The sequence below is a fragment of the Mycolicibacterium chengduense genome, from assembly GCF_033741155.1.
In the GTDB taxonomy this organism is placed as follows: Bacteria; Actinomycetota; Actinomycetes; order Mycobacteriales; family Mycobacteriaceae; genus Mycobacterium.
On the sequence record NZ_JAWQNH010000004.1, the window covers coordinates 226,829 to 688,201 of the forward strand.

424 protein-coding genes, 4 tRNA genes, 2 pseudogenes and 1 riboswitch (2 of these 431 only partly in view) are annotated in these 461,373 nt (G+C 66.5%); of the genes and pseudogenes, 164 read left to right on the forward strand and 266 right to left on the reverse strand.

All coding sequences use genetic code 11. The features are described 5' to 3' along the window. A protein-coding gene (locus SBI67_RS16190) for a PucR family transcriptional regulator (RefSeq protein ID WP_318981537.1) crosses the window boundary here: on the reverse strand, positions 1-1,264 show its 5' portion. The gene continues 245 nt to the left of window position 1, outside the view; only the first 1,264 of its 1,509 coding nucleotides appear in the window; its start codon is at positions 1,262-1,264; its stop codon lies beyond the left edge, outside the window. 22 nt (positions 1,265-1,286) lie between these two features. Between SBI67_RS16190 and SBI67_RS16195 the strand changes: the two genes are divergently transcribed. The 3 genes from SBI67_RS16195 to SBI67_RS16205 are packed head-to-tail and all read left to right on the forward strand — an operon-like array spanning position 1,287 to position 4,277. After that, positions 1,287-2,171 (forward strand): carbohydrate ABC transporter permease, encoded by an 885-nt coding sequence (locus tag SBI67_RS16195; RefSeq protein ID WP_413232500.1) that lies wholly within the window; start codon positions 1,287-1,289, stop codon positions 2,169-2,171. Further along, positions 2,158-2,970: a carbohydrate ABC transporter permease gene (locus tag SBI67_RS16200; protein WP_318981538.1), complete on the forward strand. Its 813-nt coding sequence runs from the start codon at positions 2,158-2,160 to the stop codon at positions 2,968-2,970. Before SBI67_RS16195 ends, SBI67_RS16200 begins: the two co-directional genes overlap by 14 nt. Continuing rightward, on the forward strand, positions 2,967-4,277 hold the full coding sequence (locus SBI67_RS16205; protein ID WP_318981539.1) for an ABC transporter substrate-binding protein: 1,311 nt from the start codon (positions 2,967-2,969) through the stop codon (positions 4,275-4,277). The genes SBI67_RS16200 and SBI67_RS16205 overlap by 4 nt, the downstream gene beginning before the upstream one ends. Here the strand turns inward: SBI67_RS16205 and SBI67_RS16210 are convergent. Then, entirely contained in the window at positions 4,274-5,095 is an 822-nt protein-coding gene (locus SBI67_RS16210; protein WP_318981540.1) for a CbiQ family ECF transporter T component, read from the reverse strand. The genes SBI67_RS16205 and SBI67_RS16210 overlap by 4 nt on opposite strands. Further along, on the reverse strand, positions 5,092-7,116 hold the full coding sequence (locus SBI67_RS16215; RefSeq protein ID WP_318981541.1) for a DUF2232 domain-containing protein: 2,025 nt from the start codon (positions 7,114-7,116) through the stop codon (positions 5,092-5,094). Before SBI67_RS16215 ends, SBI67_RS16210 begins: the two co-directional genes overlap by 4 nt. Before the next feature lie 104 nt (positions 7,117-7,220). Between SBI67_RS16215 and SBI67_RS16220 the strand changes: the two genes are divergently transcribed. After that, on the forward strand, positions 7,221-7,670 hold the full coding sequence (locus tag SBI67_RS16220; RefSeq protein WP_318981542.1) for a MarR family winged helix-turn-helix transcriptional regulator: 450 nt from the start codon (positions 7,221-7,223) through the stop codon (positions 7,668-7,670). 14 nt (positions 7,671-7,684) lie between these two features. Continuing rightward, positions 7,685-8,890 carry an MFS transporter gene (locus SBI67_RS16225; protein WP_318981543.1) on the forward strand — a complete coding sequence of 402 codons (1,206 nt, stop codon included), beginning with the start codon at positions 7,685-7,687 and terminating at the stop codon, positions 8,888-8,890. Here SBI67_RS16225 and SBI67_RS16230 read toward each other — a convergent pair whose 3' ends face one another. The 3 genes from SBI67_RS16230 to SBI67_RS16240 are packed head-to-tail and all read right to left on the reverse strand — an operon-like array spanning position 8,891 to position 12,257. Next, positions 8,891-9,925: an isopenicillin N synthase family dioxygenase gene (locus tag SBI67_RS16230; protein WP_318981544.1), complete on the reverse strand. Its 1,035-nt coding sequence runs from the start codon at positions 9,923-9,925 to the stop codon at positions 8,891-8,893. A gap of 34 nt (positions 9,926-9,959) precedes the next feature. Beyond that, positions 9,960-10,922 (reverse strand): isopenicillin N synthase family dioxygenase, encoded by a 963-nt coding sequence (locus tag SBI67_RS16235; RefSeq protein ID WP_318981545.1) that lies wholly within the window; start codon positions 10,920-10,922, stop codon positions 9,960-9,962. A gap of 12 nt (positions 10,923-10,934) precedes the next feature. Then, positions 10,935-12,257, reverse strand: coding sequence for a purine-cytosine permease family protein (locus SBI67_RS16240; RefSeq protein WP_318981546.1), 1,323 nt, complete (start codon positions 12,255-12,257; stop codon positions 10,935-10,937). A 203-nt stretch (positions 12,258-12,460) separates the two neighbouring features. Between SBI67_RS16240 and SBI67_RS16245 the strand changes: the two genes are divergently transcribed. After that, on the forward strand, positions 12,461-13,069 hold the full coding sequence (locus SBI67_RS16245) for a type II toxin-antitoxin system RelB family anti-toxin (protein ID WP_318981547.1): 609 nt from the start codon (positions 12,461-12,463) through the stop codon (positions 13,067-13,069). Positions 13,070-13,072: 3 nt separating this feature from the next. On the opposite strand, the gene SBI67_RS16250 is transcribed toward SBI67_RS16245, so the two are convergent. Then, positions 13,073-14,164, reverse strand: a complete 1,092-nt coding sequence (locus SBI67_RS16250) for an esterase-like activity of phytase family protein (RefSeq protein WP_318981548.1) — start codon at positions 14,162-14,164, stop codon at positions 13,073-13,075. Next, the gene (locus SBI67_RS16255; protein WP_318981549.1) at positions 14,161-14,871 is read right to left on the reverse strand and encodes a VIT1/CCC1 transporter family protein; all 711 of its coding nucleotides are present in this window, start codon (positions 14,869-14,871) and stop codon (positions 14,161-14,163) included. The genes SBI67_RS16250 and SBI67_RS16255 overlap by 4 nt, the downstream gene beginning before the upstream one ends. 100 nt (positions 14,872-14,971) lie before the next feature. Between SBI67_RS16255 and SBI67_RS16260 the strand changes: the two genes are divergently transcribed. Beyond that, complete coding sequence (locus SBI67_RS16260) at positions 14,972-16,942, forward strand: acyl-CoA dehydrogenase family protein (protein WP_318981550.1); 1,971 nt, start codon at positions 14,972-14,974, stop codon at positions 16,940-16,942. On the opposite strand, the gene SBI67_RS16265 is transcribed toward SBI67_RS16260, so the two are convergent. Next, entirely contained in the window at positions 16,943-19,993 is a 3,051-nt protein-coding gene (locus tag SBI67_RS16265; RefSeq protein ID WP_318981551.1) for an MMPL family transporter, read from the reverse strand. 104 nt (positions 19,994-20,097) lie between these two features. Here SBI67_RS16265 and SBI67_RS16270 point away from each other — a divergent pair, with 104 nt between their 5' ends. Next, positions 20,098-20,670 (forward strand): TetR/AcrR family transcriptional regulator, encoded by a 573-nt coding sequence (locus SBI67_RS16270; protein ID WP_318981552.1) that lies wholly within the window; start codon positions 20,098-20,100, stop codon positions 20,668-20,670. Between the two features lie 68 nt (positions 20,671-20,738). Here the strand turns inward: SBI67_RS16270 and SBI67_RS16275 are convergent, their stop codons facing one another. Beyond that, positions 20,739-21,218: an LppP/LprE family lipoprotein gene (locus SBI67_RS16275; RefSeq protein WP_318981553.1), complete on the reverse strand. Its 480-nt coding sequence runs from the start codon at positions 21,216-21,218 to the stop codon at positions 20,739-20,741. Between the two features lie 79 nt (positions 21,219-21,297). On the opposite strand from SBI67_RS16275, the gene SBI67_RS16280 reads away from it, so the two are divergent. The 5 genes from SBI67_RS16280 (at position 21,298) to SBI67_RS16300 (ending at position 23,613) form a co-directional block, all read left to right on the forward strand. Further along, a complete protein-coding gene (locus SBI67_RS16280; protein WP_318981554.1) occupies positions 21,298-21,969 on the forward strand; it encodes a cutinase family protein in 672 nt (223 codons plus the stop codon). 86 nt (positions 21,970-22,055) lie between these two features. Continuing rightward, entirely contained in the window at positions 22,056-22,469 is a 414-nt protein-coding gene (locus tag SBI67_RS16285) for a hypothetical protein (RefSeq protein ID WP_318981555.1), read from the forward strand. Continuing rightward, a complete protein-coding gene (locus tag SBI67_RS16290; RefSeq protein ID WP_318981556.1) occupies positions 22,466-22,786 on the forward strand; it encodes a CDGP domain-containing protein in 321 nt (106 codons plus the stop codon). The genes SBI67_RS16285 and SBI67_RS16290 overlap by 4 nt, the downstream gene beginning before the upstream one ends. Positions 22,787-22,937: 151 nt before the next feature. Further along, a complete protein-coding gene (locus SBI67_RS16295) occupies positions 22,938-23,216 on the forward strand; it encodes a transposase (protein ID WP_318981557.1) in 279 nt (92 codons plus the stop codon). Position 23,217: 1 nt separating this feature from the next. Next, on the forward strand, positions 23,218-23,613 hold the full coding sequence (locus tag SBI67_RS16300; protein WP_318981558.1) for a hypothetical protein: 396 nt from the start codon (positions 23,218-23,220) through the stop codon (positions 23,611-23,613). A gap of 117 nt (positions 23,614-23,730) precedes the next feature. Here the strand turns inward: SBI67_RS16300 and SBI67_RS16305 are convergent. Continuing rightward, a tRNA-Asn gene (locus SBI67_RS16305) sits at positions 23,731-23,806 on the reverse strand. Between the two features lie 146 nt (positions 23,807-23,952). Here SBI67_RS16305 and SBI67_RS16310 point away from each other — a divergent pair. Then, positions 23,953-24,204 carry a hypothetical protein gene (locus SBI67_RS16310; protein WP_036396134.1) on the forward strand — a complete coding sequence of 84 codons (252 nt, stop codon included), beginning with the start codon at positions 23,953-23,955 and terminating at the stop codon, positions 24,202-24,204. Here SBI67_RS16310 and SBI67_RS16315 read toward each other — a convergent pair. The 3 genes from SBI67_RS16315 to SBI67_RS16325 are packed head-to-tail and all read right to left on the reverse strand — an operon-like array spanning position 24,201 to position 27,747. Beyond that, positions 24,201-24,491: a DUF7155 family protein gene (locus tag SBI67_RS16315; protein ID WP_266046176.1), complete on the reverse strand. Its 291-nt coding sequence runs from the start codon at positions 24,489-24,491 to the stop codon at positions 24,201-24,203. The two genes, SBI67_RS16310 and SBI67_RS16315, sit on opposite strands and share 4 nt — an antisense overlap. Positions 24,492-24,547: 56 nt before the next feature. Continuing rightward, a complete protein-coding gene (gene dnaG, locus SBI67_RS16320; protein ID WP_318981559.1) occupies positions 24,548-26,458 on the reverse strand; it encodes a DNA primase in 1,911 nt (636 codons plus the stop codon). Positions 26,459-26,478: 20 nt separating this feature from the next. Continuing rightward, positions 26,479-27,747 carry a deoxyguanosinetriphosphate triphosphohydrolase gene (locus SBI67_RS16325; protein ID WP_318981560.1) on the reverse strand — a complete coding sequence of 423 codons (1,269 nt, stop codon included), beginning with the start codon at positions 27,745-27,747 and terminating at the stop codon, positions 26,479-26,481. Positions 27,748-27,779: 32 nt separating this feature from the next. Between SBI67_RS16325 and SBI67_RS16330 the strand changes: the two genes are divergently transcribed. Then, a complete protein-coding gene (locus SBI67_RS16330) occupies positions 27,780-29,786 on the forward strand; it encodes a TPM domain-containing protein (RefSeq protein ID WP_318981561.1) in 2,007 nt (668 codons plus the stop codon). Here the strand turns inward: SBI67_RS16330 and SBI67_RS16335 are convergent. Next, positions 29,783-30,232 carry a winged helix-turn-helix transcriptional regulator gene (locus tag SBI67_RS16335; protein ID WP_318981562.1) on the reverse strand — a complete coding sequence of 150 codons (450 nt, stop codon included), beginning with the start codon at positions 30,230-30,232 and terminating at the stop codon, positions 29,783-29,785. The two genes, SBI67_RS16330 and SBI67_RS16335, sit on opposite strands and share 4 nt — an antisense overlap. Positions 30,233-30,310: 78 nt before the next feature. Between SBI67_RS16335 and SBI67_RS16340 the strand changes: the two genes are divergently transcribed. Genes SBI67_RS16340 through SBI67_RS16355 form a run of 4 tightly spaced genes read left to right on the forward strand, consistent with a single transcriptional unit; the run spans position 30,311 to position 32,515 of the window. Further along, positions 30,311-30,988, forward strand: a complete 678-nt coding sequence (locus SBI67_RS16340; protein WP_318981563.1) for an SDR family oxidoreductase — start codon at positions 30,311-30,313, stop codon at positions 30,986-30,988. Positions 30,989-30,999: 11 nt separating this feature from the next. Beyond that, positions 31,000-32,025 carry an alcohol dehydrogenase catalytic domain-containing protein gene (locus tag SBI67_RS16345; RefSeq protein ID WP_318981564.1) on the forward strand — a complete coding sequence of 342 codons (1,026 nt, stop codon included), beginning with the start codon at positions 31,000-31,002 and terminating at the stop codon, positions 32,023-32,025. Then, positions 32,022-32,222 carry a hypothetical protein gene (locus SBI67_RS16350; protein ID WP_318981565.1) on the forward strand — a complete coding sequence of 67 codons (201 nt, stop codon included), beginning with the start codon at positions 32,022-32,024 and terminating at the stop codon, positions 32,220-32,222. The genes SBI67_RS16345 and SBI67_RS16350 overlap by 4 nt, the downstream gene beginning before the upstream one ends. A gap of 20 nt (positions 32,223-32,242) precedes the next feature. Beyond that, the gene (locus SBI67_RS16355) at positions 32,243-32,515 is read left to right on the forward strand and encodes a DUF302 domain-containing protein (protein ID WP_318981566.1); all 273 of its coding nucleotides are present in this window, start codon (positions 32,243-32,245) and stop codon (positions 32,513-32,515) included. Here SBI67_RS16355 and SBI67_RS16360 read toward each other — a convergent pair. Then, positions 32,472-33,017, reverse strand: a complete 546-nt coding sequence (locus SBI67_RS16360) for an EspA/EspE family type VII secretion system effector (protein WP_318981567.1) — start codon at positions 33,015-33,017, stop codon at positions 32,472-32,474. The genes SBI67_RS16355 and SBI67_RS16360 overlap by 44 nt on opposite strands. A 152-nt stretch (positions 33,018-33,169) precedes the next feature. After that, the gene (locus SBI67_RS16365; protein ID WP_318981568.1) at positions 33,170-34,567 is read right to left on the reverse strand and encodes a glycine--tRNA ligase; all 1,398 of its coding nucleotides are present in this window, start codon (positions 34,565-34,567) and stop codon (positions 33,170-33,172) included. 97 nt (positions 34,568-34,664) lie between these two features. On the opposite strand from SBI67_RS16365, the gene SBI67_RS16370 reads away from it, so the two are divergent. Together SBI67_RS16370 and SBI67_RS16375 are read left to right on the forward strand one after the other, a co-directional pair. Continuing rightward, positions 34,665-35,018 carry an ArsR/SmtB family transcription factor gene (locus tag SBI67_RS16370; protein ID WP_318981569.1) on the forward strand — a complete coding sequence of 118 codons (354 nt, stop codon included), beginning with the start codon at positions 34,665-34,667 and terminating at the stop codon, positions 35,016-35,018. Further along, a complete protein-coding gene (locus SBI67_RS16375) occupies positions 35,015-35,407 on the forward strand; it encodes a Fur family transcriptional regulator (RefSeq protein WP_318981570.1) in 393 nt (130 codons plus the stop codon). Before SBI67_RS16370 ends, SBI67_RS16375 begins: the two co-directional genes overlap by 4 nt. On the opposite strand, the gene SBI67_RS16380 is transcribed toward SBI67_RS16375, so the two are convergent. From SBI67_RS16380 to recO, 4 genes are read right to left on the reverse strand one after another with little or no spacing between them, the layout of a single operon-like run. Then, a complete protein-coding gene (locus tag SBI67_RS16380) occupies positions 35,400-35,801 on the reverse strand; it encodes an NUDIX hydrolase (RefSeq protein WP_318981571.1) in 402 nt (133 codons plus the stop codon). The two genes, SBI67_RS16375 and SBI67_RS16380, sit on opposite strands and share 8 nt — an antisense overlap. Then, positions 35,798-36,217: a hypothetical protein gene (locus SBI67_RS16385; RefSeq protein ID WP_318981572.1), complete on the reverse strand. Its 420-nt coding sequence runs from the start codon at positions 36,215-36,217 to the stop codon at positions 35,798-35,800. The genes SBI67_RS16380 and SBI67_RS16385 overlap by 4 nt, the downstream gene beginning before the upstream one ends. Positions 36,218-36,219: 2 nt before the next feature. After that, positions 36,220-37,113: a decaprenyl diphosphate synthase gene (locus SBI67_RS16390; RefSeq protein WP_318981573.1), complete on the reverse strand. Its 894-nt coding sequence runs from the start codon at positions 37,111-37,113 to the stop codon at positions 36,220-36,222. Further along, positions 37,049-37,936: a DNA repair protein RecO gene (recO, locus tag SBI67_RS16395; RefSeq protein WP_318981574.1), complete on the reverse strand. Its 888-nt coding sequence runs from the start codon at positions 37,934-37,936 to the stop codon at positions 37,049-37,051. The genes SBI67_RS16390 and recO overlap by 65 nt, the downstream gene beginning before the upstream one ends. A gap of 66 nt (positions 37,937-38,002) precedes the next feature. Here recO and SBI67_RS16400 point away from each other — a divergent pair, with 66 nt between their 5' ends. Together SBI67_RS16400 and SBI67_RS16405 are read left to right on the forward strand one after the other, a co-directional pair. After that, positions 38,003-39,460 (forward strand): amidase, encoded by a 1,458-nt coding sequence (locus SBI67_RS16400; protein ID WP_318981575.1) that lies wholly within the window; start codon positions 38,003-38,005, stop codon positions 39,458-39,460. Between the two features lie 12 nt (positions 39,461-39,472). Then, positions 39,473-39,952, forward strand: a complete 480-nt coding sequence (locus SBI67_RS16405) for a CAP domain-containing protein (protein WP_266046159.1) — start codon at positions 39,473-39,475, stop codon at positions 39,950-39,952. 18 nt (positions 39,953-39,970) lie between these two features. Here SBI67_RS16405 and era read toward each other — a convergent pair whose 3' ends face one another. From era to hrcA, 10 genes are all read right to left on the reverse strand, one after another. Beyond that, positions 39,971-40,873, reverse strand: a complete 903-nt coding sequence (gene era / locus SBI67_RS16410) for a GTPase Era (RefSeq protein ID WP_318981576.1) — start codon at positions 40,871-40,873, stop codon at positions 39,971-39,973. Further along, on the reverse strand, positions 40,870-41,184 hold the full coding sequence (locus SBI67_RS16415; RefSeq protein WP_266046157.1) for a cytidine deaminase-like protein: 315 nt from the start codon (positions 41,182-41,184) through the stop codon (positions 40,870-40,872). The genes era and SBI67_RS16415 overlap by 4 nt, the downstream gene beginning before the upstream one ends. Further along, positions 41,181-42,470, reverse strand: coding sequence for a hemolysin family protein (locus SBI67_RS16420; RefSeq protein ID WP_266046156.1), 1,290 nt, complete (start codon positions 42,468-42,470; stop codon positions 41,181-41,183). The genes SBI67_RS16415 and SBI67_RS16420 overlap by 4 nt, the downstream gene beginning before the upstream one ends. Then, positions 42,467-43,003, reverse strand: a complete 537-nt coding sequence (gene ybeY, locus SBI67_RS16425) for an rRNA maturation RNase YbeY (RefSeq protein ID WP_024453362.1) — start codon at positions 43,001-43,003, stop codon at positions 42,467-42,469. Before ybeY ends, SBI67_RS16420 begins: the two co-directional genes overlap by 4 nt. 61 nt (positions 43,004-43,064) lie before the next feature. Further along, on the reverse strand, positions 43,065-44,102 hold the full coding sequence (locus SBI67_RS16430) for a PhoH family protein (RefSeq protein WP_318981577.1): 1,038 nt from the start codon (positions 44,100-44,102) through the stop codon (positions 43,065-43,067). A gap of 141 nt (positions 44,103-44,243) precedes the next feature. Then, positions 44,244-44,411 (reverse strand): hypothetical protein, encoded by a 168-nt coding sequence (locus tag SBI67_RS16435; protein WP_266046154.1) that lies wholly within the window; start codon positions 44,409-44,411, stop codon positions 44,244-44,246. A 187-nt stretch (positions 44,412-44,598) separates the two neighbouring features. Beyond that, positions 44,599-45,975 (reverse strand): C4-dicarboxylate transporter DctA, encoded by a 1,377-nt coding sequence (gene dctA / locus SBI67_RS16440; protein WP_318981578.1) that lies wholly within the window; start codon positions 45,973-45,975, stop codon positions 44,599-44,601. Positions 45,976-46,051: 76 nt separating this feature from the next. Next, positions 46,052-46,786 (reverse strand): 16S rRNA (uracil(1498)-N(3))-methyltransferase, encoded by a 735-nt coding sequence (locus SBI67_RS16445; protein WP_318981579.1) that lies wholly within the window; start codon positions 46,784-46,786, stop codon positions 46,052-46,054. A 20-nt stretch (positions 46,787-46,806) separates the two neighbouring features. Further along, the gene (gene dnaJ, locus SBI67_RS16450) at positions 46,807-47,958 is read right to left on the reverse strand and encodes a molecular chaperone DnaJ (protein WP_318981580.1); all 1,152 of its coding nucleotides are present in this window, start codon (positions 47,956-47,958) and stop codon (positions 46,807-46,809) included. Positions 47,959-47,996: 38 nt separating this feature from the next. Next, positions 47,997-49,028 carry a heat-inducible transcriptional repressor HrcA gene (hrcA, locus tag SBI67_RS16455; RefSeq protein ID WP_266046150.1) on the reverse strand — a complete coding sequence of 344 codons (1,032 nt, stop codon included), beginning with the start codon at positions 49,026-49,028 and terminating at the stop codon, positions 47,997-47,999. A gap of 122 nt (positions 49,029-49,150) precedes the next feature. Between hrcA and SBI67_RS16460 the strand changes: the two genes are divergently transcribed. Next, on the forward strand, positions 49,151-49,465 hold the full coding sequence (locus SBI67_RS16460; RefSeq protein WP_024453369.1) for a type II toxin-antitoxin system VapB family antitoxin: 315 nt from the start codon (positions 49,151-49,153) through the stop codon (positions 49,463-49,465). A gap of 3 nt (positions 49,466-49,468) precedes the next feature. Here the strand turns inward: SBI67_RS16460 and SBI67_RS16465 are convergent, their stop codons facing one another. The 3 genes from SBI67_RS16465 to SBI67_RS16475 all read right to left on the reverse strand — a co-directional run bounded on the left by SBI67_RS16465 (position 49,469) and on the right by SBI67_RS16475 (position 52,005). Next, positions 49,469-51,085 carry a phospholipase D-like domain-containing protein gene (locus SBI67_RS16465; RefSeq protein ID WP_318981581.1) on the reverse strand — a complete coding sequence of 539 codons (1,617 nt, stop codon included), beginning with the start codon at positions 51,083-51,085 and terminating at the stop codon, positions 49,469-49,471. A 111-nt stretch (positions 51,086-51,196) separates the two neighbouring features. Then, positions 51,197-51,325, reverse strand: a complete 129-nt coding sequence (locus SBI67_RS16470; RefSeq protein ID WP_318981582.1) for a hypothetical protein — start codon at positions 51,323-51,325, stop codon at positions 51,197-51,199. 98 nt (positions 51,326-51,423) lie between these two features. Then, the gene (locus tag SBI67_RS16475) at positions 51,424-52,005 is read right to left on the reverse strand and encodes a fasciclin domain-containing protein (RefSeq protein WP_318981583.1); all 582 of its coding nucleotides are present in this window, start codon (positions 52,003-52,005) and stop codon (positions 51,424-51,426) included. Positions 52,006-52,175: 170 nt separating this feature from the next. Between SBI67_RS16475 and SBI67_RS16480 the strand changes: the two genes are divergently transcribed. Further along, positions 52,176-53,447, forward strand: coding sequence for an FAD-dependent oxidoreductase (locus SBI67_RS16480; protein ID WP_318981584.1), 1,272 nt, complete (start codon positions 52,176-52,178; stop codon positions 53,445-53,447). On the opposite strand, the gene SBI67_RS16485 is transcribed toward SBI67_RS16480, so the two are convergent. The 3 genes from SBI67_RS16485 to SBI67_RS16495 all read right to left on the reverse strand — a co-directional run bounded on the left by SBI67_RS16485 (position 53,448) and on the right by SBI67_RS16495 (position 58,097). Further along, a complete protein-coding gene (locus SBI67_RS16485) occupies positions 53,448-54,860 on the reverse strand; it encodes an APC family permease (protein WP_318981585.1) in 1,413 nt (470 codons plus the stop codon). It lies immediately after the preceding gene. 281 nt (positions 54,861-55,141) lie between these two features. Continuing rightward, complete coding sequence (locus SBI67_RS16490) at positions 55,142-56,599, reverse strand: aminobutyraldehyde dehydrogenase (protein ID WP_318981586.1); 1,458 nt, start codon at positions 56,597-56,599, stop codon at positions 55,142-55,144. A 10-nt stretch (positions 56,600-56,609) separates the two neighbouring features. Then, positions 56,610-58,097 carry an NAD(P)/FAD-dependent oxidoreductase gene (locus SBI67_RS16495; protein ID WP_318981587.1) on the reverse strand — a complete coding sequence of 496 codons (1,488 nt, stop codon included), beginning with the start codon at positions 58,095-58,097 and terminating at the stop codon, positions 56,610-56,612. A gap of 272 nt (positions 58,098-58,369) precedes the next feature. On the opposite strand from SBI67_RS16495, the gene SBI67_RS16500 reads away from it, so the two are divergent. Then, positions 58,370-59,617, forward strand: a complete 1,248-nt coding sequence (locus SBI67_RS16500) for a glucosamine kinase (RefSeq protein WP_318981588.1) — start codon at positions 58,370-58,372, stop codon at positions 59,615-59,617. Then, positions 59,614-60,588 (forward strand): SIS domain-containing protein, encoded by a 975-nt coding sequence (locus SBI67_RS16505; RefSeq protein WP_318981589.1) that lies wholly within the window; start codon positions 59,614-59,616, stop codon positions 60,586-60,588. Before SBI67_RS16500 ends, SBI67_RS16505 begins: the two co-directional genes overlap by 4 nt. A gap of 3 nt (positions 60,589-60,591) precedes the next feature. Here SBI67_RS16505 and SBI67_RS16510 read toward each other — a convergent pair whose 3' ends face one another. The 8 genes from SBI67_RS16510 to SBI67_RS16545 are packed head-to-tail and all read right to left on the reverse strand — an operon-like array spanning position 60,592 to position 80,370. Continuing rightward, positions 60,592-60,801 (reverse strand): MbtH family protein, encoded by a 210-nt coding sequence (locus SBI67_RS16510; protein WP_318981590.1) that lies wholly within the window; start codon positions 60,799-60,801, stop codon positions 60,592-60,594. After that, on the reverse strand, positions 60,779-62,098 hold the full coding sequence (gene mbtG, locus SBI67_RS16515) for an NADPH-dependent L-lysine N(6)-monooxygenase MbtG (RefSeq protein ID WP_318981591.1): 1,320 nt from the start codon (positions 62,096-62,098) through the stop codon (positions 60,779-60,781). The genes SBI67_RS16510 and mbtG overlap by 23 nt, the downstream gene beginning before the upstream one ends. Continuing rightward, positions 62,095-66,525 carry a non-ribosomal peptide synthetase gene (locus tag SBI67_RS16520; RefSeq protein ID WP_318981592.1) on the reverse strand — a complete coding sequence of 1,477 codons (4,431 nt, stop codon included), beginning with the start codon at positions 66,523-66,525 and terminating at the stop codon, positions 62,095-62,097. The genes mbtG and SBI67_RS16520 overlap by 4 nt, the downstream gene beginning before the upstream one ends. Next, a complete protein-coding gene (locus SBI67_RS16525; protein WP_413232501.1) occupies positions 66,525-71,906 on the reverse strand; it encodes a non-ribosomal peptide synthetase in 5,382 nt (1,793 codons plus the stop codon). The genes SBI67_RS16520 and SBI67_RS16525 overlap by 1 nt, the downstream gene beginning before the upstream one ends. Further along, complete coding sequence (mbtD, locus tag SBI67_RS16530; RefSeq protein ID WP_318981593.1) at positions 71,903-74,785, reverse strand: mycobactin polyketide synthase MbtD; 2,883 nt, start codon at positions 74,783-74,785, stop codon at positions 71,903-71,905. Before mbtD ends, SBI67_RS16525 begins: the two co-directional genes overlap by 4 nt. Beyond that, positions 74,782-76,107, reverse strand: a complete 1,326-nt coding sequence (locus SBI67_RS16535; protein WP_318981594.1) for a beta-ketoacyl [acyl carrier protein] synthase domain-containing protein — start codon at positions 76,105-76,107, stop codon at positions 74,782-74,784. Before SBI67_RS16535 ends, mbtD begins: the two co-directional genes overlap by 4 nt. Continuing rightward, the gene (locus tag SBI67_RS16540) at positions 76,097-76,864 is read right to left on the reverse strand and encodes a thioesterase II family protein (protein WP_318981595.1); all 768 of its coding nucleotides are present in this window, start codon (positions 76,862-76,864) and stop codon (positions 76,097-76,099) included. Before SBI67_RS16540 ends, SBI67_RS16535 begins: the two co-directional genes overlap by 11 nt. Further along, a complete protein-coding gene (locus tag SBI67_RS16545) occupies positions 76,861-80,370 on the reverse strand; it encodes a non-ribosomal peptide synthetase (protein WP_318981596.1) in 3,510 nt (1,169 codons plus the stop codon). Before SBI67_RS16545 ends, SBI67_RS16540 begins: the two co-directional genes overlap by 4 nt. Before the next feature lie 105 nt (positions 80,371-80,475). On the opposite strand from SBI67_RS16545, the gene SBI67_RS16550 reads away from it, so the two are divergent. Then, positions 80,476-82,134 (forward strand): (2,3-dihydroxybenzoyl)adenylate synthase, encoded by a 1,659-nt coding sequence (locus SBI67_RS16550; protein ID WP_318981597.1) that lies wholly within the window; start codon positions 80,476-80,478, stop codon positions 82,132-82,134. A gap of 31 nt (positions 82,135-82,165) precedes the next feature. On the opposite strand, the gene SBI67_RS16555 is transcribed toward SBI67_RS16550, so the two are convergent. The 4 genes from SBI67_RS16555 to hemW form a co-directional block, all read right to left on the reverse strand. Then, positions 82,166-83,506 (reverse strand): salicylate synthase, encoded by a 1,341-nt coding sequence (locus SBI67_RS16555; protein WP_318981598.1) that lies wholly within the window; start codon positions 83,504-83,506, stop codon positions 82,166-82,168. A gap of 85 nt (positions 83,507-83,591) precedes the next feature. Then, on the reverse strand, positions 83,592-85,391 hold the full coding sequence (locus SBI67_RS16560; protein ID WP_318981599.1) for an ABC transporter ATP-binding protein: 1,800 nt from the start codon (positions 85,389-85,391) through the stop codon (positions 83,592-83,594). Then, positions 85,388-87,211: an ABC transporter ATP-binding protein gene (locus tag SBI67_RS16565; RefSeq protein ID WP_318981600.1), complete on the reverse strand. Its 1,824-nt coding sequence runs from the start codon at positions 87,209-87,211 to the stop codon at positions 85,388-85,390. Before SBI67_RS16565 ends, SBI67_RS16560 begins: the two co-directional genes overlap by 4 nt. 115 nt (positions 87,212-87,326) lie before the next feature. Further along, on the reverse strand, positions 87,327-88,460 hold the full coding sequence (gene hemW / locus SBI67_RS16570) for a radical SAM family heme chaperone HemW (RefSeq protein ID WP_318981601.1): 1,134 nt from the start codon (positions 88,458-88,460) through the stop codon (positions 87,327-87,329). 83 nt (positions 88,461-88,543) lie between these two features. Here hemW and SBI67_RS29140 point away from each other — a divergent pair, with 83 nt between their 5' ends. The 6 genes from SBI67_RS29140 to SBI67_RS16595 all read left to right on the forward strand — a co-directional run bounded on the left by SBI67_RS29140 (position 88,544) and on the right by SBI67_RS16595 (position 93,545). Continuing rightward, positions 88,544-88,648 (forward strand): Ms4527A family Cys-rich leader peptide, encoded by a 105-nt coding sequence (locus SBI67_RS29140; RefSeq protein WP_413232502.1) that lies wholly within the window; start codon positions 88,544-88,546, stop codon positions 88,646-88,648. 122 nt (positions 88,649-88,770) lie between these two features. Next, on the forward strand, positions 88,771-90,465 hold the full coding sequence (locus SBI67_RS16575; protein WP_318981602.1) for a nitrite/sulfite reductase: 1,695 nt from the start codon (positions 88,771-88,773) through the stop codon (positions 90,463-90,465). A 36-nt stretch (positions 90,466-90,501) separates the two neighbouring features. Beyond that, positions 90,502-91,212 (forward strand): phosphoadenylyl-sulfate reductase, encoded by a 711-nt coding sequence (locus SBI67_RS16580; protein WP_318981603.1) that lies wholly within the window; start codon positions 90,502-90,504, stop codon positions 91,210-91,212. A 13-nt stretch (positions 91,213-91,225) separates the two neighbouring features. Then, complete coding sequence (locus SBI67_RS16585) at positions 91,226-91,936, forward strand: sirohydrochlorin chelatase (RefSeq protein ID WP_318981604.1); 711 nt, start codon at positions 91,226-91,228, stop codon at positions 91,934-91,936. Between the two features lie 52 nt (positions 91,937-91,988). After that, positions 91,989-92,630: a TetR/AcrR family transcriptional regulator gene (locus SBI67_RS16590; RefSeq protein ID WP_318981605.1), complete on the forward strand. Its 642-nt coding sequence runs from the start codon at positions 91,989-91,991 to the stop codon at positions 92,628-92,630. Positions 92,631-92,636: 6 nt separating this feature from the next. Further along, positions 92,637-93,545, forward strand: a complete 909-nt coding sequence (locus SBI67_RS16595) for a sterol desaturase family protein (RefSeq protein ID WP_318981606.1) — start codon at positions 92,637-92,639, stop codon at positions 93,543-93,545. Here SBI67_RS16595 and SBI67_RS16600 read toward each other — a convergent pair whose 3' ends face one another. The 5 genes from SBI67_RS16600 to SBI67_RS16620 all read right to left on the reverse strand — a co-directional run bounded on the left by SBI67_RS16600 (position 93,546) and on the right by SBI67_RS16620 (position 97,857). Next, positions 93,546-94,583 (reverse strand): sulfate/molybdate ABC transporter ATP-binding protein, encoded by a 1,038-nt coding sequence (locus tag SBI67_RS16600; protein WP_318981607.1) that lies wholly within the window; start codon positions 94,581-94,583, stop codon positions 93,546-93,548. Positions 94,584-94,602: 19 nt separating this feature from the next. Beyond that, on the reverse strand, positions 94,603-95,415 hold the full coding sequence (gene cysW / locus SBI67_RS16605; protein ID WP_318981608.1) for a sulfate ABC transporter permease subunit CysW: 813 nt from the start codon (positions 95,413-95,415) through the stop codon (positions 94,603-94,605). After that, positions 95,412-96,275: a sulfate ABC transporter permease subunit CysT gene (gene cysT / locus SBI67_RS16610; protein WP_318981609.1), complete on the reverse strand. Its 864-nt coding sequence runs from the start codon at positions 96,273-96,275 to the stop codon at positions 95,412-95,414. Before cysT ends, cysW begins: the two co-directional genes overlap by 4 nt. Further along, positions 96,272-97,303 carry a sulfate ABC transporter substrate-binding protein gene (locus SBI67_RS16615; RefSeq protein WP_318981610.1) on the reverse strand — a complete coding sequence of 344 codons (1,032 nt, stop codon included), beginning with the start codon at positions 97,301-97,303 and terminating at the stop codon, positions 96,272-96,274. The genes cysT and SBI67_RS16615 overlap by 4 nt, the downstream gene beginning before the upstream one ends. Before the next feature lie 359 nt (positions 97,304-97,662). Beyond that, positions 97,663-97,857, reverse strand: coding sequence for a hypothetical protein (locus tag SBI67_RS16620; protein ID WP_318981611.1), 195 nt, complete (start codon positions 97,855-97,857; stop codon positions 97,663-97,665). A gap of 29 nt (positions 97,858-97,886) precedes the next feature. On the opposite strand from SBI67_RS16620, the gene SBI67_RS16625 reads away from it, so the two are divergent. Then, positions 97,887-99,140 (forward strand): FAD-dependent oxidoreductase, encoded by a 1,254-nt coding sequence (locus tag SBI67_RS16625; protein ID WP_318981612.1) that lies wholly within the window; start codon positions 97,887-97,889, stop codon positions 99,138-99,140. A 67-nt stretch (positions 99,141-99,207) separates the two neighbouring features. Further along, positions 99,208-101,190: a glycoside hydrolase family 15 protein gene (locus tag SBI67_RS16630; RefSeq protein ID WP_413232523.1), complete on the forward strand. Its 1,983-nt coding sequence runs from the start codon at positions 99,208-99,210 to the stop codon at positions 101,188-101,190. 82 nt (positions 101,191-101,272) lie between these two features. Here the strand turns inward: SBI67_RS16630 and SBI67_RS16635 are convergent, their stop codons facing one another. Beyond that, positions 101,273-101,806 carry a class I SAM-dependent methyltransferase gene (locus SBI67_RS16635; RefSeq protein WP_318981614.1) on the reverse strand — a complete coding sequence of 178 codons (534 nt, stop codon included), beginning with the start codon at positions 101,804-101,806 and terminating at the stop codon, positions 101,273-101,275. Between the two features lie 95 nt (positions 101,807-101,901). Here SBI67_RS16635 and SBI67_RS16640 point away from each other — a divergent pair, with 95 nt between their 5' ends. Beyond that, on the forward strand, positions 101,902-102,816 hold the full coding sequence (locus SBI67_RS16640; protein ID WP_318981615.1) for a zinc-binding dehydrogenase: 915 nt from the start codon (positions 101,902-101,904) through the stop codon (positions 102,814-102,816). Positions 102,817-102,869: 53 nt separating this feature from the next. On the opposite strand, the gene SBI67_RS16645 is transcribed toward SBI67_RS16640, so the two are convergent. Next, positions 102,870-103,559, reverse strand: a complete 690-nt coding sequence (locus SBI67_RS16645; RefSeq protein WP_318981616.1) for a sensor domain-containing protein — start codon at positions 103,557-103,559, stop codon at positions 102,870-102,872. Between the two features lie 61 nt (positions 103,560-103,620). After that, a complete protein-coding gene (gene lepA / locus SBI67_RS16650) occupies positions 103,621-105,594 on the reverse strand; it encodes a translation elongation factor 4 (protein ID WP_413232503.1) in 1,974 nt (657 codons plus the stop codon). On the opposite strand from lepA, the gene SBI67_RS16655 reads away from it, so the two are divergent. After that, positions 105,553-106,134: a type II toxin-antitoxin system PemK/MazF family toxin gene (locus tag SBI67_RS16655; protein ID WP_318981618.1), complete on the forward strand. Its 582-nt coding sequence runs from the start codon at positions 105,553-105,555 to the stop codon at positions 106,132-106,134. The genes lepA and SBI67_RS16655 overlap by 42 nt on opposite strands. Positions 106,135-106,205: 71 nt before the next feature. Here the strand turns inward: SBI67_RS16655 and SBI67_RS16660 are convergent, their stop codons facing one another. From SBI67_RS16660 to SBI67_RS16710, 11 genes are all read right to left on the reverse strand, one after another. Further along, entirely contained in the window at positions 106,206-106,967 is a 762-nt protein-coding gene (locus SBI67_RS16660; RefSeq protein ID WP_318981619.1) for an ABC transporter ATP-binding protein, read from the reverse strand. Continuing rightward, positions 106,964-107,989, reverse strand: a complete 1,026-nt coding sequence (locus SBI67_RS16665; RefSeq protein ID WP_318981620.1) for a FecCD family ABC transporter permease — start codon at positions 107,987-107,989, stop codon at positions 106,964-106,966. Before SBI67_RS16665 ends, SBI67_RS16660 begins: the two co-directional genes overlap by 4 nt. Beyond that, positions 107,986-108,999: an ABC transporter substrate-binding protein gene (locus SBI67_RS16670; RefSeq protein WP_318981621.1), complete on the reverse strand. Its 1,014-nt coding sequence runs from the start codon at positions 108,997-108,999 to the stop codon at positions 107,986-107,988. The genes SBI67_RS16665 and SBI67_RS16670 overlap by 4 nt, the downstream gene beginning before the upstream one ends. Then, complete coding sequence (locus SBI67_RS16675; RefSeq protein ID WP_413232524.1) at positions 108,996-110,021, reverse strand: ABC transporter substrate-binding protein; 1,026 nt, start codon at positions 110,019-110,021, stop codon at positions 108,996-108,998. Before SBI67_RS16675 ends, SBI67_RS16670 begins: the two co-directional genes overlap by 4 nt. 49 nt (positions 110,022-110,070) lie before the next feature. Then, positions 110,071-110,210, reverse strand: a riboswitch (cobalamin riboswitch). Positions 110,211-110,248: 38 nt separating this feature from the next. Next, the gene (locus SBI67_RS16680; protein WP_318981623.1) at positions 110,249-110,911 is read right to left on the reverse strand and encodes a GNAT family N-acetyltransferase; all 663 of its coding nucleotides are present in this window, start codon (positions 110,909-110,911) and stop codon (positions 110,249-110,251) included. A gap of 14 nt (positions 110,912-110,925) precedes the next feature. Next, a complete protein-coding gene (locus SBI67_RS16685) occupies positions 110,926-111,354 on the reverse strand; it encodes a CBS domain-containing protein (RefSeq protein ID WP_318981963.1) in 429 nt (142 codons plus the stop codon). A gap of 75 nt (positions 111,355-111,429) precedes the next feature. Beyond that, positions 111,430-112,179 carry a TetR/AcrR family transcriptional regulator gene (locus SBI67_RS16690; protein ID WP_318981624.1) on the reverse strand — a complete coding sequence of 250 codons (750 nt, stop codon included), beginning with the start codon at positions 112,177-112,179 and terminating at the stop codon, positions 111,430-111,432. Positions 112,180-112,202: 23 nt separating this feature from the next. Then, a complete protein-coding gene (locus SBI67_RS16695) occupies positions 112,203-112,949 on the reverse strand; it encodes a creatininase family protein (protein WP_318981964.1) in 747 nt (248 codons plus the stop codon). Positions 112,950-112,951: 2 nt separating this feature from the next. Next, entirely contained in the window at positions 112,952-114,325 is a 1,374-nt protein-coding gene (gene glnT, locus SBI67_RS16700; protein WP_318981625.1) for a type III glutamate--ammonia ligase, read from the reverse strand. Between the two features lie 11 nt (positions 114,326-114,336). Beyond that, complete coding sequence (locus SBI67_RS16705) at positions 114,337-115,500, reverse strand: aromatic ring-hydroxylating oxygenase subunit alpha (protein WP_318981626.1); 1,164 nt, start codon at positions 115,498-115,500, stop codon at positions 114,337-114,339. A gap of 17 nt (positions 115,501-115,517) precedes the next feature. After that, entirely contained in the window at positions 115,518-116,918 is a 1,401-nt protein-coding gene (locus SBI67_RS16710) for a purine-cytosine permease family protein (RefSeq protein WP_318981627.1), read from the reverse strand. A gap of 257 nt (positions 116,919-117,175) precedes the next feature. Here SBI67_RS16710 and SBI67_RS16715 point away from each other — a divergent pair, with 257 nt between their 5' ends. Beyond that, positions 117,176-118,045 (forward strand): ribonuclease Z, encoded by an 870-nt coding sequence (locus SBI67_RS16715; protein ID WP_318981628.1) that lies wholly within the window; start codon positions 117,176-117,178, stop codon positions 118,043-118,045. Here the strand turns inward: SBI67_RS16715 and SBI67_RS16720 are convergent. Genes SBI67_RS16720 through SBI67_RS16730 form a run of 3 tightly spaced genes read right to left on the reverse strand, consistent with a single transcriptional unit; the run spans position 118,029 to position 121,510 of the window. Beyond that, the gene (locus SBI67_RS16720; RefSeq protein ID WP_318981629.1) at positions 118,029-118,868 is read right to left on the reverse strand and encodes a transglutaminase family protein; all 840 of its coding nucleotides are present in this window, start codon (positions 118,866-118,868) and stop codon (positions 118,029-118,031) included. The genes SBI67_RS16715 and SBI67_RS16720 overlap by 17 nt on opposite strands. After that, positions 118,869-119,846: an alpha-E domain-containing protein gene (locus SBI67_RS16725; RefSeq protein ID WP_318981630.1), complete on the reverse strand. Its 978-nt coding sequence runs from the start codon at positions 119,844-119,846 to the stop codon at positions 118,869-118,871. Beyond that, positions 119,846-121,510 (reverse strand): circularly permuted type 2 ATP-grasp protein, encoded by a 1,665-nt coding sequence (locus tag SBI67_RS16730; protein ID WP_413232504.1) that lies wholly within the window; start codon positions 121,508-121,510, stop codon positions 119,846-119,848. Before SBI67_RS16730 ends, SBI67_RS16725 begins: the two co-directional genes overlap by 1 nt. A 165-nt stretch (positions 121,511-121,675) precedes the next feature. Here SBI67_RS16730 and rpsT point away from each other — a divergent pair, with 165 nt between their 5' ends. Further along, positions 121,676-121,936 (forward strand): 30S ribosomal protein S20, encoded by a 261-nt coding sequence (rpsT, locus tag SBI67_RS16735; protein WP_318981631.1) that lies wholly within the window; start codon positions 121,676-121,678, stop codon positions 121,934-121,936. 71 nt (positions 121,937-122,007) lie between these two features. On the opposite strand, the gene holA is transcribed toward rpsT, so the two are convergent. From holA to SBI67_RS16765, 6 genes are all read right to left on the reverse strand, one after another. After that, positions 122,008-122,964, reverse strand: coding sequence for a DNA polymerase III subunit delta (holA, locus tag SBI67_RS16740; RefSeq protein WP_318981632.1), 957 nt, complete (start codon positions 122,962-122,964; stop codon positions 122,008-122,010). Positions 122,965-122,976: 12 nt separating this feature from the next. Next, the gene (locus SBI67_RS16745) at positions 122,977-124,506 is read right to left on the reverse strand and encodes a ComEC/Rec2 family competence protein (protein ID WP_318981633.1); all 1,530 of its coding nucleotides are present in this window, start codon (positions 124,504-124,506) and stop codon (positions 122,977-122,979) included. Beyond that, positions 124,503-125,318 (reverse strand): ComEA family DNA-binding protein, encoded by an 816-nt coding sequence (locus SBI67_RS16750; protein ID WP_318981634.1) that lies wholly within the window; start codon positions 125,316-125,318, stop codon positions 124,503-124,505. Before SBI67_RS16750 ends, SBI67_RS16745 begins: the two co-directional genes overlap by 4 nt. Before the next feature lie 94 nt (positions 125,319-125,412). Beyond that, the gene (locus tag SBI67_RS16755) at positions 125,413-125,814 is read right to left on the reverse strand and encodes a DUF6841 family protein (RefSeq protein WP_318981635.1); all 402 of its coding nucleotides are present in this window, start codon (positions 125,812-125,814) and stop codon (positions 125,413-125,415) included. Between the two features lie 9 nt (positions 125,815-125,823). Continuing rightward, positions 125,824-126,243 carry a RidA family protein gene (locus SBI67_RS16760; RefSeq protein WP_266046092.1) on the reverse strand — a complete coding sequence of 140 codons (420 nt, stop codon included), beginning with the start codon at positions 126,241-126,243 and terminating at the stop codon, positions 125,824-125,826. Continuing rightward, a complete protein-coding gene (locus SBI67_RS16765) occupies positions 126,240-127,271 on the reverse strand; it encodes an acetamidase/formamidase family protein (protein WP_318981636.1) in 1,032 nt (343 codons plus the stop codon). The genes SBI67_RS16760 and SBI67_RS16765 overlap by 4 nt, the downstream gene beginning before the upstream one ends. A gap of 89 nt (positions 127,272-127,360) precedes the next feature. Here SBI67_RS16765 and SBI67_RS16770 point away from each other — a divergent pair, with 89 nt between their 5' ends. Continuing rightward, complete coding sequence (locus SBI67_RS16770) at positions 127,361-127,630, forward strand: DUF6480 family protein (protein ID WP_318981637.1); 270 nt, start codon at positions 127,361-127,363, stop codon at positions 127,628-127,630. A gap of 5 nt (positions 127,631-127,635) precedes the next feature. On the opposite strand, the gene SBI67_RS16775 is transcribed toward SBI67_RS16770, so the two are convergent. Continuing rightward, a complete protein-coding gene (locus tag SBI67_RS16775; protein WP_318981638.1) occupies positions 127,636-128,856 on the reverse strand; it encodes a hypothetical protein in 1,221 nt (406 codons plus the stop codon). Positions 128,857-128,898: 42 nt separating this feature from the next. On the opposite strand from SBI67_RS16775, the gene SBI67_RS16780 reads away from it, so the two are divergent. Then, entirely contained in the window at positions 128,899-130,371 is a 1,473-nt protein-coding gene (locus SBI67_RS16780; RefSeq protein WP_413232505.1) for a serine hydrolase domain-containing protein, read from the forward strand. Here SBI67_RS16780 and SBI67_RS16785 read toward each other — a convergent pair. The 6 genes from SBI67_RS16785 to SBI67_RS16810 all read right to left on the reverse strand — a co-directional run bounded on the left by SBI67_RS16785 (position 130,368) and on the right by SBI67_RS16810 (position 136,396). After that, positions 130,368-131,786: an aspartate ammonia-lyase gene (locus SBI67_RS16785; protein WP_318981639.1), complete on the reverse strand. Its 1,419-nt coding sequence runs from the start codon at positions 131,784-131,786 to the stop codon at positions 130,368-130,370. The genes SBI67_RS16780 and SBI67_RS16785 overlap by 4 nt on opposite strands. Then, positions 131,783-132,958, reverse strand: a complete 1,176-nt coding sequence (locus SBI67_RS16790) for a M20 family metallopeptidase (protein WP_318981640.1) — start codon at positions 132,956-132,958, stop codon at positions 131,783-131,785. The genes SBI67_RS16785 and SBI67_RS16790 overlap by 4 nt, the downstream gene beginning before the upstream one ends. Then, positions 132,955-133,623, reverse strand: a complete 669-nt coding sequence (locus SBI67_RS16795) for a DUF1028 domain-containing protein (protein ID WP_318981641.1) — start codon at positions 133,621-133,623, stop codon at positions 132,955-132,957. Before SBI67_RS16795 ends, SBI67_RS16790 begins: the two co-directional genes overlap by 4 nt. Beyond that, positions 133,620-134,063: a RidA family protein gene (locus SBI67_RS16800; RefSeq protein WP_318981642.1), complete on the reverse strand. Its 444-nt coding sequence runs from the start codon at positions 134,061-134,063 to the stop codon at positions 133,620-133,622. The genes SBI67_RS16795 and SBI67_RS16800 overlap by 4 nt, the downstream gene beginning before the upstream one ends. Before the next feature lie 33 nt (positions 134,064-134,096). Then, on the reverse strand, positions 134,097-135,359 hold the full coding sequence (locus SBI67_RS16805) for a flavin-containing monooxygenase (protein WP_318981967.1): 1,263 nt from the start codon (positions 135,357-135,359) through the stop codon (positions 134,097-134,099). 125 nt (positions 135,360-135,484) lie between these two features. Then, positions 135,485-136,396 carry a LysR family transcriptional regulator gene (locus tag SBI67_RS16810; protein WP_318981643.1) on the reverse strand — a complete coding sequence of 304 codons (912 nt, stop codon included), beginning with the start codon at positions 136,394-136,396 and terminating at the stop codon, positions 135,485-135,487. 135 nt (positions 136,397-136,531) lie between these two features. Between SBI67_RS16810 and SBI67_RS16815 the strand changes: the two genes are divergently transcribed. Next, positions 136,532-138,019, forward strand: a complete 1,488-nt coding sequence (locus tag SBI67_RS16815; RefSeq protein WP_413232525.1) for an aldehyde dehydrogenase — start codon at positions 136,532-136,534, stop codon at positions 138,017-138,019. A 24-nt stretch (positions 138,020-138,043) separates the two neighbouring features. Here SBI67_RS16815 and SBI67_RS16820 read toward each other — a convergent pair whose 3' ends face one another. From SBI67_RS16820 to SBI67_RS16895, 16 genes are all read right to left on the reverse strand, one after another. After that, positions 138,044-139,621 carry a GMC family oxidoreductase gene (locus tag SBI67_RS16820; RefSeq protein ID WP_318981645.1) on the reverse strand — a complete coding sequence of 526 codons (1,578 nt, stop codon included), beginning with the start codon at positions 139,619-139,621 and terminating at the stop codon, positions 138,044-138,046. Beyond that, a complete protein-coding gene (locus SBI67_RS16825) occupies positions 139,618-141,036 on the reverse strand; it encodes a purine-cytosine permease family protein (protein WP_318981646.1) in 1,419 nt (472 codons plus the stop codon). The genes SBI67_RS16820 and SBI67_RS16825 overlap by 4 nt, the downstream gene beginning before the upstream one ends. A gap of 136 nt (positions 141,037-141,172) precedes the next feature. After that, complete coding sequence (locus SBI67_RS16830) at positions 141,173-142,717, reverse strand: APC family permease (protein ID WP_413232506.1); 1,545 nt, start codon at positions 142,715-142,717, stop codon at positions 141,173-141,175. A 223-nt stretch (positions 142,718-142,940) separates the two neighbouring features. Further along, positions 142,941-144,359 carry an aspartate aminotransferase family protein gene (locus tag SBI67_RS16835; protein ID WP_318981647.1) on the reverse strand — a complete coding sequence of 473 codons (1,419 nt, stop codon included), beginning with the start codon at positions 144,357-144,359 and terminating at the stop codon, positions 142,941-142,943. Next, positions 144,356-145,519 (reverse strand): histone deacetylase-like amidohydrolase, encoded by a 1,164-nt coding sequence (locus SBI67_RS16840; RefSeq protein WP_318981648.1) that lies wholly within the window; start codon positions 145,517-145,519, stop codon positions 144,356-144,358. Before SBI67_RS16840 ends, SBI67_RS16835 begins: the two co-directional genes overlap by 4 nt. Positions 145,520-145,661: 142 nt before the next feature. Continuing rightward, entirely contained in the window at positions 145,662-146,261 is a 600-nt protein-coding gene (locus SBI67_RS16845) for a TetR/AcrR family transcriptional regulator (protein WP_318981649.1), read from the reverse strand. Between the two features lie 85 nt (positions 146,262-146,346). Then, positions 146,347-147,162, reverse strand: a complete 816-nt coding sequence (locus tag SBI67_RS16850) for a carbon-nitrogen hydrolase family protein (protein WP_318981650.1) — start codon at positions 147,160-147,162, stop codon at positions 146,347-146,349. Between the two features lie 79 nt (positions 147,163-147,241). Then, positions 147,242-147,565, reverse strand: a complete 324-nt coding sequence (locus tag SBI67_RS16855; RefSeq protein ID WP_318981651.1) for a putative quinol monooxygenase — start codon at positions 147,563-147,565, stop codon at positions 147,242-147,244. Between the two features lie 56 nt (positions 147,566-147,621). Beyond that, complete coding sequence (gene groL / locus SBI67_RS16860) at positions 147,622-149,268, reverse strand: chaperonin GroEL (protein ID WP_318981652.1); 1,647 nt, start codon at positions 149,266-149,268, stop codon at positions 147,622-147,624. 35 nt (positions 149,269-149,303) lie between these two features. Beyond that, complete coding sequence (locus tag SBI67_RS16865) at positions 149,304-150,329, reverse strand: NAD(P)-dependent alcohol dehydrogenase (protein WP_318981653.1); 1,026 nt, start codon at positions 150,327-150,329, stop codon at positions 149,304-149,306. Next, positions 150,326-151,054 carry an iron-sulfur cluster assembly protein gene (locus SBI67_RS16870; protein WP_318981969.1) on the reverse strand — a complete coding sequence of 243 codons (729 nt, stop codon included), beginning with the start codon at positions 151,052-151,054 and terminating at the stop codon, positions 150,326-150,328. The genes SBI67_RS16865 and SBI67_RS16870 overlap by 4 nt, the downstream gene beginning before the upstream one ends. Positions 151,055-151,059: 5 nt before the next feature. Further along, complete coding sequence (locus SBI67_RS16875) at positions 151,060-152,082, reverse strand: amidohydrolase family protein (RefSeq protein WP_318981654.1); 1,023 nt, start codon at positions 152,080-152,082, stop codon at positions 151,060-151,062. Positions 152,083-152,103: 21 nt separating this feature from the next. Beyond that, a complete protein-coding gene (mimD, locus tag SBI67_RS16880) occupies positions 152,104-152,445 on the reverse strand; it encodes a propane 2-monooxygenase effector subunit MimD (RefSeq protein WP_024452647.1) in 342 nt (113 codons plus the stop codon). After that, the gene (locus tag SBI67_RS16885; RefSeq protein ID WP_318981655.1) at positions 152,442-153,566 is read right to left on the reverse strand and encodes an aromatic/alkene monooxygenase hydroxylase subunit beta; all 1,125 of its coding nucleotides are present in this window, start codon (positions 153,564-153,566) and stop codon (positions 152,442-152,444) included. Before SBI67_RS16885 ends, mimD begins: the two co-directional genes overlap by 4 nt. Before the next feature lie 29 nt (positions 153,567-153,595). Further along, positions 153,596-154,639: a 2Fe-2S iron-sulfur cluster-binding protein gene (locus tag SBI67_RS16890; RefSeq protein WP_318981656.1), complete on the reverse strand. Its 1,044-nt coding sequence runs from the start codon at positions 154,637-154,639 to the stop codon at positions 153,596-153,598. 91 nt (positions 154,640-154,730) lie between these two features. After that, positions 154,731-156,359, reverse strand: coding sequence for an aromatic/alkene/methane monooxygenase hydroxylase/oxygenase subunit alpha (locus SBI67_RS16895; protein WP_318981657.1), 1,629 nt, complete (start codon positions 156,357-156,359; stop codon positions 154,731-154,733). A 203-nt stretch (positions 156,360-156,562) separates the two neighbouring features. On the opposite strand from SBI67_RS16895, the gene SBI67_RS16900 reads away from it, so the two are divergent. Next, positions 156,563-158,320, forward strand: a complete 1,758-nt coding sequence (locus SBI67_RS16900) for a sigma-54-dependent Fis family transcriptional regulator (protein ID WP_318981658.1) — start codon at positions 156,563-156,565, stop codon at positions 158,318-158,320. Between the two features lie 43 nt (positions 158,321-158,363). Here the strand turns inward: SBI67_RS16900 and SBI67_RS16905 are convergent, their stop codons facing one another. Together SBI67_RS16905 and SBI67_RS16910 are read right to left on the reverse strand one after the other, a co-directional pair. Next, a complete protein-coding gene (locus SBI67_RS16905) occupies positions 158,364-159,968 on the reverse strand; it encodes a SulP family inorganic anion transporter (protein ID WP_318981970.1) in 1,605 nt (534 codons plus the stop codon). A gap of 29 nt (positions 159,969-159,997) precedes the next feature. Further along, on the reverse strand, positions 159,998-160,375 hold the full coding sequence (locus tag SBI67_RS16910; RefSeq protein ID WP_318981659.1) for an ArsR/SmtB family transcription factor: 378 nt from the start codon (positions 160,373-160,375) through the stop codon (positions 159,998-160,000). A 70-nt stretch (positions 160,376-160,445) separates the two neighbouring features. On the opposite strand from SBI67_RS16910, the gene SBI67_RS16915 reads away from it, so the two are divergent. Further along, positions 160,446-160,865: a DUF5313 domain-containing protein gene (locus tag SBI67_RS16915; RefSeq protein ID WP_318981660.1), complete on the forward strand. Its 420-nt coding sequence runs from the start codon at positions 160,446-160,448 to the stop codon at positions 160,863-160,865. A 42-nt stretch (positions 160,866-160,907) separates the two neighbouring features. Here the strand turns inward: SBI67_RS16915 and SBI67_RS16920 are convergent, their stop codons facing one another. From SBI67_RS16920 to SBI67_RS16930, 3 genes are all read right to left on the reverse strand, one after another. Continuing rightward, on the reverse strand, positions 160,908-162,233 hold the full coding sequence (locus SBI67_RS16920; RefSeq protein WP_318981661.1) for a flavin monoamine oxidase family protein: 1,326 nt from the start codon (positions 162,231-162,233) through the stop codon (positions 160,908-160,910). 23 nt (positions 162,234-162,256) lie between these two features. Beyond that, positions 162,257-165,145, reverse strand: coding sequence for an aminotransferase (locus SBI67_RS16925; protein ID WP_318981662.1), 2,889 nt, complete (start codon positions 165,143-165,145; stop codon positions 162,257-162,259). 102 nt (positions 165,146-165,247) lie between these two features. Next, entirely contained in the window at positions 165,248-165,721 is a 474-nt protein-coding gene (locus SBI67_RS16930) for an Lrp/AsnC family transcriptional regulator (protein WP_266046068.1), read from the reverse strand. Between the two features lie 179 nt (positions 165,722-165,900). On the opposite strand from SBI67_RS16930, the gene SBI67_RS16935 reads away from it, so the two are divergent. Continuing rightward, the gene (locus SBI67_RS16935; RefSeq protein WP_318981663.1) at positions 165,901-166,464 is read left to right on the forward strand and encodes a GNAT family N-acetyltransferase; all 564 of its coding nucleotides are present in this window, start codon (positions 165,901-165,903) and stop codon (positions 166,462-166,464) included. A 36-nt stretch (positions 166,465-166,500) separates the two neighbouring features. Further along, entirely contained in the window at positions 166,501-167,265 is a 765-nt protein-coding gene (locus tag SBI67_RS16940; protein ID WP_318981664.1) for a MerR family transcriptional regulator, read from the forward strand. A gap of 20 nt (positions 167,266-167,285) precedes the next feature. On the opposite strand, the gene SBI67_RS16945 is transcribed toward SBI67_RS16940, so the two are convergent. From SBI67_RS16945 to nthB, 6 genes are all read right to left on the reverse strand, one after another. Next, on the reverse strand, positions 167,286-168,368 hold the full coding sequence (locus SBI67_RS16945; protein WP_318981665.1) for a substrate-binding domain-containing protein: 1,083 nt from the start codon (positions 168,366-168,368) through the stop codon (positions 167,286-167,288). Positions 168,369-168,481: 113 nt separating this feature from the next. After that, the gene (locus SBI67_RS16950; RefSeq protein ID WP_318981666.1) at positions 168,482-168,925 is read right to left on the reverse strand and encodes a MarR family winged helix-turn-helix transcriptional regulator; all 444 of its coding nucleotides are present in this window, start codon (positions 168,923-168,925) and stop codon (positions 168,482-168,484) included. 81 nt (positions 168,926-169,006) lie between these two features. Next, complete coding sequence (locus tag SBI67_RS16955; protein ID WP_318981667.1) at positions 169,007-169,528, reverse strand: DUF1097 domain-containing protein; 522 nt, start codon at positions 169,526-169,528, stop codon at positions 169,007-169,009. Between the two features lie 9 nt (positions 169,529-169,537). Next, the gene (locus SBI67_RS16960) at positions 169,538-169,927 is read right to left on the reverse strand and encodes a nitrile hydratase accessory protein (RefSeq protein WP_318981668.1); all 390 of its coding nucleotides are present in this window, start codon (positions 169,925-169,927) and stop codon (positions 169,538-169,540) included. Continuing rightward, positions 169,928-170,524: a nitrile hydratase subunit alpha gene (nthA, locus tag SBI67_RS16965; RefSeq protein WP_318981669.1), complete on the reverse strand. Its 597-nt coding sequence runs from the start codon at positions 170,522-170,524 to the stop codon at positions 169,928-169,930. Between the two features lie 32 nt (positions 170,525-170,556). Continuing rightward, the gene (nthB, locus tag SBI67_RS16970; protein ID WP_318981670.1) at positions 170,557-171,255 is read right to left on the reverse strand and encodes a nitrile hydratase subunit beta; all 699 of its coding nucleotides are present in this window, start codon (positions 171,253-171,255) and stop codon (positions 170,557-170,559) included. A gap of 256 nt (positions 171,256-171,511) precedes the next feature. Between nthB and SBI67_RS16975 the strand changes: the two genes are divergently transcribed. The 5 genes from SBI67_RS16975 to SBI67_RS16995 all read left to right on the forward strand — a co-directional run bounded on the left by SBI67_RS16975 (position 171,512) and on the right by SBI67_RS16995 (position 176,039). Then, positions 171,512-171,739, forward strand: coding sequence for a CbtB domain-containing protein (locus tag SBI67_RS16975; protein WP_318981671.1), 228 nt, complete (start codon positions 171,512-171,514; stop codon positions 171,737-171,739). Between the two features lie 12 nt (positions 171,740-171,751). Continuing rightward, positions 171,752-172,567: a CbtA family protein gene (locus SBI67_RS16980; RefSeq protein WP_318981672.1), complete on the forward strand. Its 816-nt coding sequence runs from the start codon at positions 171,752-171,754 to the stop codon at positions 172,565-172,567. After that, complete coding sequence (locus SBI67_RS16985) at positions 172,554-173,552, forward strand: acetamidase/formamidase family protein (RefSeq protein ID WP_318981673.1); 999 nt, start codon at positions 172,554-172,556, stop codon at positions 173,550-173,552. The genes SBI67_RS16980 and SBI67_RS16985 overlap by 14 nt, the downstream gene beginning before the upstream one ends. A gap of 327 nt (positions 173,553-173,879) precedes the next feature. After that, positions 173,880-174,812 carry an enoyl-CoA hydratase/isomerase family protein gene (locus SBI67_RS16990; RefSeq protein ID WP_413232526.1) on the forward strand — a complete coding sequence of 311 codons (933 nt, stop codon included), beginning with the start codon at positions 173,880-173,882 and terminating at the stop codon, positions 174,810-174,812. Between the two features lie 69 nt (positions 174,813-174,881). Then, entirely contained in the window at positions 174,882-176,039 is a 1,158-nt protein-coding gene (locus tag SBI67_RS16995) for a CoA transferase (RefSeq protein ID WP_318981674.1), read from the forward strand. A 170-nt stretch (positions 176,040-176,209) separates the two neighbouring features. Here SBI67_RS16995 and SBI67_RS17000 read toward each other — a convergent pair whose 3' ends face one another. The 5 genes from SBI67_RS17000 to SBI67_RS17015 form a co-directional block, all read right to left on the reverse strand. Beyond that, positions 176,210-176,992 (reverse strand): hypothetical protein, encoded by a 783-nt coding sequence (locus SBI67_RS17000; RefSeq protein WP_318981675.1) that lies wholly within the window; start codon positions 176,990-176,992, stop codon positions 176,210-176,212. A gap of 207 nt (positions 176,993-177,199) precedes the next feature. Then, entirely contained in the window at positions 177,200-177,970 is a 771-nt protein-coding gene (locus tag SBI67_RS29145) for a TetR/AcrR family transcriptional regulator (RefSeq protein ID WP_413232507.1), read from the reverse strand. A 55-nt stretch (positions 177,971-178,025) separates the two neighbouring features. Further along, the gene (locus SBI67_RS17005; RefSeq protein WP_318981676.1) at positions 178,026-178,328 is read right to left on the reverse strand and encodes a hypothetical protein; all 303 of its coding nucleotides are present in this window, start codon (positions 178,326-178,328) and stop codon (positions 178,026-178,028) included. Further along, positions 178,325-179,824 (reverse strand): class I adenylate-forming enzyme family protein, encoded by a 1,500-nt coding sequence (locus tag SBI67_RS17010; protein WP_318981677.1) that lies wholly within the window; start codon positions 179,822-179,824, stop codon positions 178,325-178,327. Before SBI67_RS17010 ends, SBI67_RS17005 begins: the two co-directional genes overlap by 4 nt. A gap of 176 nt (positions 179,825-180,000) precedes the next feature. After that, positions 180,001-181,671, reverse strand: coding sequence for a thiolase C-terminal domain-containing protein (locus SBI67_RS17015; protein WP_318981678.1), 1,671 nt, complete (start codon positions 181,669-181,671; stop codon positions 180,001-180,003). Positions 181,672-181,836: 165 nt separating this feature from the next. Here SBI67_RS17015 and SBI67_RS17020 point away from each other — a divergent pair, with 165 nt between their 5' ends. Further along, positions 181,837-182,232 (forward strand): hypothetical protein, encoded by a 396-nt coding sequence (locus tag SBI67_RS17020; protein WP_318981679.1) that lies wholly within the window; start codon positions 181,837-181,839, stop codon positions 182,230-182,232. 17 nt (positions 182,233-182,249) lie between these two features. On the opposite strand, the gene SBI67_RS17025 is transcribed toward SBI67_RS17020, so the two are convergent. Beyond that, positions 182,250-182,681, reverse strand: coding sequence for an Rv2576c family protein (locus SBI67_RS17025; RefSeq protein ID WP_318981680.1), 432 nt, complete (start codon positions 182,679-182,681; stop codon positions 182,250-182,252). A gap of 221 nt (positions 182,682-182,902) precedes the next feature. Between SBI67_RS17025 and SBI67_RS17030 the strand changes: the two genes are divergently transcribed. From SBI67_RS17030 to SBI67_RS17045, 4 genes are all read left to right on the forward strand, one after another. Continuing rightward, entirely contained in the window at positions 182,903-183,751 is an 849-nt protein-coding gene (locus SBI67_RS17030; RefSeq protein ID WP_318981681.1) for an Rv1363c family protein, read from the forward strand. After that, entirely contained in the window at positions 183,748-184,365 is a 618-nt protein-coding gene (locus tag SBI67_RS17035) for a hypothetical protein (RefSeq protein ID WP_318981682.1), read from the forward strand. The genes SBI67_RS17030 and SBI67_RS17035 overlap by 4 nt, the downstream gene beginning before the upstream one ends. A gap of 91 nt (positions 184,366-184,456) precedes the next feature. Then, on the forward strand, positions 184,457-185,629 hold the full coding sequence (locus SBI67_RS17040) for a thiolase family protein (RefSeq protein ID WP_318981683.1): 1,173 nt from the start codon (positions 184,457-184,459) through the stop codon (positions 185,627-185,629). A 56-nt stretch (positions 185,630-185,685) separates the two neighbouring features. After that, positions 185,686-186,528, forward strand: a complete 843-nt coding sequence (locus SBI67_RS17045; RefSeq protein ID WP_318981684.1) for an SDR family oxidoreductase — start codon at positions 185,686-185,688, stop codon at positions 186,526-186,528. Positions 186,529-186,594: 66 nt separating this feature from the next. Here the strand turns inward: SBI67_RS17045 and SBI67_RS17050 are convergent, their stop codons facing one another. Next, positions 186,595-187,374 (reverse strand): FadR/GntR family transcriptional regulator, encoded by a 780-nt coding sequence (locus SBI67_RS17050; RefSeq protein ID WP_318981685.1) that lies wholly within the window; start codon positions 187,372-187,374, stop codon positions 186,595-186,597. A gap of 204 nt (positions 187,375-187,578) precedes the next feature. Here SBI67_RS17050 and SBI67_RS17055 point away from each other — a divergent pair, with 204 nt between their 5' ends. From SBI67_RS17055 to SBI67_RS17065, 3 genes are all read left to right on the forward strand, one after another. Beyond that, complete coding sequence (locus tag SBI67_RS17055) at positions 187,579-188,337, forward strand: SDR family NAD(P)-dependent oxidoreductase (RefSeq protein WP_318981686.1); 759 nt, start codon at positions 187,579-187,581, stop codon at positions 188,335-188,337. A gap of 36 nt (positions 188,338-188,373) precedes the next feature. Further along, the gene (locus tag SBI67_RS17060) at positions 188,374-188,568 is read left to right on the forward strand and encodes a ferredoxin (RefSeq protein ID WP_318981687.1); all 195 of its coding nucleotides are present in this window, start codon (positions 188,374-188,376) and stop codon (positions 188,566-188,568) included. A 75-nt stretch (positions 188,569-188,643) separates the two neighbouring features. Further along, complete coding sequence (locus SBI67_RS17065) at positions 188,644-189,159, forward strand: DoxX family protein (protein ID WP_318981688.1); 516 nt, start codon at positions 188,644-188,646, stop codon at positions 189,157-189,159. 47 nt (positions 189,160-189,206) lie between these two features. Here the strand turns inward: SBI67_RS17065 and SBI67_RS17070 are convergent, their stop codons facing one another. The 4 genes from SBI67_RS17070 to SBI67_RS17085 are packed head-to-tail and all read right to left on the reverse strand — an operon-like array spanning position 189,207 to position 193,915. Further along, the gene (locus SBI67_RS17070; RefSeq protein ID WP_318981972.1) at positions 189,207-190,028 is read right to left on the reverse strand and encodes a mycofactocin-coupled SDR family oxidoreductase; all 822 of its coding nucleotides are present in this window, start codon (positions 190,026-190,028) and stop codon (positions 189,207-189,209) included. 37 nt (positions 190,029-190,065) lie between these two features. Beyond that, positions 190,066-190,857 (reverse strand): CbbQ/NirQ/NorQ/GpvN family protein, encoded by a 792-nt coding sequence (locus SBI67_RS17075; RefSeq protein ID WP_318981689.1) that lies wholly within the window; start codon positions 190,855-190,857, stop codon positions 190,066-190,068. After that, entirely contained in the window at positions 190,854-192,392 is a 1,539-nt protein-coding gene (locus tag SBI67_RS17080; RefSeq protein WP_318981690.1) for a nitric oxide reductase activation protein NorD, read from the reverse strand. Before SBI67_RS17080 ends, SBI67_RS17075 begins: the two co-directional genes overlap by 4 nt. Continuing rightward, positions 192,386-193,915, reverse strand: coding sequence for an AMP-binding protein (locus tag SBI67_RS17085; protein WP_318981691.1), 1,530 nt, complete (start codon positions 193,913-193,915; stop codon positions 192,386-192,388). The genes SBI67_RS17080 and SBI67_RS17085 overlap by 7 nt, the downstream gene beginning before the upstream one ends. Positions 193,916-194,022: 107 nt before the next feature. On the opposite strand from SBI67_RS17085, the pseudogene SBI67_RS17090 reads away from it, so the two are divergent. After that, positions 194,023-194,595, forward strand: a pseudogene (locus tag SBI67_RS17090) (TetR/AcrR family transcriptional regulator); the annotation flags it as partial. Between the two features lie 10 nt (positions 194,596-194,605). Here the strand turns inward: SBI67_RS17090 and SBI67_RS17095 are convergent. Beyond that, complete coding sequence (locus SBI67_RS17095) at positions 194,606-195,298, reverse strand: nitroreductase family protein (protein WP_413232508.1); 693 nt, start codon at positions 195,296-195,298, stop codon at positions 194,606-194,608. Further along, positions 195,268-196,347, reverse strand: coding sequence for an NAD(P)H-dependent amine dehydrogenase family protein (locus tag SBI67_RS17100; protein WP_318981974.1), 1,080 nt, complete (start codon positions 196,345-196,347; stop codon positions 195,268-195,270). The genes SBI67_RS17095 and SBI67_RS17100 overlap by 31 nt, the downstream gene beginning before the upstream one ends. Before the next feature lie 96 nt (positions 196,348-196,443). Between SBI67_RS17100 and SBI67_RS17105 the strand changes: the two genes are divergently transcribed. From SBI67_RS17105 to SBI67_RS17115, 3 genes are all read left to right on the forward strand, one after another. Next, positions 196,444-197,349 carry an enoyl-CoA hydratase gene (locus SBI67_RS17105; protein ID WP_318981692.1) on the forward strand — a complete coding sequence of 302 codons (906 nt, stop codon included), beginning with the start codon at positions 196,444-196,446 and terminating at the stop codon, positions 197,347-197,349. A gap of 8 nt (positions 197,350-197,357) precedes the next feature. Further along, positions 197,358-197,744: a PaaI family thioesterase gene (locus SBI67_RS17110; RefSeq protein WP_318981975.1), complete on the forward strand. Its 387-nt coding sequence runs from the start codon at positions 197,358-197,360 to the stop codon at positions 197,742-197,744. A 107-nt stretch (positions 197,745-197,851) separates the two neighbouring features. Beyond that, positions 197,852-199,039 carry an amidohydrolase family protein gene (locus SBI67_RS17115; RefSeq protein WP_318981693.1) on the forward strand — a complete coding sequence of 396 codons (1,188 nt, stop codon included), beginning with the start codon at positions 197,852-197,854 and terminating at the stop codon, positions 199,037-199,039. A gap of 33 nt (positions 199,040-199,072) precedes the next feature. On the opposite strand, the gene SBI67_RS17120 is transcribed toward SBI67_RS17115, so the two are convergent. After that, a complete protein-coding gene (locus SBI67_RS17120) occupies positions 199,073-200,092 on the reverse strand; it encodes an acyl-CoA dehydrogenase family protein (RefSeq protein ID WP_318981976.1) in 1,020 nt (339 codons plus the stop codon). A gap of 101 nt (positions 200,093-200,193) precedes the next feature. Between SBI67_RS17120 and SBI67_RS17125 the strand changes: the two genes are divergently transcribed. Further along, a complete protein-coding gene (locus SBI67_RS17125; RefSeq protein ID WP_318981694.1) occupies positions 200,194-201,354 on the forward strand; it encodes an acyl-CoA dehydrogenase family protein in 1,161 nt (386 codons plus the stop codon). On the opposite strand, the gene SBI67_RS17130 is transcribed toward SBI67_RS17125, so the two are convergent. From SBI67_RS17130 to SBI67_RS17150, 5 genes are all read right to left on the reverse strand, one after another. Further along, positions 201,343-202,128 (reverse strand): TetR/AcrR family transcriptional regulator, encoded by a 786-nt coding sequence (locus SBI67_RS17130; protein ID WP_318981695.1) that lies wholly within the window; start codon positions 202,126-202,128, stop codon positions 201,343-201,345. The two genes, SBI67_RS17125 and SBI67_RS17130, sit on opposite strands and share 12 nt — an antisense overlap. A gap of 114 nt (positions 202,129-202,242) precedes the next feature. Continuing rightward, positions 202,243-203,100 carry an enoyl-CoA hydratase/isomerase family protein gene (locus SBI67_RS17135; RefSeq protein ID WP_318981696.1) on the reverse strand — a complete coding sequence of 286 codons (858 nt, stop codon included), beginning with the start codon at positions 203,098-203,100 and terminating at the stop codon, positions 202,243-202,245. Next, positions 203,100-204,176 carry a hydroxyacid dehydrogenase gene (locus tag SBI67_RS17140; RefSeq protein WP_318981697.1) on the reverse strand — a complete coding sequence of 359 codons (1,077 nt, stop codon included), beginning with the start codon at positions 204,174-204,176 and terminating at the stop codon, positions 203,100-203,102. Before SBI67_RS17140 ends, SBI67_RS17135 begins: the two co-directional genes overlap by 1 nt. Then, positions 204,173-205,288, reverse strand: a complete 1,116-nt coding sequence (locus SBI67_RS17145) for a TauD/TfdA family dioxygenase (RefSeq protein ID WP_318981698.1) — start codon at positions 205,286-205,288, stop codon at positions 204,173-204,175. The genes SBI67_RS17140 and SBI67_RS17145 overlap by 4 nt, the downstream gene beginning before the upstream one ends. Before the next feature lie 35 nt (positions 205,289-205,323). Continuing rightward, positions 205,324-206,115, reverse strand: a complete 792-nt coding sequence (locus tag SBI67_RS17150) for an HpcH/HpaI aldolase family protein (protein WP_318981699.1) — start codon at positions 206,113-206,115, stop codon at positions 205,324-205,326. 78 nt (positions 206,116-206,193) lie between these two features. Between SBI67_RS17150 and SBI67_RS17155 the strand changes: the two genes are divergently transcribed. Beyond that, on the forward strand, positions 206,194-207,339 hold the full coding sequence (locus tag SBI67_RS17155) for an acetyl-CoA acetyltransferase (protein ID WP_318981700.1): 1,146 nt from the start codon (positions 206,194-206,196) through the stop codon (positions 207,337-207,339). Next, entirely contained in the window at positions 207,339-207,743 is a 405-nt protein-coding gene (locus SBI67_RS17160; RefSeq protein ID WP_318981701.1) for a Zn-ribbon domain-containing OB-fold protein, read from the forward strand. The genes SBI67_RS17155 and SBI67_RS17160 overlap by 1 nt, the downstream gene beginning before the upstream one ends. Here the strand turns inward: SBI67_RS17160 and SBI67_RS17165 are convergent. After that, the gene (locus SBI67_RS17165) at positions 207,740-209,320 is read right to left on the reverse strand and encodes a class I adenylate-forming enzyme family protein (protein ID WP_318981702.1); all 1,581 of its coding nucleotides are present in this window, start codon (positions 209,318-209,320) and stop codon (positions 207,740-207,742) included. The genes SBI67_RS17160 and SBI67_RS17165 overlap by 4 nt on opposite strands. Positions 209,321-209,376: 56 nt before the next feature. Here SBI67_RS17165 and SBI67_RS17170 point away from each other — a divergent pair, with 56 nt between their 5' ends. Beyond that, positions 209,377-210,252: an SDR family NAD(P)-dependent oxidoreductase gene (locus SBI67_RS17170; RefSeq protein ID WP_318981703.1), complete on the forward strand. Its 876-nt coding sequence runs from the start codon at positions 209,377-209,379 to the stop codon at positions 210,250-210,252. Between the two features lie 9 nt (positions 210,253-210,261). On the opposite strand, the gene SBI67_RS17175 is transcribed toward SBI67_RS17170, so the two are convergent. Continuing rightward, positions 210,262-211,077 carry an enoyl-CoA hydratase/isomerase family protein gene (locus SBI67_RS17175; RefSeq protein ID WP_318981704.1) on the reverse strand — a complete coding sequence of 272 codons (816 nt, stop codon included), beginning with the start codon at positions 211,075-211,077 and terminating at the stop codon, positions 210,262-210,264. A gap of 148 nt (positions 211,078-211,225) precedes the next feature. Between SBI67_RS17175 and SBI67_RS17180 the strand changes: the two genes are divergently transcribed. The 10 genes from SBI67_RS17180 to SBI67_RS17225 all read left to right on the forward strand — a co-directional run bounded on the left by SBI67_RS17180 (position 211,226) and on the right by SBI67_RS17225 (position 221,156). After that, positions 211,226-212,479 (forward strand): hotdog family protein, encoded by a 1,254-nt coding sequence (locus tag SBI67_RS17180; RefSeq protein WP_318981705.1) that lies wholly within the window; start codon positions 211,226-211,228, stop codon positions 212,477-212,479. Next, positions 212,476-213,291, forward strand: coding sequence for an enoyl-CoA hydratase/isomerase family protein (locus tag SBI67_RS17185; protein WP_318981706.1), 816 nt, complete (start codon positions 212,476-212,478; stop codon positions 213,289-213,291). The genes SBI67_RS17180 and SBI67_RS17185 overlap by 4 nt, the downstream gene beginning before the upstream one ends. Further along, positions 213,288-214,547, forward strand: a complete 1,260-nt coding sequence (locus SBI67_RS17190; RefSeq protein WP_318981707.1) for an acyl-CoA dehydrogenase family protein — start codon at positions 213,288-213,290, stop codon at positions 214,545-214,547. Before SBI67_RS17185 ends, SBI67_RS17190 begins: the two co-directional genes overlap by 4 nt. After that, positions 214,544-215,362, forward strand: a complete 819-nt coding sequence (locus SBI67_RS17195; RefSeq protein WP_318981708.1) for an enoyl-CoA hydratase/isomerase family protein — start codon at positions 214,544-214,546, stop codon at positions 215,360-215,362. Before SBI67_RS17190 ends, SBI67_RS17195 begins: the two co-directional genes overlap by 4 nt. Then, on the forward strand, positions 215,359-216,177 hold the full coding sequence (locus tag SBI67_RS17200) for an enoyl-CoA hydratase/isomerase family protein (RefSeq protein ID WP_318981709.1): 819 nt from the start codon (positions 215,359-215,361) through the stop codon (positions 216,175-216,177). Before SBI67_RS17195 ends, SBI67_RS17200 begins: the two co-directional genes overlap by 4 nt. Continuing rightward, on the forward strand, positions 216,174-217,628 hold the full coding sequence (locus tag SBI67_RS17205) for a class I adenylate-forming enzyme family protein (protein WP_318981710.1): 1,455 nt from the start codon (positions 216,174-216,176) through the stop codon (positions 217,626-217,628). The genes SBI67_RS17200 and SBI67_RS17205 overlap by 4 nt, the downstream gene beginning before the upstream one ends. Positions 217,629-217,667: 39 nt before the next feature. Next, positions 217,668-218,267 carry an SDR family oxidoreductase gene (locus SBI67_RS17210; RefSeq protein WP_318981711.1) on the forward strand — a complete coding sequence of 200 codons (600 nt, stop codon included), beginning with the start codon at positions 217,668-217,670 and terminating at the stop codon, positions 218,265-218,267. Between the two features lie 11 nt (positions 218,268-218,278). Then, entirely contained in the window at positions 218,279-219,019 is a 741-nt protein-coding gene (locus tag SBI67_RS17215) for an SDR family NAD(P)-dependent oxidoreductase (RefSeq protein WP_318981712.1), read from the forward strand. Between the two features lie 2 nt (positions 219,020-219,021). Then, the gene (locus tag SBI67_RS17220; protein ID WP_318981713.1) at positions 219,022-219,903 is read left to right on the forward strand and encodes a TIGR03619 family F420-dependent LLM class oxidoreductase; all 882 of its coding nucleotides are present in this window, start codon (positions 219,022-219,024) and stop codon (positions 219,901-219,903) included. A 74-nt stretch (positions 219,904-219,977) separates the two neighbouring features. Beyond that, positions 219,978-221,156 carry an amidohydrolase family protein gene (locus tag SBI67_RS17225; protein ID WP_318981714.1) on the forward strand — a complete coding sequence of 393 codons (1,179 nt, stop codon included), beginning with the start codon at positions 219,978-219,980 and terminating at the stop codon, positions 221,154-221,156. A 9-nt stretch (positions 221,157-221,165) separates the two neighbouring features. On the opposite strand, the gene SBI67_RS17230 is transcribed toward SBI67_RS17225, so the two are convergent. The 6 genes from SBI67_RS17230 to SBI67_RS17255 are packed head-to-tail and all read right to left on the reverse strand — an operon-like array spanning position 221,166 to position 227,831. Beyond that, entirely contained in the window at positions 221,166-222,017 is an 852-nt protein-coding gene (locus SBI67_RS17230) for a hypothetical protein (protein WP_318981977.1), read from the reverse strand. Between the two features lie 17 nt (positions 222,018-222,034). After that, positions 222,035-222,913 (reverse strand): mycofactocin-coupled SDR family oxidoreductase, encoded by an 879-nt coding sequence (locus tag SBI67_RS17235; protein ID WP_318981715.1) that lies wholly within the window; start codon positions 222,911-222,913, stop codon positions 222,035-222,037. Beyond that, positions 222,914-224,476, reverse strand: coding sequence for a class I adenylate-forming enzyme family protein (locus tag SBI67_RS17240; RefSeq protein WP_318981716.1), 1,563 nt, complete (start codon positions 224,474-224,476; stop codon positions 222,914-222,916). Then, entirely contained in the window at positions 224,473-225,675 is a 1,203-nt protein-coding gene (locus SBI67_RS17245; RefSeq protein ID WP_413232509.1) for an acyl-CoA dehydrogenase family protein, read from the reverse strand. Before SBI67_RS17245 ends, SBI67_RS17240 begins: the two co-directional genes overlap by 4 nt. Next, entirely contained in the window at positions 225,669-226,628 is a 960-nt protein-coding gene (locus tag SBI67_RS17250) for an acyl-CoA dehydrogenase family protein (protein ID WP_318981717.1), read from the reverse strand. The genes SBI67_RS17245 and SBI67_RS17250 overlap by 7 nt, the downstream gene beginning before the upstream one ends. Before the next feature lie 6 nt (positions 226,629-226,634). Beyond that, entirely contained in the window at positions 226,635-227,831 is a 1,197-nt protein-coding gene (locus SBI67_RS17255; RefSeq protein WP_318981718.1) for an amidohydrolase family protein, read from the reverse strand. Between the two features lie 223 nt (positions 227,832-228,054). Between SBI67_RS17255 and SBI67_RS17260 the strand changes: the two genes are divergently transcribed. Together SBI67_RS17260 and SBI67_RS17265 are read left to right on the forward strand one after the other, a co-directional pair. Beyond that, positions 228,055-229,158, forward strand: a complete 1,104-nt coding sequence (locus SBI67_RS17260) for an acyl-CoA dehydrogenase family protein (protein ID WP_318981719.1) — start codon at positions 228,055-228,057, stop codon at positions 229,156-229,158. A 10-nt stretch (positions 229,159-229,168) separates the two neighbouring features. Next, a complete protein-coding gene (locus SBI67_RS17265) occupies positions 229,169-230,068 on the forward strand; it encodes a TIGR03619 family F420-dependent LLM class oxidoreductase (RefSeq protein ID WP_318981720.1) in 900 nt (299 codons plus the stop codon). 5 nt (positions 230,069-230,073) lie between these two features. Here the strand turns inward: SBI67_RS17265 and SBI67_RS17270 are convergent, their stop codons facing one another. After that, positions 230,074-230,514: a nuclear transport factor 2 family protein gene (locus SBI67_RS17270; RefSeq protein ID WP_318981721.1), complete on the reverse strand. Its 441-nt coding sequence runs from the start codon at positions 230,512-230,514 to the stop codon at positions 230,074-230,076. Positions 230,515-230,564: 50 nt separating this feature from the next. On the opposite strand from SBI67_RS17270, the gene SBI67_RS17275 reads away from it, so the two are divergent. From SBI67_RS17275 to SBI67_RS17285, 3 genes are all read left to right on the forward strand, one after another. Continuing rightward, positions 230,565-231,218: a cysteine hydrolase family protein gene (locus tag SBI67_RS17275; RefSeq protein ID WP_318981722.1), complete on the forward strand. Its 654-nt coding sequence runs from the start codon at positions 230,565-230,567 to the stop codon at positions 231,216-231,218. 73 nt (positions 231,219-231,291) lie between these two features. Then, complete coding sequence (locus SBI67_RS17280) at positions 231,292-232,485, forward strand: amidohydrolase family protein (RefSeq protein WP_318981723.1); 1,194 nt, start codon at positions 231,292-231,294, stop codon at positions 232,483-232,485. Beyond that, the gene (locus SBI67_RS17285; RefSeq protein WP_318981724.1) at positions 232,482-232,958 is read left to right on the forward strand and encodes a MaoC family dehydratase; all 477 of its coding nucleotides are present in this window, start codon (positions 232,482-232,484) and stop codon (positions 232,956-232,958) included. The genes SBI67_RS17280 and SBI67_RS17285 overlap by 4 nt, the downstream gene beginning before the upstream one ends. Position 232,959: 1 nt before the next feature. Here the strand turns inward: SBI67_RS17285 and SBI67_RS17290 are convergent, their stop codons facing one another. From SBI67_RS17290 to SBI67_RS17340, 11 genes are all read right to left on the reverse strand, one after another. Next, positions 232,960-233,454 carry an Rv2253/PknI dimerization domain-containing protein gene (locus SBI67_RS17290; RefSeq protein ID WP_318981725.1) on the reverse strand — a complete coding sequence of 165 codons (495 nt, stop codon included), beginning with the start codon at positions 233,452-233,454 and terminating at the stop codon, positions 232,960-232,962. Beyond that, positions 233,451-235,049, reverse strand: a complete 1,599-nt coding sequence (locus tag SBI67_RS17295; protein ID WP_318981726.1) for an MCE family protein — start codon at positions 235,047-235,049, stop codon at positions 233,451-233,453. Before SBI67_RS17295 ends, SBI67_RS17290 begins: the two co-directional genes overlap by 4 nt. After that, complete coding sequence (locus tag SBI67_RS17300) at positions 235,050-236,264, reverse strand: MCE family protein (RefSeq protein ID WP_318981727.1); 1,215 nt, start codon at positions 236,262-236,264, stop codon at positions 235,050-235,052. Continuing rightward, on the reverse strand, positions 236,261-237,685 hold the full coding sequence (locus SBI67_RS17305) for an MCE family protein (RefSeq protein WP_413232510.1): 1,425 nt from the start codon (positions 237,683-237,685) through the stop codon (positions 236,261-236,263). Before SBI67_RS17305 ends, SBI67_RS17300 begins: the two co-directional genes overlap by 4 nt. Then, positions 237,685-238,767, reverse strand: coding sequence for an MCE family protein (locus SBI67_RS17310; protein WP_318981729.1), 1,083 nt, complete (start codon positions 238,765-238,767; stop codon positions 237,685-237,687). Before SBI67_RS17310 ends, SBI67_RS17305 begins: the two co-directional genes overlap by 1 nt. Continuing rightward, the gene (locus SBI67_RS17315) at positions 238,764-239,792 is read right to left on the reverse strand and encodes an MCE family protein (RefSeq protein WP_318981730.1); all 1,029 of its coding nucleotides are present in this window, start codon (positions 239,790-239,792) and stop codon (positions 238,764-238,766) included. Before SBI67_RS17315 ends, SBI67_RS17310 begins: the two co-directional genes overlap by 4 nt. Next, positions 239,789-240,976: an MCE family protein gene (locus SBI67_RS17320; protein WP_413232511.1), complete on the reverse strand. Its 1,188-nt coding sequence runs from the start codon at positions 240,974-240,976 to the stop codon at positions 239,789-239,791. Before SBI67_RS17320 ends, SBI67_RS17315 begins: the two co-directional genes overlap by 4 nt. 10 nt (positions 240,977-240,986) lie before the next feature. Then, positions 240,987-241,844, reverse strand: a complete 858-nt coding sequence (locus SBI67_RS17325; RefSeq protein ID WP_318981732.1) for an MlaE family ABC transporter permease — start codon at positions 241,842-241,844, stop codon at positions 240,987-240,989. 6 nt (positions 241,845-241,850) lie between these two features. Continuing rightward, positions 241,851-242,678, reverse strand: coding sequence for an MlaE family ABC transporter permease (locus SBI67_RS17330; RefSeq protein ID WP_318981733.1), 828 nt, complete (start codon positions 242,676-242,678; stop codon positions 241,851-241,853). A gap of 136 nt (positions 242,679-242,814) precedes the next feature. Next, complete coding sequence (locus SBI67_RS17335) at positions 242,815-245,205, reverse strand: CaiB/BaiF CoA transferase family protein (RefSeq protein ID WP_318981734.1); 2,391 nt, start codon at positions 245,203-245,205, stop codon at positions 242,815-242,817. Continuing rightward, positions 245,202-246,662 (reverse strand): aldehyde dehydrogenase family protein, encoded by a 1,461-nt coding sequence (locus tag SBI67_RS17340; RefSeq protein WP_318981735.1) that lies wholly within the window; start codon positions 246,660-246,662, stop codon positions 245,202-245,204. The genes SBI67_RS17335 and SBI67_RS17340 overlap by 4 nt, the downstream gene beginning before the upstream one ends. 256 nt (positions 246,663-246,918) lie before the next feature. On the opposite strand from SBI67_RS17340, the gene SBI67_RS17345 reads away from it, so the two are divergent. The 8 genes from SBI67_RS17345 to SBI67_RS17380 all read left to right on the forward strand — a co-directional run bounded on the left by SBI67_RS17345 (position 246,919) and on the right by SBI67_RS17380 (position 253,719). Next, positions 246,919-248,091, forward strand: a complete 1,173-nt coding sequence (locus SBI67_RS17345; RefSeq protein WP_318981979.1) for a cytochrome P450 — start codon at positions 246,919-246,921, stop codon at positions 248,089-248,091. A gap of 1 nt (position 248,092) precedes the next feature. Continuing rightward, positions 248,093-249,298, forward strand: coding sequence for an acyl-CoA dehydrogenase family protein (locus SBI67_RS17350; RefSeq protein WP_318981736.1), 1,206 nt, complete (start codon positions 248,093-248,095; stop codon positions 249,296-249,298). After that, on the forward strand, positions 249,295-249,843 hold the full coding sequence (locus tag SBI67_RS17355) for an FAS1-like dehydratase domain-containing protein (protein WP_318981737.1): 549 nt from the start codon (positions 249,295-249,297) through the stop codon (positions 249,841-249,843). Before SBI67_RS17350 ends, SBI67_RS17355 begins: the two co-directional genes overlap by 4 nt. Continuing rightward, on the forward strand, positions 249,843-250,256 hold the full coding sequence (locus SBI67_RS17360) for a Zn-ribbon domain-containing OB-fold protein (protein ID WP_318981738.1): 414 nt from the start codon (positions 249,843-249,845) through the stop codon (positions 250,254-250,256). The genes SBI67_RS17355 and SBI67_RS17360 overlap by 1 nt, the downstream gene beginning before the upstream one ends. A 12-nt stretch (positions 250,257-250,268) precedes the next feature. Continuing rightward, entirely contained in the window at positions 250,269-251,381 is a 1,113-nt protein-coding gene (locus SBI67_RS17365) for an acyl-CoA dehydrogenase family protein (protein WP_318981739.1), read from the forward strand. Then, positions 251,378-251,827, forward strand: a complete 450-nt coding sequence (locus SBI67_RS17370) for a MaoC family dehydratase (RefSeq protein WP_318981740.1) — start codon at positions 251,378-251,380, stop codon at positions 251,825-251,827. The genes SBI67_RS17365 and SBI67_RS17370 overlap by 4 nt, the downstream gene beginning before the upstream one ends. 31 nt (positions 251,828-251,858) lie before the next feature. Continuing rightward, a complete protein-coding gene (locus tag SBI67_RS17375; protein WP_318981741.1) occupies positions 251,859-253,028 on the forward strand; it encodes a lipid-transfer protein in 1,170 nt (389 codons plus the stop codon). An 88-nt stretch (positions 253,029-253,116) separates the two neighbouring features. Next, positions 253,117-253,719, forward strand: a complete 603-nt coding sequence (locus SBI67_RS17380) for a TetR/AcrR family transcriptional regulator (RefSeq protein ID WP_318981742.1) — start codon at positions 253,117-253,119, stop codon at positions 253,717-253,719. Between the two features lie 8 nt (positions 253,720-253,727). On the opposite strand, the gene SBI67_RS17385 is transcribed toward SBI67_RS17380, so the two are convergent. The 3 genes from SBI67_RS17385 to SBI67_RS17395 all read right to left on the reverse strand — a co-directional run bounded on the left by SBI67_RS17385 (position 253,728) and on the right by SBI67_RS17395 (position 256,871). Then, complete coding sequence (locus SBI67_RS17385) at positions 253,728-254,954, reverse strand: cytochrome P450 (protein WP_318981980.1); 1,227 nt, start codon at positions 254,952-254,954, stop codon at positions 253,728-253,730. Then, positions 254,951-256,174 carry a CaiB/BaiF CoA transferase family protein gene (locus SBI67_RS17390; RefSeq protein WP_318981981.1) on the reverse strand — a complete coding sequence of 408 codons (1,224 nt, stop codon included), beginning with the start codon at positions 256,172-256,174 and terminating at the stop codon, positions 254,951-254,953. Before SBI67_RS17390 ends, SBI67_RS17385 begins: the two co-directional genes overlap by 4 nt. A 142-nt stretch (positions 256,175-256,316) precedes the next feature. Beyond that, entirely contained in the window at positions 256,317-256,871 is a 555-nt protein-coding gene (locus SBI67_RS17395) for a nuclear transport factor 2 family protein (RefSeq protein WP_318981743.1), read from the reverse strand. Between the two features lie 116 nt (positions 256,872-256,987). Between SBI67_RS17395 and SBI67_RS17400 the strand changes: the two genes are divergently transcribed. After that, complete coding sequence (locus SBI67_RS17400) at positions 256,988-258,592, forward strand: class I adenylate-forming enzyme family protein (protein WP_318981744.1); 1,605 nt, start codon at positions 256,988-256,990, stop codon at positions 258,590-258,592. 251 nt (positions 258,593-258,843) lie between these two features. Here SBI67_RS17400 and SBI67_RS17405 read toward each other — a convergent pair whose 3' ends face one another. From SBI67_RS17405 to SBI67_RS17430, 6 genes are all read right to left on the reverse strand, one after another. Next, the gene (locus SBI67_RS17405; protein WP_318981745.1) at positions 258,844-260,142 is read right to left on the reverse strand and encodes an amidohydrolase family protein; all 1,299 of its coding nucleotides are present in this window, start codon (positions 260,140-260,142) and stop codon (positions 258,844-258,846) included. A 388-nt stretch (positions 260,143-260,530) separates the two neighbouring features. Then, positions 260,531-260,941 carry a hypothetical protein gene (locus tag SBI67_RS17410; RefSeq protein ID WP_318981746.1) on the reverse strand — a complete coding sequence of 137 codons (411 nt, stop codon included), beginning with the start codon at positions 260,939-260,941 and terminating at the stop codon, positions 260,531-260,533. A 37-nt stretch (positions 260,942-260,978) separates the two neighbouring features. Further along, entirely contained in the window at positions 260,979-261,656 is a 678-nt protein-coding gene (locus SBI67_RS17415) for a hypothetical protein (protein ID WP_318981982.1), read from the reverse strand. A 204-nt stretch (positions 261,657-261,860) separates the two neighbouring features. Then, the gene (locus SBI67_RS17420) at positions 261,861-262,019 is read right to left on the reverse strand and encodes a hypothetical protein (protein WP_318981986.1); all 159 of its coding nucleotides are present in this window, start codon (positions 262,017-262,019) and stop codon (positions 261,861-261,863) included. 25 nt (positions 262,020-262,044) lie between these two features. Continuing rightward, positions 262,045-262,749 carry an alpha/beta hydrolase gene (locus tag SBI67_RS17425; protein WP_318981747.1) on the reverse strand — a complete coding sequence of 235 codons (705 nt, stop codon included), beginning with the start codon at positions 262,747-262,749 and terminating at the stop codon, positions 262,045-262,047. Beyond that, the gene (locus SBI67_RS17430; RefSeq protein WP_318981748.1) at positions 262,746-263,969 is read right to left on the reverse strand and encodes a dihydrodipicolinate reductase; all 1,224 of its coding nucleotides are present in this window, start codon (positions 263,967-263,969) and stop codon (positions 262,746-262,748) included. Before SBI67_RS17430 ends, SBI67_RS17425 begins: the two co-directional genes overlap by 4 nt. Between SBI67_RS17430 and SBI67_RS17435 the strand changes: the two genes are divergently transcribed. Genes SBI67_RS17435 through SBI67_RS17450 form a run of 4 tightly spaced genes read left to right on the forward strand, consistent with a single transcriptional unit; the run spans position 263,953 to position 266,370 of the window. Then, positions 263,953-264,594: a fatty-acid--CoA ligase gene (locus SBI67_RS17435; RefSeq protein ID WP_318981749.1), complete on the forward strand. Its 642-nt coding sequence runs from the start codon at positions 263,953-263,955 to the stop codon at positions 264,592-264,594. The genes SBI67_RS17430 and SBI67_RS17435 overlap by 17 nt on opposite strands. Next, positions 264,594-264,788 (forward strand): (2Fe-2S)-binding protein, encoded by a 195-nt coding sequence (locus SBI67_RS17440; RefSeq protein WP_318981750.1) that lies wholly within the window; start codon positions 264,594-264,596, stop codon positions 264,786-264,788. Before SBI67_RS17435 ends, SBI67_RS17440 begins: the two co-directional genes overlap by 1 nt. After that, complete coding sequence (locus tag SBI67_RS17445) at positions 264,785-265,543, forward strand: SDR family oxidoreductase (RefSeq protein ID WP_318981751.1); 759 nt, start codon at positions 264,785-264,787, stop codon at positions 265,541-265,543. The genes SBI67_RS17440 and SBI67_RS17445 overlap by 4 nt, the downstream gene beginning before the upstream one ends. A gap of 23 nt (positions 265,544-265,566) precedes the next feature. Then, positions 265,567-266,370 carry an SDR family NAD(P)-dependent oxidoreductase gene (locus SBI67_RS17450; protein WP_318981752.1) on the forward strand — a complete coding sequence of 268 codons (804 nt, stop codon included), beginning with the start codon at positions 265,567-265,569 and terminating at the stop codon, positions 266,368-266,370. Positions 266,371-266,397: 27 nt separating this feature from the next. Here SBI67_RS17450 and SBI67_RS17455 read toward each other — a convergent pair whose 3' ends face one another. The 3 genes from SBI67_RS17455 to SBI67_RS17465 form a co-directional block, all read right to left on the reverse strand. After that, positions 266,398-267,240, reverse strand: coding sequence for an SDR family oxidoreductase (locus tag SBI67_RS17455; protein WP_318981753.1), 843 nt, complete (start codon positions 267,238-267,240; stop codon positions 266,398-266,400). A gap of 92 nt (positions 267,241-267,332) precedes the next feature. Beyond that, the gene (locus tag SBI67_RS17460; RefSeq protein ID WP_318981754.1) at positions 267,333-267,758 is read right to left on the reverse strand and encodes a nuclear transport factor 2 family protein; all 426 of its coding nucleotides are present in this window, start codon (positions 267,756-267,758) and stop codon (positions 267,333-267,335) included. Further along, the gene (locus tag SBI67_RS17465; protein WP_318981755.1) at positions 267,755-268,975 is read right to left on the reverse strand and encodes a cytochrome P450; all 1,221 of its coding nucleotides are present in this window, start codon (positions 268,973-268,975) and stop codon (positions 267,755-267,757) included. The genes SBI67_RS17460 and SBI67_RS17465 overlap by 4 nt, the downstream gene beginning before the upstream one ends. Before the next feature lie 184 nt (positions 268,976-269,159). On the opposite strand from SBI67_RS17465, the gene SBI67_RS17470 reads away from it, so the two are divergent. Further along, positions 269,160-269,711, forward strand: a complete 552-nt coding sequence (locus tag SBI67_RS17470) for a TetR/AcrR family transcriptional regulator (protein ID WP_318981756.1) — start codon at positions 269,160-269,162, stop codon at positions 269,709-269,711. On the opposite strand, the gene SBI67_RS17475 is transcribed toward SBI67_RS17470, so the two are convergent. Together SBI67_RS17475 and SBI67_RS17480 are read right to left on the reverse strand one after the other, a co-directional pair. Continuing rightward, complete coding sequence (locus tag SBI67_RS17475; RefSeq protein WP_318981757.1) at positions 269,712-270,788, reverse strand: NAD(P)H-dependent amine dehydrogenase family protein; 1,077 nt, start codon at positions 270,786-270,788, stop codon at positions 269,712-269,714. Next, complete coding sequence (locus SBI67_RS17480; RefSeq protein WP_318981758.1) at positions 270,785-272,035, reverse strand: cytochrome P450; 1,251 nt, start codon at positions 272,033-272,035, stop codon at positions 270,785-270,787. Before SBI67_RS17480 ends, SBI67_RS17475 begins: the two co-directional genes overlap by 4 nt. 125 nt (positions 272,036-272,160) lie before the next feature. Between SBI67_RS17480 and SBI67_RS17485 the strand changes: the two genes are divergently transcribed. Next, a complete protein-coding gene (locus SBI67_RS17485) occupies positions 272,161-273,246 on the forward strand; it encodes an NAD(P)H-dependent amine dehydrogenase family protein (protein WP_318981759.1) in 1,086 nt (361 codons plus the stop codon). Here the strand turns inward: SBI67_RS17485 and SBI67_RS17490 are convergent. Beyond that, on the reverse strand, positions 273,226-274,362 hold the full coding sequence (locus tag SBI67_RS17490; RefSeq protein ID WP_318981760.1) for an ABC transporter substrate-binding protein: 1,137 nt from the start codon (positions 274,360-274,362) through the stop codon (positions 273,226-273,228). The genes SBI67_RS17485 and SBI67_RS17490 overlap by 21 nt on opposite strands. A gap of 39 nt (positions 274,363-274,401) precedes the next feature. Between SBI67_RS17490 and SBI67_RS17495 the strand changes: the two genes are divergently transcribed. The 6 genes from SBI67_RS17495 to SBI67_RS17520 all read left to right on the forward strand — a co-directional run bounded on the left by SBI67_RS17495 (position 274,402) and on the right by SBI67_RS17520 (position 281,040). Beyond that, a complete protein-coding gene (locus SBI67_RS17495; protein WP_318981761.1) occupies positions 274,402-275,028 on the forward strand; it encodes a TetR/AcrR family transcriptional regulator in 627 nt (208 codons plus the stop codon). A gap of 164 nt (positions 275,029-275,192) precedes the next feature. Next, positions 275,193-275,981 carry an SDR family oxidoreductase gene (locus tag SBI67_RS17500; protein ID WP_318981762.1) on the forward strand — a complete coding sequence of 263 codons (789 nt, stop codon included), beginning with the start codon at positions 275,193-275,195 and terminating at the stop codon, positions 275,979-275,981. Next, the gene (locus SBI67_RS17505; RefSeq protein WP_318981763.1) at positions 275,975-277,459 is read left to right on the forward strand and encodes an aldehyde dehydrogenase family protein; all 1,485 of its coding nucleotides are present in this window, start codon (positions 275,975-275,977) and stop codon (positions 277,457-277,459) included. The genes SBI67_RS17500 and SBI67_RS17505 overlap by 7 nt, the downstream gene beginning before the upstream one ends. 11 nt (positions 277,460-277,470) lie before the next feature. Further along, on the forward strand, positions 277,471-278,634 hold the full coding sequence (locus SBI67_RS17510) for an NDMA-dependent alcohol dehydrogenase (protein ID WP_318981764.1): 1,164 nt from the start codon (positions 277,471-277,473) through the stop codon (positions 278,632-278,634). Positions 278,635-278,682: 48 nt separating this feature from the next. Continuing rightward, positions 278,683-279,933 (forward strand): lipase family protein, encoded by a 1,251-nt coding sequence (locus tag SBI67_RS17515; protein ID WP_413232512.1) that lies wholly within the window; start codon positions 278,683-278,685, stop codon positions 279,931-279,933. A gap of 66 nt (positions 279,934-279,999) precedes the next feature. Then, positions 280,000-281,040, forward strand: a complete 1,041-nt coding sequence (locus SBI67_RS17520) for an NAD(P)H-dependent amine dehydrogenase family protein (protein WP_318981766.1) — start codon at positions 280,000-280,002, stop codon at positions 281,038-281,040. On the opposite strand, the gene SBI67_RS17525 is transcribed toward SBI67_RS17520, so the two are convergent. From SBI67_RS17525 to SBI67_RS17560, 8 genes are all read right to left on the reverse strand, one after another. Beyond that, positions 281,041-281,877, reverse strand: a complete 837-nt coding sequence (locus SBI67_RS17525) for a DegV family protein (RefSeq protein WP_318981767.1) — start codon at positions 281,875-281,877, stop codon at positions 281,041-281,043. Further along, the gene (gene octT / locus SBI67_RS17530) at positions 281,874-282,650 is read right to left on the reverse strand and encodes a diglucosylglycerate octanoyltransferase (RefSeq protein WP_318981768.1); all 777 of its coding nucleotides are present in this window, start codon (positions 282,648-282,650) and stop codon (positions 281,874-281,876) included. The genes SBI67_RS17525 and octT overlap by 4 nt, the downstream gene beginning before the upstream one ends. Continuing rightward, complete coding sequence (gpgP, locus tag SBI67_RS17535; RefSeq protein WP_318981769.1) at positions 282,640-283,296, reverse strand: glucosyl-3-phosphoglycerate phosphatase; 657 nt, start codon at positions 283,294-283,296, stop codon at positions 282,640-282,642. The genes octT and gpgP overlap by 11 nt, the downstream gene beginning before the upstream one ends. Then, complete coding sequence (gene rsfS, locus SBI67_RS17540) at positions 283,293-283,679, reverse strand: ribosome silencing factor (RefSeq protein WP_318981770.1); 387 nt, start codon at positions 283,677-283,679, stop codon at positions 283,293-283,295. Before rsfS ends, gpgP begins: the two co-directional genes overlap by 4 nt. Beyond that, the gene (nadD, locus tag SBI67_RS17545; protein ID WP_266046054.1) at positions 283,676-284,296 is read right to left on the reverse strand and encodes a nicotinate-nucleotide adenylyltransferase; all 621 of its coding nucleotides are present in this window, start codon (positions 284,294-284,296) and stop codon (positions 283,676-283,678) included. The genes rsfS and nadD overlap by 4 nt, the downstream gene beginning before the upstream one ends. Positions 284,297-284,404: 108 nt before the next feature. Further along, positions 284,405-285,859, reverse strand: coding sequence for a vWA domain-containing protein (locus SBI67_RS17550; protein WP_318981771.1), 1,455 nt, complete (start codon positions 285,857-285,859; stop codon positions 284,405-284,407). Between the two features lie 13 nt (positions 285,860-285,872). Continuing rightward, positions 285,873-286,760, reverse strand: a complete 888-nt coding sequence (locus tag SBI67_RS17555; protein WP_318981772.1) for an AAA family ATPase — start codon at positions 286,758-286,760, stop codon at positions 285,873-285,875. Positions 286,761-286,781: 21 nt separating this feature from the next. After that, positions 286,782-288,062 (reverse strand): glutamate-5-semialdehyde dehydrogenase, encoded by a 1,281-nt coding sequence (locus tag SBI67_RS17560; RefSeq protein WP_318981773.1) that lies wholly within the window; start codon positions 288,060-288,062, stop codon positions 286,782-286,784. Positions 288,063-288,327: 265 nt separating this feature from the next. Here SBI67_RS17560 and SBI67_RS17565 point away from each other — a divergent pair, with 265 nt between their 5' ends. Further along, on the forward strand, positions 288,328-289,509 hold the full coding sequence (locus SBI67_RS17565) for a DUF2306 domain-containing protein (RefSeq protein WP_318981774.1): 1,182 nt from the start codon (positions 288,328-288,330) through the stop codon (positions 289,507-289,509). On the opposite strand, the gene SBI67_RS17570 is transcribed toward SBI67_RS17565, so the two are convergent. Next, complete coding sequence (locus SBI67_RS17570; RefSeq protein ID WP_318981775.1) at positions 289,506-291,545, reverse strand: NAD(+) synthase; 2,040 nt, start codon at positions 291,543-291,545, stop codon at positions 289,506-289,508. The genes SBI67_RS17565 and SBI67_RS17570 overlap by 4 nt on opposite strands. A 27-nt stretch (positions 291,546-291,572) precedes the next feature. Here SBI67_RS17570 and SBI67_RS17575 point away from each other — a divergent pair, with 27 nt between their 5' ends. Continuing rightward, positions 291,573-292,409 carry an SIR2 family NAD-dependent protein deacylase gene (locus SBI67_RS17575; protein ID WP_318981776.1) on the forward strand — a complete coding sequence of 279 codons (837 nt, stop codon included), beginning with the start codon at positions 291,573-291,575 and terminating at the stop codon, positions 292,407-292,409. On the opposite strand, the gene SBI67_RS17580 is transcribed toward SBI67_RS17575, so the two are convergent. Beyond that, positions 292,406-293,677 (reverse strand): cytochrome P450, encoded by a 1,272-nt coding sequence (locus SBI67_RS17580; protein WP_318981777.1) that lies wholly within the window; start codon positions 293,675-293,677, stop codon positions 292,406-292,408. The genes SBI67_RS17575 and SBI67_RS17580 overlap by 4 nt on opposite strands. Before the next feature lie 66 nt (positions 293,678-293,743). Here SBI67_RS17580 and SBI67_RS17585 point away from each other — a divergent pair, with 66 nt between their 5' ends. Continuing rightward, positions 293,744-294,376 (forward strand): TetR/AcrR family transcriptional regulator, encoded by a 633-nt coding sequence (locus SBI67_RS17585; RefSeq protein WP_318981778.1) that lies wholly within the window; start codon positions 293,744-293,746, stop codon positions 294,374-294,376. 1 nt (position 294,377) lies between these two features. On the opposite strand, the gene SBI67_RS17590 is transcribed toward SBI67_RS17585, so the two are convergent. From SBI67_RS17590 to SBI67_RS17690, 21 genes are all read right to left on the reverse strand, one after another. Further along, a complete protein-coding gene (locus SBI67_RS17590; RefSeq protein WP_318981779.1) occupies positions 294,378-295,679 on the reverse strand; it encodes a protoporphyrinogen/coproporphyrinogen oxidase in 1,302 nt (433 codons plus the stop codon). A 62-nt stretch (positions 295,680-295,741) separates the two neighbouring features. Further along, positions 295,742-296,365 (reverse strand): PIG-L deacetylase family protein, encoded by a 624-nt coding sequence (locus SBI67_RS17595; RefSeq protein ID WP_318981780.1) that lies wholly within the window; start codon positions 296,363-296,365, stop codon positions 295,742-295,744. A 180-nt stretch (positions 296,366-296,545) separates the two neighbouring features. Further along, positions 296,546-297,706: a glutamate 5-kinase gene (gene proB / locus SBI67_RS17600; protein WP_318981781.1), complete on the reverse strand. Its 1,161-nt coding sequence runs from the start codon at positions 297,704-297,706 to the stop codon at positions 296,546-296,548. Next, positions 297,703-299,142, reverse strand: a complete 1,440-nt coding sequence (gene obgE / locus SBI67_RS17605; protein ID WP_318981782.1) for a GTPase ObgE — start codon at positions 299,140-299,142, stop codon at positions 297,703-297,705. The genes proB and obgE overlap by 4 nt, the downstream gene beginning before the upstream one ends. Before the next feature lie 90 nt (positions 299,143-299,232). After that, on the reverse strand, positions 299,233-299,499 hold the full coding sequence (gene rpmA, locus SBI67_RS17610) for a 50S ribosomal protein L27 (RefSeq protein WP_024452952.1): 267 nt from the start codon (positions 299,497-299,499) through the stop codon (positions 299,233-299,235). 15 nt (positions 299,500-299,514) lie between these two features. Then, a complete protein-coding gene (gene rplU / locus SBI67_RS17615; RefSeq protein WP_024452951.1) occupies positions 299,515-299,838 on the reverse strand; it encodes a 50S ribosomal protein L21 in 324 nt (107 codons plus the stop codon). 144 nt (positions 299,839-299,982) lie between these two features. Then, on the reverse strand, positions 299,983-303,090 hold the full coding sequence (rne, locus tag SBI67_RS17620) for a ribonuclease E (protein ID WP_318981783.1): 3,108 nt from the start codon (positions 303,088-303,090) through the stop codon (positions 299,983-299,985). 295 nt (positions 303,091-303,385) lie between these two features. Further along, positions 303,386-303,805: a nucleoside-diphosphate kinase gene (ndk, locus tag SBI67_RS17625; protein ID WP_024452949.1), complete on the reverse strand. Its 420-nt coding sequence runs from the start codon at positions 303,803-303,805 to the stop codon at positions 303,386-303,388. Between the two features lie 37 nt (positions 303,806-303,842). After that, positions 303,843-304,232 carry a DUF4233 domain-containing protein gene (locus tag SBI67_RS17630; protein ID WP_318981784.1) on the reverse strand — a complete coding sequence of 130 codons (390 nt, stop codon included), beginning with the start codon at positions 304,230-304,232 and terminating at the stop codon, positions 303,843-303,845. Then, on the reverse strand, positions 304,229-305,635 hold the full coding sequence (gene folC, locus SBI67_RS17635; RefSeq protein ID WP_318981785.1) for a bifunctional tetrahydrofolate synthase/dihydrofolate synthase: 1,407 nt from the start codon (positions 305,633-305,635) through the stop codon (positions 304,229-304,231). Before folC ends, SBI67_RS17630 begins: the two co-directional genes overlap by 4 nt. Then, a complete protein-coding gene (locus SBI67_RS17640) occupies positions 305,632-308,268 on the reverse strand; it encodes a valine--tRNA ligase (RefSeq protein WP_318981786.1) in 2,637 nt (878 codons plus the stop codon). Before SBI67_RS17640 ends, folC begins: the two co-directional genes overlap by 4 nt. Before the next feature lie 117 nt (positions 308,269-308,385). Continuing rightward, positions 308,386-309,639 carry a saccharopine dehydrogenase family protein gene (locus SBI67_RS17645; protein WP_318981787.1) on the reverse strand — a complete coding sequence of 418 codons (1,254 nt, stop codon included), beginning with the start codon at positions 309,637-309,639 and terminating at the stop codon, positions 308,386-308,388. A 10-nt stretch (positions 309,640-309,649) separates the two neighbouring features. Then, positions 309,650-311,626, reverse strand: a complete 1,977-nt coding sequence (locus SBI67_RS17650; protein WP_318981788.1) for a prolyl oligopeptidase family serine peptidase — start codon at positions 311,624-311,626, stop codon at positions 309,650-309,652. Positions 311,627-311,644: 18 nt separating this feature from the next. Then, entirely contained in the window at positions 311,645-312,259 is a 615-nt protein-coding gene (locus tag SBI67_RS17655) for a hypothetical protein (RefSeq protein ID WP_318981789.1), read from the reverse strand. A gap of 99 nt (positions 312,260-312,358) precedes the next feature. Next, a complete protein-coding gene (locus SBI67_RS17660) occupies positions 312,359-312,853 on the reverse strand; it encodes a transglycosylase family protein (RefSeq protein WP_318981790.1) in 495 nt (164 codons plus the stop codon). A 226-nt stretch (positions 312,854-313,079) separates the two neighbouring features. Beyond that, complete coding sequence (locus SBI67_RS17665; RefSeq protein WP_318981791.1) at positions 313,080-313,406, reverse strand: transglycosylase family protein; 327 nt, start codon at positions 313,404-313,406, stop codon at positions 313,080-313,082. A gap of 1,026 nt (positions 313,407-314,432) precedes the next feature. Next, complete coding sequence (gene mobA / locus SBI67_RS17670) at positions 314,433-315,002, reverse strand: molybdenum cofactor guanylyltransferase (RefSeq protein ID WP_318981792.1); 570 nt, start codon at positions 315,000-315,002, stop codon at positions 314,433-314,435. Positions 315,003-315,021: 19 nt separating this feature from the next. Further along, positions 315,022-316,101 carry a 2-oxoacid:ferredoxin oxidoreductase subunit beta gene (locus tag SBI67_RS17675; RefSeq protein WP_318981793.1) on the reverse strand — a complete coding sequence of 360 codons (1,080 nt, stop codon included), beginning with the start codon at positions 316,099-316,101 and terminating at the stop codon, positions 315,022-315,024. Then, the gene (locus SBI67_RS17680; protein WP_318981794.1) at positions 316,098-318,032 is read right to left on the reverse strand and encodes a 2-oxoacid:acceptor oxidoreductase subunit alpha; all 1,935 of its coding nucleotides are present in this window, start codon (positions 318,030-318,032) and stop codon (positions 316,098-316,100) included. The genes SBI67_RS17675 and SBI67_RS17680 overlap by 4 nt, the downstream gene beginning before the upstream one ends. 322 nt (positions 318,033-318,354) lie before the next feature. Continuing rightward, the gene (locus SBI67_RS17685; protein ID WP_318981795.1) at positions 318,355-319,203 is read right to left on the reverse strand and encodes a PfkB family carbohydrate kinase; all 849 of its coding nucleotides are present in this window, start codon (positions 319,201-319,203) and stop codon (positions 318,355-318,357) included. A 109-nt stretch (positions 319,204-319,312) separates the two neighbouring features. Then, a complete protein-coding gene (locus SBI67_RS17690) occupies positions 319,313-320,317 on the reverse strand; it encodes a LacI family DNA-binding transcriptional regulator (RefSeq protein WP_318981796.1) in 1,005 nt (334 codons plus the stop codon). A gap of 73 nt (positions 320,318-320,390) precedes the next feature. On the opposite strand from SBI67_RS17690, the gene SBI67_RS17695 reads away from it, so the two are divergent. The 4 genes from SBI67_RS17695 to SBI67_RS17710 are packed head-to-tail and all read left to right on the forward strand — an operon-like array spanning position 320,391 to position 324,413. Then, positions 320,391-321,548: a phytanoyl-CoA dioxygenase family protein gene (locus tag SBI67_RS17695; RefSeq protein WP_318981797.1), complete on the forward strand. Its 1,158-nt coding sequence runs from the start codon at positions 320,391-320,393 to the stop codon at positions 321,546-321,548. After that, the gene (locus SBI67_RS17700; RefSeq protein WP_318981798.1) at positions 321,545-322,564 is read left to right on the forward strand and encodes a Gfo/Idh/MocA family protein; all 1,020 of its coding nucleotides are present in this window, start codon (positions 321,545-321,547) and stop codon (positions 322,562-322,564) included. The genes SBI67_RS17695 and SBI67_RS17700 overlap by 4 nt, the downstream gene beginning before the upstream one ends. Continuing rightward, entirely contained in the window at positions 322,561-323,433 is an 873-nt protein-coding gene (locus SBI67_RS17705) for a sugar phosphate isomerase/epimerase family protein (protein WP_318981799.1), read from the forward strand. Before SBI67_RS17700 ends, SBI67_RS17705 begins: the two co-directional genes overlap by 4 nt. Continuing rightward, positions 323,430-324,413, forward strand: a complete 984-nt coding sequence (locus tag SBI67_RS17710; RefSeq protein WP_318981800.1) for a Gfo/Idh/MocA family protein — start codon at positions 323,430-323,432, stop codon at positions 324,411-324,413. The genes SBI67_RS17705 and SBI67_RS17710 overlap by 4 nt, the downstream gene beginning before the upstream one ends. A gap of 3 nt (positions 324,414-324,416) precedes the next feature. On the opposite strand, the gene SBI67_RS17715 is transcribed toward SBI67_RS17710, so the two are convergent. Further along, positions 324,417-325,499, reverse strand: a complete 1,083-nt coding sequence (locus SBI67_RS17715; protein WP_318981801.1) for an aldo/keto reductase — start codon at positions 325,497-325,499, stop codon at positions 324,417-324,419. 114 nt (positions 325,500-325,613) lie between these two features. Here SBI67_RS17715 and SBI67_RS17720 point away from each other — a divergent pair, with 114 nt between their 5' ends. Beyond that, positions 325,614-326,558: an AraC family transcriptional regulator gene (locus tag SBI67_RS17720; RefSeq protein WP_318981802.1), complete on the forward strand. Its 945-nt coding sequence runs from the start codon at positions 325,614-325,616 to the stop codon at positions 326,556-326,558. A 54-nt stretch (positions 326,559-326,612) separates the two neighbouring features. Here SBI67_RS17720 and SBI67_RS17725 read toward each other — a convergent pair whose 3' ends face one another. From SBI67_RS17725 to SBI67_RS17740, 4 genes are all read right to left on the reverse strand, one after another. Then, a complete protein-coding gene (locus SBI67_RS17725) occupies positions 326,613-327,431 on the reverse strand; it encodes an ATP-binding cassette domain-containing protein (protein ID WP_318981803.1) in 819 nt (272 codons plus the stop codon). A gap of 9 nt (positions 327,432-327,440) precedes the next feature. Continuing rightward, positions 327,441-328,499 (reverse strand): ABC transporter permease, encoded by a 1,059-nt coding sequence (locus SBI67_RS17730; RefSeq protein WP_318981804.1) that lies wholly within the window; start codon positions 328,497-328,499, stop codon positions 327,441-327,443. A gap of 2 nt (positions 328,500-328,501) precedes the next feature. Then, positions 328,502-329,488, reverse strand: coding sequence for a sugar ABC transporter substrate-binding protein (locus SBI67_RS17735; protein ID WP_318981805.1), 987 nt, complete (start codon positions 329,486-329,488; stop codon positions 328,502-328,504). Positions 329,489-329,710: 222 nt separating this feature from the next. Beyond that, complete coding sequence (locus SBI67_RS17740; RefSeq protein WP_318981806.1) at positions 329,711-330,448, reverse strand: GntR family transcriptional regulator; 738 nt, start codon at positions 330,446-330,448, stop codon at positions 329,711-329,713. A gap of 194 nt (positions 330,449-330,642) precedes the next feature. Between SBI67_RS17740 and iolC the strand changes: the two genes are divergently transcribed. Genes iolC through iolD form a run of 4 tightly spaced genes read left to right on the forward strand, consistent with a single transcriptional unit; the run spans position 330,643 to position 335,373 of the window. After that, complete coding sequence (iolC, locus tag SBI67_RS17745) at positions 330,643-331,650, forward strand: 5-dehydro-2-deoxygluconokinase (protein ID WP_318981807.1); 1,008 nt, start codon at positions 330,643-330,645, stop codon at positions 331,648-331,650. Then, on the forward strand, positions 331,643-332,551 hold the full coding sequence (locus SBI67_RS17750; protein WP_318981808.1) for a Cgl0159 family (beta/alpha)8-fold protein: 909 nt from the start codon (positions 331,643-331,645) through the stop codon (positions 332,549-332,551). The genes iolC and SBI67_RS17750 overlap by 8 nt, the downstream gene beginning before the upstream one ends. Next, on the forward strand, positions 332,548-333,420 hold the full coding sequence (gene iolB, locus SBI67_RS17755) for a 5-deoxy-glucuronate isomerase (protein WP_318981809.1): 873 nt from the start codon (positions 332,548-332,550) through the stop codon (positions 333,418-333,420). The genes SBI67_RS17750 and iolB overlap by 4 nt, the downstream gene beginning before the upstream one ends. Positions 333,421-333,423: 3 nt before the next feature. Further along, the gene (iolD, locus tag SBI67_RS17760) at positions 333,424-335,373 is read left to right on the forward strand and encodes a 3D-(3,5/4)-trihydroxycyclohexane-1,2-dione acylhydrolase (decyclizing) (protein ID WP_318981810.1); all 1,950 of its coding nucleotides are present in this window, start codon (positions 333,424-333,426) and stop codon (positions 335,371-335,373) included. Positions 335,374-335,376: 3 nt separating this feature from the next. On the opposite strand, the gene SBI67_RS17765 is transcribed toward iolD, so the two are convergent. The 5 genes from SBI67_RS17765 to SBI67_RS29225 form a co-directional block, all read right to left on the reverse strand. Next, positions 335,377-336,150, reverse strand: coding sequence for a sulfite exporter TauE/SafE family protein (locus SBI67_RS17765; protein WP_318981811.1), 774 nt, complete (start codon positions 336,148-336,150; stop codon positions 335,377-335,379). A 6-nt stretch (positions 336,151-336,156) separates the two neighbouring features. Next, entirely contained in the window at positions 336,157-336,531 is a 375-nt protein-coding gene (trxA, locus tag SBI67_RS17770; RefSeq protein WP_318981812.1) for a thioredoxin, read from the reverse strand. Between the two features lie 26 nt (positions 336,532-336,557). Beyond that, positions 336,558-337,760 (reverse strand): NAD(P)/FAD-dependent oxidoreductase, encoded by a 1,203-nt coding sequence (locus SBI67_RS17775; RefSeq protein WP_318981813.1) that lies wholly within the window; start codon positions 337,758-337,760, stop codon positions 336,558-336,560. Between the two features lie 15 nt (positions 337,761-337,775). Further along, positions 337,776-339,155, reverse strand: coding sequence for an MBL fold metallo-hydrolase (locus tag SBI67_RS17780; protein WP_318981814.1), 1,380 nt, complete (start codon positions 339,153-339,155; stop codon positions 337,776-337,778). A 186-nt stretch (positions 339,156-339,341) separates the two neighbouring features. Continuing rightward, entirely contained in the window at positions 339,342-339,527 is a 186-nt protein-coding gene (locus SBI67_RS29225) for a DUF8730 family Cys-rich protein (protein ID WP_318981815.1), read from the reverse strand. Positions 339,528-339,791: 264 nt separating this feature from the next. On the opposite strand from SBI67_RS29225, the gene SBI67_RS17790 reads away from it, so the two are divergent. The 4 genes from SBI67_RS17790 to SBI67_RS17805 all read left to right on the forward strand — a co-directional run bounded on the left by SBI67_RS17790 (position 339,792) and on the right by SBI67_RS17805 (position 343,854). After that, positions 339,792-340,238 (forward strand): MmpS family transport accessory protein, encoded by a 447-nt coding sequence (locus tag SBI67_RS17790; RefSeq protein WP_318981816.1) that lies wholly within the window; start codon positions 339,792-339,794, stop codon positions 340,236-340,238. Next, the gene (locus SBI67_RS17795) at positions 340,235-343,147 is read left to right on the forward strand and encodes an MMPL/RND family transporter (protein ID WP_318981817.1); all 2,913 of its coding nucleotides are present in this window, start codon (positions 340,235-340,237) and stop codon (positions 343,145-343,147) included. The genes SBI67_RS17790 and SBI67_RS17795 overlap by 4 nt, the downstream gene beginning before the upstream one ends. Beyond that, positions 343,144-343,506, forward strand: a complete 363-nt coding sequence (locus SBI67_RS17800) for a rhodanese-like domain-containing protein (RefSeq protein ID WP_318981818.1) — start codon at positions 343,144-343,146, stop codon at positions 343,504-343,506. The genes SBI67_RS17795 and SBI67_RS17800 overlap by 4 nt, the downstream gene beginning before the upstream one ends. Positions 343,507-343,584: 78 nt before the next feature. Next, positions 343,585-343,854 (forward strand): metal-sensitive transcriptional regulator, encoded by a 270-nt coding sequence (locus SBI67_RS17805; RefSeq protein ID WP_318981819.1) that lies wholly within the window; start codon positions 343,585-343,587, stop codon positions 343,852-343,854. Between the two features lie 6 nt (positions 343,855-343,860). Here the strand turns inward: SBI67_RS17805 and SBI67_RS17810 are convergent, their stop codons facing one another. Then, entirely contained in the window at positions 343,861-344,850 is a 990-nt protein-coding gene (locus SBI67_RS17810; RefSeq protein WP_318981820.1) for a Gfo/Idh/MocA family oxidoreductase, read from the reverse strand. Between the two features lie 346 nt (positions 344,851-345,196). Between SBI67_RS17810 and SBI67_RS17815 the strand changes: the two genes are divergently transcribed. Both SBI67_RS17815 and SBI67_RS17820 read left to right on the forward strand, forming a co-directional pair. Then, the gene (locus SBI67_RS17815) at positions 345,197-345,394 is read left to right on the forward strand and encodes a hypothetical protein (protein WP_318981821.1); all 198 of its coding nucleotides are present in this window, start codon (positions 345,197-345,199) and stop codon (positions 345,392-345,394) included. Positions 345,395-345,481: 87 nt separating this feature from the next. Then, positions 345,482-345,877 (forward strand): hypothetical protein, encoded by a 396-nt coding sequence (locus SBI67_RS17820; RefSeq protein WP_318981822.1) that lies wholly within the window; start codon positions 345,482-345,484, stop codon positions 345,875-345,877. 573 nt (positions 345,878-346,450) lie between these two features. Here the strand turns inward: SBI67_RS17820 and SBI67_RS17825 are convergent. The 12 genes from SBI67_RS17825 to SBI67_RS17880 all read right to left on the reverse strand — a co-directional run bounded on the left by SBI67_RS17825 (position 346,451) and on the right by SBI67_RS17880 (position 354,390). Then, on the reverse strand, positions 346,451-346,759 hold the full coding sequence (locus tag SBI67_RS17825) for a hypothetical protein (RefSeq protein ID WP_318981823.1): 309 nt from the start codon (positions 346,757-346,759) through the stop codon (positions 346,451-346,453). Further along, positions 346,759-347,592 carry a phage major capsid protein gene (locus tag SBI67_RS17830; protein ID WP_318981824.1) on the reverse strand — a complete coding sequence of 278 codons (834 nt, stop codon included), beginning with the start codon at positions 347,590-347,592 and terminating at the stop codon, positions 346,759-346,761. The genes SBI67_RS17825 and SBI67_RS17830 overlap by 1 nt, the downstream gene beginning before the upstream one ends. A gap of 131 nt (positions 347,593-347,723) precedes the next feature. Then, positions 347,724-348,134, reverse strand: coding sequence for a hypothetical protein (locus SBI67_RS17835; RefSeq protein ID WP_318981825.1), 411 nt, complete (start codon positions 348,132-348,134; stop codon positions 347,724-347,726). Then, on the reverse strand, positions 348,131-348,700 hold the full coding sequence (locus SBI67_RS17840; RefSeq protein ID WP_318981826.1) for a hypothetical protein: 570 nt from the start codon (positions 348,698-348,700) through the stop codon (positions 348,131-348,133). Before SBI67_RS17840 ends, SBI67_RS17835 begins: the two co-directional genes overlap by 4 nt. Continuing rightward, complete coding sequence (locus tag SBI67_RS17845; RefSeq protein ID WP_318981827.1) at positions 348,697-350,004, reverse strand: phage portal protein; 1,308 nt, start codon at positions 350,002-350,004, stop codon at positions 348,697-348,699. Before SBI67_RS17845 ends, SBI67_RS17840 begins: the two co-directional genes overlap by 4 nt. Further along, complete coding sequence (locus SBI67_RS17850; RefSeq protein ID WP_318981828.1) at positions 350,001-351,449, reverse strand: terminase large subunit domain-containing protein; 1,449 nt, start codon at positions 351,447-351,449, stop codon at positions 350,001-350,003. Before SBI67_RS17850 ends, SBI67_RS17845 begins: the two co-directional genes overlap by 4 nt. Before the next feature lie 572 nt (positions 351,450-352,021). Beyond that, a complete protein-coding gene (locus SBI67_RS17855) occupies positions 352,022-352,453 on the reverse strand; it encodes a hypothetical protein (protein ID WP_318981829.1) in 432 nt (143 codons plus the stop codon). After that, positions 352,450-352,716: a hypothetical protein gene (locus tag SBI67_RS17860; RefSeq protein WP_318981830.1), complete on the reverse strand. Its 267-nt coding sequence runs from the start codon at positions 352,714-352,716 to the stop codon at positions 352,450-352,452. The genes SBI67_RS17855 and SBI67_RS17860 overlap by 4 nt, the downstream gene beginning before the upstream one ends. Continuing rightward, complete coding sequence (locus SBI67_RS17865) at positions 352,716-352,859, reverse strand: hypothetical protein (protein ID WP_318981831.1); 144 nt, start codon at positions 352,857-352,859, stop codon at positions 352,716-352,718. Before SBI67_RS17865 ends, SBI67_RS17860 begins: the two co-directional genes overlap by 1 nt. Beyond that, positions 352,856-353,164: a hypothetical protein gene (locus SBI67_RS17870; RefSeq protein WP_318981832.1), complete on the reverse strand. Its 309-nt coding sequence runs from the start codon at positions 353,162-353,164 to the stop codon at positions 352,856-352,858. The genes SBI67_RS17865 and SBI67_RS17870 overlap by 4 nt, the downstream gene beginning before the upstream one ends. Positions 353,165-353,905: 741 nt before the next feature. Further along, positions 353,906-354,205: a hypothetical protein gene (locus tag SBI67_RS17875; RefSeq protein ID WP_318981833.1), complete on the reverse strand. Its 300-nt coding sequence runs from the start codon at positions 354,203-354,205 to the stop codon at positions 353,906-353,908. After that, positions 354,202-354,390: a helix-turn-helix transcriptional regulator gene (locus SBI67_RS17880; protein WP_318981834.1), complete on the reverse strand. Its 189-nt coding sequence runs from the start codon at positions 354,388-354,390 to the stop codon at positions 354,202-354,204. Before SBI67_RS17880 ends, SBI67_RS17875 begins: the two co-directional genes overlap by 4 nt. A gap of 235 nt (positions 354,391-354,625) precedes the next feature. On the opposite strand from SBI67_RS17880, the gene SBI67_RS17885 reads away from it, so the two are divergent. Beyond that, a complete protein-coding gene (locus SBI67_RS17885) occupies positions 354,626-355,780 on the forward strand; it encodes a tyrosine-type recombinase/integrase (protein WP_318981835.1) in 1,155 nt (384 codons plus the stop codon). 20 nt (positions 355,781-355,800) lie between these two features. On the opposite strand, the gene SBI67_RS17890 is transcribed toward SBI67_RS17885, so the two are convergent. Then, the gene (locus tag SBI67_RS17890; RefSeq protein WP_318981836.1) at positions 355,801-357,978 is read right to left on the reverse strand and encodes a glutamine synthetase III family protein; all 2,178 of its coding nucleotides are present in this window, start codon (positions 357,976-357,978) and stop codon (positions 355,801-355,803) included. Positions 357,979-358,138: 160 nt separating this feature from the next. On the opposite strand from SBI67_RS17890, the gene SBI67_RS17895 reads away from it, so the two are divergent. After that, positions 358,139-359,575 (forward strand): HNH endonuclease signature motif containing protein, encoded by a 1,437-nt coding sequence (locus tag SBI67_RS17895; protein ID WP_318981837.1) that lies wholly within the window; start codon positions 358,139-358,141, stop codon positions 359,573-359,575. 31 nt (positions 359,576-359,606) lie between these two features. Here the strand turns inward: SBI67_RS17895 and SBI67_RS17900 are convergent, their stop codons facing one another. Further along, the gene (locus tag SBI67_RS17900; RefSeq protein WP_318981838.1) at positions 359,607-360,536 is read right to left on the reverse strand and encodes a LysR family transcriptional regulator; all 930 of its coding nucleotides are present in this window, start codon (positions 360,534-360,536) and stop codon (positions 359,607-359,609) included. Between the two features lie 101 nt (positions 360,537-360,637). On the opposite strand from SBI67_RS17900, the gene SBI67_RS17905 reads away from it, so the two are divergent. The 3 genes from SBI67_RS17905 (at position 360,638) to SBI67_RS17915 (ending at position 365,179) form a co-directional block, all read left to right on the forward strand. Then, positions 360,638-362,935 carry an FdhF/YdeP family oxidoreductase gene (locus SBI67_RS17905; protein ID WP_318981839.1) on the forward strand — a complete coding sequence of 766 codons (2,298 nt, stop codon included), beginning with the start codon at positions 360,638-360,640 and terminating at the stop codon, positions 362,933-362,935. After that, complete coding sequence (gene fdhD, locus SBI67_RS17910; RefSeq protein ID WP_318981840.1) at positions 362,923-363,744, forward strand: formate dehydrogenase accessory sulfurtransferase FdhD; 822 nt, start codon at positions 362,923-362,925, stop codon at positions 363,742-363,744. Before SBI67_RS17905 ends, fdhD begins: the two co-directional genes overlap by 13 nt. Positions 363,745-363,820: 76 nt before the next feature. Then, a complete protein-coding gene (locus SBI67_RS17915) occupies positions 363,821-365,179 on the forward strand; it encodes a nucleotide disphospho-sugar-binding domain-containing protein (RefSeq protein WP_318981841.1) in 1,359 nt (452 codons plus the stop codon). A gap of 58 nt (positions 365,180-365,237) precedes the next feature. Here SBI67_RS17915 and clpX read toward each other — a convergent pair whose 3' ends face one another. Further along, a complete protein-coding gene (clpX, locus tag SBI67_RS17920) occupies positions 365,238-366,518 on the reverse strand; it encodes an ATP-dependent Clp protease ATP-binding subunit ClpX (RefSeq protein WP_062657907.1) in 1,281 nt (426 codons plus the stop codon). A gap of 437 nt (positions 366,519-366,955) precedes the next feature. Here clpX and SBI67_RS17925 point away from each other — a divergent pair, with 437 nt between their 5' ends. Continuing rightward, on the forward strand, positions 366,956-367,327 hold the full coding sequence (locus tag SBI67_RS17925) for a DsrE family protein (RefSeq protein ID WP_318981842.1): 372 nt from the start codon (positions 366,956-366,958) through the stop codon (positions 367,325-367,327). A gap of 89 nt (positions 367,328-367,416) precedes the next feature. Here SBI67_RS17925 and SBI67_RS17930 read toward each other — a convergent pair whose 3' ends face one another. The 3 genes from SBI67_RS17930 to tig all read right to left on the reverse strand — a co-directional run bounded on the left by SBI67_RS17930 (position 367,417) and on the right by tig (position 370,254). Beyond that, the gene (locus SBI67_RS17930) at positions 367,417-368,043 is read right to left on the reverse strand and encodes an ATP-dependent Clp protease proteolytic subunit (RefSeq protein ID WP_024452296.1); all 627 of its coding nucleotides are present in this window, start codon (positions 368,041-368,043) and stop codon (positions 367,417-367,419) included. Then, a complete protein-coding gene (locus SBI67_RS17935; RefSeq protein WP_024452297.1) occupies positions 368,040-368,639 on the reverse strand; it encodes an ATP-dependent Clp protease proteolytic subunit in 600 nt (199 codons plus the stop codon). Before SBI67_RS17935 ends, SBI67_RS17930 begins: the two co-directional genes overlap by 4 nt. Positions 368,640-368,748: 109 nt before the next feature. Beyond that, entirely contained in the window at positions 368,749-370,254 is a 1,506-nt protein-coding gene (tig, locus tag SBI67_RS17940) for a trigger factor (protein ID WP_318981843.1), read from the reverse strand. Positions 370,255-370,520: 266 nt separating this feature from the next. Between tig and SBI67_RS17945 the strand changes: the two genes are divergently transcribed. After that, positions 370,521-371,432, forward strand: a complete 912-nt coding sequence (locus tag SBI67_RS17945) for a metal-dependent hydrolase (RefSeq protein WP_318981844.1) — start codon at positions 370,521-370,523, stop codon at positions 371,430-371,432. Further along, positions 371,429-372,568 (forward strand): PDR/VanB family oxidoreductase, encoded by a 1,140-nt coding sequence (locus tag SBI67_RS17950; RefSeq protein ID WP_318981845.1) that lies wholly within the window; start codon positions 371,429-371,431, stop codon positions 372,566-372,568. Before SBI67_RS17945 ends, SBI67_RS17950 begins: the two co-directional genes overlap by 4 nt. 11 nt (positions 372,569-372,579) lie before the next feature. Here the strand turns inward: SBI67_RS17950 and SBI67_RS17955 are convergent. Beyond that, a tRNA-Pro gene (locus SBI67_RS17955) sits at positions 372,580-372,653 on the reverse strand. 98 nt (positions 372,654-372,751) lie between these two features. On the opposite strand from SBI67_RS17955, the gene SBI67_RS17960 reads away from it, so the two are divergent. Both SBI67_RS17960 and SBI67_RS17965 read left to right on the forward strand, forming a co-directional pair. Beyond that, positions 372,752-372,825, forward strand: a tRNA-Gly gene (locus SBI67_RS17960). 301 nt (positions 372,826-373,126) lie between these two features. Continuing rightward, on the forward strand, positions 373,127-374,353 hold the full coding sequence (locus SBI67_RS17965; protein ID WP_413232513.1) for an alkane 1-monooxygenase: 1,227 nt from the start codon (positions 373,127-373,129) through the stop codon (positions 374,351-374,353). Here SBI67_RS17965 and SBI67_RS17970 read toward each other — a convergent pair. Then, positions 374,344-376,116 carry a cellulase family glycosylhydrolase gene (locus SBI67_RS17970; RefSeq protein ID WP_318981847.1) on the reverse strand — a complete coding sequence of 591 codons (1,773 nt, stop codon included), beginning with the start codon at positions 376,114-376,116 and terminating at the stop codon, positions 374,344-374,346. The genes SBI67_RS17965 and SBI67_RS17970 overlap by 10 nt on opposite strands. Before the next feature lie 557 nt (positions 376,117-376,673). Here SBI67_RS17970 and SBI67_RS17975 point away from each other — a divergent pair. Together SBI67_RS17975 and SBI67_RS17980 are read left to right on the forward strand one after the other, a co-directional pair. After that, entirely contained in the window at positions 376,674-377,504 is an 831-nt protein-coding gene (locus SBI67_RS17975) for a DUF1542 domain-containing protein (protein ID WP_318981848.1), read from the forward strand. A 19-nt stretch (positions 377,505-377,523) separates the two neighbouring features. Then, entirely contained in the window at positions 377,524-378,336 is an 813-nt protein-coding gene (locus tag SBI67_RS17980) for a DUF1542 domain-containing protein (RefSeq protein ID WP_318981849.1), read from the forward strand. On the opposite strand, the gene SBI67_RS17985 is transcribed toward SBI67_RS17980, so the two are convergent. Next, positions 378,333-380,015 (reverse strand): cation:proton antiporter, encoded by a 1,683-nt coding sequence (locus SBI67_RS17985; RefSeq protein ID WP_318981850.1) that lies wholly within the window; start codon positions 380,013-380,015, stop codon positions 378,333-378,335. The two genes, SBI67_RS17980 and SBI67_RS17985, sit on opposite strands and share 4 nt — an antisense overlap. A gap of 149 nt (positions 380,016-380,164) precedes the next feature. Between SBI67_RS17985 and SBI67_RS17990 the strand changes: the two genes are divergently transcribed. After that, on the forward strand, positions 380,165-381,664 hold the full coding sequence (locus SBI67_RS17990) for an ATP-dependent nuclease (RefSeq protein WP_318981851.1): 1,500 nt from the start codon (positions 380,165-380,167) through the stop codon (positions 381,662-381,664). On the opposite strand, the gene SBI67_RS17995 is transcribed toward SBI67_RS17990, so the two are convergent. The 4 genes from SBI67_RS17995 to SBI67_RS18010 form a co-directional block, all read right to left on the reverse strand. After that, a protein-coding gene (locus SBI67_RS17995) for an IS3 family transposase (protein WP_413232514.1) occupies positions 381,592-382,736 on the reverse strand; the annotation gives its coding sequence in 2 pieces (ribosomal slippage) (positions 381,592-382,472 and positions 382,472-382,736; 1,146 coding nt in all). The genes SBI67_RS17990 and SBI67_RS17995 overlap by 73 nt on opposite strands. A gap of 502 nt (positions 382,737-383,238) precedes the next feature. Beyond that, positions 383,239-384,030: an Fpg/Nei family DNA glycosylase gene (locus SBI67_RS18000; RefSeq protein ID WP_318981853.1), complete on the reverse strand. Its 792-nt coding sequence runs from the start codon at positions 384,028-384,030 to the stop codon at positions 383,239-383,241. Positions 384,031-384,045: 15 nt separating this feature from the next. Further along, on the reverse strand, positions 384,046-384,525 hold the full coding sequence (locus tag SBI67_RS18005) for a ribose-5-phosphate isomerase (RefSeq protein ID WP_266049241.1): 480 nt from the start codon (positions 384,523-384,525) through the stop codon (positions 384,046-384,048). 18 nt (positions 384,526-384,543) lie between these two features. Further along, positions 384,544-385,089: a TetR/AcrR family transcriptional regulator gene (locus SBI67_RS18010; protein ID WP_318981854.1), complete on the reverse strand. Its 546-nt coding sequence runs from the start codon at positions 385,087-385,089 to the stop codon at positions 384,544-384,546. Between the two features lie 82 nt (positions 385,090-385,171). On the opposite strand from SBI67_RS18010, the gene SBI67_RS18015 reads away from it, so the two are divergent. Then, positions 385,172-386,101: an aldo/keto reductase gene (locus SBI67_RS18015; RefSeq protein ID WP_318981855.1), complete on the forward strand. Its 930-nt coding sequence runs from the start codon at positions 385,172-385,174 to the stop codon at positions 386,099-386,101. On the opposite strand, the gene SBI67_RS18020 is transcribed toward SBI67_RS18015, so the two are convergent. The 4 genes from SBI67_RS18020 to SBI67_RS18035 all read right to left on the reverse strand — a co-directional run bounded on the left by SBI67_RS18020 (position 386,054) and on the right by SBI67_RS18035 (position 389,572). Beyond that, entirely contained in the window at positions 386,054-387,013 is a 960-nt protein-coding gene (locus SBI67_RS18020; RefSeq protein ID WP_318981856.1) for an isopenicillin N synthase family dioxygenase, read from the reverse strand. The two genes, SBI67_RS18015 and SBI67_RS18020, sit on opposite strands and share 48 nt — an antisense overlap. Beyond that, complete coding sequence (locus SBI67_RS18025; RefSeq protein ID WP_318981857.1) at positions 387,010-387,450, reverse strand: nucleoside deaminase; 441 nt, start codon at positions 387,448-387,450, stop codon at positions 387,010-387,012. Before SBI67_RS18025 ends, SBI67_RS18020 begins: the two co-directional genes overlap by 4 nt. Beyond that, positions 387,447-388,841, reverse strand: a complete 1,395-nt coding sequence (locus SBI67_RS18030; RefSeq protein WP_318981858.1) for a purine-cytosine permease family protein — start codon at positions 388,839-388,841, stop codon at positions 387,447-387,449. The genes SBI67_RS18025 and SBI67_RS18030 overlap by 4 nt, the downstream gene beginning before the upstream one ends. 122 nt (positions 388,842-388,963) lie before the next feature. Continuing rightward, positions 388,964-389,572 carry a mycothiol-dependent nitroreductase Rv2466c family protein gene (locus SBI67_RS18035; protein ID WP_318981983.1) on the reverse strand — a complete coding sequence of 203 codons (609 nt, stop codon included), beginning with the start codon at positions 389,570-389,572 and terminating at the stop codon, positions 388,964-388,966. Positions 389,573-389,754: 182 nt separating this feature from the next. On the opposite strand from SBI67_RS18035, the gene SBI67_RS18040 reads away from it, so the two are divergent. After that, on the forward strand, positions 389,755-390,081 hold the full coding sequence (locus tag SBI67_RS18040) for a hypothetical protein (RefSeq protein WP_318981859.1): 327 nt from the start codon (positions 389,755-389,757) through the stop codon (positions 390,079-390,081). A 12-nt stretch (positions 390,082-390,093) separates the two neighbouring features. On the opposite strand, the gene SBI67_RS18045 is transcribed toward SBI67_RS18040, so the two are convergent. The 4 genes from SBI67_RS18045 to SBI67_RS18060 all read right to left on the reverse strand — a co-directional run bounded on the left by SBI67_RS18045 (position 390,094) and on the right by SBI67_RS18060 (position 395,171). After that, positions 390,094-391,491 (reverse strand): S8 family peptidase, encoded by a 1,398-nt coding sequence (locus tag SBI67_RS18045; protein ID WP_318981860.1) that lies wholly within the window; start codon positions 391,489-391,491, stop codon positions 390,094-390,096. A gap of 42 nt (positions 391,492-391,533) precedes the next feature. Beyond that, positions 391,534-392,760, reverse strand: coding sequence for a phospholipase D-like domain-containing protein (locus SBI67_RS18050; RefSeq protein ID WP_318981861.1), 1,227 nt, complete (start codon positions 392,758-392,760; stop codon positions 391,534-391,536). Between the two features lie 201 nt (positions 392,761-392,961). Further along, on the reverse strand, positions 392,962-393,738 hold the full coding sequence (locus SBI67_RS18055; RefSeq protein ID WP_318981862.1) for a copper chaperone: 777 nt from the start codon (positions 393,736-393,738) through the stop codon (positions 392,962-392,964). A 14-nt stretch (positions 393,739-393,752) separates the two neighbouring features. Then, entirely contained in the window at positions 393,753-395,171 is a 1,419-nt protein-coding gene (locus SBI67_RS18060) for a tyrosinase family protein (RefSeq protein ID WP_318981863.1), read from the reverse strand. A 191-nt stretch (positions 395,172-395,362) separates the two neighbouring features. On the opposite strand from SBI67_RS18060, the gene pepN reads away from it, so the two are divergent. Then, the gene (gene pepN, locus SBI67_RS18065) at positions 395,363-397,921 is read left to right on the forward strand and encodes an aminopeptidase N (protein ID WP_318981864.1); all 2,559 of its coding nucleotides are present in this window, start codon (positions 395,363-395,365) and stop codon (positions 397,919-397,921) included. A gap of 92 nt (positions 397,922-398,013) precedes the next feature. Further along, positions 398,014-398,355 (forward strand): HNH endonuclease, encoded by a 342-nt coding sequence (locus SBI67_RS18070; protein ID WP_318981865.1) that lies wholly within the window; start codon positions 398,014-398,016, stop codon positions 398,353-398,355. Between the two features lie 77 nt (positions 398,356-398,432). Here SBI67_RS18070 and SBI67_RS18075 read toward each other — a convergent pair whose 3' ends face one another. The 3 genes from SBI67_RS18075 to SBI67_RS18085 are packed head-to-tail and all read right to left on the reverse strand — an operon-like array spanning position 398,433 to position 399,793. Beyond that, entirely contained in the window at positions 398,433-398,906 is a 474-nt protein-coding gene (locus SBI67_RS18075) for a DUF5130 domain-containing protein (RefSeq protein WP_318981866.1), read from the reverse strand. Beyond that, positions 398,893-399,123, reverse strand: coding sequence for an aa3-type cytochrome oxidase subunit CtaJ (gene ctaJ, locus SBI67_RS18080; RefSeq protein WP_266049251.1), 231 nt, complete (start codon positions 399,121-399,123; stop codon positions 398,893-398,895). Before ctaJ ends, SBI67_RS18075 begins: the two co-directional genes overlap by 14 nt. 25 nt (positions 399,124-399,148) lie before the next feature. After that, the gene (locus SBI67_RS18085; RefSeq protein WP_318981867.1) at positions 399,149-399,793 is read right to left on the reverse strand and encodes an HNH endonuclease; all 645 of its coding nucleotides are present in this window, start codon (positions 399,791-399,793) and stop codon (positions 399,149-399,151) included. 142 nt (positions 399,794-399,935) lie between these two features. On the opposite strand from SBI67_RS18085, the gene SBI67_RS18090 reads away from it, so the two are divergent. Further along, positions 399,936-400,340: a globin gene (locus tag SBI67_RS18090; RefSeq protein ID WP_318981868.1), complete on the forward strand. Its 405-nt coding sequence runs from the start codon at positions 399,936-399,938 to the stop codon at positions 400,338-400,340. Then, entirely contained in the window at positions 400,340-401,869 is a 1,530-nt protein-coding gene (locus tag SBI67_RS18095; RefSeq protein WP_318981869.1) for a glycoside hydrolase family 13 protein, read from the forward strand. Before SBI67_RS18090 ends, SBI67_RS18095 begins: the two co-directional genes overlap by 1 nt. 52 nt (positions 401,870-401,921) lie before the next feature. Here the strand turns inward: SBI67_RS18095 and SBI67_RS18100 are convergent, their stop codons facing one another. The 5 genes from SBI67_RS18100 to SBI67_RS18120 form a co-directional block, all read right to left on the reverse strand. Continuing rightward, entirely contained in the window at positions 401,922-402,581 is a 660-nt protein-coding gene (locus SBI67_RS18100; RefSeq protein ID WP_318981870.1) for a DUF8010 domain-containing protein, read from the reverse strand. Further along, the gene (locus SBI67_RS18105) at positions 402,578-403,000 is read right to left on the reverse strand and encodes an acyl-CoA thioesterase (RefSeq protein WP_318981871.1); all 423 of its coding nucleotides are present in this window, start codon (positions 402,998-403,000) and stop codon (positions 402,578-402,580) included. Before SBI67_RS18105 ends, SBI67_RS18100 begins: the two co-directional genes overlap by 4 nt. Then, a complete protein-coding gene (locus SBI67_RS18110; protein WP_318981872.1) occupies positions 402,993-407,915 on the reverse strand; it encodes an NAD-glutamate dehydrogenase in 4,923 nt (1,640 codons plus the stop codon). Before SBI67_RS18110 ends, SBI67_RS18105 begins: the two co-directional genes overlap by 8 nt. Before the next feature lie 100 nt (positions 407,916-408,015). After that, on the reverse strand, positions 408,016-409,689 hold the full coding sequence (gene ettA / locus SBI67_RS18115) for an energy-dependent translational throttle protein EttA (RefSeq protein ID WP_318981873.1): 1,674 nt from the start codon (positions 409,687-409,689) through the stop codon (positions 408,016-408,018). A 78-nt stretch (positions 409,690-409,767) separates the two neighbouring features. After that, positions 409,768-410,235: a single-stranded DNA-binding protein gene (locus SBI67_RS18120; protein WP_318981874.1), complete on the reverse strand. Its 468-nt coding sequence runs from the start codon at positions 410,233-410,235 to the stop codon at positions 409,768-409,770. Between the two features lie 171 nt (positions 410,236-410,406). On the opposite strand from SBI67_RS18120, the gene atzF reads away from it, so the two are divergent. Further along, on the forward strand, positions 410,407-412,026 hold the full coding sequence (gene atzF / locus SBI67_RS18125; RefSeq protein WP_318981875.1) for an allophanate hydrolase: 1,620 nt from the start codon (positions 410,407-410,409) through the stop codon (positions 412,024-412,026). A gap of 89 nt (positions 412,027-412,115) precedes the next feature. Here atzF and SBI67_RS18130 read toward each other — a convergent pair whose 3' ends face one another. After that, positions 412,116-413,891 carry an acyl-CoA dehydrogenase gene (locus SBI67_RS18130; protein WP_318981876.1) on the reverse strand — a complete coding sequence of 592 codons (1,776 nt, stop codon included), beginning with the start codon at positions 413,889-413,891 and terminating at the stop codon, positions 412,116-412,118. Between the two features lie 113 nt (positions 413,892-414,004). Here SBI67_RS18130 and SBI67_RS18135 point away from each other — a divergent pair, with 113 nt between their 5' ends. The 6 genes from SBI67_RS18135 (at position 414,005) to SBI67_RS18160 (ending at position 421,021) form a co-directional block, all read left to right on the forward strand. Then, complete coding sequence (locus SBI67_RS18135; RefSeq protein ID WP_318981877.1) at positions 414,005-414,589, forward strand: TetR/AcrR family transcriptional regulator; 585 nt, start codon at positions 414,005-414,007, stop codon at positions 414,587-414,589. A gap of 126 nt (positions 414,590-414,715) precedes the next feature. Next, the gene (locus tag SBI67_RS18140; protein WP_318981878.1) at positions 414,716-415,198 is read left to right on the forward strand and encodes a MarR family winged helix-turn-helix transcriptional regulator; all 483 of its coding nucleotides are present in this window, start codon (positions 414,716-414,718) and stop codon (positions 415,196-415,198) included. A 46-nt stretch (positions 415,199-415,244) separates the two neighbouring features. After that, positions 415,245-415,697, forward strand: coding sequence for an MmpS family transport accessory protein (locus SBI67_RS18145; RefSeq protein WP_318981879.1), 453 nt, complete (start codon positions 415,245-415,247; stop codon positions 415,695-415,697). Further along, positions 415,694-418,582: an MMPL/RND family transporter gene (locus tag SBI67_RS18150; protein ID WP_318981880.1), complete on the forward strand. Its 2,889-nt coding sequence runs from the start codon at positions 415,694-415,696 to the stop codon at positions 418,580-418,582. The genes SBI67_RS18145 and SBI67_RS18150 overlap by 4 nt, the downstream gene beginning before the upstream one ends. 109 nt (positions 418,583-418,691) lie before the next feature. Further along, positions 418,692-420,533, forward strand: coding sequence for a Stk1 family PASTA domain-containing Ser/Thr kinase (pknB, locus tag SBI67_RS18155; RefSeq protein ID WP_318981881.1), 1,842 nt, complete (start codon positions 418,692-418,694; stop codon positions 420,531-420,533). Between the two features lie 242 nt (positions 420,534-420,775). Then, positions 420,776-421,021, forward strand: coding sequence for a hypothetical protein (locus SBI67_RS18160; protein ID WP_318981882.1), 246 nt, complete (start codon positions 420,776-420,778; stop codon positions 421,019-421,021). Here the strand turns inward: SBI67_RS18160 and SBI67_RS18165 are convergent. The 4 genes from SBI67_RS18165 to SBI67_RS18180 are packed head-to-tail and all read right to left on the reverse strand — an operon-like array spanning position 421,018 to position 428,379. Further along, positions 421,018-423,036 (reverse strand): bifunctional copper resistance protein CopD/cytochrome c oxidase assembly protein, encoded by a 2,019-nt coding sequence (locus tag SBI67_RS18165; protein WP_318981883.1) that lies wholly within the window; start codon positions 423,034-423,036, stop codon positions 421,018-421,020. The two genes, SBI67_RS18160 and SBI67_RS18165, sit on opposite strands and share 4 nt — an antisense overlap. Before the next feature lie 23 nt (positions 423,037-423,059). Beyond that, positions 423,060-425,402, reverse strand: coding sequence for a glycerol-3-phosphate 1-O-acyltransferase (locus tag SBI67_RS18170; RefSeq protein WP_318981884.1), 2,343 nt, complete (start codon positions 425,400-425,402; stop codon positions 423,060-423,062). Next, positions 425,399-426,913, reverse strand: coding sequence for an HAD-IB family hydrolase (locus SBI67_RS18175; protein ID WP_318981885.1), 1,515 nt, complete (start codon positions 426,911-426,913; stop codon positions 425,399-425,401). Before SBI67_RS18175 ends, SBI67_RS18170 begins: the two co-directional genes overlap by 4 nt. Beyond that, positions 426,910-428,379, reverse strand: coding sequence for a wax ester/triacylglycerol synthase family O-acyltransferase (locus tag SBI67_RS18180; protein WP_318981886.1), 1,470 nt, complete (start codon positions 428,377-428,379; stop codon positions 426,910-426,912). Before SBI67_RS18180 ends, SBI67_RS18175 begins: the two co-directional genes overlap by 4 nt. Before the next feature lie 142 nt (positions 428,380-428,521). Between SBI67_RS18180 and SBI67_RS18185 the strand changes: the two genes are divergently transcribed. After that, positions 428,522-428,595: transfer RNA gene (locus tag SBI67_RS18185), tRNA-Arg, on the forward strand. 47 nt (positions 428,596-428,642) lie between these two features. On the opposite strand, the gene SBI67_RS18190 is transcribed toward SBI67_RS18185, so the two are convergent. Continuing rightward, a complete protein-coding gene (locus SBI67_RS18190) occupies positions 428,643-429,485 on the reverse strand; it encodes a tyrosine-type recombinase/integrase (protein ID WP_318981887.1) in 843 nt (280 codons plus the stop codon). A gap of 449 nt (positions 429,486-429,934) precedes the next feature. Here SBI67_RS18190 and SBI67_RS18195 point away from each other — a divergent pair, with 449 nt between their 5' ends. Then, entirely contained in the window at positions 429,935-433,750 is a 3,816-nt protein-coding gene (locus SBI67_RS18195) for an NACHT domain-containing protein (protein WP_318981888.1), read from the forward strand. A gap of 53 nt (positions 433,751-433,803) precedes the next feature. Here the strand turns inward: SBI67_RS18195 and SBI67_RS18200 are convergent, their stop codons facing one another. Further along, positions 433,804-435,156: a hypothetical protein gene (locus SBI67_RS18200; RefSeq protein ID WP_318981889.1), complete on the reverse strand. Its 1,353-nt coding sequence runs from the start codon at positions 435,154-435,156 to the stop codon at positions 433,804-433,806. 173 nt (positions 435,157-435,329) lie between these two features. After that, a pseudogene (locus SBI67_RS18205) lies at positions 435,330-436,266 on the reverse strand (IS481 family transposase). 135 nt (positions 436,267-436,401) lie between these two features. On the opposite strand from SBI67_RS18205, the gene SBI67_RS18210 reads away from it, so the two are divergent. The 3 genes from SBI67_RS18210 to SBI67_RS18220 all read left to right on the forward strand — a co-directional run bounded on the left by SBI67_RS18210 (position 436,402) and on the right by SBI67_RS18220 (position 440,072). After that, complete coding sequence (locus SBI67_RS18210; RefSeq protein WP_318981890.1) at positions 436,402-436,875, forward strand: DUF4160 domain-containing protein; 474 nt, start codon at positions 436,402-436,404, stop codon at positions 436,873-436,875. A 204-nt stretch (positions 436,876-437,079) separates the two neighbouring features. Beyond that, positions 437,080-437,940 (forward strand): Abi family protein, encoded by an 861-nt coding sequence (locus SBI67_RS18215; protein ID WP_318981891.1) that lies wholly within the window; start codon positions 437,080-437,082, stop codon positions 437,938-437,940. Between the two features lie 224 nt (positions 437,941-438,164). Continuing rightward, positions 438,165-440,072, forward strand: coding sequence for a hypothetical protein (locus tag SBI67_RS18220; RefSeq protein WP_318981892.1), 1,908 nt, complete (start codon positions 438,165-438,167; stop codon positions 440,070-440,072). A 670-nt stretch (positions 440,073-440,742) separates the two neighbouring features. On the opposite strand, the gene SBI67_RS18225 is transcribed toward SBI67_RS18220, so the two are convergent. Then, complete coding sequence (locus SBI67_RS18225; RefSeq protein ID WP_413232515.1) at positions 440,743-441,915, reverse strand: Fic family protein; 1,173 nt, start codon at positions 441,913-441,915, stop codon at positions 440,743-440,745. Positions 441,916-442,115: 200 nt separating this feature from the next. On the opposite strand from SBI67_RS18225, the gene SBI67_RS18230 reads away from it, so the two are divergent. Continuing rightward, positions 442,116-443,540, forward strand: a complete 1,425-nt coding sequence (locus SBI67_RS18230) for an SDR family NAD(P)-dependent oxidoreductase (RefSeq protein WP_318981894.1) — start codon at positions 442,116-442,118, stop codon at positions 443,538-443,540. 16 nt (positions 443,541-443,556) lie between these two features. Here the strand turns inward: SBI67_RS18230 and SBI67_RS18235 are convergent, their stop codons facing one another. Further along, positions 443,557-443,958: an STAS domain-containing protein gene (locus tag SBI67_RS18235; RefSeq protein ID WP_318981895.1), complete on the reverse strand. Its 402-nt coding sequence runs from the start codon at positions 443,956-443,958 to the stop codon at positions 443,557-443,559. A 144-nt stretch (positions 443,959-444,102) separates the two neighbouring features. Between SBI67_RS18235 and SBI67_RS18240 the strand changes: the two genes are divergently transcribed. Together SBI67_RS18240 and SBI67_RS18245 are read left to right on the forward strand one after the other, a co-directional pair. Further along, positions 444,103-446,388: a SpoIIE family protein phosphatase gene (locus SBI67_RS18240; protein ID WP_318981896.1), complete on the forward strand. Its 2,286-nt coding sequence runs from the start codon at positions 444,103-444,105 to the stop codon at positions 446,386-446,388. Between the two features lie 33 nt (positions 446,389-446,421). Continuing rightward, positions 446,422-446,715 carry a putative quinol monooxygenase gene (locus tag SBI67_RS18245; protein WP_318981897.1) on the forward strand — a complete coding sequence of 98 codons (294 nt, stop codon included), beginning with the start codon at positions 446,422-446,424 and terminating at the stop codon, positions 446,713-446,715. A 4-nt stretch (positions 446,716-446,719) separates the two neighbouring features. On the opposite strand, the gene SBI67_RS18250 is transcribed toward SBI67_RS18245, so the two are convergent. Next, complete coding sequence (locus tag SBI67_RS18250; protein ID WP_318981898.1) at positions 446,720-447,709, reverse strand: AraC family transcriptional regulator; 990 nt, start codon at positions 447,707-447,709, stop codon at positions 446,720-446,722. A 97-nt stretch (positions 447,710-447,806) separates the two neighbouring features. On the opposite strand from SBI67_RS18250, the gene SBI67_RS18255 reads away from it, so the two are divergent. Together SBI67_RS18255 and SBI67_RS18260 are read left to right on the forward strand one after the other, a co-directional pair. Beyond that, positions 447,807-449,231 (forward strand): DUF1254 domain-containing protein, encoded by a 1,425-nt coding sequence (locus SBI67_RS18255; RefSeq protein ID WP_413232527.1) that lies wholly within the window; start codon positions 447,807-447,809, stop codon positions 449,229-449,231. 186 nt (positions 449,232-449,417) lie between these two features. Beyond that, positions 449,418-450,629: a hypothetical protein gene (locus tag SBI67_RS18260; protein WP_318981900.1), complete on the forward strand. Its 1,212-nt coding sequence runs from the start codon at positions 449,418-449,420 to the stop codon at positions 450,627-450,629. A gap of 6 nt (positions 450,630-450,635) precedes the next feature. Here the strand turns inward: SBI67_RS18260 and SBI67_RS18265 are convergent, their stop codons facing one another. Continuing rightward, a complete protein-coding gene (locus SBI67_RS18265; RefSeq protein WP_266049279.1) occupies positions 450,636-451,526 on the reverse strand; it encodes a hypothetical protein in 891 nt (296 codons plus the stop codon). 184 nt (positions 451,527-451,710) lie between these two features. Here SBI67_RS18265 and SBI67_RS18270 point away from each other — a divergent pair, with 184 nt between their 5' ends. From SBI67_RS18270 to SBI67_RS18290, 5 genes are read left to right on the forward strand one after another with little or no spacing between them, the layout of a single operon-like run. Next, complete coding sequence (locus SBI67_RS18270; RefSeq protein WP_318981901.1) at positions 451,711-453,234, forward strand: ABC transporter substrate-binding protein; 1,524 nt, start codon at positions 451,711-451,713, stop codon at positions 453,232-453,234. After that, positions 453,231-454,181 carry an ABC transporter permease gene (locus tag SBI67_RS18275; protein WP_318981902.1) on the forward strand — a complete coding sequence of 317 codons (951 nt, stop codon included), beginning with the start codon at positions 453,231-453,233 and terminating at the stop codon, positions 454,179-454,181. The genes SBI67_RS18270 and SBI67_RS18275 overlap by 4 nt, the downstream gene beginning before the upstream one ends. Then, positions 454,178-455,044 (forward strand): ABC transporter permease, encoded by an 867-nt coding sequence (locus tag SBI67_RS18280; RefSeq protein ID WP_318981903.1) that lies wholly within the window; start codon positions 454,178-454,180, stop codon positions 455,042-455,044. The genes SBI67_RS18275 and SBI67_RS18280 overlap by 4 nt, the downstream gene beginning before the upstream one ends. Then, positions 455,041-456,642 (forward strand): ABC transporter ATP-binding protein, encoded by a 1,602-nt coding sequence (locus SBI67_RS18285; RefSeq protein WP_318981904.1) that lies wholly within the window; start codon positions 455,041-455,043, stop codon positions 456,640-456,642. The genes SBI67_RS18280 and SBI67_RS18285 overlap by 4 nt, the downstream gene beginning before the upstream one ends. After that, positions 456,635-457,234: a class I SAM-dependent methyltransferase gene (locus SBI67_RS18290; RefSeq protein ID WP_318981905.1), complete on the forward strand. Its 600-nt coding sequence runs from the start codon at positions 456,635-456,637 to the stop codon at positions 457,232-457,234. The genes SBI67_RS18285 and SBI67_RS18290 overlap by 8 nt, the downstream gene beginning before the upstream one ends. A gap of 7 nt (positions 457,235-457,241) precedes the next feature. Here SBI67_RS18290 and SBI67_RS18295 read toward each other — a convergent pair whose 3' ends face one another. The 5 genes from SBI67_RS18295 to SBI67_RS18315 all read right to left on the reverse strand — a co-directional run bounded on the left by SBI67_RS18295 (position 457,242) and on the right by SBI67_RS18315 (position 460,132). Next, a complete protein-coding gene (locus tag SBI67_RS18295; protein WP_266049285.1) occupies positions 457,242-457,745 on the reverse strand; it encodes a hypothetical protein in 504 nt (167 codons plus the stop codon). Between the two features lie 23 nt (positions 457,746-457,768). Beyond that, a complete protein-coding gene (locus SBI67_RS18300) occupies positions 457,769-458,083 on the reverse strand; it encodes a hypothetical protein (RefSeq protein WP_318981906.1) in 315 nt (104 codons plus the stop codon). A gap of 255 nt (positions 458,084-458,338) precedes the next feature. Then, positions 458,339-458,794: a hypothetical protein gene (locus tag SBI67_RS18305; RefSeq protein WP_318981907.1), complete on the reverse strand. Its 456-nt coding sequence runs from the start codon at positions 458,792-458,794 to the stop codon at positions 458,339-458,341. A 369-nt stretch (positions 458,795-459,163) separates the two neighbouring features. Continuing rightward, positions 459,164-459,517 carry a hypothetical protein gene (locus tag SBI67_RS18310; RefSeq protein WP_318981908.1) on the reverse strand — a complete coding sequence of 118 codons (354 nt, stop codon included), beginning with the start codon at positions 459,515-459,517 and terminating at the stop codon, positions 459,164-459,166. A 177-nt stretch (positions 459,518-459,694) separates the two neighbouring features. After that, positions 459,695-460,132: a hypothetical protein gene (locus tag SBI67_RS18315; protein WP_318981909.1), complete on the reverse strand. Its 438-nt coding sequence runs from the start codon at positions 460,130-460,132 to the stop codon at positions 459,695-459,697. Positions 460,133-460,564: 432 nt separating this feature from the next. On the opposite strand from SBI67_RS18315, the gene SBI67_RS18320 reads away from it, so the two are divergent. Then, on the forward strand, positions 460,565-461,317 hold the full coding sequence (locus tag SBI67_RS18320; protein ID WP_318981910.1) for an enoyl-CoA hydratase: 753 nt from the start codon (positions 460,565-460,567) through the stop codon (positions 461,315-461,317). On the opposite strand, the gene SBI67_RS18325 is transcribed toward SBI67_RS18320, so the two are convergent. Beyond that, positions 461,318-461,373: the end of a dihydrolipoamide acetyltransferase family protein gene (locus SBI67_RS18325; RefSeq protein ID WP_318981911.1), read on the reverse strand. 1,165 nt of this gene lie beyond the right edge of the window; the window shows 56 of its 1,221 coding nt (coding positions 1,166-1,221); its start codon lies off the right edge, out of view; it ends in the stop codon at positions 461,318-461,320. It abuts the gene before it with no gap.

Sequence of the window (461,373 nt, forward strand, 5' to 3'; positions counted from 1 at the left end):
GCGGGCCACGTCCGGCGGCGGCTGCCGTCCGTAACCGCCGCAGCACCAGCGCGTCCCATGATTCGTCGTAGGCGGGCGGTTCTGCACCGGCAGTATCGGCCTCGTGCAGGGCCAGGCACTCGTCGGCCTCCGACCTGGCCGCCGCCAGGTCGGAGGCTTCCGCAGGCCCGCTGATCCCGGCCCATACCGTGCTGCCCGGCGGTAACGACGCCCCCAGCGCGGCCAACCAGTGCCGCGCCACCTCCACCGTCTCGCCCGGCAACACGGTGTAGACGGTGTTGTCGGCCAGTGCGCTGCGGCCCGGCCGCGACCAGCCGAAGCCGGCGGTCGCCTGCTCGAAGGCGACCAGCAAGGCGGTGTGCCGGTCCGGCTCGAGCCGGGCGCGCAGCGCGATGACCCGCAACGGTCCGGGCGGCAGGCCGACCCGGCTGGCCACCGTCGTCGCCTCGGTGCTGCCGTCGAGCAGCCGCAGCACCGAGTCGGACTCGACCTGGCGTTCCAGGTCGGCGCTGGCACGCGAGCGCAGCAGGTGCAGTGCGACCACCCGGGCGCCGTCGACCAGTGCGGCCCGCGCCGGCCCGGCCAGCTCCGCCGGGCAGCTCACCCACACCGACCCCAGCAATTCGCGCCCGACCCGCGCCGCCGCCACCATCCGCCCCGTCATGCCATGGTCGGGATCGGGCCCGATGAACAGCGGCTCGTCGGTCTCGGCCAAGTGGGCGAACACACCCCGGCGGGTGAGGGCGGCCTGCAACTCGGCGGGTTGTTGCCTGCGCAGGATGGTCTGTACCCGGGCCTCGTCGGCGTCCTGCTGCATCCGCGAATACGCCAGGCACTGCGCGTGCCGGTCCTCGATCACCACGGCCCCGCCGATCGCCGCGGCCAGGCTGTCCGCCAGAGCAAACAGATCCGTTGGGCCGCGCCCGGATTCGGTCTCACGGCCTTCCAGCACCAGCCCGTACACCACGGCGGCCAGCTCGCTCCACGGCAGCGCGGGGTCCACCAGCAGCACCGCGATTCCGTCGGGCAGTTCGGCGCCGGCATCGGGTTGGTCGGACCGCACCAGGACCACCGCCGCCCTGGCCCCGGCGGCCCAGTCCAGCGCCTCGGTCACCGAGGTGGCGCCCAGGGCCAGCAGCACGTCACCGGTCACCGCTTCGGGCACCACGACGCTGCGCAGCTCGGTCGACCGCGGCACCCCGCACAGCCGGGCCGCGACGCCGTACCCGCCCACCACGTTCACCAGGCGATCCAAGCTGATCACCACCGCAGCTTAGGCTGACGCCATGAGCACAACCGGAGTGCGGCGGCCGCGGCGCTCCACCGTCTTGGGTTACGCCCTGGTGGCGCCCAGCCTGTTCGGCGTGCTGACCTTCCTGCTGTTACCGATGCTGGTGGTGGCCTGGCTGAGCCTGTACCACTGGGATCTGTTGGGCCCCATTCGCTTTGTCGGGCTGGATAATTGGCAGTCAGTGCTGACCGATCCGTCGTTCGGCACGTCGCTGGTGGTGACGGTGGCGTTCATCGCGATGGTGGTACCCATCCAGACGCTGCTGGGGCTGGCCGCCGGCGCCATGCTCGCCCGCGGGCTGCCCGGCACCGGATTCCTGCGCACCCTCTACGTGCTGCCCTGGATTTGTGCGCCACTGGCCATCGCGGTGCTGTGGCGGTGGATCCTGTCCCCCACCGACGGCGCGCTCAGCACCGTCACCGGCCGCCATATCGAATGGCTCACCGACCCGGGCCTGGCGTTGCCCGTGGTCTCGGCGGTGACGGTGTGGATCAATGTCGGTTACGTCTCGCTGTTCTTCCTGGCCGGCATCCTGGCCATCCCGCGGGATGTGCACGCCGCCGCCCGCACCGACGGCGCCACCGACTGGCAGCGATTCCGGTACATCACGCTGCCGATGCTGCGGCCCACCCTCTATTTCGTCTCGGTCACGGGGGTGGTGAGCGCCGCGCAGGTGTTCGACACCGTCTACGCACTGACCGGAGGAGGTCCGCAGGGCCGCACCGATCTTGTCGCACACCGCATCTACGCCGAGGCATTCGGCGCGGCCAGTGTGGGACGGGCTGCGGTGATGGCGGCCATCCTGTTCGTGCTGCTGGTCGGCGTGACGCTGGCACAGCACCTCTACTTTCGCCGGCGGGTGAGCTATGACCTCACGTAACGCGCTGGTCTACGCCGGGCTGGCGCTGGGAGCGCTGATCACCCTGGTGCCGTTTCTGCTCGGGCTGATGACGTCGTTCACCTCGGCTCGGCAGTTCAACACCGGTTCACCGCTGTCGTTCCCGGCACCACCGACCCTGGCCAACTACGCCGCGCTCGGGGATGCCGGCTTCGGCCGCGCCCTGGTGGTCACCGCGCTGGTGACCGCGACGGTGCTGCTGGGCCAACTGACCTTCTCGGTGCTGGCCGCCTACGCGTTCGCGCGGTTGAGCTTCCCGGGCCGAGACGCGCTGTTCTGGGTGTACCTGGCCACCCTCATGGTGCCGGCCACCGTGACGGTGGTGCCGCTGTACCTGATGATGGCCGAGGCGGGACTGCGAAACACCTTCTGGGCCTTGGCGCTTCCGTTCCTGTTCGGTTCCCCGTACGCGATCTTCCTGTTGCGGGAGCACTTCCGAACCATCCCCGCCGACCTGATCAACGCGGCCCGCCTGGACGGCGCCACCACCCTGGACGTGCTGGTGCATGTCGTCATCCCGGCCAGCCGGCCGATCCTCGCGACGCTGGCCATGATCACGGTGGTGTCGCAGTGGAACAACTTCATGTGGCCGCTGGTGATCACCAGCGGACCACGATGGCAGGTGCTGACGGTCGCCACCGCAGGACTGCAGTCCCGCTACGACGCGCAGTGGACGGTGGTGATGGCGGCGACGACGGTGGCGATGGCGCCCCTGCTGGTGCTGTTCATCGCGCTGGGCCGGCATCTGGTGCGCTCGATCGTAGTGACGGGGCTCAAATGAGGCTGCGGTTTTCCACCTGGGTGGCCGTCGGCGTCGCGGTGACCGGAGTACTGCTGCTGGTCGCGGGACTCTTGCTGGGCCGGACCGCCGATTCCGGGAAGACGGTGATCACCATGCGGCTGTGGGACGAGCAGGCGGCCGCGGCCTACCGGCAGTCGTTCGCCGAATTCTCCCGCCGCCACCCCGATATCGAGGTGCGGGTGAACGTGGTCGCCTACGCGAACTACTTCACCACCCTGCGCACCGATGTCGCCGGCGGCGGGGCCGACGACATCTTCTGGTTGTCCAACGCCTATTTCGCCGGCTACGCGGACAACGGGAAGCTGGTGCCGATCACCCCCTCGCCCGACTGGGACTCCTCCACCGTCGCGCAATTCACCCGCAACGGAACGCTCTGGGGGGTACCACAACTCACCGATGCCGGAATCGCGGTCTTCTACAACGCCGACCTGTTGCACGCCGCCGGGATCGATCCCGCCGAACTCGACAACCTGCGCTGGTCTCCCGGCGCTGACGATACGTTGCGGCCGTTGTTGGCCCGACTCACCGTCGACCAGTCCGGTAATCGGGCCGACAGTCCAGCGTTCGACCCGCAGCGAATCCGGCAATGGGGGTACAACGCCGCCAACGAGATGCAGAACATCTACCTCAACTTCATCGGGTCAGCCGGCGGCAGTTTCGCCGACGGGGACCGGTTCACCTTCGCCGATGACGGCGCCACCCTGGCATTCGCCTACCTGGTGCGGCTGATCAACACCGACCATGTCGCGCCGTCGGCCGCCGACACCAACGGCAACGGCGACTTCTCCCGCAACCAATTCCTGGCCGGGCGGATGGCGCTCTTCCAGTCCGGCACCTACAACCTGGCGGCCGTCGCCACCCAGGCGCCGTTCCGGTGGGGCGTGGCCATGCTGCCCAGCGGGCCGGCCGGGCGGGTCAGCGTGACCAACGGGATTGCGGCGGCCGCGAACTCGGCCAGCCGCCATCCCGGCGCGGTGCGCGAGGTGCTGGCGTGGATGGGCAGCCGCGACGGCAACGCCTTCCTCGGCGCCGACGGTGCGGCCATCCCGGCCGTACAGAGTGCACAGGCGGTGTACTTCGATCATTGGCGGCGCCGCGGTGTCGACGTGGAGCCGTTCTTCTCGGTGCTGCGGGGACCCCGGATCGAGGCCCCCGGCGGCGCCGGATTCGCGGCGGGTTATCAAGCGCTGCAGCCGTACTTCGACGAGATGTTCTTGGGCCGGCTCGCCGTGCCGGACGCGCTGAGACGGGCCGAGCAGGCGGCGAACACCGCCGCCGCGCGTTAACTGGTGGCCAGGAAGGTGAAGGCCTCCACGTAGCCGGCCAGCCCGCAGACCACCGCGATGGCCGCCAGGGCGACATAGTCGCCAGCCTGCGGCCCCGACGGATAAGCCGAGATCTGGCCCGCGCCACCGCGCGCGGTGATGGCATCGCCCATCTCGTCGGCGCGACGCAGCGACACCGTGACTGCGGCGGCGAGTAGGTCGACCAACTCGGCGGCCCACTGCTTGCGGCGGGCCCGTCGCGAGTCGGGCCGTTCCCGCGGCCGCAGCCGGCGGGCGGCGTACAGCACGCTGAACTCGTCGATCAACATCGGAAAAGCCCGCAGCGCCAAGGCTAGGGTGACCGCCCAGTCGTCCACCGGCAGCCGGAGCAGCCGCAGCGGCCGGCCCAGCGTCGAGACTGCCGGGGCGATCTCGGCGACGTTGGTGGTCCACGACACCAGCGCGCCGAGCCCCAGCAACACCAGTGCCACCGCCGTGATGCGCAGGAAGTTCAGCAGGCCGCCCAGACCGACTTCGGTTCCGGCGACGGTGAGATACGGTTCGCCCGCCGCGAAGGCCGCGGTGATCCCGCCGAGGGCGACGATCAGCCACAACCAGGCGGGAATGGACGGTACGGCGCCGCGCGGGATGTGCGCCAGCACCGCGGTCACCAGGACCACCAGCGCGACGAACGCGATGGGCACCCAGCCGGGATAGAAGGTCAGCAGCACACCGAGCGCGGCCACCGCGACGAGTTTCGTTCCGGCCCACAGCCGGTGGATGACCGAATCGCCGGGCACCGGCCGCAGCAACACCACCGGCCGGCGGGGCCCGCTCATGCCGCACCTCCCGACGCTCGCGACGCGGCGGGAACCAGTTGTCCGTCACGCAGGTGCAGCGTGCGCGGGCACAGCTCTTCCAGCCCGTCGAAATCATGGGAGATGACCACGACGGTCAGACCGTCGCGACGCAACTGCTCGAGCAGGCGCAGCAGTCCACGGGCGCTGGCGGCGTCGAGGCCGGCCAGCGGCTCGTCGAGGATGATCGCGCGCGGCGACCGGGCCAGCAGCCCGGCCAACACCACCCGGCGCATCTGCCCACCCGAGAGCTGGTCGATGCGCCGCGATGCCAGTCCCGCTTCCAGGCCCACCGCAGCCAGAGCCGCTTCCACCCTGGCCCGGTCACGTACGGAAAACCCTGCCGCCGAGGCAATCTCGCGATCGACACGGCTGCGCATGAGCTGCAGCCTGGCGGCCTGGAAGGACAGCGCCACGGCCCCGACCTGATCGGACACCGGGCGACCGTCGAGCAAGGCACTGCCGGTGGTCGGTACCGTCAGCCCGGCCATGATCCAGGCCAGCGTCGACTTGCCCGACCCGTTGAGGCCGTGGATCAGCACGCCGTCGCCCTCGTTGACCACCAGATCGATATCCCGCAGAGCGCCATTCTCCCAGGGGGTTCCGGCGGCATACCGGTGGCCAACCCCGCGCAGTTCCAGCACCGGGGTGTCGCCGTGGGGGGCCGCGGCACCGCTGGGCACCGTCGCCGCCTGCACCATCTCCGAACCGCCTGCCAGGTTGACGGCACGGTCGGCGGCCTCGGCCTCTTCGTTGTAGTGAGTGATGTGCACCAGCGACATCTGCCGGTGGCGGGTCAGCCCGGACAGCACCGCCATCAGGCCGTCGCGCCCATGCTGATCCACCATGCTGGTGATCTCGTCGGCGATCATCAGCGCCGGCTCCCTGGCCAGCGCCGCGGCCACGGCCAGGCGTTGCAGTTCGCCGCCGGACAGGCCGCCGGTGTCCCGTTCGGCCAGACCGTCGAGGCCGACCTCGGCGAGCAGCCGCGGCACGTCGATCTCGGTGCCGGCAGGCAATCCCCACACCACGTCGTCGGCGACTCGGGTCCCCAACACCTGGCTCTCCGGGTGCTGCATGATCACCGCGGTACCGCCCGGTGCGCCGAGCCCGACCGCACCGGGGCGTTCCACGGTGCCGGCGGTCGGCTCGCGGCCCGCCAGCACCAGCATCAGGGTGGTCTTTCCCGAGCCGTTGGCGCCGGTGATCGCCACGTGTTCGCCCAGCTGCACGGTCAGCGATACCGGGCCCAGCGCGTCGCGCTCGGTCCCTGGATAGCGGAACACCACGTCGTGCAGCTGCAATGGCACCGGTGCGACGGGTCCGGTGTCGGCGGCCACGTCCAGTTTGTGCACATCGGGAACGCCGGCCAGCCGGGTCAGCACCCGGGACAGCGCCCACCAGCCGATCAGGCTGACGATCACGATGATGACGACGCCGTAGCCGCCGATGAGCAGCGGCCAGTATCGCAGCGCGGTGGCGAACAGCTCGGTCAGCCGGGACGCGGTGTCCTGCATGCCGGGGATACGGCCCAGAATCCGGGCCGTGCCCTCGACGTTGGCCGTCATCGCGTCGAACACCAATTGGCGCAGCCGCGACGCCACGGCCAGCGCGCCGACCACGAGCACGGCGAAGACGGCACCGGCGACCACCGACACCAGCGTCGCCGTGGTCAGCCCACGGCCGCGCCGCTTCACCGCGCCGACCAGTCCGCCGATGTAGGCGCAGTTCAGCACCGTCATCAGGCCGCCCATCCCGGCGATGAGGAAGGCGATGGTGGCGCCGGCGATCGCGGCGGCGATGAGCACCTTGAAGCGGTATCGGTAGGCGAGCAAGCCCATCGGCACGGTGCCCAGCACGGACAGCCCCGCAGCGAACGGGACGGCCACCGCGATGATCGCGATCGCCGCACACAGGGCCGCCATCACCGCGGCCTGCGCCAGCTCGTTCGGTTTCAACGATCCGGCCCGCCGATGGTTGCGGGTCGGGCCGGTAGCGGACATTTCACGATTCTGCCAGGCGCCGCGGGCGCTTCCTGTCACCGCACTGTGACGGTCCCCACGACCGGCGCCACCATCACATAGAAAAACTATGTAATAGTGGAGGGGTGACTCGCCAGGAAACAAGCACCGCGTTGGGCGCTGACCTGCTGTCGGTGGTGGCGCGGCTGAACCGGCTGGCCAACCAGCGCGTCCGGATACCGCTGCCGTTCGCCCAGGCCCGACTTCTGTCGACGATCGATGACCAGGGCGCCGCCCGGATCTCCGATCTGGCCGCCATCGACCACTGTTCGCAGCCGACGATGACCACGCAGGTGCGCCGGTTGGAGGACGCCGGGTTGGTGTCGCGGATCGGCGACCCCGGCGATGCCCGGGCCGTGCTGATCAGCATCACCGACGAGGGCAGGGCCACCCTGGCCCAGGTGCGCGCCGATCGCGGCGCGGCCGTCGAACCGTATCTGGCCCGCCTCGACGACAGCCAGCGGCAAACGTTGGCAGACGCCGTCGTCGTGGTGCGCGACCTGCTGGCGCTCGCACGTCAGTCCCCCGACGAATAGGAGTTCTGCTCGCCATGTGGCGTCAACCGAAAGCAGTGTGGGCCGTTGCCTTCGCGTCCGTCGTGGCGTTCATGGGTATCGGCCTGGTCGATCCCATCCTCAAGCCGATCGCCGACAACCTGAACGCCTCACCGTCGCAGGTGTCGTTGTTGTTCACCAGCTATATGGCGGTGATGGGCGTGGCCATGCTGATCACCGGCGTGGTGTCGAGCCGGATCGGGCCCAAACGCACCCTGCTGGTGGGGTTGGCGATCATCATCGCCGGCGCCGGCCTGGCCGGGATGAGCGACACCGTGATGGGCATCGTCGGCTGGCGAGCGCTGTGGGGTCTGGGTAATGCGCTGTTCATCGCGACCGCTCTGGCCACCATCGTCAGCTCCGCGAAAGGCTCGGTGGCACAAGCGATCATCCTCTACGAAGCGGCACTGGGCCTGGGCATCGCGGTGGGCCCGCTGGTCGGCGGCGTGCTCGGCAGCATCTCCTGGCGTGGCCCGTTCTTCGGGGTATCGGCACTGATGGCGTTCGCCCTGGTGGTCACCATCTTCCTGTTGCCCGCCACCCCTCGACCCGAACGCGCCACCTCACTGGCCGACCCGTTCCGCGCGCTGCGCCACCGGGGCCTGCTCGGTGTGGCCGTCACCGCACTGCTGTACAACTTCGGCTTCTTCACCCTGCTGGCCTTCACCCCGTTCCCGCTCGACATGGGCGCCCGCGAGATCGGGCTGATCTTCTTCGGCTGGGGTCTGGCGCTGGCGTTCACATCGGTGGTGGTAGCCCCGCGGCTGCAGCACCGGTTCGGCACGGTGCGGGTGCTGATCCTCAATCTGTTGGCGTTCAGCGTGGTGCTGGTCGCGATGGCGGTGTGGACCGATGACAAGGCGGTGCTGGCCGCGGGCGTGGTGGTGGCCGGTCTGTTCATCGGCATCAACAACACGCTGATCACCGAGACGGTGATGAAGGCCGCTCCCATCGAGCGCGGGGTGGCGTCGGCGGCGTACAGCTTCCTGCGGTTCGGCGGTGCCGCGGTGGCGCCCTGGCTGGCCGGGGTGCTCGGCGAACAGGTCAGCGTGCACCTGCCGTTCTGGGTGGGCGCGGCGGCCGTCGTGGCCGCGGCGGTGGTCATGTTCACCACGCGCGGACACCTCACCGGGGTCGACGCCGAGGAGAGTGAACTCGACGAGCTGACGGATGTGGCCGCCGCGATCACCGTCGGCGACTGATCAGCGCACCAGCCGGGCCGCCTCCCGTTGCGCGCCGGGATTCAGCACCCGACTGCGTGAACCGGCGAGCTTCGCGCGCAGATGCTCACCGACCGTCACCGGCTCGTAGCGGGGCGGCCGCCCGGGACCCACGCAGGTGGACAACGGCGCGATCACGGCGTCGATGTTGCCGTCGTGGAAGTACGCGGCAGACCGTCGCGGCACCAGCACTCCGCCGATCCGCGGAGCGGCGACGCGGTGCATCGTCGATATCCACTCGTCATTGGTCCATCTGGCCAATGCGTCACCGAGATTGACCAACAACGCGCCGGGTGCCGGCTGGACCGGATGCCACCGGCCGTCCTCGTCCAGCACTTCCAGGCCGGGTACCGCATCGGCCCACAGCACCGTGACGATGCCGTAGTCGGTATGCGCTCCCATGCCCACCTGATCGGGTTCGAGCACCACCTCCGGAGCGGGCAACCGATAGTTGATCATCCGCAGCACGTCCAACGAATGGTCGGTGACGGAGGCCAGACCGTCGTCCCCCAGCCCCAGCGCACGTCCGAAGATCCGTACCATGGTGCGAGCGACAGAACCCGCCGCGGTGAACCAATCACCGACGGCGACAGCGAAGCCCGGTACCTCGGTAGGCCAGACGTTGGGGGCGTAATCGGTCGCGGGCAGCGTGAGTGCGGGATACTGCGCGGCTTCGGTGCCGACGTTGAAGGCCTCGAACAGGTCCGCCGCGCTCACCAGCCCCAGACTTGCGGCCAGTGCTTCGGACTTCGGCGGTGTATATCCGCGGTTGACCGATGGCGGACACCGGTAGCCGGCTTTGACGGCGGCATCGAGAGCGAAGAAGGCATCGGTGGCAGCCGTGAAGGCGTGCAGGGTGGAGGCCGGTATGCCGTGACCGACGATCTGCATGAAGCCGACGGTGCGTGCGGCGCGGTCGACCTGGGCGGCTATCGCAGCACGCTCAGGTTCGGCAGCTTCGGGATCGTTGAAGGCACCGATATCGATGGTGGGGATGTCGAATTCGACGATGCTCATGGGTGAGTCACTTCCTGGGAATGGTTCTGGGATATCAGCTGACGGTGGCTGCCGCGGCCCGTTCGTCGAGGTATGCGCCCGCGACGACGTCGGGATGGGTGACCGAACCGACCGGGGCGGGCAACGTCCTGATGACGGCGTCGGCGTCCGCTTCGAGGAACATGATCAGTGAGATCAACTCCTCGCCCGGCGCGTCGGCGCGCGGTGGCAGCACCCGGTGGCGGGTGGAACGCCACCGCTCCCCCGTCCACCGCGCCATCAGATCACCGATGTTCACCGTGAAGGCGCCGGGCACATAGGGAGCGGGCAGCCAGGTGCCGTCGGTGTTCTGTACTTCCAGGCCGCCGTACCCCGCCTGCCGGTCCAGGATGGTCAGCACACCCCAATCGGTGTGCGGGGCAATGCGATATTGCCCCGGGGCGGGCGCACCGGTCTCGACCAACGGCGGATACCGGTTGATGTTGAACGTGTGTGGCGACTTGAGGGTCTGGGCGACGAACCAATCCGGGTGCAAGCCCACGGCCGAGGCCAGCAACCGCAAGGTGTCGCCATAGACCTCGCGGACCGCGGCCGCGTAGCGGCCACAAAGGGTGCGCAGCTCAGGAACTTCGGCGGGCCAGACATTTTCGGCGAACCACACCTGGTCGATATGCGGGTCGCCGGTGCGGAAATCGCGGCCCATCGTGTAGCTCTCCTTGAGGTCCGGCCGGGTGCCGTCGACATCCTCGCCATAGAACCCGTTGGCCTCCCGGCCCGGCCCGACCCAGCCACGACCGCCCACCGCGGTGGCGTAGCCGGCCTTGACGTCCGGGGAGAGGGCGAAGAAGCGCCGTGCTGCCGACCGGATGTCCTCGCGCAGAACGGCACTCACACCGTGGCCCGCGAGCATCAGGAAGCCCGAGTCCTGCAGCGCCTCGTCCACGTGCCGGGCGAGTGTCGCGCGTTCCGATGCCGATCCGGTGCGCCACATCTGCAGATCGATCAAGGGAATGGTCATGGGATGTTCCTTTCAACGGGTGGCGTCGCGCCGGGCCAGCAGGACGTACGTCAGGGCCGCCACGCCGAAGCCGGCCGGCGCACTCAGGTCCGCACCACCGGCGGCGCTCGCCAGCGGCCCGACGAACACGGTGGTGTTGATCCACAGCAGGGCGGTGATCATGCCCGCGGTCTGCGCCGCGATTCCCGCCGGAGCGAAGGCCCGTCCGCCGCCCTCGAGGACGACGGGGTCATAGCGCCCCTTGCGCAGCAGGTGGTCGACGACGAACACACCGGCCCACGGCGCCAACCAGACGATCATGAAGAGCAGGAAATTGCTCACGAACGCCATGAACGATCCGGACAACACGACCAACAAACCCACGACGGCACAGATGATTCCGTCGAGCGCCACCGCCTGCCACCGGCTGACCCGGATCCCGATGGCCTGCAGCGTGACTCCGGAAGAGTAGAGGTCGACCGCGTTGAGCGCGATCATCTGGACGACGAGCAGGACCAGGTACGGGATCACGAACCAGACGGGGTAGGCGGTGGGCAAGCCGCCGACCGGATCGGTGGCCGAGGGAACCACACTGGCGACCGCGACCCCGAGCAACATCAACAGGGATTGCGGTACCCCACCACCGACCAGCACCCACCCGACCATCCCGCGCCGGGACACCGCGGCGGGCAGGTACCGCGAGTAGTCCGCGGCGTTGGGTGCCCAGCCCAGACCGGAGCCGCTGGCCGCGAGCGCGACCCCGCCGAGGAACACCGCCCAGTCCGCAGGCGGTGTGACCTGCAGGTGAAGCCTGCCGGCGGTGAGCCAGGCCAGCATGAGGAACAGCGCACCGAACGGGAGGATCAACGTGCGCAGCACCCGGGTGATCGCGGCATGTCCGACGATCGGCAGCACACTCTGAATCACCGCCAGCACCAACACGATGGCGACGGTCGCCGCATTCGACACAGTGCTGCCCCCCAGGCCGAACAACGCGGTCACCGCGAGCGTCATCAGCACGAGGTCGAGCACCTCGTATCCGAGTTGCATGACCCAGTTGAAGAAGGCCAGCGGGCGGTTGCCGAGCCTGCCGAAGGGAACCCGATTGACGGTGAAGGTGGTGGTTCCGGCCGCCGGCCCGGCCAGGCTGCACAGTCCGGCGACGATCCACGTCAGGTTGCCGATCACGATCGCGGCGACGCATTGCCAGATATTGAGACCGAAGGTGACCAGCAGCGCGCCGTAGACCACCACCTGGACGTTGAGTACGACACCGCTCCACATCAGGCCGACCTGGCGCGGGGTGCCCCGGCGTTCGCTGGCCGGGATCCGGTCAATGCCGTGCTGCTCGATCACACGACTGCCTTTACCAATCACGCCTACCCCGGCCTGGGATACAGTCCGTTCCAGGTCGATCGCCATCGACACACTCCTGAGGTCTGGGAGTGCGCTCGATCTTCGACTCAGCGCACACCATATTGATTGTTATGAGCGATCAATATGGCCGTTTTGAATGTCATAGACGTTCGCTTGAGGTTACGAGCATGTGAGGAATCGAGATGACACAGCCGGACGAAGGCGCACTGAATGCCATGATCGGCGCCACCGTGAAAAGCCTGCGCGAGAAGTCAGGCCTATCAATGCGCGAACTGGCGCGCCGCTCCGGCGTCAGCCAGCCCTTCCTGAGCCAGATCGAGCGCGGCCTCAGCGCACCGTCGATGATCACCACCTATCGCCTCGCGGACGCCCTCGACGTCCTGCCAGGAGCGCTACTGCCCGCGCCGCCGGCGTCTCGCGTCTCGGTGATCCGGGCTGGTGCGGGCCGATCCATCCCGGTGGCCAACCGGGCCGATGCCGCCGTGGGCAGGGCGTTGGTGATGCAGCCGGGCAACCCGCTGGAGATCATCGACTACCGCATCGAACCCGGCCAATACATCTCCGAATGGTTCGAGCTTCCCGGCGAGCTGGCCGTCTATCTCATCAGCGGCGTGCTGGACGTCGAGATCTCCGGGCATCCGACCGTTCGCCTGGAACCAGGGGATCTGGTGAGCCACCCTGCCGACCTGCCACACCGCTGGCTGCTGGTCGACGACACACCCGCCCACGCCCTGCTCGCCATCGCGCACCCCGGTGAAGGTGCGGCACTTCGCGCGCCATCGCACAGCTGAGCCTCACAACGCGAAGGCCAACAACTGGGTCACCTGATCGGGCGAGAAATTGTCGTCGGTCACCATTACCACCGACTGACGGCCATCGGGCAGCTTGGGGCCCAAGGTGATTCCCTCGACGTTGTCGACCGAGTGCACCGTCGCCGAGAGGTCGTCGAGCAGGGTCTTGCGCATCGGAACCGCGCCCGCCGAGGACGGCCGGCCCAGGATGTCGTCGGCGCCCGCGACGCTGGCCCGGAAGATCCGCACCGATGTCCGGGTGCCGTGACCGCGCTCGATCACCAGGAAGTCCTCGGCGTCCAGCGCGACCAGATCCGACAGCCCGTTGCCGCCGCCGTCACCGGAGGTGACCGGATCCAGCGGGTAGGCGTACTGCCCCGTCGGCTGCCGCGTCACCGGATCGAGCCGGGTGATCCTGGTCAGCGCGCCGTGGTCGGCCGTGGGCACCGGTCCGTCGTTGAAACCCGGTTCCTCCATCCCGGCCCACAGCGCGGTCCCGTCGGGGGCCAGTGTCAGGCCCTCCAGGGCCTGGTTCTTGCGTGGGCCGGCATCGGCGGTCGACATGTGCAGTTCCGGTGGCAGGGTGAACTGGCCGTGGAAGGTGCCGTCCAGGCCGGCGATGCGCACCCACGGATCGAGCAGCACCGGTGCGGTGTCCGGCTTGACGATCCGCTCGCCCTCGCTGGACCAGTACAGCTGCTGGCGGCGGCTGTCGAAAGCGATGCCTTCGGGGTCAGGGGGCACGGTGGTGGCCGACCGGTGCGGGAACGGCTGGCCGTCGGTGTTGCGCAGCGAGGTCGATCCCAGCAGGTCCACCCGCGCCAGATTGCCCCCGGACAGCGCGATGCTCATGGTGTAGAACCGGGCCGGGTTCTTCTCCGACCGGTCATCGCTGATCACGTAGTACCGGTCCCGGCCGGCGTCGTAGGTGATACCGGAAAGGCCACCGACCGTGGTGTCGGCGAACAACAAACCGTGCGCCAGTTCGATCTTGCCCAAGAACTCCAGTTGCGAGGCCGGCGCCGGCGCGCCGGCACAACCGGCCAGCACCAGCACCGCCGTCAGGAGCAGGGCGAAAGGCTTACGATCGGTCACCCGATGACGGTACCGATTGCCGACCCGACGACATAGGTCGCACCGATCGCGATGGCCCCAAACAGCAACTGGCGCAAGGACCCGAACCAGACTCGCTGTTTGGTGACGAATGCGGCCAGCCCGCCGGCGACCAACAGGCCGATGCCGCCGCAGATCAGGCCGGCCGGCAATGACTCGAAACCCAGCAGGTATGGGATCAGCGGGATGATCGCGCCGACGGCGAACATCAGGAAGGACGAGACGGCCGCCACCCGCGGGGACGGCTTCTCCGACGGGTCGACACCCAATTCCTGGATCAGGTGGAAGTTGATGGCCTTGGTCTCGTCGCCGTGCAGTTCTTCGGTGGCGCGCTCGGCGGTGTCCCTGGACAGTCCCATGTTCTCGAACATGCCCACCAGCTCGGCTCGCTCCGCCCGCGGATTCAGCGCGAAGGACCGCCGCTCGACGTTGACCTCTGCGTCGATCTGCTCGTTGGCGGTGGTCACCGACGTGTACTCGCCCAGCGCCATCGAGAACGCCCCGGCCAGCAGCCCGGCCACCCCCGACAGCACCACGGCATGCGTGCTGGCGCCCGCGGCCACCCCGGCGATCAGCGCGGTGTTGGAGACCAAGCCGTCCATCGCACCGAACGTTGCCGCGCGCAACCAGCCGCCGCTCACGTCGGGGTGGGTGTGATCGCTGTCGTGGGGCAGCTCGACCTCGGCCATGGCAGATATTGAACGCGCCCGATGTGACATCTCGAAACTCAGGTGAACCTGCGTTGCCAGAGTCACGTTTGCAGGACGCGTCGACGGGCTAAGTTCGGGTATGACCACCACCGCGGAACATCTGCGCAATACCCTCGACGGACGCTGGCGCGACGTGAAGAACACGGTGCGCACCGACCTGTCCAACGAGATCTTCCGGCCGCACTACACCCCGAACACCGTCATCGCCCGGACCAAGGTGGGCGAACAGCTGAAGATCATGGCCGCGGCGGGTGCCGCCGAGGACGGCTTCCGCAAGGAACATGGTGGCACCGGGGACGTCGGCGCGGCGGTCACCCGTATCGAGATGCTCGCCATGAGCGATTTGTCGCTGATGGTGAAGGCCGGTGTGCAGTGGGGCCTGTTCGGTGGGGCGATCGAGAACCTGGGCACCGAGCGACATCACAAGGCATATGTCCGCAAGATCATCGACCTGGACCTGTTGGGTTGTTTCGCGATGACCGAGACCGGCCACGGCAGCGATGTGCAGTCCCTGGAGACCACCGCCACCTACGACCCGGCCACCCAGGAGTTCGTCATCGACTCCCCCACCCCGAGCGCCCGCAAGGACTATATCGGCGGTGCGGCCCAAACCGCGCGAGTGGCAGCGGTTTTCGCCCAGCTGATCACCAAGGGTGAGGGCCACGGTGTGCACTGTTTCGTGGTGCCGATCCGTGACGAGGAGGGTAACGACCTGCCCGGCGTCACGACGTCGGACTGCCATTACAAGGGCGGCCTGCCCGGCGTCGACAACGGCCGCATCCAGTTCGACCAGGTCCGTATCCCGCGGGAGAACCTGCTCAACAAATACGCCGACGTCGCCGAGGACGGCACCTACTCCTCGCCCATCGAGAACCCCGGCCGGCGGTTCTTCACCATGCTGGGCACCCTGATCCGGGGCCGGGTCACCGTCGGCGGCAGCGCCGCCGCCGCGGCGCGGGTGGCACTGGATATCGCGACGCGATATGCCTTGCAGCGCAGGCAGTTCAGCGCACCCGACGACGACGGCGAGGTGCTCATCATGGATTACCTGGTGCACCAGCGCCGGTTGTTCCCGCTGATCGCCAAATCCTATGCACTGCAATTCGCGCAGAACGAACTGGTGGCCAAGCTGCACGAGCTGCAATCGTCGGATTTCCCCGACGCCGAGGAGCAGCGTGAGCTGGAAGCGCGGGCGGCCGGGCTCAAGGCGGCCAACACCTGGCATGCCAGCCGGGCCATCTCCGAGGCTCGTGAGGCCTGCGGCGGCGCCGGTTATCTGGCCGAGAACCGGTTGATCGCACTGCGCGGAGATATCGACGTGTTCACCACCTTCGAGGGTGACAACCATGTGCTGACCCAGTTGGTGGCCAAGGAACTGCTGACCGCCTATGCCGACGACATCAAGGGCATGAGCCCGGTGGAGTGGGTGCGGTTCGCGGCGAACTTCGCCGGCGAGCGGGTGATGAAACGCACTGCCGCCGAGACGATCATGCAGACCATTCTGGACACCCGCCAGGACAACGAAGAGGAAGGCAGCCTGTTCAACCGCGGCACCCAGGTGCAGATGTTCGAGGACCGTGAGCAGTACCTGCTGTCCACGGTGGCGCGCCGGCTGCAGAGCAAGGCCAAGGAGATGAGCCCCTTCGACGCCTTCAACGCCGTCCAGGACCACGTGCTGCACGCCGCGACCGCGCATATCGACCGGATCGTGCTGGAGGCCTTCGTCGCCGGCATCGACACCTGCGAGGACCCGACCGCGCGCGAGATCCTGGAATTGGTCTGTGACCTGTACGCTCTGAGCATCATCGACGAGGACAAGGCGTGGTTCGTGGAGCACCGATTCCTGTCCACCGAGCGCTCCAAGGCCGTCACCCGGGCCGTCAACGACCGGTGCCGCAAGCTGCGCCCGCACGCCGAGCTGCTGGTGGACGGGTTCGGCATTCCCGAGAAGTTGCGCTATGCCGAGATGCTGCACCCCGAGCACATCCCGGATGCCGACGAGCATCGGGAAAAGGACGCCATCAGCTCTGGCACCGTCGAGCCGAAGTAGCTAGCCCCGCCGGGGCCGGCTGGGCCACCAGATCCGGTCACCGATCAGCGCCATGGCGGCCGGCACCAGGATGGTGCGCACCAGGGTGATGTCGATGAGCAGACCGACGCCCACGGTGAACCCGATCTGCAGCAGGTTGATCACCCGGCCGCTCATCAACGCGAACATGGTGAGCGCGAAGACGACTCCGGCCGTGGTGATGACGCTGCCGGTGCTGCCGAAACCGCGGATGATGCCGCGCACCATGCCGTCGGCGGACTCCTCCCGGATCCGGGCGGCGAACAGCATGCTGTAGTCGGCGCCGACCGCGATCAGCGCCATGAACGACACCGGGAGCACCGACCAGTCGAGGTCGACACCGATCAGGTGCTGCCACACCAGCACGCTGATGCCCGAGGCGGCACCGAAGGACAGCACGACGACGGCGACCATGAAGACCGGTGCCGCGATGCTGCGCAGCAACACCATGAGCACCAACAGCACGCCGAGGATCGCGACCGCACCGTAGACGGCGAAGTCCCGCCACACCTGGTCGCGCATATCTGCCGATAGCGAGGCCAGGCCGGTAGTGCCGAAATGCGCCTGCTGCAGCGACGTTCCGTGGGCGGCCTCGGTGGCGGCCGGAGCGAGCTCGCGGGTGGCGTTCAGCGCCGCGTCGCTGTACGGGTTGATCCGCCACACCACCAGCATCCGCGCGGTCTTGCCGTCGGGGGCGAACAGCAGCTTCTGGCCGTCCTGGAAGGCCTTGTCGGAGAAGCCTTGTGCCGGGAGGTAGAACCCCGCACCGGCACCGGCCGAGGTGTGCGCACTCAACGTGGCCAGGTAGTCCGAGGCCTGGGTGAGTCCGTCGGTGAGCTGGCCGGTGAGCCCGAGCACCTTGTCGACCCCGCCCTTGACCTGGGTGAGGCCGGCCGCCAACCGGCTGATGCCCGCATCGAGGCGGTCCGCGCCGCGGACCAGTTCGGTGAGCTGCGCGTCGGCCTGCGCGGCTGACCCTTCGGGCAGCATGGCGGCCAGCGTCTGCAATCGGGCGACGGCGTTGCGGATACCGGGTTGGGCCGCCCGGATCTTGTCGATGGTCACCTGCGGCACCGCCGTGAGCAACTGCACCTGCCGCAGCGTGCGGGTGACCGCACCCTCGGACAGTGCATCCAGATCGGCCAGGTCGGCGCGGGCCCGCATGCACACCGGGTTGCCGACACAGTCCGGACCCGGGACCGCGGCGAGCGCGGGACCGAGTGCGGAACTGACCAGCCGGCCGCCGTCGGCGATCTGGGCGTTGTCGGTCATGGCTTGCAGGGCCACATCGAGCAGACCGACCGAGGCGTTGAGATCGGCCAGCGCGCTGGGCACGTCGAGCCTGCCGTCGGTGACGGTGCGCAGTGCGCTGCCGGCATCCTGATAGCCGCCGAGCACCTGGCGCGCCAGCGCGGTGACGGTCTTGATACCCGAGACCAATTGCGGCAGTTGGGTATCGGCGGTGGCGGCGCCGTCACGCAGGGCGGCGGTACCCGACGCCAGCCGCTGCAGGTCAGGGGTGGCCGTACCGATGCGGTCCCGTGCCGCACCGAGCCGGTCGGCGACGACGCCGGCCTGGTAGCCGACGGTGGTCTGCTCCAGCTGACTGCCCGACGGCCGCGTCAGCGCGCGCACATACGCCACGTCGGGTCGCCCCGCGATGCGCGCCGCGACGCGATCCAGCGCGGCCAGGTCGTTGGTGTTGCGCATATCGTGGTCGGCCGACACGATCAGGTATTCCGGTGCCACCTCGTTGAATCCCCAATGCGCGTAGGCCTTCTCGTATCCGGCCGCGCTCTCGGTGTGGCCCAGTTGCATGGCGTTCTCGTCGAAGTTCACCCGGAAGGTGAGTGACACCGAGGCCGCGGCCAGCAACAGCACCAAGGAGGTGGCGGCCAGCGCACCCGAGCGCCGGATCATCCTGGTGCCGATGCGGCGCCAGCGCCGCTCGTCGATCGGGCGCGGCTCGGCATAGCCACGACGGCCCACGATCGACAGCAACGCATACGGCAGCGTCATCGAGATGGCCAGGGCCAGCACGATGGCGATGGCGATCGGCGGCCCGGCGGCGCGGAACATGCCCAGCTGGGCGAACGCCATTGCGGTGGCGGCCGCCGCGATGGTGAGCATGGAGGCGATCAGGATGCCGGAGACCTTCTGCCCCGCTCGTCCCAGCGCATCGGGCACGGGCAGTCCTGCGCGTCTGCCCTCGTGATAACCCGCCAGGATGAAGATCGCGTAATCGGTGATGGCGCCGAGCAGCATCGCCGTCATCAACGCGATGGTCATGTTGGAAACGGTCATCACGCCGTGCGCGCCGAGCAGCGACACCACCGGCCGAGCCACACCGAGCCCGACGCCGATGGTGAGCAGCGGAATGAGGGCGGTGACCACCGAGCGGTAGACCACCAGCAGTACGGCGGTGATCAGCAGCACCGACACGCCGGTGATGATGAGCAGCGAGAAGTCCATGGCACTGAACAGATCTGCCAGGGTGGGCGACGGCCCGGTGTAGTACAGCTGCAGGCCCTCGGGTTTGGCCAGCCCGTCGATGGTGTTGCGGATGTTGACGGTGTTCTGGTGCGCCTTGGTGGAGCCGACGTCGCCGGTGGCCGCGACCACGAGGTTGATCGCCTTGCCGTCGGGGCTGAGCGCGATGCTGCGCAGCGACTCGTTGCTGTAGGTGTCCAGGACGTAGGCGACGTCGTCGGCGTCGGCCCGCAACTGGGTGACCAGCTGGTGGTAGGTCTGTACGTCGGCGGCGCCGATGCCGTTCTCGTTGACCAGCAGCACGCTGCCGATGGCGGACGACGCCGGTACCCCGAACTGCTGGGACATGTGCCGAAGTGTTTGCGCCGCTTCGATATTGCCCGGGATGAACGGGGCGGAATGCTCGGCGACTGTGCGCTCCAGCTGCGGGATGGCCAGGTTGAGCGCACCGACGAGCACCACCCAGAAGCCGATGACCCACCATGCGTGCCGGTCGCAGAACCGGCTGAACCGGCCGAACACCCTGCTGTCCCCGTGCGCCATACGTCCCCCTCGCGCCCCCAAGTAGACCAAATGGTCTACGCGTGGCGTCAGACGTTAGTAGACTGATCGGTGCACCGCAATCACCCCCAGGCAGGAAATCTCATATGCAGGCCCGTGACCGGCTGATCGCCAGCGCCGTCGACCTGATCCGGCGCAACGGCGTCGCTGGTACCGGGCTCGCGCTGCTGCTCGAGGCGAGCGGGACCGCACGACGCTCGCTCTACCTGAATTTCCCCGGCGGCAAGGCCGAACTGATCGCCGATGCCACCGCGGTGGCCGGCAAGGTCACCAGCGCGGCCATCGATCGACTGGCCGCCGACGCCGACCCCGTGACCGTGATCCGACGCTTCGTCGCCGGCTGGGCCGAGGCGCTGCGGGCCTCCGAGTTCACCGCAGGCTGCCCGATCATGGCCGCCGCGCTCGGGCGCTCGGAAGCGGCCGCGGCCGCCGACACCGCCGGCGCGGTGTTCACCGACTGGGAGCGCCGCCTCACCGGTCATCTGGAAGCCGCCCAGCTGTCCTCCGACGACGCGGCGGAACTGGCCACCATGACCGTGGCCGCCGTCGAGGGCGCCATCGTGATGTGCCAAGCCACCAAATCCGACGAACCGCTACGCCGGGTCGAGGCCGGGCTGGTGGAGTTGTTCCGGATGAAGACGCGCACCGCCCGCACCTGACCGCGACATTGCGGTTGTTGCGGCAAAAGTCGAGTGCAGCTCGCGATAACCGCAATCTCGCGACAGCGTCAGGCGTTCGGTATCGGATCCAGTGCCTTGAGCTTGCCGTCGTCGCCGATCTGGAAACGCACCTGGGCGATTCCGGTCGGGCAGCACGGCTTGTCGGCGCCTTGGCGCCATTGGTATTGCACCGTCGCGATCTTGTCGCCCAGCGGAACGACGGTGGTGTAGGGCCTCGGGCGCGGCGTCGGCGGCCCCAGCGGGGAGTTGCGGTCGAAGAACAACACCTGGACCGGGGCGTCCAACGCGGTGTCACCGGTGCCGACCACCACCCAGTGCAGCCGGCAGTCACCGGTATGGCCACTGGCGGTCTCATGCCAACCGCTGCCCAGCCCCTGCACCGCCGTGGCCACCGTGTCCGCGCTCGGGGTGTCCTCGGCCTTACATCCGTTCGAGGTGGGCGGCCCGGCGTTGGGCGGGCTCCAGCCACACGACGCGGCAACCAGGGTGACCGAGGCGAGAAGCGGAAGGGCCCGCGAGAACCGCATGGGTGTGAGCTTACGGACGGTACCGGCCGAAAACTGCGGGGCGGCACGCGCAGCGAACGCTGCCGGTAGCATCGCCCGCATGGGTTCTCGCCATTTGCGCCGGTTGGCCGGTCGGTTCGTCGTCGCCGGCGCGCTCACCGCGTCGACGCTGGCAACCGTCGCCACGCCGACCGCCGCCGCACAGCCGTGCCCCGACGCCGAGGTCGTGTTCGCCCGCGGGAGCGACGAGCCCCCCGGAGTCGGAGTCACCGGCCAGGCGTTCATCGATGCCCTGCGCACGCAGGCCGCGGGCAAGTCCATCGGCGTATACGCCGTGAACTATCCGGCCACCGGCGACTTCGACAACAAGGCCGTGTTCCCCGGCACCATGTTCGACGGTGTTCACGACGCCAGCGCCCACATCCAGGCGACGGCCGCCAACTGCCCCAACACCAAGATGATCGTCGGCGGGTTCTCCCAGGGCGCGGCGGTGGCCGCCTACGCCACCGGCGACCTGCCGGCCGGGGTGTCCGACCACGTCGCCGGGCTGGTGCTGTTCGGTAAACCGAGTGCGCCGCTGCTGGCCCACTACGGTGCGCCGGCGGCGAATATCGGGTCGCAGTACGCGGGCAAGTCACTGGATCTCTGCGCGCCCGGCGACGCCATCTGCGACGGATCGCAAGCCTCGGCACTCTCGCCGCTGGCTCACGTGCTCTACCCGTTCAACGGGCTCGCGACGGCCGCCGCAGCAGCGGCCGCGGGCCGGCTGTAGCGGCGGGGGCATGGATTGTCCGCCGTACGGTTGACGTCCCTGTGAACTGCCTGCGCCCAACCTGACAAGGCCGCTACATTGCGCTGATGAGGGTGTGGATCGCTTTGCTAGGCGCGCTTGTATCGATTGGACTGGTGGGTTGTGCTGCAGAGTCGCCCCCGCCCGCACCGGTGACCGTGACCGAATCGAACACCGTGACGGTGGCTGCCCCGCCGCAAGCCCAAGCTCCGTCTATCGCGGCACCAGTCGTTGCTTCGCCAGCGGAAGCTCCTGTGTCAGCGGGCATCACCATCCCCGATATCGCAGCCGGTACCAACGCCGCGATAGCGCAGAGCAAGCTTGAATCGCTTGGCTTGACCAACGTCGAGTTGGCCTCGGCAAACCCCGATTACAGCAATGTGTTCTTGCCGAAGAACTGGACACTAGTGTCGATCGAGCCGGCGCCGGGAAGTGTGGTTCAAGCGGGCGATGTCGTCATTGTCAAGGTGACCAAACCGTGAGACGTGCCGTTCTCGGCCTGTCGGCAGCGGCTTTCGCTTCGCTCTCCGTCGGAGCCAGCGTTCCGCTTGCGTCCACGGCGTCGGCCGGGTGCATGGTCAATATGCTCGGCGCCCAATACTGCGATGCACCCCCGCGACCAGACGGCACCTGGCAACGTTGCTGGGCCACCGGCCAACAGTTCTACCCCACATTCGGGGCCGGCGGCTATCAGAACGGATTCGGGTCGGTTCCAGCGATGGGCAACTGCTATGACGTCAACCCTGCCGAGCCATGGCCCGTCGTGCCGATCGGGCAACCGCAGTACTACATCCAGTGACACCGTTCGCCCGCCGGCATGAACACGCGTCATCCGACACCGTCCAAACCAGAGGCTAGCGAAGCTTACCTTCGCAGGCCGGTCGTCTCGTAGGTGCATGACTAACTAAACCGTGGTTGCATACCGTATTACATCTGTAATACGGTATCACATGGCGTTGATCTGGGGCACCGACCGAGGCGAACACCTCGCTCGCCACGGCGTCACCATCGCGCAGGCCGAAGAGGCGATGGCCGATCCGGAGCGCGTCGTCTTCACCCCCGACTACAAGAGCAAGTCCGGCCGCAGCATCCGCACCATCGGCTTCTCCCGCAGCTTCGGCGACCTACTGGCCGTATTCACCGTCCAGTTCGAGGGCGCCGTGTACGGCCTGACCGCTTTCCGCGCGGATAAGCATGACCGGGGCCACTACATCAAAGGAGGCGAGTGATATGCCGAAGGACATAAACGAGATGCCTGATGAATTACGGGAACTCATCGGCCGGGAGACCGCAGAGACCGATGCCGTACAGGGCCAGCAATGGGAAGGTTCCCTGCCTAACCACGTGACAGTTTCCCGGCCGGGTCGCACCCGCAGCAAAGTGCTACAAGTGCGACTCAACCCGGAGGAGTTCGACGCCCTGGAGCAGATCGCGGCGCAACGGGAGCTACCGGTGTCGACGGTTGCGCGAGAGCAGCTGCTCGGGTTGATCGCGCGTGATGCGCAATCCCGAGAAACGGGGGCACAGGAACTGATCGGGCAGTTGACGCTGGTGACAGATCGATTGCGTGCGATGCTCCGTGTGGACGAGATGCCGGATCGGCCATCCGTTGACGCGGAGCCCTAGGCACGGACAATGACCCGTGCCGAGTTCCGAAGGTCACAGACAATCAGGACAGCAAGGCTTTCCAAGCCGGGCGACGAAAACAGTTCAGAGGCAGTATTGCCTCTGACCTGATTGTGCTGGCTCCCCCGGATGGACTCGAACCATCAACCGTCCGATTAACAGTCGGAAGCTCTGCCAATTGAGCTACAGGGGATTGAACCGAAAACAGACTCTAGCGCATGGGTGCCGCGCGCCCCGAATCGGCACGTCAGAGCGACTTTCGGATGGCGGGATCACGCGCTCACAGCGTCGTGAGGCAGGATGGACAGCGTTCTGCACTGATCCGGGGAGGGAGTACACGTGTTCCGGTTCGTCTTCGTGCTGGGGGTCGGGTATGTGCTCGGCGCCAAGGCCGGCCGCCGGCGGTACGAACAGATCGCCGGCACGTATCGCGCCGTCACCGAGAATCCGGCCACCAAGGCCGTACTGGATGCCGGGCGCCGCAAACTGGCCGACCGGGTGTCCCCCGATCCGGCCATGGTCCGATTGACGGCGATCGACGCCGAGACGACGGTGCTCGAACCGCTGGACGAGACCGCCGAGAAGCGTTAACCGATCGGGACGTTCCAGGTCTGACCGGGCAGCAGCGGGCCCGAGTTGACGCCGTTGCTGCCCACCGAGATGCCCGGGCTGCCGAAGCCGACACCACCGCCGCCGCTGCCGGAGTTCGAGTAGGACAGGCACTTGCCGTCCTCTTTGTTACCGAACCACGCCAGGCACGGCGGCTGAGCCTGCACCGAACTCTGGGAGCCGGCGGCCGACAGGGCCACCACCGGTGCCGCCGCGGCCGCGACTGCGAACGCGCCCACCAGAACCAGACGCCGAGCTGAAATGTTCACCGGGATGCCTCTCTGATGGCTTCGTCGAACACCTCACCATAACGTGCGAGGACAGATCACGCAGTCATGTCGTCACCGCTGGCCTGCTCCAGCAGGCTGCGGCGATAGGTCTCCATGGCCACCAGATCACCGAACAACGCGTGGTATTCGTCGCTGTTGTCCACCGGCGACATCCGTTGCAGCTTGGACTTCACCTCGGCGATCTGCCGGCCCACCGACACCTCCTGCAGCCGGGCCAGCACCCCGGTGACATACCGGACCAACTTCTCGTCGTCCTCGATCCGGATGGCCTCGACACCGAGTTCGTTGACCAGGTTCGCCCCTTCGGGTGTCTCCTGCAGGTCGCGTACCGCCTCGATCCACTGGGCACCGGACAGCCCGGCCGCCGTCCCGCCGGCGGTGGCAATGGCCGACCGCACGGCCGCATAGCCGGGATGGGTGAAGCTCTCCACGGTCAGCGAATCGAACACCGGACCGGCCAGCCCGGGGTACTGCAGCGCCGCCTTGAGGGCCTCGCGTTGCGGGCGCAGCGTCGGATCACGCGGATCGGGCCGGGTGACGGTGGGCCGCGGCGGGCGGGCGGGCGCCTCGGACCGGGTGTCGCGCCGGGCGCCGCCCTTGGGTCCCTTGCGCCCGGCCTCCTCCCGCACCCGAGCCAACACCTGGGCCACGTTGTCCCAGCCCACCCAGCCGGCCAACTGGCGGGCGTACTCGTCGCGCAGCGTCGGATCCTTGATCCCGGCGACCATCGGCACGCAGCGGCGCAGCGCGGCCACCCGGCCCTCGGCGCTGTCCAGGTTGTGGTCGGCCAGCGCGGTGCGGATGGCGAATTCGAACAGCGGCGCGCGGCGGGCCACCAGATCGCGCAGCGCCCCGTCGCCGGCGCGCAGCCGCAGATCGCACGGGTCCATGCCGTCGGCGGCCACCGCGACGAATGACTGCCCGGCCAGGTTCTGTTCCCCCTCGAACGCCTTCACCGCGGCGGCCCGTCCGGCCGCGTCACCGTCGAAGACGTAGATGAGCTCACCGCGAAAGAAGTTGTCGTCCATCATGAGTCGGCGCAGCATGGCCAGGTGATCATCACCGAAGGCGGTGCCGCACGCGGCGACGGCGGTGGTCACCCCGGCCAGGTGCATGGCCATCACGTCGGTGTAGCCCTCCACGACGACGGCCTGATGGCCCTTGGCGATATCGCGTTTGGCCAGATCCAACCCGAACAGCACCTGGGACTTCTTGTACAGCACGGTCTCCGAGGTGTTGACGTACTTCGCCTCGATGCGGTCGTCGTCGAACAATCGGCGCGCCCCGAAGCCGATGGTCTCTCCCGACGACGCCCGGATGGGCCACAGCAACCGCCGGTGGAACCGGTCAATCGGGCCCCGCTGACCTTGCCGGGACAGCCCGGCGGCCTCTAGCTCCTTGAACTCGAACCCCTTGCGCAGCAGGTGCTTTGTCAGGGTGTCCCAGCCTGCGGGCGCGAACCCACAGCCGAACCGCTTGGCTGCCTCGGCGTCGAAGTTCCGGTCGATCAGGTACTGCCGGGCGGGGGCGGCGTCCTCGGATTGCAACGCCTCGGCGTAGAACTCCTGGGCGGCGGCGTTGGCCGCGATCAGCCGGCTGCGGCTACCCCTGTCGCGCTGCACGTTGGCGGTGGTGCCGCCGGTGTAGGTGACGGTGTAGCCGACCTTGTCGGCCAGCAGCTCGACCGCCTCGACGAAGCTGACGTGTTCGATCTTCTGCAGGAAGGCGTAGACATCGCCGCCCTCCCCGCACCCGAAGCAATGGAAGTGGCCGTGGTTGGGCCGCACGTGGAACGACGGTGACTTCTCGTCGTGGAAGGGGCACAGGCCCTTGAGCGAGTCCACCCCGGCCCGGCGCAGCTGGACGTAATCACCGACGACTTCCTCGATGCGGACGCGTTCACGAATGGCCGCGATATCGCGATCCGCAATACGCCCCGACGCCATCGGATCAGTCTAGAGGCCGGTCACAAGGGCTTGCGCGAACGCGCCTCATAGACCCGTTCCAACCGGCTCTCGGTATAGGACGCGATCTGGTCGACCACCACCCGCAGCCGCGACCCGTCGTCGTCGGCGGCCTCGAACTCGGCGGCGAACTGCGGGTCCAGGCTGCCCGGCGCTTGCGCCCACAACACCAGGGCGACCTCCTCGACCAGCGTGCGCTGGTCGGCCTGGATCTGCAGGTGTCGGTGGTCGGACATGATGAACTGCAGGGCCAGCATCTTGAGCACCGCCACCTCGGCCCGCACCAAGGCGGGCACGGCCAGCTCGGTGTCGTAGCGGTGCAGCGGTCCGCCGCCGGCCACGGCCCGGGTCGCGGTGATCGCGGCGTTGGCGAACCGGCCCACCAGTTCACTGGTCATGTTCTTGAGCCCGACCGACGCCGCCAAGGTGCCGTCGAACTTGCCGACCGCGGCCACCACGGGCACCTCCGACAGCCGCAGCGCCGCGGCCAGCAGATCGTCGTGGCTGATCGCCGGGAACGCCTCGGCGCCAAGGTGGGCCAGTGCGTCGGCGGCATCGGTGTCGGCGAGCACCCGCAGATCGATACGCCCGGAGATCACTCCGTCCTCGACGTCGTGCACCGAGTAGGCGACATCGTCGGCCCAGTCCATCACCTGCGCTTCCAGGCAGGTCCGCTCGGCGGGCGCGCCGGCCCGCATCCACGCGGCCGCCTCGGCGTCGTCGTCGTAGAAACCGAACTTCTTGCGCACCCCCTCCCGGAACCACGGATACTTCATCACCGCGTCCAGCGCCGCGCGGGTGAGGTTCAGCCCCGCGGAACGACCGTCGGGGCCAAGTATTTTCGGCTCCAACCGGGTCAGGATCCGGAAATTCTGGGCATTGCCCTCGAACCCGCCGAACGGCTTGGCGATCTCGTTGAGGGCGCGTTCGCCGTTGTGCCCGTAGGGCGGGTGGCCGATGTCGTGGGCCAGCCCGGCCAGGTCCACCAGGTCCGGGTCGCACCCCAACCCGACGGCCATCCCCCGGCCGATCTGGGCCACCTCCAGCGAGTGGGTCAACCGCGTGCGCGGGGTGTCACCCTGCCGCGGGCCGACCACCTGGGTCTTGTCGGCCAGCCGCCGCAGCGCCGCGCAGTGCAGCACCCGGGCCCGGTCCCTGGCGAAATCGGTGCGGTGCTCGGTCCCGGTTCCGGGCAGCGCGGCACCTTTGGGCGCCTCGATCACCAGGCGCTGCCTGTCGAGGTCGGTATAGAGATCGGTCACGGTGCCCACTGGCGGACAGTCTGCCAGCTAGATTTGCGATCATGCGCCTCGCCCGCCTGCTCAGCATGTTCCTCGCGATGCTGTCCGTCGGTCTGCTGCTGGCACCCGCGGGGCAAGCCAAGCCGCCGTTCCGGTTACCCAGCCAGATCGTCGACAGCGCCAACGCGCTCAGCGGTCAGGACCTGAATCGCGTCACCCAAGCCGTCGACAAGCTCTACGCCGACCGGCATGTCCGGCTGTGGGTGGTGTACGTGGACACGTTCTCCGGGCAGGACGCCGAACCGTGGGCTCGGGCCACGCTGGAAGCCAGCGACCTGGGCAGCTATGACGCGCTACTGGCCGTGGCCACCACCGATCGGGCCTACGCCTTCCTGGCCGGCGGGGTGGCCGCCAGCAACGCCGAAGCGAACACCTTGCGGCGCAACGATATCGAGCCGGCCCTACGCGACGGGAACTGGGCGCAGGCCGCCGTCGCCGCCGCCGAGGGGCTCACCGCCAACGCGTCCTCGACGAGCCCTGCCGCATCGGACACCGAGATGAACTGGGTCGGCCTGGTGGCCATCCTCACGGTGATCGTGCTGGGCGTGGTGGTCCTGGTGCTGTGGCAGCGGTGGCGCAAGCGCAAGCGCCGGGCGGCGGATTTCGCGGCCGCCCAGCGCGCCGACCCGACCGATCCCACCGCGCTGGCCGCGATGCCGCTCGACACCCTCGACGACCTGTCCCGCTCGATCGTCGTCGACGTCGACAACGCGGTGCGCACCAGCGACAACGAACTGGCGCTGGCCGTCGAAGAGTTCGGCGAAAAGGACACCGCCCCGTTCGTTGCCGCGGTGGCCGCCGCCAAAACGACGCTGGGCCAGGCGTTCAACGTGCGCCAGATCCTCGACGACACCGTGCCCGAGACACCCGCGCAGCGCCGCGACCTGCTGACCCGGGTGGTCGTGGCCGCCGCCAAGGCCGACCGTGAACTCGATGCCCAGCGTGCCGCGTTCGCCGCGCTGCGCGACCTGGTGATCAACGCGCCAGGCAGGCTGGACACCCTGACCCAACAGATGGTCGACCTCAGCGCGCGGATCGGACCGTCGGAGCAGACCCTGGCCGGACTGCACCAGCAATTCGCCGATGCCGCCTTGACCTCCGTCGCCGACAATGTCGAAACCGCCAAGCAGCGGCTGGCTTTCGCCGACCAGAACATCACCAGCGCCCGCAATCTGGTGGCCCGCCCGGCCGGCAGCCAAGCGGGCCTGGTCGATTCGATGCGTGCGGCCGAATCCGCCCTGGGCCAGGCCCGCACCCTGCTGGACGCCGTCGACAGCGCCGCCACCGACATCAACCGCGCCATCGCCGCGCTGCCCGCCGCGATCGCCGATATCCAGAACGGTATCGCCGCCGCGGATGCTCAACTGGCACAGGGGAATCTCACCCAGGCGGCCGCCCTGACCGCCGCACGCGAGGCCGCAGCACAGGCGGTGTCGGCCGCGCAGGGCGCCGGCAGCACCGACCCGCTGAGCGCCTTCACGAGTCTGAGCGCCGCCGACGCCGACCTGGACCGGCTGCTGGCCGCCGCCACCGAGGAGCGCGAGACCACCGAACGGTTACGCCGCGCGTACGGCCAGGCGTTGTTCAGCGCCCAATCCCGGGTGCGTGGCGTTTCCGATTTCATCGACACCCGCCGGGGCAGTGTCGGACCGGAGGCGCGCACCAAGCTGGCCGAGGCGGTGCGTCAGTTACAAGCCGCCCAGGACCGGCAGGCCGGCGATCTCGGTGAGGCGATCCAGTACGCCACCGGGGCGGCGACACTGGCCGCCCAGGCGCAGTCCTTGGCCAACGAGGACGTGGCCGCCGCGCAGCGCCACTATGGCGGTTACGGCGGCGGTGGCGGATCGAATACCGGCGCCGTGCTGGGCGGCATCATCATCGGCAATATCTTGTCCGGCGCGCTGCGGGGCGGGTTGGGCGGCAGCGTCGGCGGCGGCTGGAGCCCCACCTCGTTCGGCGGCTCGGGCAGTTCCGGGGGTTCGTTCGGCGGGGGCGGCGGGCGCTTCTAGACGGCCGGTGCCACCAGGGCTACCCGGGGCGTCGGCACCGCGCTGCCGTCGCGCCGACGGAAGCCCATCCCCACTGCCTCTCCGGTGTCGGCCTCCACGAACCGGTAGGCGCTGCTGTCCGGTCGCGCCAGGTGGGTGTGGCCCCACTGGCCGATGGCCGCCAACACCGGCACCAGGTCGTGGCCGGCCTCGGTGAGCACATACCGACTGCGGGTGCGGTCACCGGGTTCCTGGTAGTCGACCACCTCCAGGATTCCCGCGGCGACCAACTCCGACAGCCGTGTGCTGAGCACATCCGAGGCTACCCCCAGACGCTGCTTGAACTCGGAGAACCTGGTCCGACCCAGCAGCGCTTCCCGGATGATCAGCACCGCCCACCGTTGACCGAGGACGGCCATCGTGCGGGCGATCGGGCAGGGATCGTCGACCCATGAAGCGGTGCGCATGGTCACATTCTATCTAAGTTGGAAATTCCAATCCAGCACTGCTACGTTGACCGCAGCACAAGCGGACAGGAGATGACCATGACAGGAACTCAGGTGGCCGGCGCGACGGTCCTGGTGACCGGCGGACAGCAAGGCCTCGGCAAGGCGATCGTCGCCGCGTTGCTCGACGCCGGCGCGGCCAAGGTGTACTCGACCAGCCGGCGGCCGGGTACCCCGGTCGATCCGCGGGTGGTGGTGATCCAGGCCGATGTCACCGACGATGCATCGGTGGCCGAACTGGCCACGACCGCCGGCGACGCCACCATCGTGGTGAACAACGCGGGCACCCTCGGCGGCCAGTCGCTGCTGCAGGACGACCTCGACGACGTCCGATCCGTGCTGGAGACCAATCTCTACGGGCCACTGCGGGTCGCCAGGGCGTTCGCGCCGCTGCTGGCCGGGCGCGGCGGCACCATCGTCAACGTCGCATCGGTGCTGTCCTGGTTGCCGGGATTCGGGTCGTATGGTGTCTCGAAGGCCGCGCTGTGGTCGGCCACCAATTCGCTACGCCTGGAACTGGAACAGCAAGGCGCCCACGTCATCGGCGCCTACCTCGGCTACACCGACACCGATATGGCAGCCGGTTTCGACGTGCCCAAGAACGACCCGGCCGATGTCGCCCGCCAGATCGTGGACGGGATCATCGCCGGCACACCGGAAGTCCTGGCCGACGACCTCACCCGCCAGGTACACGCACCCCTGCACCCGGTCGCCTAGGAGCATCCGAAATGACTACTTACAAGGCTTTTCAGGTCACCGGCCAGCGCGAGTTCGCCCTCGTCGAACGCGACGTCGTGCCACCGCCACCCGGCCAGGTGCGGGTCCGGGTACACAGCTGCGGCGTCTGCCACAGCGACGTGCTGGCCGTCGAAGGCCAGCGACCCGATCCGCAGCTGCCGGTGGTGCCCGGCCACGAAATCGTCGGTGTCATCGACGCGGTCGGTGACGGTGTGCACGCCTGGGCGCCCGGCGACCGGGTCGGGATCGGCTTCCTCGGTGGGCAGTGCAACGAATGCGAATACTGCCGCCGCGGCGACTTCGTCAACTGCCTCGACCAGCCCACCCCCGGTACCAGTACCGACGGCGGTTATGCCGAGGTCGTCTACGCCCGGGCGACCGGGCTGGTGCGGGTACCCGACGGACTGGCGCCCAATCTCGCCGCTCCCCTGCTGTGCGCGGGTATCACGACGTACAACGCGCTGCGCAACACGCCGGCCACCCCGGGTGCCTTGGTCGGCATCCAAGGACTCGGCGGGCTCGGGCACCTCGGCGTGCAGTACGCCAAGGCGCTGGGCTTTCGCGTCGCAGCGATTGCCCGTGGTCCCGAAAAGTCGGATCTGGCCAAACAATTGGGTGCCGATGTCTACATCGACAGCGCCGCCGAGGATCCGGGTGCGGCGTTGACCGCGCTGGGCGGCGCGGCGGCCGTGGTGGCCACCGCAGCCAGCGGCGCATCGATGGGCCCGCTAGTGGCCGGCCTGCGTCCGCGCGGCCAATTGGTGGTGGTCGGCGCCGCGTTCGATCCGATCGCCCTGAACACCACCGATCTCATCTTCGGCGCCCGCAGTGTCGTCGGCAGCCTCACCGGTTCCTCGATCGAGAACGAGGAAAACTTGGCGTTCAGCCTCGCCAACGACATCGCACCGATGATCGAGGTGATGGCGTTCGAGGATGCTCCGCAGGCCTACGAACGGATGATGTCCGGCAAGGCACGATTCCGGGTGGTCCTGGAGATCGCGGGTGAGCAGCCATGACCGCGGTCGAACATCTCAACCGTCGCCTGCTGGTGGCGTTGCCCGACGACTTCGAGAGCGCGCGGCTCCGGTACGAGACGTTGGTTCCCGCGGTCGACCTGCCCGCGTTCGGTAAGACAAGCAATTGGGATGATGTATTGGCCGAAGCCAAAGCCCAAGCACCGCATGGCTTCTGCGGTATCACCGGAGTGACGTAGCTCCGGTGATGCTCGGGTCGGTGTCCCAGTGGCCCGCCACCGAGTACCTGATGGGCAACCACACCATCGCCGAACGGATGTACCGCCACGACCCGGGTGTCATGCTGCATGCACCGCTGCGCACCCTGCTCTACGACAGCGGCACCGGGCCGGTGTTCGCCGTCGACCAACCCAGCCTGCAGTTCGGCAGCTACGGGAATCCGGCGATCACGGCGGTCGGTGTGGAGCTGGACGGGCTGCTGGCCGCGCTCATCGACCTGCTCGGCGGGGAGGTTCCTGCCGAACTGCGGTAGCCGGGGCGTCGCCAGCAAGCGCCTCGTACCCCGTGCCGATATCACGTATCCGGTTGGCGATACCGGCCATATCGCTGTTCGACCGCTGCACGATCTCGGCGATGTCAGCGACGCCTTTGGACACCACGGTCATCAAGGCTCGCTCGCCCGCCGCGTTCGGCGGCACGGTGGCCGCGGCACTGAGCACCCACTGCTTGACCGCATCCAGGTCACGCCGGCCCGCCGCCACCACGTCGGCCGACCGGTCGACCTCGGCACCGAGGCGGCGGTCCAGTTCGGCGAGCCGGCCGATGGTCCCGGCCAGCCGTTGGTTGCGATCGGTGTAGGCCTCGGCGGCCGAACCGGTCCACTGCTCCCCCGCCACCGTGCCGAGCATCGTGTCGTGGAACTGCTCGAGCCGAGCGCCCATGTCGAACCGAGACCCGTCGACCGGTGTCCCGGCGCCGAGTGTCGCTCGGGCGTTGTCCCACGTGGCCAGAAATGCCGTCAAAACGCTGATCACCGCCCCCTTCGGTCCCGTGACTCGAATCCTATGCGAGCCCGCGGCACCTCAGGAGCGGCAACTTCACGACGCCCAGCCGCGCGCGAGCAGACGCAAAGGGCCGCAATTCTGCGTCGAATTGCGGCCCTTTACGTCTGCTCGCGGGAGCAAGGTCAGGCGCCCTTGAGCCGGACCGCCAGGTAGTTCGACACCTCGGAGATCGCCACCCGCTCCTGGGTCATGGCGTCACGCTCGCGGATGGTGACCGACTGGTCCTCCAGTGAGTCGAAGTCCAGCGTGATGCAGAACGGCGTGCCGATTTCGTCCTGGCGCCGGTAGCGCCGGCCGATCGCGCCGGCGTCGTCGAATTCGATATTCCACGACTTGCGCAGTTCGGCGGCCAGGTCCTTGGCCTTCGGCGACAGATCGGCGTTGCGCGACAACGGAAGTACCGCCGCCTTGACCGGGGCCAGCCGCGGGTCCAGCCGCAGCACCGTGCGCTTGTCCACCCCACCTTTGGCGTTGGGGGCCTCGTCCTCGTGGTAGGCATCCACCAAAAACGCCATCAGCGAACGGGTCAGGCCGGCTGCGGGCTCGATCACGTACGGCACGTAGCGGGTCTCGGTGCCCTGATCGTAGAACGACAAGTCGACACCGGAATGCTCTGCGTGCGTGGACAAGTCGTAGTTCGTGCGGTTGGCGATGCCCTCCAGCTCACCCCAGGGGTTGCCGGCGAAACCGAACTTGTACTCGATATCGGTGGTGCCCGCGCTGTAATGCGACAGCTTCTCCAGCGGGTGCTCGTAGAGCCGCAGATTCTCGGGGTTGATGCCGAGGTCGATGTACCACTGCAGCCGCGTCTCGATCCAGTACTTGTGCCACTCGGGCGCCGTGGACGGCTCCACGAAGAACTCCATCTCCATCTGCTCGAACTCACGAGTGCGGAAGATGAAGTTGCCCGGGGTGATCTCGTTGCGGAAACTCTTGCCGATCTGGCCGATACCGAAGGGCGGCTTCTTGCGCGCGGTGGTCACCACGTTGGCGAAGTTGACGAAGATGCCCTGCGCGGTCTCCGGCCGCAGATAGTGCAGACCTTCCTCGGACTCGATCGGGCCGAGGTAGGTCTTGAGCATCATGTTGAAGTCGCGCGGTTCGGTCCACTGGCCCTTGGTGCCGCAGTCCGGGCAGACGATCTCGCTCATCGGCACCGAGTCGGGGTCCACGACGGTGTCGCGCGTGCTCTTCTTGGCCGCGTAGGCCTCCTGCATGTGGTCCTGCCGGTGCCGCTTATGGCAGTTCAGGCATTCCACCAGCGGGTCGTTGAAGACGGCCACGTGACCCGAGGCCACCCACACCTGGCGGGGCAGGATGATCGCGCTGTCCAGGCCGACGACATCATCGCGACCGGTGACCACCGACCGCCACCACTGCCGCTTGATGTTCTCCTTGAGCTCGACACCGAGTGGCCCGTAGTCCCATGCCGACTTGGTGCCGCCGTAGATCTCACCCGATTGGTAGACAAGGCCACGGCGTTTCGCCAGGTTCGCAACGGTGTCGATGATGGATGCCACGGGTTGACAGCGTAGCGATCGGCCGGGCCGAACCCGAAAACGGGACGGCGACGATCACCCTTGACATGCACAGACGTGCATGTAATCTGACTCCATAATGAAAATCGTTTCCAGTACTGCCGGCGAGCACGACCACGTCAGCGCGCCCTCGACCGACCTGCCCGACCGCGAGATCCTGGACACCGCAGGTGACCTGCTGCGCGCGCTGGCCGCGCCGGTACGCATCGCACTGGTGCTGCAACTGCGCGAATCCGCGCGCTGCGTGCACGAACTCGTCGAAGCACTGCAGGTGCCCCAGCCCCTGGTCAGCCAGCATCTGCGCATCCTCAAGGCCGCCGGCGTGGTCGCCGGCGAGCGCAGCGGCCGGGAAGTGATGTACCGCCTGGTCGACGAACACCTGGCCGAGATCGTGCTGGCCGCGGTCACCCACGCCGGAGAGGACGTCGCATGAGTGCACCTGTGCGGGCCACCCGGCAGCGGGCCGCCATCTCCGCACTGCTGGAGAACATCGCCGACTTCCGTTCGGCTCAGGAATTGCACGACGAACTCCGCCAGCGCGGCGAGAACATCGGACTGACCACGGTGTACCGGACGCTGCAGTCGATGGCCACCTCCGGGCTCGTCGACACGCTGCGCACCGACACCGGCGAATCGGTCTACCGGCGCTGCTCCGAACATCACCATCATCACCTGGTGTGCCGGGCCTGCGGGTCGACCGTCGAGGTGGAAGGCGGCGCGGCCGAGGCCTGGGCCGAAAACGTGGCCGCCGAACACGGTTTCAGCGATGTCAGCCACACCATCGAGATCTTCGGGGTGTGCGGCTCCTGCGCCGTCAACTGACGCGGGCGTACTCCAGCACGGGATCCAGTGTCAGCGGCGCCAGTTCGATATCGCCCGGCGCGTGCGGGTCCACCCACGTCATCTCGGCGATCTCGGCGGCGGGCCGCGGCGGACCGTCGAGACGCACCAGGAACAGGTCCGCGGCCACCCGATGCCCCGGTTCGTTGGCGGCCGCGGCATCGTGGTGGCCCAGCGGCGTCACCGACTCCTCGACGACGCCGACACCGAGCTCTTCCCGGATCTCCCGGTGCAGGGCCTGCACCGGCGTCTCGCCGGGCTCCAGCTTCCCGCCGGGTTGCATGAACGCCGTCGTACCGCGCTTGCGCACCACCAGCACGTGGTTGCGATCGTCGAGCACGACGGCCGCGACGATCCGAATCACCGGACCCGTCACGCCAACAGCGCCCGTCGCACATCGGCACCGGTCGACAACACCATCAGCAGCAGCGTTCCCAGCGCCTCGTCGGTCAGCCCGGCCGCGGGAAAGTTATAGCGCAGCAACACATCTGCTGTCTTGGAAGCCTGCTTGCGTGAGTTGCCGCCTGCGCCGACGCTCTTCTCCGTCAACGACACGGTTCCCAGCAGCGTGTTGTGCGCATGCTCGCCGACCTTGGCTCGCAGTTTGGCGTCCAGGGGCAGATCCCAGGCCAGCATCTGCGTCAGGGCCACCATGTCCAGGCCCTCGGCGATGGTCACCACCCGCAGCGACGAGAAGGTGCCGTCATGCTGCACGGTGAGCGACCCGTCCTCCTCGTGGGTGGTGGGCAGGATCGCCTCGGCGACGGTGGCCAACCGTTGCTGCAATGACATGGTCAGGCCCTGCCGAAGCGCCGGTTGCGGTTGACGTACTCCTCGCACGCCGCCCACAGGTCACGCCGGTCGTAGTCGGGCCACAGCTTGTCCTGGAAGACGTACTCGGCGTAGGCGGCCTGCCACAGCATGAAGTTGCTGGCGCGCTGCTCCCCCGATGTCCGGATGAACAGGTCGACATCGGGGATGTCCGGGCGGTGCAGATGCTTGGCGAAGGCGGCCTCGGAGATGCGCGACGGGTTCAACTTGCCCTCGGCGGCCTCCTCGGCCAGCGCGCGCGCCGCCTCGACGATCTCGGTGCGCCCGCCGTAGTTCACGCAGTAGTTGACGGTGATGACGTCGTTGCCGACCGTCATCTCCTCGGCGATGTCGAACTCCTTGATGACGCTGCGCCACATCCGCGGCCGGGAACCGACCCAGCGCATGTTGACGCCCATGGCATCCAGGTTCTCCCGGCGGCGGCGCACCACCTCCCGGTTGAAACCCATCAGGAATCGCACCTCCTCGGTGCTGCGTTTCCAGTTCTCGGTGGAGAAGGCGTACACCGACAGGTGCTTGATGCCGAGCTCGATGGCCCCACACGTGATGTCGATGAGCACCGCCTCGCCCATCTTGTGGCCCTCGGTCCGACCAAGGCCGCGCTGGGTGGCCCACCGGCCGTTGCCGTCCATCACCACCGCGACGTGATTGGGTACCTGGTCGGCGGGGATCTGCGGGGCGGCCGCCTTGGACGGATGCTGCGGCGGGCGAGAGAACCGGCCGTTGGTGCGGGCCGGGAGCTCAGGGAACACCACCGGCCAGGTCGACGTGTCCGGGAAGACCGGATAGTCGTCAGGCGCCGGGGGCAGCTGTGGGTACGTCGACTTGCCCCGCTTGCCGTCCCTGTTCAATGCCATGCGCCATATCCTGCCCGAACACCCTCGCTCGGCGTTCGAGGCCCACGGTATCGACCCGGAAACGGGCTATCTGCTCGTCGCGCACCCGCTCGTCACCCCTCTCGACCAGTGGCAACGTCCGCAACTGACGTTCCAGGTGCCACTGCAGATGGGCCGCGACCAGCCCGCTGGCCTGGCTGCGGTGCGACGAGGTGGACGCCTCGGCGAACTCCCAGTCCCCGTCGTGCAGGGCGATCATCAGGTCGAGCACGGCCTGCGCCGGCGTCGCCGAACCCGACGGCCGGCAGTGCACGCAGACGCTGCCGCCGGCGGCGATGTGGAAGGCCCGGTGTGGTCCCGGGGCGGCGCACCGGGCGCATTCGGACAACGCCGGGGCCCAGCCCGCGATCCCCATGGCCCGCAGCAGGTAGGAGTCCAGCACCAGCTCCCGCGGCCGGCGGCCGGCCGCGACGGCCCGCAGCGCCGCCACCGTCAGGCTGTGCAGCTCGGGCACCGGGGCGTGTTCCTCACCGGCCAGCCGTTCGGCAGTCTCCAGCATGGCGCACGCGCACGTGTACCGGCCGTAGTCGTTGACGATGTCGGTGGCGAACGCGTCGATGGACTGCACCTGGGTGACGATGTCCAGATTCCGGCCGGGATGCAGTTGAACGTCGATGTGCGCGAACGGTTCCAACCGGGCCCCGAACTTGCTGCGGGTGCGCCGCACCCCCTTGGCGACGGCGCGGACCACGCCGTGCTCGCGGGTGAGTAGCGTCACGATGCGGTCGGCCTCGCCGAGCTTGTGCTGGCGCAGCACCACCGCTCGATCCCGGTACAACCGCATCGGGCCAGTCTCTCATCGCGTGCCGACACCGGCCGCACCGCAACGCCGGATATCCTGACATTCAGCATGGCTCTCACTCTTGGACTTCCCGGCAGTTCTTTCCCCACCCCAAAGCTCCCCACCGTTGGCCAGCAGCTCTACCGCCTCGCCAGCGGCGCCACCACATCGCAACAGCTGGTCCGCCAATCCCTGGACGCAATCGAGGCCAGCCAGCCCACGCTGAACGCGTTCCGGGTGGTCCTGACCGACAGCGCGATCGCCGAAGCCGCCGAAGCCGACCGTAAACGTGCTGCGGGTCAACATCTTCCACTTCTCGGCATACCCATTGCCGTCAAGGACGACGTCGACGTCGCCGGTGTCCCGACCCGCTTCGGCACCCGCGGTGAGGTATCCCCCGCCAGCGCCGACGCCGAGGTGGTGCGCCGGCTGCGCGCGGCAGGCGCGGTGATCGTCGGCAAGACCAACACCTGCGAGCTCGGCCAGTGGCCGTTCACCAGCGGACCCGGCTTCGGGCATACCCGCAACCCCTGGTCCCCCGAGCACAGCCCGGGCGGTTCCTCCGGTGGCAGCGCCGCCGCCGTCGCCGCCGGTCTGGTGCCGGCCGCCATCGGCTCCGACGGCGCGGGCAGCGTGCGGATCCCGGCGGCGTGGACGCACCTGGTCGGCATCAAACCGCAACGCGGCCGCATCTCCACCTGGCCGCTGCCCGAGGCGTTCAACGGCATCACCGTCAACGGGGTGCTGGCGCGCACCGTCACCGACGCCGCCATCGTGCTCGACGCCGCCTCCGGCAACGCCGACGGCGACCTGCACAAACCCGACCCCATCCGGGCGTCGGACTGGGTCGGCCGGGCCCCGGGTGCGCTGCGCGTCGCGGTGTCCACCAAGTTCCCGTTCACCGTGTTCCGGGCTCATCTGCACCCGGAGATCGAAGCCGCGCTGCAGGAGACGGCCGGGTACCTGGAACAGCTCGGGCACACCATCACAGCGGCCGACCCGGACTACGGGCTGAAGATGTCGTGGAACTTCCTGTCCCGGTCGACGTCCGGGCTGCTGGAGTGGTCGCACCGGCTGGGGCACCGAATCCAGTGGGATAAGCGCACGGTGAGCAATATGCGCACGGGTCGGTTGCTGTCCGAACACGTGCTGCGCAAGGCCAGGGCTGCCGAGGCCGAGGCGCAACGGCGGGTGGGCTGGATCTTCAACATCGCCGACGTGGTGCTGGCCCCCACCACCGCGCTGCCGCCGCCACGCCTGCACGACTACGACAACCGAGGCAGCCTGGCCACCGACCGGGCCATGATCCGCGCCTGCCCGCTGACCTGGCCGTGGAATCTGCTGGGCTGGCCGTCGATCAACGTGCCCGCCGGATTCACGTCCGACGGTTTACCGATCGGGGTGCAGCTCATGGGTCCGCAGGGCAGTGAGCCCTTGTTGATTTCGCTGGCGGCCGCGCTGGAAGCCATCAGCGGCTGGATGACCAAGCAACCCGAACCGTGGTGGCTGGCGACCGAGCTGCAGTAATCTCTGCAGACCATGATCGCGATCCGCCGTGCCGTGCCCGTGCTCACCGTCGTTGCCGGCGCGGTCGTCGCGGCGCCGGCCGCCCATGCCGACAACATCCGGCTCAACAACAGCGTGATCGCCAACGTCTACACCATCCAGCATCAGGCCGGCTGCACCAACGACGTGACCAAGAACCCGCAGCTGCAACTGGCGGCCGAATGGCACGCCAATGACGTGCTGAACAACCGGGCGCTGGACGGGGACCTGGGGTCGGACGGTTCCACCCCGCAATCGCGGGCCAACGCCGCCGGTTACAAGGGCACGGTGTCGCAGACCGTCGCGATCAACCCGGCGCTGGCCATCAACGGTATCGAGATCATGAACCAGTGGTACTACCGCCCGGACTACATGGCGATCATGAGCAACTGCGCCAACACCCAGATGGGCGTGTGGTCGCTCAACAGCCTGGACCGCAGCGTCGTCGTCGCGGTCTACGGCATCCCGGGCTGAAGCCAGCCCGCGCTACCCCTAGAAGCCAAGCCGCCCAAGCTGTTTCGGGTCCCGCTGCCAGTTCTTCGCGATCTTGACACGCAGATCCAGGTACACCTTGGTGCCCAGCAGCTTCTCGATCTGGGTACGCGCCGCGGTCCCCACCTCACGCAGCCGGGCGCCACCCTTGCCGATCACGATGCCCTTCTGGCTGTCACGTTCGACGTAGAGCACGGCGTGCACGTCGATCAGGTCGTCGCGGTCCTCGCGCTGCTCCACGTCCTCGATCACCACGGCCAGCGAGTGCGGCAGTTCGTCGCGCACCCCTTCCAGCGCCGCCTCCCGGATCAGCTCGGCCATCAGGACTTCTTCGGGTTCGTCGGTGAGTTCACCGTCGGGGTAGTACGCCGGGCCGGGCGGCAGGTTGGCCACCAGCACGTCGGTGAGCACTTCGAGCTGCTCACCGGCGGTGGCCGACACCGGCACGATCTCGACGTCGGGCCCGACCAATTCGCTAACCGCCAGCAGTTGCTCGGCCACCCGGTCCTTGGCGACCTTGTCGATCTTGGTGACGATGGCGATCAGCGTCGTCTTGGGAGCGACGGCGCGGATCTGCTGGTAGATCCAGCGGTCGCCGGGGCCGATCTTCTCGTCGGCCGGGATGCACAGGCCGATGACGTCGACCTCGGAGTAGGTGTCCTTGACCAGATCGTTGAGCCGCTGTCCGAGCAGCGTGCGCGGGCGGTGCAAACCCGGCGTATCGACCAGGATGATCTGGAAGTTCTCACGGTGCACGATGCCGCGGATGGTGTGCCGGGTGGTCTGCGGCCGGTTGGAGGTGATGGCAACCTTCTGCCCCACCAGCGCGTTGGTCAACGTCGACTTACCGGTGTTGGGCCGGCCGACGAAACAGACGAAGCCGGAGCGGAATTCGGCTGTCATGCGGGATTGCCCGCCCGGTCGGTGACGATGACGGCCGCCGCCGGCGACAGCTCCCGCACCGCCGCGACACCCGCGTCCTCGGCCGAACCACCCAGCAGCACTGCAGCTTCCAGTCCGACGGCCCCGCTCGACACCGCCGCGGCCACGGCGGCCTGCAGCGCGGTCAGGGTGAGCGCCGACAGGGCGACCGGGGCACCGGCGTAGGTACGACCGTCCTGATCGCGCACCGCGGCACCTTGGGTGGCCTCGGCCCGGCCCATCGCACCGCGGGCCAGCACCACCAGCTTGGCGTCCTCCTCGGACAGACTCATTGCGCTTCCTCTTCTTCCGTCTTGTCCGGACTGATCAGCACCGTGCCGATCCGCACCCGACCGCGGTGATCCGGTCCGCCCTCGGCGCGCAACCGTAAACCATCCCAGGTCACCTCGGCACCGGGAAGCGGCACCCGGCCCAATTCGTGGGCGAGCAGCCCACCGACGGTGTCGACCTCCAGGTCCTCGCCGATCTCCAGCTCCTCGTACAGCTCACCGAGATCTTCGATCGGCAACCGCGCCGACACCCGGAACTGTCCGTCGCCCACTTCTTCCCAGGGCGCCACCTCACCGGCGTCGTATTCGTCGTTGATCTCGCCGACGATCTCCTCCAACACGTCCTCGATGGTGACCAGCCCGGCGATCGCGCCGTACTCGTCGACCAACAGCGCCATATGGTTACGGTCGCGCTGCATCTCACGCAGCAGGGCGTCCAACGGCTTGGAGTCGGGCACGAACACCGCGGGCCGCATCAACTCACCCACTCGGGTGTCGAACCGCCCACCCGACGAATACGAGTGCTGCACCAGATCTTTCAGATAGACCACGCCCACCACGTCGTCGACGTTCTCGCCGATCACCGGCAGCCGGGAGTGCCCGCTGCGCACCGCAAGCGAGGTGGCCTGGGTGGCGGTCTTGTCGCCTTCGATCCACACCATCTCGGTGCGGGGCACCATCACCTCACGGGCCGGGGTGTCACCGAGTTCGAACACCGACTGGATCATCTTGCGCTCGTCGTCGGCCACCACGCCGCGCTGCTGGGCAAGATCGACGACCTCACGCAGCTCGATCTCGGAAGCGAACGGGCCATTGCGGAAGCCACGGCCGGGGGTGAGCGCGTTGCCGATCAGCACCAGCAGCCGGCTGATCGGTGTCAGCAGCACCGAAATGGCCTGCAGCGGAAGGGCAGCGGCCAACGCGATGCTGTAGGCGTTCTGTCGCCCGACGGTGCGCGGCCCCACGCCGATGGCCACGAAGCTGACCACCACCATGATTGCGGCCGCAGCCACCAGCCCCCACCCGACACCGAGGTAGCCGTCCAGATACGAGACGAGCAGGACCGTCGCGCTCACCTCGCAGGCGATGCGCAACAGCACCACGAGGTTGATGTAGCGGGGCCGATCGGCCATGACCTGAGCCAGCCGGGTCGCACCAGGGCGCTCCTCGCGCACCATCTCGTCGACCCTGGCGATGGAGGCCGTGCCGATGGCGGCATCCACCGCGGCGAACAACCCACCCAGGCCGACCAGGAAGATCGCGCCCAGCAGCGCGGCCACCCCTGTCACGGTGCGTCGAAGTATCGCGACTTGTCGAGCAGCCGTCGATCCTTCTCGGTCTGCCGATCCTGGCGATAGGTCTGCACCTGATCGGCCACCCACTCTTCGAGTAGGCGCCGCTGCAGGGCGAACATCTCTTTCTCTTCGTCAGGTTCGGCATGGTCGTAGCCGAGCAGGTGCAACACTCCGTGCACCGTCAGCAACGCCAGCTCCTGACCGAGCGAATGCCCGGCTTGTTCGGCCTGTTTGGCGGCGAACTCCGGGCACAACACGATATCGCCCAACATCGACGGACCGGGTTCGGCGGCATCGGGCCGCCCGCCCGGCTCCAATTCGTCCATCGGGAAACTCATCACGTCGGTGGGCCCGGGCAGGTCCATCCAGCGCATGTGCAGGTCGGCCATCGCCGCCGTGTCCAGCAACACCATCGACAGCTCGGCGGCCGGGTTGACGTCCATCTGGCCGATCACGAACTTGGCGACGCTGATGAGTTCTTCCTCGGATACGTCGTACCCGGATTCGTTGGAGACCTCGATGCTCATGCGGTTCCCTCGCAGGCTCGGGTCCCGCATGCCACCTGTTGGTTCGCTCCGCAAGCTTTGCTCATCGACGCGGCCGCCCATTCGACGAACGGCGCTGGCCACGATTCAGCAGGGCCGAATCGTCTTGGCGCGCATAGGCATCCACGATCTCCGAGACCAACCGGTGCCGCACCACGTCGGCGCTGGTGAGCTCGGCGAAGTGGATATCGTCGATACCGTCCAGGACGTTCATCGCAGCGCGCAGCCCGGAAGCCTGGCCACCGGGCAGGTCGACCTGCGTGATATCGCCGGTGACAACGATTTTCGAATTGAAACCGAGTCGGGTCAGGAACATCTTCATCTGTTCGGCGGTGGTGTTCTGCGCCTCGTCGAGGATGATGAACGCGTCGTTGAGGGTGCGGCCGCGCATGAATGCCAGCGGCGCGACCTCGATCACGCCCGACGCCAGGAAGTTGGTGATGACGTCCGGGTCGATCATGTCGTGCAGCGCGTCGTACAGCGGCCGCAGGTAGGGATCGATCTTCTCGGTCAGGGTGCCGGGCAGGAAGCCAAGGCGCTCACCGGCTTCCACCGCGGGACGGGTCAGGATGATCCGGTTGACCTGCTTGGACAGCAGGGCCGCGACAGCCTTGGCCATCGCCAGATACGTCTTGCCGGTGCCCGCAGGGCCGATCCCGAACACGATGGTGTGGTCGTCGATCGCGTCGACATAGCGCTTCTGATTCACCGTCTTGGGCCGGATGGTCTTCCCGCGCCTGGTCAAGATGTCCAAGGTGAGCACCTCGGCGGGGGACGCATCGGCGTCCCCGGTCATCATGGACACGCTGCGCCGGATGGCGTCGGGATTCAGCGGCTGACCGGCCGCCAGCACGGCCACCAGCTCACCGATGACACGTTCGGCCAGCGCCACCTCGGCCGGATCACCGGACAGGGTGACGGCATTGCCGCGGACGTGGATATCGGCTGCGAGCAGGGTCTCGAGGGTGCGCAGGTTCTCGTCGGCCGAACCGAGCAGGCCCACGACAGCGTCGGGCGGAACTGTGATGCTGCTGCGCACCTGGCGGGAGGGCGAGTCAGCGGTCGTCTCGCGGGGCGTCACGTGGTGTTTCGTGCCTGCTTTCTGTGCTCTGGAATAGGTCTGGACTACGTGTTGCCAGTTTAGCGCTGGTCACCGACCTGACCCAACGGTTAAGGGCCACCCCGATTACGGGGTGGCCCTCAACGACAGTTGTCTGGCGTGTCAGTGGCTCTGGTGCACCGAGGTGTCGACCTGCGGCACGCTCACGCTCTGACCGTTGTCGTGCACCCACTGGTTGTGTGCAACATCGGCTTGAGCCGGGCCGGCCAGACCCAGAACGGCGGCCGCCATGCCGGCCGCGATGACACTGACGAATCCGAACTTCTTCATCTTGCTTCCCGCTTCTTTCCTCTTCGTGTACCGGCGTTTCCCGCGCCGGTCTGCCATGAAGAACGGGAAAGATGGGATGTTTCATTCCGGTTAAATGCCCCATTTGACCAGGAGTGACGTGATTCACGGGCACCCCGCGATGAGGGCCGCTTCACAGCGGCCGATATGCCGGCGGGCCGATGCCGCCTCAGTCGCGCGGCCCCACGGTCACCGCATCCTGCTCGGGCGCGTCAGGAAGCGGTTCGACATCCTCGCCGGCAAGCACCTTGCGCATCCGGTCCTTGTCCAGCTGACCCTCCCAGTTGGCGACGACGAAGGTTGCCACGCAATTGCCGAGCAGGTTCACCGACACCCGCATCGAGTCCATGATCCGGTCGGCACCCAGCAACAGCGCGACCGCGGCCACCGGGATCGCCCCGTGCCCGATGGCCGCCACCGTCGCCGACAACGCCAGGAAGGACGAGCCGGGCACCCCGGCCATGCCTTTCGAGGTGAGCATGAGGACCAGCACCGCGGTGATCTGTTCGCCCAGGCTCAGATCCACGCCGAGTGCCTGGGCCAGGAACAACACGCAGATCGACAGGTACAGGGTGGCGCCGTCGAGGTTGAACGAGTAGCCGGTGGGCACCACCAGACCCGTGGTGGTGCGGGAGCATCCGGCGTTGGCGAGTTTGGCCATGATGCGCGGCAGCACCACCTCGGTGGACGCCGTGCCGAGCGCCAGGAACAGTTCGTCCTTGATGTACACCACGAACTTCCACAGGTTCACCCCGGCGAACACCTTCGCGATCACCGCGAGGATGAGGATGAACAGCACCGCTGCCAGGTAACAGGCGGCGATCAGCTTGCCGTAGCTGGCCAGTGACCCGATGCCGTACTGACCGATGATGTAGGCCATCGCGCCGAACGCCCCCAACGGAGCCAGGCGCATCACCCAGCCGATGACGGTGAAGAAGATGTGACTGAGGTGGTCGACGAACTCCAGGATCACCGGCGGCCCGGACTCACCGAACTTGGCCAGGGCCAACCCGAACAACACCGCGAAGAACAGCACCTGCAACAAGGCGTTCTCCGCGAACGCCGACACCACCGAGGTCGGGATGATGTTGAGCAGGAACTCGACGGTATGCGGAAGCTCGCCGTTACTGGTCTTCTTGGCCACCGCCTCGGCCCCGGTGGCCAACGTCTGCGCATTGATGGAGAACCCTGCGCCCGGTTTCATCAGATTGCCGACCACGAGTCCGAAGAGCAGCGCGAAGGTGGTGACCGCCTCGAAGTAGATGAGCGCCTTCACCCCGATGCGGCCCACGGATTTCAGGTCGCCCACATGCGCGATACCGAGAACCACCGTGCAGAAGATGATGGGCGCGATGAGCATCTTGATGAGCTTGATGAACCCGTCGGCCAGCGGTTTGAGGGCGCCACCCACCTCCGGCCACAACCAGCCGACCAGGATGCCCGCGACGATGGCGACCACCAACTGCACGAACAGCGACGTATACCAAGGCGGCTTGTTGGCCAGCCGGACCATCTCGCTGTGCGGGGGCTCCATCGTGGTACTCATGGCGCGACGCTATGAAGTCCCCGTCACCGCGCTGTGTAGCGAATGTTTCCCACACGAAACGGCTCGAATATATGCCCTACAAATTCCAGCGCCCGGTCAGCACTCCGAGCGCACCGAGTGCCACCGCCGCAGCGGTGGACGTGCGCAGCACCGTCGGCCCCAGCCGCACCGCGACTGCGCCGGCGCCGGTCAGGGTGGCGATCTCCTCGTCGGTGATCCCGCCTTCCGGCCCCACCATCAGCGTCACCGAATCCGCCTGAGCCACATCGAGGTCGGCGAGCGCAACGGCGGCCGACTCGTGCAACACCACGGTCAGCCCGTCGACGTGACCGGCCAGTTCGGCCGTGCTGCGCACCCCGTCGACGGTCGGGATATAGGCGCGCCGCGACTGCCGGGCCGCCGAGCGGGCCACCGCGCCCCACCGGCGCAAACCCTTGTCCACCTTGGCCGCGGATTCCCAGCGTGCCACGCACCGCTGGGCCTGCCACGCCACGAACGCATCCGCGCCCGCCTCGGTGGCCAATTCGATCGCCAGCTCGGAGCGCTCGGCTTTCGGCAGCGCCTGCACGACGGTGACCGGTGGCGTCGGCGCCGCCATGGTGGCGACGGACAGCACCTTTGCGGCCAGTCGGCCCTTGGTGGCCTCCTCGACGACACAGTGTGCGACCGTGCCGGCACCGTCGCCGAGGTCGAGTTCCTCACCCGGGCGGAAGCGGCGCACCGTGGCCGCGTGGTGGCCCTCCTCACCGTCGACGACGGCGAGCTCGCCGGGCCCGGGCAGGGCGTCGACGTAGAACAGCGCCCTGCTCATGTTCCGCTTCTCTTCTCGCTCTAACGCCCGGAGAAGGTTTCCCGCAGGCGGCTGAACAGGCCGCCATTGGTCGACGACGCACCGTGTGCGGACCGGACCTCGGCCACGTCGCGGGACCGGTGCGCCTTCAGTTTGCCCAGCAAATCGGTGTCGGTAGCGTCCAGCCGGGTCGGGATGAGCACCTCGATATGGGCGTGCAGGTTGCCGCGAACCCCGGATCGCAAGTGCGGCATACCGTGCCCGCGCAGCGTCGTCACCGAACCGGGCTGGGTGCCCGCCGGGATGGTGATCTCGGTGCTGCCGTCCAGGATGTCCTGCACGGTGACCGAGGTGCCCAGCGCCGCGTCGAACATCGGCACCGACACCGTGCAATGCAGATCGTCACCGTCGCGGACGAAGATGTCGTGCGGTTGCTCGTGCACCTCGACGTACAGATCGCCGGCCGGCCCGCCGCCCGGGCCCACCTCACCCTGGGCCGCCAGCCGCACCCGCATGCCGTCGCCCACACCGGCCGGGATCTTCACGCTGACCTCACGCCGCGCCTGGACCCGGCCGTCGCCACCGCAGCGGTGGCACGGATCGGGGATGACCTCACCGACGCCACCGCACACCGGGCACGGCCGCGAGGTCATCACCTGGCCGAGCAGCGAGCGCTGCACGGTCTGAACCTCTCCGTGGCCGTGGCAGGTGTCGCAGGTGACCGGGCTGGACGTGCCGTTGGTGCCCTTACCGTGGCACAGATCGCAGAGCACGGCGGTGTCGACGGTGACCTGCTTGGTGACACCGGTGGCGCATTCGGACAGATCCAGGCGCATCCGCAGCAGCGAATCGGACCCCGGCCGCACCCGACCGATCGGGCCACGCGACCCGCCGCCCCCGCCGAAGAAAGCCTCGAAGACGTCACCGAGACCGCCGAAACCACCGAACCCGCCGGCGCCAGCACCGGCGGCACCGTTCTCCATCGGGTCGCCGCCCAAGTCGACGATGCGGCGCTTCTCCGGATCGGAGAGCACCTCGTAGGCCAGGCTGATCTCCTTGAACCGCGCCTGCGCCTCTTCGTCGGGATTGACGTCGGGATGCAGTTCGCGCGCCAACCTGCGGTAGGCGCGCTTCAGCTCCGAATCGCTGGCGCCCTTGCTCACGCCGAGCAGACCGTAATAATCGCGTGCCACGTACAACCCTCTTTCATGCCGCCCGCAGCGGCCGTCCCCTACCGGGTGCCCAGAACCTCGCCAATATAGAGAGCAACTGCGGCGACATTGGCAATGGTTCCCGGATAGTCCATCCGAGTGGGACCGACCACACCCATGCCGCCGTACACCTTGCCCGAGCTGCCGTACGCGGTGCTCACCACCGACGTCCCCGCCATCTGCTCGGCCTCGGTCTCGTGCCCGATACGCACGGTGACCTTACCGGCCTCCTGCTGGGCGGCCAGCAGCCGCAGCACCACCACCTGCTCCTCCAGCGCCTCGAGCACCGATCGCAGCGACCCGCCGAAATCAGCGGTGTTACGGGTCAGGTTGGCCGTGCCGCCGAGCAAAAGCCGCTCTTCGGTGTGCTCGACCAGCGTCTCGACCAGCACGGTGGCCGCCCGGCCGATGGCGTCACCGAGACCGCCGTGACCGTCGAAGGCGCTGGCCAGGTCGGCCACCGCGACCGACGCGGTGGCCAGCGGCTTGCCGTCGAGTGCGGCGCCGAGCCGCTCACGCAGCTGGGACAGCTCATGGTCGGAGATGGCGTCGCCCAGTTCGACCACGCGCTGATCCACCCGCCCGGTGTCGGTGATGACCACCAACAGCAGCTTGGCCGGGGTGAGCGCCACCACCTCCAGATGGCGCACCGTCGAGGTGGACAGCATCGGGTACTGGACGATGGCGACCTGCCGGGTGAGCTGCGCCAGCAGCTTCACCGCGCGCCGCAGCACATCGTCGAGGTCCACGCCCGATTCCAGGAATTGCAGGATGGCGCGCCGCTCGCTGCCCGACAGCGGTTTGACATCGTCGAGGCGATCGACGAACTCGCGGTAGCCCTTCTCGGTGGGGACCCGGCCGGAACTGGTGTGCGGCTGGGCGATGTACCCCTCGGCCTCCAGCACCGCCATGTCGTTGCGAACGGTCGCGCTGGACACCCCGAGGTTGTGACGTTCGACGAGTGCCTTGGACCCGATGGGTTCCTTGGTGGTCACGAAATCGGCGACGATGGCACGCAGCACCTCGAAGCGACGGTCGTCGGCACTACCCACTCTTCACCTGCCTTCACCCTTGCGGTCGTCAGCCCATTTTACGGGCACCAGCAGCAGGTATTCACGTTGGCAAGGACACCGCGCGCCTCGTGGGATTAACCTCGTCGCATGGGAGCCCGCCGGTGATCTTCAAAGGAGTCCGCGACGGCAAACCATATCCCGAACACGGCCTGTCGTATCGGCAGTGGTCCCAGATCCCGCCCCGGCAGATCCGGTTGGACGAACTGGTCACCACCACCACGGTGCTCGCCCTGGACCGGCTGCTGTCGGAGGACTCGACGTTCTATGGCGACCTGTTCCCGCACGCCGTGCGCTGGCAGGGCGTGATCTACCTGGAAGACGGTCTGCACCGCGCGGTGCGGGCGGCTCTGCGCAATCGCACGGTGCTGCATGCCCGCGTCTTCGACATGGACGAAGGCGCCGTTCCGCAGACCTGACCCTCAGTCCAGGTTGCTGGACCCCATCCCGGCCAGATCACCGACGACGGCGCGAACCTGTTCGGTGACCGCGCGCAGCGTCGACCACAGTTGCGGAGCGGCACGAGTCAGCGGCCAGGTCGCCGCGGCCAGGGTCGTCGTGCACACCGTGGCCGCCAGCGACACCGGCACATGCGCCGGATCCATCAGGTCGCTCTCGGCGAACGGCCCGGCTTCGGCCGACACCATGGAGTCGGTGAACCTGCGCAGCGAGCGGCCGGTGCCGCGCAGCGCATCGACCGCGGCCACCACCGACTGCCGGGCCTGGGCCTCGGCACGCAGCGCGGCCACGGTGACACCGAGATGTTCGGCCAGCAGATCATCACGCATGTGCTCGATGTGCCTGCGGATGTCGTCCTGCTCGGCACCGGCAGCCTCCAGGCCGAGATCACATTCGCTGTCGAACCCCATGGACCGGTTGTTGAGGTTGGACGAGCCGATGCGCAGAAAATGATCGTCGACGATCATCACCTTGGAGTGCACGTACACCGGCACCGCGCCCCGCACCACCGGCCAGTAGATCCCGAGTCGGCCGTGTTCGTCGGCCGTCCACAGCAGCCGCACCAGGCGCTCGCGCGCACTGTCCATCGACTCCTGCTCCAGTCGGCTCTCCGAACTGCGGGGCAGCACGATGATGACCTCGGGGCCATCCGGTTCGCGCAACCGGGCCGCCAGCGCTTCCGCCAAGCCGCGGGCGGCCAGGTACTGGTTCTCCAAGTAGATGACGCGGCGGGCCGACGCGATGGCGGCCAGGTTCAGCGCCTCGATCTCCCGGACCTCGTCCCGCCCCGGCAGCGTCGGCGAGGTCCGTGCCACGCCCACCTCCACGTCGCGCAACGCGGGACGGCACCGGCGCGGCCACGCCGAGGTGCGGGCGGCCAGGGCCGGCAGCGCCTGGCCGGTGGCCGTCTGCCAGCGGTCGCGGGCCAGCTCGGCAAGAACCCGTGCGGCCGGTCCGTCGACCACCGTCGCCACCTCGTGACGGGGTCCGTACGGTTGGCCTGCCGCGCAGCGGCCGGGGGCGTCGGGTTCGTGACTGCGGGTGTCCCACCGCCCCAGGGTCAGGTCGATTCCGCCGCAGAACGCCACCACGTCGTCGACGACGACGACCTTCTGGTGGTGCACCGCCCCGAGCGGATGGGCACCGTCGACGGCGAAATGCAGCCGCGAAGATGTCAGGCGATTGAGCCACGAGGTGGGGATGGGCCCGATCCAGTACGGGTCGAAGGTGCGTAGCAGACGCAGATTCGATTTGAGCAGATACACCTGCAGGTCCGGCCGGTGCCACAACAGGGCGTGCAGGAACGTCATCAGGTGATTGGGCCCCGGCAAAACGGGATCGTTTGCCTCGAAAGGCATTCGGGAATCGAGATCCCAGCCGACGACGATGATGCGGTGTCGCGCGCGCAACATCGCAGATTTCACATGCCGGAGGTAGTCGGCCCCGTCGATGATCGGTGCGTACCGTTTGGCTTGCGCCACTTGCCAGCACGTTTCGCCAGGGCGCAGCAGCCGGTCGCTGCCGATCGGCTCGACGGCGCCGTCCGGCGCCGGGGTTTCCGGCAGAACGGACCCACGCATATGTGATCTCCTCTTCGCGCACCGACACGCTTGCCGCGCGCAGGCATATTGCCGAGGTCTACCCAGTGTGACCGACAACCAAACGCGAAAACCGGCACTGTGACGCAGAACTCATCGCCGTTCGGGTTCTGCCCGCTCGGCGGGGCGGCGCAGATCCACCGCGAGCAACCGCTTGCCGACAGCGGTGGCGACCAGGAGTGTGCGGGTGATGACCCGCACGGTCGTACGGAGCGGATCCATGTTGTTCCCTTCTACGCGGCGAGCAGCGCGGGTGGCCGCGGTGGCGTCTGGTCCCGTGCCCAAAACGCCACCGCGGCAGCCTTTTCCGCGTAGGACGATCAGGCCGGCGGCATGAGCACGCTATCGATCAGATACACCGTGGCGTTGGCGGTGTGCACGCCGCCACAGACAACCGAGGCGCCGTCGACCTTGAGGTCGTTCGGAGATCCGGTGACAGTCAGCGGGGCGCCCTGCACCGTGGTGTGGGTACCGACGATGTCATGCGGGCCGACCTGGCCTGGCACCACGTGGTAGGTCAAGACGCTGCTCAGGAGCGGGGCGTCGACCTTGAGCTTGTCGATGGTTCCCGGGTCCACCTTGGCGAAGGCCGCGTCGACCGGCGCGAACACCGTGAACTGTCCGCCGTCGAGGGTGTCCACGAGATTGACGTCCGGGTTCAGCTTGCCGGACACCGCGGCCGTCAGCGTGGTCAGCAGCGGATTGTTCGAGGCGGCCACGGTGACCGGTTCGGTTGCCATGCCCGCCACCGAACCCGGGCCGGTAGGAACCTGTTTGGCGTAGTCCGCGCATCCGGGTCCGACCGGGCTCATGACGGGCTGGGCGGCCGCGACACCCGCGGTCGCACCCGATATCGCCACAACGACGGCGGCGCTCGCCGCCGCCCGCGCCAGCATGTTCATACCTTTGCGTCCTCCTTCAATACGACGGCGGCCACGCCGTCACATCAACACCGACAGCAGTCATTCGGAGCCGGCCTCGGACCGGATGGCCCGGATACCTTGATGCTGTGCCAACTTTCGGTGGGATGCGAAATGGACTCCGTCGCCGCCGCCTGGCGTAGCTTTGGCGCATGAGCGCAGCGCCGGAACCAGAATGCGACGTGCTGGTGGTGGGTGCCGGCCTCGCCGGTCTGCGGTGTGCCGCGGTGCTCGCCGCCCACGGTCGCAGCGTTGAGGTGTGGGAGGCCGGCGAACGCGTCGGTGGTCGAGTCCGCACCGACCTCATCGACGGCTATCGCTGCGACCGCGGATTCCAGGTACTCAACCCGGCCTACCCGGAATTGCGGAAGGCCGTCGATCTCACGGCGCTGGGGCTGCAGGCATTCGAACCCGGGATCGCGATACGGCGTGACACCGCCGCGATTCGGTGGGCCCATCCGTTGCGTGCTCCGACCCGCATCCCCGAGATGCTGCGCCACGGCGGACTGTCGACCCGCGAGGTGATCGCGTTGGCGCGGTGGGCTGCACCGGCTATCCGACCGAGGGCACTGACCGCCGGTCGGGGCGACATCGCTCTCGTCGATGCGCTGGAACGCGCCGGTGTCGACGGTCTGCCGCGCCGCGTCGTACAACGATTCCTGGCCGGCGTCGTCCTCGAAGAGGAGGGAAGCACATCCAACGCCTTCGTCCTGCTGCTGGCCCGGATGTTCGCGCTCGGCACACCGGGTCTGCCCGAGGGCGGGATGCAGGCCCTTCCCAATCTCCTCGCCGCAGCGCTGAAAGATCGTATCATCCTGCAGCGCAGAGTAACTCAGATCACCCGGCGAGGTTCTGGTTGGGTTGTCAGCAGCGACGGACACCGCGTGTGCGCCCGGCACGTCGTGGTGGCCACCGACCCCATGTCGGCCGCGGCGTTGACCGGCCTACCCGCCCCGACGATGCGCGGTGTGGTCACCGACTGGTGGGCGACCGACGATCCGCCGCCGGGCCCGGCCATGCTCTGGGTCGACGGCCGCGCCACCCCACCTGGGCCCGTCCTCAATTGCGCTGTCATCTCCTCCGCCGCACCCAGTTACGCACCCACGGGGCACCATCTGATCGCGGCGTCGGCGTTGCTGTCGGCTGCCGGCGAACCGCCGGCCGAAGCGACGATGCGGGCCCACGCCGGGGACATCCTGGCGGCGGCCTCGGTGTCGCGTTGGCAACCGGTGGCCCGGCATGTCGTCGCCGACGCCCTGCCTGCGCAGCCCGCGCCGCTGCGCGTACGCCAGCCGATCCGCACGGCGGAGGGTCTATGGGTGTGCGGAGATCATCGTGATACCGCATCGATCCAGGGTGCCCTGGTCAGCGGGCGCCGCGTCGGCGCGGCCATCGCAGAACTCACCGTGAAAGACCTTGGCTGATCACGGTTTCGCGGCCCGATCACGACGCTGGACGAACCACCACAGCAGTACACCGCCGGCCAGGATGGAGACTGCAATGCCCAGTTCGAGCATGCCGCCGTAGCCGGTGATCGAGAACCCGGTGGCGCCGACCACCAACATCACGGCCAGGAGCACCGCCAGCCCGATCGACAGTGGCACGAAGACTCCCGGCAAGCGGATGGGCCGGACCGCGTCCGGGCGGTCCTTGCGCAGCACCGCGAACCCGGCGACCGCCAGCACGTGGGCCAGGATGTAGCCCAGATTGCCGGTGACGATGATCGCCAACGGCTGCTGCAGCACCACGAGTAGGACGACGTTGAGCACCAGCATGACGTTGAGGGCGCGCACCGGAACACCACGGCGGTTCAGCGTGCCCACCGCGCGAACGGTGACACCTTCCTTGCCCATGTTGAACAGCACCCGCGACGCATCGGCGACCGAGGTAAGCATGACCAGTACCAGGGAGGCGATGAGACACAGCACCATCACACCGGCACCGGCGCCGGTCAGTTCCGAGAAGCTGGCGACGAAGAAGGTGGCCGGGTCGGCCTCGATCGCGGACTCGCCGGCGAATCCGCCGAGCGTGAGCGGCACGAGGAAGAACACCCCAAGGCAGAACAATGCGGAGGCGCGGATCGCCCGCGACGTGTCCTTGACCGGGTCGCGATATTCAGAGGCGAAGGTGGCGCACACCTCGACGCCCAAGGTCGTCCACGCCATCACGTACAGCCAGACGATCGCGGTGTGCAGCCCCGCCAGACCGTGCAACTTCCAGGTCAGGTCCATGGGCGCCCAATCGGCGTTGAACAGCGGGAAGAGGATGAAGACGGCGAGCGGGATCATCAGGATGGCCGCCGTCACGTACACGAACGCCATGGTGACGCGGACCCCGATGATGTTGATGCCGTACAGGATGAAGATGACCGCGAGCCCCACCAGGATCGGGAAGTTCAGGTGCAGCGGACCGGCGTCGAAGGACCACTGTTGGTCGGGAAACCACTGTGACTGCACGAGCAGACCGGTGAACGCACCGTAGGTGGCCAGGTTGGATCCCCAGGGCAGCCAGTAGCCGACGCCGGCCAGCGGCGCCAGCCAGGGCACCCGGTTCTTCCACGCTTCGGCGGCGTAGCCGGCGATCCCACCGGACGCCTCGGGGAACATGGCCGCCAACTCGATGTAGATCCAGTTCACCCCGAGCGCGATGATCATCGAGATGGCCCACAAGACGGCAGCGCCCCAACCCCCGAGGCCCGCGATCGATGCACCAAGGGTCGCCACCAGCGCGGCGGGCATCGTCATCGCCATGGCGAACCCGTCGAACCAACGCATCTTGCGCGGTAGCTTTGCCTCCCCCGACAACGGTTCGGCGAGCGAATTGTCTTTTGTGGTCACGGAATCAGACCTCCAGTGCTGGACGAGCGATGACGGTCGGGGGGTGTACCCCGGCGGCGCGACGGCGAGAGCGACGGGTTGCGAGCAGAACCCCGGCGTACATAGGCAGTCGCCGCGGCGGTGACGCAGACTACGGACGGTACCGTCACTATCGCGAAATATCCAGCGTTTCACAAGGTTTCGCATAGGTGAGGACTACCGGCACGAAGTCCGGGCATGCCGACGTCACGCCCGTCCAGTAGGGCGGCGCGCCAGAGATGTTGCCTGTCAGCGGGATCGGATCATGCCGGCCTGAAGGAGTCGTGCGCCGAACGTGGTGCGTGTTTGACCATGACATGCCGCGCCACGGTGTATTCGGCCACCGCCGCGTGGCTCATATCCTTCCCGAAACCACTCGCCTTGACTCCCCCGTGCGGAGCCTCGGAGGCGATCGGCAGATGATCGTTGATCCAGGTGACGCCGGCGTCCATCGCGTGCGCGACACGCAGCCCGCGAGCCCCGTCGGTGGTCCACACCGACGACGCCAGTCCGTACCGGGAATCGTTGGCCAACGCGATCGCGTGCTGCTCGTCCCGGAACGGCAGGGCCACCAGCACGGGCCCGAATACCTCTTCCTGCACGACCTCGGCGGTCTGCGGGGCACCGGTGATCAACGTCGGCGGGTAGTAGGCCCCCGGCCCGTTGGGCAGGGCACCACCGGCACGTACCGTCGCTCCTCCGGCCACCGCCCGTTCGACGAAACCGTGCACGCGTGCGCGGTGCTCCACGCTGATCAGCGGGCCGATATCGGTCTGCGGGTCGTGTGGATCACCCACCCGAATATCGTTGAACCGCTGCGCTATTCGATCTACCAGTGCATCGAAGACGGCTTCCTGGGCATACACCCGGGTGGCCGCCGTACAGTCCTGCCCCGAGTTGTACGTCGCGCCCATGGCGATCCCGGCGGCGGTGCCGTCCAGGTCGGCGTCGTCGAAGACCAGGCACGGCGCCTTGCCACCGAGTTCCAGATGCACCCGGGCACCGCGCGCGGCGGCTGTCGCCATCACGTGCCGGCCCGCGCGGGTCGACCCGGTGATGGAGACCAGTTGGATCCGTTGGTCGGCGACCAGCGCCTCGCCCACCTCACCATCACCGGTGACCACCTCCAGCACGCCGGCCGGAATACCGGCCTGCACCGCGAGTTCGGCGATGAGCAGGGTGCTGCCGGGGGTTGCCGGTGCCGGCTTGACGACGATGGTGTTGCCTGCGGCGATGGCCGGACCGATCTTCCACAACGCCATGATCATCGGGAAGTTCCACGGCGCGATACCCACCACCGGGCCGACGGGCCTGCGCACGATCATCGAGGTGTAACCCTCGCTCAACACGCCGGCGCCGCTGCCCTCCAAAGACCTTGCAGCACCGGCAAAGAAGCGCAGGTTGTCGGTCCCGAACGGCAGTTCGCCAGCCCGGAACACCGCGTCGGGCTTGCCCGACTCGGCAACCTCCAGCGCGGTCAACTGGTCGGCGTGCGCATCGATCAGATCCGCCCAGCGCAGGATCAGCCGGGCCCGGTCTCCCGCGGTGCGCCGCGACCATTCACCGAACGCCTCGGCCGCCGCCGAGATGGCGTCCGTCGCGTCCTCGACAGATGCCTCGGAGATGGTGCCGGACGGCCGACCCGTGGCGGGGTCGACCAATGTTCGGTCTCCCCCGCGCCCCTCGACGCGCCGTCCTCGGTGGAATCGTCCTGCGCTCATGCGCACTCCTCTAACTGTTGAAGCCGACACCGAAACGGTCGAGCACGCGCAGAAGCGGTCCCCTACGGCCTGTTTCATCTTCCCGGGCCAGAGCCGCGCGAGTGATCCCGACGGCCGGCCAGCGCAGCGGTTCGGGCGGGAACGGCACAGCCGTCCCGGTGATCGCCTTGAGCCGCGTGCGTTCGGTGTCGCGCTTGGCAAGCAGGTCGAGCGCCACCCGTGCCCCGAACCGGGTGGAGGCCACACCGAGACCGGTGAAGCCGACCGCATACGCGACCCGGCCGCCGTACCCCGTTCCGAAGATCGGGGTGAAGCGAGTGGTGGTGTCGATGACGCCGCCCCAGCGGTGCGTGAAACGCACATCGGCCAGCTGCGGGAAGGTCTCCCGGAAATGGCGCGCCAGCAAGCGATGTGACGCATCACGTTGTTCCAGCTCCGGCGCCACCCGGTTGCCGAAGTGATACACGGCGTCATAGCCGCCCCAGAGGATCCGGTCGTCCCGGGTGCGCCGGAAGTAGTGGAACTGGTTGCCGGCGTCGGTGAGCCCCTGGTTCTGCTCCCACCCGAGCGAGGCGAGTTGGTCGGTGGTCAGCGGCTCCGTCGCGAGTACATAGTCGTATACCGGAAGCACCCAGGCCCGCAACCGCCGCAGCAATGGCGGGTAGGCGTTCGAGGCAAGCAGGACATGTCCTTCGGTGCGGACCTCGCCGCGCTCGGTCTGCACCACCAGCTTGGCACCGCGGCGGCTGATGCCGGTGGCCGCAGTCTGTTCGAAGATCCGGGCGCCGAGTGTCTCGGCCGCCCGGCGAAGTCCCTGCACGAGCGCCATCGGATCGACGAGACCACCAGAGTGGGAACGCAATCCGGCGAGGAAGACCGGGGATGCGATGTCGGCGCGCACCTCGTCGCGGTCCAAGAACTCGACCTTCTCGCCACGGCGGGCGTGCGCGTCGGCCGCCTCTCGCAGCGCGGCCACCTGGTGCTCGGTGCGCGCCAGCGTGGTCTTGCCCACCATGCGCAGATCGGCATCGATCCCATGCGCAGCGACGAAATCGGCGATCTGCGAGACATTCTGGCGCCCCAGCCGTTGCAGCTCGCCCATTTCATCCGGCCAGAGGGCCGTGCCGTGAGCGATGCCATGGGTAAGTGACTCCGAGACGAATCCCCCATTGCGACCCGATGCACCGGATCCGACCCACTGCTGCTCGAGCACCACGACATCCAGCGCCGGATCGGCAGTGAGCGCCTCGATCGCCGCCCACAGGCCGGTATAGCCGGCGCCGACGATCACCAGGTCGGCACCGACGGCACCGATCAGCGCGTCCGACCGGGGACCTGTTGGCAGGGTGTCCCACCACACCGGCCGCGGCTCTGCATCGGCCAGTTCCGGCTTCATGCAGGTGCCCCGCTCGCCGTGGCGGCCTTGCCCGGTAGGGCGGCGGATCGGGTGATGGTCGGGGTATTCATCGTGGACTTCCGCATCGAAGATCTCGGTCACCGCGCGGGTCGTACGGCGACAGGAAGAGATAGTTGCATCGATATTCAGGTTTATCAATAGTCAATAAGTGCACTTCATAGCGGCCGATTGCTGTAAAACTGATTTAACATTCAGGAAAAGGAAGCGAAGCCTCGCGGTCTCTGCCAGAGTGGACGTCAACACCCGGGAGGCGGCCGTGCGCTCGCCGCACCGCGCTTCGGCGAAAGGACCGACAAATTGGCCCCGTTGACGGTCATGTCCTGGCCCGCGTCCGACCACGGCCACACCGATCAGTGCGTCACACCACCGAGCGCGCTGCCGCCCGCCCGGTGAGCACCCACCTCACCCCCACCGATCTGCTCGACCTCGGGGACGGGCACGCGCTGGCCGTGGTCATCCACGACGCCGGCGCGTCGGCGGTGCCCGTGCTGGCGGACAACGGCAGCTGGCGGCGCGCCATCGCCGGTGACGGGGTCGCCGAGTCCCTCATCCGGCTGCTCACGTCCGCCCCCGGGCGGACCGAGCACGGCCGCTTCCGCGTGACCTCCTGGGCAGGCCGGCGCGGGGCGTCGGGCGAACGCGCGATCACCGTCGACCAGACCAACGAATCGGTGATCGTGGGTGAGGTGGCCGTCGTCAAATGGGCCACTCATCTGGAGCCGGGCCCGCATCCGGCCCCGCGGCGGCTGTCCAGCCTGACCGCGGCCGGCTTCGCCGCGATGCCGACGCCGTGGGGTTTGGTCACCTGGCAACCTGACGGCGGCGCCGAGACGTTGGTGGCCACCGTCACCGGGTTCCTGCCGGGCGCGGTCGACGGCTGGACCTGGGCGGTCGACCTGTTCGCCGATGCCACCCGTGCCGGTGATCCGTCGGCTGTCGTCACGGCGTGCGCCGCGGTGGGAACGGCCGTTGCCGAACTGCACGCCGCGCAGGCCGTCACCGTGACCACCGCCACCGCACCGGATGCCCGACGCTGGCGCGATAGCGCCATGGACACCCTCAGGGCGGCAAAAACATTGGCAGGCAACGGCACAGCACAGCTGTTGGCCGACCGCGACAGCGACGTGATCCGGCTGCTCGATACGCTCGGCGAGCTGGAGGGGGTACCCGTCCTCGACGCGCACGGCGATCTGCATGTCGGGCAGGTGCTGCGCAGCGCGGACCGGTTCGTGATCACCGATTTCGACGGCAACCCGGTGCTGCCGCCATGGCAGCGGGTGCTGCCGGTGCCGGCGGCCCTCGACGCGGCGGGCATGCTGCAATCCCTGTCCCACGTCGCGATCGTCGTGGCCCGCCACCACGACGTCGACCCCGACGCCCTACGCCACGTCGACGCGGCGGCGCAGGCGGCATTCCTCGACGCGTACACCAGCGCACTCGCCGCAACCGGTCAGGCCCAGCTGTTCACGGCCGACGCGGTGCCCGCTTTCCGCCTGCAACAGGTGCTGCGCGAAATCATCTATGCCGGAAGGCATCTACCGCGGTGGATGTACGTCCCCGACGCCGCGCTGCCCGCCCTGCTGGAAGGTGTGAAACCGTGAAACCCCTGGAGTTCGCCCGCGATCTGGCCCGCAAACCGGACGTCCTCGCCGGTCTGGCGGACGCGCTGAGCATCGCCAATCCATGGGCCGAGGTCCTTCCGCGCACTGCCGACCGGGTGGTGTTTCTCGGGATGGGTTCCTCGGCCTACGCCGCCGGTATCGCCGCCGCCCGGCTGCGTGCCCGCGGGGTGTGCGCGGTGTCCGACCTGGCCACGACCGGACTGTTGCCGGCGTGGGGTCCGGGAACCGTCGTGGTGGCGACGTCTGCCTCCGGCGGGTCGGTGGAAACCCTTGACGCGCTTGGCCGCATCGATCCGGACGCAACGCTGGTTGCGGTGACCAATACCCCCGGTTCGCCGATCACCGATCTCTGCGGCCACAGCGTCGACCTGCTGGCCGAACCGGAGACCGGTGGGGTGGCCTGCCGCAGTTTCCAGCACACGCTGGCCGTGTTCCTGGCGCTGGAGTGCCACCTGACGGGCATGCCGACGGCCACTGTGGTGGATACCGTCCGGGCAGCGGCCGACGCGAGCGACTGGCTGTTGTCGACGGAGGACGATTGGCGTCCCGAGGTCTCGGCCCTGTTGCTCGGGCCCGACGAAACCCATCTGTGCGCCCCCGCGCACCGGCTTTCGTCGGCGCAGCAGGGCGCGCTGATGTTCCGGGAGGGACCACGGCGGGCGGCCACCGGCAGCGAGACCGGTGAGTGGAGCCATGTCGACGTCTACCGCACCAAGAACACCGATTTGCGATTGTTGGTCTTCGCGGGATCGCCATGGGAGGACCAGATGGCGGAGTGGGCCGGCCCGCGCAACACCAAAATCGTCGGGGTGGGCGGCGCGGTGCCCTGTGCCGCCGCGACCCTGCGCTATCCCGGTGACGAGTACGACGATGTCCGGCTGCTCACCGAGACGCTGATCCCCGAACTCGTCGCCGCGCGGGCCTGGCAGCAGGCCGAGGTAACCGCCTGACGCTCAGGACATCGCGTCGCGCAAGCTTTTGGGCCTCAGGTCGGTCCAGCTCTCCTCGACGTAGGCCACGCAGTCGGACCGGGTGCTCGCACCGAACACCACCCGCCAGCCGGCCGGCACGTCGACGAACGCCGGCCACAGGCTGTACTGCTCCTCATCGTTGACCAGAACGTAGAAGGTGCCGTTCTCGTCATCGAACGGATTGGTGCTCATGACTGCTCCTCGTCGCGGGAATGGATGTGGCGGGGTTGGGGGTGCCGAACGCCGGTGAGCCGAGCACCCGGTCGGACAATCGGCCCAGGCAACTGAGATTCGGGAAGCCGGGCCCCTGGGTCAGGCCGGCCAGCCCGGGCAGGAACAGCTTCGGCTCGACATCTTCGACGGCCAGGTCGTGACCGATCGCCTCCTGGATCCGGTCACCGGTCAACGGCCCACCCAGCCCGAGTTCGAGCACGTCGAGGGCCTCCTGGCGCAGCAGCGGCTGGAACCACATCGCGTTGGCGCCGGACCCGTCGATCACCAGGTCGAAACCGTGCACCGTCTCGAACCGTTCGCTGCCCCGTTCGGTCTCCAGGGTGAGCCGGATACGTTCGTCGCGGGCCACCGCGTGGGCCACCCGCCCGCGCAGGTGCCGGATCCGGTCGTCGGCGAGCAACGCCTCCTGCACGCGCACCGAGAACACCCCGCGGTCGGTGCGGTTCATCGCATCCCGCTTCTCGGCCAGGGTCAGCCCGTCCCAGTGGGTCGGGTCCGAATACAGCGTGTTCTCGAAGAAGCCCTCACCTCGGGTGAACAACGTCACCTGCGGCGAAATCACGGTGATGGTCGAAACCCGGTGCCGGAACAGTTCATCGAGCATGGTGCCGGCGGTCTCACCCCCGCCGATGACGGCCACCCGATCGGCGGCGATCAACTCCTGCCCGGCGGCCCAGTGCCAGAACTGCGCGATGGACAGCACCCGCGGGTTACCGGGCAGCAATGAGCGTTCCGCCTGCCCGGGCCCGGTGATCATCAACGCATCGGCCCGCACGGTCTTCTCCCGGGTGGTCAGCTCCCACCCTGATCCGGCATCGCCGTGCTGCAAGCCGATCCCGGTCACTTCCCCCAGCGTCACCGACATTCCGACGCGGTCGGCCACCCACTGCAGGTACTGGCTCCACCGCCGGTGGGTGGGCGCGGGCCTGCCGCGATCCACCCATTCGGCGAACTGCCCGGTGCCCACCAGGTAGGACTGCCAGCTGTGCCGCATCATCCGCTCGTCCAGCTCGGCGTTGCGTCGCGGCACCAGGGCCGACTGGTACGGGAAGCCGACATCCTTCTCCGGGCCGGTACCCAGCCGGTGTGCTCCGTCGGTCCAGCCGCCGGCGGCCTGCCAGTTGGCTCCGATCGCGGTGCGTTCCACCGCGATCACCTCCGGGGCCTGCACGCCCATGGCACGCAGTTCGGCCGCTTTGGCCGCGACGGCAACGGCTTTGGCTCCGGCGCCGATGATGGCCAGCGTCTGTGTCATGGTGCGATCACCTCTCGTAGGGCGTCCTGCCACATCGCCTGCAAGGTGGCGATGTCGGCGGCGGACAGGATGTCGGGCAGGGTGCGCCACTGGCTGCCCAGTACCGGCACCCCGTTGCGTTCGATGAGTGCCACGTTGAGCGTGAGTTCGTGGCGGACGGCCAGGCCGGGTTCCGGGGTCGGGGACAACTTGGCCAGCAGCGCGCGGTCGGGCACCAGGGCTTCCGAGCCGCCCGCGTGGTGGATGCGGCCCAGATAGTTCAGCAGCACCTGCGGATCACGATGCGCACAAAGCCGTTCGGCGGTGTCGGTACGCAGGTACCGCAGCAGCGCATAGTCGATACCGTCGCCGGGGATCGGCGCCACGGTGTCGTCGACGACCCGCATTGGGTAGATCGCGCTCAACAAGCCGACGGTGTCACCGGTGTCGATCCGGCGGGCGTCGCGGGCCAACCCGGCCGCCACGACAGCGTCGGCGCGGCCATGGGTTTCCAATGCCAGCAACGGCGCGGGCGTCGCCTGCCCGCGGGACCGCCGCCAGGCGGTGATCATGCGGGCGGTGGCCGCCGCCAGGAGATCAGGCAGCACACCGGCCGTGGCCAGGGCCGTCACCTCCGGATCGGTGAAGGACATGCTGACCACCACATCGCCGACCCGGTCGGTGGCCGGGCAGACCCGACGGCTGCCCAGTTGCGGATCGTCACCGATGAGCTGCGCCTCCCAGAAGTCACAGGTGTCCAGCTTCAGGGCACGCTCGGCCAGGATGTCGGACCACCGCCGCAACGACGTGTGCTCCCGCACCTTCGGTGGCGGGTGCCCGGAAGCCACTGCATGCCAAGCAGTTTCCAGCTCACCGAGGACGATCCGCCACGACGCCGGATCCATGGCCAGCACATGTGCGGTCAGCAGCAGCACATCGGCCCCACTGTCGTGGTGCAGCAGCACCGCACGCACCATCTCCCCCGCCACCGGCTCCAGGCAGGCGAGTGCGAATTCGGTGTACTGGGCCACGGCCGCCACCAGGTCACCGGCGACCGATGCCTCGGTGAGCACCTCGCCGACCGGATGCGGGACGAGGGTCATGGTGGCGGGGTCCAGCCTGCTGCGCAGCGCCTCGTGACCGTCGATCACGGCGCGCAGCACCGTCTCCAACCGGTCCCGGGTCACGCCGCGGGGCAGCCGGATCGCTTCGGTCTGCGCCAGCCGGCGTGAGTCACCTTGTGCCAGTAGCCAATAGCCGGCGGGCAGCAACGGGATGGGACCGGTGTCTTCCGGGTCGGCATGTTCATCGGCTGCATCGGCATCGAGGGCCTCCGCGAGTTCACGGATGCTGGCACATTCGAGCATCAGCCGGGCCCGCATCGCGATACCGCGGCGGCGCACCGCCTGCACCACCGACAGCGCCACGATGCTGTCCAGGCCGAGGTCGAGGAAATCCGCGGTGACGTCCACCCGCGTGACGTCGAGCAGATCGCCGAGAACCTCGGCGAGTACGGTCTCGGTAGCGGTGGCCGGACCGGTCACCTCGTCGCCGTCGCGCCGAACGTCCAGCGCGGCCAGCGCGGCGTGATCGACCTTGCCGTGCGCGGTCAACGGGATCTCGTCGACCGCGATGATGTGGTGCGGGACGAGATATCTGGGCAAGGTGTTGGCCAGATGCCCGCGCAGCGCTGCGGTCCGGTTCGCGCCGAGACTGTTCCCCGTCGCTTCGCTCGCCTGGAGTTCTTTCCCCGTCGCTTCGCTCGCCCGGAGTTCTTTCCCCGTCGCTTCGCTCGCCTGGAAAAAAACCACATAGGCGATCAGGCGTGGACCGTTGCGGTGCCGACGCACCGCAACATGCGCATGCGATACGTCGGGGTGGCGGTGCAGGGCCGCGACCACCTCACCGGGTTCGACCCGGAAGCCGCGGATCTTCACCTGATCGTCGCTGCGGCCGATGAACTCCCACGCGCCGTCCGGCCCGCGGCGCACCACGTCACCGGTGCGGTACATCCGGGCGCCGGGGGTGAACGGGTCGGCGACGAACCGGCCGGCGGTCTCCCCCGTCCGGCCCAGGTAGCCACGGGTCAGCTGACCCCCGGTCAGGTACAGCTCGCCGGCCACGCCGTCGGGCACCGGCCGCAGCCAGCCGTCCAGCACCCGCGCGGTGGTGGGGCCGGTGGGCTGACCGATACAGGGCCGGCGGTGCTCGGCAATCCTGGCGACGACGGCCTCCACGGTGGTTTCGGTGGGGCCGTAACAGTTGTGCGCGCGCAGCCCGGTCCGGGCGCATTCGGCTTGGATGGCGTGCCAGGCGGCGGTGTCGATCGCCTCACCGCCCAGCGCCAGCAGCGCCAGCGGGACGGTGCTCAGCAGCCCCGCGGCCCGCAGCTGCCCGAACATCGACGGGGTGGTGTCGATCATGTCCAGGCGGAACCGGGCGATCTCGGCGACCAGCGCCTCGGCGTCGCGTTGCACGGCGTCGCCGATGATGTGGACACGGTGCCCGTCCAGCAGGGCCACCAGCGGTTGCCAGGCAGCGTCGAAGGTGAACGACCAGGCGTGCGCGATGCGTAACCGCCGTCCGGCCGGCCGCAGCACGTTGCGCGCGTGGTCGGCCGCGTAGGCCAGCAGCGCCTGGTGAGTTCCGATGACGCCCTTGGGTTTTCCGGTGGTACCGGACGTGAACACGATGTAGGCGCCCTGGCCGGGCCGCACCGGCGCTGGGGTGAACTCGGGTATCGGTGCATCGGCGACGGCGGCCAGGACGGTGTCGTCGACGATGACCGCGGCACCGGTCTGCCCGAGGATGTCGTCGATGCGGGCGGCCGGCATGCCGGGATCCAAGGGCACGACCATCCCGCCGGCCTTGAGCACGGCCAGCATGGCGACGACGTAATCGGGTCCGCGGCGCAGCAAGATCGGTACCGGGGTCTCGGTGGACACCCCACGGCGGACCAGTTCGGCGGCCAGCCGGTCGGCGGCCTCGTCGAGTTGCCGGTAGGTGAGTTCCCCGCCATCCCAGCTCAGGGCGACCGCTCCCAACCGGTCGGCGGCGGCCTCGGTGAAGGCGGTGTGGAATCCGCCCGGGTCGGTGTGGGTGTTCTTGGCGGGCGGCGCCGTCGCCTCGTCGTCGACGGTGACGGCAACCTCGCGCAGCGGGCGATCCCAATGCGCCAGCAGGCCGCGCACCACTGCCAGCACCCGCCGCCCGAGGATCTGCGGGTCTACCAGCCCCAGTGCGCCGTCCAGGGTTTCGACCAGGACGGTGAGCCGGCCGTGGGTGGGGTGTGCGGCGATGGTGACGGGGAAATGGGACAGGCTTTGCAGCGCGGACGGCCGAAGCACGGCACCGCCGAGATCGACATCGCCGCTGCCGACGAGGCCGCCCGGCGGGAAGTTCTCGTATACAAGCAGGGTGTCGTACAACTCGCCGATCCCGCCGACCGACCGCAACTCGGTGTGACTGAGATAGCCGTGGTCGCGCAGTTCGGCGGCCTCGCGTTGCAGCGCAAGGCATTGCGCGCCGACACGGCCCGCCGGGTCGAGGCGGACCCGCAGCGGCACGGTGTTGATGAACAGGCCGACCATGGATTCGACCCCGGCCAGGTCGTCGGGCCGGCCCGACACCGTCACCCCGAACACCACGTCCGAGCGGTCGGTGCAGACGGACAGGATTGCGGCCCAGGCCATCTGGAACAGCGTGCTGACGGTGACACCGCGGGCGCGGGCGGTATCGAGCAGCTCGGAGGTGGCGGTGTCGTCGAGGGTCACCTCGGTGCGCCGCGGCAGGCCGGGGCCGACCTGCAGACCGGAGAGCGCGGGCGCCAGCATGGTCGGACCGTCCAGGCCCGCCAGGTGGGCGCGCCAGCGCTGCCGGCTGACTTCCGGGTCCCGGGCGGCCAGCCACCCGATGTAGTCGCGATACGGCCGGGGTTGCGGCGGCAGCGCCAGCAGATCCCCGCCGCCCCGGTACAGCCCGAGTAGTTCGCCGACGAATACCGGCAGCGACCATCCGTCGATGACGATGTGATGCGCGACGACCACGAGGCGCCACCGCGAATGCGGCATCTCGGCCAGCAGGAACCGGATCGCCGGGCCGCGGGTCAGATCGAACGGGCGCCGCCGAGCCTCGTCCTCCGCTGCGGCGGCCTCGGCCTCGGTGTCGACGACGATGTGCTGCCAGGGCAATTCGAAGGTGGCGGGCACCACCGCGACCGGACGGCTGAGGTTGCCCTGGAAGAAGCCGACCCGGACATTGGGGTGGCGTTCCAGCATCGCTTCGGCGCAGGACCGCAGCAGCGCGGCGTCCAGGCTGCCCTCGACGTCGGCGGCCATCGCGATGAAGTACGGATCGGCGCCGCCGTCGCTGAGGCCGGCCAGCGAGTACAGCCCCTGCTGCAGCGGGCTGAGGGCCATCACGTCGAGGATGGCCGGGGCATCGGTCATTATGTCTGCCACCCCGCCGTCAGCTCGGCCAGCTCGTCGGCGGACAACCCGGAGGCGGCCATCGGGGCGTGCCGGGTGTCGGCGGCCGGTACCTGCCCAGCCTTGGCGTCCAGTGCGGCCGCCAGTTCGGTCAGCACCGGATGCTCGAAGACCATCCGTGCCGTGAGCGGCACCCCGTTGTCACGCGCGCGGGCGGCCAGCTGGACGGCCAGGATGCTGTCCCCGCCCAGGGTGAAGAAGTCGTCGTGTCTGCCGAACTCGTCGACCCCGAGCAACGTGGTGAGCATCGCGGCCAGCGTGCGTTCGGTATCGGTGGCGGCCGGTTCGAACGGGCCCGACGAGGCCGGCACCGGACGCGGCAGCGGCACCCCGTCGAGGCTGTCCAGCACCGTGATACGCAGCGCCGCAAACTCTTCGGGCAGTGCGGCGCGCACGGCGTCGGCGAAGGCGGCGACATCGGCGTACGGGTCGGCGGGCACCACATAACCGGCCAGTACCGAGCCGGCGCGGGTTTCCCAGTACCGGGTGAGCGCGGCGGCCACCCCGGCGACCGCTTCGAGCGCGGCCTGCGCCCGGTGGTCACCGTGCTCGACATGGTCCAGTGCCCCGGTGTCGGTCCAGCGGGCCCGGTCACCGGTACGGTACAGGCGCGTGCCAGGCAGGAACGGGTTGGCCGGATACCGGAATTGTGCCGCGGCAGGGGCGTTCGGGCAAGCCTCGTCGATGGCGCCACCGGCGTAGTACACGTCGCCGATCACCCCCGCCCCGACCGGGGACAGCCACTCGTCGAGTACGTACACCCGGTTCGCGCCCGCGGTCTGCGGCAACCCCGGCTCGGGAGTCGCGGCGGCGCTCCACTGGGCCACCTGCTCGGCGCGGCCGATCGCGATATCGCGCAGGGTGCGGTCGGGGTGGTTGGCGAAGGCGTCCACCACCCGCAGCAGCCAATCGACCAGGCGTTGTGCGGTGGAGCGCTGGTAGAGCTCGGTCCGGAAGATGACGGTGCCCTGGTAACCCGCCGCGGCGGTGGCGAAGAAGTTCAGCGACAGGTCGGCGTGCGCCACATCGAAGGTGGGTTCCAGTGCGGTGAAGCGGGTTTCGCCGTCCTCCGTCACGTCGACGACACGTTCCGTCGGTAGCTCCTCACGCACGTGCACGACCACACCGAACAGCGGGTTGCGCGACAGCGACCGCACCGGGCTGACCGCGTCGACGACCCGGTCGAACGGCAGGTCCTGGTGGGCATAGGCCGCCAGCGCCATCTCGCGGGCCCGCCGGAGTACCTCACGCACGGTCGGGTTGCCGGACAGATCGTTGCGCAGCACGACGATGTTGATGAAAAACCCGATGAGCTGATCGAGCTCGGGTTCGGTCCGGCCGGCCACCGGCGTGCCCAGCGGGATGTCGGTGCCCTCGCCTGCCTTGTGCAAGGCGACGGCCACCGCGGCCTGCAGCAGCATGAACTCGGTGATACCGAGTTCCCGGGTCAGCTCGGCCAGCCGGGCCCTGGTCTCGGCGTCGATGGTGAAGCTCAGCGCGGCACCATCGCCGGTCGGCACCGCGGGGCGTGGGAAGTCGGGCCGCAGCCCGTTCTCCTCGGGCAGCCCAGACAGTTGCTCGGTCCAGTAGTCACGTTGTGCGGCAAGCGCATCGCCGGCCAGCAGTTCGGCCTGCCAGGCCGCGTAGTCGGCGTACTGTACGGGCAGCGGCGCGAACTCGGGTGCGACGCCGGCCCGCCGGGCGCGGTAGGCGGTGAGCACGTCGGTGAACAGCACCCCGGCCGACCAGTGGTCGGCGGCGATGTGGTGCACCACCAGAGACAGCACGTGACATTCGGGGGTGCTCAGCACGGCCGCGCGGATGGGCCGGTCGTGCTCCAGGTCGAAGCAGTAGCGGCGTTCGGCGTCGAGTTCACGCTGCAGCCAGGCGTCGTCGTTGCCGCGGGCGCGGCGCACCGGCACCGGCTCGCTCGGGTTGACGATCTGGTTCGGCGCACCGTCGATTTCGCGGTAGGTAGTGCGCAGGATCTCATGCCGGTCCACGACGTCGGTGACCGCGGCGATGAACGCCTCGACGTCGCTGGGTCCGGTGAGCCGGGCGGCGAACGGGATGTTGTTCACCGGGTTGGGGCCGTCGATGCGGAATTGGAACCATTGGCGCAGCTGCGCGGCGGACATCTGCAGCGGCCCCGTGCGGTTTACGCGAGTCATGGCGGGCCGCCCACTGCCCGTGCCGGTGTCCCGCACTTCATCGATGTGTGCGGCCAGCGCCGCCACGGTGGCCAGTTCGAAGACCTGCTGCACGCCGATGTCGACGCGGCACCGGGCCCGCACGGCGGCAACGAGTTTGGTGGCGAGTAGCGAATGGCCGCCGAGGTCGAAGAACGAGTCGTCGGCGCCGACGGTGTAGCGGCCCAGCAGTTCGGCGAACAGCCCGGCGATGACCCGTTCGGTGTCGGTGCCGGGTTCGCGGTATGCCGTGCCCGCGGAGATCTCGGGGGCCGGCAGCGCGGTCCGGTCGATCTTGCCGTGCGCGGTGATCGGGATCTCGTCGATCTCCACATAGGCGGCCGGGATCATGTACTCCGGCAACGCCGCGGCCACCCGGGCCCGGATCCGGTCCACCTGGACGGCGTCACCGTCGGCGGCCGGGGTCAGGTACGCGACGAGGCTACGGCCCAGGGTCGGCAGATCGCTGACCACGACGACGGCTTGTCCGACCGATGGGTCCACCGAGATGGCGGCGGCGACTTCGCCCAGTTCGATGCGAAAGCCCCGGATCTTGACCTGTTCGTCGGCGCGGCCCACGAACTCGATATCGCCATCGGTGTTACGCCGGGCCAGGTCACCGGAGCGGTACATCCGCCCACCGGGATTGAACGGGTCGGCGACGAAGCGTTCGGCGGTCAGGCCGTGCCTGCGATGGTAGCCGTGCGCGACATGGGTTCCGCCGATGTAGATCTCGCCGATTACGCCGACCGGCACCGGCTGCAGCGCGTCGTCGAGCAGGTGGATGGTGGTGTTGATCTTGGGTGTGCCGATCGGCACGATCCGGGCGCCCTGCTTGCCCTCGACCTTGAACCGGGTGCAGTTGAGCACCGTCTCGGTGGGGCCGTAGAAGTTGTGCAGCAGGGCGTCGAAGGTGGCGTGGAATTTGTCGGCCACCTCACCGGGCAGCGCTTCGCCGCCGATCGGGACGCGTTGCAGGCTGCGCCATTCGCTGACGCCGGGCAGCGACAGGAACAACCCGAGAAGTGATGGCACGAAATGCATGGAGGTGATGCCCTCGTCGCGCAGCAGCGCGGTCAGGTAGCCGATATCGGCGAGACCGCCGGGCTTGGGGATGACCAGCCGCGCACCCGCGGCCAGCATGCCAAACACCTCGCCGATCGACACGTCGAAACCCTGGGAGGCCACCTGCAGCAGCCGGTCGTCCTGGGACACCTGGTACTCGTCGCCGAACCAGACGAAGTACTCGGCGATCGGCCGGTGCGGCACCGGAACGCCCTTGGGCAGACCCGTGGACCCGGACGTGTAGATCAGGTAGGCGGTGTTCTCGGGCAGCAACGGACGGACCCGGTCGGCATCGGTGGGGTCGGCGGTGCCGCAGTTCGACAGGCCCGTGACGGGTTCCCGGATCACCACTTTCGGATCCGAGTCGGACAAGATGTAGTTCAGCCGGTCCTCGGGGTAGCTCGGGTCGACGGGCAGGTACACCGCACCCGCCTTGACGATGCCCAGCGCAGTGATCACCAGTTCCGGCGATTTCTCCAACAGCACGGCCACCCGGTCCTCGGTGCCGACTCCCTGGGCGATCAGCCAGTGCGCCACCCGATTGGCTTCCTCGTTGAGTTCGCGGTAGCTGTAGTGCCTGCCCTCGTACACCACGGCGACGGCCTCCGGGGTGCGGGCCGCCTGTTCCTGCACCAGTGCGGTCAACGTGGTCGGGGGTGTGTCGAAGTGGTCGCCGTGGGACACGGCCTGTAGCCAGTCCTTGTCCTCGGCGGTGAACAGCTCGAGGCGCTGCACCGGGGTGTCGGGCTGAGTCAGCGCGTTGTCCAGCAGTACGGCGAAGTGGGCCAACATGTTCGACGCCAACTCCGCGTCGATGATCTCGGTGAGGTGTTCCGCCTCGACGGTCGCGCCGTCGGCGTTCCATTCGACCATGAAGCCCAGCGGCAATTGGGTGACGTGGCTGCGCAGCTCGGCACGGGTGCACCCGATGCCCGCGGGGCGGAAGCCGCCGCCGTCGGGTTCGCGGAACCCGAAGCTGACGCGGGTCATCCGTTCGGCGCCGTGTCGCCGGTCCGGGTTCAGTTCGGCCACCACCCGGTCCAGGTTGACGCGCTGGTGGGCGAACGCCGCGACGGCGGTGTCGCGTGCTGCGGTGACCAGGTTCCGGAAACTCTGGGTCCCGTTGGGCCGCAACCGTATCGCCACGGTATTGCCGAAGTAGCCGATCGCATCGTCGGTGCCGCGGTTGACCACCGGGCTGGCGACCAGGAAGTCGTCGGCGTGGGTGTAGCGGTGGATCAGCGCCCCGAAGGCGGCCATCAGCACCATGTACGGCGTGGCGCCGGTGTCACGGGCCAATGCGGCGACCTTGTCCACGGTTCCCGCCGCAAGCGCCAACGTGGTGCGCTGCGAACGGAATCCGGTCGGCACCGCCGAGCCGGACGGTCCTGGCAGTTCCAGAGGCTCGGGCGGATCGGCCAGCACGGCACGCCAATGCGCGAGATCCTCCTCGGTGCTGTCGGCCGCCGGCGCCGGCGGGCGCGGGACGGGTCCGAGATCCGCGCCTTCGTAGGCCCGGGTGAGGTCGGTGAAGAACACCCGCCACGAACCGTCGTCCCAGGCGATGTGGTGGGCCACCAGCAGCATCACGTGTTCGTCGGCACCGGTGCGCACCAGCGTGATCCGCAGCGGCGAGTCGGTACGCAGGTCGAACGGGGTGCCGAACTCGCGCTGCGCCAACACCTCAAGGCGCAGTGCGCGCGCCCGTTCGGACTTGTCCGAGACGTCGTGGTAGGCCCACCCCGGCCGCAGATCGTCGTGCACCGTGGACACCGGCGCGCCGGTCTCGTCGGCGGCGTAGGTGGTGCGCAGGATTGGGTGCCTGCGGCCGACGGCGTCGACCGCGGCGTGCAAGGTGGCAGGATCAACCGGACCGGTGAGCCGGTAGGAGACGCACACGTTGAGCAGCACGCCGGTCGGATCGGCGCTCTGCACGAACCACATCCGGCGCTGGCCGTCGGACAACGTCGCGGGATCCGGTTCGGTGGCCTGCGCGGCGGACAGCCCACGCTCGGCGAGTTTGCGCCGCATCAGCTCGAGCCGGGCGTCACGCCCGGTGGTGGCGGGGGCAGCTGCGATATCAGTCACGCGACAGTGCTTTCCTTATCGGAGTTGTGGAGATGATCGATCAGCTCGGTGCCGGTGATACCGCCGAGGATCGTGGCCAGTGGGACCTTGTGCCCGGTGGCCTGCAGGAGTTTCTTGCGCAGGTCGAGGGCCAACAACGAGTCGACGCCCAGATCGAGTAACGACTCCGACAGGTCCAGCGTGGTGGTGTCGGCCACCTTCAGCACCGCCCCGAGTGCGGTCCGCAGGGCACCGGCAGGATCGCTGCCACCGGTGGCGGCGGGGGCCGCTGCGGGTACGGCCGGACCTGCATCGGTGTCACCGAGGAAGGTGTGTAGCCGGACCGGGTCGGCGGAGAACACCAGCGGGTCGGCAGTCCAGTCGCGCAGGCAGACATGTGCGGCCCGGTCCGGGACCATGGCCACCAGACCCGAGCGTTGCACCTTGGCGATCTCGTCCTCGTCGATGATGCCGGTACCCGGCCACAAGCCCCAGCGCACCGCCGTGCAGCGGCGGCCCGCGGCCCGGAGCTGCGCGGCCTGCACGTCGAGGAGCCGGTTGGCCGCGGCGTAGGCGATATGACCCCGACCACCCCATAGCCCGGATATCGACGAGCACAACAGGATTCGGGCGTCGGGACGCAGCGGCCAGGCGGCCGCGAACCGATCGAACCCGGTGACCTTCGCCGTCACGGTCTGTGCGAACGCCGTCGCGGTGAGCCGCCGATGCTCGGTGATGCTGGCCGCACCTGCAGCGTGGATGACCAACGACGCAGCGGCAGAACCGGTTTCGACGATGGCCGCGGCCAGCGCCTCCGGATCGGTGATATCGCAGCGAGCCACGACGACATCGGTGCTCAGCTCGGCGAGCACGCCGGTGTCGACTCCCCCGCGGCTGAGCAACACGATCCGCCGCGCGCCATGGTCGGCCAGGTAACGGGCCAGGTGCAGCCCGACGACACCGTTGCCGCCGGTGATCACCACCTCGTCCAGCACCCCGGAGTCCGGGGTCCACGCGGGGGTGCTGATCTGTTCGTCACGGGTGGACCGCCGGTAGGCGATGCCGTCCCGGATGGCGAACTCCCCGACCGGGCCCAGCAGGATGTCCACCGCGGCCTCGTCCAGCGTTCTGCCCGGCAGGTCCAGGTGCCCGAAGCGGTGATCCGGGAATTCCAGACCCAGGCTGCGGTGCATGGCCCCCAGCGCGGCCTGTGCGGGCAACGGCGCCGGATCGCCTGGACGAACCTGCTCCCCGGCGACCGTGACCAGCCACACGTCACGGTCGGTGCCGCTCAGCGTGTCCGCGTAGGCGAGCAGCCCGGATTCGATCCGACCGGCCAGTTCGGTGGCGGCCTGGGCGGCGTCGGTACCGTCCAGGGCGGGCGCCACCACGATGAGCACGTCGGCATCGGCGGGGTCCGCGGTGGCCAGCCGGTGGGCCAGCGCGGTGCCGAGATCGTCGTCGATGCCGATGACGGCGGCCCGCCGGCCGCCGGCCCTGACCGGGACAACCGGTTGCCACTGTTCGACGGCGACACTGATACCCGCGACCGGTGGCAGCGGCTGCCGTGTGGCCCAGAGGTGTTCAGCCCGCATCGGGGCGAACGGGAAATTCGGCAGCGGCGCGGTCGACCCGGTGAGGTGGCCGGCCCAGCGGTACCCCGGGTCGTTGACGGCGACCGCGGCGATACCGGCCGACAGTCGATCGGTGATCGGTTCGTCGCGTCGGCCGGAGCTGACCGCGAGCACGTCGGGGATCTCAAGATCGTCGACCACGTCGCCGAGCGCGTACAGCAGTGCCGGGTGTGCGGACAGTTCGACGAAGGTTCGCGCACCGCCGTCGAGAGCCGCGGCGACGGCACGGTCGAACCGCACGGTGCTGCGCAGGTTGGTGTACCAGTAGTCGGCGAAATCGGTACCGGCCGCCACGACGGCACCGGTGGCCGAACCGATGAACCGGACCGGGGTGTCGGCGAACGCCCCGGCGGGCAGCAGCGCAGCGAGGTCGGACCGCAGCGGGTCCAGTTTGGTGGTGTGCGCCGGGAACCACATCTCGATCTCGCGGGCGAAGCCGCCGCGGTCGGTGGCATGGCGCACCAGCGCCGCGATGGCCGCGGTGTCGCCGGATACCGCGACCGAGGATTTCGAGTTGACCACCGACACCTCGGCCCAGCCGTCGACATCGGCGGTGGCCTGCTCCGCCGCCTCCGGTGACAGTCCGAGGACGGCGACGCGGTAGGGCCCGGTCAGTCCGTCGAGCAGGGTGGCTCGCGCGACGACGACACCGACCGCCTGGGCCAGGGTGATGGCCCCGGCGGTGTAGGCGGCGCCGATCTCCCCGAGACTGTGACCCACCGTCATATCGGGCAGCACACCGCAGGATCGCCACACCCTGGCCAGGGCCACTCCGTGCACGAACTGGGCGCCCTGGATCTGCACCTGGGTGAAATCGTTGGTCGCCGCGCCGGGCTCGGCCAGCAGGTAGTCCAGCGGTGAGGCGTGTCCGGCGGACGCGAACGCCGCGGCGCAGCGGTCGGCCTCGGTCCGGTATCCGGGCAGCCGGTCATAGGCCTCGACGCCCATCGACGGCCACTGGCTGCCCTGGCCGGGGAACACGAAGGCGACGTTGTGCATCGGTTGTGCGGACCGCGCGACCAGCGGGTGGTCGCCGCGCGCCGCCACGGCGCGCAGGGCGTCGGTCAGCTCAGCGATGTCGGTGGCTCGGATCAGTGTGCGGTGCTTGCGGATTCGGCGGGTGCGCAACGTGGCTGCCGCCACGGCGGGGACCTCGGCGGGCCGCCGCTCCAGGTAGGCCAGGATCGCGGCGGCATCCTGGGCGATGAGGCCCTCGGCGTGCGCGCTCAGCAGTACCGGCACGCGTCCGTCGGGCAGCGCGGTCACCGGCCGTTCCCCGCAGCCGGTATCGCCACCACGATATGGGTGTTGGTGCCGCTCATCCCGAACGCCGAGACCGCTCCGATCCGCACGCCGTCGGTGGCCGGCCACGGTGTCAGCTTGGTGGCCAGTCGCAGGCCTTGTTCTTCCCAGTCGATTTCGCGGCTGGCCTCGTCGGTGTGCAGGCTGGCCGGTACCGAGCCGTGTTGTGCCGAGACGATCACCTTGGCCAGCCCGAGCGCGCCGGCTGCGGCTTGGGTGTGCCCGATATTGGACTTGATCGAGCCCAGCAGTGCCCCGGCGCCCGGCGCGGTGGCACCGTAGGTCTTGGCCAATGCCCGCAGTTCGGTGCGGTCCCCGAGCCGGGTGGCGGTGCCGTGGCCTTCGATCATGCCGACGGCTTCGGGCGCCAGGCCGGCCGCGGCGATGGCCCTACCGAACAGCCGCTCCTGTGCGGTGCCGCTGGGCGCGGTGAGGCCGACGGTGCGGCCGTCGGAGTTGACGGCGGTGGCGCGCACCTCGGCCAGCACCGTCCGGTGTTCGCGAACCGCGGCGGACTTGCGCTGCAGCAAGAACATTCCCGCTCCCTCGGCCCACACCGTGCCACTGGCATGGGCACTGTAGGGACGGCAGTGCCCGTCATCGGAGAGAGCGTGCTGCTTGGCGAACTCGACGAAATAGCCCGGGGTGCCCATCACACAGACACCGCCGGCCAGGGCCATCGCGCAGTCGCCGGCGCGCACGGCTGCAACGGCGGTGTGCAACGCGGCCAGCGCCGAAGAGCAGGATGTGTCGACGGTCAGCGCCGGGCCCGCCAGGTCCAGGGTGTAGGCGATCCGCCCGGAGATCACCCCGAGCGATGTTCCGGTGATGAGATGACCGCTGTGCGAGGAGAATTCCGACAACGGCGGCCCATATTCCAGCGCCGAGGCGCCGACGTAGCAGCCCACGTCGTGGCCCGCGAGGTCATCCGGGTTGATGCCGGCGTTCTCGATGGCGCGCCAGGCCAGCCGCAGCGCGACCCGCTGCTGCGGGTCCATCGCGACGGCTTCGCGGGGCGAGATGCCGAAGAAGGCCGGATCGAATTCGCCCGCGCTGTCCAGGAATCCACCGAGATCGTGGATCTGTTTGAAGCCGTCACGCAGGGAACCGTCGAGCAGTTCGGCGATCGCCCAGCCACGGTCGGTGGGGAAATGCCCCAACGCTTCCCGCCGCTCGGCGAGCAGGTCCCAGAACGCGTCGGCGGTGTCGACACCGCCGGGCGCCTCGACGGCCATCCCGACGATCACCACCGGATCGTCATCGTGCCGCGGCGCATCAGAGCTCATTGATCAGCTCCGCCACGTCCGCGGTGTGGTCGTTGATGTAGAAGTGCCCGCCCTCGAACATCGAGCAGGTGAAGGCGCCGGTGGTGTGGGATTCCCAGCGGCGCAGCATGGTTTCGTCGATCCGGTGATCGCGGTCGCCGCCCAGGGTGTGGATGTCGGCGTCGATGCGCACGTCGTCGGTGCAGCTGTACCGGTTGAACGCGGCGTAGTCGGCGCGGACCGCCATGAGCAGCAGTTCCACGAAGTCCTCGTCGTCCAGCAGCTGAGGGTCGGTGCCGCCGAGATCGACCATCTCGGCGATGATCTCGTCCTGCGCCATCGGCAGCGCCGGCGATGCGGCCACCGCGGCGGGCGCTTCGCTGGCCGACACCCACAGGGCCGCCACCTCGACGCCGCGCTGCTGGGCCAGTCTCGCGAACTCGAAGGCCACCACCGCGCCCATGCAATGCCCGAACAGCCGCAGCGGCGCCAGCCGGTCCCAGCTGCCGGCGGCGAACAGGTCGGCGGCCAGCTCGGCGACGGTGGCCGGCGCCGGGTGAGTCAGCCGGTCCCCGCGGTGTGGGTACTGCAGGACATAGGCGTCGGCACCGGCGGCGGCCAGTGCGGTGCCCAGCGACCGGTAGGCCAGGGCGGCGCCGCCGGCATGCGGGAACACCAGCACGGGCTGCCCGGCTGAACCGATCCCCCGGTCGCTTCGCTCCTGCCCCCGGGAGTACCGCTTGACCCAAGGCGCGAACGTGAGATCTGCGGCGGTCACGAGGCGGTGGCGGCGTCGAGGGCGTGCACCACGTCCGCGTCGTCCATCAGGGCGACCTCCAGATAGAGTTCGGCGACCCGGTCGAGCCGGTCGCTGCCGGCTTCCCTGGCCGTCAGCCGCGCGGCCAGCGCTTCGACGGTGCGGGTGGCGAAGATGTCGGGCACCATCACGGTCGGGGTGTCCAGCCACTCCCGGATCCGCGCCACCGCGGTGGTGGCCAGCACGGAATCTCCACCGAGGGCGAAGAAATCGTCGTCGACGCCGATATCCGACGTGCCGAGCAGTTCACCGATGATGGCCGCCAGCGCCCGCTGCACCGGGGTGACCGGCACTCTGCGGTCATCCGGTCCGTCGGCGACCAGCTCGGCCAGGATGCGAGCGGCGGCCCGCCGGTCGGTCTTTCCGGCAAGGGTGAACGGGATACGCTCGACCACCGCGAGGTGCCGCGGAATCATGTGCGGCGGAACGAGGTCGGTCATCGATTCGGTGATCTGCTGGACGTCGAGCCCGGGATCGTCGACGCTCACCAGCGCGGCCAGCGCGTCGGTGCGGCGGGTACCGGCCACGGGCACGATGCCGGCGACCGCGGCGCGCACGCCGGGGATGCGCTGCAACGCCGCCTCGACATCACCCAGTTCGATGCGGTACCCGCTGATCTTCACCCGGTGATCGGCGCGGCCGACGAATTCCAGGGTGCCGTCCGGCCAGTACCGGGCCAGGTCACCGGTGCGGTACCAGCGCCTGCCGTCGTGCTCGACGAAACGTGTGGCGGTCAGCTCCGGCATGCCGCGGTACCCGGACGCGATGCCGCGCCCACCGATCCACAGCTCACCGGGCACCCAGTCCGGGCAGTCGGCGCCGAACGAATTGACCACGCGCGCCGCGTTGTTCGGGAACGGCACGCCATAGGGCACCGCGGTCCAGGCCGCCGGCAGGTCGGTGCCTGCTTCGTGGATGGTGGCGTGGATCGCGGTTTCGGTGGCACCACCGAGCCCGGCGACCCGGACCCCGGGCGCCAGGGTGTGCAACCGGCGCACCATGGCGGTGCGCACCCAGTCGCCACCGGTGAGTACCACTCGGAGTGTGGAAAGCAGGTCAGCCGTGGCGGTTTCGACCAACATCTCCAGGCTGCCTGGCAGGAAGTTGAGCACGGTGACGTGGTGTTCGTGGATCAGCCGGGCCCAGGTGTCCGGATTGCGGCGGTCCGCCTCGTCCACGGCAACGATCGCGCCGCCGGTGGCCAACGTGGCGAAGACGTCGAGCACCGACAGGTCGCATTCCAGCGTCATCAGCGCCAGACACCGATCGTCCGGCCCGATCTCGAAGTGTCCGTAGAGGAATTCTGCGGTGTTCATCGCCGCGGCATGGGTGACCTCCACCCCCTTGGGCTCACCGGTCGACCCGGAGGTGAACAGCACATAGGCCAAGTCCTGCGGATCGGCGAGCACCGGGGCGAACCCGGGGTCGTTGGCCATCGCGCGGCGCCCGACCCGCAACGCCTCCGGGATCGTCAAGGCGGGCAGCCAGGTGGGTTCCTGGTCACCGCACACCAGGGCCATCCGCACGCCGCCGGTGGCGAGGATGCGCTCGGCCCGTTCGGCCGGCTGATCGACGCCGACGGGTAGATAGATCGCACCGGCGGACAGGATGCCGAGCAGCGCGGTGACCTGGTCGGCGCCCTTGGGGCCGAGCACCGCCACGGTGTCCCCGGGTTTGATACCGGCGGTGTGCAAGGCGGCGGCGACGGCCAGTACGTGCTCGCGCAGTTCGGCGTAGCTCAGTGTGTCGGTCGAGCCGATGACTGCGGTGGCGTCCGGGGTGGCGGCCGCCGAGGCGAAGAAGCCGGCGTGCAGCGGTTGCCCGCCCGGCTCGGCGGTGATGCCGTTGAGCCGATCCCGGACCGCGCGCTGCTCGGCGCCGATCAGCGGGGCGCGGGTGGCCTCCCAGGCGGAGTCGTCGGCGGCCAGCCGCAGCAGCTCGCCGATATGCCGGTCGAACATGGCGTCGATCAGCCCGGCGGGGAACGCGTCCTCACGGACATCCCAGTTCACCAGGATGCCGCCGTCGAATTCGGTGACCTGAGCGTCGAGCAACACCTGCGGCCCTTGCGAGTTGATCCAGACCGGTGTGCCGAAGGTGTCGGTGACCTCGCCGGCGAACAGTTCGCCGAGGCCGAGTGCGCTGGTGTAGACCACCGGGGCCAGCACCTGGGTGCCGCGGTGGCGGCTGAGGTCGCGCAGCACCGACAGGCCCGGGTAGGCGGCGTGCGCGGCCGCGCTGCGGAACGCCGCCTGCACGGCGCGGGACCGGGCGGCGGCAGTATCGGCGGCGCCGAGGTCGATATCGAGCAGCAACGACGAGGTGAAATCACCGACGAGCGCGTCGACATCGGGGTGGTGCTGCTCGCGGCCGAACATCGGCACGTTGAGCAGAAAGCGCGGTTCGGCCGACCAACCGGCCAGCGCATCGGAGAACGAGGCGGCCAGGGCCATCGCCGGCGTGACGCCCCGCCGGCGGGCGGCACCGAACAGGGCGTCGCGGGTCTGCGGGTCCAGCCAATGGTGGCGCCGGGTGGTGTGCCGTGGGTCGGCCTGCTCGGCACGGGGCAGCACCGGCAACCGCGGCGGGTCCGGTAATTCGGGGATGCGTTCGGCCCACCACTGCCGATCGGCGTCGGCGGCCCTGGGCCGGCGTGCCGCGGCGAGCCGGTACTGCCGGTAGGTGTAGCCGAGCGGGGTCAGATCGGCGCCGTTGTAGAGCCGGGTGAGATCCGACATCAGCGTGCGATAGCTCATCGCGTCGGCGGCCTGCATGTCCAGGTCGACGTGCAGCCGGGAGCGGCCGTCGGGCAGCAGGGTCAGTGCCAACTCGAGCACACCGTGCTCGAGCTGCTGGTGCGATTTGACCCGGCGAAGCTGGGCCAGCCGCGCTTCGACGTCGTCGGAATGGCGCAGATCGACCAGCTGTACCGGGAAGGGTTGCGGCACTGGGCCGATGCGCTGTGTTCCGTCGGGAAGGAATTCCACCCGTAACATCGGATGTCGTTCGGCGAGCTGTGTCGCCGCCGCGCTGAGCCGATCGTAATCGATGGCATCACCGTCGAATTCGACGTACAGGTGCCCCGCGACCCCGCCGAGCTGCTGGTCGCTTTCCCGCCCGATCCACATGGCGTGCTGCATCGGAGCGAGCGGAAACGGGGCGTCGAAACTCGAATCAGCTTCGATGTCAAAGGCTTCGGCGTCGTGTTCGGGATCGGACTCTGCATCGTCGCGGCCGATCATCTCTGACCACGCACGGACCGACGGTTGCGCCGCAAGTGACGCGAAGTCGATGTCCAGGCCCTTTTTCCGCCATTTCCCGGCCAACGACATCATCCGGATGGAATCCAGTCCCTGGCTGACCAGATCGACCTCGGGGTCGATGTCCACGGCCGCAACGCCGAGCAGATCGGCGATCTCGTGCCGGATGGTTTCTGCTAGCTCCGAGGCATTCACAGCAACACTCATCACGCCTCCCAACGCCGTCCAATCGCTTAGCAAAGGCTGCCCTAATTTTGAGAAGGCTACCCTATATTCGGATGACCGAAAACTCCTACCCCGAAGGGCAACCACGTGACCCTGAGCACGCCGCAACCGGCGGAATCCGCAGCGCAGACCGCCCTGGCGGCCGGCTTCCGGCCGTTCCCGGCCGACCGTGCGGCGCACTACCGGACCGCAGGCCTCTGGACTGGCCGGACCATCGATGAGCTCCTGCGCGCCGCGGCAGCAACGTGGTCGGACCATCTCGCCGTGGCCGATGCCGCCGCCGCGCACAGCTTCGCCGAGCTGGACGCGCTGGCTGACCGCGCGGCGGCAGGCTTCGCGGCGCTGGGCATCGCGCCGGGTGACCGCGTGCTGCTCCAGCTGCCGAACTCGGCACGCTTCGCCGTCGCGCTGTTCGGGTTGCTGCGCGCGGGCGCCGTGCCGGTGATGTGCTTACCCGGGCACCGGCTGGCCGAACTGACCCATTTCGCGGCGGTCAGCGACGCCGTAGCGCTGGTCATCGCCGACAGCGCAGCAGGATTCGACTACCGGAAGATGGCCGAGGAACTCGTCGCGGCCCATCCGCGGGTGCGTCACGTCATCGTCGACGGCGACCCGGGCCCCTTTCTCCCGTGGTCGGCGTTGGACAGCGACGCCGAGCCACCGGTCGTCGCGCCGGCGACCGACACCCCGGCGCTGCTGCTGGTGTCCGGCGGTACCACGGGCGCACCGAAACTCATCCCCCGCACCCACGACGATTACGTGTACAACGCCACCGCCAGTGCCCGCTTGTGCGCGCTGACGTCCGACGACGTATGCCTGGTTGCGCTCCCCGCCGCACACAATTTCCCGCTGGCCTGCCCCGGCCTGCTCGGCGCGCTCAGCGTCGGCGCCACCACGGTGTTCACCACCGACCCGTCACCGGAAGCTGCCTTCGCGGTGATCGACCGGCACCGGGTGACCGTCACCGCGCTGGTGCCCGCGCTGGCCAAGCTGTGGACGGCAGCCTGCGATTGGGAGCCGCTGGCCCCCAAAGGGTTACGCCTGGTTCAGGTGGGTGGCGCGAAGCTCGGTGCCGACGATGCGGCCGCCCTACGCGCCGCGCTGACGCCGGGGTTGCAGCAGGTGTTCGGGATGGCTGAAGGCCTGTTGAACTACACCCGGCTCGATGACGGGCCGCAGCGCCTGGACCATACCCAGGGCCGCCCCCTGTCAGAGCTGGACGAACTGCGCATCGTCGACGAGGACGGCAACGAGGTGGCTCCCGGCGTCGAGGGCGAGCTGTTGGTGCGCGGGCCCTACACCATCAACGGCTATTTCAACGCCCCGCAGGACAATGCCCGGTCCTTCACCCCGGACGGCTTCTATCGCAGTGGGGACCGGGTCCGACGGCTCGCCGACGGCTATCTGGAGGTGACGGGTCGGGTCAAAGACGTCATCACCCGCGGTGGCGAGACGGTGTCGGCGCTGGACCTGGAGGAACACCTGATCACGCACCCGAGCATCTGGTCGGCCGCGGCCGTACCGCTACCCGACGAGTTCCTCGGTGAAAAGATCTGCGCGGTGGTTGTTTTCAGTGGAAACCCGGTCACCCTCGCCGACCTGAATGCCTACCTGGACGACCGCGGGGTGGCCGCACATTCACGGCCGGACACCCTGGTCGCGATGCCCTCCTTGCCGACCACCGCGGTCGGCAAGATCGACAAGAAGGCGATCAAGAAAACCATTGCCGCGCAGCTGAACCGCTGAAGCGGATTAGCCGCACGGCGGCTGAAGCAGGTCAGCTGCGGGGCACCAGATGCGGTGCCAGCGTGGTGAGTTTCTCGCAGGTCTCCTCGAACTCGCGGTCCGGGTTGGACGCCGCGATGATGCCGGCACCGGCCCGCAGCCAGGTGGCGCCGTCCTGCTCGTAGACCGCGCGCAGGGTCAGGGCAGCATCCATCTCACCGCCCGCCGTGAACATCACCACCGCACCGGAGTACAGCCCGCGCGGGGTCTGGTCCAGCCGCAGGATCGCGTCGACGCTCTCGGCCTTGGGGATTCCCGAGGCCGTGACGGCCGGGAACAACGCCGCCAGCGCGTCCATCCGGTCCAGCGACGAGCTCAACCGGCCGCCGACGGTCGATCCCAGATGCTGCACGCTACCCCGCTCGCGGATGGTCATGAAGTCGTAGACCATGGCGGTGCCGGGCTCGGCGACCTCGGAGATCTCCTGCATGGAGGTACGCACCGAGATGGCGTGCTCGACGATCTCCTTGGAGTCGGATTCCAGTTCGTCGCGGGCGGCGCGGTCCTGGTCGGCACCACGCCCGAACGCCCGGGTGCCGGCCAACGGTTCGGTCAGCACGGTGCCGTCCTCGCGCACCGCGGCGACGAGTTCGGGACTGTAACCGAGCGCCCGAATCCCCCCGAAGCGCAACAGGAATGACCGCACCGGTGTGTTGTTGCGGCGCCCCACCCGATACGTCGACGGGAAGTCCAGGGCGAACGGGACGTCGAAGCGCCGCGACAAGATCACCTTCTGGTATTGCCCGCAGCGGATCTCGTCGATCGCGGTGGCCACCCTGGTTCGGTACGCCGCGGTGTCGGCGCTGACGTCGAGTGGCCGTGGGGCCGGTGTCGGCGCCACGCCCGTGGCGATCAACCGGTCGATGGCCACCGGGTAGGTCGCGTCGCCGCCGATGACCGTGGCCTGGTCCTCGGTGACGAGCACCTGGCTTTCGGGCAGGAAAAGCCGGGCCAGCGGCGTGCCGGGCGGCAGCTGCTCCTGCAGACCGAATCGGTAGGCGCCGAATTCGAAAGCCACCCAACCGAAGACCCGCTGCCCCTCCAGCAGCAGCCGGTCGACCGCCGCCCCGAGGACCACCTCGGGACGCCCGGTCCAGGGTTGTCGGGTCACCTCGCCGTCGGTGATCAGTCGCAGTTCATCGGAGTCCAGTTCGATGGCCACCCGGACATCGCTTGCCAGAATCCACTGGCCGCGGTGTTCGTAGACGAGGTATTCGTGGCCGTCGTTCTCGGCCATCCTGGCCAGTTCGGCCACCACATCGGCGGGGGTGATGCCCGTCGGTAGCGCCAGCGGAAGTACCACAACGTTTTCCGCTCTGGTCTCCACGGTCACCTTTGCCTCACCTTGAGAGTCGACGTCAGCACGAGGTAAATTTAGCCTAACCTAGCTTATTGTTGGCGTCGTACGTCCATGTGAGTTAGCCGACCTTCTCCGTCATCGACCAACCCGATGCCTTGAGCCGCTGGGCCCAGAAGTCGGCGTACTGGCCGCCACGGGCCATCAACTCGGTGTGCGTTCCACAATCGGCGACGGTCCCCTGCCCGGAGAGCACCACGATCTGGTCGGCGGCGGTGACGGTGGACAGCTTGTGCGCGATGACGATGACGGTGCTGCGCTGCGCCAAGGTGCGGATCGCTTCGGCGACATGGTGTTCATTTTCCGGGTCGAGCGCGCTGGTGGCCTCGTCGAAGAGCACGATGGAAGCATCTTTGAGCAAGGCCCGGGCAATCGAAACCCGCTGCCGCTCACCGCCGGACAGCGCCGATCCGCCCTCGCCGACCCTGGTCTGCCAGCCGCCGGGCAGTCGGTCCAGCACCGCCGTCAGCCCGGCGGTCTGCGCCGCGGCGACGATCTCGGCATCCGTCGCGTCCGGCCGGCCGATCCGCACGTTCTCCCATAGCGTGTCGTCGAACAGATAGACATCCTGGAACACCAGCGACAGCTGCGCCATGAGGTCGGCGGTCCGCTGATCCCGAACATCGACGCCGCCGACGCGCACCACTCCGGCGTCGGTGTCGTAGAACCGGGCGATCAGCCGGGTCAACGTCGTCTTGCCGGAGCCCGACGGACCGACCAGGGCCGTCATGGTGCCCGGTTCGGCCACGAAACTGATGTCGGTGGCCACCTCCCGGCCCGGATAGCTGAACGCGACGTGTTCGAACTCCACCCGGCCCGGCATCGAAACCCGCTGCGGTGCATCGGGTTCGGTAAGGGCAGGGGCGTCGAGGATCGCGGTGATGCGGTCCAACTCGGTGCGCGCCATCCGCATGGCCGAGCCGTATTCGGCCAATGCGGCCAGGGGTGCGGCGAACCGGGCCGCCAGGCCCAGGATCGCCACCGCGGTGATCGGGTTCAGGGATCGACCGAAATCCCCCGTCGCTTCGCTCGCCCCGGCACCCCAATTCCCCGTCGCTTCGCTCGCCCCGCCGAGAGCCAGCCAGGCACCGACGGCGATCAGCACCGAGAACACCGCCTGCACCGCAACCCCGTTGATGATCAGCCCAGCCACCGAGCGCCACAGGGCCCGCCGGCCCGCCCGGTACTGGGCATCGAGCGCGCCGCTCAGGGGCGCGAAATCCGCCCCGGTCCGGCCGAACGCCCGCAACACCGGCTGGCACCGCGCGAACTCCACGACGCGGGTGTTCACCTCGACCTCGGCGGCGTGGTTGAGCACTTCGGCGTCGGTGATCAGCCGCGACGCCAGCCGGCCGCAGCCCACCAACACCAGACCACCGACGAGGGCGACGACCGCGATGCGCCAGTCGAAGAAGGCCAGGCCGACCACCACGGTGGCGGCGCTGACGATATTGAGCACGATCGGGGTGATCAGGTGCGCTCCACTGGTGCCCACGAAAGTGGTTCCCTTGACCGCGATCTGAGAGACCGACCCGACCGTGTCGCGGGTGAACCAGCCAAGCGGCAGAGTCACCATGTGGTCACCGAGCCGGTGGTGCAACAGACGCATGGTGGCCAACGCCATTCGCATGGCCCGCGACGACTGGATGTACTGGGCGATCGCCGCGGCGATCACCATCACGGCGAGTAGCCCCAGCCAGCGCGCCGCGTCACCGTAGCGGCCGTCGAACAGGGCCTGCGAGATGGGCACCAGCAGCACCATCGCGATGCCGTGCAACAGGCCGTAGGCACTGACCCAGGCCAGGTAGCCGAACATCAGCCCGCGCTGCGGACCGAGGATGCGCAGAAAGCCCCGGATCATCGCGCGGCCTCCTTCAGATCGCTGCCCGCGCTGTAGACCTGCCACATCTGCGCGTATCGACCGTCACGAGAAAGCAATTCGTCGTGGCGCCCCTGCTCGACGACACGGCCGTCAGCGAGCACCACGATGTTGTCCACACCGACGATCGAGCCCAGCCGGTGGGCGATCACCAGCACCGTGCGGCCGGCGATCAGCCGCGAGAGCGCGGCCTGGATCTGCGCTTCGGAGTCCGGGTCCGCCGACGCGGTGGCCTCATCCAGGACCAGTACGGGGGTGTCGGCCAGCAGAGCGCGGGCGATGCTGACCCGCTGGGCCTCCCCGCCGGAGAAGTGCGCGTCCTCCCCCACCACGGAGTCGTATCCTCTTGGCAAGTCCAGGATCCGGTCGTGGATATGCGCCGCTTCGGCGGCCTGGTACACGTCCTCAGCGGACGCATCCGGGCGGCCCAGCCGGATGTTGTCCGCCACGCTGATGCCGAGCAGTTGCACGTCCTGCAGCACGAAACCGACATGCCGGTACAGCACCGCCGGGTCGACGTCGCGCACGTCGACACCGCCGACGCGGACCACACCCGTGGTCGCGTCGTGGAAACGCGGCACCAGCGTTGCCAGGGTCGACTTGCCGCTGCCGGACGGGCCGACCAGTGCGGTGATGGTGCCGGGGGCCAGGCGCAGGTCGACATCGTGCAGCACCGTGTCGGCGCCGGCGTAACTGAAGCCGACGCCGTCGAATTCCACGGAGTTGTCATGCGGCTCGAGTGGTTCGGCTGACACTTTCAGCTTCGGCTGATCCAGCAGCCGGACCAGCCGGCCTGCAGCGGCCTGCGCCTGCTTACGGACACCGGCCGAATATCCGACGGCGAGCACGGCGGCGGGAATGGTCATCGCCACGAGCGTGGAACCCAGCACGTCGATCGGCGCCACCCAGCCGCTGCGCACGAACCAGTAGCCGCCGGCCAGGTTGACCAGTAGCACCGTCGGCGCCTCGATGAAGATGGACGAAGCCGCCTTGACCCGCACCATCGGGCCCATCCAGGCGGCGAAACCGTCGTTGAACTCTTCGGCGGCCTCGGCGAACCGCTTGTGCGCGCGGCCGGTCTCGCCGAACGTCTTGACCACCGCCACCCCGGCGATGAATTCGACGATGGTGGCGCTGATCCGGCCGATGCCGTCGTTCATCCGTTCCATCTGCACCCGGACGTCGCGGCCCAGCCACATGTACACCCCGAGATAGACGGGGGCAGTGCCGATGGCCAGCAGGCCCAGCCGCCAGTCCAGCGCGAAACAGTAAGCCAGCCCGAAGGCCGGGGTGGCCAGTGCGCCGGTGTTCTCCACCGCGGAGTGGGCGACCAGAAAGTGCAGTTCGCCCACGTCCTGTTGGACAGCCTTGCGGACCTCGCCCGAGGAGGTACTGCCGAACCAGCCGAGCGGTAGCCGACCCAGCGTGTCGACGATGCGCCGGCGCAGTGCGCGCTGCAGGTCACCGTCGGCGAGGTGGGTCAGCGTCATGGCGGCGCCGTTGGCCCAGGTCCGGACCAGCAGGGCGGCGATCACGGCGGCGACGATGGTCCAGATCCGGGACGGGTCGGCCGCCCCGTCGGTCAGCAGGGTGCGTCCGATCTCGACGATCCCGACGAACGGTGCGATGGTGGCGGCGGAGGCGACCAGGGTCAGCAGCTGCGCGATCCGCGACCGGCCGGCCACCGGGGCGAGCAGCGCCTTCAGCGCCAACGCGTCGGCACGGGTGGCCTGGCGTGCGGCCAGCTGGTTGTATCTCGCGGTCGCCCTGGGCGGCGTCGGCGCCGCCTGAACTGTGATCATCCACGCTCCATAGGTAAGGGTTACCTAATACCCTAGCGGCCCTCCCCGTTCATTTGGCGCCCACTGCGCGGCCTACTCGCACTTTCCCGCCGTGGACGCCATCTCAACGCACGGGTCAGTCCAGCAGGGTGCGCACCACGGCGTCGGCCAGCAGCCGGCCGGGATCGGTGAGCACCAACCGGTCGCCGGCCCGGGCCACCAGCCCGTCGCCGATGGCCACCTCGGCCCGGTGCCGTTCGTCGGTCGACAGCACCGCCATCGGCAGACCGCTGCGCAAGCGCAACCGCAACATCACGTCCTCGGTGTGCCGAGCGGCCCCGTCGAGGTCCTCCGAGTCGGCGATCGGCAGCCTGCCCTCGGCGAGCGCTTGCGCATAAGCATTGGGGTGCTTGATATTCCACCACCGCGTCGACCCGAAGAATCCGTGTGCGCCCGGGCCGGCGCCCCACCACTGGCCACCGTCCCAGTAGCCCAGATTGTGCCGGCACTCCCCACCCGGGCGACTCCAGTTCGACACCTCGTACCACTGCAGCCCCGCGGCCGACAGGTGCGCGTCGAGCAGTTCGTAACGATCGGCGAGCACGTCGTTGTCCGGCGCGGGCACCTCACCGCGGCGCACCCGCCGGGCCAGGGCCGTGCCGTCCTCGACCACCAGCGCGTACGCCGAGACGTGGTCCACGCCGGCCGACACCGCCACCTCCACCGACCGGCGCAGGTCATCGTCGGTCTCCCCCGGTGTGCCGTAGATCAGGTCCAGGTTGACGTGATCGAACCCCTCGGCGCGGGCCTCCAGCGCGGCCGCGGGTGCCCGTCCGGCCGAGTGCACGCGGTCCAGCACCGCCAGCACGTGCGGCGCCGCCGACTGCATGCCCAGCGAAATCCGCGTGTAGCCGGCGGCACGCAGCCGGGCGAATAGGGCCGGCGAGCTGGATTCCGGGTTGGCCTCGGTGGTCACCTCGGCATCGGGTGCCAAGGTGAAATGGTCACGGACCGCGTCGAGCACCGCGGCCAGCCCGTCGCCGCCCAGCATGGTGGGGGTGCCGCCGCCCACGAAAACCGTGTCGACCAGGCGCGGACCGACCTGCGCCGCGGCCAGCGCAAGCTCGAGCCGGACCGCGGCCAGCCAGCCCGCCGGGTTGGCTCCGCCCAACTCGGCCGGGGTGTAGGTGTTGAAATCGCAGTATCCGCAGCGGGTCGCGCAGAACGGCACGTGGATGTAGATCCCGAAGGGGCCTGGCTGCGCACTCACGGCTCCAGTCTCCCAGAACCGATTCTGCTCACCGTGATCGCAAATCTGGCCCAGTTAGGGCTGATGGCGCCGGTCGTGGCACAATGGCCGACGTGACCTCCGCCCGTAACAGCACCACCGGTATTGCACTGGTGGCACGGCGGCATGTCGACTTCAAGCGCGTCTGTAGCTGTTGCTGTCTTCCTTGACTGCGTTGACCTAGGACCCAGCCCACCCCGAAATCTCAGCTGGCCGACGGATCTGCGCCGCCGGACAGCCACCGGTGGCCTGCGTGATTCCTCCGCCTGCTCCTCCACTAAGGAGCCAGTCCATGACGACCGCACCGGGTTCATCTGCCGACCCGACCACCAAGCCGGCGAAGCGTCCCCGCGGCGAAGGCCAGTGGGCCCTCGGCTACCGCGAGCCGCTGAACGCCAACGAGCAGGCCAAGAAGGACGACCATCCGCTCAACGTGCGGGAACGCATCGAGAACATCTACGCTCCCGGCGGTTTCGAGAGCATCGACAAGGGCGACCTTCGTGGCCGGTTCCGCTGGTGGGGGCTGTATACCCAACGTAAGCCCGGGTACGACGGCACCTGGACCGGTGACGAGAACACCGACATGCTCGAAGACGAGTACTTCATGCTGCGGGTGCGCAGCGACGGCGGCGCGCTGACCGCGGCGTCCCTGCGGACCCTCGGCGGTATCTCCACCGAATTCGCCAGGGACACCGCCGACATCTCCGACCGGGAGAACATCCAGTACCACTGGATCGCGGTCGAGAACATGCCCGAGATCTGGCGCCGCCTCGACGCCGTCGGCTTGCAGACCACCCAGGCGTGCGGTGACTGCCCCCGCGTCGTGCTCGGTTCGCCGCTGGCCGGCGAATCCCTCGACGAGGTGATCGACGGCACCCCTGCCATCGACGAGATCGTCAAGCGCTACGTCGGCAAGAAGGAATACGCCAACCTGCCGCGCAAGTTCAAGACCGCCATCTCCGGTCTGCAGGATGTCGTGCACGAGGTCAACGACGTCGCCTTCATCGGGGTGAACCACCCCGAGCACGGGCCGGGATTCGACCTGTGGGTGGGCGGCGGCCTGTCGACCAACCCGATGCTGGCCCAGCGGGTCGGCGCCTGGGTGCCGCTGGACGAGGTGCCTGACGTGTGGGAGGGCGTGGTCAGCATCTTCCGCGACTATGGCTACCGCCGGCTGCGGTCCAAGGCCCGGTTGAAGTTCCTGATCAAGGACTGGGGCGTGCAGAAGTTCCGCGAGGTGCTGGAGACCGAATACCTCAAGCGCCCGCTGATCGACGGTCCCGCGCCGGCTCCGGTCCCCCGCCCCATCGATCACGTCGGCGTGCAGCGCCTCAAGAACGGCCTCAATGCCGTCGGTGTCGCCCCGATCGCGGGCCGGGTGTCGGGCACCATCCTGACCAAGGTCGCCGATCTGGCCGAGTCGGTCGGTTCGGACCGTATCCGCTTCACGCCGTACCAGAAGCTGATCATCCTCGACGTGCCTGATGACAAGGTGGACTACCTGCGAACTGAGCTCGACGCCCTCGGGCTGCCGTCGACCCCGTCGCACTGGCGGCGCAACCTGATGGCCTGCACCGGCATCGAGTTCTGCAAGCTGAGCTTCGCCGAGACCCGGGTCCGGGCGCAGAGCCTGGTGCCCGATCTGGAGCAACGCCTTGAGGACATCAACGCCGAGCTCGACGTGCCGATCACGGTCAACATCAACGGCTGCCCGAACTCGTGCGCCCGCATTCAGGTCGCCGATATCGGGTTCAAGGGCCAGATGGTGGACGACGGCAACGGCCCGGAAGAGGGTTTCCAGGTGCATCTGGGCGGCAGCCTGGGCCTGGACAGCGGTTTCGGGCGCAAGCTGCGTCAGCACAAGGTGCTGTCCACCGAGCTCGGCGACTACATCGAACGTGTCACGCGCAACTTCGTGAAACAACGCGAGCCCGGCGAGCGTTTCGCTCAGTGGGCGGTGCGCGCCGACGAGGCTGATCTTCGATGAGCGCTCACGCGAAGAGCAAAGGCACAGGTAGGTGACATGAGCAACGAAGCGTTGATGACGGAGGAAAACCTGCGAGGCATCGCCGAGCGGGGTGCCCGGGAACTCGAGGGCGCCGGGGCGATGGACCTGCTGCGGTGGACCGATCAGAACTTCCGCGGCCACTACATCGTGGCGTCCAACATGCAGGACGCGGTGCTCGTCTCGTTGGCCGCGCAGGTCCGCCCCGGCGTCGACGTGATGTTCCTCGACACCGGTTACCACTTCGTCGAGACCATCGGCACCCGCGACGCCGTGGAAGCGGTGTACGACGTGAAGGTGCACAACGTCACTCCCGAGCGCAGCGTGGCCGAACAGGATGCGCTGCTGGGCAAGGATCTGTTCGGCCGCGACGCAGCGCAATGCTGCCGGCTGCGCAAGGTCGAACCGCTGAGTAAGGCCCTCAAGGGTTATTCGGCGTGGGTCACCGGCATCCGCCGGGTCGAGGCGCCGACGCGCGCCAACGCACCGCTGATCAGCTTCGACGAGGCCTTCGGTCTGGTGAAGATCAACCCGCTCGCGGCGTGGACCGACGACGAGATGCAGAAATACATCGACGAACACGGCATCTTGGTCAATCCCCTTGTCTACGAAGGCTATCCGTCCATCGGCTGCGCACCGTGCACCAGCAAGCCGGTCGACGGTGCGGATCCGCGCAGTGGGCGCTGGGCCGGGCAGGCCAAGACGGAATGCGGGCTGCACGCCTCGTGAACGGGCAGCGGGCGTGAGCAGCGCACCGGCCCTCGTCCTGACCGCCCACGGCAGCGCCGATCCGCGCGCCGCCGCCAACACGGGTGCCGTGGCCGACACCATCCGCCGGATGCGTCCGGGGCTGGAGGTGATCCCGGCGTTCTGCGAACAGAACTCGCCGAATCTGGTCGACGTGTTGCGTTCGGTCGGCGACCGCGCGGTGGTGACCCCACTACTGCTGGCCGATGCCTATCACGCCCGCGTCGACATCCCGGCGATGATCGCCGAATCCGCGACCAAAGCCCGCCAGACCGAGGTGCTCGGCGAGGACGATCAACTGGTGGCCGTGCTGCGCCGCCGCATCGCCGAGGCCGGAGTGTCCCGACTCGACCGCGTCGGCGTCATGGTGACCGCCGTGGGATCATCACGCGCAGAAGCCAATTCGCGCACCGCGATGGTGGCCGAAGCGCTCGTGGCGCACACCAATTGGACGGCGGGCACGGCGTTCGCCGCCGGACCGCACCCGAATCTGGCGCAGGTCGCCGACGAAATCCGCGATCGCGGCGCCGACCGACTGATCATCGCTCCCTGGTTTCTGGCGCACGGCCGCATCACCGACCGGATGGCAGCCTTCGCCGCTACGCACGGCATCGCGATGGCGCAGCCGCTCGGGCCGCACCGCCTGGTCGCCGAGACGGTACTGGACCGGTTCGACGCGGTGTGCCGCCTGCGGGCCGCCGCCTGAGGCGTCAAGTTCGGATAGTGGCGATTATTCAAATAGTGGCTACTATCCAAGTATGGATGGTGACGAGAAACCGCGCCGGTTGACCCGCGCGGAGAGCCGGGAACGCACCCGCCGGCAGCTGTTGGATGCCGCCGCGCACGTCTTCGCCCGCCGTGGGTACGCCGCGGCGTCGGTCGAGGAGATCGCCGAGTCGGCGGGTTTCTCGGTGGGCGCGGTGTACTCGAACTTCGCCAACAAGGACGAGTTGTTCGCCGCGCTGATGACCGACCGGGCCGCCAACCACATGGACGAGGTGGCCGACATCTTCGATTCCGCCGACGCGCTGTCACAGGATCCGTTGCAGGCTCTCGGCCGGATGCTGATCGCCATTGCCGACAAAGACCTGCACGTCGCCGTACTGAAGACCGAGTTCTGGCTGCATGCCGTACGCAATCCCGAGTTGATGCGCATCGAGGCCGACGCGTCCGCGCGCACCCTGGCCGCGGTCCGCGAGATCCTGACCGGCGTGCTGGAGCGCAACGACGTGGACCAGAACGCGGTGTCCGTCGAAGATTTCGCCACCACCACCCTGGCGCTGTTCAGCGGTCTGATCCGGCAGCGCCGGATCGACCCGGACCGGGTGTCGGATGCCGTGTTCGGCCAGGCCATGCGCTGGCTGATCGCCGGCATGCCCAAGAACTCCGGACGAAAGTAGCTTCCCGTGGAATGGATCGGCAGTATCGGGCTCTACGCGATCCCGGCCTTCCTGCTGTTGCTCGGCATCGAGTTCGTCGGCGACCGCCTGGAGCGTAGGCATGCCACCGCGAAAACCTCTGCGCGCCAACGGGTCGGCTTCGGTCTGCGCGACACCCTGGCCAGCCTGTCGGTGTACGGCTTGGGCCGGATCGCCAAAGTGGGCGAGCACTTCATCTCGGTACCGATCGTGCTGCTGGTGGCAACGCTGGCTCCGGTCGCCCTGTCGGCATCGGACTGGTGGGTCTGGGTGCTGGCGATCGTCGGGGCCGACCTGGCGTACTACACCGAACATCGCATGCACCACCGGATCCGGATGTTCTGGGCGGCGCACAGCGTGCACCACTCCAGCCAGCACTTCAACATGTCGACCGCGGTCCGGCTGCCATGGCTGATCCCCGGACGCTTCCTGTCGTCGGTGGTGTACATCCCGCTGGCGCTCACGGGTGTACCGGTGTGGTTGATCTTCCTCAGCCAGGCGATCGTGCTGCTGTACCAGTACCCGTTGCACACCGAGCTCATCGGAAAGTTGCCCCGCGCAGTCGAATACGTCTTCAACACCCCGTCGCATCATCGCGTACACCACGGTGCCAACAATCCGTATCTCGACAAGAACTACGGTGGCATCCTCATCGTCTGGGACCGCTGGTTCAACAGCTACGCCGACGAAACCGAAACGGTGCGTTACGGATTGACCAAGAACATCGAGACCCACAATCCGATCAAGGTGAACTTCCACGAGTTCGCCGCCATGGTGCGCGATGTCTGGCGGGCCGGCACGTGGCGGGGCCGCATCGGCTATCTCGTCGGGCCGCCGGGCTGGACCGAGAAACAGCCCGTCGACGACGTGCAGCCGGCGCAGCCCGTGGTGGCCTGACTACACGCTCGCGGTCAGCGCCGCTTCCGCCTGCGAAGCACCCGCCAGGTTCGGCACCCGGGTGGCCCGCACGTACACGGTGTCGCCGTGCTTCAAGCCCAACGCCTCGGCGTCACCGCGGGTGATCTGCGCGGTGAACGGCACGTTGTCGGTCGCACTGGTCAGCTCGACCCGAACCTCGAAGCCCAGCACCACGATCCGGTCGATGACGGCGCGGATGACCCCGGTGGCGGCGACGTTCGGATCGGCACTGGCGATGGCCATCTCCGGATTGCGGCCCACCCGGATGTCATGCGGGCGAACCAGCGTGCCGTTGACCGAGGACACCGCCCCCAGGAAGGACATCACGAACGAGTTGGCCGGTTCGTCGTACACCTCGGTGGGCGTGCCGATCTGCTCGATGCGGCCCTTGTTGAGTACCGCGATCCGGTCGGCGACATCGAGCGCCTCGGCCTGATCATGGGTCACCAGCACGGTGGTCACGTGAACCTCGTCGTGCAGCCGGCGCAGCCATGCCCGCAGATCCTCGCGGACCTTGGCGTCCAGGGCACCGAACGGCTCGTCGAGCAACAGCACCTGCGGATCCACCGCGAGAGCCCGGGCCAGCGCCATGCGTTGGCGCTGCCCGCCGGAGAGCTGGTTCGGGTACCGGGTCTGGAAACCGGCCAGCCCCACCACCTCCAGCAAGTTGTCGACCTTTTCCTTGATCTCGGCCTTCGGCCGCTTGCGGATCTTGAGGCCGAACGCCACGTTGTCGCGCACCGTCAGGTGCTTGAACGCGGCGTAGTGCTGGAACACGAAACCGATACCTCGCCGCTGCGGCGGCACCCCGGTGACGTCACGGCCCTTGATGGTGATCTCGCCGGTGTCCGGGGTGTCCAGGCCGGCGATGGCTCGCAACAGGGTGGACTTGCCCGAACCACTGGGGCCCAGCAGCGCGGTCAGCGACCCGTCGGGCACCACGAAGTCGATATTGTCCAGGGCCACGAAATCGCCGTAACGCTTGTTGGCGCCCTTGACGGTGATGGCATTGGTCATGGCTCAGTCTCCTTGGCCCCTATTTTGCCGCCCGGACACGCCGGGCGTCGAGAATCACCTGAACGACGAGCACGATCACCGCGACCGTCATCAACAATGTGGAGACCGCGTAGGCTCCGTACTCCTGTCCGCGGCTGTACCGATCGGACACCAGCAGGGTGAGCGTCTGCGAAGTGCCGGGCAGATTCGACGACACCATGATCACTGCGCCGAACTCGCCGAGCGTGCGGGCGACGGTCAGCACGATGCCGTAGGTCAGCCCCCACCGGATCGACGGCAGCGTGATCCGCCAGAACGTCTGCCACCACTGCGAGCCCAGGGTGGAGGCCGCCTCTTCCTGGTCGGTGCCCAGTTCGTGCAGGACTGGTTCGACCTCGCGGATGACGAACGGGACGGTGACGAAGATGCTGGCCAGCACGATGCCGGGCAGGCCAAAGATGATCTTGAAGCCCAGGTTGTTCTCCACGAACCCGAGCAGACCGGCGCTGCCCCACAACAGGATCAGCGCCACACCGACCACCACCGGAGACACCGCGAACGGCAGGTCGATGACGGCCTGCAGCGCGCTTTTCCCGCGGAACCGGTTGCGCGCCAGCACCAGTGCGGTGGGGACCCCGAACAGCACGTTGAGCGGCACCACAATGGCCACCACCAGCAGCGACAGCTGCAGCGCCGAGATGGCCGCCGGGGTGGTGATCGAGGCGATGAAGGTGCCGATGCCGGGCTCGAAGGTGCGCCACAGGATCAGGCCGACCGGCACGATCACCAGGATGGTGACATAGGCCAGCGCGAGGAAGCGCACCAGCAGGCGCACCGGGGGTGAGAGTGTCATCGCGACAGTTCCTCACGCTTGGCCGCGCGGGAACCGACCGCGCGCAGGATGAACAACACGACGAACGAAACCAGCAGCAGCACAATGGAGATGGCTGCGGCACCGGTCCGGTCGTCGTTCTCGATCAGGGTGCGAATCCACTGCGAGGACACCTCGGTCTCACCGGGCACGGCGCCACCGATCAGGACGACGGAGCCGAATTCGCCGATCGCCCGGGAGAACGCCAGACCGGCACCGGACAGCAGGGCGGGCAGCAGCGCCGGCAGGATGATCCTGGTCAGGATGGTGAAGCTGTTGGCGCCCAGCGAGGCCGCCGCCTCTTCGACGTCGCGGTCCAGTTCGAGCAGGACGGGCTGCACCGAGCGCACCACGAACGGCAACGTGACGAACAGCAGCGCCACGCCCACCCCCCATTTGGTGTGCTGCAGATGCAGATCCACCGGGCTGTTGGGGCCGTAGAGCGCCAGCATGACCAGGCTGGCGACGATGGTGGGCAGCGCGAAGGGCAGATCGATCACGGCATCCACCAGCCGCTTGCCGGGGAACTCGTCGCGGGTCAGCGTCCACGCCACCAGCAATCCGAACACCAGGTTCACCAGCGTGACGCCGATCGAGATGGTGACCGTGACCTTGAACGACTCCAGCGCCGCGTTGGAGCTGACGGCCTGCCAGAAGGCGGTCCAGCCGCCACCGGCGGACTGCCACAGGATCGCCGCCAGCGGCAGCAGCACGATCACCGAGAGCCAGATCGATGCGGCCCCCACCCGCAGCGATGTGGTGCCGAACCGATGGCGACGCCCCGCCCCGAGAGCCGCAGCTCCCGGGTCGGGCGGCACCGCGGTCTCCGGGGAAACCGTCATCCGGTGGCCTGCTTGTAGATCTTGGTGATGCTGCCGTTGTCCTTGTCGAACAGCGCCGGATCGACGTCCGTCCAGCCGCCCAGGTCGGCGATCGTCCACAGCTTCTCCGGAGTCGGGAAGTCCTTGGCGAAGTCGGCGGCCACGGCCGGATCGACGGGACGGAAGCCGGCCTCGGCCCACAGCTTCTGGCCCTGCGCGGTGTAGAGGAAATTCTTCAGCGCCGTGGCCTGCTGCAGGTGCGCGGTGCTGCTCACGACGGCGACCGGGTTCTCGATCTTGAACGTCTGCGGCGGGTTGATGTGCTCGACATCCTTGCCCTGCCGCTCGACGTTGATCGCCTCGTTCTCGTAGCTGATCAGCACGTCGCCGGTGCCCTGCAGGAACACGTCGGTGGCTTCCCGGCCGGAGCCCGGGCGGGTCTTGACGTGCTCGGTGACCAGCTTGTTGATGAAGTCCAGGCCGGCGGCCGAATCCTTACCGCCGTTGCTCTTGGCGGCGTACGGGGCCAGCAGGTTCCACTTGGCCGAACCCGAGCTCAGCGGGCTGGGCGTGACGACCTCGATGCCCGGCTTGAGCAGATCGTCCCAGTCCTTGATGCCCTTGGGATTACCCTTGCGCACCACCAGCGAGACCACCGAGCCGAACGGGACGCCCTTGGTGGCGTCGGCGTTCCAGTCCTTGGCCACCTTGTCGGCCTTCACCAGGCGGGTGACGTCGGGCTCGACGGAGAAGTTGACGATATCGGCGGGCTTCCCGTCGACCACGCCACGAGACTGGTCACCGGAGGCACCGTAGGACGTCGTCACCGCGACGCCTTTGCCCTCGGGGGTGGCAGCAAACGCCGGGATGATCTTGCCCCAGCCCGGCTCCGGGACCGCGTAGGCCACCAACGTCAGCGTGGTCTCGGCCTTGGCGCCGCCGGTGTCGCCGACCACGTCGCTGGAACCGCCACCGCACGCGGCGAGCAGGGTCGCCGACAGGGCCAGGGCTGCAGCCGCGCTCCAGCGCGACGTGCGTGTCTTGGACATCTGAGGCCTTTCTTCATCTGTGACGGGACGAGCGGAGCTGTGGCCCGTCACGACGGAGAAAATGGCCGGAGAATCCATGGCTGAGGTACAGCCGGCACCGACACCACACCGCGGGACGGGTTGGGGTCAGCGACAACAGTGCACATCGACAACAGCGCAAAGATCGACGACAGCATGAGCCAGGACATGGCTCTGCGTGCTGCCGGGCGCTGCGTGCATGGCGCGAAGCCTAACAGAATCGACCCGGTCCGCTGTGCGAGTGGGTCCCCGGCCGCGTCAGCGGGTGAAATACCAGGTCACGATGACCAGCGCGACGAGAATGAGCAGGATCAGCGTGACCCGAGACCGCGGCATCTGGTTCACCGCGGATCCCCGTCCTCATGGCGGGCCCGCATGAGCAGTTTGATGCCGTTGCCCAGGGCACCGTCGAGCAGCACCGCCAAGCCGTAGGCCAGCGCCAGCACGACCGGCATCACCACGGCGGTCTGGGCGACGAACCCCAGACCCGACAGCCACAGCTCGACACCGTCCCACCAGCTCAGGATCCCGCCCATGCGGACCACAGTAATGCCACCATGGGTCCATGCCGACATCGCCGGATCGCACCGGATGCCTGATCGCCGGCGGCGGCCCCGCCGGCATGATGCTGGGCCTGCTGCTCGCCCGTGCCGGGGTGGACGTCACCGTGATGGAGAAGCACGCCGATTTCCTGCGTGACTTCCGCGGTGACACCGTGCATGCCAGCACACTGCGCAACCTCGACGAGCTGGGCCTGGGCCCGGCGTTCGCGGCCGTCCCGCACCGGTTGATCGACACCATCAGCATGTCGGTGCAGGGCACGCCGGTGAATGTCGACCTGCGGCATCTGCCGGGCCGGCACAAGCACATCGCGCTGGTGCCACAGTGGGACTTCCTGGAGCTGCTGGCGACGGCGGCCGAGTCCGAGCCGTCGTTCACGTTGTTGCGCAGCACCGAGGTGCTCGGGCCGCTGCGCTCCGGGGGCACGGTGACCGGGGTGCGGTACCGCGACGCACGCGGTGAGCACGAGCTGCACGCCGACCTGACGGTCGCCTGTGACGGCCGCGGATCGACCTTGCGCGAGGGAATGGGACTGGTGCCCAAGGCTTTCGGGGCACCGATGGACGTCTGGTGGTTCCGGTTGCCGCGCTCCGAGGGTGACCCGCACGGCCTGGCGGGTGTGCTGGGGACGGGTCACGCGATGATCGTCATCGATCGCGGCGACTATTACCAGTGCGCCTACATCATCCCCAAGGGCAGCGACGCCCGGTTGCGCGCCGAAGGTATCGACGCGCTGCATCGGGCCGTCGTGGACCTGGTGCCCTGGTTGGCTGACCGGATCGGCACCCTCACCGACTTCGACGACGTGAAACTGCTCGACGTCCAGCTCAACCGGTTACGTCGCTGGTATGCCGACGGTCTGCTGCTGATCGGCGATGCCGCGCATGCGATGTCGCCGGTGGGCGGCGTCGGGATCAATCTGGCGGTGGCCGATGCGGTGGCGGCCGGGCGGATGCTGGCCGATCCGTTGCGGGCCGGCCGGGTGACGACGCGGGAGCTGGCCCGGGTACAGGCCAGGCGTTGGGTGCCCACGGCGCTGATCCAGGGGGTGCAACGGGGTATCCACGCCGGTGTGATCGCGCGCGCCGTCGGCGGCGGTGCCGACAATCGAGCCCTCGGCGGCGGTGCCGACAATCCAGAGACTGCGCCGGCCGGCGTCCGCATGGTGGCCCGAATGCCGTTGCTGCGCAGCATCGCCGGCTACGGGGTGGCCATCGGTCCGCTGCCCGAACACGTCCCGGCGTTCGCCAGGCGCTGAACCGGCAAAGCGCCGGGTTTCGGTCCCCGGTGGACGGCAGGGTGTCCGGCGGTCGATGATGTCCGGCATGGTCCTGGAACACACCGACCCCGACACGCCGCTGTCCGTCACGGCCCCCGTCCCGTACGCGACGACGGGACCGTCGCTGCGGAACCCGTTTCCGCCGATCGCCGACTACGCGTTCCTGTCCGACTGCGAGAACACCTGCCTGATCTCCGCGGCCGGCTCGGTGGAGTGGCTGTGCGTGCCGCGGCCCGACTCCCCCAGCGTCTTCGGCGCCATCCTGGACCGGGGCGCGGGCCACTTTCGGCTGGCCCCGTACGGCGTCACGGTGCCCTCGGCGCGGCGCTATCTGCCCGGCTCCCTGATCATGGAGACCACCTGGCAGACCCACACCGGGTGGATGATCGTGCGTGATGCCCTGGTGATGGGTCCCTGGCATGACATCGAGACCCGGTCGCGCACGCACCGGCGGACCCCGATGGACTGGGATGCCGAGCACATCCTGCTGCGCACGGTGCGCTGCGTGTCCGGTGTGGTCGAGCTGGTGATGAACTGCGAGCCGTCCTTCGACTACGGCCGTCAGCCCGCCACCTGGGAGTACTCCGCGGCCGCCTATGGCGAGGCCATCGCCCGCGCACATAAGGATCCGGAAGCCCATCCCACGCTGCGGCTCACCACCAATCTGCGGATCGGGTTGGAAGGTCATGAGGCCCGCGCCCGGACCCGGCTCACCGAAGGTGACAACGTGTTCGTCGCGCTGTCGTGGTCCAAGCACCCGGCGCCGCAGACGTTCGAGGAAGCCTCGGACAAGATGTGGAAGACCAGCGAGTCGTGGCGGCAGTGGATCAACATCGGCGATTTCCCCGACCACCCGTGGCGGTCATACCTGCAGCGGTCGGCGCTGACGTTGAAGGGCTTGACCTATTCACCGACCGGCGCGCTGCTGGCCGCACCCACCACGTCGCTGCCGGAAACCCCGCAAGGCGAACGCAACTGGGATTACCGCTACTCCTGGATCCGGGACTCCACGTTCGCGCTGTGGGGGTTGTACACCCTGGGCCTGGACCGCGAAGCCGACGACTTCTTCAGCTTCATCGCCGATGTGTCCGGCGCGAACAACGGCGAACGCCATCCACTGCAGGTGATGTACGGCGTCGGCGGGGAACGCAGCCTGGTCGAGGACGAACTGCACCACCTGTCGGGCTATGACAACGCCCGGCCCGTGCGGATCGGCAACGGCGCCTACAACCAGATGCAACACGACATCTGGGGCACCATGCTCGATTCGGTCTACCTGCACGCCAAATCCCGTGAGCAGATCCCGGAGATGTTGTGGCCGGTGCTGAAGAATCAGGTCGAAGAGGCGATCAAGCACTGGCGCGAACCCGACCGCGGGATCTGGGAAGTCCGGGGTGAGCCGCAGCATTTCACTTCCAGCAAGATCATGTGCTGGGTAGCTCTGGACCGCGGTTCCAAACTGGCCGAGCTGCAGGGCGAGAAGTCCTACGCCCAGCAGTGGCGGGTGGTCGCCGAGGAGATCAAGGCCGACATCCTGGCCCACGGCGTGGACTCGCGCGGCGTGCTGACCCAGCGCTACGGCGACGACGCGCTGGACGCCTCCCTGCTGCTGGCCGTGCTGACCCGATTCCTGCCCTCGGATGATCCGCGAATCCGCGCCACCGTGCTGGCCATCGCCGACGAGCTGACCGACGAGGGTCTGGTGCTGCGCTACCGCGTCGAGGAGACCGACGACGGGTTGTCCGGCGAGGAGGGCACCTTCACCATCTGCTCGTTCTGGCTGGTGTCGGCGCTGGTGGAGATCGGTGAGGTGAGCCGGGCCAAGCATCTGTGCGAGCGGTTGCTGTCCTTCGCCAGCCCGCTGCATCTATACGCCGAGGAGATCGAACCGCGCACCGGGCGGCATCTCGGTAACTTCCCGCAGGCCTTCACCCACCTGGCGTTGATCAACGCCGTCGTGCACGTCATCCGCGCCGAGGAGGAGGCCGACAGCACGGGGGTCTTCCAGCCCGCCAATGCCCCTATGTAGCCCCCAGATAGGAGCGATTTCGGCGCGCTGGTCCGCGCCTGCTGCCGCGGGTGAGCGTGCCGAAATCAGCAACACCGGCCGCTCAGATCATCGGGCGCCGCGCGAGCAGCCAGGCCTGTCCGCCGCCCTCCCCCGCAGCGATCGGTTCCAGGTCCGCGAACTCCCGGCCCAATTCCCCGGCAGCGGCGCGGAACGTACCAGGTGACCCGCCCACCTCGCTGAGCACGCAGACCGCCACTAGCCCTCCGGGTTTCAGCCGGTCGACGAAAACCGGGTACAGCCGGGGATCGCGAAATCGGTGGCACAGCAGCACGTCCACGGGCGGGCCGGGCGGCAAGCCGTCGTCCAGATCGGCGACAGCGAAGCGGGCCGTCGTCCCGGCAGCCAGGGCGCGCGCCTGCTCGATCGCGACGACCGAGGCATCGACGCCCAGCACGTCGAGTCCGCGACGCGCCAACCAGACCGCCGCCGCGCCCTGCCCGCACGCGACGTCCAGCGCCGTCCCTGCGGTCGGGAAGGCCGCTTCGTACACGGTGAAGACGGCCGGTAGAGCGGGGGCGCCCACCTCGCGGTCGCGGTAGGCCGCGTCCCAACGCTCACGGTCATCCAGGCTCACCGCGACAACCCTACGAGCCTTTCGTCGCTCTGCGGAGGGAGTGTGCTGCTGAGAAAGCGGGAATACCGTCGAAGGCCGCAGTGTTGGGCGACAGCATGCGAGCCATCGTCTACGACCCGCACGCACCGGCCAACCTGCGGTTCGGGGAGGTCGGTGAGCCCGCCCCGGCTGCCGGTCAGGCCGTCGTCGACGTGCACGCCATCGCGCTGAACTTCGGCGAGGTGCATTTCATCGACCAGATGCGCCGGCCCGGCGAGGTACCCGGTTGGGATACCGCCGGGGTGGTGTCCCAGGCCGCGGCCGACGGGTCGGGACCGCCGGTCGGCACCCGGGTGGTCGCCTTCGGTGGTGAGGGCGGCTGGGCGCAACGGCGCGCGGTGGACACCGCAAACCTGGCCGAGCTACCCGAGTTCGTGGAGTTCGAGGAGGCGGCCGCGCTTCCGGTCGCCGGCGTCACCGCCTTGCAGGCCTTGCGGGCGCTCGGGCCGGTGGTCGGGCAACGGGTGCTCATCACCGGGGCCTCGGGCGGGGTCGGCCGGTTCGCGGTCCAATTGGCTGCCAGGGCGGGTGCCCATGTGGTGGCCGCCGTCGGGAGCCCGGCGCGGGGTGACGGTCTGACCGAACTGGGCGCCGAGGAGGTGGTCGTCGGTCTGGACAATGTGACGGAGCCGGTGTTCGGGGTGCTCGACAATGTCGGTGGTGCACTGCTGGCGCAAGCCTTCACCCTGGTATCTGACGGCGGCTCGGTGCAGTCCATCGGGATGGCCTCCAACGAGCCCACCACCATCGACTTCGAGGCGCATCGCCGGCTGGGAAACCGGAAACGCTTGGAGCCGTTCACGGTCCGGGCACCCTTCCAAGCCGATCTGCGCTACCTGCTGACCCTGCTCGCCGACGGCGAACTGGACCCGCAGATCGGCCTGCGCGATTCGTGGGACAACGTCGGCGCCGCGACGCAGGCCCTGCTGAGCCGGCAGGTTGCCGGCAAGGCCGTGCTGCGCGTGGTCTAGTTGTCCTAACCGCCGCGGAAAATGTTGTCCGGCAAAGCCTTTGCGGCCTCGGGCTACTTCTTCTTGCTGGCGTTGTCGATCATCTTCGCCACGATGCCCGCCGCTTCGTCGTTGATGCCGTACGAGCAGGCCCACGCCTCGACGGTCACATTGGAGACATACGACATGGCGTGCTGACATTCCCAGCCGCCGGCGTCCTCTTGCATGGTGCGTTGCGTGATGATCTGGTCTTTGACCTCCAGGTCGTCGAGTTGCCAGGTGTAGCTGGACTGTCCGTCGTCCACCGACACCGCCGATCCACCGCACCGCTTCCAGGTCGCCTCGGATTTCGCCCAGAACCGCTGGGCCTTGTCCGCGCTGGGGTACAGCACCACGGTCTGTTCGGCCCAGTGCTGGTTGTCCTCTTCGGGCTCACGCGCCACCTGGTCGCGCACCGAGGTCCATCCGCTGCCGTCGTACACCGGTTGTTCGGCGCCGTAGATGGCACCCAGACAGTCCGGATCGGAGATGTCGCGGGAATGATCGGTCATCTGATCCAGCTCGCTGGTGATCTCCATATCGCTGGCACCCATCACCGCATTGATATCGCGCACCGACAACAACACCCTGTCGAGCTGGGAGTCTTTCAGCGGCGGCACGTCGGCCGGAGCCGCGCTGCGGTCACGGACCGCCACTCCGGTCACCGTGCTGACGCACCCGGTCATCAGGAGCGCCGCGGCAGCCATGCCCGACAGAGCGAGCAAGCTTCGGCACGGTTTCGCGGCGCTGTTCACCGCGTCATTGTGACCGATGGTGCGGCCGCAGTCACTTCTTTGGCTTGTCCGAGGCGGCGTCGGTGGACAGCGCGGCGACGAAGGCTTCCTGCGGCACATCCACCCGACCGATGGTCTTCATCCGCTTCTTGCCCTCCTTCTGCTTCTCCAGCAGCTTGCGCTTACGGGTGATGTCACCGCCGTAGCACTTGGACAGCACGTCCTTGCGGATGGCGCGGATATTCTCGCGGGCAATAATCCTGGACCCGATGGCCGCCTGCACGGGCACTTCGAACTGCTGGCGCGGGATGAGCTCTTTGAGCTTGGTGGTCATCTTATTGCCGTACGCCGACGCGCCGTCCTTGTGGACGATGGCGCTGAAGGCGTCGACAGCCTCGCCCTGCAGCAGGATGTCGACCTTGACCAGGTCGGCCTCCTGCTCGCCGGCCTCCTCGTAGTCCAGGCTGGCATAGCCGCGGGTGCGCGACTTCAGCGAATCGAAGAAGTCGAAGATGATCTCACCGAGCGGCATGGTGTAGCGCAGCTCGACGCGCTCCGGGGACAGGTAATCCATACCCTGCAGCTCACCCCGGCGTGATTGGCACAGCTCCATGATGGTGCCGATGAACTCGCTGGGCGCGATGACCGTCGTCTTGACCACCGGCTCGTAGACGGTGCGGACTTTGCCCTCGGGCCAGTCCGAGGGGTTGGTGACGATCAGCTCGGAGTTGTCTTCCTTGATGACGCGGTAGACGACGTTGGGCGAGGTGGAGATCAGGTCGAGGTTGAACTCACGTTCCAGCCGCTCCCGGGTGATCTCCATGTGCAGCAGCCCGAGGAAGCCGCACCGGAAGCCGAAGCCCAGCGCCACCGAGGTCTCCGGCTCGTAGGTCAGCGCGGCGTCGTTGAGCTGCAGCTTGTCCAGGGCCTCGCGAAGGTTGGGATAGTCCGACCCGTCCACCGGATACAGGCCCGAGTAGACCATCGGCTTGGGTTCGCGGTAGCCGGTCAGCGCTTCCTTGGCGCCGTTGCGCGCCGTGGTGACGGTGTCCCCGACCTTCGATTGGCGCACGTCCTTCACCCCGGTGATCAGGTAGCCCACCTCCCCGACGCCCAGACCGGCGCTGGCCTTGGGCTCCGGTGAGACGATGCCGACCTCGAGCAGTTCGTGGGTGGCCCCGGTGGACATCATCGCGATCTTCTCGCGGGGGGTGATCTTGCCGTCGACGACGCGGACGTAGGTGACCACACCGCGGTAGATGTCGTACACCGAGTCGAAGATCATCGCCCGAGTGGGCGCGTCCGGATCACCGGTCGGCGCCGGCACCTGCGCGACCACGGCGTCGAGCAGCTCGGCCACTCCGGCGCCGGTCTTGCCCGACACCCGCAGCACGTCCGACGGCTCACACCCGATGATGTGGGCGATCTCACCAGCGTAGCGGTCCGGGTCGGCGGCCGGCAGGTCGATCTTGTTGAGCACCGGGATGATGGTCAGATCGCGGTCCAGTGCCAGGTACAGGTTGGCCAGCGTCTGGGCCTCGATGCCCTGGGCGGCGTCGACCAGCAGCACCGCACCCTCGCAGGCCTCCAGCGCGCGGGACACCTCGTAGGTGAAGTCGACGTGGCCAGGCGTGTCGATCAGATGCAGCACGTACTGCTCGTCGCCGACTTTCCAGGGCAGCCGCACGTTCTGCGCCTTGATGGTGATGCCGCGCTCACGCTCGATATCCATCCGGTCCAGGTACTGGGCCCGCATGGAGCGGTCGTCGACGACGCCGGTGAGCTGCAACATCCGGTCGGCCAGCGTCGATTTGCCGTGGTCGATATGGGCGATGATGCAGAAGTTCCGTATTTGCGCCGGCGCGGTGAACGTCTGGTCGGCGAAACTGCTAATTGGGTTTCTCCTGGTCGAGGCACGATATGTCACTCCAGCGTATCGAGCGTGGGCCGTGCGGACACAATCGGAGGACCTATCCTCGTTTCCATGGCGTCGCAGTGGAAAACCCTCCAGCGCCTCGCGGGACATCTCGTCTTCACCGAAGCGCCGAAACTCATCCGCCAATTGCCCTCCCCGGAGCGGGTGCTGCAACAGGGCATCAAGATAGGATTGGACGTGCTGGCCGGGGTGCCGGCCCAGCAGACCCCCGCGATCACCGCGGGCCGGCCGGTCACCGACGCGAGTGTCCCCACCGCGCAGCGCGCGCGGCGCATCATCTACGCCCCCGACCTCGACGGTCAGGCCGATCCCGGCGAGATCGTGTGGACCTGGGTGGTCTATGAGGACGACCCCACCCGCGGCAAGGACCGGCCCGTTCTGGTGGTCGGTCGCGACCGCAATGTGCTGCTCGGGCTGATGCTGTCCAGCCAGGACTACCACGCCGACGACAAGGACTGGGTCGCCATCGGCACCGGTACCTGGGATTACGACGGCCGGCCCAGCTGGGTGCGCCTGGACCGGGTGCTCGACGTGCCCGAGGACGGGATCCGCCGCGAGGGGGCCATCCTGGACCGCGATCGCTTCGAACTGGTCGCCGCCCGCCTGCGGGCCGACTTCTCCTGGTCCTGATTCCGCCCGTTTGATCACATGGGCGCAGTTGTGCGAGTGCGATCCGGCTAAACGTCGATCTCGGCGCACGCTCACCGACTGGGGGCGGTGTACCGAACACACGGGCGGCCGTCGACGACGGTGATGTGACAGTCGACCCGGTAGACCTCGGCGACCAGCTCCTCGGTAAGCACCTCGGCAGGCGGCCCGGCGGCCACCACCCGGCCGGCCGACAGCACGATCAGGTGATCGCAGAACATCGCGGCGAGGTTGAGGTCGTGCAGGGCGACCACCGTCGTGAGGTCGAGAGCCCGGACCAAGGCGAGGATGTCGAGTTGATGGGCGATGTCCAGGTGGTTGGTCGGCTCGTCGAGAAGCAATTCGCCGGGTTGCTGCGCGAGTGCTCTGGCGATCTGCACCCGCTGACGCTCACCACCGGACAGGGTGTGCCAATGCCGTTGCGCCATGTCCGCCAGCCGGGTGGCCGCCAGTGCCTCGCGCACCGCGTGGTCGGTGTCCCGGTCGCCTCCGATCACCCCGGCATGCGGGATGCGGCCTAGTCGCACCACCTCGTAGACCGTGATGTGCAGATCGGTATCGGCATGCTGGCCGACCATCGCCACCCGGCGCGCCACCGCCCGGCGCGATAGCCGGTGCAGCACCTCGCCGTCGAGGGTGACCGCGCCGGAGTCGGGGCGGTCCACCCCCGCCAGCAGCCTCAGCAGCGACGACTTCCCCGACCCGTTGGGCCCCAGCAGGCCCACCGTGCTCCTCGGTTCCGGATCGACCGTGACACCGTCGAGCACCACGTTCCCCGAGCGGGTCCAGCTGACGTCCAGCGCCCGCAAGCTCATCGGTGTACCCCCCTGCGGCGCAGCAGGATCACCGCGAAGGCCGGCACCCCCAGCAGCGCGGTGACCACTCCGGTGGGCAGTTCTTGCGGCGCGAAGACGGTGCGAGCCAGCGTGTCCACCCACACCATGAAGATCGCGCCGAACAGGGTGACCGTCGGCAGCAACCGCAGATGGCCCGGCCCGACGAAGAAGCGCGCCGCGTGTGGCAGCACCAAGCCGACGAAACCGATCGCGCCGGCCGCACTGACCAACGCGGCGGTGACCAACGCCGTCACCACCAGCAGCACAATCTGCGCGCGACGCACGGCGACGCCCAGGGTCGCGGCGGCATCCTCGCCGAACGCGAAGGCGTCCAGTGTGCGCCCGAACCCCAGGCAGCACACCAGCCCGGCCGCCACCACCAGCCCGCAAGTCAGCACGTCGGCCCAGTCCACCCCGGCCAGCGACCCGAGCAGCCAGAACAACACGCCACGGGTCTGCTCGGCGTCGGCCGAGGACAGCACGATGAACGAGGTGAGCGCCGAGAACAACTGGGTGGCCGCGACGCCGGCCAGGACCACCCGGTCGGTGCTCCCTCCGGCGGCGTAGGCCAGGGCCAGCACAACCGCGAAGGCCACCAGGGCCCCGGCGAACGCCCCCGCCGACAAGGACACCGCGCCCGCACCGGCGCCGAGCACCACGATGAGCACCGCGCCGGTCGAGGCTCCCGAGGAAACCCCCAGTACGAACGGGTCGGCCAGCGGGTTGCGTAGCAGCGACTGCATGATCGCCCCACACAACGCCAGGCCGGCCCCGCAGATCGCGGCGAGCGCCACCCGCGGCAGGCGCAACTGCCAGACGATGCCGTCCTGCAGCCGGGTCGCGCCGGACGGTCCGGCGCCCAGATGGTCGGCGACGATGCGATACACATCGAGCATCGACAGCGCGGCCGGACCGATCGTGACAGCGACAGCAGCCGAAAGGAGCAGTAGCACAAGGCCGGCAGCCCACAGGGCGACCAACGCCGGTGTACGCAGACTCACTTGCCCGTCACGAATCCCAGGTCACGCAACCGGTTCGCCACCTTCTCGGTACCGTCGACGGTGCGAATGGACGGGTTCAGATCGGCGCCGTTGACGACGATGTAGCGCTTCTCCCGGACCACGGTCAGCCGCGCGGTCACCGGATTCGATTCCAGGAACTGGATTTTGGTGGCCAGCGAGTCACCCTCAATGGTGCGCCGACTCAGGTCGGCCAGCACCAGCACATCGGGATCGCGGGCAGCGACCGCCTCCCAACTGACCTGCGGCCACTCGTCGGTGGTGTCGGCGAAGACATTTCGGGCACCCACCGTTGCGGCGATGATGCCGGGCGCTCCGCAGCAACCGGCCATATAGGGCGTCCGGATATCGGAGAACCAGAAAGCGATGTCGACATCGGCGATCGCGCGGGCGGCCTCCATCCGCCCGTGCAACTCGGCACTCAGGCGCGTACCGCGGTCGGGAACATCGAAGATCTCTGCCAGGTCCCGGATTTCGTCGTAGATGAGGTCCATGGTCAGCGGCGCAGCACGGACCCCGTCCGCGCCGCCGGCCACCTTGCCGACACAGTCACTGGGCGCCAGATAGGCGGGCACACCCAGCTTGTCGAACTCGTCACGGTCGGCGACACCACCCGGACCGAGAGTGCCGGCGAACGATGCGGTGACGAAATCCGGTTCGGTGTCCAGCACCGTCTCCAGCGCCGGCTTGTTCACCGCCAATTGCGGAACCCGGGCATTGTCGGCGGCCAAGTCCGCCCGCACCGGGTCGGTCCACGTCGCGGTGCCCACCATGCGGTCGGCCAGTCCCAGCGACAGCAGGATCTCGGTCGAGCTCTGGTTGAGCGATACCGCCCGCGTCGGCGGTGTGTCGATCACGACGTCGCGCCCACAGTTCGGCACACTCAGCGGGTAACCCGCGGCACCGGCAGATCGCTGGGCCGGCGCCGCCGATTGACCGCACCCGGCCAACAACAGAGCCGAGCAGAGGGCTACCGCGGCGCGGGCGATCATCGCGCCGGCCCGATCGCGGCCAACCCGGCAGCCAGTTTCTCGACGGCGTCAACCTGCCGAATGCCCGGATCGAGTTCGGATCCGGTGAGCACGACATAGTGCTTGGCGCGCACCGCCTTCAGGTTTCTGGTGACCGGATCCGATTCCAGGAAACGGATTTTGGTGTCCAGTGCGTCCCCGTCCACCCGGCGGCGGTTCAGATCGGCCAGCACCAGCACGTCCGGGTCGCGGTCGGCGAGGGCTTCCCAGCTGATCTCCGGCCAGTCCTCGCGGGCGTCGGCGAACACGTTGGTGACGCCGAGTTCACGGGCGTACAGCCCGGGAGCCGAACAGCAGCCCGCCAGGTAGGGCATGCGCAGCCCGGAGAACCAGAAAGCCACCGTGGGAACGGGTCCGGTCACCGGGGGTGCCGCGGCCAGCCGCTTCTTCAGCCGGCCCACCAACTCTGCGCCACGCTCCTGTACATCGAAAATTGCTGACAGTTCGGTGATTTCACGAAACAAGGTGTCCATGCGCAACGGTTGCCTGCGGGTGACCGTCTCACCGTCGATGGTGGCACCATCACACACCGACGGCGACTGATACGTCGGGACGCCCAACTGGGTGAAGCGCGCCCGATCGGCAACCACCGCGGGGGTGAAGGTGTGCGCGCTGGCCGAGGTGACCAGATCCGGTTCGGTGGCCAGCACCGTCTCCAGGGACGGGTCGTTGTCCGCGAGCCGGGGCACCCGGGCATTGTCGGCGGCCAGTTCGGGCAACACCGGGTCGAACCATGTCGAGGTGCCCACCATCCGATCGGCCAGCCCGAGGGCCAACAAGATCTCGGTGGACGCCTGATACAGCGACACGGCGCGGCGGGGCGGCTTGTCGAAAGTGACGCGGACACCGCAGTTCTCCAGCGTCAGTGGGTAGCTGGTGTGACCAGTGGTGCCGGCCGGTGCCGGCGGGGATTCCGCCGATGTCGCGGTGCTGCAGGCGCTGACGACAAGGGAGGCAAGAGAAAGGGACAGGAGCACGGCGATAACGCGCACGGTGGCTTCCTTACGATGCGGGGCCCGGTCGCGAGGCCGTCAACGGTCGGTACCGGCCGCAGGCATTCGGACTCGAGGCGTACCACCTCACACCGCTGCGCGTCAGCTCCGGATTCTCACCGGATTCCCCTGTTGGTCGGCAAGCGCACTCTACCCGAAACGCGCGCCACCGTGGCTCGCGCCACATCTGCCCTACCGTGGCTGCCGCCACTTCTGCACTACCGTGGCTCGCGCCACATGGGCCACATCGAGGGCCCGCCGTCGGGCAACCTGATCTCCCCGGTCACCTCGAAGCCGAACCGTTGGTAATAGCCGATATTGACCGGATTACTCGACTCCAGGTACGCCGGGGCATGCTCGGCATCGCAACGGTCCAACCGCGAACGCATCAGCGCCTGACCCTGACCGCTACCCCGGACCGAAGGATCACTGCCGATCACCGCCAGATACCAGTGCGGCTCCTCGGGATGATGACGTTTCATCAACTCGTCCACCTGCTGGCCGCGGCGCAGAGTGCGGCCGAACGTCAACATCAGGCTGGGCATGGCCCGCAGTTCCTCGGCGGTGGTGTGCTGCCAGCCGCCGGGCGGGTCCCATAACGCGGCAGCACCGATCGCCGACGCCGCCGACGGAGACCCGATTGTCGGCACCGCCGACGCCGCCCCCATTGTCGGCACCGCCGACGCCACCTCCACCCCACCGCGCGACAGGTGGTGATACCGGGTCAGGGCGGCGAACAGGCGGTGCAATCGGCGCCGCCGCGCAACCGGATCGGGCAGCATCCAGGCCATCACCGGATCGTCATGGAACGCGCGGCCGAGCACCTGTGACAGTTCCCCGATATCGGCGCGGACGGCGGGACGAACATCGATGTGACTCACACCGTGCAGCCTATTCAGCCCTGCGTGATGTAGGCCTGCAGTTGTTCCTGCTGGGATTCCAATTCCTGCATCCGCGTCTTGACCACGTCACCGATACTGACGATGCCGGCCAGCCGCCCGCCGTCGAGCACCGGGATGTGCCGCACCCGGTTATGGGTCATCGCCGCGCTCAGGCTGTCCACCGAATCGCTGGGTGAGCAGTACACCAGATGCGTGGTCATGATGTCGGCAACCGGTCGTCGGAGCAGGTCGGCGCCCAACTCGTGGAGTTTGTGCACCACATCGCGCTCGGACACGATGCCGACCGGACCGTCGGGGCCGACCACCACCATGGCACCGATATTGCGGCCGACCAGGCCGGCCAGCAGATCTGAAACGACGGTGTCCGGGGCGATGGTCGCCACCGCAGCGCCCTTACTCTTCAGCACGTCGGAGATGCGCACCGGACCTCCCATGGTGATGTGGATCACACCAGGGTAGGACGGTTCGGCCCCCGATGAAAGCCCCGGCCGCGTCCCTCAGTCGGTCGCGTCCAGGCCCACCCGCAGGGCGATGGCGGCATCGTCGAACTGTGCTGCCTGCGCCGTGATACGCCCGATTTCGCTGGGCCGTTTCAGCAGCCCACGCACCGCGATGGTCGCCACCTGCTCCCCGACCCGGATCGCCTCCTCGGCACGGTCGCCCCGGTCCGGGTGCAACCGGGTGCGCTTCTGCGCGCCTTCGTCGAAGTTGAGCAGCAAGCCCGCGGTCTCCTCCCGGTCGCAGTCGACGAACTTGCCCTCACCGACGGCTGCACCGATCAGGTCGACCACCCATTGCCGCAGCCGCTCGTAATCGGTCCAGAACTGGTGGAACTCGTCGCGCTGTTCGTAGGCGATCCGCTGGATTTCGTTGAAGTCGATGGGTGACATCGCCAGTTGCATCGTGTCGAAGCGCAGCAATCGGTACAACTTGACCGCGGGCGACCCCGATCCCGCACCCACCTCGGCAATGAAGTTCAGCGGTGCCCGGTTGACCAGCAGCGTCTCCTGCAGCAGTTGCTCCTTGTTGCGGAACCAGTAGTACAGCGAGGACTGTTGCAACCCGGCGGCACGGGCGATATCGCTCATCGTGGTCTGGGCATAACCGCGCTCGGAGAACAGTTTTGTCGCGGCATTCACGATGCCAGTACGCGGCGACGCCGGCGGGCCGCCGCCGACCTCGGATACCGACCCCACGCGTGGGCGGCCGATGGCACGGACCTGCGCCTTGCGCTCGGGAGGGGGCACGAGACGCATTCTAGGGCCGATCGCTACGGCAGCGGCGGTTGCTCGGTCCGGGCCCGTGCGACGACATCCCGGGCCGCGGTGACGATATCGCGCCACAGCGCCAGGCCGAGTTCCTTGGAAGCCCGCGACGGATGGCCGGTCACCCCGTTGGTCGACACCTGGGCCACCGAGTAACGGAAGACCAGCCCGGCCGTGCGGTCGGGATCGTCGGCCTCGGCGAATCGGTCGGTGTCGACCAGTTCGGGCCGCAGCGCCAGCATGATCGACGTCTCGGCGGCGTTGGCATGCCAGTCGACAGCGTCGGCGGTGGCCGCGGCCGCGATCTCGGGTGTCAGCTCCCACCACTGCATGACGCCGATCCGGCCGTCCGGATGAGCACGCCGGAAGCGGTCGCAGGCCAACCACAGCGGTGCGGCATTCCCGACGTGTCCGTTGACGAACAGGATGCGGCGCAGCCCGGAGTCCAGACAGGCACGCGCCACCTGGTAAGCCCGGTCGGCGGTGTCTGCGCCGGAGAAGGCGACCGTGCCGGCCAAGTCGGTGCCGTGAAATTGGCTGGCGCCGTACGAAATTGCCGGTAACACGACGGCCGACGGTCCGTCACCGCCGGCGGCCGCCTCGGCGACCGCGGTGGCGATGACGGTGTCGGTGCCGACCGGTAGGTGCGGCCCGTGCTGCTCGGTGGCGCCGACGGGCACGAGCGCCACCAAGGCCGGGTCGGCGGCGACGGCCGCCGCCAGTTGCGTCGACGTCAGTTCATCCCACCGCATGGTCACCAGAACCGCAGGTAGCGATCGGTCTCCCAGGACGACACATGCGCGTTGAAAGAGTCCCATTCCGCGCGTTTCTCGGCCACGAACGAATCGAACATGGCGTCACCGAACACCGTGCGCACCAACGGATCCGATTCCAGCGCCTCGATGGCCTCGCCCAGGGACCGGGGCAGCCACCCGATGCCGCGGGCCGCCAGCTCCAGTTCTGAGACGTTGTAGAGGTTGTCCCGGTTGGGCTCACCGGGATCCAGGCCCTCCCGGATACCTTCCAGGCCGGCCGCCAACATCAGCGCGGCACCAAGGTAGGGGTTGTTGGCGCTGTCGGCCGCCCGGCATTCAACCCGTCCGCCGCCTTTGGGGATGCGCATCATGTTCGTGCGGTTGTTGTCGCCGTAGCACGCGAAGACGGGGGCCCAGGTGAGCCCGGACATGCTGCCCTGCTTGACCAGTCGCTTGTAGCTGTTGACGGTCGGGGCGATCACCGCGCAGATCGCCGACGCGTGCCGCAGGATCCCTGCGGTGAATCGGTAGCCCAGTTCCGAGAGCCCGCAGCCACGCGGATCGTCGGCCGATTCGAACAGGTTGGTGCCGTCGATACCGGCCAGTGACATGTTGTAGTGCGCGCCACTTCCGGTGCGATCGGCGAACGGTTTGGGCATCCACGACGCGAACAGACCGTGCTTCCGGGCGATCTCACCGACCATCATCCGGAAGAACACCAGCCGATCGGACATCGTCACCGCGTCGGTATAGGTGAAATCCGTCTCGAATTGGCCATTACCGTCCTCGTGGTCGAATGAGTACACGTCCCAGCCGAGTTCGTTCATGGCCGTGACGATCTCGTCGACGACAGGATAGTTGTGCAGCAGGCCGCGCAGGTCGTAGCAGGGTTTGTCCAGGTTGTCGTCCAGACTGGCCGGGGCCGGGGTGCCGGCCCGGTCATCGGTGAGCAGGAAGAACTCCGTCTCGATGCCGAGATTGAAGGTGTAGCCCAGCGTCGCGGCGTCGGCGGTGACCCGTTTGAGGATCTGCCTGCTGCAGGCTTCGAACGGGGTGTCACCGATCCAGAGATCACCGGGGAACCAGGCCACCTCCTTGTTGAACGGGGTGATGATGGCCGCGCTTAAGTCGGGGTGCGGAGCCACCTCGTCGTCGTTGACATCCTGGGGCACGCCGTCCAGCGCCGCGCCGGTGAACATCTCCGAACCCCGGGCGGCCTGCCCCAGGTGGTTCAGCGGAACCATCTTGGCCTTGGGCTTGCCGTGCATGTCGACGAAGCTGATGGCCGCGTACTTGACGCCGGCGGAACCGAGGCGTTCGGCGACCTCCTTGGCGGTGGTGTGTTGGACGTGCCCGTTGAGTGTGCTGGTCATTTCTGGTCCTTTCAGCCTGCGGAGGCCAGATCGGCGGTTTGGGAGACGATTCCGAGTTCGCGTCCGAGATAGCGGTAGAACTCCCACAGCGGTTGTTCCAGGTGCGACAGTCGTCCGGTGGAGGTCACCCCGGCGCGGACCGACTTCTGCACGGCCGCACACACATCGAGGTCCTCCCGGTGGATGTCGCAGATGGATTTCACCAGTTGGCTGCGCCGGGCGTCGAGGTCGGGCGCAGCCAGTGCGGCCGGTGACATCGCGATGTCAAGGTGGATCTCGACCTTCCCCGCACCGACGGGCAGTGTCTTGAGCCAGTACATGAAGCCGGGACCGAGTGAGATCTGCAGCAGCGGGTAGGCAATGAAGATCAGGATCTGGTGGCTCTGTTCCGGGGCCAGGGTCGGCGCCCCCGGCGCCATGAATGGTTCGCTGGCGGGGTAACCCTCGGCCTGCTTGGACACCATGGTGCTGAAATAGCTTCCGCCACAGAAGTTGGCGCTGAGCTTGGCGGGGAACTCGTCCTCCAGGGTTCCGCGGTGCGGCCCCATGTGGTGGTAACACTCCATGAAGTTGTCCACCATGATCTTCCAGTCCCAGTCGCACACCCCCCAATCGGTGTGTTCGACGATCTGGTAGTTCTCGAAGTCGTACGGGTCGACCATCGGCGCCAGGCCGGCGAGCTGCTCGGCGACCGGTGCGGCTTGCCCGTCGAAGTTGACGAACACGAATCCCTTCCACACCTCGTGCCGGAACTGCTTGAGCCCATGATCTTTCCGGTCGAAGCCGGCGGATTGTTTCATCTCCGGCGCACCCGCCAGATGTCCGTCCAGTCCGAAGGACCACAGGTGGTACGGGCACTGCAGCACGCCGGCCTCCCCCGCACCACTACACACCTCCATCCAGCGATGTGTGCAGTTGCGCGACATCACCCGGATGTCGTTCTTGCGGTCCCGCGTCACCACCAGGGGCGTGCCGAGGATGTCGATGCTGTAGTAACTGCCCGGTGCCGGCAGCTGCTCGATGCGGCACAACGGGATCCAGCCCCGCTTGAAGATGCGATCCACCTCGGCGGCATAGAGTTCGTCGCTGCCGTAGGCCTCCGGTGGCAGTGTGATGGCGTTTTCCGGCGATTCCACCGCGCAGGTGGCGGCGAGCCGGGAGTAGTCGAATGACATGGCGATTCCTTTGCGGGTCAGGCGGTGACGGTGGTGGCCGCGGTGATCGGGGCAACGGGGATGTCGGCGTCGCGGGCGGCTGCCGAGCGGTTCAGTAGGTAGTGCAGACCACCGGCGACGATGAGCCCGACGACCCAGGCGATATCGACGCCGCCGAGCGCGTTGGCCGCCGGCCCGACGAACAGCGCGCAGCTCATGAAGGGCACCTGCGCTAGGACGGCGACCGCATAGGTGGCGATGGCCTTCCAGTTGACCAGGCCGTACCGGCCCCGCATCGCGACGATCTCGGCGACGTCGTAGCGGCCGCGGTGGATGAGGTAGAAGTCCACCAGGTTGATGGCCGTCCACGGCACCAGCATGTAGAGCAGCAGCATGATGAGGTTCTGCAGATTGGTCAGGAAGTCACCGGACAAGAAGATGCCGATGGCGGTGCCCAGGAGCGCGAATCCGCCCGTGACCGCGGCGCGCACCAGGCGCGAGACGTGGGGCGGGCCGCCGGCCTGGGTGACGGTGGACAACCCTGCCATGTACGGTCCGTACAGGTTGTCACAGTTCGCCCCGATCATGCCCAGGACCAAGATGATCGCGATGACGGGGGCGCCGACCGGGGACAGGCTCGACAGGTAGACGATGGAGTCGGCGCTGAGGCTGTCCAGCGCGTAGACACCGACGATGGCACCCAACGCCATGAACGTGATCGCGCCCGTGCAGCTGCCGATCAAGGTGTACCAGAAGGTCTTCGCGCCGCCCTGGCTGGTCGGCAGGTAGCGCGAGTAGTCCGAGACGTAGGGCGCGAAGGTGATCTGCCAGCTCGCGGCGATCGACAGGATGAGGAAGAAGTTCGCGAAGCCGGGATGGCTCTCGGCCGGCGGTGCCGAGCCGAAGTGACCGATCGCGGCGACGAAGAGCAGCACCAGCACCAAGACCGAGACGACGGCCATGGCGCGGTCGAAGGCGTGGATGACGCGATAGCCCGCGAAGGCGATCAACCAGGTGAGTGCGTTGCAGATGACGATTCCCGTGGCGGTCGGTATGCCGAAGATGCTGGCGATGGCCTGGCCGCCGATGACGCCGGCACCGGAGAAGTAGCCGATGTACATGATGATGGCCAGCAGGTTGGGCAGGGCCGCACCGAAGAATCCGAATTGCGCTCGGCTCTGAATCATCTGGGGCAGGCCGAGCTGCGGACCCTGCGCCGAGTGATAGGCCATGAAGACCGACCCGATGAGGTTGCCGACGACGATCGCGATCAGTGTCGGTACCAGGCCGGCACCGACGGAGATGCCGATGGCACCGGTGGTGGCGGCCATCACCGTCGCGTTCAGGGAGAACCACAGTGGGAGCAGGTGCCACGCTCGCCCGTGCCGTTCTTCCTCCGGGATAGCGCCAATCGTCCGTTGTTCGATGAATGTTGCCATGTGAATTCCTGTGACTCGGAAGGCAGTTGGGTCGCCACAGTCGTCGTGACCACCTCACGGTAAGCGGGTTCTGTTGCCGCCCTGTTTCGCAGTAGTAAATGACTCATAGAAACGTTGCACCAGGATGTCGTCACAAATCACCACTTCACAGCCCAACTACAGCACCTTTTACCAATAGGGTATTGAAACGGTGGTGGTGCTGGCGCATCTCGCGATTCAGCCCACGTACCCGGCGGTTATGGAGTTAGGTAGAGGCCATGATCGAGGTAACCCTGCTCGGGACCGGCAGCCCGATTCCCGACCCCGACCGCGCCGGCCCGTCGACGTTGGTGCGGGCCGGTACCCAGACCTTTCTGGTGGACTGCGGACGCGGTGTCCTGCAACGACTGACCGCCGCGGGATCGAGTGCCGCAGCGCTGAGTGCCCTGCTGATCACCCACCTGCACAGCGATCACATCGCCGACCTCGGCGATGTGATCATCTCCCGCTGGATCGGCACCTTCAGCCCGGACCCGGCGCCACTGCAGATCATCGGGCCACCGGGCACCGCCGAGGTGGTGGATGCCACGCTGAAGGCGTTCGCGCACGACATCGGCTACCGGATCGCCCACCACGCCGATATCACCGGACCGCCCGCGGTGCAGGTACACGAGCACACCGAGGGACAGGTCTGGGAGCACGACGGGGTACGAATCGTCGTGGGCCCCACCGATCACCGGCCGGTGGCACCGACCATCGGGTTCCGGATCGAGCACGACGGTGCGTCGGTGGTGCTAGCCGGTGACACGGTGCCGTGCGCCGGCCTGGACGCCCTGGCGGCCGGGGCCGGCGCGCTGGTACACACCGTCATCCGCACCGACCTGGTGCAACAGCTACCGGTGCAGCGCTTCCGCGACATCTGCGATTACCACTCGTCGGTCGAGCAGGCGGCCGATACCGCCGCCCGCGCAGGGGTGGGCATCCTGATCCTCACCCACTACGTCCCCGCCCTGGTCCACGGCCAGGAAGAGGAGTGGAGATCAAGGGCTGCAGCCCATTTCGACCGTCAGATCGAACTGGGCGACGACCTGCACCGGGTCGAGGTGCATCCCGGTGTGTGCGCCTCGGGCATCACGCCAGCCGGGTGATCTCCACCACCACGTCGAGGTCGGTCGAGCCTTCACCGGAGTAGATGCCTTTCAGCGGCGTCACATCGGCGTAGTCGCGGCCCACCCCTACCGTGACGTACTGCTCGTTGATGGTGTTGTCGTTGGTGGGATCGTAGTTCCACCACCCGCCGGTCCAGGCCTGTATCCAGGCGTGGCTCTGCCCGTCGATGGTGTCCCCCACGACGGCCTTGCGCTTGGGGTGCAGATAGCCGGACACATAACGCGCCGGAATACCCATACTGCGCAGCAAGATCAGCGTCAGGTGCGCGAAGTCCTGGCACACACCCTTGCCTTCTCGCAGCGCATCCAGGCCCGAGGAGTGCACACCGGTGGTGCCCGGCACGTAATCCAATTCGCTGTGCGCCCAATTCGCCGCGGCGATCACCGCGTCCTGCGGGTCGTACTCCTTGGCGATGCGCTGGCCGACCCGCTGCACCCGCTTGCTGGCCGGTGTGTACCCGGTCGGGCCGAGCACCTCGTCGAACCGGTCGATCACGGCCTCGGTGCCCAACTCGTCCCAGGTGACCTTCTCGGCGGGCAGCTCATCGGGCTCGGTCTCGACCACCGAGGAGGAGATCACCTCCAACTCGGTGTGCGGCGCGTGCAGGTCGAAGGAGGTGACGGCCGTGCCCCAGTAGTCGACATACCGGTACGACCGGGTGGCCGGGGTGGTCTCGACCCGGTTGAGGATGACGTTCTGCCGGGAATCCGACCGTGGCGTCAGCCGCGCCTCGTTGAACGACGCGGTGACCGGCGACTTGTAGGCATAACCCGTCGCGTGCACCACCCGCATCCGCCACATTTAGACTTCCCCCTCTTCGATCACCACGGCGCCGTTGCGCCCCGCGTCGGTCCACGCCACCCACGGCGCGGAGTGGAAGAACTGCAACGCCAGCGCCTCACCCACCTCACCGCAGGTCTTCTGCAGACCGGCCAGATGCTCCTCCAGCGACTCCAGCAGCACACCGGGTCGCAGGAATTCCAGTTCACTGCGAGCGCGGCCCAGCAGGCGCTGGGCTTCGACCGTCGAACCGACCCGGTTGTGCGGGCGGTTGAGCAGCTCGTCGAGGCTGTGCTCGGCCAGCCGCAACGAATAGAACACCGACCGCGGGAACAACCGATCCAGCAGCATGAACTCGACCACCCGGCCGGCGTCCAGCACACCGCGGTAGGTGCGCAGGTAGGTGTCGTGGGCACCGGCCGAACGCAGCACCGTCACCCAGGCCGGCGACGACGCGCTGTCCCCGACCCGGGACAGCAGCAGCCGCACGGTCATGTCGACGCGTTCAATGGCCCGGCCGAGCAACAGGAACCGGTAACCGTCATCGCGCGACAGCGTCGAATCCGCCAGGCCGGCGAACATCGCCGCGCGGGCCTCGACATAGGCCAGGAACTCGTGTGGGCCAAGCCGTTTGGCGGCGCGCTCCCGTTCGGCCAGCGCGTTGTAGGTCGTGTTGAGGCACTCCCACATCTCGGTCGAGGTGACCTCACGGGCACCGCGGGCGTTCTCCCGGGCCGCCGAGATCGAATCCACGATCGAACACCCGCCCTGGGTGTCCCGGCTGAAAGCCACCAGATCGGTCAACGACCACACGTCCAGCGCATGCTTGGGTGGCTCGATTCCCAACACCCGCAACAGGGTTCGCGATTCCTGGTCGGGGTCGACGCTGGAGTCCTCCAGCAGCTGGTGCACCGTGACGTCGAGGATGCGGGCGGTGTCGTCGGCACGCTCGACGTAGCGGCCGATCCAGTACAGCGACTCGGCGTTGCGGGCCAGCATCAGCGCATCACCGCCTGGTTTTGTTGCTGCTGCTGTTGCGAATTCGGCTCGGATGCTCGCTCCGGTTTGGCGGCCTTGCTCGATCGTGCGGCTTTCGGGGGCGGCACCTTCACCAGCTCGGCGGCGGCCAGTTCGCGATCGGCGGCCGAGGTGCGCGACGCCAGCACCCACGTGTCCTTGGAGCCACCGCCCTGACTGGAGTTCACCACCAGTGATCCCTCCGGCAACGCCACCCGGGTCAGGCCGCCCGGCAGCACCCACACGTCATCACCGTCGTTGACGGCGAAAGGGCGCAGGTCGACGTGGCGGGGCACCAGTTTGTCGCCGATGCGCGTCGGCACGGTCGACAGCTGCACCACCGGCTGGGCGATCCAGCCGCGCGGGTCGGCGCGGATCTTCTTGGAGATCGTGGCGAGTTCCTTGGGCGAGGCATCCGGGCCGAACACGATGCCGTACCCGCCGGACCCCTCGACCGGTTTGATCACCAATTCGTCGACCCGGTCGAGCACCTCCTCACGCTCGTCGTCCAGCCAGCACCGGAACGTGTCGACATTGGCCACCAGCGGCTTCTCGCCTAGGTAGTACTCGATGATGGTCGGCACGTAGGTGTAGACCAGCTTGTCGTCGCCGACCCCGTTGCCGACGGCGCTGGAGATCACGACGTTGCCGGCCCGGGCGGCGTTGAGGATGCCGGCCACGCCCAGTACCGAGTCCGGCTTGAACTGCATGGGGTCCAGGAAGTCGTCGTCGATGCGGCGGTAGATCACGTCGACCTGTCGCTCGCCCTCGGTGGTGCGCATGTAGACGGTGTTGTCGCGGCAGAACAGATCGCGGCCCTCGACGAGTTCGACCCCCATCTGCCGGGCGAGCAGCGAATGCTCGAAGTACGCCGAGTTGTACACACCGGGAGTGAGCACCACCACCGTCGGGTCGGCCTCGTTGGACGCGGCGGCCTTCCGCAGGGCACGCAGCAGATGCGACGAGTAGTCGCCCACGGCGCGCACTCGGTGCGTGGCGAACAGGTTGGGGAACACCCGGGCCATCGTGCGGCGGTTCTCCATGACGTAGGAGACCCCCGACGGGGAGCGCAGGTTGTCCTCGAGCACCCGGAACGTGCCCTGCCCGTCGCGCACCAGGTCGATACCGGCCACGTGGATACGCACCCCGTTCGGCGGGTTGATGCCCACGGCCTCGCGGTGGAAGTGCTCACAGGAGGTGATGAGCCGGCGCGGGATCACCCCGTCACGCAGGATCTCCTGGTCGCCGTAGATGTCGTCGAGGTACATCTCCAGGGCCTTGACCCGCTGAGTGATGCCCTTCTCCAGCCGCGACCACTCGGCAGCCGAGATCACCCGGGGCACCAGGTCCAGCGGGAAGGGCCTTTCCTGACCGGACAGCGAGAAGGTGATGCCCTGGTCGATGAACGCCCTGCCGAGCGCCTCGGTACGGGCCTCCAGTTCCGAGGCGTCCGAGGGTGCCAGTTCGGCGAAGATTCCCTTATACGGGCCGCGCACGTTGCCCTGTGCGTCGAACATCTCGTCGAACGCCTCGGCATAGCCACCCCGGCCGTTGTAGCCGTCGAAGATCCCGACCTGGCGTTTCGACGCAGCGGTTGAATTGCGCGACGTCCGCGTCGATTCGTTGGGCACTGTTCGTAGGCTCACGGTTGTCAATGCTGCACCACATGTGCAGTTTCGGCAGGCCAGACGCTCTCACTTTGGGAGATCCGGCCATCCGCTGGTAACCTGAACAACCGCTGCCCAGCCACAACACTGCGCCGGGCAAACAGACTTCGTACACCAACCGACGTTGAAGAAGGATTTACACGCGTGGCCAACATCAAGTCGCAGGAAAAGCGCATCAAGACCAACGAGCGCCGTCGTCTGCGCAACCAGTCCGTCAAGTCGTCGCTGCGCACGGCTGTCCGCGGGCTGCGCGAGGCCATCGAGTCCGGCGACAAGGACAAGGCCGGCGAGCTGCTCGTCGCCACCAACCGCAAGCTGGACAAGGCCGCCAGCAAGGGCGTGATCCACAAGAACCAGGCCGCGAACAAGAAGTCCGCCCTGGCGCTGGCCGTCAACAAGATCTGACGGTTCTTCTCGAACTCGACTGACACGCGCGTGTGGCCCACCGGCCCGCGCGCGTTTCGTCGTCTCCGGCCTCAGCGGTCGGACGCAAGTTCGGCCACCCGGCGCACCGCGCGTTCCAGTGCGTAGTCCGCGTCCGCTGCGGCGCCCTTGACGTCAGCGTTGAGCGCCGCCACCACCCGCATGGCCTGCGCCACCCGATCCCGCGACCAGCGCCGCGACTGCTTCTGCGCTTTCTGCACCCGCCACGGCGGCATCCCCAGTTCGCCGGCGAGCCGATACGGGTCACCGGACAACGGGCCGACCCGCGCGATGGTGTGCACCGCCTCGGCCAGTGCGTCGGCAAGCACGACGTGCGGTTCGCCGCTGAGCATGGCCCAGCGCAACGCCTCGGCCGCGCCGGAGACGTCGCCGAGCACCGCCTTGTCGGCGATGTCGAACCCCTTCACCTCGGCCTTGCCGCTGTGGTACCTGCGCACCGCGGCCACGTTGATCTGACCGTCGGTGTCGGCCACCAGCTGTGAGCAGGCGGCCGACAGTTCGCGTAGGTCCGATCCGATGGCGTCGATGATCGCGGCCACCGTGTCGTCGTCGACCTTGGCTTTCAGTGCCCGGAATTCGTGCCGGACGAAATCGACACGCTCTGCGGCCTTGGTGATCTTGGCGCACGGATGCACCTGGGCACCAAGCTTTTTGAGTTGGTCGGCCATGGCCTTGGCACGCCCGCCGCCGGAGTGCACGACCACCAGCATGGTTCCGGGCGGCAGGTCGCCGGCCGCCGTCACGATGAGCGTCACCGCGTCCTTGCCGGCTTCGGCGGCCGCTTCCAGCACCACCACCCGCTCCTCGGCGAACAACGACGGGCTGAGCAACTCGGCGAGCTCACTGGTGCTCACCTCACCGGCGCGCAGCCTATCCACCGGCACGTCGGTGCTGCCGGCGCGTTTGCGGGCGCCGCGCAACACCTCCGCGACAGCGCGCTCCACGAGCAGTTCCTCGTCACCGAGCACCAGGTGCAGTCCGTCGCTCACCCCACGATCGTTTCACGCCGACCCGACAACCCCGGAAACGGTCCACGCCAACAGTCCGACCCCACCGGCGGCCGCCACCAGCCGCACCCAGCGCAGGCGCCAGCCCACCACCAGGCCGAGTCCCCCGGCGGCAACCACCACCACACCGAGCGGTCCCGAAGGCACCGTCACGGTGGACCCCGGCACCGCGGCGACACGGTGGGCCACCTGCAACAGCCACCACAGTTCCGGGCCGGTGAAACGGATGAGCAACCCGGCACCGGCGGGCCACCAGGGCGCCAGCACCGCCGCGGCCGTCCCGATCACGGTGATCGGTGGAATGACGGCGGCGACCATCAGATTGGCCAGCACCGACAGCACGCTGAACCGGCCGGTGATACCGGCGACCAAGGGAGCGGTCACCAAGTGGGCGGCCAGCGCCACACTGACCGCGGCGGCCAGCGGGCGGGGCCAGCCGCGATCGGTCAGGCGCTGCATCCAGACCGGAGCGATCAGCACCAGTGCGGCGGTGGCCACCACCGAGAGCGCGAAACCGACGTCGACGGCGAGTTGCGGCGCACCGACCATGAGCGCGATGACGCTGGACGCCAGCACCGGGATGGCCTGCCTGCGCCGATGCGATACCAGGGCCAACAGCCCGATCCCGCCCATCACCGCGGCGCGCAGCACACTGGCCGAGGGCTCCACCACGATGACGAAGGCGACCAGCACCACCATCGCCAGCCCCGCGGCCAACCTCGGGCCGATCAACGCGGCGCTGAGTAACGCGGTCCCGCACACGATCGTGACGTTGGCGCCCGACACCGCGGTGAGATGTGTCAGCCCCGCCGTGCGGAAATCGGACGCGGTCGGAGCAGGCACCATCGAGGTGTCCCCCAGCACCAGTGCCGGCAGCATCGCCGCCTGGTCGACCGGTAGCACCAGCCGCGCCGTCGCCGCGAATGCCGACCGGATGTGGCCGGCCAGCCGCGGCACGGGGGGTGTGCGGCCGACGGTCGGCTCCCCCACTGCGGTGAGCACCGCGACGGTCAGATCCGCGCGAGTGGGCCTACCCACCCGGGCGCGGAAGGTGGTCGGGCGGCCCGCGTCCACCTCGCCGCCGCGCCAAGCCGGGGCGAACACCGTCACCGCGCCGTCCGCCGGGGCGCCGGCCAGTTCGTGTAACCCGGCCCGGAACAGCAACCGTCCGCCGGCCAGGACCCGCGGCGTCTCCGCGGGTATCACGGTGACGGCCACCGTCGTCCCGGTGCGTGCGGTGATCGGGTGGTGCCGAACCTCGTTGGACCGCAAAGCGATCGATACGGTGAAGGCCGCCGCGACCAACGTCACGGCCGCCACTGCCGTCATCCCGAAGATCGGCCGGTCCGGTTCGCGGGCGGCCATCCGGCCGGTGAACCGGTGCAGCAGGACGGCCAGCAGGACCGCCACGGCGGCGGCCGACACTCCTCCCACGGGCCAGACAATCCCGGCGGCCGTCACCGCCCAGCTGGTCAGGGCGGCCGGTACCAACCGCAGGTCCAGCGGTGACCGTTCGCTGCTCACACATGGACCAGATTGCGCAGTTTCTCCAGACGTGCCGGCCCGATGCCGTCGACCTCACCCAGTTGGTCGACGCTGCCGAACCGCCCGTGGGCCTCTCGCCAGGCGATGATGGCTGCCGCTGTCACCGGCCCCACACCCGGCAGCGCATCGAGGTCCTCGGTGGTGGCGGTGTTGAGGTCCACGGCCGCCCCGGCCTTCGCACCGCCCGGCGCGGTATCCGGCCGGGCCGGCGCCGCAACGGTATTCGAGGTGACGGAACTGCCCATCGGCGACGGCGCGCCCGGCGCGGCGGTGATGCCGACGATGATCTGTTCTCCGTCGGCGATCCGGCGGGCCATGTTCAATCCGACCAGGTCGGCTCCGTCCAGCGCGCCACCGGCAGCCTCGAGGGCATCGGCGATCCGGGCACCGGAGGTCAGGGTGACCAGTCCCGGTTTGTGCACCAGGCCGACCACGCTGACCACCACCGGCCCATCGGCTGCCGGCTGAGTCGGCGTCGCGGACGAAACCATCTGCACCGACGGCAGATTCGCGGAGGCGACCGGTGGGGTGCGGTCGCGCATCAGGGTGAACACGGTGACCAGGACGGCCAGCACCCCCACCGCGACCAGGGCGATGACACCCGCGCGGCCCGGATCGGCACGCAGCGCGGCGATCCAGTCCCCGGAGCCGGGCGGATGCTCGGGCAGCCACCGCGACAGCGAGGTGTCCGCCTCTTCCTGCGGTGCGGGCGTAGGCGCCTCTGTCGAGCCGGCGTCGGGCGCCGCCCCGATGCGCCGGGTCAGCCGTTGCGCCGGAGATTCGGTGTCCATGCCCCGACGGTAGGCAACGCCGCCAACAGATTTCGGCGCTCTAGCACTTGCGGGCCCTCACCTGTGGATGAATCCGGCACTGTGGATAACGGCCTCAGTCGCCGTGCGAGGCGAGCACCGCGATCTGCACACCGTCGGAGCCGTCTGCTACCAGATACGTCACCGCAACGCGGCCCAGTTCGGCGCCGTCGATATCGTGCCGCACGAACGCCCCGCGATACAGCGCCGAGGATGCGTTGAGCACGATCACTTCACCGTTGAGCAACGAGCTGTGCTGGTAGCGCTGCGCGCGCAGACCGTCGACCTGCCCCTGGATCACGCCGGCCACCTGGTCTGCCGTGGTCAGGGTCACCACTCCGTCATCGGTGGTGATCAGCAGGGGCACCGCGTACCGGTGCAGCAGCTCCGACAGCTCCCGCTCGCCACGCACCGCCGTCGCGAAGACCTCCAGGTAGTCGTCGAACCAGCGGCGCACCGCGACGGAATCCAGTGCCACCCCCCGATCCTAGGGCGAACCCCAACCGCCGCTTCGCCAACACACCCAGTCGATCTCGACCCGTGCGCCCACCGCCAAACCCGTCACACCGACGCAGGTCCGCGAGGGCAGCCGGTCGGGAAACCACGCGGCATACGCGGTGTTGAACGCCGCGTACTCGGACCAGTCGGTGAGATAGGCGCGCACCGAGACCACGTCGGCCAGGCCGCCACCGCACAGTTCGGTGACCCGCAGCAGATTCGTCAGCACCTGGTCGGTCTGGGCCGCGATGTCCTGGCTCACCACCGATCCGCTGGTATCGGTGGGCATCTGCCCGGTCACGTAGAGCGTCTCGGCGGCCGCGGTGGCATGCACGAACGGGGCCACCGACGGCGGCACGCCGTCGGCCGGGGTGAAGGTGAAGGACCTGATACCGCTCGACGAGCTCACGCCGCGGTCCCCCACTCGCCGGGAAAGCAGCGCTTGTCTATCCGCGCGTGCACACCCTGACGCTGATCGACGACCTGCGTCACCGTGAAGTCCACCGCCACCGACATGAACGAGTAGGCGTCGGCGCGGGACAGCCCGTAGAGCCGCTGCAAGAGGTCGAGGGTGCGGACCGCCGCCGCCCGCATCGCGTCGTCGAGGTCATCGCCGAAACCGTGCACCAGCCACTCGGTCGCCGTCTCCAGCACCGGAACCGTGAACGGCAGATCGCGGCGCACCGTGAGGCGCAGCAGCCCGTTCAACGATGCCTCCAACGCCGTACCGCTGATCTCTCCGTCGCCCTGAGAAACATGTGGGTCACCGATCGACAGTAGGGCACCGGCGGTGTGGACGGGGTAATACATCCGGCCGCCCGCGCCGATCCGCCAGTTGTCGATGTTTCCGCCGTGATCGCCGGGCGGCACCGAGGACACCCGGCCGGCAGCGGCCGGCGCCACCCCCATGGTGCCGAAATGTGGGCGCAGCGGGACGGTGACACCGGACAGCGCGGGTTGGCGCGCGACGCTCGCCGGTTCGACGACGGTTCCTGGTTGGTCGGCCAGTGCCGTGGTGGTCCAGTCGTAACCGAACAACGCCCGTCCGCGCAGCGCGGCGACATCCAGTTCGTAGATCGTGACCCGCTCGGCGGCGGTGAGGTCGTACAGATAGCCCCAGTGCGCGGCCAGATTCGAGCCGTACGGCAGCCGCGGCGTGGCTTCCAGGATGTCGACCTGCAGCACGTCACCCGGGCGGGCTCCGGTGACCGCGATCGGGCCGGTCAGCAGGTGCGGACCGGGCCCACGGTCGGCGACCTGGTCGAAAACGGCACGGATCCCGTTGTCCATCAACAGATCCGGGGCGTCACCGGCGTGATGGGTGAGCGCCTCCACGGCCACCAGGTCACCCGAGTCAACCGTGAGCACCGGATCGAGCGCGGGGTCGAAATACCCCCAGTGCACCGTCGTCGGGGTGGCCGGCAGGACGTGATACATCCGGCGATCATGCCAGCGAGCCCCGGGCACTGCAGCGCGAGTTCTCCGGCCCGCCGTTTGGCCGCCCGGCACATGGGTAACCGGGCGTCATGGCCACCGACAGACACCCCAAGGCGGGCCTGCCGCCCGACCCCGAACCGTCGTCGACACCAGGCCTGTTGCCCGGCGGCGGGACGGAGCCCGGCGACACGCCGCCCGATGCCGGTCAGGAAACCCAATCGAACAATCCGCACCCGGCTCCCCGGTCACGGATATCGGTCGCCGCGATCACGTCGATGATTCCGCTGGCGGTGTTCGTGCTGCTCGCCGTCGCGGCGGCCGTTCTGCTGATTCTGCAAATCTGTGGGGTTTTCGGCTGACCCGGTCAGTTCGTCCGGACGGGAACAGGTCGCGGCGCTCCGACGGCCGTCGCCGCCGTCTCGTCGGGTCGCTCCACCCATGCGCTGAACACCGGCACCCCACGCCAAGCGGGTGGCCCCTCGTCGCGCGCGGCGCAGGCCAGCACTGCGTACGGACGGTTGAACCGCATCTCGATTCGCTTCACCAGCACCTCGTGCAACGTCGGCATCCCGGCGGCCACCAGGCCGATGGCCGTCACCGCGGCGGCCTTGAATCCCGAGATCGTGTAGGAGGCGACGGCGGTCTGCGCCGCACCGAACGTCGCGGGCAGGTCGCCTTCGGCGAGAAAACCGGTCAGCGCGCTGACGATCGGCGCCACACCCGGGGCGTCCTTGAGGTCGTGGGTGCTGCTCGCCGACCACGCGGGCACATGACTTCGCCATTCGGTCTGCACCGACGGACCGCCGTTGCGCGGTTCGCGGTGTTCGGTCACCGTCCAGGCGTGACCGGCGACGAGGTCTTCGTCGGGTATCCGGCGTGCCGCCCGGTCGTCGCCGCGTAGCAGCGCCGCCACCTGATGAGCGGCGGCGTGCACGTCCGCCGGCGCCACGCCGGGGGCCGCGATGACGCTGAGGACGTCCAGCGCCGACCTGGTGTGCGGGGCGGTGACGGCGACCAGGCCCGCCGCATCGGTGTCCACGACCGCCTGCGTACCGTGCCGGATCGTCAAGCCGCGGCTGATGAGCGCGCCGAATTCGCCGCCCAGCTCTTCGGTGGTGTCCAGCGGCGTTCGCCATGAGATATCGGTGGCGAGCGCGGACGCCAGCAGCATTCTGGTCAAACGGTCTATGCGAAGCGGGAATTCGTCGATCAGGCCGCGCGAATGCGTCTGCGCCCACGCGTTGGCCTCAGCCTGGCTGGGTATCGGGCCGCGCGCAACGACGTCGGGCAGGGTGCGCGCCCACGCGTCGAACGCCTGACCCAGGTTGCGGTCCCAGACCGCCACCAGCGCCGTCACCGCGGGATGTGGTTCGCCGAGCAGTTCGGCGGCGCGTGCCGCGGCATCCTCGACCGACGTGCCCAAAACGGCCTCCACTTCGCTGCGGGTGGCGCCCGAGGTGGCCGGTCCCGCCAGCGCCAGCAGCAACCACAGACCCAGCGGTGACGTGACCGCGTGCCCGCGCAGGATCGCCGCGTTGAAGGGTCCGGCGTAGGACGTCACCAAGTCGGCGGTCTCGACGGGCATGCCTGAACTGTAGGCGTGGTGTGTTCAGCTACGGTCGTTCCGGTGACCGGTCGCGCCGCCCGCCTTTGCGCCACTGTCGTGCTCGCGCTCACGCTGGCCGCCTGCGGCCATCCCGGGCAACGGCCGGATCCACCGGTCCCGACCGTCGCGGCACCGACCGTGGTACCCGCCGGCCCGTTCGCGTCCGTCATCCGCGTGGTCAACGACGCCGTCACCGCACACCGGATGCCGGGTGCGGTACTGCAGATCGGGCACGCCGGCACGGTCGTCTTCCGGCAGGCCTTCGGGTGGCGCAGGCTGCCCGACGAACCCGGACTGGACGGCACCCCGGCACCCGGCGAGCCGATGACCGCCGACACCATCTTCGATCTGGCGTCGCTGACCAAACCGCTGGCGACCACCGTTGCGCTGCTGCAGCTATACGAGAAGGGCTTGGTACGCATCGACGATCCGGTGCAGGTGTACCTGCCGGAGTTCAATTCCGACAACGATCCGCGCCGTGCGCGGGTGACGCTGCGCATGCTGCTCACCCACACCTCGGGCACCGGCGGTGATCTGAGCCGGCAAGGTCCGTGGGGGTTGACAGCGCCGGACAACGCCGAGGGTATCCGCCGGGCCCTGACCGCACCGCTGGAGTTCGGCCCCGGGGAGGGATTCCACTATTCCGATATCAACTTCCTGATCATCGGCGCGCTCGTGGAGAAGCTGACCGGTGAACCGCTGGACGCCTATGTCCAGGACCACGTGTTCGCGCCGTTGGGGTTGACCGACACCCGCTACCTGCCGGCGGCCAAGGCCTGCGGACCGCACCAGATGCGCGGAACGGCCATCCTTTTCGACCCGATAGCTGCTACCCCAAGCCTCTGTCCACCCGGTGCGTGGCGCACCGATCTGCTCGGCCGCATCGCCCCGACCGCACACGATGACGACACCCCGGGCCTCAACCCCGACTTCGATCACCTGCTGCGCGGCACCGTGCACGACCCGACGGCACGCCGCATGGGCGGGGTGGCGGGCAGCGCCGGCGTGTTCTCGACCGCCGCCGACATCGGCACCTACGCCCAAGCCCTGCTCGACCGGCTGGCCGGCCGGCCGAGCACCTTCCCACTGAGCCGGGCCACGCTGGAACTGATGACCTCACCGCAACAGCCCGGCCATTCCCCGGGCCAAGTCGAGGCGGCCCGCACCGCCGAACGGCAAGCTCTCGAAAAGTCGCCCGAGCGAACCGATCCCCTCCTCGCCCCGAACTACCCCGCCATCGCCGGACAAGATCTGCGCGGGTTCGGGTGGGACATCGACACCGAACTGTCCAAGCCGCGCGGCATCGTCTTCCCCATCGGCAGTTTCGGGCATACCGGTTTCACCGGGGTGTCGCTGTGGATCGACCCGGGGTCGGACACCTATGTCGCCGTGCTCGCCAATGTCATCCACCAACGCGGTGGCCCGCCGATCGTGCGGCTCAGCGGCGATGTCGCGACGTTGGCGGGCCGCGCCCTGCACCTGTACGGGAGCTAGCCCGAACCCGCCACCTGCCAGGGCCGGGTCAGGTTGGCAGGCTCCAGGATGGTCTCCAGTTGCGATGCCGTGAGCAGCCCGCGGTCCAGCACCAGCGACGCGATGTCGGAGTCGGAGTTCAAGGCGTCGGCCGCCAGCCGGGTCGCCGCCTCGTACCCGATATACGGGTTGAGCGCGGTGACCAGTCCGATGGAATGGTCGACCGTGGCGCGCATCCGGGCGGCATTGGCCGTGATGCCCACGACGCACCGGCTCCTGAGGGTGTCGCACGCGGCGGTCAGATGGGCCAGCGATTCGAACAGGCTGTGCGCGATGATCGGTTCGAAGGCGTTGAGCTGCAACTGGCCCCCCTCGGCGGCCATGCTGACCGCGATGTCGTTGCCGATCACCTCGAACGCGACCTGATTGACCACTTCCGGTATCACCGGGTTGACCTTGCCCGGCATGATGCTCGAGCCGGCCTGTACCGGCGGCAGGTTGATCTCGCCGAGCCCGGCCCTCGGGCCCGACGACAGTAGGCGTAAGTCGTTGCAGATCTTGGACAGTTTGACGGCGGTGCGCTTCAGCACACCCGACAGCTGGACGAAGGAACCGACATCCTGCGTGGCCTCGACCAGATTCGACGCCGTCACCAGCGGCAGTTCGGTGATGGCACACAGTTCTGCACATACCGCCTCGGCGTAGCCAGGATGCGCGTTGAGACCGGTGCCGATCGCGGTGCCGCCGAGATTGATCTCAGAGATCAGCCGGACGGCTTCGCCCAGTCGATCACCGTCCTCACCGACCATGACGGCGTAGCTGCCGAATTCCTGGCCCAGCGTCATCGGCACCGCGTCCTGCAGCTGAGTGCGCCCCATCTTGAGGTGCCCGCCGAACTCCACGGCCTTGTCGGCGAACGCCGATACCAGCTCGGCCATCGCCAGTTGCAGTCGGTGTACGGCGAATTGGAGCGCGACCTTGAGTGCGGTCGGGTATACGTCGTTGGTGCTCTGCCCCAGATTGACGTGCTCCAGGGGGTGCAGGTGCCGGTAGTCACCGCGTCGCCGGCCCAGCAGTTCCAGCGCTCGGTTGGCGATCACCTCGTTGGCGTTCATATTGGTCGACGTGCCTGCCCCGCCCTGGATGACGTCGACGACGAACTGATCGTGCAGCTTGCCGGATTTGATCTCGGTACATGCGGCGACGATGGCGTCGGCCCGCTCGGCGCCGAGCAGCCCGAGCCGTTGATTGGCCTGGGCGGCAGCCAGTTTCACGCATGCCAGCGCGACGATGAGCTCCGGATACCGCGAGATCGGCGTACCGGTGATGGGAAAGTTCTCCAGCGCGCGGGCGGTGTGCACGCCGTAGTAGGCGGCGTCGGGGACGTCATAATCCCCGAGCAGGTCATGCTCGACGCGCGTATCGCCGGTCGTCACGATTGACCCCCGTCGGCCTCGGCGAGCAACCGTTGCCGGATCCCCGCATCCGACGCCGCGTCGAGCAGGGTGAGCGCCAGCGCGTGGACACCGTCGATGATGGCACGGTCCGCGGCCGGGGTGATCGCGGCGGCCGCGAACTCCGGCTGATGGTTGACCGCAGGCAGCGAGTCGATGCCGATGTACGGGTGGATGGCCGAGATACGTTGGGACACATTGCCCATATCGGTCGACGCCCGGTTCATCAGCGAGTCCGAGCCCGAGCTGAACCGCCTGCCGAGTTGTTCGGCACGGCGCGTATAGCGGTCCAGCAGCGCCTCATCGGTGCGAAATTCCGCGTACGGCTTGCTTTCCGGGGTCACGGTCAGCTCACAACAGGTGGCCAGAGCACCGGCCTCGAAGCAACGGATGACGCGCCGCTCCAGGTCGGCCAGTTCGGCCAGTGATCCAGCGCGGACATACCAGCGACCCTCGGTGCGTTGCGGAATGGCGTTGGGCGCCTCTCCCCCGTTCGTCATCACACCGTGCACCCGCACGTCGTTCGGCAACTGTTGGCGCAGCAACCCGATGGCGACCTGGGCAAGGGTGAACGCGTCGGCGGCGTTGATGCCCCGGTCCGGGTAGGCCGCGGCGTGTGCGGCTTTGCCGTCGTAGCGAATATGGCTGTGCGACACGGCGTACGGTTCGGCGCGCGCGACATCCACCGGGCCCGGATGCACCATCGCCGCGGCGTGGATTCCGGCGAAACCGCCGCGATCGAGCATCTCGATCTTCCCGCCACCGCCTTCCTCGGCCGGGGTGCCCAGCACCGACAAGGTGATCCCGAGATCGTCGACGTACGGCGCCAGCGCCAGCGCGGCACCGGTCGAGATGGCGGCGATGATGTTGTGCCCGCAGGCATGCCCCAGGCCGGGCAACGCGTCGTACTCGGCGCACAGGGCCAGGTGCAGCGGCCCGCTGCCGCGGCGGGCCAGGAAGGCGGTGTCCAAGCCGGTGAAGCGGGGCTGCACATCGAAGCCGGCGTCAGCCAGTTCGCCGGCAACCCGAGCGCAGGAACGCACCTCCTCCCAGGCGATTTCGGGATGGGCGTGCAGGTCATGGGACAGCGCGAGCATCCGGTCGTGTGTCCGCTCACCCGCGGAGCGGACGGCGTCTTCCAAGGCGGTGCTCATAAGTCGCCCGGCACCCCATAGGACGGCGCGGCCGTGGGGTCCAGGCCGCGGGTGCGGTAGTCGGCTTTTTGCGGCTCCCAGACGGCCCACAACCGGTGCAGTTCGGCGATCGGGTCATCGTGCCAGTCGACGCGCAGATCCGTTACCGGCCATGGCACGTCGTCGACCACCTGAAGGCCCGCCGAGTGCACCGGGCCGGCCTCGCCACCGGCGGCCAGCGCGGCGGCCAGCCCGTCGAGCAGGCGTTGTTCGGTGGTGGGGGCGGTCGAGGTCTGGTACCGCTCGATGAGCGCGGTGACGACGGCCGGATCGGCCAGCATGTTGCCTGCGGCGGCGGCGTTGTCGGTGCTGACCTCGTGCCGGATGCCCAGTGCCTTGGCGCCGGTGTGGATTGCGGTGCGGCCGACGCCGTCGACGACGACGAGTTGGCGGTAGTCGGCGTGCGGCTCGGCCGCGATGGTCGCGTCCAGCGCCGCACGCGCATCCGCCCCACCCGCCAGGGCGTCCAGCGCCGCGGTGCCCAGCCTCGGGTTGGTCACGTTCTGGCTTGCCACCGCACCCACGCCCGCGCGCAGGTGCACGCAGCGCGACGCGACGGCGGGACTGGAGGAGCACACCACCATGCCGAATGCCGACCCGTCGCGGACCACCAGCGAGAAAGTCACGACCGGCCCTGGCTGAGCACGGCGGTGGCGTCGATCTCCACCAGCCATTCGGGCCGGGCCAGCGCGTCGACGACCAGTCCGGTCGACACCGGATAGACGCCCTTGAGCCAGCGGCCCATCACGCGGTACACCGTTTCCCGGTACCTGATGTCGACCAGATAAACGGTCACTTTCACGATGTCGGCGAGGCTGCTGCCGGCTTCGTCGAGCAGCATGGCGATGTTGGCCATCGCCTTCTCGGTCTGCGCCTCGACATCGCCGATGCCCACCGACGCGCGGGTGTCCAGATCTTGTCCGATCTGCCCGCGCAGATAGACCACTCCGCCTGCGACCACGGCTTGGCAGAGGTCGTTGTCCAGGTTCTGCTCCGGGTAGGTGTCCTTGGTGTTGAACGGCCGGATCCTGCGGTGGGTCGCCCCGGCCGGGGTGGCGTCGGTCATCGTCGGGAGTCCTTTCTCGATCACGTTGGGCCGTCAGCGATCGGCGAGCGCCGTCGCCGGGTAGGCCAGATAGCCGCGCTGGATCATGATCTGGTCGGCCAGGTATTTGGCGTCGTGCCAGACACCCCAGATGAAGCTCGATCCGCGCCGCGACTGCCATGGCAGTCCCAGAAAGTAGATGCCGGGTTCGGTGGACACGCCGCGTTGGTGGCGTGGTCGGCCGTGCTCGTCGAAGGCGTCGACGTGCAGCCAGCCGTAGTCGAAGGCGAAGCCGACGGCCCAGACGATGGACGTGATTCCGGCGGCTGCGAGGTCCAGGGAGCCGATCGGGTCGGTCATGCATTCCGGGTCCGGCCCGAAAACCCGGGCCTCGGGTTCCTCGGGCAGGTCCAGCCCGTTGCGGGCGATGTAGGCGTCGGCCTCGTCGAGCATCGAAAGATAGTTGGCGTCGCCACGTTCGATGTTCTCGCGCAGGTCCGCGGCGAAGGTCATCACACCGTCCCGGTACGGACCCGCCATACCCAGCAGGGTGATACCGGTGCCGGCGAGATCGCGGAAGTCGACGGTGTGCCCGCCGTGCGCGCCGCTGACGGCGATGGTCACGTGCTCGGCGCCGCGCGGCGGGGCGGCCATATCCCATTTGCCCAGAACGCCCAGCCACCAACAGAAGTCGCGACCGCGGTACCGGCGGGGCGGGCGATCGTGCGGGCCGACCGCGAGATAGACCTGGCGGCCGGACTGCCGGAGCTCGTCGGCGATCTGGACCCCGGACGACCCGGCCCCGATCACCAGGACCGCACCGTCGGGCAACTGCTGGGGGTTGTGGTAGCCGCTGGAGTGAATCTGGTGCACCCCGGCGGTTTCGGGCACGACGGGTGGGATGACCGGTTTCTGGAAGGCGCCGGTGGCGGCCACCACGAATTGGGCGTGGATGCTGCCGTCGGAGGTTTCGACGTGAAACCCGTTACGCCCCTCCGCCTTACGAACCGATTTCACCTGCACACCGGTACGGATGGGTGCGTCGATCTTGCCGGCGTAGGCGACCAAGTAGTCGGCGACCTGTTCCTTGCCGGCAAACGCGTCCGGCGGGACGTCGAATTCCAGGCCGGGGAACCGGTCATGCCAGGCGGGGCCGTTGGCCACCAACGAATCCCAACGCCACGACCGCCAGCGTTCGGCGATGCGGTCGCGCTCGACGACCAGATGTGGCACGCCATGAGCCCCGAGGTGTTCGCTCATCGCGATCCCCGCCTGACCCGCCCCGACGACGAGAACCTCGACCTCTTGGCTCGACAACTTGACCTCCACGGAATCGACTACCTTGCACGCGTCTTCCATGGTTCAGCGCGACGACTACATCTGTACAGCGCATAGATCCGATGTATGGCATCGGAGAAAACGATCCTCGCACGTCGGAGGCGTCAGGCTCCCGGGGGATTGGCGAACAACGTGCGGCACAACTCGGCGACGACGCCGGCGCGCCGGGTGGGCCGGGCGGCGACGGCGTCCAGCAGGATCACGGTGAGGCTGGGCGGGTCACCGCTGATCGGCACCGCGGCGACGGGATGGCCGTCGAGGGCCGTCGGCACCGCCGCGCGCAGGTTGAGCACGCAGTAGGCCAGACCGCGGCCGACCAGCGCCCGGCACGTCTCGACCGTGGTGGACCGGAACCGGATGTTGGGCGTGACACCGGCGGCGGTGAACACGCTCTGGAAATAGTCGCGGCTGTGCGGCAGGTCCAACAGCACCATGGGTTCGTCGGCGAGTTCGGCCAGATCGATACTGTCTCTTGTCGCCAGGCGATGCTCCCCGGACAGCAGCACGTAGGGCGGCAGCGTGAACAGCGGCCAGCGCTTCAACCGCGGATCGTCCACCAGGTCATATCCGATGCCGAGTTCGAAGGTCCCGTTGGCGACCCCCTCGGCGAGATCGGCGAGATCGACTTCGGTGGTGTGCAGATGCAGCCGGGGCAGCTTCTCGGCCACCGCGGCGAGCAGTTCGGGCAGCAGATACGGGGCGACGACTTGGAAGCACCCGATGGACAGGGTGCCACTGAGCGAAGTACCCAGCCCCTGCGCCACGGCGCGCAGGTCGGCCGCCGACGCCAGGAGTTGGCGGCTGGCGACGAGCAGTTCCTTGCCCGCCGGCGTCAGGCTGATGCCACGCGCGTGGTGGCGCACGAGAAGTTGTACCGACAACGCGTTTTCGAGGTCGGCCAGGGCGGCCGACATGGCCGACTGGGACAGGTGTACCGATGCCGCGGCGCGGGTGACGCTACCGGCCTCGGCCACGGCGACGAAGTACTCGAGCTGGCGCAAGGTGTAGTCGGACATCGCAAACCTCTCGCATTTGGAAAATCGATACTAGGGTTCGGAAACCCCGGCTGTACAGATGCACAGCGGCGTTGCAGGGTGGACTCGACACCTGTGTCCACCGTTCGGTCTGCTCAAGGAGAACACGTGACGACCATTGCCGATGCTCACCCCGCGACGCTGGCGGACTGGACTCGCCATGCCGCCGACCTGCGCCCGCGCGACGGCATCTTCATCGACGGCGAGTTCGGGCCCGCGCAGTCCGGCGCCACCTTCGACTCGATCAATCCGGCGACGGGGGACGTCATCGCCGCGGTGGCGTCGGCGCAGGAAGTCGATGTCGACCGCGCCGTGTCCAGCGCCCGCCGGGCCTTCGACGACGGCGACTGGTCGCGCAGCTCGATCAGCGAGCGCAAACGGGTGCTGCTGCGACTGGCGCAGCTGATCGAAGAGCACAGTGTCGAACTGGCGCTGCTGGACTCGATGGACATGGGCAAACTGGTCGCCGAGGCCTACACCGTCGACGTTCCCTCGGCCGCAGGGCTTTTCGCTTATTACGGCGAGGCGATCGACAAGATCAACGGCGAGATCGCACCCACCGAGCCCGGCAACCTGGCGCTGGTCACCCGTGAGCCGCTCGGTGTGGTGGGCGCGGTGACGCCGTGGAACTTCCCCCTCGACCTGGCGGTGTGGAAAGTGGCCCCGGCCCTGGCAGCCGGGAACTCTGTGGTGCTCAAACCGTCCGAACGCGCCCCGCTGTCATCACTGCGACTGGCCGAGCTGGCCGCCCAGGCCGGCCTGCCCCGCGGGGTGTTCAACGTCGTGCCCGGCTTCGGCCGGTCCGCGGGTTCCGCGCTGGGCCGGCATCCCGACGTCGACGTGCTGGCCTTCACCGGGTCCACCGCCACCGGCAAGCAATTCCTGCGCTACGCCGCCGATTCGAACCTCAAACAGGTGTGGCTGGAGTGCGGCGGCAAGAGCCCGAACCTCGTGTTCGAGGACGCCGATCTCGAGCAGGCGGTCGACAAGGCGCTCTTCGGCGCGTTCTACAACCAGGGCGCGGTGTGCTCGTCGAATTCGCGTCTGCTGGTGCAGAACTCGATTGCCGACCGGTTCGTCTCGGACCTGGTCGCGCGCGCCGCCGAGATGCGGCCGGGCAATCCCCTTGACCCGGCGGCGGCACAGGGCGCCATCGTGGACGAGGCCCACACCCAACATGTACTCGGGTTCGTCGAACGGGCACGCGCCGATGGGCAGGTGCGGGTCGGCGGGCAGCGGGTCGACGGCGGCTGTTTCATCACCCCGACCGTCGTCACCGGCCTCGGCCCGGCCGCCGAACTGGTCACCGATGAGGTGTTCGGCCCGGTGCTCGCCGTGCAGACGTTCGACGATCAGGACGACGCCATCCGGATGGCGAACGACACCGAGTACGGGCTGGCCGCCTCGGTGTGGACCACCGACCTGCGTCGAGCCCACACCGTCTCGGCGGCGCTGCGGGCCGGCACGGTGTCGGTCAACACCGTCGACGCGCTGAGCGCCCAGACACCGTTCGGCGGGTTCAAACAATCCGGGTTCGGCCGCGATCTGTCACTGCACGCCCTGGACAAGTACACGGGCCTCAAGACCACCTGGATCGCGTTGTGATCGAGGCCGGTTGGTGTCCCGCGGTCAGCGCGACACCAACCGGCCGGCGACAGCCGGACGGCCGGGCGGGCCGGCGTCCTCGGCGATGAGGTCACTGGCCCGCTCCGCGACGGTCATGATGGTCCCCACCGGGTTCACCGACGGGATGGTCGGGAACACCGAGGCGTCCACGACGCGCAGCCGCTCGACACCGCGCACCCGCAGCCGCGAATCCAGCACGGCCATCGGGTCGTTCGCCGCACCCATGCGGCAGGTGCCCGACACGTGGTACACGGTCTGATGGGTGGCCCGCAACGGTGCCGACAGCTCGTCGTCGGTGGTCAACGCGGCCCCGGGAAACACCTCGCGCCCGATCCAGTCCGCCATCGGTGCCTGCGCCGCGATGCGACGCGCCAGCCGGACGCCGGCGATCAGGTTCGCCTCGTCGACGCCGTCGGGATCGGTGAAATAGCGGTAGTCGATGTTGGGCGCCACCGACGGATCGGCGGTGGTGATCCACACCCGGCCCCGACTCTTGGGCTTGGCGACGTTCGGGGCGATCGACACGATGCGATCCGGGAGTTCGGTGCCATAGGTCACGGCGTGCTCGGCGACGGCCTCTACCGGGAAGTGCATCAGGATGTCCGGCCGGGCCGGCCCCTCGTCGTGCAGGCGCACGGCCGCACCCGCGTCCCAGCCGGTGGCACACGTGTCCGGGACCTCGCGGCGGGCCTCCCACACGATCAGTCCCTCGGCGTGGTCCATCAGGTTCTCCCCCACGCCCGGACTGTCGACGAGCACCTCGATGCCCGCGTCGGCGAGCATCGGCGCGGGGCCGATCCCCGACAGCTGCAACAACTTCGGGGTGTCGATCGCGCCGCAGCACAGCACCGTTTCCCGCGTCGCGCGCAGCTCCGAGGTGGACCCACCGCCGTCGCGCACCAGCACGCCGACCACCGCCCCGTCCTCGATGAGCACCCTGACGGCCGTCAGCCCGTGCAGCACGCGCAGATTCGGCCGGCTGCGGATGGCCTCGTGCAGGTAGTGCACCGAGGTCGACGAACGAAGATGGGTCTCGGGCGTGTAGCCGATCTCGAAAAACCCTGCGCCCCGGCCGGTTCTGGCGAAATCAGGGTCGCTGTTCCAGGCGGTCCGGGCCGGCAGGTCGAGTGCGCGCCGCGCCGAGGTGACGACGTCGGCGACGTAGGGGTTCTGGTCCTTGGCCGCGACCGGCGTGATCGGGGCGGCGATCCTGTCGTAGTACGGATCGAGCGTCGCGGAGTCCCACCCGTCGGCCCCCAAGGCCACCCATTCGTCGAGATCGGCGGCGAGCGGGCGCCAGGTGATCATCGTATTCGCGGTCGAGCAGCCGCCCAGGATATGCATGCGGGCCTGCCGGATGTTCGGGTTGCCGCGCTCCTGGGCGATGCTGCGGTAGTCGAAATCGTACTCACCCTCCAGCATTTCGGCCCACCGGCGGATGTCGAGTGCACGCGGCTCGTCGACATCGCTCGGACCCGGCTCCACGACGGTCACCGTGACGCCCGGATCCTCCGACAGCCGGGCGGCGACGATACAACCGGCCGTGCCGCCGCCGACGACCAGGTAGTCCGGATGGTTCACGCGGCGCTCTCCACCCCGTGCACGGCGTCGGCGGCGTCCGCGGCCTCGGCACGCATCCGCGGCGACATCAACGCGTAGTACAGGGGGCAGATGACGACCAGACCGACGATCCACGAGATGTCGACATGCCCGATCGCCTCGGCGATGAAACCGGTGAACAGCGTCGTGGACAGGAACGGGATCTGCACCAGGATGCCGGCGAAGTAACACCCGATGGCCACCCAGTTGAACCGGCCGTAGCGGCCACCGTCGCGTTCGAACAGGGCGTCGATGTCGTAGTGGCCGTGCCGCAGCAGGTAGTAGTCGACCAGGTTGACCGCCGTCCACGGGATGAGCACGCACAGCAGCAGCGCCAGGAAGTTGGCGTAGTTGGCCAGGAAGTCGTCGGCGCTGACCAAAGCCGGAATAAGGGCGATGATGCACAGCACTACCGACACCACCGCGCGGCTGCCGGCCCGCGGGCTCCACGTCGGGAAGATGTTCTGCCCCACCGTGATGGTGGACAACGTGCCACAGTACAGGTTCATCGCGTTGGTCGCCGTGATACCGATCGCGAAGATGGCGAACACCCCGGTGCTGACTCCGTGTGTGAGGGTGGACAGCCCCTCCATCGTGTCATCGTCCGGTAGTGCGGCACCCACCAGTACACCCAGCAGCATGGGCAGCACCGAGCCCAGGACGCAGCCGGAGTAGGTGCCCCAGAACGCGGCGCGCTGACCGGTATCGCGGGGCATATAGCGGGTGTAGTCCGAAACGTAAGGGGCATAGGCGATCTGCCAAAGTGCGGCCACCGACAGGGTGGCCATGAAGCCGGCCCACGAGAAACCGTCGGTGTGCCAGGTGCCATCCGGAACACCGTTGACTCCGATGATCCACACGAACGCGACGACGAGCGCGCCGCCGGCGACGACCGACAGGATCGCGGTCACCCGATGGATCAGCCGGTAGCCCACCATGGTGGCGACCACGCTGATTGCGCAGATGACGACGATGGCCCAGCTGGTCGGCAACCCGGTCACCTTCGCCAGCGCTTGTCCGCCGAGCACCGCGTTGGAGGCGAAGAAGCCCAGATACATGAACACCACCAGGACGACGACCAGCAGGCTGCCGTAGGAGCCGAACTGTGCGCGGGTCTGCAGCATCTGCGGCACGCCCATCTGCGGCCCCTGGGCGGCGTGCAGCGCCATCACCACGGCGCCGACGACGTTGCCCAGCACCACCGAGAGCGCGCCGGCCCACAACGGCAAGCCGAAGACAGTGGTGGCCAGGGCGCCGGTGATGATGGTCAGCAACATGATGTTGGAGCCGAACCACACAGTGAACAGGTCGCGAGCGCGGCCGTGCCGCTCGTCGATCGGGATGTGTTCGATCGTCCTTCGCTCGACCGATTCGGGTGTGGGCGTGGCTGCAGTCATGCGATACCGACTTTCGACAAACGGCGTTTCCGCGGTGGTGTCCTCGATCACCTGAGTATTGGCGAGCGGCTAGGACAGGTAAATCACAAAGAATCGCGCAACTGCATCGATTTTGGCGATACAGCTGGCCAGTGCGCTACCGGGGCCGCTCGGCGGGCCGGCCCTCCCCGGTCGAACGTGCACTGCGTGCGGTCTCCATGCGCAGCGGCCTGGCGGTCACATAACCGACGAGCCCGAGTGCAGCCAGCGCGGCCAAGGTGCCGAGGGTGAACGCTTCGAAGACAACCGCGCTCACCCCCCAGGTCGCCTCGAAGTCGTAATCCAGGCCGAAGAGGCGATCCAGGGTCCCGGGGAACACGGCAACCCAACTGCCGAGCACCACCCATGCCAAGCACAGTGCACCGAGGGCCCGGAAGCCGTTGTCGGACACCGGCACCTTGAATGGCCGGGTGACCTCCGGAAACGCCGTGCGCAGCCGGACCGCCGCGGGGATCGAGATCAGGTAGCTGAGCAGAAACGTCGAGACCGCGATCGACAGCACCACGGCGAACACCGCGGCCGCGGAACCGCTGACCGCCATCGCGGACACCATGAAGACGGTGCCCACCACGCCGGAGAGCAGGTTCACCCGAACGGGGGTGCCCAGCTTCGGGTGGAAGCGGCCGAAGAAGCCACGGAAGAACGCCCCGTCGGCGGCCGCCATGGCCTGCATCCGGTCGCTGATGATCATCCACGCCGATCCCTGGGTCATCAGGACGAGGGTGAAAACAATTCCGGTGAGGGTCAACATGACCGGGGCCGCCGAACCGTAGACGCTGTAGACGGTGGCGACGGCTTCCATCAAACCGCCGATGCCGGTGATCTTGTCGGCGGGCACGACCAGCAGGATGGCGGCGATGGGCAGCAGATAGGCGGCCGCGGCGATGGCAGAGGATCGTGCGATGGCGATCGGCACATCCCGTGCCGGTTTCTTCATCTCCTCGGCGGCGCTGTTGCCGGATTCGAAGCCGAGGTAGGAGAACAGCAGCAGGGGCGTCACACCGAGCAGGCCGGCCAGCGTCGGGGAGAAGTCACCGGCCGTCAGGCCGGCAAACCCGTTGCGAGCGGCGTAGATACCAGCGGTGACGAGAAAACCGGCGAGGAACAGGATCTTCAGGATGGCGCCGGCATTGGGGATCCACTTGCCGTGACGCAGGCTGACCACCGCCGCCAGCACGGTGATCCAGATGAATACCGTCTTGAAGAGGTAATCGGTCAGCGAACCATGGTCGAAGGGCATGACGTATTGACTCCACACCTCGGCGGCGATGAAGGTACACGAGCCGCCCACCCACACCGGTTGGGTGATCCACGTGAGCAGCGACGCGATCGCGGCCATCGGGCGTCCGAAGGCACGGCGCACCCAGACGTACACCCCGCCTTCGTCGGTGAAGGTGCTGCCGATCTCCGCGAAGATCAGGCCGTACGGCACCAGGAAGAAGACCGCGAGCACAAGCGCCCAGGTGAACGTCTGACCGCCGAAACTGGAAACCTGCCCGAGCACCTCGATGGACACCACCGCCGCGACGATGAGGAAGATGATGTCCAGGCGGCCCAGCGACTTCTGCAGATGTTTGGTCTCGCTGGCGGCCCGCGCGGTCTGCTGGTCCGCGGACACTTCGAATGGCTTATCTGAGACCATGTATCGCACCTTCGATAGGCATGTGATGGGCGGGCGGTGCCGCCACTGTGCGGTATGACACTGCGGCCACCGCAGCAATCTGTAAAGAACTCTTTTCCTGCACAGAAGATCGATTATTCAGATACTCGTTGCGGCACAGACAATTTCATTGCATCAGCGGGATCGGTTCGCGCGCACGACAGTTTGCCCGCATCCCGTGGGGTGCGGGCGAACTGTCAACGCCTCACAACACGCGGTCCGCAAGCTCCTCGAGCAGTCCGCGCATCCGGGTCACCAGATCATCGATATCCGACCGGGTGAACACCAACGGCGGCGAGAACTGCACCAGCGGGGTGCCTTCGTGGTCGACCGCTGCGCGGCACAGAATTCCGGCGTCGAGCAGGGCCGGCTGCAGCATGGTGTAGACGAAGTCGTTGGCACTCGTCGCCGCCGTCCACGCACACCGGTCCTTATCGGTGACCAGCTCCAGCGAGTAGTGATAGCCGATGCCACGGACGTCACCGACAAGTCGCGTCTCCAGCAGGCCGTCCAGCGCAGCGCGGAAGTACGCCTCGTTACGCCTGACGTTGCCCAGCACGTCCTCGCGCTCCATCACCGCGATATTCGCCAGTCCTGCCGCGCAGGCGGCGGGATGTCCGCCGAAGGTCAAGCCGTGCAAGTACATTCCGTCCGGCCCGTCGTTGACGGCGTCGAGGATCTCACTCTTGGTGATCATGCCGCCGAGCGGTGCGTGGGCCGAGGACACCCCTTTGGCGAAGGTGATGATGTCCGGTTGGACGTCGAACCGGCTCGATCCGAACCACTCCCCCAATCGGCCGAAACCACAGATCACCTCGTCGGCCACGAGCACGATCCCGTACCGGTCACAGAGCTCGCGCACGCCGGCGTGGAATCCGGCGGGCGGAACCAGCGACCCACCGGCGTTCTGTAGCGGCTCGAGGAAGATCCCGGCAACGGTGTCGGGACCCTCCTGGATGATCAGCGTCTCGATCTCGCGCAACAGCGATGCGGTGAACTGCTGTTCGGTCTCACCGGCGGGCCGCTTGTAACGTTTGCTGTTGGTGATGTGCCGCGACCCGTACATCAACGGCTCGAACTGCTTGCGCAGGTTGGTCATCCCGTTGAGCGACAGGGCGCCCATCGACGTGCCGTGGTAGGCGGCCCGGCGCGACAGGAATTTGATCCTGGTGTATTCACCGCGTGCCTGGTGGTACTGCCTGATCAGCTTGATGGCCGCCTCGTTGGATTCACCACCACCGGAGGTGAAGTACACGCGATCCAAACCGGGCGGCGCGAGTTCGGCGATCTTGGCGGCCAGCTTCACCGCCGGCGGGTGGGCCACCCCCCAGTTGGTGTAGTACGGCAGATCGGCCATCTGGTTGCGGACCGCATCGCCGATCTCGGCCCCGAAGCTGTATCCGACGTTCACACAGAACAATCCGGCCAGAGCATCGACGTATTCGCGGCCGTGCGCGTCCCACAGGTGGCTGCCATCGCCCCGCACCATCACCGGTGGCGGGGCGTCCGTGTATGCGGTACCGGGGGTGAAGCTCATGACGAGGTGACGCTGGGCCAGCCGGCCCAGGTCGTTCGTGTCCAGGTCGGGAGCCGCAGCGTGCTGGGCCTCGATGATGTCGGTCATGGGTGGATGCCGTCCTCTCGGTTGATGGCGATACGTGGCGAGCGCAGTTCGTGGGCGATGTCGTCGACGATGGCGTGCTGGTAAGCCAGCACCCGCGTTGTGGGCTGCTGGGCGATGAACGTCTGCTCGAACGGATCGACGACGTCGGTGCGGATACCCGACAGTGTCTCGATGACGGCAAGCCCGCAGAAGGGAACGGCCGACTCGGCATAGCCGCCCTCGTGCACCACAACCAGTCGCCCGTCGCACAAGCGGTCGGCGACCTCGTGCACCAATCGTGTCATCTCCCGAAAAGATCCGGCGTGCAACAACTGCCGGGCCAGAGGGTCGACGGCGTTGGCATCCAAACCGCTTGCCACCACGATGAGCTCGGGACGGAAGCGCTCCAGGGCCGGGATGACGATGGCGCGCATGGCGTGCAGGTAGGTGTCATGCCCGGAGCCCGGCGGCAACGGCACATTGATGTTGAAGCCGCGGCCCGGACCGTCGCCGCGCTCGGTCACGGCGCCGGAGTCGACGGGAAAGCAGTTCTCTTGGTGCAGCGAGATGGTCAGCACGTCGTCCCGCTCGTAGTAGATATGTTGGGTGCCGTTGCCGTGGTGCACATCCCAGTCGATCACGGCGACCTTGCCCAGTCCGCGGCTTGCCTTCGCGGCCTCGATCGCGATCGGGATGTTGGCCAAGAGGCAGAATCCCATGCCGGTATCGGGCAGGCAATGATGTCCCGGCGGTCGCGACAGTGCGAAGGCGTTGGGATGCTTGCCGTCGAGCACGTCCAGGACGGCTTGTTTGGCCAATCCCGCAGACAGCGAAGCGATGTCGAAACCCCCGTGGGAGAACAGCGCTTCGGGGCCGATCTCGCCGCCGCGGTCGGCACTGAGCGCCTGGAACCGCCTGATGTACTCGTCGGTGTGCACCCGCTGCAGATCGTCGACGGTGGCGGGGTCGGCGCTACTGACCGCCAGCCTGGCGGTCAAGCCTGAGACGTCGAGCAGCGACTTCAGGCGGCGCTTGGACTCCGGGGATTCGGGATGTCCGGCGCCCGCCAGCGGCTGTAGCCAGCCACCGACCGGGAGGAACAGGACCGCCTCGCCGGTGCTGTGCCACAGGCATAGCTCGTCGTGGTAGAAGCCCGTCCGTCCGTCGTCACATTTCCGCACGCTGGTCGCCTCTCACGGATTCTCTGCGCTTAACCGCAAAGAATGCCCGCACGCGGCGACGCAGTCAAGCCGGGGCCGGAATGCGGAGCGAGCGATCAGCCGCCCAGCCGAGTATCGGCGCGACGGGGCGAACGCGCGGAACTTAGAGTTCGGCGCCGGTGACAGAGCGTGCGTAGGACCGCAACAGCGCGGCGGCGGTCGGGACGTCCAACGACGAATTCCCCCCGTTGAGGTGCATGCCGTAAGCGTCCTCGAGAGCGACGAAGTTCTGGGCGATGGCCAGTACCGGCTCGGTGAGCGTGAACTGACCCGACGCTCGGCCGGCTTCGAGCACCGCGACGTAGAGCGACACCTCGCGGTCGAACAGCAGGGTCAGCAGTGTCCCATGGGAGGGGTCGCGACCCGCATTGACAGCCAATTCGTAGAGCGCCCGGTTGAGCATGTCATCAGCACCGGCCGGCAGACCCGATTCGATGAGATTGACCAACCGGTCGCGTGGGTCGTCGAGTTTGTTGATGGCCTCCAGCCGCCGCCAGTAGTACCGGTCCACCGCGCTGCGATAGACGTCGTCGATGAGGTCGTCGATCTCCGGGTAGTAGTAGGCCACCAGCCGGGGCGAGATCTCAGCCGCGTCGGCGATGTCCTTGGCCCGCATTCCGCCGACTCCGCGCAGCGCGATGACCTCGATGGCGGCCGACACGAGCTGGTGGCGTCGCGCGTCCTGGTTACGCACCCGCGCCATGACGACCCACCTCTCCGCTCGGCACCTCTCCCCGGTACCGTACCGGCCCCCGGCGGGCCGCACGAAATATTGCGCTGAAGCGCAGCTATTGCTTCAGCGGTGGTGCCGGCTGCGCCCAGAGCGCGCCGGCGGCCGATTCGGCGGTGCGGATACCGGCGGCCAGATCGACGGTGGCGACCAGGAGTTCGGGGGCTGCGCCGTGGGCGACTCGGCTCGCCTGCGCCGCAACGCTGCCGTCCGGGGCGATGATCCGGCTCTTGCCCAACAGGGCGCCGCCGCATTGATTCGCCATCACCCACCATTGCCCATTGGCCAGTGCATTGGCGGGATACAAGATATCCCACCAACTTTCGGTTTCCACCTCGTAGGCGCACGGCGCCACCACGACGCACGCGCCGCGGTCGTGCAGCAGCCGGGCATAGTCGGGATGGTCACCATCGAAACAGATGCTGATACCGACCGTGCCGATGCCGTCGACGTCCACGATCGTGGCCCGGTCCCCCGCCGTGAACACCCGATCCTCGCCGAGCGGTGTGTACAGGTACACCTTGCGGTGGGTCGCCGCCAGCCGGCCGTCCGGCGCGTACACCACCGCAGTGTTGTACAGGTCCGTGCCGTCACCCTCGGGCACCGTGCCGGCGAACAGCCACACCCGGTGCTCGCGGGCCGCCGCGGCGAGCGCCTGCCCGCGGGCGCCATCGAGCGGTTCTGCCGCTGCCGATGCATCGGCAGCGACTGTCGCCGGGTCATAACCGCACGGCCACAGCTCGGGAAGGACCACCAAGTCGCATCCGCGGGCCGCCAGGGTGGCGATGAAATCCAGCGCATCCCGCAGGTTGCGGTCGGGGTCCCCGCAGCGTGGCTGCCATTGCGCGATCCCGACGGTGACTGTGCCCGGCATGCGGACAGTATTCGCGCCTGGCGGCTGCCGACAAAACCCGTTCCGTCGATGCAGCGGTTCGGGTTCACCGATGAACGGCTCACTCGATCCGTAGTTCGCCCATCTCCGACCAGTCGTCGCCGTCCACCTCGACGTTGATGATCCGCGGTGTGCGGGCCAGCAGTGGACGCATGGCCGCGAGTCCGTCGCGGAAATGTTGTGATCGCACATGGTCGATGCCGGCCTGCTGATCCCGAAAGGCCTCCACCAGGATGTATTCCGCGTCGTCCACGACGCTGCGCGACCATTCGAACCACAGGTTGCCCGGTTCGGCTCGGGTGGCCGCGGTGAAATCGGCAGTGGTCGAGAGCCATTCGTCTCGCCGCTGCGGCATCACCTCGAACTTGACCACGATGAAAATCACCGGTGTGTTCCTTCCAGTAGTCCTGTGAGCGCGTAGTCCTTTGAGCGCACAGGCTCTCAGTAGATGTTCGACGGACGGACCATGCCCTCGGCCAGGTCACCGAAACCGGGTGCGATGATGGCTCCCGGATTTCCGATCACCTGCTCGACCACCGCCGTCTCGGTGGTGATCAGCAGGGCGGCGATGGACGCGGCGCTCTCCAACGCGGCACGGGTCACCTTCAGCGGGTCGATCACTCCCGCCTCGAACATGTCGCCGTATTCGCCTGTCAGCGCGTCGAATCCGTGGCCGAGCGGAAGATCCTGCACGATCTGGACGACGTCATCGCCCTCGAAACCGGCGTTGTGTGCAATCCAGCGCAGCGGCTCGGCCAGGGCCCGGCTGACCACCTGGGTGCCGACCGCTTCGTCACCGGGCAGCTGCAGCCCCGCCAGCGCACGGTGGGCCTGGGCCAGCGCCGTCCCCCCGCCGGACACGATGCCGGCCTGCATCGCCGCCCTGGTGGCCGCCAGGGCATCCTCGACACGCAACATCCGTTCCTTGAGTTCCACGCTGGTGGCACCGCCGACCCGGATCACGGCCACCCGCCCCGTCAACCGGGCTATCCGAAGCTCCAGGTTGTCGCGATCGGCGTCGATCCTGGCGCGATCGCGTTGGGCTCCCAACTGACTGACCCGGGCGTCGACCAACCGCTGGGCGCCATGTGCCCCGACGATCGTGGTCTGGTCCTCGGTGACGGTGACGCGTTCACACGATCCGAGGTGTTCACCGAGCACTTCGGACAATTCGATACCGGTGTCCTTGGCGATGACGTGACCGCCCAGCGCCACGGCCAGGTCCTCGAGTTCGGCCACCCGGCGATGCCCGAAGCCCGGCGCCCGGACCACCGCCGATTGCATGGTGCGGTGCATGTTGCCGCCTACGAGCAGCTGCAGGGCCGGTCCGTCGACGTCCTCGGCGAGCACGAGCAGCGGGCGGTCTGCACGCTTGGCCGCTTCGACGGCCGGCATGATGTCCTGCACCGCGGTGATCTTGCGGTTGGTCAGCAGTATCAGCGGATGCTCCAGGACAGCTTCCATCCGCTCGGGATCGGTGACCATGTACGCCGAGACGTAACCGTGGTCGAATTCGATACCGTCCACCACGTCGACCGTCAGCCCGAGCTCATCGCCCTCCTCGGTGGTGATCACCCCGCTCTCACCGACGTGCTCGACCGCGCGGAAGATCGCCTCGCCGATCGTCTCGTCGTCGCTGGCGGCCAAGGTGGCGATGCGCAGCAGGTCACCGCCGCCCACCGGGACGGACTGTTCGGTGAGCGCCTGCAGTACCACCGGAACGGTGCGTTCGATGCCCTTGCGCAGCCGCATCGGGTTGGCTCCGGCCTCGACCGCCCGCAATCCTTCCCGGACCATCGCCTGGGCGAGCACCGTGGCGGTGGTGGTGCCGTCGCCGACCACACCGTTGGTCTTCATCGCGACCTCCTTGACCAGCTGGGCGCCCATGTTCGCGAACGGGTCGGCCAGTTGGATCTCCCGCGCGATGGTGACACCGTCGTTGGTGATGGTGGGCGGACCGGTCAGCTTCTCCAGCACCGCATTTCGCCCTTTCGGCCCGAGCGTGACCTTGACCGCGTCGGCCAGTGCGTTGACGCCGTACTCCAGCCGGGCACGCGCATCGGTGTTGTACCGCAGTTCCTTGGCCATGGCCTGTTCCTTTCTGTCGGTCTTTCGGATCCGGGTTACGGCACGAGGATCGCGCGGCCGCGTACCCGGCCGGCATCGAGATCGTCGAGCGCGGTTTGGAAGTCGTCGAGCGCGTACTTGCTGGTGTGCAACGTGACCTTGCCCTGGGCTGCCAGCGTCATCAGCTCCTGCAGATCGTTGTAGGAACCCACCAGGTTGCCGATGAAATTGATCTCGGTCGAGATGATGTCGATGGTCGGGACATCGATGTTCTCGCCGTAGCCGACGACGAAGTAGTTCCCGGCGCGGCGCAACATGGCCACGCCTTCCTTGGTCGCGCCACCCTCACCGACGAAGTCCAGGACCGCCTCTGCGCCGTGTCCGCCGGTGAGATCACGGATCTGCTCGACGTGGGTACCGTCGGCGACGATGCCCCGGTCGGCGCCGATCTCGACGGCCAGCGCCACCGCCGCCGGATTGCGATCGACCACCACGACGGTGGCACCCGAGATCGCCTTCAGCACTTGGATGCCGATGTGCCCGAGACCACCCGCGCCGATCACCACGCACACGTCACCCGGGCGGGTGGCCCGCGCCACCTTCGCGACGGCGTGGTAGGCGGTCAGGCCGGCATCGGCGAGGGCAGCCACATCGGCAGGTTCCAGCGAATCATCGATCTTCACCACGCTGCGGGCGGTGGTGCGCAGGTACTCGGCGTACCCACCATTGGTGTCGATGCCGGGGAACCTGTTGTTCTCGCAGTGGACGTCGTTGCCGAAGCGGCACGCCCGGCACAGCCCGCAGGTGATCAGGGGATGCAGGATCACCTTGTCCCCCGGCGCCACGTTGGTCACCGCGTCACCCACGTCGTGCACCCACCCCGCATTCTCGTGACCGATCGTGTAAGGCAACGTGACCCCCGATTTCTCGGCCCATTGGCCTTCCAGGATGTGCAGATCGGTGCGGCAGACACCGGCACCGCCGATGCGGACCACCACATCCAGTGGCCCTCCGACGGTCGGGGCCGGCACGTCGGTCATCTGCAGTTTGGTGTGGTACCCGACCACCTGGACTGCCTTCATCGCGGACTCCTGGTTCTAGTGTTGGTGAATTGTGTTGCCGACGTCGCCTTCTCGCCGTAGCGGGTGGCCAGCAGGCCCCGGCAGAAATGCGCGTTCCCCTCGATCGAGATCCGCACCGACCGCGCGAACCGCAGCCGCATCGGCGCCTGCTCGGGGCGCAAGGGTCGGCCGTCCTCGTCCACCAGCACCCGGCTGTTGGCGCAGGTGCTCAAACCGACGGTGAACCGCCGGCGCAGCAGCGCCGATTTCTCGTCACCGTCCGGCAGGTCCCGCAGCATCAGCCGGTGCATGTCCTCGGCCGTGCAGCGGCCTGCGCGGATGGCGCCGACCACACAGCGCTCCATGGCCGCCGTGTGCGCCTTGCGCTGGAAGGTCTTTCGCAACTCGTCGAGGCTCTCGACCGCCTCGGACCCGAACGTGCCCAGGTAGCCCGCATCGGCGGCCAGTCCGGCATTGATCTTGTCGCTGTCGTGATGATCGTCGAGCAGTACCCGCACCTCCCCGATATCTTCGACCAGCCGCAGGGCATCCACGGTGTCCGACGCCATCAGATAGGCGAAGTTCGGCGAACAGAATGCCGTGGGCAGCCGCAGGTGCACGGTGACACCGGTGTCGTCGATCGCCACCGATCTGACGAAGCCGAGCTCGGTGATCGGTTGGTCCAGTTCCGGATCGAGCACCGTGTCCAGAGCCGCCCACACCAGGGCATCCACCGCGGCCAGCATCGCGGTCACAGCGGGACCGCCTCGGCGATGGCGATGGCGCTGTCCTGTCCGTGGAACTGGGTGGGAACGTCCAGGCCGTAGAGGGCGGCGGCGTTCAAGCCGAGGATCTTCTGCTTCTGCGCCACGGTGATCGACGGATACTCCAAACGCATGTCCTCCGGGATGTCGAAGTCGACGAACGTCTCCACCAGCCACTTCGGGGTCCACAGGGCGTAATCGCTGCCGAACAGGATCCGGTCCTCGCCCAGCCAGTAGAGCAGCTCGCCGATGATCTGGGCGAAGTAGCGCGGGCGGGTGTGGATGAACGGGAGCGCGACGGCCAGCCCGCCGTAGACGTTCGACTCCTGGGTGGCGATCCAGCAGAAGTCCTCCAGCCGGGGCAGTCCGACGTGCTCGACGACGAAGTTGAGCTCGAGATAGTCGGTGGCCACCTTGTCGACGTCCGCGACGTCGAAGGAATCCCGGTCCAAGGGCCGGATCGTCGGGCCCTTGTGTACGTGGATGTTTCGGATACCGAGGGCGATGCACTCTTCGAGGTAGCGCCGCGACCAGGGATCGTCGAGCTTGTAGCCGCGGGAATCGCCGTGCCATTCCGCCGTGTAGAGCTTGACGCCCTTCAGACCCATGCGCTCGGCATCGCGACGCAGCTGCTCCAGGCCTGCCTCACCGTGCCGGGGGTCGTAGGCGTGGTTGTAGGTCAGCTTGTCGGGGTGGCGGCGCGCCAGGCCGAACGCCTCCTCCGTCTGGCCGAAACCGTTGACATAGAAGTCGCTGAGCAGGGTGGCCTGGAAGATGGCGTGGTCGACGTAGCCGTCGACGAACAGATCACGCATCAACCGTTCACCGCCGTAATAGGTGTAGGTGTCGTAGTCCCACAGCGCGTCCGCCGGTGACAGGTTGCGGTGGTAGTCGTAGAAGCAGTCGATGAACTGCTTTCCGTGCACGTTCTTGTGGTTCGACGCGCGGCCGTCCCAGATGTGGACGTGCCCGTCGACGATGAAATAGGAGTTGCCGTCCTTGGTGTACATCGAGACTCCTTGCTGGTGGGGTTATTTCGCGGTGAGGTCGAAGCCGATGTACTCGGCCGCGTCTTCTGGGCTGGCGAACAGCAGCGTCTTGTCGTCAAGGTGCACCATGCGCCCGTAATGGGTGGAGCTGATCTCTTCGAAGATCGAACCGTCGAACTCCTCACCGAGGGCGTCGGTGAGTTCGGCGTAGTCGAAGTCCAACAACCGTTCACCGTCGACCCGGATCATCGAGGGATACTCGGTGAGCTCCACCCCGTCCTTGGCGCCCATCACGTCGGCGACGACTCGGCCGATCGGCGTGTTCATCAGTGTCACACCGCATTTGTTGGAGAACTCGGTGGCCGATCCGAACTGCATGCTCACTTGACCAACTCCTCAGGGGTATCGAGCTCGATTGCCTCGAGCAGGGATGCGAACTTCTCCTCGGCGGCGCCGAGGCTGGCCGCGAACGTGATCGTCTTCTCGGCCGGCTGCGACCACAACGGCTGCAGCGCACGGGCGGCCGCCAGGCAGCGCGGCACCCAGGTGGACAGCCAGGACGAGAACAGCAGCTTGTTGGAATCGCCGTACTCCTCGTCGCGGACGAGCAGCCGGAAGAGGTTTCGCGTGTAGGCCAGGTCGCGGTCGTAGTCGTGTTCGCCGGTACCGACGATGGTGGGGGTGATGTAGTCACCGTTGCGGGCGGCGATCTGCATCACCAGCTCACTGCGGAACAGCGAGCCGACCAGCTGCTCGAACACGATGTTGGTGGCGAACAGCAGCTCGCACCAGTCCGCGACGGCGGTCAGCCGCTCGACCACCTCACGGGTGGGCTGCCATTCGGGGGCGGACTGCCAGACCTGTCGGTGCGCCTGGCCGTCGAAACCCGGTGCCTCTTCGGACAAGTCGAGATTGAACAGCGCCAGATCCTGCGCGAAGCGCATCTTGTGGGCGGCGTTGACCGCCACCGCGGTGTTGATCATGTTGGTCGGCGCGGACCGTTGGATGGAGGTGAAGACGTGCAGCGCCAACCCGTTCTCGGCGTGCATCCAGGCACCGACGTTGCGCTCCAGGAAGGTCAGCCAGGCACCGTTCCACCCGTCGTACACCTTGGCCCGCTTGGCGTTCTTGAGGCACAGTTCCACCTGCTTGACCACCGCGGTGTTGTTCCGGTAGATGGTCTGGTCCCATTCCTCGTTCGGGTCGAGGAAGGCATGCCAGTTGGCGGATTTGGCAGCCGTCCAGTCCTGCGGGTAGCCGCCGGGGCCGTTGCCGAATCCGTAGATCCACCCCTGGGACAGATGCCGTTCGGGGTCGGGCTGCACGTCGACGGTGACGTCCTCGTACATCGTGGAGCGCAGTTTGGCGGGCTGATAGTAGGTGAACTTCCGGCTGCGCGAACTCGGGAACTCCAGTGCCCCCGCCTCGGAGTCGGTGAACTCGATCTTGGGGAAGCTGCGCTGCTTCGTCGTGGTGGGCGAGGGCCCCGTAGTGGCTGTGGACATGGTTCTCTCTTTCTGTGGGCGGCAACCGGTCAGTCGAAGATCGGGCTGGTGAACTTGTCGTAGAACACCTGGTCTTTGGGCACGGCGTGGGTGTCGAGCAACTCAAGGGCGGCATCGACCATCGGAGGCGGCCCGCACAGATAGATCTCCGAACGGGCGATATCGCCTTCATGCCGGGCGACGACGTCGGTGACGTTGCCGTGTTCGACGGTCACCGTGTCGGGGAGCTCACCGGCCATCGACTCGGACAGGCAGGCGGTGAAGGTGAAATCCACCAAACCCGCCCCCACCTTGGCGATTTCGTCGAGGTAGAAGAGGTCGGCCGCGGTCCGGGCGCCGTAGTAGAACCGCACGGCGCGCGGGCTCGCGGTCTCGCTCATGTGCCGCAGCAGCGCCAGTACCGGCGCCATACCGGCGCCACCGGCGACGCAGATCACCGGCAGAATGTGACCGTCCTTCAGCGTGGAGGTGCCGTACGGCCCGGTGATGGTCAGTTCGTCACCGACGCCGATCCCGTCGTCGAGCAATCCGGAGAACTTTCCGCCGGGGTACTTCTTGATCAGGAACTCCACCTGCCCCGGCGTGGCCGCGGTGCTCGCCATGGAGAAGGACCGGTGCTCATCGGTGCCCGGGATATGGATGTCGGCGTATTGGCCGGCCTTGAACTCGAAGGTGGTCGGCTCGACCGCCAGCAGTCGCAGCGAGACGATGTCGCGGGTCACCGGCTCTACCGCGGCGACCCGAGTGCGGACATCCTGGATCGACACGCCGCCCAGGAGCTCGTCCTCGTCGAAGTTGAGCAGTTCGATCGTGCAGTCGCTGAAGGCGTGCGACCGGCACAGCAGCACGTAGCCCTCTTCGACCTCGGCATCGTTGCAGGCGAACGTCGAATAGTTGTCCATCTGGACATCACCGTCGAGCAGGTAGGACTTGCAGGCCGAGCAGCGGCCCTCGCGGCAGCCGTGCATCAGGTGAATGCCCTGCCGAAACGCGGCGTCCAGGATGTTCTCGTCCTCCGCGACATCCATCTCGATGTCGACGGGTTCGAAACTGATGCGATGGGTGTCAGCCACCGTGCCTCCTCACAGGCGTTGGCGTTCTCGGGTGGGATCCGGTGGGTGGCGCAGGACCAGGCGGCACGCCACCCACCGGAGAACGGGACGATCAGGCGGTGACGGCACCGGCGCGGTAGGCGGCGATATGCGCCTGCCGCTCCTCATCGTTCATCTCGTTGAGCAGCACGTTCGGGCTGTTGAAGGTGTTGCCGCGGACGTCGTCGAGCGTCCACATCTTGCTCGGGTCCAGATCCAGGTGCGGTTGACCGATCAAGGTCTTGCCGTCGTCGCGGACATAGCCGAGATCGGCGACGATATCGGCGAGGTCCTTGCCGTGGTGCAGGGTCTCCCATTCCCGGAATCCGGTGAGCCGGCCCATGTTCGGTGTGGGTCGCCCTTCGTACTCGCCCCGGAACGCCACCGCGTCGGTCCAGTGGCAGGTTTCCGAGCAGTAGGTCCGCCATTGGCCGTCCACCTTGTCGACGACCATGTCCTCCCGGATCAGTGCGGGCACCATGCACGTCCAGCAGCGGTGCGGGTACTGGTAGCCGACCTCCTCGAAGGCGATCGGCTTGTTCCGGCCCGGGTAGGCCAGCCTGTTGTACGCCTCCCACCAGCGGCCGAACTTCGAGTACCAGCCCGGGTACTTCTCCTCGAACCACTCGAAGTCGGTGTCCGTCATGGTGTCGATGCGCCAGTAGTTGACCGGCCAGCCGGTGGCGAAGAACCGGGCCACCTCGTGCACGTAGTGCTTGTCGACGATGCGCTTCCACGCTTCCTCGACCAGATCGTGCGGGATGGACAGGCCGTACTTCTCCAGCGGCAGTAGGTAACTGCGGTAGTAGTCGTCGTAGATCCAGCGCCGCCACATCTCGGCGTAGCTCTCCCGGTCTTTGCGGCGGTCCTTGGTGCCGTATTCGATGAAGGTGCCGATCGCTGCGTCCACCACGCAGTGGTTGTTCCACCACGCATAGCGCAGATCGCGTTCCAGCAGCGGGCGGTTGCGCTCGTCGGCCAGCGCCATCAGCAGGATCGAGTACCCGTTGGAGATGTGCCGCGACTCGTCGGACTGCACGGAGTGGAAAACGGTGGGCAGCAGGTAGTCGCCGTTGGCCGCGGCTTCGTCCGGCATGGCGACGAACAGGGTGTTGGTGAATGCGGTTTCGGCAACCACCGTGAGGTAGATGTTGGCTGCGGTGATGGCGTCCCCGGTGATGAAGCCCTCGCCGAACTGGCGCCCGATGGTGCCGGCGTAGTTGTTGGCGAACGCCTTCTCGGTGATGTCGAAGCCGGCGGGGTCGATGTAGTTGTTCATGTACAGCTTCTTGAGGTTCATCTGGATGGTGGAGTGCCGAACCTCGTCGATCATCTGGACGGCCAGGCCGTTGTGGATCTCCGGATTGGGCACCGCGTCGATGGCCATCGGCATCGCGCGTGCCGCGGAGATCTCCGGGAACGGGATGATCGAAAGGAACAGCTTCTGCCACTCCAGCCAGCGCTGCTGGACTTGCCGGAACATGTTGCCGCGGATGGCACCGTCCATGGCGCCGTACACGCGGTTGTCCTTCTCCTCTTCCATCGGGAAGTAGGACCGCATGATCTGCTTGAGGGGGTCCTTCTTGGGAGCTTTCTCGAAGGTGTAGTCCGTGCCGAATCGGGTGGCCGGTGTGGCGAACGTCGGTTCCCACGAGAGCTCGGTGATCTTTGCATGGGCCTTGGTCAGGCTTTGCCTACTCAAAGTGCGCCTCCTGTGTGCGGGCCACCGCTGGGCTGCGGTGGTGATGCACACAGATGCAACCCCGGGACATCGCCGATAGCCGTCTCACTATGAGATGTGGGTCACACTCGCACAGCGCGACGGCGCGTCTCATTTTGAGACGCACGTCACAGCACCGGGGTCTATTCTCCTAGGGCATCCACTTCGACGTCGAGGTAGCGCAGATGGCCGACAGCATCCGCACCGCCGGTGATTTGCGCCGGGCCCGGGAGGAGTTCCTGGCCGGCGGCGGCGCCCACACGGGCGTGGTCACACCCGATGTATTGAGTTCGTGGCGCCGATCGCAAGCACTGGACGTACATCCCGACCGGGTGGAACTGCCCTTCGTACGGGAGCCAGATCCCGAGACTCCGTTGCTGGCAGCTGCCACACCGGTGCTGCGACGAGTCGCGAGCGACCTGGCCGCGCAGGCGGTGAGCGTCATCCTGACCTCTGCCGACGGTGTGGTGCTCGACAGGGTGGTATCCGACCCGGCGATCCTGCGCGCGCTCGACGAGGTCCGGCTGGTGCGCGGCTACAGCTACGCCGAGGAGTTCGCGGGCACCAATGGCATCGGCACCACGCTGGAAACCGGCACGCCCACCTTCATCCGCGGTAGTGAGCACTACGTCGGAACGCTGGACCGGCTGGCTTGCGCCGGGTCGCCGATCCGGGACCCGGTGACCGGCAGGGTGCTCGGCGTCGTCGACCTGACCTGCTGGGCCCGTCAGTCCGATCCGCTATTGTTCGTGCTGGCCAAGAGCGCCGGCAGCCAGATCGAGGACCGGCTGACCGCGTTACGCAACGAGAGCGAAACCGCGCTCTTGGACTCGTATCTCAAGCACACCCGCCGATATCCGGGCGGTGTGCTCGCCATCGGCGGCGATGTCGTGCTGATGAATCCCTATCTGCGCCGGACCCTCGACGCCGGTGATCAGAGCACGCTGCTCGACCACGCCGCCGAGATGGCCCACAGTGCCGATCCGTCAACCGCCATCATGACGCTCCCTACCGGTGTCAGCGTGAAAATGACTGTCGCAGAATCTATTACGGCGCGTAACGCACAGCGCAGCGCGGTTCTTCACGTCCATCTGAACAACCACTTCGCCATTGCCGGGCGCGGCTCGGCGGAGGCGATTCCGCGGCTCGCGGGCCGAAGCAGTTCATGGCTGCGCAGCTGCCAGCAGGTCGACCGGTGTTGCCGCGACCGGGATTGGGTGGTGATCGAAGGCGAGCGCGGGTCCGGACGGGCGCGGCTGGGTCAGGCGGTCGCCCAGCATGTGAATCCGTCCCGCACGGTGCGGGTGCTCCGCGCCGAGGACTTCTCCACCACAGATGCCGTCATCGCCGAGGTGGAAGCCGAGACCGACGGCGACGATTTCGCGGTGATCATCGCCAATGTCGATGCGCTACCTGATGAGTCGCTGGATCCGCTGGCCGCGGTACTGCAGACCCGCGCGGGCCGGGGTTGGGTGGCCGCCACCATGGGGACCGAGCAGCGCTCCCCCATGGTCGACGCGCTGCTGCTGCCCTTCTTCACCCACACGGTCACCGTTCCCGCCCTGCGGCACCGGATCGAGGATCTCGAACAACTCGTTCCCGCATTACTGCGTGAACTGACCCGCGGGGCCGACGTCCAGCTGGCGCCCGAGGCGATGCGCCAACTGGCCAAGCTGCCGTGGCCGGGCAACGTCGCCCAGCTGCGTAAGGTTCTTGCCGAGACGGTGGCCGTGCAGCGGTCCGGCACCATCGGCATCGACAAGCTGCCCGCGGAGTGCCGCTCGTTGGCCCGGCGCCGGCTCACCCGGATGGAGGCCCTGGAACGCGACGCGATCGTGCGCAGCCTGCAGGAGAACTGCGGTAGCAAGGCGATCGCCGCCGAGGCGCTCGGGATGTCGCGCGCCACCATCTATCGAAAGATCAAGGAGTTCGGCATCGCCTGACCGGGTGACGCGGATCGTCGAGCGCTGACCCGGCCCCGCGCCGTCAGGCCGTCACGTGTCTGCGGGCGTGGGCGATCGCCTCGTCGAGGGTGTCCACCAGATGGTTGTCGTGGCGCAGACCCTCGAAGACACCGACATTTCGCAGCAGCGACTCATGTTCGGGCTGAACGCCTTTGATGATGACGGTGATGCCGCTGGCTTCCAGCTCGCCGGTGATCTGGGCCAGGGTGTGTGCCCCGGTGGCGTCGAGCAGCCCGAGCTGGGACAGCCGGATGATCACCACGTCGACCTCGGGATGACGCGCGTCGCTGATCGCTGCCGAAATGCGCTCGGCCGCGCCGAAGAACATGGCACCGTCCAGACGGAGCAGCGCGATCCGCTCATCCCCCGGCTCGGCCGGCCCGGGGAGTTCTTCCCGCGCGACGCTGCTGCGGCGGGCCAGGCCCCGCAGGGCGAACAGCGCGGTCACCGCGATACCGATCTCGACGGCATCGATGAGGTCGAAGCAGACCGTGACGACAGCGGTCAGCGCGAACGTGACCGCGCTCGACCGGCTGGCCCGCACGATCCGGGCGATGCTGCGGTACGGGACCATTCGCACCGCGGTCACCATCAGCACCGCGGCCAGGGCCGCGAGCGGGATTTCCCCCACCGGGCCGCTGGCGAGGTACACCACGGCCAGCAGCAGCACCGAATGCGTGATGGCCGCGAGCCGGGTTCGCGCACCCGAGCGCACGTTCACCGCGGTGCGCGCGATCGCGCCGGTTGCCGGCATCCCACCGAACACTCCGGAGGCGACCGAGGCCAAGCCCTGACCCACCAGTTCCCGATCGGGGTCATAGGGTCCGGTCGCGGACATCGCCGCGGCGACCCGAGCCGAGAGCAGTGACTCGATGGCCGCCAGGGCGGCGATCGCCAGTGCCGCACCGGCGAGTGTCTTCAGCGCGGCGAGGTCTGTGTGCGGCCACTGCGGAGTCGGCAACTGGTCGGGTAACGCGCCGATGCGCGTGACCGTCAGGCTCACGCCCGCCGCCAGCACGGTCGCCGCGACGACCGCCAGCAGTGAGGCCGGGAGCGCCGAATGCAGCCGAGGTAGCACGACCATGAGTGCGGCCGTCACCAGCACCACCACCAGTGCGGCACCGGCGGTGCCGATGTCGGCCGCCGCAACCACCTGCGCCGCGGCCGCCAGTGGTGGCCGGCCCTGCGGGACCGGCTGGCCGAGGGCGGCCGGAACCTGCTGCAGGAAGATGATCACCGCGATGCCGAGGGTGAACCCTTCCATCACCGGCCACGGGATGAAGGTCACGGCGCGCCCGAGCCCGGTCAGACCGGCGACGACGACGATCACGCCGGCCAGCACGGTGACCAGCGCGACGCTGCCCACCCCGTAATGCGCGACGATGGGCGCCAACACCACCGCCATTGCCCCGGTCGGACCCGATACCTGCACGTGCGAGCCGCCGAACACCGCCGCCACCACGCCGGCGACCACGGCCGTCACCAGGCCGGCCGCCGCGCCGACACCCGAGCTGATTCCGAATGCCAACGCCAGCGGCAGTGCCACCACCCCGACCGTCAGCCCGGCGACGAGGTCACGTGTCCAGGTGGTCCGCAACCCGGTGTAGTCGGCGGTACGCGGCAGCATCCGAACGGCGCGGCGTACCTGCTGGCTGATCACGTCGACGATCCGATGGGCGGTAAGGATCCCACCACGTCCAGCCGATCACGCTGTGCGGCAAGGGTGTCCACCAGGAAGGTGCGAGCGATCACCAACAGTTCGGCGATCTTCGGATGCGCGAGCCGGTAGTAGACGGCATTGCCGACGCGCTGCCCGCTGACCACGTGGTGGCGCTTGAGCACGGCCAGGTGCTGCGAGAGCAGAGTCGGCTCGAGATCACTTTCGGCCAGGATGGTGCTGACCGGCGTCGGCGCGCTGTTCGTGGACAGGATCTCCAGTACGCGGATACGCGCCGGATGCGCCAGGGCCTTGAACAGATTGGCCTTGATCTCGTACAGCGGTCGCTCCGGCCCGCCCAGGAAGCTGTCCGCCACGTCGCTCGGCCTTCCGGATAGTGGATTGAGGTAATTCGCAATCCATCATACCGCTAGCTATGCTTGGTCCATGCCGACCCAACGCGTGCCCTCAGCCAGACCGGGCGCGCTGCAGTACATCGCGTATTGCTACGGAAAGCGGTTGCCGGATTCCATGCGGGCCTGGGTCGCCCAGGACCTGGCGGGCCCGGGCGCGACGGTGCGCATGATGGCCAGGGTTGCCGTGCCGGCCGTCCTGGTCCTGGCACCCATCTGGTTCATCCCGATGTCGCTCTATCTGCACGTGAGCATGACGCTGCCCATCTTCATCCCGTTCGTGTTCTTCTCGCACGCGCTCAACAAGGTGTGGCGGCGCCATATGCTGGCCAAGCACGGCTTGAGCACCGATCTCGTCGACAAGCTCTCCCGCGAGCGCAACGCACACGTCCACCGGGCCTACGCCGAGCGCTACGGTCCGAGATCCGGCGGGCCCAGCAGCCACGACATCTGACGGGTGCCGGCGGCACCCGGAAACGATTCGACGGCTCGCGCGCTACCGCTGCTGCAGCAGTGTGACCGGGACGGGCTTGCCGAGGACCTGTTCGGCCGCGCGGTGCCCGGACAACAACGCCCCGTTCACCGTCGCCGGATCGGTACTCCACGTCGCCTCGCCCGCCAGATGCAGCACGCCACCCACCGGGGTGGCCATCGCATCGTGATCGTGATGCGACGCGCCCACCGCCACATACGAATACGAACCGCGAGACAACGGATCGCTGCCCCACCCGGTCACCCATGATCGGACCGGCTCTGCAACGCGCTCACCGTAGATCCGACGCAGGGAGCTCAGCACCGAAGCGACGGCCTGTTCATCGCTCATCGCCTCCACCTCGCGGCCGCGGGGTCCACCGGCGAACGTCAACAACATCGGCTGCCCACTGACCGCTGACACGTCGTACCAGGAATGCCAGGTATCGCCGGCGGCACCCTGTTGCCGGATCGCGTACACACCGTCGGGCCAGAATCGTTGCGGGAACTGAAGGAACACCTTGACGAAGACGCCCATGCCCAACCGCTCGATCGGGCCGGCGACCACATCGGGCAGGGCAGGCACGAATTCGATCGAGCCTGCCTTGAGCACCCCGAGCGGGACGGTGATAACCGCGTTGGGTGCCTCGAAGGTGGCCGAATCGGTCTCGACTCGCACGCCGGTCTCCGACCAGCTGACCGTCCGCACCAGCTGTTCGAGCCGAATATCGAGTCCGCGAGCGATATTCACGGCCAGCTGGTCATAACCTCCCGGGAAGATCACCTCGTCTCCGACAATCGCGTCCTCGTCCAAGCCGTGCGCCGCGACATCGCTGATGTGCGCGCCACACTGCTCTTCGGTGCGGTGACGGTAGAACTCCCACACCCGTTGGCCCCGCTCGGTGTCCCAGGCCTGCGCCGCCAGCGCCCGTGCCGCCACGTCGGCATAACTCTGCCCCGGCGTCGATCCCGCAACGATCCGCTCCAGTTCGGCGTCCGCGGCATGGACGTCGTCGGCCCACCGCCGTGCGCTGGCCGGATCCAACGGCCGGAAATCTGGGCCGTAGTTGGCGATCGGCCGGCTGTCGGGTTGGAATGCGCCCACGGTGAACTCCACGGTCTGCATCCCGAACGCCTCGGCCAGGTCTGTCAACGGGTTGCCTTCGACACCGTGAATCCACGACGCACCCAGATCAACACAGAATCCCGCGGATCGGTCGGTCCACAATCGACCGCCCACCCGGTCCCGCGCCTCGAGCACCACCACCCGCTGACCGGCCTGGCTCAGCAGTTTCGCCGCGGTGAGACCGGCCACGCCGGCGCCCACCACGATAGTGTCGAAGGAGTTCATCGCATTCCTCTTCGGTTCTGTTGTCATCGATCGCGAAGTTCGGTCAGCACCCGGTCCAGTGCGTCGACGAAGACATCCGCCTCATCGAGGGTGAGCGTGAGCGGTGGTTTGATCTTGAGCACGTTCTGGCGCTCGGACGTGGCCTGCAAGATGATGCCGTAGGCCAGAATGCGCTCACACAGCCACTCGGTCTCATCCGTTGCGGGGGTGCGCGATTCGCGGTCGGTGACCAGTTCCACACCGAGGTAGAGGCCCGCCCCGTGCACCGTCCCGATGAGCGGGTGCGTGTCGGCCAGCTGGCAGAGTCGTCGCCGCAGGTGGTCGCCGACCCGATCCGCGTTGGCCTGCAATCCTTCATCGCGGATCACGTCGAGCACGGTCGAGCCCGCCACCGCGCTCGCGGGCGCTCCGGCTGCGGAGGAGAAGAACATGCCCTCCTCGCGCAGTGCGTCGGCAATCTCACGGCGGGTGATGACGGCACCGACCGGATACGCGTTTCCCGCGGCTTTGGCGACGGCGATGATATCGGGGATGACGCCCTGGAATTCCGAGCCCCAGAACGCCTTTCCGAGCCGCCCGTAGCCGACCTGCACCTCGTCGGCAATCGCGAGGCCGCCGTGTTGCCGGACGGCCGCATAAACTCCGGCCAGGTAGCCCGCCGGCGGGATCACCCCACCGGCGTTACCGAACACGGGCTCACAGATGAACGCCGCCGGGGCGCGGTCCTGAGCGACGAGCTCCGCCGCGACCTCGGAAACCTGAGCCGCGTAACGCGATCCCGCGTCCGGTCCGCGAAAGGGTCCTCGATACGTGTTGGGCGCGTCGACCAGGTGCACCCAATCGGGTCGCGACGACAGGGCACTGGGATTGTCGAATGCGGATGTGCTCACCGAGTCGGACGCCATGGTCCAGCCGTGGTAACCCTCGCGCACCGCGATGACATCTCGTCGCCCGGTGGCGACCTGGGCGAGCCGCAGGGCGAGGTCGACCGCTTCGGAGCCGCTGTTCACCGGAATCACGGTGTCCAGTGCCGGATCCGGCGAGCGGGCGGCCAGGCGCTCCGCGAAATCGGCGTAGGCCTGGTACAGGAACCGCGAGTTGGTGTTGAGCAGGTGAAGTTGCCTGCCGACCGCGTCGGCGAGCCGGGGGTGACAGTGTCCGATGGCCGTGACATTGTTGACCATGTCGAGGTAGGCCCGGCCTTGGGTGTCGATGAGCCTGGTGCCCCACCCACGTTCGATCTGAGGCGGCTCGGTGTAGTAGCGCTCGGCGGCGCCGCCCATGGCGCGGTCGCGGCGCTCCCGTGCCGCGCTCAGCTCGAGGAGCGGGTCGGACACGGATGCGATGCCCAGGACTGGTGAAGGGTCTGCCGCACCGTCGGTCTCGTATTCGTCGTCGGGGCCGGCGAACAACGGCTCTGCGGATGCGTCTCGCACTCGGCGGGTGACGACGATCCGGCCGAGCCCTTCTGGATCCGGACGTACCCGGCCGATCGGTTCGCCGGCGCGGGCCTCGCCGTTGGCGGCAAGACTCGTGACACCCTCGATCCGCAGCACCACCCCGTTGTCGCTGAGCTCCACACCGGATTCATCCTGGAGCAGCTCTCCCGAAAAGGGCGCGCTGACAACGGTTCCCGGGCGAGTCCACACTTCGACGCAGCGGGCCCGCGTCGGTGCGGGTTGCCCCACGTCGAGCGACACACGACTGAGCCGGGCCTCCCCGAACCGCATTGCGGCGACGGGCGCGCCGGCCAGCGACTCACGGACCAGCTCGCGCTCCACGCCGGACGCGAGCCAGCGCCCCCGGTCGAGCGCTTCGCTGCGGATACCGAGGTCCAGCACGACGGCACGATGCAGTCCTGCAACGACCTCGGCGTAGTCCAATCCCGGGATATGGGCCCGGCCGGCCGCCAGCCGCAGTTGCGGAATGGCCTGCGCCGCATCGCAGTCCACCGCCCGCTCGAACACCTGCCATTCGTGCTCGAGACGCTCGCGGGCGTATTCGTTGTCCGGGTCGATGCGCAGCTGCGACCATCCGCTGACGGCCAGTACCGCCCCGCGCAGGATCATCATCGGCCAGATGGCGGCGAGTTCGTCGTCGCTCAGCGTGACGCTGCCGACGAATCCCCGAACCGCTCGGCCGACCATGGCCAGACTGTCCGTGCGCCCGAGAACATCGGCCGCCAGTACGGCCAGTTCGGCCACGCGCCACGACGTGATGACGTCACCGAGATCCACCACCCAGAGCGTGCCCTGGCCGTCTCGAAGCACATTGTCACTGGTGAGGTCTCCGTGGATGATCTGTCGCGGCAGTGCCGCAGCCAGCGCGTCCAGTTGCGCGGCCGCGTGCCGGGCTGCACGTAGACAGACCTCGCGGCGGTCGGGCGGGAGATCGCCGGACAACGCCTCGACGACATCGAGGCTGCGGCTGAGTTCCCATTGCAGCTCTCGGTGCGAAGCGGGGTGCTCGAGGCTCGCGAGCGCGGCGACGGTGCGCCCGGCCAGTGCGCCCAGTTGCTCCGCGAGCACCCCGGTCATCGGCCCGCAGTCGGCAATCGCATCCCCGGCGACCAGCTCGAACGCGCAGGCGCGCGCCACACTTCCCTCGGGCGTGCGGACCTCGACCGATCGCAGCCCGTGCCCGGTGGACAGCACCGCAGGCGTTGCGATTCCCGCGGCCCGCAACCGGTCGGACACCGCGGCCTGCAGCTCCAGCACGTCGGCCGGCACCGAAGGGTGATTGACCTTGAACAGCAGTCCGTTACCGGCGTCCGGATCGACGCGGTAATTCCGGTCCTGTTGACTGCCCAGCTCGACGACGGCGCCGCGGATGCCGAAGTGCTCGGCCACTAGTTCGGCGGCTTGCTCGGCTTCCACGCCGGGGCGCACGAGGCGCCACCGATCACTGGTCACGCTATTCCCACCTGACTCATCAATTCGAACCATGCCGATCTTGTCAGTCACTATACGTCACTGATCGCGGTCTTTCTATGACTTATCAACACCAGACGGGAATCAGCGCACCCCCCACTCGAAGCGATGTGTCCGGATCCCGTAGTAGGTGAACGTCTCGGCACGAGCCACCCCAGGAGTGGCCCGCACCTTCTGGTTGATCACTTCGAAGAGTCCGGCCTGGTCGGTGGCGATGACCTCGACCAGCAGGTCGTAACGGCCGGCCGCGAGCACCACATAGATCACGTCGTCGATCTCGTTGAGCGCCGCCGCGATGGCCTCGATGTCTCCGTCGGCGACGATGCCGACCATGGCCATGCTGCGATACCCCAGGCGGAGCGGATCGGTGATGCCGACAACCTTCAGGATTCCGCGGTCTTGCAGTCGCATGAATCGCTTGCGTGCGCCACCGGCGGTCAGGCCGACGAGTTCCCCCAGTTCCGCGTAACCGATCCGGCCGTCCTTCTGAAGCGCCGTGATCAGTACTCGGTCGATCTCATCGAGCTCGTCATGAGCCTCAGAAGGAGGCGATGTCATGTTCTTCTCCCCGAATGAGCGCGGTGGCGCGCTGGGTCCAGCCGAATGCGCATCGTAACCGACACCCAGCGGCGCGAAGGGCTGCCTGCGCGATGCGTGTGAAGGCATGTGGCGTCCATGACATCCCAGCGGTGCCGGCGGCTACGGTGACATCATCCGCTACGCCAGGAGCCCCGACGATGCGTTACGCCGCGATGCAGCTGTCGATACGCACGCCACGATTGCGTCTACACCAGCGCGAGGCAAGCGACGCCGAGTGGAATCACGAACTTCTCGGTGAGCGTGACGGCGGGACAACCGAGTCCTTGGAGAGCGTCCGCCGCCGGATGGCCGAGCAACGAGAGATGGCCCGCGAAAACGGAATCGGACTCGCGACGATCCGCAGGCGCTCCGACGAAGAACCACTGGGCTACTGCGGACTCATCGTCGGCCGCTGCACCCTGGACGAACCCGAGATCGCCTACGAGCTGTTCCAACGGTTCCACGGGCACGGGTACGCGACGGAAGCGGCTCGCGCGGTGCTGGCCGCAGCATTCGCCACAGGTCGGACCCGAATCTGGTCGACCGTCGGCGCCTGGAACGAGGCGTCGCTGCGCGTCCTGGACAAGATCGGGTTCGACCGCCATCACGAGACCCTCGATGAACGCGGCCGGCCGTTGATCTATTTGGTGTGCGAGGCCCCACCCTCACCACCACCCGGAATAATCGATTCCAGGTCAAGACTTGACCCTCACGTCACGTGAGGCACCAATGTGGCCGACATGGCGCAGGAGACACCGGTGGACGAGCTGACCGTGGGCGAGGTCGCACGGCGATTCGGCATCACGGTCCGCACGCTTCACCACTACGACGAGATCGGGTTGCTGACCCCGAGCCGGCGTGCCGCCGCAGGCTATCGGGTGTACGCACCGGCCGACCTGACGCGCTTGTCGCAGATCATCGTCTATCGCCGACTGGAGCTATCGCTCGAGGAGATCGCGGATCTGCTGAACGAGGGCGACACCGTCAGCCACCTGATTCGCCAGCGCGAACGCGTCATGACCCGACTCGACGAGATGAAGGAGCTCGTCGAGGCAATCGACCAGGCATTGGAGAAGGCGATGACCAATACCCCCATGTCCGACGACGACATGCGCGAGCTGTTCGGCGACGGTTTCGACGACTATCAGGCCGAAGCCGAGCAGAAGTGGGGTCAAACCGAAGAATGGAAGGAGTCGCAGCGACGCAAGCAGCGGTACGGCAAGCAGGACTGGGTTCGGATCAAGGCCCAGGGCGAGGCCGCCGAAAAGGCGCTGGCCGACGCGTTCCGCTCGGGGCTGCCGGCCGACTCGGTGGAGGCGATGGATGCCGCAGAACGGCATCGCCTGCAGGTCAATCGCTGGTTCTACGAGTGCCCGCCGGCGTTCCATCGCACGCTGGGCGACATGTACGTCAGTGACCCGCACTATGTCGCCAGGTACGACGAAGCGTTCGGACTCCCGGGCTTTGCCGCCTACTGCCGCGCCGCAATCCATGCGAACGCGGACCGCGCTGAGCGGACCTGATGGCGGGTCGGGTTCGACCGTCAGGCAGCGAAGATCCGGTCGCGGATCTCGAACTCCAGACCTACTGCCTCGGCGACGTACACGTCTTGCGCCAACTGATTTCCCCGTAAGCTCACGTCGCCCCGGGGACTGGTATAGGTCATCCCTGCAGTGGCCGCCATCATGTCCGGTATCCGCAGTGAACCCGCCCGCGTCGCGAGGGCGATCAGCAAGGTGATCGCCTCGAAGCAGGACTCACCGATGCTGTTCAGAGCTGGGGCCGCGGCTCCGAAATGCGCGTAGTAGCGGCTACTGAACTCGGCACCTGCGGTGGTGTTGAGGGCCTCGAAATAACCAGCAGCGGCGAACAATCCACCATTGCTTTCACTACCGCTGGCCATCAACATGTTCTCTTCGACATGAGGGCTCAGCCGCGGCACCGAGGCGGCGAGGCCGGCAGAGGCGAACTGCCGGTTGAATGCCACGCCGTCGCCACCCACCAGCAGCAGCAGTACTCCTGCCGCGCCACTGGCGTCCACCTGCCGGATGGCGTCGGTGAAGTCCCCGGTCCCCAGCGGTAGATAGATCTCGTCGATCAACGGACGGCCCTTGGCGCGTGCGTGCAGCCGCGCGGCCAAACCGGTCTGGCGCGGCCAGATGTAGTCGTTGCCGATCAGAAGCCACTTGTCGATGCCGTATTCGGCCTTCATCCAATCCATGGCGGGCAGCAGTTGCCGAGACGGCGTCTCGCCGGTCAGAAACAACCCGGGTGTCCGCTCTCCCCCCTCGTAGAGCGGACCGTAGACGTAGGGCACCCGATTTGCGGTGACGCGAGCCACGGCCTGGCGCACCGGCGAGATATGCCAGCCGGTGACCGCATCGATCGCACCCAGGCTCAGTAGCGCCGAGACCTCGGCGGCCACCTCGGCGGGTGGCCTGCTGCCGTCGACCGGGATCAGCCGGATCGGCCTGCCGAGCAACCCCGAGCCGTTGTTGACCTCGGCGATGGCCAGTTCGGCACACGCCATGCACGACGGACCATAGATGCCCGCCGAACCATTGAACGGGATGACCAACGCGACATCGATGGTGTCGCGGCACACTGGCGGCGCGAACTCGTTCATCACCACACCTCCAACGAATGTTCACCATTCGGGATACATGCTCGACTGCGGGTGTTACACCGATGTTTCACAACTGTTCTGGCAAGGAAAAGTTGCCTTGTACAAACATCTGCCTAACGCACGGCCGGCACGGACAGCTGCGCCAACCGGGACAACCCCCGGACCAGCGCCACCGCAGCCTCTTCGCCGAACTCCTCGACCAAGGTGGACTTGACCCACCCTTCATGCCGAATCAGCTTACGTACCTTCGTCTTACCCCGCGCCGAGAGATAGACCAGCACCCGTCGTCGGTCCATCGCATCGACGCGACGCAGGACGAATCCGCCGTCGACGAGTTTGTCCACGATTCTGGTGAGGGTGGGCGGCGCGATCGCCATCCCGGCCGACAGCTCGCTCATGGTCAACCCATCGCCAGAACGTAGCGCCCCGAGCACGCGCCACCCGTCCAGATTCGCGACGTCCGCGTCGAAGAGGGCGTTCGACAGGGTGCCATTCCACCACCGCTCGACTCCGAACATTACTTCGGAAAGGCTCTCCAAGCTTGTCGTGGAAGGCACTTCGTCTCCTGCCTGAAGCTGTCTGTCATCGGATATTCGTTGGGGTGCAGCATATCCCCGCTAGCGGTACATCAGTACCGATCATGCAGGAGCAGCGGTCTCGCCGCCGTCGGGCAATCGCATCAGCCGCGCCACCACGGAAGCGCCCCATTCGGAGGCGATCCCGAACGTCGCCCCCACCAAAGCGGTTGTCGCTGCGACCAGTGCCGGGTTCGACAGTCCTGCGGACGTGATGCCATTACCCGTGGCCGCGATCGTGCCGACCGTCATGGCAAATCCGAAAACCACCGCCGGGGCTGCCGAGATCCACCGGAGCCGTGATGCCTGCACCATGGCCAGGCTCCCGATTCCCACCGCGATCGCGAGCACCACCGCACTGCCGGTGAACTGAACCGAGAGCAGCGTCAGCGTCGCGATCAAGATTCCGGCCCAGTTGCATGCCACCGATTTCACGAACCCTGCCCAACCCGACCCTACGAAGAAGAACGAGGCCCACGCCAGGAACAGCACCCACACCGGCAGCGGCCATACCGTCGCCGTCAACCATGTCGACACCGCACCGAAGAAACCGACACTGATCGACAATGCAGTCACCTTGGACACGCCACTCTCCTAATGGTGATGATCATGGTCGTGATCGTGATCGTGATCGTGATCGTGATCAGCGTGGGACAGCTGCTCCAACTCGATCAGCGTCTGCTGCTCGAGTGCATCGGCGTCGAAGAAGCGCTTCTGTCCCGCCAGTCGGCAGAACGCTTCGCCGAACTGTCGGTAGTAGACCGCCGGATCACAGACGTCGACGAGCCCGGACTCGTCGATGACGGCGATCAGATGGGTCTTGAATTCGTCCCATTCGAACGCGCCTGCCTTGCACGAGTGCACCACCAGACCGAACAATCGGCCTTGCCAGGGTGCATCGAAGATCAGTTCGCCGTTGGACCGGGGCAGAGCCAGCGCCGCACCCTCGGTGTCGAACTCGGTGAAATCGAGCGTCGTGGACATCTAGGCTCCCGGCCCGGTGCCGACCAGCGCGGTGCCTACCATCGAGTCCCTGCTGATCAACGGAATCAACTCGTCCACCGAAAGGCCCTCGGTGCCCGCCGGGCGTTGAGGCACCACCAGGTAACGGATTTCGGCGCTGCTGTCCCAGACGTCGATGCTGACCTCATCGGGCAGGGTCACCCCGAACTCGGCGAGCACGCTGCGCGGTTCCTTGACCACGCGAGCCCGGTACTGGGGGTACTTGAACCACGCGGGCGGGATGCCCAGCAGTGTCCACGGGTAGCACGAACACAACGTGCACACGACGATGTTGTGCTTTTCCGCGGTGTTCTCCACTGCGATCATGTGCTCGGTCTGCAGACCGGTGAAGCCCATGTCGGCGATGGCCGCGGTCGCATCTCGCAGCAACCACTCCTTATAGTCCGGATCCGTCCAGGCCCGAGCCACCACCTTGGCGCCGTTGACCGGACCCATGTCGTTCTCGAATGACGCCACGACCGCGTCGACGGCCTCGGATTCGGCCAGCCCTTTCTCCACCATCAGTGACTCCAGCGCATTGACGCGCGCTTCGACGTCGGATAGCGACAACCAGTCCATTCTCGTCAATCTCCTTGTAATTCTTGGTTCGGTCAGTCGGTAACGGGCTCGAGGTAGTTCTCGAACAGGTCGGCGTACAACTCGAACTGTTCGGGTGTGTGCTCGCCCCACAGCTCGGTGGACGTGAAGCGCACCATGTACAGCTGGTGTGGTTCGTCCACCTGCCGGTGCGCACTGGCCGCCGGATCGTGATAAGCCCCGTACTGTTTGGCGATCACGCCGACGGCTCGATTGAGATATCCCGGCAGCCGGTTGTGCGTGGTCTCGTGGAGATTGCGCACCCGCACGGAGGCACCGACCTCGTAGGCCGGAGGGGTGTCGGCCGGTAGATCGTGCGGAGTGCCCTTCCACAGCACGTCGATCATCTGCTCGGCGAACGGCGACAGCGTATCCGGCTTGGCCGGGTGCGGCGTCATGGTGGGAGCTCCCAACTCGGCCATCCGCGCGTCGATCTCGTCGTGGGTGATATAGCCCTTGTCGTTGAGCAGTTTCTCGACAGAGAACAGCCAGTGCGCGTAATAGGTCGAGTCGGTGTAGTCACTCCACCGCATCAGCTCGATACCGTGGCGCTGCTCGTCGAGATTGAATGCGCCCTTGGCGATTGCCATCGCCGTGACGGCGTGCATCCGGCCTTCGAAAGGGTAACGCCAATCCGGGATACCCGGCTCGAGGAACTCAGCGGCGATGGGCCCGAGCCCATCGCGTCCCCCCACGTCATGTGGGCCATGCATACCTAGGATCTCCGATCTTTAGTTGGTCGGTTCAATACTTCCGATATACAAGTAATCGCACCTGGCCGGGTCTCGCAATCGCTGGGGAAGTACGTAACACAGCTTTTACGCAGCCCCGTCTTCGCTGTTACGACTTGGTTTCCAAACACGTCAAACCGGTACTCCCGGGTTGACGCGCCCACCGCTGGGCCAACAGAATCCAGTTGGCAACCAATAGTTGTCTATTGGAAGTAATCACTTCAGGAAGGATCCAACAATGACCGCATCACCCACCTCCGCCGGCACTCGATCGGTCGCGGTCGAGGCACCCGACAGCACCGTCGTGGGGACCGCCCTGTGGCTGACGACCACAGCCACCCTCGCGCTGATCGCCTACTACTTCCTCGGGTACGACCAGGGGGCTGTGTCCGTCTTCGGGGCCGACACCCATGTCCACGAGCTCTTCCACGACGCGCGACACATGCTCGGTTTCCCCTGCCACTGAGAGCGATTCGACATGGAAAAGAAGTACACAGCGCTCGGCATAGGGTCGGGCCTGGTGGCCGGCGTGGTGTCGTTCGGCTATGCGCGAACGGTGATCACGCCGCTCATCGACACCGCGATCGGGTATGAGGCGGACCGATCCCATGCCGAGGCGGCACTCAGCGGAGCGCATCCGCACGAACACGAGGTCTTCAGCCGAGCATTCCAGCAGAACGTCGGCGCCGGCGCCGGCACGGTCTTGTTCTGCATCGTCATGGGTGCGCTGTTCGCGGTGGCACTCACCGTGGCGGTGCGACTGCTGCAACGCAGGGCCACGGTCAGCCAGCGTAGCGTCGCCACATGGTTGGCGGTGGCGGCGTTCGTATCGATCACGCTCGTGCCGGCGCTCGCCTACCCGCCCAATCCGCCCGGCGTCGGCCTGGAGGAGACGATCGGCGATCGGACCACCGCCTACCTGGTGATCGTGCTGGCCTCCGTCGCGCTGGCCGCGGTCGCGACGGTGATCGGAATCCGGCTCACGGCCAAGTTCGGAGCGGCGCTCTCGGCCACGCTGAGCTTCGTCGGATACGCACTGGCGATGTGCGCCATCGCGGCGGCACTCCCCTCGTTTCACGAGGTGCCGCTTCCCCTCAGCGCACCCACGGGTGAGCTCGTGTTCGGCGGCTTCCCCGCAGAACTGTTGAGCGACTTCAGGATCGGATCGCTCGTCGGCCAGGCGATCATGTGGGCAGTGATCGGAGCCGGATTCGCGTTGCTATTGCCCGGACGCCGACGGGACTTCGAGGCCCCTACCACCAACGGGACGAAGGTATTGCATGGACATCGTTGAATTCACGCCCACCCCCGATCAGTACGTCTGGACCTTCGGTGGGGCCGAACCGGCGCTCGAAGTGGCGCCAGGTACGGCGCTACAGCTCTGGACGGAGGACGCGTTCGCCGGTCGGGTGACGTCGCGCACGGACAAACCGAGTCAAGTGCTCAACCCTAAGGAGCTCAACCCGCAGACCGGTCCCTTCTACGTCACCGGCGCCGAACCCGGGGACACCCTCGCCATCCACATCGTCTCTCTGGAGCCGGCCAGGGACTGGGCCGCCTCCACCACGATCCCCCTGTTCGGTGCGCTCACCGGCACCGACCGAACCGCAGGATTACAGAGTCCGCTCACCGAACTGACGTGGATCTACGAGGTCGACCGGGCCGCCGCGCTGGCGACCTTCGTCGCCCACGAATCGGATTTCACGATGACACTGCCGCTGGCTCCTATGCTGGGCACCGTCGGTGTCGCCCCGGCGCTGCGCGAGGTACGCACGACGCTGGTACCCGACTACTTCGGCGGGAACATGGACACCCCGGAGTTGCGCGCCGGCACGACGGTGTACCTCGGTGTCAACGTCGAGGGCGCCCTGTTCTCGGTCGGCGACGGCCATTACCGGCAAGGGGAAGGCGAAACCTGCGGCACGGCACTGGAAGGCGCGATGAACGTCCGCCTGATCGTCGACCTGATCAAGGGCGGTGCGCCCGCGTGGCCACGGTTCGAACACGACGACGCCTTACTCACCGTGGGGTCGGCCCGACCACTGGAGGATGCCTGGCGCTGCTCGCAGGTCGAGATGGTGCGCTGGCTGCAGGAGCTCTATCACCTCGGCCAGCTCGATGCCTACCAACTGTGCAGCCAACTCTGCCGGTCACCGTTGGCCAATGTCGTCGACGTGAACTACAGCGCGGTCACCAAGATCGACAAAGGGTTGTTACCGGCTGCCACCGCCTATCAGGGCACACACGCCCGGCTGCGCCAGCTCGCGCAGACACTGTAACTGCGGTCCTGCACGTCGGCGCCGATGGTGCGGGTACGGCGATCAACCGACTCGCACCGTCGTTGTCGCTTCTCAACCTCGATGTCACAGTGCGCCCAGCTGAGCTGCGACCGACGCAGGCCGTCTCACTGGGCGTCACGGGTAGTTTGTCTCAATGCGGTATCACATTCTCGCTCTCGGTGCTGTCGGGGTGCACGACCACACTCGACCAATGAGATATCAACCGGAAAAGGTGCCTGGCCACCATGAACCCGTACTCGAAGGAGCGGGCAAGCTTCGTGGTCAGAGCCTGATCGATAACCGCGGCGCGGGTCGCACGTAGTGCGGATCGTCGACCTATCGGACCCGCCGCCGGCGCACGATCCCCAGCCCGGCGATATCGTCGTGGCCACCGGCGACCCCGCTGGCCACGACACCGAATACTGGTTGCAGGCAGCCACTTTCACACTGACCGATGTTCCATCGCCGGACCGGCGCACTGTCGTCGTCGGATCGGTGCCCGACGCACTGCAGACACTTGCACAGCGCACCGCACGCTGGCCGCTGGCCGCTGCAGTGTGTGACGATGTGCTGCGCGCCGTCGATACCACGGCCCCGGCTTTCTGCGGTGTGGTCACCGAATCGCTGGCCTACTCGACGCTGCAGGCGGGCCCGGAATTCGCCCGATGGCTTCGCGAGCGCGGGCCAACCCAGGTGCCAGTAACAGCCGAACCGGTTATTGCCGAACGTCGCGGTGACGTGCTGAGCATCCGGTTCAATCGGCCGGCACGGCATAACGCGTTCAGCACCGACGCACGCGCAGCGCTCTTGGAGGCCTTGACCGTCGCACTACTGGACGACGGTATCGGCGAGGTCGTGCTCAGCGGGCAGGGACCGTCGTTTTGCAGCGGAGGAGACCTAGCCGAATTCGGGTCCTTCCCCGATCCGGCCGCCGCGCATCTGGCCCGCACGCGCCACAGTCCAGCGCTGGCAGTGGCTGCACTGACCGACCGCCTGGGCCCCCGCTGTCGCGCCGAGGTGCACGGACAGGTCCTCGGCAGCGGACTGGAGATGGCGGCATTCTGCGGTCGATTGGTATGCCACCCGGATGCCACGCTCGGATTGCCCGAACTGGCCTTGGGATTGATCCCCGGAGCCGGCGGGACCGTCAGCATCACCCGACGCATCGGCCGCTGGCGCACCGCCTATCTGGTGCTGTCCGGCGAGTTCATCTCCCCCGCGACCGCCCTGGACTGGGGCCTGGTTGACGAACTCCATTGACCTCGACGCGGTGTGCCCTGCAGGCTCCGACCACCAGCTATTGAAGCGGCGGTTCACCACGTTCGTGTTGTGAGAGACAATGGCGCGATGGGCGCACTGGGCATCGGCGAGCAGCTGTTGGCCCGTGCCGCCGCGGTCGCCGCACCGCTGCACGCCGACGCCACCGAACTGCTCACCGGCCGCGCAGCCCTGACCGGCTGGGCCCCGCGCGGCCGGATCAGCGCAGGGGGCGCCACCCGGCTACTGCAGGCCCGCGACGGGTGGTTCGCGCTGACGCTGTCACGACCCGACGATATCGACGCCGTGCCTGCACTGGTGGGCGCCGACGGAATCGGCGCCGACCCGTGGCCGGCCGTGACGGCCTGGGCGGCAACGCAGCCCGCTGCGGCGGTAGTGGAACGCGCGCGACTACTAAGTTTGCCGGCAGCGACACCTGCCGAAACCGCCGCCGCGCCGCCACGGATCACCGCATGCGGCACTCGGAGTCGACCTCGGGAGCCGCGTGGACTGCTGGTCGCCGATCTCACGTCGTTATGGGCCGGTCCGCTGTGCGGGCGCCTGCTCGCCGATGCCGGAGCGGTGGTCGTGAAAGTGGAAAGCCCGCAGCGCCCGGACGGCACGCGAGCCGGAAACGTCGCCTTCTTCAACTGGATCAATCATGACAAGCTCTGCTATGGGGTTGATTTCGATACCGAACGCACCGCCCTCGCGGCCCTTCTCAGTGCCGCCGATGTCGTCCTGGAAGGCTCTCGCGCCGGCGGGCTCACCCGCCGCAGGCTGGGTCCCGAGCAACTCCCGGGGCCTGCGGGCCGCGTGTGGTTGCGGATCAGCGGGTACGGCGGCGACTCACCCGACCGAGTGGCATTCGGTGACGACGCCGCCGTCGCCGGCGGCCTGATCGGATTCGACGCGACGGGACCGGTCTTCCGCGGTGACGCCCTCGCCGACCCGTTGACCGGTCTGGAGGCCGCCGCGGCGGTGTTGGCCGCCCTGCGTCGCGGCGGCGGTGAACTGATCGAGATCGGCCTGGCTCAGGTGGCCGCCACCTACGTCAAACCGGCGTCAGGCAGCGATCCCGCTCCGGTGCCCCCGGCACCTGTCACGGCGGCGCACGCGCTGGGTGCCGACAACGCTGCGGTAGAACGGATCATCGCCGAAAAATACTATGCAAAAACCGATAATGCACGCAAAGCGGTTGGGCGGACGCAGAGATGCCGCGACGCATAACCACCGGTAGATCTGGTGCCTATGCGAACTGTCGTCCCGCCTGCGATTCACTCACCGAACCGAGTGCTCAATGCGTGGCGACCACAGCGATCGAAGGCCTCCGACGGGTAACTTCGCACAGTATCTGCTCACAATTGCATGGCCCCTGCCTGGCCGAATTCTAGGGCGGGTCAACGTTTGCGTTCGCGCACCTTGTATGTGGAGGGCCACGACTGCCGGGTCTCGTCTCCGACCAGCGGAATTCCTTTGCCGCCGATGCGGACGTCGTATGCTTCTTTGCCCACGCCAACCTCCCGGTTGGCGTGTTCAGTGGCCAGGTAGATGAGCTGGTCGATCTCCGCTTCCGAGAATGCCACGAACGTCGTCTTGCGGATGATCTCGTCTGCGGGTGGCGCCATACGCTGTGGGAGTAACCGACTCAGCAGGGCCGCGATAGCAAGCAGTGAGACGGGCACCACCCAGTAGCAGACGACCGAGAGAGCAGCCCCGGTGTCGAGGATCGTCGCATCCCTCCGAGCTAGCGGTGGAATGAGCGAGGACATTGTCATCCCGCCGAAGGCGGCTACCCAGATCCACGTGAGCGTGGCGGTGATTCGGACGAAGGAGTCAGTCGAGATCGCCTCTTTGGACTGACCCTCTGCGGCGAACTCACGAATGAACGGCTTTCCGATGAGCGCACTGGTCAACGACACCGCGAAGATACCCAGGATGCTCAATGGCTGAAGCCATCGCTCCATGAATGCCTGACCGGTGGAGAAGGTGAGGACCGCCAGGACCGTGAAGGTTGCCAGCGCCCCGAGTTCCAGTGTGCGAACAGTCGCTTCCCTGAGCCGGGCGACGAGCAGAGAAGCCGCGGCGGCAGTCAGCGCGACGAGCGCCGCCGCGGCGAAAGGCACATTACCAACCAAAATCCAGTAGGCGATCCACGGTAGGAAGCCAAACAGTATCCCCACGTGGAAAAGCTTATCCCCGTTGGCCCTGTCGGGGTCTGAATTTCGATACCTGCGACTGATTCTCCCGTTACCGGACCGTGGATCTCATCGTTAGAGGATTGGCTGAGATCCACCCACTACGCTCAGCTCAACTCCATACGCCCAGCGGGCCACGGCTCAAACATTAAGCCGGCATCAAACCCGGTCCGAGGCACGGTGTGAAATTAGTCAGTGACGAATAGCCCCGCACTGCAATGATCTTGGAGAGGCACCGGGACGGCAGTGGATCGTGACAGCCGTGTCTACCAACTGATCCGCAAGACGTTCGGGATCGACCTCAGCCCGTGTTAAGTAGGCGAGGAGCACCGGGCCGAGAATTTCTAACGCCATCCGATCTTTGTCAGCTGAGGAGGCCTGCGCTCCACGCAAGACCACGTCGACCACCGGCTCAATGGCAGCGAGGCGGATGTTGTGCAACGTGCTCTGAAGTCGATGGAACTCGACACCTGGCTCGGGGCGGGGATGGGATGTGGCAGACCACGAGTTCTGTTTCCTAGGAAGCTTGTTCGCCAGCCAAACTGTCGCGGCTATTCCATAACCACCGTCGCAGAGAAATCTGGCGTACGCCAGAATCGCCCCTTTGAGTGGTTCCACGTGCTCAGGAGACGACGGTCGCTCGGTCTCCGAGATGAGAGCACAGAATGCGGCAGCCGTAAGTTCATTGATGGTTGCAAAGTGTCGGTACATCGTTGCCTTTGCGCAACCCGATAGCCGCGTTACAGCTTCTGCCGTGACGGCCACTGCTCCGCCAGTCCGGAGCAACGTGGACGCCGCATCGACGAGTCGCGCACGCGACGCCAACGGTCGGGGATCGCACTTACGAACCGAGTCGCCCATCAATATGCCTTCAACCGTCCGTAGATTGGCAAGCAAGGTGCTCGCCCAGAGATTTCGCTCGACCGTCACAACATTCGCCGGGCTGGACTGCTGACCACGCATGGAGAGTTCGCAACCCGAGCGTCACCAGCCGGCCGCCTGTTGCCCGGCTATTCAACTAATCGCTGGCCGGTAGCGGCTTTGCCTCCTTGAGGCTCAACGGTGTCACACCGACGGTGAGCGTACCGGCCCCGGCTTTGGTGACCAGAACCTCGGCTCCGCTATCGTCGACGTAGCGCTTGCCCATCAACGTGCCGTGGGCGAGCGAACCGTCAAGTGTCAGTGCCGAGTCCATCGGGTCGCCGAGCGGCACCATCGGCGCGCCGCCGGCGCGCAGGTCGTCCAGGCTGTCCGCGCTGCGAACGACAATGACCTGGGTATCACAGACCTGACTCTGCAAGCGTGTGCCGTTCTTGATCATGCGGGCTCCTTTGCCGTGGCGTTCAGTTCGTCGACCAGTTCACGACGCAGCACCTTGCCGGTCGCATTCGTCGGGAGTTCGTGACGGAACACCACGCGGTCCGGTGTCCGCGAACCGCGCAGCTGGGTACGGACGTGTTCGCGTAGCTTCTCGACGTCCGGCTCGATGCCGGGATGAGGAACGACCACTGCGACGATGATCTGGCCCCATTGCGGGTCGTCGGCACCGACAACGGCACACTCACGTACGTGCGGGTGTTCGACCAGCACATCCTCGATCTCGGCGGGGGCGATGTTCTCTCCCCCGCGGATGATGGTGTCGTCCGAGCGGCCGCCGATGAAGAGGTAACCCTCGTCGTCAAGGGAGGCGACATCTCTGGTGGGAAACCAGCCCGCCGCGTCGAGCACCGAACCGACGTCGGTGTACTTGCCCGACACCTGCTCGCCGCGCACATACAGCTCGCCCGTTTCACCGGGCCCGAGCACTGCGCCGTCCTCGGCACGGACCTGCAACTCGATGCCGGGGACCGGACGGCCTACCGATCCCAGCCTCTGGGCGGCAGCCTCGTCGGAAGCCACCAGCGCAGCACGGTGATCGTCAGGTGTCAGTACGGCAATTGTCGAGCTCGTCTCCGTGAGTCCGTAGGCATTGACGAATCCCACGTCGGGAAGCAGCGACAACGCCCGCCGCACCAACGGCAGCGGCACCTTTGATCCGCCGTACGCCAAGGTGCGCAAAGACGGCAACCGGACGTCGGTGGCTTCGAGCGCCGTCACGATGCGGTCGAGCATGGTAGGTACGACCGTGGCCGAGCTGACCCCCTCGGCGGTAACCAGCCGTATCCACTCGTCGGCGTCGAAGTGCGTCAGGTACACCATCTTTCGGCCTGCATAGAGATTCGACAGCGCTGCGCTGACACCGGCGATATGGTACGGCGGTACGCAGATCAGCGCCGCATCATCGGGTTCGGCGGCACCGAACTCGACGGTGCCCATGACGTAGCTGGTCAGATTGGCGTGGGTCAGTTCCACTGCTTTGGGCCGTGAGGTCGTACCCGAGGTGAACAGCACAACGCCCACGGCGTCCGGGTCGGCGAACTCTGACGCGGGCTCGCTATCGCGCGCACTCTGGAGGAAGTCGGCCGAACCGATCGTGCGGTAGCGGTCACCGACGGCCTCGCGGTACTCGGGATCGACCACGACGATCGGCTCGGGTAGCCGATCGATGAGTGCGCGTAGACCCTCAGCAGAGAGCCGATAGTTCAGCGGCGTCACAGGCACTGCCGCCCGCGCCGCGGCGAACAACAGCAGCGGCAGCATCGCACCGCCGGTACCCACATAGGCGACATGGCGAGCGCCGGACGCCGCGATGATCCCGGCACCGCCGTCGGCCAATGAGCTGAGCTCGGCGGTGGTCCACCGCGCCCCGTCGGCGACGACAGCGGTCCGATCCGGGCCCGCATCCGACGCCATCTCGAGGAGCAAAGAGATGCTCACGCCGACAAACCTCCATGCCGGATGCGGTCAAGGTACCTGCGGTCGACGTGACGATGCCGGTCTCCCAATACAGCCATCGTGCTGCCCTGCCTCATCAACGGCCGCTCCAGTCTGGTGAAATCCGTGAATTAGCGCAATCGTATAACGGATTGAAAGCCGTGTCTGCCATCCCGCCGTCAGCCCGCCGTGCGTAACAGCAACACGCCGCTGGGGGTGAGACCACCGCTGCTGACCACCGCTACGCGCGCGTCTGCGACTTGGCGCTCACCGCCCTCGCCACGCAGTTGGCTTACGGCTTCGTGCACCAGGCCCATGCCGTGGGTGCGACCGTGCGACAGCTGGCCACCATGGGTATTGAGCGGGATGACGCCGTCGCGCGCGATGGCGGCGCCTCCGTCGAGAAAGTCCTTGGCTTCGCCGATTCCGCAGAAACCGAGCGCCTCGAGCCACGACAGGCAGTTGAAGGTGAACCCGTCGTAGAGTTCGGCGACGTCGACATCGCCTGCCCGAAGAGACGTCCGTGTCCATAGGTGTGCGGCCTGACCGAGCACCTGGGGCTCGTGGGTGAGCGTGCTCTGGTCCCAGTCGATTCGCTCGACGATCTGAGTGCCCACCGCCTCGACGAACACTGGGCGTTTCGGGCGGTCGGCCGCCGTCTCGACGGCGGAGACAATGACGGCGACGGCACCGTCGCACGGCACGTCGCAGTCGTACAAACCAAACGGCGTGGTGATCAACCGTGCACCCAGGTAGTCATCCATCGTCATCGGATCGCGGTAGATCGCAGCAGGATTCAGCACGGCGTTGGCGCGTTGGTTCAGGGCGATCCACCCGAGCGTTTCCCGGGTGGTGCCGTAACGATGAAAGTGCCGTTGGGCGTTGAGAGCAAGCGTGTGCGCGGCTGAGATGCCTCCGAACGGAGCCTGCCAGCTGTCGGTTCGACTGCCGCCGGGCGCCCTGAGCCGACCGCTCTTGACCAGCGCGCCGTATGTGGCTTCCCACACCGTTCGGAAGCACAGCACGTGACGGGCCATCCCGGTAGCCACGGCCGTCATGGCAGCGATCACCGATCCTCCCGGACCGAAAGTATCCATGCCGCCATTGATCCAGGTCGGCCGCAGCCCCAGCGCACCTTCGACTTTCGATACCCCACCCTCCCCCATACCCGCGGTGTCGACGCCCGGATAAGTGGACAATCCGTCAATGTCGGCAAAGGTCAGGCCGGCGTCTGCTACGGCGGCCTTGCATGCCTCGATGGTCAACGCGAGCGGGGACACCATCAGGCGTCTGCCGAGCTGTGAGGCGCCGATCCCAGTGATCGCGCAGCGATCCTCGAACTTCGAGGTGGTCAGCATAGGCGCTACGTGCCGGCTGAAGTCCTCGGGCGCGATGTCGTCCTCTGGCAGGGTGCCCATCTCGTGCGGTGTGACGGGCCGGAAGATAGGCAGGTAGACATCGTCGTTCCTCTCGAAGACCACTTCGAGAAGCTGACCTATTGCCAGGTCTTCTGGATCGGCATCGACGATGTTGGTGGTCAGCCGCACCCGCGGATCTTCGACAAGGGCAACCTGTGCCACCACGTAGGGCGCCGGCAGCCCCGGGATACTGAACCGATGGTTGACGGTGAATGCCGATAGCACGGCGCGCCCGGATACCTCCCTGACACCCACGTTACAACTGCGGCAATAACGGCACACCGGCTCAGGGGGGTGGATGAGTGCCGAGCAGTCACCACACTGCTCGATACGCAGAATCCCGTCTTGCCCTGAGGTCCAGAAGAACTCGTTGTCGAACGTCAACTGCGGGAGCGGCATTCGGGCGGCCGACGGCTGCGGATCGTCGCGCATGGCTCCTCCATCTCCGAGGGGTGGACGGGCCCGACGTACTCGACAGTCACACACCGCGTGCAGTGCTACGGAGTGTAACCGAGACGTAGGGGTGGCTCCGACCACGGTAGAGGGCAGCTTTCCGAAATGTGAGAATTCTGATTTCTGGGATGGGACACTGTAGCGATGCGTTCCGTGATCGCCATGTTGACGGCCGTTGTCACGGCGTCGGGCGTCATTGTCGGGGCTGCACCCGCCGCGGCCGAGCCCGCGCCGCGGACCGGTGATTGCGACTACCCCGGTTGCACGCCCGGCATCGCACCGCATATCGTGCTCGGTTCATATTGCGACAACCCAACCTATTACGTCTTTGGGGTGACCGATTGGGGGCGCTTGGTGTTCTGCGGTTCTCCGCGCCGCTACGAACCCCGCTGGTTTCGTTCGCCGGAGATGCGCGGTGTGAAGGGCTTGGGTGAGCTGTGCCCCACCCAAGAGGGTGAGGTGGCGCAGGCGCCCGACGGAATGTTTCTGACGTGCTTAGCCCGTGACGGACGAACGTTCTGGGAGCGTGGCGACCTCTGACGCCTGATTCTTCCGACCTACCACGGACGAAGCGAGCAGAGTGCTCCTTTGGCCCCTTTGGCGGTCTTGACGACAACGTCGTCGACTCGCAACTCGCACACAAAACCCGGCTCGTCCAGCGGCGCATCGACGATGGTTGGTAAACCGACCACGACCATGGCCCATTCGTCCGGGTTGGCCAGCATCACCTCTCGAACCCACGCCTTCCCCGGTCCGAGATCAGCCTCGATGTTCGGGCTGAATTCATAAGGGTTGTGGCTGTAGTCGGCCCAGTTCGGCGGTTCGACCTCGCGGAAGTAGATCTCGGCGTTGACCACGTCCTGGCTTGCACCGACGGTGTAACGCACGCGGTGCAGTGGCGGTTCGGCGCCGGCCACTGGTGCGGCAACGGAAGTCATAACCGTCGTCGCCGCGACCGCCACCATCGAAAGTGCCTTGGCCAAACGCATTTTCGTAGTCTATGAGGCGTTCGGACATCCCGGACGACTTTCACGTGGTCGGAGTGCTCCTAGACAAGCCTTCGATTTCCGGAATGTCGATGAGTTGCGGTTCGTCGGGGTAAACTGCGGCCCGTCTGCAGCAGCGTGAGGTACCGTCGGCGGTCATCCTGGCCTTTCGAAGGATGGAATTCTCCGCACGCTGGAGCGCAAGGTCGGACGAGGAGGTCGCGATGCCGTCTTTCAGGCGCCGTACGACGGTGCCCAGCGACGGAGCGGGCGAGGACATGGCTTCTGGTCATTTGTCGGACCCAGATTTAGCCCGCACCCTCGCCGAAGAGGCGGAAGCCGAAGCAGCTGAGGCCGAAGCACGAGCGGCGGCTGCGAAGGCGCGTGCTCGCGCACTGCGGCTGCGCCGCGAAGCCGAACAAGCACAACGGACCGCGGATCGGCCGGCCACCACTGCGCTCGACATCATCGACGAGGCCACCGAGACCCTCCCGGAGGCCGGTGACGAGTCCGCTGCAGACGACTCCGCCGCATCTGATGTGCGATCCGATACCGTCGCCGGCGCCCCCTCGCCTAGGCCTGGTCGCCGGCTGCGCTGGACGGTCTTGGCCGCGTCCCTGGTCATCGTCGCCACGCTGGCACTTATCGGCCTCAGCGGCTTCTTCCTTTACCAGCACCGGCAAGCAGAGAAGCTGCGCCAGCAGGCCGCCGAATATGCCGCAGCGGGCCGCCAGAGCGTCATCACACTCATGTCGCTCGACTTCTCGAAAGCTCAAGACGATGTTCAGCGCATAATCGACAACTCGACCGGTTCTTTCAAAGACGATTTCCAGTCCCAAGCGAAAGACTTCGTGAAGGTGGCTCAGGACTCCAAAGTGGTGACCGAGGTGACCGTGAGTTCGTCGGCGGTGGAACGCATGGACGAGCACTCCGCAGTCGTCCTGGTGGCCGCCTCGTCGCGGGTCAGCAATGCGGCTGGGGCCAAACAGGAGCCCCGCAGCTGGCGATTGAGCGTCGATCTGCAACGCGAGGGCGATCAGATCAAGATGTCGAAAGTTGAGTTCGTGCCATGAGCCATGACCACGGCGCCGCCGAATCTGAGGACGTCGAGTCGCCCGGAGCCGAAGTCGTCGCCCCTGCCGTTGAAGAGAACGAGCCAGCCGTCGGCTCAGCCGACAGTGGACTTCGCTCGCGGCGCACCTGGCGTACGACCATTCTGGCCGGGTTGTTCACGGCCGCGCTGGCCGCCTCGGCGGGACTGGCCGCGTGGCTGTACCTGAGCCAGTACCGCCCCGACCAACAGACCGACCCGACCGCACAGAAGGCGGCGCTCGAGGCCGCCACTACGGGCACCGTGGCTCTGTTGTCGTACTCCCCCGAGTCCCTCGATAAGGACTTCGCTGCCGCCAAGGCCCGTCTGACCGGTTCCTTCCTCTCGTACTACACGCAGTTCACCGAACAGATCGTCACCCCGGCGGCCAAGCAGAAATCTGTCAAGACGTCCGCCTCCGTGGTGCGCGCCGCGGTGTCCCAAATGCAGCCCGATAAGGCCCAGGTGCTGGTGTTCATCAACCAGAGCACCACCAGCAAGGAGAACCCGGACGGCGCCTTCGCCGCCAGCAGCGTGCGGGTGGGGCTGACGAAAATCGACGGCACCTGGCTGATCGACGCTTTCGACCCGGTGTGAGCCCGACCGAGAACCGACCGGCACACTAGACGTTGCTCCTCAATCATCTAGATGATAGACAGAATTGCACTACTTCATGTGGGGAGCACAGATGCGTCAACCGGTCGTTATGTCTGCGGTTCGAACGGCAATCGGTACCTCTTTCAAGGGAAGTCTGGCGGACACACCGGCAGAGGAACTCGCTACACCCATTCTCGAAGAGTCGATTCGCCGTGCCGGGATCGATTCCAAACTGATCGACGATGTCATCTTCGGCGAAAGCAACTACGGTGGTGGCGCTCTTGCGCGCTATGCAGCAACCGCCGCGGGGCTCTACCACATACCCGGCGTAGCGCTGAATAGGCATTGCGCGTCTGGTCTCACCGCAGTCGGATTCGCCGCCGCGCAGATCACTGCAGGTATGTCCTCGGCGATCGTGGCCGGCGGGGTGCAATCGATCTCCTTCGCTCCGCAGATGTCCTGGCGCAAACCCGGCCGCGGAGGAGACATGCAAGAGCGCTGGTTACCGCCAACCCACGTCGGAACCCACGACGCGCCGGCCGCCGACATGTCGATCACGGTGGGATGGAACACCGCCCAGTCCATGGGCATCAGCCGTCAGCAGATGGACGCCTGGGCGTTGCGGTCCCATCAGCGTGCCGTGACAGCCATCGATCAAGGACATTTCCTTGAGGAGATTCTGCCTCTCAAGGTCACGTCCGCGGATGGGTCGACGACCGAGTTCTCCGTCGACGAGCATCCTCGTCGGGATACCACTCTGGAGAGGCTGGCATCGTTGAAGGTGCTACACCCCGAGATCGAGGGCTTCTCGATCACGGCAGGCAACTCCAGTGGAATCAATGATGCCGCAGCCGCGTTGACGATCGCCGACCGGGATGTCGCGCGTGCCGAAGGCGACGTCATGGCCACAATTCGAGGCTGGGGCTCGATCGGAGTGCCGCCGCGGGAGACCGGGCTTGCAGCGTTCCGGGTCATACCCCCGGTCCTCGAGCGGGCCGGCGTGACGGTCGCCGATGTGGCGCGATGGGAAATCAACGAGGCGTTCGCCTCCACGCCGATCGCCGCTTGCCAGGAGCTAGGGATCGACGAGGACCGCGTCAACACGAGCGGCAGCGGATGCAGTTTAGGCCACCCGATCGCTGCCTCCGGCGCACGAATGCTCACCACTCTCATCTACGAGCTGAGAAGAAACGGTGGCGGCATCGGGGTCGCGGCAATGTGTGCCGGCGGCGGTCAGGGCGGAGCCGTCGTCATCGAGGTATGACCGACAGGGCAGTCTGTCGTTCCGCGAACAACTCGTGTGAGGGGTGGAAGCCAACCATGACGAACGTGGCAGTGGTGACGGGCGGGGCTGGCGGAATGGGTCTTGCTGCGGCGCATGCCCTCGGTCGCGACAGCGCAGTGTTAATCTGCGATGTCGATTCTCGACGTCTGCAGGCTGCAAAGCGGGACCTCCGCGAGGCTGGCGTGCACTGTGCTGCCACCGCCTGCGATATCACCGACCGTAGCTCCGTCGCCGCGGTCGTCGAACAAGCTCAACAATTGGGGACCGTGACGTCAGTGGTCCACACCGCTGGGGTCAGCCCCAGCATGGGTTCAGCCGACCTCATCGTCAGGGTCAATGTCGTCGGCACCATCGTGATCAACGAAGCCTTTCTCGCCATCGCCCATCCAGAAATGGGCATCGTCAACGTGGCGTCAGTTGCGGGGCACCAGCTCCCCGCCATGCTGGCCCCCATGAGGAGCTACCGAAAATTCTCAACTGATGCCAACCGGCTACAGATGGAGCTAGTCAAGGCGTGTCGCGTGGTTCCCCGCGCCCGGCGACCGCACTTGGCATACGTGCTGAGCAAAAACTTCGTGATCTGGTACAGCAAAGAGATGGCCGCCCATTTCGGGCAGAGGGGTGCGCGCGTGGTCTCGGTATCCCCGGGATCTTTTGACACGTCGATGGGGCGGCTCGAAGCCAACGCCGGCGCGAGCGCACTGGTTCAGCTCGGCGCCCTCAAACGCTTCGGCCAGCCCAGCGAGATCGCTGAGCTTCTTAGATTCTGCGCCAGCGATAAGGCCGGATATCTCACCGGCACAGACATCATCTGCGATGGTGGCGTGATGGCCGCTATGACCTTCGTCGACATGCTTAATCTCGCTCGCCCTCGGTAGGCATGACATCACAGTGATTCAGGATCTTTGCACCTCAGCAGCCCAACCGTGGGCAACCACCGATGGCTACTGCAGAAGGTCGACGACGGACTTGGCAGGCACCCAGGAGTACAGGTAGCGGCTGTTCGCTGCAAGATAGTTCCGCCAAAACTTCTCCGCGCGGTCGGACTCGCCCGACTCGATAAGGTCGACCACTTTCCGGTGCGAATCCACATAGCGGAGAAGCCGGGCCCGTTGCTCTTCGGAGCTGGGCGCAGCATCCACTGCGGAGGTGTAAGCACTTTCGACGATTTCGTGCAGCATCCCGGTGAGAACAGCAAGGGTTGTGTTACCGGCCAACTCCATAATCGTCTCGTGGAAACGGACGGAGGCCAGGGCATTCTCCATCGGGTGATCCGCTTCGGCCTCTTCGGCGGCCACCGCCGCGCGCAGCGCTGCGACGGCCTTCTTCGTCGGCTTCTCGGCGAGCATGCGGACCGCTGCGGGCTCGAGCACCATGCGCGCTTGCTGCACATCTTCGAGTGTGGTCCCCCTCATTTGCAGCAGCAGCGCAGTGAATCGAGCACCCACGGCGGGTTCGGGCCGCTGCACACGGGCGCCCCCGTTGGAGCCGCGCAGCACCCTGATCAGTCCCTCTGACTCGAGGACGCGAAATGCCTCCCGAAGCGTCGGCCTCGAAACCGAGAAGTGTTCCATAAGTTCGTTCTCGTTCGGCAGGACTGCCCCTTCGGCAAGTTCGCCGCGGACGATCTGACGGCGGAGGTTCGAGGCGACCAAGTCGGCGACCTTCGGCGCCCGAATTGGCGTCGTTCCCGCGACCGGGGTCCGAATGACGGGCTCCATCATTGATCTCCTCGATGTGGGGAAAGGCAGGGTCACAGCATACCGACTGACGCGGCGCAGGAAGGCGCTCGCGTTGCGATCCGAGATCGCTGCGTAAATCAGATAAATGATTTAGTCTATTGCTCGATATGCCGCATAGCGCTGACGGACTCCACCGTCCCCGGGCCCGCGCACAGTCCCGGGAGGCGTCTGTTCGAGAGGAACGGGATGCAGGTTTCAGGAAAAAAGGCGATCGTCGTCGGCGGAGCCTCGGGCTTCGGACGCGCAACCGCGGAATTGCTCGTCTCCTCCGGCGCAGCCGTCGCCGTGCTCGACCGTCCGCAGTCTGCTGGCGCCAAGGTCGCCGAAGCGATCGGTGCAACGTTCTACCCTGTCGACGTGCTGGACTTCGACGGCACCGAAGAGGTTCTGAGCCAGGCTGTCGGCGATCTCGGTGCCCTGCACGTTGCGGTGACGACCGCTGGAGGTGGGGCGGGGCAGCGCACCGTGACCAAACACGGTCCACACAAGCTGGAGGACTTCCGCGCGTGTATCGACCTCAACTTGATCGGCACGTTCAATGTCAATCGATTGGCGGCCTGGCATATGAGCGCGAATGAGCCCGAGGACGACGAGCGCGGCGTCATCATCAATACCGCGTCCATCGCCGCTTTCGAAGGTCAGATCGGGCAGGTGGCGTATTCCGCGGCCAAATCTGCCGTCGCAGGGATGTCGTTGACGATGGCCCGCGATCTCGGCAGTCTGGGTATCCGGGTGCTCGCCATCGCCCCAAGCCTTTTCGCGACGGGTCTGACCGAGGGAATCCCGGACGAAGCAGCCAAGCAATTGACCAAGGATGCGGCCTTCCCTCGTCGCCTCGGACGCTCCGAGGAGTACGCCAGGCTGGCGCTCGCGATCGTGGACAACCAAATGTTGAACGGACAGTGCATTCGGCTCGACGGCGGTCAGCGGTTCGCGCCGAAGTAAGACACTGAGCGCAGGATCGATTGGGAGGAGCCGCGAATGCGAGTAGGTGTTGACAGGGATCTGTGCGAGGGCAATGCGGTGTGCGTGGGGATAGCCCCGGACATCTTCGACCTCGACGACGACGATCAAGTCATCATTCTCCTGGAAGACGTTCCGGCAGAGCGCAAGTCCGATGTCGAGCAGGCTCTCGCGCAGTGCCCCCGCGCGGCGTTGCTGCGTCTAGACGATTGACCGCCAGTTGTCTCACATGCCCGACACAACCCGCGCACTCGCTACGCGCTCGTCGCCTGATGGAGGTTGGCCTTCATGACCGCATACGACGTCGGACTACTCATTCTTCGGGCGGCCCTCGGTGTAACGATGGCCGCCCACGGGTACAACAAGTTCTTCGGAGGCGGCCGGATCAAGGGAACTGCCGGCTGGTTCGACAGCATCGGGATGAAACCTGGTGCCTTCCATGCGCGGGTTGCCGCGAGCACCGAGATGGCCGCAGGCGTCGGATTGGCGGTCGGGTTGCTGACCCCCATTCCGGCCGCCGGCTTTATCGCGCTGATGCTGGTGGCCGCATGGACGGTGCACCGGCACAACGGTTTCTTCATCGTCAAGGAAGGTTGGGAGTACAACCTCATTCTCGGTGCCGCGGCCGCGGCGGTCGCCGCGACCGGAGCAGGCCGGTTCAGCCTCGACCATCTGCTGTTCAGCGGCGCGGGCTTTTCCCCATGGCTGAGCGGATGGGGCGGCCTACTCGTCGCACTGGTGCTGGGTCTGGCCGGTGGAATCGGGCAGCTGGCAATCTTCTACCGGCCACCTACCCAAGCCTGAAGCGCCGCCGGATAGTCGAACCAGCTGGAGTGCCTGATCGAGGACCTTCAGTACGACGTGGAGCCCTGGTCGATCGCGATCTGCATAGCCGTCACCAGTCTGGACTCGTCGCTGGCCAACCAGAGCACCGTGTCGGCTACGTCCTCCGGCTCGGCCATCCACACCGGCAGGAACGGCGTCATCATGTGAGTCAACTGAGGGTTGCTCTCCAGCGTTTCGGCGATGACTTTGCCCATGTCACCCGATCCCATGTCGGTGTTCACCGGTCCAGGATGAACGCTGTTGACTCGGATCGAGTACCTTCCCAACTCGGCTGCGAACGCCTTACCAAGCCCGGTGACCGCGTGCTTGCTCGCGGTGTAGTGCACCATGAAGGGCTGCAGTTTCAGACCTGCTGCTGAACTGATGAGAATGATCGACCCACCTCGGCCACCGGCGATGATGTGCGGTGCGCCGGCCATGACCGTGTTCCAGGTACCGGTCGTGTTGATGTCCAACACCTCCCGGAATTCGCCAACGGAGATTTGATCCCACACCCGCGGCGCGGCGATGCCGGCGTTGGCGACGATGATGTCGAGTCGACCGAGTTCCTTCACGCCGTCGTCGACAGCTTCGCGCAGACCGTCCAGATCACGGGTGTCGACCACCGAGGCGCAGATGCGCCGACCAGTCTGCTGAACCAGACTGATCGTCTCCTCGAGTTGCTCCGGACGTGCCGATTCGTACGGCACACAGGCGGGCAGCTTGCCTGCAATGTCAACCGCGATGATATCCGCGCCCTCTCGCGCCATCCTCACCGCATGCGCCCTGCCTTGCCCGCGCGCTGCACCGGTGATGAATGCCACCTTGCCGTCCAAGCGACCGCTCATGAATGCCTTCCTCGTGTGTCTTTCGACAGTGTCGTTGTCATAGTGTCGCCCCGTCGACGAGCACCGCCGCGACCAGTTCGCGGAGCCCATCGATGAGGGCGCCCTCATCGGCGAGCGGAGCGACGATGCAGGCCTCGGCTGCGGCGACTTCCGAGGCACCTGCTGAAATGAGCTGCGCCGCAGCGACAAGCACCCGCGTGGATGGCGGCTCGAAGTGGAACGCCTCATCCGCCGTGCGAATCGAAGCGGCGCAGCGAACCAACCGCGCTGCGGTGGGGTCCGAGACACCGGTCTCGGACACCACGACCTCAACCTCTCGCTCAGGTGCCAGATAACTCATCGGCAAGGTGACGAACCTTTGCCGAAACGAGGGTTTGAGCTCTTTAAGTGAGCTCCGGTACGCCGGATTGTAGGAACAGACGAGCATGAAGTCCGAGGGCGCGTGCACCACCTCACCCGCCCGGTCGAGGAACAAAGTCCGCCGATGGTCGGTCAGCGAGTGCAATACGGCCAACGAGTCGTGGCGTGCTTCCACCACCTCGTCGAGATAGCAGATTGCGCCCGTCTTGACCGCTCGGGTGAGTGGTCCGTCGGACCACGTGACATCGCCACCGGTGATCATGAATCGGCCGACGAGATCGGAGCTGGTGAGGTCGTCATGGCAACTGATGGTGACAACGGGCCTTCGCAGCCGCGCACCCATGTGTTCGACGAGCCGAGTCTTGCCGCATCCGGTGGGTCCGGTGAGCATCACCGGCAGTTGTTGTCGATGCGCCAGCTCGAACAGAGCGACCTCGTTGTTGTTGGCGACGTAATCGGTGTTCGTCAAGAGCTCACCAGCTGTCTGTGCACATGGGCAAGTACTCGAGGGAGATCCTCGGCCCGGCGAATACGCTGTGACCGCCGGGGCCCGAACACCTCTGGCAAGGGATCGACCCGAGCTGCGCCGATTCCTATGTAGTACACGGTGACGCCGCCCTGTTCGGCTTCCCGCACCGCGTGCGCGACGTCCGCCCACGCATACCGACCTTCGTATCCCTCATCGGAGACCAGGCCGTCTCCGAGGACGATGAGCAGTCGCCGTGCGGATGGCTGCGCAAGCAGCCGGTGCGTCATGTGGCGGATGGGTGCGCCGAGCCGGGTGTAACCGCCGGTGGACAACCCCAAGGCGCCTGGCGCCGCGAAGCGACGGTCGGGAAAGTCTTTGAGACAGGTGACCTCGACGTGGTGGCGGGTGTTGCCGGTGAAGATGAAGACGCCATGTCGTTCCCTGGCAGACGTCATCGCGCGCGACAGCGCATCGGCGCATGCGAGCTCGAGTCGGAAAATTGCGCCGCCTGCGGCGCTGAGCGACGAGCTGCCGTCGAGGAGCAGCGCGGTGGTGACATCGCGTCCCGCAGGTGACAGCTCACCGAAGATCCGCGGCTCGCGTGCGACTCCCGAGGCGACTTCGACGCGGTGGGCCGTGTAGGCATCGACGTCGATGTCAGAACCGTCGTCAAGGCCGGTCCTCATGGCACGGTCGGTGTTCTTCTCGAACCACTTTCGCACATCGACCGTTATGGCCACCGGGCGCTGCCGGTGCTGAGGACATGGCCGTTCGACGACAGCGACGTGGTCGGGTTGAAGCCGACCGGTCCATAGGTTCCACTCGGGGTAGGGGATGCCTTGGCGATGCTCAGGCGTGGTGTCGGCGTCGTCGTCCTGAGGTCGACCGGGGGGCGGCAGGTTCGTGCCGCGAACGCCACCCTCGCCGCCGACAGGCACCGAATGTGCTCGCGGCATGCGCTTCTGCGTACTCGTCCAGGGCAGCCGGCCGAAGGTTCGGCGTAATCCGTCGATCGGCGCGCGGGGAGTGATGAGCGCACGTGGCAGGCTCCCCATCAAAGCGGGCACCGACAGTGCTTGTCCGCTGTCCGCCAATTCGACTGCAGTGTACAGCATTTGGGTTGCACTCATGTCGGCGTCGGATGGTTCCCAATCGGGCAGCAGACGCCGGAACTCTCCGGCCAGCCCGGGCCACTCTTCGAGCGCCCAGCCGAACGCGACACCCGCTTCGACGAGTGTGAGGGCCGTCAGCTCACGGCCGGACATCTTGTCGAGCCGAAATCCGGCGAGCCGGTCTTTCGACGGCGCGCACTGCAGGGCTATGGCGCAGGTCAGCGACCGTTGAGTCCAGCCTCGGTCCAGTGCCGGGTAAGGCACGTAGACGGTACTCAACGACGCATTAAGTCCGAAGGCCCGCTCGCGCCCACCGACGAGGCGAGCCCCGACGCGACGATGCCCACTGAGCCCGTATGCCGTGAGCGCACAACTGCGCTCAATGTTCGCCACGTGTCCAAGAGCGTCGACCGTTGTCACCATGATGCGTTATGACTGTATCGGTCGACGAGGCGGTCCTTGTACAGTTTGCCAGCGTCGGTCCGGGGAAGGTGCCGGTCGAACACGACTGCGCGCGGGCACTTGTGCCGGCCGAGGCGAGCACGCGCCCACTTCATCAGCTCGCCTGCGAGATCGACTCCGGCAGAGAATGGGTCGACCAGTTCGACGACGGCGACCGCGCGTTGCCCCAGATCGGCATCGGGTAGTCCGATGACGGCTACGTCGGCGACAGCCGGGTGCTCGAGCAGAACATTCTCGGCCTCCCGCGGGTAGATGTTGACACCTCCCGAGATGATCATGTGGTGCCGTCGGTCGGTGAGGTACAGGTAACCGTCCTGGTCGAGGTGACCGACATCGCCTACCGAAACCCAACCCTCCGGCGAACGGGCTGCCGACGTGGCGGCAGTGTCATTCAGGTATTCAAACTCGTAACCGCCGTCGAAGTACACCAGTCCTGTCTCGCCCGGCGGCAGCTCGACGCCGCTCTCGGCGACGATATGCGGACGCCCCAGCACTGGCCGTCCGACCGAACCGGGATGGGTCAACCAGTCCTCGGCGCGGATGAACGTGACGCCGGCTCCTTCCGATGACCCGTAGTACTCGTCGATGATCGGCCCCCACCAGTCCAGCATCGCCCGCTTGATGTGCGGCGGGCACGGCGCGGCGGCATGGACGACACGTTGCAGGCTCGAGATGTCATAGGACTCCCGGACATCGACGGGTAGCCGCAGCATCCGTACGAACATGGTGGGGACGAATTGTGCGTGCGTGACGGCGTGGCGTTCAATCAAGTGCAGCGCCCGCTCCGCATCGAAACCTTGCATCAGCACCGTCGTCGCGCCCACCGATTGGGCCGCCATAGTCCACATCGCAGGGGCCGTGTGATAGATCGGCGCCGGGCTCAGATATACCGACCCCTGCGTGATCTCGAGTGCGTCGAACACCGGCGTGCGCAGTGATGAGCGGCCGGTCTCCGGCGCCCTGAGTGGTCGACGGATTCCTTTCGGACGTCCCGTTGTTCCCGCCGAATACTGAAGCAGCTGGCCCTCTCGATCAGATGACATGGGCGCATCCGACTCGGTGCTGCAACAGCTCGGGTACCGCATCCAGCCATCGAGATCCCCGTCGGCGACGAGGCGCACCGGCGGCATGGCATCGCAGTGCTCCCGACTAAGGGTGTCGCAGAGGTTGCGCATCGACGCCGAGGCAATAATCGCCGTGGCGACGGAATCGGCGAGGATATAGGCGATTTCGGACGCCGTCAGGTCCGTGTTGATCATCGTGTAGTAGAGGCCTGCGCGTCGCGCTGCCCACATGACTACATGGACGTGCTCGCAATTGTCCATCAGCACTGCCACAGTGTCACCCACCTGGAGGCCCTGGCCTCGCAGATACCGGGCTAACCGGTTGGCATCGCAGTCGAGCGTATCGAAGGACACTTCCGCCCCAGATCGGTCGAGAATGACCGCCGGCCTGGGCGACCCCCTGTGTTTACTCAGATCCATGAGAGCACAGGTTTTCTCGCTGGTCTCCAGCAGGGAGGCGCCGTCGACGACGATGTGAGAACATCAGTTCTCACATTTGCGATCAGCGGATACTTATAAGGAGTCAGATGCCCGACGCCACGGTTCGCGCCGCGGTACCCGACTCTTTGGTGTCGGCGTCGCGGGTGCGCAGACGGCACTGCATCGTGACTGCCGCCAGCATCGTGGCCAGCGCGGTCGGCTACGACGGTATGACCATGAGGCAGGTGGCCGAGGGGGCAGGCATGAGTACCGCTACGGTCTACCGCTACTTCACGTCCAAGGCGCACGTGCTGGTGGCCGTGTGGAGCAAATGGCTCGAGGACTTCGACCGAGATCGACACGACGACGACGGCCAGACATCGGTGACGCGCCTGCACCACGTGGCCGTGGCGATCTTCGATGCGCTGCGCCGCTCTCCCGACCTCGCCGACGCGGTGATAAGGGCATACACCTTCGCCGGCACCGATGCCGCCAGCGAGGTCGAGAGCGTGCGACTGCACCTCAGCGAGATCTTCGCCGAGACGATCGGGGGCGGGTCGTTCACCGATCACCACATGGCGATCGGGGGCCTGATGTCCGATGTGTGGATTGCCAACGCCCTTTCGGTCTCGCAGGGCCGAGCCACCCCGGAAGAGTTCCGTCATCGCCTGGGTACCACCGCGCGTCTGATCATCGGCTCTCCTCCGCCCGTGCACAGCGGAACGGTGTCTGCCAATCGTTTCGCGCAGCCACTTCGGACAACGGTTTCCGCCGGACAGTTCGGTGGGCCCCCTGCGGCCATCCAGCAGTGACCAGGGCGGCGATCTGCCAGTCGGCTGGTATACCCACGGCTGCACGCAGATCGTCCTCGCACGATTGATACCACAGGGTGACGGCCGCCCCGAGCCCCTCCGCCCGCGCCGCGAGAAGGAAGTTCTGCATCGCGGGGAAGATCGACCCGCCCTGCTGGAGATCGGAGGCACCAGCCTGGGGATGTACGCAGAACACCACGATCACCGGCGCGTCGCCACCGCGTCGCATGTGCTCGGCCATCGCACGCAACACCCGGGACTTGGGATCACCGGCTTCTGCCGCTGGTTCCTCGATTCCGTAGAAGTCGCGCATCGACTCCCACGTGCGCCGCGCACCGGCAGTGATCACCTGGCGAAGAGCCGGCGAGTCGACCACGATGAACCGCCAGGGTTGTTGGTTGCCCCCGGAGGGGGCCCAGGTGGCTGCGGTCAGGCAGCGCTGCACGATCGCGTCGTCGACCGGGTCGTCGCGGTACCGCCGGACGGCCGAGGCGGTGCTCATCACCGACCACACGTCCGGCGCCGGCGCACCGGGCACGGTCAGACTGCTCGCCGCATGGTCCCGGTCCACGTCCCTCCTCGCATATAGCCCGTCACGACCGGCAGGTCCAAGGTCGACAGCAGGCCGGGAGGCGCCGCCATCACTGCGGGAATCGCGTTTAGTTCCCGCATGACCGTTGCATAGGTGAGGCCGCGCAGATTGCTCCCCCGTCCGTGCATCTCGATGTCGACGGTGTAGGTGGGCATCCCGTCGGTGATCACCCGGTAACCACCGTGCGACGACGGGTGCCGGGGCCAGTCCGGTGCGGACTGCTCCCCCATCCGGGTGAAATGTTCGAGAATGACCCGCTCTGCTCCATCGACGACGCCGGCCAGCCGAAACCGCATCGCACCCATCGTTCCGGGCTCGATCCAGCCCGAAGCCACCTGGTACCGCTCGGTGGCGATCCACGGTTCGATCTCGGTGTCGACCCGGTCCAGGGTCAGACCCAGACCGTCTGCGACCAGATGGACGACCGGCGCCCACAGGTCGGCCAACCGAGTGCGATCCAACAGCGGAGCCGGGAAGTCCGGCGGATGACCGAATCCCATGAAGTCGAACATGATCTCGGGTTGATCGATGCCGCCGTAGTCGAGAATCTCCTGCGTCGTGACGGTATCCACCCAGGAGCTGAAGCCCGACATGACCAGCGGGATCACGTCGTTGGCCCAGCCTGGGTCGACTCCACTGTTGAACAGGCTCACGCCGCCCTCCCGGCAGGCCGCCTCCAGGAGCGCCACGGTCTTCTCGTCCGCGGCAGGCGGGTAGCAGAGCGGGACCAACGACGTGCACACCACGTTCTTGCCAGCGCGCAGGCACCGAGCCACGTCCTCGGCTGCCTCGGCGTAGCGATAGTCGCCGGAGGCGAAGAACGCGACCACGTCGGCATCGAGCGCAAGTGCGGCGTCGATGTCGCGAGTCGCGAAGACGCCGGTGGGCGGTAACCCACACAACTCGCCCGCGTCGCGGCCGTCCTTGGCCGCACTGTGCACGACCACGCCGACCAGTTCCAACCCGGGGTGCGCGATGACGGCACGAAGAGCGCCGACCCCCACTTGACCCGGCCCCCAGAGGATCACCCGAGGCATGGAATCGTTTACCGTCATTGTGAGAACATAGCTTCTCATCCAGTAGAACCGCTATTACCGCGGCAGAATCGACCGAACGGAGACCTCGTGCCCGACTACGAATTCCTGAAGTGGGAGGCCTTCGACGGGGGTCAGATAGTCCGCATCTCCCTCAACCGTCCCGACCAGCGCAACGCCCAAAATCGCGGAATGCTCGTAGAACTCGACGAAGCATTCGGCCGCGCTGAAGCAGACGACACCGTCCGGGTGGTGATCCTGGCCGGCGAGGGCAAGATGTTCTCCTCAGGGCACGACATCGGCTCCAAGCAGGCCATCAAGGAGTACCGGCCTGGACCGGACCAACACCCGACGGCCGCCATCAACGGCGGCACGCGGGAGGCTGCCGAAAAGTGCATGCTGCAAGAGTGGCACTACTTCTTCCAGAACACGTTGCGCTGGCGCAACCTGCGCAAGATCACCATCGCACAGGTGCACGGTGACGTGTTCTCGGCGGGCTTGATGCTGATGTGGGCCTGCGATCTGATTGTCGGCAGCGACGACGTGCGCTTCGCCGACGTGGTCGGGACCCGCCTCGGGATGTGCGGCATGGAGTATTTCGGTCACCCGTGGGAGTTCGGACCGCGCAAGGCCAAGGAGTTGATGCTCACGGGCGATGCCATCGACGTCCACGAAGCGCATCGCCTCGGCATGGTCAGCAAGGTGTTCGGCCGCGACGAGTTGCCCGAGCGCACCTTGGAGATGGCACGGCGGATCGCCGAGGTGCCGACCATGGCCGCGCTGCTGATCAAGGAGTCGGTCAATCAGACCGTCGACAACATGGGCTTCTACAACTCCTTGCAGGCCTGTTTCACGCTTCACCAGCTCAACCATTCACACTGGTCCATCGTCCGCGACGACAAGCGCGCTACCGCCGGCCCCGAACAGGGCGTCCCGGACTGGCGCAGCGCGCCCGCTGTCGTTCTCGCGACCAAGGACCGGGTGCGCGCGGAGTGACGACGCCGATGGAGGTGACGATCCCGGGTCACCTGTTTGCCGCCATGCCGTTCTACGACGTTGCCGACGAGCCCGACAGGATCGTTGTCGACCTGCATAATCGGCCTGACCTCGCTAACATCCGCGGTGCACTGCAAGGCGGCTTGGTCGCCACGCTGATCGACATCGCCGGCGGCCGGTTGGCGCAACGCGTGGCAGGCGGCGCGGGGGTCAGTACGGCCGATCTGACGGTGCACTACCTGGCCCCGATCGTGGCCGGGCCTGCGCGCGCTGTCGCCACCCTGGTCCGTGCGGGCCGCCGGTTGATCGTCGTGGGCGTGGACGTGTTCGACGTCGGCGCGGATCGTCAGGCCGCCCGGGCCACCCTGAGTTTCGCGATCTTGGCCACTGGTTGAGCCCAGCGGAGGCCCCGTTACGCTAGTCTGGAAACGGTCATTCTCGCCAACGGTGAGGCAGCGATTGCATCATGCCGCCGCGGGCCCGTCCTCGAAGGAGCTCCACGTTGACTGTCGACATCCCCATCGTCTCACCGGACGATCATCTGGTGGAGCCCGCCGATCTGTGGACGAGCCGGCTTCCTGCACGCTACCGCGACGTGGGACCGCGCATCGTCCGGCATCGCGGTCGGATGGACCCATCGGTCACCTCCGATGTCGCGTTCATCGACGATGACAGTGGCCGTTATGCCGACATCTGGCACTACGAGGACTGGATCATTCCGATTCCCTTGATCAGTGCAGCGGCCGGCTATGAGATCGACGAGTTGACCACCGACCCGATCACCTACGACGAGATGCGTCCCGGCTGTTTTCGTCCCGCCGACCGCATCGCCGACATGGACATTGCCGGCATCGAGGCTTCGGCGTGCTTCCCGAACACCCTCGTGCGGTTCTGCGGACAACGTTTCCTCCATGCGAAGGACAAGGATCTCGCGCTGCTCTGCGTGCAGGCCTACAACGATTTTCAGATCGACGAGTGGGGTGGTGGTTCGAACGGCCGGCTGATCCCGCTGGGCATCATTCCGTTGTGGAGCGTGGACCTCGCCGTCGCCGAGGTCGAGCGGGTGGCCGCGAAGGGGATGCCCGCCGTCTGCTTCTCCGAGCTTCCGGCCCGCCTGGATCTGCCGTCGATCCACAGCGGTTACTGGGATCCGTTCTTCGCCGCGTGCGAGCGCAACGGAGTGGGGATTATGCTGCACATCGGGTCGAGCTCGTCGTTGACGAAGTCTTCGCCGGACGCTCCACATGTCGTCACCAGCGCACTGATGGCCGTCAACTGCACCATCGCGCTGGTCGATTGGCTGTTCTCCGCCAAACTCAAGCAGTTCCCCGAGCTCAAGATCGCGTTCGCCGAGGCGCAGGCCGGCTGGATTCCCTACTACCTGCAGCGGGTCGACGAGGTCTGGGAAGACCGCCGCGCCTGGGGCGGCATCCATCCGCTGCTCACTGAGCCGCCGAGCAGCCAGGTCCCCGGCCGGGTGTGGTTTTCCACCTTCGGCGATCCGGTGGCCTTCCGCATTCTGGATCTCGTCGGGCCCGACCAGCTCATGTTCGAGACCGATTATCCCCACAATGACACCAACTGGCCGCACAGCACCGACGTCGCCAACAAGGCCACCGCCGGTCTGGACGAAGAGACGAAGCGAAAGGTGTTGTCCACCAACGCCAAGAACTTCTTCGGGTTGGCCTGACGCTGCAGCCGCTTGGCCCCGTCAGCGGCGGGGTCAGCCGGCGATGCGCTTGCCGTAGCGCGCGTCGGCCGCGCGGTCCATCGCCGCGTCGGCGTCGCCGAACACCAGTGCCCAGCCCCTGACCCGCCGGTAGTACAGCTGGATGTCCCCCTCCAAGCCGAATCCGTAACCACCGTGGATGTGCAGACTGCGATGCGTTGCCTCGCGGGCAGCTTCGTAGGCGAAGCCGAAGGCCATGGCCGCGAGTTCGGTGACGCGCGCGGGATCCTCCTGCTGCGCGCATGCCGCACGCAAGGCGAGCAGGCGCGCTCCATCGGCGGCTGTCGCGCAGTCGGCCAGGGTGTGGGACACCGCCTGGAACGCCCCGATGGGCTGTCCGAACGCGTGCCGCTGCTTGGCGTAGTCCACGCCCATTTCCACCGCGCGCGCCGCGGCGCCGGACAGCGCCGCTGCGGTCAGCGTCAGCCAGAGATCGAGTGCCCGTGAATGATGTTGCGCTGCTTCATCACCCGTAGCGAGGACCACGTGGTCCGCCCCGACGACGATGTCGGCCAGGGGTAGCGACGCCAGATTCGGAACGTGGGCCGCACCGACGGTCGGCACGGCGACCAGCACACCGTCAACCAAGGCGACCACGACATCCGACACCGCCCCGGCAGGCGTCATCGCCAGACGCTCCCCTCGACCCGGCCGGGGCGCGAAGGTGACGAGCTGGGTACCCGCCAAGACGGCGTCGAGGAGCTCGACGCCGGCAGCTCCGCTAGCGGCCAGCAGGGTGGCAGCGACCTGGGCGTCGACCACCGGCGCCGAACCGAGCGCTCGTCCGTGCTGCTCGGTCGTCAGCGCTAGATCCGCGACCGTGGCGCCCCATCCCCCGGCTCGCTCGGGTACTGCCATGTCGAGAATGCCGGTGTCGCATAGGCCACGCCACAGCGCCGAGTCGAAACCGATGGGCTCAGCGGCACGCACCCGCTCGGGCGTCGAGGCGCGGGCGTACAACGAGCCGAACGAATCCACGAGTTGCTTCTGTTCGTCAGACAGGGCCAGGTCCACGTCGTCCATTCCGTCCTGGTTGAATATGTTCATTCTTGAAAATGAGATTAACATTGATCGACTACATTTCCCCAGAGCGTATGGACAGACGGGATGGCGCAATGCATTTTCTCCTGGACCCGCAGACCCGCGAGTACGGTGAGGAGGTGCGTACGCACCTCGAAGAGGTCATCACCCCGGAATTCGAGGCTCGCGTTTATCGCAGCGGCGTCGCCCACGACGAGGACTTCAGCCGGGGTCTGGTCGACCGCGGCTACTTCGCGCCCGAATGGCCGGCCGAATTCGGCGGACAAAACCGAAGTATCTGGGACGGACAGGTTCTCGGTGAGCTGATGATGCGCTACGACGCTCCGGTGTACCTGTCGGCCACGACGCGGATGGTGGCGTCGGTGATCCGCGCCGTGGGGAGCGAGCAGATGCAGGAGGCCGTTCTCTCGGGGGCGATGAAGGGTGACATCACCATCGCGCTCGGGTTCACCGAGCCCGAGTGCGGTTCCGACGTCGCGGCGGCGGCGACCAGGGCGGTACGCGACGGCGACAACTGGGTCATCAACGGCTCCAAGATGTTCACCACGAACGGCCACGTGGCCGACTACGTGTTCCTGCTGGCCCGGACCAGTCCGGACAAACCGAAACACCAGGGCCTGACCATGTTCCTCGTTCCGTGCGCCAGTGAGGGTTTTGCAGCCCAAGCGGTGGTGACCCTGTCCGGTGAACGCACCAACATCACGTTCTTCAGCGACGTTCGGATCGGCGACGAGTGGCGCATCGGGGACGTCGACGGGGGGTGGCGGGTGCTCAGCCAATGTCTGGCCGACGAGCATGCTTCAGGCTGGGGTCCACATCTGGCCAGGCTTCTCCACCACGCCGAGCGCTGGGCATCCTCGACAGACTCACCCGACGGCGCCATCCGGCTGGCCGACCGCGATGTACGCCGACGGCTCAGCCGCATCGCGATGGAGGTCGAGGTCTCGACCCTGTTGGAGCGCCGTTGTGTGTGGATGGCAGACACGGGCCGCTCGCCGGTGGCAGAAGGCCCTATGTCGAAGCTCTTCAGCACCGAGGCGCTCGAACGGGCCAGCCAGGACGTCGTGGAAATGGTCGGCCCCGACGGTCTGCGCAGCTACCTGGAGCCGACGGCGCCCGAGGACGGTCGGTTCGAGCAGATCATGCGCTTTTCCCTGGGCACCACGATCTACGCCGGCACCAGCGAGGTACAGCGCTCGATCATCGCGCAGCGAGGTCTGGGCCTACCCCGCTGACTTCTTGGGCCGCCGTGACGTCGTGGTCCTGGCCGCCGCCGGCTTGGCCCGCGGGGCGCGGGTCTTCGGGGTGTCTGGTTCCGTCAGCGCCTGGCGGCACCACGCCCACAACTGATCTTCGCTCAGCGCGGCGGTGCCCTTTGATCCGAGATGGAACACGCCGATCTGCGCCAGTGACGTGAGCGTCGCATTCAGCAGTGTCGACAGCTGCGCCGGTGTCAGGTCTTTGCGGATGAGCCCCGCCCGGGAGCACGACGTGAGGATCTTGGTCAGCAGTCTCTGGTGGGGCTCCCAGATCTTGGTGAAGTCTTCGGGCCGTTCGATCTCGAGGCTGAGGTTGTAGATCGTCATGACACGACCACCTACCCGCTCGGAAGATTCGGCGCGGGAAAGGAAACCGCGGCAGAACGCCTCGAGTTGCTCCAGTGGACCGTCGGCCGCGGCCACCTCTTGGCGGATGCTCTCGGTGAACTGGCTGGTGACGTTCTCATAGAGCGCCAACATAAGTTCTTCCTTGCCTGCGAAGTGCTGATAGAACGCGCGCAGGCTGAGGTTGGAACGATCGATCAACGTCTGGATCGTGAAGTCGGCGCTGCCCTGTTCCTCGACGAGTTCGAGCGCGGCGGCCAGGAAACGCGAGCTTCGGGCCAGCGCGCGTGCGCGCGCCGTGCTCAGGCGGCGCTCGATCGTTCGCTGTTGCCACGAGGTCGGCATCTCGACCTCAGCTTCGACGAGCTCGAGTTCGGCGACGTCCTGGTCATCCTTGGCGGGCATGGACATGAATGTTACGCCGGGCGTGCGAGAACGTGCGATCTACCCGGGCGGGCATGCCGCTTCTTCGTGGTGAGATCGACGGTTCACCCCACCGCGAGCCGGCGCATCGGACCCTCAGCGGACCTCCCATTGCGGCGGCCGCTTCTCCAGGAACGCCCGGGGACCCTCGATCGCGTCCTTGGTGAGCGCAACCTTCATCCGGTAGTTCTCGGCAAGCAACTCGGCTTCGTAGATCGGCAGTGTCAGCCCTTTGCGAATGGCCATCCGCGAACCCCGAACGGCCAGGGGTGCGTTGGCGTTCACCGTCTCGGCGATCTCCCAGGCACGCTCCATCAACGACTCGTGCGCCACGACCTCGGTGAAAATTCCGAGCTCGTGGGCACGACTGGCATCCAGGCGCTCATGTTTGCCCATCAACACCAGCCGCATGGCGACCGGCAATGGCAGGATCCGTGCCAGCCGGACAGCTTCTCGTCCGGACGTCACGCCGATGCTGACATGGGGATCCATCAACGATGCCCGGTCGGAGGCGATCGTGATGTCGGCGGTGGTGATGAGGTCCAGGCCGGCTCCGCAGGCGATTCCATTGACCGCACAGATGATCGGCTTGGTCATCTGCAACCACGGCGGGGTCGCCTCCTGGGGGGCGTCCCACTGCCGCAGCGAGCTGAGCACCGGTTCACCCTGTGTGTCGATACCGGCGGCATTCTCGGTGTCGTGGTCGGCCGCCTTGTTGACGTCGGCACCGACGCACAGAGCACGCCCGGCGCCGGTGACGATGATCGTCCAGATGTTCTGCGACCGCTCGACCTCGTCGTAGACCTCGGCGAGTTCGGCAATCATCTCGTCGTTGATCGCATTGAGCACCCGTGGACGGTTCAACGTCACACACGCGGTGTGCCCGCGGACCTCGAAGTTCAGGGTATCCAGGGTGTCGAAACCGGCAACGTCGGCCAACGGCGCCTCAGCCATCACCGGACTCCCACCGTAGCCGGTTCGGGAGCCACGCCCAGGATGTCGCGGAAGCGATCGCGATAACGCGGCCACACTTCGGGATTGAGCAGCCGTGGAGGTCGGCGCCCCTCGAAGATGGCCTGCCACTGGCCGGCCGTCGCCACTGCGATATCCCGTGCCGCCTCGACCGTAATTCCCGCGGTGTGCGGCGTGGCGACGACGGTATCCAGACGCAACAACGGGTTGTCGTGCCGCGGCGGCTCCTCGTGGAATACGTCGAGACCAGCGCCGGCGATCGAACCGCTGACCAGGGCGGCGTACAAAGCCTCTTCGTCGTGCACCGGTCCGCGTGCCGTGGTGATGAAGAACGCCGTCGGCTTCATCGCCGCGAACTGCCTGGCACCGAACAGCCCGCGTGTCTCGTTGGTCAACGGGCACGTCACCTGGACGAAGTCCGATCGCTCGACCAGCTCATCCAGCCCCACCGCGGTGACGCCGCGGGACCGCGCGGCATTGCCATCCAGATACGGGTCGAAGGCGAGAACGTCCATTCCGAACGGTGCGCACAACTCCACCAGTCTCCCGCCGATGGCGCCGAGCCCCACGACCCCGAGCGTTTTACCGGCCAGCTGGGTACCCTGCAGGGTCATCCGATCACCGAGTGGGCCGCGACGCAGAGCGCGGTCAGCGACAGTGACCTTCTTCGCGAGATCCAGCATGAATCCCAGCGCATGCTCGGCCACCGCCTCGGCGCCCGGGCCCGAGTTGTTGCACACCGCAATACCCGCCCGCGTACACGCCTCCACGTCGATGACGTCGTATCCTGCGCCGGCCGAACACACGGCCAGCAGGTTCGGACAGCGCACCACCAGGGCCTGCCCGGCCAGCCATTGATCACCGTTGTCGGCCCCGGCAACGTCGGTGCGTGTGGCCACCTGGTATCCGTGCGCGGATTCCAATGCGGCCCAACCCTCTTCGGCGCTGGCCTGGAGGTCGAGCCTGACGACCTCGATCTCGGCGCGACCGAGGAGTTCGCCGGCGACAGGATCGGTCCACCGCTCGTAGACGAGTCTCGGACGCGCGGCGCTGATCATCGATCGATCTTGGGTTTCGCCTGGGCCGCTTTGAACATGTCGGCCAACGCAGGGTCGACGTTCTTGTAGTCGTTGCGGGCGATCGTGCCGTCACGCCCCTCCACGACGTCGTACCCGAGCCGCAGATCCTTGTTCTCCATGTGGAAGTACTCGCGGCCGAGTGGCAGCCGGCGATCCTCGCGCGGAACCTCCATCCATGCTCGCAGGAAGCAGCGCGCTTTCTTCGGATCAGTGCTGCTGACGAAATCCGACCGCGAGTGGCACATCGCAAAGTTGTTGGCCACGGCCGCTTCCCCCGATTCAAGTCGAAATTCGACCTGCTGTTCGACCAAGACGCGACGCAGGAACTCGATCGCCTCCTCCTGCTCGGGGGTGAATTCGCGTCCCAGCGTCTTCATCGCAGGCAGGATGCTGCTGTAGGTGAAGTTGATGCAGATGCGGCCGTCGACCTGGGAGAACACCGGCACGTCGTAGGGGGTGACATCGGGCTGGTCGTCGGGCTGCTCACTGCGGCGGTGGTGCGGGAACCCCTGGTAGAGCACCTTGAGCAGATCCGGCCGCTCGGCGAGTATGCGATTGTGTGCCGCGGGGCCACTTGAGAACTGACTCTCGCCACCCTCGGCCGCCGGATACACACAGAGCAGGGACAAGATGTCGGCCGCGTCGTTGTGCATCGCCAACTCCGCGCGGGACTTCGTGCCGCGCGCCGGCTGCACGCCATTGGGTAGCACCTCCTCCTGTACCCGCACCATGCGGTGACCGAAGGAGTTGTTGGAGACCAGATACCCGAGGTGGGTGCAGAACGCCCAGTAGATCCGCTCTAGGTCCTCGATCGAATGCTGCTCGACCGGGAAGCCTCGAACACAGGCCAGCCCCTTGCCGAACATCAGGTCCTGGTACAGCCGCGCGAGATCATCGTCGAGATCGGGATGTCGGGCGTCCTCGGGCGTGATGTCGTCACGATCCTTGTTCGCCGTCTTGGCCAGGATCGACTCCAGCGCAGCGATGTTGCGGGAGGAGAGATCGAAGCAGAAGTCCTCCTTACTGCTGAAGTCGGCGCCCGTCCACGCCATCGAGTCGTTGGCCTGCTGGGTGTAAATCGCGGTGGGCATCCGTCCTCCTGTTATCCGGCACTCGGTTGTCGGAGCTATCCGGTTGGTCGGTCCTCGAGTCCACGCAGCGCCTGAGCTCGCTGCGTGGCTGCCTCTGTCATCATCCCGACGTCTGTGCCCGCGGAGATGAATCGCAGACCGTGGTCCACGAATCGCCCGAGCAGTTCCAGCGAGGCGATACCAGCCACTCCGAGCGCCACGCCGTACTTACGGCATGCCGCCGCCACACACTCTACTGCATGATGGAAACGATCATTCTCATACTGTCCGTGAATGCCCATTTCGGCCGTCAGGTCGCTAGGTCCTATGAGGATCATGTCCAGGCCGTCGACTGCCGCGATGTCATCGACGACATCGACCGCCTCGGGGGTCTCCACCATCACCGCGACCACCGTCCGGCGCTCCAGGAGTGCGGCAAGGTCGGGAGCCGCTCTGCGCTCATAACCACTCACCACATTGGGGCCCGAGATCGACCGATGACCGACCGGGGGGAACCGCGCCGCGTCAACCACAGCCTGCGCCTCGGACCTCGAATCTACATGCGGGACAATGATTCCTGTTGCACCGATGTCGAGCACCCTGGCGATCATGCTCGCGTCTTGCGATGGCACCCGCACGAGTCCGGCGATCCCCGCTCCCTGCGCGGCCACGCACAGCAGGCCGGCTGTCTCCAGTGACGTCGCTGTGTGCTCGAGGTCCACGTACACCGCGTCGTATCCGGCCACTGCCGCAATCGCGGGAACATCCGGTGTTCGCGAGTTCAGCAGAGCAAGGCAAAGCACCAAGCCTCCGTCGGACCGGAGGGCATCACGAATCGATGCGTGCACGCATGCCACCGTAACGCACCGAGAACGGCAGTTGCACTTTTTTGGTGACACGCCTTCTCGGTGTGATAACCATGACGCATGCCAATACCCCGGGTCGCGATCGTCGGCGCGGCACTGTCGGATTGCGGACGGGTGCCCGACAAGACTGCGATGGGTCTGATGGCGCAGGCATCTCGTCGCGCGCTCGCCGACGCCGGCCTGACCAAGGATGACATCGACGGCTTCGGCGGTCACGGAGCGCTCCTACCGCCGGTGGACGTCTGTGAATACCTCGGGCTCCGGCCACGGTGGGTGGACGCCACCAACGTGGGCGGCTCGTCATGGGAGGTGCTGGCCGGTCATGCCGCAGCGGCCATCGCCGCCGGTGAGATCGACGTGGCGCTGCTGACCTACGGGTCGACGGCACGCTCGGACGTCAAGCGGCGGGCGCGTGCCCCGGCGGCCGCGATGAGTACCGGTGCGGCTCTGCAATACGAGGCGCCGTATGGCGCGACACTGATCGCCAAGTACGCGATGGCCGCCCGGCGGCACATGATCGAGTACGGGACAACGATCGACCAACTCGCCGAAGTGGCGGTTGCCGCCCACGAATGGGCCGCGATGAATCCGAACGCGTTCGAGCCGCACCGGATCACCGCTGCCGAGGTCGCTGCGGCACCCACGCTGGCTGACCCGTTCACGGCAAAACACGTGTGCCTGCGCACCGATGGCGGCGGCGCCGTGGTACTGGCCTCCGAGCGCGTGGCGCGCGATTGCGCGAAGGCACCCGTGTGGATCCTGGGCACCGCCGACAGCACCTCGCACGTCAGCATGAGCCACTGGGACGATTTCACGACGTCGGCAGCATCGGTGTCCGGGCCGCGCGCCTTCGCCAGCGCAGGCGTGACGCCCGCCGACATCGACGTATGCCAGCTCTACGATTCGTTCACCTCGACAGTCCTCCTCACCGTCGAGGACCTGGGTTTCTGCGCCAAAGGGGAGGGCGGGCCGTTCATCGAATCGGGGGCGCTACGCCCCGGCGGCGCGCTGCCCACCAACACCGACGGGGGCGGGCTCGCGTCCTGCCACCCTGGAATGCGAGGGATGTTCCTGATGATCGAGGCAGTGGCACAGTTGCGTGGCGAATGCGGTGCGCGGCAGGTCGAGGGAGCGTCGCTGGCCTGCGTGCACGCGATGGGCGGGTTCTTCAGCCACAGCGCCACCGTGATCCTGGGGAATCGGTGATGGACATCCGCCCCGGCCCGGACCGCCCGACACCAGACGTGGAGAGTGAGGGGTGGTGGCAGGCCGTCCAAGACGGTCAACTTCTCCTGAATGCCTGCCGGTCGTGCCGGCGCCATCACCTGTACATGCGCCCCTTCTGCCCGTTCTGCTGGAGTGAAGACGTCGCGGCTGTGCCGTCGTCGGGTCGAGGGCGCCTCTACACCTGGAGCGTGATCCACCAGAACGCCGCGCCGTTCGACGCGCGCACGCCGTACGTCGTGGGCATGATCGACCTCGACGAAGGGCCACGACTGATGTCGACAGTCGAGGCACCCCTCAGCGATCTGCTCGCGGGAATGGCGCTCGTCCTCGCCTTCCGGCACGAAGACGACGGCTTCGTCGTACCGATCTTCCGCGGCTCCTAGCCGGGCAGCGGCACGATCCTGGCGGACAGTGAGCGTGGTAGACCCACCGACAGACCCTTGAGCATGTTGCGCTGTACTTTGCCGTTGGCATTGAGCGGCAAAGGGCGATCCCAGTAGACGATCTCCTCGGGCAGTTTGTATTTCGGCAGGCCGGCCGCGGTGAGTGCAGCGACGATGTCAGGCAACGAGAGGCTGACCCCTGGTTCGAGGACCACCGCAACGGCCAGGTGTTCCCCGGTCGTGGCATCGGGCACGGGGAACGCCGCGCATTCACTCACTCCGGGCACTCTCGCGACAGCCTCGTCGACCTCCGCGGCCGGGATCTTGAGCCCGTTGCGAATCACGATGTCCTTCAACCGTCCGACGATGCGCACTCGTCCGTCCACCAGCTCGGCAACATCGCCGGTACGGAACCAGCCGTCGTCGAAAGCCACGGCGTCGTCGGCGGCATCGGTGTAGCCCAGGAAGGTATGCGGTCCGGTTATACAACATTCGGTCGGTTCGACGGATGACCCGACCCGGACGTCCACGTCGGCCAATGGCGCACCGTCGTCGGCGTGACGCACGGCCGCCGGCTCGTCGCGCCGGCCCGACGTGCTGACCGGCACCTCCGACGATCCGTAGGCACGCATGACCACGATGCCGAAGTCTTTCTCGACCCGCTCGACGATACGTCGATCCAGCGTGGTGCCGCCGAGGTACACCGCGCGCAGTGGGACTTCCCCCCGGCGCCGGCCGATCTCGTCCAGCAGCCGGTCAAGGAGGCGGTCCGGTCCGCCGTACCACGTCGCGTCGGTTGCCAGGAGCAGATCGGCGGTACCCGCGGGGCTCCACGCGTCCTCGAGAACGACCGGGATGCCCAGCAGCGGCGCGATGTAGACGGCCTGCAGCACACCGGTCACCGACGCCATCGGGCTGATGAGAAGGACGCGATCGGATGGACCCAACCCCGCCGCAGCGATGTAGTTACGCGCCGCCTTGATCAACGTACTGTGCGAGTGGATCACGCCTTTGGGGCGTGAGGTGGTACCCGACGTGTAGAGGACCAGCGATGGCTCGTCGGCAGCGCGTACAGGCGGCGCCACGCCGTGCTCGAGAGTCTCGACGGTCGCGGCGGAGGGTGCGCCAAGCCATCGGCAGGGACCGCCGAGCTCCGATTCGGGCGACGCCCATCCGGGTGCAACACCATGCAACGCACCGGATCTGGCCGCTATGTCCAGGATTGCCGCGGCACCCGAACTGCGTGCGACCAACAGCGTGACCGCGTCCACACGAGCGGCCGCGTGCAAAGTGATCACCGAGCTCACGTCGTTGCCTGCCACGACGACCACGGGTTCGCCAGGCTCGACCCCGGCGGCCGCCATTGCCCGCGCGCTGCTGTCGACGGCCGCGTCGAGGTGGCCGTAGCTCAGCGCCACCCCGCGCTCCACCAGGGCTGTCGAATCCGGATACCGACGGGCCGCCTCGCGAAGCAGGTCGACCGGCGCTGCCGACCAGAACCCCGCCGCCCGGTACCGGTCACGCAACGACTCCGCCCGACGCTGTGCGTGTTCGAGCAGACCCCTCGTGGTCGTCATCGGTGACCTCCTATGCAAATGCTGCTTCTCTTTGTCGTAAATGTATCCTCTCCCCCATGTCATACATGACCTTCGACGATCAAGTTGCCATCGTGACCGGTGCCGGTAACGGCCTCGGGCGCTGCCACGCCCTCGAACTCGCCCGCCGCGGCGCCCGTGTCGTCGTCAACGACCTGGGCAGCGCCGTCGACGGCAGCGGAGCCTCGACCTCAGCGGCCCAGGCTGTCGTCGACGAGATCACGGCAGCCGGGGGCACTGCCATCGCCAACGGTGACTCGGTGGCCACACCCGAGGGCGGGGCGGCGATCGCGACCGCCGCCCACGAGGCCTTCGGCCGGATCGACATCCTCGTCAACAACGCGGGCATCCTCAGAGACGCCGCCTTCAAGAACATGACCCCCGAGCAGGTCGACGCAGTGATCGCCGTCCACCTCGGCGGCGCATTCAACGTCACGCGGGCCGTATGGCCGGTCATGCGCGTCCAGAACTACGGTCGCATCATCCAGACGACCTCCGGAACAGGGCTTTTCGGGAACTTTGGACAAGCGAATTACGGCGCGGCCAAAATGGGACTGGTCGGCATGATGCATGTGCTGTCCATCGAAGGAGCCCGTAACGGCATCGCGGTCAATGCCATCGCGCCCATCGCCCGTACCCGCATGACCGAGGACATCATGGGCGAGGCGGGCGCGGCCATGGACCCCGAACTCGTCACCCCTGTGGTGGTGTATCTCGCCCATCGCGACTGCGACCGCACCGCACACATCTACTCGGTGGGCGCAGGCAAGGTGTCCCGGGTGTTCATCGGGGTCAGCCGCGGAATCGAAGACGTCGAACTGAGCGCGGAATCCGTCGCTGCGGCGATCGACTTCATCGATGACGCCTCGGCCTTCACCATCCGCGGCGGACCCGGCAAGCCGGCCATGGCCTGAGATCGCGAGTCAGCGGCCCTCGAACCGAGCCGGCCGGCGTTCGGCAAACGCACGCAGACCTTCGGCCAGGTCAGCGGTACTCGACACGATCTCCGCCGCCCAGGCTTCCTGTTCGAAGGCACGGGCGCGGTCGGACTCCGAGGACACCGACAGCAGGCGCTTGGTCAGCGCGAGCATCACCGACGGCCCCGCGGCGAGGCGCCTTGCCACGTCTGCGGCGACGTCGTGCACCTCTTCGCTCCCCGTCACGCGGTTCACCAGGCCCCATTCCAGGCATCGGGCCGCATCCACGGGCTCGCCCAGCATGAGGATCTCGCTTGCCCGCCGCAGCCCGACGATCCGGGTCAAGAGGTGAATGGCTCCCGCATCGGGCAGGATGCCGCGATCGACGAACGCTTCGATCAGCGTCGACCCCGCGGCCATCACGACGAAATCGCAAGCCAGGACAAGACTCACTCCGGCCCCCACGGCCGTCCCGTTCAGCGCCGCCACGACCGGCTTGTCGCAGTCGAGGACGGCAGCAATCAGCCGCTGCCAACCCCGCTGGAGCAGCCGCGCTACGTCACCGGGGCGTTTCTCCGGCGCAGGGGTCGTCGCCGCCGGCCGGGTCGAGAGTCCGGCACCGGCACAGAAATGCCTCTCCCCCGCCGAGCTCAACAGCACCGCCCGTACCCGCGGATCGTTCGCCGCGGCCTCGAAAGCATCGGTCAATGCGTCACGAGCACTGGGCGACAACGAATTTCCCACCGCAGCGCGATCGATATGGACATACTGCACTCCGTCGCCACCGACCTGAGACCGGATCCCCGGATCCTCTTCCGCCACGCCATCACCCCTTCCCCAGCACCGCCGTTATCTGCATTCTCATATTTCGGGTATGTTCATTTCCACTAATGGACAGCGTGCCACACGAGGAGGTCGCGGGATGGTAGATGCGTCGTCGACTGCTACCACGTCATCCACCCATTCATCGATGCCCTCGACGACTGGACAGATCACCGATGAGGGACTTGCGCGGCTGCGAGCCACCATCGGGATCTCGGTCCCCCACACCCAGCCGCCGCACTTCCTCCGGCCGAATGAAGACGCGTTCCGGCATGTTGCGGAAAGCTATGGCGACGGGAATCCGCTGTGGTGCGATCCGGCATACGCGAGGTCGACGGTGTGGGGTGGGCCGGTGGCTCCCCCGGCGCTCGTCGGCGGTGACACGCTCATCGGCGAAGACGAGGTCACCGCACTGAGCGAGTCGGACCGCGCACTGACCAAAGGGGACCCGCTGCGCGGCGTACATGCCTTCTACGCATCGTCCTCGCGCGAATGGTGGGCACCGCTACGGGCCGGACGGCGGGTATACCGACGAAACGCACTGGTCGCCGCGCTCGACAAACCCAGTGAATTTGCCGGTCGCGCCGTGCACGAATGGACGGCACAGGTCTTCCGTGACGACCAAGGTGTGTTGCTCGGCGGCCAGTACCGCAACATGATTCGAACGGAACGCACAAAGGCGCGGGATCGCAAGAAATACGATGCGGTGCAATTGAAAACGTGGTCATCCGAAGAGATCGCCGACATCGACGCGCGCTATGCCGGCGAGCAGCCCCGCAGCGCCGAACCGCGCTGGTGGGAGGACGTTGCCGAAGGCGACACCGTGGGACCACTGACCAAGGGCCCACTGACCGTCACCGACATGGTGTGCTGGCATGTCGGAATGGGTACGGGAATGTACGGCGTGCGCCCGCTTCGGTTGGCGTGGCGAAACCGCCAACGCATCCCGCGCTTCTACAGCCTGAACGAGGCCGGCGTGCCGGATGTACAGCAGCGCGTGCACTGGGATCCCGACGCCGCGCGTAACGCAGGAAATCCCACCACTTTCGACTACGGGCGGATGCGCGAGACATGGCTCATCCACCTGTGCACGAACTGGATGGGTGACGACGCCTGGTTATGGAAGCTGGAATGCGAGTTTCGGTTGTTCAACTACATCGGCGACCTGCACACCATCACCGGCACCGTGGTCGAGAAATACCTTGCCGAGGGAGGCCGGCCGGCGGTCGACCTGGAACTCGCGGCTACCAATCACCGCGGGGAGATCACCGCGCCCGGGCGGGCAACCGTTCTGCTGCCCAGTCGGGTGCACGGCCCCGTGCGGTTACCCGACCCACCCGGCGCTGCCAGCAATCTCTCGGAGGTGCTGACCGCGGTGGCGGAACGTTTCGAAGAACGATGAGAACCGCTGTGTACGAGAGTGTTCCAGGGTTGCGCGCCGCACACGAGGGGTCGGTGCTCACTCTCACGCTGGACCGCGCGGACCGGCGCAATGCTGTGGACGACGTCATGCTCGATGCGATGATCGATCATCTCGCTGCTGCCGGGACCGACGAATCGGTGCGGGTGATCCGCCTCGACGCGGTAGGTCCCGATTTCTGCGCCGGGGCAGACCTCATCGCGCGTAACGCGTCGACCGAACGCAAGCCGCGAGTCGGCAGCACGCAGCGCCGCTTGCCGCACAAGGCGAATCGCCTCATTCCACTGCTGACCGAAACGCAAGTGCCGATCGTGGCCGTGGTGCGGGGCTGGGCCGCGGGCCTGGGTTTTCACCTGGCGCTCGCGGCAGATTTCTGCGTGGCCGCCGATACCGCCCGATTCTGGGAGCCGTTCATGGCGCGTGGCTTCACTCCCGACAGCGGTGGCACGTGGCTGCTGCCCCGGGTCATCGGGCTGGTACGCAGTCGCAAGATTCTGATGATCGGCGACGAACTTTCCGGCGCCACGGCCGCGCGGTGGGATCTGATCCACCAAGCCTGCGCCGAAGAGCAGCTCGACCAGGTCGCCGATGACCTCATCGGACGCCTTGCCATAGCACCGACCGTCGCGCTGGGTCTGACCAAGTGGCTGCTTCACACCAGCAACGGCCTCGATCTCGACAGGCAGCTGCACAACGAGGCCCTGGCCCTTGAGTTATCCAGTCGCAGCGAGGATTTCCGGGAAGGCCTGGCGGCATTCAAGGCCAAACGCGACGCGGAGTTCACCGGACGATGACGCAGTTACCGATCACCCCGACCAGCTCGCCGGACCAGGCCCGCGTCGCGGTTCGTGAGTGGGTCGCCACAACCGTGCCGCAGGACTGGCGCGCGGCCGCAGACCGGGGTCCCGCGGCGTTGCGCGCGGTGCGCACCCCCGCCGACTACGCGGCGTGGTACCCGGCCTTCGCGGAGTCAGGACTGGTGGTGCCCACCTGGCAACCCGAACACGGCGGACTCGGTGTGGCCGCCGATGTCGCACGGGCGATCGATGTCGAGTTGGCTCCGCTGCGCTTGACACGCCTCAATCCGCTGGGACTGAACAATGCCGCCTCGGCACTGTTCAGTCACGGCACCGAGGAGCAGCGGCGTCGCTTTCTGCCTCCGATCGTGCGCAACGAGGAAAAGTGGTGCCAGCTGTTCAGCGAGCCTGGCGCCGGATCGGATCTCGCGTCACTGTCGACGCGGGCTGTTCGCGACGGTGCCGGAGACGGCGCCGATTGGATGGTGACCGGCCAGAAGGTGTGGTCGACGTGGGCCGACGAAGCAGATTTCGCGATTCTGCTGGCCCGCACCGACATCGACCGTCCCAAACACGAGGGCATCACCTACTTTCTGCTCAACCTCAGGCAGCCCGGCGTCCAGATACGTCCGCTGCGCCAGATCACCGGAGAATCCGAGTTCAACGAGGTGTTCCTCGACGGCGCTCGCATTCCCGACTTCCAGCGCGTCGGTGACGTGAACGACGGCTGGCGGGTCAGCGCGTCGACACTGTCCAGTGAACGACAGATGGTGTCGGGGTCCGGTTCCGGAGGGATGGGCCGCCTGGGCGGCTCCAGCGCCGACCGGCTGATCGGACTCGCCAAGGAGAAGGGCCGGTGGGCTGACCCGGTGATCCGGGGCAGGATCATGCATGTTTGGGCCCAGGAACAGATCCGCGGCTGGACCAACGCTCGTGTACGCGCTGCCCTCACGGCCGGGCAGTCGCCCGGGGCGGCTTCCTCGATCGGCAAGGTTCATCAGGCGACGCTGAACCAGCAGATCCAGAATCTGATGGTCGACATCCTGGGCACCGAGGCGCTGGCGTGGGCCCCGACCGACGATCCTGACGCGTTGCCGCGGGAGGTGCGGGGCATGCTGCGCAGCCTGGCCAACGGCACCGAAGGCGGCACAACGGACATCAACAAGAACATCCTGGGCGAACGCGTGCTCGGACTGCCACGCGAACCGGACCCGTGGAAGGGCAAGCCCTGGCGGGATGTCCCGCGATCATGACCTCCTACCAGCGGCTGACGGTCTCGCGATCCGATGGAATCGGGTGGCTCATCCTGAACCGCCCCGACGCCGGAAATGCGTTCGACGCGGTGATGCTCGACGAGCTCGAACGAGCGTGGGTCGAACTCGATGCGGATCCCGAGGTGAGGGTGATCGTCAACGCCGCGAACGGCAGAGCGTTCTGTACCGGCATGGACGTCGTGCAGGTGGCCCGCGACAAAGCGGCCATGCGACGGCACTCCCGCCGCACACGTGACGCGGAGCTGAGGATCTCGTCCTGGCACTGCGGGGTGTGGAAGCCGGTGATCGCCGCCGTCAACGGCGTCTGTGCCGGCGGCGGACTGCACCTGGTCGCCGATGCCGACATCGTGATCGCCTCGGAGGCTGCGTCTTTCGTCGATCCGCACGTCTCGGTGGGGCAGGCCGTGGCGTACGAGGCGATCACCCTGATTCGCAAATCACCGATGGAGGCGATAATGCGTACGACGCTCATGGGCCGAGAAGAACGAATGTCTGCGCAGCGGGCACACCAACTCGGCATCGTGTCGCAGGTGGTTCCCGCCGATGAGCTGCGCGCAAGCGCCGCGTCGCTGGGGTCGGCCGTCGCCGCCAACTCTCCCGCCGCACTGCGTGCCACCAAACAAGCGCTGTGGCGGGCCCTGGAGGTAGGGCGCGCCGTGGCTTACCGGGAGGCCGCCGTGACGATCGATTCGCTGGCCACCCACCCCGACGTCATCGAGGGAGCGCGGGCCTGGCGCGCGAAGCGGGCGCCGCTGTGGCAGCCGCTCGACTCCGAGACCGGAGCAGTGTCGTGACGACCACCGAACACGCGCCTTATCGTCGGCTCATCGTCGAACGACGGGGGCCGGTCGGCTGGCTCATCATGAACCGCCCGGACCATCTGAACGCCTACGACGTCGTGATGCGCGAAGAGTTCCCGCGCGCGTGGGCCGAACTCGAAGCCGATCCCGAGGTGCGGGTCATCGTGCACACGGGCAACGGGCGAGCATTCCAGGTCGGCGCCGACGTCGCCGAGCTCGACGGGGATGCCGTACAGCAATTCCAGGAGACGATGCGCACGCTGGATCTGAAGCTGACCGGCTGGCACTGCAACGTCGGCAAACCGATCATCACGGCGGTGAACGGGGTGTGCGCCGGCGGCGGGCTGCACTGGGTGGCCGACGGCGATATCGTCATCGCTTCGTCGGACGCCACGTTCGTCGACCCCCACGTGTCCATCGGGCAGGTCAGCGCGCTGGAGACCATCGCGCTGATGCGCAAGATTCCTGCGGAAGCAGTGCTACGGATGGCCCTGCTCGGCAGCCACGAACGGATGAGCGCCCAACGTGCCTACGAACTCGGCATGATCAGCCAGGTGGTTGATCCGCCCGAGGCGTTGCGCGACGTGGCACAGGATCTCGCGGAGAAGATCGCGCGCAACTCGCCGACAGCGATGCGTGCCACCAAACGCGCGTTGTGGGGCGGTCTGGAATCCGGGCTGACAGACGCCTGCCGAGCCGGGGCCAAGCATCTCACGTCGATGTGGGGCCATCCCGACCAGGACGAGGGTCCGCAAGCATTCGCCCAGAAGCGCCAACCGAAATGGCTCCCCTTGGAGCGTGATTCGTGAATCTCTCGGAACTCCTCGACGATCTACCCGATATCGCCGTGTACACGCTCGACGCGGAGATCCCGACCGCACGGTTGCGCGGGTGCTCGGCTGCACTCCGGGCCGAACTGATTGCTGCCGGTGTGCGCCCCGGTCACGTGGTCGCGGCGATGCTGCCCAATGACGCCACCACGGTCTCCGCGTTGTTCGGAACCTGGGGTGCGGGCGGGGTCTACACACCGCTCAACCCGCGCGCCGCCGACGCCGAGCTCACCACGCAGCTGCAGACACTTCGCCCATCGGCGGTGCTCACCACCGCCGAGTCCGCCCACCGCTTCGCCGGCACCAATATCCCGGTACTCGTCGGCGGCGACCTGCGCTGGACGAGCGCAGACCGACCGGCACACCGCCAGGACGCACTCGATCCGCAGAGCTATGACCCCGCGGTTGCGCTGCTCCAGTTCACGTCGGGAACGACCGGCGCACCGAAACCCGTGCCGCTGCGCCACGAGACGGTCATCGACCTGATCGATCGCCTGCTGGCCAAACTGCGCGGGGGCCGCGACCGCAGCAGTGATCGGCCGCCCATGCCGAACCTGGTCCCGCTATCCCTGTCACTGTGGGCCGGTATCTACCAGGTCCTGTTCGCATTTCGGGCCGGTGCGGGTGTCATCCTGATGGATCGCTTCTCCTCCGGCGGGTTCGCCGCGCTGGTCGCGCGCCACCAGCTCCGTTCGACGGTGCTGCCCCCGGCCGCGTTGACCATGGTGTTACACGACGACTCGGTGTCCGACCTGTCCCCGCTGCGCATCGTGCGGTCGATCACCGCCCCGCTCTCTCCGGTGCAGGCCGCACGCTTCCGGGACAAGTTCGGGGTGCTGGTGCTCAACTCCTACGGGCAGACGGAACTCGGCGGGGAAGTCGTCGGGTGGTCGGCCTCCGATGCGAGGGACTACGGCGTGGCCAAATTGGGCTCGGTCGGTCGGCCACTTCCCGGCATCGATGTGACGATAATTGACAACGAAGTGCTGGTGCGCACACCGACAACCGCATCGCGGCAGGTCGACCCGGCGTTCCACGACCGCTTGACTGAGGACGGCTGGTTCCATACCGGCGACCTCGGATGGCTCGATGACGACGGGTTTCTCTGGCTCGACGGTCGGGTGTCGGACATGATCAACCGTGGTGGCCTCAAGGTGTTCCCCGGTGCGGTCGAGGACGTTCTCCACAGCGCTGACGGTGTGCGCGAGGCCGCGGTTGTCGGAGTGCCCGATGAGCGCCTCGGCGAGGTCCCTTGGGCATTCGTGGTCCGGCGCGACGCGTCGGTCAGCGAGCAGTCACTGACCGACTGGTGCCGGGAAAGGCTGACGCCCTATCGCGTTCCGGCCCGCGTGGTGTTCGTCGACAGTTTGCCCCGCAACGACGTCGGCAAGGTGCTCAAACGCGATCTGGTGGCTCATGCCCGTGTGTGACCGTTGCCTGCCGGCCGCCCCACCGATGGTGCCGGTCTGGTGAACGCCGTGCGCTCAGTGGTGTTGGGTGACGGTGACATCGCGCGGATTCTCGCCGAAGCCCTCGGTACGCCACGGGCCGCGCCGGGTGCTGCCATCCCTTCAGGAACGAACGGTGTGGTCTTGGTCGTGGGTGGCCAACCCGGCTCGGCGCAACCATTGGAGACGTTGACCGCCGACCGTTGGCACCGCGACGTCGAGTTCAGCGTCGCGTCGGCGCTCACAGTCCTGCGTGACGCCAAAGCTGCCATGCCGAGCGGCGGCCGCATCGTTCTGGTGGTGCCGACCCTCGGCGTGACGGGAGCGCCCGGATTGGTCAGCTACACCACGGCGATGGAGGGCATCCGGGCGATGGCGAAATCGGCTGCACGGCAATGGGCCTGCGAGGGGGTCGGAGTCAATCTCGTGGCGGTCCCCGTCGGGCTGATCGCACCGGAGTTGGCCTCGGCGGACGCTCATCACAGCGCACCGGCTCTCGGTCGAGACGTCGACCTGTCCGCCACCGTGATTCGAGCAGTCGCTGTTCTGCTCGGCCACGAACTCGACCATCTGGCGGGGGCGACACTGGTGGTGGATGGAGGCTCGGTGATGCTGCCGTGACCCTGTCCGGTATGACGGTACTGGTCTCCGGTGCGGGCGCCGGTGTGGGTCGCGGTATCGCTGCGACGTTGGCCTCCGACGGCGCACATGTGGTGGTCGCCACCCGCTCGTCCAACGGTCAGGACGCGGTGCGCGATCTGCGGGCCGAGGGCGGGTCGGCAACATGGGTGCAATGCGATGTCACTGATAGCGAATCGGTTTGCGCCGCTGTGGGTCTTGCCCTTGCCACTACCGGGCGCCTGGACGGTGTCGTGCACAACGCCACCAGCAACACCTCGAGCCGACCGGCACGGCTCGAGGACGCCCGCGACGACTGGCCGGAGCACTGCGCGGTCTCACTCACCGGCGCGTTCCACTTCGCAACGCACGCCTTTTCCGCGCTGCAAGCGCGTGGGGGCGCCCTGGTGGTGATGACGTCGCCCGCGGGAATCGAAGGCAGCGCCACCCTCCCGCTCTACGCGACCGTCAAGGGTGCGCTGCGCGGTTTCACCAAGAGCCTCGCCCGCGAGTGGGCACCACACGGGATCACCGTCAACGCCGTTTCGCCGCTGGCATATTCACCCGCCATGGCGGCGGCGATCGAGGCTGAACCTGCCATGGAATCCCGAATGGCACGGCGCATCCCGATGGGGCGGATTGGAGATCCCGCTTCGGACGTAGGCACGGCCGTAGCGTTTCTGATGAGCCCAGGCGCCCGTTACATCACCGGTCAGACCATCGGCGTCGATGGCGGCCACTTCACGGGTCTGTGACGATGGAACTCGGCCTGGTGGTACCCCATACCGGGCCGATGGCGTCACCGACGTTTGTCGAAGATTTTGTGCTGACCGCCGAGAGCTGCGGTATCGATCGGTTGTGGGCAGTGGATCATCTGGTCTTGCCCCATCGCGTCGAATCACCATACGTGTCGGGACGTCAGCCCGTGCGAGTTGCCGACGGTTGGTTGTCGGAGTATCTCGCCCCGAGCTATGAGTCGCTGACCACCCTGGCCTGGATCGCCGGCCGAACCACGCGCATAGGTTTGGGGACCTCGGTGGCGGCACTCCCACTTCGCAACCCCATCTGCAACGCCCGCCAGCTCGCCACCCTTGACGCTCTGTCCGGGGGACGCGTCGTCTACGGCGCGGGCATCGGGTGGATGCGTGAGGAGGCCGTGGCCATGGGCCTGCCGTGGGACCATCGGGCGACGCGCAGCGAGGAACACATCGCGCTCCTGCGACACCTGTGGTCTGCCCGCGAACCGCTAGTCAGTTTCCACGGGCAGTACTTCAGTTTCAGTGATATCGATCCCAGCCCCTTTCCGTGCCAACGGCCCATCCCGATACTGATAGGCGAGCACTCGGCAGGAGCCCTGGCCCGCGCGGTACGCGTCGGCGACGGTTGGATCGCCGGTCCGATGCCGCCGGAGCGACTGGCCGGATTACTGGCCACACTGCGCCGGCTCGCGGAGGAGCAGGGTCGGGACGCCGACGATCTCTTGGTGGTGGCCTCAACGGTGGCCGGCCCGGATGTCAGCCCGGCTTTTTTGAGCAGCTATCGCGACGTCGGAGTCCATCACCTCCAGCTCGTGCTACCGGTCATCGAACCACGGGCGGCACTGTGCCTGGTCGAACGCATCGCAGCCTGGCGAGACTGAAACGTTTGAGATCAAATATTCTCTTTTCCAGATATGGTTGTTTTCGCATGAGATACCGACGAACAGGGGCTCCAATGTCCACCGCAACGCCTTTCGAAGTGTGGGATGCCGACAACCACATGTACGAGACCGTCGACGCGTACACGCGTTACCTGCCCGAGAAGTACTCAGAGGCAATCAAGTACGTCGACATCAACGGTCGGATTAAGTTGCAGATCCTCGGAACGGTGACCGAGACGATTCCCAACCCGACCTATGACGTCATCCCAACCCCGGGGGCATGGGCCGACTACTACCGCGGTATCAACCCAGAGGGAAAGACGCTGCGCGAGCTCGCGCAACCCATCCGTTGCCCCGAGGAGTTCCGCCGGCCCGAACCACGGCTGGCTCTGATGGACCGCCAGGGAATTTACGGCACGGTGATGTTTCCGACGACGGCAGGGATGTTGGAGGAACGTCTACGCCTTGACACCGAGTTGACCCACGCGGTCACCCACGCCTTCAATCAGTGGCTGCTCGACGAGTGGACGTTCAACTACCACGACAGAATCTTCGCGGTTCCCGCCATCTCACTCAACGATCCCGCGATGGGGGTGCGTGAGTTGGAGTGGTGCCTCGACCATGGTGCCAGGACGGTGCTGATCAGGCCCGCGCCTGTGCCGCGGGGGGACGGCACGTCCCGCTCACCCGCGTTGCCGGAATTCGACGACTTCTGGCGCTTGGTGGAAAGCGCGGGCATTGCGGTGCAGATGCACAACTCCGACCCCGGCTACGACAAATACCTCTCGGACTGGGAAAGCGGCGAAGAATTCCAGGGTTTCCAGCTCACCACGTTTCGCGGGTTCATCTACGAGGAAAGTCGGCACATTTTCGACACGCTGGCCGCCTTCGTGGCGCACGGGGTGTTCGATCGGTTCCCGGGCCTGCGGATCGGAGTGGTGGAAAACGGCGGCTCGTGGGCGCCCCGTCTCCTTGAGGCTTTCGACCGCGTATACCGAAAGAAACCCAAGGATTTCGACCGCCACCCGGTGGAGATTTTCAAGCAGCACATCTGGGTCAACCCGTTCCACGAGGAGGACATGGCCGGCCTCGTCGAGATCCTCGGCGTCGATCGGGTGATGTTCGGATCCGACTACCCGCATCCCGAGGGCCTCGCCGAACCCGCGCAGTTCGTCGATGAGCTCGCCAACCTGTCACCGGATGCCACCGTCCGGGTGATGGGCGCCAACCTCAAAGCGCTGCTCGACGTCTGAGCCCAGCGCTCAGACGTCGTAGACGAACACGTGGGTGGCCGCGGTGATCAGCCTGTCGTCGGTCCCTTCGTCGTGGACCGACGTCCGTACCGCACGTGTGCCGACCGCGCCACCGAGAACCTCTGTATCGAACCGGAACGGTCCGACCTTCCCCCGCGCGACGAACATCACGTGCGACGAAATGCCGGTCACCCGTTCGGTGCCCACTGATTCGACCACGCTGAGTCGAGCCGCTGCTTCGGTCATCGCGAACTGCGGACCGATGTGCAGTGCGGCGTCGGGCGACGCAACATCGGCGGAGAGCTCCGGCAGCATCCACGTCGTGTCGCCGGCGCGAGAACCGCCGAACACCTGCCACAGCGGCGGCAGATCCGGTGAATCCTCGACGAGGATCGGGTCGACCTCCATCTTCCCCAGGCCGTCGGGCGGCGCACCGAGAGACACTCCCTGACCTTCGGTGACGGCGAGCACGCGGGTCGGCTCGTCCGCATCGACGATGACCGAGCGGCTGTAGCTCATCCGTTGGCCCGCCTTCAGATTTTCGGTGCGGACTTCGAACCGGGATACGCCGATGCCGTGGTCGATCACCTGACACGAGTGCACCACCGGATTGGGGATGGCTTCGAGGTCGGAAATGAGACCTCCCTCTGGCGAGGCCATTCCGTAGACCGAGAGCAGAACGGCTCCGCGACCGTCGCGCATGTCATGGCGCAGCGCGACGGTGTCGTCGACCGGGCCGACCGTCATCGACGCGTGGTGTCGGCCGATGTAGCGGTAGCTGAGCAGACCACCCCACCGGCGGTGCAATTCAGCAGCATAGGCGGCGGGATCGCCGGCCAGTTCCCGGATATCACGAACCACGGCGCTCCCCTTGTCGGTCATTTACCCGGCCCGTTCGGGAACTTCAGCAAAGAGCCCGCGTCGACGCGGATCTGCTGACCGGTGATGTAGCGGCTCTCGTCGCTGGCCAGGAACACCGCCAGGTGGGCAGTGTCCTCCGGTTCGATATAGGGAATCGGCATGGCCTGGAAGTAGGTGAATGCCAACTCGGCATCGTCGCGAGTCGGGGTGCGACCCTCGGCGGCGATGTCCGGCCGGAAAATTCCGTAGATACCGTCGTTGTGCAGTAGTCCGGTGTTGCAGTTCGTCGGATGGATCACATTCACCCGGATGAACCGCGAAGCCAGATGGATCGCCATCTGCTCGGCGTACTCCATGAGAACCCGCTTACTCCAGGCATATCCGGCGCCGCCCGGCCCCATCTCCGGACTGTCCGCCTGTCCAGGCATCATGCCTGCGGTGGAACCGGTGACGATGATGGATCCCCGGTCGGCCAGATGGGGGACCGCGGCGGCGACGGTGTTCATCACGCCCACCAGATCGACATCGGTCGCGTCGACGAAATGCATGGCATCGGGTGTGCCCATGGCCATCGGGAGTATGCCGGCGTTGGCAACGACGATGTCGAGGCGGCCGAGGTCGATGAGCGCAGATTCCAGAACCTCACGCAACGCCGCGCGGTCGCGGACGTCGGCTGTCCGGGCTACCACGCGACGGCCGTGTTCCTTGACTTTTCGTTCGGTCTCGGACAGATCATCCGGAGTCGCGAGCGGATAGGGGTTCGACACGATATCGGCGCAGATGTCCACCGCGACGATATCGGCTCCTTCGCGGGCCATCGCGACCGCGTGCGCCCTACCCTGCCCGCGGGCCGCACCGGTGACGAAGGCGACCTTGCCGTCGAGCCGTCCTGCCATCTACTTTCCTTCCGTTGACGTATACCGCTGGCGAAGAACGGTTTTGAGAACCTTGCCGGTGAGATTGCGCGGTAGTTCGTCCACCACTTCGAGCCGCTCCGGCGATTTGTGATTGCTCAGCCCTTGCGCCCGGCAGTGCGCCGCGATCGCGTCGAGGGTGAGCTCTGCTCCCGGGCGGGCCACCACCACGGCGCAGACGCGCTCACCGGTGCGGCTGTCCGGCACACCGATGACGGCGACGTCGGTCACCGCCGGATGGGCGGCGAGAACGTCCTCGATCTCGAGTGCAGAGATGTTCTCCGCATTGCGGATGATCGCGTCTTTGATGCGACCAGTCACCACCACGTTGCCCTGGTGGTCGATACGTCCCAGATCACCGGTGCGAAACCACCCATCGTCGTCGAAAGCCTGCGCGTCGAGTGCCGCGTCGACGTAGCCGAGGAAGCACTGGGGGCCCTTCAGTCGCAGTTCGCCCTCTTGGCCATGCGGCACTGGGCGTTCCGCCTCGTCCACGACCCGGACTCGGACGCCCCGGACCGGGCGGCCCACCGTGTGATCGAGCAGATCCGGGCACGCGTCGGGGGTCTGGGATGCGGCGACGGGAAACTCGGTGAGGCCCCACGCATTGGCAACCCCGGGTACCGAGAACGTGCGACGCACCGACTCGCCGAGTTGCGCCGTGATCGGAGCTCCCCCACCGACGCAGCCGCGCAGATCCGGGAACAGCGGTTGGGAACCATGTGCTTCTTGAGCGGCGACGAACGCCACCAGGAATGGCGTCGCCGAGCCCAACAGGGTCGGGCGGTGCGCGGCGATGGCATGCGGCGTCGTCACGGGATCGAAGGAATCGAACAGAGCGAGGCGCATTCCCGTCTTCAACGCTGCGGCGAGCATGACGGCTCCGCCGATATGGGTGACCGGGAAAGCGATGGGGTTCACGTCCGCGCTGGTGACACCCGTCATCTCGATGACACCTGCAGACCCCGCGATCACCGAGGCGTCGCAGTGCCGGGCACCCTTCGGAGTGGCGGTTGTGCCCGAAGAGTAGTAGATCCACCGGGTCTCCGACGCGTCGCCCAGCGCAGCAGGCAGCACGCCGGGATCACTGACAGGTAGTCGTAGCCCCTCACCCGCAGGAGCGCTGTGGTCGATCACGACAACCTGCATCGAACCGCCGTCGGCCAACGTGCGTGCGAGTTCCTCGTGGTCAAAGCCACGCCACACGCCGGGGACGATCAAGAATTGGGTGTGCAATTGCTCTGTCGTGAAACGTACTTCACTCTCCCGCCAGATTGGCAGGACCGGATTCTGCACAGCTCCCAGACGTGCCAGGGCCACCATGACGACCATGGCCTCCAGGGTGGAGGGCAGTTGCCAGGAGACGATCGAGCCGGCGCGGGCGCCGCGGTCGTGCAGTGCGGCGGCAGTGGCGAGGGACGCGTCGTGCAACTCGCTGGTGGTCAGCGTTCGGCCGTAGTCGTCGGCGAGCACCACACGGTCGGGATGGCGCTGCGCGGTGTGTACCACGAGTTGCCAGTAGGTCGATCCCGCGTGCACGCTCATCGGCTCGGGAGCAGCAGCCGACGCTTGGCCAGGATGTTGCGCATCATCTCCGAACTACCTCCGGACACGGTATACGCCCGTGACCACAGCCAACTTTCGCGTAACCGGTCCTTGGCGCGCCGGGCGGCCTCGTCTGAGGGATCGACGGTAACCGATGCCGCCAGCTCAGCACCATAGGCCGAGACCCGGTGATAGGTTTCGGCGAAACTCAGTTTGGCAATCGACCCGTCGCCGACCTCGTCACTGCCGACGACCATTCGTTCGACGTGATCGTCGATGAATGCCTTGGCAACCTCGACCTCGACGGCCAGATTCGCCACCGTGAGCCGGATGTCCTCGCAGTTCAGAGCCGGTCTGCCGTCGACTGTTCCGGCGCGCCCCAACGACACCAGGTCGTCGATCAACAGCTCCAGCAGGATGACGTTGCCGCCGATGCCGAAACGTTCGAAGTCCAGCCCTGCCATGATGATCGACCACCCTTGGCCAACCTCGCCGACCAGCTGATCGGCGCTCAGTGTGACACCGGTGAGAAACACCTCATTGACCTCGATGGCGTCGCCGACGGTGCGGATCGGCCGGACCTCGACCCCCTCGGCATCCAAGGGCACCGTGAACACGGACAGACCATGGTGACGAGAAGAACCGGGGTCGGTACGCAGCAGCGCAAGTCCCATATCGGCCCAGTGCCCGTCGGTGATCCAGGTCTTCTGACCATCAACGACCCAGGTGCCGTCGCCGACGCGAGTGGCCCGGCTGCGCACATTGGCGATATCGCTTCCCGCATCCGGCTCACTGAGCAGCTGACACCAAATATGCTCGCTGCGCCGGATGGCGGGAAGCAGCGATCGCTTCTGTTCCTCCGAACCGAAGTGCAGCAGCACGTGGGCGGCGAGGTTGACCTGGTCGACGGGCCGAGGTGCCCGGGCGCGCAGGATCTCCTCGCTGACGATCCGGTCATGCAACGGATGATGATCGGCCCGACCGCCGTACTCGACAGGCCAGTCACCACCGATCAGACCGGCATCGAAAAGCTTGGCAAACCACGTACGCAGGTGCGCTTCCGCAGCGGCGTCCTCGGGTGCGCGATGCCCCTCCCTGGCCTCGACAGGCGGCGCGTGGTCTGCCACGAAGGTCCGCACGTGGTTTCGGAAGGCGACCAACTCCTCCTCGGTGGGGCGTTCGCCGGTAGCGGTCACCATCCGGCGGCCTCGGCATAGTGGGCGTGTGCCGATCGTGGCGACTCCATGAGCTGGGCGTTGTCGAAAACCCGGCGCAATTCGTGATGCAGGGGATATTCCCACGTGAACCCGATCCCGCCGGACAGTTGCATGCATTCGTCGACGGCGCCGGTGGCGCGTGCCGCCACGAAAGCGTGCGCCGCCACCGAGAGGGCGCCGGCGCCGGCGTCGCCTGCCGCCGCGGCACGCGCACCCTTCATGACGATTGCGCGGGCCTTCACCTCGAACACCAGCAGTTCGACGAGCCGGTGCTGGATGGCTTGGAAGCTCGCCAACGCTGCCCCGAACGCCACGCGCTCGCGGAGATAATCGACCAGGCGATGCCTGGCGCTCGATACGGCACCGATCGAGTCCGCGCTGACGAGCAGCCTGCTCACCGTAGCGAGCTGAGTCGCCCGTGCCGGGCTGCCGATGAGCTGCCGAGGCACCGAGTCGATCTCGAGGGCGCGGGCCGGCCGGAGCACGTCGAGAAGATCGTCGGCCGGCCGGTCGGGCAGCTCCGCCGCGCTCTCGATCAGGTGAACGCCGTTGCTTCCCAAGATGACCAGTGCATCGGGAACGCCGCCGACAACACGGACGGTGGGACCGTCGGGCGCCGTCGCCACGACGGCGTCGCCGGCCAGCACCGTGCGAAGAAGGGCGTCACGCACATCGTCGGGCGCCGATGCCAGTGCCGCGGCCGCCACGGTGGTGCCCCACCAGCCCGAGCGATCGCCGGCCCGGCCGAGCTCCTCGGCCACGACCACGGCCTCCACCGGCAACCAGCCCGCTCCGTCCAGCTCGTCCTCGACGAGCAGCCCGGTCCAGTCCATCGCGGCCAGGTCCTGGATCGAGTCTTTCTCCCCTCGGCCGGCAAGGAAGGCCCGCGCGGAACTCCGGAGAAGGTCGAGATCGACATGTTCGTCGGCGGCCACCGGTGGTCAGCTCCGGCGCAGCAGTGCGTCTGCGTTGTCACGCATGATGCGCCGTTTGGCGTCGTCATCGAGCGGGTCGAGCAGCTTGACGAAATCTGCCGGCTCGGCAAGGCCCTCAGCGTGCGGAAAATCCGAACCCATCAGCAAGCAGTCGTCATAACCGAGCCGGCCGACAATCGCCGGGATGTCGTCTTCGGGATATGGCACCACACCGACGTGGCGGCGGAAGATCTCCGAGGGCCGCTCGGTCAGTTTGCCACCGATCCAGGGCCCGTTGCGGCCCATCCCGCGGCTCTTGTCCATGTGAATGACGAACTGCGGCACCCATTCCGCACCGTGCTCGGCGACGAGGACCTTCAGACCGGGGAACCGCCCGAAGAGGTTGTCGAAGACCAACGCCGACAGGGTGTCCTCGATCGGCCGCTGCCCGTAGATGTTCATCCACTGCCACGCGGACATGTGCCACGCCGCCGGATCGGGGTTCAGTCCCCAGGCCGGCGAGATCGCGTCGAAGTACCAGTACGGCTGGATGTGGAAGACCAGCGTGCAGCCTGCTTCTTGCAGCCGAGCATAAATCGGGTCGAAGTACGGATCACCTGGTGAGCGCCCGTAGGCGGGGCCGGTGGGTAGCAGTACCATCCGCGCGCCCTGCTCGATGATCGCCTCCGTCTCGGCGATGGCGCTGTCGAGATCGCGCAGCGACAGCAGGGCAGTCGCGTAGATCGTGTCCTGATAGTTGAAGCCCCAGGTGTCGTCGAACCATCGGTTGAACGACCGCAGGTTCGCGTAGAGCGCTTCGGTGTCGTCGACGTAGTGCTCGGCGGCCAGTGCCATGCCGGCAGGGAAGATCACCGCGCGCTCGACGTTCTGCTCCACCATGATCCGCAGCCGTGGCTCGCGTTCCAGATACTCCGCGCGCATCGGCTGAGGCTCGTACGTTTCGTCGGGATTGCCCGACCCCATCTGCTTGAGCATCTCCTTCAACGATCCGGGCCGGTAGGCGAGGTCGAAACCGAGGCCCGCCTCACTGTTGAAGGTCGCGACGCGGTGGCCGGCGAGGATGACCTCCTTGCCGTCGATCCCGCGCACCGGTGCGATTGCCCGATCATGGAACTTCGCGGGTAGATACCGGGTGAACGCATCGCGTGTCTCGTAGCAGTGCGTGTCGCAGTCGAAGATCCCATAGTCGAGTTTCACGGTCACTGCCGAAGCCCCTTTCGAGTGAGAATGTCTATTCTCCCTAGGCAGGAAACATACTATCTTGTTCTAAGAATGCCTACTCCCAGGTCTGGCGGAACACCGCCTCGACGCCCGTGCTACGGCATCGGACGCAGATCACACGCGAAGGGTCGAATGAACGAAATGATGGTCGACAGGTCGATTCCTTCGCTGTGCCGGGCACTTGACGGCGCCGAGGGGTTCAAACGTGGCGAAGACTGAACTCGACGAACTGAGGGAGGCGGTCCGTGGCTTCCTCCACGATGCGTCGCCGAGCGCCTCGGTCCGCGCCCTCATGGACACAGACCGTGGGTACGACGCTGCGGTGTGGAAAACCATGGCCACCGAACTCGGACTGCACGGGATTGCCGTTCCCGAGCAGTGGGGAGGCGCCGGGGCGGGGCTTCGTGAGATCGTCGTCGTCTTCGAGGAGATGGGGGCCGCACTGTTGTGCGCGCCTTTCTTCGCCACCGTCGCGTTAGCTGTCAACGCCGTGCTGGACAGCGGCGACGAGGGCGCCATCTCGGAATACGTACCGGCGATGGTCGGCGGTGAGATGACGGGCACCGTCATCCTGGACGGTTCTCTGGGCCTGTGGGATCCTCACGTATCGGTCTCGCTCACCGCTGTTGCCGCCGGCGACGGTTTTCGGGTGTCCGGTCACGCCCCCCGAGTGCTCGACGGACACACTGCGGATATGCTATTCGTCGCTGCAACAACATCGTTCGGTGTAGCGCTGTTCGCCGTCGCAGCAGACGCGGAGGGCCTCACCCGTACGCCACTGGCGACGCTGGACCGCACACGCAAGATCGCTGACGTGACCTTCTCCGACGTGCCCGCGCGGTTGATCGGCGGCCGTGAGCAGGCTGCAGACGGGCTCCGGCGCACCGGTGACCTTGCACTGGTGGCCTTGGCCGCAGAGCAGCTCGGCGCCGCCAGCCGATGTCTCGACATGGCCGTGGACTATGCCAAGAACCGCATTCAGTTCGGTCGGGCGATCGGCAGCTTCCAGGCCGTCAAACACCGATGCGCCGACATGCTCGTCCTGGTCGAGGGCGCGCGCTCAGCGGTCACCCATGCCGCCGGCTGTGACGATCCGTCTGAGCTTGCCGTCGCCGCGGCGGTGGCGAAGTTGGCCTGCTCCGAGGCATTTCTCTCGGTGGCCGTGGACACGATGCGGGTGCACGGCGGTATCGGGTTCACCTGGGAACACGATGCACATCTGTACTTCCGTCGAGCGAAGTCGAGTGAGCTCATGTTCGGCGACCCTCATCAACACGCAGAACGACTCGCCGAACTCGTCGGCAGCTGAAAGGACTCTCATGCCCCTCTCCTTCTCCCTCGAACTACCAACCCATCGGGTGGATGGTGCGGACGAATTCGTCACGGCCGAGGCTATTTCCGAGATCACGCGGGCCGCGGAAGCGGCTGGCTATGGCGCCGTTCACGTGACCGACCACCCCGCACCGGATGCCAAATGGCTGGACCACGGCGGACACCATGCGCTGGACCCCTTCGTCGCTCTGTCGTTCGCCGCTGCGGCCTCGGACGACATCATGCTGCTCACGAACGTCTACATCGCGGCTTATCGCAACCCCTTCCTCGGTGCCAAGCAGATCCAGAGTCTGCAGCTGCTGTCGTCGGGCCGACTGATCCTCGGAACCGCAGCCGGGTACCTGAAGCCCGAATTTCGGTCTTTGGGTATCGATTTCGACGGTCGTGCGGCGGCACTTGATCAAGCGCTCGACGTGCTGGCCGAAGCCCTATCGGGTCGCGACGTGGCATTCGAAGGCACGACGTTCTCGGCGCGGGGTGTTCGCCTACGGCCAGTCGTCACGGCCCCGCCGGTCTGGATCGGCGGCAACAGCAAACCGGCGGTGCGGCGGGCGGTGTCACGCGGGCAGGGATGGGCTCCGTTCAACACGTTCGGCTACGCGACCGCCTCCCGGACCGCCGAGATTTCGACAGTGGACGAACTGGAAGCGGCAATCGTTTGGGCGAAGAAGTACGCCGCCGAAATCGGTCGCACCGAACCCCTCGACATCTGCTTCTCCGCCGGCAACCTGCTCGACGACAGCCGATCTGCCGACGAGCGACACGCTCTGCTCGAACGATTGGAGGCGGCGGGCGTGACCTGGCTGCCGATCGCACATCCCGGCGCCGACCGGGCCGAGGTCATCGACCGCGCGCAGGCGTTCGCACAGGAATTCGTCAGCGCTTGATCGAATCACCCAGCCATCAGACTCGTGGGTGAGAACGCGTCCACGGCGATGGTGCGGTGGGCGAACAGCCAGCGGCCGTCCACCGACGCCAGGATATCGCGGTAGCGGCCCCAGTGGTCGGCGCCGGCATCGGTGTACACGGCGAAGTAGCTGTCCGCCTCGGCGCGTTGGTGACCCACCGCACCGAACTGGGGACTACCGACGTGGTGGCGAACGAAAGCGGGGGCCTTGCGGGACGACGCGGCGGGCCGACGCAGGGCCGCGGTCAGACCTGTGACGATCGCGTCCCGCCCGCGTAGCGGTTCGGCACCGCCAGTGAACTCCAGAACGCCCGTCGGTGCGAAACACGCCGCAAGCGTCTGAAGATCGAACCGGTCGGTGGCCGCGGTGTAATCCGCCATCAGCTGCCGTATCGACTCGCGCGCGACCAGTTCCCAAAGCTCCATGATCACTCCTGGTGGAAATTGCTGTAAGACAGACGATAACGTGTATTTCCATGCCCCGACCCAACCTGGCCCAATTACTCGAACCAAGCACCACGGCGCTGGTGACCCAGGAGTGCCAAGGGGGCGTCATCGGCCCCCAAGCCGGCCTCCCGATGCTGGCCGACGAGGCCAGGCGGGAGGCGATACCGAACATCGGCCGACTACTTGCCGCGGCGCGCGCCGCGCAGGTCACCGTCGTACACTGCCTTATCCAGCGCCGGCCCGACGGACGCGGTTCGAACACCAACGCCAGGCTGTTCGCAGCCGGCGCCTCGTTCGGCGCCGACCTTACCCCGGGCACCCCTGGCGCTGCCGTGCTGCCCGAATTCGGCCCGGCCGAGGACGACCTCGTGCTCACCCGAACGCATGGGGTGGGCCCGATGACCGGAACCGACCTCGACTCGGTTCTACGCAATCTCGGCATCACAACGATTGTCGGAGTGGGCGTTTCGGTGAACATCGCCATCACCAACTTCGTCATGGATGCGGTCAACCGCGGATACCAGTTCGTCCTTCCCCGCGATGCCGTCAGCGGGTTCCCGCGCGAATACTCCGATGCCGTGATCGACAACTCCCTTGCCCTGCTCGCGACCGTGACCACCGCCGAGCAGATCCTCGACACGTGGAAGGGAGCCGTCACGCGAACGGGAACCACCTGGATGTGATGGGTAAGAGGTGATAACGTCAGTATCCACAAGCGAGAATTAACATATTCGCTGTTCAGAGGAGGAACCAGCCGTGCCGTCCCGTTCACTTCCCTACCCCGTCTTCGACATCGACAATCACATGTACGAGACCACGGATGCGCTCACCAAATACCTGCCGAAGGAACACCGCGGCAAGGTCGGCTACGTCGAGGTCAACGGGCGCCCCAAGCTTGTCGTCAAGGACCACATCAGCCACATGATCCCCAACCCGACGTTCGAGCGGGTCGCACGCCCAGGCAGCGCCGAGGACTACTTCCTCGGCAACAATCCGGAGGGCCTCAGTTTTCGCGAGTTCATCGGCGAAGCCATGGACATCATCCCCGCCTACCAGTCCCCCGCACCTCGTCTCGAGCTCATGGACGAGCTCGGCATCGACCAGTGCGTGATGTACCCGACCTTGGCAAGCTTGATCGAGGAACGCACCACCGATGACGTGATCCTGACCCATGCGATCATCCACGCACTCAACGAATGGATGCACGAGCACTGGTCGTTCAACTACGAGAACCGGATCTTCGCCACCCCGGTCATCTGCCTGCCGTTGGTCGACGAGGCGATCAAGGAGTTCCACTGGTGCCTCGATCGGGGCATGAAGACATTCCTGCTGCGGCCCGCACCGGTGCCGAGCCGCTTCGGGGGTTCACGGTCGATGGGGCTGCCCGAATTCGACCCATTCTGGGAAGAGGTGGTCAAGGCCGGCATTCCGGTGACTTTCCACGCCTCCGACAGCGGCTACCAGAAGCACCTGATGGAATGGGAGGGCGGCAACGAGTACCTGTCCTTCAAGCCCAGTGCGCTGCGCGAAGTGGTGATGGGATTCCGGGCAATGGAGGACACGCTCGCCGCGCTGATCTGCCACGGTGCGCTCTCGCGCTTCCCGGATCTGCGCGTCCTGGTGGTGGAGAACGGCAGCGGATGGGTCAGGAACCTGCTGCGATTGCTGGACAAGGCGTACCGGACCATGCCCAAGGAGTTCGACGAGCACCCGGTCGAGGTGTTCAAACGCAACGTCTACATCCACCCCTTCCTCGAAGACGACGTCAAGAGCATCGTCGACATCATGGGCGAGGACCATGTGATGTTCGGTTCGGACTTCCCGCACCCCGAGGGTATCGGCGACCCGCTGAGCTTCGTGGACCGTCTCGAGGGCTTCTCCGAAGAGACGAAGGCAAAGATCATGGGCGGCAACGCCATCGAACAGCTGGGCCTCAAGGTCACGGTATGACTCAGGCGTGCACCGGGCCCACCGTATTCGACGGAGTCTCCGCGTTCGAAGCCCATGTCGGCGAACATCTCGGTTACAGTGACTGGCGCCAGGTGACCCAGCGGGAAATCGATCTGTTCGCCGAGGCCACCGGTGATCACCAGTGGATCCACGTCGATCCGCGGCGCGCCGCCGCGGGCCCGTACGGCAAGACGATCGCCCACGGGTACTTGACGCTGTCGCTGGTGCCTGTTCTGGTGCAGCAGATCTACCGGGTCACGGGATTGTCGATGCAGGTCAACTATGGGGTGGATAAGCTGCGCTTCCCGGCCCCGGTCCCCGTGGACTCCCGCATCCGCGCGGGCGCGGAGCTGCTGAAGGTCGATCGTAACGACCGCGGTGGGCGCGCGACGGTCCGGGTCACGGTCGAGGTAGAAGGTTCCGACAAGCCGGCGTGTGTCGTCGATACGATCGCCGCCATGGTGGACGCCTGATTCATGCCGGAGCCAAGTGCAATGGCATCCTGATCGATAGCTGCTTGTTGATTCCACACGCACCGCTGCTGCCTAGCGTCATGTCCCATCCGGTCAGGTTTGCGGTGTTGTCGGGATCGCGCCAGAAGTAGTAGGTCTGTTCCCCTGGTGCGGCCGAACCGTCAGGGCACGGTTCCCAGTTCGGCAATGTGCGTCGGAGGTACCAGACGTTACTGATGTACTTGATGTCGGCCGTCCACCCCTGATCGGATTCGACATGTCCGGTGCAATCTTGAAAAGTGGTGCAATCGCTGGACACGGTCCACCGCGCGGTCACCGTGGCCTCGTCCTGAAATCGTTCGTTGGTCTTGGCCATCTGACCGTCGGAAACCACGGTGTAGACACCGTTGAGGGCGACGCCGTCATTCGGTGCCGCTGCGGCGGTGTGCGGCGACGCGCCGACAATCGCCAGAGCACTGATTGCAACCCCGAGTGCGCACAGGGTGCCGTCGTTCATTTATCTTCCCCTATCGGCAGCACCATCTGACGCCAGCCGGGAGTCACACCTGCGTGCGCCAGGTTGGTCTGCTGTTGGGTCGTGCCGTCGGCGGTGACGTAGCGTCCGGTGGTGGGGTCGTAGGTGGCAACTGAGATCCCCGGCGATCCCCCGGAGCGAAAGCTGGACGGCGCAACGGAGTTCGGCGCCGCGGCGGGGACCGGCGGTGTGGGCTCTACACCAACGGCCGGCGGCTGTTCGACTGGGCCAGGTTCTTGGGGAGCTCCCTCCGGCGGCGCCGCCCCGGCGGGCGGCGGGGTCCCCTCAAGCGGAGCTGTGATTGCGGCACCGCCTTCGACACGGTCGTCAGGAGGGACTCCCTGGGCGATCAGGTTGGGATCTATGGGGTACGGACCGAGCGCGTGCTGGCGAAGTGCCAAAGGCTCATAGGGCTTATCGCTATCGCAGATCTCGACGGTCGGCGCACGTTTGCCCGGTTGTCCCATGCACGGGAAGTTCCGCGCACCGCGCACTGCGATCGGTGAATCTTGCGGAAGCTTGCAATAAAGGCCGTCGGGGGTGTCGAGGGTCGTCGTATCGGAGGGTGACCGCCACTGCGAGGGCGGCAGGAATCCCACGGTGCAGGCGGGCGGGTCACCGATCTGGAGGTGGAAGTTACCGATGGGCACGCCGGTCGCGTTCTTACCCTGTGAGATCTGGTCGAAGCCGCCGAGAAATGACGGCAACAGCACCATGACCTGTTCGAGGCTGGGGTGATAGGTCAGCGCCACCTGTCCGAGACTCGTGAGATTGGCCAACAATATCGGCAACGTTGGCTTCACGTCATCAAGCAGCTTGGAGACCTCGTCGAAAGCTCCGGGACCGGTCTGAACGATCTGGCGCAGCTGTGGATCATTGGTGCGCAACTGAGCCGATACCGCTGCGAGGTCAGCGGCCCATCGCCGAGTGTCGGCTGCGGATTGGACGGCGCCCTCGAGCAATGGCGCACTGTCATCTATGAGGCCGCGGGCCTGATTTGACGCCGCCCGGGTATCTGCGGACAGGCGCGCCGCAGAATCCAGCAGTGACCCGAGATCGTATTCTGCTCCGTCGAGCGCGGTGGATGTTTCCTGTAGCAGTCCGGGAATACGCTGCTCGGGTATGGAACTCACCAGATCGCTCAAGCGGTCCAGCATCGGACCCACGGGTTGCGGAACAGCCGCCCGGGATGCCGGGATGATCGACCCCTGGTGCAAATAGGGTCCATCATCGGTACGCGGTTTGAGGTCGACGTACTGTTCCCCCACCGCAGAAAGGCTGCGCACCTCGGCATCGAGATCGGCGGGGATGCGCGGTGTCGACGTGACCGACAGGGTTGCCACCGCCCCGTCGCGCGTCAGGTCGACCGAGGTGACCTTGCCGACTTGCACGCCGCGGTAGGTGACGTTGGCGAACCTATAGATACCTCCACCCGCGGGCAGTTCCAAGGTGACGTCGTAACGGCCGATACCGAGGAACATCGGCACCTTCAGATAGTTGACCGCCATCAGAACCAGCCCGATGACGGAGGCGACGGCGAAGACCACCAGCTGGATGCGAATGAACCGGGTGAGCATTCAGCCTCCCTGAGATGGGCCCGGGGTCGGCGGCGCCGGAGCAGCAGGCGTCGCCGGCGCGGCGGCTTCCGGGGGCGGGCCGCCAGCAGGGGGCGGGGCCATGATCGGAGCTTGCAGCGGATCAGTCGGCGGCGGAGCGGCGTAGAAGGCGTCATACCCCCGGTCACCCGGTGCCGGTACGAGTGGAACGTGTGGGTCACCGAATCTGGTGCCGGACAACAGGGTTCGCTTGAGCCGATTGCGCGTCAGATCGAGGATGATGTAGAGATTCAGATAATCGCCTTTCACCCCGCGGTCGATGACGTTCTGCCCGTATGGCAGGACGGTGACATATCCCAACGCGGAGTCGATTTCGGGACCCACGTCGGCCAGTGCCTTGAGTGTCGGGCTCAGATTGTTCAGGTTGGTCACCAGGTCGTTCTGCGAGTCGTTGACGAGCCGGGTGGTGACGTCGAAGAATTCGCGTGCGGTGTCCAGCGCGGTCATCAACTGCGGCCGCATGTCGATGAGGACGTTGAGAGCCGGCGGTAGGTCGCGCAGCGTCTCGGCGATGACGTCACGTTGACCGGCCACCTGGGCGCTGAGGCGATCGAGGGCTTGCAGGGTGGCGACCACATCCTCACGCTGTCTGTCGAAGGTTCCGATAAAATCGTCGAGTCGCGCCAACACGTCTCGCGCCTCTTGTTCATGCCCTCCCAGCGCCGTTCCGACTGTGCGGATGATGTCACCGATCTGGCCGAGTCCACCACCGTTGACGACCGCTGCCAGCGACGACAACGTACGCTCCGTGGAGGGATACGTCGTCGACCGGTTGAGGGGGACCGTGGCCCCTGGCGCGAGCCTTCCTTGTGGCTGCTCACCGAGCGGCGGATCGAGCGACAGGTGCATCGACCCCAACAGGCTGGTTTGCCCGACCCGCGCGACAACGTTCTCGGCGATGCTGACATCGGGCCGCACTTTGACGGTGACATCGGCGTGATAGTTCTCGACGGTCATCGCACCGATACTTCCGACGACAACGTCGTTGACGAGCACCGGGGAATTCGATTCCAAGGTACCGACATTGGCCAGTTCGACGTGATACGTCACGCCATCGCGGCCTCCCACAGTCCCCGGAAGCGACAGCGAATTCAAGCCGTGGTAACCACATCCTGAGGTCACGACGGCCGTCATCGCCGCCGCTACGAACCCGAACGTCCGTCGCGTCGATATCATGGCTGCGGCTCCTGAGGTGGTGCGGGCGCGGTGGGCGGCGCGGGTGTCGCCTCTGCCGGCAACAGAGGCCCTGGCGGAGTGTTCGGCGGTGTGTCAGGCGGCGCGGGCTGGGTTGCGGGTAGCAGCAATCCGGGCAGTGAGGGCGATGGTGGTGCTGGGGGTGGGCCGTACCCCGGCGGAGGTGCCACATCGCCGGCTCCGGTGTACGCCGAGACCGCCGGCGGAGTCTCAGGGGGTCCCGGTTTACCTCCGGTGCCGCCCGGCGCCAAACCCGGTTCGGTGTAGACCATCTGATCCGGTGTGGGTGCACTCGAAAGGAAGGGATGAACCGGGAACGGCAGATAGTTGAAGTTCAGCGTCCGAAGAGCAGGACCAAGGTATTGGGCGCACAGCTTCGACGATTCGGAGGCCGTCACGTTTTCGACGGCTCCGATCGCCGAGCAGATGAACTGGATCGGGTTAGAGAACTCGTTGAAGCCGAAAACTCCATTGATCGCACCGTCTCGCGGGTCGAAGAAGTTCACCGTATTCGCCAGCGCGTTGGGTGCCACATGCAGGATTTGTTCGAGATCCTGTTTGTGCTGAACAAGATTCGATGTGACATCCGCTAGCCGTTGAATCTGCTCGGAGGCCGGATCTCGCGTTTGGCTCACGAATTGCTGCACCTCGCCGACGACATCGGCGACATTCCGGAGCGCGGAGTCAAGGTCCGACCGGCTGCCGTTCAGGACGCTCGACACGGTCGCCAACCGTCCCTGGAATTGAACGATCTGCTCGTTGCTGTCGCGAAGGGCCGTCACAAATGTCTGCAGGTTTTCGATCACCGCAACGAGGTCGCCGCTGTTGCCGGCAAGGATACGACCAGCGCCCGACAACTGCGCGAGTGTATCGCGCAACTTGACCCCGTTGCCATTCATCGCGTTCGCGGCACTGTCGATGAAGCGCCCGGCCGACGTGGTCGACACGTCGCTGCGAGGGCCGAGATCGGTGGCGAGTCGAGTGAGCTGACGTTTGACCTCGTCCCACTCGACGGGCGCTGCGGTCCGCTCGATCGGAATCACCGCGCCGCTGGCCATAGTGGGGCCCGCATCCTCGTAGGCGGGGGTGAGCTGAACGAAGCGCGCCGAAATGAGGTTCGGCGCCACGATGACCGCGTTGGCGTTGGCCGGTACAGATACCCCGTGGTGGACGGTCAGCCCCATCTTCACCCGGTCACCCGCTGGAGTGATGGACGCTATGTTGCCCACCTTTACGCCGGCGATACGCACTTCATCGCCGGCGTAAACTCCCGTGACACTGGTGAAGTACGCGTCGATCGACAGCGGCGCTCGCACATGATCGACCACGAGCGCGCCCACACCGCCGGGCAGAGCGACCGCGAGCAGAGCGGCAGTCACCACGACGATTCTCGATCGCTGCATTACCGCGGCCTCTCAGGAATCCCGTTGTACGGCAGCGGCAGCTCGGCACGCGGGCCGGCATTGTCCGGCGGCTGACCGGCATTGGTACCCCTGCGGAAGCCGAATGCATAGTCGAAGAACGGTTGAAGAAGCTGTCCGGGAATCAGATTGGGGATGTAGGCCATGTAGAACGGACCGCTTGCGACGATCTCACTGAACTCGCTCTGGAACTTGGCGAGCAGGGGCAACGCCCTGCCGAGGTCGTCTCGGTTGCGCTGCAACACATCCAAGACGCTGTTGAGCTTCTGCAGCGCAGGCGCGAGCTGCTTGCGATTGTCGGCGATGAGCCCGGACACCTGCTGCGCCAACGATGAGGTGCTCGCCAACAGTGAGGCGATGGCTTCGCGTTGCTCGACGAGCATACCCACCAGATCGTTGGCGTTGAGCAGAAGTGAGTTCACCTCTTGGCTGCGTTGCGCCAAAATCTCGGTCACCCGGCCGGTGTTTCGCAGTAGTTCCCCGATCGTTTCATTACGGCTGTTGAGGGACTTCGACACTCGGCTCAGCCCGTCGAACGTCGGACCGAGTTGAGGGGCGATCTGATCGAGCGTATCGGCCAGCGTGTTCAGAGACCTATTGAGCGCACCGGTGTCGATTCCCGCGGTGTTCGACGTGAGATCACCCACCGCGTCAGTCAGTGAGTACGGCGACGAGGTTCGTGAGATCGGGATGACGTCAAGCGGTTTCAGACTGGCGCTGCCCGCTGAGTCTACGGTCAGCATGCGTTCACCCAGCAGGGTGCCCGTGCGCACGTGAGCGGTAGACTGGTCACCGAGCGGGACGGTGGCGTCAACGGTGAACTGCACCCACGCCTTGCCCGAGCGCAGCTGGATCTGCGACACGGTTCCGACCTTCACGCCGGAGATCTTGACGTCGTTGCCGGGCTGCAGGCCGCCGGCATCGGCAAAAACCGCCTCGTAGCGCACCTTGGTGGCGGGACCGAGGATGGTGTCCGGGTTGAGGCCGACAAGAATGACGAGGACGCACACGATAACGCCGATGAAGCCGGCACGGATCAGTCGTCTGCTGCGATATTTGATCATTTGGGCTCAGAGCACCTTCCGGTGGTCTGCTCGATCCAGGGGAACACCGCCGTGCGATTCTGCAAGTCGCTCACGCGGATCGTGATCCCACAGAGGTAGTAGTTGAAGAAGCTCCCGTACGAACCGAGCCGCATCATCTTGCGATAGTTTTCCGGCGCCTTCCGGATAGAGGTCTCCAGTCGATCGGGTTGCGCGTTGAGATTTGTTGCGAGTCGGTCCAGTTCGTTGACCGTCTTCGCCAACGGTGGACGCGCCTGGCTCAGGAGTTCAGTCACCGATGCGGTGCCACGGCTCAGCGATTCAATGGCTGAGCCGATCCGATCGCGATCGCCGGCCAACTGGCCGATGAGCTCGTGTAGACGGTCCAGGGTGACAGAGAATTGCTGCCCGTTGTCCGAGATCGTGCCGATGGCGGCGGTCAGATTGTCGATCACCTGCTCCATGACCGTACTGTTGTCGGCCAGGGTGTTGGTGAACGACGATGTCCGGGACAGCAGCGATTCAAGTGTGCCGCCCTGCCCTTGGAACACATCCACGAGCGCGCTCGTGAGCGTGTTCACGTCCTTGGGGTCCAGGCCCTGGATCACCGGCTTCAACCCACCAAGGAGCGTGTCGAGGTCAAGTGCTGGATCAGTGCGATCGGCGGGTATCACAGAGCCCGGGAGCATCTTGCGTGTCGAGCCCGGCCCGTCGACGATCTCGAGGTACCTGTCGCCGACCAGGTTGAGATACCGGATCGCCGCGCGGGTACCCAGCGTCAGAGGGATCGAGCGATCGAGGGAGAACTGTACGAGCACCCTTTTGTCGTCTTGCAGGTTCACCGTTCCCACCGAGCCGACGCGGATGCCGGCAACCCGCACCGAGTCGCCCGTGCGCAAACCCGACGCATCGACGAAAACCGCTGAATAGTCGAACGTGTCCCGGGACTCGTACCGACTGAACGTCATCACGATGAACGCCGTCAACGTGATCATGACCGCAGCGAAAGCCACGAACTTGACCATGGTCATTCGCGAACTTTTCATCCGGGTTGTCCGATCTGAGCGGTGTTCCGGGGTGGCCCGTCAATCGGCCCGAACAGGAACTGTTTGAGCCCGTCGGCGTTCAGCACGATCCCGGGATTGTTCAAGGCAAACGGATTGGCCCCGGTATCGGCGACCACGAACGGGATACGACTGTCGAAGGGCAGATTCGGCAGGCCCAGGCATTGGGGACCACCGGTGGCCGCGACCTTCGGCAGATTCGAAGGGTACCGGTACCTGTCGAGACCCAGATTGAAACCCGTGTTCACCACGGCACCCGGCTTGTCCAGTGGTGGATTCTTGAGGAGTTCGAGCATTGTCGTGAGGGAGCAGTTGAGAACATCGCGATATCGGTTGAGCAGATCAGTGGTGGGAACGAGCATCTGGAGGACATCAGTCAGCGGCTGACGATTGGCGCCCACGACGTCAGCGCCGCGGCCCATGAGACCAGTCGTGCTCACCAAGAACGCGTCGAGGTTACGTTGCTGATCCACGAGTGTCCTGGAGATCGCACTGGCGTTGTCCGCGATGGACAGCAGGTCCGGAGCTGCGTCGGCGAAGGTGCTAAATGTTGTTGGCGCTGCGGATAAGTCGCGCGACAGATTCGGCAGACTCGGTTCGAGTTGGCGGAGCAGCTGATCTAAGTCGGCAATGGTGCTACCCATCTGCTCGCCCCGTCCACTGATACCCCGCGCCAAGGTGCTCAGCGTTGTGTTGAGTTCTTCCGGCTTGATGCTGTCGAGGAGCTTGGTCAGCTGCTCGAAGACGGTGTTGATCTCGACGGTCACGTGGTCGGACTCCAGGACCTGCCCCGACCGCAGCGACTCCGCAGACGGTTTTGCTGGTGCGTCGAACTCAACGAACTTCGCGCCGAAGACCGTCGACGAGGCGATGGTGACTCCGACGTTGCCCGGGATCAGGTGGATTTTCGACGGGTCCAGCGCAAGTTTCAGCGCTGCCCGGCCGTCGCCGGTGTCGGTGATGGATTCGACGAAACCGACCTGTACGTCACGCATCTTGACCTTGGCGTCAGGGTTCATCACCAGGCCGGCGCGGTCGGCGATCACGGTGACCGGAACTGTCGAGGTGAAGCTGCCCCGAAACAATGCGATGGCCAAGGCCACGACAATGGCCACGGTCACGATCAAGGCTGAACCGGCGAGCGGACGAATATTGTTCTTTACCATGGCCGGCCGATTATCCGGAGAGGTTGAAGTTGCCGTTGGAGCCGTACACCGACAACGATACGAGCAGCGTCACCGATACCACCACGATCAGCGAGGTGCGTACCGCGTTGCCGACTGCGACACCCACACCGGACGGGCCACCCGAGGCAAAGTACCCGAAATAGGTGTGCACCAAAAGAATCGCCAGCGCCATCAAAACCGCCTGCAGGAAGGACCACAGCAGGTCGATCGGATTCAAGAAGGTGTCAAAGTAGTGGGCGTACAACCCGCTGGACTGGCCGAGCAGGAATGTCGTGGTGAACTGGCTGGCCACGAAGGACAAGATGACCGCGATGGCGTACAGCGGGGTGACGGCCACCATGCCCGCCGCGATCCGTGTCGAAACCAGATACGGCACCGGCGGGATCCCCATCGACTCCAAGGCGTCGATCTCCTCGTTGATCCGCATCGCCCCCAGCTGAGCGGTGACCCCGGCACCGAACGTGGCGGCCAATCCGATGCCGGCCACCACCGGTGCCGCGATCCGCACATTGATGAACGCCGACAGGAATCCCGTCAGCGCCTCGATACCGATGTTGCCCAGGGAGCTGTATCCCTGGATGGCCAGCACACCCCCGGTGGCCAGGGTCAAGAACCCCACGATCACCACGGTGCCGCCGATCATCGCCAACGTCCCCGCGCCCATGGAGATCTCGGCGATAAGCCGGATCCACTCCTTACGGAAATGCGCTGCCGCATAAGGCACCCCGCGCAACGCACGGCCGTAGAACAAAAGGTGATCCCCCAGCCCGGCCAGCCCGTCGATCGGGCGCCGGGCATAACGTACAAGCCGGGGGAAGCGCGACCGCAACACTGCTGCTGTACTCATGACCGACTACTTCGCCGACATCCGGATGCCGATGGCGGTGACCACCACGTTGATCACGAACAAGGCCATGAACGCGTACACGACCGTTTCGTTGACCGCGTTGCCCACCGCCTTGGCCCCGCCGCCGGTGATGGTCAGGCCCCGGTAGCATGCCACCAGACCGGCGATGAGGCCGAATAGCGCTGCCTTGATGCAGGAGATGATCACTTCGGGCACCCCGGTCAGCAAGGTGATCCCCGCCGCGAACGCCCCGGGGTTGACGTCCTGGACGAACACCGAGAATACATAGCCGCCGACGATCCCGATGGTCACCACAAGACTGTTGAGCAGCAACGCCACCAGGCCCGAGGCCAGCATCCGTGGTGTCACCAGTCGCTGCACCGGGTTGATGCCCAGCACCTCCATCGCGTCGATCTCCTCGCGGATCGTGCGTGATCCGAGATCGGCACACATCGCAGTGGCCCCGGCTCCGGCCACGATCAGCACCGTCACCAACGGCCCCAACTGCGTCACCGCGCCAAACGCCGCACCAGCCCCCGACAAATCCGCGGCGCCCAACTCTCGCAGCAGGATGTTCAGGATGAACGACACCAATGTCGTGAAAGGGATCGCCACCAACAGCGTCGGCGCCATCGATACCCGCGCCACGAACCACGACTGCTCCAGGAACTCCCGCCACTGGAACGGCCGCCGGAAGAGGAAGAGCACCGCGTCGAGTGCCATCGCGAAGAAGCCGCCGACCGCCTGCATGGCAGTAGAGAGACCTCCCGGCAGCGACAGACCGGTCGACCAGCGGTCCGGTCCCTTTGCCGGTGCGGCTATCCGCTCAGCCATGGGAACCACCTCTCGTGCCCAAGCACGGGTCAAAGGCTCGGTGTGAGAACAATTCCTTCTCGATTCCGCAAATTATCGTTTCCACCGACCCCCCGTGAGCCTATAGCACGCCCATTGGCGCGTGATCCCGAATGGCTCAGGCGTTCAAGATCTTATGTCCGATGACCGCCCGTTCCTCGAGTTCCGCGATATCGCCTGCCGACAGGCCCAGCGAACCCAGCACCTCGGCGTTGTGCTGTCCGAGTGTGGGTGGTGGCGTTCGATGGTGCCGGGTGGGACCCGGGCTGATACGAAACGGCCAGCCGGGGTAGCGATGTGTACCGGTGATCGGGTGAGTGATGTCGTCATAGAACCCGCGGGCATCGAGCTGCTCGACGGTGTACATGCGATCCGCTGTCATCAGCCACTCCCCCGGGACTCCCCGCGCCGAGAGTGCATCAGCGGCCTCGTCGGGCCGCACGGTACCAAGCCACGACCCCAGGACGGCATCGAACTCCTCGTGGTGACGTCGGCGTGCGTCGGCATCGATGAATCGGGGGTCGTCGCGCAGCTCCGGTCGGCCGATGATGTCGCACACCGCGGCCCAATCACCGTCGTGGCGGACGCTGACGGCGACCCACTCGTCGGACACCGCGCTCGGATAGACCCCCTGCGCGTAGATACGGTGGCGGTTGCCTTCTCGCGGGCTGACCTGACCGGTCACCGAGTATTCGATTACCGGCTGGGCCGCCGCCGCTGCGCCCACCTCGATCTGGGCGACCTCGATGAGCTGCCCCTCGCCCGTACGGCCGCGGTGTTCGAGGGCGGCGAGCAGGGCCACCGCGGCGTGTACGCCCGCGATGGGATCTGCCGGACCCTGCAGGCTGCACGGCGGCCCGTCGGGATAGCCGGTTACGGCCGCCATTCCGGACAGTTGTTCGATGTTGAGCGCCCAGCCGACGAAATCGCGCCAGGGCCCCTCGAGTCCGAAACCTGGCATGCGAACCATGATCACGTCGGGGTTGACCGCTGTGACCGAGTTGTAGTCCAGACCGAACTGTTCGACCACGCGCGGTGAGAAATTCTCGACGATCACGTCGGCCTCTGCCGCGAGTTGCAGAGCTATACGCCCGCCCTCCTCTGTCGACAGGTCGAGAGTCAGGTCGCGCTTGTTGAGATTCGTCCCCTGCCAGAGCGGACCGCGCTCATACCAGTCGTCACCCTCGCGCAGAAGCGCGCCTGAATAGCGGTGTCCATCGGGGCGCTGGATGGATTCGAGTTTCACCACATCTGCACCGAGGCCGCCGAGATAACACGTCAGGTAGGCGCCCGCCCAAAATGTGCTGAGATCGAACACTTTAAGTCCGTCGAAGGGCAGGTCGACCGACGCGGCTGGTGCAGCGGAGAAGGGCGCTTGACGCGTCGGCCATGCTACCGGGGTGGTGTCGCCCAGTGTCGGCGCGGGCCGTGATGGGCCGACGGGGGTCCGAGACAACCTGAAGGGCGCCCCGGGCCGCACCATCGCGCCGGCTGCCGCCTCGGCGCACCCCGTGAGAAAGAATCCACGCTCCGCATACTGCGGGCAGTCGAGGATCGTTGCGCCATCGGTAACCGGCGCGGCGGGGATTCGCATGGCCTGGCTCAAGTCGACGATGTCGGCCACTGACATCGCATCCAGCCACGGCTGCGCTTTTGCGAAGAACTCCTCGCGCTCCGGCCCTCCGAGCATGATCGAGAGCTGGTGCTCCTCGAAGTCTGGCAAGCCCATCATGGCGCAGACATCAAGCCAGTGCTGGCCGGTCAGGCAGTTGATGCCGATCCAGCCGTCGGCGGCGCTAACGATGCCGAGCATCGGTCCGGCCTTCGAATTGGGCGGCAGGCCCATACTCTTGAGTCGCTCGGCGAGCAGCATGGGATACGGCAGCGTCGACAACAAGGCTTCGAATGCGGAGACGTCGACTTCCACCGGACGCGCGGATCCACGCGCCACTCGCAGCGCGGTGAGTCCACCGAGTGCTGCGTACGCCCCCGTGATGTATTCGGGAATGCGGGCACCGGCTTGCACCGGGGCACGGTCGAATTCCCGCTGATTGACCCACCCTGCGGCAGCCTGCAGCGTCAGCGCGGTCGTCTCCCGGTCGCGTAGCGGCCCCTCGGTACCGAAGTCGGAGATTCGGACGACGACGAGACCGGGGTTGACCGCCTGTAAGGCAGCCGAGTCCAGCTGCCAGGCTGTGCGTTGCGAGCCGAGGTTCTCGACGAGCAGGTCGGCGCCGGCGATAACTGCGCGGAGATCGTCTGCGGCCGAGTCATGTTCAAGATCCACGGTGTACGGGTGTTTGCCGGCATTGAGGTACTCGAACACTCCACTGTTCCGGACTCCGTCGGCCGTCTCGACGAACGGCGCCCATCCTCGCATCGGATCACCCGACGGGGCTTCGACCTTGACCACATCGGCGCCGAGGTCGACGAGCAGCTTGGTGCAGTACGGACCGTCAACCTCGGTGGCGACCTCGACCACGCGCAGGCCGTCCAGCGGACCGGTCATGCGGGGACACCGATCGCCTTGGGCTCCATGTAGGACCGCAGCCCCATCACGCCGCCCTCGCGCCCGATGCCACTTTGTTTGAACCCGCCGAACGGGGCGTCACCGGGGATGGTGCCGTTGATGGAGACCTGGCCGGTCCGCAGCCCGCGGGCGACCTGCACTGCACGGTCGACGTCGCCTCCCCAGACCGCTCCGCCGAGACCGTAGCTGGAGTCGTTGGCGATCTCGACGGCCTGGGCATCGCCGCGATAGCGCAGCACGGTAAGCACCGGTCCGAACACCTCTTCCTGGGCGATGAAGCAGTCGGGTGTGACGTCGGCCAGGATCGTGGGTTCGAAGAAGTGGCCCGTCGCATGCTCTTTGGCGCGCCGCCCGCCTGCGATGACCGTCGCGCCTTCGCGTTCGGCTCGATGGACGTGGCTCTCCACCCGGTTCAGGTGCGCACTGCTGATGAGGGGACCCATTTCCACCAGCGGGTCCGCGGGATTGCCGACCACCACCGCGCGCGCAGCTTCCGCCAGACCGGCGACGACGTCGTCGTACAGTGCGTCGGGAACCAGCAGCCGGCTGTTGAGAATACAGGCCTGCCCCGCGTGCAAAGTGCAACCCTCCAACAGAATACGTTGCAGCAGTTCATCATTGAGATCGACATCCTCGACGAGAATGCTCGCCGACTTGCCGCCGCATTCCAGCAGGATGCGTTTCATCGTGGCCGCTGCCGCGGCCATCACATCCCTGCCGACCGCGGTGCTACCGGTGAAGCTGACCATGTCGACGCGCGGATCGACGGTCAGTGCCCGGCTGGCCTCGACGCTCGACGGCGTGACGACGTTAACGACACCGGGCGGGATGTCCGTCTCCTCGTCGATGAGACGCGCCAGCGCCAGCCCGGCCAGCGGGGTGAGTGGTGACGGCTTGAGCACGACGGTGTTGCCCGCGGCCAGTGCCGCTCCCAGCTTCATCACATTGAGGGTGTGCGGGAAATTCCACGGGGTCAGCGCGGCGACCACACCGAGTGGCTCGTAGCGCAGCATCGTCCGGCCGGCTGCCCCCCACGCGTCCATGGGTGCTTCAGCGGGTTCGGTTGCGAGCTCGGCAGCCCGGCCCATCATGATCGCGGGACCCTCTACGTGGATCAGCCGCTCGTTTGCCGTACACCCCCATTCCGCCTGTGCGAGGGCGTAGATATCGTCGCCGCGGGCCAGCAGCGCCGTACTGAGCTGCTGCAGGCAACGTGCGCGCTCCGCCGGATCGAGTCGCGGCCACGGACCGCTATCGAACGCAACTCTGGCCGCGGCCACCGCGTCGCCGACCTGGGCAACTCCGGAGTCGGGCGCTGAGGCGAGGGTCCGCTCCGTCGACGGGTCGGTGACGTCGTAGCGACCGGCATCGGGTGCCACCCACGTCCCGTTGATATAGGCGGCGTAGTCGTCGACAAGCGATTGTGGGCCGGCCATCAGAGGGCACCTCCGTGCTGGAGTCGGTAACTGCGGACAAGCGCAGAGTGTCGTAGATCATATTCCTACATCTGACCGTCGTGTGTACACCCGCATGCCAACCCCGGTCAACGTCTGGGCGAATTAACTGGGGTTTTAGGTTCGTTGACAGCCACTTGATGTGTGCTGTACACATCTTTAGTCGGACATTCAGCCCGGTTATGTCTGATGCCATCGGCGAGGAAGGCCTCCAGTGCGCCCCACCAGCGAAGTGCCCCTGCATTCACCCGACTTCTACGCAGGCGATCCCTACCCCGCCTACCGTCAGCTGCGGGAGCAGACCCCGATCGTCTGGAACGAGACCACCGAGTTCTGGGCGCTGCTGAAGTACGAAGACGTCCGCCAGGTGTCGGGCCGCCCAATGCTGTTCTCCTCGGCCAAGGGGATCATCATCCCCGACCCGGAGCGCGGAGAGATGGTCCAGGAGGGCAACCTCATCTTCACGGACCCGCCGCGACACAGGCAGTTGCGCAAGCTGATCAACTCGGGTTTCACCCGACGCCAGGTGGCGTTGCTGGAACCCAAGGTCAGAGACATTGTCAAGGGCATTCTCGACGATATCGACCCCTCTCGGGAATACGAATTCGCCGAGGAGATCGCTGCGCCACTGCCCACCCGGATGATCGCCGACATGCTGGGAGCACCGCCGGAGGACTGGGAGCAGTTCCGTGTTTGGTCGGATGCCGCGGTCGGGGGTGACGACCCGGACATCGAAATGGAGCCACTGGCCGCGATGGCGGAGTTGTACGAGTACTTCATGGCGCTGATCACCGCACGCCGTTCGGGAAAGGTCACCGACGACGAGGATCTGCTCAGCATTCTCGCCGCCGCGGAGGTGGACGGTGAACGGCTGACCGACGAGGACCTTCTGAACTTCTCCTTCCTGCTCCTGGTCGCAGGCAACGAGACGACCCGCAACCTGATTGCCCTCGGGACGCTGGCGCTCCTACAACATCCTGACCAGTTCGAACTGCTTCGTTCCGATCCGTCCCTGCTGCCGTGCGCGGTCGAGGAGATGCTTCGCTTCACGAGCCCGGTCACGCACATGGCGCGCTGCGCCACCGAAGACGTCGAGATCCGCGGCCAAAAGATCAGTGCCGGCGAGAAAGTGGTCATGCTCTATGGCTCGGCGAATCGGGATGAGGATGTCTTCGGTCCTAGCAGCGAGGTCTTCGATATCACGCGAAATCCCAATCCGCACATCGCCTTCGGTGCGGGTGAGCACGCTTGCCTGGGCGCTCAACTGGCCCGGATGGAAGCACGGGTGATGTTCGAGGTCCTATTGGGGGCCTACCCGACGATGGAGCTCACCGGCGATGTGAGCCGATTGCGCGCCACGATGGTGCCCGGCGTCAAACGTATGCCCGTTCGACTGGGAGTGAGTGTCTGACATGGATTTCGATTATTCGGCCGAGCAGGAGCAGCTCCGCAAAGACTACCGCGAACGTCTCGAAGCGGTCATGACTCCGGAACGTCGCGCAGCGGTGGCGGGCCTTGCCGAGGGCGGTCCGGCAGTCCGTGAGTGCCGGCAGGCACTCGGTGATGCCGGTCTGCTGGGGGTTGCATGGCCGAAAGAGTTTGGCGGGCATGGTCTTTCAGCACTCGAACAATACATCTTCGGCGAAGAAGCGCGACGCGTGAACGCGCCCCTGCCGATGATCACACTGAACACCGTCGGTCCGACGTTGATCGAATACGGCACCCAGGAGCAGAAGGAGGCCTTCCTCCCGAAGATCCTCAAGGGCACAATCGAATTCGCCATCGGTTACTCCGAGCCTGGCGCCGGTAGCGATCTCGCCGCGTTGCGGACCACCGCGGTACGCGACGGAGACTACTTCGTCATCAACGGCGCCAAAATGTGGACCAGCGGCGCCGAGTTCGCCGATTACGTCTGGCTTGCCGCGCGTACCGACCCAGAAGCAAAGAAGCACAAGGGAATCACCGTCTTCATCGTGCCGACCGACTCCCCGGGCTTCTCGTGGAAGCCGCTGCCCACCATGCCGGGCGTGTCGACCTACTACACGTTCTACGATGACGTCCGGGTCCACGAAAGCGCAATCGTACTGGGCGAGAACGAAGGCTGGAAGTTGGTTACCAACCAGCTCAATCTGGAGCGCGCCGCATTGGGCAATCTGGGGGCGCTCGAGCCGCTGTTCCAGAAGACGTTGGCGTGGGCCAGAACGACGCCGCTGGACGATGGCACCGTAATCGACCAGCCGTGGGTGCAGCAGGCGTTGGCGCGGGTGGAAGCGCAGGTGGCTGCCTACCGGCTGCTGAACCTGCGGGTAAATGCCAACATGGGGTCGTCGGCATTGGCGATGGGTGAGGCTTCCGCGGCCAAGGTTTTCGGGACGGAGCTCACCCAGAAGGTCGCCCGCGAACTCCTCGACGTCCTGGGCCAGGCCGGTACCCGCAAGGGTGCCGACGCACCGCTGAAGGGCGAACTCGAAAGCGCGTATCGGCTGGCAGTGATCAACACATTCGGCGGTGGAGCCAATGAACTCCAGCGCGACATCATCGCAATGGCCGGCCTCGGGATGCCACGGGCACCCCGTGACGTCCGATCCACCGCACCCGCGAAAGGACCCGCAGCATGACCGATCTCGACCCGTCGGAGATTCGTCAACGACTCGACGCGCTCATCGGACAGCCAGTCGGTCCCGGGCAGCCTGCCGCGGCACCGGACCCGGTGAACACCGCGATGATCCGACACTGGGCCTATGCACTCAGCGATATGAACCCCGCCTATCTGGACCCGGAATTCGCGGCGAATTCCCGTTTCGGGGCCATCGTGTCACCGCCGGTAATGCTCCAGTCCTGGACCATGGCGCCGCCCAAGCTCGAGGGCATCCACGAACGTGGTGGGGTGCCCATAGAGATCAAGTCGAACCCGCTGCAGTTCCTGATGGATGCGGGCTACACCGGCACCGTGGCCACCAACTCGGAGTTCGAGATCGAACGCTACCCGCGAGTCGGTGACGAGATCACCGCGGAGACGGTCTACGAAACCATCTCCGACGAAAAGAAAACAGCCATGGGCAACGGCTTCTTCGTCACGTGGATCACCACATATCGCGATCAAAACGGCGAGGTCATCGGCAAGCAGAGGTTCCGCACACTGCGCTTCAAGTCGGCACGCTGATGAGCTCCCGACTCGCACCGTCGATCAGCCCGGACACCGAATTCTTCTGGTCCGGCCTCAAGGACGGCGAATTACGAATTCAGCGCTGCACCAGCTGCAGTACTTTACGCGTGCCACCCCGACCGATGTGTGGTCGATGCCAATCGCTCGATTGGGATTATGTGATCTCGACCGGACGCGGCACGGTCTACAGCTTTGTGATGCCACAGTATCCACCACTGCCGTTCCTCGAATACCCCTACGTGGTCGCGCTTATCGAACTCGAAGAAAGTGTGCGCCTCGTCAGCAACCTGACCGGTATCGAACCCGACCGTATCGAAGTCGGGATGCCTGTCGAGGTGTACTACGAGACGTTCTCTGCTCTGCCCAGCGGTGACGAACTGACACTGCACCAGTTCCGGCCCGCAACATGACATGGAGTGACAATGGATTTCACCTTTTCTGACGATCAGGAAACGGTCGGCAAGGTCGCCCGCCAACTGTTCGAACACCGCGCGACCCCAGAACATCTGTCAGACCTCGAGACGAGCGGACTACGATACGACGCTGATCTCTGGCGCGAACTCGCCTCGGCAGATCTACTCGGCATCGCACTTCCCGAGGAATTCGGCGGAAGCGCAGGCGGGTTCCTCGAACTGTGCGTTCTGCTCAGCGAGGTGGGCTACAGCGTCGCACCGGTCCCCGTGTACGCGACACTGCTGCTCGGCGCCGATACCCTTGCCCGCCACGGAGATTCCGAGCTCCAGCAGCGCTACCTGCCCGGAGTGGTCGAGGGGACCACCCTCCTGTCGGCCGCACTCGCGGAGCCGGGTCACTCCGACCCCACCACACCCCGTACAACGGCCACCGCCGATGGTGACGCCTGGCGTCTGGACGGCGCAAAGGAATTGGTTCCTGCGGCGCAACTGGCCGAAGCGCTCGTGGTCTCCGCTGCCGCCGAGGACGGCCCCGGCCTGTTCGTCGTGGAGACCTCCGACACGGGTGTCGAGATCACACCCGTCGCGACGACGAACGGCGAACCCTATGCCGATATCGCCTTGGCCGGTGCACGCGCACGTCGTCTGACCGTCGACATCGTCGGTGACGTCGTTGCTGCGCTGTATGCGAGAGCACTCGTCGGGTTGTGCGCCCAGCAGGCGGGTGTCACGGAGCGCGCCCTCGGACTCGCCGCCAGCTACACCTCCCAGCGCGAACAGTTCGGCCGCCCCATCGGTTCGTTCCAAGCGGTGCAGCAGCGGCTCGCCGACGCATTCATCGACGTGGAAGCCATCCGATGGACCACCTGGTACAGCGCCTGGTTGATCGCCGAAGGACGCCCGGCGGACCGCGCCGCCGGCATCGCCAAGTTCTGGGCCGCAGAGGCCGGGGCCCGTGTCGTCGCCTCCGCGCAGCAGGTACACGGCGGCATGGGTATCGACATCACCTATCCGTTGTCTCGATATTTCCTGTGGGCCAAGCAGATCGAACTGACACTGGGCTCGGCATCACAACAGTTGGCCCGTATGGGCAGCGCCTACTCGGAAGGATTCACCGCATGACCACGACTCTCAAACCGACGACTCTGGCCTGGGACGCCATCGAGGTCGGCAGTGAGGTCACGCCGATGGACGTGCCGGTGACCACCACCTTGATCGTTGCCGGAGCCATCGCCTCGCGCGACTACATGCCGGTCCATCACGATCGCGATTTCGCCAATTCGCAGGGCTCCAAAGACATTTTCCTCAACATCCTGACCACCAACGGTCTGTGCACGAAGTTCCTGCATGACTGGGCGGGACCCGAAGCCATGATTAAGAAACTCTCCATCCGCCTCGGGGTTCCGGCGTATCCCAACGATCCGCTGCGCTTTCGCGGCACGGTGACCGACAAGTCGCTGGGCGACGGGGAAGGTCTGATCGAAGTGACGTTCACCGGCGAGAACAGCTTGGGCAACCACGTGAGCGGTACGGCAGTGCTGAGCCTGCTGGACGGACTGCCCGCGTGACCGAGTCACGCGCGACGGGTGAGGAGCGTTGATGCGCGACGGTATCGGAGGGCGGGCCGCTCTCGTCGGGATCGGGCAGACGGAGTTCTCCAAGGAGTCCGGCCGTACAGAGATGCAACTCGCGTGCGAGGCGGTCAAGGCCGCCATCCTCGACGCCGGCCTGACCCCCTCGGACATCGACGGCATGGTGACGTTCACCGTCGACGAGAACGAAGAGATCGAGGTCGCCCGCAACGTCGGCATCCAGAATCTGGACTTCTTCACCCGGGTTCCACACGGGGGCGGCGCAGCGGCGGGCACCGTCATGCAGGCGGCGATGGCTGTCGCGACCGGTGTGGCCGAGGCCGTGGTCTGCTACCGCGCGTTCAACGAGCGCTCCGGCTTCCGCTTCGGCGGGGCCGGACGTCAGCCCGGTGTCACGCCGCTGTGGATGGCTCCGTACGCACCGTTCGGGTTCATGACGCCGGCTGCCTGGGTTGCGCTGCACGCCCAGCGCTACATGAGCACATACGGTGTGACCAACGCCGACTTCGGCAAGATCTCGGTGATCGACCGCAAGCACGCGGCCAACAACCCCGATGCCTGGTTCTATGGCAAACCGATCACACTGGAACAGCATCAGCAGTCGCGCTGGATCATCGACCCCGTGTTACGCCTTCTGGACTGCTGCCAAGAGAGTGACGGCGGGGTTGCGATGGTGATTACCAGCGTTGAGCGGGCCCGGGCTCTTCCTCATCCGCCGGCGGTCATCACCGCCGCGGCTCAGGGTGCCGCCTACGACGGGGAGGTGATGACGAGCTACTACCGCGACGACATCACCGGGCTGCCGGAGATGGGTGTGGTCGGGGACAAACTGTGGGGCAACTCGGGTCTCAAACCCGCCGACATCTCGACGGCATTCCTGTACGACCACTTCACTCCGTTCGTCTTCACGCAGTTGGAGGAGCTGGGCTTTTGCGGTCGTGGCGAGGCCAAGGATTTCGTCACCGTGGAGGATCTTTCGATAGGGGGCCGCTTGCCCATCAACACGAACGGTGGGCTCCTCGGCGAGGCATACATTCACGGAATGAACGGCATCACCGAGGGTGTTCGCCAGGTGCGCGGCACCTCGTACAACCAGGTCGAGGACGTCGAGCACGTCCTGGTGACTTCGGGAACCGGAGTGCCGACCAGCGGTTTGATTCTCTCCCCCGACCGCTGACATCGGTGACCAGCGATGCTCGCGCTATTGTCACCTCACCCACAGGTGGACGTTGTTCAGGCGGTTCGAGCTCTCAGGGAGGGGCGGCATGAGCCAGGCGATGACGACCGACACCCGCGAGGCGATCCTGCTCGCGGCGTTTCGGTGCTTCCGCACCCAGAGTCTACGCAAGACAACGATGGTCGACATCGCACGCGCGGCTGAGGTGTCTCGTAGCACGGTCTACGAGTACTTCCGCGACAAGGACGCTGTCGTTCAGGCGTGCGCGGAACTGGCCTCCCAACTCTTTTATCGCAACATGGCCAAGGCAGTCGACCGCACAGGCGGCAGCTCTTTGGAGGACCGCTTGACAGCAATGGCGGTCTTCGTCACCCAGGCACGCCGAATGATCGAGCCGGAGATCTACTTCGACGACGAAACGGTCAACGTGATGATGACGAAGAACGCGGCGCACCTGCTCAAGGAGTGCGCGGACTTCCTGGCACCCTACTTCGCGGCCGCTCGGGTAACTGGTGAGGTACGTCAAGATCTCGACCTGCGCTCGGCGACGGAATGGTTTGCGCGAATGTTGTTCTCGCTGTTCACCACTCCGTCGCCACATTTCGAGATCGCCGACGAGCCCGCCGTGGCGGCTTTCGCACGCGCCTATGCGGTCCGCGGCTTCGTCGACGACCTCGGCCGCCGCCGCTGAGCTCTGCCTCAGCCGATTCGCCGAACCGGTACGTTCGAGTATCCGGCCACGTTTGACATGGCCACCCTGCGCAGCCCTTCGTATTCCACCTCGAACTCGGGGAGCAGATCTAGTAGCGCGTCGATGGCGATTCGGCCCTCCATTCGTGCCAAGGCTGCACCCAGACAACTGTGTATGCCGTAACCGAAGGCGAGGTTGAACCCCATCTTGCGATCGCGGTCGATGTCGAGGACGTCGGGATTCTCGAACATCCGCTCGTCGCGGGTCGCCGAACCTGTGACGAGCAAGACCGCGCTGTCCTTGGGAATTGTCACGCCGTGCAGCGTCACGTCACGGGTGGCCGTGCGCACCTGGTATTGCGACGGCGGCTCGTAGCGCAGCAGCTCCTCTACGGCGGCCGGGATCTTGGTTCGGTCCGCCCGCAATCGCCGCCACTGCTCCGGGAACCGGGAGAACGCCACCATCGCGTTGCCGATCAGTTTGGTGACCGTTTCTGCCCCTGCGCCGCCGAGCATGGTTGCGAAACCGGTGATGTCGACATCGGTGAGCTTCTCGATTTGCCCGTCGCGTTCGATCTCCGTTTCGATCAGGCGGCTGATCATATCGTCCTGCGGCTCGGTGCGGCGTTGTTGGACCAGGTTGTAGTAGTACATCCCGGTCTGCACCGAGGCGTCGAAACCCCTTTTGGTTGTAGCGATTTGCCCCGGTTCACGCTCGACCAGCAGGTCGATCCAGCGGCGAATCTGGTCGCGATCCTCCTTCGGAACCCCGAGCATGGTGGTGATCACGTCGTTCGGGAACCATGCGGAGAAATCCGCCACCGCGTCAAACAACACAGGATCGACCAGATCGAGACGTTCGTGGACCTTCTCACGCACCATGTCCTCCAGCGCCGCGACCGCCCGCGGGGTGAACACGTTGCTCACCAGTCTGCGCATTTTTTGGTGCTCCGGCGGGTCCATCGAGATGATCACCTTCGGTACCGGGATGGCGTCGTCGTGAGCGTGCACCATGTCGAGCGTGGCGCCCTTGGCGGAAGAAAACGTCTCGTGGTCCCTGGTTCCAGCCGCGACGTCGTCGTAGCGGGTCAGCGCCCAGAAGTCCCATTTTGCGCTGTAGTACACCGGAGACTCGTCACGCAACCGGCGGTAGGTGTCATAGGCGCCGTCGAAGAAATCCCGGGAGAATGGATCGAACTCCAAGGGTTCGGAAACGGTGGTGGGCGACTCGTTCACAAGATCGCCCCCGTTTCCTTGTACTTCTCGATGGCCTCCCACTCGACTCCCGCGTCCATCAAAACCTCCTCGGTGTGCTGCCCGTGCTCTGGCGCACCGGGGGGCACGACCGGGCGTTCGTCGAACTGGACCGGGTTCGTCGGGATCACAAAGGGTGTGCCTCCGACCGTCTCCGTCTGCGCGACATAGCCGTTTGCCGCCACTGCCGGGTCGGTGCACAGCTCCCCGGGCGTTTGGACGACCCCCCAGGCACCAGAGAGCCCCGCGAGCTGATCTCGCCATTGCGCCAACGGCTTTTCGGCAAATCTGGCATCCAGGGCGGAGATCAGTTCACCGCGATTCTGGTAGCGCGAGGCCGGATCGGCGAAGCGCGGATCGGAGATCAGCTCGGGCAACCCGATGGCAGTCATCGCTTCGGCGTAGAACTTGTCCAGTTGCAGCATCATCAGCTGAACGAATCGGCCGTCGCTGGTCTTGTACGTACCGACGAGAGGATTCGGCGCGTCGGCATGCCCATATTTCGGAATCGCGCTGCCGCCGTGTAGTTGGCTGACCGCGATATCAGGGCTCAAGTTCCATGCGGCGAGGCCGAGCAGTGATACGTCGACCACCGAACCCTTGCCCGTCCTAGCCTTCTTGTAGAGCGCGGCGGCGATACCGCCGGCAATCGTCATACCGCCCAGCAGATCACCGAAGGCCGGGCGCGACCGAACTGGCTCGACGGTGTCCTCATCGCTCAGAACCGTGGCAATGCCACCGCGCGCCCAGTACGACACACCGTCATATCCCGGCTTGTCCGAGTCGGGGCCTTTGGGGCCGTGGCCCGATCCCCGCACATAGACGACCTCGGGGTTAACCGCGCGGATGTCCTCGAGATCGATGCCCAACTTGCTCCGTCGCGCAGGCAGGTAGCTGGTCAGGAAGACATCGCAGGACGCCGCCAGGCGACGGACGACCTCCCGGCCTCCTGGGGTCGTGAGATCGACCCCCACGGACTTCTTGCCCCGATTCGGGATCTCGATCATGTAGTTCACCGCGCGACTGCCCTGGTCAACGATGCCCATGGTGACCAGGCCGCGCTGCGGATCACCGCCCTCGCGAGGCTCGACCTTGATCACCTCAGCCCCCCATTCGGCGAGAACTGCGCCTGCGGAGGGGACGAATGTCCAGGCGGCCACCTCGAGAACACGTACGCCGCTGAGAACTCTGTCGTCGGAAATGACATCCTCCCGGGGATCCTCGGCGCCGATGAGGTACCGGCTGCCGTGATTGTCGCGTGAACTCTGCGCGGTAGCGCGAGTTTACGTAATAGAGAATGCCAATTTTCGCTACGGATGTACAGTCAGGGATTTTCCGGCCCGGTCAGGGACGTGCGGACAACCATTTCGGAGCATCCGAGTCGCCGTCGCGCCAGAAGGAGGTCCACGTCGGCATCCGATGCGGCATCGCGTCGCGCAGCGTGATGTCGGGCGGCCAGCGGAAGAACTCCGGGCCGGGTCGCTCGATAACATCCACCGAATACCAGGGATATTCGCGCCGGCGCACGAAGCACCACTGACCGTTGCGACGTTCGTAATCGTCCTCATACCGCATCACGATGACGTACCAGCCATCGCCATCCTCGTGCTCAGCTCGGCACAACACCGATCCGACGGCGTGATCTGCATCGACGAAATCGAACTGATGGCCGCAGATCAGGTGGATGCTGCGATAGAACCTGCGGAGGATGCTGTCGTACCAGGCCCTGAGCGCTTCCCGACCACGGCCCCGCCGACCTGCATCGACATCGTCGACGAACAAATTGACCAGTGTATCGAGGTCACGCGCATCGAGCGCCATGGCATACCTGGCCGGAAGCTGGCCGATCGCCGCTGCCGATTCTATTCGGTCGAGCCGGTCTTCGATCGAACGATCCATCTCCGACACGATACGCGTACAACGAGAATACTAGTTCTCATGCGTCGCCATTGCCTCTATCCTGCACAGGACCACCCGTTTGCATGACGGCAGTTCCCCGATGCGAGGTCGTGACGATGCCCTTCCCGTCCATCACTCCGACGTTTCCGGCTCTGATCCGTTCGAGCGCTGCCCGCTTTCGCGACTCCTCGTTCCTGGTATGCGCCGGCGAGACACTGACCTACACCGAACTCGACCGGCGCTCGGCGCGTCTGGCGCGTGCGCTGCTTGACACTGGGGTAAACAAGGGCAGCCACATCGGCATCCTGATGCCCAACGGCATCGACTGGGCGCTGACCTGGTTCGCTATCGCCCGGATCGGCGCGGTGGCCGTCCCCCTCAACACCTTCTATCAGGCCAAGGAGCTGGCTTGGACGGTCAGACATGCTGACCTGGCCATGATCTGTGCCCACCCGTTGTTCCGCAGCCACGACTTCGTACGGCGCCTCGAAGAGGCATTGCCGGATCTCGCCCAGCAGAAGGATTCGGCACTCGCGCTGCGCAGCGCACCACGCCTGCGAACGATTGCCTTCACCACCGCCACCAACCGGCCGTGGGCAACGTGTCTGTCCGAGGAGGCGACGCGGCTAGACGAGGACCACCTGATCGCAGTGGAATCGACAGTGACCCCCGCGGACCGGGCGACACTCATCTACACCTCGGGCAGCACGGGCGATCCAAAGGCTCCGGTGCATACCCAGGGCACGGTGATCCGGCATTCGTACAACCTCACCTTCCCCTACGGTATCGACACGGACGCTGTCGTATTCACTTCGATGCCATTCTTCTGGATCGGCGGGTTCATCACGGGACTCAACGCCGTGATCCATCACGGGGCCACGCTGATCACGCAGCCGGCCTTCGACGCCGCCGATGCTCTCGAGCTCATGGAGCGGCATCGCGCCACTATTGTGCTGGGGTGGCCGCAGCAAGGCAAAACCCTGGCCGCCCATCCTGATTTCAGCCGAACGGATCTCACCTCGGTGCGCCGCACCAGTATGCCCGCGATGGTTCCCGAGGACCGCCGCCCCCTTGGTCCGCACGGTTTGGGTATGACCGAGTTGTGCGGCAATCACCTCGGTGTGGACCCCTACCTGCCGCAGCCCGCGGGCCGTCGCGAAACCGGGGGCTACTCCATCGAAGGTCTCCAACATGTGATCGCCGATCCCGAGACGGGCGAAGTCGTCGCCGACGGTGTCTCCGGAGAGATCTGGGTGCGGGGTTACTCGCTGATGCAAGGCCTGTACAAGAGGGAACGCGAGGACGTTTTCACCGCGGATGGCTTCTACCGCACCGGCGATTGCGGAGTTCGGCAGTCCGACGGCTGGATCACCTTCACCGGCCGACTGGGCGATCTGATCAAGACCGGCGGCGGCACGAACGTCACGCCGGACGAAGTCGAAGCGGCGCTCATGGCGTGCGAAGGCGTGCTCGAGGCCTATGTGGTGGGAATCCCACACGGCGACAACGGAACCGTGGTTGCGGCGGCGGTTGTCGCACGCGCCCGCCACACGCTCGATGACGACGCATTACGCGCGCAGGTCCGTAAGAGATTGTCCGCATACAAGGTTCCGAAGCACATCTGGATCGTCGACAAAGCCGAACTTCCCTTCACGGCGTCCGGAAAGGTCAGGAAGTCGGCACTGGCTGAGGATCTGGCACGTCGAGTGGCCACCTTCTGAACACGCCCCATCCGCCACCGAACTCCGACCAGCTGAGGGCACAGCCGTCTCAGCCAACGACAACGCGATGGGAGCCACCGCGATGCGGGTGGTGAACGTCATTCCCCAAGTGGTGCCGGCATCGCCGGGTATTGCGACATCCACGGACCGCCGATCACGGCGCCCTCGAACGTTGTCGTGGACTGACCCGAGCCCTCTGCGGTGTCTCCCCCAACACCGCGGAGGCGTGCCCTCGCAAGCGGGCGGTGCTGTCAGTCTTTGTTACCCGTCAGCTGCTGCCGCGTGCTCGAGGCGAAGTCTGCGAACGTCGCCCCCGTCTTCTCCTTGGTAGATCGCGCCTGAATAGACACATCGTGGCCAGCAGCAGTCTGGCGCAACGCGCCGACCGTGGCCTGCTCTTTGGCGATGCGGCTAAACGGATCCCAGTGATACCAGCGCATAGCGTTCTCGTACGTCATCTTGTTGATCTCGTCATCGGCGACGTCATTGGCCTTGAGCACCTCGTCGAGCTGCTCAGGCGCGCCAGGCCACATCGAATCGCTGTGCGGGTAGTCGGCTTCCCAGCAGATGTTGTCCACCCCAATCCGATGGCGGGTGGCGAGCCCAACGGGATCGGCGATGAAGCAGGTCAAGAAGTGCTCGCGAAACACCTCACTGGGCATCTTGCCGCCAAAGTCCTGGCCGGTCCAGGTCGAGTGCATCTCGTAGGTGCGGTCCACTCGCTCCAGGAAATACGGGATCCATCCCGTTCCACCCTCACTCAAGGCGATCTTCAGATCCGGGTACTCCTTGATAGGCCGTGACCACAACAGATCGGCGGCGGCCTGGACGATGTTCATGGGCTGCAGAGTGATCATCACATCCATCGGTGCATCCGGAGCAGTGACAGCCAGTCGGCCCGACGAGCCGATGTGGACGTTCAGCACGGTGTCGGTGTCGACCAGCGCGTCCCACATCGGCTTCCAATGGTCGAAGTCATGGAAGCTGGGATAACCCATGGCCGAAGGGTTCTCGGTGAATGTCAACGAGTGAACACCGCGTACTGCGTTGCGCCGGATCTCCGCTGCGCATGCCACCGGATCCCAGATCACCGGCAACGTCATCGGGATGAACCGTGCGGGATAAGCACCGCACCACTCTTCGACATGCCAATCGTTGTAGGCCTGCACCAAGGCAAGCGAGAACTCCCGATCTTCGGTGGCGAACAACCGGCCGGCGAACCCCGGGAACGAGGGGAAACACATCGACCCCAGAATGCCGCCGGCATTCATGTCCTTGACCCGCTCATCGACCTGCCAGCACCCGGGCCGGATCTCGTCAAGACCCTGCGGCTCCAGACCGTATTCCTCCTTTGGGCGGCCCGCCACGGCGTTGAGCGCCACATTCGGAATCACGACGTCACGGAACTGCCAGGTGTCCGAACCATCGGGGTTGTGCACCAAATGCGGTGCGTCAGCCTGGTACTTCTTGGCCAAATGGTTCTTGAACATGTCCGGCGGCTCGACGATGTGATCGTCGACGCTGATCAAGATCATGTCGTCCTTGTTCACTGCTGCTCCTCACGTCCGAGATCACCAACATCGAGCCTGCTTGCCACACGCCACCGCGCACGAACTAGTCTCGCCTGCCCGATCAGGGCGCGTCTGCTCGTCTCCGTAGCGCCCATGAGAGGCGCCGTACCAGCTGCTGCTGCCAAGTCGACCAGAATCCTTGAACAAGGGGGATCACCACGACGACAAGGCGAATGCGCCGGCGCTCGCCCGCAGCTAGTGATCACCACTGCCAAGTCGGTCACCTCGCGCACGTGTCGAAGGTACCATTCGTGACAAGCAGGCGATAACTCTGTTTCCTCTAATCGAGAATATTCACTCTCGCCGCTCGCGGTCCGCTCATCCAGCCGATCGGAAGCGATCGCCAAACACATTGCTTCACAGGTGATCACGGCTTCGAAGAAGCCAGTCGCTGCTCATGGATGCGAACGAGTTCGCGAAACCCGATACGGGGGTATAGGGGGACCGGCTGAATTCCCCAGTCGTCACGCGCCGTCGCCTGATTCGCGGCCTCCGGCGCGCCACCAAAGGGTGGCCCACCCAACGGATAGGGTTGCGTGCAGGTCAGCGCATCGTCCGAGTAACGGACCTTGAGAAGTTCCGAACAGATGTCGGTCAAGGACAGAGTCGGCCAGCCATACCAGATAGCCAGCGCCGGAACGGTCAGCGCACCCTCGATGACCAATCCGAACAGACACACGAAGAGTCCACATTTGAGCCAGCGGTGCATGCCGGCGAAGGTCGGCGTCGTGCCCGGGGGGAGTTCTCGTTCTGCAGGCGCTGGTGCGATGTCGGTCATCGTAGGACCGTCCTTTCGGGCAGAAGCGGTGCGGCGCTCAATCCGTGAAGATCTCGCGATTGACCGTGTGCAGGTACGGGATGGCAAGGAAAGGCGTGATGTAGAAGATGTTGTAGAGCCACCAACCGACCACCGGAAAGGCCGTGCCGGCGTAGCGCACATCGGCATACATCGTCATATTGAGGATGTATCCCAGCCACACGATGATCCCGAACCAGCAGGTGACGATCATCCACTGATGGCCCCAGCGCTTCATCTGCAACAATCCGATACCCGCGGCAATCCGCATCGGGAAGACGATCGCGATACACACGATGATCCAAGACTTCTCGCCCGGCGCTCCGGCCCCACCCATCCACAGCTCGTTGTAGTGCCAGAAGTAACCGCCGTCCATCAGGTTGCCCCAAGCCGTGAAAATCGTGCGGGTGATCAGCGCGTGGTTGGCGAAGACGTCCAGACCCCAGCCGATGCTGTTGATCGCGGCGTCCAAGATGACGACGTAACCGATCAGCGTCACCATCATGGGTCGGACCGAATAGCCTCGTTTCTGGGCCACCCGAAGGAGGTAGACGCCGCGGCAGAACACCGGTAGGCCGATCGGTCCGAGCACCAGGGTACCCATGAGCACCGTACCCACGATCAGCCACCGATCGGCGCGCGATTGCGCACGGCGACTCTCGTCATCGTGCATGGTGAGTGCGTCCGCTCCCACCATGCCTGCCTTGGCTGCGCGGCGAGTCGATTTCAACGAGGGGAAGTCCATCGTGACTACCAGTCCCGCACCGAGAGCATGTGCAGTTGAATGAGGAACATCGCGACCAGCCAGCCGTAGACGAAAACCTGGAAGGCGACGAGCGCGCGACGTCGGCGGCGATCCTGATCGTTCATCGTCGCGCGCCGATGCACCGGCGTCGCATCATCAGAATGTCCCGATGTTCGACAACAGCCAATACCAGAACCACACGATGGCACCCATGGCTCCCCAGGCGAAACTGAGACGAACAAGCTCGGCGACGATGTCTACCACCCCTAGCAGTCGGTGCCGCGATCCGCGGCATACCGCGACGATAACAGTCACATGCAACATTGGAGAATAATTATTCTCATTCCGGCGTTGTGGCCTCGATCAAAACCCTCGCCAATCCCAGAGGTCGGGAGAAGAACGGGCAGTGACCGCCCTCGAGCTCCAGCAGTTGGGCACCGACGCGTGCTGCGTTGCTCCGCGCCCAGTCCCCGTCGACAGCACGGTCGTCGGTCATCACGATGTAGGTTGAACGCACGTCCGGCCAGCCGGTCAGCGGACAACGCTCTACGAACACGGTGAAGTCCTGGCCACGCATCTGATCGAACGCCTGCCGGGCGATGTCCGGCGAGCAATCGTGATAGAAGCCGTCGAACACCGACTCCCAGGTCAGACCGAACGGCCCGGTGCCGCCCGCATCGAACGCCGGAAACGTGATCGCGTTCGGACCGGTGTCCAGGTGCTCGACGAACGACATACCCGGCATGGGTAGCAGCGCTCCGACGAACACCATCTGTCGTACCGACCGCAGGCTCGCCACCACGGGCACGCACAATCCGGCGATCGAGTGCCCCACGACCACGATATCGGCCCGCGGTCGTGAGCCCGCAACCTCATCGATGGCTGCTACCACCGCGGCAGCCCATTCCTGCGCGCCTGCACCTTCCTGGTCCATCGGCACATCGGGCACGATGACCGCGTGGCCGCGACCGACGAGCTCGACCGCCACGGCGTCCCAGCACGATGGACGATGCAGTCCGCCGTGTACGAGAACGAAAGTGGTCACCAAACCGCCCGCGCCCGCCGCGACACCGCAGTGGGTCCAGACAGCGGAATGTCCACGACACCGGGCGGACTCGCCACCACGGCCGGTATCGCATTCACCGCGGCGCAGGCCGTCGCCACCACGCCGGGATTGACCTGCCCGACGCCAGGCTCACCGAAATGCACTGCCAGCTCGACCTCCGGATCACCGTCGACGCGGAACACCATGCCACCCCGGCCCGCCTGAACAGGCCGTGGCCAGTGCGCGGGCCACGGCGTCGACGAAACCGTCGCGAAGTACTGGACGCCGATGACGTCCCGCTCAGCGACCACACCGGAAAGCTTCCAACGGTGCGCACAGATCGTTCCCGACGCAATGACTCCGCACTCGGTGACGAGATCACCCGGCGCGAGCAAGGTTTCCCACGCGAGTTCCACCCGGTCCAGGGTCACTCCGAGGATCCCGGCGAGGTAGCGGACCACAGTCTGCCAGTCCTGCTCTACCTTGCCCGACGCAATCCGGGCGGGCACGTGTCCGTCCGGCTTGCCGAAACCCATGGATTCGTGCAGGACATCCCAGATGGGATAGGTGCGGTCTAGGTCGAGGGCGTATTCATCGAGCCGGAACGATCGGACAGCGCCACACCCGCTGAGCAACGCGGTAGGTATGTTCAAGCTGATGAACCCTGGTTCGGCCCCAGTGGCATAGAACGTCGACGCACCAGCGGCGCAGGCCTTCTCTATCGTCGTGCGCCACGGCACCGGTGCCGCGGCCGGGTAGACCATCGGTATGGTCGAGATGGTCACGACGTCGATACCCGATTCGAGAAAACCGCAGATGTCCGTCAGGACCGCGTCCTCACGGTGTATCGCGGTGGAGCAATAGAGGACGCAGTCCGGTTCGAGCGCCATCACCTCGTCCCGGTCGGACGTGGCGATCACCCCGGTGTCTGTCATACCGCAAATCTCGCCGGCGTCCAGGCCGGCCTTGTTTGGAGTATGCACGAGAAGCCCAACCAGATCGAGGGCAGGATCGTCGATCACCGCACGCAGCGCCTGTGCACCGGTCAACCCAGTTCCGACATGTACGACACGGCAGCTCATTCGTGTCCTCCTACGGGATTCGAGAGCATGCTTATGAGAATGGATATTCTCTTTCAGTGACTTTACCCATACACTGCGTGCATCCCTAGGCGGTTTCGCATTCGATGTGGAAAGGAGACCGATGGCACGCGCCGGCACACGTGACTACGTCTTCGCCGTCGAATTCACCGTGCCCCTGCCGGAACGGATCTCCACAGTCCTCGACCGACATCAGGAGAGCCTTGTCGATCTCGGCGCCCGGTACGCGTTCGTCTACGAGTCGATCGTGGAGCCGGGTCGCGCGCTGGTCATCATCGGCATCCGTTCGGAGCAGCCGCTCCTGAATCTGCTGCGGTCACCGTACTTCGGCGAGTGGTTCGACGCTGTCGGGATCAGCGACTTCCCGGCCGTCTTTGCGGGGGCGACCGTCGAACGGTTCGACCTCGGAGAGCCTCCCGAGCCCGGCAATGAGATCGTCGTCGCCGCAGTGACTCCGGTGCCAGACATCAAGGAGTTCATGGCCACGGTGCGAGCGTCGCTACAGGAATTCTCCGCTGCAGACATTCGCAGGACATTGGTCTACCAGGCCTTCGACAATGCGGACGAGGTGATGTTCCTGCAGCAATTGGCCAGCGAGAACACTGCGTTGAACTGGGTAGCGCGATCTGAAATCGCCGCATCGTGGCTTGCGGCCGCAGGCATCGGCGCCTACCCCCCGGTCTTCGTGGGACGTTTCGTCCACGCCCTGCGCTTTCCCCAACCGGCGGTGAGGGTTCCACGCTGATGTATGTCTGCCTGTGTCTGGGCATCACCAACACCACCGTGTCGGACGCTGTCGCACGCGGTGCAACCACCACGCGGCAGATTGCCGCCGCCTGCGGAGCAGGTTCGGAATGCGGACGATGCCGCCGTACCGTTCGGGCCGTCATCGAATCGCTGTGCCCAAACCCGGACATCGCGGAGGGAAACGCCTTATGAACGAGAAGCATTCGAGCATCGTAGGAATGAAGATGCTCATCGTCGGAGCGTCTTCAGGCATCGGGCGCGCCCTGGCCGCCGCTGCTCATCACCGCGGCGCCGACGTCGCCCTGGCCGCCCGACGGCTCGACGTCTTGGCCCCCCTGGCCGAACAGTTGAGCGGGACGGCGCATGAGCTCGACATCTCAGACCCGCGCGCAATCGAGGCCGTGGTCGATGAGGTCGCCGCGCGGTTCGGTCGGCTCGACGCCCTGGTATTCACCAGCGCCGTCGTCCCGTTTGCGCTGATCGAGGACACCGACGTGACCACATGGCTGCACGCCTACGCGGTCAACGCCGTCGGCGCCTCACATCTACTGCGCGCGGCACTCCCCCACCTGTCACCCGATTCGGTGGCGGTGGTCGCCTCCAGTCACGATGTCGGGCGCCCCCGCGTCGGCGTGGCCGCCTATCACGCCAGCAAGGCCGCGTTGGATGAGATCCTGCGGTCCTGGCGGGCTGAGCACCCCGAGCTGGCCACCATCAGGGTGAGCGTCGGCCCCACCGAGGGCACCGAGATCCTGCGAGGTGCCGATCGCGAGCTGCTCGCCGATCTCTACCGCGCTTGGGCGCAAGAAGGACAGATCCCTGCGCGCATGTCGGCGGTGGAGGATGTCGCCAATTCGATTCTGTCCCTCGTCGCCATGTCTCGCGCCAATCCGACGGTGGTCTGCGACATCGTGCGCCTGGCGCCTCGGCTGCAGCCGGCGCACTGACGTTCTCTGAAGGGTGAGTCTCGATGGATCTCGGTCTGACCGGCGCCACAGCCGTCGTCACCGGTGGAAGCAAGGGTATGGGACTGGCGATTGCCGAAACACTTGGCGCCGAGGGCGCTTCGGTCGCACTCATGGCCCGAGGCCAGGACGCTCTCGAAGCGGCCGCGGAAGCGGTCGCGAAGGCCGGCGCACCTGCGGTGCTGTCCGTGTGCGTGGACATGGCCGACGGAGAGTCGATCGCCGGCGGATTCGCCGAGATTGGCCGCGCATGGGGTGCGCTCAACGTCCTGGTCCATACCGTAGGGCCAGATGCCGGCGCTTTCGAAGACCTCACCGACGAGGACTGGAAGTCCGCCTTCGACCTCGGAGCCCTGTCCGCGGTGCGATCCGTGCGCTCGGCCCTGCCGATTCTGCGCGCAGCAGAGTGGGCGCGCGTCGTGACGTTGGCGGCGCATTCGATTCAGCGGCAGAGCCCCCGGCTGGTCGCCTACACCGCGGCCAAGTCCGCGCTGGCCAGCCTGACCAAGAACCTGTCGAAAAGTCTTGGTCCGGAGGGCATTCTCGTCAACTGTGTGTGCCCAGGCACGATCGTCACGGCCAGCTTCACCGAGACGCTGAGGGACACGCTGGCCGCCGAGGGCCTCAACTCTGCCGACCCACACGACGTCATGCGATGGGTCGAACAGACCTTCCATCACCCCTGCGATATCGGCCGTGCCGGGCTGCCCGAAGAAATCGCCTCGGTGACAACCTATCTGGCATCGCGCCGCAACACCTACATCACGGGCGCCACGGTCAACGTCGACGGGGGTTCGGACTTCATCTAGCGGCGCGGACTACCCTGCGCTGTCGCATCATCCCTTCTTGGCCATGATGTCCTCGGTGTCCTGCGCCCACTGCGCCTGGTGGCGGCCCATGGTCATGGCACCGTTCCACCCACCGTCGGTCCACAGAACTTCGCCACCCACGTAGCTGAACCGTGGGCTCCCCAGACAGACGAGCGGCCACGCCTGCTCTTCGGCCGTGGAATAGCGGCCAACCGGGCCGATGGCCTGATCGACCGTCTCCTTACCCATGAGATCCTGGAACGCCGGCATCATCGCGGTCTCCGTAGGCCCCGGATTGATGCAATTGATTCGGATCCCGGAGGCGCCGAGTTCTGGGTACCACCAGCCGACCCATGCGTCGATCACATACTTGGAGTACGCGTAACCGCTCCAGGACCACTTCTTCTCGTTGGCCTGCAGCCATTCGACGGCGGCGTCGAACCCACGCGTCTCGAGAAGACCGGTGACGGTCTTGATGTGGTCCTGCCACCCGATCGCCGCTGACGACGAAATCACGCTGATCGCCGAGCCGCGGCTCATCTTGGGCACGAGCTGCTCCGCGAGATGCCGTGCGCCGACGAAGTTCACCAGCATCGTGTCCCACTCACTGAATGGAGGTCCCGGCAGACCCGCACAACTGAACAGTCCGTCGATCGGTCCGTCGATCTGGGCGGCGACCCGTTCGATGTCGGCACGGTCGCGAAGGTCGATCGTCAGACTGCGTGTGACGGAGACGGTGGTCGGTTTGATGTCGAGCGCGGTGACCTCGGCTCCCAGATCGGCCAGGATTGCAGCCGTGGCCTGCCCCATCCCTGAGGCGGCGCCGGTGACCACCACCGACTTGCCTTCATAACCCAATACATCCTGCACGGCAGGCTCCTTCCATGAGCTCCAGGACGAGAATAGTGCATTTCCTATAACGGAAACGACCAATCTCAACACAGGAACGTCTCATGATCGGCTCAACCAGAAGCCGTGTCGACGATGAGATGCCTGAGGAGAACCGAAGCAACTCTCCACCCGTCGTCCACCCTCATCCACCGTTCGAAATAGTGACCATAACCGGTGACCGAGAACCCATTGTCGTACACGGCGTGATCCTGCACTGCCCAAACCACTCGGGCCTCGTCGCCAGACAACTCGATCTCAGGGTTATAAACCTGATGGACGGTCCGGGCACCTGCAGTGAGCTGTTGCAAACTCTCGATCACCGATGTTCGCCCTACGATCATGTCGGCCGTGGCGTCGTCGTTGGCCATTCCGAACTCGACCTCTTCGAGCATCAGCCCGGACAGCATGGCCCAATCTTTGGTATCGATGGCGCGGCAGTATCGTGCCTTGGCCAGCCCAAGCGCCTGATATGCGGCGAGTTCATCGTGCGTCGTCATACAAACCTCAAGTCGAGCCGCTCGAGTCTGCGCACCAGAAGGCTTGGTAACCAACGACCGACCTGCGTCGCCTCGACGAAACGCGTTCGCTTGATCAATTCCCCGATAACCAGCGTCGCCTCCAGGCGGGCGAGCGCTGCGCCGACACAGAAGTGCGCTCCCTTGCCGAAACTCAAGTGGCCCTTCGCCCCCGGTCGATCGAGGCGAAAATGGTCTGGGTCGGTGAACTGCGCCGGGTCCCGGTTCGCTGCACCCCAGAGCAGCAAGAGGCGGGACCCTTCCGGTAGGTCGACACCTTCCAGATGGGTATCGCGAAGGACGTGTCGATAATGACCGCGGAACGGGGGCTCGAATCGAAGTACTTCCTCCAGGAAGGCCGGAAGCAAGTCGGGCTCGTTGCGCAACTGCTGTTGAGTCTCAGGATCTGTGGCCAGAATCCATGCTGCGGTCCCGATCAGCGATGCCGTCGATTCTCCGCCGGCGCTGAAGAGTGTGATCATCATCGTCAGCGCCGCGATGTCATCGATGTCGCCTGCAACGTTGGCTGCGGCCAGATCGCCGAGCAAGTCGTCGCGCCGTTGGCCTGCTGCGCGCTGGAACTGATCGGTGATGTACCCGCCCAGCGCCATGACGTCGGCACCGGCCGCTGCCAGCTGATCGGGTGATACCAGACCTTCCACGAACTGCGTTGCCGCGTAGCCCCACCGGATGAGCTGGTCGATATCACTCTCGGGCACACCGATGATCCGCGCGACAATGAGCATCGGGAGACGGTTGGCCATCGAACTCATCCACTCGCCGCTGTCGCCGAACCGGGTACGCCAAATCTCGTCGGTTGCCTCCACGATGAACGGTTCGAGCGCGCGCATTCGTTTAGCCGCGAGACGGGGAAGGATCATCTTACGATGCACGGAGTGGGCGGGCTCGTCGGCGGTTGCGAGAATCTGCGTAGGCCCACCAAGCTCACCCATCGGGAAAGCAGCCACCTCGTCGCCCTGGCAAGTCATGGTGGCGGTGAGGTTTGAGGAGAAATCCTCGCTGCGGGCGATGGCGGCCTGGACAGCATTCCATCCGCTCACGGCGAAGAACTGGGAGTCACCGATCCGGTGGACCGGCCCCAGGGAGTGCATCCGCGCATACAGAGGGTGAGGATTCTGCACGTTGTCGTCATCGAACAGCGCGAGACCGAGCGCACCGTCAAGGGGGAGGACTGCCACGACACCAGCGAAGCTTCCGCGAGGTTCGCCGTCAACGACTCGAATCAAAGTCGAGATGACCCCCGCCTACGACATCCCGCAGATATCTCACGCCACGGCCGTGATCAGTGCTTTCATGTGAGGCAGGTCCATGGTCTGTCTCATTGGTGAGACTGGCAATTCTCCGCGGAGAAGAGGAACAACGATGTCGGGGCGGAATTGGGTGGTCGGCGGCGATCACGGCGTGGCTGCCGCGGAACGCATCTACCGCAAGGCTTCAGATTTGGTACGGGCAGAAGGACTGGATGCTCTCGACGTCGACAGGCTTGCAGCGCAACTGCATTGCTCGCGCGCGACGATCTATCGGCACGCCGGTGGCAAGGCCCGTATTCGAGATGTGGTGTTGATACGGCTCGCGGCAGGAATCGTCGACAGGGTTCGCCGCGAAGTCGACGGGCTCGAAGGGGCGGAGCGAGTCGTGGTCGCCATCACCGTCGCGCTCGATCAGGTCCGGTCCGACGATATCCGCCACTTGCTCCTCAAGGACTCGAACATGGCGATGATCGGCGACCTTTACGAGTCGCCGTTACTGAGTCGCCTGGCGGCAGAGCTGACAGGAATCACCGATCACGACACCGAAGCAGCACAGTGGCTCGTGCGGATCGTCATGTCCCTCGTGCAACGCCCGCCTTCGAACGGTCAAGCGGAGCGGCATCTGCTCGAACGATTCGTCGCCCCGGCCTTTCTCACCGTGTGATCACGCACGGGCGCCGGCCGTACCAGGACGTCCGTCGCTTCGTCGTCGTGCCCACCAGGGTGCGATGCTCGCCAGATCGAAAAGGCCCGGTGGAGCGGCCTGCACAGCGGGAATGGCGTTGACCGCATGCATGGCGGTGGCCAGGCAACCTTGCCGAGCGTGGTCCTCGCCGTCGTCACCGATCAGCAGGCGCAGATGCATATTGGGTTCCCCGGCAACGCGCACTTCGTAGCCGATGTCCGAGGGCCAATCGGGCGCGAGATCATCGGCCATCCTCGTGAGGTGTTCGACGCTCAGGGTGGTCTCCCCGCAGTCGACGATCACACCGAAGCGCATGGCACCGACAGTTCCGGCCGGTATCTCCCCCGCGGCCACCGACAACGGTCGCGGTGTGGTAGCCACCTCGCGGTAACCCTCCACCCCGGCCACGATGAGACCCAAGGCATCGGCAAGCACCGTTGCACTGCCAAGCCACGCCGCGATCGCGTAGTCGGTGTCTGCCAGCAGCGGAGTTGTGTCCTGCGGGTCGTGCCCAAAACCCATGGCAGAGAAAACCAGGTCGTGGCTCGCGTAAGTGGAGTAATCGAGGACCTCGCGGATGTCGATTCGGTCTGTGCGCTGGGTCAACCTCGCCAACACCGGCGCTAGGCTCTCCCCGACGAATCCCGGAAACAGTCCCAGGCCAAGGAATGTCGAACTACCTTCGGCGCAAGCCTTTTCGATGTCATCGGCAAGCTGCACACTCAGTGATGCAGGATGGACGAACCGGCTGCCGGTCGCGACGACGTCCTTACCCGACGCCAGCAGCTCGCACACGTCAGCGAAACAGCCCGGTGTGTCGATCTCGACCTTGCCCATATACAGGACGACGTCGGCGTCGGCCCCGATGACGGCGTCCCGGTCGTCGGTGGCCAGGAGTCCGATGTCGGCGCGACCACATAATGCCCCGGCATCCACGCCCGACTTCTCGGCGCCGTAGACGCGGACCGCGACGAGCTCCAGATCAGGGCGATCCACCACATGCCGCAGGGACATCGCGCCGGTCACGCCCGTGGCCCACTGGATGACTCGCGTCACGAGCCGGCTCGTTCCCAGACGACACGCAGAGTCTCGGGCGACCGGAACATGGTGCCGGTCACGAACGGAGACGCAGCATCCGGATCGAGACGCAGCCCGGGCAGCTCGTCGAGCAGCGCGTTGAAGATCTTCATGCTCTCCAGGCGCGCGAGATGCATTCCCAGGCACACATGGGCGCCGTGGGCGAACCCGATATGTGATTTGCGTTCGCGGAAGATGTTGAACGATTCGGGGTCGTCCCAGCGACTGTCGTCGTGGTTGGCGCTGCCCAGGTTCAGCATCATTATGGACCCCTGCGGGATGTGCACACCGAAGAAGTCGACATCGCAGGTCACCTCCCGCATGAAGTTCAACAACGGCGTTTCCCAGCGGATCCCCTCTTCGATCGCCTGGGGTAGCAGACTGCGGTCCGCACGGACGGCCTGCAGTTGATCGGGGTGGGTGAGCAGAGCCAGCGCCAAGCTGGCTGTCGACCGCGACGTCGTCTCGGCTCCGGCGGGCAACAGATTGCGCATGAAGCCATAAATCTGCTCATCTGACATGCGCACGCCATTGACCTCGGCACCGGCCAGTATTGAGACCATATCGTCGCGCGGCGACGCCCGGCGCTCGGCAAGAATGCCGACGAAGTACTCCTTCATCTCGGCGGAGGCCTTCATGGCCGCGTCCATGTCGCCACGAAAGCCCAACAGGTCGATGGCCAGCCGGTGAAACTCGCCGATGTCGGACTCGGGCAGTCCGAGCAACGCGGCAATCACCCTGACCGGAACCGGCATGAACACCGCATCCACCAGGTCGGCCTGTCCATCACGGGCGAACCGAGCGACGGTGTTGTCCACCAGCGGCCCGACCAACTCGGCATCCCAGCGCTTCATCGACGAACGCGCGAATGCGAATTCGTGGAGCTTGCGGTAGACCGCGTGTTCGGGCTCCTGCATCTCCAGGATGGTGGGGCCCTGCAGAGGCCGCACCACCTCCTCGTAACAGCGCGTACTGAAGGTGACGTTGTCGGTGAAGACAGCCTTGACCGCATCGAAGCTGTAAGCGGTGAACGTCTTTCGCCCCGAACCGGAATCCTCGGGAACACCCATTTCCGGCCAGCCGCCGTGTACCGGCGCTTTGGCGCGAAGTTCGCGAAGCAACGGGTACGGAGACGCGTCACCGTCGGCGCCCATCCCCGCGTTGAACTTCGCCTGCGCAGCGCGGATGCGCTGCTCGACGTCGTCGGCGACTGTGGGTTCGGCCATGAGACCCTCCTCGAACATGTTCGTCGCCGATTCAACATACAGTGTGTTGGTTGAAAGCACCATGGGGTACCGTCGGTGTCGCGAGACCGTGGCTTGATCGTCAAAATGCAACCAGGAGTATTCGATTGACCATTCGAGTCGGCCAGTGGGCCACCGGCGCCGTCGGGCGCGCAGCACTCGCGGAACTGATCGAGAACCCTCATTTCCGGCTCGTCGGCGTGCACGTCTACGACCCGGGCAAGGCGGGCGAGGACTCGGCCGCGCTCTGCGGCCTCGCAGAACCGACAGGCGTCCTGGCAACGACGGACAAGGCGGAGATCATCGCGCTCGCGCCCGACGTCGTCATTCACACCGCGAGCAAAGCGCACAGCGTCAACACCAATGCCGAGGACATCTGCGAGCTGCTCGCCGCCGGGATCAGCGTCATCACCACGACGTCCTACAACCATCTGCCGACCTACGGCGCCGATCTGACGGCCGCGTTCGAGGATGCCTGCCGAAAGGGCGGGGCGCGATTCCACGCTGCCGGTGAGAACCCCGGATTCATGTTCGAACGCCTGGTCACAACGCTCACGGGACTGAGCAAGTCGGTCGAACGGATCGACCTGTACGAGGCAACCGACGTATCGCAGGTCGACAGCAGGCCGATGCTGGTCGACCTGATGGGCATGGGTCGCCCACCGCAGGATGTCACCGTCGACTCCCCCATCATCGGCAAGCTCGACATGGCCTACCGGCAGGCACTCAACTCGACCGCCGACGTTCTCGGTGTCCGTTTGTCGGCCATCGAGGTCTCGGTCGACGCCACCACCATCGACCACCCCCTCGACCTGCCCGCCGGCCGCATCGACGCCGGAACGGTTGTCGGTCAACGCTTCTCGTGGACGGGTTACCGCAGAGATCATCCACTGCTGGCCATTCACGAGGAATGGGTGCTGACACGCGATCTACCGCAGTGGGGCCTGTCGCCGTTGGAGCCTGGACAGAAGGCCCCGCTGATCCGCGCAGTCGTGGCCGGTGTGCCCAGCTTCGAACTGCAACTCGACGTGGGAGGCCCATCGCGCAATGCCGCCGGGGAAATCGCCCTGCCGGGCCATATCATGATCGCGATGAGCGCGGTGCGGGCCATCCCTGACGTGCTCGCCGCCCCGCCAGGCATCGTGACCGCGCCGGTCTTCGGGGCGATCGACCTATCCGACGGCGACGCGTGACAAGTACTGACTGGGCGCAGCGTAGAAGACGTGCGCGCTCGCGTCCGGCAGGACTTTGCGGGCGACGAGGTAGTCGACACCCATCCATCCCTGCCGGATAAACCGACCGAAACGCATGCACGTGCCGGGTGCACCGCTCGCGCTCGGGACCAGCTTGATGTCCTCCATGGCGTCCTTGACACCGGTGCCGGTCAACGGCCGGGCCCCGGCGAGACCGAGGACGATCACCGTCGCCACGTCGTGGCACAGACCTGGCATGAAGTAGTCGCGCCGACGTCCATAACGCTTCGCGAAGCGCTTCAGAAACTCCTGCCCGACCGGGTTGCGCTCGTCATAGCTATCCAGACCGATCCACCCGGCGAGCTGCCGTAGCCATACGTCGTCGATGTGCGCCATCTCGAAAGCCGTTGTGGTGTATCGGGGTGGGTCCCAGTGTTCGGTGGCCAGCGCATCGTTGAAGCCCCAGAGTCCATGGCCGAATCCAACATGCACCACGGCGTCTGGGCCAGCTGCGCGCAACCGACGGACAGCCTCCAACTTGTCGGCCTCGACCTGGGGGATGGGCACCGTTGCCGCGACGGTGAGGCCGGCCTCGCTGTAGGCCCGGTCGGCGTGCGCCAGATACTCCTTGCCGATCAACGATCCCTCGTAGGCGACGGCCACCCGGCGATGACCGTCTCCGCGCAGGATCGCCGCCAACATGCGGCTCTCCTCCGGCATCGACCCGTTGTTGAGCGCGAAGGTCCATTCCCCCAACGCGCCTTCCGATCCAGACAGCACGATGTTAGGAACTTCGGCAACCCGGTTCGCGTGCGCGGTCAGCGGGACGGCATTGTCGGACACGTAGGGCCCGAAGATCACCAGGCATCCCGCGGCCACCAACTCGTCGTAGGCCTGCTGCACCGCATGATAGGTACCGTTCGGCAGCCCGACGACGTTGCGCCGGACCACTTCGATGGGCCGGTCGACCACCCCAGCGGCCAACGCCTCGTCGAAGACGAGCGTGAGCGCATCAAAGGTGTCGTCGTCGGCGTCGGCGCGGGTCGGATAGTCGTTCAAGAGACCAACTTTGAGCGGAGCCACGGATCCGTACGCGCGCGCGCCGCCATCTGCCATATCGCCAACATACAAGATGAATGTTGCTAGCATGGCCGAATGGCGCGAAGGGGCGGCACCGAAGACGATCGGCGAGCCAGGGGCGACGAGACCCGGCGCGCACTGATCGATGCGGGCCGCCGGCTGTTCGTAGACAAAGGCTTCTTCAACACCAGCATCGGCAATCTCGTCGAGTCGTCCGGCGTCGGCACTCGCGGTGCTTTCTACCACCACTTCAACGACAAGGCCGAGCTGTTCAACGCGGTATTCGAAGAGGTGGAACGCGACCTGACTGCGCGAGCGATCGCCAACCCGCCGCGCGGCGCCGACCCTTGGGAGAGGCTGACCCGAGGGCTACACGAATTCCTCGAGGCGGCGCTCGAGCCCGAGGTCCAGCGCGTCATGCTCATCGACGCCCCCGTCGTGCTGGGCTGGGCGGCACAACGCCGAATCCAACGCGGCAGCAGCGTCGCCATGATCGAGGAGGTCATCAGTGGGGCCATCGCAGCCGGCGTCATCGACGACCAACCCGTCGCCGTGTTGACGCAGATCCTCGTCGCCACCGTCGAAGAAGCGGCTCTGATGGTCGCGCACTCCGATACTCCCACCGCCACCCGTAAGAGCACTGCGGCGGTGCTGGACCGCATTCTCGCCAGTTTTGCACGTCAGAAGCCAAACGCACGGTGAGCCTCACGCCTCGCGGTAATTGTCGTTTACATTATCGGAAAAAGTGACTCTCATTCAGATGATATGGTCACTCTCGATTCGTCGAAGGAGACGCATGCAGTCCCAGACTCGTTCTTCCTGCCCGCGCCAAACCAGCGCAACGCCCATAACAGAGGTGATGTGGAATGTCTGACGCAAAGGTATTGCGAGTAGCCATCGTTGGTGCGTCGGCCGGCCTGGGCCGCTGCATCGGTACCGGCCTGGCGGCCAAGGGTGCGCGAGTGGCGATGATCGCACGCCGGCGAGAGCGCCTCGCTGACGCGGCCCGCGAAGCGGGCAACGGGGCGATCGCCATCACCTGCGACGTCACCGACGGCGAGGCCTGCCAGCGAGCCATCTCGCAGGCAGCAGCAGACCTGGACGGTCTCGACGCCTTGATCTACACGACGGGCATCGGGATACTCTCATCCCTCATCGATGTCACTCCAGCGCAGTGGGCGGAAATGTTCGCCACCAATGTCACCGGCGCATCGCTGGTGACCGCTGCCGCGGCACCTCATCTCGCACGTTCCCAAGGGTCAGCGATCTACCTGTCGTCTCTGAGTGCGTCGTACACGACACCGTGGCCACTGCTCGGCGCATACGCGGTGACAAAGGCAGCTCTCGACAAGCTGGTCGAGGCATGGCGAGTCGAGCACCCGAACATAGGTTTCACGAGGCTGGCAGTCGGAGACAGCCTCGGCGGGGTCGGCGACGCACAGACCGAATTCAACAAGGGCTGGGATCCCGACGCCCTCGAAACCGCGATCCGCATGTGGATGGAAAACAAGTACATGCAAGGCGGGTTGGTCGACGCCGATCACCTCACCGACGTCGTCGACTCGGTGATCCGTTGCGGTAAGAGTAGTTTCATTCCCTTTCTCACCATGGCGCCGCGCGCCTCCGATTCGGTCAAGGAGCTCCGCAAATGGTGAACCACGAAAGCCGCATGTTGATCGACGGCAAACTCGTCGAATCAGAGTCCGGGCACCGGTTCGACAACATCAACCCCGCCACCGAAGAAGTGCTCGGCACCACCACCGACGCCACAAAAACCGACATGGAGCGCGCGGTGGCAGCTGCGCGCCGGGCCTTCGACCACACCGAGTGGTCCCGCAATGGCGAGCTACGCGAAACAGGGCTCCGCCAACTGCAGGCCGCGTTGGAGGCCGAGCGCGAAGACCTGCGCAGTGAGTTGGTCGCCGAAGTGGGATGTCCGGTTCTGAGCACCTACGGCCCACAGCTCGACGTGCCGCTCAATGAAGCGCTGACCTGGCCCGCCGACATGATCTCCCAGTTCCCTTGGAAACGAACCCTTCCGGACAAGGACGCGTTCGGGATGGGGACTCCGGCAGTGCGTGAAGTCTGGAAGGAACCGATCGGTGTCGTCGGCGTCATCGCGCCGTGGAACTTTCCGTTCGAGATCATCCTGAACAAGATCGGGCCGATCTTGGCCATGGGCAATACCTGCGTGCTCAAACCGGCGCCCGATACACCTTGGAATGCAACGAGAATCGGCCGCATCATCGCCGAGCAGACGGACATCCCACCCGGCGTCGTCAACATCGTCCCATCCTCCGACCATCTCGTCGGCGAAGTGCTGTCCACTTCACCGCTGGTCGACATGGTGGCCTTCACGGGATCCACCGCAACCGGGCGCCGCGTGATGGCTGCCGCGGCCGAGACGGTCAAGCCCACTTTCCTGGAGCTGGGCGGCAAGTCCGTCTACCTCGTCCTCGAGGACGACGGCGACCTGAAGGGGTCGATCGCCGGCAGCGCCTTCATCTCGATGCACGCAGGCCAGGGCTGCGCCATGCCGACGCGGCTACTGGTCCCCCGCTCCCGGTACGAGGAAGCAGTCGAGATCGTGACGGCAGCAATGCTTAAGAACAAATACGGCGACCCGACCGACCCCTCGGTGCTCCAGGGACCGCAGATTTCGAAACGCCAGCAGGACCGCGTCCTCGGTTACATCGAGAAGGGCAAGCAGGAGGGTGCTCGGTTGGTGATGGGTGGCAAGGTGCCTGCAGACACGCCGAAAGGCTACTTCGTAGAGCCCACGGTCTTCGCCGACGTCGACAATCGGATGACCATCGCCCAGGAGGAGATCTTCGGCCCGGTGCTCTCGGTCATCGCGTTCGAGGACGACGACGACGCCGTGCGCATCGCCAACGACTCGATCTATGGCCTGTCCGGAGTCGTGTTCGCCAACGATTTGGAGCGAGCCAAGAGCGTGGCGAGCCGGATCCGGACCGGCACTCTGGGCATCAACGGCGGCCTCTGGTACGGCGCTGACGCCCCGTTCGGCGGCTACAAGCAGTCCGGCATCGGGCGGCAATGCGGCATCGAAGGTCTGGAGATCTTCACCGAAACCAAGACGGTCGGCTGGCCGGCAACCCCAGCGAACGCCTAGGAGCACGAACGATGAAATCACGGGCAGCGGTACTCCGAGATGTCGGCGTGGACTGGGAGGTCACCGACATCGAACTCGACCCGCCCCTCGCCGGCGAGGTGCTGGTGAAGATGGCGTTCGCGGGCATCTGCCACTCTGACGAACACTTCTACACCGGCGACAGCGTGCCCAGCAAGGACATGGAGGAGCTCATGCGAGCCTCCGGCATGCGGGTGCCCGAGTGGTTCCCCATGCTCGGCGGACATGAGGGGTCCGGCATCGTCGAAGAAGTCGGGCCCGGCGTCACCTCACTCAAACCCGGTGACCACGTGGCCATCTCATTCTTCCCCGCATGCGGCAGCTGCCGTTGGTGCGTGACCGGCCACACCTACCTCTGCGACGTCGGCGCGGACATCTACAGCAAGGAGATGACCACCGACGGGACCCGCCGACGCCACCTCGGGGACGAAGACTTGATGGCGATGATGCAGGTGGGCACCTTCTCCGAATACGTCGTCGCCTCCGAACGCTCCTTGGTCAAGATCAACGACTGGATCTCGCTTGAGGCCGCGTCTTTGGTGTCCTGCGGGGTGACGACTGGATTCGGGTCCGGTTCCGTCGCCGCCGGGACGCAGATCGGTGACACCGTCGTGGTGATCGGTGTCGGTGGCATCGGCATGAATGCCGTGCAGGGCGCGAAAGCAGCTGGCGCGAAACATATCGTCGCCGTCGATCCCAACGAGTTCAAGCGCCAGAGCGCCCCCACGTTCGGCGCCACGCACACGAGCACCGACGCCGGGGCAGCCGTGGAACTGGTGAAGGAACTCACCTGGGGCGTGATGGCCGACCGCGTTGTTTTGACGCCGGGGGTCCTCCCGCCGGACCTCGTGCTGGTCGCCATGATGCTGCTGCGCAAAGGAGGCACCTGCGTTGTGACGAGCATGGCCAAGGTCACCGACATGATGGTGCCGTTGATCCTGCCCGACATGGTGAGCTCCTGCAAGACCCTCAAAGGCGTCCTCTACGGCGAGATGAACCCGCGCGAGGCCATGCCCAGGTTGCTGTCGATGTACGAGGCGGGCTCGCTTCGGCTCGACGAACTGATCACCCAGCGCTACAAGCTCGACGATATCAACGAAGCGATGCGAGACCTTCGGGCCGGCCGGAACATTCGCGGCGTCATCGCGTTCGATTGAATGGCGACAAACCAAAGCCGGGGCTCTCGCTTACTTGCGGGTCTCGTCGTGCCAGCTCTTCTCGCAGCGTTCGTCTCGGCCACTCCGATATCGCATGCGGACAACGGTTACCACGGCAACTTCTACATCCCTCCGGATCCACTGCCTGCCGGCGCGCCCGGTGACCTCATCCGCACCGAACCCATGACGATCAACATCGCCGACGACCGACCTGATCTGCTGGACATCACCGCTACGCGAATCCTGTACCGCTCCATCAATACCCACGGTCAGCCGGTCGCAGTCAGCGGCACATTCATCCAGCCCAACACCCCGTGGCCGGGTCCCGGCCCGCGACCGCTCATCTCGTTCGCCGTCGGCACTCATGGCCAGGGTGATCAGTGCGCTCCTTCGCGGCTGATCGACGTCTACCTGTATCACTCCCGCCCGCTGGATGTCTTCCTCGAATACGAGTTGCTGGTCATTCAGCGGATGATCCGACGCGGCTGGGCAGTGGTGATGACCGACTACATCGGCCTCGGAACTCCGGGGGTGCACACCTACGTGGTGCGCGCCGACGAAGGCCACGCCGTGCTCGACGCTGCCCGGGCGGCCTACCAGCTCCCCGACACCGGGCTGGACCGCCACGGGCCGCTGGCCCTGTACGGCTACTCCCAAGGCGGCGGGGCCACCGCCGCGGCAGCAGAATTGGCCCCCACCTACGCGCCCGAATTGCCGCTGGTTGGTACCTATGCCGGTGCACCACCCGCTGACCTGTCCTACGAATTGCCCTTTCTCGACGGCAGTCTCGCCGCTGGCATCCTCGGTTACGTCATCAACGCCGCCATCGCGGCCTACCCCGAGTACGCCGACGCCATCCACAACGTTCTGACCCCCGACGGTGAAGACCTCATCGCCAAAACGCAGAATCAGTGCCTGGGGGAGACGATCGTGAACTTCATGTTCCGCCACGCCGCGCGCTATCTGGCGGTCGACGCCGACGCTGCGATCAAAACCGAACCCTTCAAGACCATCTTCGAGCAACAGCGCATCGGCCGGCTCAAACCCACCACACCGGTCCTGATCAACAGCAACCGTTACGACCCACTGGTGCCCTACGGGCCCGCGTTGCAACTGGGACACGATTGGTGCGCCCAAGGCGCAGACGTGCAGTTCAACACCAACGAGGCACCACCGATCTTCAACAAGATGATGCTCAACCACGGGTTGCCGATCGTCGTCGACGCGCCCTGGGTGCTCAACTGGATCGCCGACCGCCTCAACGGCCTACCCACCACGCCGAACTGCGGAGCGTTCTAGCCGCAGCTTCTCACCGCCGACTCGCACCATCGACAACCATGAACACTTCGGCAATAGTGTTCACCCATGAGCCCGTTACGCGTCATCCAGTGGACCACCGGCAACATCGGGAAACGCTCGTTGCATGCCATCATCGGCAGACCGGATATGGAACTGGTCGGGGTGTACGCGCACGGCGCCGAGAAGGTGGGCGTGGACGCCGCGGAATTGGCCGGCTGGCCGGAGCCGACCGGCGTGACGGCCACCAACGACATCGACGCGCTGATCGCACTGCAACCCGATGCGTGTTGTTACAACCCGCTGTGGCCCAATATCGACGAACTGGTTCGGCTGCTGGAATCGGGTATCAACGTGTGCTCGAGTGCGGCCTGGATCACCGGCGGTAAGCAGTCACCCGAAGACCTCGACCGCATCAAGAAGTCATGCGCGACAGGCAATTCCACCATCTTCGGCAGCGGCGCCCACCCGGGTATGACCAATATGGTGGGCATGGTGCTCTCCGGCTCGTGCGAGCGGGTGGACGAGATCAGGATTACCGAATCGGTGGACTGCTCCACCTATGAATCGGCAGGCACCCAATCGGCGATGGGCTTCGGCCAGGATCCCGACACCCCCGGCCTGGCCGAGAGCGTTCGGGTTGAGAGCGAGGTGTTCGCCGAATCGGCCGCCATGATGGCCGACGCGATCGGCGCACACCTGGACCGGATGACCTTCGACGTCACCTTCACCGCGGCCACGGGCGACACCGACCTGGGGTTCATGCAGATCCCGAAGGGCACCGTGGGCAGCGTGTACGGCTACCACCGCGGCTGGGTCGGCGACCGCAACGTCGTCAGCGTCGGGTTCAACTGGACCATGGGCAGCCACGTGACGCCGCCCAAACCCCTTGAGCACGGCCACGTCATCCAAGTCTTCGGGTTGCCCAACATGCGTACGGTGCTGCACTGCCTGCCGCCGCGGGACTGGACCGAACCCGGATTCATGGGGCTGGGCATGATCTACACCGCGCTGCCGGTGACCAACGCGGTACCGGCCGTGGTGGCCGCCGCTCCTGGCATCGCCACGCTCAAAGACCTGCCCCCGATCACCGGACGGTTCGCCGGTTGATCACTCGGCGAGGCTGACGCAGGCCCCCACCGCACCGCCGCCGACATGCACCGCCAGCACCGGGCCCATATCGGAAACGGTGAGCGACTCGATCTGCGGCAGCCGTGCAGTCAGCGCCGCACCGAGTTCGGCCGCGTCGTCATAGTTGTCCACATGGTGCACCGCGATCGAGGCACCCCGCTCCCCCACCATCTCGGCAATCGAATCCACCATGGCCGCATGGGCTTTCGACTCGGTGCGGATTCGCTGGGCCAGCACCAGCCTGCCGTCGACGTCGAGATGCAGCAGCGGTTTCAACGACAGCGCGGTGCCCAGCCAGGACACCGCGGTACCGATCCGGCCGCTGCGGCGCAGGTTGTCCAACCGGTGCACGACGATGAACACGTGCCCGCGTGGCACCGCAGCCCTGGCCGCTGCCTCCACCGCGTCCAGTTCGGCCCCGGCGGCCGCGGCGCGCGCGGCGGCCAGCGCCACGAACCCGATTCCCATCGCCGCCGATCGCGAATTAACCACGCGCACAGCCGAACCGAACTCCCTGACCATGCCGGCGGCAGTGCTGAAGGTGCCCGACAGCGCGGCCGAGATATGCACCCCGACCACCCCGTCGCCATCGCTGTCCAGCAACGCCTGGCGGTAGACGTCGGCCAGGTCGGCAGGCGACGCCCCCGACGTCGTCACCTGGCTGCGCTCGTGCAGAGCATTGGGCATCGGATCGATGCCGTCGCGCAGGTCGGTGTCACCGACCAGTACGTGCAGCGGAACCTGACGAATCGACCAGTGCTGCAAGTCTTCTGCGCTCAGCCGTGCCGACGAATCGGTCACCACCTGCACCGTCATGAGCGGCTGGGCGAATCCGACGATGTCCCCGTCGCTTCGCTCGCCCCAGGTCGGTAGGCACCGGCATCGGCAAGTCCCTTGAGCATCAGTTCGGCGACGGCAGCGTGCGCCTCGAAGTTCCAATGGATCCCGTCGGGATTGCCCTGACCGCTGAGCACGTACTCGCCCACGGCGGCCTTGAGATCGACGATCGGGACCGCCTTGGCTTCACCCCACTCGGTGATGGCATCCACCGTCGCGTCACGCCAGCGGTGCGACCGGCCGTAGGTATCGGCGATGTGCACCGACGGCACCGTCGCCACCACCGGGAGCCCCGGCCGGTTGAAATCCAGTGCCGCCCTTGTCTGCTCCAGGTATTCGACCGACAGGTGCGGCGGCAGCGCCGGCCGCGCCACCGGCGACAGTCGCGGCTGCACCCACCCGTACCCGTCCCTGACCCAGCGTCGCAGCCAGGAGGGGCGCACGTAGCGGATGAGTTCGCGCAGGGCCGTCGGCAGCGGCGACGGCAGCGAATCCATACCGCAGGTCGCGAAGATGACCGCGCCGGCCCGCGGCAGCGCCGCCCAGGAGCGCGGATCCTGCGTGGCCGCCCACCAGACGTCGCGGCACGTCCAGCCGATCCGCCCGATCAACTCCACATCCCAACCCAGCTGGTCGGCAACAATATTGGGCCAGATGCGCGGATCGTCGGCCGGTAAACCACCGGTGGGGCCGTAATAGGACAGCGAGTCGCAGAACACCAACAAGGTCCGCCTTGGCGCATCAGAGGACATCGTTGGCCACCTGCGCCGAAGCGTTCCACACATCGAGGCGCCACTTGACGGCGTCGTCGACGATATGCCCGGACAGCTGCACCCAACTGGCATTGCCCATGCCGCCGAGCACCGGCCAATTGTCGACCGGCAGGTCCAGCAGGGCGGCGGCCAACGCCGCGATCAGCCCGCCGTGCGCCACCAGCACCACCGGGCGGTCCGATCCGTCTGCGCCCCATTCCGGCTGGGAATCAAGCAGTTCGGCGACCACGGGCAGGCTGCGCTCGGCGACATCCACCCGGCTCTCGCCGCCATGCGGCGCCCACCGGGCATTGTCGCGCCACGCCAGCCGGGCCCCCGGCGCCACGGCGTCCACCTCCAGATGCGTCAGGCCCTGCCAGTCACCCAGATGGGTCTCACGCAAGCGTTCGTCGACATGCACCGGCAGCCCAGACCGATCCCCCAGCGCGGTGGCGGTATCCAACGCGCGACGCAGATCCGAGGACACGATGATCAAGGGTTGCCGTTTGGCGAGCACCTCGGCGGCGGCGTCTGCCTGCTCGCGCCCGAGTGAACTGAGGTCGGTGTCGAGCTGCCCCTGCATGCGGCTGCCCGCGTTCCACTCCGTCTGCCCGTGCCGCAACAGCACCAGCCGCCGAATGGTCACTCGGAACTCTCCGCATCGTCGGCGGCATCGAGGTCGACGGACACTTGCGGGCAGTCCCGCCACAGCCGGTCCAGCGAGTAGAACTCCCGCTCCTCGCTGTGCTGGATGTGCACCACGATGTCGACATAGTCCAGCAGCGTCCAGCGGCCTTCGCGGGTGCCCTCGCGGCGGGCCGGCTTGTATCCGGCCAACCGCATCTTCTCCTCGACCTCGTCGACGATCGCGTTCACCTGGCGCTCATTCGACGCCGATGCGATGACGAACAGATCGGTGATGACCAATTGCCCGGACACGTCGATGACGACGATGTTCTCGGCGAGCTTGGCCGCGGCCGCCCGCGCGGCGACGGTGGCCGCGGCCACCGCTTCGGTCGTGGCGCTCATGCGCGGGCCTCCTCTGTATATAGCCCTCGTTTGGATACGTACTGCACAACGCCGTCGGGCACCAGGTACCAGATCGGCCGCGACCGCCGGGCACGCAGCCGGCAGTCACTCGACGAGATCGCCAGGGCGGGCACCTCCACCAGGCTCAGCGCGTCGTCGGGTAGTTCCTTCATCGCGGCGGCGATGTGCTCCCCGTCCAGCTCGTACCCCGGCCGGCTGACCCCGACGAAGCGGGCCAGCGAGAACAGCTCTTCCCAGTTCTGCCAGGACAGGATCGAGGCCAGCGCGTCGGCGCCGGTGATGAAGTACAGGTCGGCGTCCGGGTTGAGCGCGGCCAGGTCCCGCAGGGTGTCCTTGGTGTAGGTGGGGCCGCCGCGGTCGATGTCCACCCGACTCACCGAGAACCGCGGATTGGCGGCGGTCGCGATGACCGTCATCAGATAGCGGTCCTCGGCCGCGGTGACATGCCGATCCCGCTTCTGCCAGGGCTGGCCGGTGGGGACGAACAGCACCTCGTCGAGATGGAACAGATCGGCGACCTCACTGGCCGCGACGAGGTGGCCGTGGTGGATGGGATCGAACGTCCCGCCCATCACCCCGAGCCTGCGTCTGGTCACGAAGAGCCAGCTTACGGGAGGGGTGCGCGGCGGTCCGCGCGCGCCGAGATCGACGTTTCGCCGGGACGCTCTCGCACAAATCCGCCCAAATGCGCAATTGGGCGGAGATCAGACGGGGAGGAGGCCGTCGATCACCGACGCCAGTTGTTTGGCCGAGCGGCACTCGTGCATCGGGATGATGTCCTGGTACCGGGGTACCGCGGAGTCCCCGCTGCCCCACAGATGCTTGGGCTCCGGGTTGAGCCAGTGCGCGTGCCGGCTCGCGTTGACCATCCGGGCCAGCAGGTCGGCCTGCGGGTTGCGGTAGTTGTTCCGGCCGTCGCCCAGGATCAGCAGCGACGAGCGCGGGGACAGCACGTTCGGGAAGCCGTCCAGGAACGACACGAACGCGTGCCCGTAATCGGAATGCCCGTCCCGGGTGTACACCCCGGCCTCGCGGGAGATGCGCTGCACCGCCACCGCCAGGTCGGCCTCGGGGCCGAACATCTCGGTGACCTCGTCGGTGGTGTCGATGAATGCGAAGACACGAACCCGGGAGAACTGCTGGCGCAGCGCGGCCACCAACATCAGCGTGAAGTGACTGAAGCCGGCCACCGATCCCGACACGTCGCACAGCACCACCAGTTCGGGCCGGGCCGGATGCGGCTTCTTGAGCACCACCTCGATGGGCACCCCGCCGGTGGACATCGACTTGCGCAGCGTCTTGCGCAGATCGATCTCGCCGGCCCGGGACCGGCGCCGTTTGGCCGCCAGCCGGGTGGCCAGGGTCCGGGCCAGCGGCTGCACGGTCTTACGCATCTGCCGCAGCTGCTCGCCGGAGGCGCGCAGGAACTCGACGTTCTCGGCCAGCTGCGGAACCCCGTACATCTGCACGTGCTCGCGCCCCAGCTGCTCGGCGGTGCGCCGCTTGGTCTCGGCTTCCACCATCTTACGCAGCTGCGAAATACGCTGCTGGGCAATCGCTTTGGTGATCTGCTCCTGCGTCGGCGTGGGCTCCTCGCCGTACGGCGCCAGCAACCCGGCCAACAGCCTGCCCTCCAGCTCGTCCAGCGCCATCGCCTTGAGCGCCTGATACGAGGAGTAGGACGGCCCCCGACTCGAGTTGTACCGGCCATAGGCCTCCACGATGCGCGCGACCAGCGCCGCCAACCGGTCGTCGAGGTTCTCCAGATCGGCGTCGGGGCCCAGCATGTCGAGCAGCGCCTGGCGCAGTTCGTCGATGTCCTCGGACCGCAGACCCGACTGCTCACCGGCGCGGGATTGCTCGTCGGTCTCCTCGTCGAGGACGGTGCGGTCACCCAGCGCTGCGGGCCACCACAGGTCGAACATCACGTCGTAGGTGTCGCGGTGATCGGCGCGGCGCAGCACCGCGCACGCCAGTCCCTCCCGCAGCGCGCCTCGATCGCCCAAGCCCAGTTCGGCAAGCACCCGCCCGGCGTCCACCGTCTCCGACGGCCCCACCGAGATGCCTGCGCCGCGCAACGCCTCGACGAACCCCACCAGATGGCCCGGAATGCCGTGCGGTGCCAGTGGTTGCGGGGGGCGGGTGCGTCGGGATGTCATCGCCTCGAGCCTCTCAGTTCAGCTTCAGCTCTCCGGCCGCCTTGATCTGGTCGGATTGGTGTTTGAGCACCACACCGAGGGTCGCGGCGATCAGCTCGTCGTCGATGGTGTCCATGCCCAGCGCAAGCACCGTGCGGCCCCAGTCGATGGTCTCGGCGACCGACGGCACCTTCTTGAGCTGCATGGCGCGCAGCACCCCGATGATGCGCACGAGTTCGGCGGCGATGCGTTCGGGCAACTCCGGCACCCGGGACAGCAAGATGCGCCGCTCCAGATCGGCGTCGGGGAAATCGATGTGCAGGAACAGGCAGCGCCGCTTCAATGCCTCGGACAGTTCGCGGGTGGCGTTGGAGGTGAGCAGCACGAACGGTGGCCGTTCGGCCTTGATGGTGCCGAGTTCGGGCACCGTCACCGCGAAATCGGACAACACCTCCAGCAGCAGACCCTCGATCTCGATATCGGCCTTGTCGGTCTCGTCGATCAGCAGCACGGTCGGTTCGGTGCGCCGGATGGCGGTCAGCAGCGGCCGGCTGAGCAGGAACTCCTCGGTGAACACGTCGGTCTTGGTCTGATCCCAGTCACCGCCGGCGGCATTCTGGCCGGCCTGGATCCGCAGGATCTGCTTGGCGTGATTCCACTCGTAGAGGGCGCGCGCCTCGTCGACACCCTCGTAGCACTGCAGCCGCACCAGATCGCTGCCGGTGGTCTGCGCGACGGCGCGGGCCAGTTCGGTCTTACCGACACCGGCCGGGCCCTCCACCAGCAGTGGCTTACCGAGCCGGTCAGCCAGGAACACCGCGGTCGCGGTGGCCTTGTCGGCGAGGTAACCGGTCTCGGCGAGGCGGGTGGCGACGTCGTCGATATCGGCGAACAGCGACGCCGGGCGGGCGGGAACGCTCACGTTGCTCCTAGGCAGACAGGGTCAGGCGGGACGGGTCTGACCGTCACCCCACACGATCCATTTGGTGGAGGTCAGTTCGGGCAGCCCCATCGGGCCACGGGCGTGCAACTTCTGGGTCGAGATGCCGATCTCGGCGCCGAACCCGAACTGCTCGCCATCGGTGAAGGCGGTCGACGCGTTGACCATCACCGCCGCCGCGTCCACCGCTTCGGTGAAACGCTGCGCGGCAGCCAGGTCGGTGGTCACGATGGCCTCGGTGTGCCCGGTGCCGTACTCGTTGATGTGCGCCACGGCGCCCTCCACGCCGTCGACCACCGCCACCGCCATCTCCAGGGACAGGAACTCGGCGCGCAGCTCCTCCTCGGTGGGATCCAGGTGGACGGTGACGCCGGCATCCTGCAGCACCGTCACCAGCCGGGGCAGCACGCTGTCGGCCACCGCGCGGTCGACCAACAGCGACTCCGCCGAATTGCACACGCTGGGCCGCCGGGTCTTGGAGTTCAGCAGGATCCGCTCGGCGGTGTCCAGGTCGGCCGACTTGTCGACGTAGACGTGGCAATTGCCGACCCCGGTTTCGATCGTCGGCACGGTGGCGTCGCGCACCACCGCGTCGATCAACCCGGCGCCACCGCGCGGGATGACGACGTCGACCAGCCCACGGGCTTGGATCAGATGTGTGACGGACGCGCGGTCGGCGCTGGGCAGCAACTGCACCGCGTCCATCGGCAGTCCCGACTCGTACAGCGCCTCCCGCAAGGCCACGACGAGGGCGGTGTTGGACTGCGCGGCCGACGAGCTGCCGCGCAGCAGCACCGCGTTACCCGATTTCAGGGTCAAGCCGAACGCGTCGACGGTGACGTTGGGCCGACCCTCGTAGACGATGCCGACCACACCGAGCGGGACGCGCTGCTGACGCAGCTGCAGGCCGTTGGGCAATGTCGAACCGCGCAGCACCTCGCCGACCGGGTCGGGCAGGCCGGCGACCTGGCGCAGGCCCGCCGCGATGCCGTCGATGCGCTGCGGGTTGAGCGCGAGCCGATCCAGCATGGCCTCGGCAGTCCCTGCGGCGCGGGCGGTTTCGAGGTCGGCGGCGTTGGCGGCGAGAATGTCGTGGGTGTGTTCGAGGACGGTGTCCGCCGCCTGGTGCAGGGCCCGGTTCTTGGTCTCGGTGCTCAGCGCCGCCAGGGCACGGGAGGCGGCACGCGCGGCGGCCGCGGCGTCATGCACCTGCCGGCGCAGATCGACATCGATCGATTCCCCGATCGCGGTGCTCCTGCCCTCCGGGGACGCTTTCACGCTCATTTAGCCAGGGTAACGGGCATGCACGGGTCAGGCTTGGTGGGGTCGGTCACCGTGCTCCGGCGAGATTGAATGCAGGGTTGTTCGCTGTCGTTCCGAAGCTGCCCCGTGCCCGCAGCCGTGAACGCAATCTCGCCGGAGCACGTGGAAGCCGACCACGGTGAGTCCGTGGCACGGGTATGTGGTGGGCAGCGTGAACACGGACCTCCCGACCACCTGAGCAAAATCCCGTGCGTCAGGTGGGCCACCACTTAGAATCTGGCTCTCAATGGATACCAAGCACGTGGCGCTGTCGCGGGGACTGTTCATCGTCACTGCTGTGGTCGCCCTTCTCTACCTGCCCCTTGCCCTGAATTACACCTGGCCACTGTTCAGCGGCGGCGTGCCGCGCTGGCAGGACAGTGTCAACACAGCAATCAACGGTCACGGGTATGCGCTGGGTGACGGCTCGGTCGAAGCCGTTCGGCACGCGGCCTACGCCGAACACCGGGTGGTGCTGCTGGTGCACACCACACTTGGCGCTCTGGCGTTGCTGCTGGCCATGTTCCAGTTCTCGGCTCGGCTCCGCGACCGCCGGCCTGCCGTGCATCGATGGACCGGCCGCGGCTATCTGGCGCTGATGTCGGCGAGCATGCTGACCGCGCTGATCTTTCTCTACGTCACCCCGCCGGCCCAGCACTTCATCGGTCCGGCGTTCGAGACGCAGTTGCGTGGGCTGGCGGTGGGCACGCTGGCCAGCGCCTGGTATGCGGTGTACGCGATCCGTCGCCGTGACATCGTCACGCACCGGGCCTGGATGACCTTCAGCATCGCCTTCATGATGACGGCACCGCTGCTGCGCTTCGTCTGGATCGGGATCCAGCTGCTGATCCCGCAGCACGATCTGCTGACCAATATCGGGGTGGGCTCGTTGATCCTGGGCGTCGCGGCACCCGGGGTCGCCGCGTTCGCCTTCATGCTGTCCGCGTCCTCCCGACGCCGAGATTCGCAGCGGGCTGCGGCGATCGGGCGGGTACCGGTGTGGCGCTACGGTGCCGCGGCGGCCCTGGCCGTGCTCGGGTCGCTCGCCTACATCGTCCTCACGCAACGGCTGCCGGCGCCCATCCCGCACTCGCTGGTGGCATTCCACTTGGTTCCGGTGTGGATCTGCATCGCTCTCACAGCGGTGGGCGTGGTTCGGGCCCGCACTGGTGGCGACACCGCGCGGGAATGCCAATGGGGTTGGCTGCTTTGGGGTTTCGCGGCAGCCCCAGCGGGGGCAAGCCTGTACTCGTTGATCGTGCCGCCCGATTTCACCGCCGCGGACGCGATCATCGCCGGGGGCATGGACGGGGCGGCAATCCCTATCACGGTCTGCTTTGCCGTTGTGGTCCGCGCAGCGGCACGGTCCCGGGCCGACCATCGCGGCGATATCGCGGCGGGCTCCCCGATGGCGGGGGCCGGGCGCTAGTCCGTCGGGACGGCCCGCTCGATCTCTTCGAGCCAGATCCGGGCGGACATATCCGACGGGGCACGCCAGTCACCCCGCGGGGACAGCGCTCCGCCCGCCGAGACCTTGGGACCGTTGGGCAGCGCGGAGCGCTTGAACTGGCTGAACGAGTAGAACCGCTGCGCGAAGACGGTCAGCCAGTGTCGGATCTCCTTGAGCGAATACTCCGGCCGCTTGTGCGCAGCGATTCCGGCCGGCCAGTCGCCCCGATCGGCGTCACGCCAGGCGTGCCAGGCCAAGAACGCGATCTTGGCGGGCCCAAAGCCGTACCGCAATGCCTGGAACAGTGAAAAGTCTTGCAACACATACGGGCCCACCTTGGCCTCGCTGCTCTGAATCTCCTCGTCCTCGCCGGCTGGCACCAGTTCCGGGGTGATCTCGGTGTCCAGCACCGACTGCAGGATCTCGTTGACGTCGCCGCCGAACTGGTCGGAGGAGATCACCCACCGGATCAGATGCTGGATCAGCGTCTTCGGGACGCCGCCGTTGACGTTGTAGTGCGACATCTGGTCCCCGACGCCGTAAGTCGACCAGCCCAGCGCCAGTTCCGACAGGTCGCCGGTGCCGAGCACGATGCCGCCGCGCTGGTTGGCCAGCCGGAACAGATAGTCGGTACGCAGACCGGCCTGCACGTTCTCGAACGTGACGTCGTACACCTTCTCGCCCCGCGCGAACGGATGCCCCATCTCGGCCAGCATTACGTCGGCGGCCCCGCGGATATCGATCTCGGCGAAGGTCACCCCCAAGGCGCGGGACAGCGCGATCGCGTTGTTCTTGGTGCGGTCGCCGGTGGCGTACCCGGGCAACGTGAACGCCAGGATATCGCTGCGCGGACGTCCTTCGCGGTCCATCGCCTTGGCCGCGACGATCAGCGCGTGGGTGGAGTCGAGGCCACCCGACACCCCGATGACCACCTTGGGGTAGCGCAGCGCGCGCAGTCGCTGCTCCAGCCCGGACACCTGGATGTTGTAGGCCTCATAGCAATCCTGTTGCAGGCGTTGCGGATCCGATGGGACAAACGGGAACCGCTCAACGGCACGGCGCAAGCCGATATCACCGGTGGGCGGATTCAGGGTGAACTCGATCCGGCGCGTCGTCTCGGCGGCGCGGTGGTGGCGGGCATTGTCGTCGAAGGTGCCCATCCGGATACGCTCGGCGCGCAGCAACGCGACATCGACATCGGCCACGCTGCGTCGCTCGCCGTGCGGGAAGCGGTCGGATTCGGCGAGCAGCACGCCGTTCTCGTAGATCATGGTCTGCCCGTCCCAGGCCAGGTCGGTGGTGGACTCCCCTTCGCCGGCGGCGGCGTACACGTAGGCGGCCAGGCAACGCGATGATGCCGAGCGCGCCATCAGCTTGCGGTCCTCGGCCCGGCCGATGGTGATCGGGCTGCCCGACAGGTTCGCCAGCACCGTGGCGCCGGCCAGGGCCGCGTGCGCACTCGGCGGCACCGGCACCCACATGTCCTCGCAGATTTCCACGTGCAACACGAAGTCCGGCAGGTCGGTCGCGGCGAAGAGCAGATCCGGTCCGAACGGCAGATCCCGGCCTGCCAATCGGATGGTTCCGGTGGCGTCGTCGCCGGGGGCGATTTGGCGGCGCTCGTAGAACTCGCGGTAGGTGGGCAGATACGACTTGGGCACCACCCCGAGGATCGCGCCGCGGTGGATCACCACCGCGGTGTTGTAGACGCGGTTGCGGTGCCGCAGCGGCGCCCCGACCACCAGCACGGGCAGCACGTCGGCCGAGCCGGCCACCAGCTGGGCGACAGCCTCTTCGACCGCGTCCAGCAGGGTGTCCTGCAGCAGGATGTCCTCGATGGAGTACCCGCACAGGGTCAGCTCCGGAAACACCGCCAGCCCGACGCCGTCGTCGTGACATTCGCGAGCCAGCCGCAGCACCGATTCGGCGTTGGCGGCAGGGTCGGCCAGGGTGGTGTGGTGCGTGCAGGCGGCGACCCGGACGTACCCGTGCCGGTAGGCGGAGTAGAAGTCCACCCGGCCATTATCCCTATCCTGGATGAGGTGGAAGCCCCCGAACTCGTCTCTGCGCTCACCGGACTGCGGTTGGCGGTGCTGACGGGCGCGGGAATGTCCACCGATTCCGGCATCCCGGACTACCGGGGACCGGATTCGCCACCGAGCAATCCGATGACCATCGCCCAGTTCACCTCCGATCCGGTCTTTCGCCAGCGGTACTGGGCGCGCAACCACGTCGGCTGGCGGCACATGGACGACACCCGGCCCAACGCCGGCCACCGCGCGCTGGCCGCACTGGAGGATGCCGGCGTGGTGACGGGCCTGATCACCCAGAACGTCGATCTGCTGCACACCAAGGCCGACAGCCGCCGAGTGGTGAACCTGCACGGCACTTATGCGCAAGTGGTCTGCCTGTCGTGCGGGTTCACCATGTCGCGGGCCGCGTTGGCCGACGAGCTGGAAGTGCTCAATCCGGGTTTCCTCGAACGTGTCGAGCGGGTGGGCGGGATCGCGGTGGCCCCGGACGCCGACGCCGTGGTCACCGATACCGCGAGTTTTCGTTATCTGGATTGTCCGCGCTGCGGCGGCATGTTGAAACCCGATATCGTCTACTTCGGCGAGAGCGTTCCGAAAGATCGCGTGGCCGAGGCTTATTCGATGGTCGACGCGGCCGATGCGCTGCTGGTGGCCGGGTCGTCGCTGACGGTGTTCTCCGGATACCGGTTCGTACGGCATGCCGCCGCGGCGGGCATGCCGATCGCGATCATCAACCGCGGCCCCACCCGCGGTGACGCGCAGGCCGATGTGAAGATCGAGGGCGGCTGCTCAGAGCTGCTGACCCTGCTGGCCGCCGAGTTGCCGACGGCGCTCACCGCACCCTAGAACGAACACGGCATGGACCGGACGGCGTGCACGAAATTGCCTGCCACGTAGGAGGGTTCACCGGCGGCGATGCCGGGCGCTTGGGTGAGCAGTTCGGCGAACAGGGCCCGCAGCTGGGTGCGGGCGACGTGCGCGCCGAGGCAGAAATGCCGGCCGCCGCCACCGAAACCCAAGTGCTGGTTGGGCTTACGGCTCAGGTTGAAGACCTCCGGCCGGTCGAACACCTCGGTGTCCCAGTTTCCTGAGGCGTAGAACATCACCACCTTCTCCCCCGCGGCGATGCGCTGCCCGCCCAGTTCGACATCGACGGCGGCGGTGCGCCGGAACGTCATCACCGGACTGGCCCACCGCACGAACTCCTCGACCGCCGTACCGATCCGGTCGTCGAAGTCGTCCATGAGCCAGGCCCGTTGCTCGGGGAAGTCGGTGAGCGCCTTGATCGCGTGGCTGGCGGTCTGACGAGTCGTGTCGTTCCCGGCCACGGCGAGCAGCACGAAGAACGCGGACACCTCGAAATCGGTGAGCCGGTCACCGTCGACCTCGGCGTGCACCAACGCGCTGATCAGATCGTTGCCCGGATTGGCGCGCCGTTCGGCCGCCAGCGCCCCGGCCACCTGATGCAGATACATCTGGTTCTCCAGCAGCACCTCAAGCGGGTTGCGCCCGGCCAGATACTCAGGGTCCGCCCAGGACACCAGGGCGTCTGCGGCATTGGCCACCTGGTCGCGTTCGGATTCGGGGATCCCGACCATGTCGGAGAGGGTGCGCACCGGCAGTTGTTTGGCGCAGTGCGCGACGAAATCCACCCCGCTGCCCGCGGCCACCAGTTCTTCGACGATGACCTTGGCGTTGTGCTTGATCGACGACTCGATGCGTGCCACCTGGCGCGGGGTGAAGGCCGAATGAACCACCTTGCGGATCAACGTGTGCCGCGGGGCGTCCATGGCCAGGAAGGATTGCGAGGCCTCGAGCAATTCCTCGGGCACCGTCTCGAACAACACGCCCTTGCCGGACAGGAAGGTCTCGCTGTCACGACTGACGGTGACGATGTCGGCATGCCGAGTGACGGCCCAGAAGCCCTTGTCGTTCGGGTCCTCCATCAGAGCGTCCTCGACCGGAGGATGCCAGCTGACCGGTCGCGACGCCCGCAGGGCCGCGAACGACGCCTCCCGGTCGGCGGCGGTGGTGGCCCAGAACGCACGCGAGGACAGGTCGATCGGATCGTATGGACGATCGGTCGCAGGCGGTGTGATCGGTGACACAGTCATGGCGCTGACGATAGATCTAGACAGTGTGTCTAGTCAAGGCGTGTGCGGAGCCGATATCCTGGCGGCATGCCGTCGGTGACACGGAAACCGCAGGCCAAACGCCAAGAGCGGCGCCAGCAGATCGAACGCGACCTGCTGGACGCCACCGACCGGCTGATGGCCGACGGCACCAGCTTCACCGAATTGAGCGTCGATCGACTGGCCACCGAGGCCGGCATCTCGCGCGCCAGCTTCTATATCTATTTCGAGGACAAGGGCCACCTGCTGCGCCGGCTGGCCACTCAGGTGTTCGGCGAGCTCGCCGAGGCGGCCGGCCGGTGGTGGCAGGTGGCGGGCCGGCGCGATCCCTCGGATGTGCACGCCGCGATGGCGGGCATCATCGCCAGCTACCGCCGCCACCAGCCCGTCCTGGTCGCGCTCAACGAGATGGCCGGTTACGACGCAGCCGTCCGGGACACCTACGGCGAACTGCTCGCCGGGATCGCCGACCAGGTGGCCCGCATCATCACCGAGGGCCAGGCCGACGGCTCCATCCGCCGCACGCTGCCGGTGGCGGCCACGGCCAGTTCACTGACCTGGATGGTGGAGCGCAGCTGCCATCAGAACCTGCCGTCACGGCCGCCGTCCTACGACGCCGAGCTGGCCACCGCGCTCACCGAAATCGTCTGGGGTGCACTGTATCTCAAGGAGATCGAGTGACTCAGGAGAACCGCTCGGGGTGCCAGTACACGTCCTCGTCGGCACCGGTGAGCGCGTTGTCGACGGCCTGACGGCCCTGCAGATACCCGTAATCCTGATTCGAGGATTCGTACCGCCAGCCACCGAATCGGCCGCGGCTGTAGATGCCGACCCCACGCAGCATCACATCGGCCGCGCGCAGCACCTCATCGCGGCCGAGCGTGGGCACCGGATATCCGAGCGGGATGGTCTGCGCGAACCGGCTGACCACCAGCTCCGGGTCGGCGCCCAGCGCGGCCAACGAGCTCTGCACCGCCTGGACCGACGCCTGCGCGGCGTCGGCCCGATCGGCGAACGACGGCACCTCGCACAACACGTTCCAGCGTCCCGGCCCGGCATTACCGGGGTCGTAGTTGCTCAGCATCGTCGCGCGGTACCACGGCACCCGCTCGTCGGGGCAGTACAGCCAGGTCTTGTCGGCCAAGGCCGGCGGCGGCTCACCCCGATAGCCCAGGCCGACGGCGTGCAACCGGCTGGCGCGCAGACCCGCGCCCCGCTGCGCCTGGCCGATCCAGTCCAGCGCCGTCGTGATGGGCGCCGTGCTGATGCAGTACTGGTAAGACACCGTGGAACCGTCGGCGAGGGTGGCGACCCGGGCGGCCGCGTCCAGGCCGAGCACCGCCGTGTTGAGCCGGACCGAGCCCGGCTTCATCAGGGTGTGCTGCACCGCCCGCCACAGTGCACCCGTGCCGCCGCGTGGATAAGGAAACGTCTCGGCCGGCGCCGCCGACGTGCTCCCGGCCAACGCCAGCCGCGGCACGTTCGGGGTGTGGCTACCGCTGCGCAACGAGGTCCAGCTGTGGTCGATCTGATCGAGCGGTGCCGTCCACATCTTGCGGTTGTACGGCTCGAAAAACCTTTCGTAGAGCCAGCTTCCGAAGTGGTTGCGGTAGTAGTCGGCGAGATGGTGCACCGGCGCGTCCGGACGCAGGTCGGTGGGCAACTCGGTGAGCTGCTGCTGGATCGGGGTGGGCACCAGGCTCTGCGGTCCGTCACCGGTGAGCCACACCCAGCCGTTGCGGCGCACCTGATTGATGCCGACGCCACTGGCCCGCACCGCCTGGTCGAACTCGGCGAAATGGCTGTGCAATACGTGACCGCCGAGATCCCAGGTGAAACCCTGGTCATCGGTGACCGAGGCGGACATCCCGCCGATGCGATCACCTGCGTCGACCACCAGATGATCGATACCCAGTTCGGTGAGCCGCACCGCCGCCCCGATACCGGTGGTGCCGGCGCCGATGACGAGAAAAGGCCGATTCATAACCCCGTCGCTGCGCTCGCCCTGTGCGTAACCCCGTCGCTGCGCTCGCCCCACACACCGCGTCAGAAGTCGAAGACCTGGCGGACCGGCTCGAAACCCTCCGCGAACGGCCGACGGCACAGGAATCCGTAATGCTCCGCGGTGCTGCGCACCCACGACGCGCTGACCTTCTCGCTGGCCTCGGCCTGCGAGACATGGCACATCAGCGCCTGGACCTTCTTGTCCAAGGAATCCGAGATGTCGATGAACACGGTCGGGTTGAACCCCACCGCCGACGGACCGCCGTAGGCCATGATCGTCGACACCCAGCGCGCTGCGCCCATGGTGCACCGGGACACCACCCGGTGATCCTGGTGGCTGTCGTTGGCCATGTGTGTGTAGACGATGTTCGCCGACACCTTTTCGATCGCGTCCTCGATGAGGTGCACGAGTTCGAACTCCTGCAGTGACACCCGGCAGTCGGCGAACCCCTCGCCCCACAACAACTCGTCGACGCCCAATACTTCGGCGGCGCGATGCTGTTCGGCCACCCGTTGCGCGGTGTCGCCGGGTCCGACTTCGCCGCGCGTCACGACCAGCATGGTGACGTGGTCACCCGCTGCCACGTGTTTTGCCAGCGCCCCGCCACACCCGAGTTCGATATCGTCGGGATGGGCCCCCACTGCAAGTACCGATCGCCGCGCCATGCCCCCTGGCTTTCACTTTGCTGAACGCTGGATTTAGGCAGCATAACCATAATTTCCGCGATTCGCGCACATTAGCTCATCGCCATGATAGGCAGGCCTCACCGCGCACAGGCCCGCGAACTGCGCAGACACCGGGAAACCGGCCCCAAAATTTTGCGAAAGTCGCACGATCGCGACGCGTCAGGTGGCCACCAGGTCATCGGCGTGCACCGCAGGCCGACGCAGCTCGACGGGTAGGTCATGGGTCGATCGACCCATCATCGTGGTCAATTCGACCGCGTCGTAAGCCACCACCCCGCGGGCAACGGTTTGCGCGTCGGGCCCGCGCAGATCGACGACATCGCCACCATGAAATTTGCCGGTTACCGCGGTGATACCCGCAGGCAGCAATGACCTCCGCTGCTTGACCACCGCGCGCACCGCGCCGGCGTCCAGGTCCAACGCACCCGCCGACTCGGCGGCATAGCGCACCCAGAACCTGCGGGCGGACATCCGCTCCGGGCGCGGCGCGAACACCGTGCCGACCGAGGCGTCGTCGAGGGCGGCGGCAGCGTCGGACGCGGCCGCCAACAGCACCGGTACCCCGGCATCGGCGGCCAGCAGCGCCGAGGACAGCTTGGATGCCATACCCCCGGTGCCAAGGCTGCTGCCGGCACCGGCCACCACGCCGTCGAGGTCTCCTTGCGCGGCAACCTCCGGGATGAAGCGGGCATGTCCCTTGCGGGGGTCGGAATCGTAGAGGCCGTCGATATCGGAGAGCAGGATCAGCGCGTCCGCCCCCACCAGGTGCGCCACCAACGCCGAGAGCCGGTCGTTGTCGCCGAACCGGATCTCGTTGGTGGCCACCGTGTCGTTCTCGTTGACGATCGCCACGGCATGCAGGGCACGCAGCCGGTCCAGCGTCCGTTGGGCGTTGGTGTGCTGCACCCGCATCGAGATGTCATGCGCGGTGAGCAGCACCTGGCCGACGGTGCGGTGGTAGCGGCCGAAAGCGGCACTCCAGGAATTGACAAGGGCCACCTGACCGACGCTGGCGGCGGCCTGCTTGGTGGCCAGGTCCTTCGGCCGCTTGGTCAGACCGAGCGGTTCGATACCGGCAGCGATGGCCCCCGAGGACACGATCACCACGTCCGAGCCTGCCTTCATCCGACCCTCGATGGCATCGGCGAGGTTGGCCAGCCGGGAGGCGTCGAACACCCCGGTCGGCGCGGTCAGCGCGGTGGTTCCGATCTTGACGACGACGCTGCGCGCGGTGCGGATCGCGTCGCGGTATGCGCTCCGGTCATGATTCGCTCCGCATGCGTCGCCCGAGTCATGATTCGCTCCGCAAGCGTCGCTCATTCGCCGCTCTCCCGGCGCGCCTTCCGTGCCGCCTTACGCTCGTCGGCCCCCACTCGCTCGGTCTGTTCCAGTCGAATATCGGTGCCACGTCCGGACAGGTGCGTGTCGATACCGGCCGGTGTCTGCGGCTCCCAGTCGAAGGTGACGTCACCGATGGTGACCGCACACCCGGGTGTCGCGCCCAGCTTGAGCAATTGGTCTTCGACGCCGAGGCGGGCCAGCCGATCACCCAGATAGCCGACGGCCTCGTCGTTGTCGAAGTTGGTCTGGGCGATCCAGCGCTCGGGCCGGGTGCCCCGGACGATGAACCCGCCCTGCCCGTCCGCCGAGACGGTGAAGCCCGTCTCGTCGACGGGGATCGGCCGGATGATCGGGCGCCGCGGCGCCACCTCCGGCTGGGCGGCCCGATACGCTGCGACCAGTTCCCACAATGCAAAGGTCAACTGGCGCAAGCCTTCCCGGCTTACCGTCGAGATCTCGTAGACCGGCCAGCCGTACTTCTGGGCCACTTCCTCGCGGACGAAGTCGGCCAGCTCCTTGGCATCGGGCACGTCGATCTTGTTCAGCACCACGGCGCGCGGACGGTCGGCGAGATCGCCGAGGGTGCTATCGCCCTGCAACGTCGGCTGATAGGCCGCCAGTTCGGCTTCCAGCGCGTCGATATCGGAGATGGGGTCGCGGCCGGGCTCCATGGTGGCGCAATCGACCACGTGCACCAGCACCGCGCACCGTTCGATATGGCGCAGGAAGTCCAGACCGAGGCCGCGGCCCTGGGACGCGCCCGGAATCAGACCGGGGACATCGGCGACGGTGTAGGAATGATCCCCTGCCGACACCACGCCGAGATTGGGCGCCAGCGTCGTGAACGGATAGTCGGCGATCTTGGGTTTGGCCGCCGAGATCACGGACACCAGTGACGATTTGCCGGCGGACGGGAATCCCACGAGGCCGACGTCGGCGACCGTTTTGAGTTCCAGCGTGAGTTCGCGGGTCTGGCCCTTCTCCCCCAGCAGCGCGAAGCCGGGCGCCTTCCGGGCCCGAGAAGCCAACGCGGCGTTGCCGAGTCCGCCGCGGCCACCGGCGGCCGCTTCGAAACGCGTTCCGGCGCCTACCAAATCGGCCAGCAGCCGCCCTTGCTCGTCGAGCACGACGGTGCCGTCGGGCACCCGCACCTCGAGATCGTCTCCGGCCGCGCCGTCCCGATTGCTGCCGGCGCCCTGCTTACCCGAGGGCGCGCTGACGTGTGGATGGAAATGGAAGTCCAGCAGGGTGTGGACCTGAGGGTCGACGACCAGGACGATGCTGCCGCCCCGGCCACCGTTCCCACCGTCGGGCCCGCCAAGGGGTTTGAACTTCTCGCGGTGCACCGAAGCGCAGCCGTTGCCGCCATTACCGGCCTGCGCGTGGATGACCACGCGGTCGACGAACCGGGGCATATCAGGTCCTTCCTAGAAAAAGTGAAGCTGCCGAGAGTCCTGTCTGGAGAACTCGCAGCAGCTTCACCTTCGCGGAAAGTCCTCGAAAAACTAGGCTTCCTGGACCGACGGTCGCACGATGTTGACGGTGCGGCGGCCACGCTTGGCGCCGAACTCCACAACACCGGGGGCGGTGGCGAACAGGGTGTCGTCGCCGCCACGGCCGACGTTCACGCCGGGGTGGAAGTGGGTGCCGCGCTGCCGCACCAAGATCTCGCCGGCCTTGACCACCTGGCCACCGAACCGCTTGACGCCGAGTCGCTGGGCGGCGGAGTCGCGACCGTTGCGCGAGCTGGAAGCGCCCTTCTTATGTGCCATGTCGTTCGCCTCCTACTACTTGATTCCGGTGACCTTGAGGACCGTCAGCTGCTGACGGTGGCCCTGCCGCTTGTGGTAGCCGGTCTTGTTCTTGAACTTGTGGATGCGGATCTTGGGACCCTTGGTGTGCTCGAGCACCTCGCCGGTGACCGCGACCTTGGCCAGCTCATCGGCCGAGGTGGTGACCTTCGCGCCGTTGACGACGAGGGCGACGGGCAGCGAGACGGACGAACCCGGCTCGGACTCGATCTTCTCGACCTTGACCACGTCACCGACGGCGACCTTGTACTGCTTGCCGCCGGTCTTGACGATTGCGTACGTGGCGTTATCGGCTGCCATCGTTAGTGTTCCTCTACTTCGTTCTTCTGGGCGCGCGCAATCGGTGACGGTGCACGTGCAGGTCTTGTTTGCGAACTGAGCCAGCTTTCGCGGCTGCAAGCCTCGCGACAACTGGTCAAGGGTACGTGAGCAGCGTGGACAGGGTCAAACCGCGCCCCCAGGGGGGCCTGCCGGCCGGGCCGCCGCGCGGCGCCGGGGACGCCGGCCCGCCGGTGTGACCGCCTCGGCCGACGGCTCGTCGCCGACGACGCCCAGCTCAGCCGGGGTGCCATCGTCGTCGGTGTCGTCGTCCTCGGAGTCGTCGTCCTCGAACTCGTCCTCATCGTCCGAGTCCTCGTCGTCGGAGTCCTCGTCTTCGTCGTCCTCGAACTCGTCGTCGTCGTCGTCCGAGTCTTCGTCGATGTCCTCGTCGATGTCGTCGGCTTCGTCTTCGTCGGCGTCGTCCTCGGAGTCGTCGTCCTCGGAGTCGTCGTCGAACTCGTCTTCGACGTCGTCGTCGATGCCGTTGGCATCCTCGGGGCCATCGGCCGCCGTCAGCTCGTCGTCGGCCCCGGTGATGGTCTCGGCATCGTCCTCGCCGGTCCCCTCGTCCACGGTGTCATCGTCGAACGCCTCGGCGTCCTCGTCGTCGTGCTTGCCGTTGGCCGCGGCCATCGCCTTGAACATCGGGTGCTCACCGGCGGCGTGCGCCGGCACCTTCGCCACCTGGACCTCTTCGGGCTTGGCAGCCTTCTTGCCGCGTTTCCCACGCCGTCCGCCACCGCCGCCACCACCGGCGCCTCCGCCGGACTCGGCCTTGCGGGCCACCGCCTGCGCGGTGTCCACCGGGTCGACATGCAGGACGATGCCCCGGCCCGCGCAATGCGTGCACGTGGTCGAGAAGGCCTCGACGAGGCCGGTGCCCAGTCGCTTGCGGGTCAGCTGAACCAGGCCCAGCGAGGTCACCTCCGACACCTGGTGCCGGGTGCGATCGCGGGCCAGCGCCTCGGTGAGTCGCCGCAGCACCAGATCGCGGTTGGACTCCAGCACCATGTCGATGAAGTCGATGACCACGATGCCGCCGATATCGCGCAGCCGCAGCTGGCGGACGATCTCCTCGGCCGCCTCGAGGTTGTTCTTGGTGACCGTCTGCTCGAGGTTGCCGCCGGCGCCGGTGAACTTGCCGGTGTTGACGTCCACGACCGTCATCGCTTCGGTGCGGTCGATCACCAGCGTGCCGCCGGACGGTAGCCACACCTTGCGGTCCAGGGCCTTGGCCAGCTGCTCGTCGATGCGGTGCACCGCGAACACGTCCGGGCCGTCCGGCGTACTGGGCTCGTATTTGGTCATCCGCGAAACCAGTTCGGGAGCCACCGAGTTCACGTAGCCGTTGATGGTGTTCCAGGCCTCGTCGCCGGACACGATCAAGCCGGAGAAGTCCTCGTTGAACAGGTCGCGGATCACCTTGACCAGCACATCGGGCTCTTCGTAGAGCGCGATCGCGGCGCCGGCCTTCTTCTGGGTGGTCTCGGCAGCCCTGGCCTCGATCTCGGTCCAGCGCTGCTGCAGACGCTCGACGTCCGCGCGGATGTCCTCTTCTTTGACACCCTCGGATGCCGTGCGGATGATCACGCCGGCGCCGGCGGGCACCACCTCCCGCAGGATCTCCTTGAGTCGCTGCCGTTCGGTGTCGGGCAACTTACGGCTGATCCCGGTCGACGAGGCGCCCGGCACGTACACCAGGTACCGCCCGGCCAGCGAGATCTGCGTGGTGAGGCGGGCACCCTTGTGCCCGACCGGATCCTTGCTGACCTGCACGACGACGTAGTCGCCCGGTTTGAGCGCCTGCTCGATCTTGCGGTTGTTGCCCCCGAGGCCCGCGGCTTCCCAGTTGACCTCGCCGGCGTAGAGCACGCCGTTGCGGCCGCGCCCGATATCGACGAAAGCGGCTTCCATCGAGGGCAGCACGTTCTGCACGATGCCCAGGTAGATGTTGCCGACGAGCGATGCCGATGCCGCCGAGGTCACGAAGTGCTCGACCACGACCCCGTCTTCGAGCACCGCGATCTGGGTGTAGCGGGCACCCTCGTGCGGCGGCTCGGTGCGGATCTTGTCCCGCACGATCATCGTGCGCTCGACCGCCTCGCGGCGGGCCAGGAATTCGGCCTCGCTCAGGATGGGCGGACGCCGGCGGCCGGCATCACGGCCGTCGCGGCGGCGCTGCCGCTTGGCCTCCAGCCGCGTCGACCCGCTGATGCCCTGGATCTCGTCCGATTCCTTACCGGACTTACCGGACCGTTCCCGCGGCGCCCGCTCGTGCACCACGGTGTTCGGCGGATCGTCGGGCGAGCCCTCCTCGGAATCACCGTTGTCGCCATTGCCGGTCTTGCGCCTCCGCCGACGGCGTCGCCGGCGGCTGCCGCCCTCGGAGCTGCCCGCCTCTTCACCGGTGTCGTCATCGGTGTCCTCGGCGTCGTCGGTATCGTCGCCGCCGGCCTGCTCACCGGTGTCCGTACCGCCCTCTGCGTCGGCGTCCTCACCGGCCTCGTCGGGGTTCTGCTCACCGCGGCCACGGCCGCGGCCCCGGCGTCCGCGCCGGCGCCGGCGGGCGGCCGGTCGATCGGACTGCCCATCCTCGCCGTCGGCCTCGGCGTCGTCGACATCGGCGTCCGCGTCGTCGCCCTCATCGGTGTCGTCGCTCTCGTCGGCATCGGCCACCCGCGGCTGGAACTCGACCGGTTGCGGCGCGACGAACAGCGGCAGATAGGGCGCCGGCTCGACGTCGGCACGCGGGCTGAGCTCGCTGGCGACCTCGAGTTCGAACGCGTGGGGGGTTTCCAGCAGCAGCCGGGATTCGGGCTCGGCGGTCACCACCTCGACGGCCTCGGCCACCTCGGACGGCTCGACCGATCCGGTGGGGACCGGCGGCTCGTCGGGCTGAGAGTCGACGGCTGCGGTGGTCTCGGTGACCTCGGCGGTCAGCACGTCGACCGCTTCGGCCACCTCGGCGGGCTCGACCGACCCGGTGGGTACGGGTGGCTCGTTCTCGGCCGCCTCGGCCGCGGTCAGCACATCGCGGACACGCTCGGCCTCGGCCTTGTCGACCGTGGAGTGGGGGCTGCGCGCGCGGCCGTCCAGTTCGGCGAGCACGTCGACGATGCGCTTGCTGGTGGTGCCGAGCACGCGGGCCAGCGAATGGACTCTCAGCTTCGCCGGCAGTTCCTCGTGCTGCGCAGGTTGGGAAAGGTCTTGGGTATGGGCATCTTCGGCCACGTATTCTCCTCAAGCCCCCGGGCGCGTCAGTTCGACGCGGCCACGCGAGGGCTTCCGCTATGGATCCGGGACACTTCCCCCGGACTTGTCATGGTCTCGCCCCGAGCGGTTCTGGATGAACCCACTCGGTGCCTGGCTGAATGATGGCTGGACGGTCGGCGCCACACCGCTTGGTGGCGATGGTCGCGCTCGTCGAAGTCTTCATCCGAGAGGCCGGCCCCGTTGTGGCGCCGGTCTCCCACCGCCAGTATCCCATACCGCGGGCCGGAATCTGACGAAGCGGCCGAACCGCGAGCTAAGCGCCTGCCAAGCCCGGGAACCAGAGGGCGATTTCCCGGGCCGCCGACTCCGGCGAATCCGAGCCGTGCACCAGGTTGTCCTGGGTGACCAAGGCCAGGTCGCCACGGATGGTGCCTGGCGTGGCCTTCTCCACCGGATCCGTGCCGCCGGCGATCTGACGGAACGCGGCGATCGCGCGCGGTCCCTCGACCACGGCAGCCACCACGGGGCCAGAGGTGATGAACTCCAGCAACGAGCCGAAGAACGGCTTGCCGTCATGCTCGGCGTAATGCTGGCGGGCCAGCTCGTCGCTGACGACCTTGAGTTCCAGAGCCGCGAACGTCAGGCCCTTGCGCTCGATCCGGCTGACAATCTCACCGATCAGGTGCCGTTGGACGCCGTCGGGCTTGATCAGAACAAGGGTGCGCTCAGTCACGGCGGACAGCGTACCGGTCGGTAACCGATCCGAGAAATCAGTCCTCGCCGCCATCGCCGCGGGGGTTTTGACCAGGCAAGAGGCCGCGTTCTTGGCGGCGTTTGACCTCGCCGCGCAAGAAGATCAACAACACCCAGACCAAGGCGAAGAGCACCCCGATGAAGCCGATGCCCCAGTGGATCAACGCCCCGCCGACGAACACCAGCTGCACGCCGAGATTGATCCAGATGGCACCGGGTCGACCCTGCATACCCGACAGCAGCACCAGCAACACCGCCATGCCGATCAGGAAGCCGCCGGAACGCCAGGTCAGGCCGCCGGTGCCGACCGACACCACCGGCAGCGCCAGCAGCACGACGATGGCCTCCAAGATCAGCGTGCCGGCCATCACGCCACGGAAGCTCTTCCAGGGATCGGGGGCGCTCATGCCGGATCCCGCCCGAACAAGGTCCGTGCGGCGCCCGCCGTCACCACCGAGCCGGTGATGACGATGCCGCTGCCGGAAAGACCCTCCCCGCCGGCGGAGTCCTCCACCGTCGCGATGGCTGTCTCGATGGCATCGGGCAGGGTCGCGGCGCTGATGACGCGCTCCTGGCCGAACCGTTCCTCGGCGCGCAGCGCCAGCTCCTCGACGCTCATGGCGCGCGGCGAACCGTTGTGAGTGACGACGATCTGGTCGAATGCGGGTTCCAGCGCCGTCAGGATGCCGTCGACGTCCTTGTCCCCCATCACCGACACCACGCCGACGAGATAGCGGAAGTCGAACTCCTCGGCCAGCGCGGCGGTCAGCGCCGCGGCACCGGCCGGGTTGTGCGCGGCGTCCAGGAAGACCGTTGGCGCGTTGCGCACCCGCTCCAGCCGGCCAGGACTGGCCGCGGCAGCGAATCCCGCGCGGACGGCGTCGACGTCGAGTTGGCGGTGCGCGCCGGCCCCGAAGAACGCCTCGACCGCCGCCAGGGCGAGAACGGCGTTGTGCGCCTGATGCTCGCCGTGCAACGGCAGGAAGATGTCGTCGTACGTCCCGCCGAGCCCCTGCAGGGACAACACCTGACCGCCGATGGCGATCTGGCGGCTGAGCACCGTGAACTCCGAATCCTCCCGGGCCACCGCGGCGTCGGCCGTGACGGCTTGGGCCAGCAGCACCTCCATCGCCTCCGGCGGCTGGCGGCCGATCACCGCGACGGTGTCGGTGGGCACCAGGTCATCGACCTGTTTGGTGATGATGCCGGCCTTCTCGCCCGCGATCTGGGCGATGGTGTCGCCCAGAAACTCGGTGTGGTCCATCCCGATCGGGGTGATGACGGCCACCGGCGCGTTGACCACGTTGGTGGCGTCCCACCGGCCGCCGAGGCCGGTTTCGACCACCGCGACGTCGACGGGGGCATCGGCGAAGGCCGCGAACGCCATCACGGTGAGCACCTCGAACTTGCTCATCTTCGGCCCGCCGGCCGCTTCGGATTGCGCGTCGACGAGTTCGACGAACGGTTCGATCTCACGGTAGGTGGCGACGTATTGCGCTGGGCTGATGGGCTTTCCGTCGATGGAGATACGCTCGACGGCCGATTGCAGGTGCGGACTGGTGGTCCGCCCGGTGCGCCGGTGCAGCGCGGTCAGCAGGGCATCGACCATCCGAGCAACCGACGTCTTGCCGTTGGTGCCGGCGATGTGGATGGACGGGTAGCTGCGCTGCGGTGAACCCAGCAGTTCCAGCAGCGCCTCGACGCGCGCGGTGCTCGGCTCGATCTTGGTTTCCGGCCACCGCTGGTCGAGCAGGTGCTCGACCTGCAGCAGCGCCGCGATCTCGTCCGGGGTGGGCTCCGGATTGCTCATCGCAACCCGGCGAGCCGCGCCGTGATGCGCTCGACCTCTTCCTGGGCCAGCTGACGGCGGCCCTTGATCTTGTCGACGACGGCCTCGGGCGCCTTGGCGAGGAACTCGGCGTTGCCGAGTTTGCCTGTGGTTTGTGCCAATTCCTTCTCCGCCGCGGCCAGGTCCTTCTCCAGACGGCGCCGTTCAGCGGCGACGTCGACGGTGCCGGAGGTGTCCACCTCGACCACCACGGTGCCCTCGGTCAGGCGCACCTCGACCGATGCCGACGCGCTGAACCCGTCGGCCGGTTCGGTGAGCCAGGCCAGCGCGGTGACCGCGGGCAGTTGTGATTCCACGTCGGCGGTGTTCAGGCCGCTGAGCCGGGCCGGCACCCGCTGCCGGTCGGCCAGGCCCTGGTCGCTGCGGAACCGGCGCACCTCGGTGACCAGCTTCTGCATATCGGTGATGCGCCGGGTGGCGACCGCATCCGGGGCGAAGCCCGATGGCTCGGGCCAGTCGGCGACGACGATCGACTCACCGCCGGTGAGCGTCTTCCACAGCGTCTCGGTGACGAACGGCATCACCGGGTGCAGCAGTTTGAGCAGGGTGTCCAGCACCGCGGCGAGCACTGCTGTGGTGTGCGAAAGCCCCTGGGAAATCTGGACTTTCGCAAGCTCGACATACCAGTCGCAGAACTCGTCCCAGGCGAAGTGGTACAGCGCCTCGCAGGCGCGGCTGAACTCGTAGCTCTCGAACGCCGCGTCCGCCTCGGCGCGCACCTCATCGAGCCGGCCCAGGATCCAGCGGTCGGCGTCGGTCAGTTCACCGGCCGCCGGCAGCGGGGCCGGTGCGGCGCCGTTCATGAGGGCGAACTTGGTGGCGTTGAACAGCTTGGTGGCGAAGTTACGTGACGCGCGGGCATGGTCTTCACCGATGGACAGGTCACCGCCGGGGCTGGCCCCACGAGCCAGGGTGAAGCGCAGCGCGTCGGCACCGAACTTCTCCACCCAGTCCAGCGGGTCGATGCCGTTGCCCTTGGACTTGCTCATCTTGCGGCCGAATTCGTCGCGAATCAGGCCGTGCAGGAACACATTCCGGAACGGCACGGAACCGGCACCGATCGCGTCGTCACCGGCGACGAAGGTGCCGAACATCATCATCCGGGCCACCCAGAAGAACAGGATGTCGTAGCCGGTGACCAGCACGCTGGTCGGATAGAACTTCTCCAGCTCCGGGGTGCGCTCGGGCCAGCCCATCGTGGAGAACGGCCACAGCGCCGAGGAGAACCAGGTGTCGAGCACGTCGGGGTCCTGCTCCCAGCCCTCCGGCGGGGTCTCGTCGGGACCCAGGCACACCTGCTGACCGTCGGGTCCGTGCCAGATCGGGATGCGGTGCCCCCACCACAGCTGGCGCGAGATACACCAGTCGTGCATGTTGTCCACCCAGGCGAACCAGCGCGGTTCCAGGCTGGCCGGGTGGATGACGGTGTCACCATCGCGCACGGCGTCACCGGCGGCCTTGGCCAGCGATTCGACCTTGACCCACCACTGCAGGCTCAGCCGCGGCTCGATGGGTTCGCCGCTGCGCTCGGAATGCCCGACGCTGTGCAGGTAGGGCCGTTTCTCGGCGACGATGCGGCCCTGCGCGGCCAGCGCCTCGCGCACCGCCACCCGCGCCTCGAACCGGTCCATTCCGTCGAATTGCGTTCCGGTGCCGGTGATCGCACCGGTGATGTCGAGGATCGAGGGCATCGGCAGGTTGTGCCGGACGCCGATCTCGAAGTCGTTCGGGTCGTGCGCGGGCGTGACTTTGACTGCGCCGGTCCCGAATTCGGGGTCGACGTGCTCGTCGGCGACGATGACGATATCGCGGTCGAGGAAGGGGTGCGGCAGGGTCGTGCCGACCAGGGCGCGGTAGCGCTCGTCGTCGGGATGCACCGCGATGGCGGTGTCGCCGAGCATGGTCTCCAGCCGGGTGGTGGCCACCACGATATGCGGCTGCGTGTCGTCCATGGAGCCGTACCGGAAGGAGACCAGCTCGCCCTCGACGTCCTCGTACTTGACCTCGAGATCGCTGATCGCGGTTCGCAGCACCGGCGACCAGTTCACCAGCCGCTCCGCCTGGTAGATCAGCCCGGCGTCGTAGAGCCGCTTGAAGATGGTGCGGACGGCGCGGGACAGGCCCTCGTCCATGGTGAAGCGGTCACGGCTCCAGTCCACCCCGTCGCCGAGCCGGCGCATCTGCCCGCCGATGGTGCCGCCGGATTCGCGCTTCCAGTCCCACACCTTCTCGATGAACAGTTCGCGCCCGAAGTCCTCTTTGGTCTTTCCGTCGACGGCGAGCTGCTTTTCCACCACCGATTGGGTGGCGATGCCGGCGTGATCCATGCCGGGCAACCACAGCACCTCGTAGCCCTGCATGCGCTTGCGCCGGGTCAGGGCGTCCATCAGGGTGTGGTCCAGGGCGTGGCCCATGTGCAGGCTGCCCGTCACGTTGGGCGGCGGCAGCACGATCGAGTACGGCGGCTTGGTGCTCGACGGATCGGCGGTGAAGTAGCCGGCGTCGACCCAGCCCTGGTACAGCTCGCTCTCTACCGCACCCGGCTCCCAGGACTTGGGCAGGGCATCGGCGCGCGAGGAAGGGCTGGCAGTCACCGCTCGATTCTAAGGAAACCGCACGCGTGCCCGAACAAGCCCCCGTTCCCGGTGCTGTGTGGAGATTTCTGGCACCCGCGCGACGGCCGACGATATCGGTGCTCGGAACTGAGGCGTTCAGTTCAGTCGGGTGGTCTCCAACGTCACACCGGCCGCCGGTAGCCGGGTGAGCAACGCCTCACCCATCGCCGCCGCCGGGGTGAGCACGCCGCGCAGGTCGGAGAGCCGGTCGCGGTCGAGGGCCAGGGCCAATCCGCTCTCACCCAGCAGCACGGCGGTGGCCTTGTAGCCGGGGTCACCCTGCTGGGCGATGACGGCGCGGTAGCGGGCGCCACCGGTCGTGGTGGTGTAGGTCTCGATGCGGTAATGCCCCTTGTCCCGGGTGCGTTCGCTGGGCCCGCTACCAGGTTTGGGGGTGATCCGCTCCAGCAGCGCCGCAGGCACCTTGTCGAGGTACTTCATCCCGAGTCCGATGGCCGCGGCGTTGACCGCCGTGTCCAGCGCCGACGCCACGGGCGCCAGGACGGACGATCCGGTGCTCATGTGCTCGCCGTAGCGGAACTTCCGGCCGTACGCCCAGTCCAGCAGCGCGTTGCTGCGGCGCACTATTCGCGAGTTGGGTGCCGCCATGGCGAACGCACCTGTCCAGAGCCCGGCCAGTTCCGGTGCGATCTGGGCACCGCGACGCCATGGCGTATCCGACTGGTGGCCGAGCTCGGGTTCGGCGGCACGGTCGGTGCTCAGCGTGTAGGGGTCGAGCATCGCCTGCCGGATCTCGGGATCGCTTGCGGCGGTGCGGAAGAACTCCACCATCGACGCGACGGTGCCACCTGAGACGCCGCCGGCGAACCGGCGCAGCACCAGATCGGTGTCGGTGAGCTCGCCCGTGCCGTCCTCGCGGGCGCGGCGATACAACGCGTACACGGTGAGATCCGAAGGGACGGAGTCGAATCCGCAGGAGTGCACGATGCGGGCACCGGTGTCGGCGGCCTGCTTGTGGAATTGGTGGGCGCTGTCGCGGATGAACGGGGTCTCGCCGGTCAGGTCGGCGTAGTCGGTGCCGGCTTCCACACAGGCTGCCACCAGCGGCAGCCCGTAGCGGGTGTAGGGCCCGACCGTGGTGACCACCACCTGGGTGCGGGCGGCCATCGCCGCCAGCGAGGCCGCTGCGCTGGTATCGGCCTCGATGATGGGCCAGTCGTGTGCGGGCTCGCCGAGGGTGTCGCGCACCGCACGCACCTTCTCGGCCGACCGGCCGGCGAGCGCGATCCGGGCCGGCGCACCGGCTTTGGCCAGGTATTCCGCGGTGAGTTTGCCGGCGAACCCGGTGGCACCGTAGAGGACGAGGTCGAATTCCCGCTGCGTGGTCATGCGCCCGAAGCTACCCGAGTGCCTCGGGCAGGGGTTCGTCCTCACCCAGAACGTGACGGGCCAGAAAGGCCAGGATCACCTGGTACCAGATCTTGGTGTGCTGCGGCGCGGCGATCCAGTGCCCTTCGGTGGGGAAGTACAGAAACCGGTGTGGGCTGTCGCCGTCGCCGTCGGCCGGCAGCGCCGACTCGGTGAGCAGCTCGTACCACAGCCGCAATGCCTCACCGACCGGCACGCGATAGTCCTTGTCGCCGTGGATCACCAGCATCGGAGTACCGATCCGGTCGACGTGCCGGTGGGGTGAATTGAGTTGTGTCATCTGCTCGGTCATCTCGCGCGCCCACCAGTACGCGCCGTCGGTGGTATGCCCGAACTGGTCGAGTGCCCACAGGCTGGCATGCGTGACAATCGCATCGAACCGGTCGGTGTGTCCGGCGATCCAATTGGCCATGTATCCGCCGAAGGATCCGCCCATGGCGGCTGTCCGTCCGGCGTCCACCCGCGGGTGTGCGCAGGCCGCGTCGGTGGCCGCCATCAGATCCGCGTAGGGCGCCGCGCCCCAGGCGCCCCAGCCGCGCTGGATGAAGTCCTGTCCGTATCCGGTGGACAACGCCGGGTCCGGTAGCAGCACGGCGTAGCCCGCAGCCGCCAGCAACCACGGATTCCACCGCCAGTGCCAGGCGTTCCAGCTGGCCAGTGGGCCGCCGTGCACCCACAACAGCAGCGGCGCCGGTTCGGTGGTTTCCGGCAGCACCAGCCAGGACCGGACGCGTATCCCATCGGCTGTTGTTGCGGTGACTTCGTCCAATTCGCCTGGCAGCTGCGGGATGTCGACACAGGGCAACACGACCACCTGCCCGTCGGCGTCGATGCGCACCGGATGCGGCGGTGCGGCGTACGAATGGCGCAGCGCGTAGACGACTCCGCCGGATGTGCTGTGGACGTCGGTGTAGCTGTAGTCGTCCTCGGTCAGCCTGGTGACGGCGCCCCCGTCCGGGTCAACCGCGAAGATGGGGCATCTGCCGTTGTCGTCAGCGGTGACGACGAGGCCCGTCCCGTCGGCTGTCCAGCCGACCGAGACGGGCCAGCGATCCCAGTCCCGGCTCACCTCTGTCCACGGCTCGCCGAATGTCATCACGCACAACGTGATTCGGGGCGCGCTATCCGGGGTGGACACCGTCTCACGCAGGAACGCCAGCCGCCGGCCGTCGGGTGAGAGGGCGGGATGACCCAGATCGGCCTCCGGATCCTCGGCGACCACCTGCCGCGCCCCGGTGGCGGTGTCGACGCGCATCAGCGAAACGCGAATCGAGGCGCCCGGCCCGGGAGCATGCCAGGACGACACCACGAAGGTGCCGTCGGGGCTGACGGCGACGCCGGCCTCGCGCAGCGCCGCACCGGGCGACGGGGTGAGGTTACGAGAGTCGGCCGCATCGAGCAGGTGCGGGTGATCGGGTCCGAGGTCGTGGTCCCAATACCGCACCGGATACCTGCTGTGCAGGATGGCCGAGACCTGGTTGTCCTTGCGTATCTTGCGCAGGCGCGCATCGTCAGCCACGGTGACCGCCGAGGGCAGCAGCGGCGCCGTCACGATGACCCGGTCGGCCGCGGCTGCGGTGTAAACGGCACCGATCCCTCCGGGCAGGGTCAGCAGCTCGACGGCCTCGCCGCCGGATGCCGGCAACCGCCACAGCGCCGCCGGAGGCTTGTCGTCGCCGGGCGTAGGGCGCACCGCGATGAACAGCAGGTCGCCACCGGCGGTGAAGGCCGGCGCCGTTTCCCCTTTGGCTCCGCGCGTCAGCCGCCGCGCGGCACGCTGTCCGGCCGGATCCAGCTCCCATATCGCCGTGACGAATTCGGTGTGGTCGTCGTTGATCTCGGCGATGGTGGTGACCAGCCGGGAGCCGTCGGGTGAGACGGCCAGCCCGGCCACCCTCGGCAGTTCCAAGAAGCGGTCGAGGTCACCGAAGGCGTGGCGAGTCGTCATCCCGCCACGCTAACCGGTTCAGACGACGTCGGTGATCTGCCCGGCGCTGTCGGCGCGCACCTGCTTGGTGCTTCGGTCGCCTGCGACGTTGATGAGGATGCGCAGGTTGTCGTCGAACGGCAGGTTGCGGTCGACGACCACCGACTGCACCTTCCCGTCGGCGATTCCGCTGGCGGCCACGGCGCCGTCGACCGCGGCGATGATCGCCGTGGCCGGCACCGCGGTGATGTCAAAGAGGTTCTGCCGCAGGGCTTCTGTATCGTCGTCATAGTCCACCGGGTGCGGAGCGCCGACATGTCCTGCGGTGTAGGTCCACTGGTTCAATTCGGTGGGCGCGTGCGGATCGATGGCCTGGACCGTGACCGTCGTCGGGATCAGGCTGACCTCGACCACCTGCATGGGGTCGGCTCCCACCTCTGCGGAGATGGCCGCGAGTGCCTTGTTCACACCGTCGACGGTGAGCACACTGCCTGTCGATTCGGACAGCGCCCCGGTCCCCTGCTGGATACGCTCCACCGCCGTCGTGGCCGCGTCGGTGATCGTGCGGATGTCGGTGACCGCCGAGCAGCCGCTCAGCGCAGTGACGGTCAGGACGGCTGCGGTCAGGCCGAATCGAAGGGGTAACGCAGTCATCGATCTCTCTTCTCTGGTGGGAGCCAGCGCGGTCATGCGGTGGTTCCGCCAGCGTGGGTGAGAGACGCGGCTACCGATCCCAAACCTTTCGCGGGGACGTCAGCGCGGTTGTCCGAAGGCGGCGAGCGCGGTGCACATCTTGCGGATGTCGAAGATGCCGAGGATCGCACCGGGCCGGATGGCCTGGCAACCGGTGGCGGCCGGGGTCTGGCCGGCGGGTGCGGGAGTGGTCCAGACAGCCGGGGTGGCGCCCTTGGCGCCGCAGCTCGGCCAGGCATCGAGCCCCTGGGTGCGCAGCACGTTCTCGGCAACGCGGATCTGCTCGGCGCGGCTGGCCTGGTGCGGCGCCCCGACTCCCCCGTTGGCGGTCCAGGTGGCTTGTTTGAACTGGAGTCCGCCGGACGCCCCGTTGCCGGTGTTGATGGACCAGTTGCCGCCCGACTCACATTGGGCGATGGCGTCCCAGTTGACGCCGCTGTCGGCGCTGGCCGTCGCCGCCAGGGTCAGCGGCGCAACGGCGAAGGCACCGGCCGCGGCCACAACCCACAGCATGCGGGTGAGAGTCTTCTGCAGAGCAACGCCGATGTTCTTCATTGCGGTCCTTCCCCGACCGGTGACACAAGTTCCGCATGTGTTTGATGGTGCTTTCTGGCACTGCGGTTACCCGTGTTTCGAGTGAGGGAAATCGTGTGTTACTGACGATGCCGAAGTTTTAGGGGTTTCTTATGTGGCCCCTGGATATTGGCGTTATTCGTGAGAAAACAATGGCGCCGAAGTCGAAACCCGGCGCCATTGTGACGTGTTTGATATAGGACGCGCGTCAGCCCCGACGGCCGCACACCGGCCAGGCGCCGATGCCCTGCGAGCGAAGCACGTTGTTGGCGACGCGGATCTGCTCCTCCCGGCTGGCCTGGTGGGGCGAACCGTTGCCCCCGTTGGCCCGCCAGGTGCCCAAGGTGAACTGCAGACCCCCGTAGTAGCCATTGCCGGTGTTGATGGCCCAGTTGCCGCCCGATTCACAGGCCGCGACGGCATCCCAGTTCACACCGTTGTCCGCATTGGCGGTACCCGCCCCCAGGGCCACAGGCGCAACTGCGAGCGCCCCGGCGATGGCGGCCATACCGAACGTCGTGCGGATGTTCTTCAACTTCGATCCTCTCGCCAAGCGCGCGCCAAAAGAACACCCGCACTCGCGCGGGCGTGAAATGCCTGGATCACCCAGGCGGGAAATTGGGCCGTGCCTTCTCGGTCGGGCACGACAGCGGGAGGCATGACGATCGCCTCGCCGGGGAAATCGGCCCCGGCCGCTCCCACGGTCCTCGCCGCAGAAGCCCCGCACACACGCAGGTTTTGATGTGAAATTATTTGCTCCGGTCAGGGAGTCGACAAAAACGTACAAAACCGTCCCGGCGAAGTCACATCACATCTAGAACGTGTCACGAGAAGATCACGAGAAGATCACGACGGTCCCTATGGGTCAACTGTGCAGGTCAGCATAAAGATTGACGGCGATGCCCGAAACCGGCGTGCTCAATCATTTGGTGATTCATCTCACGACGTTTTTGTGAGCTGGACCACCCTTGCTCAACCACCCTCCCTCACGTCCGCCACTGGAGCCGACTCGGGAACGCTGACCTGCGGTTTTACCCTCGCACGGTTCGCTGGCCGGCACGACCGCCCCCTCGATACCTCCGATCCGCGAAAACCCTTTTGCCGCAAGGTGTTCGAATGACATCGGCCGAAACGCGGAGATCAGGACGCGGCATCAGCACTACGCCCAAAAATCCTGCGCCACAGCCACTTTGGCTTGCCCCGTTGACAAAACCGAACCACCGAAAGGTCGATCCACCACCCCATCCGACGAGGGCGGACGAGGCGTCCACACCAGCAAGAAGTTAGGACAGCTTACCGCCTTGTCTCACTGAGCCTTTCGGCGCACAACCCGAACCGCACCGCAGGATCGAACGGTTGATGCCGTTGTCAGGCAACAGTTTTCGACCTGCCAGAGGCCGCATCCCCATCGACCGCACTGTTCCGCGGCGGATGACAAATAAATAGTGCGTTCCGTTATCGGTCGGAGATAAAAGCCAATAACGACATACCGGCCTGAATTCGAGCCAGAAGCCGCCAGAATTGACAATTTGCTATGGCACCGGAGGGCAATTCACCGCGGTCAGGGGAGGTCCGCCGCGGTGTTGACGTTGGCCAGCGCACGTTGCTCGTCCAGCACGACGCGGTGCGTATCGACCCCGACGGTGCCGTCGACCAGGGCGCGCATGCTGCGCTCACCGGCCTCGACCAGCTGCGCCGCAGTACCGGCCAGCCGGGTCCGATACACACCGGCCAGGTAGTGATCGCGGCCATCCCAGGGCAAGACCACATCGGCCACCGACGGCTCGGCGACCAGGATGTCGATCAACTCGGCCGACAGGTAGGGCATGTCGACGGCACACACGAAAGCCCGCTGCGCTCCGGCTTCGGCGGCGGCCCGCAGACCTCGCGCGGTAGCCAGCAAGGGGCCGACACCGCGCGCCTCGTCACGCAGAATCTCGGCAGGGAGTTCGGGAAGGGCCTGACCGGGGGCGGCGATCACGAACACGGGCGCACACCGCTCAGACACCGCCGCGACGACGCGTTCCACAAAGGTCTGCCCGTCGAGTACCAGCATCGCCTTGTCCCGACCCATGCGGCGGGATGCCCCGCCTGCCAACACAACTGCTGCCAGTGGCGGAGATGACGTCACCTAGATGACGTTAGCGTGACTAGTCGACGGACCAGGTGTCTTTACCGCGAAGCAATGCCTGCAGGGCGGCGGTGTCGCCCGGCTTGGCGGCGCGTGCGTCGGCAACCTGCTGCCGGGCCGCGTCGTCGTAGGTCGGCTTGCTCACCTGGCGGAAAATGCCGGTGACCATGTGCTCGAGGTTCTGCTCGGACAGCCGCGACAGCGCGAACGCGTACGCCGGGTCGTCGAGCGTGGCGTTGTGCACCACGATCTGGTCGGCATCCACATCGGCGGTCTTGGCGACCTCCAGGCCGTACCCCGACTTCACCACGCAGTACTGGGCATCGGCACCGAACGTGATCGGCTCACCGTGATGTAGATTGATCAGCCGGTCCTCGGAGCCCTCCTTGCGCAGCACGTCGAAGGATCCGTCGTTGAAGATCGGGCAGTCCTGCATGATCTCGACCAACGCGGCACCGCGGTGGCTGGCCGCGGCGCGCAGCACCTCGGTCAGGCCGGCACGATCGGAGTCCAGCGCCCGCCCGACGAAGGTTGCCTCGGCGCCCAGCGCCAACGACACCGGATTGAACGGGTAGTCCAGCGAGCCCATCGGGGTGGACTTGGTGATCTTGCCGACCTCGGAGGTCGGCGAGTACTGCCCCTTGGTCAAGCCGTAGATCCGGTTGTTGAACAGCAGGATCGTGATGTTGATATTGCGGCGCAGCGCGTGGATCAGGTGGTTGCCGCCGATCGACAGCGAGTCACCGTCGCCGGTCACCACCCACACCGACAGGTCCGGACGGGCCAGCGCGAGCCCGGTGGCAATCGTCGGGGCGCGACCGTGAATCGAGTGGAAACCGTAGGTCTCCAGGTAATACGGGAACCGGCTTGAGCAGCCGATGCCACTGATGAACGCGATGTTCTCGCGCCGCAGACCGAGCTCGGGCAGGAAATTGCGGATGGTGTTGAGGATGACGTAGTCACCGCACCCGGGGCACCAGCGCACCTCCTGGTCGCTGGTGAAGTCCTTGCCCTTCTGCGGCTGATCCGTCGTCGGAACCAGGGCCGTCTTGGTGAGGGCTTCGGTCAGGCCCAGGTCGGCGCCAATCAGGTCGGTCATGCTCCTGCTCCTGCTCCCACAGATTCCACGGTGGCCGCGGCCAACCGGGCGAACTTCGCCTTGTCAGTTTCCTTCTGCCGCAGCGTGCCGTCCAGCGCCGCGCCGATGATGCCCTCGACTTCGTCGGCCAGGAACGCCATGCCTTCGACCTTGGTCACCGATTGCACGTCGACCAGGAACCGGCCGCGCAGCAGCAAGGCCAGCTGGCCCAGATTCATCTCGGGAACGACGACCTTCGGGTACCGCCGCAGCACCTGTTCGAGGTTGGCCGGGAACGGATTCAGGTAGCGCAGCTGAGCGTGCGCCACCTTGACGCCGTTGCGTCGCGCCCGCCGGCAGGCCTCACCGATCGGCCCGTAGCTGCTACCCCAGCCCAGCATCAGCAATTCGGCGTCGCCGGTCGGATCGTCGACCTCGAGGTCGGGAACCGCGATGCCGTCGATCTTGGCCTGCCGCAACCGGACCATGAGGTCGTGGTTCTTGGGCTCGTACGAGATGGCCCCGGAGCCGTTGGCCGACTCCAGGCCGCCGATGCGGTGCTCAAGACCGGGAGTGCCGGGGATGGCGAACTGCCGGGCCAATGTCTCCGGGTCACGGGCGTAGGGCTGGAACGGCTGCCCGGCCTCGGCGAAGGTGTGTTTGATCGGCGGGTAGCTCGCGATATCGGGGATACGCCACGGCTCCGAGCCGTTGGCGATCGCGCCGTCGGACAGGATGATGACCGGCGTGTGGTAGTGCACCGCGATCCTGGCGGCCTCCACGGCGATGTCGAAGCAGTCCGACGGGGTGGCCGGTGCCAGCACCGCCAGGGGTGATTCGCCATTGCGCCCGAAGAGAGCCTGCAGCAGGTCGGCCTGTTCGGTCTTGGTGGGCAGGCCGGTGGACGGCCCGCCGCGCTGCACGTCGATCACGATCAGCGGCAGCTCGGTCATCACCGCCAGGCCCATGGCCTCGGATTTCAGCGATACACCAGGGCCCGACGTGCTGGTGACGCCGAGCGCGCCGCCGTAGGACGCGCCGATGGCCGCACCGATACCGGCGATCTCGTCCTCGGCCTGGAAGGTCAGCACATTGAAGTTCTTGTGCTTGGACAGCTCGTGCAGGATGTCCGACGCCGGAGTGATCGGGTAGGTGCCGAGCACCACCTGGAGATCGCTGAGGTGACCGGCGGCCACGATGCCGTAGGCCAGCGCGGTATTGCCGGAAATCTGGCGGTACTCGCCGGTCTTGAGTTTGGCCGGGGACACCTCGTAGGTAGTCCCGAACGCCTCCGTGGTCTCGCCGTAGTTCCAGCCCGCCTTGAGCGCCAGCACATTGGCCTCGGCGACATCGGGCTTGCGGGCGAACTTCTCCCGGATGAAGGTTTCGCTGTGGGCCAGCTCGCGGCCGTACATCCAGGACAGCAGGCCGAGGGCGAACATGTTCTTGGCGCGTTGGCCATCTTTCTTGGAGGCGCCGATGGCCTCGACCGCGCCCAAGGTGAGGGTCGTCATCGCCACCGGGGTGACGACGTAGTCGGACAGCTCGTCGGTCTCCAGCGGGTTCGCCTCGTACCCAACCTTGGCCAGGTTCCGCTTGGTGAACTCGTCGGAGTTGGCAATGATCAGGCCACCCCGCGGCAGATCGCCGACATTGGCCTTCAACGCGGCGGGGTTCATCGCCACCAGCACATCGGGACGGTCGCCTGCGGTCAGGATGTCGTAGTCCGCGATCTGGATCTGGAACGACGAGACACCGGGCAGGGTGCCCTGGGGGGCGCGGATCTCCGCGGGGTAATTCGGCTGGGTGGCAAGGTCATTGCCGAACAGCGCCGCTTCCGAGGTGAACCTGTCACCGGTGAGTTGCATGCCGTCGCCGGAGTCGCCCGCAAAGCGGATAACGACCTTTTCCAGCTTCTGCCGCGGGGCGGCCCCATTGCCGTTCTGGCCCACGACTCCCTGCCTTTCACGCCCCATCAACTCTGGCTGCTTCGAGGAGAGGCCTTGCGTCGAAGATTTTTGGTGTCACTACCGGTAACCATTATTGCACTTCTCTTAAGGTGTCTTTGCCAGCACGAACGGACGACACGCGGGTAACTGAACGAAAAACATCCAGCTCACGGACGTGGGGAACGGCACCAATCCCAATATTTGTGGCGTTCATCACGTCGATGAGAATGTCATTTCTAAGAAGCTAGCTACCAGCCAGTAGCCGAGCGCCTCCGAGTCGTGATCAAAGTTGACACCCGTCAACTTTAGCAGGCGTGGATCGGCATCACAGCCGGTCCGCCGACCCCACCTCGACGCGCTTCTGCAACTCCCTGGCCACGAGTTCGCTGGCGAGTTCGGCGGCCCGGTGCGGGTCCGCGCCATCGGCCCGATTGGCCACGTAACAGGCGGTGAACATGTCACCGGCACCGGTGGTCTGTACGCCCAACACCCGCCACGCCGCGGGAACCCGGACCACGGCGCCGTCCTTGTAGATGTCGCACCCCTCCGAGCCGTAGGTGACCACGATTTCCGGCACTCCCAGCCACTCGGCGGTCGAGGCATCGAAATCACCGTCGGCGACGATGACCGCCTCGTCCTCGGCGAGCTTGAGGATGTCGAGGTGGCGGAGAAGATCGGGCGAGAAGTTGCGATCCAGCGTCAGCGGGCCGAGCCGGTCGGCTCGGACCAGACCCTGGCCGTCGTAGGCGATGCGGTGCCCACGCGCGGCCAGATGGGCCAACGTGCCGGCCGGGAAGTCGGTGCGCAGCAGCGGGGCGAGGTGGATCCACGTGGTGCGTGGGTCGTCGGTGTCGATATCGGCGGGCGTCCACACCGGGCCGATCGCGTCGACCGACATCCGGCGGTGGTCGGTGTCGTCGTAGTCGAGGCGGAAACCGCTGGTGCGGTCCGACGGCAGGAACCGCACGATATCGCCGAACCGGTCCAGGACCTCGTCGAACAACTCGTGGTCGTCCGGGGCGCCCATCGCCACGATGTGACCGAGCACCTCGACGGCTTCCAGCGCCACCCCGGCGAAGGAGGCGCAGCCGCCGGGGCTGGGCTGGGCCCCGTCGATGATGTCGATCGCCAGGTTGCCCAGCACGGTCACGCCGGGGACCAACTCTGGCGTCATCGAACGGTTCTCCTTATGTCTTTACTTTCTCGCGGAATCGTAGTCGCGATGGCCGCGGAATCAGATTCCGCGGCCGACTGGGCACCCGAGCGGGCCCTGAGCAGGCCACTTAGGCCGGCACGTTGTACGGCGTGACGACCTGGATGGGCGTCGGGCGGACAGGCTCGGCCGGCAGGGCGCCGTGCTGGGCCAGGATCACCCGCATCGCCAGGCGCGCATCCGCGCGCAGGTCGTTGTGCAGCACCACCGAGATCCGCCCGTCCCGCAGCAGCCGCCGATTGTCGACGTCCAGATCGTGGCCGATGAACACCTTGCATCGACGCCCCAAGGTGTCGAAGGCCGCGACCGTCGCGGTATTGCCGCCGCCGGGTGAGTACACCGCCTCGATCCCGGGATGCCGCTCCAGCGCGTCGAGCACCAATCTCTCGTTGGCGGCGTCGATGCCGTCGCTGTCGCTGACCTCGATGATCTCCCTGCCGGTGCCCCGCAGTCCGGATCGGAACCCCACCTCGCGCTCTCCTTCGCCACGAAAAACGGTCCGGCTGAGCGTGATCAACACGCCCGAGGGGGAGGATCCGAGCCATTGATTCATGAGATAGGCCGCCGTGACACCGGCGCCGTGATTATCGATGCCGACGTACGCACAGCGGGCGCTGGTGGGGATATCGGTCGTATACGTCACCACCGGGACCCCCGCGGCCACCAGGCGATCGACCGCTTCGGCCACCGCGGGCTCATCCTGGGCCTTGAGCACGACCCCGTGGCTGCCCTTGATTCGGCCGAGTTCCTCGACCATCTGGTCGGAGGAACCGGACTCCCACAGATGGAAGCGGGCGCGCAGCATCGCCGGGGCGAAGGCAGGCAGTTCGGCCTCGATGGCCGCCCGGAACGCGTCGGAGAACCGCCGTGGCGTCTGCATCACCACGTCGACGAGGAAGCGACGGCCGTTGAGCCGCAATTGAGCCCGCTGCTTGTCCAGGTCGGCGATGGCCTGCAACACCTCGGACCGGGTGTTCTGCCGCACCCCGGGCCGGCCGTTGAGCACTCGGTCCACCGTCGCTTCGCTCAGCCCGCACTGCTGCGCGATCTCACGAACCTTGTACCGGTGCATCACGACCTTTGGATGATGGTTTTTTGATGGTTTTTCGCCGTTGATTATGACACAGCGCACAGCAAGACTGGCGGCTATGGTCGCGCCACTCACCAGATCCACCTGGGTCACCGAATCCGACTGCTCGCTGGCGGATTTCCGGGCCCAGGTGCTGCGCGACACCGACCCGGCCGACTACCCACATGCCATCGAGGTGCGGCATAACGTCCCGGTGTATTCGGCCGACGCCATCGCCGGCGCCGATCGCCGCGGGCTGCAGACCGAGCTGATCCGCGCGCTGAGCGACGGCCCCGGTGTGGTGGTGTTCGAGGGTGCCTTCGGCCACGACGCGGTGGACCGCGCGAGCGCCGCGTTCGAGCACCTGATCGCCGGCCAGCGAGCGGCCGGCGGTGCCGCAGGTGACCACTTCGGCAAGGCCGGCGCCAACGACCGCATCTGGAACGCCGCGCAGAAGCTCGCACTGCTCGCCCCCGACGTATTCGCGCAGTACTACGCCGCCGACACCCTCGCGCTGGTGGCACAGGCTTGGCTGGGGCCGCGCTACCAGGTCACCTCGCAGGTCAACGTCGTCAATCCCGGTGGCAGCGCGCAGGTTCCGCATCGCGACTACCACCTCGGCTTCGTCGACACCCAACACCTGGCCGACTACCCGGCGCACCTGCACCGGCTGTCCCCCGCACTGACGCTGCAGGGTGCGGTCGCCCACTGCGATATGCCGGTGGCCAGTGGGCCGACCATGCTGCTACCCCATTCCCAGCGCTTCGAAGCCGGGTATATCGCCTTCTACCGACCCGAGTTCATCGAATTCTTCGCCGCGCACCACGTCCAGCTGCCGCTGCGCAAGGGGGACGCGGTGTTCTTCAATCCGGCCCTGTATCACGGTGCGGGTCAAAATGTTTCGCAAGACATCATTCGGATGGCGAACCTGCTGCAGATCTCCTCACCGTTCGGCCGCGCCATGGAATCGCTGGACCGCACCGCCATGGTGCGCGCGGTGTACCCGGCGCTTCTGGCCATGAAGCGGGCGGGGCGTCCGGTGCGGGACCTGAGCAATGTGGTCAACGCCACCGCCGAGGGTTACGCCTTTCCCACCAACCTGGACAGCGACCAGCCCATCGGCAGCCTGGCGCCCCTGAGCCAGGTCGACATCGTGCTGGCCGCACTGGCCGACGAGCTGAGCTCCCACGAGCTCGACACCATTCTCACCCAACAGCAAGAACGGAGAACTCCATGACCACCCTCGGCGTTATCGGGCTGGGGCGCATAGGCGCGTTCCACACCGAAACCCTTTCGCATCTCGACGGTTTGGATGGTCTGGTGATCACCGACGAGCGGACCGATGTGGCGGCCACCGTCGCCGCCAAGCACGGCGCCAAGGCCGTCGACACCGTTGAGGAGCTGCTGGCCTCCGGTGTCGACGGTGTGGTGGTGGCCGCCGCGACCCCGGCGCACGCCGAGTTGACGCTGGCCGCGGTGGAACGGGGTATCCCGACCTTCTGCGAGAAGCCGATCGCCTCGACCGCCGCCGAGAGCGCTCGGGTGGCCGAAGCCATCGCCCGCGCCGGGGTGCCGGTACAGGTGGGTTATCAGCGCCGGTTCGACGCGGCCTTCGCCGCGGCCAAACGGGCCGTCGACGACGGATCGCTCGGCCGCATCCACACGGTACGCAGCACCACCATGGATCCGGCTCCCCCACCGATGGACTACATCAAGGGCTCCGGCGGGATCTTCCGGGATTGCGCCGTACACGATTTCGACGTCATCCGCTGGATCACCGGCCAGAACCCGGTCGAGGTATACGCCACGGGATCGGTCCAGGGTGATCCGCTGTTCACCGAGTACGGCGACGTGGACACCGCCGCGGTGGTGGTGCGCTTCGACGGCGGGGCGCTGGGCGTGGTGTCCAACGCCCGCTACAACGCCCGCGGGTACGACTGCCGCCTGGAGGTGCACGGCTTCGACGACAGTGTGGCCGCCGGCTGGGATCAGGGCGCCCCACTGCGAAACATGGACCCCGACAACTCGGGTCCGTCCGGCTTCCCGACCGGACCTACGCACCACTTCTTCATGGACCGGTTCACCGAGGCCTTCCGCACCGAACTGGCCGCTTTCCTCGCGGTGGTCAAGGGCGCGCCGGTCGCGGGCGCCACGGTCGAAGACGCCGTGGAGGTGGCGTGGCTGGCCGAGGCCGCCGCCGAGTCGCTGCGCCGGGGTACCCCGGTGCGCCTCGATGAGGTTCGCAAGGCATGAGCACGACGATCAAGATCGCCGGAGCGCCGATCTCATGGGGCGTCTGTGAGGTACCCGGTTGGGGATATCAACTCGACCCCGAGCGCGTGCTGACCGAGATGCGCGACACCGGACTGACCGCCACCGAACTCGGACCGGAGGGCTTCCTGCCGACCGACACCGCCGAACTTCAGTCGGTGCTGGCGCGGCACGGGCTGGCCTGTGTCGGTGGATTCGTCCCCGTCGTCCTGCACGATGCCGATCACGATCCCGCCGAAGACCTTGCCGGCCCGCTGGATTCACTGGTGGCCGCCGGCGCCGGGGTGGTGGTGCTGGCCGCGGCCACCGGATCCGACGGATACGACTCGCGGCCGGTACTGGACGACGCGCAGTGGTCGTTGCTGCTGTCCAATCTCGACCGGTTGGCCGGAATCGTCTCGGCGCGCGGGTTGCTGGCGGTGTTGCACCCGCATGTGGGCACCATGGTCGAGACCCGTGCGGACGTCGACCGCGTGCTGGCGGGCTCGACGATCCCGCTGTGCCTGGACACCGGGCATCTGCTGATCGGCGGCACCGATCCACTGGAGCTGGCCAAGGCCGTCCCCGGCCGGATCGCACACACGCATCTCAAGGATGTCGACGCGGCGCTGGCCGCCAAGGTGCAGTCCGGCGAGCTCAGCTACACCGAAGCCGTCAAGGCGGGCATGTACACGCCCTTGGGCACCGGGGACGTCGATATTGCGGGCATCGTGTCGGTGTTGCGGGACAACGGTTTCGACGGCTGGTTCGTGATGGAGCAGGACACCATCCTGGACGGTGTGCCCGCCGGTGACGGACCGGTCGCCGACGTGCGGGCCAGTGTCGCGTTCCTGAACAGCGTCACCGCGTGAAGATCGGCGTTCTGGGTGCTTCCCGGATCGCCGAGCTCGCGATCGTCGGGCCCGCGGCCGAACTCGGTCACCGGCTGGTGGCCGTGGCGGCCCGGGACCGCGGTCGCGCCGAGGCCTTCGCCGGCACGTACGGCGTGGAAAGGGTTCTCGACTCTTACCAGGACGTGATCGACGACGCACACGTCGACATGATCTACAACCCGCTGGCCAACGCGCTGCACGCGCGATGGAACCTGGCCGCCATCGCGGCGGGCAAGCCGGTGCTCAGCGAAAAGCCGTTCGCCCGTAATCAGGCCGAGGCACGGCGCGTCGCCGACGCGGCACAAGCCACCGGCGTTCCGGTACTGGAGGGTTTCCACTACGCCTTTCATCCGGTGACACAGACCGCGTTCGCTCTGGCCGCCGACGGCACGCTCGGCGAGATCCGCTCCGTGGAGGTTCGGATGGCGATGCCGGCACCCGGCCCGGACGACCCGCGGTGGTCCCTGGAGCTCGCCGGTGGCGCGGTCATGGATCTGGGCTGCTACGCCGTGCACATCATGCGGACGCTCGGCCGCCTCGACGTACCCGGCGTGGCGGGCGCACCGTCGGTGGTGCGCGCGCATGCCGAGCAACGCTCCCCCGGCGTGGACGCCCGCTGTGATGCCGAATTCGCATTCCCGGGTGGAGCCCGTGGGCTGTCGACCAATTCGATGGTGGCCGAAGACTATTCGTTCACACTGCGCATCACGGGCACCGAGGGTGACGCATTCGTGCACGACTTCATCCATCCCGCCGAGGACGACCGGCTCACGGTGACGACGGCAGCCGGCGCCACCGTGCAGCATCTGGGCACCCGCCCCAGCTACAGCTACCAGCTGGAGGCGTTCGCCGCGTACGTCGAGCACGGCAGGCCCTTGCCGTTCGGCACCGACGACGCGGTGGCCAATATGGCGCTGGTCGACGCGGTGTACCGGGCGGCGGGGTTGCCGGTGCGGTGACGCTCAGTACCGCACCGCGCTGGCCAGCAGCGGCGGATAGACCCCGGACGGCTGCCCATCGACGGTGGTGCCGGCGAATTGCAGGGTGGCGCGCATCGTCCCGTTCAGATCTGCCGGGTAGTTCAACGCGGGTGCGGACACCCGATCCAGGCGGTCGCCTTGTTCCGGCGTGAGCACGACGTCCAAACCGGCCAGATTGGCCTCCAAATGCGCCAGCCGACGGGCCCCGATGATCGGCACGACGGTGCCTTGCCGAGCGCGCAACCAGGCCAATGAGACTGCCGCAGCACTGGTTCCGAGTTCTTCCGCAATGGCGTCAACCGTCTCGATGACGGTGAACTCGTCGTCACTCGGGCCGCCGACGTAGGCCGAGCGGGCCGAGTCGGACACCTCACCTCCCCGCCGGTACTTACCCGAGAGGAAGCCGTTCTTCAGCGGGCTCCACGGCACCAGCTCCATGCCCTGATCCGCCGCCAGCGGTGCCAGCTCTCCCTCCACGGTGCGGGCCAGCAGCGAATACTCCACCTGCAGCGCGATCAACGGGGTCCACCCCCGCAGCACCGCCATGGTCTGGGCCTGCGCGGTGACCCAGGCCGGCGTGTTCGAGAAACCGATGTAACGGATCGTCCCGGCGCGCACCAGGTCGTCGAGGGTGCGCATGGTCTCCTCGATGGGCGTGTGCCGATCCCAGTTGTGCAGCCAGTAGACGTCGAGGTAGTCCGTCTGGAGCCGGCGCAGGGTTTCGTGCAGTTGCGCGATGATCGCCGAGCGACCCGCGCCGCCGCCGTTGGGGTCCCCCGGGTACAGATTGGCGAAGAATTTCGAGGCCAGCACCACGCGTTGCCGGCGGCCGGGGCTGCGGGCGAAGAAGTCTCCGAGGATCTTCTCGGAGTGCCCGTTGGTGTAGAAGTTCGCCGTATCGACGAAGTTGCCGCCGCGGTCCAGATACGCCGAAAGGATCTGCTCGGACTCCTCGACGCTGGTTCCGGCAGCGCCGGGATCCTCTCCGAAGGTCATCGCTCCCAGCGCGAACGGGCTGACGCGAAGACCGGACCGGCCGAGGGTGACGTAGTGGTCGAGCGGCATCGAACTGCTCCTTTGATAGGGAAATTGGACTTCTCCATTCCATCCCGAGGAGTAGATGCTCGGTAGATTGATCGACCTTCGCTATTGCACAATCCTGCCGATATCGCGCCGATCATGTCATCGATGTGGTTCGCTGTCGGTATGCGCTCGGCAACGGATTCCCTGTCCGAACTCAGACGACTGATCGACGTGCACGCGCGGCCCGACCTGCACACGCGGATCGACGGCCTGCTGCTGTCGAAGGTCACCGGAGCCGACGGCCCGGATTACTCGCTGACCGATCCGCTGCTCGTGGTGATGGCCCAGGGCGGCAAACGACTGCTGCTCGGGGACGAGGTGTTCGAATACCGCGCCGGACAATGCTTGGTGGTGGCGGCAAGCCTGCCGGTCACCGGCCACTATCTCGATACCAGTTGCGACCATCCCGCACTGGCGGTGGGACTGGTGTTGCGTCCGGAGGTGCTGTCGGCGCTGTTGTTACACGCGCCACCGCGGCCCTGGACACGCGGTTCGGTGGACGTCCCGGCACTCGGCACCGGGGACGCCGATCCCGCACTGCTGGACGCGGTCACCCGACTGGTCGGGTTACTGGATACCCCTACCGACGCCGCCGTGCTGGCGCCGCTCCTCGAACAGGAGATCCTCTGGCGGCTGCTCACCGGTCCGCAAGGCCCGATCGCCCGGCAGATCGGTGTCGCCGACAGCACGCTCACCCACGTCAACAAGGCGATCGTCTGGATGCGGGACAACTACGCCGAGCCGGTGCGTATCGACGACCTTGCTCGAATGTCGGGCATGAGCGCGTCGGCGTTCCACCGCCACTTCCGGACCGTCACGGCCATGAGCCCCCTGCAGTTCCAGAAACGGATTCGGCTGCAGCAGGCCCGATCGCTGCTCGTCACCCGGCCCGGCGATATCGCCGGTGTGGGCCACCGAGTGGGCTACGACAGCCCCTCGCAGTTCAACCGCGAGTACCGCCGGCTGTTCGGCGTTCCACCGGGCCAGGACGCGGTCCGGCTCCGCGACGAGATGCCGGAACGCCGAAACTACGCTTTCTGAGCGAAAACCCGGTGGTTCCGGCCAGAAAGCGTAGCCTCGGCAAGCCGCTGGGGGTCAGCGGCGGCCCAGTTCGTGGCTGAGCGCTTCCAACTCGTTGCCGCCGGCCATCTCTTGGGTGAGGTGCTCCAGCGTGATCTCGTCGTAGGTGCAGTCCAGCTTCTGCCTGCCGCGGTTGAGCAACACGAAGTGATCGCCCACCATGTGCGCGTGGTGCGGGTTGTGGGTGATGAAGATGACCCCGAAACCCTGTTCCTTGGCCGCGGTGATGTACCGCAGCACCATGCCCGATTGCTTGACACCCAGTGCGGCGGTGGGCTCGTCGAGGATCAGCACCCGGGCCCCGAAGAAGATGGCGCGGGCGATGGCCACACACTGCCGCTGGCCGCCCGAGAGCGAGCCGATCGGAGCATCGACGTCGGGCAGGTCGATGCCCATCTTGTGCAACTCGGAGATGGTCGTCGCCCGCATCGCGGAGATGTCCAACGACTTGAGAATGCCCTTCTTGCGCAGCTCGTTGCCCAGAAAGAAGTTGCGCCACACCGGCATCAGGGCAACAACCGCCAGATCCTGATACACCGTCGCGATACCGGCGTTCAACGAGTCCTTGGGCGATTCGAACGTGGTGGGCTTGCCGTTGATGAGCAGTTCGCCTTCGCTCGGCTTGTGCAGGCCCGCGATGATCTTGATCAGTGTCGACTTGCCCGCACCATTGTCACCGAGGACACCGGTCACCTGACCGGCACCCACCCGCAGGTTGATGTCCTTGAGCGCGATGATGTTTCCGTAGCTCTTGCCGACGTGTTTGAGTTCGACCAGCGGCACCCCGCCGTCGGCCGGGGTCTCGGCGACGGGGGTCTCGGCAGCAGTAGTCACGACGATCTCCTAACGCTTCGCTGCGTAGTTGCGGACGACGTTGTTGGCGATCACCGCGAACAACAGCATGGCGCCCAGGAAGAACTTGAACCAGTCCGGGTCCCAGCCCGCGTACACGATGCCCTGGTTGGTCATGCCGAAGATGAACGCGCCGATCAGCGTGCCGATCGCGGTGCCGTACCCACCGGTGAGCAGGCAGCCACCGACCACCGCGGCGATGATGTAGAAGAACTCGTTGCCGATACCCTGCCCGGATTGCACGGTGTTGAAGGCGAACAGCAGGTGCATGCCGACAAACCAGGCGCAGAAGCTGACGACCATGAAGAGCCCGATTTTCACCTTGGTCACCGGAACACCGACTGCGCGGGCACTGTCCTGGTTGCCGCCGACGGCGAAGATCCAGTTGCCCACCCGGGTGCGGAACAGGACGTAGGTGGCGATGGCGGTGAACAAGATCCACCAGAGCACGGTGACCCGGACCGAGATACCGAAGATGGTGAACGACGAGGCGAACACCGCCTTGCCGGAATCGAAGCCCTGCATGTTCGACACGCTGGGGGTGGCGACCTGGCCGGACAGCAGTTTGGTGACCGCCAGGTTGATACCGGTCAGCATGAAGAACGAGCTCAGGGTGATGAGGAAGGACGGAATCTTGGTTCGCATCACCATATAGCCGTTGAAGAAGCCGACGGCCAGCGCGATGACGAGCGAGAGTGCCGCTCCCACCCACAGATTCAGGTGCAGGTTGTAGGACAGCATGGACGCGGCCAGCGAGGTGGTGGTGACCGCGACGCCCGAGGACAGGTCGAACTCGCCGCCGATCATCAGCACGCCGACACCGACGGCCATGATGCCGATGGTCGAGCTGGCGTAGAGCACCGTGGCCAGCGCTTCCGGGGTACGGAACGGCGGCGCCACGATGAGGAAGAGGACGAAGATGCCGACCGCGCCGACGAATGCCCCCATCTCAGGGCGGATCAGCAAGCGCTGCAAGCGGTTCTGTTCCTTGACCCGTTCGTCGCGGACGACGGTATGGGTCTCCAGGTTGAGGTCTGCCTGGGTGGTCATTGTTATCGAGTCCCCGCTTCGGCGTACTTGGCGACCGCGTCGATATTGGTCTTGTCGATGAACGACGGACCGGTCAGGGTCGGCTGGCCGCCGCCGAGCACATTGCCGTTGTTCAGGTAGAGCCACAACGAATCGACGGCCAGGTAGCCCTGCAGGAACGGCTGCTGGTCGACGGCCCACTGGACATCGCCACTCTTGATGGCGTTCACCAGCGCGGCGTTGGTGTCGAAGGTGCCGATCTTGGCCTTGCTGCCCGCGTTCTTCACCGACTGCATGGCCGTCATCGCGAACGGCGCACCGAGCGTCACGATGTAGTCGACACCGGGATCCTGCTGCAGTTTGGCGGTGATGGTCGATTCGACCGAGGGCATGTCCTTACCGTTGACGTTGAGCACCTCGGTGGCCGGGAAGGTGTTCTTCACGCCGGCGCAGCGGGATTCGAGGCCGACGTGGCCCTGCTCGTGGATGACGCAGATGACCTTCTTGGCGCCTTCGGCGGCCAGCCGCTTCCCCGCGCCTTGCCCTGCGATGTAATCGTCCTGGCCGAAGAACTCCTTGACGCCCATCGCCTGCCAGGCATCGGCGCCGGCGTTGAACGCGACCACCGGGATGCCCTTGGCCGTGGCGGCTTCGACGGCGCTCTTCATGGCGTCCGGCTTGGCCAGGGTGACGGCGATGCCCTGCACCCCGCTGTCCACTGCGGTCTGCACCAGGTTGGCCTGGTTCGGGGCCTCCGGGTCGTTGGAGTAGCGCAGTTCGATGTTGTCTTTCTTGGCGGCGGTCTCGGCGCCCTTGCGGACCATGTCCCAGAACGAGTCACCAGGGACTTCGTGCGTGATCATCGCGATGGTGGCCCGCGGGGTGTCGGCCGAGCCGGCCCCCATGCCGCCGCCGTTGCTGTCGGGCTTGCCGCCGGTGCTGGAACACGCGCTGGCACCCAACACGAGCACGCTCGCCCCGGCCACCGCCATCAGCCGACTGAACCTCATCGTTTCTCCTTGCTATCGACCTCACCGCGGGCACTCGCTCCACCCGGACTCCAGTGGCAAGCGACACGGCCTCGGTCATGATGTAATACCGCTCACATCCGAAAGTCAAGACTTTGTTCTGACATTAGGACTGCATATCAAATGCCGGAGACGCGGCTGCGCGCATCGTGAGCGACCCACGTCCCAGGCACGAGATAAGCCAAATCCCTTGTCGGCGAAGCGTTACCGGTCCACCAGTGTGGTGTCGAAGTAGTACCGGGACGCCCGGTAGGCGTGGCTGCCGTACTCGACAATGCGACCCGAATCGTCGAATGCGGTGCGCTCCATGACCAACAGTGGCGCTTTGACCTTCTCGGCGAGCAGCCGGGCCTCGTCCCGATCGGCGGCCTTGGCGCCGATGCGCTGGCGGGCCAGTCGGATGTGCACCCCACGTGAGCGCAGGGATTGATACAGCCCGACTCGTTCGAGTTCTTCCCGGTCAGGGGCCAACGGCGACGGCAGATGATTGGTCATCAACGCCAGCGGCTGCCCCCCGGACGACCGCAGCCGGCGCATCATCACCACCTCGGCACCCGGCTCGAGGTTGAGATGGGCGGCGATCTCCGAGGACGCCGGACCGACCACGTAGTCGAGCACCTTGGTGGCCGGTTCCTGGCCGGCCCGCGCCAGATCGTCGAACAGACTCGTCAGCTCGACAGGCCGGTGCACCGGGGTCTGCACCACCTGAGTGCCGACGCCGCGCTTGCGCACCAACAGCCCCTTGTCGACCAACTCCTGGATGGCTCGACGGGTGGTCGGCCGAGACAGACTGAGCCGGCTGGCCAGTGCCAGTTCGTTCTCGAAACGGTCCCCGGGTTTGAGTTCCCCAGTGAGGATGGCCTTCTCGAAGACCTGAGCCACCTGAAAGTACAAAGGTATGGGACTCGACCGATCGAGCTCGACAGTCAATGTCGGGGTCACTCTCACTCCGATCGACGTGGGTTCGGGCTGGGGTTGCCGGAAGTGATTGCCAAGAGTACCCGCAAAATGATTGTAAGTAAGAATGTCCGGACAAAGTATTGACATGACGTGGCGCCAGAGCGCAGAGTCGATGTCAACACCGGGCGCAGTCGCGCCACCGGGGTCAGTCAGCACATCGCATTCGGGAGTCAGTCGTGACCGCTACCGTCAACCAGGCTTTCGACGCCATCGCCATCGGCCGAAGCGGCGTGGACGTCTACCCGCTACAGGTCGGAGTGGGGCTGGAGGACGTCACCTCGTTCGGCAAGTTCCTCGGGGGCAGCGCCGCCAACGTCACGGTCGCCGCGGCGCGCCTGGGCAACCGCACGGCCCTGATCTCCGGCGTCGGCAACGACCCGTTCGGCCGCTACGTCCGTGACGAACTGGCCCGGCTCGGCGTCGACAACCGGTTCGTCGCCACCCACGGCGAGTACCCCACCCCGGTGACCTTCTGCGAGATCTTCCCGCCCGACAACTTCCCGCTGTACTTCTATCGCAAGCCGTCGGCCCCGGACCTGCAGATCCAGCCCGCCGAACTGGACCTGGACGCCATCCGCAACGCCCGTCTGTTCTGGTCGACGGTCACCGGACTGTCCGAAGAACCGAGTCGCAGTGCGCATTTCACGGCCTGGGAGGCACGCTCCAAGGCGAGCGAAGCGACGGGAAATGGCTCCAGTGCCCCGCTGACCGTGCTGGACCTGGACTACCGGCCGATGTTCTGGGCTTCCCCGGCCGCGGCCACCGAGCAGGTGCAGCGGGCCCTGCAGCATGTGACGGTCGCCGTCGGCAACCGAGAGGAGTGCGAGATCGCGGTCGGTGAGACCAACCCGCACAAGGCCGCCGACGCGCTGCTGGACCTCGGCGTGGAGTTGGCCATCGTGAAGCAGGGACCGCGCGGTGTGCTGGGCAAGACCCGCCACAGCTCGGTCACCGTGCCGCCCAACGAGGTCGATGTGGTCAACGGCCTGGGTGCCGGAGATGCCTTCGGCGGCAGCCTCATCCACGGTCTGCTGCATGACTGGCCACTGGAGAAGACGCTGCGCTACGCCAACGCCGCCGGTGCCATCGTGGCGTCCCGGCTGGAGTGCTCGACCGCGATGCCCACCGCCGCCGAGGTCTCCGACCTCGCCGAGAAGACCGCCGTGGAGGCCGTCAATGTCTGATCTCGCTACCGGCGCACGATCACTCGCCCCTGTCTGCGCCGACTACGCCGCCATCACTGAGCTGCGGGCCGCCGATCCCGGCGCGGTGACCAGGGCCTGGCAGCAGCGCACCACCCGGCCGACGGTCCGCGGCGACGGCCGCCTGATGATCGTCGCCGCCGACCACCCGGCCCGTGGCGCTCTGGCCGTCGGCGCCCGGCCGACCGCCATGAACAACCGGATCGAGCTGTTGGACCGGCTGCGCACCGCTCTGGCCGACCCGGGCGTCGACGGTGTGCTGGCCACCGCCGATATCCTCGATGACCTGCTGCTGCTCGGCGCGCTGGAGGACAAAGTGGTGTTCTCCTCGTTCAACCGCGGCGGGCTGGCCGGATCCTCGTTCGAGCTCGACGACCGGATGACGGGAGCGACCGCGGCGTCCACCGCCGCTGCGAAGATGAACGGCGGAAAGATGTTGTGCCGCATCGACCTCGACGATCCGGGCACTGTCGCCACCATGGCCTCGTGCGCCAGGGCCGTCGACGAACTGGCCGCCCGCGGGCTGATCGCCATGCTGGAGCCGTTCATGTCCACCCGCGTCGACGGTAAGGTGCGCAACGACTTGTCCCCCGACGCGGTGATCAAGTCAGTGCACATCAGTCAGGGCCTGGGCTCGACCTCGGCCTACACCTGGATGAAGCTGCCGGTGGTGCCGGAGATGGACCGGGTGATGGAATCGACGACCATGCCGACATTGCTGCTCGGTGGTGATCCCACCGATCCCGACGCCGCGTTCGCATCCTGGGAGAAGGCGCTGACCCTGCCCGCGGTACGCGGCCTGATCGTGGGCCGGACCCTGCTCTACCCCGCCGATGATGATGTCAGCGCCGCGGTTTCGACGGCAGTGAAGTTGGTCCGATGAACTCCAAGTTGTACATCCGCGCCAACAGTGCGGCGGCGCCGTTCACCGTCGCGATCACCCCCGAGGACGCCGGCTGGACCGAATCCTCCTTGCATGTGGTCGATCTCGGCACGGACGGTTCGGTGACCCTGAACACCGCGGGCACCGAGGTGATGATCCTGCCGCTGTCCGGCAGCGGCACCGTCGCGGCCGGCGGCGAGACGTTTGCCTTGTCGCCGCGAGGTTCGGTGTTCGACGGCCCGGCCGACATGGTCTACGTGGGAATCGACCAGGCGTACACCGTCAGCGGCTCCGGCCGGATCGCGATCTGCGGGGCACGCGCCGGCCGCTCGTTCCCGAACCGCAGGGTGGCCGCCGCGGACGTCCCGGTAGAGCTGCGCGGCGCGGGTAACTGCAGCAGGCAGGTGCACAACTTCGGCACCGCCACCGCCTTCGAGGCCGATTCGCTGATCGCCTGCGAGGTGATCACCCCCGGCGGCAACTGGTCGAGCTACCCCGCGCACAAACACGACGAGAACTCCGACGTAGAGACCCAATTGGAGGAGATCTACTACTTCGAGATCGACGACAGCCCGGCCGGTACACCGGGATTTGGCTATCACCGGGTGTACGGCACCCCGGAACGCCCCATCGAGGTACTCGAAGAGGTCCGCACCGGTGATGTGGTGCTGGTGCCGCACGGCTACCACGGACCGTCGATCGCCGCACCGGGCCACCACATGTATTACCTCAACGTGATGGCTGGATCCGGTCCCGACCGGGCCTGGCTGATCTGCGACGACCCCAATCACACCTGGCTGCGCGGCAGCTGGGAACACCAGGCGGTCGACCCGCGGCTGCCCTTCACCACCGCCTCACGAGGAGCCTGAGCCATGGTTTCGACCGCACCGAAGTCCGCCGCGAAGTTCGCCGATACCGAGCCGACGGTCCGACTCACGGTGGCGCAGGCGACCGTTCGATTCCTGGCCAACCAGTTCGTCGAACGGGACGGACAACGATCGAAGTTCTTCGCCGGGTGCTTCGGCATCTTCGGGCACGGCAACGTGGCGGGCTTGGGCCAGGCGCTGCTGCAGGATGAGGTCGAGTCGTCGGCCGCGGGGCGCGAACCCGGGCTGAAGTACGTGCTGGGCCGCAACGAGCAGGCAATGGTGCACAGCGCGGTGGCGTACGCCCGGCAGAAGGACCGGCTGCAAGCCTGGGCGGTCACCGCCAGCGTCGGCCCCGGCTCGACGAATATGCTCACCGGTGCCGCGCTGGCCACCATCAACCGGCTGCCGGTGCTGCTGCTGCCCGCCGATACGTTCGCCACCCGGGTCAGCGCCCCCGTGCTGCAGGAATTGGAACTGCCGTCCTCGGGCGATGTGACCGTCAACGACGCCTTCAAACCACTGTCGCGGTACTTCGACCGGGTGTGGCGTCCCGAGCAGCTGCCTTCAGCGCTGCTCGGTGCGATGCGGGTGCTGACCGACCCCGTCGAAACCGGGGCGGCCACCATCGCGATGCCGCAGGACGTGCAGGCCGAGGCGCACGACTGGCCGGAATCGCTGTTCGCCGAACGTACCTGGCACATTGCCCGCCCGTTGCCGGAGCGCGCGGTGCTCGCCCGCGCGGCCGAGATCATCCGATCTGCCGAGAAACCCTTGATCATCGCCGGGGGTGGCGTCATCTACTCGGGCGCCTCCGACGCGCTGGCCGCGTTTTGCACGCAGACCGGTATCCCGGTCGGTGAGAGCCAGGCCGGTAAAGGCTCGCTGCTGCATGATCATGAACAGAGCGTCGGCGCCATTGGTTCGACGGGCACCACCGCCGCCAACGCGCTGGCGTCCGAAGCCGACGTGGTGATCGGCATCGGAACCCGCTACAGCGATTTCACCTCGGCATCGCGCACCGCGTTCAACAACCCCGATGTCCGGTTTGTCAACATCAATGTGGCATCGCTGGATTCGGTGAAGCAGGGTGGCCTCAGCGTGGTGTCGGATGCGCGGGAGGCCGTCGAAGGACTGGCCGAGGCACTCGACGGCTACACGGTCGGTGCCGACTACCGGGCGCGCACGGCCGAGTTGGTCGCCGAATGGAATGACACGGTCTCCGCGGCGTACGCCACCGAAGACGGTGTCGCACTGAACCAGAACCAGGTGATCGGCCTGGTGAACACGCTCTCCGACCCGCACGACATCGTGGTGTGTGCGGCCGGATCGATGCCCGGTGACCTGCACAAGCTGTGGCGGATGCGGGACCGCAAGGGCTACCACGTCGAGTACGGGTTCTCCTGTATGGGCTATGAGATCGCCGGTGGTATCGGTGTACGGATGGCCGCGCCCGAACGCGACGTGTTCGTCATGATCGGTGACGGGTCCTACCTGATGATGGCCACCGAGATCGTCACCGCCGTCCAGGAAGGCGTCAAGATCATCCCGGTGCTGGTGCAGAACCACGGATTCGCCTCCATCGGCGGGCTTTCCGAGTCGGTCGGCTCCCAGCGCTTCGGCACCGCCTACCGGTACCGCGGCGAGGGCGGCCGCCTGGACGGCGCCACCCTGCCGGTCGACCTGGCCGCCAACGCGGCCAGCCTGGGTGCCGATGTGATTAAGGCCGGCACCGCAGCCGAATTCGCGGACGCGGTCAAGGTGGCCAAGGCCGCCGACCGCATCACCGTGATCTACGTCGAGACCGATCCACGGATCTACGCGCCGGACAGCCATTCCTGGTGGGATGTCCCGGTCAGTCAGGAGTCGACACTGGACTCGACCCAGCAGGCCTACCAACGCTACGCCGAGTGGAAGCGGGTACAGCGCCCGCTCATCCGGCCGTCAGACCGCTGAGCTTCAGCGCAGGACCAGCGTATCCACCAGCACGTAGGCCGCCACCGCGAAAACCAGGTAGGCGAACCAGTGTTGGAGTCGCCGGTGGTCGAGCCGGGTGCCCAGATGTCCGGCGAGCAGGGACCCGATGATCGCGGTGCCGACGAACGCCGCGGCGATCGTCCAGTCGATGCTGGTGCCACTCAGGTGCGACAGGATCCCCGCCGCCGAGTTCACCACGATGATCACCAACGATGTTCCGATGGCGACCGGCATCTCGACCCCGAGCATCAACACCAGCGCCGGGATGATCAAAAAGCCGCCACCGACGCCGAACAGGCCGGTGAGCAAGCCGACGACAAACCCGGCCGGGATGGAGCGCGTCGCACAGCGGCGCCAGTTGATGCCCGAGTCGCCAACCCTGCACGCGGTCCCGGTCGACGCGTTCTCCTGCAGCATGCGCACACCGGCCAACACCATCACAGCGGCGAAACCCAACAGCAGCACCGATTGCGGCAGCTGCTTGCCGATGAGACTGCCGATGAAGGTGGCCGGTATACCCGCCAGTGCGAACACCGCGGCGAGGCGCCATTGCACCTGCCCGGCACGGATTTTCGGCAGGACACCAACCGCCGAGGCGGTTCCGACCACGATGAGCGACATCGGAATTGCCTGTTCGATCCCAAGCCCGAGCACGTAGACCAGGGCGGGTACGGCCAGGATGGAACCACCTCCGCCGAGCAGGCCCAGCAGTACCCCGATGACGGCGCCGAGGGCGAGGGCAAGGACGATGGTCATGATGCGTCAGCGCCGCGCCGCAGCGACTTTGGCCCGCACGTCGTCCATGTCCAACGCCTTGACCCGGGCGATCAGATCCTCAAGCGCCGCAGCAGGCATCGCACCCGGTTGCCGGTAGACCAGGACGCCGTCGCGGAACGCCATGATCGTCGGGATCGCCTGGATCTCCAGCGCCGCGGCCAGCTGCTGCTGGGCTTCGGTGTCCACCTTGGCGTGCAGCACGTCCGGATGCGACTGCGCGGACCGATCGAAGACCGGAGCGAAGGCGCGGCACGGGCCGCACCAGGACGCCCAGAAGTCCACGATCACAATGGGATTCTCCGAGATCGTCGACTGGAAGTCGGCAGTGGTCAGATTCTTGGTGGTTTTGTTGATGGTCATCGTTGTCTCCTTTCGAGTCGGGATGTTCAGGCCAAGCCCCGCAGCATGAGGTTCCAGTACAGGAACGGCAGCCCGTACTTCTTGAGGTACCAGTACGCGCGGTGCGGCGTGGTGGGGTTGAGCAGCGGGAACGTGGGCTCCAGGTTGAGGTCGTAGTCGAACTCGGCCAGCAGCATCGAGTGCGACGAGGTGACGATCGGACACGACGAGTAGCCGTCATAGGAGGCCACAAGCGGCCGGCCGTTCAGGTACGCGTCGATGTTGTCGACCACCACCGGCGCCTGCTTCCGGATCGCGGCACCTGTCTTGGAGTTCGGCGAGGAACCGGCATCACCCAGGCTGAACACGTTCGGATACCGCACGTGCTGCATGGTGTTTTTGTCGATATCGACGTAGCCCACGGCATCGCCGGTGGACAGTGGGCTGCTCTTCACCCAGTCCGGTGCGGATTGCCGCGGCACGGCGTGCACGATGTCATAGGGCAGCATGGTGTCGGTGCCGCCCGGTGCCACACTGCTGATACCGACCTTGTGGGCGGCTCCGTCCACTGCAGTCACTTCGGAGTTGGTGTGCAAGGTGATTCCGTAGTCGGCGATCACCTTGTCGAGGCTGTCCGCGATCGCCGGAATCCCGAACGGCCGCGCCCCGGGCATGACGAGGTGGATGTCGATATCCTTGAGCACACCTTCCGAGCGCCAATAGTCGGCCGCCAGATACGCAATCTTCTGCGGAGCGCCGGCACATTTGATGGCGCCTGACGGTACCGTGAACACGGCGGTTCCGGAACGGAGTCCGCGGATCAGATCCCAGGTGCGCGGCGCGAGATCGAACCGGTAGTTCGACGAGACCCCATTGCGCCCAAGGGTTTCCTCCAGGCCGTCGGTACGGTTCCAGTCGAGTTGGATGCCCGGGCAGACGACCAGCACCTCGTATTCGTAACTGGATCCGTCAGCACAGGTCACCGTGTTGGCGTCGGGATCGATCGTGCTCGCGGCCTTCTTGATCCAGGTGGCAGCCTTGGGCATCACCGACGATTCGGCGCGTTCGGTCGCCGACGCCTTGGCCTGACCGCCGCCGACAAGTGTCCACAGCGGTTGGTAGTAGTGCTTGTCCGAGGGTTCTATGACTGCGACGTCGGTGAAGCCCTTACGCAGCAAGCGCGCCGCGACGGTGATGCCGGCGGTCCCGCCGCCGACGATCACAATCTGGTGTTTGGCAGAGATGGTCATGATGTGTCCTTGTTTTCAGGCGTTCTGGACGGTCTCTTCCCAGGCGCCGTATCCGCCCAGGATGTCGCTCACGTCGATGAATCCGTTGTGCCGCAGCAGGCTGGCAGCCACCGATGACCGGTAACCACCGGCGCAGTACACGACCGTCGGCTTGGCGGGATCCAATTCGCCCAGTCGGGCGGGCAACTGGCCCACGGGAATCGGGATCGCGTTCGGTATCGCCCCGGCCTCGACCTCGCCCGGATTGCGGACGTCGACGATCTGCAGGTCCTTGATGCGGGCCGCACGCTCGTTGAATGCCTTCGCTGTCAAGCGCGACGCGACGACGACGTCGTCCTGATTGGTGAACATCGCCCGGTACGGGTCGGCCAGGTAGCCGACGACGCGGTCGAAGCCGATCCGGCCCAGCCGGTTCTTTCCCTCCAGTTCCTGGCCGGGTTCGGTGAACAGGACGATGTCGACATCGGACCGCAGCACTGAACCGGCGAACTCGGCGTAGCGGCCTTCGAGCCCGATGTTGATCGCCTGACGCAGGTGGCCCTGCGCGAATTCTTCCGGCGTGCGCCCGTCCACCAGGACGGCTCCTCCGTCGATCGCTTGACGGGCTTGCTCATAGGTCATCGCGGTCGGCAGCTTGTTCTCGTCCAACAGGTCCCGGTCCTTGCGGTTGAGGATGGCGTCGTAGACGAAGTAGCCCGGCGCAGGCGGTTGCCCTTCGGTGACGAGCTTCATGAAGGTGGCCTTGTCGGGGGCCCGCAGCGCGTAGTTGGTGGCCAACTGATCGCCGATCGTCGACCACAGGTCCGTCGACAGGTTCTTGCCACAGGCTGAGCCCGCGCCGTGTGCCGGGTAAACCCGCGTCGCGGCGGGCAAGGTCATCAACTTGTTGTGCAGCGAGTCGTAGAGCTTGTCCGCCAACTCTTCGCGGGTGAAGCCGATCGACGCGAGCAGGTCGGGGCGGCCCACGTCGCCGATGAACAGGGTGTCACCGGTCATCACCCCATAGGGCACCTGATCATCGGCATGCTCGAAGACGACCACACTCATCGACTCGGGGGTGTGCCCCGGGGTATGCCGGAATTCCAGCGTGACATCGCCGAGCGAGTACCGTTCGCCGTCCTCGACGCCCATGGATTCGAATTCGGTCTCGGCGACCGAGGAGTAGACGATTTTCGCGCCGGTGGCCTTGGCGAGCTCGAGGTGACCGGACAGGAAATCAGCGTGGAAGTGGGTCTCGATGACCAGTTCGATGGCCAGTCCCTGCTCTCTGGCGTCGTTCACGTACTCAGCGACGTCGCGTTGCGGATCGACGACAACGGCGCGGCCAGTGGTCTCGTCGCCGATCAGGTAGGACGCGTGGGACAGGCAATCCAGGTAGTACTGCTGCAGGATCATTGCGGTCTCCTCTTTCGTGGTTGTAATACCCCTATGGGTATCTACAAGTTACCCCCCAGGGTATTTATTCCGAGCTCCGGAGCGAGGAAGAGGGGGTATCGCTCCCATCTCGAACGATACCCCCTCCCGTATTTTCCACTAGAGGCTTTGGTCACCTCGCGGCCGGTAACCGCCGCGCGGTCCGGATTAGGTTTTGCCCTTCCCGGCTTTGCGTCGGCCGAACCAACCCCGCCGGGCCGGCGCAGGCCCATCCGACGAATGCCCGGCGCACCACTGACCGGCCGGCACCCCGCGCCGCACCGTGTCGATGTGCATCCCGCAACCGGCCCACGTGGTCTTTCCACATACCCGGCATGTGACAGCGCGACACATCGCGATACTCCTTTCCCTGGCGAGGGCAACTCAAGCCAGACCCGCTCGAACTCTTCGGCAGCGGGGGCGTCCGGACGGTCTTGCGAACCATGATCGCCACGTAGGCGCGATCCCGTGACGTTGCCAACATACCATACCCCCTATGGTATAAATCGATGGCTCGCGTTATGCTGCCGTGGGCAGGAAAATACCGCCTGGGGTATTCCCCCGCCGGGCCTCCGTCAACCGGGGGCCGGTGCACACATCCGAGATAGGGCTCCACTGATGAAGTTGCCGCCGTTGTTCGGCTTTCTACAACGCTTTTGGGTGGTGGCCGTAGTGGTGCTGACCCTGATGGCAGCCGTGGCCGTGGTGAGCCGATTGCGCACATTCTTCGACTCGGATCTGCCGTTCGTGGCCGGGTCCGAGCGCGTGGACGCCATCGTCCCGTTCAACACCAAGCGAGTCACCTACCAAGTCGTCGGCCCCGCGGCCACCACCGGCCGGGTGAGCTTCCTCGACGCCGGCGGCAACACGCGGGAAGCGACGTTCACGACGCTGCCGTGGTCGGCAGACGTGGTCACGACGGATCCCGGCATCTTGGCGAACGTCGTCGCCCAGGGCGACAGCACCTCTCTCGGCTGCCGCATCCTCGTCAACGGCAAGGTGGTCGTCGAACGCCATACCGCAGGTCCTGACGCCCAGGCCTTCTGCTTGGACAAAGCCGCATGACCGACCAGATCCCGCGGCCATTGGCCGCCCGCCTGGTCCGGGCCGGCGCCATCCCGATCATCCTGATCTGGGTGGCGATCACCGCAGCCTTGAATCTTCTACTCCCCCAAGTCGAGTCGGTCAGCAAGCACAACGCGGTGTCGATGTCGCCGCAGGACGCACCATCGGTCATCGCGGCCAAGAAGATGGGTGCCAAGTTCGCCGAATCCACCTCCGACAGCATCGCGATGGTGGTGCTCACCGGAGACCAGCCGCTCGACGCCGCGGCGCACCACTACTACGACGAGCTGATCGCGAACCTCCAGCGCGACACCAAGCATGTCGAGCACGTGCAGAACTTTTGGGGTGACCTGATCACCGCTGCCGGGGTCCAGAGCGCCGACGGGAAGGCCGCCTACGTGCAGCTCAACCTCGCCGGCGACCAGGGCAGCACCTTGGGCAACGAATCGGTCGAGGCCGTGCGCGACATCGTCGACCACACCGCACCGCCGGCCGGCTTACACGTGTACGTGACCGGTCCGGCGCCCTTGACCACCGACTCATTGGAGACCGGCGACAAAAGCATGGTCAAGATGACGGTGGTCACCATGGTCGTGATCACGATCATGCTGCTGCTGGTCTACCGTTCGTTCAGCACGGTGCTGCTGATCCTCGCCATCGTCGGCATCGAGATGGGTTCCGCGCGCGGCGCGGTCGCCCTGCTAGGGCACTTCCGGGTGATCGACTTCTCGACCTTCTCGGTTCCCCTGCTGACGGCCCTGGCCATCGCCGCCGGAACCGACTATGCGATCTTCCTGATCGGCCGCTACCAAGAGGCGCGCCAGAACGACGAAGATCCGGAATCGGCCTACTACACCGCCTTCCACGGCGTCTCCCATGTCATTCTCGGCTCCGGACTGACCATCGCCGGCGCCATGCTGTGCCTACGACTGACCCGCCTGGCCTACTTCAAGTCGCTGGCCTATCCGTCAGCCATCGCGCTGATCGTCGCCGTCACGGCCGCACTCACCGTCGCCCCTGCCATCCTGGTGGTGGCAAGCAGATTCGGCCTGCTGGATCCGAAACGGAAGATGAAGACCAAAGGATGGCGCCGGATCGGCACCGCGACGGTCCGTTGGCCGAAGCCGATTCTCGCGGTGGCGACGGCCATCACCATTCTCGGCGTCCTCGCCGTGATCGGGTATCGGACAAGTTACAACGACCGGCACTACATTCCCGCCGATGTGCCGGCCAACATCGGCTACACGGCCGCCGAAAAGCATTTCAGCGCAGCCCGGTTGAACCCCGATATCCTCATGGTCGAATCCGATCACGATATGCGTAACTCCACCGACATGATCGTGCTGGACCGAATCGCCAAATCACTGTTCAGGGTTCGTGGCATCGCCATGGTCCAGAGCATCACCCGACCGCTGGGATCGCCGATCGCGCACAGCTCGATTCCCTATCAGGTCAGTATGCAATCGGTACCCATCACCCAGAATCTGCAGTTCCTCAAGCAGCGCGTGGCTGACATCGACTCGATGTCGGTCAACCTGGGCACGATGATCGATGCGATGACCCGGATACAGAATCTGATGGTCAAGTTCTCCGACGCCATGCACCGCACCTCGGCGTCGGCCCAACACACGGTCGACGACGCGAACACCCTCAAGGCGTCGGTCGACACGATGCGCGACCACCTTGCCGATTTCGACGACGAGGTCCGGCCGATCCGCAACTACTTCTACTGGGAACCCAACTGCTTCAACATCCCGGCCTGCTGGGGCGTGCGGTCGGCATTCGACGCCATCGACGGCGTCGGCACCCTGAGCGACAACATGGGCGTCCTGCTGAAGGACATGGACGCCATGACGAACGGGATGGGCGATATCGACGCGCTGGTGCCACAGCTGGTCAACCAACTCCCACCGATCATCTCGACGGCAACCTCGATGCAGCAGACGATGCAGACCATCCACAGCAGCTTCGCCGGCCTGATCGACCAGATGCAGCAGATGACCGACACCGCCACCGCGATGGGCGAAGCCTTCGACGCGTCCAAGAGCGGCGACTACTTCTACCTGCCACCCGAAGTCTTCGCCAATCCGGACTTCCAGAAGGGACTGGCGTTGTTCCTGTCCCCCGATGGCAAGGCGGCGCGCCTCATCATCACCCACGATGTCGATCCGGCCACCGAACAGGGGATCTCGACCGTCGACGACGAACTCGTCGCCGCGCACGAAGCGGTGAAGGGAACGTCGCTGGCGAACGCGGAGATCACCTTGACCGGGACCGCCGCCACCTACCGGGACATCCAATCCGGGGCGAAGTACGACACCATGATCGCCGCATTCGCGGCACTGACCCTGATCTTCCTGGTGATGATCGTGATCACCCGAGCACTGGTCGCGTCACTGGTGATCGTCGGCACCGTCGTGTTGTCGCTCGGGGCAGCCTTCGGTCTCTCGGTGCTGGTCTGGGAACGGGTGATCGGGATCGAATTGAACTGGATCGTACTGGCATTCGCCGTCATCATCCTGATGGCCGTCGGCAGCGATTACAACCTGCTCCTCGTTTCACGATTCAAGGAGGAGATCGGCGCCGGTATCAAGACCGGGATCATCCGGTCGATGGGCAGCACCGGCAGCGTCGTGACCGCCGCGGGCCTTGTCTTCGCGTTCACCATGGGCGCCATGGCGTCCGGCGATATGCTGAACGTGGGACAGGGCGGCACGACCATCGGCATCGGGCTGCTGCTCGACACCTTGATCGTGCGTTCGCTCATGACGCCGTCCATCGCGGCACTGCTCGGGCCATGGTTCTGGTGGCCGCTCAAAGTCCGATGGCGCCCCGCGACCCGGAATACACCACCCCCGGCACCGGACTCAGACGAAAACAATCAACGACACCAGGAGGTTTCGACATGACTCGTTCCGACAACTCAGGACACGAGGTGAACGTCATCGATATCGATCCGGCGGCCGCGACCGCCGTCGTCGCCCAGTCCGGCGCCATCCTGCTCGACGTTCGCGAGGACGACGAATGGGCCGCCGGCCACGCACCGGGTGCGGTGCATGTCCGCCTGGGCGATCTGGCGGTGGGCACGTTCGACAGCACGGTTCCGGTCGTCGCCATCTGTAAGTCGGGCCGCAGATCCGGTGCCGCGGCAGCCCAGCTCGCGGCCGTCGGCATGACGGTCTACAACATCCACGGCGGCATGACGGCCTGGCAGCATGCCGGGTTGGAGGTCATCCGCGACGATGGCACGCCCGGTGCTGTCATCTGACATGCGGCGCAGCGTCCGCCGGGAATATACCCCCGCGGGTACGCTGTTGCCGTGGAGCGAGAGTGAAGGACGTGAACCGTGACCGGTGACCAGGAAAATATCACTGCGGTGCTGAACCGACTGCGTCGTGCGCAGGGTCAGCTGGCCGGCGTGATCTCGATGATCGAGCAGGGCCGCGACTGCAAGGACGTGGTGACACAGCTGGCGGCGGTCTCGCGGGCCTTGGACCGGGCCGGCTTCAAGATCGTCGCGACCGGCCTGCGCGAATGCATCGCCGGTGAGACGGCCGACGGGTCGAACCCGATGAGCGAAGCCGAACTGGAGAAGCTCTTTCTGGCGCTGGCCTGATCACGGTCAGTCCGCGACCTCGATCCACCGCCCGCCGGAATTCATCGACTCGATGAGGGCGTCGGCCACCAGCGCCGCGCGCAGACCGTCCTCGGCGGTGGCCAGGTCCGACGGACGGCCGGCCGCGACGGAGTCCACCCACTCCTGCAGTTCGATGCGATAGGCATCGCTGTAGCGCGGGATCCAGTCGGCCGGATAGTCCACGGCCCGGCGACTATCAGCGTCGGTGACGATATGTGCGGGCAATGCCAGTGCGGCGGTGCCGGTCTCCATGACGACTTCACACCGGGTCTCGTAGCCGTAGCGCGCATTGAGGAACAGTTCGACGGTCACCAGCACGCCGGACGCCGTACGCAACAGATAGAACTGCGGGTCCTGCCGGGCGCCGGAGTGCGCACAGGAGCGGGCGTGCTGATAGCTGACCTCCACGATCGGCGAGTCGAGCAGCCACGGCATGATGTCGAGTTCGTGGATGGCCGAGTTGGTGATCGACGACGCCGAATCACCACCGGGGGCACTGGACACATTGCGGCTGATGCCGTGCACCATCAGGGGCGCGCCGAGGTCACCGGCGCGCACACGCTCCCGCAGCGCCAGGTACGGCGGGTCGAACCGGCGCATGAAACCGACCGTCACCAGGTCGACCGGCTGCGCCAGTTCCCGCTGGGCCGCCACGAGCTCGCGGCATTCCGCAGCCGTTGGGGCCAAGGGCTTTTCGCACATGACGGGCTTACCTGCCCGCAACGCGGCACGAACCAGGTCGGCGTGGGTGTCGTCGCGGGTCGCGATGACCACGGCGTCCACGCCGGCGTCGGCGATCAGCGCCTGACCGTCCGGGGACACCCTGGCACCGAGTTCGGTGGCCACCGTGTCGGCGACCTCGCTGTTGAAATCGGTGACGGCGACCAGCTCGGAGCCCGAGATCACCCTGGCGAGCTTGCTGGCATGGTCGGCGCCCATGACGCCGACCCCGATCACACCTACGCGTACAGTCATGCCGCCGAGTATTACCCAGTCCGCTGACGCGTTTGTGCGGTTCCATCCGTGGACGTCGGCGCGCCGCGGATGAAACCGCACAAACGGGGGGCGATCAGAGGATGTAGAGCTAGTTCTGACTGCGCGTTTGCAGATGTGGGCGGGGCTGGGCGAGTGTGGGCAACACGCGGCCTGACGTGCACCTATCCAGTTGTCGCCGAATGCCGCCAATCCGGGCCCAACGGCACCAACTGCGGCCCCACTGCGGCCCCGACGAAGGCACGTCCGACCAGCCACTAACGATTCAGCGCCCCATTTCGGCCTTTCGGCCGCACGCCAGCGCGCCACCGACATACCGTAGAAAGTCATGGAGAGCGATACCTACGGCATCGACGGCACCGATGAGGACCAGGCCTATATTGACCAGCACCGTCGAGAGGCCGAACACTTGCGCAGCAGGGATGAAGGCGAAGCGGAGGTTCTTACCGAACAGGAACGCCTCGAACTGGCTGACAAGCATGATCTACGTGCAGACGACCGGGAGGCAGACACCGATATGAAGTAGGTGACCGCTGGGCGCGTTGTAATTCACCCGATCAAACGACACGTGATCCTGCAAATACTGTCGGTCGCCTCGACTAGCGTTAGAAGCATGACTGATCCGCTTCGAATTGTCTGCATCCGCCTTACGGATGAGGCGCCCTACACGAAACGCTGGCTACAGAGCGAGGGCAAACCAGACACGCACTATCCCGTGATCCTCGGCCTAACGAGAAAGGTAACGCCGTTCGAAGAGGTCGAACTGGCATCAAAAGGGTTTCAGGTCCTCAAAGAACCACCTTGGGGACGAGATTGGGTGGTGACCTTCACCAATGTTGAGTATCTGCGAAAGCACATCAAGGACGTAGAGGACAAGCTTGCCGCCGCCGTCAACGGCGCGGCCCTGACCGCCGAGTTCGCCGCCGTGGAAGATCAGAAGATCAAAGACCTGGCGGAAGAAATCAACAGTCTCCTCAAACAAGCCGATGCACAGGAGGAACGGGCGTGACGACACCCAGCATGACGACTGTCAATCCGCCGCCCCTCCCCAGCAAGGCCGACCCGTTACTCAGGAAGCTGGTTGCTGAAACGGTCGCTGCCGGGGTGTCGATTCCGTTGGACCTTTACCTGCCGTCAGGTCGAGTGTACGGAGACACAACGTCACATGAGGACTTCTGCCGTTGGGCAACAGGTCGATTGGGAGATGAATCGGCATACACCGGCAACATCGCGCCGCTACCGGACGATGCAGAATATGTCCACCTGAGCGTTCAACCGCTATCGGTGATGCCCGGGGATTCCGAGCGACCCGAGGTGGTGCGGGTACGGCTGAGGGACGTAGTCGCTTGGACCGTGGGATGAGACCCGTATAGACGGCCCGGAGCAAGGCCCCGGTGGGATCACCACCGGGGCCTTGCTCATTCCGTATCGAGTCATCTTCGGGACTCAACGACCAGGCGGTCAGGGCCGCCCGTAAACCCCGGCGGGTCACACCGGGATTGTTTGAACCCCTGCACCCGCACACCGGAAGGATGGTTGCCAACTGACCAGACAGCGTGCGGGCCGGGGAGATTCTGTTGTGTTACAACGCTTTCTTGCGGTATCGGTTCAACACCATCAACTCAGGCAGTGTGAATCCGAACGCGTCGGAGCCGTACCGCACCGAGAACGCCGCCATGGTTTCGCCTTCCAGCCCGCCGGTATTCATCAGCAGGCGCGCGGACGCGGACAGGATCACTGCGGACAGTTCGTTGTTCGGTTCACCGTCTGTGAAACCCACCCCACGGGTGTGGGCTGACACCATCGCTTTGACCACACCGAGGACGGCGGTGGCCTGTTCGGTGGTGACGGTTCGACCGGCGTAGGTGGCCAGCTCAGCGGGTGTCGGCATTACGCGGTGTCGTAAATCCGGACGATGCCAGCGGGATTGGCGAATCCCCACGAGATACGGGCCGTCGCGCGAACCTGGATCGCGTCATAGTCGAACGCGGCTTCGGTGGACCGGGTGACGGTGGTGCCGGTGCGCTGCACCACGAAAATCTGGGATGCGTCCACACCCCACGCGTTGCCTGCGCCCACATCGGTGGACACCAGCACGGGCACACCGGCCAGGGTCACACCGTCACCTACAGAGTCCAGTAGGCCCTTGTTGCTGCCGGTGGTCAGTTCCTTGGCGGTCGCCAGGGCCAGGGCCACATCGGGGGCCACGATGAAATGGGTCAGGGTCGCGCCACCGGCCAGCGCATCGGACTTCGCGGTGTGGAAGGCGTCAAGGTTCGTGAACGGCAAGGTGTCGGTGTCAATCTCGATAATGCCGGTGAGCGACAACAGTCCTGACGGTCCGTTGGTCACGGTGTTGCCGAAGAACGCCGCATCGATTTTCTTCGCAATGGAACGGGCCAGGGTGCGGCCCACCTGATCGGCCACGGCGGGATTGCTGTCGTCGGCGGCCTCATTGGAGATTTGTGTCAGCCCCGCAACCTTTTTCGGGGTGACCACCAGTTCATTGGTGGTGGGGTCGGTCAGCGAGATTTGCGTGTTCTCGGCGTACCATCCGACGGCGGGGTCGGCGGTGATCTTCGGGAAGCGGATCGTTTCGGAGCCGGTAGAGATGACGGTGCCCGCCTGAAACGCAATCGACTTTTCAGCGATCACGGTATCGATAAGCTTGCCGTAGTCTTCGGGGGTGAACGCGGTCTGTAGACCTGCGTTGGTTACTGCCACTGTGGATATTCCTTGCCTGGTAAGCGAATTAGATTCGCCACCAGGGCGTGAAATGTAGGGCAGGCACCAGGGCCTAGAAAGTCAGCACCAACCACCAGGGTTGGTTAGCTACCCTAATTATAGCAAACGGGCTAACGAAGCAGACCCGAAAAGTCTTTAGGGCCAGTCTGATCGCCACGCACCCCTTGGCCGATGTCCCCGGATACCTTGCGTGCCTTGATGTATGGGCGTTCAGTGATTGCGGCATCGATCGCAGCGGTGAGGGCATCGTCGTCATCAAGTACGTCAGCATCAAATGGAATCTCGGCGGCGTTCTCCACCTTTCCGGTTGCCGCCACGCGGGCGGTGAACAGCGCCCGGGCTAGTTCATCGGCGCGGGCCTCGGCCGCCTTGGCGCGTTCGCGTAGGTTCTTGGCTTCGCGGCGGACCTTGGCCAGCACCTCGGCGGTGGCGGGGTCCAGGCCATCAGGGGTCTGATCCTCGGGGGTGTCCGCGCGGTCTTCGGTCACGTCGCTGTCCTCGGTGATGTCGGTCTCGCTCACTTAGGTTTCCTCACTTGCTTGGGTTTGGTTGGGGAGATGACGAGGCGTTGCACGCACGCACAGCTGGGGTGGCGGGCCATCCCGTGATCGGGTGGGAACACCCGCCCACCCCTGGCCCAGTGCTGGCACAGTTCGCAGGCCCCGGCGTTCGTCTGCCGTATCCACCCGATGTATCCGCCCCGGCCAACCCGCATCCCACTGGACGCCTGGGTGAACGCCTGCTGTGCGGTCTGTAGGGGTTCGGACCGGGCTAGGCGGGTCACACGGTCCAGCGACGTGGTGCGGTCCTCTAGGGCGGTCCTGGCGGCCTTCAACAGGCGTTCTGAGTCGTCGGTGGGCAGCACGCCCGCCGCCGGTGTTGCGCGGCCGGTCAGGGCCTCTAGCTGGCGGCTGGCGGACGCGTCCGCCAGGGCGGTGGCGGCGGCGTTGGACCGTTGCAGCAGAGCCACCAGGCGGGCCACCCGTTCGGCCTTGGATCGGTGCGCGTGCACGATGCGGGCGGCCCGCGCGGCGGTGTCGTCGGCTAGTTCCTCTAATGCGGCCTGGAATTTGTCGGCCGGGGTCACGTGTCCTCACCGAGGTCAAGGTTCACGCCCTGTTTGTCGAGGGCCTCGGCACGCATCGCGGCGCGAATCTCGGTGATCTGGTCGTCGCTGTAGTTCAACCGTTTCAACACCCACGACCACGGCAACCCGGCCTGCACCAATTTCACGGCGGCGTCCACTTCTTGCGCGGTCGATCGTGTCGCGGCGTCGGCCCACTGCACCCGCAACGGGGTGTCGGTCGTGTCGGTGTTGGTCTGGACCGCGAGCAGTAGGCGGCCCACCTGTTCCCATGCCCGCCCGAACAACAGTTGCTTGCTCTCGGCACGGGCGGTCAGGGACGCCTCCGAGGCGCGAAGGGCGTCCGCCGACGTTGGTTGGTTCTGCAACACACCCAAGTAGTGGCTAGGTAATGCGGACACGGCCTGAATTTGTGACACCAGTACCCGCACGGCGGTTTCGAAGCCGGACAGGTTGGCCTCGGCGAAGCTGCCGAACGTGGTTTCGGTGTTCTCGGCAATGGCCCACGATGTCGCCGATTCATCGAACGGGGTCGTTGTCGTGGTGGCGGGCTCACCATCCGGCCCCATGACGGGATTGCCGTCAGAGTCCAGTACCGGCATCTCGACCAACTCAACCCCAGTGACCCACCTCCGCCCGAACCCGGCTGCGTGGCTGGCGACCACCATGTCCAGCGTCACCTTGACCAGCGCGTCGGTCAGGTCACGCAAATCGTCAATCTCGCTGCGATGGTTGTCGAAACACACCAACGGCACCTGACCGAGGTTGTGCTCCACCGAGTCCACCAGGACGAACCCCGACACCGCCGCCCCGGTCTGCGGGGCCCGGTAGTGGTCCACCCGGTCAGCCAGATAGACATACGCGTGCGTGGAATCCTTGTCGCTGAAACGCTTTACGCCAGCTATCACCGACCCGTCAGCCGGGTCGCGCAACACCGCGCACTGAAACGGTGACTCCACCGAGGCCACCGGCTTACCGTTCTTGGCCCACACCAACACGAACCCCTGCCCGTAGGTGAGAGCGTCGGTGTGGACCTGGCCGACTAACTGGTCAAGGTCTGTCGCGGTGAATAGGTCGAACACGGCAGGGTCACTGAACCCGGTCACCCGCAGGCGTTCGGTCAGCGCCGACACCGCCAACGCCGGAATGTTCACCGACATGCGCACCAGGCGGTCATCCAGCGCTTTGCGTGACGCCGGGGACAGGAACGCGAGCGGCTGCCGCCCCGTCGCATAGCGCTGCAACTGTGTGTAGTAGCCCTGCGGGGAGTCAAGTAGGTGCAACAGTTCTCGGAGCAAATCGCTCATCGGGTAATCACTCTGAATCTCTTGGGTTTACGGTTAGCAAGCCAGCCCGCGTGATCAAAGGCGATGATTGCCGCAATGCACGCGTCGATCTTCCTGGGCGACCCGCGTTTGTCTTTCACGATCACGTCACCATTCGCAGTGGATCGCACAACGGCGTGCGCGACATGCGCAGCCAACCGAGGGTCACCATCGTGCGTCAGGGCGCCGGTGGTCACCGCCTGATACATGCGGTCAGTCGCGGGTGCCATCCGCTTCGGTTCGGCGGTGTTCCACTCCAAAACCCTCTTCTCACCGTGGCGTTGCGCCCACTGCTCAATCTCTGACCGCCACCCCCACGGGTCACAACACAGCGCGGCCACGTCGTAGGTGTCGAACACTCTGGCAATGGCGGCGTCGACCTCACTGCGCGGCACCCGCCAATCCGGGTCACCCGGGTTCTCCCACAGACCCTCTAGCCAAATATGGCCATCCATGGTGCAGCCCACAAGGGCCGTGGAGTCACCAGATGCCGACCCGTCGAACCCGAACACCACCCGGCCCGTTTTCGGCCTCTCCGCCGCGCGGGCGTCCCACGCCCCCCAAGGCAGCCAGGCCCCCACCGAGGACACCCACATCCCGAGGCGCAATTGCTGAAACACCGGCAACCGAATCGTTCGGTACGCGGCGGCCAAACCGTCCTCGGCCAGGAACGGGTCACGGCACGACAACGCCGGGTTAGCGATCCGCCACGCTTCCCGGTCATCAGGCGCGCACCCCTCCGGCGCGGAAAACTCACGGAAGAAAAACGACGGATCGGTACCCGCACGCCCGTGCTCCACCAACCGCCACATCACAGAATCGGGTGTGCTGGCCGGGGTGGAGATAGCCAACGTCAACGACTCCGGCCGTTTACCCGATACCGAGGTCACGGCCTCCCACACCGCCTCTGTGACGACGTGCAATTCGTCCACGATCAACAGCGACGGGTCATGGCCGTGCAACGCCCCGGGCTCGGCAGGCAGCGGCAACAATGTTGCGTCGTTCTCCGGCAGATACAGCCGGTCGGCATACACCTGCACCCGTTCCGACAGAACCGGGTTCAGCTCCACCATCCGGCGCGCGTACTTCAACGTGATCGCGGCCTGGCGAGCATCCGACGCGACAGTCAAGACCTCGGCAGACGGCGGACCGACGAACAACTCCGCAAGTGCCAATGCCGCCGCCAACATCGTCTTGCCATTCGCGCGCGGGATCGAAACAAGCGCTGTGCGAACCCCTTTGGCGTACGAACCACGAACAATGTCCAGTTGGAAGTCCCGAAGCTTGAACGGTTTACCCGCCCCTTGGCCGCGCGGCACCACCAGAAACTCGCGGATGAACCGCTCCCGGCGGCGCGCACGGTCCAGCGGCCACCCCTTGAACACCAATGGTTCAGCGGTGACACTACCCTTCGCGCCAGACTTCAACGATCCTCAAATATATTGATAAATATAGACATAACGCCAACCTGCAGAGGTGAGATACGCACTGCCGCAGGTGATTACGGCGCGCCAACCGGTCACCAAAGCTGCGATTTATCTCTCAAACTTTGCCTAGAGCGTGCGTCTCTCCGAGGCTGTCAAGCCCCTATCCCCCAGGGGTATGTGTTACGCGGTTGCGGCACAACAGGATTCGCAGCGCAGGCACTCTCGAATTGTGTTGCAGCGCAGCACCTTAACGGTCCTGCTAGTCCGTGCGTGTGGCGTTGGCGCCGCGTGCTGCACCTGCGCGCACGTTATGCAGATGGCAGCGAATAATGATGTCCTGCAGGCGAATTGGCAATCCTTCTGCTTTGCGCCGCCAGGCCTCTGCCGTATGGTCCGCCTCTAGCTGGCCTTGGCATCCGCCGAGGTGGGCATCAGTACAGAATGGTTGGAGCTTGCGGGCGCGTGCCGAGAGTCGTTGCCACGCTTTGTCGTATCCACGTCGGGTGGACGACGGTCGTTGTCGCGACGGTGCGCTCAGTTGGTGTGCAGGACAACGTGATTCGGACGTGGGTTCACCGCAGGTCAGGCATGGCTTCTGTAGTGGTGTCATCTCGTGGGCGGGTCGGGATGTTGGTGTATACCAGGGCGTCGGCGGTGGTGTAGATGTTGGTGACTTGGTAGGCCGCGCATCGGAACGACACGGGCAGACCGTGGAAGCCGCCCCCAATCCGGTACGGGGATAGATGGTTGTCGGCGCGGACGGAGCCGATGACTAGCCCGGCGGTGATCGCGTAGCGTTCGCGTTCAGGCAGCTTTGCGAGGACGGTCTCGGCGTCGGTCTGGTGGCGGTAGAAGCTGATGCCGCATCGGCAGGCGGGGTGTGGGGGTTGGTGGGGAAGGTTGCACAGCGCGGTGTGTCGGCCGTCGTGTGGGAGTACGTCACCGGCGAATGGGCTGCATAGTTGGCCGTGGTCGTCCAGTTCCCAGAAGCGCCACCCGATCACGTTAGGCCCGTATTGCCGTCTGTGTGGCCCGTGGAGCCACGAATGGCGTTTGCTTGTGCTGCTACCGCCGGGGACGTGGTGGCCTCGTGTAGGTCGCGGCTTAGTTGGTGGGCGGTGTCGGGGTCCATCGCGATGATGTAGCGGGCGGTGGTTGCGGCGTCCAGCATCACCACCGACACCACGTCACCATCGACATGTGGATGTACCTGGACACCGATGCTGGTCGGGAACGGGCGCAACAGAGTGACCTCAGTGTCGTCCATCAGTTGTTGTCCTCGATCCATGCCAGCATGTCGCGGCGTTCCTGTTCACCGCGACACCGTGAACAGACTTCGGGTTGCCACGGGGATACGGGCCGCGCACACGACGGGCATCGGTAGAAGATGGGCAGGTCGGTGGTCGTCATGCTGTCTCGGTGACCTCCAGCAGTTCGTTGAGGCGGTTGAGCAGGATGGGGCGGGCTACGTCTTCGCGCCCCTCCCAGGCGCGGGCAGCGCACCATGCAGACCGGCGGGCAGCCTCGAATCCCAACCAATCAATGCCGGTGTCCTCCTGGATCTTCCAGATGTAGGGCTGGAAGTCGGATTCCAGGTACGCCAAGATCAGGCGGCACGCCAGGATCTCACTTTCGCGTGCAACCGATTTCGGTGGTCGAGTTGGATGCATGTGTTTTCTTTCGGGTGGAATCTCAACGGGGTCAACGTCACCCACTACTTACAGTATACCCCCTATGGGTATGTATCTGCGTTCATGCGTCGGCGTGTTTCCAGGTTGTAGCACTGCTTGCACAGCCCGTCGCGATATCTCGGACCGTCGCAGAACGCAGACTTGCATGGACGTACTCGCAATTCTGAATCCTGTTGGATGTCTGGCGGATTGGTGATGTTTGGCGTCGGCTTCCCCTCGCCCTCCGGACGGCCTTCCGTATGCACGCCCGCAGGGGGTGGTGTGGTGTTCCGACGACGACCGTTCGTATTGCGCACCCGCTTACCGTCGTGCACTGCGCATGGGGCGTCGGGTTCACCGAGTCCGCCAGTCACAGCGTGCGGCGGAGAAACCAAGCATCGGATGCCCGATTCCCCTGTCAGCCAGCCTTTTTGGACGGCATGGGTGATTGCACGGCAAACCAGATCATCCCGCTTCCCGAGGATGCGCACCAATTCACCCGGCCCGAAACTCGCATGTCCGTTCCCAAGCTGCGATCCATACGCCAAGAAGGCCACCCGCATCCACAAGGGCAACTCACCATCGGCGGCACGTTCCCTCCACACATTTTGGTAATGGAACACACCAGGATTCTTTGCACTGAACCGCTTCAACGAACCTCGCCTTGCAGTCCACGGAACTGGGTACACACGTTGAGATTCTTAGAGCGGCGACCCAATTGCGCAGGTGGGGCGCTCGCGGGTTTGCACTCAGTGCAAATTGGGTTTGCACTGAGTGCAAATTGATTCACGGCCAGTCCTCCCCGCGCTTCTGACCCGCCAACCCGATCTTGACGATTTCGTGCCGCCCGTCACAGGCATGCCCGCACCCTGTGCTGTCGATCCACGCCATCGAACCCTTAGCGTCGGCCAGGTTCTCCCACAGTGTGACCGTCAGACCCCCGCACCACGCCATCACCGCGTACCGGCCGGTGCCCAACACCCAATGCAGTCGTGGGTAAGCACAGCGGAGGAAAGCGGACTCTAGGCGGTGGTGCCGGTCGCAGCGGTGCCGCGTGTAGACCTTGGCCCCGATGATCGTGGTCACCGTCCACCCCGAACCGTCGCGGCCTTCTGATCAGCCAGCCACGCGTCCAGATCAGCCTTGTCATACACCACCGACCGTCCCAGCGCGTAGGACCGTGGACCTAGGTCCATGTGCCGCCACCACCGCAAGGTGGCCACCGGCTTGCCCAGATACCGGGCTGCATCGGCTGTGTTGAGCCGTTCCATAGGAGTCGTGCACCTCTCCGCGCACCCCCAACGGGTACGCAACATCCAGCAGACGCCGCTTTCTCCCTTGCACCCGGCGTCCCGTGGGTGCCCAACTCCTACTAACAGGGTAACACACGGTCATCGTTGAGATCGTTTGAAGATGTTGGGCAACAAAGTAATTGGGGAAGTTGCACATTGCTTAGCTGATCTATCTACGCTCTAGCCGTTGACGACCGGAGTAGCATCCCGGCCCATGAGCACCACAAAGCGGAACCCCTCTGACCTCGGCTACATCGAGGACCGCTGGTACAGCGACGACGGCACGCCGAAGGCCCGCCACGGTCAGGGCAGGCGGTACCGCGCCCGGTGGGTCAACGACGACGGTAAGGAACGCTCGGAAAGCTTCACCTCAGAGAAGGCCGCCAAGGCACACCTCAAAGCAGTAGCGCGCGGTGAGTACACCAACGACCTCGGCAAGCTGACATTCCGCGAGTACTTCGACCAATGGTCACCACACCAGGTGTGGGCACCCGGCACCGTCAAGAAAGTCGACCAGGCCATCAACTCGGTGACGTTCGCCGACACCCGCCTGGACCGCCTGCGGCCCACACACATTCAAGCGTGGATCAAAGGCATGGCCGACAAACCGCTGGCCGCGAACACGATCCGCTCACGGTTCGATCACGTGCGCGCAGTCGTCCGAGCAGCGGTCGCGGATCGTGCCATCCCGTTCGACGTGACCGCCACGGTGACACTCCCCCGCGTCCGCCGCGCCGACGCGGCGATGGTCATTCCCACCACGGCACAGGTGGGTGCCGTGCTGCACCACGCCCCCGAGCGGTTCTCGGCGTTCGTGGCGGTGTGCGCGTTCGGCGGGCTGCGCCTCGGTGAGGCGGGCGGGTTGCGGGTGTCGGACATCAATTTCATGCGCCGCGAGATCCGCGTTCAACGCCAGGTGCAGATGGTGACCGGTGGCGGCGTGGACATCCGGCCACCCAAGTACGGCAGTGAGCGCACCGTCTACATCCCCAAGGACCTGGTGACCATCCTTGCCGAACACGTCCGTCTCCACGCTCGTGGTGACGATCCAGACCGGTATCTGTTCACCGACCAGAACGGGTTGGCGCTCCATCAGAACTCAGCCGGGTACCAGTGGGCCCGGACCCGCGATAAGGCCGGGGTGACATTCCGGCTGCACGATCTGCGGCACTTTTACGCCAGCGGCCTGATTGCGGCCGGGTGCGACGTGGTGACGGTGCAGCGGGCAATGGGCCACGGGTCGGCCAGCCTCACGCTGAACACCTACAGCCACCTGTGGCCGAAGGCGGAGGACCGCACGCGAAACGCTGCGGCCCAAATGCTCGGAGAGGCACTTACTGCGGCCCGAGTGCGGCCCCAGGCGCAGTAAGTGCCATCTCACCTGCTGGTTTACAGGATGTAGAGCATCTCCTGGTACGTCGGCAGCGGCCACAGGTCGTCGGCCACCACACCTTCCAGCGCGTCCGCGGCGGCACGCACCGCGTCCATCGCGGGCAGCAATGCCGACTGGGCATGCTTGGCCTCATCCAGCGCCGACTCCGCGGAATGGTCGGCCAGCGCCGCCTTCAACGTCGCCAGGCCCGCCGACAGCTCGGCGATCGGCTTCGAAACCCCTTCCAGCAGAGTGAGATCCGGCTCGATCCCAGCGGCCTTGAGCGTTGCGGCGTTCTGCGCTAACTCGGTCTGGTAGCGGATGGCAGCGGGCAGGATGACCGTCGTCCCCAGTTCCAGGGCGAGTTTGGCCTCCACCCCGATGGTCAGCGCGTACTGCTCGAGGCGCACCTCATAGCGGCTGTGCAGCTCCCGCTCGCTGAACACGCCGTACTTCTCGAACACCGCGACCGCCTCGGGCTTGATCAGCTCGGGGATGGCATCCAGGGTGGTCTTGAGATTCGGCAGGCCACGCTCGGCGGCCTCGATCTGCCAGTTGTCGGAGTAGCCGTCGCCGTTGAACACCACCGCGCCGTGCTCGGTGATGATGTCGGTGAGCAGCTGCTGCACGGCGGCGTCGAAGTCGGTGCCGTCGGCGACGGCCTTCTCCAGCACCGTGGCCATGTAGTCCAGCGAATCGGCCATGATCGTGTTCAGGATGATCATCGGGACGTTGATGGTCTGCCCCGAACCGGGCGCCCGGAACTCGAACCGGTTGCCGGTGAACGCGAACGGGCTGGTGCGGTTGCGGTCGCCCGGGTCGGTCGGCAGTTCCGGCAGGGTGTCGACGCCGATGATCATGCTGCCCTTACCCTTCGACGAGGTGGCAGCCCCCTTGGCGATCTGCTCGAACACATCGGCCAGCTGGGCCCCGAGGAAGATCGAGATGATCGCCGGCGGCGCCTCGTTCGCGCCGAGTCGGTGGTCGTTGGTGGCCGAGGCCACCGACACCCGCAGCAGGCCCGCGAACTTGTGCACGGCACGGATGACCGCCGCGCAGAACACCAGGAACTGAGCGTTCTCATGCGGGGTGTCGCCGGGCACCAGCAGACTGCCGAACTGGGCATTGCCCATCGAGAAGTTGACGTGCTTGCCGGAGCCGTTGACACCGGCGAACGGCTTCTCGTGGAACAGGCATTCCATGCCGTGCTTCTTGGCCACGTTGCGGAAGATGGTCATCAGCAGCTGCTGATGGTCGGCGGCGATATTTGCCCGCTCGAACATGGGCGCGATCTCGAACTGGCCGGGCGCGACCTCGTTGTGCCGCGTCTTGGCCGGGATGCCGAGCTTGAACAGCTCACGCTCGGTGTCCATCATGAAGCCGAGCACCCGCTCGGGAACGGCGCCGAAGTAGTGGTCGTCGAACTCCTGACCCTTGGGCGGCTTGGCCCCGAACAGCGTCCGGCCGGCGTTGATCAGGTCCGGCCGGGCCAGGAAGAAGTGCCGGTCAACCAGGAAGTACTCCTGCTCCGGACCGCAGAACGACACGATGTGGTCGAAATCCTTGTGCCCGAACAGCTTCAGGATTCGCTCGGCATGGGTGCCCATCGCCTGCTGGCTGCGCAGCAACGGGGTCTTGTAGTCCAGCGCCTCACCCGTCATGGACACGAACACCGTCGGGATGCACAGCGTGTTGCCGTTCGGGTTCTCCAGGATGTAGGCCGGGCTGGTGACGTCCCACCCGGTGTAGCCACGGGCCTCGAACGTCGAGCGCAGGCCACCGGACGGGAAGCTGGAGGCGTCCGGCTCACCCTGGATCAGGGTCTTGCCGGCGAACTCGGCCAGCGTCTGGCCGTCGGAGACCGGCTCCAGGAAGCTGTCGTGCTTCTCGGCGGTCAATCCGGTCATCGGGTAGAACACGTGCGCGTAGTGGGTGGCGCCCTTCTCCAGCGCCCAGTCCTTCATCGCCGCGGCGACGGCATCGGCGATCGCCGGATCGAGCTTGGCGCCCTTCTCGATGGTCGCGACGACCGACTTGTACACCGATTTGGGAAGCCGCAGTTGCATCTCGGCCTTGGTGAAGACGTTGGCCCCGAAGATCTCGCCGGGGGCCTCGGTCGGGTCGAAGCTGATGGCCGGCGGCACATAGCCCTCGACGTTGGTGATCGCCTGGAGGCGGACGGCATTACCACTCAATGGAGTTCCTATCGCTGCACGTGGTTGACCGACCCACGGTAGGAATCTTCGATGGCAAATTTGTTACGTGCGCGTCAAGGACGCGATTCGCTTGTAACAGACACGCACGATGCTTTCTTTGGCAAAGACGCTGATGCCGCGACCATCTGTCGGTGGTCGAATGTATGTTCGAATCATGTCGACGACCGCGTCCGAGGCCACCACATCCAAGGCCATGGCGGCCTTGCGCGCCGCCTACGAGGCCTTGGCGGCGTGCGACTTCCAGACGCTGACACGGGCCGAGTTGCTGGCCGTAATGGACGAGTTCGAAGCCCTCACCTGCTGTCTGCCCGCCCAGTCGCACCGGATGCTGGCGCAGCTGCAAGCCGACGGCACCCCGCAGGAGCTGGGCGCGAAGTCCTGGAATGCACTGCTGCGCATTCGTTGGCGGCTGTCCACCGCCGAGGCCGGCCGCCGCCTGGCCGAGGCCGCCGACCTGGGCCCGCGTCGGTCGTTGACGGGTGAGCCGCTGCCGCCGGCCTTGGCCGCCGTCGCCGCCGCGCAAGCCGCCGGGCTCATCAACGGTGGCCACGTCGATGTGCTGCGGGATGTCATCGACCGCCTGCCGGGATTCGTCGACACCACCACCCGGGAGCAGTTCGAGAACGACCTGGTGCGCATCGCCACCGGCGTGGGGCCCCAAGAACTCAAGGACACGGCCGAGCTGCGCCTGTTCCTGCTCGATCAGGACGGACCCGTACCCGAGGACGCCGAGCGCGAACGCAAGCGCGGGGTCACGATGGGCAAACAGGGCCGCGATGCGATGACGCCGGCCAGGGCGAACTTCACCCCGGAAGCGACGGCGGTCTTCGAGGTGCTCTTCGCCAAGTTCGCGGCGCCGGGGATGTGCAACCCGGCGGACGACGAACCGTGCATCTCCGGCACCCCGACCCAGGCGCAGATCGACAACGACCACCGCACCCCGGCCCAGCGCCGGCACGACGCGTTGATCGCCATCGGCCGGATCGCTCTGATGAGCGGTGAACTCGGTCAGCTCAACGGATTACCCGTCGCGGTGATCATCCGGACCACCTTGCAGGATCTGGAATCCCGCGCCGGGATCGGCGTCACCGGCGGCGGCACCAAGGTGCCCATCAGGGACGTCATCCGGCTGGCGGCCCATGCCAACCATCATCTGGCCGTGTTCGACAAGGCCACCGGCTCGGCCCTCGCCCTGTTCCGGGCGCGCCGTACCGCGTCGCGCGCACAGCGGATCATGCTCATCGCGCGCGACGGCGGCTGCACCAAACCGGGTTGCACCGTGGGTGCCTACGGCAGCGAAGTGCATCATGCGGTGGCCGACTGGGCACACGGCGGCAACACCAACGTGGACGAGATGGCGCTGGCCTGCGGGCCCGACAATCGCATGGTGCACCGCAACAGCGGCTACACCACCACGATCAACCGTCGCGGCGAGGTCGAATGGCAGCCGCCACCCTGGCTCGACCATGGCCAACAGCGGATCAACTATCTGCACCGGCCCGAGCTGCTCCTGAGGCCGGTCGACGGCGCCGGCACCGACCACGCCCACGGCGGTACGGGAATGCGCGGCCCGTGAATGCCGGCCCGCCCGGTTCCCGGGCCGCGACTCAGAGCGAGCGGGTCGCGGTGTCGATGCGTGCGCCGAGATCGATCCCCTCGGCCACGGCAACGAGGGCCGCCGCCACGATGGACGCCGGGGCGCGGTCGAGCACCACCAACCCGATCGCCGGGCTGGGGCCGTGTTTGACCATCGGCCGGGCGACGAAACCTGCGGGCACACCCAATTGCGGCAGCCAGGCGGTCGACGCGATGGTGGCCCGTCGGGCATGCGTCAGGTGCGCGTACAGCGCATCGACCGAATCCGCCTCCACGACCGGACGGTAGTGCACACCCTCGGCCGCCATGTTTGCGTCCAGGATGCGGCGATTACGCATCGTGGTGGTCAGCACGCACAACTCCAAACCGGCGGCGTCGGCCCAGCTCACCTCCGGCCGGCCAACCAGCGGATGATCCGCCGACGCGATCAGGACGTACTGCTCTCGGTACAACTCGACCGACCGAGTGCCCGGCGGTGCCTCGTCGTCCAGATACGTCAATCCGGCGTCGATCTCGAAATCGGCCAGCCGCCGGGCGATCTCACGCGATGACAACGCCTCGATACGCACCGACGCGGCCGGATTGCGGTGCAGGAACTCGGCGGTGATGAACGGACTGGCCGGCACCGCCGTCGGGATGGCACCCAGCCGTGCGGTGACGGTCAACCGCCCACGCATCCGGTCGAGATCGGCGAGCATCTCATCACGCTCGGCGATGATCCGCTGCGCCCAGGCCACCACCCGCTGCCCCTCCTCGGTGAAGCCCTCGAAACGGCGGCCGCGCTGCACGATCACGATGCCCAGATCGCGCTCCAGCCGGCGGATCGCCACCGACAGCGTCGGCTGGCTGATGTGACAGCGCGCGGCCGCCCGGCCGAAGTGCCGCTCGGCGGCCAGCGCCAGCAGATAGTCCAGGTGCTGCAACAACACATCTCCAGCCATCGGTTGACGATAGACGTCGGCTATCACTGCATGTCAAATACCAAATACCGGCCGCCGTCATCGTGGGCGAGCGGCCGGTTGCCGGGATTAGATTGGAAGGTATGACCAGTACCGAGGACATCGACGCGAACTACGACGAACGCGACGTCTCGGTCACCGCCGCCAAGCACGAGGCCGCCGGGGTGAAGGCCGTGATGGTCAGCATGCAGCGCGGCCTGGAGCAGATGGGGCCGGGCCGCACGCTGGCCGCGCTGTCCCGGCTGAACCAGCGGCACGGTTTCGACTGTCCCGGCTGTGCGTGGCCCGAGGAGCACGGCGGACGCAAGCTCGCCGAGTTCTGCGAGAACGGCGCCAAAGCCGTCGCCGAGGAGGCCACCAAACGACGTGTGACGGCCGACTTCTTCGCCAGGCATTCGGTGGCCGAGTTGGCCGAGAAGCCCGAGTACTGGCTGTCGCAGCAGGGCCGGTTGACCGAGCCGATGGTGTTGCGGCCGGGCGCGACGCACTACCAGCCGATCGACTGGGATGCCGCCTACCGGCTGATCGCCGACGAGCTGACTGCCCTGGACTCCCCCGACGAGGCGCTGTTCTACACCTCAGGACGCACCAGCAACGAGGCCGCGTTCCTGTACCAACTGCTGGTGCGCAGCTTCGGTACCAACAACCTTCCGGACTGTTCCAATATGTGCCACGAGTCCTCGGGTACCGCGCTGGTCGACTCGATCGGCATCGGCAAGGGTTCGGTCACCGTCGACGATGTCGAACATGCCGATCTGATCGTGATCGCCGGGCAGAACCCCGGCACCAACCATCCCCGCATGTTGTCGGTGCTGGAGAAGGCGAAAGGCAACGGCGCCAAGATCATTGCCATCAACCCGTTGCCAGAGGCCGGGTTGATGAGGTTCAAGGATCCGCAGAAGGTGCGCGGCGTCGTCGGACACGGCATCGCGATCGCCGACGAGTTCGTCCAGATCCGCATCGGCGGGGATATGGCGCTGTTCGCCGGGCTGGGCCGGTTGCTCCTGGAGGCCGAGGACACGGCACCGGGCACCATCGTGGACCGTGCGTTCGTGGATGCCCACTGCGCCGGTTTCGACGCCTACGAACGCCAGACCCGCGCCGTCGACCTCGACGTGGTGACCGAGGCGACCGGGGTCGACGACACCCAATTGCGCCGGGTGGCAGCGATGTTCGCGCAGTCACAACGAACGGTCATCTGCTGGGCGATGGGCCTGACCCAGCAACGGCACGCGGTGGCGACGATCGGCGAGGCCACCAACCTGTTGCTGATGCGCGGCATGATCGGCAAGCCGGGCGCCGGCGTGTGCCCGGTACGCGGACATTCCAACGTCCAGGGCGACCGCACCATGGGCATCTGGGAGAAGATGCCCGAGGCGTTCCTGGCGGCACTGGACGGCCGGTTCGGCATCACCACCCCGCGCAAGCCCGGCCACGACACCGTCGACGGTATCCGGGCCATGCGCGACGGCCAGGCCAAGACGTTCATCGGGATGGGCGGCAACTTCGTCTCTGCCACTCCCGACACCGCCGTCACCGAGGCCGCGCTGCGCAATTGCGCTCTGACAGTGCAGATCTCGACGAAGTTGAACCGCAGCCACCTGGTGCACGGCCGCACCGCGGTGATCCTGCCGACGCTGGGCCGCACCGACAAGGACTTCCAACGGGCCGGCAAACAGCTGGTGTCGGTGGAGGATTCGATGTCGATGGTGCATCTGTCGCGCGGTAACCTGCACCCGCCCAGCGATCAGGTGCGCAGCGAGGTGGCCATCGTCTGTCAGCTGGCCCGCACCCTGCTGGGCCCCGATCACCCGGTGCCGTGGGAGGCGTTCAACGACGACTACGACCTGATTCGCGACGCCATCGCCGACGTGGTCCCCGGCTGCACCGACTACAACGCCCGGGTGCGGCAGCCGGACGGCTTCCAGCTGCCGCATCCGCCGCGCGACGCCCGCGAATTCCCCACCCACACCGGCAAGGCGAACTTCTCGGTGTACCCGTTGGAGTGGGTCCCGGTGCCGCCGGGCCGGCTGGTGTTGCAGACACTGCGCAGCCACGACCAGTACAACACCACCATCTACGGTCTGGACGACCGGTACCGCGGCGTGAAGGGAGGCCGGCGGGTAGTGTTCGTCAACCCGGCCGATATCGCGGCGCTCGGTTTCCAGGACGGGGACCGGGTGAACCTCGTCTCGGAGTTCGAAGGCCAGGAGCGGCGGGCTGAGGACTTCCGCATCGTGGCGTACTCCACCCCGGCCGGCAACGCCGCCGCGTACTACCCGGAGACCAATCCCCTGGTGCCACTGGATCATACGGCCGTCAGGTCCAACACGCCGGTGTCCAAGGCTGTCGTCGTCAGGCTGGAACCATGGGCAGGGTGACCACCCGCCGGCCGATCAGCCACCACACCGCCGACGGGGTGGTGGCCAGGCCGGACACCCTTGTCGTCGAAGAGCCGTTGGAAATCCGGGTCAACGGCGCCCCGCTGACGGTCACCATGCGCACACCGGGCTCGGATATCGAACTGGCCCAGGGCTTTCTGCTCACCGAGGGCATCGTCAGCGACCGCGACGACATCGCCACGGTGCGATACTGCCAAGGCGCGACCGACGACGGTGTCAACACCTACAACGTCCTCGATGTCACCCTGGCCCCCGGTGTGCCTGCGCCAGACGTGGACCTGACCCGCAACTTCTACGCGACCTCGTCGTGCGGGGTGTGCGGGAAGGCGTCGCTGGAGGCGGTACGGCTGATCAGCCGGCACTCCCCTGGCGACGATCCGACCACGGTCGCACCGGAGGTGCTCAGCGCGCTGCCCGGTAAGCTCCGCAAGGCGCAGAAGGTGTTCGCCACCACCGGCGGCTTGCACGGGGCCGCGCTGTTCGACACCGACGGCACCGAACTGGTGGTCCGCGAAGACATCGGCCGGCACAACGCCGTCGACAAGGCCATCGGCTGGGCCCTGGAGACTCGGCGAATCCCGTTGTCGGGCACGGTACTTCTGGTCAGCGGTCGAGCCTCGTTCGAGCTGACCCAGAAGGCCGTGATGGCCGGAATCCCGATCCTGGCCGCCGTCTCGGCGCCGTCGTCACTCGCGGTGGACCTGGCCGCGCAGGCCGGGCTGACCCTGGTGGCGTTCCTACGCGGCGAGTCGATGAACGTCTACACCCGACCCGACCGCATCCGATAACGCCCCCTGAGATCTCCTCCCGTTCTCCACCCGATCTCCAAGCAGCCGGGCCCCACCCGCGGCGAGCATCGAAGGCATGCCAACGGTCCTCATCGCCTCCTGCCCACCGGTCGGCCACATCGGCCCCTTGCTCAACGTCGCTCGCGGCCTGGTGCTGCGCGGTGACCGCGTCACGGTACTGACCTCGGCCCGGCACGCCGACTCGATTCGCGCCACCGGTGCCGAGGCGCTGCCGCTGCCCAGCCTCGCCGACTTCGACGACAGTGCACTGGATGCCGACCAGCCAGGGCGCGCCGAAACCTCGGGGATCCGACGGGTGAACTTCGACATCAGGCACGTCTTCGTGCGGCCGCTGCCCTATCAGGCCGCGGCACTGGCAGATGCCCTGGCCACCAACACATTCGATGCGGTGCTCACCGACGCCTTCTTCCTCGGCGTCCTGCCGATGCTGCTCGGCGACCGTCGGGACCGTCCGCCGGTCCTGTCTTATACGACCACGCCCCTGCTTCTCACCAGTTGCGATACCGCCCCGAGCGGCATGGGCCTGCTACCGGGATCGGGCGTATCCGGCCGGCTCCGCAATCGCATCCTCAATCTGCTGGCGCAGCGCGTGCTGCTACGGCCGGCACATCGTTCGCTCGCGGCCATGCTCGACGTCCTGGGTCTGCCCGAGCCCGCCGCTTTCGTGCTCGATTCCGGCGTCCTGGCCGACCGGCTGATCGTGCCGACCGTGCCAGAGTTCGAGTATCCCCGCACCGACCTGCCCGCTCACGTCCGCTTCGTCGGCGCCGTCACACCGACGCCCACCACCGAGTTCCGGCCACCGGCATGGTGGGACCGCCTGGACGGAGACCGTCCGGTGGTGCATGTCACCCAGGGCACCGTGGACAACGCCGATCTGTCCCGCTTGATCGAGCCTGCCATCACCGCGCTGGCCGACGCGGATGTCACGGTGGTGGTCAGCACCGGAGGCCGGCCGGTGGACCGGATCGGGATTCCGTTGCCTGCCAATACCGTCGTAACCGAGTACGTTCCGCATGATCTGCTGCTCCCGAAAGTCGACGTGCTGGTGACCAACGGCGGTTACGGCGGGGTGCAGCGCGCCCTCGCGGCGGGGGTGCCTGTGGTGGTCGCGGGGAACACCGAAGACAAGCCCGAGGTCGCCGCCAAGGTCGAGTGGGCGGGAGCGGGTATCAACCTGCGCACCGGCACGCCGGCGGCCGACGCTGTCGGCGCGGCGGTCCGGGAAATCCTGGCGAGCGACCGCTATCTGCGCCGGGCTCGTGAGCTTGCGGCGGCGTTCGACCGAAGGGACGGGGTGGCCGAAATCGCGGCACTGGTGGACGAGGTGATCACCGAACACCGGGCTCCACAACGACGAAATGGCTGCGTTCCGGTGTGGAACACAGCCATTTCGTCGGTTTCGAAGAGTTAGGCGGTGCTTCAATGGCCTGACTTCTCAACGCGGCTCGTACCTCGCCGCTAGATCGGCGTCAGGCGGTCTTGTCCCGGCGCTCGGCCCGCGAGGGCTTGCGCGGCACGATGGTCGGCAGGACGTTGTCCAGCACGGTCTCCTTGGTGACAACCACCTTGGCGACATCGTCGCGGCTGGGGATGTCGTACATGGCGGGCTGCAAAACCTCTTCCATGATGGCGCGCAGGCCGCGGGCCCCGGTGCCGCGGTGGATGGCCTGGTCGGCGATGGCATCCAGCGCCTCGGGCGTCATCTCCAGCTCCACGCCGTCCATCTCGAACAGCCGGGTGTACTGCTTGACGAGCGCGTTCTTCGGCTTGGACAGGATCTGCACCAGCGATTCCTTGTCCAAGTTGGTCACCGAGGCGACAACCGGCAGGCGGCCGATGAACTCGGGGATCAGACCGAACTTGATCAGATCCTCGGGCATGACTTCAGCGAAGTGGTCCTGGGTGTCGATCTCGGCCTTGGAGTGCACCTCGGCGCCGAAGCCCAGGCCGCGCTTGCCGACGCGATCGGAGACGATCTTCTCCAGCCCGGCGAACGCACCCGCGACGATGAACAGCACGTTGGTGGTGTCGATCTGGATGAATTCCTGGTGCGGGTGCTTGCGGCCGCCCTGCGGCGGCACCGAGGCCTGGGTGCCTTCCAGGATCTTCAGCAGGGCCTGCTGCACACCCTCACCCGAGACGTCGCGAGTGATCGACGGGTTCTCGCTCTTGCGGGCGATCTTGTCGACCTCGTCGATGTAGATGATGCCGGTCTCGGCACGCTTGACGTCGTAATCGGCGGCCTGGATCAGCTTGAGCAGGATGTTCTCCACGTCTTCACCGACATAACCGGCTTCGGTGAGGGCGGTGGCGTCGGCGATGGCGAACGGCACGTTGAGCATCTTGGCCAGCGTCTGCGCCAGATAGGTCTTACCGCAGCCGGTGGGCCCGAGCATCAGGATGTTGGATTTGGCCAGCTCGACCGGCTCGGCGCGGGAATCGCGCGACTTCTCCTGCGCCTGGATGCGCTTGTAGTGGTTGTAGACCGCCACGGCCAAGGTCTTCTTGGCGGTGTCCTGGCCGATGACGTAGCCCTCGAGGAACTCGCGGATCTCGGCGGGCTTGGGCAGCTCGTCGAGTTTGACGTCGTCGGCGTCGGCGAGTTCCTCTTCGATGATCTCGTTGCACAGGTCGATGCACTCATCGCAGATGTACACGCCGGGACCCGCGATGAGCTTCTTGACTTGCTTCTGGCTCTTTCCACAGAACGAGCACTTCAGCAGGTCACCGCCGTCTCCAATGCGCGCCATGTGGGTGGGTCCTACTTCCTGTTGGCCTTCGGTTGCAACACCGCTTGGTGGGCTGCCCCGGGTGTTCACCCGACGCTACCCGTTCGCTCCATCCCGTTGCGACCGATAACACCGAATCGCGTGGGTGGTATTTGTTCGCGTGGAGGAGAACATATCCCTCCTCGCGGCTCGGCACCCGTCGGCGCGCGGACCGTGTCCCTGGCGTGTCGCCGGTGTAACGGAAACGCAGTCATCGAAGGTGCCTTCGCCGCGTTCCACGATACCGTGCGTGCTCACCGACAAAGGCGGAGATCACAGCCCTGCCTGGTGCCGTCGAAGACTCATCTGCAGCAGCTTTCCCATGGCTCTCGGTGGCCCCACCAGCAGACTCCCGGCCACCCCGATGAATCGCGCGAAAGTCCGACATGGGCGGACCCCGCGTGGGCGACGATCAGCTCATGACAAACACCACGAACAAAGCCGCCATCAGTCTCACCACCGGCTTGGAGGACGCGGAGAAGGTGACGGTGGCCTTCCTGGTCGCCGTCGGTGCCGCCGAATCGGGCCGCCCGACCATGATGTTCCTGACCAAGGAGGCCGTGCGACTGGCCGTGCCCGGGGTGGCCGTCGGTACCGCCTGTGACGGCTGCCCGCCGCTGTCGGACCTGCTGGCGCGCTATCAGAAGGCCGGCGGGCGCTACCTGGTCTGCCCGATCTGCGTCCAGTCCAAGCACCTGGACTCGAGCAACTTCATCGCCGGGGCCGAAGCGGGTGGCACAGTGCAGCTGTGGGAGTGGATCGGCGACGGAGCCACCACCTTCAGTTACTGAGCACCGTGTCCTGCCCGGAACGCGAAATTGCCGCTACGGCGCGTTCTTCTCGAACGTTCGCGCCGTAACGGCAATCTCGACGGGTGGATCTAGGCGTTCTGCGCCGACAGCTTCCGGTAGGCCAGCACGGTGTCGATGATCCCGTACTCCTTGGCTTCCTCGGCGGTGAGGATCTTGTCGCGGTCGGTGTCCTTGCGGATGACGGCCGGATCCTTACCGGTGTGCCGGGCCAGCGTGCTGTCCATCAGGCTGCGCATGCGCTCGATCTCGGCGGCCTGGATCTCCAGATCGGAGACCTGCCCCTGGATCGCCCCGCCGACGGCGGGCTGGTGGATGAGCACCCGGGCGTTGGGCAGCGCGAGCCGCTTGCCCGGGGTGCCGGCGGCCAGCAGCACCGCCGCGGCCGACGCGGCCTGCCCGAGGCAGACGGTCTGGATGTCGGCCCGGACGTACTGCATGGTGTCGTAGATCGCCATCAGCGAGGTGAACGAGCCACCGGGCGAGTTGATGTACATGGTGATGTCGCGATCGGGATCCAGCGACTCGAGCACCAGCAACTGGGCCATGATGTCGTTGGCCGAGGCGTCGTCGACCTGCACGCCGAGGAAGATGATGCGTTCCTCGAACAGCTTGTTGTACGGGTTGGACTCTTTGACGCCGAAACTGCTGTGCTCGATGAACGACGGCAGGATGTAGCGCGATTGCATCGGGTTCATTTGATACCTGCTCCTGGTCCGTCGCCGTTGACGCTGACGCTGGTGATGATGTGGTCGACGAAGCCGTACTCCAGGGCCTCCTTGGCGGTGAACCAGCGGTCGCGGTCGGCGTCAGCTTCCACCCGCTCCAACGTCTGGCCGGTGAACTCGGCGTTGAGCCGGTTCATCTCCTTCTTCGTCAACGCGAACTGCTCGGCCTGGATCGCGATGTCGGCCGCGCTACCACCGATGCCGGCGGACGGCTGGTGCATCATGATCCGCGCGTGCGGCAGGGCGTACCGCTTGCCTTTGGTGCCCGCGGCGAGCAGGAACTCGCCCATCGACGCCGCCAGACCCATGGCGTAGGTCGCCACGTCGCACGGCGCCAGCACCATGGTGTCGTAGATGGCCATCCCCGCGGTCACCGATCCACCCGGCGAGTTGATGTAGAGATGGATGTCCTTGGTGGGGTCCTCGGCAGCCAGCAGCAGAATCTGCGCGCACAGCCGATTGGCGATGTCGTCATCGACCTGGGTGCCCAGGAAGATGATGCGCTCGGCGAGCAACCGCTCATACACCGAGTCGATGAGGTTGAGCCCCGACGCGCCAGAACGCATGTCAGTCACGGCTGGATACCTGCTTTCTCGAGTTGTCGTACTCGTTCACCGACATTAACCAACGCGCGGCGAACCGCACGCCCGAGAGGGCGCGCGTTCGCTCACAGCGTCACTCGTCGGCGTCGTCGCCCTTGTCGTCATCCTTGGCTTCAGCCTTCTTCTCGGCCTTCTTCTTGGCCTTCTTGGCTGCCTTCTTCTCGGCCTTCTCCGCGTCGTCTTCCGCCGCGTCATCGGCCTCCGCCGCGGCCGGCTCGTCGTCACCCTCGATTTCGGCCTCGACAGGCTCGGCGCCACCGGACGGTCCGAAGAACTCGGCGGTGTCGATGACGTTTCCGTCGGTGTCGGTGACGGTCGCGCCGTGCACCACCGCGGCGATGGTCAGCCCGCGCCGCACGTCGGCGAACATGGCCGGCAGCTGGTTGTTCTGCTGCAGGAAGCCCAGCAGCTGCTGCGGCTCAAGCCCGTACTGGCGCGACATCAGCACCAGCCGCTCGGTCAAGTCGGCCTGCCCGACCTGGATGTCGAGCTTGTCGGCGATGGCGTCCATGAGCAGCTGCGTCTTGACGGCCTTCTCGGCATTGCTGCGGTTGTCCGCGTCGAACTCCTCGCGGCTGCTGCCCTGCTCGGTCAGCGACTCCTCGAACTTGCTCTCGTCGTGGTCGAGCCCGTGGATGGCGTTGTGCAGGGTGTCGTCGACCTGGGCCTGCACGATCGCCTCGGGCAGCGGGACCTCGACCTCGGCGAGCAGGGTCTCCAGCGCCTTGTCGCGGATCTGCTCGGCCTGCTGGATGCGCTTGGCGCGGCGCACCTGCTCGACGAGGTTCTCCTTGAGCTCGTCGATGGTGTCGAATTCGCTTGCCAGCTGCGCGAATTCGTCATCGGCCTCGGGCAGTTCACGCTGCTTGACCGAGTTCACCTTGACCGTCACCTCGGCCTCCCGGCCGGCGTGCGGGCCGGCGACGAGGGTGGTGGTGAAGACCTTGCTCTCGTCGGCTTTGAGACCGATGATCGCCTCGTCCAAGCCCTCGATGAGCTGGCCGGAACCGACCTCGTGGGACAGCCCTTCGGTCTTGGCCTCGGGCACGTCCTCGCCGTCGACGGTGGCCGACAGGTCGATCGAGACGAAGTCACCCTCGGCGGCGGGGCGCTCGACACCGGTCAGGGTGCCGAAGCGGGCGCGCAGGTTCTGCAGCTCGGTGTCGACCTCGTCGTCGCCGACCTCGATCGGGTCGACGGTGAACGTGAGCGACCCGAGGTCGGGCAGCTCGATCTCCGGCCGGATGTCCACCTCGGCGGTGAAGACCAGCTCCGCGTTGTCCTCGAGCTTGGTCACCTCGATCTCGGGCTGCCCGAGGGGCTGCACCTCGGCGCTGGTGACCGCCTCGCTGTAGCGACTCGGCAGCGCGTCGTTGACCACCTGCTCCAGCACCGCGCCGCGGCCGATGCGGGCCTCCAGGAGCTTGCGCGGCGCCTTGCCGGGCCGGAAGCCGGGCAGCCGGATCTGCTGGGCCAGCTGCTTGAAGGCCCGGTCGAAGTCCGGCTCCAGCTCGGCGAAGGGAACCTCGACGTTGATCCGAACCCGAGTGGGGCTCAGCTTCTCGACCGTGCTTTTCACTGCGTTACTCCTGTTTGCGTCTTCGGTGGCAGCACGGCACGCCAGGACGAAACAAGTCGTCTCCGGTGGCCCGCGCGCTTCGCGAACAGGGTAGTTGACCCGCTCGACCACCCGACACTTGGCGTCCCCGAGCAGGGCTGCGTACGTCGCGACGATCCGCAATACGACCAATCCGCGTCCGTTTGCGCACCGAATACACAGCAAATGTTCAAACGCCCTCGACGCGGGGAACCGTGTGTCACAGTCACCCCCCAAGGAGGTCCGTCGTGACTCAGCAGCGGCTCGTCAACACGAGCCCGATTGACGAATTCGCCCCGGAAGAAGTGGCGCTGCGCCCCAGGGACGCGCGGTTCAACTGGGAGAACACGCCTCTGCACTGGATGTCGGGTGATCCGTACGGCTCACACGCGGCCACGACGCTGAACCTGTTCTTGCCGGTCGCCGAGCGCTGGTTCGCCAAGCTGCTGACCGATTCGCTGGAGTACGTGCGCGACGAGCGGCTACGCGAGCAGATCATCGGCTTCATCGGTCAGGAGGCGATCCACGCCCGCACCCATGACGACGTGCTGGTGCAGTTCGTGCGCCAACACGGCATCGACCCGACGCCGTTCTTGGAGCAGCTGGAATGGGTGGCCGGTCAATACGACAAGCGGATGGAACGAGTCACCGGTTCGGGCCGGCGTAAGGCGCTGGCCTCGGGTACCCACGCGCTCAGCGCCGCCGAACACTTCACCGGCGTACTGGGCCACTGGTCGCTGAACAACGCGTGGGACAGCCTCGGGGTGGACCCCACCATGGCCGACCTGCTGCGCTGGCACGGCGCCGAAGAGGTGGAGCACCGGCACGTGTCCTACAACGTCGCCAAGTACTTCGGCATGGACTACTTCGCGCAGGCGGCGGCGGGTGTCATGGTCAGCGTGGCGTTCTTCGGACTGAGCCTGCGCGGGATCAAATTCCTGGTGCACGAGGATCCGTCGCTGCCGAACCTCGGCTATCTGCGGCTGGCGTGGAAGCTGCGCGCCTCCGGCAAGCGCGGGTCCATCCCCACCGTGCCCTACCTGGTCCGGTCCGGGCTGAAACTGCTGCGCCGGGATTACTCGCCGGTCGACGAGGGCAGCACTGCGCAGGCGGTCGCCTACCTGGCCGCCTCCCCCGCTGCCCGCGCCATGGCCGGATGAGCCGCTGGTCGCTGCGCGCGTTCCTCAAGCCCTACGTCGGGGATCCGCCACCGGGCTTGTATCGCACCACGGCACCGGATTTGTTGATCCGCGTCGCGGGGGCTGCGGTGCCGCATTTTCTGTCGGTGGTGACGCGTCTCGGCGGCGGTGCAGAGCTTCCGGAACTGCCGGCCGCGGTGAACCGGACGCCGATGCGGATCGCCGACCGGCGGACCGTCGCGGCCGACGGCCAGGTCGTGGCGCTGACGCTGACACCGCTGGACAGCGGCTCCGAGGTGCCACGCTGGAATCCGGGCGCCCACATCGACGTGCACCTGCCTTCCGGCCTCACTCGGCAATACTCGTTGTGCGGTGACCCGCAACGCCGCGGCGAGTACCGAATTGCCGTGCGGCACAGCCCAGAAGGCGGTGGCGGGTCGATCGAAGTGCACGGCCTGACCGTCGGCGCGCGCGTCGAGGTGAGCGACCCACGCAACGCCTTCATGATGCCGGTGCCCGGTTCGGCGTCGCGCACCACACGGCTACGTTTCATCGCCGGCGGAATCGGGATCACCCCGATCCTGCCGATGATCCGGCTGGCCGAACGCCAGGGGACACCGTGGACGCTGTGCTACACCGGCCGCAGCAGGGCCGCGCTGGCGTTCCTGGACGAACTGCTGCCCTACGGCGACAAGGTGCACCTGCGCACCGATGACGTGCACGGCTTGCCCAGCGCGCAGGTGTTGTTGGGGGACGTCGACCCGAGTACCGCGGTGTATGTGTGCGGGCCACCGCCGATGATCGATGTCGTCCTGCGCGGCATCCCGGTGGACTCCGGCGTCGAGGTGCACAGTGAGCGTTTCAGTGCCGCTCCGGTGGTCGACGGTGCACCGTTCGAGCTGGAACTGGCCCGCGGTGGCGCCGTGGTCGGCGTGGGAGCCGAGCAGAGCGCGCTGGCCGTGTTGCGCAATGCCGTTCCCACCGTGGCCTATTCGTGTCAGCAGGGGTACTGCGGGACCTGCGTCCAACGCGTCGTCTCCGGCGAGGTGGACCACCGCGACCAACTGCTCACCGCCGAGCAGCGGGAACTGGGCCAGATGCTGGTGTGTGTATCCCGGGCCAAGCACGCCGGTGAACGACTGGTGCTGGATCTGTAGAACGGACCGAGTCGGGGTGACAGGATTTGAACCTGCGGCCTTCCGCTCCCAAAGCGGATGCGCTACCAAGCTGCGCTACACCCCGTGTTTCGCTGCGGTCGGAATACTACGGGTTCAACACGCTGGGGCGTCAATTGGCTTTGTCTGCGCCCTCGCCGGTACAGTCTTGCGTTGCACGATCATGCGGGCGTAGCTCAATGGTAGAGCCCTAGTCTTCCAAACTAGCTACGCGGGTTCGATTCCCGTCGCCCGCTCCACAGAACCGGCCCACGCGGCCGGTTTTCTGGTTTTCCCAGGCTTCTCAGCCATCGGCTGACCCATTCAACGAATTTGCTGAGTGCCAGTCCGATCTCGATTTGCACCACGACCGCGTCGGATTCTCCATTCTGGCAATATCCTGTTTATTGACTGTGCAGACAATGCCCATCCGCGTCTTGGAGCGAATAATGAGAGCTCAGAGTTCAGGGCGCTTGAACAGGTAAGTCACATCGATATCGCCCCGTGCGGCCAGACTCAGCAACGTTTGCTAACGCAAGGTGTGCGCGATATAAGTATCCGATGACGGTGCAGCCGCTGCCCACGACGGAACACGAACATTCCGTGACTGACGTTTCCAAGAAGGTTGCTCCAGCGAACTGGCGCGACTCGAAGCGATATCTCTGGCTGCTCGTTCCGGCGACACCCGGCATGGTCGCGCTGTCCTGGCTTCTGGTGTGGACGACCGGGTGGAGCCCGTTCTGGTGGACGGGCGCCGTCCTGACCTTCGTGGTCATGCCGATCGTCGACCACGTGCTCGGCCGCGATACCCGGCACCGCGCCCCGGACGAGGCGTTGGCAGCACTGGAGAACGACCGGTACTACCGGGCGGCCACCCACCTCTACCTGCCCGCTCAGTACCTGTCGCTGATCTTCGCCTGCTGGCTGTGGGCGGGCGGCGGCTGGCTGCACATCTCCCCCGTCGGCAAATTGGGGCTGATGGTGGCCACCGGTGTGGTGGGCGGGGTCGCCAACAACGCCGCCCACGAACTCGGCCACAAACGTGGCCGGGCCGAGCGCTGGCTGAGCAAGGTGGCTCTGGCGCAGACCTGCTACGGGCAGTTCTACGTGGAGCATAACCGCGGCCACCACGTCCGAGTGGCCACCGCCGAGGATCCGGCCAGCGCCCGCTTCCGGGAGAACGTCTATGCGTTCGCCGTCCGGTCGGTGACCGGCAGTACCCGCTCGGCATGGCAGCTGGAAGCCAAACGTCTTGCCCGTCAAGGGCATTCGATGTGGTCCATGCGCAACGACGTGCTCAACGCCTGGCTGTTGAGCGCCGCGATGCTGGTGGGACTGACGGTCTGGTTCGGCGCGGTGGATCTACCCTGGCTGGCCGGCCAAGCGCTCGTCGGCATCTTCCTACTGGAGGCGATGAACTACGTGTCGCACTACGGTTTACGCCGCCGGCGGCTGGCATCGGGACGATACGAGCCACTGCGGCCTGCGCACTGCTGGAACAGCACCGCCGTCATGACCAACGTCTTCCTGCTCCACCTGCAGCGCCATTCCGATCACCATCTGCATCCACTGCGCCGGTTCCAGGCCGTGCGCGACACCGAACAGGCGCCCCAACTGCCGGGCGGGTATGTCGCGATGCTCGTGCTCTCGCTGTGCCCGCCCTTGTGGCGGCGGGTGATGGATCCGCGCGTGCTCGATGTCTACGGCGGCGATATCAGCCGCACCGCGCTGCGACCGCGCGATGCGAAACGCATCGCGCGGTCACAGGTGCGGGCCGATCAGGACTGAGAAGCCCGATTCCGGTCCGGGGCGCGGTCATTGGCACCCGGCTTCGCCGACCGGTCGCTCACGGCCCGCTCGCGGTGGCCACTCGGACGCTCGGCCGTGCCCCGCTGCTGGGAACGCGTGGACGCGCTGTCGCGCTCATCGCTCGCGCGGGTGGCCGGGCTAGCCGGCGTAGCCGGGGTTGCGGGCGTGGCCCGGGTCGCGTGGTTCGTCGACGTGGCCGGCGGCGCCGGGGTCGCCGGGGTGGCCGGGGTGGCCGGCTTTGCCGGGGCCGCAGGTGTCACCCGGGTGGGCTCAGGCTGTGAACCCGCCGTCGGCTCAGGTGACTCCTGTTGTGCGGCAACCCGATCGGGTTCGGCCTGAGTGGCGGCGATCAGCGGAGCCCGCAGCGAATCCCCGGTGGCCGGGCTGGTTTCGGCGCTCGCTGCCGTCGGTTGCGTTGTCGCCGTAGATGTTTCGGCCGCGTCCGAGGCAGTGTCGAGAGGCGCCATTCGCAGCATCGGCGTGGCCGTCGTAGCGGTCGATGTCGTTGTCGTGGTGCCCGGGTTCAGAGCCTGCTGCACCGACGCCGTCCAGCTGACCCAGGCGGCGGCCACCGAATCGGCCCAACTCTGCGCCGGATCAGTCGTCGTCGTCGGTGTCTGCACCGGCGCCGCGACCGGATCGGCCGGCTGCACATCCGGAACCTGCCCGCCGTGCTCGGCAATCCAGTTCCGGACCACCGCGGCCGCCTGCTTGGGTGTCCAGTCGTCCCGGAACAGTCCCCAGGTGTCCTCGACCTCGGTGGAGCTGGAGTTCTGGTCGACGAGTGAGTAGATGAACATCGGCCCCACCCCGTCCAGCGTCGACCAGGTGTCCATGAAGTCATTGATGAAGTCGGCCTGCTGCGCCTCCGAGACATACGAAGTCGGCAGGCCGTACTCGCTGGTCCAGATGAGCTTGGCGGCATCACCGTTCTCGTTCATCAGCTGGCGCATCGCCTCAAGCTGCCCCTCCGCCGAGATCGGATTTCCCACACCGTCGCCGAACTTCCAGTCGTAGTTGTACGGGTGATAGGACAACGCGTCGAAATACCCTGCCGCACCGGCGGCATACATGTCCTGAACGAACTCCACCGGACTGATGTTGATATCGCCGACGGTGCGCCCGGCCGTCACCACCCCGCCGACGACGGTTCCGCTGGGGTCGACCGCCTTGATCGCCGTGTACGCCGCCTTGAGCAACTCGGTGTACGCAGCGGGATCGGGCTTCGGATTCCAGAACACGTAACTCTGCGGTTCATTCCAGATCTCGTAGGCCGAGATGCGCGCACTCTCCGGGTCGCCGGTGCCCGCGCCGTATCGGGTGGCCAGCGCGCCCATGAAGGTGCCGAAGTCCGCGGGATCGTTCGGCGCCCCATAGGCCGAGGTCTGGTTGTCGGACGCCCACGTCGGCGTGCTGGTGACCGCGGCAAGGACGGCCATGCCGCGCGCCTCGGCGGCGTCGATCACCTTGTCCACGTTGGTCCAGTCGTAGACCCCGGGCGCCGGTTCGACCGCACGCCAGGGGACGAACATCCGGAACTGCGTGACACCGAGCGACTGCATGGTGTCCAGCGCGGTGTTCACTTCCTCCGGTGTCATGAAATACAGCTGGGACTCCGCGACACCGACGGCATCAGACGACGTGTCGATCGCCGCGGCGAGCGCCACGTCATAGGACGCCTGACGCAGTGCGGTGGGCGTCGGGGCGGGCGGCGCCGCCGCACCCATCAGAGTGGCCGCCAATAACGGCGCTGCCCCAAGCGCTATCGGTTTTGCTAGGCACTTCCATGAACCCCACATAATCCTTGCTCCAACCTTCTCCCGACCCATCACTTGTCGCGTTCTGCATCACAGCGCCGTGCTCTATGCGTTACCCGCGCAGCGCGGCTGTCAATCACGAGTCAGCAAACTTCTGCATCGGCAGAGAATCTTTGATGGGCTCGGTAAACCGGCGTGAACTGCGGATATATCGCCAATTAATTCACTTGTAAGTAAATACGCGGCGCCTGGATGGCAACCTGGCGGCGACTATCGGGCGAGGACGCGGGCAGGAATCACCATTGATCAGGCGGGCCGGCGGATGGCCCTCATTCGCGTCGACCGAATTCGCCAGCATGCCACATAGGAATTTGCTACAGCTATCTTTTCTTGCGGAAATCGCTCGATAGCCGTTCTCGCTCACGAATCGCTGCGTAACGAAAATCGGGGCCGCGCGTAGTGGGCGCGGGCCTTAGATTCGCTCTCAGCAAAGCGGCTCCGAGGCCGCAGACCAGGCGATTTCTGTCGGTACGCTGAAAGCCATGAATGGCGTCCTGCTCGTGCTCATCGTCCTGGTCATCGGCGCCATCGGCGCCGCGGTGTACTTCTCGCAGAAGGCATCCGGGCAGCGCAACGCCGCTTCGCTGGCTGACGCCAAGGCCGACGCCCGCCGGGTCATCGAACGGCTCGGGGGCCAGGTGTTCAATCTGACCGGCGCCGACGACGCGTCCAAACAGGCCCTGGCAGACGCCTCCGAGCGCTACACCGCGGCGTCCTCGCAGATCGATCAGGCCACCACCGCCAAGCAAGCACTGCTGGCGAAGGAGAGCGCCATCGAAGGCCTGTACTACGTCCGGGCCGCACGCACCGCCATGGGTATGGATCCGGGCCCCGAGCTGGAGACGCTCACCGGCCAACGCTCGGCCGGCGCGGTCACCGAGGATCGCCGAATCCAGTTCGACGGTAAGGAGATCGAGGCCTCACCCACCCCGTCACAGCGCACCCCGAACTACTACCCCGGCGGCCGCGTCGCCGGTCGCCCGGTGCCCGCCGGCTGGTACTCCGAACCCTGGTGGAAACCGGCCCTGATCGCCGGCGCCTGGGGTGTGGGCTCGGTCCTGCTGTTCGACGCATTGTTCTCCGGCATGCACGGAGTCGATTACGGCGCACAGGGTTTCGAGAACGGCTACGGTGACGGCTTCCAGCAGGGCTTCGAGCAGGGCGAGCAGGCCGGCCTCGACCAGGGTGGCCAGGATATGGGCGCCGACGGCGGCTGGGGCGGTGACAGCTGGGGCGGCGGCAACGGTTTCGACGGGGGTGGCGACTTCGGCGGATTCGACGGCGGCGGCGACTTCGGCGGATTCGACTTCTGATCCGCTTACGCTGATCGCCATGAACGGCATCCTGCTGATCCTCATCCTGTTCGTCATCGCCGGCATCGGTCTGCTGGTGTACACGTCCTCGAAGGCGGCAGGCAGCCGCAACGCCGCCACGCTGGCCGATGCCAAGGCCGACGCGCGCCGGGTCATCGAACGGCTCGGGGGCCAGGTGTTCAATCTGACCGGCACCGACGACGCGTCCAAACAGGCCCTGGCCGATGCCTCCGAGCGCTACAACGCCGCGGCGTCGCAGATCGATCAGGCCACCACGGCGCGCCAGGCGGCGCTGGCCAAGGAGAGTGCGATCGAGGGGCTGTACTACGTCCGGGCCGCGCGGGCCGCGATGGGCCTGGATCCGGGACCGGAGCTGGAGACGCTGAGCGGTCAGCGGGCGGCGGGTGCGGTCACCCAGGACCGGCGTGTGACGGTGGAGGGCAGGCAGATCGAGGCCTCGCCCACCCCGTCGCCGCGCACGCCGAACTACTACCCCGGCGGCCGGGTCGCCGGCCGCCCGGTGCCCGCCGGCTGGTACTCCGAACCCTGGTGGAAACCGGCCCTGATCGCCGGCGCCTGGGGTGTGGGCTCGGTCCTGCTGTTCGACGCGCTGTTCGACGGCATGCACGGAGTCGATTACGGCGCACAGGGTTTCGAGAATGGCTATGGCACCGGGTTCGATCAGGGTTTTCAGCAGGGGTTCGACCAGGGCAACGGCTCCGACGGCGTCTGGGACACCGGCAGCGGCAGCTGGGACGGCGGCAACTCCGGCTGCAGCGGGTCCAGTTGCAGTGGGTCCAGTTGTGGTGGCGGTGGCTGCGGCGGCAGCTAGAGCCGGCTTTCCAGGCGGGACGATACCCCGGCCTCCTGCAGGTCCAGCCGCTCCAGCATGGCGCGCACCGCTTCGTCTTCGATGTGGCCTTCGTCGCGCTCGGTGATGAGCGCCGCCCGCTGCGCGGACAGCACGTCGCGGTAGAGCGCCGAGAACACCTTCGCGCGTTTGGTCGGCGCCTCGGGATCGGGCATCTCCTCGACATCCTCCGAGTGCCTGGCGATCGCCGTGCGGATCTCGGCAAGCACCTGCGGATCCATCCCCTCGGGCGGGTTGTCCCGGAACTCCGCCAGCACCCGGTCGGCCGCGGCGTGCACCACCCGTTCGGCCTTCAGTTCCTCCTCCCGGTCGGCGGCGTGGTCGTCGTTGAACCGGGACAGCTGGAGGCGGCGGATCAGCCACGGCAGCGACCACCCCTGGATCAGCAAGGTGCCGACGCTCACCACGAAGGCGATGGCCTGGATGGTGGCGCGCTCGGGAAACGGGTCCCCGTCCATGGTCGTCGCGGGAATCGCGGCCGCCGCGGCAAGGGTGACCACGCCCCGCATCCCGGTCCAGGACACCACCACGTTCTCCTGCCAGGACAGCGTGCGCCGGTCGATGCGCGAGCGCCACTTGCCCGGCGGCTTGCGTCGGGTCCCGACCGCGCCACGCGCCCGCGCCGGCGCCGGCACACTGAGCCGCGTCTCCACGTGGCGGAACAGCTTGTTGCGACCGAACATCGCGAACACCGACAGCGGCCGGATGGCCAGCACGATCACCAGCACGATTGCCGAGGCGATGGCCACCTCCATCAGCGACTCGTGGGCTTCGCGCAGATCCTCCAACACGAACCGCAGATGCAAGCCGATATAGGCGAACACGAACGCTTCCAGCAGCACGTCGACGGAGTTCCACACGTACCGCTCCTGCAGCCGGGTCTGATAGCCGGCACCCAGGGTGCCGTTGCCCACCACGAAACCGGCGACGACGACCGCCAGCACACCGGAGGCGTGCAGTTCCTCGGCGGCGATGAACGCCCCGAACGGCACGACCAGGCCCTGCACCGTCTCCAGGCCCGGATTGGCCAGCCGGCGGCGGATCCACAGGGTGACGTAGCCGAGCGCGGCGCCGACGAGCGGCCCGACCACCGCGCTGTACCCGAAGAGCAGGAACGGATTTTCGATGAAGGTGTGGCTGCCGGCCACCTGCGCGACGGCGACCGAGAACAACGCCAGCGCGGCCGCGTCGTTGATCAGGCTCTCACCGGTCAGGATGGCCATCACGCGTTTGGGCAGGCCGAGTTTGCGGCCCACCGCGACCGCGGTGACGGCATCGGGTGGCGCCACGATGGCGCCGAGCACCAGCGCCGTGCCGAAGGTCAACGGCACCAAGGCCAGCCAGGAGGACACCGCGGCGACCGCGAATGCGCTGATCACCACCAGGCCGACACCCAGGCCGAGGATCGGGCGGATGTTGCGCAGGAACGTCGGGAACGAGAAGTCCAGGGCGGCCGAATACAGCAGGGGCGGCAGTACCACCGTCAGCAGGATGTGCGAATCGAGTTCGGGTGCTTCGAATCCGGGCAGGAACGATACGGCGATGCCGACGACCACGATCATCAGGGCGGGTTCGAAGCCACGACGGTGGGCGATGGCGGTGACCAGGATGGCTCCGACGACGACAAGGATCAGTTCCACGTACTGATTGTCCCGTAGTCCGGTCGGACGCTCCGCCCAACCAGTAGAGGTCACAAGCACGGCGGGGCTCACCACAAAACTGAGGCTCCCCGTCTAGAATAACGACTCGGGATTAGACCCATGATCTGAAGCCCGCCAGCGATTAGACGGTGACCTCCGCAGGTCGAGGTCGCACATTACGAACGAAAAGGCATTGGCGCCAGTTGATCAGTAAAATGCGGATGGTCAATTTTAAAGGTTTTGAGAACTTCACGTTGAACCTTGGCGGACGAACCTCAATCCTTGTCGGACCGAATAATGCCGGCAAAAGCACAGCGATCGGCGCACTTCGACTAAGTGCACATTTACTCTCATACTCGAAAATGCGTAAATCAGATTTTACAACCCTTGATACTCTGCGCGGTCGGAGTGTTCATGCATATCGTCTGTCTTCGGCTCCAGCTGAGTTCATTGCAGAAAATATTGCACACGAATTTCGGGAAGTCGAGGCTCGCGTAGAGATACAATTCAAGAACCGAGCGGCATTGTACATTGTTTGGCCAATTGACGATCAACCGTTCTACTACCTTGAGCACATAGCGGGCGCCCAACCCCCATCCCTTCAGGTGACCCGGCGCGATTACCCCTCGGTAGGCGTGGTGCAAACATTGACACCTGTCGAGCATCGCGAAACAGTTCTGTCCGAAGACCATATCAAGAAGAGCATCGGAACAAGGCTAGCGAGCAAGCACTTCAGAAACCAGTTGTATTTGACTCAAGCTAACGACCCAGAGGGCTACAGCCAGTACATTGAATTCGCTTTACAGCATACGCCGGAACTGACCGGAATTGAGGTTGTCCGCTCAAAATATAATGCCGACCTCGACTTATTTTTTACCGAATATAAATCGCGCGTAGAGAAAGAAATATATTGGGCAGGCGACGGCCTTCAGATTTGGCTTCAGCTACTTTTCCACATTTGGAGGCTTAGGAACTGCAATTCGATTATTCTCGATGAACCCGACGTCTACTTGCATCCTGACTTACAACGAAGACTAGTGGGCATACTAGAGGACCTCTCATCTCAGGTGATCCTCTCAACGCATGCACCCGAAATACTTGCGGAGTCGAGCAGAGACGCAGTCGTGCTTCTCGATCGCACACGTCGTTCTTCGAAGAAGGTCTCTTCAGCCGCCGATCTTTCAGCGCTAAATAACGCACTCGGTTCTGGCTTCAACTTAAGGCTCGCAAAAGCCCTTCGTTCGAAAACTGTTTTGTTTGTCGAAGGGAAAGATATGAAGATACTCTCAAATTTGGCGCGAACAATAGGCGCCACAAATTTTCATCGCGAGAACGGCTTGACAGTCATCCCGATGGGGGGATCGTCTAAGCGGAGGCTTGCGGAGTCATTCGGCTGGGTAAACAAAACCTTACTCGATTCTTCAGTTCGCGTAGCGGTGTACTTGGACCGCGACTACCTAGATCAAGATGCGGTAAATAAAATCCTCAAAGAATTTCAACAAAACTCGATCGTCGGATGGCGAGTCCCCGTTTCCGAGTCCACCCGGTTCTGGAGTCGGGGTGGTGTGATCCAGATTCAATTGATGCTGCAGGCCATCGGGGTGTGGGTACACCTGCAGACGGCAGCGTACTCGGCTGGCGTGCGGTAACCCAGTGCCGAGTGGCGGTGCCCGGTGTTGTGTTCTGTCTTGAAGTCACCAATGACCACGCGGGCTTCGAGCAGGGTGTTCCAGTGGTTGCGGTTGAGGCACTCCTTGCGTAGTCGGTTGTTGAACGATTCGATGTGTCCGTTGTTCCACGGCGTCCCCGGCGGGATATACGACATGCCAGTCCGACCGTCGCAGAACCGTTGCAGCGCTTGAGAAATGAACTCCGGACCGTTATCCATTCGCAGCACCCTCGGCGGGCCGCCGGTGGCGGCGAACACCTTCTTCAACTCCTCAACGAGCCGGTCGGCGGTGATCGACCGCTCAACGATGTGCAGAAGGGAGACGCGGGTGTGCTCGTCGAGCATCGAGGCGATCTTGATGGCCTTGCCGTCGATGGTGGAGTCGAACTGGAAGTCGATCGCCCACACCACGTTCGGGGCATCAGCCTCGACTGGCGGGATCGAGGCCACCCCGGCCCGCTTGCGCGGACTGTGTACCCGCACCTGCAGCCCTTCCTCGCGCCACAGGCGGTGGACTTTCTTTTTGTTGACCTCGCGGCGTTCGTCGTAGCGCAACGCCGCCCAGGCACGCCGAAACCCATGGCAGGGGTGTTTGGTGGCGTAGGAACGCAGCCAGGCCCGCATCTCGGTATCGGGATCAGCCGGTGTCTGTGCCTGAGGGAGTCGGCGGCAGGTGGAGCGAGCCAGCCCAACAGCTTTGCACGCCAGCCGTTCCGACATGCCCATCGTGGTGGTGAGCATGTCGACGGCGCGGCGCTTGGCAGCTGGGCTCAGAATTTTCCCTTCGCGACCTCCCGCAAGGCGTCTTTGACCAGCTCAGCCTCGGCCAACAGCCGCTTCAATCGGGCGTTCTGCTCCCGCAGCTCCTTAAGCTCTTTGGCGGCGTCGGTGTCCATGCCGCCGTAGGCGCGGCGCCAGTTGTACAACGTCGCCGGCGAGACTTCGAGCTCGGCAGCGATCTCCTCGCCGGTCTTGCCCTCCGCGGCCAGTTCGTCCGCGCGGCGCAGTTTGCGCACGATGTCTTCTGCGGAGTTCCGCTTCCGACCAGCCATACGTTCATCGTCCCTTCTCGCCCACCATCGGGCTACAGGACTCTAGAACTCGCTGGACTCGTTCACCGGGAACACGCCACGGACACGTTTGGAACCGTAGCGAACTAGAAAGTTATCTAATTTCTCCTACATGCATTGCGCGTCTAAGCGACCTAGGTGTTGACCAGGTAACTCTACTGCTGGACGATGCATACGAAAGCCTGAAGGAGGCATCTTACGCGCAGATATTGGCACAGGCCTTAGAAAGGAGCAAGCCGCTAGGAGAGCACACGTCAACGACTATTTCGAGGACACATATAGAGTTTGAAGAACGCTGGAAGGATCCATCTTGGCGGCTCTCAATTGTCCCCGGAAAGGATGTGCTGAGTAAGATTAATCAATCGATTCAAAAGTCAGGGGGAAAGGCGGTAAGCGCTCGCGCCTTATCGGTCCGGCTACACCTGAACGAGATCCCCGACGAGATGATCACTGCAATCACAACGATCGAAGACATGCTCCAAAGCTAGGACTGGCAGTTCGGGCACCAGAAGACGTTGCGCGCCTCCAGTTCGGCGGTGCGGATGGTGGTGCCGCACACCCGGCACGGATCCCCCGCCCGGCGGTACACGTAGGTGCGCGGCCGGCCCTCGCGATAGGACGGGGCGCCATGGTCGTCCTCCGGGCGCACGACCACGATCTTGCCGCGCCGCACCCCGACCTTCATCAGCGCCACCAGATCGGTCCACATGTCCCCGAACTCGCGTGCGTCGATATGGGTGCCGGGGCGGTAGGGGTCGATCCGATGCCGGAACAGCAGTTCGCTGCGATAGACATTGCCGACCCCGGCCAGCACCGTCTGGTCCATCAGCAGACCGCCGATGGTTCTGCGGGACTTGGCGATTCGCTTCCATGCCAGCTCTGGGTCGGCGTCGGAACGCAGCGGGTCCGGGCCGAGCCGGGCCACCACGTCGTCGACGCTGGGCTCGTCGATCAGCTCGCAGACGGTAGGCCCGCGCAGGTCGGTGCCGTACTCGGCGCCCACCATCCGCATCCGGACCTGACCGACCGGCAGCGGTAGCGGTACCGGCGCCTCGGTGAAACTGCCGTACAGCCCGAGGTGCACGTGCACCACCGCGCCGCCGGCGTAGTGGTGGAACAGGTGCTTACCCCAGGCGTCGGCCTTGCGCAGCACCTGTCCGTTGACGGCGGCGGCGTCGGGGAACTTGCCCTGCGGGCTGGACACCGTCACCGGTGCGCGTCCGAACCGCTTCTGATGCAACCGGGCCAGCCGGTGCAGGGTGTGCCCCTCTGGCATCGATCGGGCCGTAGATCAGGCGGGTGCGCCCGGGACCGGCGGCGCGATGTGGTCCTTCTCGTACTGGGCCAGGATGTCGATCCGGCGCTGGTGCCGCTCGGCTTCCGACCACGGCGTGGACAGGAAGGCATCGACGATGGCCAGCGCTTCCTCGGTGGTGTGCATGCGACCACCGATGCCGACCAGCTGGGCGTTGTTGTGTTGGCGGGCCAACTGCGCGGTCTCGACGCTCCACGCCAGGGCGCACCGGGCGCCGGGCACCTTGTTGGCCGCGATCTGTTCGCCGTTGCCCGAGCCGCCCAGCACGATGCCGAGGCTCTCCGGGTCGTTGACGGTCTTGATGGCGGCGGCGATGCAGAACGCCGGGTAATCGTCGTCGGCGTCGTAGGCGTAGGCGCCGCAGTCGATCGGCTCGTGGCCGCTCTTGAGCAGGTGGTCGATGATCGTTTTCTTGAATTCGAATCCGGCGTGGTCGGCACCGATGTAGACGCGCATGGCGGTAACCCTAACCTGTCAGCGTTTCGCCACCAGAGCGTCGACCAGGAGGTCGAGCAGGCGGGCGGCCTGCCGGGGGGACCTGCTGGCCAGCACGATGCCCAACATGCTCGTCACGACGTCGTCGGGGTCGACGTCGTCGCGCAGGCTGCCGTCCTGGGCACCCGCGCCGAGCAGGGCCGACATCGCACCGACGATGGCCTCCCTGGTCTGACTGGGTTGCACCACCCCGGAGGCGAACATCGCCTGCAGCGATTCGGCCATCCCGCGCTTGGCGGCGACGAAGGTGGCATACCGGTCCATCCAGTGTCGCAGCGCCGGCGCCGGGTCATGCCGCTGCAACAGCTCGTCGGCCGACGCCGCGACCTCCGCGAGCTCGGTGGAGTAGACCGCCTCGATCAGCGCCTCCCGGGTGGGGAAGTGCCGATACAACGTCCCGATGCCGACGCCGGCGTCGCGGGCGATGGCCTCCAACGAGACCGGTCCGTCGGCCGTGGCGAACGCCGCGGCCGCGGTCGCCAGCAGCCGGGCGCGGTTGCGCCGGGCATCGGACCGTTCCGCCATAGCGGAGGCACCTCCGTTTTGTTACGGTGAAAGCGGAGGTTCCTCCGCATCGCTGTCCAGTATGACATTCCAGGAGCTCGGCATGACCACCTCACACCCCGGCGGTACCGGCACCCTCGGCCAGCACGCCGTCGCCCGAATCGGCTACGGCGCCATGGGACTCGAGCACGACGTCCCCCATGACGACGCGGTGGCGGTATTGCGCAGAGCCGTCGCGCTGGGCGTCAACCACATCGACACGGCGTCCTTCTACGCCGACGGCGTGGTGAACCGGCGCATCCGGGATGCGCTCTCGCCGTATGCCGACGACCTGGTGATCGTCAGCAAGGTCGGCGCCCGGTCCGCCACCTCCGGACCGCTCCCGCTGGCGCTGGCCCAGCAACCGGCCGAGCTACGCGCCGCTGTCGAACTGGACCTGGCCGGGCTGGGACTGGAACGAATCCCGGTGGTCAACCTGCGCCGGGCCGACCTGGGGCCGGGCCTGATCGCCGAGGGCGACCAGATCGTCGACCTGGACCACCAACTGGCCGAGCTGATCACGTTGCGCGACGAGGGCAAGATCGGCGCCATCGGCATCAGCAATGTCGACCTGGCCACCCTGCACCGCGCACTGCCGGCCGGGATCGTGTGCGTTCAGAACGCCTACAACATCCTCAATCGCACGCACGAGGACGAACTGGCGCTGTGCACCCAGCGGGGCATCGCCTGGGTACCGTTCTTTCCGCTGGGCTCGGCTTTTCCCCGCTTCCCCAAGGTCGCGGACAACGTTGTGGTGCAACGCATCGCGAGTGAGCTCGGCGTCACCGGCGCCCAGGTCGGGCTGGCCTGGCTGCTGGCGCACGCCCCGAACATCCTGCTCATCGCCGGCACCTCCAAGGTGGCACACCTGGAGCAGAACCTGGCCGCCGGCGATATCGCGTTCAGCTCCGAACAGTTGGCGGCACTGGACGCCGTCGCGGCCGAACTACCCGATGGTGATGGCGTCGAGGCGTTCCTTGATGAACGCCGATGACGTCACCGGATCCAGGCCGGCGACCTTGCCGATCGGCGGCTCCAGCGGCGTGACCAGAGCGTCGTGGTTGGCCTCGTAGAAGTAGATGAGCGAGACGAGATCCTCTTCCGGTGCATGTGGCTGCGGCGGCAGCACGCGGTGCCGGCCCGACGGCCACCGCCGTCCGCTCCAATACTCCAGCAGATCACCGATGTTCACCGTGAGCGCGCCCGGCTGCCACGGCGCGTCCTCCCACCCCGCCGCCTCCGAGAAGACCTGCAGTCCCCCGGCACCCGGCTCGCGGTCCAGCACCGTCACGGTGCCGAAATCGGTGTGCGGCCCGATCCGGAACTGCCCCGGCTCGGGCTCACCCACCACGCTCACCGGCGGGTAATGGTTGATGTTCATCGTCCACGTCGGCCGATCGGCCAGCGCGGCAAAGGGATTCGCGGGTAAGCCCAGCGCGTGGGCGAACAGGGCCAACAGATCGTCGGACACCTTGCGCATCTGGGCGGTGTATTCGGCCACCAGGCCCTGCAGACGCGGCACCTCGGCGGGCCACACGTTGGGTGCGAACCAGATCCGGTCCACCTCGGGATCACCGGTCGCGGTCTCCGCGCCCAGGCTGTAGCTCTCCTTCAGGTCCGGCGGGGTCTCGGTGCCCTCGGCGTAGCCGTTGGCCTCCGCACCCGGGCCGATCCAACCGTGCCCACCGACCGGCACCGAGTAGCGCCGCTTCACCTCGTCGGGCAGGGCGAAGAACTCCCGGGCCGCGGCCCGCACACCGGCGGCCAGTTCCGGATCCACCCCATGTCCGGTGATCACGATGAACCCGGCCCGCTGCAGACCCTCGTCCACCTCCACCGCCAGCGCGTCGGCATCGGCACCGCCGGCATACCAACGGGAAATATCCACCGTCGCAATGGCACTCATTCGCCGATATCCTCCGCCCACAGTTCCGGCTTGGCGGCGATGAACTCTTCCATCATCGCCACGCATCGTTCGTCGTCCAGCAGCGTAACCGCCACCCCGTGCTCGGCCAGCCAGTCGTGGCCGCCGTGAAAAGTGCGGGCCTCCCCGATCACCACCGCACCGATGTTGAACTGCCGCACCAGCCCGCTGCAGTACCAGCACGGCGACAGGGTGGTGACCATCACGGTGGACCGGTAACCGCGCTGACGGCCCGCAGCCCGGAACGCATCGGTCTCGGCGTGCACCGACGGATCATCGTTCTGCACCCGGCGGTTGTGCCCGGCACCCAGCAACTCCCCGTCCGCACTGAACAACGCCGCACCGATCGGGATCCCACCCTCGGACAATCCTTTTCGGGCTTCCTCGACCGCGACGTCGAGCATCTGCTCCGGTGTCATACCAGGGCACGCTCCGCGGCGACCTTGGACCGGCACAGCACCAGGTAGCTCGCGCCGGCGATCAGGAAGCCGACGAAGAAGGTGATGTCACCGAGCTGGGGCACCCCGCGGGCGATGAAGCCGACAAACTTCTCCTGGTTGGAGAACAACAGCACCGAGACCACCAGGCCGAGCAGGAATGCCGACAGCCCTGGCCAGTTCGCATACGAGCGGTCGTACAGGAATCCGGCGACCGACTGCCCGCGGCGCAGGTACTGGTCGGCGAACACCACGCCCAGCCACGGCCCGATCCAATACGCGATGATCAACAGGAACGCCTCATAGCTGGCCGCGGCGTCAGCCAGGGCCCACCAGGCGATCAGGAATCCCGCCACCCCGAAGAACACGGTGACCAACGCGCGCGCCACGTGGTGCGGCAGCTTGATCCCGATGGTGACGAACGCCATGGCGCCGGAGTACACGTTGATCGCATTGGCAGCCACCGCACCGATCGCGATGGCCAGCAGCGTCAGCTTCGCCAGCCAGGAGCCCAGCTCGGAGGTGAACGCCTCGGTGGGATTCTCCGACAGGGCCGGACCGATGGTCACCGACGCGGCGCCGACCACCTCCAGCACCACACACGACACGAAAAGTCCTGCGGCGGCGAACCACCCGGTGCGTTTGGTGTTCACACTGGACGGCAGGTAGCGGGTGTAGTCAGCGGCGTACGGCGTCCAGCCGGCGGCGTAACCGAACGTGGTGCCGACCGTCAAGAGGAAGCCACCAAGGCCGCCGACGCCGCCCTCCACGGCCGGCGCACCCGGATGGGACTTGGCCAGGATGGCCACCGAGGTGATCACGAAGATGACCGCAAGCACCGGGAAGGCCCACCGCTCGAAGGCCTGCACCAGGTTGTGCCCGAAGAAGGCCAGCGCGGTCTGCAACACCACGATGATCACCAAGGCCAGTAGCGGACCGATATGGAACAGGGTGGACAGCGCGAAGGCCCCGCTGACACTGTTGGTGGCGAACCAGCCGACCCCGGCCGTCACCGACATCAGCACCGCGGGAACCACATTGCCTTTGAACCCGAAGGGCAACCGGCCCAACACCATCTGCGGGACCCCGTGCAGCGGTCCGCGCGCCGACAGGAAGTAGTGCGCAATGGCACCGAGCCCGGTGCCCACCACGATCCCGGCGACGGCCTGCCAGAACGTCATGCCGTAGTAGGCGACCGCGAGGACGCCGACGAAGATGGTGGCGAATTCGAGGTTGGGCGAGGTCCACGTCCAGAACAACTGACTGGGCTTGCCGTGCCGGTCGGCCTCTGCGATGAACTCATTCCCGCCGGGTTCGACTGCTGCGATCTTGTCTCGATAGGACCCGTCGGTGGTGGGTTCGGCCGCTGTCATGAGAGGTACTTTCTCATCTCGCACCGCGGCGCGCAGTGCGGATCAGCCGGTTATGTGCGAGGGTTGCCGGCGGAATCCTCGATGAACATCCGGCATCGCGACCGATTCCGCATGTCAGACGCCTAGTCGAACTCGGGTGACTCCGTCCGCGTGCGCTTGAGCTCCCAAAAGTGCGGGTAGGCGGCGAAGATCACCGAGGCGTCCCACAGCTTGCCGGCCTCTTCGCCCCGCGGGATGCGGGAGAGCACCGGGCCGAAGAACGCCGTCTTGTTCACGTGAATGGTCGGCGTGCCGACATCCGGGCCGACCGGGTCCATGCCCTCGTGGTGACTCTTGCGCAGCGGCTCGTCGAACTTGTCACTGGTGGCCGCCTCGACCAGTTCGGCGGGCAAGCCCAACTCCTCCAGCGAGTCGCGGATGACCACGTCGAAATCCTTGTTGCCCTGGTTGTGGATCCGGGTGCCGAACGCCGTGTAGAGCGGGCCCAGGATGTCCGGCCCCTTGGCCTGCTCGGCTGCGATGGCCACGCGGACCGGGCCCCACGCCTTCTTCATCATCTCCAGGTACTCCTCGGGCAAGTCACGCCCTTCGTTGAGCACCGCAAGGCTCATCACGTGGAAGTTGATGTCGATATCGCGCACCTTCTGGACTTCCAAGATCCAGCGGGAGGTGATCCACGCCCACGGGCACAGCGGATCGAACCAGAAATCTGCGACATCTTTCTTCGCCATGGCGGTGAGTCCTCTCGACGTGGGCATGACAATCCTCCCAACACAACTGCGGTGGCGCGGCCGATGTTCCCGGGACGGCCCTCGACCCCCTCCACAGTGGCCCGGTCCGCGCTCCGATCACGGCTATCCTGGTAGGCGAACGCACAGGTCACCGAGATCGCGACGACTCACCCAGGAGAGGCATGACCGCCAAGATCTCTCCCTCACTGGAAGAGCGGCTGAAGTCGGTCGCTTCGGACGAGCCGCTGGAAGTCATCGTGCAGCTCGAGCCCCCGCAGATTCCTTTCGAGGGATCGCGCGCCGAGCGAATCGACGCCACCAGGACGACGTTCAACCGCATAATGGCGGACCTGACGAGCCGGTTGTCCTCGACGGGCGGAAAAGTGCTCGACGGGGCCTGGATCAATTCCACGGCTCGTATTCTCGCGACGCCCGATCAGATCAAGACCCTGGCTGACGACAAGGATGTGCAGTCCATCGACTCGCCGGTTGGCCTCCAACCCGACTGATGCCCCCGCCCGCTAGTTCAGCTGGAGAAGTCCATGTCCTTGGTCGTTGGGCGTGAACCCCGGCAGCTTCCGAGCTGAGCGAAGCAGGTGCTGGCGTATGTCATCCGGATGCATCTGCGGGTTCTGTTGCAACAGGAGAGCAATGGCACCGGTGACCTGTGGCGCCGCATAACTGGTGCCGTACCCCGCGTCACCGAAACCGCCCGCGGTCAAGCAGCAGCTAAGCCTGGCACCATCCGACTCGCCGCCGGGTGCGACGAGATGCGGACGTGTACGCCGCAGCGCCGGTCCCCTGCTGCTGTAGTCGCAGACCAACGTGCCACCGAGGTCGGTCCCACCGACCACGATGACGCCGTCGGCATCGGCCGGCGTGGTCATGGTCGAACGCAGCGGACCGTCGTTCCCGGCACTCTTGACAACCAGCATGCCCAAGGCCCAGGCAGAGTCGACAGCGATCGCCTCGCGGCTCTTGGTCTTTGTGATGGCGCCGGCCCCCCACGAGCAGTTCGCCACGCCCGCTCCGTCCTCGAGAGCCTGCTGGATCGCCAGGGCCCCGGCGTGGTCGTCGGCGTGCAAGAAACGATTTGTCGCCAGCACCTTGTAGTTGTAGACCGTGACCCCGGGTGCAATACCCCCGTTGTCCCGATCGTCAGCGGCAATGAGGCCGGCCACGGCGGTGCCGTGGATCCCGGGATTGCCCCACGGTTCGGCAGTGTAGTTGCGCCGCTGTACGACGCGGCCGGTCAACGCCGGATGCATGCCTGCCACTTCGGAGTCGATCACCGCGACTGTGACACCGTGGCCGGTCAGACCTGTCCGCTCGACGAAATCGGGCAGCTTGATCGCGACGTGATCGACGGAAGCGGCCTCAGGCTGAAGCAGCCGCGGAATATCGATCGAGGTGACCGCACTGTCCGCCGTGACATCGGCAAGCGCCTCCGGGCCCGCCCAGGTGCGGACACTGCGGTTGAGCCAGCACACCTGGGTGACCAGCGACTGAATCTGCGGCCAGCCCAGAAATTCGGGCGAGAGCCCCACCGTGGTCGTCGACAGTCGGTCGATCTCGGTGTAGACGGGCGACATCACCTGATAGTTGGCGGTCCGCACGCGCTGGATCGCCTCGGAGCGATCGAGCGTCCGGTCTCCGCCCGTCGGCGGTTCCTCGGTGAGCGCCTGAAGTGCGGCACTCGGTTCGAATTCCAACACCGTCGGCATCGGCTGCGGGGGCGCGCCGGCGACGCCCAGCGCCTCGGGCTGCAGCCCCCGCGCGACCGGTTGACCGAAGGTCCGTTGATACACGCTCAAACAAAAACTGTCAGAAGCCTTTTCGGCCATATGGCTGCCGTACACACGTTTGGTGTACGAGCGCGCGGCCCGGTACTGTTCCCTGTCGGTCTGCGTCGGTGTCATCAAGTCTCCTTTCACGGCCTCGGATCGTTGCTCGCGAGGACGTCAAACCTCCTGGTAGTCACCGGGTTCTACCTTGATGAACCCGCCAGCGCCCAGCGCTTCCGGGGCCAGGGACTCCGGGGTTGCCCCCGGGCCGGCGAAGATCTGGTCTGGTGTCTTGAACGCGGTACCCCAGTCGGTGTCGAATACTGCCCCGAAGTACTGAGCTATCCCGGAGTGCGGCACCCACAGTCCTGCCTCCCGATTCTTGGTCACAGCAAAATCCGACCAGTTCTGCGAGCTGATAAGAACCTTGGCGTCATCGACGACGATCATCTTGTTGTGGCAGTGCACCAATCTGTCGGTGTTGATGTAGCGGATATGAGTGCCCAACTTGAGGGCGAAGTCGGCGGCGAGCAGCTTCAGGTTCCTGTGCTCCGCATCAAGGTCCGCGCGGCTGAACACCCTGCCCAAGATGATGCGCACCTTCAGACTGGGACGTGCGCTGCGAGCTGAGGCAATGGCCTCCAGCAGTGTGCGGACCTCCGGTTGGTGAGCCTTGATGTACTGCTGCTCGATGTCGATGGATGTGGTGGCTGCTGCGATCAGCGGCGGCACCACGCTCATGTAATTGTCGGGGCTGAGCACAGGTTGCACCCGCAGGCCGGCATCAAGTTGAAAATGCTTACTGGGGAACAGCTTCGACGGTCGCTTGCTCGGGGCTCGTTCGAGCAGGACCTGCGTCGCTTGCGCCGCTTCGGCTTCCGGCTGCGCCACGGCGGGGGCATCGGTGCTGGCTTGCATGTCCGCACGCAAGATTACGGTGAACAGCTTGGCCAGCGGCCTGGACCGAACCGCGAGTCCCGCGTCGCGATTACCAGTGCGGAATTGCGCTCCTGCGAGACCGTCGGCTTCGTTGAGCGGAATCGAGTTGGCGCTGTAGTTTCCACTCTGCACCAGGGTCCACTCGTCGTCGATCACGATGACTTTTTCGTGTGAGGACGCGAACAGGTGGATGTTCTTGTTGGCGCACGAAGGCGCCGAGACCCCCTCGACCCCCACGTCGACAAGCTCATCGAAGAGCTTGTCCTCGTCGGCGCCGTCGATGTCCAGCATGAGCGCGACCCGCACCCCGCGGGCCAGCGCATCGAGTACCAGCTGCTTCATATGTGGGGCGGTGAAGTCGTAGATACCGATCAGTATCGATCTCTTCGCTTCGTCGAACAGCTGCTTGGTCACCGGGTAAGTCGAGTCGGGAGACGCATAGGCGATGATGTCGCTGCGCACCACAACAGGGGAGATCTGCCGCGGTCGGTAGCCTGCGAGCCGGCACTGCCGGGGCACCATCTCCGGCTGCACCAGTCCCAGCGCCGGCGGGCTTGAGGTGTCACGTGCCTCGGCGGCGAGGCCGCCGTCGAGCAAGCTGGTCTTTGCGGTCCAGATCGGCATTTCAGAAGTCCTTTTCGGTCGAGTGCTGCGCGGTCGGTCAGTTCAGATGAGCAGTGCGATCGCGGCCATCACGACCAGACCGGCCGCTACCGGTCGTACGACACGATCGGGTCGCGAAGTGTATTTCTCCGTCATGATGAGGGCGGTCACGGGAAGCATCAGCCACGAGCGCGACTCGTGGCCGGCCGCAACCATTGCCGCCATCAGCGCCCAGCACGCGCCGATACATGTGCCTGCGTGGACCAGACCACGCGCGAGGCAGCCGGTATCAGCTCGCCAACCGTCGGGTGGCAGGGGCCGAAGCCGATGACATGCCCTCAGCAGCACTACCTTCCAGCCCGTCAACTCCCATAACGCCGCCACAACGAGGGCCGCGGAGAAGAGTCGAGGTGGCGGTTGCCCGATCCCGGGCAGCGCAGTCGCAGTCACCACCCCCAGCGCAACCCAGGGAGCGAGGTATCCGAAGGTGAAGATCGCCTGGCCACGGTGGCGCCGACGCCAACGGCTGCCCAACGCCACGGCGCGCGCGGCCGGCAAGATGGTGGGGAGCATCATCGCCAGCACCATCAAGATCCAGTGCGACATGGTCACATGCAGCGCGTCCACACTGGTCCCAGCGGGGTTGCCGACGGTGTGGGAGTGGACGACTGCTTGCGAAGGTCGCCCGTGAGGCGCGACGGCATCCAGGGCGAATATCGCCATCCACGCCGTGATGGCGATCGGCACCAGCGGCCATTCCGGATATCGCCAGTGCGCCCGCCGCGTCGCTGCGAGCACGTCGCCGATGCCGCAGTGCAAAGGAGTCCCCGCGAAGGTCATGGGAGTCGGCCCAATTACTGGAAGTGCACGCTGACTTGACCGATGTCAACGGTGCCGGGTTGCTGTCGGGCACCGGCAACCCGTTGCTCAGCCTCCGGCTCCACCGCCGGCGGTCGCACATAGAGCGGCACGAACCGGACACTCACGCGGTCGCTCCATTCCCCTTTCGCCTTGAGGCTGCGATAGAGGTCGGTGATGTCGAAGACCAGTTGCATTCCCTCGGGGTGGTCGGTGCGCGGATCACCGAGCCGCTCGATCCCGAACGTCGAAGCGGTTCCGACAAAGTGGTCGTCGGGCGTCGCCGGGTCGTCGTCGGGCACGTTCAGATAGACCGCGTACGGCACGCGCGGGACGTCCGGGCTGGTGAGGCCGTCGAGTTGCAGATACACCCGGCTGGGCTCGGCCTCGGCCGCCAGCGGGCCCGCCGGCATCCCGATCGGAAAGCGCACGGAGGCGGTGTTCCCGGTGAGTTGTACCGGTTTGTCAGTCGCCCCTACGAGCTGCGCGGGATGATCCGGTTCGGGCTCCATGGCCTCCCCCTCCAAGGGCGCGGAGGTGTCTTCATATGTATAGCCGAGCTGGGCAGCGGTGTTGAGGACCTGATCCGAAGTCATCGTCACCTCCGTGCCGGCGGAGTCGTGGAAGCGGAACCGCTGGCCGGTCAACCAATCAGGGTCGGTGGTGTTCGCGCGGCCGTGCCCGGTCCCCAGCCAGACCTGCCATAGCCGGTCGATGTTGGCGTGGTGCAACCAGAAGATTGGATCCGCGGGAGCGGTGTCAAGTTGGCTCATGTTTACGCCGACCGAGTTGTGCACGGAACCGTGCGGAGCCGCTTCGAGGGGACCTCCACCCTTGCGCTGATAGTGCATGAATCCGGTCTTCGAGCCGGCGAATCCCGGCGCGATATTGCTGGTTGCGAACCGGCGCGGCCGCAGCGCCGCGTCGATGAGAACAGCCCGCGGGTCGAGACTCTCACCGTTGTTCAGGAATCGGGTGCTGTCGAAGAGCGGGTTGCGCTGGCCGTCCAGCATCGGATCTGCGAAGGCGGGCGGCAGGAGGAGGGCTTGGGCGTCTTTGGAGTAGTTCCAGTACGGCAGAGCCCACGTGGCTTTGGTGTCATCGTCGATCGCCGCGTCCTGTTCGATGACCGATCGCAGGATCGCCTCGAAGTGGAAGAGGTACATCCGGTGCCACGGTAAGAAAAACCACGTGCCGTGCTGGCACTTGTTGCGGAATTCATCGGCCGCCGGCGCGTTGTCGTCCCAGTGAATGGCGGTCTGATAGCTCCAACTGGCGGGATCGACTCGATGTCCGGGAGCCCCATCCCGAGACTTGAGTACGCCGACAGCGCGGGCGTAGGCCCGGATGACAGGGTGCCAGGTGGCCTCACGCGACAGTGTCCAGATGTCCTGACGGATGCGGGAATTGGCCATGGTGAGATTTGCCGATCTTCGTGTGACTCAGTCGAGGTGATGCCGGGCCTTGGATATCGCCTGTGATGCCGATCACGCCAACGATCGCAGCGCCTCACCCCCTGTGGATGAGTAGTCGACTACTCGTTTCCCGCCACACAGCCCTCATCGACCGACTCCCGCACTCGCACTCGACGGACTACGTTGGTCAGGTGGCACTTCCCAATCTGACACGCGACCAGGCCGCCGAGCGCGCCGCGCTGGTCACCGTTGACAACTACCGCATCGATCTGGACCTGACGACCGGGGACAAGGTGTTCCGGTCCGTCACCACGGTGACGTTCGACGCGCTACCCGGGGCCGAGACGTTCATCGACATCGCCGCCGACACGGTGCACAGCGCCACCCTCAACGGTGTCGCCCTGGACGTGTCCGCCTACGACGAGTCCACCGGCATCGCGCTGACCGGTGTGCAGGCCACCAACGTCCTGGTCGTCGAGGCCGACTGCCGGTACTCCAACACCGGCGAGGGCCTGCACCGCTTCGTCGACCCCGTCGACAACGAGGTGTACCTGTACTCGCAGTTCGAGACGGCCGACGCCAAGCGCATGTTCGCCTGCTTCGACCAGCCCGACCTCAAGGCCACCTTCGCCGTCACCGTGACGGCGCCCGCACACTGGCAGGTGATTTCCAACGGTGCCACGGAATCGTCGGAGAACGGCGTGCACACCTTCGCCACCACCCCGAAGATGAGCACCTACCTGGTGGCCCTGATCGCCGGGCCGTACGCCCGCTGGGACGACGTCTACACCGACGAGCACGGCGAGATCCCACTGGGCATCTTCTGCCGCGCCTCGCTGGCCGAATACATGGATGCCGAGCGGCTGTTCACCGAAACCAAGCAGGGCTTCGGCTTCTATCACCGCAACTTCGGAATCCCCTATGCCTTCGGCAAGTACGACCAGCTGTTCGTGCCGGAGTTCAACGCAGGCGCCATGGAGAACGCCGGCGCGGTGACCTTCCTGGAGGACTACGTCTTCCGGTCCAAGGTGACCCGGTACAGCTATGAGCGCCGCGCCGAAACGGTGCTGCACGAGATGGCGCACATGTGGTTCGGCGACCTGGTCACCATGCAGTGGTGGGACGACCTGTGGCTCAACGAGTCCTTCGCGACCTTCGCCTCCGTGCTGTGCCAGGCCGAGGCCACCGAGTACACGCAGGCATGGACCACGTTCGCCAACGTGGAGAAGTCCTGGGCCTACCGGCAGGACCAGCTGCCGTCCACCCATCCCGTCGCCGCCGACATCCCGGACCTGCACGCGGTCGAGGTGAACTTCGACGGCATCACCTACGCCAAGGGCGCCAGCGTGCTCAAACAGCTGGTCGCCTACGTCGGCCTGGAAGCGTTTCTCGCCGGGCTGCGCGACTACTTCCGCGATCATGCGTTCGGCAACGCCACCTTCGGGGATCTACTTGGCGCCCTGGAGAAGTCGTCGGGTCGCGACCTGTCGCAGTGGGGCAGGCAGTGGCTCAAGACCACCGGGCTGAACACGCTGCGCCCGGATTTCGACGTCGACGCCGACGGGAACTTCACCCGCTTCGCGGTGCTGCAGTCCGGCGCCGCGCCGGGTGCCGGCGAGACCCGCGTACACCGGCTGGCCGTCGGCATCTACGACGACGATGCCTCCGGGAAGCTGGTGCGGGTGAACCGGGTGGAATTGGACATCGAGGGCGAGAGCACCGAGGTGGCCGAACTGGTCGGGGCCGCACGCGGCAAGTTCATCCTGGTCAACGACGAGGACCTGACCTACTGCGCGGTGCGGCTGGACCCGGACTCGTTGCACACGGTGCTAAGCCGGATCGCCGATTTCGCCGATCCGCTGCCCCGCACCCTGGCCTGGTCGGCGGCCTGGGAGATGACCCGTGAGGCCGAGATGAAGGCTCGCGACTTCGTCGCCCTGGTGATCAGCGGCATCCACGCCGAGACCGAAGTGGGTGTGGCGCAACGGCTTCTGCTGCAGGCCCAGACCGCGCTGAATGCCTACGCCGACCCGGTGTGGGCCAAGGAGAACGGCTGGCCCGCCTTCGCCGACGCGCTGCTGGACCGGGCGCGGGAGTCTGCGCCGGGCTCGGACCATCAGCTGGCCTTCGTCAACGCGTTGTGCACCTCGGTGCTGTCGCCCAACCACATCGCGGTGCTGTCCACCCTGCTCGACAACGAGCCGGCCGCGGTGAACCTGGCCGGCCTGGTGGTCGACACCGACCTGCGCTGGCGCATCGTCACCGCGTTGGCCGCAGCCGGGGCGATCGATGCCGACGGGACCGCATCGCCGTTCATCGACGGCGAGGCCGCCAACGACCCGACCGCCGCCGGCAAGCGCAACGCCGCCGCGGCCGCGGCCGCCCGCCCGCAGAAGGCGGTCAAAGAGGCTGCCTGGCAACAAGTCATCGAGGACGACACGCTGGCCAACATCACCACCAGGGCCATCGTCGGCGGAATCGTGCAGCCGGGTCAGACCGAGCTGCTGACCCCGTTCCGGGACCTCTACTTCGCCGCCATCGGCGGGGTGTGGGAGCGGCGCTCCAGCGAGGTGGCCCAGACGGTGGTCATCGGCCTGTACCCGTCGTGGGATGTCAGCCAGGGCGGACTGGACGCCGCCGATGCCTACCTGGCCGATCCCGACTTGCCGCCGGCCCTGCGCCGCCTGGTGCTGGAAGGCCGGGCCGGTGTCGAGCGGGCGCTGCGAGCCCGCAGCTTCGACATCAGCTAGCTTGCTTCCGCGAGCGGCCGCGTTTGCACGCCGACACGCCGTAGATCGCGTGCAAACGGGGCCGCTCGCCGGGGGTGCTTACGCTGCTGGCCATGGCCGCCCCCAACAGTCGGAGAGCCCGCGCGGCGCGCCGGCGAGCCCGCCGGGTCAAGGCGGCGATCAACGACCTCACCGAGGAGCAGTGGGCCGCGCTCAAGGCGGCGTGGAACGGTTGCGCCTATTGCGGCGCGACGGGCAAACCACTGCAACGAGACTGCGTCATGGCGATCTCCCGCGGCGGTCGCTACACCGTCGACAATGTGGTGCCCGCCTGTGCGGCCTGCAATGCCAGCAAGTGCAATGACGAGGTGACCAGCTGGATGCGGCGCAAACGCCTGGACGAGCGCGCGTTCCTGGAGCGCTACGTGGCGATCAGAACCGCGGGCCTGGCGTAAGAAACACGCGAGCGGCCCCGTTTGCACAGCCATGACGGCGTGTCGGCGTGCAAACGCGGCCGCTCGCGGAAGGAAACTCAGGCCGGGGAAACGCCGGCGGAGATCACCCGGACGGCGCTGATGAGGCCGTCGATGAGGTTGCCCTGCTTGAACGACGCGATGGCGGCCGACACCCCGAGCGGGGCGGCGGTCTCGATGCCGCGGCCCTTCAGGTCGGCACCGTAGACCACCTCGACGACGTGCTGGTCCGGCGAGACGGCCAGCAGCACGGCGTTGTCGGGGGTGGGCACCCGGCCCAGGATCTCGCGTGCGGTGGCAGCGGTGTCCGCACCGAGGGGCCCCAGGTACACCGCGAAGCGGGCCTTGGCCGCGCGGGCGCCGTACTTCAGTGCGTCGTCGAGGACGACGAGGTCCTTGGTGGGGAACGGGTAGTGCACCGACAGTTCGCCCGGCTCGGTGACACCCGAGATGCGGCCGCTGGAGGTCAGCGCGTAGCCGTAGGGCAGGTCGACGTCGGTCTTGGCCGTAGTCGCCAGATCACCACTTGCCACTTGCGGAACCTCCCACGTTCACATGTGCGCCGTGGCCGCCGTGGCCATGGTCGGCGGGCTCGTCCGACGCCCACAGGATGGGGTCGTGCGTCCACTTCTCAGACAGGTTGTAGGTCGCCGGGTGCGGGCCCTTGCGGGACAGGGTCACGACGGCCAGCAGCAGGAACACCACCAGCGGGACCCCGCCGAGCAGGGAATGGGTCAGTGCAATGCTCACGACGCAAACCGTATCGCAGGGCGTTTCACGCCGCGCCCTCACCCAAGTATCTGACCCAGGCCGGGTCGAGTTCCTTCACCGTGGACAGCAGGCGCCAGTGCTGTCCCTTGGGCGGCATCGGGGCCGCCCGCAGCGTCCAGCCCAGCTCACTGAGCAGATGGTCGGCCTTGCGGTGATTGCACGACGAGCAAGCCGCGACACAGTTCTCCCAGGAGTGCTCGCCGCCGCGGCTGCGCGGGATGACGTGGTCGACGGTGTCGGCCTTCTGCCCGCAGTAGGCGCAGCGGAAGCGGTCCCGGTGCATCAGTGCCGCGCGGGTCATCGGGATACGCGCCCGGTACGGCACCCGCACGAAGGTGCGCAGCCGGATCACCGAGGGCACCACGATCGTGCGGGTCGCGGAGTGGATGACCGGCCCGGACGGGTCGTCGTGCACCACATCGGCCTTACCGCACATCAACATGATCACCGCGCGCCGCATCGGCAGCGCGGTCAACGGCTCATAGGTGGAGTTCAGCAGCAACACCCGGCGCCGACCCCAGACCGTGGCGGGGTGGACGGCCGGCGGGACGTCGGCGAATTGCGATGAATGGGCAGCGACAGGAGTGACCGCGGCCGTGGGGTACCGGTAGCCCGCTCGTCGAGCAGGGCTTTTCTTGCGCTGCGACATTCGTCCTCCGCTGCACAGTCCACCATGGATCGGCGGCGACCGCACGCTAATTTGGCGGGTGTTCGCTGGTCAGTCCGATGAACATCGGGTGACGGGTCGCTGAGCCCGGCTATCGGCAGCACACCGCGGGCGATCCGGGACAATGGTCAACGTGACTCAAGCGGAGCGCTCGTTCTACGACGAAGTCGGTGGCCACGACACGTTCGACAAGATCGTGTCGCGGTTCTACGAGTTGGTGCGCGAGGACGAAATCCTGCTCCCGCTGTATCCGCCGGACGATATCGACGGGGCCGAGGAGCGGCTGCGGATGTTCCTGGAGCAGTACTGGGGTGGCCCGCGCACCTACTCCGACCAGCGCGGGCATCCGCGGCTGCGGATGCGGCATGCCCCGTTTCGGATCGGCTTCCTGGAACGCGACGCCTGGCTGCGCTGCATGCACACCGCGGTGGCGTCCATCGACGCGCAGACGCTGGACGACGCACACCGCACCATGCTGCTGAACTACCTGACCATGGCCGCCGACTCGATGGTCAACTCGGCGTTCTGATGATCCGTCACTTCGCTCGCCGGGAATGGTGGGCCGACGCCGTCTTCTATCAGCTCTACCCCCGGTCGTTCCGCGACAGCAACGGTGACGGCGTTGGCGACCTGGACGGCATCACCGAGCGGCTGGACTACCTGTCCGCGCTCGGGGTGAACGCACTGTGGCTCAACCCCGTGATGGTCTCCCCCATGGCCGACCACGGGTACGACGTCGCCGATCCTCGCGATATCGACCCGCTGTTCGGTGACCTGACCGCATTGGACCGGCTGCTGGCCGCGGCCCACGCTCGCGGCATCCGGGTGACCATGGATCTGGTGCCCAACCACGTCAGCTCCGCCCACCCCTGGTTCCTCGAGGCGCTGGCCGATCCGGCCCGGCGCGACCGGTTCATCTTCCGCGACGGGATCGGTGACGCGCCGCCCAACAATTGGGTGTCGGTGTTCGGCGGCCCGGCCTGGACCCGGGTGCCCGACGGACAGTGGTACCTGCACCTGTTCGACAGCGCCCAGCCCGACCTGAACTGGGAGCACCCCGAGGTCTTCGAGGACGTGGAGAAGACGCTGCGGTTCTGGCTGGACCGCGGCGTCGACGGATTCCGCATCGACGTGGCGCACGGCATGGCCAAACCGCCCGGGCTGCCGGACATGTCGCTCACCGACAACGCGCTGCTGCGCAACAAGGAAGACGATCCGCGTTTCGACAACGAGAGCGTGCACGAGATCCACCGCTTCATCCGGCGGGTGCTCGACGATTACCCCGAGTCGGTGGCCGTGGGTGAGGTGTGGGTGCACGGCAACGAGCGGTTCGCCAAATATCTGCGGCCCGACGAACTGCACCTCGGCTTCAATTTCCGGTTGGTGCAAGCCGATTTCGATGCCGCCGAGGTGCGGGCGGCGATCGACAATGCGATGGCCGCAGCCGATCTGGCCGGTGCCGTGCCGACCTGGACGCTGTCCAATCACGACGTGGAGCGTGAGGTCACCCGTTATGGCGGTGGCCCACGGGGACTGGCCCGGGCCCGGGCGATGGCCCTGGTGATGCTGGCGCTGCCCGGCGCGGTGTTCGTCTACAACGGTGAGGAACTCGGCCTGCCGCAGGTGGATCTGCCCGACGACGTGCTCCAGGATCCCGTGTGGGAGCGCTCCGGGCGCACCGAGCGTGGCCGCGACGGCTGCCGGGTGCCGCTGCCGTGGTCCGGTGACGCGCCACCGTTCGGGTTCTCGGCCACCCCGGACACCTGGTTGCCGATGCCCGCGGACTGGGCCGGTTTGACGGTGCAGCGCCAGGAAGCCGATCCGTCGTCGACGCTGAACTTCTATCGCCGCGCCATCGAATTACGTTCGGGGCGTGCCGAATTCGAAGGCGGCGTGCACTGGGTGCGCGACGGCGTGTTCACTCGCGACGGCGGGTTGCACTGTGTGCTCAACACCGGTGCGGCGCCGGTGACCTTGCCGGCCGGTGAGGTGCTGTTGGCCAGCGGACCGCTGCCCGGTGGCCTGCTGCCACCGGACACGGCCGCCTGGTTGGTGTGATCTGTGGAGCCGCACCCGTAATGATTACGGGTGCGGCTCCACAAATCGCTGCTCAGCGCAAGACCAGTGCCGGGTCGCCGATGCGCCGGTACACCGAGCCGAACCGGGCGTCGATCCGCAGCCAGGCCGGGTGCACTCGCACCCGCACGATCTCCTCGGCACTGACCTCACTGCCGGTGTACGGCAGGAAACCCAGTGCGGTCAAAGCGAATACGCATCGCATGGGGATGCCGACCCTGGTGTCGCCCGCACTCACGGCCAGCACCTCCTGGTCCAGCAGGGAGGCCGGCGGACCGTGGGCGCTGCCGTGCTCCTTGGCCAGCTCGGCGCCGCGGTCGGCCAGGTCCAGCACGGCGCGGGCCGGTACGTCGTCCAGGTGCGCGAAGCCGGTGTCCGGTGGCAGCGCCCCGCGCCAGGCCGAATCCATCGCGAAGCCCGGTTCGACGAAGCCGGACACAGCCATTGCGGGTAACGCGGTCACCAGGTGATCGGCGCCCACGCACAGGTCGGCGGGGCTCACCCGGCCGGCCACCACCCGACTGGCCAGCACGTCGAAACCCGTTGTCACCCAGGCGACGAGATGGGCGTCGTCGCGTTGCCGAAGCCGGATCACCGCGGCCTCGTCGAGGCGCAGGGTGCGTTCGGCGAAGGCGCCCAAGTCGTCACGGTGGGCCGGGCCGGCCAGCCAGATGCCGCGCTCTGCGGCGGTCACGCCGATGGCCGCAGGTAGCGCTCGAGGTACTCCCGATGATGCGGCGCCAGGCGCACCAGCTTCTGCTCTTCGATGCTGAACGCCGCCAGCTGGGTCTCGGCGATGACGGCCGGTTTGGAATCCGGGTCGGCGTGCACCGAGCGCACCTCGTAGCCGAGGGTGAAGTCCACCGCGCGCAGCCGATTGACCCAGATGGTGACCTGCAGCGGTGAATCCGTCAGGCGCACTTGGCCTTTGTAGGACACCTTGACCTCGGCGATCAAGAGTCCAGTGGTCGTGACGTCACCGGCGAACGGCTCGCTCAGGAACGGGACGCGGGCCTCCTCGAGGATGGTGACCATGGTCGCGTGATTGACGTGCTGGTACATGTCGATATCCGACCAGCGCACCGGCACCGGCGTGACGAACCCGTTAGCCACTGGTTCCCGTTCCACTCGTGCGGGTCATGCTCCGGATCTGGCGCGCGGCCACCGACAGAGTGGCCAGATCCCGCTCGCCCTCGGCGTAGATCTCGTCGAGGGTGCGGCGCGCGCGGGCCACCCGTGAGGTGTTGGTGACCTCCCACTCCTCGATCTTCTGCTCACCGGTCTCGTCCGGCTCGCCGACGGCCATCACGTCGAAGCACAGGGCCCGCAGCGAGCCGTAGATGTCATCACGAATGGCCAACCGCGCCAACGAATGCCACCGGTCGTCGCGAGGCAGCCGGGACACCGCGGTGAGCAGGCCGTCGGCGCCGAGGCGATCCATCAGAGCGAAGTAGGCGTCGGCCACCTCGGCGGCATCGCGCTCCAGGATGTCGCTGATATCGATGACGTCCAGCAGGCTGTACTGGTAGAGGCCGGTGGCGACCATGTACGCGACGTCCTCCGGCACGCCCTGGGCGATGAACTCGCCGGCGTCCTTCTCCACGATCGCCTTATCGTCTCCGCGCAGCCATTCCGACATCCGCGGGGTGAGGGCGGCGACCTTTTCGGCGAACCGGTTGATCTCCGCGCCGACGGCCAGGGGCTGCGGGCGGTAGTTCAGCAGCCAGCGACCGGCCCGGTCGATCAGCCGGCGCAGGTCCAGCGTCATCCGGTCGGTCACCGCGACCGGTACCCCGGCAGCACCGGCGGCACGGATCGCGTGCCACACCTCGCCGACCTTGAAGATGGCGTCGCTGGCCACGTAGCTGCGCACCGCGTCGACGGCACCGACGCCGACGTCCTCACTGATTCGGTAGGCATAGGTGATGCCGCTGGTGTCGACGAGGTCGTTGACCAGCATGGTCGACACGATCTCGCGGCGCAGCTGATGGTTGCGGATGTCGGCACCGAACCGGTCGCGCAGCTGGGCCGGGAAGTAGGACGGCAGCCTGGCGGCGAACACCTCCTGGTCGGGCAGGTCACTGGCCAGCAGCTGATCCTTGAGCGCCAGTTTCACATGCGCCATCAGGGTGGCCAATTCCGGTGAGGTCAAACCCAATCCGGCTTCGGTGCGGCGGCGGATCTCCTTCTCGTTGGGCAGCGCCTCCAGCTCGCGGTTGAGGTCGTGCTCGTCGACGAGCTCCTTGATCTGGCGGGCATGCACCGACAGCAGGCTGGGCGCATTGGCCCGGCTGGTGCCCATCAGGTCGTTCTGATCCTTGTTGTCGGCCAGCACCAGCTCGCCGACCTCGTCGGTCATGGACATCAGCAGCTCGGTGCGCTCGTCGGCGCCGACCTTGCCCGTGGTGACCAAGGAGTCGACCAGGATCTTGATGTTCACCTCGTGGTCGGAGCAGTCGACCCCGGCCGAGTTGTCCATGGCGTCGGTGTTCACATGCCCACCCGCGAGGGCGAATTCGATCCGGCCGCGCTGGGTCACGCCCAGGTTGCCGCCCTCGCCGATTACTCTGACCCGCAACTGATTTCCATTCACGCGGACGGGGTCGTTGGCGCGATCGCCGACCGCGGCATCGGACTCGGTCTCGGCCTTGATGTAGGTGCCGATGCCGCCGTTCCAGAACAGGTCGACCGGCGCCAGCAGCACCGCCTTCATCAGGGCGGGCGGGGTCATCTCGACGACATCGTCAGCCAGGCCGAGCGCGGAGCGCACCTGGGGGCTGACCGGGATGGATTTCTGCTCGCGACTGTAGACGCCGCCGCCTTCGCTGATCAACGACCGGTCGTAGTCGTCCCAGCTGGACCGCGGCAGCGCGAACATCCGCTCCCGCTCGGCCCACGACGTGGCCGGGTCCGGGTTGGGATCGAGGAAGATGTGTCGATGGTCGAAGGCGGCGACCAGCCGAATGTGCTTGGACAGCAACATTCCGTTGCCGAACACGTCGCCGCTCATATCGCCGACGCCGACCACGGTGAAGTCCTGGGTCTGGGTGTCGACACCCATTTCGCGGAAGTGCCGCTTCACCGATTCCCAGGCACCCTTGGCGGTGATACCCATCGCCTTGTGGTCGTAACCCACCGAGCCGCCGGAGGCGAACGCGTCGCCCAGCCAGAACCCGTAGGACTTGGCGACGTCGTTGGCGATATCGGAGAACGTCGCGGTGCCCTTGTCGGCGGCGACCACCAGGTAGGCGTCGTCGCCGTCGCGGCGCACCACACCGGCCGGGGTGACGACGGCACCGGTCGACTTCTCGACGTTGTCGGTGAGGTCGAGCAGGCCGGAGATGAACAGCCGGTAGCACGCCACGCCTTCGGCGCGCTGGGCATCGCGGTCGGCCGCGGCGTCACCGCTGGGCACCGGCGGCTGTTTGACGACGAAGCCGCCCTTGGCGCCGACCGGCACGATGACGGCGTTCTTCACCGCCTGCGCCTTGACCAGGCCCAGGATCTCGGTCCGGAAATCCTCCCGGCGGTCCGACCACCGCAGGCCGCCGCGGGCCACGAAGCCGAACCGCAGGTGCACGCCCTCGACCCGGGGCGAGTAGACGAAGATCTCGAACCGCGGGCGCGGCAACGGAAGTTCGGTGATCAGACCGGGATTGAGTTTGAAGGACACCACGTCCTGGGCGCGCGCGGAGTTCGGGTCGGTGACGAAGTAGTTGGTCCGCAGGGTGGCCTGCACCAGGCTGGCGAACGCCCGCAGCACCCGATCGGTGTCCAGGCTGGTCAGTGCGTCGATATCGGCGGCCACGGCGGCGGCCGCGGCCTGGGCGTCGCGCGGCGGTTGCGAGCCGGCGGGATCGGCTCCGGCCGGATCGAACAGCGCCTCGAACAGTTCCACCAACGAGCGCGCGGTGCCGGCGTTGTCGTTGAGCACCGTCTCGATATGGGACTGGCTGTACGGGAATCCGGCCTGGCGCAGGTACTTGGCGTAGCCGCGCAGAATGGTGACCTGCTGCCAGGTCAGGCCGGCACGCAGCACCAGCTCGTTGAACCGGTCGATCTCGGCCCGGCCCTGCCAGATGGCGGTGACGGCGTCGGCGAACAGCGTCGCGGTGGCATCGGGATCCTCGTCGATCGGGACGGATCGGTGCGGGGACACCTTGAACTGGTAGATCCACACCGGGAGACCGTCGGCGCGGGTCACGGTGAAGGGCCGCTCTTCGAGCACCACCACACCCATGCTCTGCAGCATGGGCAGCAGTTCCGACAGCGAGGCCGACCGGCCGCCCAGGTACCAGGTGAGCTTGGCGACCCGGTCCTCACCGGTTCCCTCGGCGAACACCAGCTTGACCGAGTTGTCTTGCAGCTCTTCGATGATCGCGATGTCGTCGATGGCCTCGGCGGGGGTGAACGCCTGCTTGTATACCTCCGGGAACGCCGCGGCGTAATGCTCGGCCAGGCCCTGGCCGATCGCGCCGGATTTCACCGATCCGATCAGCCGGTCGGCCCAGGTGCGGGACGCCTCGGTGAGCAGTTGCTGGATCCGGTTCTCGTTCTCCGCCGAGGTGTCGATATCGGCTCGGCGCACCCCCTCGGGCATCTTGACGGTGAAATGCACTACCGCCCAGGGTGATTCGCTGACCCGAGCGGCGTACTCGATGCTGACACCGCCGAGTTCGCGGACCAGGATGTCCTGGATCGCCAACCGCACCGCAGTGGTGTAGCGGTCACGCGGCAGGTACACCAGCGCGGACACGAAGTGCCCGAGTTGGTCGGCCCGCAGGAACAGCAGGGCACGCCGCAACGAACCCAGATCGACCACCGCCCGTGCGGTGTCCAACAGTTCCCCACTGGTCAGCGCGAACAGCTCCGAGCGCGGGATGGTCTGGATGATGTCGAGCATCAGCTGCGCGGGATGGCTCGGATCGGCCTGGGTGCGCGCCAGCACCTCGTCGACGCGGCGGGCGATCAGCGGAATCTCCAACACATTGGCATTCATGGCGGCCACCGTGAACAGCCCGACGAACCGGTGTTCGACGGCCTGGCCGGACACCACCCCGCCCGGGGTCTCGCGGATGACCACCATGTACGGATAGGCGCCGTAGCGCAGGAAACTGGGCATGGTGGCCTGCGCCAGTACCACCAGGTCCCCTGGTGCGGTCAGCTCGGGGAACACGTCGGTGCGCGAGCGCAGCACACCGAGCCGGCTGGCGGGGTCGACGGTGGCCGCGCCACCCTGCACCGCGCAGCGCTGATAGCCCAGCAGCACGAAGTGCCCGTCGGCCAGCCACCGCAGCAGCGACGCCACGTCGCGACGGTCGGGCCCGGCGAAATGGCCGGCATGGTCGGCGTCCAGCGCGTTGGCCAGGCCGACAAGGGTGGCGTTGAGAGCCGAGGAGTCGGCGGCGACCTGCCGGGCGTCGGCGAGGACGCTCGGCAGCAGCCTGGCCGCCTCGTCGACGGCGGCGGGGTCCGCGGTCGGCGCGAGCCGGACGTGGATCCAGGTCTCGTCGATGCCGTCGGCCGGCGCACCGGGTCCGACTGACGGGGCGACGTCGAGCAGCTCACCATCGGGTCCGCGGTGCACCCGCAGAACCGGATTCATGATCGACACGTAGTTGACACCGAGCCGGTGCAGCAGCACCGTGACCGAATCCATCATCATCGGGCTGGGATCGGTGACCACCTGCAGCGCCGGCGCGAACTCGGGTGAGGTCTCCGGCGTCGCTTCGCTCGCCCCACCAATTTTCCCCGTCGCTTCGCTCGCCCCGCGGGCTGCGGAAGGGTACACCGCGACCAGGGTCTCCCCCGGGGCCCGACGCCGGCCCAGTGCGGTGTGGGCCGCCAGCAGCTCCGGCGACATCACCTTGCCGGTGATGGCTCGATCGACCGGAACGGTGACGGCGACGTCACTGGACGGCGCGTCGCCGTGCGGGCCGTGATGGGTGGCCAGGTACGCCGTCGCCAGACGCCCCACAACGTCCTCGCTGAGACGCACCTGCTGTGGGGCTGCCGGTTTCACCGTCATGCCGAAGGCTCCTCACTCACGCCGGCGTGCCACCCTCGTTGGCGGCACGCACGAGCGACACTAGTCCTCCCGAGCGTCGCTCCGGCCCCTGCCCGCGGGATCAGTCGCGGGTGAGTCTGCGGTGTGTCACCCGGTGGGGGCGCGCCGCGTCGGCTCCGAGCCGCTGGATCTTGTTCTCCTCGTACGCACCGAAGTTGCCCTCGAACCAGAACCACTTGGCCTCGTTGTCGTCGTCGCCCTCCCACGCCAAGATGTGCGTGCAGGTGCGGTCGAGGAACCAGCGGTCGTGGGAGATCACCACGGCACAACCAGGGAACTGCTCGAGGGCATTCTCCAGCGAGCTCAGCGTCTCGACATCGAGATCGTTGGTGGGCTCGTCGAGCAGGATCAGGTTGCCGCCCTCTTTGAGGGTGAGGGCGAGGTTGAGCCGGTTGCGCTCACCACCGGACAGCACGCCCGCGGGCTTCTGCTGGTCGGGGCCCTTGAACCCGAACGCCGACACGTAGGCTCGGGACGGGATCTCGTTCTGGCCGACCTCGATGTAGTCCAGCCCGTCGGAAACGACCTGCCACACCGTCTTCTTCGGGTCGATACCGGCCCGGCTCTGGTCGACGTAGCTCAGCTTGACCGTCTCACCGACCTTCACGGTGCCGCTGTCCGGCGCTTCCAGTCCGACGATGGTCTTGAACAAGGTGGTCTTACCGACACCGTTGGGGCCGATCACGCCGACGATGCCATTGCGCGGCAGGGTGAAGGACAGGTCCTTGATCAGGGTGCGGCCGTCGAACCCCTTGTCCAGATGTTCGACCTCGACCACCAGGTTGCCCAGCCGCGGCGGGGTCGGGATCTGGATTTCCTCGAAGTCGAGCTTGCGGGTCTTCTCCGCCTCGGCGGCCATCTCCTCGTAGCGGCCGAGCCGGGCCTTGTTCTTGGCCTGCCGGGCCTTGGCGCCCGAACGCACCCAGGCCAGCTCCTCCTTCAGCCGCTTCTGCAGCTTCTGGTCCTTCTTGCCCTGCACTTCCAGGCGCTCGGCCTTCTTCTCCAGGTAGGTGGAGTAGTTGCCCTCGTACGGGTAGGCCCGGCCGCGGTCGAGCTCCAGGATCCACTCGGCGACGTTGTCCAGGAAGTACCGGTCGTGGGTGACGGCCAGGATGGCGCCCTTGTAGGAGGCCAGATGCTGTTCGAGCCACAGCACGCTCTCGGCGTCGAGGTGGTTGGTCGGCTCGTCGAGCAGCAGCAGGTCGGGTTTGGACAGCAGCAGTTTGCACAGCGCCACGCGGCGCTTCTCACCACCGGACAGGTGGGTGACCGGCTCGTCCGGCGGCGGGCAGCGCAGCGCGTCCATGGCCTGCTCCAGCTGGGAGTCGATATCCCAGGCGTCGGCCGCGTCCAACTCCTCCTGCAGCTGGCCCATCTCTTCCATGAGCTCATCGGTGTAGTCGGTGGCCATCAGTTCGGCCACCTCGTTGTACCGGTTGAGCTTGGCCTTGACGGCGACGCCTTCTTCGACGTTCTCCCGGACGGTCTTGGTCTCGTCGAGATGCGGCTCCTGCATGAGGATGCCGACCGTCGCGCCCGGCGCCAGGAAGGCGTCGCCGTTGTTGGCCTGGTCGATACCGGCCATGATCTTCAGAACGCTCGATTTACCGGCCCCGTTGGGGCCGACGACGCCGATCTTCGCGCCGGGAAGGAAGTTCAAGGTGACGTCGTCGAGGATGACCTTGTCGCCGTGCGCCTTGCGGACCTTCCGCATCGTGTAGATGAATTCGGCCATTGCCGTCGTCTTGCCTTTCGTCCGGCTGCGATCTCGATGAAACTCGCAGACCATCCTAGGCAAGGCCGGAAATCGTGGTTACGCCGAGATCGGCAGCTCCCCCGGCTGCTCGACGCCGTCGTCGGCGGCTTCGGCGCGCGCTTCACCGTCCACGCCGGTCGGCTCGGACCGCTCGGCCGGCTCGGCAGAGCGCCGTGCCGGGTCGATCTTGACCCGGCACCGGGTCAGGTCGGGACCGACCGCGGTGGCCCGCACCTCGATCGTGGACCGGCGGTTGCCCTCCTTGTCCTCGTACTCATTGGTGTAGATCTGTCCGACGACGACCACCGGGTCGCCCTTGAACAGCACACCGGCCACACCGTCGGCGACCCGGCCCCAGCAGTTGACGGTCAGATAGAGCGAGTTGCCGGGTTCCCAGCCGCCCTCGGCGGTTCGCCGGCGGGAGTTGCTGGCCACCCGGAACCGGATGAACTCCTGGTCGCCGATGCGACGCGGCACCACGTCGGTGATGACGGTGCCGACCACGGAAAACGGTGTCTCGAACATGGCATTGCCTTTCAGTCATTTCCTCGGTGCCGGCGGCGGACGCTCGCGCTGCCGGCCTGTGCACCCATTGACCCGCCCGGCACCGACAGGCCCGGTATCACGAGCCCGTCGCCGCGCGCCGCCTGTGGATCAATCGGGCACTGTGGATAACCGGGCTCTAGGGTTTGGCCCATGACCGTGTGGATCAGCCGACGCCCCGATGCCGATATCGAGACCGACCTGGCCGCCAGCCGCGCGGCCGGCGGGGCACTGGCCGGGCTGCGACTGGCCGTGAAGGACAACGTCGACGTCGCCGGTCTGACCACCACCGCGGCGTGCCCGCAGTTCGGCTATGAGCCCGCCGTGGATGCGGCTGCTGTCGCGGCGTTGCGCGCGGCGGGTGCGGTCGTGGTCGGCAAGACGAACCTGGACCAGTTCGCCACCGGGCTGGTCGGGACGCGCTCTCCGTATGGTGCGGTAGCGGACACCCGCAGACCCGACCACATCAGCGGCGGCTCGAGCTCAGGATCGGCCGCCGCGGTCGCGTCCGGGCAGGCCGATATTGCGATCGGCACCGACACGGCGGGGTCGGGCCGGGTGCCGGCGGGACTACAGGGCATCGTCGGGATCAAACCGACGCTCGGTGTGGTGAGCACCGACGGTGTCGTCCCGGCCTGCGAATCCTATGACTGTGTCACAATTTTCGCCCGCGACCTGGAGCTGGCGAACACCGCGATGGCGGCGATGGCGGCGGCCGGGGACCGGCCGTGGCCCGCCGACACCCGGCTGGCGGCACCACCGAATCCCATTGTGGCCGTGCCATCGTCGCTTCCCGCGCTCGACGACACCTGGCAGGCCGCGTTCGCCGCCGCGGTGCAGACCTTGGAGCAGGCCGGCGCCCGCATCGTCCAGGTCGACATCGGCCCGTTCCTGGCCGCGGCCCGGCTACTCTACGACGGTGCACTCGTGGCCGAAAGATACGCCGCGGTAGGCGAATTCATCGACAGCCACCCGGACGCGGACCTTGATCCGACAGTGCGCCACATCATCACCAAGGCCCGCGACATCCCGGCGCACCGCCTGGTCACCGACCGCCGCGAGGTGGCCCGGCTGCGCACGGTGGCGCTGCGGTCATTGGACGGGGCCGACGCTCTGTTGGTGCCCACCGCGCCGCTGCATCCGACCCTGGAGCAGGTGGCCGCCGACCCGATCGGGGTGAACTCGACGATGGGCACCTACACCAACTTCTGCAACCTGTTCGACATGTGCGGCGTCGCGGTGCCCGCCGGAACCGCGGGCGACGCACAGTTCGGTGTCACGGTGCTGGCCCGCGCGTTCGACGACGCCGTCGCGTTGGATATCGCCGCGATGGCCACGGGTATCGAAGGACCCCAGCAGGTGTGGCCATTGGCGGTCGCCGACCATACCGAGCTGGTGGTGTTCGGCGCGCACCTGCGCGGCGGCGCCTTGGTGTCGCAGCTGACCGATCTGGGTGCCCGCTGGGACGGCGAGTTGACGACGGCGCCGCGGTACCGGATGACAGTGCTGCCGACGACGCCGGCCAAGCCTGCCGTCACCCGCGTCGCCGAGGGTGACGAGGGCGCGGCACTACTGGGCCACCGGTGGCTGCTGCCCCCCGCGGCGCTGGGCCGGTTCCTGGCGGCATTGCCGGCACCGATGCAGTTGGGCAAGGTCGAGTTCGCCGACGGAACCTGGCGCACCGCATTCGCCGCCGATGCGTCGGCCGCGACCGGGCTCGATATCAGCTCCTACGGCAGTTGGCCTTCGGCCATCGCGGCCGGAGCGGTCTGACACAGCCGCCGCGGCCGGAGCGGTCTGACACAGCCACCGCGGCCGGAGCGGTCTGACACAGCCATCGCGGCCGGAGCGGTGTAGCGGACTCAGAACCAGTCGGGCCGGGCTTCGACGGTCACGCGGTCCAGCGATGCCAGCAGATCGAACTGCGGACCCACCTTGGGCAGCTCGTAGGTGAAGAAATACTGTGCCGCGGCACGCTTCCCGTCGTAGAAACTCCCCTGGTTGTCGCTCACCGCGAGCAGCTGCTCCAACCACAGCCAGGCCACCACGACGTGACCCGCCGCTTCCAGGTACACCGACGCATTGGCGAGGGTGGTGGCGAGCTCATCGGCCGACCAGAGGATCGCTGTGACCTCCTGGAGGCGTTGGACGGCCCGCCGGAGGGCACCTGCCTGGGTGGCGGCGTAGTCCGCAGCCGCAGCCCTGTCGATGGTCTCGCCGATCCGGGCCACGAGCAGGTCCAGGCCCGCCCCGTCCTGCATGACGACCTTTCGGCCCAGCAGGTCCAGGCCGTGGATCCCGTGGGTGCCTTCGTGAATGGCGTTCAGGCGGTTGTCCCGGTAGTACTGCTCGACGTCGAATTCCGTCGTGTAGCCGTACCCACCGTGAACCTGGATCGCAAGACTGTTGGCCTCCAGGCACCACTGCGACGGCCAACTCTTGGCGATGGGGGTCAGGACCTCCAGAAGCAAATGCGCGCGGTCACGCTCGCTGTCTGTGCCGGTTCGGGCTTCGTCGACGAGGTTCGCGCAGTACAGCCCCAGCGCCAGCCCGCCCTCCACATATGACTTCTGCGCCAGCAGCATTCGTTTGACATCGGCGTGCTCGATCAGCGGCACGGGTCGCACGGACGCATCCTTGTTCCCGACTGGGCGGCCCTGGGTACGCTGCTTGGCATACTCCAGTGCTGCCAGGTATCCGGCGTAACCGGTTGCGCTGGCTTGTAATCCGACCGCCATCCGGGCCTCGTTCATCATGTGGAACATGTACGCCAGGCCCTTGTGCTCCTCGCCGACCAAGTAACCGATGGCACCCTCGCCGCCGGCCACCGGGTGGGTTCCGTCGCCGAAGTTCAGCAGCGCATTCGTCGTCGCGTGGTTACCCATCTTGTGGTTCAGGCTCACCAGCGCCACGTCGTTGCGGGTGCCGTCCGGAAGGTACTTCGGCACGATGAACAGGGAGATGCCTTTGACACCCGGACCACCGCCGGGTGCCTTCGCGAGCACGAGATGCACGATGTTCTCCGTCAACTCGTGGTCCCCACCGGTGATCCACATCTTGGTGCCCGTGACACGGTAGGTGCCGTCCGGTGTACGGACCGCCCTGGTGGTGATGTCGGCGAGGGATGATCCGGCTTCGGGTTCTGACAGGCACATCGTGCCGAAGTAGCGACCCTCCAACATGGGCCGCACCCATGTGTCGATCTGCTCCTGGGAACCGTACTCGGCCAGCAGATTGGCATTGCCCATTGTCAGGAAGGCATAGGCCGTGGTGCTGGGGTTGGCCGCACGCGCAAAGGCCAACGCCGCCTGCGACACCACCGTCGGCAACTGCATCCCACCGATCGCCTCGTCGAACGGACCCGCCATCAGGCCCGCGGCGCTGAACGCATCCAGCGCTTCCTTGATCTCGTCGATCAGCACGACCGAACCGTCGGACCGCACCACGGGCTGGATCTGATCGCCCTTTTTGTTATGTGGAGCAAAGAGTTTGGCCGCGATGTCGGCCGAAAGGTCGAGCACGGCGTCGAACGTGTCCCTGGAGTGTTCGGCGAAATGATCACGCTTGGTCAGCGCGGTGACATCCAGCCACTCGTGGAGCAGGAAGTCGATATCGCGCCGCGAGAGAAAGTCGGCCATGGTCGCGCCTTTCGGATGGGCAAAAAATTAGCGAACGCTCATTTGATGAGCGCTCGCTAATATTGCGACGTCGGTGCCGCCGGTGTCAATTGTGTGTAGGATCACCCATCGTCATGGCCATCGACCGATCTTCGGATTCAGCTGCAGCAGAACGCATGCGGCGAGCTGCCATCGAAGCGTTCGCCGAGTCGGGATATGGCGGCAGCTCCACCCGCCAGATCGCCAAACGCCTCAACATGAGCGCGACGGCCATGTACCCGCACTACCGGTCGAAAGAGGAGTTGCTCTTCGCGATCGCACTGGAGGGCCACAGCAGTGTGCTGGCCGCCCTCAAGCAGGCGGATCCGCTGACCACGACCTTCGGCGAGCGACTCCGCGCCGTGGTCGCCGCCTTCGCGCGATGGCACGCGGAGAATCACAAGCAGGCCCGCGTCGTCCAGTACGAATTACACGGCCTGACCGCCGCCCACTACCGCAAGATCGCGCCACTGCGGCACGAGGCGACCGCGGTGCTGACCGATATCATCGCCGGCGGCATCCGCGCCGGCGAATTCGGCGTCGACAGTGTCGACGAGATCGTGATGGCGATCTCCTCGCTGTGCGTGGACGTGTGCCGCTGGTTCCCCTCCAAGAAACACCACGACGCGGTCAAGCTCGGCGAACTCTACGCAGATATCGCCGAGCGACTCGTGCGCTGAGCCGGCGACCGACTACATCACGCATCCCATCATTCCTATCCGCAGGTCACGCAAACGCCTGCAGGAGCTTGGCCCATTCCTGCGCTCGGCTATCGATTAGATAAGCTTCGTGATATAGATACGGATGTGGATTCGCCCCGGTCCGACGACCATGCACGAGAGTGCATCGGCCAGTTGCTCGACAACGCAACGGACCTGACCGCGCGATTCCTCTCGGATCGGACGGAACTGAGCGCCTCCGCCGCCTACGCCATGCACCGGGTTTCCCGAGAGGGGCCGATCAGGCTGACCATGCTGGCCGCCAAGGAAGGCGTGAGCCAGCCGTCGATGACACAACTGATGCAACGCCTGGAACGGGCCGAACTCGTGGCGCGGGTGCCGGATCCGGATGATGGTCGGGCTTGCCTGATCGCGATCACCGAGCAGGGGCAGGCGTTGCTCGACAATCGCCGGCGCACGCGCCGGGAGCGGCTACAGCAGTTCCTGGCAAGCCTGTCCCCGGAAGACGAACGCGCGCTGGCGTTGGCGGCCAGCGTCGCAGGACCCATCCTGGCGCGGCTGACCGCCGACGACCCGCTTACGAGGCCGAACGACGACGGATCCGGCTGACGACGTTCCCGTCGAGACGACCGATTGAACGGTGAAAGAGGTTGGGGTGAAGAAAGTTCGAGTGGGCCGTGGGCTGAAGGCGATATGGATCCCGGTGGTCCTGATCATCGTGCTGGCCGTCTCGGGCCTGGTGGTCTCGCGGCTGCACAAGATGTTCGGGTCGCAGGACCTGAACGCCAACGCCGGCGCCGGTATCGAGATCGTCCAGTTCAACCCCAAGGTGCTGGTCTACGAGGTGTACGGGGCGCCGGGCACCTTCGCCGAGATCAGCTATTTCGACCCGGATGCCAACGTGCATTCGGTCAGCGCGCCGCTGCCGTGGTCGGTCACCCTGTCGACCACGCTGCCGACAGTCAGCGCGAACTTGATGGCGCGCAGCGACAGTCGATCCAGCGGCGATGCGATCGGGTGCCGCGTCACCGTCAACGGCATTGTCCGTGAGGAGCAGAGCGCCAATGGTGTCAACGCCCAGACCTACTGCCTGGTGAAGTCCGCATGACCACAACCGAATCCACCGGTACGGCGAAACGGCCCGCCTTCCCGCGTCTGATCCGCATCCTTGCGTGGCCGATCGTCCTGGTCTGGATCGTGATCGCCGTCGTGGTGAACGTGATCGCACCCCAGCTCGAGGTGGTCGGCGAGCTGCACGCCGCACCGATGGCTCCCGAGGACGCGCCGTCCATGCAGGCGATGAAGCTGATGGGCGCGAATTTCAAGGAGTTCAACTCCAACAGCACCATCATGGTGGTCATCGAAGGCCAGCAGCCGCTGGGCCCGGATGCGCACAAGTACTACGACGAGATCATCCACAAGCTGCAGCAGGATCCCGAACACATCCAGCACATCCAGGACTTCTGGGGTGACACGCTGACCGCCGCCGGTGCCCAAAGTGCCGACGGCAAAGCGTCTTACGTGATGATCAACCTCGCCGGCGAACAGGGCATGACGTTGGCCAACGAGGGAGTGGACGCGGTCCGCAAGGTCATCGAGGAGACCAAAGCCCCGCCCGGGGTCCAGGCCTACGTGGCCGGCCCTGCGGCCTTGACCGACGACCTGCACGTCATCGGCAATGCGAGCCTGGCCGAGATCACCCTGATCACCCTGGTGGCCATCGCCCTCATGCTGCTGGTGGTCTACCGCTCGATCAGGACCACGCTGGTCCAATTGTTCCTGACTTTCCTGGCCCTGCTCACCGCTCGCGGCGTCGTCTCGGTACTGGCCACCCACAACGTGTTCGGGCTGACCACCTTCGCGGGCAACATCTTGACCATGCTGGCCATCGCGGCTGCCACGGACTACGGAATCTTCATCTTCGGCCGGTACCGCGAAGACCGGGGCCTTGGCCTGGACCGCGATGATTCCTACTACGCGACTTTCAAATCCGTCGCGCCGGTGATCGTCGGTTCGGGACTGACCATCGCCGGAGCCACGTACTGCCTCAGCTTCTGCCGGCTGCCGTATTTCTCCACCATGGGCGCCCCGGTAGCGATCGGCATGCTCGTCGTCGTCGCCATCTCGGTCACCCTGGGGCCGGCGGTCCTTTACCTCGGTAGCCGTATCGGCCTCTACGAGTCCAAGCGGCCGCCGCACAGCACGTTCTGGCGCAAGGTCGGCACGGCCGTGGTGCGCTGGCCCGCACCGATTTTCGTGGCCAGCCTGTTCGTCGTGCTGATCGGGCTCGTGGCGATCCCCGGGTACAAACCGGCCTACAACGACCAGTACTACCTACCGAAAGACGCCCCGGTGAACATCGGTTTCGCCGCCGCCGACCGACACTTCTCGCAGGCCAGGATGAACCCGGACATCCTGATGGTCGAGTCCGGCCACGATATGCGTAACCCCGCAGACATGCTGGTGCTGAACAAGATTTCGAGCAATGTGATGCACGCCGAAGGCATCGCGATGGTGCAGAACATCACCCGGCCGCTGGGTATCCCCATCCAGCACAGCTCGATTCCGTTCCAGACCAGTATTTCGGGACAGACCAGTAACCTGAACCTGCCGTTTCAGCGTAAACAGCTTGAGGACCAGCTGCGGATGATCGATGCGACCAATACGTCGATCGACATCCTGAAGAAGCAGTACGCCCTGTCGCTCGAGCAGACCCAGCTGACCCAGGCCTCCGCTGCGAAGTCGCAAGAGCTGCTCAAGGTGACCGAGCAGGTCCGCGACAACATCGCCAACTTCGACGACCAGTTCCGGCCGCTGCGCAACTACTTCTACTGGGAGCCGCACTGCTTCGACATCCCGATGTGTGCGGCCACCCGGTCGGTGTTCGACGCCCTGGACGGGATCGACCAGTTGACCGACAAGACCGGCGAGGTGCAGGTCAACACCGACAAGCTGGCCGACCTGGCGCCGAAGCTGACCGCCCTGCTGCCGCAGACCATCGCGTCGATGGAAACCAGCCGCGATCTGTCGCTGGCGTCGTACAACTCGCAGAAGGCGCTGATCGACCAGATGCAGGCGATGAACGACACGGCGCTGTCGATGGGTGCGGCATTCGACGGCGCCAAGAACGACGACTTGTTCTACCTGCCTCCGGAAGCCTTCCAGAACCCCGATTTCGAGCGCGGCCTGAAGATGTTCCTCTCGCCCGACGGCAAGTCGGCACGCATGTTCATCACCCACCAGACCGACCCGGCGACGGTGGAGGGCATCGCTCGGGTGGAGTCCGAGCGCAAGGCCGCGCAGGAGGCCTTGAAGATGTCGTCACTGTCGGACGCCAAGATCTATCTCGGCGGGGTTGCGGCGACGTATAAGGACATGTCCGACGGCGCTCGCTATGACCTGCTGATCGCGGTGGTGTCCTCGCTGACGCTGATCTTCATGATCATGCTCATCCTGACCCGCAGCGCGGTGGCGGCCCTCGTGATCGTCGGGACCGCCGGCAGCTCCATCGCCGCGTCGTTCGGCATCTCGGTGCTGCTCTGGCAGGACCTGCTCGGCATCCAGGTGCAGTGGCTGGTCATGTTGATGTCGGTCATCATCCTGTTGGCCGTGGGCTCGGACTACAACCTGCTACTGGTGTCCCGGTTCAAGGACGAAATTCATGCCGGGTTGAAGACGGGCATCATCCGGTCCATGGCCGGCACGGGCGGCGTGGTGACCTCCGCCGGGCTGGTGTTCGCGGCGACGATGGCGGGCATGATGGCCAGCAAGCTGGTCGTGCTGGCCCAGATGGGGTCGACCATTGCCATCGGTCTGCTGATCGACACGTTCATCGTGCGGTCACTGCTGATGCCGTCCATCGCGACCATGTTGGGCCGCTGGTTCTGGTGGCCGCAGGTGGTCTACCCGCGCGGCGACTACCAGTTCGTGCCGTATCAGCCGAAGCGTCACGCCGGTGACGCCGACACCGAGGCGCTGCCTGTTCAGGGCTGATTGCCCAGGTCGCGGCGGATCCGACCGGGGTGTCGGTCCCGCCGCGACGCTGTTGAGCGATGATCGATGGCGTGGGTTATGACAGTGTCGGCGGGAACGAGGTGGCGCGATGACGGTGCCTCAGCAACTGACCGATCGTTACGAGCTGGGCGAGATCCTGGGCTTCGGCGGGATGTCGGAGGTGCACCGTGCCCGCGACATCCGGCTGCACCGTGACGTCGCGATCAAGATCCTGCGCGCCGACCTGGTCCGCGATCCGAGCTTCTACCAGCGCTTTCGCCGGGAGGCCAAGCACACCGCGGCGCTGAACCATCCGTCGATCGTGGCGGTGTACGACACCGGGGAGGCGCAGACACCCAACGGGAACCTGCCGTTCCTGGTGATGGAGTACGTCGAGGGCCAGACGGTCGGCAAGCTGATCCAGCGGCACGGCGCGATGGAGCCGCACCGGGCGATCGCGATCATCGGCGAGGTCTGCACGGCGCTGGAGTTCAGCCACAGCCGCGGGATCGTGCACCGCGATATCAAACCGGCGAACATCATGATCACCCCGACCGGGGCGGTGAAGGTGATGGACTTCGGAATCGCGCACGCCATGAACGCCACCACCGGTGACCGGCTGACCGCGACGTCGGCCGTCGTGGGCACCGCCCAGTACTTCTCCCCCGAGCAAGCCCGTGGCCAGGAGGTCGACGCCCGCACCGACGTCTACTCGCTGGGCTGCGTGCTCTACGAAATGCTCACCGGACAAGCCCTTTTCACCGGTGACACGCCGTTGGCTGTGGCCTACCAGCATGTCCGGGAGCGGCCGGTTCCGCCGTCGCAACGACGCGCGGGCATCTCCCCCGACCTCGACGCCGTGGTGCTCAAGGCACTGGCCAAGAAACCCGACAAGCGCTATCAGAGCGCCGCCGAACTGCATGCCGACCTGCTGCGCGTCGGCAGCGGGAACGCACCGCAGGCACCGGTGCAGCCGCCGCCCGACACCGACGAGACCCCGGCAGCACACGATCCGAGCCCGCACACCCTGCAGATGCCGGTCCAGGAGCGCCGCGGCCCATCCCGGCGCTGGCTGATCGGCGGTGCGCTCGCGGCGGTGGTGCTGCTGGTGCTCGCCGGTGTGTACATCGTGGGCGTCATGAACCGGGTGCGGGTGCCCGACGTCCACGGGCTCAGCCGCCAGGACGCGGTGAGCCGGTTGCAGGACCAGGGCCTGAAGCCCCAGGTCGACACCAAACCGGACGGGTCGGTGGACGCCGGCCGGGTGATCGATACCGACCCGGCGGCCGACTCCTCGGTGGCCTCCGGCAGCGATATCACCCTCAACGTGTCGACCGGACCCGAACAGCGCCGTATCCCCGACGTCTCGAAGTCCACCTACGACCAGGCGGTGCGCACGCTGCACGACGCCGGGTTCGACAACGTCCGGCGCATGTCGCAGCCCTCCACGGCCGAGGACAAGGACCGCGTGGTCGAGACCATCCCTGCGGCGCAGCAGGATTCGGCCACCAGCAACGAGATCATCATCGTGGTCGGTGCGGGCCCCGCGACGCGTCAGGTACCCGATGTGGCAACACAGACCGAGGACCAGGCCAAGCAGATTCTCGACACCGCGGGATTCACCACGGTCCTGCCGATACCGACCGACGGCACCCTGCCTGCGGGTCAGGTGCTCGGCACCGATCCGCCGGCGGGCGCCTCCGCGGCAGCGGACGCGCCGATCACCATCAAGGTGTCCCGCGGAAACCAGTTCGAGATGCCCGATGTGCGGAACTACGTGTACACGGACCTGGTTCCCTACCTCGCCACCTTTGGCTTCACCGGGCGCCTGGACAAGGGACCCGATATCGATGCCGGCCCCGCGAACCGCAACAAGGTGGTGCAGCAGGACCCGGCGCCCGGTACTCCCGTCAACCGGGACGGCATCATCACGGTGAACTACGGCTCCTGACGTCGTACGCGTGACGTCGGCCACATTTACATAGGTGTACGCATACAAGAGCCGCCGCCGCCAAGAAGGCCGAAAAGCACTGCGGCAGTGACCTTTGGACCGCCCGCCAAAACTCACAGCAGCCTGATGGACTTTTTGATCGTTACCCTATATAACTTCTTGTATAGGCAAGGGCCTGCATGGGGCGGCATGGACCGCTCCGGCCCACGCGAATTACCGAAAAAATACATAGGGGAACGAATATGAAGGGTCTGACTCTCACGTCCTTGATCGGTGCGGCCGCCAGTGCCGTGGCGCTGGCGGCGTTGGCCGGCACTGCGAGCCTGTCGTCGCCGGATATGCACTCGGCGGCGGGCATGGAAACCGGTGTGACCGTGACGAACACCCCCGGCGCCCCGGCCGAGGTGCGCCCTCCGATGATGAGCGCGGCACCGCAGATCACCGGTCCGGCGCCGCTGCCCACCGAAGAACAGGGCCTGCCGGGCTAACCGCCGCGGCCCGTCTCCTGGTCGGCCAGTTTGGCCAGCATCGCGTTGTAGGCGGCCAGGTCGGCGTCCTCGTCTCGGTCGGCCGCCCGATCGAGGCGCTTGGCGGTGCGGTCATCGCTGCGCCGCCACTGGATCAGTAGCGCCAGCATGACCAGCACCAGCGGCACCTCACCGGCCGACCAGGCTATTCCGCCGCCAAGACGCTGGTCGGCGAGCAGATCGGTATGCCAGGGCAGCTGTAGCGATTTGTAGAAGCTCTCGGCCATCACCGTCTGGGTGCCCATCAGCACTACGCCGAAGAAGGCATGCAGCGGCAGTGAGCCGAACACCACGCCCAACTTGGCCAGCGCTGGAATGGGCCGTGGGGTCGGATCGATTCCGATGACGACCCAGTAGAACAGGTAGCCGGACAGCAGGAAGTGCAGGTTCATCGCCACGTGTGCGGCATGGATCCCGGCCACCGCGTCGAAGATGCCGCCGAAGTACAGGCCGTAGAAGCCACCGACGAACAAGGCGGTGGCCACGAACGGGTTGGTGAGCACCTGGGACACCCGGCTGTGCAGTGCTGCCAGTAGCCATTCCCGCATACCCGGCGGAGACCCGCGACCGGCGGTCGGCAACGCACGCAGTGCCAGCGTCACGGGAGCCCCGAGCACCAACAGCACTGGGGACAGCATCGACAGCAGCATGTGCGCGCCCATGTGCATGCTGAACATGGCGGGCATGTACCGGCCCAGGCCCGACGATGTCGCGAACAGCAGCACTGCGCAGCCGCACAGCCAGGCGATGGTCCGGCCGACCGGCCAGGCATCCCCACGTCGGCGCAGCCGGATCACCCCGGCGACATAGAGGGCGGCGAACAGGATGGCTGCGGTGCCGAAGATGAGGTCGAAACGCCAGTCGAACAGGATGCGCGCCACCGTCGGCGGGCCGGCCAGGTCGTAGCCGATCTCCACCGCGGTGACCGACGGGTTGGCCACCGGGGGCGGTGGCGGCGGTGTGCGGCCCAGGGCGACGGCAATACCGAAGGTGATGCCGAACACCAGCGACTCGACGAAAGCCAGCCGGAGCAGCGGTCGCCGGTTCTCCGGATCGCGGGCCAAAGCCCGCACCGCACTGCGCCGCTGCGCGTATCCGAGTGCCCCGAGCACCAGCAGAGCGGCCACCTTGCCGATGATCAGCCAGCCGTAGCTGCTGTGCAGCAGGTCGCCCGGCCGCACCCGGACGAAGGCGTTGATGACGCCGGAGAACCCCATCGCGACGAAACAGCACAGGGCGATCGCCGAAAACCGGCGCGCGGCCAGGTCGGTGTGCGCGCCGCCACGGATAGCCAGCGCCCACAGCGCCAACAACCCGCCGGCCCACACCACCCCGGCAACGAGGTGGATGAACAGACTGTTGGTGGCCAGGTCATGGGAACCGCCTGCCGAGGAATGCCCCGACAACGCCAGCGGCACCAGGGTGAACACGGCCCCCGCGCACAACACCGGCGTCCAGGCCCACCGCAGCACCGGAATGCTCACGACGGTGACCACCGCGGCGAACAGAGCGGTCCACCGCCAGGTGCCCGCGGTCTCGACCAGGCCGGCCACCGACCAGATATCGGCCAGTCCGAGCTTGCTGAGCAACGGCTGGCCGGTGATATCGGACACCGTCAGCGGCACCAGAAGCACCGCGCACACCGTCCAGACGCCCGATGCCAGGGTGCCCGCCCGCAGCGCGCGGTACCCCGCGACATCGAGCACTCCGCTGGCCTGCGGCGGCACCAGAAACGCCGCCAGCAGGAACGAGCCCACGGCGACGGCGGCGGCGATCTCCCCTGCTGCCCGGACGAACGGCAGGCCGTAGGTGGTCACCGGACCGGGATCGGGCAGGCCGGTGGCGGTCAGCGCATCGGCCAGCGACAACCCGCCCAACCCGGCCGCGACGGCGCCGGCCAGCACGGCGACACCGAACAGGACGGGCCATACGGCGCCGCGCGGAGCGGGCGTCCTCGCTGAGGGGGTGGACGTCATCCCTCCAGCGTATGGGGTGGCCTTCAGGCGTCAGCGGCCTGCTGCGCCGCTTTCTCCCGCTGGTAGAACTGGGCTCGCGCACCAGCCTCGACGGTGTCCATGTCGGTCAGGATGTCCCGCAGTTCCCTCAGGAAATCGGCCCGTCGCTGCGACAGGTCGGGTGCCCGCCCGAGCAGCTTCTGATCGGCCGCCACCTGACGAGCCGTCGCGAACAACAACGCCGACACCGACTCGTTGCTGCGCACCCTGCCTTGGGCCACCTGCTGGCGCCCGACCCCGAGCGCCAGCTTCGTCAACTCCTTCTCGGAGATATCGGCAGGCGCGTCGCGCAGCACGTCGGCGACGATCTCGTAGGCCTCGACGAACGGCCGCAACATGGCCGAGCCGAGCAGCGGCCGTTTGGCCCTCAGCAGAGCCTCGCTACCCTCGCGGCCCGAAGCGATCTGCTCTTCCCAATCCTGCGTCCACGACATCTCTTTGGTCAGGTTGTCCCGGAACGTCGCCGAATCGGCGAAATAGAACTCGAACTTCAGCAGATCACGCAGCCGGGCCGTCTGCGCCCAGAACACCGCGAGATGATCGGATTCGGCACGCGCGGCGTGCGCCAGAGCCAGCTCGATGATCGAGGTTTCCAGGAAAGACGCGATCAGGGAATTGCGGTAGAAGGCCGCCTCATGTTCGTTCTCCGGCGCGATCCGCCACACCGGCTCGCGGCCGCCGTCGATCCGGGTCACCGGATGCCCGCCCGACAACGCGTCCACCGCGGCCCGCACCCCGTCGACAGTGCGCAACCGCAGGGCACTGTTCGTCATCGGAATACCCTTGCGCTCAAGGTAATCCAGTGAATCCCCGAACGTGCGGTGCAGCTGCCCCAAGGTCAGCGCGACACCACGGGTGGTGAGCAGCAGTGCCGACACCAGACCGGTCGCATTCACCGGCGTGACCTGCTGGATACGCCAGGCCACCTCGAACGCCATCTTCTGCATCGCCAGACGTTTGGCGTCCGGGTTGGCGTTCATCGGGCCGCCCGGCTCCCCCAGGTACTGGCGCATCGAGACCGCCTCGGGGAAACGAACATAGATCTTGCCGTAGTTGCGCTCGCCCTGCGCCTTGACGAAGTTGTACAGCCAGCTCAGTCCCTCCGGCGTCTTCTCGCCGCCGCGGGCGTACGCCGCGTACTCCTGGGTCTCGTGCAACTGGTCGAAACTGATCGACACCGGCTGCAGCAGGATGTCCTCACTGCGGCCGTCCAGGTAGGCGTCGGCGACGTAGGACAACAGGCCCAGCTTGGGCGGCAGCATCTTTCCGGTGCGCGACCGGGTGCCCTCGATAGACCAGTTCAGGTTGAAGCGCTTTTCCACGATATAGCCGACGTACTGGCGCAGGACGTACTTGTACAACGGGTCATCGAGCTTGCGGCGCAGGAAGATCACCCCCGAGTGCCGCATCAGCGGGCCCATCACCCCGAATGACAGGTTGATTCCGGCGAAGGTGTGCACCGGCGGTAACCGGTTCTCCTGCATGGCAACGGGGACGATCACCCCGTCCAGATACGAGCGATGCGAGAACAGCAGCACCGCGGGATGGATCTCGAGGGCGCGGCGCATGGTTTCGATCTCGGCGCGATCGTAGTCGATGTTCGGGTCGAAGCCGCGGCTGAAGATGGCCCGCCCCAGCGTGGGGATGAGGTCCACCGAGAACCGGCTCCACCCGGTGGACAACTCGTCGAGCATCTCGCCGGCCTTCTCCACGGTGGCCCCGGGGATCTTGTCCAGCCCTTCCCGAAAACGGGCTGATGCCAACATCTCCGGTTTGACCAGTCGCGGCGATTTGTACTCCGGGCCCAGCAGCCTCAGCTCGACCCGCTCGATGGCCAGGCTGGCGCGCCGGAGCACGAAGCGGGCGAACTCACGCGGGTTTTCGGCGGTGGTGGTGTCGTTCCATTGTTGACGCAGCTCGGACACCTTGGCCGGTTCACCGGCGACCACCCGGGCCCGGGACGCATCCTTGCGCAGGATGCGTCGCTGCAGTAGTTCGGGCGGGCGGTAGGTATCCCGCCCGGAGATGAGCGCCACCACCTTGGATCGAGTGGGCAATCCGCCGGGCACCCAGAACACCCGCACCGGAACCACCGACCGATCCTGGTCGGCGGAGAGCTTGTCGACCAGCTGAGCCAATACCGTCGGCGGCGGTTCATCGGAGTCCGGCAGGTGCAGCACCTCGACCCGGGCTTCCGGCCGTTCCCGGCGCTGCTGAGCCAGCCAGTGTTTGAGCAGCTCCTCCTCGGCCGGCGAACCGACCGAGGCGAGCACCAGCGTGTCACCCGTCGGGCTGAAGCCCTCGATGTGGGCGGAAAGCCTTGTCATTGGCGGTCTTTCGAGGCAGAGGGCTCAGGGGCGTCGGCACCGCGCTTGTACAACGGGACCTCCGGCAGCTGATCACGCGGCCAGGACGCCAAGGTGTCGAGATAGAGCTGGCGGACCTCGGCGATCCGCTCGGCCAGATTGTCGTGGGTCCAGTCGTCGGTGGGGATGGGCGGGAACACCGCGACGTCGACCTTGCCGGCGTTGAAGGTGTTGGCATCCCGCGCAGCGACGACTTCGGCGTTGCGGATCACGATCGGGACAATCGGGATACCGGCGGCCATCGCAATACGGAACGGCCCCTTCTTGAACGGGCCGACCTCGGTGGTGTCCAGCCGGGTGCCCTCCGGGGCGATCATGATGGAAAGCCCTTTACGGGCAAGCTCTTCCACTTTGTGCAGTCCTTCGACGGCGGCTTGGGTGTCGTCGCGGTCGATGAACGCGGCGTCCATCACCTTGCCCAGCGGACCCATCAGGGGATTGCGCTCGAGCTCCTTCTTGCCGACGCTGGTGAAGTTGTCCTGCACCAACCTGCCGGCAATGAAGGGGTCGGCCTGGTTACGGTGGTTGAAGATGAACACCGCGGGCCGCTGTGCGGTGAGGTTCTCCTCGCCAAGCACGTTGAGCTCGATGCCGGTGGTCAACATCAGCAGCTTGCTCCAGTTCGAGGTGAAGAAGTTCACCCCCACGCGCTTGTTCCGGGTGAGCAATCCCAGCCCGACCGCGCCGGCGGCCACCGTCGGGATGGTGGCCAGACCGGCCAGCGTGCGTAATTGCGCGACCGGGCTGCTGCCGCTGCGGCTGCTGAACCGCAGGATCGGCCAGCCTCGTTTCAGAGCGACGGCGGCCAGCTTGCCGCCGGGGTTGGTCGGGCGGGGGTTGCCGACCACGTACATCAACGCGACGTCCTCGTCGCCGTCGGCATAGAAATAACTCTTGGTCAGATCCACCCCGTTGGCGGCCGAAAAGCGCTGCACAGCATGCGCTTTTCCGTGTCCCCAGATGATCGGCTGCTGCACCTCGCCGGTGATGAGACCGTCGTCGTCCACCTCGAACTTGTTGCACAGCACGTTGTCGATGCCCAGGAAGCGAGCAACGGGTTCCACTTGCACGGTCAGCGCCGAAGAGCTCAGCACCACGGTGTGCCCGCGCGCCATATGCGCCTTGATGATCGACCGCATCTCGGGGTAGATGCGGTTACGCACGTGCTGGACGAACAGCCGCTCCCCCAGTTCGTCCAGATCCGAGAGCGAGTTGCCGCGCAACATCCGCGCACCCTTGCCGATCAGGTCCTCGAACTCGGAGCGACCCAATTGATGGTTGAGCCCGGCCTGCACCATGCCGATGAACTCGCCAACGCTCATCTGCCCGCGGCGCAGCCGGTCCTGGGTCATCAATACCCCGGTGAACCCGGCCACCAGCGTGCCGTCCAGGTCGAAGAACGCGCCGACCTGGGGCCCCGGCGGACTGGCCTCGATCTCGGCGACCGTGCCCGGCAAACGTGCCTCGGTCATTTATCGGCACTTCCGTTCGGCGACACGGCTTCCGGAGCGGTGAAGGATGCCGCCTCGGCGCGGCTGTCCCCGCCGAGGGCCAGGATTTCGTCGAACCCGCGGAGCAGGCAGCCGGCCCACAGTGCGTCGTCGTCAAATGCAGCCCGGTCGTAGCGGGTGGTGACGGTGATGAAACCACCGCGCGATACCAGGACGGTCATCATCGCCACACCGGGCAGCGGACCGAGCCCGCAGTGCCGCAACACCTTTGCTCCGGCGATGAAGGTGTCGCCGGGATACACCGGCACGTTGCTGGCCTGGACGTCGGAGTTGACCACCGAGCCGGCGGCCGACTCAAGGACGGCGTCGGGCAGGAAACTGACGAACGGCGCCAGGGTGCCGACCATGTCCATGGCGCGTTCCTCGCGCTTGTCGGTCATCTGTGAGCGGATCGCCTTGATCCGTTGTTCGGGGTCGGCGATGCCGACGGGTGCCGCCAGATTGATTCCGGCAAAACGATTTCCACCGGCCGGATCGTCTTCGGCGCGCAGATTCACCGGGACCGCCATCGGCAGCGTCTCGATCGGGATGCCCTTCGCTTCGTGGTAGTGCCGCAGTGCGCCGCACAACCCGGCCAGGTATGCGTCGTTGATGGAACCGCCGGCAGCCTTGGCCGCCCGGTGGAAGTCGGAGAAGACGATGTCGATGGCCTCGCTGCGCGAAGACAGACTGCGCCGCCGCAGCAGCGGTGAGTGGTCGGCCACCGGCCGGGACACCCGGGCGGTCGACAGTGCGTAGTCGACGACGCCGCTGACCGTCGCGGCCGGGTCGCGCACGACGTTGGTGACCGCGTGTACCGCACCCCCGAGCAGACCGAGCACGCTGTTGGTGATCTTCATCGGGAGTCGGTTGATACCCATTCTCATCAAGTCGTTGGACGACAGATCCTGTGGAATCGGTAGGGGCGCAAGCTCGCCGATCGGGGTATCCCGTTCGAGGTTGTAGATGTTGGCGAACATCTCGACGGTGCCGACCCCGTCGGCGACGGCGTGGCTCAGGTGCAGGATGGTGGCCGCGCGACCGTCGGCCAGGCCCTCGACGAGGGTGGCCGTCCAGAGCGGACGCGTGATGTCCATCGGCGTCTGCAGCGCCACCTCGGCCAAGTCGAGCACCTCCCGGAGCGTGCCCGGCTCCGGAGCGCGGACCCGGCGCACGTGGTAGTCCAGGTTGAAGTCGGGGTCCACCACCCAGCGCGGTGCCGCCGTGGGCAGTGTCGGCATGACGACTTTCTGGCGTAGCCGCAGCACCTTGCGGGAGGCCTGCTCGAACACCGCGCGGAACTGCTCCCAATCAGGGGTCAGGTCAAGCAGCTCGACGCCCATGATTCCCGATCGGGTGCGTGGGTTGGCCTCACCGCGGTGTAGCAGCGTGTCGACGCCGTTCAGTTTCTGGGGCAGCCCCGCCGCATCCAACGGCACGTTGCTCATCGCGCGCACTCCTCCTGCACGGCGCTCTCCCGTCGGCCGCCATGCAGCGTCCACGCTAGTCGGCTGGTCACGAGCGCGGGACGGCTTTGCGGGTGTGACAAGTTCCCGCCATCCAGACGCGGGTTAGAATTCAGCCGCGTTTGCCTCCGTAGCTCAGTTGGATAGAGCAAGAGCCTTCTAATCTCTAGGTCGCAGGTTCGATTCCTGCCGGGGGCGCTGGTCAGAGATGGTATTTAGCCGTACTGAATAAGGTCGGTCGGCGTTTATTCGGCGTTTATAGCGGACCTGAGTTGTCGGCGACGGCCTTGTCCAGCAGATTCGCCACCTCGTTGTGGACCCGGCCGCGGCTCATATAGCGGTCCTGGGTCATCGACACTTTGGCGTGCCCGAGATTGGTCGGCGCCTATGCGAGCCGACCGTCCCGCGTCGTTGATGAGCGTCGCGACTGTCTTGCGGAAGCTGTGCGAGCTGATGTCGGGGACGCCCAATTCGTCGCGAATTCTGCGCCACTGGCCGGCGAAGTTGTCGGGGTCACGCAGGGTGCCATTTGTAGAGGGGAAGATGACCGATTGCTGTCCGAGGTACGGCAACTTCCGACGCTCGGTGAGCGTCGCGATGGCGAACGTCGGCAGCGGGATGACCCGTCTTCCGGCCGCGGTCTTGGTCTCATCGACCCGAACGAGGCCGTTGGCCTTTTCCCGGATGACTTTGCCGGAGACGGAGATCGTGCCGGCCTCTGCGTCGAAGTCGGTCCACTGAAGCGCCAGCAGTTCGGAGCGGCGTAGCCCGGTGGCAATCAGCAGCGTGATCGGGTCGGTCAGGTCGCGTCGGCGGCAGACCTCCGACGTCCTCAGCTTGGTCAGCAGATCGCGCAGCTGGTCCGCGGTGAGCGCGTGGGCGCCCTTGGGCTGTTTCTTCGACTTGATCGCCTGAACGTCGCGCACTGGGTTGGAGCCGAGGACGTTGTTGAGGACGGCGAGCTGGAGCGCTCCGCGCAGCAGGGTCCTGGATTGGCGAGCCATGACCGCCCCGTGAGCGGTGCGCATTGACCGCAGAGCCGCGTCCAGTATGGCAGCCGACGCCTCCCCCACCTTCACGCCGGCCATGAACTTGGCCAGCTTGGTGGCCCGTGCAGCGGTAGGTGTCGAGAGTGCGGGCCGAGTGGCCATCCTCGGACAGTCGTTGGCTCTGCTCACGACCGACATCGCGGAGGGTTCATAGGCCTCTACGTTCGATCAAGTGCGCGCTAAACCAGCGTTTGTACTCCACGGAGTGCCACCACTTGAGGTAGCGGAAACATTCCCCACGGGATGGCGGCGACGTTACAACTAAGCTAGTCAAGGTAATGACACACTCACGCCTTTCTGCGCAACCTGAGTTGCCGGCCGCAGCGTCGCCCCAAAGTCGAGGCGGCGTTAGGTGGGTTGCGCCGGTTGGCTCAACAATCCCGCGCACCGATGACGGCCTTCTTGACCTCGAAGCACTAGACCGCGTCTGGTACACGGGCGATCGACCTCGGCATTCCGGTGAACTAGTGGGCGTAGGTCAGTCCTACGTGTTGCTCGCGCCGGGCGGAGCTGGCAAAACTACCCTCATTGAAGCCCTGCAGGCCGAGGAACTGTTCTCCACGTCAATCGACCTCAGACTCCACTCCCGCCGATCAGTTGCCGAACTTGTCGACCTGATACCTACGAGCGCGTCTCCGGCCGACGGGACGCAACCGACCACTGTGTTCGTCGATTCCATCGACGAGGCTCTACAGATCGACTCCAACATTGGTTACATGTTGGTGAAGTTGGTCAGCCATCCCCGCTTGGCCCATGTCGCGTGGCGGTTCGCTTGCAGGCCGAGTTCTTGGACCGTCGATTTGGCAAACGGAATGCGCACAGCGCTGACTGGCTTCGAAGAACTGGAACTACTTCCGCTGAGCTTGCTCGACCTCCATGGACTGGCTCAAGGCGATGCCGAAGACTTTCTGCGAGATGCTCAGCTCGCCGGACTGACACGCTTGCTGGCGCTGCCGTTGCATGCCGTGAATCTCCTGGATGACTGGCGGACCAGAGGACGCATGCCCTCCAATCGGTCGGAAGCTATGCAACATGCAATCACCCGACTGCTCACCGAAACGAGCATTACCCGGCCGGCCGAAGAACTCGACCGACAACGCCGACAGCTTGTGGCGGAAAGATTGGCTGCCACTTCAATCTTCTGCAACGTACACAGCTACGCCCCCAAAACGTCTACGACCGAGCAAGACTCGTCAATCGCGGTAAGCTCTCTGCCAACTCAAGAAGAACCCGACCTGGCCAGCTCACCTCTGACACTGGGCCATTTCAGAGAAGTGCTCGGCACTGGGCTTTTCGTCGCAGCTGGGCACGGCACAGTGACCTTCGCCCACCAGTCATATACCGAGTTCCTCGCCGCGCAGTACCTAATTCGTCGCAGCGTCAGCGGTCAACGGCTCGTCTCCCTGCTGGGCGCTGACATCAACGGAATAGCTCCGGGACCCATGATCGAAGTACTTGGCTGGCTATTAGCTTTACACGCAACGGTTCCCGAAAAATTGATCGCGAGCAACGCCGAGCAACTGCTGGGTACCACTGGCTTAGAGCTGGTGGGCGACCAGGTTCGCGAGCGAATCGTCGAAGCACTACTCGCCGCGGCTGCAAATGGGACGATCGATTATGGATGGCGTTCAGAAACGACTGTCCTGGCTCACCCCGAGCTGGCCAGTCAGCTCCATAAGGCAGCGCAAGAAGCATCGAATCCTGCAGTGGCGTACTGGATTTGTCGAATCGCGTGGCAATGCGGCGCCGCGGAGGCTACCGACGACCTCTTCGAGGTTGCATTCAATTCCTCCTGGCCCGATGTAGTGAGAGCAGAGGCCGTTAAGGCCTTCGCCGCGGTCGCCCCTCGAAACCGGCTGTCCCAATTGGCGCCACTGCTTGACCTGGGCGCTGACGAAGACCCCCTTGACGAGATCCTCGCAGCAACCCTACGAGCGTTGCTTCCCGACGCTGGCAAATCCGATCACATCCGCCGAGCGCTCCGGCCCCAACGTGCTTCCAATTATATTGGTGCATACAGAATTATTCTTAGCGAACTACCCACACTGCTACCTGATAGCGACGTTGTTGCTACCTTTACCGACGCCCTGACCAGACGGACACAGCAAAGCGATCATGCCTTCGACGATCTGCTCACTGGCCTCCTGCGGCGTGCGTGGGAGATTAGAGACTCTGCGGTGGCCGAAGCACTCGGTAGAGCACTAGGTAGCGACCGACTAGGCTTCCCTCCGTCATTGCGACGTGAAGGTCTCCCTTGGGATGTAGACGATGATCCTGAACTACGACGCATCATGGCCGTTGCGGCGCTTACAGCGCACGAAGACTCGTTCGCCGCTGTCTATGACCTACGTATGCTGACGGCGTCAGATCTAGTTTGGTTGGTGGACTGGATAGGCGATGCTGCACCACCGGAAGCACTGGAAGCCTCCCGAATCGTGCTGCGGCATTTAGCCTGGTACCCGGCCGATGCCGCGGCCGCCGATCGCATTCTCGAGCTTGGTGAAGACCATCCCGCGTACGCGGCCATCTCAGACTTCCAGGGTTCTGATGACATCGACACACGCCCTGACTGGGTTGCTCGCGAAATCGAATACGCGCGAAGTCTGCCGACCGAAGCTGAGAGTGTCTCCGACGTCCGCGAAGCGCTAACTGAAGCCCAAGCCGACATCAGCCGCTGGTGGCACCTCGTCACTGCGCTGGCAGACCCAGTAAGAGCCGATGCCGAGCAGTTGCTCGAGTGGGATTTGACCAGTCGTGCTTTGTGGCCCGCGCTAAGTGCGGCCGAACAGGAGGAGATCCTACGACTTGGACTCAACTACGTCCGTTGGAGACATCCCAGCGTTTCGAGTTGGGAAAGCAGACAGACGCTAACCCTCGACATCGCGATGCCCGACTGGGCTGCAGTGTTTCTCCTCGCGACCCTCGCCGTGCGCCGTCCGAGCCTGCTCGCCGATGTCGAACTGACCACGTGGGTTACCTGGGCTCCGGCGATCACAGCAATGCCGCCGTATCTGAAGGGAGGCAGCTGGCAACGCGAAACCCGTGACGCGGCGCCGCAGGCGGGTCGCGAAGCTATTGACACAGTGTTCCGCGAACGACTTCAAGAAGCTGCAGATGCAACGCTCGACTATCACCCCTTAGCAGACTTCACCGATCAGCGTCACATCGCGATCATCGAGGGCATTGCCCTCAGCGCCGATCGCCCCGCGAACCGTCGCTCTTCTGCTTTGACGACGCTTGCGGAGCATGCCCCCATGCGAGCACTCGATATCGCACGTGCGGCCCTGAACGACGACACCCCACCCCCGGCCGTCTTGACCACTCTCGCCAGACTTGCACCGGAGGAACTGCTCGCTCGATGGTTCACTGAGGACCGGCCCATCGAGCTCGAGTATCTACGCGACGTGAACATCGATTATCTGTCGAATGATTCGGTCAGCGCGTTGACCGCCAGGTTGCTCGACCAGTTTCCGATGGCCAACGATCCAGATGACCTAGCCATCGTCGGTTCGAGCACTCCAGAGTCAACTGCACGCTGGGTCCGGACGCGTCTCCTGCAGGCGATGGCCGGCCGCGGCATGGTCGCATCCCTTGATGCACTCGGGCGTGGTCTTCCATCAAGAGACAGCGATTACATTCAGCACCTTCTCCGGGAAGCGCGCATTCACGAAGCATCGGCGAGCTGGAATCCCTTGCAACCAGCAACCCTTTTCAAGCTGGTCGCGAGCGGGGATGCCCGGTTGATCCGCGACAGCGCATCACTTCAAGCATTGCTTATTGAAAAGATCGGCGAGATCCAAGACGATGTTCGCCGCCGGGCCGCGTTCCGAAGCGTATGGGACGGAGAGCCCGGAAAAGAAGGTGCGTCTCCCAAAAGTGAAGACACAGTTTCAGATTGGCTAGCCGAACAGCTACGCCTTCGACTCCAGCCACATGTCGTACTCGACCGTGAAATACAAATCACACGACATAAGGAAGCTGGCATCGGGACTCGGATAGACATCACGGCGACCGCTGGAGGTACTCGCGTGGCCCGGGTTGTCTTCGAAGCCAAGCATGTCAACAACGCCGGACTAACGACCGCGATCGATGACCAACTTGTTGACAGGTACATGAGCCCAGGCGCGTTCGACTACGGCATTTTCATCGTCTACTGGACCGCGCCGGAACTAAGACCGCCATCCTGGACCCGGAAGCACCGGGATGCAGAGGTGCTCGCCAAAAGCCTGCGCGTCCAGGCAGAACGTCATCTGTCACACAAACACATCGAAGTGATCCTCTTCGACATCGGCCCTGCGATCTGATCCTTCGACCACCTTCTACGCCGACGCTGAGCGCTAAGCGGCAATCGAGTCGGTCAAACCTCTGCTGATTCAGCGTCCGACGAGATTGCCGACGGGAATAAGTAAGTAGCCCAAGCACTCTCCAGTATTGGATTTCGTTTGCCGTCGCCAGTGTGGATGCCGAGAATTCCTAGCGCCGTGTTGGGAGCGCGGTCCTGCATCAATCTCAGAAGAAGCTCTTCAACGTGTTCGCCGTGTGTGACGAGCGTTTCGAGTTCGCGTGCACTCAGCGCCGCGACCGGCACATCTGTCGCAGCGCCAGCTGTGATTGTCGCCCCGTGCTGTTCGACGAGGTAGGCATTTCCAATGTACGAAGGCTCAGCCGAGATGACCATCGCCAAAAGTGGCCTATCGCTGGGAATGTCCGCGAACTCCGCAGTTCCGGCTGCGACGTTCTCGACCGAACGTCTTAGTTGATCGTAGGCTCTCTCTATCGCCAGGAACAGCTCCTTCGGCAGAGCGAGATCACCGGCCCGCGCTGACAGGCTTAGTCTCTTGAGCTTGCACTCGACGAGAAGTACGAGTCCGGGCATTACTACAAACCAGTCGATGCTCTTCATACTCTTTCCCGCCCCGTAACGAATTTCGGGATGCACTTCCGCGCCGGCTATAAGCCGGAGATTGCGTCCGACGTAGCGCTCGAAGAGCCAACCCAATTCGGTAGCGAACCCTGGACCGTATGTCGCGATACCGGGGTAGTAAAGGCCTCCCGGAGTGACTGTCCGCATGATGAGCCTCGGTGCCGGGGCAACTATCGATCCGTCGTCAAATGCCACAAACGGCGTTCGAACCAATGGGTTGTAGTCGTATTTCGCAAGACGCTTGTTCCCGTGTGTGTTCGCATTGAAGTCAGCCTTCATCTCCGATCGAGTTGCCGTGAGACGGCTGACAGTTGTTTCAATGTTCGACCGCGAATACATAGCGAGCACGTCTCTAAAGTTTTCCTGGTCAAGCCATCCGGGGTTGTAGGATCCGCCATTCTGATAAGCGCCAACTTGTAGAACGAAAGTCGCACCAATGGCCTCTCGGAGCGATATGCCACCCAGAACATGAGCGATCGATGCCTCCGAAAGGACCTCAGTGTCAATCTCTTGGAGCCCTTCGATGAGGAGTGCATGGGACCGCGCAAGTTCTTCGAAAATAGACTCCTGCCACGGGAACTGCTCATAGAGAATGGGCGTGAGGAGCGCTAACGCAAATCCTTTATCGCCCGGCACCAAATCGGGCATAACCTTCGAATTGAAGAGTCGGACCAACAATCGAGTGACGGCTTCGTCGGATACAGTCGCTCTTCGGTTCTCGTTTCCCCATAGGAGCGACTCACGAGCGATCGTCGCTAAGCCCCACGGAGGCACTTTTCGTTTCACCTCGTCAGAGTAGGGAGGCTCCCCTAGCGCGGCAGAAATACGAGCAATCGCCGGAACGAGCTCGCTGGGTCTAAAGGCTCGACAAGCTTGGACGAACTCCGGATAGCTCCGATTCCGCGTCGAGTGGCCCATATTGGAACGATACAATCGTGAGCGATCTAGCTGTACTGACCTTAGAGGTTAGGTACACGGCTGGCTGGTGGTTGACGGCCGAGTGCGGTGTGGCCGCGATGGTGATTGTAGGCGTGCAGCCAGCGCGGATACTCCTGGCAGCGTTGCGCGTCGCTGGTGTAGAGCCGGGCGTAGGCCCATTCATCGGCCAGAGTTCGGTGGAAGCGCCACCTTGCCGTTGGTCTGCGGTCGATAGGGGCGGGTGCGACGGTGCTCGATACCAACCAGTGCGTCACGGAATACGTGTGACCGGTAGCAGGAACCGTTGTCGGTCAACACTTTCCGCACGATGATCCCGCACTGGTTGAACCAAGCGTTGGCGCGTGTCCAGAACGCGGCAGCGGTCTCTTTGCGCTCGTCAGCCAACAGTTCGCTGTAGACCAGCCGGGAATGTCCGTCGATCGCGGTGTGGAGGAAGTGATAGCCACGCACAAGACGGCGATTGCGGTGTTGGCCCGGTCCTCTGCTGGCCTGCGCGTTGCGGTTCCCCACGCTGCGCCCCTGCATCCGCCATCCACCGCCGGTAGGGACTTTGCCGACTTTCTTGACGTCGACGTGGACGAGGTCTCCGACAGCCTTGGATTCGATGCGCCGGATGACGCGGCCCGTCGGGCGGTCCAGCCAGCGCAGCCGGGCGACCCCGTAGCGGGTCAGCACTCAGTGCACGGTCGAGGGATGAATGCCCAGCAGATAGCCGATCCGGGCTGGTCCCCACCGGCGCAACACCCGGACCTTGATAATGCGGCGCTCGGTACGGGTGGGCGTTTGGTGGAGGCATCGGTGCGGTCGTGAGCTTCGATCGGCCATGCCGGCCTGGCCGAGCTCTCGGTATCGCGAGGCCCAGCGCTGGGCCGTGGTGACCGCGACCTGGAAGCGTTCGGCCGCTCGTCGCAGCGTCCAGCCGTCCTCGACGACGCAACGGGCCAGACGCAGTCCCATGACCCGACACTCGTAGACCGGATTGAAAGGAACCAGCGTCTGGCGTCGTTGTCGGTGGCTCACCCGGCCGTGTGCATTAGGCAGGTCAATGTCCGTGCGCCCCGTTCTGCACCCCTGCTCAGTAAGGTCGCCGGCATGAGCAGGTATCCAGGGAATCCATGGTGGGATCAGGACTACGACGTGCCGATCACCATAATGAGCCGATCCGAGTGGGACGAGGCCGCGGCGGCCGGGTACGTCACCCCAGAGCATGTCTTCCTGCGTCTGCGGAATGCCGCAAATTTCGCGTTCGGCAATCCGATCGGGATCGCATTCGACGAGGACGGGTTCGTGGTTGCACTGACCTCGGCGGGGTTCGCTCTTGAAGGTGGGGTCAAGCTCTCCGTGCACCCGAACGACCACCCGCCACCTCATGTGCACGTAACCATCAGCTCGCACCCCAACGCGAAGATCCGGATCGAGCTGACGACAGGCGAGTTACTGGATGACCTGCCGCGCGGCCTCGCTGCCAAAAAACTCAAGGGCATTCAGTCAGCGGTGCGTGAAAACCATGCGGTGCTTGCGGGTTGGTGGAGGGACTACCACGGTGGCCCTATCAACGTCGGCTAATGCCGAGGCTTCACGGCATACGACAGGCCCAATACGCGGTGCCGACTGCAGACCTGCCGGTCAGCATGTAACCTGAGCTGGCCCTCGAGTCTGGTGTTGGTTGAACCCTCGGCGGGCCTGCGCTACACTCTCCGTAACGATGCCCGCCAAGGCTAGAGCGAAAGCTTCCTTACTTCGGCGGGCGTTTTACTATCATCTGTGCCGGTGAAGCCCTTCCACAGTATCGACCAGCAGATCGAAAAGCTGCGCGCGAACGGTCTGATTGTCGATGAATCACCAGAAACGCGGCGCTTTCTCGAGGACCATAATTACTACCGGTTGAGCGGATACTTCAGATATTTCCAGCAGAATCCTCAGGCCGGCGAGAATCAATTTGAATCTGGTACCGATCTTGCCAAAGTGAGGACCGTATACGAATTCGATCTCCAGCTTGCCGCGCTGCTGCGAGCTGGGCTTGCGGAATTCGAGGTTGTGTTTAGGTCACGACTCGCCTACCTAATGGCGAAGTCATCGGGACCGACCGGATACCTTTACGAGGAGAACTATGAAAACCCCAACGGGACAACCCGCGATAAGCTCCTGAAGGATATCCAGGACGACATGAACCGCTCGGAGGAGCGGTTCGCCAAGCACCACGCGCAGCGCGGCGAATCAATGCCCATTTGGGCGGCTGTCGAGGTCATGTCGCTTGGAACCACTTCAAGAATGTATGGACTCGTTGCAGATGTCGACGGAGTGTACAAACCAATGGCGGAGGGATTTGGACTCACTACACGGTATTCACGCAAGGTGTTCCGCTCCATTACTGTACTTCGGAATGTCTGTTCACACCACGGACGCATTTGGAACCGCATGGGTATTGAACTTGATACCCCGCCCCCGGCACGAGGAAAGGGCGACAATAAGGTCATCCACGTGAACACGCCGTGGGCGTGGTGCGTGACATTAGTGTATCTCGTAGGACAGATTCGCGGCAACGGCAGTTTCTACGACGAATTCTGGGACTTTATCGAGCCACAAGCTGACTGGCTCGTTCAAGGACTCACAGGCGTATCGCCGAAATAATCCGTCTTGGGAATCGCGAACGGCCGTTAACTGCTCGCCGGCCGGTAGCGAACCCCGTAGTTTGCCGATCAAGGAAGTTGTCTGTCGACTCCGATCCGCGAACCGCAAGCGTGGGCCGTGAGCACTCCACTCCTACGTTCGACCTTGCCGCTAACCGAGCAATCTCGACTTCACGATCAAACCAATTAGCAATTGAATCAGTTGTTGTCGTCCAGAATCAGTCTGTGAATGAAGCGATCCGAACACCGGAGCCTGAGGTCAACGAATGGGTGGCCCGACTGGCCGACGCAGCTCGCAGGGGCGCGGTCCTCGACTTGGCTCCCGGCGAGTCGGTCGACCCGTCCGAGGCTGCAGCTTGGCCGCCAGAGCGCACCATCCCGGGGGCAGCGCTTCGAACAGTGCTCACCGACCCGACTCTCAAAGTCGACCCACAGGGGCTTCGTATCAGAGGTGCGCTGTTTTTGCAGCGCCTCGATATGGAACACATAAAGTTTCCTTATCGGCTGAGTTTCGCTTTCTGTGCTTTCAATGCAGGACTGAATGCCGTTTTAGCACAACTATTTCACGTCGAGCTTGTTCATGCCTTCGCGAAAGGAGAAATTCGCTTGGCCGGTGCCCGCATCGACGGCCAGCTCAACCTGACCAGCGTAAACCTAAACAATCCCCAAGGAACTGCGTTGAGTATCGGCGGCGCATATATCACCGGAGGTGTTGTCGCCAAACAAGGTTCGCGGATCTGCGGATCGGTCCGCGGTACGGGTGTTCGCATCGATGGGCAGCTCAATCTCGACGGCGCCAGCCTCGACAATCCCAACGGAACAGCCCTAAGCCTGGATGGCGCGAATATCGCTGGGGGTATGTCCGCAAAAGATGGGTTTCACTCCGAAGGGGAAGTCCGCGCTGTGGCGGCCCAGATTGCTGGCCAGCTCAACCTGAACGGCGCGACCCTCAATAATCCCGGCCGCATTGCGCTAAACCTCGACGGTGCACATATCGCTGGAAGCGTGCTCGCCACCGACGGTTTCCGCGCCCGAGGGCAGGTCCGCGCTTTGGTCGGGCGCATCGACGGCCAGGTCAACTTGGCGGGCGCCGTCATAGACCACTCAGATGGGACCGCACTGTTTCTCGATCATGCGCACGTATCCGGAAGCTTGCTCGCCACCGACGGTTTCCACGCTCAGGGGGAGATCCGCGGTGTGGGTGCCCGGGTTGACGGCCAGCTCAGCATCAAAGACGCCGTCCTACAAAACCCGAACGGAAGCGCTCTCTACCTTGAGCGGGCCAGGATTGGATCCCTGCATTTGCAACCACGCACCTTCCGCGGTGCGCTGAATCTAATCCGGGCCACCATCACTGACGACATCAACACCCTCGAAAACCCGCCCGCGCCACTAAACGCAACAGGCTGGTCTGTCGGCGATCTCCATGGTCCGCTGCGCGAAGATTGGCGTCGGGCGCGGACCTGGCTGGAAACTAACGAGGTGCTCGAAAGGCGTACCAGGCCGACGCCCAGGGGCGAAAGGACGTCTGCGAGGGTGTCGGTTCAGCCCTGGCACGCACTAGCCGACGTATATGACCGCAACGGCGATCCCGCGGGTGCAAGGCACCTACGGCTTGCTGCGGCCCGGCAAGTTACGCGCCAATCACCCTCGCCCACTCGAACTCTGCGCTGGATATATTTCGCGGTAGCCGGTAACGGCTACTACCCGCTCGTGGCGATCATCTGGATGTTAGCGATCCTGCTCGCCGCGTTGTCGCTAGTGGCGGTGAATCGCGAAGACATCGCCCCCACCGACTCAGCTGCCGCCAGAGCTGCTGTCCTGCAACACTTCGGGATCACCCCGGAAACGAAAGGAACTGAGCTAGCGGCGAAACAGCACGAAGCAGACAGGTTCTTGCCCGTAACCGCCGAAACACCGTGCGAAGTGCACCCAGATTATCCGTGCATGGACTCCTTCACCTTTGCTGTCAATACAGTTGTTCCGCCCGCTTCCTCCACCAACCGGGACTGGATCGTCGCTTCCGATGCGACCTTGGCGCTCTCCGCACTGCTGCCGCTACTGAAGCTGATCTCGTGGGCATTAGCGGCACTCTTACTCGCCGGGGTGACAGGGCTTCTCCGGAAGAATTAGCCGTATCAGCACCTGGCTGAGTTGAGCTCATGATCGTTATCCAGAAGTGGCTGCTGGCCGCTCACGTGTGAGCGGAGGGTTGCTCCCGAGGTAAAACCGACCTAGGTGTACGGCGTCGCCGGGAGACGAGGGAGGCACGAGTGGTCCCAATCAGGGTGCCCTGGCGATGGCTAACCTGACGCCTGAGCTTGACGGCGTAAGCCTCGAAATCGAATCGGTGAGATCCTCACTCGCGGCCGCGTCTTCTTGGCGCTCTGGCAAGGCTATTTCGGGAAGACGAGCAAGACCAACCGCATCCGCTCCTGCGCGTCGAGGTTCAAAAGTTCTGGCCGTTCGAGGACACGATTGAAAGTGTCGATCGCCAGTCGTCCGGCCTGCTCGAGAGCTGCCCAACGCCGTTGGCGATTATTCGGCGCTAATGACCAAGAATCGACCGGATCCAGCCAGTCCCAGGCCGAATCAGTCAGAGCCAAAAACCAACATCTACCAGTGCAAACAAGCACATTTCCGGAACAGGTCGGCACCCCAAATTCCAGATCCCTAGATCGCAGGTTCGATTCCTGCCGGGGGCGCTGAAAAACAGGGGCGCTGGTCAGAGGCGGTATTCAGCTGTGCTCCACCTCGGGAAGTCGGACCGTGCGCCGGCGCTCAGGAGTGCGTTTCGCGACGCTCATCCGCGTCGGCCGGCGCGTTCGGCGAACGCATCGAGCGCGGCAAGCACTTCCGGGGACCGCCAGACTCTGTTGCGAGGTCCGTTGGTGGCCTCGATGAGAATCCCCGCTTCCGTGAGCGGGTTGAGGTACCTGTGAGCATTGGTCGATTCAATGCCCAGCTGTTCCGCCACGAGGACCGCGTTGACGACCGGTCGGCGGGTCAACAAATCAGCCACCTTCCACACCGCGGAGTCCGACCGCGCGGTGATCACGCCGTTCCAACTCTCCCGGATCTCGCGAAGGTCGGCGACCAGTTCTCGCCCGTTGACAATCGCCGAAATCGTTGCTTGCGAGAAGCTCTCGATGATCGGCGCGGCGTCACCGTCGCGGTAGCTCGTGAGTGCGGCGAAGTATGCCTCGGTGTCGGCGAGCAGCCCGGCGGAGACCGGCACCGTCACCTGCCGCGTCAAGCCCTTGTTGCGCAGCATCGCTTGCACCAACGCGCGCCCCGTCCGACCGTTGCCGTCGGTAAACGGATGGATCGTCTCGAACTGTGCGTGACTTACCGCGATCTGCGGCAGCGCGGGCACGTCGGCCCGCTGCGCGAACGCGATCAAATCATCGATCGCCCCCGCAATCAGCTCATGGCGCGGGCCGACGAACGTCGCTCCGATCGGAGTGGACCCACCGCCGATCCACACTGGCTCGGCGCGGAACTCGCCTGGCGTATGACGCGAATCGTCCACCATCAACGCCCGATGCATCGCCCGGATCGCGTCGGCATCCACGGCGTCGGACAGCGCCATCGCCGCTTGCATCGCCGCCGTGTTGGCGACCACCAGGGTCGCGTTCCGCTTCGCCTTCCCGCCGGGCAACTCGGCCTCACCGATCGCGCGCGCAGAGGCGGTGAGATTTTCGATCTGCGAACTCGCCGCGGACTCTGACCGCAGCAACACTGACGCGAACGGTGCGATCTCGCCCCCGAGTTCGGCATCGAACCGCGCAATCTCGCGACTGGCCGACTCAGCGTCAGCCAACACTGCCGGTGACACGGCGAGAACCAGCTCCGCAATGGTCGCCGGCACCGCGGGGTAATAAATGCCGTACCTCGGTCGGGCCGCGCTCGAGTACCGCCTGCCCTGCGGCTCCCAGCGGACCTCCTCGCGCGTGACCGGTTCAAGTGAAGTCACCTCCGCATCTTAACTTCACTTATCCCATTAAATGAAGTTATTGTTCCTGTCTGACTTCACCTGGCCCGGACGAGCCGCTCTGGTCCGCCCACAGCAACACGAAACGCTGCCGCACCCCGGCCACGCTGCCGGTTTCGTCGTCGCGCCGGTGTGAGCGCGCCGATTTGCCGCGCCTTCGGGCGGGCTGGCACCCTTTCACGGTGACCTCGATCGATCCGGAAAAGCTGAGCACCTGCCTGCAGGTGCTCGCCGAGGTCGAATCGTTGCCGCCCGAGCACCCCGACGCCGTTGCCGTACGGCGCGCGACGGCGGGCATCTGGAAGTCGGTGCGCAAGGCCCGCCGGCACGCCAAACGCGACGCGGTGGCAGAAGCCGACAGGGCCGTCATCGCCGCGACCGCCACCGGCGCGCCGGGCCGGATCGACGACGAGACCGCCGGGATACCGCTGGTATCGGCGGCCACCGGCGCCACCGCGGGCACCCTGATCCGGTCACGCGCCTGCTACATCTGTAAAAAGCACCACACCGTCGTCGACGCCTTCTACCACCAGCTTTGTCCGGACTGCGCGGCATTCAGCCATGCCAAGCGGGATGCCCGCACCGACCTCACCGGCCGCACGGCGCTGCTGACGGGCGGCCGCGCCAAGATCGGCATGTACATCGCGCTGCGGCTGCTGCGCGACGGCGCACACACCACCATCACCACCCGCTTCCCCAACGACGCGGTGCGGCGCTTCGCCGCGATGCCCGACAGCGCGGACTGGTTACACCGGCTGCGCATCATCGGCATCGACTTGCGCGACCCCGCGCAGGTGGTGGCGCTGGCCGACACCGTCGCCGAGCGCGGTCCCTTGGACATCCTGATCAACAACGCGGCCCAAACGGTGCGCCGGGCCCCAGGCTCGTATTCCGCCCTGGTCGAGGCCGAGCGCACCCCGCCGGCCGAACTCGCGCAGGTCGATGTGGTCAGCTTCGACCGGGTCAGCGACGCGCACCCGGCAGCCCTGGCCGGCAGCCTGTCCGAGCATCAGACCCCGCACGCGCTGGCAGAGCTGGCCCTGACCGCCCGCAGCGCCTCCCCGGAACGGATCGCGGCCGGCGTCGCGATCGACGCCGGCGGACTGCTGCCGGACACGGCATCGGTCAACAGCTGGACCCAACGCGTGCACGAGGTCGACGCGATGGAGCTCCTCGAGGTGCAGCTGTGCAACCAGACGGCACCGTTCATCCTGGTGAGCCGGTTGCGGCCGGCGATGGCCGCGTCCCCAGCCCGGCGCAAATACGTGGTGAACGTGTCGGCCATGGAGGGGCAGTTCGGCCGCAAGTACAAGGGGCCGGGTCACCCGCACACCAATATGGCCAAGGCCGCACTGAACATGCTCACCCGCACCAGCGCCAAGGAGATGCTGGAGCAGGACGGCATCCTGATGACCGCGGTCGACACCGGCTGGATCACCGACGAACGTCCGCACCCCACCAAACTGCGGCTCGCCGACGAGGGGTTCCACGCACCGCTGGATCTCGTCGACGGCGCCGCTCGCGTGTACGACCCCATCGTGCGCGGCGAGGCCGGCGAAGACTTGTATGGCTGTTTTCTGAAGGATTACCGGCCCAGCGACTGGTGACGCTGGTTCGCCGCGGTCACGGTTGACCGGCCGGCAGCTGCGCGAACGCGTCGTCCAGCGTCGGGCGCAGCGTCAACACCGCCGCCAGACCGACGAGCTCGAGCGGACGGCGGGTGACCGGTCCATCGGCAACGACGATGAGCGGGACTTCCGGGGGCACCTGATGTTGGGTGTCCACCAAGGTGGCCATCCCGCACGAGGCGAAGAAGGAGACCTCGGTCAGATCGATGATCATCGCGGTGGGCTGTTTCTCCAAGGCGGTGGCGATGACCTGGTTGAAGTCGGGCACCGTCAGCATGTCGACGACACCGGTGCAGCTGATCACCACCGTCGTGTCGTGCCAGGTCTGGGCACACATGAACGGCGACGGGCTGCGCTCGACGCGGTCGTAAGTGGGGTCGGGCATGGGGTCGGGCATCGAAAACCTCGCCAAGCATTGGTTCGGGGCGCCATGTCTCGCGGGCTGGTGTCTGAACCGAACAAGCTAGAACGCCGACTCTTACGAGCCTAACGCAACTACTGTGCCCGATGCGATCGGCCAGGGCCGGCCTGGCACGCTTAAGTGCATCGCGCGGTACACAACCTGGGGGTTCTCATCTCGCATCCCGACACCGGCAGCACCGACGGCCTCGTGGCCGTCGGGACACCGATCGACCTGGACAACTGTGCTCGTGAGCCGATCCACATCCCCGGCAGCGTGCAGCCGCGCGGGGTGCTGGCGGTGGTCCGCGAGCCCAGCTTCGAGATCCGTCAGGTCAGCGCCAACGTCGCCGACGTGCTCGGCAAACCGGTTTCGGAGGTCCTCGGCCACCACCTGGCCACGCTCATCGGCGCCGACCAGGCGGCCAAGATCCAACAGGCGGCCGCCGCGTTCGGCGACCTCCGCGAGCGCAACCCGCTGGAGCTTGAGATCGAGGTCGCCGGCCGACGACGCGCATTCGATGCCTTGCTGCACCGCGAACGGGACGGGATTCTGCTCGTCGAGATCGAAATCGCTTACGGTGCAAGGCCGTTTTCTTTTCCGAACACGTATCAAGCGGTGCGCAACTCGGTCGAAGAACTCAATCGGACCCATTCGATCACCGAACTGTACGAAGCCACCGCCCGCGCGGTGCGTGACTTGACCGGCTTCGACCGGGTGATGGTGTACCGCTACGACCAGCACTACAACGGCGAGGTGGTCGCCGAATGCAAACGCGACGACTTGAACTCGTTCCTCGGCCTGCACTATCCCGCCAGCGATATTCCCGCGCAGGCCAGGGCGATGTACGAGAAGAGCTGGCTGCGCCTGATCTCGGATGTGAGCTACACGCCTGCCCCGCTGGTCCCGGCGTTAGATCCCGACAGCGGCACCCCGGTCGATCTCACGCATGCCACGCTGCGCAGCGTCTCACCGATTCACATCGAGTATCTGCAGAACATGGGCGTACAGGCATCGATGTCGATTTCGCTTCTGCGGCATGGCAAGTTGTGGGGTTTGATCGCTTGTCACCATTACGCGGGCCCGCACCTGCCGCCCTACGGGGCTCGCGCCGCGGCGGAGTTCCTGGGGTCCACCCTCTCGCTGCGACTCGTCGATCGCTTCGACGAGGACCAACTGCGTGAGCGGCTGACGGCGCAGTCGACGCTCACCCTGTTGACCAACGCATCGCGCAATGACGACGAGCCCGTGGCCGCCACCCTGCTCGGATCGCCGAGTCTGCTCGACTTGGTGCCCGCCGCCGGTGTCGCCATCCGCGTCGGCGGTAAATACCGCGTGCTCGGGACGGTTCCACCACCAGAGGTCGTGAGTGCGGTGGCCGCCTGGTCGCGTAGCGATGCCGAGGGAGTGGCCGCCACCGACTGCCTGTCCCGTGACCTTCCCGCGCTGGATCTGGATCCGACGGTGGCAGCCGGTGCACTGATCCTGAACCTGCCCGACGGTCAGCACGTCATCTGGTTCCGCCACGAAGCGGTGCGGTCGGTGGACTGGGGCGGGGACCCGCACAACAAGGCGATCGCCGTACGCCAGGGTGACGAGGTTCGGCTCAGCCCACGCAAATCGTTCGACCGCTGGCGCGAAGTCGTGGACAAGTGCAGCGAACCCTGGACCCCGATCCAGATCGAGTCCGCCGAGACGCTGCGCCACCACCTGGTGGAAGAGTTGTACCGGCGGACGCGCGGCGCGCTCCGTCTCGCCGAGATCATGCAGCGCAGCCTGCTTCCGGCGACCATCCCGACCATCGCGGGCTGGGAGCTGTCCGCCGATTATCGGCCGGCGGCCGGCGGCCGGGTGGGTGGCGATTGGTACGACGCGTTCCAGCTACCCGACGGGCGGTTGGTGGTGCTGGTCGGTGACGTCGCGGGGCACGGCCTGAGCGCGGCCGGCGCCATGGCGCAACTGCGAAACGCCTTGCGCTCCCAGCTGTTCGGCGGCGCGACCCCGGCCGAGGCATTGGACCGGCTCAATGCGTTCAGCGTGCACCTGATGCCGCGTGCCTTCGCCACGGCGGTCGTGGCCCGAATCGAACTCGATTCTGGCCGCGTAGAGGTAGCCTCCGCCGGACACCTGCTTCCTTTTCACACCGGTCCGGTGATCGGTCTCGCGCCCATCCAGCTGTCGCCGCCGATCGGTGTCCGCAACGCCGTCTACACGGCGAGCACCTTCACCATCGACCGCGGCCGGGGTCTGGTGATGTACTCCGACGGCCTGGTGGAGCGCCGCGGTGCGACCATCGACGACGGTGTGGATCGACTCGCCCGGACCCTGAGCGGTGCCACGGTTTTCACGGCGTCGGGGATTTCGACCGCGGTGGCTCCGCACGAGACCGAGGACGACGTCACCGTCGTCACCGTGCACCGGCCATGACCCTGGCGTCGCGGCGCGAGTATGTTGACGTCCATGGCCGTGACCGTGATGCTCGAATTGCAGTTCAAGCCCGAATCCGTGGCGACCGCGCGGGAAGTGTTCGGCCGCGCGCTCAAAGACACCCGGGCGTTCCCCGGCAACATCCGCACCGATGTACTGGTCGACGAGGCCGACGAAGGCCACTGGGTGATCTATGAACTGTGGGAGTCGGTGGAGGCCGACGAGGCCTACCGGGCGTTCCGCGCCGGCGAGGGCAAGTTGACCGAGGTGCCCGCTCTGGTGGCCGCCCCACCGGTCAAAACCCGGTACGTCACCAGCGACGTCTGAGCAGTCACATCTGGTCGCGCAACGTGCGACGGTAAGCCAGCGGGGTCACACCAAACCACCGCTGGCACGCGCGGGTGAGCACACCCTGCTCGGCGTAGCCGAGTTGGCGGCTCAGATGCAACAAACTCATCTCCGTGTCCCGTAGATAGCGCACGCACATCTCACGGCGTACGGTGTCCAGCACCGCGGCGAATGTCGTTCCTTCGGCGCCAAGACGGCGTTGTAATGCTTTGGGATGTAAGCCGAATTGCCCTGCGACCCACTCGACGGTGACCGTTCCGGACGGCAGCATCGGTCCGACGAGGTCGGCCACGGAGCGCGCCACCGACGTCGCACGTTCCGACAGTGCGTCGCCGAGATAACCGGTGATGTACCGATGCGCCTGCGCGTCCCGGTCGAGCGGCCGGGCCAGATCAGCGGCGTCGATCCGGAATCCGCAGGCCGCCGCCTGGTCGCGCAGTGGACAACCGAAGTAGCTTCGATAGCTGCTGGCCGGGGTCAGGCGCCGGTGCGGGACGTGAATCTCCAGCGGCGCATAGTCCGCACCCAGGAAACTGCGCAGCACCCCGAGGATGATGCCGAGCGACAGCTCGATCGTCTGCGGATGCGCGGGCAGCGGATCCAAGCGCAGCTTCCAATGGACGAATCCGGGCCGGACGTCGATCGCGATGCCCGGACTGTAGGCGGCGACGAACTTGTCGAAAATGAGGAACATATCCGCAACGGTTGCCGCCGTTCGAGCGGCCACCCCTACCGGCCCGAGGATGTCGATGCTCTGGTGCTGTGCCAGCTTACGACCGAAATCATGTGTGCCCGTCACCATTGCGGCCCGTTCAATGGCGTTGACGGCACTGCGCAGCGACACGAAGGCATCGGCATGGCCGGCATCTTCGGGGCGGATACCACTTTCCCGCAGCAGTGCGTCGGCATCGGCGCCGAGTTCGCCCACCAGTTCCTGGAAGCCGGTGAGCGCCGACGCCATGATGAGCTCCATGTCTCCCAAGATCAAAAAATTGTCCGCTGAAGTCAAGGCGGCGCGCATCGCCAGCGGTCATAGTGAGCCGGTGAACAGACTGTTGGGACTGACGGTGATGATGGCGGTCATCGCCATGGTGGGGGCGTGCAGCGGGCAGAAGGACAGCCCCTCGCCCTCGGCCTCGACGAGCACCACCGGTGCCGACGGCGACCTGGCCGGGGCGGCGCGGGACGCGTACACCTACGCCTACCCCTTGGTCACCATGGAGTACACTCGCCGCGCGTTGACGAACACTATTGCACCCCAAGGATTTTCTGCGCCCATGGGCCAATTCGTGCGGATGCGCCAATATCCGGACGCACAGTTCCGGGCCGTCACCGCGCCCAATGCGGACACGCTCTACACCCAGGCTTGGTTCGACGTCACGAAAGAACCGTGGATCGTCAGCGTGCCCGACATGGGCGACCGTTACTTCCTCCTGCCGATGCTGGACGGCTGGACCGAGGTCTTCGCGTCACCGGGCAAGCGGACCACCGGCGGGAAGGCCCAGACGTTCGCGATCACCGGACCGGGGTGGTCCGGCACTCTGCCGCCCGGTGTCACCGAATACAAGTCGCCGACCGCACTGGTCTGGCTGCTGGGTCGGATCTACTGCACAGGTACCCCGCAGGACTACGCCGCCGTGCACGCCCTGCAGAACCAGATCACCGCAGTGCCCCTGTCGGCCTACGGCAAGCCCTACACACCGATACCCGGCGCGGTGGATCCGTCGGTCGACACCAAAACGGCGGTGCGCGACCAGGTCAACGCGCTCGACGGGGCGGACTTCTTCCGCACGTTCGCCGAGCTGGTGAAGCACAATCCGCCCACCGCAGCGGACGCGCCAATGGTCCAGAAGCTGGCCAAACTCGGCATCATCCCCGGCCAGGACTTCGACGTCGCCAAGGTAGATCCCGCGGTCGCCAACGCAATCGCAGCGGCCCCGAAAACGGCGCAGGCCACGATCATGGGCTGGGCCAGCGAAGGTGTCACCGCCGGCGACAACACCGTGCAGAACGGCTGGTTGTTCAGCACCAAGACGGGTACCTACGGAACCAACTACCTACAACGCGCCTACGTCACCGCCATCGGCCTCGGTGCGAACCTGCCGCAGGACGCGGTGTACCCGACCTCAGAAGGACCTTCACAGGGCGTCAAATACAACGGGACCCACCGCTACGTGATGCATTTCGACAAGGGGCAATTGCCGCCGGTAAGGGGCTTTTGGTCGTTGACCATGTACGACGCAGACTACTTCTTCGTCGACAATGCGCTCAACCGGTACACCCTCAGCCAGCGGAACAATCTCGGCACCAACCCCGACGGTTCGGTCGACCTGTTCATCCAGGCCGATCCGCCGCCACCTGACAAGACAGCCAACTGGCTGCCCGCACCCACGGGCGACTTCGTGCTCATGCTGCGCATGTACTGGCCCCAGGAAACTCCACCGTCGATCATCGATGGCACCTGGAAAGTCCCGCCGGTCACGCCGGTCTCATGACGTGTCCGCATTCCGGACGCAAAGAGGTCCCGTGAAAGGTCAGCTGCTTGGCCTGTCCGCGGCGGCGGCCCCGCGCCGTTGACCACCGCCATCCCCGGACCCGCCGAGGTGTGCGGCGCCGATTGAACCAACCGGCGCCGCGCACCGTGTCCCCTACATCCACGCGACACAGTAGGGGGCACACCCATGCAGCGATCCATCAACCTGCGCACCGATTTCGCGATGGCTGGGATGGCCGCCGTCACCGCCGCCGCGGTGGTGGCCGCACCGCTCACCCCGGTCACGGTGGCGTCCGCACCGCCGACGGTGGTGCGCGAGGTCCGACTCGCCGCCGCCGTGCCGCCCGGTGGGCTGATCACCAGTTTCCTGCACAACCAGACGGTCTACTGCTCGATCATCTGCCCTTTGATCGCGCAGACCGGGGTGACGGCGGTGACCACCGCCCTGCAGGCACCGGGGACCTTCCTGGCTGCGCTGTCGGCCGGCGATGTGCTCAAGGCGATCGGCGCGGCGGCCGCGTCCGTCACCGGGCCGACCGAGGCTGCCGCGCAGAAGGCCATCAATGCCGATGCCGCCATCCCGGCCCAGCGCGCGCTCAACGCCTTCGAGGTCGGCGTTGTGGGTTTGTTGAATGTGCTGCCCGCGATTCAGGATGGCCTGCCAGGGATCGCCTCGGCGCTGCAGAAGGCCCGGCAGGACACCTTCGACGCGCTCAATCTGCCATTCGTCCCCAACCCCACCCCGACGGTGATGCCACGCGGGGTGTTCCAGGTCGCCGTGGTCGGCGCCATCAATGTGGCTGCCGCCGTGATCTTTCCGGCCTTCAACGACGTCCTGTCCGGCATCTTCCAGGTACCCGAAGCGGTGGCTCGGGAACTCGCGGCCTCCGGTAACCCGGTCCGAGCGCTGGCCGCGGGGATCAGGACGGCGGCCGGGTTGGCGGCGGCGGCAGGCAAGGTGGTCGCCCAGGCCGTGACGACCGCGGTCGACGACGTCCGGGCTGCGGCGGCCGGGCAGCCGGCCAGCACCAGCCGGGCGCTACCGAAGACCGATTCCGGCACGACAGCCGCCATGACTTCCGCGACGACTTCGAAGGCCTTGACCGCACCGACGCCGAAGACCGTGGCGATCACGGCACCCAAGGCGGTCACCGCCTCCGCCTCACAACGCGACGACGCGCCCACCACCAAAACCGCCACCACCAAGCCCGACACCGACAAGCCCGACACCACTGCTACGTCCGCGAACAACAAGACCGCACAACCCAACCCGGTGCGCGACGCCACCTCGAACCTGCGCAACGCCGTGCACAACCTGGTCAAGAAGTTCACCCCGAAGCCGCCGCATCAGGACGGGACCGCCAAGGAAAGCCACGGCACCGGCGCACACGGCAAGTGATCGGCCTCAGGGTGCGGCCGCGGGTTCCTCGGTCTCGGATGCGACGACCGTCTCAGACGGGGCGTTGCGCTCCCACAGCACCGCACCGACGCACGCCGTCACCACCCAACCGGTGCCGATCACCCCGCACCAGGTGAGTAGTGCCATCGCCACCCCGATCGGGCCGAACTCGTCCCAGCCGGCAAGCAAGGGCGGGAAGAACATTCGTGCCGCCAGCGGCACCACCGTGCCGTCGATCAGCACGCCGGCCAGACCGGCCAGGATCAGATACTTGCGGCCGCGGCCGCCGTCGCGCACCAGTAGCGCGGGGGTGGCGGTCCAGAAGATCCACACCGGCACGAGTGAGGCGAGGAACCGCAGCGTGCGCAAGCCCATGTGATGGTGACCTCCGAAGGCGATCCGCTCCCGGATGACGATCACCGCCAGATACAGCGCGAACCATACGACGCCGCGGCCCAACTTGGCCAACCACCCCAACTGCTCACGGCGCCAAGCCTTCGCGAAGATGCCGGCGATGGTCATCGACATCGGGATGCCCCACACCAGGAAGCCCGCGACACCGAGAAACGTCCAACTGGACCGCAACCCCGAGGCGCGGCCGAACACGGCCCGCACATGCTCGGTCATCGGGGACACCAGCCCGAGCTGGCGGCTGACGACGGTGCCCGGACTGGCGTTGTCGGCGAACCCGGTCAGATAACTGAAGCCCAGGATCATCAACGGGATGACGGTGGTGAACAACTGGACCGATACCACCGCCCCGAGCGTGCCACCGTCGATCTCGGTGAACCGGGCGACGACGGCGGCCACGAGACGTAGTTGGCGCCGCTCAGCCAGGCGCCGGTAGCGCTCCTCGAGCCGACGCCGCATGTCCACCGGATCGGCGTGCGTGCTCATCCCCTGCAGATTAGTGCCGCCCGCACCGGAGTCACCGGCCGCACAGCATCTTCCCACCCGGTTCACAGCACCGTGATCTGGCCGAACCGATCGCCAGGTGTAACCGCGCGGCGATGCGGGTACAGGCCAGTGTCCCGTCTGCCGAGGCCCGCTTGGGCCGCGGCCCTGCCGGAAAGTGATGGATATGCGCCTGGTTGCGGCCATGCTCGCCGCCGTGATCGTCCTGGCTTCCACGGCCTGCTCACCGGGCGAACGCGTCGACCTGGGGTCGGATGGAGGCAATCTGATCGCCGCCATCGCCGGTGAACCCGACCAACTCGACCCGCAGAAGACCAGCGCGTATTTCTCCTTCGAGGTGCTGGAAAACGTGTTCGACACCCTGGTGGAGCCGGGCGACGACCTCACCATGCGCCCTGCGCTGGCGCAATCCTGGGAGACGTCCCCCGATCAACTGGTGTGGACGTTCCGATTACGGCGCGGCGTCACCTTCCATGACGGCAGCCCGCTGACCGCCGCCGACGTCGTGTACTCCTACCGGCGCATCATCGACGAAAAGCTGGCCAACGCCGACAAACTCAGCGCCGTCACCGATATCAGCGCCCCCGACGAGCACACCGTGCGGATCGCCGTGGCGCACCCGACGCCCAACCTGCTCACCAATCTCGGCGGCTTCAAAGGTATGGCGATCGTGCAACGCCGCAACGTCGAGGACGGTCAGATCGCCACTCACCCGATCGGTACGGGTCCCTTCGCCTTCGTCGCACGCAAGAGCGGGGATTCGATCACGCTGCGCGCCAATCCCAACTATTGGGCCGGCGCCCCGAAGATCCCCGGGGTGACGTTCCGGTTCATCAGTGAATCGTCGACGGCCTTGTCGGCGTTGCAGGCCGGTGAAATCGACTGGACCGATGCGGTCCCCGCCCAGCGCGTCGCCCAGCTACGCAACGACGACTCCCTGCACCTTGCGGTGACACCGAGCAACGACTATTGGTATCTCGCGCTCAACCAGGCCCGCGCGCCGTGGAACGATGTGCGGGTACGCCAGGCGGTCGCCTACGCCATCGACCGGCCCTCGATCGTCCAAGCCACCAGTTACGGCACGGCGCAGGCCAATCAGCTGGCCATCCCAGAGGGAAATCCGTGGTTCGTGCCGTACAACCGCTACCACCGCGATATCGCGAAAGCACGCGAGCTGTTGCAGCAGGCCGGTGCCGCGCCGAAAACCATGGACATGCTGGTCACCAGTGAGTACCCGCAGACCGTCACCGCCGCCCAGGTGATCGCCGACAACCTTGCGCCGCTGGGCATCACCGCCAACATCCGCACTGTGGATTTCGCCACCTGGCTCGACGAACAGAACAGCGGACACTTCGACATGCTGATGATGGGATGGCTGGGAAACATCGACCCTGACGACTTCTACTACGCGCAGCATCACAGCGGTGGCGCCAGCAACGCCCAGAAATTCTCCGATCCGCGCGTCGACGCACTGCTCGACGCCGGCCGCACGCAGACCGATCAGCGGGCACGCAAGGACGACTACGCGCGCGCTGCCACCCTGATCGCCGACGAGGTGAGCTATATCTACCTGTACAACCCAGCGGTCATCCAGGCCTGGTCACCCACCCTCGGCGGATACGAGGCGCGCCGCGACAAGGCGATCCGGTTCCGCGACGCCGTATTACAGACCGGCGGTGAGAATCGGTGACGGTACTCAAATTCCTGGCCCGCAGGCTGGCCTACTCGCTGGTGGTGCTGGTCGGTGTGCTGATCGTGGTTCTCGCGTTGGTCCACCTGGTGCCCGGAGACCCGGTTCGGATCGCGCTCGGCACCCGCTACACCCCGGAGGCCTACCACGCGCTGCGCGAGGCCAGCGGCTTGGATCGTCCGCTGCTCGCCCAATTCGCCAGTTACCTCGGCCACGCCGCCACCGGGAATCTCGGCGTCAGCTTCCGCAACGGCGATCCGGTGACGCAGGTGCTGCTGGAGCGGCTGCCTGCCACGGTGTCCTTGGCCGTCGTCGGAATCGTGCTGGCCCTGGTGATCGCGCTGCCCGCCGGCATCTACGCGGCGTTGCGGGAAGGCCGGCTCAGTGACGCGATGGTCCGCGCCACAAGCCAATTCGGTGTCTCGGTGCCCGACTTCTGGTTGGGCATCCTGCTCATCTCGCTGTTCTCGTCGGTGCTGGGCTGGTTGCCGACGTCGGGATACCGACCGTTGTTCGACGACCCGGTCGGGTGGTTGCGTCACGTCATCCTGCCGGGGCTCACCGTCGGGGTGGTGGCCGCGGCGATCATGACGCGTTACGTCCGGTCGGCGGTGCTGGAGGTGGCGGCGATGGGTTATGTGCGCACGGCTCGCTCGAAAGGCCTTCCGCCGCGGGTGGTGACGCTGCGTCACACCGTCCGCAATGCGCTGGTGCCCATCCTCACCATCACCGGTATCCAGTTGGCCACCATCCTGGGCGGGGTCATCGTCGTAGAGGTGGTGTTCTCCTGGCCGGGACTGGGCCGGCTGGTGTACAACTCGGTGGCGGCCCGCGATTACCCCGTCATCCAGGGTGCCGTCCTGCTGATCGCGGTGTTGTTCCTGGCAGTCAACCTACTGGTCGACCTGCTCTACGCGATCGCCGACCCGCGAATCAGGCTGTCATGAGCGACCAACGGGTCAAGACCTGGCGGTTGTTGGCCGCCAACCCGCTCACGGTGCTCAGCGCCGCGGTGCTGGCCGGCGTCATCGTCATCGCCCTGACGGCTGCGTGGATCGCTCCCTACGGGGTCAACGATGTGGATGTGCCCCAGGCGCTGCGGTCACCCAGCGGTGCGCACTGGTTGGGCACCGACGAGCTGGGCCGGGATATGTTGTCCCGGATACTGGTTGCGGTCCAGGCCTCGATGAAGGTGGCGGTGGTCAGCGTGGCCTTCGCCGCGGTCGTCGGGGTGGCCTTGGGAGTGTTGGCGGGGTATCGCGGCGGGTGGCTGGACACCGTGGTGATGCGGGTGGTCGACGTGCTGTTCGCGTTCCCGGTGTTGCTGCTGGCGCTGGCCATCGTGGCCATCCTCGGACCGGGCTTGGGCACAACGATTTTGGCGATCGGGGTGGTGTACACGCCGATTTTCGCGCGGGTGGCCCGGGCCAGCACCCTGTCGGTGCGGGTGGAACCATATGTCGCGGTATCGCGCACCATGGGCACCGGTTCGGGTTACATCCTGGCCCGACACATCCTGCCGAACATCACCGGTCCGCTCATCGTGCAGACATCGCTGTCCTTGGCGTTCGCGATTCTGTCGGAGGCGGCGCTGTCCTTCCTCGGGCTCGGGCTGCAGCCGCCGCAACCGTCACTGGGCCGGATGATCTTCGACGCCCAGGGTTTCGTGACACTGGCGTGGTGGATGGCGGTGTTCCCGGGCGCAGCCATCTTCGTGATCGTGTTGGCGTTCAACCTGTTCGGCGACGGTCTGCGCGACGTGCTGGACCCCAAGCAGCGCACCATGATCGAGGCCAGGAGGCGCCGATGACCGATCCAGTGCTGGCCGTCGAGAACCTGGCCGTCCGGATCGGCCGCCGGGAGATCGTGCGTCAGGTGTCCTTCGAGGTGGCGCGCGAGCAGACCCTCGGCATCGTCGGCGAGTCCGGCTCCGGCAAATCGATGACCGTACTGGCGGCCACCGGACTGCTCGACGCCCCGGGCGCCGTGATCAGCGGCTCCAGCGTGCTTGGGGGGCAACAGGAACTGGTCGGGGCGTCGGCCCGGACGCTGCGCCACGTGCATGGCGGCCGCATCGGTTTCGTCTTCCAAGACCCCGGAACGTCACTGAATCCGTTGCTCACCGTGGAGCGCCAGATCACCGAGACGCTGGAGACCCACAAACACCACACCCGTCGGGAAGCCCGGGCGCGGGCGCTGGAGCTGCTCGAGGCGGTCGGCCTGCCCGAACCGCAGAACCGGTTGCACAGTTACCCGCACCAGCTATCCGGTGGGCAACGCCAGCGCGTGATGGTCGCGATCGCGCTGGCCTGCGATCCGGAACTGCTGGTCGCCGACGAGCCCACCACCGCGCTGGATGTCACGACACAAGCCCAGATCATCGCGTTGGTCCGGGATCTGCAGCGGGACTTCGGCACCGCCGTGGTATGGATCAGCCACGACCTCGGCGTCATCGGTGAGGTCGCGGACACGGTAACGGTGCTGCGCGATGGCGCGGTGGTCGAGCGGGCGAGCGTCGATGCCATCTTCACTGATCCGCGGCAGCCCTACACCCGCGAATTGCTGAGCGCCCGACCGGTGTTGGGGTCCGGCGGCCCGCCACCGGCACCCGCCGACGCGGAAGTGCTGTTGGACGTCGAGGGCCTTGACGTCCGGTTCCCGGTCACCACACCCGTCGGCCGGTCGGTGGTGCATGCCGTCAAGGACCTGTCGTTCCGCATCCGACGCGGCACCACGCTGGGTCTGGTGGGTGAATCCGGGTCGGGCAAATCGACGGTTGCCGCGGCACTGACCGGGCAACTGGCGCCCGACTCCGGTAGCGCACGCCTGGACGGCACCGATGTGCTGCACCTGCGGCGCAACCAGCAGCGCGCCGTGCGGCGGCGGATCAGCCTGGTGATGCAGGACCCGTTCGCCGCCCTCAATCCGCGCATGCCGGTGGGGGCCTCGATCACCGAGCCACTGGTGGTGCATCGTCTGGTCGACCGCCGGCAGCGGGCCACCCGCGTCGGCGAACTACTCGACGCCGTCGGGCTGTCGGCATCGTTCGCATCCCGCTACCCGCACGAGCTGTCCGGCGGGCAACGTCAACGGGTGAACATCGCACGGGCGCTGGCCGTACAGCCCGAACTGCTGATCCTGGACGAGGCGACCGCGTCGTTGGATGTGTCGGTGCAGGCCAAGGTGCTCGACCTGTTGCGGGACCTGCAGCGCGACCTCGGACTGACCTACCTGTTCATCGCACACGATCTGGCGATCATCGAGCGGTTGAGCCACGATGTCCTGGTGCTGCGCGCGGGTGAGGCGGTCGAATACCGTCCCGCCGCGGAGCTGTTTTCCGCTCCTGAACACGAGTACACCCGGGACTTGCTGGCGGCGGTACCGCTGGATCGGTTGACGCGTGCCTGAACGGGACTACTGGAACCACAACACCGCGTACCACGGCAGGCTGGTCCGGATCGCGGCCGAACACCCCGGGGATGTGCTCGATGTCGGCTGCGGTGAGGGCCTGCTGGCCCAGCGACTGGCGCACGTGTCCCGCACCGTCACCGCGATCGACCCCGACGCCGCCGCCGTCCGGCGAGCCCGGGCCCGCGTCGCAGCCCTGCCGAATGTGACCGTCACCGAAACGTCGTTCACGTCGTTCGATCCGGGCGAGAAGCGGTTCGGGCTCATCACCTTCGTGGCCACGCTGCATCACATGGACTTGCGCGCGTCGCTGACGAAGGCGCGGGATCTGTTGGCGCCGGGCGGCACTCTCGCCGTTGTCGGTGTGGCTGCCAATGGCACCGTCGGTGACTGGATCGTCGACGTGCTGCGCGTGCCGTTCGCCCGGGTCGCCGGAGTACTGCACGGCGAGACCCGGGACATCGGCGTGACGGTCGCCGAACCCCGCGAATCGTTGCGCGAGATCCGGCGCTCCGCCACGCAGATCCTGCCGGGCGTATCCATCCGCCGCGGCGTCTACTACCGCTACCTGCTGCGTTGGTGCAACGGCTGACCGGTGCTCACCACCGGTCGTGCCGGATGATTCCGGCCGCGTCGGGCATCAGGCTCAAGCCGGTGTTGCCCGTCGTGCCCGGGGTCGAGGCCGACCAGCCGAGACCCTCGCACACCAGGTCGGTCGGCATGGACACCTGCGTCGGCACCGGAACGCCGAAGCCGCTGAGGGCCGGCATGTTCAACTGCGGCGTCGGCAGGAAGCCCGCGAGTCCACCGGTTCCGGTCGGCGGAGCCAGGGACGGCTGCGGGACAAAATCGGCTGCCAGACCGGCAGCTCCGGCCATCGGAGCCATCAGCAACCCGGGCACCGCCCCGGCGATCGCGCCGGGAATCGCACCCGCCACCGCTCCGGGAACGGCGCCTGCCACCGCTCCGGGCACCGCACCGGCAATCATCGCCCCCGGCAGCGCCGCCAGGGCACCGGCCGGAGCACCGCCACCGACCGCACCGGCATTGACCGCGGGTGCCGTGATCGTCTGCACGGCACCGAGTGCTCCGGTGCTGGCCATCAGCGGGCCCACCGCACCGGTGGTCAGACCACCCGATGCCGCACCGCCACCGCCTGCGCCCGTACCGCCCGCAGCACCACCGCCGCCACCGGCTCCGCCCGCAGCACCACCGCCACCACCGGCCGCCCCGCCACCGGCTGCACCGGCAGCTCCACCGCCGCCTGCTCCACCGGCGCCGGCACCACCCGCACCGCCACCTCCGGCACCACCGGCTTCCGCACCACCGGCAGCGCCACCGCCACCGGCTCCCGCACCTCCGCCGCCGCCTGCACCACCACCGGCACCACCGCCGCCGGCACCGCCACCCCCTGCGCCGCCACCCCCGCCGGCACCGTCACCGCCGACGATTGCGGCCGCGGGCACGGCAGCGTCGCCGCCGCCGACTACCGGCGCTCCACCGGGAATCGCCACCGCAGCGGCATCCTGGACCGCGGCCGCTGCGGGACCGCCCGCACCGGCGGCGCCCGGGACCGCTCCCGCCGCGTCGATGACACCTGCGGCGGGGACACCCGCGCCCGGTGCACCGGCGCCGGCGCCCGGCGCGCCGACCGCGGCTTCCGGGACCGCTGCCGAGTTCAGTCCGGTCGTGGCCATCAGCGGGCCGACCGACCCGGAGTCCAACAACACCGGAGCACCGGCTCCTGGAGCCGCAGCGCCGGCCGGCATCTCGCCGGCGATGGGTGCGGCACCCGCACCACCAGCGCCTCCTGCGCCACCAGCGCCACCAGCGCCCCCGGCACCACCGGCACCACCTCCGGCACCACCAGCGCCCCCGGCACCACCTCCGGCACCACCAGCGCCCCCGGCACCACCAGCGCCCCCGGCACCACCAGCACCCTCCGCGCCTCCTGCACCGCCGGCGCCTCCTGCACCGGTACCGCCTGCACCACCGGCTCCACCGGCCCCGGTTGCACCGGCACCACCAGCACCCTCCGCGCCACCAGCGCCACCCGCAGCAGCGCCCTCAGCACCAGCACCGGCTCCACCGCCGCCGCCAGCGGCTCCGCCACCGCCTGCGCCAGCAGCGCCGCCGCCACCGGTCGCTCCACCGCCAACTGCCGGTACCCCTGCAGCGGCCTCGATCGGCGCGCCGACAACCGCCGGCGCCGCCAGGCTTTCCCCGCCGACCGCTACCGCAGGAGCTCCCGCGCCCGCAGCACCGGCTGCCGCCGCAGCCAGAGGCGCCGCCGCGATCGCCGCGCCTGTCCCGGCGCCAGCAGCGCCGCCGGCCACCGCACCACCGGCAGCACCTACCGCACCACCCGCGGCACCACCGGCAATGGCTCCCGGCACGGCCGCGGCGACAGCAGCCGGAACGGCCGCAGCCGCGGCACCCGGCGCACCGCCGCCGACCTCGACCGCGGGAGCGGCCACCTCGACGGGCGGGGCTGCGACCTGCACGGGTGGGACAGCGACTTCTACCGGCGGGGCAGCCACCGCCACCTCAGCCGGCACCGCGACGGCTCCTGCGGTCCCACCACCGGCAGCACCACCGCCGGCTGCACCGCCACCACCACCGCCGCCGCCTTCGACGACAGCAGCCGCAGGCACCGCAGCGCCACCACCGCCACCGCCGGCTGCACCGGCACCACCGCCACCGCCAGCAGCACCACCGCCGGCACCGGCGCCACCACCGGCCGCGCCGCCGCCACCCGCACCGGCACCCTCACCACCTCCGACCGCGGCCACAGGCGCAGCGCCACCGCCGGCACCCTCGCCACCTCCGACTGCGGCCACAGGTGCTGCGCCACCGCCGGCACCGGCACCTTCACCACCGACGACCGCCGCCGCCGGGGCGACAGCGTCGCCCCCCACCGCGGCAGGCACCATTGCCTCAGCGACAGGCGCGCCCGCGGCGCCGGCCGGGGGCACCACTGCGCCGGCATCGGCGATCGGCGCACCGACCGGGGCGGCACCGGCTGTCGCGGCCGCCTCCAAAACCTCGCCGTTCAGCGCTCCGGCTGCCGCGTCACCGGCGCCGTGGGCACCGCCGAACGGCGCCCCCGCCGGCACGCCCGCAGCATCAGCGATCGGCGCCCCCGCAGGCACGCCCGCAGCATCAGCGATCGGCGCCCCCGCAGGCACCCCCGCAGCATCAGCGATCGGCGCACCCGCCGGCACCCCCGCAGCGTCGACGATCGGCGCGCCGGCAGGAACCCCACCTGCCGCGGGCGCACCCCCGGCCAGTCCGACCGGAGCACCAGCACCGCCGGCACCGCCAGCACCGCCGGCACCGCCGGCACCACCAGCGCCCGCGCCGCCACCCGCGGCAGCACCGCCGCCCCCGGCGCCGCCACCACCTGCGGCACCTCCGCCGCCGGCAGCACCGCCACCGGTACCCGCGGCGCCGGCAACCGGCGCGGTACTCGCCACGCCGTTCGCGGCACCGGCCGGCGGGATCACCACGGGTTGCGCAGCCGCCCCGGTGAACGGCACAGCCGCTCCACCGGCACCCTGCCCGCCGACAGGCGGCGCGGCGGCTGCCTGCTGCACCATGCCGACGCACGGCACACCGGGGCTGGCCTTGAACGTCGGCTGCGCCTCCGCAGACGCGCTGAGCGCCAATGCGGGCGAGCACAACGCGGCCGTCGCGACGATGCTGACGGCCAGCCGATTCGACTTACTACGCATGTTCTCCCCATGTGCTTATTGACGCCCGAGTCAGGGTTGAAGGTAAGTCCCACCTGTGTAATTTCCATGTTCGACAGATTCGACGGTTACCGATCCGATACGAAGGCGAGCCGACGCTGTGACAGAGCTGGGTAGATTCCGCCGAAACCCCACGAAAGCCGCCTACCGGCGCGCCGTAGCCTGAGCCCATGACCGATCCCGTGCTCGTCGACATCGCCGACCGCGTCGCCACCATCACCGTCAACGACCCGGACCGCCGCAACGCGGTGACCGCCGACATGTCCCGGGCCCTGCGCGTCGCGATCGAGGCCGCCGAAGCCGACCCGGACGTCCATGCGGTGATCGTCACCGGCGCCGGCAAGGCCTTCTGCGCAGGCGCGGATCTGACGGCCCTCGGCGAAGCCGCCGAGGACGGTCTGCGGGTGATCTACGACGGCTTCCTGGCCGTCGCGAACTGCACTCTGCCGACGATTGCCGCCGTCAACGGCGCGGCGGTCGGGGCCGGACTCAACCTTGCGCTGGCCGCCGACGTCCGCATCGCCGGACCGGCGGCGCTGTTCGATCCGCGCTTCCAGAAGCTGGGCATCCATCCCGGCGGGGGCGCAACGTGGATGCTCCAACGCAGCGTGGGGCCCCAAACTGCTCGTGCCGCATTGCTTTTCGGGAAGCGCTTCGACGCGCACGACGCCGTGCGCTATGGCCTGGCGCTCGACGTGGCCGATGACCCGGTGGCGGCCGCACGCGAGCTGGCGGCGGGACCGGCGGCCGCGCCGCGGGACGTGGTGCTGGCCACCAAGAAATCGATGCGGGCCACCGCCAATCCGGGCTTCCTGGACAACGAACAACACGCGCTCGCCGTCGATATCGAGATCACCCCGCAGGCCCGCTCCATCGAGTCTCCCGAATTCCAGAGCCGGCTCGCCGCAGCGAAGAACAGGTGACTACAGGTCGGCCAACGCCAGCTCGGGCGCTTCGACCAAATCCCTTAATTCACACA

Excerpts from the sequence above, each read along its gene's own strand:
- SBI67_RS16195 (WP_413232500.1), top strand. The coding sequence starts at position 1,287 with ATGAGCACAACCGGAGTGCGGCGGCCGCGGCGCTCCACCGTCTTGGGT.
- SBI67_RS16200 (WP_318981538.1), top strand. The coding sequence starts at position 2,158 with ATGACCTCACGTAACGCGCTGGTCTACGCCGGGCTGGCGCTGGGAGCG.
- SBI67_RS16205 (WP_318981539.1), top strand. The coding sequence starts at position 2,967 with ATGAGGCTGCGGTTTTCCACCTGGGTGGCCGTCGGCGTCGCGGTGACC.
- SBI67_RS16210 (WP_318981540.1), bottom strand. The coding sequence starts at position 5,095 with ATGAGCGGGCCCCGCCGGCCGGTGGTGTTGCTGCGGCCGGTGCCCGGC.
- SBI67_RS16215 (WP_318981541.1), bottom strand. The coding sequence starts at position 7,116 with ATGTCCGCTACCGGCCCGACCCGCAACCATCGGCGGGCCGGATCGTTG.
- SBI67_RS16225 (WP_318981543.1), top strand. The coding sequence starts at position 7,685 with ATGTGGCGTCAACCGAAAGCAGTGTGGGCCGTTGCCTTCGCGTCCGTC.
- SBI67_RS16230 (WP_318981544.1), bottom strand. The coding sequence starts at position 9,925 with ATGAGCATCGTCGAATTCGACATCCCCACCATCGATATCGGTGCCTTC.
- SBI67_RS16235 (WP_318981545.1), bottom strand. The coding sequence starts at position 10,922 with ATGACCATTCCCTTGATCGATCTGCAGATGTGGCGCACCGGATCGGCA.
- SBI67_RS16245 (WP_318981547.1), top strand. The coding sequence starts at position 12,461 with ATGACACAGCCGGACGAAGGCGCACTGAATGCCATGATCGGCGCCACC.
- SBI67_RS16255 (WP_318981549.1), bottom strand. The coding sequence starts at position 14,871 with ATGGCCGAGGTCGAGCTGCCCCACGACAGCGATCACACCCACCCCGAC.
- SBI67_RS16260 (WP_318981550.1), top strand. The coding sequence starts at position 14,972 with ATGACCACCACCGCGGAACATCTGCGCAATACCCTCGACGGACGCTGG.
- SBI67_RS16265 (WP_318981551.1), bottom strand. The coding sequence starts at position 19,993 with ATGGCGCACGGGGACAGCAGGGTGTTCGGCCGGTTCAGCCGGTTCTGC.
- SBI67_RS16270 (WP_318981552.1), top strand. The coding sequence starts at position 20,098 with ATGCAGGCCCGTGACCGGCTGATCGCCAGCGCCGTCGACCTGATCCGG.
- SBI67_RS16275 (WP_318981553.1), bottom strand. The coding sequence starts at position 21,218 with ATGCGGTTCTCGCGGGCCCTTCCGCTTCTCGCCTCGGTCACCCTGGTT.
- SBI67_RS16280 (WP_318981554.1), top strand. The coding sequence starts at position 21,298 with ATGGGTTCTCGCCATTTGCGCCGGTTGGCCGGTCGGTTCGTCGTCGCC.
- SBI67_RS16285 (WP_318981555.1), top strand. The coding sequence starts at position 22,056 with ATGAGGGTGTGGATCGCTTTGCTAGGCGCGCTTGTATCGATTGGACTG.
- SBI67_RS16295 (WP_318981557.1), top strand. The coding sequence starts at position 22,938 with ATGGCGTTGATCTGGGGCACCGACCGAGGCGAACACCTCGCTCGCCAC.
- SBI67_RS16300 (WP_318981558.1), top strand. The coding sequence starts at position 23,218 with ATGCCGAAGGACATAAACGAGATGCCTGATGAATTACGGGAACTCATC.
- dnaG (WP_318981559.1), bottom strand. The coding sequence starts at position 26,458 with ATGGCGTCGGGGCGTATTGCGGATCGCGATATCGCGGCCATTCGTGAA.
- SBI67_RS16330 (WP_318981561.1), top strand. The coding sequence starts at position 27,780 with ATGCGCCTCGCCCGCCTGCTCAGCATGTTCCTCGCGATGCTGTCCGTC.
- SBI67_RS16335 (WP_318981562.1), bottom strand. The coding sequence starts at position 30,232 with ATGCGCACCGCTTCATGGGTCGACGATCCCTGCCCGATCGCCCGCACG.
- SBI67_RS16340 (WP_318981563.1), top strand. The coding sequence starts at position 30,311 with ATGACAGGAACTCAGGTGGCCGGCGCGACGGTCCTGGTGACCGGCGGA.
- SBI67_RS16345 (WP_318981564.1), top strand. The coding sequence starts at position 31,000 with ATGACTACTTACAAGGCTTTTCAGGTCACCGGCCAGCGCGAGTTCGCC.
- SBI67_RS16350 (WP_318981565.1), top strand. The coding sequence starts at position 32,022 with ATGACCGCGGTCGAACATCTCAACCGTCGCCTGCTGGTGGCGTTGCCC.
- SBI67_RS16370 (WP_318981569.1), top strand. The coding sequence starts at position 34,665 with ATGAAAATCGTTTCCAGTACTGCCGGCGAGCACGACCACGTCAGCGCG.
- SBI67_RS16375 (WP_318981570.1), top strand. The coding sequence starts at position 35,015 with ATGAGTGCACCTGTGCGGGCCACCCGGCAGCGGGCCGCCATCTCCGCA.
- SBI67_RS16385 (WP_318981572.1), bottom strand. The coding sequence starts at position 36,217 with ATGTCATTGCAGCAACGGTTGGCCACCGTCGCCGAGGCGATCCTGCCC.
- SBI67_RS16390 (WP_318981573.1), bottom strand. The coding sequence starts at position 37,113 with ATGGCATTGAACAGGGACGGCAAGCGGGGCAAGTCGACGTACCCACAG.
- recO (WP_318981574.1), bottom strand. The coding sequence starts at position 37,936 with ATGCGGTTGTACCGGGATCGAGCGGTGGTGCTGCGCCAGCACAAGCTC.
- SBI67_RS16400 (WP_318981575.1), top strand. The coding sequence starts at position 38,003 with ATGGCTCTCACTCTTGGACTTCCCGGCAGTTCTTTCCCCACCCCAAAG.
- SBI67_RS16405 (WP_266046159.1), top strand. The coding sequence starts at position 39,473 with ATGATCGCGATCCGCCGTGCCGTGCCCGTGCTCACCGTCGTTGCCGGC.
- era (WP_318981576.1), bottom strand. The coding sequence starts at position 40,873 with ATGACAGCCGAATTCCGCTCCGGCTTCGTCTGTTTCGTCGGCCGGCCC.
- SBI67_RS16415 (WP_266046157.1), bottom strand. The coding sequence starts at position 41,184 with ATGAGTCTGTCCGAGGAGGACGCCAAGCTGGTGGTGCTGGCCCGCGGT.
- ybeY (WP_024453362.1), bottom strand. The coding sequence starts at position 43,003 with ATGAGCATCGAGGTCTCCAACGAATCCGGGTACGACGTATCCGAGGAA.
- SBI67_RS16435 (WP_266046154.1), bottom strand. The coding sequence starts at position 44,411 with ATGAAGAAGTTCGGATTCGTCAGTGTCATCGCGGCCGGCATGGCGGCC.
- dctA (WP_318981578.1), bottom strand. The coding sequence starts at position 45,975 with ATGAGTACCACGATGGAGCCCCCGCACAGCGAGATGGTCCGGCTGGCC.
- SBI67_RS16445 (WP_318981579.1), bottom strand. The coding sequence starts at position 46,786 with ATGAGCAGGGCGCTGTTCTACGTCGACGCCCTGCCCGGGCCCGGCGAG.
- SBI67_RS16465 (WP_318981581.1), bottom strand. The coding sequence starts at position 51,085 with ATGCGTGGGTCCGTTCTGCCGGAAACCCCGGCGCCGGACGGCGCCGTC.
- SBI67_RS16470 (WP_318981582.1), bottom strand. The coding sequence starts at position 51,325 with ATGGATCCGCTCCGTACGACCGTGCGGGTCATCACCCGCACACTCCTG.
- SBI67_RS16475 (WP_318981583.1), bottom strand. The coding sequence starts at position 52,005 with ATGAACATGCTGGCGCGGGCGGCGGCGAGCGCCGCCGTCGTTGTGGCG.
- SBI67_RS16480 (WP_318981584.1), top strand. The coding sequence starts at position 52,176 with ATGAGCGCAGCGCCGGAACCAGAATGCGACGTGCTGGTGGTGGGTGCC.
- SBI67_RS16490 (WP_318981586.1), bottom strand. The coding sequence starts at position 56,599 with ATGAGCGCAGGACGATTCCACCGAGGACGGCGCGTCGAGGGGCGCGGG.
- SBI67_RS16510 (WP_318981590.1), bottom strand. The coding sequence starts at position 60,801 with ATGAGCACCAATCCGTTCGATGACGAGAACGGCACCTTCTACGTTCTG.
- mbtG (WP_318981591.1), bottom strand. The coding sequence starts at position 62,098 with ATGACACAGACGCTGGCCATCATCGGCGCCGGAGCCAAAGCCGTTGCC.
- SBI67_RS16520 (WP_318981592.1), bottom strand. The coding sequence starts at position 66,525 with ATGACCGATGCCCCGGCCATCCTCGACGTGATGGCCCTCAGCCCGCTG.
- SBI67_RS16535 (WP_318981594.1), bottom strand. The coding sequence starts at position 76,107 with ATGAGCTCTGATGCGCCGCGGCACGATGACGATCCGGTGGTGATCGTC.
- SBI67_RS16545 (WP_318981596.1), bottom strand. The coding sequence starts at position 80,370 with ATGAGTGTTGCTGTGAATGCCTCGGAGCTAGCAGAAACCATCCGGCAC.
- SBI67_RS16560 (WP_318981599.1), bottom strand. The coding sequence starts at position 85,391 with ATGATCCGGGGCTTTCTGCGCATCCTCGGTCCGCAGCGCGGGCTGATG.
- SBI67_RS16565 (WP_318981600.1), bottom strand. The coding sequence starts at position 87,211 with ATGATCACAGTTCAGGCGGCGCCGACGCCGCCCAGGGCGACCGCGAGA.
- SBI67_RS29140 (WP_413232502.1), top strand. The coding sequence starts at position 88,544 with ATGGCCGACGTGACCTCCGCCCGTAACAGCACCACCGGTATTGCACTG.
- SBI67_RS16575 (WP_318981602.1), top strand. The coding sequence starts at position 88,771 with ATGACGACCGCACCGGGTTCATCTGCCGACCCGACCACCAAGCCGGCG.
- SBI67_RS16580 (WP_318981603.1), top strand. The coding sequence starts at position 90,502 with ATGAGCAACGAAGCGTTGATGACGGAGGAAAACCTGCGAGGCATCGCC.
- SBI67_RS16590 (WP_318981605.1), top strand. The coding sequence starts at position 91,989 with ATGGATGGTGACGAGAAACCGCGCCGGTTGACCCGCGCGGAGAGCCGG.
- SBI67_RS16600 (WP_318981607.1), bottom strand. The coding sequence starts at position 94,583 with ATGACCAATGCCATCACCGTCAAGGGCGCCAACAAGCGTTACGGCGAT.
- cysW (WP_318981608.1), bottom strand. The coding sequence starts at position 95,415 with ATGACACTCTCACCCCCGGTGCGCCTGCTGGTGCGCTTCCTCGCGCTG.
- cysT (WP_318981609.1), bottom strand. The coding sequence starts at position 96,275 with ATGACGGTTTCCCCGGAGACCGCGGTGCCGCCCGACCCGGGAGCTGCG.
- SBI67_RS16615 (WP_318981610.1), bottom strand. The coding sequence starts at position 97,303 with ATGTCCAAGACACGCACGTCGCGCTGGAGCGCGGCTGCAGCCCTGGCC.
- SBI67_RS16620 (WP_318981611.1), bottom strand. The coding sequence starts at position 97,857 with ATGGGCGGGATCCTGAGCTGGTGGGACGGTGTCGAGCTGTGGCTGTCG.
- SBI67_RS16625 (WP_318981612.1), top strand. The coding sequence starts at position 97,887 with ATGCCGACATCGCCGGATCGCACCGGATGCCTGATCGCCGGCGGCGGC.
- SBI67_RS16630 (WP_413232523.1), top strand. The coding sequence starts at position 99,208 with ATGGTCCTGGAACACACCGACCCCGACACGCCGCTGTCCGTCACGGCC.
- SBI67_RS16640 (WP_318981615.1), top strand. The coding sequence starts at position 101,902 with ATGCGAGCCATCGTCTACGACCCGCACGCACCGGCCAACCTGCGGTTC.
- SBI67_RS16655 (WP_318981618.1), top strand. The coding sequence starts at position 105,553 with ATGGCGTCGCAGTGGAAAACCCTCCAGCGCCTCGCGGGACATCTCGTC.
- lepA (WP_413232503.1), bottom strand. The coding sequence starts at position 105,594 with ATGTCCCGCGAGGCGCTGGAGGGTTTTCCACTGCGACGCCATGGAAAC.
- SBI67_RS16660 (WP_318981619.1), bottom strand. The coding sequence starts at position 106,967 with ATGAGCTTGCGGGCGCTGGACGTCAGCTGGACCCGCTCGGGGAACGTG.
- SBI67_RS16670 (WP_318981621.1), bottom strand. The coding sequence starts at position 108,999 with ATGATCGCCCGCGCCGCGGTAGCCCTCTGCTCGGCTCTGTTGTTGGCC.
- SBI67_RS16695 (WP_318981964.1), bottom strand. The coding sequence starts at position 112,949 with ATGCGGTGGGATGAACTGACGTCGACGCAACTGGCGGCGGCCGTCGCC.
- glnT (WP_318981625.1), bottom strand. The coding sequence starts at position 114,325 with ATGACCAGCACACTCAACGGGCACGTCCAACACACCACCGCCAAGGAG.
- SBI67_RS16705 (WP_318981626.1), bottom strand. The coding sequence starts at position 115,500 with ATGTCATTCGACTACTCCCGGCTCGCCGCCACCTGCGCGGTGGAATCG.
- SBI67_RS16710 (WP_318981627.1), bottom strand. The coding sequence starts at position 116,918 with ATGGCAACATTCATCGAACAACGGACGATTGGCGCTATCCCGGAGGAA.
- SBI67_RS16715 (WP_318981628.1), top strand. The coding sequence starts at position 117,176 with ATGATCGAGGTAACCCTGCTCGGGACCGGCAGCCCGATTCCCGACCCC.
- SBI67_RS16720 (WP_318981629.1), bottom strand. The coding sequence starts at position 118,868 with ATGTGGCGGATGCGGGTGGTGCACGCGACGGGTTATGCCTACAAGTCG.
- SBI67_RS16725 (WP_318981630.1), bottom strand. The coding sequence starts at position 119,846 with ATGCTGGCCCGCAACGCCGAGTCGCTGTACTGGATCGGCCGCTACGTC.
- SBI67_RS16750 (WP_318981634.1), bottom strand. The coding sequence starts at position 125,318 with ATGGACACCGAATCTCCGGCGCAACGGCTGACCCGGCGCATCGGGGCG.
- SBI67_RS16765 (WP_318981636.1), bottom strand. The coding sequence starts at position 127,271 with ATGTATCACGTCCTGCCGGCCACCCCGACGACGGTGCACTGGGGGTAT.
- SBI67_RS16770 (WP_318981637.1), top strand. The coding sequence starts at position 127,361 with ATGGCCACCGACAGACACCCCAAGGCGGGCCTGCCGCCCGACCCCGAA.
- SBI67_RS16775 (WP_318981638.1), bottom strand. The coding sequence starts at position 128,856 with ATGCCCGTCGAGACCGCCGACTTGGTGACGTCCTACGCCGGACCCTTC.
- SBI67_RS16790 (WP_318981640.1), bottom strand. The coding sequence starts at position 132,958 with ATGAGCACCGCCTTGGAAGACGCCGTCCGCTCCGCGGGTGAGCGGACA.
- SBI67_RS16800 (WP_318981642.1), bottom strand. The coding sequence starts at position 134,063 with ATGACCGACGCCACCCCGGCCGGGGCGACCCACCGCAGGATCCGGCCG.
- SBI67_RS16810 (WP_318981643.1), bottom strand. The coding sequence starts at position 136,396 with ATGTCCGACTACACCTTGCGCCAGCTCGAGTACTTCGTCGCCGTGGCC.
- SBI67_RS16825 (WP_318981646.1), bottom strand. The coding sequence starts at position 141,036 with ATGACTGCAGCCACGCCCACACCCGAATCGGTCGAGCGAAGGACGATC.
- SBI67_RS16830 (WP_413232506.1), bottom strand. The coding sequence starts at position 142,717 with ATGGTCTCAGATAAGCCATTCGAAGTGTCCGCGGACCAGCAGACCGCG.
- SBI67_RS16835 (WP_318981647.1), bottom strand. The coding sequence starts at position 144,359 with ATGACCGACATCATCGAGGCCCAGCACGCTGCGGCTCCCGACCTGGAC.
- SBI67_RS16845 (WP_318981649.1), bottom strand. The coding sequence starts at position 146,261 with ATGGCGCGGGTGCGTAACCAGGACGCGCGACGCCACCAGCTCGTGTCG.
- SBI67_RS16850 (WP_318981650.1), bottom strand. The coding sequence starts at position 147,162 with ATGCCGGGCACAGTCACCGTCGGGATCGCGCAATGGCAGCCACGCTGC.
- groL (WP_318981652.1), bottom strand. The coding sequence starts at position 149,268 with ATGGCCAAGGAACTGCGGTACAACACCGATGCGCGTGCCCGGCTGGAG.
- SBI67_RS16865 (WP_318981653.1), bottom strand. The coding sequence starts at position 150,329 with ATGAAGGCAGTCCAGGTGGTCGGGTACCACACCAAACTGCAGATGACC.
- SBI67_RS16870 (WP_318981969.1), bottom strand. The coding sequence starts at position 151,054 with ATGCTGGCCGCGGTGGATGCCCTGGTGTGGGCGGCTCTGGACACGGTG.
- SBI67_RS16875 (WP_318981654.1), bottom strand. The coding sequence starts at position 152,082 with ATGTACACCAAGGACGGCAACTCCTATTTCATCGTCGACGGGCACGTC.
- SBI67_RS16885 (WP_318981655.1), bottom strand. The coding sequence starts at position 153,566 with ATGTCCACAGCCACTACGGGGCCCTCGCCCACCACGACGAAGCAGCGC.
- SBI67_RS16900 (WP_318981658.1), top strand. The coding sequence starts at position 156,563 with ATGGCCGACAGCATCCGCACCGCCGGTGATTTGCGCCGGGCCCGGGAG.
- SBI67_RS16905 (WP_318981970.1), bottom strand. The coding sequence starts at position 159,968 with ATGCTGCCGCGTACCGCCGACTACACCGGGTTGCGGACCACCTGGACA.
- SBI67_RS16915 (WP_318981660.1), top strand. The coding sequence starts at position 160,446 with ATGCCGACCCAACGCGTGCCCTCAGCCAGACCGGGCGCGCTGCAGTAC.
- SBI67_RS16920 (WP_318981661.1), bottom strand. The coding sequence starts at position 162,233 with ATGAACTCCTTCGACACTATCGTGGTGGGCGCCGGCGTGGCCGGTCTC.
- SBI67_RS16930 (WP_266046068.1), bottom strand. The coding sequence starts at position 165,721 with ATGACATCGCCTCCTTCTGAGGCTCATGACGAGCTCGATGAGATCGAC.
- SBI67_RS16935 (WP_318981663.1), top strand. The coding sequence starts at position 165,901 with ATGCGTTACGCCGCGATGCAGCTGTCGATACGCACGCCACGATTGCGT.
- SBI67_RS16945 (WP_318981665.1), bottom strand. The coding sequence starts at position 168,368 with ATGAACGAGTTCGCGCCGCCAGTGTGCCGCGACACCATCGATGTCGCG.
- SBI67_RS16960 (WP_318981668.1), bottom strand. The coding sequence starts at position 169,927 with ATGTCCACGACGCTCGATTTCACCGAGTTCGACACCGAGGGTGCGGCG.
- nthA (WP_318981669.1), bottom strand. The coding sequence starts at position 170,524 with ATGGACTGGTTGTCGCTATCCGACGTCGAAGCGCGCGTCAATGCGCTG.
- nthB (WP_318981670.1), bottom strand. The coding sequence starts at position 171,255 with ATGCATGGCCCACATGACGTGGGGGGACGCGATGGGCTCGGGCCCATC.
- SBI67_RS16975 (WP_318981671.1), top strand. The coding sequence starts at position 171,512 with ATGACCGCATCACCCACCTCCGCCGGCACTCGATCGGTCGCGGTCGAG.
- SBI67_RS16980 (WP_318981672.1), top strand. The coding sequence starts at position 171,752 with ATGGAAAAGAAGTACACAGCGCTCGGCATAGGGTCGGGCCTGGTGGCC.
- SBI67_RS16985 (WP_318981673.1), top strand. The coding sequence starts at position 172,554 with ATGGACATCGTTGAATTCACGCCCACCCCCGATCAGTACGTCTGGACC.
- SBI67_RS29145 (WP_413232507.1), bottom strand. The coding sequence starts at position 177,970 with ATGCGTGGTCAGCAGTCCAGCCCGGCGAATGTTGTGACGGTCGAGCGA.
- SBI67_RS17005 (WP_318981676.1), bottom strand. The coding sequence starts at position 178,328 with ATGATCAAGAACGGCACACGCTTGCAGAGTCAGGTCTGTGATACCCAG.
- SBI67_RS17015 (WP_318981678.1), bottom strand. The coding sequence starts at position 181,671 with ATGCGCGACGATCCGCAGCCGTCGGCCGCCCGAATGCCGCTCCCGCAG.
- SBI67_RS17020 (WP_318981679.1), top strand. The coding sequence starts at position 181,837 with ATGCGTTCCGTGATCGCCATGTTGACGGCCGTTGTCACGGCGTCGGGC.
- SBI67_RS17025 (WP_318981680.1), bottom strand. The coding sequence starts at position 182,681 with ATGCGTTTGGCCAAGGCACTTTCGATGGTGGCGGTCGCGGCGACGACG.
- SBI67_RS17030 (WP_318981681.1), top strand. The coding sequence starts at position 182,903 with ATGCCGTCTTTCAGGCGCCGTACGACGGTGCCCAGCGACGGAGCGGGC.
- SBI67_RS17035 (WP_318981682.1), top strand. The coding sequence starts at position 183,748 with ATGAGCCATGACCACGGCGCCGCCGAATCTGAGGACGTCGAGTCGCCC.
- SBI67_RS17040 (WP_318981683.1), top strand. The coding sequence starts at position 184,457 with ATGCGTCAACCGGTCGTTATGTCTGCGGTTCGAACGGCAATCGGTACC.
- SBI67_RS17045 (WP_318981684.1), top strand. The coding sequence starts at position 185,686 with ATGACGAACGTGGCAGTGGTGACGGGCGGGGCTGGCGGAATGGGTCTT.
- SBI67_RS17050 (WP_318981685.1), bottom strand. The coding sequence starts at position 187,374 with ATGATGGAGCCCGTCATTCGGACCCCGGTCGCGGGAACGACGCCAATT.
- SBI67_RS17055 (WP_318981686.1), top strand. The coding sequence starts at position 187,579 with ATGCAGGTTTCAGGAAAAAAGGCGATCGTCGTCGGCGGAGCCTCGGGC.
- SBI67_RS17060 (WP_318981687.1), top strand. The coding sequence starts at position 188,374 with ATGCGAGTAGGTGTTGACAGGGATCTGTGCGAGGGCAATGCGGTGTGC.
- SBI67_RS17065 (WP_318981688.1), top strand. The coding sequence starts at position 188,644 with ATGACCGCATACGACGTCGGACTACTCATTCTTCGGGCGGCCCTCGGT.
- SBI67_RS17070 (WP_318981972.1), bottom strand. The coding sequence starts at position 190,028 with ATGAGCGGTCGCTTGGACGGCAAGGTGGCATTCATCACCGGTGCAGCG.
- SBI67_RS17080 (WP_318981690.1), bottom strand. The coding sequence starts at position 192,392 with ATGGTGACAACGGTCGACGCTCTTGGACACGTGGCGAACATTGAGCGC.
- SBI67_RS17085 (WP_318981691.1), bottom strand. The coding sequence starts at position 193,915 with ATGGATCTGAGTAAACACAGGGGGTCGCCCAGGCCGGCGGTCATTCTC.
- SBI67_RS17110 (WP_318981975.1), top strand. The coding sequence starts at position 197,358 with ATGGAGGTGACGATCCCGGGTCACCTGTTTGCCGCCATGCCGTTCTAC.
- SBI67_RS17125 (WP_318981694.1), top strand. The coding sequence starts at position 200,194 with ATGCATTTTCTCCTGGACCCGCAGACCCGCGAGTACGGTGAGGAGGTG.
- SBI67_RS17130 (WP_318981695.1), bottom strand. The coding sequence starts at position 202,128 with ATGCCCGCCAAGGATGACCAGGACGTCGCCGAACTCGAGCTCGTCGAA.
- SBI67_RS17135 (WP_318981696.1), bottom strand. The coding sequence starts at position 203,100 with ATGGCTGAGGCGCCGTTGGCCGACGTTGCCGGTTTCGACACCCTGGAT.
- SBI67_RS17140 (WP_318981697.1), bottom strand. The coding sequence starts at position 204,176 with ATGATCAGCGCCGCGCGTCCGAGACTCGTCTACGAGCGGTGGACCGAT.
- SBI67_RS17145 (WP_318981698.1), bottom strand. The coding sequence starts at position 205,288 with ATGCCCACCGCGATTTACACCCAGCAGGCCAACGACTCGATGGCGTGG.
- SBI67_RS17155 (WP_318981700.1), top strand. The coding sequence starts at position 206,194 with ATGCCAATACCCCGGGTCGCGATCGTCGGCGCGGCACTGTCGGATTGC.
- SBI67_RS17160 (WP_318981701.1), top strand. The coding sequence starts at position 207,339 with ATGGACATCCGCCCCGGCCCGGACCGCCCGACACCAGACGTGGAGAGT.
- SBI67_RS17165 (WP_318981702.1), bottom strand. The coding sequence starts at position 209,320 with ATGACGACCACGAGGGGTCTGCTCGAACACGCACAGCGTCGGGCGGAG.
- SBI67_RS17170 (WP_318981703.1), top strand. The coding sequence starts at position 209,377 with ATGTCATACATGACCTTCGACGATCAAGTTGCCATCGTGACCGGTGCC.
- SBI67_RS17180 (WP_318981705.1), top strand. The coding sequence starts at position 211,226 with ATGCCCTCGACGACTGGACAGATCACCGATGAGGGACTTGCGCGGCTG.
- SBI67_RS17185 (WP_318981706.1), top strand. The coding sequence starts at position 212,476 with ATGAGAACCGCTGTGTACGAGAGTGTTCCAGGGTTGCGCGCCGCACAC.
- SBI67_RS17190 (WP_318981707.1), top strand. The coding sequence starts at position 213,288 with ATGACGCAGTTACCGATCACCCCGACCAGCTCGCCGGACCAGGCCCGC.
- SBI67_RS17195 (WP_318981708.1), top strand. The coding sequence starts at position 214,544 with ATGACCTCCTACCAGCGGCTGACGGTCTCGCGATCCGATGGAATCGGG.
- SBI67_RS17215 (WP_318981712.1), top strand. The coding sequence starts at position 218,279 with ATGACGGTACTGGTCTCCGGTGCGGGCGCCGGTGTGGGTCGCGGTATC.
- SBI67_RS17220 (WP_318981713.1), top strand. The coding sequence starts at position 219,022 with ATGGAACTCGGCCTGGTGGTACCCCATACCGGGCCGATGGCGTCACCG.
- SBI67_RS17225 (WP_318981714.1), top strand. The coding sequence starts at position 219,978 with ATGTCCACCGCAACGCCTTTCGAAGTGTGGGATGCCGACAACCACATG.
- SBI67_RS17235 (WP_318981715.1), bottom strand. The coding sequence starts at position 222,913 with ATGGCAGGACGGCTCGACGGCAAGGTCGCCTTCGTCACCGGTGCGGCC.
- SBI67_RS17240 (WP_318981716.1), bottom strand. The coding sequence starts at position 224,476 with ATGAGCGTGCACGCGGGATCGACCTACTGGCAACTCGTGGTACACACC.
- SBI67_RS17245 (WP_413232509.1), bottom strand. The coding sequence starts at position 225,675 with ATGGTGACCGCTACCGGCGAACGCCCCACCGAGGAGGAGTTGGTCGCC.
- SBI67_RS17265 (WP_318981720.1), top strand. The coding sequence starts at position 229,169 with ATGCCCCTCTCCTTCTCCCTCGAACTACCAACCCATCGGGTGGATGGT.
- SBI67_RS17270 (WP_318981721.1), bottom strand. The coding sequence starts at position 230,514 with ATGGAGCTTTGGGAACTGGTCGCGCGCGAGTCGATACGGCAGCTGATG.
- SBI67_RS17275 (WP_318981722.1), top strand. The coding sequence starts at position 230,565 with ATGCCCCGACCCAACCTGGCCCAATTACTCGAACCAAGCACCACGGCG.
- SBI67_RS17285 (WP_318981724.1), top strand. The coding sequence starts at position 232,482 with ATGACTCAGGCGTGCACCGGGCCCACCGTATTCGACGGAGTCTCCGCG.
- SBI67_RS17290 (WP_318981725.1), bottom strand. The coding sequence starts at position 233,454 with ATGAACGACGGCACCCTGTGCGCACTCGGGGTTGCAATCAGTGCTCTG.
- SBI67_RS17295 (WP_318981726.1), bottom strand. The coding sequence starts at position 235,049 with ATGCTCACCCGGTTCATTCGCATCCAGCTGGTGGTCTTCGCCGTCGCC.
- SBI67_RS17300 (WP_318981727.1), bottom strand. The coding sequence starts at position 236,264 with ATGATATCGACGCGACGGACGTTCGGGTTCGTAGCGGCGGCGATGACG.
- SBI67_RS17305 (WP_413232510.1), bottom strand. The coding sequence starts at position 237,685 with ATGCAGCGATCGAGAATCGTCGTGGTGACTGCCGCTCTGCTCGCGGTC.
- SBI67_RS17310 (WP_318981729.1), bottom strand. The coding sequence starts at position 238,767 with ATGATCAAATATCGCAGCAGACGACTGATCCGTGCCGGCTTCATCGGC.
- SBI67_RS17315 (WP_318981730.1), bottom strand. The coding sequence starts at position 239,792 with ATGAAAAGTTCGCGAATGACCATGGTCAAGTTCGTGGCTTTCGCTGCG.
- SBI67_RS17320 (WP_413232511.1), bottom strand. The coding sequence starts at position 240,976 with ATGGTAAAGAACAATATTCGTCCGCTCGCCGGTTCAGCCTTGATCGTG.
- SBI67_RS17325 (WP_318981732.1), bottom strand. The coding sequence starts at position 241,844 with ATGAGTACAGCAGCAGTGTTGCGGTCGCGCTTCCCCCGGCTTGTACGT.
- SBI67_RS17330 (WP_318981733.1), bottom strand. The coding sequence starts at position 242,678 with ATGGCTGAGCGGATAGCCGCACCGGCAAAGGGACCGGACCGCTGGTCG.
- SBI67_RS17335 (WP_318981734.1), bottom strand. The coding sequence starts at position 245,205 with ATGACCGGTCCGCTGGACGGCCTGCGCGTGGTCGAGGTCGCCACCGAG.
- SBI67_RS17340 (WP_318981735.1), bottom strand. The coding sequence starts at position 246,662 with ATGGCCGGCCCACAATCGCTTGTCGACGACTACGCCGCCTATATCAAC.
- SBI67_RS17350 (WP_318981736.1), top strand. The coding sequence starts at position 248,093 with ATGGATTTCGATTATTCGGCCGAGCAGGAGCAGCTCCGCAAAGACTAC.
- SBI67_RS17355 (WP_318981737.1), top strand. The coding sequence starts at position 249,295 with ATGACCGATCTCGACCCGTCGGAGATTCGTCAACGACTCGACGCGCTC.
- SBI67_RS17360 (WP_318981738.1), top strand. The coding sequence starts at position 249,843 with ATGAGCTCCCGACTCGCACCGTCGATCAGCCCGGACACCGAATTCTTC.
- SBI67_RS17365 (WP_318981739.1), top strand. The coding sequence starts at position 250,269 with ATGGATTTCACCTTTTCTGACGATCAGGAAACGGTCGGCAAGGTCGCC.
- SBI67_RS17370 (WP_318981740.1), top strand. The coding sequence starts at position 251,378 with ATGACCACGACTCTCAAACCGACGACTCTGGCCTGGGACGCCATCGAG.
- SBI67_RS17375 (WP_318981741.1), top strand. The coding sequence starts at position 251,859 with ATGCGCGACGGTATCGGAGGGCGGGCCGCTCTCGTCGGGATCGGGCAG.
- SBI67_RS17380 (WP_318981742.1), top strand. The coding sequence starts at position 253,117 with ATGAGCCAGGCGATGACGACCGACACCCGCGAGGCGATCCTGCTCGCG.
- SBI67_RS17395 (WP_318981743.1), bottom strand. The coding sequence starts at position 256,871 with ATGGATCGTTCGATCGAAGACCGGCTCGACCGAATAGAATCGGCAGCG.
- SBI67_RS17400 (WP_318981744.1), top strand. The coding sequence starts at position 256,988 with ATGCCCTTCCCGTCCATCACTCCGACGTTTCCGGCTCTGATCCGTTCG.
- SBI67_RS17410 (WP_318981746.1), bottom strand. The coding sequence starts at position 260,941 with ATGACCGACATCGCACCAGCGCCTGCAGAACGAGAACTCCCCCCGGGC.
- SBI67_RS17415 (WP_318981982.1), bottom strand. The coding sequence starts at position 261,656 with ATGGTGGGAGCGGACGCACTCACCATGCACGATGACGAGAGTCGCCGT.
- SBI67_RS17435 (WP_318981749.1), top strand. The coding sequence starts at position 263,953 with ATGGCACGCGCCGGCACACGTGACTACGTCTTCGCCGTCGAATTCACC.
- SBI67_RS17440 (WP_318981750.1), top strand. The coding sequence starts at position 264,594 with ATGTATGTCTGCCTGTGTCTGGGCATCACCAACACCACCGTGTCGGAC.
- SBI67_RS17445 (WP_318981751.1), top strand. The coding sequence starts at position 264,785 with ATGAACGAGAAGCATTCGAGCATCGTAGGAATGAAGATGCTCATCGTC.
- SBI67_RS17450 (WP_318981752.1), top strand. The coding sequence starts at position 265,567 with ATGGATCTCGGTCTGACCGGCGCCACAGCCGTCGTCACCGGTGGAAGC.
- SBI67_RS17460 (WP_318981754.1), bottom strand. The coding sequence starts at position 267,758 with ATGACGACGCACGATGAACTCGCCGCATATCAGGCGCTTGGGCTGGCC.
- SBI67_RS17470 (WP_318981756.1), top strand. The coding sequence starts at position 269,160 with ATGTCGGGGCGGAATTGGGTGGTCGGCGGCGATCACGGCGTGGCTGCC.
- SBI67_RS17480 (WP_318981758.1), bottom strand. The coding sequence starts at position 272,035 with ATGGCCGAACCCACAGTCGCCGACGACGTCGAGCAGCGCATCCGCGCT.
- SBI67_RS17490 (WP_318981760.1), bottom strand. The coding sequence starts at position 274,362 with ATGGCAGATGGCGGCGCGCGCGCGTACGGATCCGTGGCTCCGCTCAAA.
- SBI67_RS17495 (WP_318981761.1), top strand. The coding sequence starts at position 274,402 with ATGGCGCGAAGGGGCGGCACCGAAGACGATCGGCGAGCCAGGGGCGAC.
- SBI67_RS17500 (WP_318981762.1), top strand. The coding sequence starts at position 275,193 with ATGTCTGACGCAAAGGTATTGCGAGTAGCCATCGTTGGTGCGTCGGCC.
- SBI67_RS17505 (WP_318981763.1), top strand. The coding sequence starts at position 275,975 with ATGGTGAACCACGAAAGCCGCATGTTGATCGACGGCAAACTCGTCGAA.
- SBI67_RS17510 (WP_318981764.1), top strand. The coding sequence starts at position 277,471 with ATGAAATCACGGGCAGCGGTACTCCGAGATGTCGGCGTGGACTGGGAG.
- SBI67_RS17520 (WP_318981766.1), top strand. The coding sequence starts at position 280,000 with ATGAGCCCGTTACGCGTCATCCAGTGGACCACCGGCAACATCGGGAAA.
- SBI67_RS17525 (WP_318981767.1), bottom strand. The coding sequence starts at position 281,877 with ATGACGGTGCAGGTGGTGACCGATTCGTCGGCACGGCTGAGCGCAGAA.
- octT (WP_318981768.1), bottom strand. The coding sequence starts at position 282,650 with ATGTCCTCTGATGCGCCAAGGCGGACCTTGTTGGTGTTCTGCGACTCG.
- rsfS (WP_318981770.1), bottom strand. The coding sequence starts at position 283,679 with ATGAGCGCCACGACCGAAGCGGTGGCCGCGGCCACCGTCGCCGCGCGG.
- SBI67_RS17550 (WP_318981771.1), bottom strand. The coding sequence starts at position 285,859 with ATGACATCCCGACGCACCCGCCCCCCGCAACCACTGGCACCGCACGGC.
- SBI67_RS17560 (WP_318981773.1), bottom strand. The coding sequence starts at position 288,062 with ATGAGCGTGAAAGCGTCCCCGGAGGGCAGGAGCACCGCGATCGGGGAA.
- SBI67_RS17565 (WP_318981774.1), top strand. The coding sequence starts at position 288,328 with ATGGATACCAAGCACGTGGCGCTGTCGCGGGGACTGTTCATCGTCACT.
- SBI67_RS17580 (WP_318981777.1), bottom strand. The coding sequence starts at position 293,677 with ATGACTGTGTCACCGATCACACCGCCTGCGACCGATCGTCCATACGAT.
- SBI67_RS17585 (WP_318981778.1), top strand. The coding sequence starts at position 293,744 with ATGCCGTCGGTGACACGGAAACCGCAGGCCAAACGCCAAGAGCGGCGC.
- SBI67_RS17590 (WP_318981779.1), bottom strand. The coding sequence starts at position 295,679 with ATGAATCGGCCTTTTCTCGTCATCGGCGCCGGCACCACCGGTATCGGG.
- SBI67_RS17595 (WP_318981780.1), bottom strand. The coding sequence starts at position 296,365 with ATGGCGCGGCGATCGGTACTTGCAGTGGGGGCCCATCCCGACGATATC.
- proB (WP_318981781.1), bottom strand. The coding sequence starts at position 297,706 with ATGAGCGACGCTTGCGGAGCGAATCATGACTCGGGCGACGCATGCGGA.
- obgE (WP_318981782.1), bottom strand. The coding sequence starts at position 299,142 with ATGCCCCGGTTCGTCGACCGCGTGGTCATCCACGCGCAGGCCGGTAAT.
- rpmA (WP_024452952.1), bottom strand. The coding sequence starts at position 299,499 with ATGGCACATAAGAAGGGCGCTTCCAGCTCGCGCAACGGTCGCGACTCC.
- rplU (WP_024452951.1), bottom strand. The coding sequence starts at position 299,838 with ATGGCAGCCGATAACGCCACGTACGCAATCGTCAAGACCGGCGGCAAG.
- SBI67_RS17630 (WP_318981784.1), bottom strand. The coding sequence starts at position 304,232 with ATGAGCGCCCCCGATCCCTGGAAGAGCTTCCGTGGCGTGATGGCCGGC.
- folC (WP_318981785.1), bottom strand. The coding sequence starts at position 305,635 with ATGAGCAATCCGGAGCCCACCCCGGACGAGATCGCGGCGCTGCTGCAG.
- SBI67_RS17645 (WP_318981787.1), bottom strand. The coding sequence starts at position 309,639 with ATGACCACGCAGCGGGAATTCGACCTCGTCCTCTACGGTGCCACCGGG.
- SBI67_RS17650 (WP_318981788.1), bottom strand. The coding sequence starts at position 311,626 with ATGACGACTCGCCACGCCTTCGGTGACCTCGACCGCTTCTTGGAACTG.
- SBI67_RS17655 (WP_318981789.1), bottom strand. The coding sequence starts at position 312,259 with ATGACTGCGTTACCCCTTCGATTCGGCCTGACCGCAGCCGTCCTGACC.
- SBI67_RS17660 (WP_318981790.1), bottom strand. The coding sequence starts at position 312,853 with ATGAAGAACATCGGCGTTGCTCTGCAGAAGACTCTCACCCGCATGCTG.
- SBI67_RS17675 (WP_318981793.1), bottom strand. The coding sequence starts at position 316,101 with ATGACCGACCTGATTGGCGCCGACCTGGGCCTGACCGAAGCCCTCACC.
- SBI67_RS17685 (WP_318981795.1), bottom strand. The coding sequence starts at position 319,203 with ATGACGCCAGAGTTGGTCCCCGGCGTGACCGTGCTGGGCAACCTGGCG.
- SBI67_RS17695 (WP_318981797.1), top strand. The coding sequence starts at position 320,391 with ATGGTCGCGCCACTCACCAGATCCACCTGGGTCACCGAATCCGACTGC.
- SBI67_RS17700 (WP_318981798.1), top strand. The coding sequence starts at position 321,545 with ATGACCACCCTCGGCGTTATCGGGCTGGGGCGCATAGGCGCGTTCCAC.
- SBI67_RS17705 (WP_318981799.1), top strand. The coding sequence starts at position 322,561 with ATGAGCACGACGATCAAGATCGCCGGAGCGCCGATCTCATGGGGCGTC.
- SBI67_RS17715 (WP_318981801.1), bottom strand. The coding sequence starts at position 325,499 with ATGCCGCTCGACCACTACGTCACCCTCGGCCGGTCCGGTCTTCGCGTC.
- SBI67_RS17720 (WP_318981802.1), top strand. The coding sequence starts at position 325,614 with ATGTCATCGATGTGGTTCGCTGTCGGTATGCGCTCGGCAACGGATTCC.
- SBI67_RS17730 (WP_318981804.1), bottom strand. The coding sequence starts at position 328,499 with ATGACCACCCAGGCAGACCTCAACCTGGAGACCCATACCGTCGTCCGC.
- SBI67_RS17735 (WP_318981805.1), bottom strand. The coding sequence starts at position 329,488 with ATGAGGTTCAGTCGGCTGATGGCGGTGGCCGGGGCGAGCGTGCTCGTG.
- SBI67_RS17750 (WP_318981808.1), top strand. The coding sequence starts at position 331,643 with ATGTCTGATCTCGCTACCGGCGCACGATCACTCGCCCCTGTCTGCGCC.
- iolB (WP_318981809.1), top strand. The coding sequence starts at position 332,548 with ATGAACTCCAAGTTGTACATCCGCGCCAACAGTGCGGCGGCGCCGTTC.
- iolD (WP_318981810.1), top strand. The coding sequence starts at position 333,424 with ATGGTTTCGACCGCACCGAAGTCCGCCGCGAAGTTCGCCGATACCGAG.
- SBI67_RS17765 (WP_318981811.1), bottom strand. The coding sequence starts at position 336,150 with ATGACCATCGTCCTTGCCCTCGCCCTCGGCGCCGTCATCGGGGTACTG.
- trxA (WP_318981812.1), bottom strand. The coding sequence starts at position 336,531 with ATGACCATCAACAAAACCACCAAGAATCTGACCACTGCCGACTTCCAG.
- SBI67_RS17775 (WP_318981813.1), bottom strand. The coding sequence starts at position 337,760 with ATGACCATCTCTGCCAAACACCAGATTGTGATCGTCGGCGGCGGGACC.
- SBI67_RS17780 (WP_318981814.1), bottom strand. The coding sequence starts at position 339,155 with ATGATCCTGCAGCAGTACTACCTGGATTGCCTGTCCCACGCGTCCTAC.
- SBI67_RS29225 (WP_318981815.1), bottom strand. The coding sequence starts at position 339,527 with ATGTGTCGCGCTGTCACATGCCGGGTATGTGGAAAGACCACGTGGGCC.
- SBI67_RS17790 (WP_318981816.1), top strand. The coding sequence starts at position 339,792 with ATGAAGTTGCCGCCGTTGTTCGGCTTTCTACAACGCTTTTGGGTGGTG.
- SBI67_RS17795 (WP_318981817.1), top strand. The coding sequence starts at position 340,235 with ATGACCGACCAGATCCCGCGGCCATTGGCCGCCCGCCTGGTCCGGGCC.
- SBI67_RS17800 (WP_318981818.1), top strand. The coding sequence starts at position 343,144 with ATGACTCGTTCCGACAACTCAGGACACGAGGTGAACGTCATCGATATC.
- SBI67_RS17810 (WP_318981820.1), bottom strand. The coding sequence starts at position 344,850 with ATGACTGTACGCGTAGGTGTGATCGGGGTCGGCGTCATGGGCGCCGAC.
- SBI67_RS17815 (WP_318981821.1), top strand. The coding sequence starts at position 345,197 with ATGGAGAGCGATACCTACGGCATCGACGGCACCGATGAGGACCAGGCC.
- SBI67_RS17820 (WP_318981822.1), top strand. The coding sequence starts at position 345,482 with ATGACTGATCCGCTTCGAATTGTCTGCATCCGCCTTACGGATGAGGCG.
- SBI67_RS17825 (WP_318981823.1), bottom strand. The coding sequence starts at position 346,759 with ATGCCGACACCCGCTGAGCTGGCCACCTACGCCGGTCGAACCGTCACC.
- SBI67_RS17845 (WP_318981827.1), bottom strand. The coding sequence starts at position 350,004 with ATGAGCGATTTGCTCCGAGAACTGTTGCACCTACTTGACTCCCCGCAG.
- SBI67_RS17860 (WP_318981830.1), bottom strand. The coding sequence starts at position 352,716 with ATGGACGACACTGAGGTCACTCTGTTGCGCCCGTTCCCGACCAGCATC.
- SBI67_RS17865 (WP_318981831.1), bottom strand. The coding sequence starts at position 352,859 with ATGACGACCACCGACCTGCCCATCTTCTACCGATGCCCGTCGTGTGCG.
- SBI67_RS17880 (WP_318981834.1), bottom strand. The coding sequence starts at position 354,390 with ATGGAACGGCTCAACACAGCCGATGCAGCCCGGTATCTGGGCAAGCCG.
- SBI67_RS17885 (WP_318981835.1), top strand. The coding sequence starts at position 354,626 with ATGAGCACCACAAAGCGGAACCCCTCTGACCTCGGCTACATCGAGGAC.
- SBI67_RS17895 (WP_318981837.1), top strand. The coding sequence starts at position 358,139 with ATGTATGTTCGAATCATGTCGACGACCGCGTCCGAGGCCACCACATCC.
- SBI67_RS17900 (WP_318981838.1), bottom strand. The coding sequence starts at position 360,536 with ATGGCTGGAGATGTGTTGTTGCAGCACCTGGACTATCTGCTGGCGCTG.
- SBI67_RS17905 (WP_318981839.1), top strand. The coding sequence starts at position 360,638 with ATGACCAGTACCGAGGACATCGACGCGAACTACGACGAACGCGACGTC.
- fdhD (WP_318981840.1), top strand. The coding sequence starts at position 362,923 with ATGGGCAGGGTGACCACCCGCCGGCCGATCAGCCACCACACCGCCGAC.
- SBI67_RS17915 (WP_318981841.1), top strand. The coding sequence starts at position 363,821 with ATGCCAACGGTCCTCATCGCCTCCTGCCCACCGGTCGGCCACATCGGC.
- clpX (WP_062657907.1), bottom strand. The coding sequence starts at position 366,518 with ATGGCGCGCATTGGAGACGGCGGTGACCTGCTGAAGTGCTCGTTCTGT.
- SBI67_RS17925 (WP_318981842.1), top strand. The coding sequence starts at position 366,956 with ATGACAAACACCACGAACAAAGCCGCCATCAGTCTCACCACCGGCTTG.
- SBI67_RS17930 (WP_024452296.1), bottom strand. The coding sequence starts at position 368,043 with ATGAACCCGATGCAATCGCGCTACATCCTGCCGTCGTTCATCGAGCAC.
- SBI67_RS17935 (WP_024452297.1), bottom strand. The coding sequence starts at position 368,639 with ATGCGTTCTGGCGCGTCGGGGCTCAACCTCATCGACTCGGTGTATGAG.
- SBI67_RS17950 (WP_318981845.1), top strand. The coding sequence starts at position 371,429 with ATGAGCCGCTGGTCGCTGCGCGCGTTCCTCAAGCCCTACGTCGGGGAT.
- SBI67_RS17965 (WP_413232513.1), top strand. The coding sequence starts at position 373,127 with ATGACGGTGCAGCCGCTGCCCACGACGGAACACGAACATTCCGTGACT.
- SBI67_RS17975 (WP_318981848.1), top strand. The coding sequence starts at position 376,674 with ATGAATGGCGTCCTGCTCGTGCTCATCGTCCTGGTCATCGGCGCCATC.
- SBI67_RS17980 (WP_318981849.1), top strand. The coding sequence starts at position 377,524 with ATGAACGGCATCCTGCTGATCCTCATCCTGTTCGTCATCGCCGGCATC.
- SBI67_RS18000 (WP_318981853.1), bottom strand. The coding sequence starts at position 384,030 with ATGCCAGAGGGGCACACCCTGCACCGGCTGGCCCGGTTGCATCAGAAG.
- SBI67_RS18005 (WP_266049241.1), bottom strand. The coding sequence starts at position 384,525 with ATGCGCGTCTACATCGGTGCCGACCACGCCGGATTCGAATTCAAGAAA.
- SBI67_RS18010 (WP_318981854.1), bottom strand. The coding sequence starts at position 385,089 with ATGGCGGAACGGTCCGATGCCCGGCGCAACCGCGCCCGGCTGCTGGCG.
- SBI67_RS18015 (WP_318981855.1), top strand. The coding sequence starts at position 385,172 with ATGACCACCTCACACCCCGGCGGTACCGGCACCCTCGGCCAGCACGCC.
- SBI67_RS18020 (WP_318981856.1), bottom strand. The coding sequence starts at position 387,013 with ATGAGTGCCATTGCGACGGTGGATATTTCCCGTTGGTATGCCGGCGGT.
- SBI67_RS18025 (WP_318981857.1), bottom strand. The coding sequence starts at position 387,450 with ATGACACCGGAGCAGATGCTCGACGTCGCGGTCGAGGAAGCCCGAAAA.
- SBI67_RS18030 (WP_318981858.1), bottom strand. The coding sequence starts at position 388,841 with ATGACAGCGGCCGAACCCACCACCGACGGGTCCTATCGAGACAAGATC.
- SBI67_RS18035 (WP_318981983.1), bottom strand. The coding sequence starts at position 389,572 with ATGGCGAAGAAAGATGTCGCAGATTTCTGGTTCGATCCGCTGTGCCCG.
- SBI67_RS18040 (WP_318981859.1), top strand. The coding sequence starts at position 389,755 with ATGACCGCCAAGATCTCTCCCTCACTGGAAGAGCGGCTGAAGTCGGTC.
- SBI67_RS18045 (WP_318981860.1), bottom strand. The coding sequence starts at position 391,491 with ATGACACCGACGCAGACCGACAGGGAACAGTACCGGGCCGCGCGCTCG.
- SBI67_RS18055 (WP_318981862.1), bottom strand. The coding sequence starts at position 393,738 with ATGACCTTCGCGGGGACTCCTTTGCACTGCGGCATCGGCGACGTGCTC.
- SBI67_RS18060 (WP_318981863.1), bottom strand. The coding sequence starts at position 395,171 with ATGGCCAATTCCCGCATCCGTCAGGACATCTGGACACTGTCGCGTGAG.
- SBI67_RS18070 (WP_318981865.1), top strand. The coding sequence starts at position 398,014 with ATGGCCGCCCCCAACAGTCGGAGAGCCCGCGCGGCGCGCCGGCGAGCC.
- SBI67_RS18085 (WP_318981867.1), bottom strand. The coding sequence starts at position 399,793 with ATGTCGCAGCGCAAGAAAAGCCCTGCTCGACGAGCGGGCTACCGGTAC.
- SBI67_RS18090 (WP_318981868.1), top strand. The coding sequence starts at position 399,936 with ATGGTCAACGTGACTCAAGCGGAGCGCTCGTTCTACGACGAAGTCGGT.
- SBI67_RS18095 (WP_318981869.1), top strand. The coding sequence starts at position 400,340 with ATGATCCGTCACTTCGCTCGCCGGGAATGGTGGGCCGACGCCGTCTTC.
- SBI67_RS18110 (WP_318981872.1), bottom strand. The coding sequence starts at position 407,915 with ATGACGGTGAAACCGGCAGCCCCACAGCAGGTGCGTCTCAGCGAGGAC.
- ettA (WP_318981873.1), bottom strand. The coding sequence starts at position 409,689 with ATGGCCGAATTCATCTACACGATGCGGAAGGTCCGCAAGGCGCACGGC.
- SBI67_RS18120 (WP_318981874.1), bottom strand. The coding sequence starts at position 410,235 with ATGTTCGAGACACCGTTTTCCGTGGTCGGCACCGTCATCACCGACGTG.
- atzF (WP_318981875.1), top strand. The coding sequence starts at position 410,407 with ATGACCGTGTGGATCAGCCGACGCCCCGATGCCGATATCGAGACCGAC.
- SBI67_RS18130 (WP_318981876.1), bottom strand. The coding sequence starts at position 413,891 with ATGGCCGACTTTCTCTCGCGGCGCGATATCGACTTCCTGCTCCACGAG.
- SBI67_RS18135 (WP_318981877.1), top strand. The coding sequence starts at position 414,005 with ATGGCCATCGACCGATCTTCGGATTCAGCTGCAGCAGAACGCATGCGG.
- SBI67_RS18150 (WP_318981880.1), top strand. The coding sequence starts at position 415,694 with ATGACCACAACCGAATCCACCGGTACGGCGAAACGGCCCGCCTTCCCG.
- pknB (WP_318981881.1), top strand. The coding sequence starts at position 418,692 with ATGACGGTGCCTCAGCAACTGACCGATCGTTACGAGCTGGGCGAGATC.
- SBI67_RS18160 (WP_318981882.1), top strand. The coding sequence starts at position 420,776 with ATGAAGGGTCTGACTCTCACGTCCTTGATCGGTGCGGCCGCCAGTGCC.
- SBI67_RS18165 (WP_318981883.1), bottom strand. The coding sequence starts at position 423,036 with ATGACGTCCACCCCCTCAGCGAGGACGCCCGCTCCGCGCGGCGCCGTA.
- SBI67_RS18170 (WP_318981884.1), bottom strand. The coding sequence starts at position 425,402 with ATGACAAGGCTTTCCGCCCACATCGAGGGCTTCAGCCCGACGGGTGAC.
- SBI67_RS18175 (WP_318981885.1), bottom strand. The coding sequence starts at position 426,913 with ATGACCGAGGCACGTTTGCCGGGCACGGTCGCCGAGATCGAGGCCAGT.
- SBI67_RS18180 (WP_318981886.1), bottom strand. The coding sequence starts at position 428,379 with ATGAGCAACGTGCCGTTGGATGCGGCGGGGCTGCCCCAGAAACTGAAC.
- SBI67_RS18190 (WP_318981887.1), bottom strand. The coding sequence starts at position 429,485 with ATGGCCGGCGTGAAGGTGGGGGAGGCGTCGGCTGCCATACTGGACGCG.
- SBI67_RS18210 (WP_318981890.1), top strand. The coding sequence starts at position 436,402 with ATGAGCAGGTATCCAGGGAATCCATGGTGGGATCAGGACTACGACGTG.
- SBI67_RS18235 (WP_318981895.1), bottom strand. The coding sequence starts at position 443,958 with ATGCCCGACCCCATGCCCGACCCCACTTACGACCGCGTCGAGCGCAGC.
- SBI67_RS18245 (WP_318981897.1), top strand. The coding sequence starts at position 446,422 with ATGGCCGTGACCGTGATGCTCGAATTGCAGTTCAAGCCCGAATCCGTG.
- SBI67_RS18250 (WP_318981898.1), bottom strand. The coding sequence starts at position 447,709 with ATGGAGCTCATCATGGCGTCGGCGCTCACCGGCTTCCAGGAACTGGTG.
- SBI67_RS18255 (WP_413232527.1), top strand. The coding sequence starts at position 447,807 with ATGATGGCGGTCATCGCCATGGTGGGGGCGTGCAGCGGGCAGAAGGAC.
- SBI67_RS18260 (WP_318981900.1), top strand. The coding sequence starts at position 449,418 with ATGCAGCGATCCATCAACCTGCGCACCGATTTCGCGATGGCTGGGATG.
- SBI67_RS18265 (WP_266049279.1), bottom strand. The coding sequence starts at position 451,526 with ATGAGCACGCACGCCGATCCGGTGGACATGCGGCGTCGGCTCGAGGAG.
- SBI67_RS18270 (WP_318981901.1), top strand. The coding sequence starts at position 451,711 with ATGCGCCTGGTTGCGGCCATGCTCGCCGCCGTGATCGTCCTGGCTTCC.
- SBI67_RS18280 (WP_318981903.1), top strand. The coding sequence starts at position 454,178 with ATGAGCGACCAACGGGTCAAGACCTGGCGGTTGTTGGCCGCCAACCCG.
- SBI67_RS18285 (WP_318981904.1), top strand. The coding sequence starts at position 455,041 with ATGACCGATCCAGTGCTGGCCGTCGAGAACCTGGCCGTCCGGATCGGC.
- SBI67_RS18295 (WP_266049285.1), bottom strand. The coding sequence starts at position 457,745 with ATGGCCAGCACCGGAGCACTCGGTGCCGTGCAGACGATCACGGCACCC.
- SBI67_RS18320 (WP_318981910.1), top strand. The coding sequence starts at position 460,565 with ATGACCGATCCCGTGCTCGTCGACATCGCCGACCGCGTCGCCACCATC.